The organism is uncultured Aquimarina sp., from assembly GCF_947492965.1.
Classification (GTDB): Bacteria; Bacteroidota; Bacteroidia; order Flavobacteriales; family Flavobacteriaceae; genus Aquimarina.
The window spans coordinates 288,358-749,730 of the sequence record NZ_CANLOZ010000001.1 but is presented as its reverse complement, the minus strand read 5'-3'; the positions used below and the strand labels follow the sequence as shown (position 1 = coordinate 749,730).

Sequence of the window (461,373 nt, the reverse complement as noted above, 5' to 3'; positions counted from 1 at the left end):
TCTTCAAAAGTGGCCATATCTTCACTAGCAGTAAAAAAACCATCTGAATTCACACTTACAATATGAATATCAGATGCTATTGTAGCTACCACATCTCTAAAGCTTCCTCTTCCCTCTGTTATATCGATATTGGCAAGTACATAATTGAGTTGTTTATACGCAGAAAGTGTAAACCGTTCCTTTAATTTTTCTCCATGATGTAAAAGCCAACTTTCCACATTATACATCTTCTGTTCATCATTAAAACTTCTATCAAATTTCTGTTTAAAAGATTCCGGAGATCTATAAATCAACATGGCATGTAATCTAGCATCATAAACAGGATTCTTAGAATTCTGCAAAATTTGTTGTTGTACCAAGCAATTTGCTTTTAACCAATCTGTAGATTTCCAATCCGTAGCTACTGGGATTAAATGTTTCATCAGCTTTGGCTCCAATGCTGCTAATTCCCATGCTATTCCTCCACCGACAGACCCACCAATGGCAGCGTACAATGTTTTTATATCTAATTGTTCTAACCCTTCAGCAAAAATCCTGGCGATATCTCTCGCAGTAAACAATTGATAATCGGAAATCAAATTATCTTCATCCCCATCATAACCATTACCCGGAATATTAAAAGCAATTATTGTATATTGATTGATATCGATAGATTTACCAGATCCTATAAGCCCATTCCACCAACCATTTGTTCCACAGACATTAGAATTCCCAGTCAAAGCATGATTTACTAAAACTATAGGAGCTGTATGCAATGGTTTTCCAAACACTTCATAGAACAAAGGAAATTGTGCTACTTTTTGCCCATTTACTGTTATAAAATCCGTTATTTGAACTTTTTGAAGCATAGAATTATGTAACTTCATCTGATATGCCTAACCCTTATTCATCTTCAAAAGAATAAGAATTAACCATCAATCTGATATATGATTCTTAATTAACTTTTTGAGCTACTTTTGCAAAGGCTCCTTTTAAATCTGTTTTTAAATCTTCTACATTTTCTAACCCTACAGAAAGTCTAATCAAATCCTGTGTAACTCCTGTTGATTCTTGCTGTTCTGGAGTAAGCTGTTGATGTGTAGTGCTTGCAGGGTGGATAATTAAAGATTTAGAATCTCCAATATTTGCCAATAAAGAGAAAATCTCAGTCTCATTCGCTACAGTTTTAGCAGAATCAAATCCTCCTTTTACACCAAAAGTAATAATACCACTCTGTCCTTTTGGAAGATATTTATTAGCAAGCTCATGATAGGTATCGCTCTCTAATCCTGGATATTTCACCCAGGTTACTTCATCTTGCTCTTGTAACCATTTAGCTAATGCTAATGCATTTTCGCTGTGCTTTTTAATTCTAATCTCAAGAGTTTCTAAACCTTGTAAAATTTGGAATGCGTTAAAAGGACTTAAAGCAGCACCATGATCCCTCAAGCCTTCTATTCTAATTTTAGCAATAAAAGCTGCAGCTCCCAATGCATCATGATACACTAAACCATGATATCCTGCAGAAGGTTCTGTAAATTCGGGAAATTTGCCGCTTGACCAATCAAAAGTTCCTGCATCTATGACAACGCCTCCAAGAGAAGTTCCATTACCACTGATATATTTTGTTAACGAATGGATTACAATATTAGCACCGTGTTCAATTGGATTTAATAATGCTGGTGTAGCCACTGTGTTATCCACAATTAAAGGCACTTTGTAAGCTTTTGCTTCTTTAGAAATAGCTTTAAGATCCAGAACATCTAGTTTAGGATTACCTAATGACTCTACAAAGAATACTCTTGTATTTTCCTGAACAGCATTTTTAAAGTTTTCAGCATCCGAAGGATCCACAAAAGTGGTAGTAATTCCAAATCTTGGTAATGTTACATTTAATAGATTATAGGTTCCTCCATATAGACTACTAGAAGCTACTATATGATCTCCTGATTTAAGAAGCGTAAGTAAGGTAGTATTTATGGCAGCCGTTCCTGATGCAGTAACAACTGCTGCGATACCTCCTTCTAAAGCTGCCAATCGTTGTTCTAAAATATCATTTGTAGGATTATTTAGTCTTGTATAAATAAATCCTGGCTCTGATAAGTTAAATAAATTAGCAGCATGATCTGCATCATTAAAAACGTAAGATGTTGTTTGGTAGATCGGAACTGCTCTGGTTCCGCCGTTAGTTTTAACATCGTGACCTGCGTGTAAAGCTTCTGTTGCAAATTTTTGTGCACTCATAATTTTCTATTTTTAAATTTTAAATAATTGATAAAATTCAAATACATCAGTCACTTAAAGTGGCTGCATAGAAAATTAAAAAGAAAGGAAATAACAATTACAAGAAAAGTAATTGCATTGAGTTATCTTTTTCGTCAAATGACGAATAGAATTTAGCACCTTCTTTATGACTAAAGGGTTGCTAAGGTTTCATAGGGTCTATTCCCTCCACCTTTCTTAATAACTTACTAACATGTATAAGAAACTTCGAAACAAAACTAAGAATTATTTTTCAACTAGAAACAATTTGTCTTAAAAATTATTTTGATCTAAAAAAACACCCTTTAAAAGTTTTTCTTATTGTAAATAAATTAATGATACGTTAAATACTTTCGAATATTATCATTTTTTTTACCTTTGCCGAATTAATAAAAAAAGGGATAGATTTGACTGATTGCAACCCTAAAGAGCTGACATTGTACTATGACTAGATCAATTCAGTGAATAAATGCTAAAGCAGTTCGATATAATACAATTTCAAATCGAAAGCTTCTTTACTTGCAATCCTTCTTATTTATTATAGTTTATTCTATAAAAACAACAAAAAATGGCGTATTTATTTACTTCAGAAAGTGTATCTGAAGGACATCCGGATAAAGTAGCAGATCAAATTAGTGATGCTTTGTTAGATAATTTCCTAGCTTTTGATAAGGATTCCAAGGTAGCTTGTGAAACTTTAGTAACAACTGGACAAGTAGTTCTTGCTGGAGAGGTAAAATCTAAAACATATCTTGATGTACAACAAATAGCAAGAGAAGTAATTAATGATATAGGATACACTAAAGGAGCATATCAGTTTAGCGGTGATTCTTGTGGTGTTATTTCTTTAATACATGAACAATCGCAGGATATTAACCAAGGAGTAGATAGAGAAATGAAAGAAGAGCAAGGTGCAGGTGATCAAGGAATGATGTTTGGATACGCTACTAAGGAAACGGAAAATTATATGCCGTTGGCTTTAGATATTTCACACAAAATCTTAATCGAACTAGCAAAATTAAGAAGAGAAGGCACTGAAATTCCTTATCTGCGACCAGACTCCAAAAGTCAGGTTACTATAGAGTATAGTGATGACAATGTACCTCAACGTATTGTAGCAATTGTTGTATCTACTCAACACGATGATTTTGATATTGACGATGAAGTGATGCTAGCAAAAATTAAAAATGATATTGTATCTATTTTGATTCCTAGAGTAATCGCTCAACTACCAAAATATGTTCAAGATTTATTTAATGATCAGATCACGTATCATATAAATCCAACAGGTAAGTTCGTAATTGGTGGACCACATGGAGATACTGGTCTTACTGGAAGAAAAATCATAGTAGATACCTATGGTGGAAAAGGAGCTCATGGTGGAGGTGCTTTTTCTGGAAAGGACCCTAGTAAAGTAGATCGTTCTGCAGCGTATGCTTCTAGACATATTGCAAAAAACTTAGTAGCAGCAGGCGTAGCTAGTGAAGTATTAGTACAGGTTTCTTATGCTATTGGTGTGGTGGAACCAACCTCGATTTTTGTTGACACCTACGGAACTAGTACTTTAGGTATTACTGATGGAGAAATCGCTGAAAAAGTAGCTAACATTTTTGATATGAGACCGGCTGCTATTGAAGAACGCTTAAAACTACGTAATCCAATTTATAAAGAAACTGCAGCATACGGACATATGGGTAAGCAACCTAAGCTTGTAACAAAAGTATTTGAAAGTCCTTATTCTGGGAAGGTTGAAAAAGAGGTAGAATTATTTACTTGGGAAAAGCTTGATTATGTAGATCAGGTAAAAAAAGTTTTTCAGATATAACTATATCGTAATTTTCACGTAACTTTATAGCCTCCAATACTTTATATATTTGGAATTATATCATTTTTAATTGATCATATTTTCGGATACTATAAGAAGACCTACGAATACTAAATTATTAAAATAAAGGTTATCATTTTAAAATATATTTAGTCTTGATAATCAATTTTTCAAAAAGTATTAAAATGAAAATAAAAATTGCTGTTACTTTTATAATGCTTTGTGTTTTTGGTTTTTCTTTTGGACAAGATTACAAAAACAACACAAAGTCAATTAAAGAAGTTGATCTTAAAATTGAAGAAGGTTCTTATAATGAAGACAATTCTGTTTCTGCAGATAGACTTATTATAAAAACTCCTGAAGAGCCTGAATCAGCATCAAAAGATGTATCATCGAGACCATATTCTGATGAAGAATGGGCAGATATCAAAAAGCAGATGCTAACTACTAAACAAAGAATGAAAGACCAGAAAGAAATCTTTGCTTCTAAAATAGTAGATACAGTTTTTGTATTAATTCCACCTACAACAAGTGATAAATCGCAACTATCAGGTTGGTAAAAAATAATTCATTATAGTTAAAAAAGGATGTCAAGAAGTTGACATCCTTTTTTGTTTATACACATAAATTAAAGATGTTCTATAGTGCTAGGGGATAATTCCTGATCAAAAAGGGACATTTTCCCTCTGTTTTGGAATGACAATATAAATTAATTTAGCAACTGTAAATCAAGTAATTAAAAACCCATCTATTATGAAATTGAGAATATTATTAACTATCGCTTTGATTTGGTCTGGTCAAAATCTTATTGGACAAGCTACCACTATGGAGAATACAAATACTACATCAACGTATTCTTCTAACACTGAAAATGACAAAAACAAGAAAGCTAACAACAAGAAAGCATTGAAGGATGCTGATAGAGAATGGAGAAAAATAAAAAGAGAAATTAGACGAAATAAAAGAAGAATAGCTAAGAGCAAAGACGGTATTCATAGTTATAAAACTGTAGATACAATATTCGTGGAAATAAAGGTATCAAAAGTCAATACCCAGATCACAGAGTGGTAGTAATCATCTGCTTAATTGACTTCAAAATTAACTTTACTATTAAAAACGGCATTTTACCAAAAAAAAGGGGTATTAACCTATAACTGATATCAAGGTTTTAATGTATTTTTAGAGTAAGATTTATAAAGATAACTTTATCCTATTTGGACACAATAGATTGCCATCTTAACCAAAACTATTGATAGCATTCTTTCTTTTTAAAATCTAAATACGCTTAAAAATATCAAAAACTTAAAACCATACCCATCATGCCGAAATCAAATTATTGTTTAATTGATCCAGACGGTGGCTCTTTAAAAGTTAGAGTAACCGCCAATAACGGAATTAGATCCGGATCAATTTTTGTTCTGTGGGAACTTCAAAACGGGAAATGGGAAAAGAAAGAGAAATTTAATGTTATTACTGGTGATGATGGTGTAGATGAATTTATTCTATTAGAAAAACCGAACGAAATAGAAAATGATTCTCTTGCATGGTCTATCAATGCTTGTTCTTCTATACCAAATGTGTTACGAGGAGAATTTAGTATTACTGTGATACAAGATGGAAAAAATCGATGGACAAAGCAATCATCGCGTCTTGTTCCTAAATGTTCTGATGGAAAACAATTAAAATTTGGAAATCATGTGATTTTCAAACATCTTATCAATGATAACTTTTCAACTTCTGACCTATGGAAAGACACAGAATAAGTTATCTACTACTAATAAGTTTTATTACACTTGTTGGGTATTCGCAAGATTCCGAATTACCTGGTGATAATCAAGGTGCCTACGCTTTTAAGCTGGATTACAATGTTCCTGAGAGTCCTGCTTTCGCGGTGCTAGATGCCAATCCTACAACTATCATGAGAGCTAGTACTCCTCAAGAAATTATTACGCAACTGGCTAGTAATTTTTTAAGCGGTAATGAAGTAAGCCCTGGATTGGCTTTTGATTTCAATCCATATTTCGCTTTTGGTGGCAGACTAAAAAGTGTAAAAGAATACAGAAATAATTACGGGAAAAGATTTCTTGCAAATCTCCAATTATCTATCGCTACTATAAATTCTATGGATTTCCCTGACGATTTGTTATTTTCTGGAGGACTAAGAGCTACACTATTTGACAGTAAAGATCTTATATTCGATGAAGAACTAGGAAAAGATATTGATAATGCGCTACTCCCCGATACAGATCCAGGACCTATGAATTCTGATGATGCAGGAACCGTTGTAGATAATCCTGCTCTAAAACAAGCATACATAAATGCAAAAACTCGCTACATGGAAAAAGCTGGAGGTTCTCTAGCCCTAGGATATGCTATTGCTGGTAGAGCAAGAGATAACTCTTTTAAAACCGACAGCATTGTTACCTATAGACATCAAGCTTGGCTTGTAGGTCAATATGATTTCGGTAAAAGTGGAATGAGTATTAATGGAATGATTATGTATCGTTATGAACAAACACCGCAAGCTACAGATAATGACGGATTCATTAGTGGAATTGCACTTAGAAAATATGGACAAAAACTAATTTTATCTGCAGAAGCATATCATAATAGTATAACAGAAAGTATAGATTTTGGTGGATATGCTGAGGCATATTTAATTCCGAGTATTACTCTTTTTGTATCCCTAAAGAAAGAAACTAACGCAATTACTGGTGACGAAGATGTTATTCTAAAACCAGGAATTAAATGGAATTTTAGTCAAGCAAAAAAATGAAGTATAAAAGACACAAATAATCTAAGTAAAAATTCAATACTGATCCAATACTCATGAAACCGACAATAACCATCTTATACAATGTTGTACTAGCTATTACCTCAGTGTTACTTTTGTATAGTTACTTTTATGTGCTGGTATATGATAAAGATTTTTTTGATGAGGAAGAAAATAAAAAAACAGACAAACAAGAAGTAATAAATGAAAATAACAATGCTGTGGATTCCTCTACCGTTGCTGTGCAACCTATGCCATCGAAACCCATTGAAATAGATACAATCATTAGAGATACTACCAAAGCAGCCATATCTAAAACACGGGTAAATTTAGCAGTTTCTACCGATGCAAAGAAGAATAAACTTACACCAGATGAACAAGAAGAAGAGATCGCGAAAGATGTTGAGCACGTTAATTTTCTAGACATGCTTGTTGTAATGTTTCTAGCAGGAATGCTAGGAGGTGTATTAGCGAATCTAAGAGGTATTTTTGAATTTTACCGAGAAGAACAATATTTTCCAGATAATTTATTTATCCCCTATCTTATTAGACCTTTAACGGCTGCCATATCTGGATTATTAATCTTTTTTATATCACATCTTATCATTTCTTCTACTGCTAATCCAAGTTATGACAATGAATATATTTCATTTAGAGGAATGGTATCTTTTATGAGTCTTGCTATTATTTCTGGTTTTGCCTCTCAGGAATTTACTGAAAGATTAAAAGCTGCAGCAGGCACGCTATTTGGCATTACTCCTACCGAAACCTCAGGGAAACCAGGCACTCCTGTTAGTCCCGAAGCACCAGATACAGCTCCTGATCCTAGCAATCCAAATGATAATGATGATGTAAGTACAGATATACATTCTAATGAAGACACCTCTGAAACATCCCCGGTAAATATCCCTACAACCCCACCTGCTCCGCAAATGCAACAAAAGATTAGTAAATCGAGATATATGAATCGAGATTAAGTAAGCTTTTTTTTGCTAAACATCCCCTAGAAAATTTTGTCACCGAATCGGTGATAAAATAAAATGTTTGTATAACAAATAACACAAGAAATCATGGGAAAAACACTTCGTGTATGTTTAGCGATGGGAGGAGGAGTTTCATTAGGCTCTTTTTCTGGTGCGGCGTTAACAGAAGCATTAAAATTATTAGTTCTTTATGGTAAAGACAATGACAATAATGACTATGATCAGGTAATCGTAGATGGTATGAGTGGAGCAAGTGCAGGAGCTATTGCTTTAACTATAATGCTTAAATGTCTTATAGACTATCGCTCTATGATTCCATTGGTAAATAACCAGCTTACCGAACAGGATTTATTAAATGAAATTATCAAAGAATACTTCTCCGATGATGTCGCTAAAGCAGAAAAACATAAAGGCAAGTTTGAAACCTTAAAAGCGCTTCAACTAGCACAAAAAATCCAGCATAAACTATGGGTTAAAGAAGTGGATTCTGTAAAACTATATAATAACGAAAATCGCTCTAAAAACCCTATAAAACCCAACGAGTCTTTCTCTTTATTAGACCGAAAATTATTAGAAGATCTTACGAAGAACTATTTAATGACTTCTGATGGAGTTGATGTTTCCAGAAGGCAGTTATTAGATCCTAAGAGAGTCATTTTTGCTTGTTCTCTTACCAACTTATTACCTATTGAAATTGACTTTTCTAAAGATAGTACCAATGGAAATTCTGATAAGGATCGATTACAACAGAACTTTTTAAAATCTGTAGGATCAGAAAATCACTCAGAACTGCGAGTTATAGATTTTGTTTTCGATGAAACAGCAATTGAAAAAGACGGCAAAGAAACCGATTCGCGTTGGTTAAAATTTTGCAGTAACCCAAAACCAAACCAGCCCACACACTTCAAAATGACAGACAGGAGTGCGTGGGCTACTATATCGGCTTCAGCACTTGGTTGTGGAGCCTTTCCTATTGCCTTTGAACCCGTGATCTTAAAACGATACAAAGCAGAATTTGGTGATTCCAAAAAGCATACTAGTTGGCCTTCTTCTTTTAGCAAAATACAGCAGGAAATCGTAGGTCATCAGCATAAGAACAATAACACCTTTACACAGAACAGCTACTTTGCTGAAGAGAACAACAATACTTTAGATTATGAATCTTTTAATTTCCCATATATCGACGGAGGTACTTTTAATAACGAACCCATTCGAGAAGCTTTTAAAATAGGAACTTTTCAGGATTTTGGACGAGTAACAAACAATGAAGAAAGACTAATCCTATTTGTAGATCCTATTGTACGAAAAGAACAATATCATTCTTTTAAAATATCCGCCTTTTCACCAGTAAAAAAATCTGGAAACGAAGTTTCTTTCAAGAAAGAATTGGGCAAGCTCTTTGGCAATGTATCTAGTATATTAGGAGTACTCACCAATCAGGGAAGCATTAAAGAAGAGCATAAAATAATTGATATACAAGAAAATTTTGAGCTTAGGAAAACCATCTTCAAATATTTGGACGCTAATACAGATATGAGTCATAACCTAACCGTAGAAATCATTGCAACCGCTTTTAATAAGATTACCAAAAATCTTCAAAATGGCATGATATCTCTAGGAACTCGAGATCCTATGATCTATTTTCTTGCTGAAATTGAAAAAAATTGCAAAGATTCATCTTTAAATCACGAAGCTTGTATCCACTTGGAATTGGATGATCTGGAAAAACTGAAAAAATTAATCGACAATACTATAGCAACATCTAAATCCTTAGATATTGCAACCGTATATAACACTCTAAAACTTACTAAAAAAGAGAATCAAAACGTATTTGCGCAGACCGTTTTTAAAGTGATCGCTGATTTTGCACTAAATACGGATGGTAAAAATGAGAATGCATATCGTGCTGCCATCCTTCCGATTAACAAAACTCTTAATACGATAGAACTCCCTGGAAGTGAAATTGAAGCTTTTGGTGGGTTTGCCTCAGAGAAAGCAAGAAACTATTCCTTTGCCTTTGCGCGTTTAAGTACTTTAATATCTTTAAAAGAAAGTTTAGGCGGCTTTAGGCCCAACAGACCTTTTATTGCAAGCGATAACTTCCTGAATTTTGAAAAAAAACTCACCGATCAAATCGAAGAAATTGACTTTTTTAATAATAAGGGTACTTATGCAGCGGCATTAGAACAAAACCTTTTCAATCCTTCTGTTACACGATTAAAAGGAGCACTATTAAGTAATAAATATTTGAAATTTATTTTATTAAAAATACCGTTCGTAGCAACATCATTATTAGGTACTCTAGCAATGCCTATTGTATCCGCTGGATTGTTTGTTTCTTCGATTTTTAAAAAATCACCTTGGCGAGGATCAAATATTTTAAAAAATCTTATACGTAAAGGAGTTGATCAAATAAATTATATGCCCTTGGAACCGGTTACTATTTCTATTCTTAGTGATATACAGCTCAATAAAAAACTTATGTTTCGTTGTGCAGATGATACTATAAAAAAAGGAAAGGCTGTTGAGCATATTATTAAAATTTCAGGAAACAAAAAGAGGTATCAGTACTATTTCCAAGTATCACTTTTAGAATATATAAAACAGCAAAATATCTTGAGAACCAATGCCACTTCACAAAACGCAGATTTCCTAAAAATAGACTCCATAGAAATCGATCGACTTGGTTTATCACTATCAGACAAGGTACAAATGCCCAACGACATTGATGGTAATTTATATCCAAAACGAAAACGTATTGCTATCGAAAATAACTATAAAGATATTATCATAGAAATGCGATTGGATAAATTCAATCTTCCATTGATAAAACCATCTATTAATGATGAAAATACCTCTTTACATTATTCACTAAAAAACATTAATTATCATGTAAATCCATTATTAGAAATTGATTTACAAAAACTATCAAATGGACAAGAAGGATGGTATTTTAAAGAACAAACCGAATCTTTAGACAAAAAATTACTACGAGAATAGTATATTACTAATCTAACCGTATTATAAATCATCAAAAACCACGTCTCGGTGTGGTTTTTGATGATTTTCTTACAAAATATATCAATTATGAAAACTGATACTTATACCAAAGTAGTTCTTACCATTATCGCCATTGCCTTATCTATAATTATAATCAAAGACATCAATATTATCCCGAAAGCATATGCTAGCGAATCTTCCACACCATTAAATTATGGACTAGTACCTCTTAATGATGACGGAACCATTACTGTAAAGCTAGATACATCCGATGAAATTGATGTAAACATCAAAGGAGTAAGCACTTATGATCAATTGCGAGTAGATATTAATAAAATAAGTACAAGCGAAGAGCTAAATGTCAATCTAGATGAAGTTGGAGGAAGCTACGTTTCCAGTGGAGGGCCTATTAAAGTAAAACTTCAGAATTAAATTATAATCCTGCTGCTGCAGATGTTATTTTATCCAGTGCTCCACTTATTTTAGTAAGTACCTCGTCTTTATGTTCTATTCCATGACGTTGTCGTAGGTATTGAGGGTCGTTATAGGATATCTGTACAATACCATGATCATCTTGCGATACTAATATTTTCTGCGGAAGATCTAGTCCAGTAGATTGCGCACTCTGCATCAGAGGCGTGCCTAGTTTTGGATTGCCAAACATGATAATTTTTGTTGGATTTAGAGTTAAGCCCACTGACGCAGCATTTACCTGATGATCTAATTGTGCGATAATCTTAAGGTTAGGATTATTTTCTATGATATCTACTAATTTTGAATAGGTTTTATCGAAACTTTGAGTGCTTTTCTTAATAATTAAACCTTGTTTTGAAGTGATTTCCATACGTTCTTCTTCTGTATTTTTCGTGGTATTAGACGTATCTTTTGTTGCTTGATTACACGAAAACAACATGAAAGCACAAAGCGTAAAAATGATAGATTGTTTCATCTGCTTATATTTTATTTTTTCTTCAATTATCAGATGGAATTTACTAACAATCATTTCCATAGCATTCTGATTTTAATGTAAAGGTTGATTAGGATTACCTTTATAGTCGCAATCATTTGCATTTACATACCAAGTCATTTTTACATCTTCTATAAATTCATCACTTTTATCTATATCATGATGATCTTGGTATACCTGAGTCATTTCTCCTGTGGTTCCAAGTACAGAATGCCAATAATGAGTCTTTACAAGATTTATTTTAGGACGCTCTCGAGAAGGTGCTTGACCCATAATTCGGTCCAGTTGCGCAAATACATGGCCTTCAGAAATCGTTAAAAATTGTGCTTCTGCAGTATGTTCTACTTCAAAAGTTCTACGCAAACGATCTTTTTTGTACTCATTTTTTATTCCCCAACCCACACGAACAACACATCCTTGTCGAACGGCTTTTTTTAGGTCATTAATATTTCCAGATAGAGGATTTCCTTGATCGTCATTGACATACACGACTTGCCATCCCTTTAATTCATTTGTAGGTTCTTCTTGTTGTTTTCCCCGATTACAAGAGCTACATATTACTACCAGAAATAATACTATGATATTTCTAAGCATTCCTTACTTTTTATACTAAGATACTAGAAAACCAAAACATTTTCTAATTTGTAAGGAGATTAACATATTGTTAAAACAGAATTGGTCCAATTATAATTTTATTATAACTCTTAAAGATCAAAGTTTCTAAAAAATCATTTTGACGAAAATATTGACTACATCAAACTTGTTTTTCTTAATCAAATTGATATTAACCTATTATTGTTAATTTAAAAATGTATTATACAATTTATCCGATTTAACTGCGCATCATCGAAAACCCTGAACAAAGGGGAAAAACCCTCCAATAAGAATTATATTTTTAGCGTTAGCAAAAAGATCAAATTTTACAGTAACAAATACCAACAAAATTACACTAATATAAAACCTCAAATCATTCCATATGGCTTTACAAACTATTACTCAAATTTTTATTTCAGGGGTACCTATTACTTCATACGTAAGTCTAAAAATAGATCAAGAAATAGATGCGCATCATAGTTTAGCATTGGTTTGTAGAACAGATGTGGTAGAAAAACTATCCGAAGAGTTAATTGGAGATAGTAAGGAATACCTTGGAGGAACTATCACGGTAAAAATTAGCTCTATTTCAGATTTTGGAGGATATAAAGAATTAGAATTTAAAGGCGTAGTGACCAAAGTAAAAGCTACCAAAGGTTTTCAGCAATCTTCTGGAGATTTAGTCACTTTAGAAGCCAAGAGCACTTCCATTTTATCAGATGATGGAGGACATCATGCCTCTTTTAACGATATGACTCTGTCAGAAATTTTAGAAAAAACCTTTAAGGGTTATGATAAGGGAAAATTAGAAACAGATTTCAAACCTACCCTAGCAGACAACATTCATTATTCTGTACAACATGATCAAAGTGCATTTAGTTTTGCGAGTAGATTAGCCGCTTATTATAATGAATGGTTCTATTATGATGGACAGAAACTAGTATTTGGTAGCCCTAGCACTGCCGAAACAGAGTTAAAATACGGAGTGGACTTACAGAAATTTACAGTAGAACTTAGTTCGGTTCCTAATTCATTTGACTATTTCACCAACGACTATCTCACTGATGAAATACATCAAAAAAGCAGTAAAGACGTTTCTATTCCAAGTGATGGATATCACGGTTTTACCGATAAAAAATCCAAAGAACTATTTAATAAGCAAACGCAGGTGTATAATAACCTATATACAGATACCAGTCTAAAATCTAGATTAGACAAACAAGTGGAGAACTTTACTAAATCTAGAGCGATGAGACAGGTGATTGCCAAAGGTTCCTCTGATAATCCAGGAGTAAACTTAGGTGAAATAGTTACTATTAAAGGATACGGAAGCTATCGAATTATTAAAATCACCCATACCAATATCGAAGGAGGTTCTTACACAAATACATTTGAAGCTGTAGATGCAAATTTTAAAGCATATCCAAAGATGGATATTAGTAGATTTCCAAAAAGTGAAATCCAAATTGCTACAGTAATGGAAAATCATGATCCAGAGGGTTTAAGTAGAATTAAAGTACAGTTTCCTTGGCAAAAACCGACAGGAGACATTACTCCGTGGCTACGGATGATGACTCCTCATTCTGGAGGAGAAAAAGGATTCCATTTTACTCCTGAAATTGAAGAAGAAGTTTTGGTTGGTTTTGAAGGAGGAAATGCAGAAAAGCCTTATGTACTTGGAGCTTTATACAACGGATCTAAAAATGCTTCTGATTGGAAAACTGAAAAAAACGATATCAAAGCTCTAAAAACAAGAAGTGGAAATCAATTGGTATTTGATGATAATGAGGGATCCACAACAATTACAGATAAGGGTACTTCCGGAATTAAATTAGATGGAAACGGAATTGCACTTATTAACGCCCAAGAGCGGAATGAGGTAAATGTGGCAGATAAGTCTACCTTGTTTGTAATGGATAAAGACGGTAACATTGTTTTTGAAGGAAAAACACAATTTCAAATTGTTATTGGAGATAGTTCTTTGATTCTTAATAAAGATGGTAATATTATATTAAAAGGAAAAAACATTCTGATCAATGGTGAAGAAAGTCTGGATAACCGATCTAGCGGAAGTCAGGTACTTCTTAACAAAAATGCCAAAGTAACTGGTAGCAAAGTGGATATCAACTAATTTATACTACTTATTGCAATGTCAACACCCAAAAAAAGAAGAAGTTTTTTACTAGATAATGAGGATGAACAAACAACGATTCGCCCAGTAAAAAAAGTTACGATATCAGGAGAAAATCTGCTCTATAGAACTGTTCAGACGAACGCTACTAAAATAGAAGATGAAGTTAGAAGTCACTCAGAATTAAAGAAACAATACAAAATCCAATTAGAACTCCAGAACAAACAAGCATCTGTACTTCTAAATGATCTACACTATGAGTTCATGCCGCCAGTAATGGGAAAGGTATATGAGTTTGTTTCTAAAACTGAAGAGATTAGAAATAATATACAATTCAGCTTAGATAAGGATGGTCGATTAAGCAAAATACTTAACAGAGAAGAAATATTTGAAAATTGGTTAGCTCTTAAAAAGAATGAACTAAAAGATATTGAATTTATTAAAAGTCTTAAAAAAGATAATCCTGTTCAGTATCAGAATATTTTAAAAGAGGGAGAACAACAATTTTCCCCATCCAATAGCATGATGGAGCAGGACTATCAGCGAGATTTATTATATCTAGTACTATTTGACAAACATCTTACTGCAAAGGATCTGGATAAGATACCAGGAGAAGAATATATGTATACCTCTCAATTATTTCCACAGGTAAAAGTCCCTATGGAAATAAGATATGATGTAATAGAAGAAAACGAAAAATCTATTACAATTAGAAAAGTGGCGGATAGTATTTTAGATGATAGTTTATTACAAGAAATAGAAACGCAATACGATACTTTGCATAAGCCTTTGATAAAATATAGTTTTACAACATATGCACTTACATTTAGAACCCGTTATACTATCGATAAAACTACCAGAATTATTAACGATGCAGAGTTAACTATTATAGAAGATGTAGAGCACAATATTCAAAGTACTTGTAAGTACAGTTTAAGAAAGTTGTAATTATGAAATAAGCCATAACAATTGTTGATACCCACCAATATGATTATTGGCGATTCCATATGACCTCTAAAACAATAAAATATAAACAGATGAAACAAAAAGAATTTGAATTTAAAGCATTTGTATATACTTATAATTGGCAGCCTGCACTTATTTTTATTATTTGGATATTATTCTTGATCATAATTCCAGGACAGATAATTACAAAAATAATTTGGCAAGAAGACTCTGATTCAATGCTTTTTCTTGATTTAAAAAGGCTGGCTTTAGTATCCATACCGTTAACCTTTATTGCATTGTATTTATTTGAAAAAGTTTTTTTATCCAAGATAATTATTAGTTTCGATAAAGCAGAAGCTACTATATCCTTGAAGAAAAAATTCAAAACTATTTTCGAAACTAACCTTTCCGATGTAAAACAAATAAAGTTTGTCAATAAAAAACAAAATAAAACAAATAAGGCAATAATATTAAGAATTCGATCCTTTAATAAAGGAAATATTATTATTAGAAGCATTATGATGGGGAATGATAATAATCCAGAGTATGTTGAATTTTTAAAATTATATAACCATATAACAGAAGAATTAAAAGATTCGGATTTCTCTAAGAAGGAAAAAATAATCGGTAATGAAAGACTTAAAACCGAAATTTACACTTAGTTATTATGAGCAGTTATTTACCAGAAAAAACATTTGTAGTATGTACCATGCAAATGAGCCCAACAAAAGGTCAGTTATTGGCTGATCCGGACAAACGTGATATTAGTGTCCTACATTCCAAAAAGGATGTTGCTCTTCTTACTAAGGATGACTTAATGCTAATGAATGATTTTGGTTGTCAGCAAAAATGGCAAGGACCTGTTACCTCTGCAGGGTTTTGGGGAGGGTTTGCAGCAGGTTTGGCAATAGCTGTATTTTCTGTCGCAACCTTTGGAGTTGGAGCAGCCATAATTGGAGCTTGTGCAATCGCCGCAGCTGTTTATACCTATGCTGCTGTCAAATCAAATAGCAAAAAATGTAACCCTCAATTAAATGCTTGGCAAAATCCTCATCCTACGGTAAAATTTAATCAAGTATCAGCTGTTACTCAAACTTCTTTTATGACTTGCAATGCAGGTGGTATGCTACAGCCTTTTATCAGCCCATCCGCAGCTAATGCTGCTGCTAAACGTGTAGCTTGGGCAAATCGAGGAGAGATAGCATTGACAGGTGTGATTTCATTTATGTTTGGAGCAGCAACTGGGTACGCTGGAGGAGCAGCTTATGGAGCATTAAGAGGTGCAGGTGGTTCTTTAATGTCTTCTGTTGGAAGTGGATTTTTAGCCGGAGGAAAAGAAGTTGGTATTGGAATGCTAGGAGCTTATCTCATTTATGCTCCCTTATCCTATGGAGAGAAAAAAGGTATTCGTAATTTGTATAAAAGCGATAATGGAAATACCGCCTATGATCGGATGATTGCCAATAGAGAAAATACTGAAGCAAAAGACTGGTTCGAATTTGAGCCAGGCAGTATAGAAATCCCAGAATACGATCTTGAAAATTTGAATATATCAGAACTGGAAGCTCCTAGAGTAAAGGCCCCAAAAGTAAATGATTTTGGCTACGACTCCGCAGATGACGATTATAATCCGAATGGATTTAGAGGTGCCTCCTCCAAAACTTTTGATAGGTCCGTAGAACTTTTTAGAATCAACCAAAATGATGCCTATATCGAAAGGATGATGAATGTAGAAGGAACCAAAGCAGAAAAACAAGCTGCTATAGAAGCCATTGCTAAAGAAATGGGTAAAACTAAGTCTGGTGCAGAAGCAGTACAAAACATGAGAAGAAAAGGTAGTGGGGAAATTATTATTAGAAATAAAACACAAAATAAAGGAAATCGAGTAACTACAGCACATAGAAATAATGCTCGAGCAGCTCGCGCTGAAGCTATCTGGGGAACAAAAAACAAGGGATATACTAATGGTATGGCATATAACGGAATAGCATTATTGTTGCCGTTGGTAGTGACTCCATTAGACGAATATACAATTGTTTGGGTTTCGCAATTTGCAGAACAGGATATTGCCAATGGTAATTCTGTTTCTTCTACTTCTCATTAAAGGTTGAAAAAAGCAATGATTTATTACCTTCTTCTTAATTTATCTTTTAATTAAATCATTTCAAATAAATAAAATACAACAAACTTATTAGGTATGAAAAACCAAATAAAAATTATCCTAATATGAAGAAGGTAATATTAGCAGGTAGTATAATATTATTACTTTATTTTGCTGGCAACGATTTGTTTTATGCTTTTCAACCTTATTCAAAATTCTCTGCAAGATCAATTTTGATAGATGACGAAAAGAAGGATTCTCTTAATCACACTATCACGTCTGCCGAAATTGGCATGATCAACAAAATACATGGAATAAAAGGTCAATCTAATCGAATACTTGCAAATGTAAAATACAATAATACTTATCAAGATTGTTTGACAGAAAATGTGGTACAACTGCCTTATTTACTATTAATTGGTACCACTAAAAAAGAAGGAGATTCTATAGATATCATTTATAACAAAAAAGTAAGCTGCAATAGTAGGAAGAATGCGATTTATACCTTAAGTAAACAAGATTATAAAGAATTAAAATATTTCAAATTAACTAAAGCACTCATACTATTATTATTTGCCATTATTTTAACTTGGGATACTTTTCTAAAAACCACTATTAGAAAAAGTAATGGCACAATCACACATTATGACTAATTAATTCAAGATTTCGCAGAACAGGATATTGCCAATGGTAATTCTGTTTCCTCTGCTTCTCATTAGGGATTCTTATTATTTAATTATAAGTATCAAAAGCACCTGGCTTCATTAATGAAGAATGCGTTTAGCTTTTCTGACTTCTTTTTCTATAAATCCTCAGCAAATAATTTAGTTTCCCTATACCAATATCCAATTCGTCAATTGACATTTTTTCGATCCTATTATGATAATAATATGTTAGATAGTTACCGCTTCTATCATGATGATAATTAGCTTTAGGAACTATCTCCTCATTTTTAATACCTGACCAGCTTCTAAATTTCCCTTTATTATTAGTAATCCCTTTGTCAGAAATAATAAGTTGAGGTCTTTGGTCTTTATATAATTTTAAATTTCTATGAATTCCTATGGCTGCTCCTATAAAAAGTGCTAGTGCAAGAAAGTAATTGATTTTAAAAAAAACATAGATGCCGAAACAAATAAGCAAAACACAAAAGATAATTATAAATAGACTGCGTGATCTTGAAAAATAAATAACGGTCTTTTCCGGTGCTTTTTTATTTTCTTCAATCAAACTTCCTAACATACTTTTGACAAAAAGGAATAGTAACTTGTAATAATTATTTGAACACGATATTTCCTCCTGAGCTTTTAACTTCTTTCGCTAATTTTGCTTCCATTTTAGAAAGCTTAACTACAATTAATATTACTAATAACGCTTCGGGTATTTGCATCGCATCAGATAATAGTATTGCCTGTGTTCCTTCAATCAATTGTTCTATTGTATCTTGCTTAAAAGCAGTTTTAAGAACATATCTACCAATAAAATTCGATAGGATAAATAATGTCCACCATAGACCTATAATCAATCCTCCATTTTTTTTGATATAAGACGCATCGAATTTTTTTATTTTCTCCTGAGTTTCAGTCCAAATTTCACTCATGATCTGTACAGGGCGAAAAAATGAGATAATCGGAATAAACCAAGTCCATACAGCCATAGATTCTTTATGTTTGAGGTATGTAATTCCTAATCTATGTAAATTACCATAAGCCCTTCTAAACCAGTTTAAAAACAATACTATTGAAGTGATATAAATTCCAGTCTGTATAATCCCAAGAATTCCTTGTCTTAAATCATTAGATGTAGCTTCGCTTGGATCAATATATTGACCAATTTGCGCTCTTTGCAATAAATTCAATTCCATATACCCAGAAATAATTCCAACGATTGTCAATCCTGTAAGTATCCAAAAGACAATCAATAGGTTTTTTGCTCTTTTAGAATTATCCCAAATTTCTAAAGGAGTTGTTTCCTCCTGTTTTTCAGTAGTAGTTAGTTCGGTCATATTAGTTGAATTGATTACTTAATTAACATATATAAGTGTCAATTTTCACTAATATGTTACCCTTAAATTTTTAAAATCATGATACACAACGAATAAACAAGTATAACCTTAGGTGGAAAGGATACTATGTAGTATCTTCTTTATTGGAAGCAGTATAGCCATTACTAGATCTAACAATACCATTTGTTATCACATATTTTTAAATCACCAATATTCAAAGATTCGAGAAATTTTTCCGTTCTTAAATTCAAAAAGCGTCATTTCTGGCTTTCCCCTTTTAATGACACCATCTTTATTTTCAACAAATCTCTTTTGGGTAACTACGGCATTAAGTCCAATAATTTTATTTAAGATTTCTATGTCTTCTATGGTCCCTAAATATCTTCCGCTTTTTTGATTCTTAAGGTATCCGTCATAGAGTTTTTGGCGTGTATACGTACCACCATATTTTGGGTGTACATAGGTGAAATCCTCGGTAAAAAGCTCGAATACATTATCAATATCTTTTGGAATCGAATTGGCCTGAAAAATTTTAACGTTTAATTCATAGTATTTTTTCACTACCGCATCCAAGGAATCTTTATGAGCTTTTGTAGCCTCTTGACTATGCATAGCGCTTGTAACCAATAAGAAAAGTATCAATCGAAATATGGAAGTTGCTTTTGAAATCATCTAAAAAACACATTTAATGTTATACGTCCAAATGTATACGGACGATCCAAAACAATACGTTAATACCGAGTTAATTGTAACTTACTTAACTATTTAAAGGATCTTACCCTCTGATGTATTGAGAAGCTTAGAAATAAAAAGTTACTAACTAAAGTTTTCGCCGATACGCTTTGATATAGTTTCTTTTCTTTTTTTCATTGCCAAAAAAAGAAACAAAAAAGTTTAGGCTTACAAAAAAGAACCTAAGAAAATACTACACCACCCACATCAACGGATGAAAAAAACTCACTACTGCTCAAACAGTTTTTCATCCCCAAGCCCTCGCTGCTGGTTTAATTTTCAAATTTCTTTTTGATAGGCCACTCCCATCCTATCTTATTGATTTAAAATTAGTGAAAAGATTTCAAAGCACTGCTTTGAAACGTTGCATTAATTCATATAGCAAGATGTATTACTCAATCTTAAGAACTTAGTTCTTTTTTGGAGGTAATTCGACTTGTCCGTCTGGATGGATTCTGCAAATCACCTTGCTTTTTTGATCTACTATATTCAGTACAAATACAATAGGACCTTCTTTAGGAATATTAAAAAATGTCTCGCTTGTTGCTACAGATTGTAAACTTTCCAACACTGCTTCACCTGCTTTTTGCAAACATTCACTAATAAATTCTTCATCATCATCTTCGAAATATTCTCCATCTGTATCCAATGGAAAAAATGGTTCTAAATTAAATCCTCCACAGGCATCAAAGGCTTCCCCTTCGGAACCACCACCATACCCCATAAACTCTAAGTCTGGCGGTGATGTAATTTCTCCTTGAGCCGAAAAAATAATTTTTGCCACTGGTCGTACCGGATCATAACCAGTATACTTTGAGTTCGCATAAAACTCAAAAGACTCTAAAAGGTCTGCTTTTATCTGATCTGTAATTTGGTTGTTCATTTTTAGTTGCTAAATTATATCTTTATCATAATCTCCTCTACCCCGTTTTCCGTGAAGTGCATATAAAAATATAAAAGTATACCATACATCACGCTGAATGGTTTTTGAGTAGCAATAGTGGAGCAAAAATTATACTTTGATAGATTCAGGAGGACTATCGAGACGTTATAAAAAGCGAAAAGTATATATTTATAGCATGAAACTATCTTACGTATACATACTTAAATGTAATGATGACTCATATTATACAGGAGTAACATCAAATCTGGATCAAAGATTGTTTCATCATCATTCTGGTTATTACAAAGGTTGTTTTACCCATGATAGAAGACCTTTAGAGTTAGTATATAGCTGTGAGTTTACAGACATACAATTAGCTATTGACGGCGAAAAACAAATTAAAAAATGGTCAAGAGCTAAAAAAACAGCCTTAATTAATGGCGATTATGAGCAACTTCCTAACTTGGCAAAGAAGAAGTTTTAAGACTCAAAAAGCCTCAATTTACCTCAACTCAAATCCTATTCTCGATACATCAACTTTTGGTGGATACTCGAATTGACGGATTTGAATTCTAAGAATATTCGATCTGGGGAAATAATCAATCAACATACCTCGTCACGTCGAGTGGTTTTTGAGTAACGATAGTGAAGCAAAAATTGTATCGAGACGCTATTCAAGAAAAAGTTAAATTCCGAGCTTTGAAAAGATCTCGATACATTTTCTTCCATTACATTTCAGAAAACACTCGATCTGACGTCACCATTCTTATAGAAGTTAATACCTCCAACTTTTTAGATCAGCATCTTTGGGAGCCACTTTGGCAACTTTCTCGACATATTTTTTAATAAACATGCGATGGTATCGTAATCTACTGATATGATTACCATTTTCGTGATCGCCATTCCAGCAATGTTCGGCTCTATCTCCATAATCTACAACCCCATTATAATAAGGAGCGGTTGTTTCTGATAAGATTTCCTCGGCTAGATATACCGCATTATTGAGATAATAATTATCCATATCACCGCAGTACAAATGAATTTTATTCTCCCAATCTTTACCGTGTTTTGCCCAATCTCGTTTCAAAATATACGCCAGATCAAAGTTCTCTTTCCAAAATGCAGCGACTTCAGCATCGATTTCACCAGTGAGACGATCCCAGATTCTTTTCGGATAGCCTTCCTCATCTATTGGCGAATAGGTAGCTTCCCAAATATCCCATTGCTGTCCTGATCTACCTTTGGTTCCTAATACCAGTTCGCGATAATTCATATCTCTTAAACTCGCATCAACATTACCCAAATAATCTCGATGACCAGGCACTAATGTTTTTCTGAAAGCACCTTCTTTATAATATGCATTTTTGTCTTCATAGATATTTACCAAACAATACGCTCTAAAATCGATAGGATCCGGACAAGCAGCAAAACACATTCCATATTCTTTAGGATATTTTACCTGTACCGCCAGCGATTCCCATCCTCCTGTACTTCCTCCATATACAAATCGAGACCAACCTTCTCCGATTCCTCTAAACTGTTTTTCGATATGTGGGATCAATTCGTAGGTAATCGCATCTCCATAAGGTCCTTGTGCTTCGCTATTCACCGCATACGAATCGTCATAATACGGTGTAGGATGTTGTATTTTAATAGCAATAACTCTAGGAAAATCAGGACCTGTCCAGGTTTTATAAAAATCATAGGCTTCTTGCTGCACCATCACATTATAGCCTTCGACATCAAAACGCTCGCTATATTCTGGTTTTAAATCAGCATCGGGAGGAGTCATTCGAAATCCTCCAAAATCATTCGGAAAATGCCCGTGCATAATCGCCAATGGATATTTTACATCAGGATGTGTTTCCCATCCTTCAGGTAACAATACATGTGCTCCCAAATACATATCTCTACCCCAAAATTCACTTAATAATTTGCTCTTAATTTTTATATGTTTCACATACTTCGTATCCTCTGGTGCTTTGATTGGAGGTATTTTTTGATCCAACTGTATATTGATAGCAGGAAACTGCCCATCGGTAATCGTAATTTTCTGAGGGGTGGAGTAAAGATTCCCTGGCGCTTTGTTCCATTGCTGTCCTTCTCCCCTATCCATTGGTAATTTAACTGTATGACCATCTGCCCTGTTAAAAGTTTCGTATTTATGAAATAACACTTGCACATAAAACTCTCCAGACGGTAATTCTGTAAAGCTACGAATTGGATATCCAAAGGCTTTGGTATCAAAAGACATTGGTTCACCTGCTTTCCAATTATTCACATCCATCCCGAAAGCTTGACAGGTCTTAGAATCATCTCTTAGCTGAAATCGAGGTTCTTTTTCTATCTGTTCAGAAATCAAAACAATTAACCTTCCGTCCAATGCCTCTTCATACTGTTCTGAAGTAAAGGAAACCTGAATCTCTGCGGTAGCACTATCAATATTGTTATTATTAGTAGTGCACGAGAAAAAAAATGAGATACTAAACAAAATAGCTACCCAAAATATATTTGGATACACGCGGTGAGTTTTTTTCATGTTGTTGATGGTTTATGAGATGATGATTTTAGTGATCTTAGATATGTTTATGTAAACACTTTTTAAAGAAACGTAAATTTCTTTTGATTCAAAAAATCTCAATACATTTTCTTCCTTTACATGTCAAAAAATACTCAACCCAACTGACCTTTATCTTTTAAATGTGTGAGGAGATCAATATGCTACCTAAACTGTATACTCATGATAAAATAATGAGGGATTTTAAAACGTTTCCCCAATTCGTCTGTAGCAATATCACACTGCACTACTTCGCAATAGGAACTAGAACCATCTTTATGAACTGTTGGAGTGATTATAGCCAATACAGGATGTTTCTTTTCTAAGTCTATAGTTGTGGTTTCTTTACTTCCTAAAAAATCCTTCAGCGTATAGATGTCTGCATTACCCTTGAGATCATAATACATTTTTTTACTTCTAAATCTATTCCCATGCATTTGTACTTTTAGTTTTCCTTGATCTAGCTTCGCATAAAAGCTGATTGTCTCTTTCTCTGATCTTATATTGAAAATATCAGATTCTCTTCCGTCAAAAAGAACTTCTCTGGAACTTTCTTTACCATTGATATACTCAATAATTTCGATACTATACGATTTACCTTTAATAGCTTTCCCTTCAAAAATAAGTTTATCCAAAAAGAGATTTTCAAAGCTAACCAGTCCTTGTAGATCCTTATTTTCAAATCCTGGTTCAATCGTCATAGTGGCTGTTTGTTGAGCAAAACCAACTATTGAAACTCCTAAAAACAGAAGTAATGTGCATGCTTGTAAATTCATGATTTTGTGTTTTTTGATGATGATATTAATGATGATATACATATACGAAGTACTATGGGAAATTGATAACCCATAGCACAACATATACAATGATTAAAGTAATTTGATTACAAATTATATTTTACGCTAAGCAACCAATATCTAGGTTGCACAACGTAACTAGAAGTACTGTTAAACAGTTCGTTGAAACTATCACGGTTGATACTTTCGGTATTAAGAATATTTGTTACCCAAAACTTATACTCCCATTTGCTATCGGGTTTTTGATAGAACAATTCTGCATCCCAAAAGCTATATTCATTTAAGGTAGTTTGTGTATCGCTATAATTGTAATAACTGTAGGATGATTTTAGTAAAAACCCTTTGGCAAACGTCCAATCTAATCGAGCAAATGGTCGGCTCGTATAGAAAGTACTTTCGGCTCCGTTGTTATCATAATCATTCACAGTAATACTATATCCTAAATCAAAGTTAGGCCCTTTTCTAAAGTTAGTAGACCATTCTGTTTGATAGGTTTGGGTAAGACTAATACTCTCACTAGGCAACGCATTGACAATATTATTAAAACTAGACCAACTTAGTACTGCACTCAGATTCCCTTTGATCTTACCAAAAGTTCTGGTAAAATTACCATTGGCTGTTAGAATCTGATCGGCAAGGTTAGAATTGATAGGTGTGTTTACTCTATTAATTCCAGTAATTACACTTGTATTTTTTATAGGATTTCTTCTATTGCTATAACTCAATCTGGCAAAAATATTGGTGTAATTAAACATATTGAAACTAAAGTAGTTTAGCGAATAGTTATCATACAAAGCATTCTCTAAATTTCTGTTTCCTTGTGATAAGGAATTATAATTATTAAACACATATCCTTCTGCCAGATTATTAATATCCGTATAGTTAGCTGTAATAGAATAATTAAAACGAAGGCTTTCACTTTTCTTAAACTGCACCAATGCGAAAAAGTCGGGTAACACCAGCCATTCATTTTGATCAATGGTGGTACCTAATTGCTCATCTCTAAGATTATAATTATGAAGACTCACTCCTGGATTGAAGGTAAAAATACCAGTAATAAACTTATAATGAGCACTTGCGAAAATATCTCTAAAGTTATACGTAACATCATTCGAAAACTCTTCGGTATCGAAAGTATTCTGATCACCATTATCTAAGATTTGAAAAATAGAGGAATCAAAATTCTGAGTACTTAGCGTAGATCCTAAGGTAAAATTTAGATTACTCTTTTTATTTAGTACATAATAATAATCCAGTTTAGCATCTAGCTTATTGGTTTGTACAGTTTTTTGCTGATTGATATTGTATCGGTCTGATTCTTCTAGCGGATCAAAAGTATCTGAGGTTGGATCTAAAGGATCGTTGATTGTCGTAAAAACTCCTCTAAAAGGTATTTCAGATCGTATAGCATTATAAAAAGGATCTTCTTCTTGGAATAAATGTTGCGCTTCAAAAGAAAAAATATTTTTAGCATCCAACGTATAATATGCATTTAGGTTCTGTTGTACTGAAAAAGGAGTATTTTCTAAACGCTCATTGATATCTTCAGAAATATTATCCCTTTCTGAAATAAAGGTATCATCTTCTTGCTGATCTGATAATTTTCCGAATATATCATAATCCAATCTAAAATTTTCGTTAGGCTTATAACTAGCACTAAGCTTTAATAATCCTAGTGTACTTCTTTGTTGTGCCACATCGGATGTTTCTTCGATCGTATTATCTGTAGGATCTGGTGTATCGTCGATATAGGTTCTTCGTGTGTTAGTAATCAGATCCGTTTTGGTGTTACTCACAATTCCGTATCCACTGATATCTAATTTTTTACTGGCGGACATGCTAAAATTAGCAGCTCCAAACTTAGTATTAATTTCATTTGCCCGATCATTTTGTAAAACAGCAAAAGCTAGATCGTCACTGGTAATATTAAAGGATGTTCCTCCTCTTCCTAAATTTCTAAATCCACCTGTGAAATTAAAGTAATCTCTTCGTGTAAAGGGAACTTCTCCGATATCATTAAAATCTGTGAGTATATTAATACTGTAATTCGGACTGTAATAAAACAGCTTTGGTTTAATCAGATAACGTTCTGTGTCGCCTACTCCTGCTCCAGCAGTTATATCCCCAAACCAGAAGTTCTTCTTCCCTTCTTTAAGCTTTATGTTAATTGCTACCTGATCTTGGTTATTTCTCAATCCACGTAATTGCCCTACATCTTCATAATTACGCAATACTTCTACTTTATCCAATGCATCTGCTGGTATGTTTTTAGTAGCTAGCTTAGAATCACCATCAAAAAAATCTTTGCCTTCTACCATTACTTTAGACACTGTCTTACCCTCTACTTCAATTTCTCCGTCATCATTGACTTCTATTCCAGGAAGCTTATCCAATACATCTCCTAATTTTTTTTCGTTTCCATTGGTAAATGAATCCGTATTATACACCAGCGTATCGCCCTTAACTACTACCGGAATTTCATATACAATTTCTACCTCATCCAAACTGTTTTCGTCGGAAGTCATCTGAAAATCTATCTGCTCATCTTCTGTAGTAATCGTAATTGTTCTGTCTTTTGCAGAAAGCCCTATAAAACTAACTTTTAATAGATAGGTTTGATTGATTGGCACGGACAAACTATATTTTCCTTTACTATTGGTAATACCATAAGCTGTCATGGCATTGTCTGATTTTTTGTAGGCAATTACATTAGCCATTTCTAATGGGTTTCCCACAGAATCCTTTACAAATCCTGTGATTTGTACCTTTTGAGCGGACATAGTCATCCCTACCAAAAAGATGGTAAATAGTATCTTTTGTTTCATGTTTTTTGATTAATTTTTAAAGAATTTAGTTTCTTCTTCCTCCGCCAAATCCTCCTCTTCCGCGTCGTTGTGTACTAAATTGTTCGATCATTTCTTCGACTTTCTTTTTCGTGATTTCATCAAACTCGGCTTGCGAAACTTCTTTCCCTTTTGTTGGTGCTTTTATTTCTTCTCTTTCCTCTGCATTTAGCACTATTTTATTACATAATAATGTGGTTCTACCTTCCTGAATTTCTAAAATTAAACCCGGTAATCCCCAGTACGATCCTGGACCTTGACTGATAGGGATTTCGGGAGTATACCAAGCTACTACTTCGATCTCATCAGGTATTTCTGGTCGTTCTGGAGCATCACCTGCATTTGCCTGATCACCAGATCCCTTTTCTCTTTGATCTCTAAGTTCTCTAGCCTTTCGTCTCATCGCTCTCCAATCCATAACTTCACTAACCTTCTTAGTTGTAACAGCTTTAAAACAAGTATAATTCCCAATTTTTTTGGTTTCATTTACCATGGTCCATTGGTAGGTTTGCAAGGAATCTTTGATCAAGAAGTTTTTACCATAAAATTCTCTTTGATCATAATACTCTCCTTTTTTTACATCCTTGTAATAATTATTAGAAGTAAAACCTGATAGCATAGCTCCCCATCTTCCACCTCCACCTGTGGTCTCTAATTGTGCTTCTTCTTTGTAAGTAGCAGCACTTTTATCGAAGGTGAGTATGAATGTTTTTTCGAAAGCAGATTTCATTCTTTCGGCGATTGCTTTTTTCTGATCTTCCGAAAGTTGGCGTCCGCCAAAATTCATATCCATCCCTGTTTTACTAAAATAATACGCTTTTCCCTGAAAGTCTTGTGCGATTGTTAATGAGGTTACTAAGACGGCAACCAGTGTACTTATTGTCTTCATAATAGGCAGTTTTAAAATGATAAGACTATGATATCTCTACACGGTTTAATCCATAAAAGTTAATTAAATCCTAAAAAACAACTACTCACTTTTAGATCATTCGCTTTAGTAAAATCACTACCTGATACATTTTGCCTTTTGCATCTTTTACTTGGATGGTTGTTTCTTTCTGATTTTGTTTTAAATGCTTTTTCCATTCATTTAATTCTTTACCGTCATATCCATCAATGTTGATTAATTCATCACCTTCTCTAATACCTTTTTGATATGCCTCACTTTCCTTTGCCACATAACTCACTAGGATTTTATCCGACACTTTTTCGACGCCAATTCCACTGGTAGGGAACTCAAAAGGTGTATTATATTTTGAATTGGGTTTTAGATAGAATAGTTGATTTTTATAATCTAAGATCATATCGAATCGGTTGATGATTTTGGCTCCTAAAATCCCAGTATAACTAGAGGAAGCAGAAACACCTTCCTTTCCTTCTGAAATATCAATCGGAATATCAGTGAACTCAAAGTCTTCTAAAAACAATTTTTCAATGGTTCCTTTGGTATAAGTAGTAGACTTATTTAGTCCTCTGGCTTTACCTTTTATTGTTTTACCTGTTCGATTTTTAAGATCATGCTGTAATGCATACGGTGTATTAAACAATAAGCTCATATTAGCACCACTATCGAATAAGAAGTTCCCAGTTTTCGTACTTCCATCTCTTAGCGTAAAAGTAAGCTCCATTTGTGGTATCGGAGTACCATCAAATTTCATTGGGATTTTGGTAAACGTATCCAATTCAGAAATTTGATCCTCTTGCTTATATAATATAATTGTTTTTGCCTGGAAATCGAAACGCGTTTGATACCGTTTTAGAACATCGTAACCTATAATTCCTTGAATTTTCCTGCCTGATCGCTGAGAAAGCTTTTGTAAATCTACCAGAACCAGATTTGAATTTGAAAATGCCACATCCCCTACCTTTAAGCTTTGATTAGTCGCAATATGATAGGTTTGTGAACCATTGGCTCCTTGTGCGCTCTGAGAATAGTTGGACTTTATGTTCAGGGATTTTGCTACAGTACTGTCCAAAACTCCAATGGACGCTCCTGTGTCAAACACAAAATCCAAATATTCTTCGTGCTCATTTACTTTTACCTTGATAAAAACGAGTCCGTCTTCTTCAAACGGTATGGTTGTTACCTGAGCTTGAGCACAAAACGTGTATAATAAAACTATTAGAAAAGAAATCCTGTTCATTTTTGATTGTTTTGATTGATGTTATATGATTATCCTCCTATTCTAATTTCTATACTATTACCGTCCTCTCGCCTTGGCAATCTGTCTTGCATTTCTTTCATTTTTTTACGCATGATTTCTTCAAATCTGGTTTCAGTAACTTCCTTACCTTTAGTTGGTGCTTCAATTTCTATCTTTTTATTGGGATTAAGTACTATTTTATTACATAAAATTCGCAGATCACCATCATTAACTTCCATAATCAATCCTGGTAATCCCCAATAATTAGAAGGACCGTTATTCACTGGAATCTCTGGAGTATACCAAACTACTACTTCAACCTCTTTTGTTTCTGGTTCGGACTTTTCTTCATCATTATTTACTCTTACCTCTCTTATAATTTCCTGAGTTCTGGTCATTGTAGCCTTATAGCAATTATAATTTCCTATCTTTTTAGTTTCATTTGAAAGTTTCCAGTTATAATGAGTTAAGGTATCTTTTACCAAAAACATCTTACCGAGCATATCTCTCTGCGCAACAAACTTTTCATCTTTTGTATTCTTATATAAGATATCTGAAGCTCCTGACCCTGCAACCATTATTTGCATTCCTGAAGCTGGCTGTGGTGCTCCTAAACTTTCTTCTTCTTTATAAACCGAAGCAGATTTATTAAATCGCAAAGTATACTCCTTCTGAAACTGTTTACGCATCATTTCATGAATTTGCTTCTGCATTTCAGAGTTTATTTGCGTACTGTCTAATTGTATTTCTAATTTCCTATCGGTACTGTAGGTAGCAATGCCTTGAAAATCTTGAGCAGTAACACTTCCGATTACGGATAAGGTAACAATAATGATAAGTCTTATCATGTCTATTTATTTTAAAAGGGTTTCTAATTTATTTTTTAATTCTGTTGGTTCTCCCATTTTCATCCCTCCATTTTCATCTCTGATATAGGGAATTCCATTTGCGATATGACTAATAGCTCCGTTTTTATCTAGGAGTACATTCTTAGGAAAAGCTTGTATTTCTAAAGTATCAATATATTCCTGAGCGTCAACCACCTGAATAAAATCAAAGTTGTGCTTTTGTAAAAATGCTTCAACTTTTTCTTTAGGTTCATAAGTAACCGCTATAAAATTGATGCGATCTCCGTACTCCTTTTTTAATTGGTTTAGTTCTGGCATCTCATCAATACATGGTTTGCATTTCGTAAACCAAAAATTTAATAAGGTAGGCTTCCCTTCTAATTCATTGGTATACAATCGATCTCCGGATAATCCTACTAAAGAAGCGTATGGTAGTTTTTTATTCTTTAATGAATGTAACTTACTTTTCGTTGTTGTCGAACCATTAAGATTCACATGAAAACCAAAATCATGGATAATGGAATCTTTCTTGAAACTAGTATCTTTAATTTCAATTTCTACAATTGCTTTTTCACTGATTTTATGAATTTTATCAGCTATTTTTTGTTCTGCTTCTTTTAATTCAGCTTCATTAAATACATCTCCATTGGCATTTCTATAATAATTGGATTGCGCTTGAATCATTACTGACGTCAATATTGCAATAAAGAGTACGATTGGTTTTTTCATTTACATTTTAGTTTTATATGATTTGTACATCACAAAGATGAAAACCTAATGCAAACAAAACCGTTAACCAGTGTTAACGAGTGTTAACCGATTCATTTTATATCATTTAAGAATCCTATTTTTGGGGTATGCAAAAGAATCGTTATAAAAATATCTTATACTTTATTGTCTTTGTAATTCTGGTTACATTAAGTATCCAGGTTTACTGGAATTTTAAAAACTATATTGCTGGTAAACAACAATTAATCAATGAAGTACAAATAAGTTTGGATCATGCTGTAGATCAATATTACACAGACTTAGCAGAGAAAAATACTATTGGGTTTTCTTCAGATTCCTCTAATATCAATTCTTTCCTCAAACAAAATAGTTTTAGAAGTTTGCTTAAAGAAATAGATTCGGGCACTGTTGACTTTAAGAGTTATACTTTTTCTGAAGGATTAGATCATAGCGACATTAAAATTTACAGAGGTATTTCTGTAGATAGCATGGATCGTTTGAATAGTATCAACCCTTGTAAAAACAGTCCTTGTCCAGATACTTTAGAGATTTTAGAATATACAGATACGCTAAATCTACCTAAGATATTTACATCCAGACAAAAAGCTTTCGAACAATTAACCTCAAAAATCATTATCTCGATTAGTGAAGATTCGTTAAACTTAAAAACTTTAGATACTATAATTGCAGATCAATTACAGCGCAAAAAACTAGGCATCTCTTACGGCATTACATTTCAGGATAAAAGAGGAGCTTCATATATGTTCAATCCTGACATCATAAGTAGGTCAGATCTAACTACCAAAACGAAATCTTCTTACTTACCCAGAGGAAGTTCTTTAGAAATGTCTTTTACAAATACGACACTTCCTATCCTAAAGAAAAACCTGATTGGTATCGTATTATCTTTTCTTCTGGTAGCGGCTGTTATTGGATGCTTATTATATCTACTCAGAATTATTAATCATCAAAAGCAATTGGCAGAACTAAAAAATGATTTGATTAGTAATATTACTCATGAATTTAAAACGCCAATCGCTACTATTAGCGCGGCACTAGAGGGGATTCAAAATTTTAATACAGAAAATGATCCACAAAAAACAAAAAAATATGTAGAAATGTCTTCTGATCAGTTAGGAAAACTGAACACTATGGTAGAAAAAATATTAGAAACTGCTACTCTTAATAGTGAGGAGTTGGAACTAAACCTTGAAGAAATCAACTTAGTGGATTTAACGCAAACTATTATTAGTCGATATCAAGCTAATACGAGTGAAAAGGAAATAAATTTTGAGAGTTCACATAACAATATTTGGAAAAAGGTAGATCCATTTCATTTTGAAAATGCTATTAATAATATTATTGACAATGCTATTAAATATGGTGGTGATCATATTGAAGTTTCTTTACAAAACACCAATCCTAATATTATTTTAGAGATAAAAGATAATGGTACTTCTCTAACGAAATCTCAGAAAGATAGAATCTTTGAAAAATTTTATCGAGTTCCTAAAGGGAATACCCATGATGTAAAAGGATTTGGCATTGGTTTATTTTATACGAAAACCATTATCGAAAAACACGAAGGAACCATTGCTTTACTACTAGATCAAGGTCATACTAATTTTAAAATAACACTACCCAATGGATAATATTGTTGAAATCGTACTTGCAGAAGATGAACCTTCTTTGGGTCAGATTATAAAGGAAAGTTTGGAAACAAGAAACTTTAAAGTACATCTCGCTAAAAATGGTGAAGAAGCCTACGCTTTATATTCTTCTATTTCCCCTAAATTATTGGTGTTAGATGTGATGATGCCCAAAAAAGATGGATTTACTTTGGCAAAAGAAATCAGATTGGAGGATGATACGATTCCCATCATTTTTCTTACTGCAAAATCACAAACACAAGATGTGGTAGAAGGTTTTACAATTGGTGGTAATGATTATCTTAAAAAACCTTTTAGCATGGAAGAGTTAATTGTTCGCATTAATAATCTGTTGCACAGAACCAGAACACAACAAAATTCGGAAGCGCTAACTGTAGGCAAGTACACTTTTGATTTCCCGAAACAAACACTTACTTTCGAGGATGAATCTCATCAGTTAACCCATAGAGAAGCACATTTACTTTTTCATTTGATCAAAAACAAAAATCAGGTATTGGATCGTTCTATGATTTTAAAGAAATTATGGGGAGATGATGATTTCTTTAATGGTAGAAGCATGGACGTATTTATCACTAAGCTTAGAAAGAAATTAAAACAAGATGATGCTATTCAGATTATTAATGTACGAGGTTTTGGGTATAAGTTAGTTTGTTAAAACTGGTCTTATTTTGTACTTTGCTGATTCATGAAAAAAATTCTTCTGTTTTTTATTCTAGTTGCATCTATACAAATCAGTTTCGCACAAAGAAATGTCACCCTTAATGATTCTATTTCTTTAAATGCGGATATATTTTTAGGTGTAGATTCTTTTGGTGCTATTTATTATCAAAAAGAAAATATTTTTTATAAAAAATGGAACAATCAAGAATGGCAATTTGGTGATTTTATTTTGGGTGAACTTACCCAAGTATCTATTTTAAATCCTTTAAAAATTGTATTATTCTATGAAACCTCGAATACATTAGTTACCGTAGACAAGTATCTATCAGAAATCGATCGTGTAAATTTTAATACTATAGCAGAGTTTAAAAATGTTTCTTTAATGACTCCAGCCAATGATAACAGTGTTTGGATTTTTGACAATAACACACAACAACTGGATATTTTCAATACTGTTTCTGAAAAAACATTGGTTATGACACAACCTTTAAATGAACTTCCAAAATCGTTACAAAGCACCTTTAATTACTGCTGGGTTCTTACGGATCAAACCTTAACTCAGTATAATATTTATGGAAGCTTATTACGCCAGATACAAAAAGAAGGATATCAAAATATAAAGATTATTAATAACGATTTAATTCTTCAAAAAGAAGATGGTTTATATTATTATCGAACGAAGACGGAAGAAATCGAAAAAATAAATCTTCCGGAAATTCATATAAAACAGTTTCATGTTACTAATGAAATCCTTTATATTTACCAACAAAGTACTATTTACAGTTTTGACCTAACACCCCGAAAAAATTAATCAACTATGCATGTAGCCATTGCAGGAAATATTGGTGCCGGAAAGACAACACTAACTAAATTATTGGCCAAACATTATCGATGGGAACCTCAATTCGAAGATGTTTTAGAAAATCCTTATTTAGAAGATTTTTACAACAAAATGGAGCGTTGGTCTTTTAACCTACAGATCTATTTCTTAAATAGTCGTTTTAGACAAATTCTTGAAATACGAGAAAGCGGAAAAGATATCATACAAGACAGAACGATCTATGAAGATGCATATATCTTTGCACCTAACCTTCATGCCATGGGATTAATGACTAATCGCGATTTTGAAAATTACAGATCACTATTTGACCTTATGGAAAGTGTTGTTGAAGGTCCAGACTTATTGATTTATCTAAGAAGTAGCATACCAAACCTAGTGGCTCAAATTCATAAACGAGGACGCGAATACGAAAACACTATCAGCATTGACTATTTGAGTCGTCTTAATGAGCGTTATGAGGCTTGGGCACATGGTTATGACAAAGGAAATTTACTTATTGTAGATGTTGACCATCTAAACTTTGTAGATAACCCTGAAGATCTCGGAAATATTATTAACCGTATTGATGCAGAATTAAACGGTTTATTCTAAAAATATAAAAAAGACCTTTCGATTAGAAAGGTCTTTCTTTTTTAGCTTACTTCAGTAAGTCTCTTTTATTCTAACAGGTTTTAAGATGTTTGTTCACCACCCTCATTTTCTGTATTTGAATCGTCTTCTTTAACTGCTTTTTCTAAAGACTTTTCTACTTCTTCTCCAGCTTCTTTTACTGCTTGCTCTATTTCTTTTTCAACTTCGGCAGCGTCTTTTTTAGCTTCTTCTATAGAAGTTTCTACCTCTTTTTGTACTTCGCTGGTTTCTTCAGTTGTAGTTTCTGTTTCTTTATTTGTATCTCTACAAGAAACAAACATTACATTTAAAGTAAATAAAAACGCTAAGGCTAACATTACTTTTTTCATAATAAAAAAATTTTAGTTGTTATTATATGGGTATAACGGTATTCTAATCCCACTATTTCTATTACCTTGGTAATGTTTTCACAAAAATTCTTAATTTTTTTAACATAATGAATTTCAACGATTTATTTCATTTTCTTTCAGAATTACAACAAAATAATCACAAAGAATGGATGGATGCTAATCGAAAATGGTATCAAGAAGTACGAAATTTTTTCATCAATTGGCTAGATGATGTAGAAATAGAACTTATAAAAATTGATCCTGATTATTTTCCGACTTCTGGTAAAAAAGGTATTAACCGTATTAATAATAATCTTCTTTTTCATCCTAACAAGCCTGTTTATAAAGATCATTTTGGCGCTGGATTGGATCAGCTTTCTAAACAAGGAGATTTTTATATAGAGATTGGTCTTTCACAATGTGTCCTGGCAGGAGGATTTTGGCGTCCCGATACTAAAGTTTTAAATAGTATTAGAGAAGCGATTGATTACAATGGAGAAGAATTGATTAAAATTATCAATAAAAAAAGCTTTAAAAACACGTTTGGTGATTTATATGATGACGGTAATAACCTTACCAAAGCACCCAAAGGTTATGCGATGGATCATGAATATATCAATCTATTGCAGAAGAAAACATTTGCGGTAGCCTATGAACTGGAACAAGATGAAGTACTACAACCAGGTTTTACAGAAAAAGTAATCGAAGTGTATCTAGAAATGCTTCCGTTTAGAAGATACTTACGACAAGCCGTAACTGTTTAAGCCTGTTCTAGTTTCATACTTAAGTATTCCATTATGGTATGAGTAGCACCTGTATTACTATTAATAAAATGACCTGCGATCATTCCTGTTTGCTGTCTGAATTTTTTATTCTCGATCAGCTTATTCATAATTCTGGTAAATTCCGTAGTGTTAGTAACTGAGAACAATCCAGCTAATTTCTGAAGTTGTTTTGCTTCTCTAAACTTATCAAAATTTTGTCCTATAATAATGGGGATTCCAAATGTAGCAGGTTCCAAGATGTTATGTAATCCTGAAGTACCCATGGCTCCACCTACATAAGCGATATCACCATAACTATACACACGTGATAAATACCCAATAGTATTCATTATAAATATCGAATATTCTTTCAGGCTCTTCCCCTCTTTTTCGGAAAAAAGAACAGTCTTTGATGTAAGCTTTTGTCTCAATTTCTGTACACCGCTATCCTTGATTTCGTGCGGAGCAACAATAAAACAAACATCTTTGGGAGCTTGATTTATAAAATCAACAAACACTTCCTCATCTTCCGGCCAAGAACTTCCAATAACGATACAAATTCTATTATCAATAAAATTGGAGATAAAATCTACCTTATTATCCATTTCAATCTGATGAGAAACTCTATCAAAACGTGTATCTCCGCTTATGGTAACATTAGTAAACCCAACTGTTTCAAGTAAATTTTTAGATGTTGTATCTTGCACAAAAAAGTGCTCTACTTTTTGCAAGGCATTTCTCATAAAACCTCCATACCATTTAAAAAATGACTGATCTTCTCTAAACGCTGCAGAAATAATACTAATAGGAGTATCATTAACTTTTAATGCGTTCAGATAATTTGGCCAAAACTCATACTTCACAAAAACAGCAAGTTTCGGATTTACCAATTGAACGAACCGTTTCGCATTTCTTTTAGTATCTATCGGCAGATACGTGATAATATCTGCCAACGTACTATTCTTTTTAATTTCATATCCAGAAGGAGAGAAAAAAGTAATCAAAAGTTTATAGTTTGAGTGCTTCTTTTTTAATTCTTCCATAACAGGTACTCCTTGTTCATATTCTCCTAAAGAAGCGCAATGAAACCAAATAATTTGATCTTCAGATTCTATACGTTTTTCTAAAACCTCAAAAACTGTTTTTCTGCCTTGAACAAATAATTTGAGTTTGGGGCTTAACAATCCAATAATCGGAAGCAAACTGTTAAATACAGCTATGAAAACATTGTATAAAAAATTCAAGAGTCTAGGTTTTTATCTGCTGCTAAAATACAGCTCTTTCCTATAAAAAAATAGTCAAATCCTATTTTCAAAAAAGTGTAATAGAAATTCTTCATAAATCATTACAAAATACATTTAATTTAATTTTTTAATAATTTAATTAATTTTTTGTTAATATTATTAATCTAATTTTATTAATTTAACATTAATATTCACACAAACTCAAACTCCATGAAATTAAAAATTACGCTCATTACCTTATTGACCAGTACCTTGTTATTTGCTCAAAGCTTTACCGAAGTACAATTACCAAAACCAGATCAACTAAATCCTTTTTTTATAGGACCTCTTTTTAAATCCACTATTCATTATGGTGCTACTCCACCAAATTATAATGGAAAAGTTCTCCTATTTAATCATGGCTATATTGATCTGAATCAAAATCAATTTTTATTTGATAATTCTTTTTATAAAGAAACCTATAAAGAAGGTTATCAAGCCGTTTTTGTAGCTACAACAAGAGGAGGTGGTATATGGGTTAATGGAGAATTACTTGCAGAATCCATAGATATCGTTACTACAAAGTACAATGTTTCTGATGTAACTATCATTGCTCATAGTAATGGAGGAAAAGCTGCAGAAGCAGCTATGATAGCATATGGTAAGAAAAATCAAGTATCTCAGGTTTTTGCTTTAGGGACGCCCTATTGGGGAACATATTTAGCAGATATTTCTCAAATGCCATGGCTAAACTGGGCTTGGCGATTAACAGGACTTAATGAGGGAGCAAGGACCTCTACCACCTATTATTGTAGAGATGTGGTTAGACCATATTTAGACAATAATGAAAATAATGAACCAGATAAATTTGTCATCTTAGGTGCTTCTGGATATTTCACTGGATCTAATCTATTGGCTAGAGCAGCTTTTACTTTAACTGGAGGTGTTTTATTACCTGTACAAGGAGCTAATGATGGCGTAGCACCTTATTCAAGTACCCTAAGGCCTGGTGGAGAGTATGTATTCCGTAAAAATGATTATCGTGCATTTTTTGATCATTTAGATGTTAGCTTTGGACAGTTTAGTTGGCCTTATGTAAAATCCTATTTGCAAAATAGATCCCAAAGAAGTTCCAATACACGTAGCTCAACTATCTCGAATAATTATATTACAACCAGTAATTACTATATGATCCATTCCGAAAATGAATATGACCAAATTACACTTGATAAAAATTCAACATTTGCAGTGGCAGAGATCATTCACGAAAACGCTGAGGCTCAATTTACCAGTACTTTAGAAAACCAAAAAAAGACTGAACTATTAAAACCTCAACAACAGGAAGAGCACAAGACCATCATCACTGTAACTAATAACAAACAACAATTAAAAAGTGATTCTCGCTTTGCCGCATTCATAAAACAAAATAATGGTATTACCATGAAGTTAGAACATCAACCTAAAGATGTATTTCCGATATTAAAAGTTGACATTATCGCAGAGCAAAAAGACAAACAACTACTTAGAAATACCGAAGTTCGCGGTATGATTATAAAAACTTCAGAAATAAATGGTGCCGCACAAGAAAATGATCCACAATTAATTAGCTTTAATAAAAAGAATGGAAGCTTTTACTTTAATACCAAAGGACTAGATGATGGGGTTTACAGTTTATTTTTAAATTCTGAAAGCGAAGGTAATTTTAAAAGAAGTATTATTTCTGGATTTGTGGTTGGGGATATCTATAAATCCATGAATACTGAAGAAACAAACACCCCAATAACAACAGAAAAATCTTTAACTATTACTCCAAACTCAGTTAAAGACAACGCTATTTTAACACTAACAGGATATACCAACAATAGTGATCAAATTACATTAGCAATTTATGATATAAGTGGAAAAAGAATTAAGGATTTTGTAATTCCTACCAATCAAAATTCGAAATATGATATCTCTAATAATCTTCAATCACTATCCAGAGGTATTTATCTATTACAAGTCAACAAGGAAAAAGTAGTAAAATTTGTAAAGGAGTAAAAATGTAAGCCATTCATACAAAGACTATTGCCAGTGGGATTCAATTTTGAGCTTATTCGTTAATAAAAAACGGATCAAAATGTATGATCACATTGGCAGTGGCTTCATTATTTTGTACTTTCGTCCAGTTACAAAACACATCTCATGAAGAAGATCCAAATGGTTGACCTAAAGGGTCAATACGAACAAATAAAAGAACGTGTAGATGCATCGATTCAGGAAGTAATCTCATCTGCAGCCTTTATAAATGGTCCCGAAGTCCATAGTTTTCAGAAGGAATTAGAAGAATATTTAGCTGTAAAACACGTAATTCCTTGTGCTAATGGTACGGATGCATTGCAAATAGCAATGATGGGACTAGGTTTAAAACCTGGAGATGAAGTAATCACTGCTGATTTTACTTTCGCAGCAACAGTAGAAGTAATTGCTTTATTGCAGCTTACACCTGTTTTAGTTGATGTAGAAGAAGATTCTTTTAATATAAATCCAGAAGCTATTCGTAAGGCAATAACACCGAATACAAAAGCAATTGTACCCGTTCATTTATTTGGGCAAGCTGCTAATATGGATGAAATTATGGCTATTGCCAATGAACATAATCTTTATGTGATAGAAGATAATGCCCAAGGGATAGGTTCTAGTTATAAGTTTGCTGATGGAAACGTTGCCAAAACAGGAACTATTGGACATGTTTCTTCTACTTCTTTTTTCCCTTCTAAAAATTTAGGATGTTACGGAGATGGAGGCGCTATCTTTACAAATGATGATGAATTAGCTCATACCATAAGAGGTATTGTAAATCATGGTATGTACAAGCGATATCATCATGATGTAGTTGGAGTAAACTCTCGTTTGGATTCTATACAAGCTACTGTACTAAGAGCTAAACTACCTAATCTAGACTCTTATAATAATGCAAGAAGAGCAGCTGCTAGAAAATATAGTAAAGCTTTTGAAGGTATCGAAAACATCGTAACCCCAAAAGTAAAAGGAAATAGCTGTGGAACTGGAGTTGATACTATTTGTGATACCTGTAATTGCCACGTATTTCATCAATATACCCTTCGTGTACTTCATGCAGATCGTGATGCTTTAGTAAACCATTTAAATGAAGCTGGAATTCCTTGTGGTGTATATTATCCAATACCATTACATAAACAAAAGGCTTATCTAGACGATCGCTATAATGAAGATGATTTCCCAGTAACGAATCAGTTAGTACAAGAAGTAATTTCGTTACCAATGCATACAGAATTGGATGACGAACAAATTGACTTCATTACTAAAACAGTAATTGATTTTGTCTCAAAATAAACTTAACTTGTAGGATAGAATGGAGCGTAAATTTCATTCTATGCTACCAACGATAACAACACCTTTAGTTTAAACAACTAAATACAACCATATAAACCACCCAAAATGGATTCACTTTGTATCTGTTATAATCTGGTTGATCATGCCAATCTACCAGGAATTCCCCCATTACCAGAAGCATATATCGTACCTATAAAACCAAATGGTCTTGGGTACGTAGAAAAACAAGCAACTCCTGCAATTCTAGACAGCTTTGGTATTCCTTATTTAGAAACGGCTCATGAACAGTTACTGGAAATCTGCTCCAGTTTAAAAGTTGCAGTTTTAGAACAAAAATTTAGACCCGCTAAAAAAAGAAAAACTTTTGGATTGGCGGATATCCTAAAAGAACCTAAGATTAAAGATGTGGTTATTAACCACATACATGATAAGCTTACCTCTTTCTATGCTTTAGTTATTGAAAATGAGTATCCAATCATTCATAATGCGCAAAGAAAAGATCCATTTGAAGTACATCGACTATCGATAGGAGCTAATACATTACATCCTATTCTAGAATTCACGAAAACAGAAGATGGTATCGATTACGCATTTACGCTTAAGGAAGAAGAACGTGTCATAGTTCCGCAAAATCATAGCATTCAAATATTGTTAAATGAACCTTCTTGGATTTCTATTGACAAAACGGTTTATCACATCAATAACTTAAATGCTAATAAATTAAAACCGTTTTTTAGTAAAGAAAAAATAACCATTGCAAAAAAACACATTAAAACGTATTTGGATAAAGTTATTCTTCCTGTAATTAAAAATGTAGATGTAATTGCAAATGGTTTTGAGATACTGATACACAAAAACATAGCATCCTACAAAATAGAAGTGATCCAGGATTTTATTACTGAAAATTTTGTTGCGAAAGTTGTTTTCGATTATGGAGAAGCAGCTTTTGAGTATCATAGTAATAAAAAAACCTCTTCTGATGTGCATTTTGGAGCAAATGAAGAAATTCAGATTACTCAGACCAAAAGAGATGCAGAAGCAGAAAAAGAAGTTATTGCGCGATTGACGGCAAAAGGATTAACCCTAAATTCTAATCTCTTATTAGAAACAGACAATTCTGATGATCCTTTAGCTATTTTTAATTGGATACAAAAAAATCATAAGGAGTTAGAGTTAGAAGGATTCGATATTACTCTTCCTGATTTCGACGACAAAAAAGTTACTCTAGATTCGCATCAATTAGAATTGCAACATAAAAAAAAAATGACTGGTTCGATATCAAAGGAATAGTTCAGATTGGGAATCAAGAGATTCCTTTTTCAAGATTTATTCCTTACATCAAAGCTAATAATCGCTTTTTCCCATTAGAAAGTAATTCTTCTGTATTTATCATTCCTTTAGAATGGATGACTAGATATAAAAAGATAGCGAATTTTAGTACCATAAAAGATGAAACTATTCTCGTAAACAAGGGTAATTACACCTTATTAACAGAGATTATTCCTCCTACAGAATTAGAAATCGATACAATTCCGGACGAAACGTATCAACCATCATCCAAACTAAAAGCTACCTTACGACCGTACCAAGAAGAAGGCATAAAATGGTTGATAAAACACCAACAAAACCAATTAGGTGCTTGTCTTGCTGATGATATGGGACTTGGAAAAACCTTGCAAACAATAGCAACCTTAGTATTCACTAAAGAACTTTTAACTCCAGAACCGAATGCTGTACAAACCGTTCGTTTAGATTTATTTAGTGATCCTTTGGAAATAAAAACATATCTAAAAGCTTTAATCGTTTTGCCCTCATCACTTGTTTTTAATTGGGCTCAGGAAATATTAAAGTTCGCACCTCATTTAACCATTACAAAATACACTGGCAGTGATCGAAAAAAGGTAGCCCCGTATTTAGAAACCTATGATGTTATTTTAACTACCTATACAACTTTATCTAAGGATATTAACATACTCCAAAAAACACAGTTTAATTATATCATTACAGATGAAAGTCAGCAAATAAAAAACAAAGAGTCTAAAATCTTTAAAGCTATAAATGAAATACAAGCAACACATAAAATCTCGTTAAGCGGTACACCTATAGAAAACTCTCTATCCGATCTTTGGTCACAAATGGAATTTATTAATCCTGGTATGCTCGGTAGTTTTCCGTTTTTTAAAGATCATTTTAAAACACCTATAGAAAAACATCAAAACCAAGAACGAATTGAAGAACTTAAATTACTAATAGAACCATTTATTTTAAGAAGAACCAAAGAACAGGTTGCTAAAGATTTACCAGAACTATCAGAACAAGTTATTTATACAGAAATGTTACCTGCTCAAGAGAAAGCGTATGAAGCTCAAAAATCCGCAGCCAGAAATTTATTATTAGGAATAGATACCGAGGGAACAAACAAAATACATATACTCAATACACTTACCAATTTAAGACAATTAGCTAATCACCCAAAACTTGTGGATTCTCAAACCGAAAATCCTTCTGGAAAGTTTAAAGATGTTATATCTTATCTGGATACTTTGATAAAATCACGTAAAAAAGTATTAATCTTTAGCTCTTTCGTTTCTCATTTAGATATTTATAAAGAATGGTGCAAGGCTCAAAACATTTCTTTTGTTAGCCTTACCGGTCAAACCAAAAGTTCGGATAGAGAAAAAATAGTTTGCGATTTTCAGGAAAATGATTCGATCTCTCTATTCTTTATTTCTCTAAAAGCAGGAGGTGTTGGGTTAAATCTCACCAAAGCATCTTACGTGTTACTATTAGATCCTTGGTGGAACCCTTTTATCGAAAAACAAGCAGTAGCACGAGCACATCGTATTGGACAAAAAAATAATGTAATGGTCACTCGCTTTATTACCAAAAATACTATCGAAGAAAAAATAGTACAACTACAAGAAAGAAAACAACATCTTTCTGAAGAAATCATCGATATTAATACCATCCCAGACTATATAGAAAATGATCTGGAAGAATTATTGAAATAGATTTAGACTTTGAAAAATATAATCATGGCAATTTTTATTTTTTGCAGTAGTAAGGATTTGTTGTAATATTATTTCTTTTCATCTGTCATTAAAGAAAAACATGATATACAATTTGAATATAAAATACATTTTAGCCTTACTTATAATTGCTTTCAATTTTGGCTCCTGTTCTTCTCAGGAATCAATAATAATGGAGCAACAAAAAATCAGTTGGCAGGATTATCCTCATTTATATTCTGACAACACCAAGTCTACATTCAAAGATGGGGTTCACTTTCTTAAAAATATAGATATGCATGAAATCACTTATCTCAGTGATGGATTAAAAATCCAGGCTTTCGCTGCGATTCCTAAAAAAGAAGGAAAGTATCCTGTGATTATCTACAATCGTGGTGGCAATAGAGACTTTGGAGCATTACAGTTATTTAGAGGTGATATGAAACTCCCTGCCGCTTACATATTCTCCCAATTAGCAAACGAAGGTTATATTGTGATCGGATGCAACTATAGAGGATCTGGTAAAAGCGAAGGCATGGAAGAATTTGGTGGTAACGATGTAAATGATATTTTAAATCTTACCAAAGTAGTCGAAGAATTACCAAAAGCCGACACCAATCGAATAGGTATGTATGGCTGGAGTCGCGGTGGAATGATGACATATATTGCTTTAACTAAAACAGATGTCATTAAAGCAGCAGTAGTAGGAGGTGCAAAGTCTGATTTACGAACTATTGATCGTCCTAATATGGAAAAAGGAGTGTATGAAGAATTAATTCCTAACTACCTTCAAAACAAAAAAGAGGAACTAGAAAAAAGATCTGCAGTTTTATGGGCAGATAAATTTTCTCCTAAAGTTCCAATCCTATTATTACATGGCAATGCTGATTGGAGAGTAAAATCCACAAACTCCTTACAATTAGCACTAGAATTAGAAAAATACAGAATCCCATACAGATTAAAAGTGTATGAAGGAGCAGATCATGGTATCAGCCAGTTTAGAGAAGAAAGAGACCAAGATGTAATTCACTGGTTCAACACCTATCTAAAAGAAGACACTCCATTACCCAACATGGAATTCCATGGGAGATAACTGTTTAGAGCTGCAATAATTCTAAAAGAAATCATAATCTAGATATTGGTTAAATTAATTTATTTTAAATTGATTGCCTTATAAATACACGAACAACTTTTATACATATTTAGCTTATGAAACTCATTTACACCTTGCTTTTAGCAATAATAAGTACTACCCTATTTTCACAAGACACTTATATCCAATGTGGAAAACTAATTGATACCAAAACTGGAAAAATACTTACCGAAAAAACTATTGTCGTTTCTGGAAATAAAATCAGTAAAATAGAAACAGGATATACAGAAGGAGAAGGCAATGACATTGTTATAGATCTAAAGGACAAAACAGTAATGCCTGGACTTATCGACATGCACGTACACATGGAGAGTGAATCGAATCCTAAAGCCTATCTAGAGCGTTATACGAACAATGATGCAGATGTTGCTTACAACTCGGTAGGATTTGCAGAAGCTACATTGTTAGCAGGATTTACCACCGTAAGAGATCTTGGAGGAAGCGGCGTAAATATTTCCTTAAAAAAAGCAATTGCTCAGGAAAAAATTATAGGACCACGAATTTTTACTGCTGGAAAAATTATCTCCAGTACAGGTGGTCATGGAGATCCCACGAATGGAAGCAAAAAAACTATTATGGGAGATCCAGGACCTAAAGATGGAGTTGTAAATGGTATAGAAGATGCAAAAAAAGCTGTGAGACAACGTTATAAAAACGGAGCTGATCTTATTAAAATTACTGCTACAGGAGGTGTGTTAAGTGTGGCAAAAAGTGGTTCTAATCCACAATTTAAACTAGAAGAAATAAAAGCTATTTGTCAAACCGCTAAGGATTATGGATTTCATGTCGCGGCACACGCACATGGAGATGAGGGTATGCAACGTGCCTTGAATGGCGGAGTAACTACCATAGAACACGGAACTCTAATGAGTACTAAAACTATGGATCTTATGAAAAAAAAGAAAGCTTATTTGGTCCCTACAATTACTGCCGGTAAAGAAGTAACCGAAAAAGCAGAAATAGACGGGTATTATCCTGCTATTATTGTTCCAAAAGCATTAGAGATAGGTCCTAAAATTCAGGATACCTTTAAAAAAGCTTATAAACGAGGAGTGCAAATTGCATTTGGTACCGATGCAGGAGTTTTTAAACATGGACAAAATGGAAAAGAATTTGGATATATGGTTGAAGCTGGTATGCCTGCAATCACAGCTATTCAATGTGCCACCATTGTTAATGCCAAAGTATTAAATATGAGCAAAGAATTAGGACAAATAGCTCCAGATTTTATTGCAGATATTGTAGCGGTAGACGAAGATCCTAGAGATGATATCAAAACAATGGAGAATGTAGTTTTTGTGATGAAAAACGGAAAAGTATATAAGCAATAATTTTGCTTTACACATTTTCTAATTGAAATATCGATTATTCAAACATAAAATTATCAATGACCAAAACTGAGCTTTCTAAATTAACAGATGAAGAACTTTTAATCGAAAAAAAGAAATTAAAGAATTCTAAAATATTCCATGCCCTATTGATTGGATTTATGGCAGGAATTTTTGTAGTTGGAATTGTGGGATGGAGTCTTGCTAAAAAACCATTGGGGCTGATCCCAATGTTTATTTTAGCTTTTTTGATTTATAGAATCATCAAAAATTCTAAAAACAATAAAGAACTTGAAGAAATCCTAAAAGAAAGAAAATTAAATTAAGGAATTCTAAATACTTCAGACTAACCTAAAAAACAGCATTAGTTATTATAATTTCTAATGCTGTTTTAAGAGTTAAAAAAAGATAGTATACACTATTAAATAAATTGAATAAAAGATTTATAGTACATGCTATCCGATTCCAAAAAAATGATAAGCTCATGAAAAAGACACTCAACTATATTCTTTTAGGAGGAATCCTACTTTTTGGGGTATTTTACACATACACCAAATTAACAGCTGCTTCTAATGGAAATATAGCTCCAGATTTTGAAGCTGAACTAATAGATGGAACACCTTTTAAATTATCAAATCTTCAAGGTAAATATGTACTATTGGATTTTTGGGGATCGTGGTGTGCGCCGTGCTTAAGAGAAAGTCCAGAACTAGTGGCGCTACATAACAAACATTCTAAGGATCTTACTGTAGTTACAGTAGCGCTTGAGAAAAATCTAAAGTCTTGGGAAAAGGTTACTAATAAATATGGATATACTTGGAAGCATCAGATTGTAAATCAAAATCGTTTTGTACTCTTATCAGATATTGCCAGAAAATACGGTGTTTCCGAAATACCTTCCAAGTTTTTAATTGCTCCAGATGGTACACTCTTAGGGAATTACTCTTTCAAAGAAATTGATGAAATACTTAACAATAAAAGGTAGAATTAAATATTAGCTTATCTATTAATGTACAAGTATCCCGCTCTATCTTTTGCTCCTTCGATAGTTAACACATAGTAATACGTTCCTTCTGGTAATTTTGATTCTTTCGATACCGTTGCTCTACCCTCAGAAATACCAGCAAAGTTTTGATTTTCGTGATATGCTTTCTTTTGGAAAACTAATACTCCCCATCTATTATATATAGACACTTCATTATTTGGGAATTGAGATAAACCCTGAATTCTAAAAGTATCATTGTATCCATCTCCATTAGGCGACACCGCAGTAAAAACTTCTAAATCTCCATCTAGTAATCTGTTAGACGAACCAAAAGTTAATACTTCATAATCATCTGGAATAATTACGTCCGAAGAAATTTCTCCATTATCCAAATCTCCAATCACATTAGCACTCCCTAAGTTTACCCATTTCTTAAGTGATTTACTCCACCCTACCACTCTTAAGTCTTCTACATCTTCTACAAGAGTAGGAATATTACTATTACTATCCCATGTTAAAGTAACCTTAGTACTTTGATCTCCATCTAAATCCCAAAATTCGAAAATACTAACTCCATATAACAATTCTTCATACTGCTCTGTGTCAAATCTCTCTGTAAAAAAATTAGGTGTATTTGGATTTTCAAAAAAGTACGCAGCTCTCGAAGTATTCGTTGCAGCTCCACTTTCTATTTTTATTGGTCTTAATCTAAAATCATCGCCCACTGGGAATGAAAAATCTAATAATCCACTTAAGGTAGCATATCCATCAACATATCGTTCATCGCTTTCACCTAAATACGGAGCATCTCCTATATAATCCAATGAGATATTTTTCTGCTCTCTATCTGTTATGACTCTACCATTTACAAATTCCTGAAAATTAGTAACCCCTACCGCCACATCCAAAAACAAACCTTCTTTTGTATCGATTTCTACATCGTAAAAAACAGGATTATTGTCACCAGAAACCGTTAAATTATTTTCACTATAAAAACCAACCTTTCCCTTATTATCATTAAACTCTCCATCGTTGATAACATCTATATGAAATCCCACTTTTCCAGCACCATGAATTTGTGCATTTCCAAAATTATGAAAAGCGTCTTGTGCAAATCCTAAGAAGCTAACGGCTATTAAAATAAAGGTGAATATTGATTTGAAATTTGACATCTTATTAGGGCTTTATGGTTTTTGTTGATGTAAAAGTAAATTCTTAAAACCCATGTTATCATCGACTCTGGACAGAACAACAATTATTACCTTCGAATGGGAAAATTCCACCGTTTAACCGTCATTTTACCGTTTATCGAAATAAATATAGACGAATGGTTCTCATGAATCGATGAACCTTTAATACCCATATTTCTACTTTAATTTAAAATAGCATATAACCTGATTAAACTCTAAAAACATATTAATAGATAGTATCCCAGCAATTATTTATATTGTACTAGAAATCTCTTTTAATTATGAAGTATCAAATTATTCTATTTACTATATGTAGCATTTTTCTACCCCAATTAGTTTTAGCACAAGAACCTAATCTTGATGCCTTTAAAAACCTTGTAAACAAGGAGTGGAAAGCGGAAGGAAAATGGGGAAACGGAAGCGTTTTTAAACAGGAAACAATTTTTAAGTATGATTTGCATAATACTCTAGTGATAGCCAGATCTAAAGGATTTACAAACCAAGAACAAACCGAATATGGATGGAGGAATCATGGTGTCAGAAAGTTTGATAAGACTTCCAAGACTATAAAGTTTTGGGAATTTGATGTTTTTGGGGGACTTACTGAAGGAACTGTAGTAGTCGATGGAAAAAATATTCTATATCAATATCAGTATGGAGATTCTTTGGTAACCGATATGTGGGAATATGTTGATGATAACACCTATAACTTCAAGGTTGGCTCCTACGAAAATGGAGTATGGAAACAAGTATACTTAGAAACACAATTCAAAGCGATTTCTCTATAGCATTCTATTATCAAATAAAAACCTCAAAGTCACTCTTTGAGGTTTTTATTAAGAATTTGTTCTAACTTTTCTTTTAGATCGTAGCAGAAATGGTTTCCATAGATCGATCTACTTTTTTCACTAACCCAGACAATACTTTTCCTGGTCCTACTTCTGTAAATGAGGTAGCACCATCCTTCATCATATTCTTTACACTTTGTGTCCACTTTACTGGAGCTGTTAATTGTGCAATCAGATTCTTTTTAATCTCTTCTGGATCCGTAACTGCTGTTGTAGTCACATTTTGATAAATTGGACACGTTGGTGTACTAAAATTAGTAGCTTCAATTGCTGCTGCCAATTCTTCTCTAGCCGGTTCCATTAATGGTGAGTGAAATGCGCCACCAACAGGTAACACCAACGCTCTTCTAGCACCTTTTTCTTTAAGTACTTCACAAGCCTTTTCTATTGCTTCTACTTCTCCAGAAATAACTAATTGACCTGGACAGTTATAATTTGCTGCGACTACAATTCCTTCAATTTCTTCACATACTTTTTCTACAACCTCATCTTCTAATCCCAAAACTGCTGCCATAGTAGAAGGTTTTAATTCACAAGCCTTTTGCATAGCTAACGCTCTTTTAGAAACCAATTGCAATGCATCTTCAAAATTCAAAGCTCCACTAGCTACCAATGCTGAAAACTCTCCTAAAGAATGTCCTGCAACCATATCGGGCTTGAATGCATCACCTAACACCTTACTAAGAATTACAGAATGTAAAAAGATAGCAGGTTGCGTCACTTTCGTTTCTTTTAACTCTTCTGCTGTTCCTTCGAACATGATTTTTGTGATCTCAAAACCTAAAATATCATTGGCTTTATGAAAAAGTTCTTTTGCAACTTCTGAATTTTCATATAAATCCAGCCCCATTCCTGAAAACTGAGCCCCTTGACCTGGAAAAACATATGCGTTCATGTATTGTGTATTTTAAAATTTTGACAAAAGTAAGTAAATGCAAATTGTAATCCTCTTTTGAAAAAAAATTATATCCTTCATTTGATTTTAAAGCTCTTAAAAAAGTCTATTTTTCTGGTTTTAGAAATAGACAATTTTTTGCCATCATCCATCACTACATATCCTCCATCAGATTTACTAATTCTGGTAATATGATCTTTATTAATCAAGCTAGAATTATGAATTCTTAAAAAACCAAAATTCTCCAACAAATACTCATAATACTTTAAGTTCTGAGAAGCGATAATTTGTTTATTCCCCTCAAGAGTTAATTTGGTATAACTACCATCCGCTAAACAATATAAAATAGCACCTATAGAAACGATTTCATAACCATTAAAAGTTGGTATTGATATTTTATTAAACTTATCCTTTTCTAATTTTAGCTGTTGGATTAATTCTTTTGCATTATTCGCAAAATACCTTCTCTCTAAACCTTCTAAAAGTCGATTAATTGCTTTTTTAAAATCATCGATATCAATAGGCTTTAATAGATAATCCAATGCCATAAACTTAAATGCTTCTAAGGCATGATTATGTGCAGACATAAAGATGATCTCAAAATCTATCTTCTCAAACTTCTCCAAAAGCTCAAAAATACTTCTGGTTCCAATCTGAATATCTAAAAAAGCTACATCTACTGTATGAGACTCTAACAGTGTATTAGTTTCATCAAATGTCTGAGCAGTACCTACTACTTGAATTTGAGGATAAAAAGTTACAATCAGTGAATGTAAGTTTTCAACTCCATTTAATTCATCATCAACAATGATTGCATTAATTACCTTTGTCATATGTATTTTTTAATGGTAGAATTAGGATACTTCTCGTTCCTTTCACTTGTCGATTTTCATCATAAAGATCTTCAAAATAATACTTCGCTTCTTTATAACCTGATTTTTCTAAAATTTCTATACGTTGTTTTGTATTGATGGATGTGATCCCCAAAAACCCCTTTGGTTTTGACATTTTGATTTTTTGTGCTTCTCTTCGACCAATACCATCATCCTCTATAATTATTTTAAGGTTGTTTTTAAACGGTATTATTTCCAAAGAAACTAAACCTCCATCTGGTTTATTACTAATTCCATGAATTATGGAATTTTCAATGATCGGTTGCAAAATCATTGCAGGAATATATGGGTTTTGTTCTTCAATATAGCTATCGACTTTTATTACGAAATCCAACTTATCTCTGAATCTTATTTTTTCTAAATCTACATATACTTTAATTAAATCCAATTCATTCTGTAATCTAATAAAGGAGTGATTAGAATTATCCAAAATTAACCTTATAGATTGAGAAAATTTACTTAAATGATTATACGCATAAAATTTATCTGATTTTAGTATCGAATTTTGTACTCCGTTTATCGTGTTGAATATAAAATGAGGGTTCATTTGTGATCGCAAAGCAAATAATTTCATTGTTGAAATTTGTCTTTGCTTCTCGGCTATGTACACTCTGTTTCGGTATACATATAATATAATGATCCCAGTAATTGCAACCAGAAAAATACTCACTACCCAAATAATTCTTTCTATGTTAGACTCGAATTCTTTTTTATCATCAGCTTTTTCTTTGGACAAAGAAGCGTATGCTACATCTTTTTGCTCGATCACTTTAGAAGACTCAATTTGCGATATCTGCTCTGAAAAATTCTCATTCAATAGATTAGACTCCATCGAAGTAAATTTTTCATAATAACTAAGTGCTTCTTTGTAATTTTCTATTTGTTTATGATACCTACATAAATCTTTATAAACATCTATAATCGCAGTTTTTATTTCGTATTTCTTAGCTATCGAAAGGGCTTTATATAAATACGGCTCAGCTTTTTTGTAATCTCCTTTTTCCAAATAGACATTTCCCAGAGTACGATAGGTTTGCCCTACTCTACTATCAAACAACTTATCTGGTTTTATCGCCAAAGATTTTTTTGCGTACACAAGGCTAGAGTCATATTCTTTTATTTTATAATAATTAAACGCTAGATTATTGTAGCAAGTTCTTTTTTGATTCTGATATGTTAGATTATTCTCAGGATTTTTCTCAAGTATCTTTTTATATAGTACAATAGCATTCTCAAAATTTTCTATTTGAGTTTGAATTACTGCTAAATTTATGTAACTCGTAATTTCTCTATCCTTTTCTCCTAAATCAATCGCTACATCTAGTGCTTCCGAAAAAACATCTACAGATCGCTCTTTTTGATTTAATTTCGCATATAAAATTCCAAGTCTATTTAAAGATTTGTGTTTCTCGACTGAAGACTTTTCATTCTTAAAGAAATAATAAGCTTCCATCAAATTATTTAAGGATTCTTTATATTCACTTTTTCGCTGATAAAACAAGCCCAGATCAGATTGAATATCTGCTATTAAAAAGTAATCTTTCTCATCATTTGCAATCCGTGTTGCTCTATTAAAGTAATTATAGGCTAAATCATTATCTTCAGAATACATGTATATCACACCTAATCTTTTTAAACTACGAGCATACAGGCCATAATCTTTGTATTCCAATGCTAACTTCTTGGCAGTATCAGCATACTGCAATGAAGTATCCATATCCACATCTTTATAATGTAAACTTAATTGATACGAAGCTTTTGCTTTTTCAATATCATTACACACATTATAAATAGTTAACAAACTATCTAAGATATTTAATTTCTGTTTTTCCACAACCTGTGACATCAATACTACAGGAAATAAGAAAACCAAATATTGTATGCATTTATGAAACTTCTTCACTGGATTTTATCTTCTTTTTACTGTTTTAAGTTTTAATTCTTGAAAATAGTATTATTTAACAACAATGCAGGTGTTTATAACAAACACCTGCATAAAAAACTCAATTACAACCAAATATATTACCGAGTTACTCTTTATTCCTTTACTATTTTTATAGTTTCCTGTTTTTTATTTCCTTCGAAAAAAAGCTTCGCTAAGTAAATACCATTTGGAATATCACTAATATTAATTTCTTTAACTGAAGTACCAATCTGTTGAGGATTCAATTCTTTAACCACTTTCCCTTCTAAGTTTATTATTTTCATTGAAAAAGGTTCTTTGCCCAAATACTCTACAACAAATGAATCCTTTATCGGATTAGGATATAGAGAAATAGTTTCTTCAATGGAGGAATCATTAACACGATCTTGGTTACAGAAGAATTCGCCAAAATCGAAATTACCATTACAATACAACCATTCGGAAGATCCACAACCTGTTCTTGTTGCAGTATCTTCTGTTTGGTACCAAATATCACATACTTTAATCCAGTCGATATACACATTTAGATCACAATTCCTGTTATCATCGTTGACAAAAGCAATCTTTATATTCTGTCCTGCTTTATAATTATCATATCTATAAATCTCAATGTTATTGGTAAGTGTAAATTGTGTTACTGGCTTGTCGTCTAACAAAACTTCTATCAGTTCACCAGAACAATTCCCTTTCGCTCCAATTTCTAGGGGATAAGAAGTTTCACCAGAACTATTTGGAACGCAATCAATATTATTTCGATTTAAGTTATGTAATCTATTATTCCAATTTCCTCCAACAGGTGTTATATAAACTTGAAATTGATATTGATCTTCAGCGATTGGAGTTTCTGCTGGTATAGAAACTGGCACATTAATGGTTCCTTTTCCTCTAGAAACCCTAACTCTACTAGTCTTGTATACGGTATACGGATTATCATCAAGTTGAAACACTACCGAAATATCCCTACTCGCATTTGCTTCGTAAGATATAGAAATCACTACTTCTTCAGTCGGACTAACTTCTTCAGGAACTGTTGTCCTTACAATTTTATCATCGAATTGATTTAAAGATCCATCAAATTCAATTGCTCCAATATCAATAGCAGATCCGATAACATCTCCGAAACCAACTTCAACTCCCGCATCAATTGCGACACTACTTGATTGTAAACTAAAATCATGAATAGGAAATCCATTATTTTTTGTTGGATTATACAATTTTGCTGAAGGAGCATTTGGATTAAAAGGATTCAAAGTTGTCGCTAATAATTCGGTTTGTGCGCGACTTAGTGGTTGAATGCTATTAAATTTTGGATCAACAATAATATCATTAGAACTAATAGGTTGCGGATTCCCATTCTTATTCCAATGTATGTTTTGGTCATAACTTATATTTTCATCTTCATATGTCTGTATCGTGGTAGTCGATTCATTTGAATTATAAAGAATATTATTTTTTACATTGGCGTTTTTTACTCGTCCTATTACCAATTGAGAATCACCCATAGCAATTGGATATGCTGGGTTAGAAAAACGTGTGGTTTGAGCATTATCATATAATGTATTATTATAAACATCTACATTATTACTGGAAAACACATTTATTCCTCGACCTCCATTACCATAACATACATTACCAATTAAAAGTGTTCTGCCGTTGTAAGGTGTTCCATTTTCTTTTTGATCTTGGATGTGGTCATCTACAATAATTCCATTCCCATCTGTTAATCTATTTCCGCCTCCTAGAAAACCTCTAAGATTTACATTATATCTGGATATATTGTTTTTATAAATGATTCGATGATTTGGATATTCAGGAAAGCCGTTTACATTTAAATTAGAGGGTTGATACGAAGAAATCCCACTATTTCCGTTATGACTTTGATATGCGCAGTGTTCTACTAAATTACCTTCGATCAACACCACATCAGAACCTCCAATAGCAATTCCATTTCCTGGAAAATCATGTACATAATTATTCCGAACAATAATATGATGAGAACTATTGTCAATACCAATAGCTCTTCTTGCTCTCCACAGCTCTATCCCAAATGAAGGATTATCTATCATCCCTTTAACATCATCATCAGATGGCAAGAATTCAAGATTTTCTATAATTATATAAGATGAACTAAGAAGATCTATTCCTTTTACAGAAGCAGATTTTATTTTAGGAAGTTCTCCTTGATCATCTGTCACACCAGTAAAAGTGATATAATTAGTTTCGGTTCCTGAAATAGACATAAAAATCTCACTCCAAAGACTACTATTAGCTCCAGTGTAAATACCTGATAAAATTTTTACTACATCACCAGGACCAACTTGATAAACGGCTTTTTGAATTGTTTTAAAAGCTTGACCTTCAGAAAAACCAGTATTTGTATCATCTCCATTTTGCGAACTTACATAATACGTATTTTGCGCTAGTGCAGAGAAAACAAATAGTACGTAAAACAAAACTGAAATTGGTGCTTTTTTAATTTGTATGTAATTCATATCTATAAGAATAGCTTTACTTTATTATTAACTTTTGAGAATGTTCTTTCTTGGTTTTATAATTGTAAAACTTAAGAATATATAAACCGTTTGTGAGGTGATCTGTTGAAACAACTAAAGTATCAGTGGATGTATTCTTCTCATAGACTTTTTTGCCTACCATATTATAAATTGTAACATTATACTCTCCAACAGCGTTGATTGTCACTTGGCCATTAGTAACTGGATTCGGATACACTACAATCGTATTTTCGTTAGTTAGTTCAGGAGTTTTATTATCACAATTAGGACTACCATAGTCGAAATTACCATTACAGAAAAGCCATTCAGAATTTCCACAACCAGTTCTAGTAGCAATGCTCTCGGTTTGGTATCTATTTTCACATACTTTGATCCAATCTACATATGCGTTTTTGTCACAACTATTTGAATTTCCATCATTTACAAAAGCTATTTTAATATTTTCATTATTAGAATATCCTTGAAAGGTATATACTGATATATTTGTGGTAAGCGACCATTCTGACACCTTTTTACCATCTAATAACAATTGTATTTTTTCGCCACCGCAGTTTCCTTTTGCTCCTACTTCAATAATTCCATTTTGCTGTTCATCTGTACCATTACTAAATGTTCCAAAATCAAAGTTACCATTGCACCAGAGCCATTGTTGATCTCCACATCCTGTTCTACTAGCATAATCTTCCGTTTGATAAGTGACACCTTGTAATAGCACATAATCAACAAAAATATTTTTATCACATCCATTGCTTAGACCATCATTGGTAAACTTAACTTTTACTGTTCCTCCAGAATAATCGTTATATTGATAATCTTGGGCAGTTGTTCCAATATTAGCCCATGTTTTTACATTTACCCCATTAACTTCCAAAATCATGGTTTCAGAACCACAACTTCCTTTTGCCCGAATGGTTATTTGTTCTCCTTGATTTCCTTGTGGAATACAATCAATATTTGGTTTATTCAAGTTATCAAGTCTACTAGACCAATTACCTCCTACTGTTGTTATATAAGACTGAAACTGATATTGGTCATTAGCAATTGGAGTATTGTTATCAATAGGCACAGATATCTGAATTTTAGCAGTACCTTTATTTACTTTTATTTTTTTACTTCCATAAACAGTCCATGGACTTGTATTTTGTTGAAAAAGCACTACAATATCCCTTTCTGTGCTTGAAGAATAATCAACTTCTATTACTACTTCACTTCCTCTCTGCACTTCATCTGGTGCTACTAGAGCTTTTATTTTATCTTCTTGAGTCCCTCCTGTATCATCGCATGATGTTGGTGGCGTATTTATCTGTCTAAAATGATCTCTATTCCATCTTCCTTCAGCTGTTAAATCATTATTATAATTCCAATTTCCATTTGGACTAGCAGAGGTTCTTAGAGATGAACTAACTTCGTTTTTATTACTCAAAGACCATTTGCAATAACTAATATCGTTATCATCCATCCATTGTTCCCAGCGATTCCATTCTGCGGCATCCAAATTGTTATTAGGACCATAATTTGTTCCGACTCTTCCACATTCAGTCATAAAAAGAGCTAACCCTTTACTCATTGCATAATCACCTTTATCTCGCAACGATTGCCTATGTGCTCCTGCATATGCATGAATCGTATAGGCAATATTTTTTACTGGGTTGTTGTTGATATCAGTTGTTAATGGATTGTCTGCAGCAGTATCTACTCTTTGCGAATAAAAAGGGGTTCCTACTACAATTATATTATTAGGATCATTTGCTCTAATCTCTGCTATCACTTCTCTAGCATAACTTTTTATTTCATTCCATGTCCCTACAGAATTGCCATAATCACCTATTGGTTCATTCCATATCTCATATATGATATTTGGATACGCTCCATACTCCTGAGACATTTGTCTAAAAAAAGTTTTCGCTTGATTTTTATAATTGGGATGAGCATGAAAATCTATGATAACATAAATACCATGTTCTATTGCCGCATCAACTACAGCTCTTACTTTATTTACTGAACCGATAGGATCATCTATATAATCACCTCCACTACCGCGAACACCCATGGCAGCTCGTACGATTTCTACTTTCCAATCATCTCTTAACCATTTTACTATATTACCATTCCAATACTCACTCCCTTCCCATTGATGCCAGAAATAACTCATCCCTTTTAATTGGGTATTTCTGTTACATTTATCTTTTATTTTTCCTCCTTCGACTTTTAGTTGCCCGTGTCTTTCTACAATTGTCTGAGCCATCATTTGATCAGTAACAAAAAGTATAATTACGACAAGCAGCAGGTATAATTTTTTCATAATTAAGATTGATTTGTGTTAGACTCCGAAAATAAAAGGTATTAGAAGAGAATAAAGTACCTAATTTGATGAATGACCATTATCAATCAATAATTGACCTCTTTTAATTTGTAGAGGTATTCATGAAGTTATTAGAATTTTGACTATCAGAATGTTGCTAGGAAAATTTCTTAATTATTTTTTCTACCTGAGAATAGTAGGATACTCCAAAGATATTAAGGTATACCAACAAATAGTATAATTGCCAAAGAGGCATTCTATTTTTCCAGTTTGGCTGAAGTGGAAAAATGTCTTCATAAGTTTGAAACAATTGTGAATCAAAACCACCAAACAGATGCATCATGGCAATATCCATTTCTCTAGGCGCATACGAAACTGCAGGATCAATCAAACATGGATTTCCATCAGAATCTACTATATAATTCCCATTCCACAAATCTCCATGTATCAGACTTGAACCCTCTTTTGGAATCTCTTTTTCAATTCTGTTATAGAAAGCATCTAAATTCTGAAAAGAAAATCCATTTTGGGATGCTAAGCTAAATTGTGGATGTAATCGTTGAGTAATATAAAATTCTACCGCAGAATCACAATTAGCATTGTATTGCGGAAGACTTCCGATATAATTATCACTTTCAAAACCAAAAAAAGGTCTACTCTTTTGATGCAGCAGCGCTAACTGCTCACCAAAATTCATCCAGAAATTTTTAACTGGTTTTGCACTTTGAATATACTCTAGTAACAAAAATGCAGTATCCTCATAATGTCCATGTTGTATTACATTAGGAATTCTAAAAATATCTGCTTTTTCCAATTCTTGCAGTCCATTTGTCTCCGCTTCAAACATCTTTGGAAAATCAGATAGACTGTTAAGTTTAAGTACCAGTTTTCTAGTACCTGTTTCTAAGAAAAATACTTGATTAATATCACCTCCAGCAAGTGACTTTTTCTGTTTTACCTCTTCATCTAGCAAATCTTCAATATACCGTATGAAATGATTGGAAAACAAGTTAAGTTTACTTCTTTTTATACGTTAAGTAAGTAAACCCATATTCATGACGATCATCTGCTCCATGAAGCTCCTTATTTTCTAGAACCCATATTTCAGGATCTATTTCAGGAAAGAAAGCATCAGCTTCAAATTTGCCATGAACTCGTGTAAGCTCAATACTATCCGCATAATCTAATCCTATCTTATAAATTTCTCCACCACCAATGATAAATGGCTGTGGATCATCTTTTGAAACCTTTAATGCCTCCTCCATAGAATGTACAACAATAACACCTTCTGGCTTATATTCAGGGTTTCTTGTAATTACTATATGAACACGATTTGGTAGTAATTTCGGAAACGATTCAAACGTTTTTCTTCCCATGATAATGTGGTGCCCTGTTGTCAACTGTTTAAAACGTTTAAAATCATTTGGCAAATGCCAAACCAAGTCATTATCCTTACCCAGCGCATCATTTTCTCCCGCAGCTGCAATCATAGTTATATTTTGACTAGGTTTTTCTTCACTAATAGTTTTGGTTATGGTAACTTGTTGTCCTTGTTTAATAAAATCATCTTTCTTTTTCAACAGTTCATCTTTAGGATACATCTTATCCACATCTTTTTGAATCAATTCAATTTCTGCTTTTTGTTTCGCAATCAAGCGCTCCATTTGATTACTCGTCCAATCAGCTCCCATAAACTTATGAAACAACCAAACATTACAAAAATGGAGTACAAATAAGAATGCCCAACAAATAACTGCTACGACGGACCAGTTAATTCCAAAAAAGGTATACTCTTTACCAAATCCAATTAATAGATTCAATACCACTAAAAATAATGAACCAACCAAGAACACAATAAAGTGTTGAAACAGTCTTTTCTTTTGAACAACTCTTTTACGCGCATGCTCATATAATTCTTTTTGAACAGGATCAATTTGTGGAGTATCTTTTCTTTTTGAAAACATTTTAATGGTACCTTAGTGACACTTGATTAATATCAAAGTAAATATAAAGGTTTTGGTAAAAAGCCCTAAACGAACTTATGAAGAATTTACAAAAAGAATTTCCCGTACTATCTCAAAACACTTACTTAAACACAGCTTCCTCTGGACTACTCTATGATTCTTTATTGGATTACAGACAAGAACATGATTTAGATTTTTTGATCGGAGGAAGTATGTTTCGTGACCATCAAGAGCAATTTCTAAATACAGTAAGAAAATCCATTGCAGATTTTTGTGGCGGCACTTCAGAAAATACTGTGCTAACTCCTAATTTTTCTATCGGTTTTAATACTATCTTAAACGGATTAGAGAAAAACAAAAAGATTTTGTTATTAGATGAAGATTATCCTTCGATTAATTTTTCTGTAAAAAGTAAAGAATTCGAAGTATGCTATGCGGAGGTAAATACCTCTTTAGAAGAAAATATTTCTGAAGCAATTGCTCAATATTCACCTGATATTTTTGCCTTTAGCTTAGTACAATATATAAACGGAATTACCATAGATCTAGATTTTTTAAAAAATCTAAAAATTAAACATCCAAACCTTCTTATCATAGCAGACGGCACGCAGTTTTGTGGAACAAAAGTTTTCAATTTTGAACAATCTGGAGTTGATATTTTAGGTTGTAGTGGTTACAAATGGCTTTTAGGAGGCTATGGTAATGGTTTTTTACTTTTTAAAGAAGGAGTTCTGAAACAATTAACCCCAAATAATTATTTAAAAACTTCGTTAAACTCATCATATGATCCATCATATACTAATCTTAGATCAAGATATGAATGTGGTCATTTAGACACATTTAACTTTGGGAGTCTACAACATTCAATTCAGTTTCTTTCTAAAATCGGGCTTCCTAAAATTGAAGAAAAAATCAAAGAACTATCAACGTATGCAAAAAATTGTTTTATTGATCTCGGATTACTAGATAAAAACACTACACAACGAAATGATTTCAGTCCGATTTTCAACATTAAAGGAGATCAGAAATTGCATAACACTCTTAAAGAAAAAAACATCATTACCTCACTAAGAGGAAATGGTATTAGAATAAGTCTTCATTTTTATAATAATAAAGAAGACATTGACAAGCTTGTCGGAATACTACATCGTTATCGTTAATATTTAATTGTTAATTGTTCATTAAATTATTGAAAATCTGACTCTTCACACTTTTGTTTTTTAATGTTTTGTATTAATTTAACAGATAATTTTATTAACTAAGAATTAATTATAAACAAGAATTATGGCTATAACCAAACAATACTTAAAGTCAAAACCAATTTGCAAAGTTACTTTTTCTGTACCTGCAAAAGAAGCATCAAGCGTTTCTGTAGCTGGGGAATTTAACGAGTGGAACACAGAAGCTACTGTATTGAAAAAATTGAAAAATGGTACGTTTAAAGGAACTTTAAATCTTCCTAAAGATCAAAAATTTGAATTTAAATACGTGGTTGACGGAGAGTGGACAAATGAAACAGAAGCTGATGGATATCAGTGGAACGATTTTGCTGCTGCTGAAAATAGCATATTAGTACTTTAAGCTAAAATATATAAAATTGAGGTTGTATTACTCTACAACCTCAATACCTTTCCAAAATGCTACATATCCTTTGATTTGCTTAGCTAAATCACTAGTTTCAGGATAATACCAAGCGGCATCTTTATTTTCTTTACCATTTACAGAAACGGTATAATAAGATGCTACACCCTTCCATGGACAGTTGGTATGTGTGTCACTAGGCTTAAAAAACTCTTTCTTTATTGCCTCAGGAGGAAAGTAGTGATTGTTCTCGATTACTTTAGTGTCATTGCTTTCTGCAATTATTTCATTATTCCATATGGCTTTCATAGCTTTCTTATTTTATATTTTTTTTATTCTGACTTTTTGAACACATAGTTCTTATAATATTCATTTTCGTCCGTAAAATCATTAGTAATAACAAAGCCTGATTCTTTTGCTAGCCATTTCACAGTATCATCATCATATTTCTGAGAAATCTCTGTATGAATACTTTCCCAAGCTTCAAAATGCACTTGTAGTTCTAAACAATCAATATCTACTGTTTGCTTCTTTTTACTTACCAAATAACTTTTTGCGGTACCACTTTCGGGATCATATACTTCCCAATGCATAAAAGCATCAACATCAAAATTACCTCCAAGTTCTTTATTAATTCTTGTTAAGACATTTTTATTAAAAGCAGCTGTTACACCCGTTTGGTCGTTATAAGCATCTAAAACTTTCTGCGGATGTTTTTTTTGATCAAATCCAATAAAAACTTCGTCATCAGCATTCATTACCGCGTTTAATTTTTTCAAAAACTGAATTGCTCTTGGATGCAAGAGATTACCAATATTAGAACCTAAAACCATAATCACCTTTTTACGTACACTTATGTGTTTCAACCTATCCAATACTTCAAAGTACTCTCCTATTTGACCTTTTACCTGAAGTTCCGGTATTTCTAAAGAAAGATTTTCTACCAATCCATCAACAGCATGCTTACTAATATCAATCGGATGATATGTTACATCATAATTTTCTTTCAATAATTCTTTTAATAACACTTTAGTTTTTTTTCCATCTCCAGCGCCAAGTTCAATTAAATCAAACCCTTTTTTAGAAGGATCAAAACTCTTTAAAATATTCGTTTTATGTAATTTAAAAATATCATACTCCGCATTGGTAAGATAATATTCTGGCAATTCCATAATTTTCTGAAAAAGCTTATCACCAACTTCATCATAAAAATATTTAGATGAAAGATATTTTGGAAAACTAGTTAATCCTTCGTGTACTTCTTTTCCGAAAGTACACATTAAAACGCTTTGATCTTTTGAACTCATGTAAAAGGGGAATTACTTACTTTTTACTAATCGCAATCCGTTAAATTGCCATCTTAGTTGTGGGTGAAAAAAATTACGATATGTTGGTCTTGTATGATTTTTAGGAGTTGCTATGGAACCTCCTCGGAGTACTTTTTGATTAACCATGAACTTTCCGTTATATTCTCCGAGTGCTCCTGGAGCTTTAGCATAATTAGGGTATGGTAAATAGGCGCTTTCTGTCCATTCCCATCGCAATCCCCAATCAAATAATTTATGGGCAACTTCCCATTCGAATTCTGTCGGCAAACGTTCTCCTTTCCATTGTGCATACGCAAAAGCTTCATAATAAGATAAATGTGTCACTGGAGCATTTAAATCCAATTGTTGCAGTCCTTGTAAAGTATATTGATGATATTCTCCGTGAATCTTATGCCAATACAAAGGGGTTTTTATTTTTTCGGTGTTAAGCCAATCCCAAGCTTCAGCATGCCATAAAAGGCTATCCTCATATCCTTTATCATTAATAAAATCTAAGTACTCTTTATTAGTTACTAGATCATTTGCTATTTTATATGCTTCTAGAAACACTTTATGAACTCCCAACTCATTATCGTAACAAAAATCTTCTCCTTTATAACCAATTTCATAAATACCTTCGGCAATAAGGTGATATTTATCAGAAGCACTGCTATTCGGATTTTCATCAAAAGTGCTACTGTATTTTGGAAGTAAAGGATTATTACCTAAAATAAATTTAATATCCGTTAGCAATAACTCTTGGTGCTGTTTCTCATGATGTATTCCAATTTCTACAAGAGATCTCAATTCTTCATCCTCCATACTTTCTAGAAGTACCTGCAAGTGATTGGTGACATAATCTCTATATTGATATACCTCATTGACTGTGGGACGAGATAAATTACCTCGATTGGTTCTCACTACTCGTTTTCCGATACTTTCATAATAGCTATTAAATACAAAGGCAAAGTCTTCATGAAACCTTTTATAATCAGCATAATATCTTGTAAGAATAAATTCTTCGAAAAACCAAGTAGTATGACCTAGATGCCATTTCGGTGGAGATACATCAACGATGGGTTGCACAACGTAATCTTCGATCTGAAGCGGGGAACAAATTTCTTCTGTATGAGCTCTTGTCTCTAACAAGGAAGAAAGCAAATTATCAGTAATTACCATAAAAAAAGAGTGTATTCGATTTACGAATACACTCAAATTTAATAATTTTTAAGCTGTATCTACCTAACAAAGGAGTTAATCCATTGTTAAATATGAAATATTAATTACTAGGTTTTATAAAGGTAATTGGCACTTCATAAGCAATAGCTATCGGCTTTTTTCCCCACTTTCCAGGTTTCATTTTAGGAATTGCTCTAACGATCCTAACAGCTTCTCTCTGCAAGTGTCTGTGCCCACCTTTTACATCAATCACCTCTGCTTTACCTTTATTATTAATAATAAATTCTACAGTAACTGTACCTTCCAAGCCTTCTTTAGCGGCAATTTCCGGATATCTAAAATTAGAGATGATATGCTTTCGCAGGTTATTATCAAAACACTTAATAGGTGTTTGTCTGGATTTATCGCATTTTGGCCATATTGGCGTAATCCCCTTTTCATTTGCATTTTCTTTGGAAAGAATAATATTATCCTGAGCAAACAAGAAGGTGGAACATAAAATTGTAATAATAAGTAATAGTTTCTTCATAGTAATTCAGTTTAAATTTGGGGGTTAAACTGCAACTGCACCTTTAATATGTGGGTGCGGATTATAGTCTTCCAATGTGAAGTCATCAAAAACGAAGCCAAAAATATCTTTTACCTCTGGATTAATCTTTATGGTAGGTAAATTTCTCGGTGTTCTAGACAACTGTAATTCTAATTGCTCTTTATGATTATTATAAATATGTGCGTCTCCAAATGTGTGTATAAACTCGCCAGCTTCATATCCAGTTACCTGTGCCATCATCATTGTAAATAATGCATATGACGCTATATTAAAAGGTACTCCTAAAAATATATCTGCACTTCTTTGATACAACTGACAAGATAATTTCCCATTAGCTACATAAAACTGAAAAAATGCATGACAAGGTGGTAGCGCAGCTTTGCCATTAGCCACATTCTCAGAAAATGATTTAGACGTATCTGGCAAGACACTTGGATTCCATGCAGAAACCAACATTCTCCTACTATCCGGGTTCTTTTTTAAAGCTTCTACAATTTCTTGAATCTGATCAATTTCATCTCCGTTCCAGTTTCTCCATTGATATCCATATACCGGTCCCAGATCTCCATTTTCATCTGCCCATTCATTCCAAATCCTAACACCATTATCCTGCAAATACTTAACGTTGGTATCTCCTTTCAAAAACCATAATAACTCATGTATTATAGATTTTAAATGAAGTTTTTTCGTGGTTACCATTGGAAACCCTTCGCTCAAATCAAATCGCATTTGATACCCAAAAACACTTTTTGTTCCTGTTCCGGTTCTATCTCCTTTTTCATTTCCATTCTCCAGTACGTGACGTACCAGATCCAAATATTGCTTCATATTCCCTTTCTGACTTTCTTTTGAGTTTGTTAAAGTTCTACTAATTCCGTCAAATATACGAAAAATAGGTATTGAGCAATCTTTTAATAGCTAGATTATGAAATACTTGTAAAAGTTATTCTAGCATTGAAGTTTCAGCAAAAAAAATCCCTTTCTATTAACCAATAATCATTCCTGCGATTGTAGCAGACAAAAGTGAAGCTATCGTACCTCCAATTAGTGCCTTCATTCCAAACTCCGACAATGTTTTTCGTTGTCCTGGAGCAAGAGATCCTATACCACCTATTTGTATGCCGATAGAAGCAAAATTTGCGAAACCACATAACATATAAGTAGCCATTATCACCGACTTGTTGTATGTTAAATGTGTTGCATTCGCTACATTTTTCAAATCTGCCAATTGTATATACCCCACAAATTCACTAGCCGCTAATTTTATTCCTAAAAGTTGCCCCATTAAAGCAATATCTTCTTTAGCAACACCAATTAACCACATTAATGGTGCAAAAAGATATCCTAAAATAAGTTCAAGGGATAAACTTTGGTATGCCGTATTCGAAGCTACCCAAGCATTTATAGAAGTCACATCTCCTACCCATCCCAAAATACCATTTAGCATAGCAATAAATGCCACAAAAACTAATAACATTGCTCCAACATTTACTGCTAGCCTAAGACCTTCAGTGGTACCATTTGCTATAGCATCCAGTATATTAGATCCTATTTTTTCTGAAGAAACATATACGTCTGTATTAATTTTTTCTGTTTGGGGAAATAGTATTTTAGAGATAATAATCGCTCCAGGAGCCGCCATCACAGATGCTGCTAATAAGTGTTTAGCAAATTGTAATCTTAGAACTGGATCATCACCTCCTAAGAATCCAATATATGCAGCCAGCACTGCTCCCGCTACAGTAGCCATTCCACCCACCATAACTAACAAAATTTCTGACCTATTCATCTTTTCTAAATAGGCTTTTATTAATAGAGGAGCTTCTGTTTGCCCTAAAAAGATATTACCTGCAACACTTAAACTTTCAGCTCCAGATATCTTTAATGTTTTTGTCAATAACCAAGCTAACCCCTTCACTACTCTTTGGATAACACCTAAATAAAATAATAGTGATGTTAGCGCCGAGAAGAAAATGATAGTTGGTAACACCTGAAAAGCGAATATAAAACCAAAAGTATCCATGTCTACCACTAGTCCTTCGAATAAGAACTTACTTCCTGCTCGCGTAAAGTCTAAAACACTAACAAAAAGACTTCCAACCCATTCAAATATCGTCTGTACTAATGGAACCTTTAAAACACCAATAGCTATTATTAATTGAAATCCCAGACCTAAACCAACAGTTTTCCAATTTATAGCTTTTCTATTACTGCTAAACAAAAATGCAATAACTAATAATACCAGCATTCCTAGAACTCCTCTCCACAAACTTGAAAAAGAAAAACCTTGATTAGGAATTAGCGCATCACCTTGTTCAGCTACAACTGGGGTTTCAGGATCACTAGGTTTTACAACAAATGAATAGGAAAGGTTATTTTTTGATAGAATCAACGTAGTATCCGTAATACTTTTCAATCTATATTTAATAATAGAATCTTCTGATTTTTCAGGGAACAGTAATACGACATTTTTTTGAGCAAGATAATCCCCTGTAAGCTTTTCAGAATTTCCTTCAAATGCATAAGAAAAGACACCATTTTGAAAATCCAGATAATCATTATCTCCAACTTGAAAAATAGTTTCATTATCTCCTTTTACATCTTTTAATATCCACTTTTTCTCTATGGATTGCGCTGAGATAATTGTAAATGCAAAAAAAGATAATAGGAAAGAGAGTACTCCTTTTTTCATATATCAATAAGGTAATATTATAATATTTCGGAACAATTAGAAATCAAAATTATCCTCTTTTCGAGATTTCATCTCGTATTCGAGCTGCCAATTCATAATCTTCATTAGCTACTGCTTGTTCTAGCATACGATTTAATTCTTCTAAAGATAAATCCTGATAACTAGTTTCTTTTCCTACCATTTCCACATCATCAGAAACCAATTCATCTACCAACAAACTTTCTGATTCATCTTCACCATCTTTTTTAGGATTTACTTTTAAGTAAATTCCTGCTTGATCAAGAATATTTTTATACGTAAAAATTGGAGCCTGGAATCGCAAGGCTAGTGCTATAGCATCACTGGTTCTAGCATCTATTATTTCTTCAATCTTATCTCTTTCGCAGATAATACTTGAATAAAAAACGCCATCTACCAATTTATGAATGATTACCTGTTTCACGACTACATCAAATCGATCTGCAAAATTTTTAAACAGGTCATGCGTTAAAGGACGAGGAGGTTTAATTTCTTTTTCTAGAGCAATAGCTATAGACTGTGCTTCAAATGCACCAATCACAATTGGCAATTTCCTTTCTCCATCCACCTCACTTAAAATCAATGCATAAGCACCATTTTGGGTTTGACTGTAAGATATTCCTTTTATGTTCAGACGAACTAAACTCATAGTAATTTTCAATAAAAAAAAGGCTGTTTGAACAAATGGACTTTTACCTAAGTTCAAACAGCCCTTGATTGGGCACAATTTATGAAAATTATGCGTTATTCGCCTTAAATTCCTTTAATTTTTCAATTAACTGCGGTACTACCTCAAAGGCATCACCAACAATACCATAATCTGCAGCCTTAAAGAATGGCGCTTCTGGATCGTTATTGATCACTACTTTTATCTTGCTAGAATTTATTCCTGCAAGGTGCTGGATTGCTCCAGAAATCCCTACCGCTATATATAAGTTAGTAGCTACTGGTTTTCCTGTTTGACCTACGTGCTCTCCGTGCGGTCTCCATCCCATATCACTCACAGGTTTAGAACACGCTGTTGCAGCTCCAAGTACATCTGCCAACTCTTCGATCATACCCCAGTTCTCTGGCCCTTTAAGACCTCTACCTCCTGAAACTACAACTTCTGCATCTGCGATAGACACTTTATCTGTTGCTTTATCTACAGACGTTACATTCACTGCAAAATCTTCATCAGCTAATGAAGGATCAAAACCTTCAGCAGCAGCAGCTCCAGAAGCTTCCTTCAATCCAAATGCATTACTAGATAGTCCGATAATTTTCACATCAGTCGTGATTTCGGTAATATTAAATGCCTTGTTTGTAAAAGCAGTTCTTTTTACTGTAAAAGGTGAAGCACTCTCGGGTAATGCTACTACGTTAGACGCATATCCTGCATTAAGATTAACCGCTAAAAGTGATGCTAAAAACTTACTATCTGCACTAGAACTAAGCACTACAACTTTAGCTCCTTCTTTTTCTGCAGCCTGCTTTAAAGCATCTGCATACGCTTTTGCATTAAAAGTCGCTAACTTATCGTTTTTAATTTCTAATACTTTATCAACTCCGTATGTACTTAGTTCACTACTAACATCAACGTTAACACTAACAGCAGTAACTGTAGTACCAAGCATATTAGCTACTTCTTTTGCATATGACGCAACTTCGAAAGCAGCCTTTTTAAATTTTCCTCCTTCACTTTCTGTATATACTAATACTGACATATTTATTTTTTTTATGTTGAACCTATGTTAATAGGTATTACTTTAAACTTGTATTTTATTAAATTGCTTTTGCTTCGTTATGCAATAGCTCTACTAATTGTCCTACATTATCAGGAGAAACTAGTGTTACATCACCTTTTGGTGCTGGCTTTTCGAATTTAACCGCTTTGGTTTCCTGAGTTGCTTCAACAGCCTCAACAACCGTAAGTGGTTTTTTACGTGCCATCATAATTCCTCTCATATTCGGAATACGAAGATCACTCTCTTCAACCAATCCTTTTTGTCCTCCAACAACTAATGGTAATTTTGTAGTAGAAGTTTCTTTTCCTCCATCGATTTCGCGAATAGCAGTTACAGAATCCCCATCTATTTCTAATCCAATGCAAGTATTGATAAAATTAGCTCCTGTAAGTCCAGCTAACATTCCAGGTACCATTCCACCATTATAATCTATTGACTCTCTTCCTGCAATCACAAGATCATATCCTCCATCTTGAACTACTTTAGCTAACTGTTTAGCTACATAAAATCCATCAGTAGCTTCAGTATTTACTCTTATTGCATTATCTGCTCCTATTGCTAAAGCTTTTCTTAAAGTTGGTTCAGTTTCTGGTCCTCCTACATTTACAACATCTACTGAAGCTCCTTGCTTCTCCTTAAACCACATAGCGCGCGTTAATCCAAATTCATCGTTAGGATTAATAACAAACTGTACTCCATTTGTGTCAAACTTCGTATCTCCTTCTGTAAAATTAATTTTAGAAGTTGTGTCTGGCACATGGCTAATACATACTAATATTTTCATTTTATATAGGTATTTTTTGAGAATTTAATAATAAAAGCGAAGGTACAAATAAAATGTCGAATTTACTATGCATGCATAATAAATTTTTTAATTTTCTGTATTTGGTAACGCCTATTAATTGCTACTTTTGCCTTTCGTGTAGCACAAAATTAAATATTTATAAATGAAAACGATACAATTCAGAGAAGCTATTTGTGAAGCAATGAGCGAAGAAATGCGACGAGATGAATCCATTTACCTAATGGGTGAGGAAGTTGCCGAATATAACGGAGCATATAAAGCTAGTAAAGGCATGCTTGATGAGTTCGGACCAGACAGAGTAATCGATACTCCTATCTCTGAACTTGGTTTTTCTGGTATAGGCGTAGGTAGTGCCATGAATGGTAACCGTCCTATTATAGAATTTATGACATTTAACTTCTCATTGGTTGGAATTGATCAGATAATTAACAATGCTGCAAAGATGAGACAAATGAGTGGTGGTCAATTTAATGTTCCAATCGTATTTAGAGGACCTACAGCTTCTGCAGGACAATTAGGTGCTACTCACTCACAAGCTTTTGAAAACTGGTTTGCTAATACTCCTGGATTAAAAGTGGTTATCCCTTCTAATCCTAAAGATGCAAAAGGATTATTAAAATCGGCAATTCGTGATGATGATCCAGTGATCTTTATGGAAAGCGAACAAATGTATGGTGACAAAGGAGAAGTTCCTGAAGGAGAATACACTATCCCATTAGGTGTTGCTGATATTAAAAGAGAAGGTAACGATGTTACTATCGTTTCTTTCGGGAAAATTATTAAAGAGGCGTATAAAGCTGCTGATGAGCTAGCGAAAGACAATATTTCTTGCGAAATCATTGATCTTAGAACTGTGAGACCTTTAGATTTAGAAGCTATTTTTACTTCTGTAAAGAAAACAAATAGGTTAGTTATTCTAGAAGAAGCTTGGCCTTTAGCAAATATTGCATCTGAGATTACTTATCAGGTTCAATCTAACATTTTTGATTATCTAGACGCACCTGTTATAAAGATAAATACGGCTGACACCCCTACTCCATATTCTCCTGTTTTATTAGAAGAATGGTTGCCGAATAGTACAGATGTTGTTAAAGCTGTCAAAAAAGTAATGTATAAATAAACTAAACCCTTTTAATTTGCGCTTCAAGTTTTTTAAAAAATTTTGATTCGCTTAATAAATGTTGGCTCGAAATTTGATAAAACAAAACGAGTTTACACAAACGATATAAGGGTACTTTGAAATACAAAATTGATTTTTTTACACATTAAAAATGTTTTGCATTAATCATTTTGCAAAGCATTTTTAAATTTGTGCTTAAAAATAGTAGGGTATTTTTATATTGGTGTGTTTTAGAAAAAACAACATTTACATTTATTGATGAATATGTGGTAATTGAATTCAAGTTGAAAATTTCAAGATAATAGGGAAATGAAAATACAAACCTTTATTATTTTAAATTGATTGTTATTTAAGAACTACTGTATTATCATAATTATTTAAGAATATTAGATGAGATATTGGGTTTTAGGGTTTTTATTTTTAGTATGTAGTAACTCCTTCATTCTTGCACAAACCAAAGTAAGCGGATATGTTTACGACAGCAACAAACAAGCAGTTCCATTTGCCAACATAGTTTTTGTTAACTCAACTATCGGTACTATTACTGATGAAAATGGTAAGTTCTACATGGAGTCTGACGAGAATCATAGTAGCATTAAAGTCTCTTTCTTAGGTTTTCAAACCAAAACAGTAAAACTAACGAAACGAACTACCTACAATATGGAAGTAGTTCTCGAGGAAGAAGCAGCATCATTGGATGAAGTTGTCATTTATAAAGGAAAAACCTCCAAAAAAAACAATCCTGCTATTGATATACTTCGGAAAATCTGGGAAAATCGCAGGGAAAATGGTGTCAAAAAGTTCAAACAATATAATTACGACAAGTATGAAAAGTTAGAGTTTGACCTTAATACCATAGATAGCGCTCTGGTAAACAGTCGAATTTTTAATGGTATGGAGTTTATTTTTGAAGATATCGATACTTCAAGAATCACTGGTAAAACCTATTTACCCATATTTCTTAACGAAGCTATTTCTAAAGTTTATGGTGATAATGAGATAAATGAATTTAAAGAAGTACTAAAGGGAAATAAAAATGCAGGATTTAGTGATAATCAAACACTAATTGCTTTTGTAAAAGATCTTTATTCTGATTATAACATCTATGACAACTACCTAAAGTTTTTCGACAAGAGTTTCACCAGTCCTTTGTCAAGAACAGGGATTAACGTATATAACTATGTGCTTACTGATAGTGCCTATATTGGAAATAAATGGTGCTATAATATTGTATATTATCCTAGGCGTAAAAATGAGCTTACCTTTAAAGGAGACTTTTGGGTAAATGATACTACTTGGGCGATTAAAGAGATCAACCTAGAGGTAACTAAAAGTGCCAATATCAACTGGGTAAAAGACTTGTATATAGAACAGGAATTTGATGTGCTTAATGACTCCATATTCCTAATTACTAAAGATTATTTTCAATCTGATTTTGCATTTAACAAAAAAGAAAAATCAAGAGGTGTTTATGGAAAACGGACCACATTATACGACAACTATAAATTCGATCAAAAGAAAGATAAAAAATTTTATCAGAGCCAGGTAGATCCATATAATCAAGACATTTATAATCGTGATGACTCCTTTTGGGCAAATGCCAGGATGGAAGAATTAAATAAAGATGAAAAGAAAGTCTATAAACTTCTAGATACGTTACGAACGGTTAAAGCTTTTAAAAGGCTCTACAATGTAGGAACTATTTTAGCAACAGGATATGTAGAATTTAATGGATGGGATTTTGGTCCGCTATTCTCCACAGTAGGATTCAATGCTATCGAAGGATTCCGATTACGAGCTGGAGGTCGCACTTATTTTACGGCGAATGATCGATGGAGGATTGAAGGCTATGGAGCTTATGGTTTAAGAGACAATAAATTTAAGTACGGAGTCTCAGGTAAATACCTGGTGGACAGAAAATCGCGATTAATTGTTTCTGCCGGTAATCGCCGTGATGTAGAACAGCTAGGAGCAAGTCTCACCAACACTAACGATGTAGAAGGAAGGAGTTTAGCATCTTCTTCTATTGTTGCCACAGGAGATAATAATAGACTTACTTCGATCAACTTATCTGCATTTTCTATGCAAATAGAACCTAGAAAAAACTTTACTATCGGTGTCACTGGGTCCTATAGAACCTTGAAACCGGCTGATAGAGATTTATTTAGCTTAGATTTCTTTGATCCAGATACTGGAGAGGTGAAATCAGAAATCACTCAGGCAGAGATAGCTACAACACTCGCTTATTATCCTGGAAGAAAAACTACAGGATATGGAGTTGATAAAATAACGGTTAATGACGGTGATTATGCGCAACTATTTCTTAACTATTCCGTAGGTCTGGATCACATATTAGAAAGCGATTTTGAATATCAAAAAGTTCAATTTTTCTATAGACAACCCTGGAATATTGGAGGTTTCGGAGTACTTAATAGTTCCATAGAATTAGGAAAAACGTTCGGAGAAGTCCCTCTAGGATTACTTAGTGTCGTGCCTGGTAACCAAACATATTTATCTATTCAAAACACATTTCCACTACTTAATTTTTACGAATTCGTTACCGACACATATGCGGCAGTACATATAGAGCATAATTTCAACGGTAGAATATTTTCTAGAATTCCTTTGCTTCGAAAATTAAACTTACGAGAACTTGTTGGAGTTAGAGGGGTTTGGGGTGAATTATCAGATGAAAACATTGCTTTGGATGCATCTGGTTTTCTACAAACCGTTGGAGCACCCGATGAAGAAATTTATTGGGAATATAGCGTTGGGGTTGGAAATATATTTAAAATTTTCAGAATTGATTTCCATTTCCGAGGCAATTATTTCGATAATCCGGATGCTCGTGATTTTGGTGTCACAGGTTCTTTTGGATTCTATTTTTAGGTATATTTTTGGAGTACACTTTATCTTTTATTCATCTTTAAAGTTTTATTTCTTTTCTAAAAATGAAAGAATTGATTTTTACGAAAACCTTTTAGGTTACGATAACATTAAAATTTAGTAAAAAACCGTGTTATTTTTGGGAATAAATTTTAACCAACCCCTTGTAATACTTATATTTGCCGCCCATAAAAATGAGAATTAGAATATGAGCGCAGCAACTCGCGAAAGTTTCGATGTACTTATCGAAATACCAAAAGGAAGTCGTAATAAATACGAATATGACTTCGATATAAAAAAAATCCGTTACGATCGAATGATTTTTTCATCAATGATGTATCCCGCTGATTATGGTTTCATTCCTGAAACTATGGCATTAGACGGTGACCCTTTAGATGTATTAGTTTTGGTAACGGAACCTACTTTTCCAGGATGTGTTATAGAAGTTAAACCTATCGGAGTTTTTCACATGACGGATGAAAAAGGTCCTGACGAAAAAATAATATGTGTACCAGTTGCAGATCCAATAGCAAGCAAATTAGCTGATCTGAAAGAAATGAATCCGCATTTGATTAAAGAGATAGAACACTTTTTCCAAGTATACAAGGATCTTGAAGAAAAGAAAGTAGATGTTGGTGGCTGGGGTAATATAGATGAAGCCAAAGAAATCATCAAAGCTTGTGTTAAACGTTTTGAGGATATACAAGATAAACCTGAAGGATTATTTAGCATACACTAATCAAGAGCTATAAAATACTAAAAAAGCGCAATGTTTTTGATAAAACATTGCGCTTTTTATATTTATATGATTTTATTACATTTAGCGACTAATTAACTAAAAAGACTTTTAATGGAATCAAACATGATTTATATGCCAATTGTTTTGGCAGCACTGGGGCTTATTTATATGCTAGTTAAAAAATCTTGGGTAATGAAACAAGATGCTGGAGATGGTAAAATGAAAGAAATTTCAGATCACATCTATGAAGGTGCCTTAGCATTCCTAAATGCTGAATATAAATTACTTTCGATATTTGTTATAATAGTTAGTGTATTACTTGCTATCGTTTCATTTATAGTCCCAACTACTCACTGGTTAATTGTTATCGCTTTTATTTTTGGAGCGGTTTTCTCTGCTTTTGCTGGTAATATAGGTATGAAAATAGCTACCAAAACAAATGTAAGAACTACTCAAGCAGCCCGAACTAGTTTACCTAATGCACTTAAAATATCTTTTGGAGGTGGTACTGTTATGGGACTTGGTGTTGCTGGTTTAGCGGTACTAGGATTGACAGCTTTCTTTATCATATTTTTTCACTTCTTTATGGGAGGAGAATGGACCAACACTATGGATATGACTGTTGTATTGGAGACATTGGCTGGATTTTCTCTAGGAGCTGAATCTATAGCATTGTTCGCTCGTGTTGGTGGTGGAATCTATACTAAAGCTGCTGATGTAGGAGCCGATCTTGTAGGTAAAGTAGAAGCAGGTATTCCAGAAGATGACCCTCGTAACCCTGCTACCATTGCAGATAACGTTGGAGATAATGTTGGAGATGTTGCCGGAATGGGTGCTGATTTATTTGGATCTTACGTAGCAACTGTTTTAGCTGCCATGGTATTAGGAAACTATATCATAAAAGATATGGGCGGAAACATCGTTAATGAAGGATTTAATGGGATTGGACCAGTATTATTGCCAGTTGCTATTGCTGGTGCTGGAATTATTATTTCTGTAATTGGAACAATGCTAGTAAAAATAAAAACCAATGAAGCTAAAGAAGCTCAAGTAATGGGAGCTCTTAATATAGGAAACTGGACTTCAATTGCTTTGGTAGCTATTTCTTGTTTTGCGTTATGTACTTATATGCTACCTGAAACCATGAAAATGGAATTTTTTGGAGAAGGGCTTGTTGATATTTCATCTATGCGAGTATTTTATGCAACTTTAGTCGGTCTCTTCGTAGGTGGAGTTATTTCTGCAGTTACTGAATACTACACAGGATTAGGTAAAAAACCGATTTTAGAAATTGTACAAAAATCAAGTACTGGAGCTGGAACCAATATTATTGCTGGATTAGCTACAGGTATGATTTCTACTTTCTCTTCTGTGCTATTGTTTGCTGGTGCTATTTGGGCATCCTACGCGTTCGCAGGTTTCTATGGAGTTGCAATGGCGGCCTCTGCAATGATGGCTACAACAGCAATGCAATTAGCCATAGATGCTTTTGGACCTATTGCAGATAATGCAGGAGGAATTGCAGAAATGAGCGAACAAGAACCTATCGTAAGAGAACGCACTGATATTTTAGACTCCGTCGGAAATACAACTGCTGCCACTGGTAAAGGTTTTGCTATTGCATCTGCTGCGCTAACATCTCTAGCATTATTTGCTGCTTATGTTACTTTTACCGAAATTGACGGAATCAATATTTTTAAAGCACCAGTATTAGCAATGTTATTTATTGGAGGAATGGTACCTGTTGTATTCTCCGCATTGGCTATGAACGCTGTAGGAAAGGCAGCGATGGAAATGGTATATGAAGTACGTCGTCAATTTAAAGAAATTGCTGGAATCATGGAAGGAACCGGGAAACCAGAATATGATAAATGTGTCGCTATTTCTACAAAAGCATCATTAAAAGAAATGATGTTACCTGGATTACTAACTATAGGATTCCCATTGGCAATTGCATTTATTCCCATGATTTTTGGAATGAATCATCAAGCAATTGCAGAAATGTTAGGTGGATATATGGCTGGTGTTACAGTAAGTGGTGTGCTATGGGCTATTTTTCAGAATAATGCTGGTGGTGCTTGGGATAATGCTAAAAAATCTTTCGAAGCTGGTGTAGAAATCAATGGAGAAATGACTTACAAGGGATCTGATGCTCACAAAGCAGCAGTAACAGGAGATACCGTTGGAGATCCTTTTAAAGACACTTCTGGACCATCTATGAATATATTAATCAAATTAACCTGTCTTATAGGACTTGTTATTGCTCCTATTCTAGGTGGACACACATCAGAAACTGCGGTTGCAGTCGTAAATGAAGAAATTGAAATAGTAAAATCAAAAGACACTTCTTCAAAAGAAATTCAAAAACAAATTGAAGTTACTATGGAAATGGATGGCGATATAGCTAAAGCAGAAGTATCTATAAAAACGACTATGAACGGTAAAACTTCAACCGAAATTAAAAAATTAGAAGGAACAGAAGAAGAAGTAAAAGCTAAAATTGAAGAAATTAAGGCCAGTTTACAATAATTGTAAAAGAAATAGATTAAAAAACCTCGCCCATTAGCGAGGTTTTTTATCTTTATGGATCAACGCCGAATGAATGTTTAAGAAAAAACCCTTACGAATCAACACCTATCTTGGCTATGGAACTAACTCTAGGCTTAGAGCTACCGGGAGAGCTTTAGAAGATGAAAACATTCGTTTTGATGGGAACACGAAAACATTTAGAACTCTTTATAATATTTATAAGCAATTTGAAAGTGACGAGGTTAAAAAGGTCCCTATTGAATTGAAGCTTTCTGAAACTCAAACATTCACAACGATAACAGATCTAGAAGGTTATTATCATTTTGATGAAAATTCCATTAACACGGATAATCTAATTAATGAAGAAGGATGGATACCTTATACCGTTTCTTATAAAATCCAGAACAAAAAAATTATTCAATCAAATATTTTTGAAGGCAGCATGTTAGTACCTTCAGCGAACGCATCCTATGGTGTTATCAGTGATATTGATGATACGATTTTACATACAGGTGTAGCATCATTGTTTAAATGGAGGGTTATTGCTAATACATTTTTCAAAAATTTTGATAGACGCCTCCCTCTAGAAGGAACAGTTGAGTTTTATCAAAAATTAAGAAAAGGTAAAAACTCAAAAACGACTAATCCTATTTTTTATGTGAGCAACAGTCCCTGGAATTTATATGACTATCTAAGTGCTTTTTTAAAAATACACGCTTTTCCTAAAGGTCCCATTTTACTCAGGGATTTTAGAACATTTTTGGATAAAACTCCAAAACTAAAAACACCTCACAAGTACACAGAAATAATCAACCTATTGGAATTATATCCTGATATGAAATTTATTTTAATAGGAGATAGCGGAGAGAAAGATGCAGAGATTTATACGAATATTGCAAAAAAATATCCTAATAGAATATTAGCAATTTATCTAAGAAGCGTAAATCATAAGCGCAAAGAGAGAAGAATCAAAAAAATTATTGATTCTTTCGATATTGTACCTATACTGCTTGCCCACTCTTCATTAGAAGCAGAAGAACATGCAAGAGAACAAGGATTTATAGACTAATTTTTTAAACTTCGTACTTCCGATGTAAGAGCCAACATTGCATCTTGCAATTGTTTTATACTTGCCGTATCCGAATTTGCATCGATATTAAAACTTAGTTTACTATTCACCTCCCATAATTCTACTATTTGATGTGCCTTTATAGAGTAAGGAAGATAATCTGCATTTAAAGAAATTAAGGTTAATGAAGAAGAATCATCATTTTTCCTAACCTTTTTTACCACAACACTATCGTGTAAAACTACTACATACAATGCGTTGCTTCTTATTTCAGAAAGATTATTTACAGCTTTTCCTATCACCCATTCTTTAGGCTCAAGTACCGGTAGCATACTATCACCTTCTACTTGAAAACCTCTGTAAGTAGCATTTCTATACTCCGGAAGGGGGATATCAAAAGCAGGTAATTGCTGATACCAATCCACATCCTGTACATTATGAGGATAGCCAGCTGCGGCTTTTACATTAACAAGAACAATGTTTTCGTTATTCTCTGAATCTACGGTTACCATCTTTGGTGAAACATCACCGTTATGTAACTGAATTTTTTTTTGATCACTTTCACCAAACAACCAAAGAGGGTTTACTCCAAACTCCTGAAGTAGTTTAGAAACAACTTTTCCCGAAATTTTGGTTTTCCCTCTTTCTATATCCGCAGTAGAATTTTTAATATCTAAAACTCTGGCAAAATCAGATTGTGTAAAATGATTTTCCTCGCGAATAGATTTGAAGCGTTGAATGGTTTGGTTGGTTATATTATCCATACAACTTCGATTTATTTATTAGCATACATTTCTGTCACTAGGTTTTGGAGCAATTCTTAACAAATATACTATTTTTTGGAATAATTCCAATTTTAACATAATTTCATTTTTATTTTTTTGGAATTATTCCATAAATTTGGAAAAATTACTAGTTAACTATCATCTATGATACCACAAATCTTATTACATCGACCAGAATCTGAAAAAACAATACGATATTCTTTAAACAATTCTATACCTGTAAAAGAAGAATTACATAGAAGATTGACACAAAAGGGATATTACTTTCTTCAGGATCATAGAATTAATAATTACACCTTTGATTTTTATTGTCCTACTTTTAAAATCGCAATAGAGATTGATGGGTACGCGCATGAGTTTTCTGACGTGTACAACTTAGATGCTCCAAAAAAATTACATATTCATTCTTTGGGAATTACGGTACTTCGTTTTACAGATCATCAAATTCTTGTAGATATAGAAGAAGTTTTTAGAGCATTAAAACATCTCATAAATCAGCAAAACACCTCATCTTATGTCGTTTGACAGAATTCGCGAGAAATTATCAATTCTTGCAGATGCTGCAAAATATGATGTATCCTGCGCAAGTAGTGGAGTTAAAAGAGCTAACAAAGAAAAAAGTCTTGGTAACACTACAGCAATGGGCATATGCCATAGTTATACAGAAGATGGACGATGTGTTTCTTTATTAAAAATCTTACTCACCAATCACTGTATTTTTGATTGTGCTTACTGTGTAACGAGAAAAAGTAATGATATTAAAAGAGCTGCTTTTAAAATTCAGGAAGTTGTAGATTTAACTGTAAGTTTTTACAGAAGAAACTATATAGAAGGATTATTTCTGAGTTCAGGAATTTTTAAAAGTTCTGACTATACCATGGAACGGTTAATAGCAGTTGCCAAAAAACTACGATTAGAAGAAAACTTTAACGGTTATATCCATTTAAAATCTATTCCGGGCACTAGTGATGAGTTGATGAGAGAAGCTGGTTTATACGCCGATCGTCTTAGCGTAAACATCGAAATACCTACTGTATCAGGATTAAAACTTCTCGCTCCAGATAAAAAGCATGAAGACTTTATTAAACCAATGAATAAGGTGAAGAATGAGATTATACAGTATAAAGCCGAACGAAAACTACTAAAAAATACTCCCAAATATGCTCCTGCTGGACAAAGTACACAAATGATCATTGGAGCAACTGGAGAAAGTGATAGAGATATCATGTACTCAGCTACCTACTATTACAAAAAATTCAATATGCGTAGGGTATATTATTCTGGATACATTCCTATTAGTAAAGATGATCGGTTACCGTCAATACATACAGAAGTTCCAATTCTGAGAGAAAACCGACTCTATCAAACAGACTGGTTATTGCGATTTTATGGGTTTTCCATTCAAGAGTTATTAAACGACGATCACAAAAATCTCGACCTAGACATAGATCCAAAACTAAGTTGGGCGTTAAGAAGTCCAGAAACCTTTCCGGTTGACATCAATAAGGCAGACAAAAATTTATTAGCTAGAGTACCTGGAATAGGAATGCAATCAGTGTATAAAATAATACAAGCTAGAAAATTTAGAAAATTAAATTGGAGTCATCTAAAAGCAATAGGCATTTCCCTAAATAGAGCAAAGTACTTTATCACCTGTGATTCTAAAGATAGTTACCACAAGGACATTTCTCCTACTCGACTTAAAAATGTGATACTCCGTAATTCATATAGTAAGCATCAAAAACACTTTAGTAATCAACTAAGTCTCTTTTCATAATTAATCATGGCACCTCATACTATATTACAATACGATGGAAGTTTTGATGGGTTTCTGTCGTGCGTATTTATGGTATATGAACAAAAAATACAACTACCACTAATACAGAAGCAATCTGAAGAAAACAACCAACTATTTACAATTTCCGAAATTGTACATACAGATAAAACAAAGGCAAAAAGAGTATGGGATGGTCTACGGAAAAAAGTTCCGAAACCACAAAAACGAGCAATTTTCAAGGCTTTTTTAAGTGAGATCAAAGGTGTAGAAAACACCCTTTTATCTTATATTCAAAATATTTTTGACACTTCGCAAAACATAGGTTTAGATTATAGTAACAAAGACATTTTAAAAATTAGCCAAGTTGCCAAAATGGTACAAAGAGAAAAACACCGCATGGAAGCCTTTGTACGATTTAAAAAAACAAAAGATGATTACTATGTTGCCACAGTAGAACCAGATTTCAATGTCTTACCATTGTTGATACGCCATTTCAAAGACAGATATGCAGATCAGAAATGGATTATATATGACATTAAAAGAGGATACGGTATATGCTACAATCTCATCAATATAGAATTCATTACAGTAGACTTTTTTTCTAAACTACGAACAACGATTGAAAAAGATGTATACTCCGCACAAGAAATGGATTTTCAAAAACTATGGAAATCTTATTATGATAGTGTAAATATAAAATCCCGAAAGAATTCAAAACTACATATACAACATCTTCCAAAGCGGTACTGGAAATACTTGATAGAAAAAAACGAATATTAAAATAAAATGTTAAATTTGACGTTGAATAACCCAATTAACTATATCTATCAATTATGAAAAGATTATTTTTAGGAGCAATCGCTCTAATGTTTGCAGTATCAGTTACGTCTTGTAAAGACACTAAAAAAGCTGAAGATGCTGCGGAAGAAGCTGTAGAAGAAGTAAAAAATGCTGCAGAGGAAGCTAAAGAAGAAGTGAAAAATGCTGCAGAGGAAGCTAAAGAAGCTGCTAGTGAAGCAGTAGAAGAGGCTAAAGAAGCTGCTGGAGAAGTAGTAGATTCTGTTAAAGCTGCAGCTGGTGAAGCTGTTGACGGTGCTGTTGACGCTGCAAAAGAAGCTGCTGGTGATGCAGTTGATGCTGCAAAAGACGCAGTGAAAGACGGAGCTAATAAAGCTGCTGACGCCTTGAAAAAGCAATAATATATAGTAATATATATGTAAAACCATCTGCCTATGGCAGATGGTTTTTTATTTAAAAGATTTTATTATTCAGAATTAACCCCTTTCCGAAAGGTGTATTGTTCCCTTAATTAAGTTTGAAAGATGTTACTGATCTAACCATATTACTTTATCTTCCATTGGACTTCTCTTTGAAGAAATAGAATCATCGTCTTCATAATTACCCAAATACAAAAATCCTAAACATTTTTCACCTTCTTCAAAATCAAAAAAATCATCCATATACGTTATAAGCCCAGGACTACTCCAATAGCATCCTACATGATGCGCTGCACAGGTTAACCACATATTCTGCACCGCCATTGACGTGGCAGCGATTTCCTCCCACTCTGGCACCCTTTCTTTATCATCACGTTTCATACATATCGCAATGATAGCACTTGCTAACGAACAATTATTTTTAATCTTCTTATGTTTAAAAGGAGAAAAACTATCTTCTGGTGTAATATCGGTGTAGGTATCCGATAAAAAGGTTCCTAAACGATCCTTTGCCGCTCCTCTAACAACTTTAAAACGCCACGGTTCTGTTAATCTATGTGTAGGTGCCCAGTTTGCATTTTCTAATAGTACTTTGATAAATTCCTCAGAAACAGGTTGATCATTATATTGTGCTGGAAAAATAGCTCTTCGTTCTCTTATTATCTGGTTTAAATACTCTTTATTCATTAATTTTACACTTTTCATGTAAAGTTATTATTATTATCGAGACGAATAACAACAAATCCTAAGTTATATATTTTGAATTTCCAAGTTCGTCTTCATACCTCAGAACAATTAGACAACCTATCGCTATCAGGTACTATTTTACACAATACTTTATCCAGTCTACAATTGGTAAATAGTTTATTTGGCAATCATAGGCAATTGTCCAAAACGACTCTCGATTATTGTTCTAAAATATATGATGGGAAAATCTTAAAAATTGTAGATCTAGGTTGTGGTGGTGGAGATACTGCTTATAAAATTTATAATCGCCTAAGTAAAGCAGGAATAAAAGTTTCAGTATTAGGAATTGATGGAAATCCTCAGAGTATAGCTTATGCAAATTCCAAATATGCGTATCACGATGCAATCACATATGAAACAGCAAACATACTAGATGATTCGTTTACTATACCCAAATGTGACATTGTAATTAGCAGTCACTTTATTTATCATTTTCAAGATATGGAGTTGGTTGACTTCATTAAGAAAACAAAACAAAAAGAGATTAAGCATCTTATCTTTAGTGAACTAAAAAGAAGTAAAGTTGCTTACATCTTATTTAAACTATCTAGTTTTATATTACCTCTATCATCGATGGCTAAATCTGATGGATTGACAGCTATTAAAAGAGCTTTTACTGTTGCCGAATTACAATCTATTTTAAAAAAATCAGAAGTAAAAAAGTATCAAGTAGATAAAAAATTCTGGTTTAGAACCTTAACAAAAATTGATCTTCACCAATGAAAGAAATTTTATTAAACCATTTCAACAATATAAAGAATACTCCAAAAACCCTTCTATTAACTTACATTCTAGTCTATTTTACCTGGGGACTTGGAATGAATGCGTTCGGAGCGGAAATGGAAATCGCAAGATTTACTTATTGGTGGCAAGTAATTAGCTGTTATATTTTATATATGGTTCCAATTTCTATTCTACTAAAAGAACATAGTTTTTTTAATCAATATGCATATGGATTGGTAGCCATGGGAATACTGGAGTTTTTAGGATATTGGCTGCAAACTTCATATGCCTATCCTAATAACATCTTGGATAAATTATTTAATCCTCAAAATTTTAGTTTGGGAATGGCTCTATTTTTTGCCTTATACTTTCCAGCTGGAAACTGGTTAGTAAGTAAAATACACGGTGCCATTTTTAAAAAATAGGTACTTCTCTACTTTTTAATAAGAATAAATTGCTGTTTCCCTTGTTTTTTTACTCTGTATTTTTCCTGAATATCACCGGCTCCTTTTAGATCCAGAGAATCTTTTACATAAGTAATCCAGTCCTGACGGTGCACAATAACATTATCCAATATCACATCTGTTAAATTTGCATCTTCCAATTTAGTTCCCCACAAGGTGGCTTCGGTTAAATCTGCTTCTGTAAGATCAGCTCCATACAGCTTAGCATTTGTGAGATCGGCACTTAGTAATTCAGAATATTTTAAATTTGATTCTGTAAAATTTGTCCTTTTTAATATAGCATCTGAAAGATTAATTCGTTCCAAATTTGCTTCTGCTAATTCCCCACGTTCTAAATTGGCCGCTGGAAGGTTTACTTCTGACAAATTTGAATGATTAAGATTAATATATTTTAAGTTCACTCCTCTTCCTAAAAATATATCTTTAAAATAGGTATAACTAAAATCCGAAGCATCTAAAATCTCTCTATATGACTGATCCGCAAGATTACTTCGAATTAAACTAAATAACAATTGTCCTTTCTCTGGGCTTATTTTCTCATCGATCAATTTGCCATCCTCTTCGTACTTATAGGGTTTCATTGCCCTGGTTAAACTAGCAATTCTAGCTTCTAACACTGGACTTATGTTGCGCTCACTCGATCCTTTATATTTTAATTCTTCGCTTAAATCAGAAAGTAAATTATCCATTATAAACACTAGAGAAGACCTTCTCTCCGCTTCTATTAACGCATTTTGGTTACCTACTAAAACATTTTGATTAATTACCAACCAAGTTTGAAACATTAAAATAATAGAAGGGATCAATGTAATTAAAACACCAAACAAACCAATTCTTGTAACTCTCCAAATAATATTAGAAGAAACATCAGATACGGTATCCACAGATACAGTATTTGTTTCTTTATACTCATTAATAGCATTATTAATGCTTTTTTTGAGACGAATTCCCAGTAATGGAACACTAGATTTTTTTAACAACCAAAAACCAACATTCTTTTTCTTCTCTCTTCTTTGCTTAATTTGATCTAGCTGACTTTGAAGAATTTTATTTTCCTTTTCTAACTGTTGTATTCGTTCTTGTTCGGACACTATATTGAGGGGTTTAGATTATAACGGTTTCAATATATTAAAGTTAATAGATTCACTCCAAATAAAAAAGAAAGCCTTTCAATCAAAAAAGGCTTTCCAAATCTAACATAATAAAATATAGTCCAAAAACCATACCCTTACTTTATATAGTTAGCGATATCGTCTGAAATATTTTCTATTAAAGAAGTATGTTCTTCTTGGTCTACTTGATTTATTATTTTTGCTAAAAGCATTACATAACTTTTTACGTAGTCTATTTTATCAGAATCATTCACATATTCTTTACCATCAACCACAATGAAAGTAATCAGATTACGAATTACCTTTCTTAAATCTGATATACTAAGCTCTTCTTGAATACTTAAATGATTCTGGTCCATTTTCAAAAATTGAAATGAAATTTAGTATTCTAAGCTTTCAAGAATGAATATCTACGTATAGAAAAATGAGGATTTCCGATAAAAAGCACGTTTCATCGATTTGGGCAGTAGTATCCTTATATTTTAAAATTCAAAATTAAATTTTAAAATATAACGGGATTAAATGAAGATAAAACAATTATTGTCGTTTTATCGATAAACCAAATTTTATGCCAAATTCTATTGTTTCTCAATCATGGCATTCGTCCCCCAAATCAGCATCAATACTAATCATTGATTGTTCTGAGTCCATCCAATAGAACCTTTGTCTTCTGATAAGAAAATATCAACCAAGTTCATATAGGTAATAATATTAACTCACCTAGTTCAATTATAAAAACCATAAAATCAATACATTAAAAAACACCAAGCCTTCATAATCAATACAACTAATTCCTTTACAATATTCTTTATTTATTGATAAGGCCATTTTTATTAAATGTTTATTAAAATTCTATTTAATTCTGTTTTCCAACGAGAATATGCTTCTTTATAATTGTCTCTATTTTGTAATGGATGATAAGTGATCACATGATCATTCTTGGTAATCATAGTACCAAAATCTTCAAAAGTTCCATCACTTAGCCCAGCAGCTCTGGCAGCTCCAATCGCTCCTGTAGTATTATAAATCTCAATCTCTTGATTGATCAACGTTGCTACGGTATTGGAAAATATTTCTGATCGAAATAGATTATCATTTCCCGCGCGAATAACTTTGATATCTGCATTGTCTTTTTTAAGAATTTCTAAGCCATAAATAAATGAAAATGCAATGCCTTCTAGCGCTGCTCTAAAAATATGTGAACGTGTGTGTTTGTTTAGATTTAAATTACAAATATGTGTTCCTAAAGTTTTATTATCAAACATTCTTTCTGCTCCATTACCGAAAGGTATGAGCTGTAAATCATTAGAACCTACCGAAACCTTGGATGCATGAGAATTCATGGTTTGGTATGAGTTGGTTTCTAAATTCAGGTTGTTTTTCAACCAACGATACTGAATCCCTGCTCCATTAATGCATAGCAACTTACCTATACTAGTATGTTCTTCTGTGTGGTTTACATGTGCAAAATTGTTAACTTTTACTCCTTCCTTTACCTCTAAATTATCAGTAATAGCATACAAAACTCCAGAAGTACCGCCGGTAGCAGCCACTTCTCCTGGATTAAAAACATTTAGTGATAAAGCATTATTTGGTTGGTCTCCCGCTCTATACAAAATAGGTATTCCAGCTTCTAAACCACTTTCTTTGGCACCATCTTCAGAAAGTGCACTTTGCTCCGAAAACGTAGGAACAATATCAGGAACAATGTTAGTATCTATTTCGAAATGTTCTAATAACCAATTTGCCGATTTTTTCTTTTTAAAATCCCATAATGTCCCTTCTGACAAACCAGGAATGGTAGTATTTAAAACCCCTGAAAACTTAAAAGCAACGTAATCTCCTGGTAACAAAAACTTATGAATTTTAGCGTAATTCTCCGGTTCATTATCTCGTACCCATTTTAATTTAGATGCCGTAAAATTAGCTGGTGAGTTTAGTAGATTATTTAGACATACATCTTCTCCTAATTTCTCAAAAGCATCTTCTCCAATATGTACCGAACGGCTATCACACCAAATAATAGAATTTCGAATTAAATCATGATTATGGTCTACAAGTACTAATCCATGCATCTGATATGCAATTCCGATACCCTTAATCCGATTAGGAGTAATTGCATTTTCTTTTAATAACCTCTTAGAGGCTTTACATACATATTGCCACCATAATTCTGGATCTTGTTCTGCCCAATCTTTCTCGATAGTGATGATATTCATTTCTTCTTCGGGTTCACTTAGAGATGCTACAGACTTTCCTGTTTCAGCATCAACTAGCGCTGCCTTTACTGATGAACTTCCTATGTCAAATCCTATATAATACATGTGTTATTTTATTTCAGATACAAAAGTTTCATTTCTTTAGGCGAAACAAAACTTATTTCTAAAGTATCACCGAAAATTGGGTTTAATAGTTTTCGTAATTTTTACTATACGAAGTCTACCGTTCTCCAGCAACATTTTCATTTCTCGCCGCAATAATTAAGTTATCTTTTTAAAAAAAAGCTTTATCAGTAAACTTTTATTCTTTTAGTAGTCATAAAAAAGAAGTAAATTAACACACCATTCATTTTAAAACTCTTAACTCATTAAATAGATAATACAATGAAGAAAGCTTCAATTGTTTATGTTATACCTATACTTTTGGTAACGGGTATTCTATTAGCTTCTAATTTGAAAGCACCTACAGCATACATTCCAGTTTCTTCAAATGAAGCTGTAAAAAAAGGTGCTTCGGATGAAAATTACAACAAGATGATGGACGTTCTTGTAAGTCCACGTTGTATCAACTGCCATCCTAACGACAATATTCCAAAACAAGGAGACGATGGACATCCGCACTATTTTGGAATGTCTAGAGGCGAAAACAATCTAGGATATCAAGCTACTAAATGTACTACCTGTCATCAATCAGAAAACAATGATTATTCGGGTGTTCCTGGAGCACCAGAATGGAGTCTGGCACCGGCTAGTATGATGTGGGAAGGTTTAAGTAGGAAAGAAATTGCAGAATCTATGCTTGATCCGGAACGTAATGGAGGCAGAAATCACGAAGAATTAATGCATCACTTAACAGAACATGAACTCGTACTTTGGGCATGGGAACCAGGTGTTAGAGCAGATGGCACACCAAGAAAGCTTCCTCCAGTACCTTTAGATGAATATATCTCTGCAGTAAAACAATGGTTTGAGGATGGTGCTGTAATCCCTGCCGAATAATTACTAACAACTAAAATTAATACTTATGAAAATAGCATTTACTATTAACGGTAGTTCACAAACCGTTGACATAGAAGATGGTAATACTCCTTTATTATGGGTAATAAGAGATATCCTAGATTTAAAAGGTACTAAATTTGGTTGTGGTAAAGCAGCTTGTGGAGCGTGTACGATTATGGTTGAAGGAGAAGAAGTACGTTCGTGTTCGTATGCTGTTAAATTTGCAGAAGGAAAAAAAATCACCACTATAGAAGGTCTGGGCACACCAGAAAATCCACATCCTGTTCAACAAGCATGGATTGAAGAAGTAGTACCACAATGCGGTTATTGCCAACCAGGATTTATGATGGCTACAGCAGCATTATTAGAAAAAGTACCAAATCCAACGGATGACGATATTGATCAAAATATTATAAATGTTTGTCGTTGTGCTACTTATTACAGAATGCGAAAAGCAATCCATCGTGCTGCCGAAATAAAAAACAATTCCAATAGCTAAAATTACGATTATGAGTAACAAAGAAAAAAAATCGAAAGGAATCTCTCGTCGAAAATTTTTAGTCAGAGGAGGTTTAGGAACTCTTGGCGTATTAGCCGTTGGCACCTATGTATTTAGAAATCCATTACGTCGTTCGATGTTAGAAATGGCAGAAACAATGGCTCCAACTTATATGGGAAGTGGAACAGAACCCAATCTTTGGTTTGAACTAACTAAAGAAAACAAAGTCATTTTTCATTCTCCCAAAGTCGAAATGGGGCAAGGTTCTTTTACCAGTTTTGCTCAAATGATAGCCGATGAAATGGATCTAAATATTGACCAGATCACGGTTATTGGTGCTGCTACAAAAACAGGTGTTGTAGACGCCATGAGTACTGGAGGTAGCTTATCTGTTGGTGGATTATGGCAACCTCTCCGTGAGTTATCCGCTACTATGAGAGAAATGCTAAAAATAGAAGCTGCCAAGAAATTAGGTATAGACGTTTCCTCTTTGTCTACTAAAGAAGGTATTATTTCTGGAGGCGGAAAAACAATGACCTATGCAGAAGTTGCTAACGATATTACTGAATGGGATATTCCTGACACACCAGAATTAAAACCAATGAAAGATTATAAATTCATTGGAAAACCGGTAAAGCGTATTGATTTAAATGCGAAAGTTTTTGGTGATCCTATTTTTGGTTTGGATGCTGAAATGCCAGACATGCTCCTTGCAGCTATTATTAGACCTAGTGTTGTAGGGGCAAAATTTAAAAGTGCTGATACTACCAAAGCCGAAAAAATGCCTGGTGTTGTCAAGGTTGTTCTCATGGATGATTGGGTAGGAGTTATTGCAAAATCTTATGCCCAAGCATTAGCTGCTAAATACAAAATCAACGTAGATTGGACGATAGAAAAACGCTATACAGAAGAAGATTTGCGTAACATGCTACAAGTAGGTAAAGGAAATCAAAGCATTACCCAAAAAGCTGGAACAGCACTAAATTCAAACGACAACGATGTTATCTCTATGGAATTCACCAGTCCTATCGGTGCTCATGCTCAAATAGAACCCAATGGAGCAGTTGCAGATTATAATAATGGAGATATTACAATTATACTTTCTACACAAGTGCCTGGTGCTACTCAAAAAGTGGTCGCCGAAGCTTTTGATGTGGATACCGAAAAAGTAAATATTATTCCTACCTACTTAGGTGGAGGATTTGGTAGAAGATTAAACACCAATCATGCAGTACAAGCTGTTCAGTTATCTAAGGAAGTTGGGAAACCAGTAAAATATATTTTTACACGAAAAGAAGAGTTTCAACATGATCTATTTCGCCCACCTACACATCATATAATGAAGGGAAAACTAAATAACGATGGTTATTTAGAAGCTTTAGAACATCACTATGCAAGTGGTGATGTAGCGGTCAATGCCTTAATCATGCCCCGAATTCTAACATCTGTTCTTGGTACTGATTTAGGAGCTATGAGAGGAGGACAAATTATGTATGATAAAGTACCAAATCATCGAGCAGTACAATGGCATACCACCTTGCCTTTCGCTACTAGTTGGTGGAGAAGTTTAGGTCTATTAGCAAATACTTTTGCGATTGAAAGTTTTGTAGATGAAATGGCTATTCGTGCAGAGAAAAACCCAGTTGATTTCCGCTTAGCAAGTATCTCCAATGAAGGTAACAAGAAACGATTATACGATGTTATAAAATTAGCAGCAGAAAAAGGTAAGTATAATGACAAACCCGTTAATGGTCGGGCCATGGGCTTTGCTGCATCTACTGATGCTAATTCACCAGCCGCACATGTGGTTGAAGTCTCTATAGAAGACAACAGCATAAAAGTTCATAAAGTAACTTGCGCTTTTGATTGTGGCGTAGTTGTAAACCCAGATCAAGTGAAAGCCCAGTGCGAAGGTTCTATCATTATGGGAATGAGTGGTGCTATGTTTGAAAAAATGACCTTAGAAGATGGAGAACTGACTCCTACAATTTATGGTCCTTATGATATGGCTCTAATGAAACATGCTCCTAAGCAAATTGATATACATTTTATTCAGGGTGCTGACATTCCTTTACCCGTAGGTGAGCCTCCAATGGGACCGATTGGCGCCGCAGTATCCAATGCAGTTCGTAGATTAACAGGAAAACGATTAACTGATTTACCGCTAAAATTATCTTAGATAAAACTTCCATTATTTTTGTAAATCATTATTAGACAACACCATTTCAACAACTTAAATCCTTTTAAAAAAAGTCTAAAAACAATGAAACCTCTTGAAAAAAATCAAGAGGTTTTCTTAAGCATTTAAAATTGGTTAAACATCGAATTTTTATATGACGACTGTGGTGTTTATATCTTTACAAAATTTATAATCGATAAGGATCTAAAGTTTCGATACTTCCATCTTCTCTATAAGTTATTTCAGCAACTTTCACAGAACGTAGATGTGTTACTCCGTTTGATAAACTCGAATCATGGTAAAACAAATACCATTTACCTTCAACTTCGCAAATAGAATGATGTGATGTCCATCCAACTACTGGATTAAGAATACGTCCACCATACGTAAAAGGTCCATAAGGATTATCTCCAACAGCATAACAAATAAAGTGCGTATCTCCTGTAGAATATGAAAAGTAGTACTTTTCATTATATTTATGTAACCAAGCAGCTTCAAAAAAACGTCTATCATTATCTCCTGCCAAAAGTAAATTTCCATTTTCATCTAGAATTTCAATTGGCTTTGGTTTTTCAGAAAATTCTAATAAATCATCTGTTAATTTTGCTACAAATGGTAAGAGTGCTGGTTCATTATCTTCTGGGAGAAATGCTGTTGGACTTTCAGGCTGATCTGGATTAAACTTTCCAGTACGCCAACGTTGCAATTGTCCTCCCCAAATTCCACCAAAATACATATAGTAGTTACCATCATCATCTTTAAAAACAGCGGGGTCAATTGAAAAACTTCCCTTAATTGGTTTTGGCTGCGCAATAAATGGGCCTACAGGAGATTTACTTGTAGCAACTCCGATCCTAAAAATATCATCGTAATCTTTAGCTGGAAAATATAAATAATACGTCCCATCTTTTTCATTAGCATCGGGAGCCCACATTTGGCATTTTGCCCAAGGAACATCATCTACATGCAATGCCACTCCATGATCCTTTGCTTTGCTATCTATCGTATCCATTGAAAGCACATGATAATCTTCCATTGCAAAATGACTCCCTAGATCATCAAATGCTTCTCCAGCATCTATATCATGGGATGGGTAAATATAAATTTTATTGTTAAACACATGTGCAGAGGGATCTGCAGTATACATATGCGAAACTAGAGGTTGTGAAATTGCTTTTCTATTTAGATCCTTAAAATCTATATGGTCTATGCTATCTTCTGGCATTATTAAAAAATTAGGATTTGTTTCTACGTTGTTTAAGTTCTGATTCTATTTGGAGTTCCATTTTTTTACTGATTTCATAAAAAAATAATAACCCAATACCAATTAAAAAAGGAATCGCAGGATAAATACTAACTAGCATTTTAGTCCCATGAATTGCTGTTGGGCTTTGCGTTATCAGTTCAGGGTTATAGTCATAAGCACCAAGAATTGATGCAACTAAAGCACTTCCTATGCTCAACCCTCCTTTTAATCCAACCATCATAGCAGAAAAAATGATAGCCGTGGCCCGTCTATTCGTTTTCCATTCTGAAAAATCTGCTACATCTGCAATCATGGTCCATAAGATAGGAGTACTAATCCCATAAAAGAATCCATGTAGTATTTGAGTCCCAAAGATTAAACCAACAGATTCCGGAGAAAAAAAGTAAAATGCAAGTATAAAAAGTGTTGATATAAATAAGGATATTCCAAAAACATTACGCTTACCATATTTATCCGCAAGTCTTTTAGAGAGCATAATACCAATTAAACCAAATAATATACCTCCACCATTAAAAACTCCGAGTCCAAAAGAAGTTTCATTCTCAAAGGTTGGTAAAAAACTTTTGAAAGGTGTTAAAAAGGCATCTAGTTTTTCTGCATTTACATAATTTTCAAAATAATACACATAGGATCCTCCTTTCATAGCTAAAGTTATAAAAACCAAAACTGTAAGAGCAAGCATAATAATCCATGGACGATTTTTTACTAGGTCAGATATATCTTCTTTTAATGTTGATTTTTGTTCTGGAGTAGGAACAATTCTCTCTTTGGTAGTAAAAAAAGTAATAAGCAACATAATGGTTCCTATAATTGCCAAATAAGTCATTACGGTTTCCATTCCTTCAGCTTTATTTCCATTACCGGCTTTTAGAATTAGATCGTACATAAATACTTGCACAAAAAACTGGGCTCCCATTACAGCAACGAAACGATATGCAGACATACTATTTCGTTCTTTCATATCTCCTGTAATTACGCCACTCAAAGCTGCATATGGTAAATTATTAGCGGCATAAAGCAACAACAACAAACTATAGGTAATTACGGCATAAATAACTTTTCCTTTATACTCAAAGTCCGGTGTACTAAATGCAAGAAGTGCAGAAACACCTAAAGGGATCGCTGTAAATAAAATCCATGGTCTGAATTTCCCCATTTTACTCTGCGTTCTATCTGCAATAGCTCCGATGATAGGGTTAAAAACAAATGCTGCTATCAACCCAACAGCAAGTGTTACAATTGCAGTATCCTCAGGTGTTAATCCATAAATATCAGTATAAAAATACGCAAGGTATGTAACCAGGGTTTGGAATACCAAATTAGCTGCCAAGTCACCAAGAGAATAGCCAATTTTTTCTTTGATAGATAGTTTATGAGTGTTTAAATTCATGTTATATTAATCTTTAAAAGATTATTGCTTTAATGCAATTACGCGTTCGTAAGAAGATTTTGGTTGAAACTCGCGATCAAACAATAAAGGGTAATTGGTACGTCCTTTGATAGGCCAGTTGTTAAGCCAAGATTGTCCATCATTGACTCCCCAAAAAGTTACTCGACTTATTTTTTCTTTGTGCTTTAGAAAGAGTTTGAATATATCTTCATATCGGCTATTTATTTTTTCTTTGGCTCCTGATGTTAATCCATTTGGATAGGGATTAAACTTAGGGTCTCCTTCATAACGTTCATAGCTTTGTTCTACAGCTGCTCCATTTAGTTCCCAAGGATTTGGTAGTGCTGTAACATCCAATTCAGTAAACATAACCTCAACACCCAGTGCTGCATATGCAATAATACTGTCTTCTATATCCTTAATAGATGGACCTTCCATACTCCAATGAGCCTGCATACCTACAGCATCTATTTTTACACCTTTCTTTTGTAAGTTTTGGACAATACGTATTACACCTTTTCTTTTTTTCGGTTTCCATAAATTATAATCGTTATAAATCAGTTTAGCATCTGGATCTGCTTTGGCCGCTAGCCGAAATGCTAGCTCAATATAATTTTCACCTCCCATCACATTGTAAAAAATAGATTCTCTGGGAGTTCCATCTTCATTCAAGGCTTCATTTACAACATCCCAAGAATGAATCTTTCCTTTATATCTACTTACGATGGTATTGATATGTTTTTCTATATAATTTGCCATATCAGTGCTATCTTTTACTTCCTGTACCCAAGGAGCCAATTGACTATGCCAAACCAAAGTATGACCAACAATATGCATACCTGCTTTTTGACCTAAATCTACGTAAGCATCGGCAACATCAAAGAAATAAGCATCTGGTTCTGGATGAATTTGCTCCCATTTCATATCGTTTTCTGGTGTAATAGCACTAAACTCTCTTTGTATTACCTTTAAGGCTCTCGTATTTATTTCTTTAATCTGACTTGTATTTAATGCAGCTCCTATCAAAAAGTCTTCTTTGAAAGTGTCTTTTAGAGATACTTCCTGTTTTTTTTCTATACTTATAGTTTCTGATTTTGCTATTCCAGTTTGTCTCTTTTCATTGCATGAGCAAAACCAAACCATGGTAGCTGACAATAGGAATACATTTATTTTTTTTAACATAATTACGGTTGTTTAATTATAAACTTTTATTCAGATTGGTTCAGGTCAATCCTTTATTTCATGTTTCTAAGGTGATGTATACGGAACGATCATAAACAACAATATCTAATAGGTGATAAAAGTAGAAGTAATTATACCTTTACAACTAAAACAAATAGGTCTTCTAATACTAAAAATGTTGCAAATTGCTAAGTAAAATTGCTTGATTAATGGATTTTTAAACCTTTTAAAAAATTCAATAAAAAGAGAAGATTAAATAGGGCGACATTTGTATTAGAATATCCATAAATCTCTTGTTCACAAAGTTCAGAATTGGTTTGATCTTCACTTATAAAAATGGTATTTGGAAACACCAGATTTTGTTCCTTTCCAAAGCTTCAATTGTAAAATTTCAGGGTAAAATTAGAATTAAAACCCACGCTTTAAGAAAGAACAATTTTAGTGATCATTAAACCAATATTTAAACAAAAACTAAGTACTCCTTTACATAAATCTAGAATACCTAGTTTTTGACTTACTCTTTAGCGTATATCATTCATTCTTTTACTGTAAACCTTCTAAAAACCCTTGATAAGCCGGTTTAGTATCAAAATTTGCATCATAGAGTAAAGGAAAATCTGGTACTCCCCAAAAATCAAGCAACCAGGATTCATTGTCCTTTAATCCCCAAACAGTCAATGCAAATTTATTTGCCAAAGGAATAGCATTATAAATCTCTGCAAGCTCTTTATATTTATCACTTTGAGCAATTGCTCTTTCAGAACTAAGTGTAGTGACATTATTATCACCTTCAGGGTTTGTTCTTATATCTAATTCTGCAAAATGCATCAACAAATTTCTAGATACTGTACCATTCACAACAGCCTGAATATCTGATCTCGAAGGTCCATTATATGAAATATGCAACTGCGCACCTATCCCATCGATAAGATCTAATGCATTAAGAGTATCTACAATATCGAACATTGCCGCTCTTTTACCACTATCAGAAGCCATGTTGTAATCATTATAAAATAAGAGTACGTCTGGATCTGCATTTCTGGCAAATTGATAGCATTTTTGAATATAATCATCTCCCATTCTCTGCCTGAATACACTATTACGAAGCTCATTACTGCCATCTTCGATAGCTTCATTAACAACATCCCAGGATCTTACTTTACCTTTATATCTTTCCAAAACTGTAGTAATATAATCTTCTATCATTGCTTCAAACTCCGCATCACTACCGTTAAAATTCTCAACCCAGTTGGGAGTAGAATTATGCCATATTAATGCATGGCCATGTATATCCATCCCGTTATTTACTCCATAATTTACAATGGCATCTGCAGGTCCAAAATTATAGTTGTCTTGAGCTGGATACATCACATCCATTTTCATTTGAAATTCTGAAGTCAGATTATTAAAATCTCTTTGCAACACCTCATTATATTGCCCAGATAACCTACTATCTCTTACCGCTGTACCAATTGAAAAACCGACAGCGGATCCTTTTAGACTACTAGGATCCACAGATCCACAAATACTATTAGGACATACTCCATTTTCATCTACTCGTATAATTTCTGAAGCCACCGTGAACCCAGCACTATTCGTAACGATTAGTCTTATCTCATATTGGCCTTGTTGGCTAAAAGAAACTTCTTCTAATCCTGGTTCATCCATTACATAAGCTTCTCCGTTTCCAAAATCCCATTCACTGGTGAATTCACCTTGCCCTTGAGTTGTATTATTAAGTAAAATCAAATTCGGATTCGTATCCGAAATAGTATAGGTAAAACTTGCTTGAACTAAGGTTTGTGATCCTCCATTAAATATTACCTCTCCATCATCACTACTACAAGAAGCAATAACAATTAGTACAAAAAGTGCTAGAAGTTTCGTTATTTTTAAATTTTTCATTTATTAAAAATTAAATTAATTGTTTGGGGTATTAAATGCCAAATATTCATTTTTTGAATAAAGAACTAATCCTTTACTACTTTAATATCATCTACATAGAATGTCCCTTCTGTGGTACCCATATCCAATGCAATTAATGTGGTGTCGGAATTAGCTGTAAAAGTCCAAGAGTATTTGGTCCATTCTGGAGTAGCTGTATAATCTGGACCATATTGATCTCCTCCTACTCCAGGATTTGTAGAAAATCTAACAACAGCAGCATTCGCTCCTTTAATCCAAAGCGAAACGGTATAACTATCACCATTTACGGTATCAAAAGCATCACTTACAAACTGCGTTTCCCATGGATTACCATTTACTGGGTTTACTACCTTTAACCCTCTTGATCCTCCTAAGACTTCTATGGTTTCTTCAAGTAATCTATCTTCTCCATTAAATTTACCCCAATTAGTAAAGTCATTAGCTGCTCCTTCTTCTAAACCTCCATTTAATAATTCGCTATCGTTTGATGGTAACGGCAATGGTTCGCTCCCAGATACTAATTCTATTGCATCAATAAAGAACTCTGCTTCGGTGGTTCCCATATCCAGCGCAATCAAGGTGGTATCGGAATTAGCAGTAAAGGTCCATGAATATTGTGCCCAGTCTGTCGTTACAGTATAATCTGGTCCATATTGATCTCCTCCTACTCCAGGATTCGTAGAAAATCTGATCACTCCTGGATCTCCTTTTACCCAAACTGAAACCGTATATTCTTCTCCATTAACTGTTGGAGCAGCATCGGAAACGAACTGCGTTTCCCATGGATTTCCATCTACTGGATTTGCAACTTTAGCAGATCTAAATCCTACCAATACTTCTGAAGATTCTTGTGAAATTCTATCTTCACCATTAAACTTACCCCAATTTGTAAAATCATCATCGGCTCCTTCGGCCAAATATCCGTTTGCCAATAAATTTTCAGGATTAAATAAGAACCTTGTATCATCGGGCAATGGTAATGTAACTGTTAAATCCTGAGATGTAAAAGCTGAACCATTTCTACTTACAACAGTAAGTACTACTCTTTTAAAACCATCTTCGGAAAACTTATGTTCTACTGGACCAACTGCATCGGCAAACTTTGGACCGTCTAAAGTAAATTGCCAATAATTATAGAAATTCTCTTTTCCTGGGGTTGTATTTTCGAAAAAATAGATACTACTATCATCGGTTGATTGTTGCACTGTAAAAGATGGTTCTATTTGCTGCACGATAGTATCATCATCACTACACGACCATATGAAAATACAAAAGATGGATGCAAATAAGATTGTAAGTTTTTTCATCATAATAATATTAAAATCGTTACTTATTAAATCTTAGACTTCAGTTTAGTGTCGTTTTCAGGGTTCATACAAACCAATTACTCCACAAATAAGAAAACATCTAAAACTTAACACTTTACTTATATTTATCTCAAAACTAATCTCTTGCAATTATCAATACTATAAGATATGTGATTATTTTTAGTACAAATGAAGCTTTTTTACTGTTTTTTTACGGCTTGACCATTAGTGAAAGTTGTAGATCTTATTTATATATAAAAAAGGGTGTAAATTGAGTTATTATCTCAATAATTTTCTTTCACAAAATCGCTATAACGTATATAATCTGAGGCCATTCTAGCACTAACTAATGTAGGGTAATCATAGTTTTCTATTTCTATCGTATTATACCTAAGACCTGCAACTTTAGCATAGCTAAATATATGCTCAAAATCTATTTTTCCGCTGGCACCTAATTCTTTAATATCTTTTACATGCCAACTTAAAAATCGACCAGGAAATTTTTTGAAATATGCTACCGGATTGACATCTGCTTTATACATCCAATAAAGATCAGATTGAAAATACACTAGTTCGGGATCTGTATTTTCTAATAAATAATCATAAATTCTCTGATTTTTAATTTTTTGAAATTCTTCTGTATGATTATGATATAAGAACAATATTTCGTTTTCTCTACACTTTTTTCCAATAGCATTAAAATAATTAGCATATTGCTCTAACCCACTTGCTTTCTTTACTATATCTATATTAATATTAGTAGTGGTGATATATTCGGCTCCAGCAGCTAACTGATCTTTAATACATTCATCCCACCATTTCATCGTTTGATCAATATTATTTATATCTGGATCCTTAAACACCATTGACCCTCCAAGCGTAAGATCATTTTTTGCTAAAAGTACCTTGAACTCTTCTGGTGTAAAACCATAGAATTTACGGTCCTTATATCTATGAGTCTCTACATAACTGTAGCCCATTTGTCCAATTTTTTCGAGAGTCCTTATAGGATCATTACGCATCTCTTCATCAACCGAAACCAGATGAATTCCAAATTTTTTATTTCTATTCTTTTTTTTAAAATACACTCCTTCCCAATCATCTTTAGTACCTGGCGCATCTCCTTTTAGCAATAATCTTCCATCATCTTCAAAGCTAAAACTTACTTCTTGTACAAAATTTCCTATGAAATCATGATCCTTCATGATTAATTTTTTATAGGATAAAAAGCCTCCTTTCCCTACAAAATTTTTTCCATCTGAATTACTACCTAATGCTACTATCTGATTGGTATTTTGATCATAACTTATAATCTCGGACAGCAATAGAAACCATTGATCGTTTTCCTTTTTAAAAACCTCTACATTATAGCTAAGCCCTTTTAGTTTTGGAGTCACTACAATCTTGATATTTGGATTTTCACTGGGTTTGTTGGAGGCGAATGTATCTCCATTTATCCATTCACCCGCATATTGTTGAAGAAGATACTTGTGATTAATAGTTTTCATATTATCCTGTGCTACTGCCCATTGAATTGCCAAACAAATAAGAATTGAAAAAGATCTAATATTCATTCTCTATATTTTAAAAAAATTATGAATCCGAAGCGATATCCTAAATTAATGTGGAAAAGTCAGTTCTTATACTACTCTTGTCCTATCTGAACAAATTGGAAATCATCATTGTTTTTTGCAACGATTATAAATGATTTGTCTTTGACTCTAATTTTACCCATATCCTTAACATTACCTGGTATAAACCATCCACTTTCTTTAGTATTTATTGGATTCAAATTACCTTTACCGTCTCCCATTAAAAAGAGCCCAAATCCTGCATCGTTTCTTGGTGTTTCTACCTCCGAACCATATAAATTACCTCCTATTAGTGCATCTAAGTGATTATCTTTATCAAAATCATCGATTAGAATTTTATTAATATTAGATACCTGAGCAGCATTAGGAAGCTGATGTAACTTAAAAGTATTTCCTTGATTTTCTATATAAATACTTGCAAATGATTTTACTTGATAATGCAATGCTTTTGATAACGATTTTTCGGTGTAAATATCACTGAGAGTTGCCTTGGAAAAACTTTCATAATCCTTAAATTTTTGCTTAATTCCTGGAATCTGTTGTGAAGAACACTCTCGACCTCTTACAGGATATTGCTCACCTTCGTTATAATAACTGAGTACAATATCCTGATTTGAATCATTATCAAAATCATTTAAAAATATATCAAATGTTTCCTCTTCATTTGCTTTGTACTTGTAATTCAAGCCATTATTCCCCACTACATAATCCATATCACCATCATTATCAAAATCACCTTGCGCTATATCCCACCACCATCCTACGGTATCCTTTCCTAAACCTAAAGATTCAGACACTTCTTTAAATCCAGATTTTGTATTATGGAACACCCGTATGGGCATCCATTCTCCAACTACTATGATATCTAACCAACTATCATTATTATAATCTGTTATTACCGCGCTAGTAGCCATACCTAGTTCTTTAAATTCTTCTGTTTGCATATCCAAGAAGAAATCAAATTTCACCTTTCCATTTTGAGTATTATTTTTTAATAAATAACTATTCGCAGGGCTGGGATATTTACCTGGTACTTGTCTCCCAAGAACAAAAAGATCTTTTTTTCCATCTTTATCGAAATCAGCTTGATATACCTTGGAACCACTAGTTTTAAATTGTGGTAAAGCGGATCTATCTTTAATAAAGCCTCCACGTCCATCATTGATATACAATCTATCCTGAAGGAAGTCTGAACCCGGTAAAAACTCATACCCTCCACTAACTACATATAGATCATTATCCCCATCATCATCGGCATCAAATAGTATTGCCCCAGTGTCTTCGCTTGATGTATCTTTTTCTAACGCCGGAATTTGCAATCGTTGAAATCCAGCTTCGTTTTGAATATATACTGCTCCAGAATATCCTGCAGCACCTCCCACAAAATAATCTTCTAACCCATCATTGTTTATATCCCCTACTGCTAACACTGGACCGGTAGTTGACATTTTATGAGGTAATAAGACTTGTTTTTCGAAATCATCAAAATAATTTTCTTGATGTCTATATTTTGGAAAAATACTATCGTTAGAAATGGTATTAAACAAACCTTGTTTTTGATTAGAAGGCAACTGCTCTTTAATAGCTTTTGATTGATTTAAAATGATATGTTGATTAGCTTTCACATCATGTAATATCTGAGTGGTTCCATCTGTCCATATCACTTTTATCTTATCAATACTCTTGGCATTTCCCACTCCAAAATGCATCTTTGGAGCAACTGAAGATTGAAACCCTCTAGTTAACGTCAGTTCTTGCATCTGTTGTTGTCCATTGGACTCCACAATAACTCGATTTCCAACTCCGAACATATTGTTAGAATTTCCAGCAAAACTTATAGCGATATAATTATGAATTGAAGAACTTTTATTCTCAAAAACTGAAGCCGTATCATCAATATTATTAGTAATTATTTCTAAATCTCCATCATTATCTAAATCTACATATACAACACCATTAGAAAAACCTTTGTCTTCTATTCCCCAGACATCATTTACTTGTTCGAATTTTAAATCTCCTTTGTTGTGGTATATAAAATTATCTATTTTCTCTGATGGAATTTTGAGACTCAATGTTAATAAAGAGTCTTTCTCAACCTTACTATTATTCAAGCTATTGAAATAATCGTTATTATTAATTTCACGTCTAGTACCGTTAGAAATAAACAGGTCTTTCTTACCATCATTATCAAAATCCGCAAACAACGGCCCCCAACTCCAATCCGTCGACGAAGTCCCTGTTATTCTGGAAACATTAGAAAAATAAGGAATACTATCCTTGATAATCCCGCTATTAAGCTGAAGACTGTTTTGCATATATTGATAATGAAATCCAGCTTTTACCACATCCCAAAATAGTGCTATATTCATACTTGCCATATTGGTTTTTTTCCGCCTATTGCTCTGGGCATCCATATCTACCTGAAAAATATCTAAATGACCATCATTATTAAAATCCGCTATATCTACACCCATACCATAAAAAGAAGTTTGGGAAGTTGCTTTTTTTAATACTTCTTTAAATGTACCATCTTGATTATTCAGGTACATGTAATCCGGAGAATTAAAATCATTTGAGACATAAATATCAGGCCAAGAATCATTATTAAGATCACCAATAGTCGCGCTTAACGAAAGTCCAAAACTTCTGAGTCCTGACTTATTTGTGACATCTTTAAAACTACCATTCTCATACTCATAAAGATGATCAGACTCATGATCTAAAACATTTTTCATCTTATTTACATACACAAATGTGGGAGAATTGAATTTTGTAGGAGGATAATTTGCCACATATAAATCTAGGTCACCGTCTTTGTCATAATCAAAAAAAGTTCCTTGTACACTATTACCAACATCAGCTACTCCGTACTGCGCAGCTTTCTCTGTAAATGTATTATCTCCGTTATTTATAAAAAGTTGATTTTCTTTTGGCGAAAACTTACCTCCAACAGAACAATATATATCTAAAAAACCATCCCCATTTACATCTGCCATTGTTACACCTGTATACCATCGGTTGTCTCCTTGAACTCCAGCATTTTCTGTAATATCTTCAAACTTCAGATTCCCCTTATTAAGGTATAATTTATTTGCTACTTGATTTCCTGTAAAATAAATATCAACCAAACCATCATTATTAATATCGCCTGTGGCAATACCTCCACCCATATACAAATAGGGATAGGTAAAATAATTTAGAGAGTCATTTTCGGTTAAGGTATTCTTGAAAGAAATTCCAGTGATTTCAGCATCTAATTTTGAAAATAATTTGGAATCTTCTACAGGTTTTTTCACTGTACATCCAAACAAAATGGTTATCAAAAAGAACAAGCCTACCAGATTTGTTAATTTATTTACCTTCATGAATTCTTGAAGTTTTCGAATTTATTTTTTAAAAATTGACAAAGTATCATCGTTATTCCCTACCAAAAACAGCGTATCTCCAGGAGTTTTTATTTGATGAATATTTTTTGAATTTTTTCCCATATAAAAGTTCACATCTTTATAGGAATCAAGGGTGCCATTTTTCATTTCCAATTAAAATACACCCCACATTGACATCATAGCGAATGATCTCTACCTCCGCTTCATAGATTACTCCAACCCCTATAAAATCTAGGATACCATCATCATTAAAATCATCAATTTCAAACACCAATGTGGGCCCCAACTGTGTAGTAGTCCATCATTAATATATACTTCGTATTTGTTAAAAAACAGTTTGCAATATGATTGCAAACTGTTTTTCGCTAACTCAAACTATTCCCATAATCTGTTTAAATGAAGTTTAGTTTTCATTTTTCGATGCTGATTAATATCCGGGGTTTTGATCACCAGGTCCTATATTGGCATTGGTTGATATTTCATTATCTGGAATTGGCCATAAAATATGTTTTGAAGGATCAAATCTATTCTCCGATAAACCAGGCAACACAGAACCTGCAAGATTCCATCTTAACAAATCATCAAAGCGTACTTGTTCACCAGCTAACTCTACCTTTCTTTCGTGTATAATTGCTTGAAATACCTGATCCTTAGAAAGTGAAGTCGACAGCCCTGCTAATCCCGCTCTAGCCCTAACCTGATTAATCAGACCTACTGCTGCTGACTGGGTTCCTACCTCATTTTCACATTCAGCCATCATTAATAATACATCCGAATAACGAATAATTTTGATATTAATTCCAGACTCTTCATTTTCAGATGTTTGCTTGTAATAATTTTGATATTTCCTCCATGCTGCAGGTCTAATATTTCCTCCATTTTCCGCAAAGTCTGATTCTACTAAAGTATTTGCTCCATTATTATAAGTATCTCCTACTACATAAAAACTTCCTTGAAATCTATTATCACCTGCTTCAAATTCTGCTCTTAGATCATCAGAAGGATATACATTAAACCAATTCAATACGCCATAATCTTGTCCTCTAAAATTTGCATGGTTTGCTCCCTGACCAATAACAGCAGAATCCCATTTATTACCTGTACCTAGATTAATATTATACTCGACTTCCCAAACAGATTCTATACCATGCTCGGTTTCTTCTCTAAAATTATCAAAATATTCGGTCTCTAATCCATAACCTGACATAGCTCTAAAAGACGTTAATGCATTACTATAGTCTCCTTCATACAATAGCACTTTACCTAAAAATGCTTGGGCAGCTCCTCTATTTGCTCTACCTTTTTGTTCTTCACTTTTGGGAAGAAGGTTAGCAGACGCAAACCTAAGATCATCAATAATCAAATCTATCACCTGTTCCCTAGGACTTCTTGGCAATCCTTCTGGACTAGAACCATCCACTCGAAGCGGAATATCCCCAAATCTAGTTACTAATAACCAGTAATAATGTGCTCTCAAAAACCTAGCTTCTCCTATAAATTTATTTTTTTGCGTTTCACTTAAGATTGCTTCTGATAATTCATTAATTCTATCCTGATTATTAATAACAAAGTTTGCTTTGTTGATTCCTCTGTAACAGCTATCCCAATAATCAGCAATAAACTGATTGGTAGAATTGTAAGTATACTCTGCATAGGTTCTTTTATCTGCTTCTTGTTGTCCGTTACCAGCATTTTCTTGTGACATATTATCTAGCATGTAAAAGATCAATCTTCCATATAAAGCATTCGTTTGCAGATTAGCATACGCCGCATTTACGGCGGATTGCACTTGCTCTTCTGTAGAGAAAAACGTATCTGGTGATAATGTATTTGGGTTCACCAGCCCAAGATCTTCTTCTGAACAGGAATTGATAACCATCAATCCTAACAGAAATGTTGTCATTAATTTAATTTTTTTCATAATCACCATTTTAAAATGAAACTTGAACTCCTAATAAAAAGGATTTTGGTTGTGGATAAGATCCTCTATCAATTCCGATATCTCCATCAAGTCTTAATTCTGGATCTAAACCTGAATACTTTGTAAAAGTGTAGATATTTTGTCCACTTAAATAGATCCTAAGTCTTGAGAAATATTGGTCAAACACATCCTTTGGCAAGGTATACCCCAACGTTACATTTCGTATTCTTGTAAAACTACCATCCTCCACATAACGATCTGAAATAACATAATTTTGTTCTGCGCCATTTGTTCTAGGTTGAGAGCCATTAGGATTACTAGGAGTCCATCTATTTTCGAAATAGTCTCTACTCACATTAAATGGTCTTCTTGTACCTCCATTAAGATCTACAAGGTTAGTATTAAAAATCTCATTCCCGTAAAATCCAGATATCAAAACACCAAAATCAAAATTCTTATAACTTGCATCTAATGTTAGTCCTGCAATTACATCTGGATAGGGATTTCCAATATCCACTCTATCATCTGCATTTATTTCTCCGTCTCCATTTTGATCAATGTAGCGCACATCTCCTGGCGCCACTCCAGAAAATCCATCTGCATCTACCTCTGCCTGATCACGATAAATACCATTGCTCTCTAATCCAAAGAAATAAAATAGAGGATCCCCTTCGGTCACTCTACTGATATTTCCTCCGATTCCTCCTCCTCTAATTCCTAATGAGTAAAACGGGATTTCATCTTGTCCCGCAATAGAAACCATTTTATTCTTACTAGTAGAAATATTAAAATTAGCAGACCACTTAAAATCCCCTTGATTGTCATTATACCCTAAGGTTACTTCGAATCCTTTCGCTTCCGATTCTCCCAGGTTTACTGCTTGTGTTGCATTCTGATTCCCGTTAGATAAAGGCGTAGGAATATCAATCAACAGGTCTTCACTATTATTCTGAAAATACTCAATAGCCGCTGTTATTCTTTGATTAAATATACCTAGATCTAATCCTACATTTAATATTTTTTTAGTCTCCCATTGAAGATCTGGATTCTCGTTTCCTTCTTGGGTAACTCCTTCTCCTACGGTATCATCAAAAGGATATTGAAATCCACCAACAAGAGCTGGAGCAAATCTGTAATCTCCAATTTTATCACTTCCTGTTTCTCCATAACTAGCTCTAAATTTCAAAGTGCTAAATGGTGTGTCTTGCATAAAACGCTCTTCAGCTACATTCCAACCTACAGATGCCGAGTAAAAATCTCCCCATCTTTTATTTGCTCCAAATCTAGAAGATGCATCTCGCCTGTAAGAAGCAGAAACGATGTACTTATCATCATAATTATAATTTACTCTTCCTAAGTATCCTAATTTATTGGTCTCTCCAGAACCACTTCCCGCCACTAAGAATTGATTATCCACAATTTGATCTACCTCATCGGTAACTAGGTTTCTGCTTCCTGCTCCAAAATTTTCTGATTTCTGCATAAAATTCTCTACTAATCCTAGCAACTCTATATGATGAACATCAGCTATAGTAGTTTTATATTTTAGACTGTTGGTAAGCATTATAGTCTGTCCCTGTTGTGTAAATCTTCCTATCTCTGCAAATGTTCTAGCATGTGTAGTACTACCAGGTACACTATCATCATCATATGAAGGTATAAAAGATCTATTGTTAAACTGAAAATAGTCTAAACTTACCTGTGATCTATAGGACAATCCTGGAAGGAACTCATACTCTGCATAAATATTACCGATAATACCTAGCGTCTTATTTATTGATTCTCCAAGAGTTTGAACTCGTACTGGGTTTTCTGCATCCTGACCATCAGCAGATGATGATGGACCCTGAAACCCTCCTAAGTTATTAGAGTTAAACACCTGTAAATAAGGAGCTGACTTGATTGCATGTTCCAATAAAGTTCTTCCTCCTCCTTGACGCTCTGGTCTTTGTTTAGAAAAAGCTATGGACATATTCTGCCCTACTTCTAATTTACCAAACTTCTTTGATCCATTACCTCTGAAAGAATATCTTTCAAAATCTGTTTCTATAATGATACCCTCTTGGTTTTGATATCCTCCAGAAAAGAGGTATGAACCAGTTTCATTTCCTCCAGAATAACTTACGTGATAATCTTGCATAAATGCAGATCTAAATATTTGATCTTGCCAATCCGTATTTGTCTGGAAAGTAGATAAAGGACGGTTTGGAAAAACACCATATTCTGCTACATAATTAAGGTAATCAACAGTTTCCAACAAGTCATAGCGCTTATTAATGGTCTGTATACCTGTGTAGGCATTAAAACTTAAAGAACCTCTTCCTTTTTTTCCTCGTTTTGTGGTAACTACTATAACTCCATTAGATCCTTGTGCTCCATATACAGCAGTTGTAGATGCATCTTTTAATACAGATATAGTTTCTATGTCATTTGGGTTCAATCCTGATAAGTTTCCAGCTATGACCCCATCAATAACAAATAAAGGAGTGTTATCACCTAAAGTGGCTAACCCTCTAATAGAAACAGACGGTGTGCTACCTGGCACACCAGCATTTGCAATGGTAAGTCCTGCCGCACGACCTTGTAAAGCAGATTCAGCATTAGTGACGGGTGGGATCTCATTAAGGTCATCTATTCCTATAGTGGAAATTGCTCCAGTGACTGTCCTACGACTTTGGGAACCATACCCAACCACTACGACTTGATCTAAGGATTCTGATTCTTCTATTAATACGATATCTATTTTGGTTTGATTCCCAATTATTATTTCTTGAGTAGTCATCCCTAAATAGGAAAACACAATCATATCATCAGCACTTACATTGTTAATAGTATACATCCCATCAAAATCTGTGGTTGTACCATTAGTCGTACCTTTTATTAATACAGTAACTCCAGGTAGTGGCATATTGGCTCCATCCGTTACCGTACCACTTATACTACCGTCTTGTGAATAAACATGCTGTGTCCCAATTATAATTAATGCAATAATTGCGAGTTTAAGTTTAATCATAAATCTTGTTTTTGGTTGTTAATAATTTTAATTCTAAAATTTTTGTTTTCATTTAGTTAGATGATTTTGATAATAATTCTATGCTCTCTGAAATTGAGCACTTTTTTGATTTAGTCCCTTTTAAAAGATTTATTCATTCTTCTTCGTATTTTCAAAAAACACTGTTCAAAATAAAAACTAGCAAAGAGAATATGACCCCTATAAGGAGAACCTCGAGAAGAAGTTTTAACCCGGAATATTTCTTTTTAGCCATTTATTAATCTTTCAAATTTTTAACAATTTAAAAACCACATTATTAATAAAATGTAACAAAAAGGAGATATGATATAATATTTGTAGCATATACACTACAGCCTATATGAACAACACATATGATGCATCCAAGGCTACAATAGTTCTAGACTTAAGATCAATTAATTATAAATGCAAGTAAAAATTACTGAGCTTTTAAAATCGGAATTCATTTGAATAAGAGAGATTTATACAGGTGTAGTTATACAATTTACTCTTTAGGTATCATTTAATCTGCATATGATAGTTTACTAACCGTCATTATTTACATGCTCTATTTCTGTTGGGAGAACACCGAAGTGATTTTTAAAACATTTGGTAAAATAGGAAGGTGAAGAAAATCCAACTTTGTAACAAACATCACTAATATTATTACATTCTTCTTTCTCTAACATTTCTTTTGCTCTTTGTAGTCTGATCTTTCTAAGAAATTGAGTTGCGCTTTCACCTGTTAAACCTTTTATTTTTCTATAAAATTGACTTCTACTTAACCCCAGTTGATATGCTAAAGTTTCAACGTTTAAATTGGGATCACTAATACTTTCACTAACAAATTTTAATACTTTTTCAATAAAATCTTTGTCCAAAGACGTAGGGTTTTGGGTTATTCCAGTATCGGTAATCGCACCAAAGTACTTATTGAATAAAATCTGTCTACTTGATAATAAACGAGCTAATTGCGATTTTAAAAATCTTAACTCAAAAGGTTTGCAGAGATATATATCAGCACCAGACTCAATACCCTTTAGTTGATCTTCCTTCATCGTTTTAGCCGTAAGCATTAGAATAGGTATGTGACTGGTTTGGATATTTTCTTTTATTTTAGAGCTAAAAGTAAAACCATCCATTTCCTGCATGATAACATCGGTTATTATAATATCAGGGATTACATTTTTTGCTACTTTGAGACCTTCTTTTCCATTTCTTGCAGTAAAAACCTTATAATCAACTTGCAACTCTTGTTCTAAATAATCTCTCAATTCTGTATTATCCTCAACCACAAGGAGTCTACTCTTTTTTGAATCTTCTTCGGTAGTTAAGTAATTATTATCCTCCTCTTGTGAATTTATACTTTGTGTTTTGATAATTTCTGGATTTTCGTTGCCCTGAAAAACTTCATTCTTACTAAAACGCGACTTCCCAATTGGTAGGGTTATGGTAAATACCGTACCAATGTTCAATTCACTTTCTACTGCTATCTGTCCTTTGTGTAATTCTATAAAACTTCTAACTACTTCAAGTCCTATTCCCGTTCCTCCGTAATACCATTTATTAAGATTATTTACCTGATAAAAACGTTCGAAAATTTTAGAGAGTTGTTCTTTTTTTAAACCAGGTCCAGTATCTCTAACTTTTATTTCATAAGTACTTTGAATATTCTCAACATCTGGTTTGGTGTAAATGTTTTCTTTTATAGTAACTTCAATTTCTCCATTTTCTGGAGTAACTTTAAACGCGTTAGAAAGAAGATTAAAAATTACTTTTTCTATAATACTCTTATCAACCCAAACTCTAAGATTTTCTGTATTGGATACTACAGTAAGGTTAATTTTTTTGTGTAACGCCTCTTCATCAAAGTAACTTACTATTTCTTTTACAAAATCATAAATATCTACTTCCTGCACTCGTATTTTAAACTTATTGATTTCTAGTTTTCTAAAATCCATCAGCTCATCAATAAGCCTTGACAGTCTATTTGTATTTTTATAAATGACTAAAAGTTTTTCTTTAACTTCCTGTGATAACTGATCGTTCTTTTTATTTACAATATCAATAAGTGGATTAATAATTAGGGTGAGTGGGGTTCTAAATTCATGAGAGATATTCGTGAAAAATTGCAGTTTCTTCTTATGTAGTTCTTCTTCCTTTAACCTTTGCTCTCTCTCATACTTTATTAATTGTTTTTCTTTAACTCTTTCTTTTGTTATTTTATTCAACATATAAATGGCTAAAAAGAACATAAAAAGATATATTAAAATAGCCCATTTAGTTTTCCACCAAGGCGGTAAAATCGTAATTTTCAGATTTAGTGATTCATCGTTCCATAAACCATCATTGTTTGCAGCCTTTAACTTAAACGTATAATTCCCATAATCTAAATTGGTGTAGGTTGCCGCTCTGGTATTACCTACATAATTCCAATCTTCTTCCAGTCCTTCTAAATAATATGCATATTGATTCTTTTCGGGCCTGGTGTAATTGATACCCGTAAATTCTATTGTGAAAACGGACTGTTCGTGAGTTAAAGAAATACTATCTGTTTCTGAAATCACTTTTTCAAAAGGAGAGTTTTCTTCATTCGGATCTACTTTTTTATTAAACAGTTTAAAACCAGTTAAATAAAGAGAAGGCAAGTTATTATTAATAACAATATCTTCAGGATTGAAAAAATCTACTCCTTTATAACCACCAAAATATAAGTTCCCTTCTTTATCCTTGTGAATTGAATTAAAGTTGAAATCATTGGCTAATAAACCATCATTGATATTATAATTAGTTACTTCACCACTTTGGATATCTATTTTGTGCAATCCTTCATTACCACTAATCCACAAATTACCATTATTACTTTCGATAATTCCAGCTACATTTTCTTCTTTTAACCCAAGTTCTTCATTGCACCAAAAAAAGGTGTTCTTTGTTTTGTCAAATTTGCATAGACCTGCTCCTTTTGTCCCTATCCATAACAAACCATTGGAGCTTTCATAGATTGATAAAATATGATTAGAAATTAACGGATCATAGTAGTCTCCTGTCATTTGATCACGCATCGAAGTTATAGAAAAACTTTCTTTTCCTGATATATCAATTTTGAATAGTCCTTTTACAGAACCTACCCAGACATTATTCTCAGAGTCTACAAAAATTTTGCGTATCGAAACCGTATGCAATCCATGCTCTGTAAATTCCTTTGTATCATGATGAGTTATCTTACTTGTTTCGGGATCATATGAAACAATACCACCTCCAAAAGTGCCAATCCATATTCTTCCGGTATTATCTTCGTCAAAAGTTAAGACACTATTAGAAATAAGTTCTCCATTGGTGGTCTCTGCACTAAAATTGACAAATTTATCTCCTCCTTTTTTCAGAAAATAAATACCATTATTCCAACTACCTGCCCAAATATTTTGATTGCTATCTATAAATACGGTTTGTATATCCCTTGATAACAATCCAGCATATAATTTACTTTCTTTGTTTACATGAATAAATTTATTGTCTTTAAAATCGTAAATATCAATTCCTCCTCCATCCATACTCATCCATAACCTTCCTGCTTGATCCTGCGTAATACCAGTTACAGAGCTTACTTCTAGAGAATTAGTATTATTAGGAATACTTTCTATGTTTTTAAACTTATCATATAATTGATCTGATATCCCTATACCACTGTTATAATATCCCATCCAAATCCTTTGATCTTTATCCAGACATAAGGACCAAATCGAATTTGAACGAATGCTATTACTATTCGTTTTATCAAAAGAATAATTTTTTATAATATCACCCTGCGCATTTAAATGAATCAGGCCATCATTTTCTGTACCACATAAAATGGATCCTTCAGGTGTTTCAAGCAAGGATAGTATACGTTTTGATGTTACAGGAAAGTTCGAAAATATAATATTACTTTTTTCTCTATTTAATCTGTATACTCCCGAAGATTGCGAACCAATCCAAATGTTATTCTGTTTATCAATCAATAAAGATTGAATTGGTTCTTTTATGGTTATCAATTGATCATCATTATGAAACTCATATGGTTCAAGTGCCTTTGAAATTGTGTTGTAATATTTAAGACCAATGTTGGTTCCTGCATAGATATTATTAAGATGATCCGTTTTTAAAGCATTGACATTCAAAATCCCAGATTCTGAACTAGAACCTACATTTGGCACATGATGCGCCATAAAAGTATCCATATCCAATCTAAACAGTCCTTTTTCAAAAGCCCCAACGAATAAATTCCCCTCATTATCAGCTGTTAAACTACTTACTGCTACATCCTCACTACATTGTTTTTTAATATCACCGCTTAAACAAATTTTTGTGAATTGATCTAATTCACGATCATAGAGGTTTAATCCATTCTCCGTTCCTATCCACAATCGATTTTTTTTATCAACATAAGAACAGTAGATCATACTACTACTTATTGATAATGATTTTTTTGGTTCGTGCTTATAAGACATGTAATCAATTCCATCGTAACGATAAAGACCCGCACCATTTGTTCCAATCCAAATAAAACCATAATGATCTTGAATAATTGAGGATACAGCCGTTTTTGAGATTCCATCTTTTATGTTTATAAAATCGTATTCTCTATATCTATCCTGAGACCAAAGGCTTTGTTGTAGTTGCGTGCTATAAAAAACGACTAATAATATTATAAAGGTTTTGACTTTCATTACTGATCTATCTTCCTATTGCGGAATAAAATTATTGTTTGTTGTGATTATCCATTTATCCATTTCAAAACCATCTTCTCTCATTGAAAATAGAATAATATATTCTCCTGGTTTTTTGATATCTAAAAATATTGTTTTGGGAACACCGCAATGATTCTCTGGCTCTCTTTGTGCTGATGACCATGTCCACTTATTTTTCCCTTCGCACCATTGCATTCTAGCTCCGCTCTCAGGCCATTGCCCATCTATACCTACGTGCACTCCATTATCCTCTGTTCCTGTAGAAAAAGCTCTATTCCAAACATAATATCTTCCTGGATTTGTAATGTTTACTTTATACCCCACTACACCTCCTTTTCCTGCTTCGGGAAAAAAATTTTCTCCTATCAACAAAGGATCATCATGTGTTACCCTCGTATCTGGCAATGCTTCTATGTAACTTCTCTTACTAGCTTCTAAAAAGCGATTCTTTCTATTTATATGATTAAATTCTTCTGAGTTATCTTCTGATCTGATGAACCAATTTCTTTTAGTACCGTTGGAGGTACGATAATGGAATGCCTCTGCTTCTACAGAAAGAAAACCATTGGTTTCATAGAAAGGCTGTATATCCTTTAATACATCTTTTAAAGGCATATCTATGGGTCTGAATATCATTTTACTCCAACCTCCACCTGAGGTGCTAAACCCGCCATCTCCAGTTACCGTACTTTTTAAGTTATTAATTGCAGAAGAAACCTCAATAATATCATTTTTATTTAAGCTCCAATACCCAAGATTATGCTGAACCAACATGTAATCTTTATTGGTTTTGGGACTCACCAATGTATCTTTTATTGTTCCATTGACTGATATGACATACTTCGATTCAAGACCCTTTTGTGCAATTGAACTAAAACTCACTTCATACACATTATTTTTTCCTAAAAACGTGGTTATAGCACTAGCATATTGATCTTTTTTATTCGATGTTCGAATATTGATCATAAGAGCGTTATTCTTCTCATCTCGAAAATATCTAGTTTGATTTTTCGAATATTCCGTATCAAAATTTTTCAATGCTTCTAGAACAATTACTTCATTCTTTTCTTTAGTTTTAAGTTTGACCGATTGCTGATTTGCTGTTATCAAAGCCACCCAATCCCCTTTATTATCAGGAGGCAACCCAATAAAGACATCTCTTCCGCCTTTAATAAACTTTACAGTACCAAATTGTAAACCACCACCAGTCCTAGGATTGTACCATAGTACTTTATAAGATTTATTACTGCCATAAAGATTCAATTTTGTTTTGGCAACTTTTGGAAGATAAATAGCATATAGATTATCATTTTCTGCAAACACATAATCTTCGGAATTATCAGTTAAATCATCCGCAGACTGCATATTGAAAAATGGCAAATAGTTTTGAAAAAAATCTATTGCATATTTAGTTTGTTCCCACAACAATTTTCTTGATCTCCAATCTTCACAATTGAGATCATTATGGTCATATTTATACCCGAAATACCATTCAACTCCTGCTCCTCCACCCATCAAATTACCCCACAAAACTTTGGATCGAATTTTATTATGATTGGGATCATCTTTATCAGGTTTGGCTCCTGTATCCGCAGGACCAATTTCATCCTGACAAACTACCCACTTTTTACTCGAATATTTAGCTCTATAAATCCAATCCTTTGTTACCTCATGCACTTCATTAGGCTCATGAATCTGCAGTGATGGACCGTCTATATATTCAAAACCAAGAAGCGGTTTCAAATACTGTTCTTGTTCTTTTTTAATAGAGTGTGTATGAAGTACAACAAAGTTCTTATATGGATCCGTATTTTTAATAAAAGTAGCCATAGCTCTTCTATCCTCATCATTTTGGCCTTTTGGAGACCAATGCACTGGTCCATTTTCTTCCCCTAAATTCCACGTAATAGCTAAATGATGAGCAAATCTGGCTATTAACTCTCGATAATATAGTTTGCGTTGTACCCCAAGTTCTCCTATATCTAGCAATAGTTCGTTCTCCGTTTCCTGTGTGACAATATGAAGCATCAACCCAAGTTCATCCATATGGTCAAAAACTATTTCCCACTGGTCCAACTTGCTACAATCAAAGCGATAACGTTCATTAATATCATTCCAAGGCCAAACATCATTTCCATCTCCCTGTACATTCATTGTTAAAAAATACACAGAATTCATTCCTTTACTGGCGAGATAATTTAGTGCCCCTATAATATTTTTTCCTTTTTCATTTTGCCATGTAGGGTCTCCTTGTTTCCAATCTTTTCTATGTGACAAGTATTTATGGGAAGCAGGAGTTTGATCAAATTCGTAATACCCTAAAAAGTTTTCAGGACTATCTGTTCCGCCTTTTAAATAAAATTCTTTAGTCTCTGTAAATTGAAGGTAACGTTCATTTACATATTGTAATCTTCCTTTAGCTCTAGGATCATTCCCTTCTTTATCAAAATCTGTAATAATAAATTCTCCTTCTGCTCCATCAAAATCAACCCCTTCTCCAGCATGTATGTCTTGATTAATAGCTATCTGGTCGCCTTTTCTAAAAGAAACCTTATAGGTCCAGATTCCTGTCTCATCTGGTCTAAATCTAACTTTCCACACATTTCCTTTACTGGCGCTAGTTTCAGCAGAATTGCCATCTGCTGCGTAAAAGCCAGGGACAACGAATACCTTATCCGAATCCAAATGTCTGAAAGTAACATTTAGCCTATAATTCAAAAAAGGGTTTTCACTATCATTTTCACTAATAACTTTACCAAAAAAGGAGAGTGATATTTTATGCCATTTTTTTAATTCTCCTTCTATTTTTATTTGAGAATCGTTTGCATTTACCGTATTGCAAATGACTATTACATAAAACAATATTAGTTGTATTTTTTTCATCTTTTGAACAGATTAAAACAAAAAACAAATTCAGTGAAACCAGTAATATGTGGTAGGAAAATTATTCTTTTTTGATTTAGAATATTAATCGCACAATCAATGTTTCATTAAATTAATTCTGTTAACTAAAAATATTGTTTGTACTACTATGGAAGTTATTCTAGAGAGAAAGTGAATGAATACAAAACTCTTTGCTATAAAAACAAATGGACTTTCACTGAAATTAAATAACGTTTTACATAAATACCACTTAGATGTATAAAAACGTCTTGATCAAAAACCAATACATAACTATTACAAACCCCAACCTAGTTATTTTAAACAATATAGAATTAAAGAAAAATTAAATACCAATTTTATCAAATTCTTCATTTTTTTCTTAAAATTCAATGAATCCAAAAATAGCATTAATGAATATTAGCAAATAAAATATATGAAGCGAATGCTATAACTATTGAAGCATTACAGGATTTTTATAATTTTCTAGTGGTTTTTTACCGTTTTGTACTTTAAAAATAGGACAATCTAGGATTAATAAACTGCATTAAAAATGAATCGAAAATGCATAATGAATATTAAAAGATACTGCTACAAAAATCACAAAAGATCTATTGCATCTTCAACTTTCTTCACAGGAAGTTTACATAAGCCTTCTTGACATACATATATAAAGGTTTCACCTTTTAGATACCTATTCTGAAATATTGGAATTGTGCTTTCATTTCCTGTTCCTACTATATAAACATTAGGTACGTAATGACTTTGTAATTCACCCAGAATATTCTCTGCATTATCACCAACAACTGCAATTTCATAAAAAGGATATGTATTGTGTAACAACAACCTATTCCAATTAGTGAAACCATTTGCATTCTCATTAAGTTTAGGCAACATAAGAGACAACATATTTCTTGATTTTAAAAGAAGTTCCTTATCATGATTAACAAGGCTAATTCGAAATAAGTTATGAGCAATCACAGAGTTTGGAGAAGGAAGTACTCCATCATCTACTTTAACAATATTTGAAATAAGTTGTTCATCGATATTATAAACAAACATTTCGGAAGACGTATCCTGAAAAAATGCATCAACATTAGTATATAAATCTAATGCGAAATCAATATACCTTGCCTCTAGAGTAACACTAAATAATTCTATTGAGGCTTCCATTAAAAACGCATAATCATCTAAAAAACCTCTTATTTTATTATTTCCTTTATCATAAGAATGCATTAAATACCCATCTTTCAAGCAATTTTTCTTCAAGAATTCAAAAATCTCGATAGCTTCATTCAAAAATGTTTCATCCTTGAATGATTGGTAAGCATCCGTTAATCCCTTGATCAATAAAGAATTCAAAGAGACGATAATTTTGTTATCTAATTTAGGTCGTGTTCTATCTTTTTGTAACTCAAGAATAATCTCTTCCCATTTTCCTTTTTGTTTTTTGAAATCTTCAAGAGACAAATTATGATTAGATGCAAATAGTGAATCGCTTACAGACCTAAGCAAATGATATTGTTTTGAATGTATAATATTTTCTTCTTTCAAGTTGTAATACTCAGAAAACAAACGGAAATCATTTTTTAACTTCTCTTTCAATTCCAATTCTCCCCATAAATAATACTTTCCTTCTTCACCATCACTGTCGGCGTCTATAGCTGTATAAAAACCTCCTTCTGGGCTTTTCATTTCCTTTATCAAAAAGTCAATAGTCTTTACAGTGACCTCTTTATACAAAGGCTTTTTAAAAAACTTGTAAGCCTTAGCATATAAACTTACCAACTGAGCATTGGTGTATAACATTTTTTCGAAATGTGGGACTTTCCAAAATCTATCTGTGCTGTATCTAAAAAAACCTCCTCTTACATGATCATACAAACCGCCAAGTGCCATTTTATCCAAAGTTTTTTCAACATGTTTTAGAGTTTTATGATCATTTTCGAGAATAGCGTAATCCAACAGAAAGCCAATACCACTGGGAATAACAAATTTTTTATCCTCTTTGTTCCCTCCCCATTGATTATCCCAATCGGTCATACCATTTCGGACGCTTTTTTTCAACAAATCTCTAGTTAAAGGCTTGTCTTTCTTTGTTGGTTCGATAAAGTTGTTTATTTCTTGCACTCCTGCTGTAACCTGATCTGCGTATTTGTACAATTTCTCGGGATCATCCTTATGGAGTCGAATAATTTTCTTTAGCACCTCTATCCACTCCTTTTTTGTATGATAAGTACCACTATAGATTGGCTTCCCATTAGGTAAGGTTACAACATTTAAAGGCCAACCTCCACTACCTCTCATCAACTGTAAAGCAGTCATATATACTTGATCTACATCTGGACGTTCTTCTCTATCAACTTTAATATTAATAAAGTTTTGATTCATCAATTCAGCAACAGAATCATTCGTAAAAGTTTCTTCTTCCATTACATGACACCAATGACAAGTTGAATAACCTACACTTACTAAAACAAGTTTATTCGAGGTTTTAGCTTCTTCAAATTCCTTAGGGCTCCACGGTCGCCAATCTACAGGATTATATGCATGCTGAAGTAAATAAGGACTCGTTTCTTTTATCAATCTATTAGCATACCTGCGATCTCCTTCCTTTTCATTTTTCGTACAGCCAAAAAAAATCATCATCAGACTAATAATTACAATAAGGCTGTTTTTTTTAAGCTGATGTTTTGTATCCATAAGAATTATTTGAAATCGTGATAACTTGTGACATCTGTCTAATTGCTAAAATCAATTAAAATCGATCTGGAAAAATTAACCTTTTAAATCTTTACAATTTTTTTTATCAAACCCTTAGATTTAAGAATATAAACTCCTTCTGACAAATTCGTTAAATCTATCATCGTACCTTCTCCAGCAATTATACGTTTGCCGGTAGCTGAAAATAATTCGTACTTAAATTCTTCGGAAATACCTGATATAAATATATAATCCGAACTAGGATTAGGGTATAGAGAAAATATAGTAGTATTTATAAACTCATCAGTGGATAATATATTTAATATATCGGTTGGATCTTCGGTTTGTAAAAATCCATTCATAAGATCACTAATTGAAGTATTCCACAAACTGGTTAAATTCGCATCTTCTTCTATACGCGTATCCCCCCAATATCCAGATGCATATCCATTAGCGGAACTCCACAAGAATTGATTATCCCAATCCGCATTTATATACGATAAAGCCAACACCTGATCATTAGCTTGAATAAAATTAAATAGCGGTTCAAACCACTCTTGATATATTTGGCTAGCAACTCTAACTATACAATTTTGAGCGCTCGGACCATCATATATAGAGCTAATATTACAATTGGTTTTATCAGCTATTTTATATCCCTGAGGAGAGGATTCAGCAATCATAACTGGTTTCCCTTTACTTTCTGCAAAACCCACTAATTCATTTGCCAATGCTAATTGATTAGACGGAATAAAACTACCTACAGTTGGATTTTCATTTGGTCTCAAAAACCAAGACATTCCGATCCAATCCACATAATCATCACCTGGATAATAAGTACTAATATCTTCTTGTCCTCCGTCTAAAATATCATCTATTGGAGAAGTACACGATTGCCAAACGTAATCAACATTCTCTTGATTCAGAGATTGATTTAGTAAATCAACTATACGCCTATATGCGTTTATATATTTTACAGAATTATATCCGTTCCAATTTCCATCAAATTCGTAACCAATTCTAAGATAAAAAATGGTTTCTGGAAACTTATTAAAAAAATTAGCCATCTTAATGATCTTACTATCATGCTCTCCGTTGCTAATTTTTTGTAATCCATCTAAACCAAAAAAAGCATCTTCGACAATGCTCAAACCTATTGTTACCAAGGTCGAACGCTCTGAAGCAGTCCACAAATTTAAAGGTCCTGCTCCCCAATTTGTATTATTAGAATCCCTATTTCCACTATTATCCATACCTATTCCTCCAAAGTATATCGATCGAGAATTATCTATAAAAACAAAAGATTCTTCTAAAGTATAAAAAGAAAGATAGGACACCTCTCCATGCCCTTGATGACACCCTACACAGTTATCTTTATAATTTTTTACGGATGAAAGATCTTGGCCTATAAAAAGTAATTTCTGGTTGTCATTAGGGATGTGCTGTGAGTACATTTGACTACCCAATAAAAGTATCCCCCATACCAACACGGCTTTGTAAATCGTATTAATGTTCTTAAGACAAAAATCTAAAATCATCATTATAATATGTTATAATTAATAATCGTAAAGTAATGTCACAGGACAAAAAACCAAAACAATAGTTTTATTAATTACGAAAAATCTACTTAAAATCTTGAAAAAATAAAAACTCTAAATGTGATAATTAATGAAGATGAAAAGTTTTCCATATCCTCTTTTCGAAGGAAAACGTTGTAAAAGTATTACATAAAAAGAAACGTCTAAAAACAAAGAAACCTCTTGAATTAATCAAGAGGTTTTCTTAAGTACTCGGGACGGGACTTGAACCCGTACGAACTAATGTTCATTGGATTTTAAGTCCAACGTGTCTACCAATTCCACCACCCGAGCGTGATATATGTTTTCTCAGAGCGAAAGACGGGATTTGAACCCGCGACCCTCACCTTGGCAAGGTGATGCTCTACCCCTGAGCTACTTTCGCAGTTTTTATAAGAACTTTGCAATTCGTTATTGCGGATGCAAATTTAAAACATTTCTTATAATACCAAAGCCTTTTTTAAAAAAAGAATAAAATTTTATTTTAACTAACAATATTTCAACACAATAAGATCAAATCTTTCTTCCGATAATCAGTTCCCGTTTTTCAATTGGATTTATTCCACTAGCTGTTTTGAAAAAGTTGTCCCCTCATTTTCCAAAACAAAGTCTCACTAAACCTGAGAAGCTTTCTTCCTGGTTAACATACGTTTAATCTCATTCAATTTCATCAAAGCTTCTACTGGAGTAAGGGTATCTATATCAATATTTACGATTTCCTCTTTAATTTCTTCTAATAATGGATCATCTAAATTGAAAAAACTCAATTGCAATTCATCTTCTTCCTGAATCCCTTTTATTTTATCAGTAAGTTCTTCGCTGCTGTGAGATTTTTCGAGTTTTTTAAGCATTTTATTTGCCCTGTGTAATACCTGCTGTGGCATTCCTGCCATTTTTGCTACATGGATTCCAAAACTATGTTCGCTCCCACCAGGAACCAGTTTTCTAAGAAAAAGAACATTATCTTTTAACTCCTTCACCGCAACATTATAATTTTTAATTCGATGGAACGTATCACACATTTCATTTAACTCGTGATAATGCGTTGCAAATAATGTTTTAGGTTTTGCAGGATGTTCATGAAGAAATTCGCTAATTGCCCAGGCAATAGAAATCCCATCATATGTACTAGTCCCACGTCCAATTTCGTCTAACAACACCAAACTTCTATCTGATATATTATTCAGAATATTTGCTGTCTCATTCATTTCTACCATAAACGTAGACTCTCCCATAGAAATATTATCACTAGCTCCCACTCTAGTAAATATCTTATCCACCACTCCAATTTTAGCTTCATCTGCTGGAACAAAACTTCCCATTTGAGCTAACAAAACAATCAACGCAGTCTGTCTTAAAATAGCAGATTTACCACTCATATTAGGACCTGTAATCATAATCATTTGCTGATCTTCCCTATTTAAAGAAACATCATTAGCGATATACTGTTCTCCTGGTGGTAATTGTTTTTCTATTACAGGATGACGACCATTTTTAATCTCAAGAACATGCGAATCATCTATTGTTGGACGAGTATAAGAATTTTCATTTGCTAATTGCGCATAGGAACACAAGCAATCTAATTGCCCTATCAAACTGGCATTTAATTGTACGGGCTTTATGTATTCATTCATCCATACAATTAAGTCACCAAATAATTGTTGCTCTAACAATAGAATTTTTTCTTCAGCACCTAGAATTTTAGCTTCATATTCCTTTAATTCTTCAGTGATATATCGTTCTGCACTAACCAATGTCTGTTTTCGAATCCAATTCTCTGGAACCTTATCTTTATGTGTGTTTCGTACTTCTATATAATACCCAAAAACGTTATTAGATGCAATTTTAAGAGAGGTAATACCTGTAGCCTCGGTTTCTCTTTCTAGCATTTTATCTAGATAATCCTTTCCGGAAAAAGCAATGGATCTAAGTTCATCTAATTCATCTAAATAACCATCTGCTATGGTATTCCCTTTTAATATATTTACAGGAGCCTCTTCATTCAGAGTTTCTTTGATCTTGTTTCTTAGCAATTCGCAATCATGCAGCGTATCACCAATAACTTTTAAAGCATCGTTCTTACTATTAGTCGCCTGCGCTTTTATTGGAACAATAGCCTCCAATGAATTTTTTAATTGGATTATTTCTCTTGGATTTACTTTACCCGTAGCAACTTTAGAAATTAAGCGTTCTATATCTCCAATTTGCTTAATCTGATGCTGAATTTTCTGAAGTAAATCTCCATTATCCAAAAAATACTGAACAACTTCATGACGTTTATGAATGTTTGCAATATTCTTAAGTGGCAATGCTAACCATCTTTTTAAGGTTCGTCCACCCATTGGAGAAATAGTCTTATCAATCACATCGATAAGGGTAACCGCATTAACGGCATTAGGGTTGTATAATTCTAAATTACGAATTGTAAAGCGATCCATCCAGATATATTCATCCTCTGCAATTCTCTGAATAGAAGTTATATGTTGTAGTTTATGATGTTGTGTTTCGCCTAGATAATGAAGAATCACACCTGCTGCAATAACTCCTTCTTGTAAATGATCTACACCAAACCCTTTAAGAGATGTCGTTCCAAAATGTGTTTGCAAGGTTTCATTGGCATAATCTGTCTTAAACACCCAATCTTCAAGAAAAAAAGTATGGAAATCACTTCCAAAATCACCTTGAAAAGATTGTTTTTTTGGTTTTGGAATTAAAACTTCGCTTGGATTAAAATTACGTAGTAATTTATCCATTTGTGCAATATCACCTTGCGCCGTTAAAAATTCTCCAGTGGAGACATCTAAAAAAGCAATTCCCAATTCTTTCTTTCCGTAGTGCAAAGCACACAAAAAGTTATTGGTTTTACTTTGCAACACCTCATCATTTAGAGCCACACCTGGTGTAACAAGTTCTGTAACTCCTCTTTTTACTATAGTTTTGGTTTGTTTTGGATCCTCTAATTGATCACAAATCGCTACCCTTTCTCCTGCTTTTACAAGTTTAGGCAAATATGTATTCAAAGAATGGTGAGGAAATCCTGCTAGTGCTGTTTCATGTTCACTGCCATTTCCTCTTTTTGTCAATACAATATTCAATATTGCCGCTGTTTTTATAGCATCGCCTCCAAATGTTTCATAAAAATCACCTACTCTAAATAGTAATAACGCATCAGGATATTTCGCCTTAATTGCATTATACTGCTTCATTAAAGGGGTTACCTTTTTTTCTTTCTTTGCTTTTTTTGCTGCCAAAGGGATATGATTTTGTGTAACGGCTAAAGTAGGTAATCTTCATTTTTTTTTGAAAAGAAGCCTACAGGAGTTATTCATTTTTATTCACAATCATATTTCCCTAAAAGGTACATCTAAGGAAATTCTTAATTAATCCTATTTTTGCTGCAATGGAAAAAAATCGAAAACTAAAAAATAGCGAATTAGACCGTAAAACGGTGACAGAGTTCAAAGAAGCAAAGAAAACACCTCTTATTATTATTTTAGATAATATCAGAAGTCTTAATAACATTGGATCTGTTTTCAGAACTGCGGATGCTTTTCTAATTGAAAAAATATATCTGTGTGGGATCACAGCCACTCCTCCACATAAAGACATTCAAAAAACTGCTTTGGGTGCTACTGATACCGTAGATTGGGAATACAAGGAAAACACCTTGGAACTTGTCCAAGAACTACAACAGCAACAGATACAAATATTATCTATCGAGCAAGCAGAAAATGCAGTAATGCTTAATGAATTTAATCCCGAACCAAATAAAACATATGCAATCATATTTGGTAATGAAGTAAAAGGAGTACAACAAGATATTGTAAGCCTAAGCGATACTGTTATAGAAATACCTCAGCATGGCACTAAGCATTCTTTAAATATATCTGTTAGTGCCGGAATAGTTATATGGGATTTGTTTAATAAGGTAGTCTGAGATTCTATCTTTCAATCTTTGTCAACAGCTTACGCAACCATTTTTCATAGTATTCATCTATTAATTGAAAATAAAAAAGGGGACTATGAAAAAGAAAATTATCACTACAATAAAATTATATGTAGTATTCTCATTAGTATCAGTAATCGGTTATAGTTGCTGCCCTGAACAAAAATATCAAATTCAAAATATTAGAAGTATAGAATTATTTGAGCTTAATACAACATCTACTCCAGATTCTGAAGTTGTATTAACAGGAGAGTTTACCTTAATCGCAAGGTTCGACATAAACAATATCGCGTCGAGTAATATTAATGTTAACCTCATTCCTTCTGCTTATGCTTTTCATACATATTGTGATAATACCTCCTATATAAATGAATTAAATTTAGAAAGTTTTAAAATAAGTCTCGACAAAGATTTCATATATGATGGTAACATAATCCACGCCAATTCTAATTTAATCGAAATAACTGAAATAGCGAATAACATTGATCTTTATTTAACGACTCTTTATGTAGATTTTTTAAACGAGTTTTTAGAAAAATCTCAATTCGAAAATCAGGAATATAACTTCACCTTTTCTATTGAAACCACTGATGGATTACAATTTGAGAAAGAAATATCGGCTACTTTAAACTTATAAATAACCTGTCATTAAAAAGATATTCCCGATTTTGTTTTGTAAGTTTAATGCTAACTAACGCTATATAACCATTGCAAAATGAAAAATATCACGATCGCACTTGTTCTATTTCTAGCTATACTGAGTTGCAATGAAAAGGCAACTAAATTAGAATCCAAGAATGAGGAACCTATGACTGCAGACCAAATAATTACCAAAGCAAAGGAGATTCACAAAAATGTAATTACATTGGACACCCACTGTGATATTAATATTAAAAATTTTACTGACTCTATTAATTACACACAAGATCTTAATTCTCAAATAACTTTACCCAAAATGGAAAAGGGAGGTTTAGATGTAGCTTGGTTTATCGTATATACGGGTCAAGATTCACTAAATGCTAGTGGGTTTAAAAAAGCCCACGAAATTGCTATGTCAAAATTTAACGCTATCCATCGTTTAGTAGATACGATTGCTCCGGATCAGATAGCACTAGCCAAAAATTCTAATGAGGTTCGTAACATTCATAAATCCGGTAAAAAAGTTGCTATGATCGGTATCGAAAACGGGTATCCTATCGGAAATGATATCAGTAATGTAAAAAAATTCTATGATCTTGGTGCTCGGTATATGTCATTATCTCATAATGGCCATAGCCAACTTTGTGATTCCAATACAGGAGAAACAGATGATATTTGGTTACATAATGGACTTAGCGACTTAGGAAAAGAGGTAATTAAAGAAATGAATAAATGGGGAATGATGATCGATGTATCTCACCCTTCAAAAGAGTCGATGCGCCAAATGATTGAACTTTCTAAAGCCCCAATTATTGCTTCTCACTCTTCAGCAAGAGCTTTGTGTGATCATAGCAGAAATCTAGACGATGAACAATTGCAGTGGCTAAAAGATAATGGTGGTGTGGTACAAACAGTAGCTTTTACTTCTTATTTAAACACAGAAAAGTTTGAAAAGAGAGTTATAAAAGAAGTTGAGATAGGAAAACAAATAGCAGATTCTATGGGTGTTACCTGGTTAGAGCGAGAAGAAGTGATGAAGCTAAGTACTGAAGAAAAAGAAACGTATTATGATTTTTTGGGTAAAATGGCAGCAATCCGCCGAGCAAAAGTTAAAAAAATGAAAGACTTACCTCCTGCTGTGAATGTTGAGGATTTTGTTAACCATATTGATTATATGGTAGAAAAAATAGGAATTGATCATGTGGGTATCAGTTCAGATTTTGATGGTGGCGGTGGAATTGAAGGTTGGAGCGATGCATCCGAAACCTTTAATGTAACCTTAGAATTAGTAAAAAGAGGGTATACCGAAGAGCAAATAGAAAAATTATGGAGTGGCAATCTTTTGCGCGTATTGGATGAAGTTCAAAAGGTAGCATTTGACCTTCAGAAAAGTTAATGTTGCAAAATTGATTTCAATACCCAAATATAATCTGATCGGTTTTTGATAAAATCTTTTTCAGAAATATCTATGATCCTAACATTTAAATCTGGCTGAGCTTTAATAAACCGCAAATATCCCTTATTGATCTTATTTAAGTACTCTGCTGGAATTTTTTGTTCATAATCCCTTCCTCTTTTTTTAATGTTTTCTAAAAGACGTTCAGTATTTTGATACAAATAAACATACAGTCCGGGTTTTGGCAAATCTCTGTACATGATATCAAAAACCTTTTTGTACAATGTATACTCATCTTCCTGCAATGTGACCTGAGCAAAAATCAAAGACTTAAACACATCATAGTCACTCACAACAAAATCCTTAAACAAATCTAATTGACCAATATCATCCTGAAGACGTTGATATCTATCAGCTAAAAAAGACATTTCCAAAGGAAAAGCATAACGCTCCATATCCTCATAGAATTTTGGCAAAAATGGATTATCAGCAAAACGTTCTAAAACTAATTTTGCATTAAACTCTTCGGAAATTAAATGAGCTAGGCTTGTTTTTCCAGCGCCAATATTCCCTTCAATAGTGAGATACTGAACATTAGACAGTAAATACTTTTCTTTTGGATTTACAATTTGGCCTTCTACTAATACGACAGCAGATTCATCGGGAGTGTTCTCCAACAACTCACCTACTGTTAGGTTCATAACAGGATGGATTTCTTCTTTTGCAATCTCTTCGAGCGGTTTTAAAACAAACTTACGATCTTGCATAGAAGGATGTGGAACTCGTAATCTTTGCGTATCACTTGTTCCTTCTGAAGAAAAAATAATATCCAAATCAATAATCCTTGCCTCATACCCTTCCGAATTACTTCTATTTCTACCCAATGAGGTCTCTATTTGGAGAAGCTTCTCTAAAACCTGCGTAGTACTATAAAAGGTTTTTAGAAGAACACAAGCATTATAAAAGTCATCACTGCTAAAACCCCATGCTGGTGTTTGATATACGCTGGATATTTTAACTACATCTCCTAGTTCGTGATAAATAGCATTCACTGCTTTCTGAAGGTGATCTAACTTATTACCTATATTACTTCCTAAAGAAATATGTATGCGATGCTGTGTTTTCAAGCTGGGTTTTTTATAATCTAATCGGAACTCCGTATTTTTAAGAGCAAATTAAGGAAAACAAAACCACTTCACCTTATTTTTGTGCGAAGTATTATGAACTATTTTTTATTTTGAATTCAACTTCTTTAAATCCAAAAGACAAAGCAACAGCCTACCGAATTTACCTTATTCTTGGAGCGTTATTTATATCCTCATTAGTTGTTTGTAATCTCATCTTTCAGAAATTTTTTCAATGGGATTTTTTCGGAATCTACACCTTCACTATAAGTGTTGGTCTTATACCATATCCATTAACCTTTCTTATCACGGATATTGTGAGTGAGATCTATGGGAAGAAAAAAGCCAATCTCATGGTTACAGCTGGAATTTTTGCATCCGTTTTTTCTCTTTTGATAATTTATGGCGCTGCCTCTGTAGATGCTTACATTGATCCTGGAACCGACCCAAATATTCAGGTAGATAACGATACTTTTAATTTAGTTTTTGGCAAAAGTTTGATCTCTGTTTTTGCATCTATGACCGCATATCTATTTGCTCAATACATAGACATAAGGATTTTTCATTTCTGGAAGCGAATGACCAAAGGAAAACATCTTTGGATAAGAAATAATTTTTCCACTTTTCTTTCTCAACTTATAGATAGTGTTACTATTATCTCTTTGCTGTGCCTTAATGAAATATTTTCTTGGGATAATTTTATCCCTTTTGTTATGAGTGGCTTCTTATTTAAGGTCATCGTAGCTACTATAGACACTCCATTTTTATACCTAACCGTATTTGGTCTTCGAAAAAGATTTCAGTTAAAACCAGGTGAGGAATTAAACTTGGAATATTAAAATCTAACAAATAGTTAACTCAAGAGCCGCAACATAATACACGGTTAAATCGTTACTTTACATAAAAAGCAAGAATAATGGTAAAAAAGATCCTTAAAATATTCGGCATTATTATACTGGTCCTAGTAATAGCACTCATATCAGTTCCTTTATTATTCGGAGGTACCATTAAAGATAAGATCCGCTATTTAGCCAATGAACATGTTAACGCCAAAGTTGATTTTGCGGATGTTGACATTAGCTTAATCAGAAGTTTCCCTAAAGCTTCTGTCATTATTGAAGAACTTTCTATCATCAACTTCGCCCCTTTTGAAGGAGATACGCTTGCGTATGCTAAAAAAATATCTTTGGATATGTCGATCAAAGAATTATTCAAAGGCGCATCGGATCCAATAAGTGTACAAAAATTTATTATAGACGAAGCTAATATTGCCGTTAAAACAGATTCTTTAGAAAATTCGAACTTCGATATTGTAAAATCTTCAGGAAAAGAAGAATCCGTGCAAGAAGAAGAAAGTAGTTCATTTACATTTGAACTAGATCATTATGAGATTAACAATAGTAAGCTTTTGTATCAAAATGATGTAAGTAAAATTGCCTTACGCATGACGAATGTTAATCATAGCGGTGATGGATCTCTGTCAGGAGACAAGATTATCTTAGACACTAAATCAAGTTCTAAAGTATCTTTTAGCTTAGATGACACGAATTATTTAAACAAAAACGCCTTACAATTAGAAGCAGCACTGGAACTGGATCTGGAAAACCAGCGATATGCATTTAAAGAGAATAAGGCTTTGGTAAATCAGCTACCTCTTGAGTTCAAAGGGTTTGTGCAACTTTTTGAAAAGTATACAGATGTTGATATTAGTTTCAGCACTCCTACATCAGATTTTAAAAACTTTCTTGCTGTTATTCCTGAAGCATACGCAAAGAACTTAGATGGCGTACAAACGACAGGAGAGTTTTCAATCAATGGAATGATCAAAGGAAAATCCGATGATACTTATATCCCTAAAATGGATATTAAAATTGCTTCCAACAATGCATCTTTCAAATATCCAGATCTTCCAAAAAGTGTTCAAAATATCACTATTGATACTCAAATAAAAAATGACACTGGTTTAGCCGACGACATGTATGTTAATATAAACAATCTTACTTTCAGAATTGACCAAGATACTTTTGCTGCTAATGGTAGTCTAAAAAAAATAACTTCCAATATGATTGTGGATATGGCTGTAAAAGGAACGCTAAACCTTGCTAACCTAGACAAGGCGTATCCAATGGAGCTAGAACAACAACTAAACGGAATATTGAAGGCAAATGTAAATACCAATTTTGATATGGAGTCTTTAGAAAAGGAGCAATATCAAAATGTTAAAAGTTCTGGAACTATAAGTTTAGATAAATTCACCTATGCTTCAGCTGAATTACCTAGTAAAATAAAAATAGAAAACGCTAATGTCAACTTTCAACCAGGAAAAATTACATTAGAAAAAATGAATGTTACTACTGGCAAATCTGATCTAGCTGCAGCAGGTACGATACAAAATTTAATGGGGTTTTTATTTTCAAAGCAAGACCTGAAAGGAAATTTCGATGTTAGTTCGGAGATATTCGCAGTAAATGATTTTATGGTTGCGGAATCAGAAACAACAGAACAAGAGACCACTGAAAATTCCACTAATGACGCCCTGAAAATACCATCCTTTATAGATGCAACCTTAAATTTTGACGCGAAGAAGGTACTATATGACAATCTTGAATTAAAAAACACCAAAGGAAGTGTAAAAATAAATGACGAGACAGCCTATTTACAGAATGTAACATCCAATCTGTTCGACGGAGGTCTTGCGTTTAATGGACAAGTATCTACTAAAACAGATACTCCGAATTTTGGAATGAACTTGGATTTAAGTAAAATCAATATCGCTAAATCTTTTGCTAGCCTTGAGCTATTGCAGGGATTAGCACCTATTGCCAAAGCTCTCACTGGAGCTTTAACTACGCAAATAAAACTTAATGGAAATCTTAATGACGATCTTACACCAGTATTGAATTCGTTAAAAGGAAATGCGTTAGCAGAAATTCTAAATGCGAAAGTAAATACTTCGCAAACACCTTTATTATCTAATTTAGATAACCAATTAAACTTTTTAGACCTTAATAAACTAAACCTAAAGGACATCAAGACATCGCTAAATTTTGACGACGGCAAAATAAACGTAAAACCTTTCGATTTTGATATCGAAGGCATTAAAATTACAGCTGGAGGAAGTCATAGTTTTGACATGAATATGAATTATAATGTATCTTTAGATGTACCTGCAAAATACCTCGGTAATGAAGTTGGTGGACTGATCTCACAATTAAGCGCCCAAGAAACTAATGAAATGAAGATTGCACTTCCGGTTGGAATATCAGGAAACTTTTCTAATCCAAAAATCAATCTTAATACAGGTCAAGCAGTAAAACAACTTACCCAACAGATTATAAACAAACAAAAAGACAAGGCAAAAGACAAAATTATTGGAGAAGGCTCCAAAGTACTAACAGATTTGCTTGGCGGTTCTCAGAAAAAAGATTCCACCACCTCTACATCAGATAAACCTGAAGACAAATTAAAAGATGCTGCAAAAGATATTTTAGGAGGTTTTTTAGGCAAAAAAAAGAAAAAAGACACAACAGGCACTAAAAACTAGATCTATAATAATTAATAGTTGTTAAGGTTTTTTATTGTTTTCTTAATCAAGACATTACTGTATTTCGTTTTGTTTAAAAATTAATTGCAGATGGTAGCTTATACAATAATTAATTTTTTTTACGTTTATTTCTTAGTACTTTAGTACTGGGATATACAAAAAAAAGTAAAGGTTATAGTTGGGATAACTCATTTATAAACCTTTTAAAAAAACGTCTTATTAGAACTTCACAAATAACACCCGTCACTGTTGCAATTTATTTTTTTAGTCAATTCATTGTAAACTAAACAATAATTTTTTAACACTTAGATTAACTATTTAGTAAAGTTACATTTTGACTAACTTATGCTTATAGTTATAATTTTACATTAAAAATAATCCCCACGTATAAATTATGAAACTAGCAATTTTCCCCATTGTATTTCTTTTATTTATTTCATCATTATCATATTCTCAAAACGCGATGAATGATAGTTCGATGAGCTGGATGAAAGGATGGACAAATTTTGACCCTAATCACGAAGCATATCCTGAAGCCGATCGTGATGTTCCTAATATTATTGATGAAGACACTTATCTGTCTAATGAATTCACGTATCTTCTTTCTGGAAATGTTTATGTAATCAATGGCGCCACATTAACCATAGAGGAAGGAACCATTTTACGATGTGACACAGAAACTCCAACAAGTTTGGTAATCACTAGTGGATCCAGGTTAATCGCTAGAGGTTTAAAAGGACAGCCAATCGTTTTCACTTCCGACAAATCGCCTAAAGCTAGAAAAAGTGGTGATTGGGGCGGAATTGTAATCGCTGGTTCAGCTACTATAAACTCTCCAGCGCCATCAGGAGTAATAGAAGGAAACTTTTTACCGCAATACTCATTATATGGCGGTAATGATGATGATGAAATGACTGCGATCATGACCTATATTAGAATTGAATACGCAGGAAAAAAAATCAACCAATCTAAAGAACTAAATGGTCTTTCGTTATACGCTGTAGGAAAAAAATCAATTTTAAATAACATTATGATCAGTCATTCTGCTGACGATTCATTTGAATTCTTTGGAGGAACACTAGATATAAATAATTTAGTTTCTTATAAAGCTAAAGATGACGATTATGATTTTACTTTGGGATACAGAGGTGAATTGTATAACATTGTTGCCATAAGACATCCATATATTTCGGATATAAGCGGTTCTTACGCAATTGAAATTGACGGATATGACAAAAAATCTGGGCTAACTGCTAAACAGTTATCCACAGTACGAATAAAAGAAGCAACACTCATTAACCTATCAGACAATAGTAATTACCAGCATACATCGGCCGCTATTTCTTCTAAAAATTTAGCGCAACTAAATTTTTCAGACTCGAGAATATCGGGTTTTGCTAATGTTGTAAAATTTGATAATTCTTATACATCTTATAGCAACCTGCAACAATCTTTCTCTTTAGAAAATAGCATCTTTAATGTTCATGATCAGAATGTTGTTTCACGTCTAGCAGGAACAACAGATGTTCAAAAACTATTAAAATATAATATGTTCACGACTCAGTTTAAAAGTGCAGCGGACCTTTTCGAAAATCCTTTGGACAAAAAAAATCCTAAATTTACTTTAAAACAATCCCGTGATAGTTATACAGTTATGCAGTAAATTTTTAAATTTACCATAATTAAACTAATACTCTTATAATGAAATCGATTACCATCCTATTTTTCACCTTATTTATAACTGCCGTAAGTTTTGCTCAAACCAAAAGCAATATTTTATTTGACCAAAGAACACTCATAAAAAAGTTTCATACTATTGATCAGTTAGAAGGACTGAAAAAGGGAGAACTCGTAAAGCTTTATATAGAAAGAGTTAACGAAGTTATAACTGTATTGCCTTATATCGCATTATCCAACGAAGCAAACGTAAGTTTATCTGATATTGGAATCAAAGAAAACTCTGATAATCTTAAGCTTTTAAAAAAGCATCATGAAACTACAACAGAAGCTTTTGAAAGTACCAGTAATCTTATTACAGAATTTATTCCGTACGCCGATACTGAAAAAATAATATGGTCTATACTTTATTACGAAGAAATGATTAAAAAAATTCGAATTGGAGTCAATGGGAATTTTTAAAAAAACAAGGATTATTTATAAAAGCAGCCTCAAAAGGCTGCTTTTTTTTTGATTTATACTATACATTTTCTAACAAACACTAACCTTACTTCTAAAAGCTAAAACTTAAAATATTTCATACCAGTTCTAAATTCTCACAATCATATTACCTCCCTTTAAACAAGGCATCCCAAAACCATAACCTTCTGAAAAACAACAACAAAAATTGATTTTCTTACGTTAGAAAATATCCTAAAAAGTGTTAATAAATCATTTTTCTTGTAATCTTTCTCTTATAAACCCGAACTAAACGATATCACAAATTTATAAAGCACGATTTATAAAAAACAAATCATCACTAACGGTTTAATGAAAGTAGAACTTAAAAGATAGCGTTATGAAAACAAGAGATTTACTAAGTTTATTTTTATTTATTGCAATTTCGGTTTCCGGATTTACTCAAAATAATTTCAATACAAATAATGTAAAATGGATGAAAGATTGGACTAATTTTTCTCCTAATAAAACTAATTATGCTGATTACGAAGAACAACTACCTAATATTATAGATAGAGACACTTATCTAAGAAGTGATATTATTTATTTTATTTCCGGAAATGTTTATGTAACCAATGATGCTACTTTAACAATTCAAGAAGGAACTTTAATTAAAGCAGATACAGATCAAACTACTAACCTCATTATTACTAGAGGATCTAAACTAATAGCAGATGGCACAAAATCAGCTCCTATAGTATTTACTTCTAACAAATCGAGCAACTCCAGAAAAAGTGGAGATTGGGGCGGAATTACAATCATCGGCTCTGGAAAAGCAAATACAATTGAAGGAGAAGGAATCATAAAAGGGAAATTCAATCCTTTATACACCATTTTTGGAGGAAATAATATTGATGAAGAAACAACCGTTTTACGTTACATAAGAATAGAATATGCTGGCAAATCCACCAATGGGTTATCATTATATGCCTTAGGCAACTCATCTGTAGTTGAAAATATAATGGTTAGTTATTCTGCAGATGACTCTTTCGAATGGCATGGTGGATCTTCAACTTCCAAAAACCTAATCTCTTACAAAGCGAATGATGACGATTTTGACTTTACCCAAGGATATCGAGGAGAACTTATTAATATAGTTGCTGTTAAACATCCGTACATAACTAGTAATAATGGTTCTTATGCAATAGAGGTAGATGGATACAATAAAAAAATAGGTTTTGATAATACTAAAATATTGTCTAGCATAGACATAACAGGAGCAACTCTAATTAGCCTTGTGGATGAAAGCAATTACACACACACCAGAGCAGCAATATCTATAAACAATCTTGGCGAATTATACATAAACAACTCAAGTATCTCAGGTTTTTCAGACGTTGTACAATTAGATAAAACATTTTCTACGCTTGGCATGATAGAAACTGCTTTCAAATTAGATAACAGTTTTTTTAATGTACACAAAGAGGGCGTAATCACACATAACGATATTAAAAATAGCACTTTTAACTTATTGAAATACAACAGATTTACTAAATCATTTAAGCAGCCAGAAGAGATTTTTAGTGCTCCCTTAGACAAAACAAACCCTGATTTTTCACTAAAAAACTCATTAAACAATTATATGGTAGTTCAATAACACTAAAGACATTTAAAACTAACAAAAATGAAAAAAACAATCCTAACAATAACAGTATTTCTAGTATTAATAAGCTCTCTAAACGCCCAAGTAAAAAGAAAAGGAGTTTTATTCGATAACAGTAAGCTAATTACTAGATTCCATACAATCGATGAGTTACAAGACCTAAATAAAGGAGAATTAATAGAATTATATTTAGAACGTACCAGAGAAATATTTGTAGTACTACCCTACTTATCATTATCTAACAGACCCGGAACAAGTTTAAGCGACATAGGAATAAAAGAAGATTCTGATAATTTAAAAGTCGTAGAGAAAAATAACGAAATAGCTGATAGAGCATTTGAATATACTACTAACACCATCAAAGAATTAGTTCCTTATTCAGATACAGATAAAATCATTTGGTCAATTTTATACTTTGAAGAAATGATCAAAAAAATGCGATTAGGAAAAGACGGAAATATTTAACCGTAAAAAACATCGACAAAAACCACAAAATAATCGACAAATAATATTTGTGTAAGATTTTTTATTGTCCTACAAACCATAAATCATTTCAAAATTCCCCAAAAAAATCAATTTTTATACAAATTTCATAAACACTGTTAAATTAATGATAATCAGTTGTTTATTTAAAAAAATAAAAATTAATACAAAAAATAATTTTTAAAAAAACTTATTTCTTCAAATTTTTATCCCAAAAAAAACAAACAAATCATAAGAACCTGATTATCAACTATTTTTACTCAAAAAAGTAAGAAAATTACTCCTAATATTTTCATAAAATACATAAAAATAACGATGAACGTACAAATATTACGGTAAACACGTAACCAACTTTGTGAAAAGAGTTTTAATTTAGTATCGCTAATAAAGAAGAAAGAATTTTCTTCTAAATCGATAACCCCAAAATAAAACTTTTATGAAACTAAGATGCGCTTTCATTACATCTATTTTATGTTCTTTCTTATTTTTTAATACCACAGCTCAAGATTTTAATACCAATGATGGTAAATGGATTAAAGGTTGGGCTAACTTTACACCAAATTCTACAGAATACCCAGAAGCAGACGAAATAATACCTAATATCATTACAGAAGACACACACCTAAGCAATAGTTCTGTATATCTATTGTCGGGTGATGTCTATGTTACTGCGAACGCTATTTTGAGTATACAAGAAGGAACAATCATAAGAGGAGATCACGAAAATCCTGGTAAACTTATCATTACAAAGGGATCAAAACTTATAGCAGTAGGCTCTGAGGCTTACCCAATTGTGTTTACATCCAATAAAGCTTCCAAGTCTAGAGCTAGTGGAGACTGGGGTGGTATTATTATTGCTGGATCTGGTAAAGTTAATTCTGTTTCTGGAAATTCAGTAATCCAAGGTAAAATCAACCCACAATATGCTGTGTATGGTGGAAATAAACATGAAGAGCAAACTACAGTTTTAAAATATGTTAGAATAGAATTCCCAGGAAACAAATCAATGGGATCAGAAAATAATAACGGCTTATCTCTTTATGGTATTGGGCAAGCCTCTATAGTTGATCATATCATGGTAAGCTACTCTGGCCAGGATTCTTTCAGTTTTGCGGGAGGGCAAAATAATATTACCAATGTACTTTCTTACAAAGCAGAAGATGACGACTTCCAAATTTCTGAAGGTTTTAAGGGAGATTTAGATCATCTAATGGCAATTAGACATCCGTATATTAATAGCCCTAAAGGATCTTATGCAATAGAAATTGATGGTTATAACAAAGATCAAGGCTTTCTTAAGCCAAATGCGGTATCTGATGTAGCTATCACTAATTCGACATTTGTGAATCTTTCTGATAATTCGAACTATATCCATACAGCTTCTGCAATATCAGCAACAAATTCAGCATTAGTATATTTACACAACTCTAAAATATCAGGATTTTCAAACGTAGTAAAGTTTGATGAGTCATATACTTCCTTAGCTGTATTAGAAAGAGCTTTCAAAATGGACAATAGCTTCTTTAATATCCACGGAGAAGGTGTAGAAGTAAGCTATAAACCAAACACTGGTGTATTAAATATTTTGAAATACAATAGATTTACTAAAGACTTCGTAAGCGTTGACAAGTTATTTGAAGATCCAAATAGTAAAACCGCACCAAAATTCCAATTAAAAAAAGCTATGAACAATTATATGGTAATGCAATAAATCACATACCATTTATACCTTTTTTGTACCCTAATCAGCGCCCCAAATCTGATACTTGAATAAATACGATCATTTACATTATGCTTAAATCAAATATTTTAATAGGTTTCATCTTTTTTCTATTCATCCAAAACACACATGGCCAGAAAAAAGATGAAGCCATTTTTTTTCAGAAAAAACATCAAATCACTAAATTTCATACCATAAGCGATCTTGAAAATCTCAAAAAAGGAGAGCTTATTAAGCTGTATCAAGATAGAATAAAAGAAATCGTAACCGTTCTTCCTTTTTTATCTTTAACGAACGAACCGGATGTTAGATTAGCGGATTTAGGGATCAAAGAAGATTCTGGTCATATAAAATCACTTAAAAAAAGTACAGAAACCGCAGAAGAAGCTGTCAACGTTTTCCAAACATCTATAGAAGAACTGGTTCCCTATGCAGATACCGAAAAGATCATTTTAACTATTCTTTACTTTGAAGACATTATTAAAAAAATGAGAATAGGAGTTACGAGAAGCTTTTAGATTTTCTCCATCTCTTTTACTAAGAATTGACACTCTTTTTCTCACACAAATTAACAGACAACTCTGTAAGGGAATTTTAAAAATCTCTACTAATGGGATATGATCACATTTTATCTCATTCTCGGAATTTTAATTTCTACCATTGGAGCACTACCACTTGGAGCAGTCAATATCGCTGTTATCAACACTACCATTAAGGAAGATACTCAAAAAGCTTTTCGAATAGCTTTAGCCGCAGGAATAGGTGAAGTTTTATTGGCGTTTTTTGCATTGCATTGTAGCATGGAACTTACAGGTTTTTTCGAAAACAATCAGTGGATACAGATAATAACCATCATAGCATTTTCAATTGTAGGCGTTTACTTTTTATTGTATAAGAAAAGTTCAAATCATCAAAGAAAATCAAAAAGAATACAATTTGGCACATCTAAGTTTCTTACCGGATTTTCATTAGCTTTCCTAAACCCTCCTGTTGTACTCTATTGGATTGTTGCCATTTCTTTAATCAACAAACATTTCTTTGAACTTTCCCTTCAAACATCTTTGGCAGCTTTATTTTTATTCTTTATTGGAATATACATGGGCAAAATTAGCACTCTTTATTTATATAGTAAATGGGGAAATCGAATGGCGAATAAACCGGGAGATTCAAAAACTAAATTATTCCGTATTATCGGTATTGCATTAATCTGCATTTCGCTTGTTCAAGGAATAAAACTGCTCATCATCTAATATCCTATAGTAATTACTCTTTTTCTACCGAATTTTACTAATACAAATCATTAAAAACCCTATACATTTGCATCAGATTTCTATAAAAGACACTTATGAACGAACAGGATCTGAACGCAAAGTTACAGTTATCTAAAGAAGACATGAAAAAGTATGGTTACGCTATTATAGACCATATTGTTTCACATTTTGGAACTCAAGATTCCAAAAAACCAGTTGCCATTGCTTCCAGAGAAGAAATGGATGAACTACTTACAGAAGACATTCCTAGCAGCCCAACCAATGCACACGATGTATTGAATTTTGTAATGGATCAAGTAATTCCTCAAAGCACCATTGTAACACATCCTAAATCCTTCTCATTTGTTCCAGGGCCTAGCAATTATATCAGTGCTATGGCAGATACGATAGCTACAGGTTTTAATATTTTTTCTGGAGGATGGGCCGCTTCTCCAGGTGCAGCAGAATTAGAAATATTAACAATGAACTGGTTATTAGAAATTTTTGGTTTTGGAAAGAAAAGAGGTGGAGGCATCTTTACCAGCGGAGGATCCATGGCTAATTTAACTGCATTAGTTACTGCAAGAAGAATTAAATGCGGAGATGATTTCTCCAAGGCAGTTATTTATTTATCTGACCAAGCCCACTCCTCTAACATTAAAGCAATTAAAGTAATTGGTTTTAAGAAAAGTCAAATTAGAATTATTCCCACTGACTTAGAATTTAAAATATCACTTAATAAATTAAAAAACGCCATTGCAAAAGATCGTCTTCAGGGACTAGATCCTTTTTGTATTATAGCCTCGGCAGGAACCACCAATACAGGTACTGTAGATCCATTAAACGAAATTGCAAAAATCTGTAAAGAGGAGAAACTGTGGTTTCATATTGATGGCGCTTATGGTGGCGCTGCAATTCTTGCAAATAATGGTAAAAAATTACTCAAAGGCATTGAAAAAGCAGACTCATTGACGGTTGACCCTCACAAATGGTTTTTCCAGCCGTATGAAATGGGTTGTTTACTTGTTAAAAATCATAATTGGTTAAGCGGAACTTTTAGAGAACAACCAGAATATCTAAGAGATGTAGAAGGAAATCAATCAGAAATTAACTTCTATGATCATGGAATTCAGTTAACCAGACGTTTTAGAGCCTTAAAATTTTATATGTCTCTAAAAACTTTTGGTCTAGACGCCTTTAAAAAGGCAATCCAATATAACATAGAACTTGCCGAACAAACAGAAACTATATTAAGAAAAAGTTCTACCTGGGAAGTTGTTTCTCCTGCAACATTGGCCGTTATCAATTTTAGATTCAACCCTATAGACAGAGACTTATCAGAAAAAGAAATTGATCTAATCAATCAAAAAATTTCTGAAAGAATAATGCATTCCAGAGAAGCATTATTAGTGACCACGGTTTTAGTTGGTCAAGTAGTATTAAGAATGTGTCTTATAAACCCTAGAACTACTTTAGATCATATAAAAGAAACAATTACACAATGTGAAGTATTTGGAGAAGAATTATTAGCAAAAGAATTTGCTAATTAAGCATTGTTAATTGAACCACATAACCTTCATTGTTTCTAACATTAAAAACCGTACTATCTTCAAAGATTAAATACTGACCTTTGATACCTTTAAGAACACCAGTGTATTCTGGTGTTTTTTCTAGATTTAAGCTCTTTAATTTCGTTGGATATTCTAATACAGGAAAGCTTAGTTCAGTTTCCGTATTATTTTCAATAAAATAATCTTTTACCTCATCAGGAATATATGCTTTTAATTGATCTCTATAGGTTACCAAATTCTCATCTTCAATCTCATTTTTGAGCATTTTTCTCCAATTGGTTTTATCAGCTACATGCTCTTTTAGCGCAACCTCTGTAATACCTGCTAGATACCTATTTGGCACTTCTACAATTTCTATAGCTTCATGTGCACCTTGATCAATCCATCTGGTTGGTACTTGCGATTTTCTGGTAACTCCTACTTTTACATTACTAGAATTAGCCAAATACACAATATGCGGCTGCAACTGAACTTTCTTTTCAAATTCGAGATCTCTATCCTCTACTCCCAGGTGCGCTTTGCTCAATTCTGGACGCATTACCCAATCACCTACCTGTGGCTGATTGTAAAAATCATCATAACAATATCCTTGTCTGTATATTTTTTTGTTTTTACCACATGCTAAACACTGATATCCAACAAAACTTATTTTTAATGTTTTACCTAACAACTGATTCACATGAATAAAATCAGAATCAAACACTAAATAATACTGTATTGGATCGCCAATCTCGGTTTGCATCTTTGTCAAAACTCCTTGATATTGCATGAAAAGTTTAGTTATAAAGTTAAATCAGTAAAAAAAATGTAATTATTTTTATTATTTTAGTTTCCTACGAAAATAATTACACAATCATTTTTATAATAATTAAAGCTCAAAGATACGTCAAAAAATGCCAATCCCTATAGTCAATTCTATCGCTAGCTGGTTTCTTAAAAAGCGTTTTCACCAGATGGAGCTTTTTCTGAAATACCCAAACGAGGTACAACTAGAACTACTTCATGTTTTATTAGAAACCGCTAGAAATACTGAGTTTGGTAAACAGTACGATTTTTCTTCTATACATAATTACGAAACTTTCAAAGAGCGAATTCCTATAAGATCTTATGAAGATTATGAAGAAATGATCGAGCGAAGCCGATTGGGGCAACACAATATATTCTGGCCTACTCCCATAAAGTGGTTTGCAAAATCCAGCGGAACTACAAATGCGAAAAGCAAGTTTATCCCTGTAAGCCAAGAATCTTTAGAAGATTGTCATTATGCAGCTGGAAAGGATCTACTTTGCATGTATCTTAACAATAACGAAAACTCAAAATTATTCACAGGAAAAAGTCTTCGTTTAGGCGGAAGCAAAGAATTATATAAAGAAAATGGCACTTCATTTGGTGATTTATCCGCAATTATAATTGACAATATGCCATTTTGGGCGGAATATAGTTCTACACCTAGTAATGAAGTTTCTTTAATGAGTGATTGGGAAACCAAAATGATTGCTATTGTTAACGAAACTATACAAGAAAATGTAACTAGTCTTGCTGGTGTGCCTTCATGGATGCTAGTGCTATTAAATCAGGTTTTAGAAACTACAGGAAATGATCATATCTACCAGATTTGGAATAATATAGAAGTATATTTTCATGGTGGTGTCAGCTTTGAACCCTATAGAGATCAATATCAAAAAATATTTCCTGGTGACTCCTTTAGATATTATGAGATTTACAATGCTTCTGAAGGTTTTTTCGCCATTCAAGATCGAAACGAATCTTCTGAGTTATTATTGATGCTAGACTACGGGATTTTTTATGAATTCATTCCTATGAACACTTATGGAACAAATGATGAAAAAGTTATTCCATTAAGCGAAGTAGAAATAGGAGTAAATTATGCTGTTATTATCACTACCAATGCTGGTCTGTGGAGATACAAAATTGGTGATACGGTTAGATTTACATCTACCAACCCCTACAGAATAAAGGTTTCTGGAAGAACCAAACACCATATCAATGTGTTTGGGGAAGAACTGATTATCGAAAATGCAGAAGAAGCATTAAGAAAAACTACAAAAGAAACTAATAGCGAAATAGTAGACTACACGGTTGCTCCTATATTTATGGAAGGAAGAGAAAAAGGAGCTCATGAATGGATGATAGAATTCAACAAATTACCAGATGACCTAGAACTATTTACAAACTTATTGGATCAAAATCTCCAGAATATAAATAGTGATTACGAAGCTAAGCGATATAACAACACTACATTAAATATTTTAAAAATCAATAAAGCAAGACCTCATCTATTCTATGACTGGCTAAAAAAGAATGACAAATTAGGAGGACAACACAAAATACCTCGTCTTTCTAACTCCAGAAAGTATATGGATGAGTTACTGGTCTTAAATAAAATTAACTCGTTTACCCTATAATTGTTTTAGGTATTATTTAGATTTTTTCTACCAATTTTATTAAAAAATGATTTTAAAAAATACGGTTTTAACGTAAAATACTTACGTAATAATATTTGTTTTTTCGTCGAAAATGAGTACTTCATCGATTAAAAAAAACGATTTATCTAAAACTTTAAAATTCTCTTTTCCTGAGGAAATTTTCATATTAAATTTGTTACCAGATAGTTACAACTTCTAAATGTCCCAAAATATGAAAAAGTTTATACTAAGCATTGTTTTTTTCTCTTGTTTTCTTTCAATTTCCGCACAGGAAAAGAGCAAAACTATTAACACTACCACCAACAACAATTCAACATTAGAAGTTTCTACAACTAAACTTAAAACATTAGATATTTCTGCAAATGATATCCTTACCGACAACAAGAAAGTTTGTTATGGTGAAACTTCTAAAACTGCTTTTTATGAAGTTTTAATATCTAAAAATGGATTTAATATAGATCTTAAAAATAGTTCAGATTTGGTAATCAAAAACACCGAAGAAATAATTTCTAAGAAAAGAGATGAAGTTTTATACTCTGAAAAGGAAGAGTAAAACTATTTTTACAAATCACTACTTTTTTAGCATTAGCTCTAAAAATAAAAAGCTCATTAGTATAGTACTAATGAGCTTTTTACATTATTTATATTTCGTTCCTTTTAAGAAACTGCTTTTAGTTTATTTATTGTAGACTTATTCAATTTCTTCTCGGCATAGTCCTTAGTAACTCTTAATTCTTTTTCTTCACTTTCTGGCAATTCGTACATAGCATCTGTTAAAATTGCTTCACATAAAGATCTTAATCCTCTAGCTCCTAGTTTATACTCTACCGCTCTTTCTACTATATAGTCTAATGCTCCTGGTGTTATCGTAAACTCGATATTATCCATTTCAAACAACTTTTTATATTGCTTGATAATAGCATTTTTAGGCTCTGTTAAAATAGCTCTTAAGGTATGATTATCCAGTGGATTCATATGCGATAATACAGGAAGACGACCTATTATTTCCGGAATTAAACCAAAATCCTTTAGATCCTTTGGTATAATATACTGCAACAAATTATCTTTTTCTATAGTATCCTCTGTTTTAGAAGCACTAAAGCCCATTGCCTGCATATTCAATCTTTTCTGTATTGAACTTTCGATACCATCAAAAGCCCCTCCAGCGATAAAAAGAATATTCTCAGTATTTACCTCGATGAATTTTTGATCTGGGTGCTTACGCCCACCTTTTGGTGGAACATTTACTATAGTTCCTTCCAATAACTTAAGTAAAGCTTGCTGCACTCCCTCTCCAGAAACATCACGTGTAATACTTGGATTATCACTCTTTCTGGCGATCTTATCGATTTCATCAATAAACACAATACCTCGTTGCGCCTTTTCTAAATTGTAATCTGCCGCCTGTAACAAGCGTGTTAAAATACTCTCTACATCTTCCCCTACATATCCCGCTTCAGTAAGAACTGTTGCATCCACAATAGCCAAAGGCACATTAAGCATCTTAGCAATCGTTTTAGCTATTAGTGTTTTTCCAGTTCCGGTTTGACCAACCATAATGATATTACTCTTCTGTATTTCAATATCATCATCGGTACTAGGTTGCAGTAATCTTTTGTAATGATTATATACAGCAACAGACATTACTTTTTTAGTAAACTCCTGACCTATTACATACTCATCAAGAAACTTCTTAATCGCCATAGGCTTACGAAGCATCAATTCGGAGCTTAACTCTCCTGTCTCTTCATCTCTTGCTTCTTCAACCACAATTCCATGAGCCTGAACTATACAACGATCACAAATATGAGCATCCAGACCTGCTATAAGCAAATTAGTCTCCGGCTTCTTTCTTCCACAAAACGAGCATTCTAATTCTTCTTTCGGCATAATTATCTATTTCAAAAATTTGTCCGTTACAATCTAACAACAGACAATACTAGGGGTGCAAATTTACAATTTGCTTATTATTATTAAATTATAATCTATTCTCTTGTCAAAATTTCATCAATCATTCCATACTCAAGAGCCTTATCTGCTTTCATCCAATAATCTCTATCACTATCTTCATATACCTTATCATATGATTGCCCAGAGTGTTTTGCAATAATCTTATACAACTCCTCTTTTAATATAAGAATTTCTCTAGCTGTAATTTCAATATCACTAGCTTGTCCTTGGGCTCCTCCAAGAGGCTGATGAATCATCACTCTACTATGTGGTAATCCAGAACGCTTACCTTTTTCTCCAGCACATAATAAAACCGCTCCCATAGACGCAGCCATTCCTGTACATATAGTAGCCACATCTGGCTTAATAAACTGCATAGTATCATAGATACCTAAACCAGCATATACACTCCCTCCTGGTGAATTAATATAAATCTGAATATCTTTTGAAGAATCAACACTCTCCAAAAATAAAAGCTGTGCTTGTATAATATTAGCTACTTGATCATTGATACCTGTTCCCAAAAAGATGATGCGATCCATCATTAGACGAGAGAATACATCGAAAATTGCAACATTCATCTGACGCTCTTCAATGATATTCGGTGTCATCCCTACAGGATACATACTACTAATGATTTTATCATAGTAATTACTACTGATACCATGATGCTGAGTAGCGTATTTTTCGAATTCTTTTCCGTAATTCATATGTTCTTCTTCTGAAATTTTATTTTATAAAAAAAGGCGTTAACCAAAACTTGGTTTAACGCCCTAAATATAAGTATAAATTCCTTATTAGTTTGTCTTGATTATTTGTAAACTTCTTTTACAAAATCGTCAAAACTTACTTCTTTTTCTTTCAATTTAACATTCTCCTTGTAGTATCCAAGTAATTTCTGACTCATTAACTGTTCAGAAATTCTTTTCACTTCATCTTGATTAGATAAAATTCTTGCTGCAATGTCCTCTAACTCTTTATCTTCTGGAGATGTTTGTCCAAATTGTGCCATTTGTCCTTTGATCAAATCTTTAGCAAATTCTTTTAACTCTTCAAAAGTCACCTGAAGGTTATTATCATTAATAATTTTACCTTCGATCAATTGAAAACGCAATCCTTTTTCACTTTTCTCATATTCATCTTTTGCCTCATCTTCGGTCAATGGTTGCTCTCCAGTAGCCTGAATCCATTTTTGTAAAAACTCAGCTGGTAAGTCGAACTTAGTGTTTTCTAAAACACTCTCGGTAACGTCATTAAGCAATTGCTGATCAGATTGCTGCACAAATTGACGGTCAGCATCTTGTTTTATTCTTTCCTTAAGCTCGGTAACTGTTTTTACAGCATCTTTTCCGTATAACTTATCAAACAACTCCTGATCTAAATCAGCTAATTCTTGAGTGTTTATTTCAGAAATTGTAAAAGTCACCTCTATTTCCAAACCATTAGCTTCTTCCTCGCTAATTTTTAAAGCACTTTGTAAATCACGATCTTCAGAAAACAATCCTTTAGTTTTTAAAGTAAGTACATCTCCTACTTTAGCACCTATAAATTTATCTAAATTTCTTTTACCTTTTATCTTATCTAAAGAGATTGTAGTTTGATTATCTATCTCTTTTTCCTCATTCACAAAAGTTCCATTGATCAAATCATCTTTTTCAGCAGTTTCTTTAGCAACTAACTTACCATACTGCTTCTGAATAGTCTTGATTTGGTTATCAATCATTTCATCACTTGCTACAATCTTGTAATGAGTAATCGCCTTTTTACCATTAAGTTTTACATCAAACTTTGGAGCAAGACCTAATTCAAATTCAAAAGAATAATTATCTGCATCCCAATCAAAATTATCTTGTTCCTTTGGAAGTGGATTTCCAAGAACATCTAACTTTTCTTCAGTCAAATATTTATTCAGAGCCTCTTGCAATAATTTATTTACTTCATCTACCAAAACGGCTTTACCATATTGCTTTTTTACCAATCCCATTGGCACGTGACCTTTTCTAAATCCAGGTATATTCGCGTTTTTACGATAATCTTTAAGAATACTATCTACTTTATCGCTATAATCTTCTTTTGCAATATCTACTGTTACTACAGCATTTAAATCATCTAATTGCTCTTTTGAAATATTCATTATCTCTACTTTTTTGTACTAAAAATCGGGATGCAAAAGTAATACTTTTTTACAACCCAACAAAGTTTTAACTCCTTGAAAAACAGTTAACTTTTATCTTTCTTCAAAATAGAATATAATATAGATTGAAATATAGAGAGTAAAACACTAAAAATTAACGCCCACAACCAACCATTTACTCCAAAACCAGACACAAAATGGTCTGCGATTAATATGATTGCTGCATTAATAACTAATAAAAACAACCCTAAAGTAACTATGGTAACGGGCAATGTAAGTATTACCAATATCGGTTTTAGCACAGCATTTAAAATTGCTAAAAGCACTGCAACAATGAGTGCACTTACATAACTATCTACCTTTACACCTGGCAATATCTCAGCAAGTACCAATACAGCAATGGCGCTAAGTATCATTTTAATTAAAAACTTCATTATAATTAGATTAGATTGACCTCAAGTTACCAAAAACAAAACAATAAAAAAACCTGCTATTATTTAAAATAGCAGGTTTCTAATATTTATATTGGAAAAACCTTAGTTCACATCATTACTAAGTGTAACTGTTCCGAAATCTCCAGGATTTACAGAAGGCAAGGTCGCTCCATAAGTATCTTCTATTGCTTCCATTACTGCATTTGCTACAATAGCATGCGCTCTTGGAGAAGGGTGCACTCCATCTAAAGAAAATCCTCCACCTGTTACAAATGTCGATGTTACTACACCAGAATCAAATGGTATACCACTCCCAGCTGCTTGTTGTAAAAGGGACTTCACATCCACAAACGCAAGACCATTGGCAGCTGCTAAAGCTCTTATCGTTGCATTATATGCATCCTGAGCATTCGCTACTGCTGCTTGCTCCGCAACAGTTAATACATCAGCATCTCCTAATGGCACAGAAACACCACTAATCAATGTTCCATCACCGGCAAGATCTACTCCGATATTACCTGCAGAAGTTAACGGAATTAAATCCGAAGAAGTAGCTTGTCTTAATTGCCCTAACAATCCAGCTGTCTGTGGATCTAAATTAAAAGGAGGTCCTTGTATTATTGCTGAGATATCCGTTAATGATTCATCTACAATAGTTACAAAATTCTGACCAGCCACAAAATTGATTTGTCTACTTCCAGCCTCTTCAGCAGAAATTAAACCAAGTCCTGCTAATCCAGGAAGTATTTGAGTATTGTAAGCCGCAAATTGCGAATTTAAAAATGCGGCAGTTTGTGCGTCTAAAGGCACTGCATTTGTGGGTACTGTGGTAAAAAATGGCAATGAAGTTACACTTGGTAAATTAAGAACTACCCCTTTAGCACCATTAGCTGTTAAGTCTGCTAATAAATTACTATACACCAAAGCAAAGGTATTGCTATTAGTAATATCTGTACTTCCGTAGGTAGAAGCATCTACATTACCAGTAACATTATGATCAACCCCTACTCCACCAGAAGTAGCAAAACTAAGAATATCATTATTTCCTATCCATAAACTGAAAAAAGTTGGACTCTGAGCAACAGCATCTCCGATTACGGTAGCATCAGCCGCAGAAGCGAATCTAGCAAAATAAGGATTTGCTGTTTCCGCTGCAACATTTGCAACATTTCCATATCCAGGAAAAGCTAAATGATAACTTTTTGCACCAGGAACTCCCATATTATTAAAAGAGCTTCCTAAGTTATTAGATATTTCTGTAGTAGGCATACCTCCAGTATATGGCACTGGACCAGGATTTCCTTCAGCGTCTACAGCCAAAACCAATCTATTTCCTAAAATTTGAGTACCACCTAACAATGCACCTCCAGTATTATCTGCCATAAGAGGTTGTGTAAATTCTCCCCCTCCTGCTAGTTCAAACTGTCCAGCTAAGATATTAGGATATGAATTCTCTTGCCCTGTTATGTATAATGCATTATCCGCAAATCCTGCAGTTAATGAATTACCTAATGCAACATAATTAGAAAAATCTGCTTCACCACTAGTAAACACTCCTGGTTCATCAATCGGATTATCAAACTCTGGCTCACAAGCAACTAATCCTAATGCCAGAACTGCTAAATATTTTATATTGTTTTTCATCTGTATTTATTATTTTTTTAATTGTCAGATGGAATCGCCAAAAATCAATCAGGTTGATTTCAACCTACTGAAATGACTTATTTCATCTTTGAATTATAATTTATAAGTTAAACCAAGTCCTGGCGCGAAAGCGCTTGATTTATATGTTCCACTAAATGGAACGTTCTGACCATTTTCTTGATAGAAATCATATGACGCATCTACTTCTTCGAATCTTAAGTAAAAGAAAGAAGCATCTATAGCTAACTTAGGGGTGATTGCAAAACTAACACCTCCGGAAAATCCTTGAGAATCATTACGTGGTGTTTCTGGTGCGAAAAATCCTGATTGTACTGGAGACTCATCGATATAATAACCAGCTCTAAGCGAGATCTTAGAAGTTGCATCATATTGCAGACCAAAACGATATACTGAAGAATTCTGGTAATTACGTGGATTTAAAGAAGTTGATCCGTTACCGAACTGAATATCTAAAGATTCGTATACATCCCAGAATTGTCTATTGTAATCAAATGCAAATAACCACTTCTCGTGGAACTGATACGAAAGACCAATTGTTAATTCTGCAGGCAACGGCAACTCAGCATCAAAAGTTGTTGTTTCATTAGATGGAGTTAACGGAGAGTTTGGGAAGTTCGCAAAAGTTGCTTCTCCTCCTTCTGCTTCCAAAATGATTTCGCTTCGATAACTAAATCCTAATCTAAAATTATCAGTAGGATTAAACATTGCACTTACACTCCATCCCCAGTTACTCACTCCAGAATCATCTACGGTTATATTAGACCTATTACCTTCGATATCCGATAATGTTCTGTTAGCATTTCTATTAAAATTAACAGAACCTGTTACAAAAATAGGTCCTCCACCAATACTGAATTTATCAGACAATTTAATAGACACTACAGGCTGGATGTATATTGCTGCTAACTCTATATTATTTACCAAATGTGATCCTGCCCAGTCCGTTGGCCAAGTCACCTCACTACCATAAGGTGTATATACACCAAGACCCATTGCTAACCAATCATTTACCTTATAAGAACCATATAGGTTAAGTGGTGTTCCTACAGAACTATCGGTTTCAGAAGAAATTCCAAGATCAGCGTTTTGATAAATTACATCTGTAAAAATACCACTAGCACCGGCACTTACATTCAATTTATTTTCCAAATACACCAGACCTGCTGGGTTAAAGAATACTAGCTCCGCACTATTTACTACAGCAACACCTGTGTGCCCCATAGCTATAGCTCTCTGCCCTTGCACACTAACTCTATATCCACCTGCGTAGGTGACAAATGTCACTAGGGCGAATAGAACTAATAATAGTAGTTTTTTCATAATAAATTAAAATTGTTTTTGTTTTTATTAGAATTTTGTAAAAAGAAAGCATCAAATTTAGCAGAAAATAACAATTATCCAACTAAATCATTAAAATATTATGCATACATAACATTTTTTATTCAATTTTTAATAAATTCTAATAAATTAGAATAAAATTCCATAGGGTTTTCTGCATGCAACCAATGACCAGAGTTGGAAATTTCCCGAATTTGAGCAAGAGGAAACTGCGCCTTAATCCGATGTTCATCTTCCTCTAAAATGTAATTAGATTTATCTCCTTTCATAAAAAGAGTATCTCCAAGGTATTGAAAATTATCCGTAAGTTCAATACCAATTTCAGAAGAATTTTGCACCAAACTTTCTAAATTCATTCGTAACCCTAGTTTTCCCTTTTCTTTCCAGAATAAATTTTTCATCAAAAACATTCTCACTCCAGGATCTTTTACATATTCACCTAAAGCCAAATCAACTTCTGACCTACTTTTTAAAATATCAAAATCTAAAGAACTCAACCCATCTAAAATATCTTGATGGTGTAGCGGATAATATTTAGGACCTATGTCTGCGATTACCAGTTTATGAATCACTTCTGGATGATTTACTGCAAATAACATCGCTGTCTTACCACCCATGGAGTGACCAAGAAGAATAACATCTTTAAGATGATGATCATTACAATATTCTAACAGATCAGAAGCCATCAATTCATAGCTAAAATCATCACTATGAGGGCTGCGCCCATGATTTCTTTGATCTATCAAATGCATTTGATACCCTTGCTCTGAAATTTTCTTTGCTAAGGTTTTCCAATTATCGCCCATCCCCAAAAAACCATGTAATACAATAAAAGGTGTACCTTCTCCAAAAATATTTGAATGTAATTTCATATTCGCAATCACTTTAGTTTATGTAAATACATATTTACTACATTTTCCAATCCAAGATATATAGATTCACTAATTAATGCATGTCCAATGGACACCTCTAATAATCCAGGAATATTCTCTTTAAAAAACTTAATATTATCCAGCGAAAGATCATGACCTGCATTCACCCCAATACTTAACTCGTTTGCCAATTGGGCACATTGTGCATATGGCTTCACTGCTTCTAGATTACCTTTTGCATACTCTGAGGCAAAAGCTTCTGTATATAACTCAATTCGATCCGCACCCGTTTCTTTTGCTCCTTCCATCATTTTTTCTAATGGATCTACAAAAATCGAAGTCCTAATATCATTTCTATTAAATTCCGATATCACCTCTTGCAAAAACTCTTTATTTTTTAAAGTATCCCAACCAGAATTACTGGTAATAGCATCTACTGCATCCGGAACTAAGGTAACCTGTGTAGGCTTTATATTAAGTACTAATTCTATAAATTTAGGAATTGGATTACCTTCTATATTGTATTCGGTATGCACCACAGATTTCAAATCATATGCATCTTGGTATCTAATATGGCGTTCATCGGGTCTTGGATGAATTGTAATTCCTTCGCCACCGAAATCCTGAACATCTGAAGCCACCTTCAATAAATTTGGAGTGTTTCCGCCTCGAGAATTACGCAAAGTTGCAATTTTGTTGATATTTACACTTAACTTTGTCATAGTTTTTGATATAACTTTTAATAAATAACAAAAATACAAACTTGAGAGCCCCTCGGTTACATATTTTTGATTAATTTGCACAAAAAGCCCCGGGAATTATGAAGACAAGTTTATACATAATAAATGAAATCCAGCCCCTTGCTACCTCAGCAAAGGTTGGAGATGCACAATTGTTATTTAACGAATTAACATACACCCATTTCCCTGTTTTTAATGGCAAGACTTATGTAGGTTGCATTGCAGAAGCAGATGCAAGATGTTTTGATACCGAAAAATCACTTGAGTCCTATTTATACGCTTTAGAAGGATTTTTTGTACGAGCAGATGCCAACTGGTTAGATATATTAGAATCTTTTGCCCAAAATCATTCTAATATTATGCCTGTACTTGATGATCAAAATAATTATCAGGGATATTTTGAACTAAGAGATATCATGAACCTCTTTAATGAAACTCCTTTTCTTAGTGAACCTGGGAATATATTGATAGTAGAGAAAGGAGTTTTGGATTACTCATTTAGCGAAGTGTCTCAGATAGTAGAATCTAATAATGCAAAACTACTTGGTCTTTTCATTTCCAATATGGAAAATGATGTCACTCAAATTACTTTAAAAATTAATGATAGTGATATCAATAATATCGTACAAACTTTTAGAAGATATAGTTACAACATAGTTTCTAAACATCACGAAGATTCTTTCTTAAATAACCTTAAGGAACGATCTCAATATTTAGAAAAGTACCTCAATATTTAGCTTACTATACAGAAATAATTTAAAGAAATGACATCATAATGAAGATAGGTATTTACGGCCAGTTCTATCATGAAAATTCTGGAACATACATTCAGCAGTTGTTAGAAGCACTGGACAAGAATAATATCGAAGTTGTAATTGAAAAGAATTTTCTTGAGCTAATAGAACTTCATGAAGATATTGACAAGAGTTACTCTCACTTTAGCACTTTCGAAGAATTAGATGACTCTTACGATCTTTTTTTCAGTATTGGAGGAGATGGCACAATATTAAGAACAATAACTTATGTCCGAGATTTAGGAATTCCTATTGCTGGAATCAATACGGGTAGATTAGGCTTCTTAGCGACAATCCAAAAGGAAGAAATCAAGGATACAATTGATTTGATCTTACACCAAAAATATTACATTTCACCAAGAACTATAGTGACGATAGATACAGTTCCTCCTTCCAAAGAATTTGGAGTATTAAATTTTGCCATGAACGAGATTGCGGTTAGTCGTAGAAATTCTACTTCTATGATTACTGTACATACAAGTTTAAATGATGAGTTTCTTACTTCATATTGGGCTGACGGATTAATTGTTTCATCACCGACTGGTTCTACTGGATATTCTTTAAGTTGTGGAGGTCCTGTAATGATGCCTGATGCAGAAAGCATGGTACTAACACCAATTGCTCCACATAACCTTAATGCCAGACCCTTAGTAATTCCAGACAATAAAGAAATTACTTTACAAGTATCTGGAAGAGAAGATTCTTATTTAGTGTCTCTTGACTCAAGAGTACACACCTTACCCAACGAAACTACCGTTGTTATTAAAAAAGCACCTTTCAAAATTAATATGGTAGTTTTGGAAGGAGACAGCTTCTTAAAAACATTGAGAAAAAAGATGCTTTGGGGTGAAGATAAACGTAATTAAACAATAAAAACTGCTAAAAAGTGTTTTTTAATTCATACTATTTCACTCAAATTCTTGTGTAGTAAAGTTAATTGTTATATTTGCAAACTTTTGAAAATCTATGAGATACTTAGCACCCTTTGTAGTAATTTTGTTTTTTGGGCAATTTATGAACTCCCAGACCTATGAGGTTGGACTAATGCTCGGTGGTTCTAATTATATTGGTGATGTGGGATCTACCTACTACATCGCTCCTAACGCATTAGCAGTAGGTGCCATTGGGAAATGGAATAGAAGTAAACGACATGCCTTTAGGGCTTCGTTCTTGTACGCTAATCTTAAATCTAATGATTTAAATGGCGATGACCGAAGAGTTCAGAGAGGTTTTAGCTTCAACAATTCTGTAAAGGAATTATCATTGGGATTAGAATTTAATTTCTGGGAGTGGTATTTATATGATGGGCAACCGCAATTTACACCATACCTTTATACTGGTTTAACTGGATTTAACTACAGCGCCAAGGCAGTAGATCCAAATAATGGTAATCAAATTAGCTCGTATAGTGAGCGATGGAGTGTAGCTATACCAATGGTAGTTGGTATAAAGAAGACTATAGGAAGACATTGGGTATTAGGTGCAGAAATTGGTGCTCGATACACATTTACAGATAATCTGGACGGAAGTGATCCGGACAGTGCATTTGGAACAGGATTTGGTAATTTAAACAATAATGACTGGTATGTATTTACTGGTATAACATTATCTTACACATGGGGGCGCATTCCATGTTATTGTGCATTTTAAAAAAATGATTGATAAAGAACAACTAAACTCTAACATTCCGGAACATGTAGCCATCATAATGGATGGAAATGGAAGATGGGCCAAAAAGAAAGGGCTCTTTAGAGCTGTTGGTCACGAAAACGGAACAAAAGCAGTACGAGAAGCAGTAGAAGCTTCTGCCGAAATTGGAATAAAATATCTTACATTATACGCTTTTTCTACGGAAAATTGGAACAGACCTAAGCTAGAAGTTGAAACTTTAATGAAGCTTTTGGTAAATTCTCTGAAAAAAGAAATTAGCACTCTTCAAAAAAATAACATTCGATTAAATGCTATAGGAAATCTACAAGCACTACCGAAAAAAGCAAGAAAAGAATTACTCGAAGTCATTGAAAAGACTAAGGATAACACGCATATGACACTTTCCTTAGCGCTAAGCTATGGTAGTCGAGAAGAGCTTATAAAAACTATTCAAGAAATCAGTAATAAAGTTAAAAATGATGTACTTTCGCCACATCTTATAAATGAAGCAGTCATTAATGAGCATTTGTATACTAAAAATCTGCCTGATGTAGATTTATTAATACGAACCAGTGGTGAACAACGTATTAGTAATTTTTTGTTATGGCAGATTGCGTATGCTGAATTATATTTTACTGAAATATTATGGCCAGATTTTAAAAAAGGAGATTTATTTGAGGCCATTTTAAATTATCAACAAAGAGAGAGAAGATTTGGAAAAACTAGTGAGCAGCTTAGTTAAAGAGATGACAAAAAAATTACCTATTACATATTTTGCGTTCCTTGCATTTTTGTTAAATACAGCATTACTTTCAGCACAAAATTTACCTGGTACTTCTGGAAAAGAATATATTATTGGGGATATTAAAGTTACAGGAATATCTACCTATAATGAAAACACCATTATTACTTTTACAGGATTAAAAAATGGAGAGCGAATTGCACTACCAGGAGATCGTATTAGTCAGATCATAAAAAAATTATGGGATCTTGAATTATTTAGTGATATTAATTTTTACATCACTAAGGTAGAGGGAGAAAAAGCGTTTTTAGAAATAAACATTCAGGAAGTACCAGAATTAAATCAAGCTAGAGTTGAAGGTGTACGTAAACGTAAAGCAGAAGATCTCATCAAAGATAACAGTCTTAATCCAGGAACAAAGGTTACAGAAAACCTTATAACCACTACACGAAATTTTATTACCAACAAATACCGTAAAGATGGTTTCCTAAATACTAAGGTAATTATCAATACTACTCCTGTAAAAGACACCGTTCCTACCAATAAGGTAAATATGTTAGTGCGTATTGACAAGGGAGATCGTGTAAAAGTTGATAAAATTAGAATCAATGGTAATGAGCAGTTTACCGACAGCAAGGTAAGAGCCGCAATGAAGAATACAAAACAGAAGAAATTCTGGAGATTCTGGAAACGCTCTAAGTATATTAAAAGTGATTATCAAGACGATAAAGAAAGTATCATCAGCAAATACAAAGAAAAAGGTTATAGAGACGCTAGAATTACCTCTGATTCTTTAATAGTAGAAGATGACAACAGTGTTTCGCTCAACCTCTCAATTGAAGAAGGAAACAAATACTATTTTGGGGATATCAACTTCTTAGGAAACAGTGTGTATTCTGACAGCCAATTAGCACAACAATTGGTTATAAAGAAAGGAGATGTTTACAATGGTGTTCTTTTAGAAAAACAAATTGCAGACAACACCAAACCTGATGCAAATGACCTGACTAACCTATATCAGAATAATGGATACTTATTTTCTAATATAGATGCCGTAGAAACTGATGTTAAAAACGATACTATAGATTTCGAAATAAGAATTCGAGAAGGAAAGCTAGTGCGATTTGATCACATTACAGTTACCGGTAATGATAAAACAAATGACCATGTAGTTTATAGAATACTAAGAACTAAACCTGGTCAGATCTATAGTAAAGATCTTGTGGTAAGAACGGTAAGAGAAATTGGACAATTAGGTTTCTTCGATCCAGAACAACTAGAGCCACAGTTTAAAAATGCTGATCCACAAGCTGGAACTATTGATATTAATTATCCTGTAGTAGAGAAAGGAGCGAGCCAAATAGAACTCCAAGGTGGTTTTGGAGGAGGTGGTTTTGTTGGAACCCTTGGTTTAGCGTTTAGTAACTTCTCTATTAGAAACATTTTTAAGAAAGAAGCGTATAGCCCACTTCCGATGGGAGATGGACAAACATTAAGAATTCGTGCGCAAGCAAGTCAGTTCTTTCAGACATACAGTCTTTCTTTTGTAGAACCATGGCTTGGAGGAAAAAGACCTTTCCAACTTTCAACTTCTTTTTCGCATACTATTCAATTTTTATTTAATCAAAGAACACGTGATGTAGACAGAGATAGTAAGTTCTTAATTACTGGTGGTTCTATTGGAATTGCAAAAAGATTAAACTGGCCAGATAACTACTTTACCTTATCACAAGCAGTAAGCATACAGCATTATAACCTTAAAAACTATAACACAAGACTGTTTACCTTTGGTGACGGGTCATCTAACAACTTGGCATATACAATAGGTATTAACAGAAACAACACCGCAGTAAACCCGATTTTCCCAACATCCGGTTCTGAATTCAATCTTGTTGCAAAATTATCATTGCCGTATTCTTTATGGGACGGAACCGATTATGGTGCTTTAGCAGATGAAAGAGCTAGTTTACTAGAAGAGCAAGAAGATCTAGTAAATACAGACCCGACTAATGACAGGATTGGAGAGATAAATACAGAAATTGGAGAAATTGATCAGGAACGTTTCGATTGGTTAGAATATTACAAAATAAAATTTGATGCTACTTGGTATACTACTTTAACAAAAATAGGTAAACAACCTTTGGTATTGCGTACCAGAGCCGAGTATGGTTTTCTTGGTGCTTATAACAACAACAGAGGAAATATTCCGTTTGAAAGATTTTTCGTAGGAGGAGATGGATTGGGAGCAACTGCTCTGGATGGAAGAGAGGTTGTTGCTCTTCGTGGATACCCTAATCAGTCTATAATTCCTTTAAGTAGAGCAAATGATCCAGATTTTGTTGAGGATGGGGCAACAATTTATAATAAATATTCGTTAGAACTTCGTTATCCAATTACTCTAAAACCATCTGCATCTATATATATGCTGGCGTTTTTAGAAGGAGGAGCTTCTTATGATAGCTTCAGAGGATTCAATCCTTTTCAATTAAATCGTTCTGCTGGAGCAGGTTTACGTATCTTTATGCCAGCCTTTGGATTGCTGGGTATTGATTTTGGGTATGGTTTTGACCCAATTCCAGGTACGACAGGAAATAATGGATGGGAGACTCACTTTATCATTGGACAACAATTTTAATTTTGGCACGATTATTTCTATAAACAACACAGGATCATGAAAACAAAAGTTCTTTTAGTATTAGCAGCTATTCTTTGGACATCTTTTTCCACTACAGCTGAAGCTCAAAAAGGTATTAGAATTGGATACATTGATATGGATTATATCCTAGAAAATGTACCAGAATACAATGAAGCTTCTGCTGATTTAGAAAAAAAAGTACAAAAATGGAAAGTAGAAATCGAGGCTGAATTAAAAGAAGTTGAAGAGATGAGAAAAGACCTCAACAACGAACGTGTTCTGCTAACTAAAGAATTGATTGAAGAAAGAGAAGAAGATATTTTTTTCAAAGAAAAAGAGATTCTAGAATATCAACAAAAAAGATTTGGACCTAATGGAGACCTGTTTATCCAGAAAAAGCGCTTAGTTCAGCCAGTACAAGATCAGGTTTTTGTTGCTGTTCAAGAAGTTGCTAAGAATAAAAAATATGATTTTATATTTGACAAGTCTGCAGATTTAGTAATGTTGTTTTCGGCAGACAGGCATGATATTAGTGATCAAATATTATTAAGAATCAATAGAGCTTCTAAAAGAAAACAGGTAAATAGCAAAAGAGAAAAGAAAGCACTAGAAAGAGCTGAAAAAAGAAATGTAGAACAAGAAAAAGAAGTAACTGACAGAGAAAAAGCAGCAGCTAAAAAACAATCGGAAAGAGAACGATTATTAGCCGAAAGAAAAGCAGAAAGAGATTCTATTAGAGCAGTTAAGAAAAAAGAATTTGAAGAGCGAAGAGCAAAACTTTTAGCGGCGCAAAAAAGAAAAAAAGACTCTATAAAAGCCTTAAAAGAACAATTAAAGAATGACACTCAGTCTGATGACAATAAAGAAGGAGAGACTGAAGAAAACGATAATAACTAGAGAAATTAATTTTTAAATTTATAACACATTAATATTATTAGAATGAAAAAGTTTAGAACCCTATTAGTAGCTTGTGCATTAGTTTTAGGAGCGTCAAGTTTCGTAAATGCGCAATCCAAAGTTGCTCATATCGCGTCCCAAGAGCTAGTAGAAGCAATGCCTGCTTTTAAAGCTGCAAAAAGCGAAATTGAGAAGCTAAACAAGACCTATGAAGCTGAAATTAGAAATATGGTATTAGAATTACAAAATACCATGAAAAAATATCAAGCAGAAGCGCCTTCTAAAACTGAAGAGGAAAATGCTAAAAGAGCACAAGAAGTGCAGGCTACTGAAAAAAGTATCGCTGATTATAGACAAAATGCTTTACAAGATCTTCAGAAAAAAGAAGTTGAATTGTTAAAGCCTATTTATGAAAGTGCTCGTGTATCTATTCAAAAGGTAGCAAAAGCGCAAGGATTCCAGTACGTATTAGACTCTACTACAGGATTAGGAGTAATCTTAGCTGAAGGTAAAGATTTAATGGCTGATGTTAAAAAAGATTTAGGTATCTAAAAAATTACCTTTTAAAATAAAAAAAGCAGTGAGCAACTTAAGTTTCTCACTGTTTTTTTATTTTTGAACCATTCTATTTTAGTTTTAATGAGTAACAAAGCTATAGGTATTTTTGATTCTGGTATTGGAGGAACTTCTATTTGGAAAGAAATTACCACTATGCTTCCCAATGAGAATACGATTTATTTAGCGGATAGTAAATATGCCCCTTACGGAAAACGTAGTAAGAACGAAATCTTATCCTTAAGCATAAAAAACACTAAAAAACTTCTAGAACTACAGTGTAAAATTATTGTTGTCGCATGTAATACAGCTACAACCAACGCAATAAAGGAATTGAGGCAACAATTTGATATTCCTTTTATTGGGATTGAACCTGCTATAAAACCCGCAGCTCTACAAACAAAAACCAAAAGAGTTGGAGTATTAGCAACCAAAGGAACTTTAACCAGCAAGCTTTTTGCAAAAACTTCAGACCTTTATGCTCACAATATAGAAGTTATTGAGGTTGTAGGTACTGGATTAGTCGAACTTATAGAAGAAGGTAAAATTCACACTCCAGAGATGCACACACTACTCACCTCCTATCTTCAACCTATGATTGAAAAAGATATTGATTATCTGGTTCTAGGCTGCACGCACTATCCCTATCTTATTCCAATATTAAGAAAAATACTCCCAAACCATATTGTTATTATAGATTCTGGTGAAGCAGTTGCCAGACAGACAAAATCTATTTTATTAAAGAACAGTTTACTTTCTAAAAATACCCAAAAAGGTGAACACCGTTTCTTTACTAATGGTACACTATCCGTTCTGGAAGACATCCTTTTTAACCACAAAATTTCTACAACAGCTTCTTATTTAGAATTTTAAACTTGTAGGAAAAAGATTCTATAGTATTAAAGTTTGTTAATATCAGATACGCTTCAGCGACTTTTAACATTCTTTTATCTTCACTACAATTAATTTTTACTTTAATTTGGTAACGGATTGATTTTGAAACAATTAGAATCACCCACACTAATAACCTTATGTACCCCTAAAATTATGACTATAAACAAAAGCTTTATGTTGCTTTTTGGAATATTCTCCATGGGATTTGGTTTTGCCCAGAATAACGTTAAAATCGACGGTAGATTAAAGCCTCATCTCGATACATTTTTTGAATATTGTAAGCAATACAATATCGAATATCATGACAAACTTTTTGAACTTAAAAATATTGATATTGTAGACACATTAACTATTTCTCAAAAAGGACCAACTCTGGGTATGCTTACACGAGATAATAATAACAAAGTAGAAAATATTATCATTAATTGGATTACATTACTGGATGATGAAATTTTAAAAGTAGTTGCCTTTCATGAATTTGCGCATTACTTTCTAGATTATAAAAAACATATTTGTCATGATTGCGGACAGATCATGGCTGCTGTAAATAGCAGTTATTTTACAATTATCAAAGACTGGGATGAACAAGTAAAAACCTTATTTGTTGACTCTCCAGCATACAAGCGTCGCAAAGGAATTTCTTATAGCAGTTATAATTGGAATTCACCCAATTTCACTTGGTAATCATATTATTTAAAATAGTCTAACAAGGTGCCTTTTTTGGATGAAGAAACCATCAATTCTTTTCCTGATGATAGTTGTACACTACCCCCTTTTCCTTTTTTATATCTTACTATCATATTTACATTTACCAAATAACTCTTATGTATTCTAACAAAGCCTTGATCTTTTAACGTATCTTCAAAATACTTTAAAGTCTTACTTACCAGTTTCTGGCCATTGTTCAGAAAGATCTTGGTATAGTTATCATCTGCTTGGCAATATAAAATCTCTGATATTTTTAACACTTCAAAGCCATCTTGCTGAGGTATTGTAATTTTCCCGTCTACTGTTGCCGAAATTTTAGGAGTAAGTACTTTGTCCTGGAGTTCTTTTTCGCGCTCTTTAATATGCGTAACATGATCTACTGCTTTGATTAGATTATCAATAGCAATCGGCTTTAAAAGATAATATGTTGCTTGTGCATTTAACGCATCTACAGCATAATGATCATAAGCAGTAACAAAAACGGTTTCAAAAGTTCTATCAGGAACTTGTTCCAACAAATCAAAAGCATTCCCATAAGGCATTTCTACATCCAAAAACAGCAGATCAGGATTCTCCGTCTCCAAGATCTTTAAAGTTTCCTGAACACTCGCAGCTTCCCCCAATACTTGCACCGTTGGACAATATTTTTGTAAATAATTTTTTAGAATTGCTCGGCTATTTGCCTCATCATCTACTACAATTGCAGTTAATTTCACAGTCTTTGATTTATTAAATTATATTTTGTTTACTACAGTACTTACTTATCTTTTTTAAGAATCAACTTTACCTGAGTTCCTGTCCCTTCTTCGTCATTAGTTAAATCCGAAATAAAAACATCTACTTTATCCTTATACATAGTATTAAGTATCTGTATTCTTTTCTTAATATTACTCATTCCTTGGGACTTCTGTTTTTTCTGGTTTAATGTTTTTAGGGATTTTGATTTTTCTCTTCCAATACCATTATCCGCAATTACTATCTCGATAGTGCCATCTATTGTTTTTTGAAAATTAATGGAAAGAAAACCTTTATCCGATTTATAACGTAGTCCATGCCAAACCGCATTCTCTACATACGGCTGAAGCAGCATTGGAGGAATCATATATTGCTTTATATCTATTTCAGGATCTACGTTTATTTTATACTCAAATTTATCTTGAAACCTAAAATGTTCTAACTGCACATAGAGTTCCAAAAGTTCTATTTCCTTCTCTAAAGGAATAAAATCTTCTTCGCTATTTTCTAAAACTGCTCTCATGAGCAACGAAAAATCCGTAAGATATCGATTCGCAGCCCTTTCATCGCTTGTAGCTATAAAAGTATTTACCGAATTCAGAGCATTAAAAATAAAGTGAGGATTCATCTGAGAACGAAGAGATTTTAAGGCTAATAAATTATTAGCAAACTTTTGTTGCTTTATATTTCTAAACATTAGATAAGCTGCCAAAAGTAATAAGATGGACAAACCGATTAAAGAATAAATAATAATCTTCTGTTGACCTGCTAATTCCTGAGAAGCAAAAGCTAATTTATATCTACTCTCATTCAGTTCTCGATCTTTTTCGAGTGAAGCTATCCGATTAGCTCTTTGTGCTAATTCTCTATTAAATCTCGTTGCCTGAGAAATTTCTTGCTCTTTTTGAATATAGAGTTTATCAATGATCACTTCGTATTCTTCAAAAGCTTCAGAAGCTTTTTCTAACTCTCCTTTTTCTCGATATACTTCTCCTAATTTTCGAGTAGCATCTTTCTGGACTACTAAATCATTCTCTGATGCTGCTTTTTTAATACTTTCCTCTAAATATGGAATTGCTTCATCATACTCTGATTGTGCAGCGAAAGCATTAGCGATTTTATAATTTTGTACTTGAGAAGTAATAGCTCTGTCCTCTAAACTGATACTATTTAGAGCACTTATACTATCCAATACTATTGGACTTGGACTCTCCGCTTCTGTCTCCTCCATCTCCTGAATATCTTCTAGTGCTTCTTTTCTTAATTGTATCTCTTTTGCAAAACTATTATTCTTATTGTAGAAGTCCGCAGCCTTAGCCCGTTGTCTTGCCGAAGACTTTTTACTTCTTCTACTTGCTAACTGTACTGAATTATCGAGATACTCTTCGGCATCATTAATATTCCCTTGAATTTGAAACACTTCTGCCAATTTAGAATTCAACTCGATTACGATATCCTCCGAATTGTTTTTCTCAGCAAATGACAATGCTATATTATAATTCTTACTTGCATTTTCATAATCATTCTGACCCTTATAACTATCACCTAAACCTTCATATACTTTTATTCTTTGAACAGAATTTAGCTTAGCTTTTTTAAGTTGATCAAAAGTTACCAATGAAGATTGATAATCGCTATTCTGTAATTGTGCATTTCCAAGCTTAATTTTTACGTCTATACTATACTTGTTACTTATACTAGTTTTATAATTACTTTCTGCCAGATCTGGTTGCTTCCAATACGCATAGATATCTCCGAGAGTTTCAAAAAGCTCTGCCTTTTTTTCATCTCCAAAAACGTCATCATCTTCAATAGTTTCCAGCGCTTTGGTCACATAATCAATACTTATTGCAGCATCTTTTGTCATGGTGTTTCTCGCAGCTTTAAGATTAGAACCATAAGCTGCAGAAAGTTTTTTTCGCTTTATTTCCTTTTTTGAAACAAATCCATCTGGATCTTCCTGCACCTTAACATCTATCCGTTCACTACTTGTTATTGTATGATATACAGTATTGAAGTTATCATGGCTAATAATAATTTCATCTCCTATTCTAGCTTTTATCTTAAAATCACCCTGATTATCTGTATGATACGTTTGCCCTCCAACAACTCTAATTTCTACGTTCTTTAGAGGTTCAAGAGTATTGTCTTCTTTTACAGTTCCCCTTATTTCCAGTAACTGACTACGCTTGTCTGCTTTATTATTTTCAAAAGTCTTTGCATTATGCTGCCCAAACATGGTATTAGACAACAACCACATTACTACTAAAACAAAATAATATTTACTCATTATATACTTCATAAGTCTAGGTAAACTTAATCCATTTATATGGGATTATAAAATCGGAATATTCGGTTACACCAAGTTTTAAAGCTTTTTCGTAGCACCAAATGCAATTTCACTAAACAACTAGACACGTTTACTCATTCATATGTGTCTGTTCCTCATTCTAAGTTTTTATCAAAAAAAGTTCAGCATAATTTTATACAGAATTTAAAAATTGTTAAACCTATGAAAACACTATATACATGGATGCTTGCAGGATGTTTGCTTACTATTCCTATATCATGCCAAGCAAAAAATGAAAAAAATACCGAGTTAGCCATCCAAACCGAGAAAGCTTTAGAAATTTACACTTCCAAAACAGATCCAGACACCAAAAATATTCAGGTAGCTTTATTACTGGATACGAGTAATAGTATGGATGGACTCATCGACCAGGCAAAAGCTCAGTTGTGGGAAATAGTAAATGAATTATCGTATGCCAAGTGTGGTCATTATGAAATAAAATTGCAAATCGCCTTATATGAATATGGTAATGATCGACTACCATCTCAAGAAGGATACATCAGACAGGTTCTTCCATTTTCGGATGATTTAGATGAAATTTCAAAAGAGCTATTTGCGCTTACCACTAATGGTGGAAATGAATACTGTGGAAAAGTAATTAACACCTCTATCAATCAATTGGATTGGAAAAAAAATAATGATCATCTAAAACTAATTTTCATCGCAGGTAATGAACCTTTTACACAAGGACCGTTAGACTATAAAGATGCCGCTATCGATGCTAAGGAGAAAGACATAACAGTAAATACTATTTTCTGTGGTAATTATGCTCAAGGTATCAACACCAAATGGAAAGACGGAGCAGATTTAACCAATGGAGAATATAGCGCAATTGATCATAATAGAGAAACAATTCATATAGCTACACCTTATGATGATATCATATTACAACTAAATAGAAAACTAAATAACACCTATATCTATTATGGTAACGAAGGTTCTAAAAAAATTAGTTTACAAGCTGAACAAGATCGTAATGCGAGATCCTACAGCGAAGCCAATGCTGTAAGTAGAGCAATCAGTAAAAGTTCTGGTTTTTACAAAAACAAAAGTTGGGATCTTGTGGACGCCGTAGAAGAGGAAAGTTTTGAAATAGAAGAAGTAGTCAAAGAAGAATTACCTATAGAATTAAAAGAAAAATCTAGTAAAGAGTTGAAACAATATATAGCTGAAAAGAGTAAGGAAAGAAAGGAAATTCAGGATGAAATTCAAAATTTAAATAAAAAGCGTTTAGCGTATATCAAAAAAAACAGTAAAAAGGATGAAGCTAATCTAGAAGCAGCATTAATCAAAGCCATAAAGACTCAAGGACAAAAAAAGTCTTTTAGCTGGGAAAAGTAATATCTAATTCGTGATTTAATTTATAATTATCATACAATGAAAACATATTTAATTCTAATATTATTGCCGCTAGCAATGACTGCACAATCAAACAAAGAATTACCAAAATCTAAAATCGACTATAATGCATTTGCAGAGATCACTGAAGAAGTCTTGGTATACAGACAGCCAAGACTTATTCCTTTAGAAACGTTTTTAGAATTTGCAGAGGATCCTAATACTATACTGTTAGATACCAGATCAAAATCAGCATATGACAAGAAACACCTAAAAGGCGCAGTACATCTGAATTTTTCTGATTTTACTGAAAAGAAATTAGCCAAATTAATCCCAAACAAAAAAACTAAAATTTTAATTTATTGTAATAACAATATTGATGGAGACGCTATCAACTTCCCGACCAAGAGTCTTCCTTTGGCATTAAATATTCCAACTTTTATAAATTTATATGGATACGGATACAAAAATGTATACGAACTAGCATCTCTTGTAAGGATAAAAGATAAACGTATTACATTTTCGGGAACAACAGTAAAGTAATCAAAAATGGCAAGCTTTTTAGAGCTTGCCATTACTTATATGAAAATATATTTTTAGTTATTAACGGCTGGGCAGTGACAATTCCAACGCTCTTTTCGTTTTCCAAAATCATACCCCACTGTTAACTGATGAAATCCGCCATTACTCAACACTACGGAGTTGGACTGGTAACTGTAAGTGTAGCCAACCATCCATTTTTTATAATTGATTCCTAGAAAAGGAGTTATATATTGTAGTTTCTGACTTTCTATTTCTATCCCTGTCTGAGAAAACTCAGCACCATCAAAACTTCTTCTGTATGATAAGCCTCCCCATAAAGTGGCTAATTCTCCAAAACGTCTATACACTTTTAGATTAGCATCAATAGTACTTTCTTTTGTCTGATCTGTAGCTTGATATAAAACAGAAGGTTCAAGACTCCAAGCACTATTTCCCAATCCGAATACATATCCCACTGAGAAGATATATCTTCTTTGGTTATTAGAATCTCTAATAGTAGCACCAATATCAGTATTATCAAAAATATCTCTTGCGGTCGGCAATACATTCTTAACCGTAAAATGCGCATACCAATCGAGATAATGATAAGACATTCCTATATCCACATTAAAATAAGCATCCTTTTGGAGATTACCTCTTAACACAGGATCAGGATCTGCTGGATCATCCAAACCCCGTTCATCTACATTGGATTGGATAAAAGCTCCACTCATACCAAAAGAAAGCATATTAAGATCGGTTCGATCACGTGAAAACAATAAATGATACGCAAAAGTCAAAAAAGCACCAGTTTGTGTAAAACGTCCATTCTCATCTCTATACACTATAGCGCCCAAACCAACTTTATCATTAGTTCTAAAATTGATGTTAGCAGATTGCGTACTTGGTGCATTATCCACATCAAACCATTGTTTCCGAGCTGTAAGCCTGATTTTATTAGCATTGGATGCTCCTGCCATAGACGGATGTACCAAGTAAAGATTATCAGAAAGATAATCTGCATAAACCGGAATTCCTTCCTGAGAAAAAATAAATTGTGAGGTTAAAATAGCAAGCAACAAATAATATTTCTTCAAATTCATTAGAGGCTTTATGTTAAAAAAAGGAAAAACTAGGTTAATTATTTCAATATAAACTATTTAATCAAGCTTATATTGTAGGGGCTTTCATATTTCTTTCCCAAACTAAAATATTACTTCGTGCCAGCTTCAAATATATAAATTTTTATAAAAACATAGGTTTTATCTTACGTATTAAAACATTCTTAATCTTAAAGCGTAAAGGGCAAGTTGGATTTAGTTTTTAGTAAATTTGCATAAAATTTGATTATGGAAAAGAAATTTGAGATAAAAATAGAAGCTACTTCTAATCCCAGTATACTAAAATTTGAAGCAAACTTTTTTTTGACAAAGCATACAAGTTATGAATTTGAGAATATTGACCATGCTAAAAACTCTCCTTTGGCCCAACAATTATTCTATCTTCCTTTTGTAAAAAGAGTATTTATAGCCCAAAACTTTATTGCCATTGATAAGTTCGAAATTGTGGAATGGAATGATGTGCAAGATGAAGTTGCAGAACAGATAGAAAATTACCTGAATAGTGGTCAACCTGTAATTAATGAAACAACTGCACCAAAAAAGACAGCTATAACCGTTTATGCAGAGAGTACACCGAATCCTTCTGTATTAAAATTTGTTGCCAATAAAAAGCTAGTGACAGCTGGTCATGAATTTAAAAGTATCGATGATACCAAAGAAGCACCCATAGCAGAAAAGTTGTTCAATTTCCCATTTGTAAAAGAGATCTACATCGATGAAAACTATATTTCTATCCATAAGTATGACATTGCGGACTGGCAGGATATTACATTAGAATTAAGAGAATTTCTTCGAGAATATTTAGAACAGGGTAAAGAGGTTTTATCAGCTAATGCCACTGTCTCCAAAAGTCAGGTAGAAAAACAAGCAGATACCGATTTCGAAAAATTAGATGACACCTCAAAAGATATTGTCAACATTATTGAAGAATATATCAAACCTGCTGTCGCAAGTGATGGAGGAAATATTATGTTTGATTCCTATGACCCTGAAAGCAAAGGAGTAAAAGTAATTTTGCAAGGTGCTTGTAGTGGATGCCCTTCTTCTACATTTACCCTCAAAAATGGAATCGAGAATATGCTTAAAGAAATGCTTAAAGATAAAGTTGCCTACGTAGAGGCGATAAACGGGTAGTTCATCGGATATTCGTTAATCATATCGAAAAACCATGAAAATAATAGCGGTTACTACTAAAATTTAACCTAAGTATCTCGTATCTTAGATAATATAATAAAATATTAACCAAAAAATTATTGAAATGGCAATAGTAAAAGTTATAGAAGTAATAGCAGCTTCTGAGAAGGGATGGGAAGATGCAGCTAAAAATGGAGTAAAAGAAGCAGCTAAAACATTAAAAAACATTAAGTCAGCATGGATTTCTGATCAAAAGTTGATCATTGATGATGGTGAGATCAAAGAATATAGAGTTATTCTTAAAATTTCTTTCGAGATTAGTTAGAACAATATCACTTTATAAAGAAACATCTCAATATTAATTGAGATGTTTCTTTGTTGACAATGGTTTTCACTTAACAAACTGATTTCTAGAAGAAAAAACAAAAAAACATCAAAAAATATAAGTTTTTTCTTACAAATTACAACGTTTTCGTAATCGTAATTATGGTTTTACCGTAATTAAATGATGTTAATCTTTCAATAAAATTGATTTTTTGTAATTAAAAAATTGAAAAAAAACATCAAACATTGAGGTATTGATAAAAATTTGATATTAAAAAGCTATTTTTTGCATTAAATATTACGTTTTATTAATTTTATTTCACCTAAATCTAACAATCGTGAAAAAACTATTACTATTTCCATTATTATTAATTTCACCTTTTTTATTTGCTCAGCTTCCGCAGTCTTTAATCCAACCTGCCAAAGAAGTAACTATGTTTGATGACTATGACGGCTCTATGTATAAAAGTATTAAATATAAGGATGCTAGTGTGATAGATGAAAAGTCAGGAACATTTGATGCAAAACTTCGTTATAATGCGTATACAGATGCATTAGAGTTTAAAAAAGGATCAGAATTATATGAATTAATAAAGAAACCTACCTCACATGCAAGAATAGATGGAGACTATTTTTATTATTGCAATTTTAAAACACAACGAGGTCATAAAAAATCAGGATATTATGTGTTGGTAGAGTTAAATGAGAAATATAAAATCTATAAAAAGTTTGATTTAAAAATTAAGAAACCTAATGAAGGTGGTGCTGCCAATGGCAATAATGTTGCGGGAAAATTAAAAATGCAAACCACTTATTTTCTCGAAGAACGTGGTATCATTATGGAGCTTCCTATGAACAAAAAGGAGCTACTAACTGCGCTTAGCGATAAGGAAGAAGAACTAAAAAAATACATCAAAAAGGAGCGTATTAAAGTAAGAAAAGAAGAAGATTTAATCCGTCTTGTATCCAGGTATAATGCATTAAAAAGTACAGATGGAAGTAGATCAAGGAGTTTACTCACTAGAAGAAATTAATGTATGTACTAGTTTCTTTTAAGGTCATTTATAAATAAAAAAACATCTTTGAATTTGATTCCTAGATGTTTTTTTATGCTTATCAACTAACTTTTTGACTCTATAACGTACCTATAACATAAAAGAGATTCAGGCAGGCCATAAAAACAAGTTTAAAAGTTTAAAAATTCCCTTTCAAAATAGATAATTCCTCGGTAACGTTTTACGATCGGAAAATCAAACTTTTAGCAAACAAAATGAAGTAATTTCCTACAAACTAAAACGTTTTCGAGACAAACTTTACAGTATTCCCGTAAAAAATAGATGTTATATTTTCAACAAAATATGTTATTTCTCATTAATAAATTGCCAATAATTTAAAAGTATTGAATAATCAATAAAAATAAAGTATTAAAACTGTAATTTTTGTATTTAAACCTACGTTTTATTAAATTTAATACACCTAAATCAATAGATCGTGAGAAAAACACTACACTTATTATTTTTATTAATATCGCCTTTATTGTTTGCGCAACTTCCGCAATCTTTACTAAAACCAACCAAAAGAGTAACTACTTTTGACGAGTATGATGGTTCTATACACAAAACCTTAAAATATAAGGATGCAAGTGTCATTGATGAAAAGTCAGGAACCTTTGATACCAAACTAAGATATAATGCTTACACAGATGCATTAGAATTCAAAAAAGGCGGTGATTTATTCGAACTTTTAAAGAGTCCTACATCACATGCACGAATAGACGGAGATTACTATTACTATTGTAATTTTAAAACTCAGCGTGGGTTAAAAAAACCGGGGTATTATGTCTTGGTAGAGCTAAATGAAAAGTATAGAATCTATAAAAAATATTCTGTGAAGATAACTAAACCTGATCCAAAAGGTTCGGTAAGTGGTACTGCAACACCAGGAAAGGTGCGTATCAAAACCAAATATTTCTTAGAAGAACGTGGGATTATAATGGAACTTCCAATGGATAAGAAAGAGATTTTAGCTGCTTTAAGTGATAAAGAAGAAGAGTTAAAGAAATACATGAAAAAAAATCGTATTAAGGTAAGAAAGGAAGAAGATCTTATTCGATTAGTATCAAGATATAATGCTTTAAAAAGTACGGACGGCAATAGATCTAGAAGTTTACTTAGCGATAGAAGTAGAAGAGATTAAAATATATTTAAAACAAAACAAAAGAGGTCATCTTATTCTGAGATGACCTCTTTTGTTGTATAAAATAACTTCTGTGAATTGATATTGTATTACTTCCCTAAGCCTAACCCGCTACAAAATCTTTTAAATAATAAGGTTCAAAATAACTAACATCTTCAAAATCCTTATTTACATATTTCTGATAACTCAAGATTGCCATTTCTTTAGAAGACGGTAATTTTTCTGGAAAAAACTTAGCGTTTTTATGCTCACAAATTTCCGAAAACTTGGATACACCATTACCGATAAAACATACTTCATTATTCTGCAAATAAGATTGATACGAATCTTCTACCAAAATTTCAGCTTCTATGGATCTTTCTTGCTTATAATCTTTAGAAAATATAGCTGAATATACTTCCATTCTACGAGCATCAATCATTGGCACAATATATCCCTTATCGCATTGTATTTGCATCGCTAATGAATGTAAGGTACTTATAGATATTAATGGTATTTGTAGACCATAACAAAGTCCTTTTGCAGAGGACACTCCAATTCTTAGACCTGTGTAGGAACCAGGCCCTTTACTTACTGCTATTGCATTAAGCTCTTTAAACTCTATTGATGCCTCCTCCAGTACGATCTTTATGAATTGATGCAGGCGTTCTGCATGAGAATATTTGGTATCGTAATCTTCTTTAAAGCCAATTACTTTACCATCTTCACATAGTGATACAGAACAATTAGTTGTAGAAGTCTCTAAACAAAGAATATAGGCCATCTTAAAAAATTTATGCAAAGATACCTTTAATAATCTTATTCTTCTTTGGCTTTTCTTTGCTTTTTAGAAGTTACTTTATCTCCTGTTTTTAATGTCTTTGTAACAACATTATAAGGCCCCACAATAACATTTTCTCCAACATTTAAGCCTTCTGTAATTTCTATATTGCTATCATCCTGAATTCCTGTTTTGATAACTCTTAGTTTAGCAGATCCTCCATCATTAACAAAAACACATTCAAATTTCTCGTCAGACTCTTTTATTTTTTCCCTCGTATATTTCCTTTTAGCACTACTAGAAGTATCAGTTTTTATTACTATTGCACTAATTGGAACTCCAATTACACTCTCTCTTTTATTGGTAATAACATCTACTGTTGCTGTCATTCCAGGTCTGAATGGTGAGTAACTTTCTGGTTTACCTTCTGTCAAATCTTTATAAGACTCTTCTAGAATACGAACTTTTACCTTAAAGTTAGTTACTTGATCAGCACTTAATGTGCTTTCTGCAGAATTAGCAATTTCGGTAACTAATCCTTTAAATTGTTTTTTTAAATACGCATCTACTTCAACAATAGTAGAATCACCAAGAGAAACTTTTACAATATCATTTTCATTAACATCAACTTCTACTTCCATATTACTCAAGTTAGCAACTCTAACTATTTCTGTCCCTGCCATTTGTTGTGTACCCACTACTCTTTCTCCGAGTTCTACCGATAACTTAGAAATCGTACCACTCATTGGTGCGTAGATCGTTGTTCTACTTAAATTATCCTTTGCTTCATTCACAGTTGCCTGAGCACTTTTTACATTATAAAAAGCAGATTGTTTCGCTGCTTGTGCCACTTCATAAGCCGACACTGAAGTATCCCACTCTGCCTTGGAAATTACGCCTTTGTCGAACAATTCTTTATTACGTTCGTAACTTAACTTAGCTTCTTTTAAACTAGCTTCAGCTTGTTGTAATCCTGCTCTAACATTTTCCAATGCCGCCTGAGATCGATTTAATCCTGATTGGATAATATCTGGGTTAATTCTAACTAAGAGATCTCCTTTTTGTACTTGCTGACCTTCTTTTATAGGTAAGTCAATGATCTCTCCAGAAACCTCAGAAGAAAGCTTCACTTCTACCTCTGGTTGAATTTTTCCTGTAGCAGAAACGGTTTCTACAATATCTAGCTTTTGGATTTCTGAAATCTCTACTTCTTTTAGGTTTCCATCTTTACCAAACCATCCTGCTTTTTTGCCCAAGACAAGTCCAATAACTAAAACAATAACAAAAATTAAAATGATTAGTAAAGTTTTTCTACTCATGACTTAGTTTAAATTAATTCTATAAAATGAAATTACAATCTTTAGTTAAGTAGCCCAAATTTAATGGACTATTTAAATTATAATTTTATGTCTGCTATTTTGATTCCAAAATAAAGTTCTAGTACTTTAATCTTGAATATGTAATCGAATTTTGCTTGCACCTCATTACTCTGTGCATTTTCTAATCTGAATTTTGACTGACTAAAATCAAATGCGTTTGTTCTTCCAACATCATATCTATCCTTCGCGTACTCATAAGCTCTTTCTTGCGCCTTTACAGCAACTAAAGAAGCCTCATAAGCTTCAGCAGATCCTTTAGCATCCAAATAGGCCTGATATACATTACTATCTAAATCTAGCTCCGCTTGTTCTAGCTGAAACTGTGTACGCTTAACATTAATCTTACTTCTTTTTACATTATTCCTAGTTGCGAAACCATTAAAAATTGGCACAGAAAGGGATAATCCATAAGAAAGTGCATCATTATTATACAATTGTTCTATAAATGGTGTAGGTCCCGCTTCTTGTATTAAGAAGTTTGGCTGAGTTTGAAATACTTCCTCTCCAGTATTTCCAACAAATCCAATTGGTAAATCTACTGTTGGGTTGTCTGGATCAATTGATCTGCTGAATGTATCATTTCCAACTTCACTAGTATTATATCCAAACGAACCACTTAATGTAGGATAATAAGCACCTCTTGCTATTTCTAAGTCTTTTTCTGCAATTAGCTTATTTTGTTCTGCAATTTGCACTTCATATCTAGCTTCTCTAGCACTAGACCTAATCTCATCAACAGACTTATTCAAAATCGAAGAAGACGGAACTAGGTAATCTTGCTCTGCAATATCAAACTTTTCATAGTCCTTTATTAATAGTGTTTGTGCAAGTCCTACTCTAGCGATTAACACAGCATTTTCCGCTTGTACAATTCGGGTAAGCTCATCTGCAGAGGTCGCTTCTATTTCCAAAAGATCTCCTTGCGGCAAAACACCTGCATCTACCAAATCCTTTGTTCTTTTTAACTGTTCTAAGGTAATTTCATGTTGCTTTTCTATTACCTTTAAAGATTCCTTGTTCAATAGAACTTGTAAGTAACTATTAGCTACAAACAACGCAATATCGTCTTTAGATTTTCCAAGATTATACTGACTTAAAAGTTTATTCAATTTTGCTCTTTGAAACTGTTTCACGTTTCTTAACCCATCAAATAAAGTAATCCCAACATTAATACCATATGATGAACTTCTAAAAGTTGCCGTACTGTTCGTATTTGTAATCGGATCTGTTGCTAAACCTGATCTCCAAAAGTTAGATGCCTGTGCATTTAGAGATGGTAAAAAATTACCCAAAGCATCTTTTTTATCTATTGCTGCATTTTCTACATTAAGTGCTGATTGTTTAATAGTAATATTATTTTCCAAAGCATATTCCACGCACTCTCTTAATGTCCATTTTTTATCTTGTGCTTGTACAGTAAGCATCCCAAAAAGGACACAGCAAATAATTGAAATTTTAACTTTCATCGGTTTCTCTTTATTTAAAAGGTCGCTCAGAAACATCTTCTTATACTTAAATTTACGTTTCTGATACCTATTTGTATACTATTGATTATTGTTGTTACACTTTTTTTGAAAAAAATTAATTTCCAAACTCTGGTTTCTTAATTTGATTCCAAACTTTGATTTTATCTTCTTTCGTGATTCCGCTTTTAATTTCTACATGAATTCCATCACTTACTCCTAACTCAACATCTCTATTTTCAAACTGTTGATCTCCTGTAGCCACTTCTACAAAAGGCTTTTGTGTTTTCGAATCATACTGGATAAGAGATTCTTTCAATGCCATTACACTATCTACTTTTGCTAAAATAATAGATGCATTTGCGCTTAGTCCTGCTCTAATAAATGTGGTATCCTTTTTATTCAGTGTACCTTTAATTTCAAACTGAATGGCTCCATTTTCTTCTTTTCCTTTCGGTGCAATATAATCCAAAACGGCATCAAATTTTTTATTTTCTATCGCTCCTACCGTTATTTCTAATGGTAAATCTTCTTTAATTTTTCCTACTTCACTTTCATCTACGTTTCCTTCAAAAATCATTTGTCCTACATCTGCTACAGCAGCGATAGTGGTACCATCATTAAAATTATTTGATTCAATCACCTGATTCCCCTCTTTTACCGGAACTTCTAAAACCATCCCAGAAACTGTGGAGCGGATTAATGTATTCGCAGCGCTTCCTAATCCTCGTGTAGTTCCTGTTTTAACAATTTGATAATTTTGCTGTGCTGCTTCATAGTTTTGTTTTGATTGTTTGTAAGTTACATCCGAACCATCAAATTCATTTGCAGAAATAACTCCTTTATCAAACAACTCTTTTTGTCTTTTGAAAACTTTTTCCTGATTATCCAAATCTATTTTTGCTGTTTGCACCGCATTTTTAGCACTTTGCAATGAAGACACATTGGGTATCACTCTAATTTTAGCAATTAGATCACCGGACTTAATCTGATCTCCAGCTTCGATATATATTTCTTCAATGATTCCAGAAATGTTTGGTTTTATTAACACTTCTTCTTTCGGCACAATACTTCCTGTTGCTACGGTTTTTTTAATAATCGTTTCTACAGTACTTTGTTCTGTTTTATAAGTTACAGGATCTTCCTGATTTTTTTGATACAAATAATATAATGCGCCTCCGAATACAACTACTATAAGAAGTAAGATAATAACTGTTATTGTTTTTTTCATTTTCCGTGTTTATTGATTTGTTTACTATTGCAACAGTAAAACTTTGATTGATTTATTTTTATTCTGCTCTTAAAGCATCTATTGGTTTTGTTTTGATAGCAACTTGTGCTGGTATTAAACCAGCTAAAAGTCCGCTTGTTATTAATATGAGTAAAGCCACAAAAACGACTGTGAGATCTACACTAGGATTTGCAAACATCGTTTCATTAGTAGCGGGTATCCCATCTAAGATTTTATTTACTAAAAATATAACTCCTGTAGATACTGCAATGCCTGTCATACCAGAAATAATAGTTAGAAAAATAGACTCTAATAAAATTTGCCCTCTTATAGACCAAGGGGAAGCGCCAAGGGCACGTCTAATTCCAATTTCTTTAGTTCGTTCTTTCACAACTATCAGCATAATATTACTAATACCAATAATACCCGATAATAATACCAGAACTCCCACAAAATAAGCTACTCCTCTAAGGGCAATAAAAAGTCCATTAATCTTACTAAACTCTTGATACAGATCAAAATTTCCAATTGCCCTGTTATCTTCAGGATGTATGGTATGATTAGTTTTCATTACATCTATTATATTCTTCTTCAACTTGGTAATTGAGTGATCATCTTGTGCTGTAATCGCCATCCATCCAACGTTATCTGCCCTATTAAAAGCTTGCGAAAAAGAAGTAAAAGGAACAAAAATTTCATTTTGGCCTTGTTCTCGATCTCCATTATTAGATTTCTTCATATAAGTTCCAATCACCATAAAACTAACCCCCTTAATTTTTATATACTCACCAATGGGATCTTCACCTATTTTAAACAACTCTTTTTTAACTCCTTCGCCAATCACAGCTACTTTTCTATTATTATCGATATCTCCATAATTGACAAATCTTCCAGAAGTTATAGTAATTGGATCTTGATTAATGATCTCAGGATAATCACCATAAACATTAAAAGCTCCGGTATTTAAACCTCTTACAACATTATTAGTCCCTCCAAAGCCTCCCAGTTGATTACGAGGAGAAATATATAGTAATCCAGGTACTTTTTCTCTAATTGAAGCTACATCTCCTATTTTAAAATTAAATCTTCTTCCTTTGGGTAGACCTTTATAAGGTTTGGTTGCAATCTGTGTCCACATAAACATGGTATTCGTAGCAATATCTCCAAAGCCTCGTTTTACACCATTTTCCAACCCTTTTCCTGCTGCCAGCAGTATTACTAAAATGAATATCCCCCAACAAACTCCAAATGCAGTTAACAAGGTTCTAAACCAATTAGCCGTTAGGGCTTCTATTATTTCATTCCATTTATCTCTATTAAACATATTACTCGTCTCTAAGTGCTACAATGGGTTTGATCTTTGCTGCTCTCCATGCTGGAAAAAATCCTGCGAGTGCTCCTGCAATAATTAATATGAATACGGTGGTAATGGCAATATTGAAATTTACAGAAGGATTGGATATGAAATCTGTTTTGACCATAGGCCCTACTATTTCTAATAGAATCAATCCAAAAATTAATCCAGTAAAACCTGCTATAGCAGTCACAAATATAGCTTCGTGCAAAATCATTCCAATAATGGAAGAAGGTAATGCCCCTATTGCTTTCCGAATACCTATTTCTTTTGTTCGTTCCTTAACAATGATAAGCATAATGTTACTTACCCCTACTACACCTGCTATAATCGTACACACTCCTACCCACCAGAAAAAGGCTTTGATCATAAAAATCAAGCTATAAAATCTTTTAGCCTGCTCTAAAGAATTCCCGATTCCAATAGCTCGATCGTCTGTTGGAGCGATAACGTGTTTGTTTTTTAAATATCTGGTAATTGAAGCCACAAATTCTTCAGATTTTGCTACTGCAGTTTCAAAATCTTTTTCTGGCTTAAGAGTATAAGATAGATTATTAATATTTTGACCACGATTAAAAACCTGTTGTGCTGTAGTGGAAGGAATAGAAACCTGCTCCTCTTCCCGTTCTCCACCTTTATCCGTGTATACTCCAACAACTTTGAAAGGAATATCATTAAGTTTAACATATTTTCCTATTGGATCTTCCCCATTTTTAAACAAGGCTTCCTTCACTTTTCTTCCCAGTGTTACAATCTTACCCTTTTCGTCGATATCATTCTGATTGATAAACCTACCCGATACCATGGACTGATTTTCAATAAATTGAAAACCTGGAAAAACACCTTCAATTCTATAACTTCCAGATTCCTTTTTATATGATATTGTAGCATTCCAAATTCTCACTCTAGATGATTCGTATTCTATTACATCTTCATTGGTCTTATGAATAAAATCAAAATCTTCATTGGTCATGCTAAAGAACCTTCCTGGGTTCATTCCTTTATATTCTACGGATGTTGGTCTTGTCCAAACCCATATACTATTAGAGGCATCGCCTTCAAATTCTTCTGCAATTCCATTTTGCATTCCTTGTCCCACACCAAGAAGTATTACCAAAATAAATATTCCTGAAGCAACAGACAGTCCGGTTAGAAAGGTTCTTAATTTGTTTTTACGAATTGTCTCAAATATTTCCTGCCAGCGTTCGATATTAAACATATGAATTTGCTCTTACTTGTTCTACAATACCGTCATCTATAATAAGACCATCTTTTAGGTTAACAATACGTTTGGTCATATGCGCTATATCCTCTTCGTGAGTAACAATAAGGATTGTTTTACCTTCATCGTTTATTCCCTGAATCAGATCCATTACTTCATAAGAGGTTTTAGTATCCAATGCTCCTGTTGGCTCATCTGCAAGCAGTACTTTCGGCTCAGATGCTAATGCCCTCGCAATCGCTACCCGCTGTTTTTGTCCTCCAGATAATTCGTTCGGTAAGTGTGTTGCCCAATCTGCTAATCCAACCTTTTCCAGATAATGAAGTGCTTTGTCCGTTCTTTCCTTCCTTTTAATCCCTTGATAGTATAATGGCATAGCGACATTATCCAAGGCATTTTTATAATTAATTAAATTAAAAGATTGGAATATAAACCCTAGAAATTTATTCCGATATCTAGCGGCGATTTTTTCGTTAAGGTTTTTAATAGGAATATTATCCAAAAAGTAACTTCCAGAATCAGCTTCATCGAGCATTCCTAAAATATTTAGCAACGTAGATTTTCCAGAGCCCGATGACCCCATGATAGAAACAAGTTCCCCTTCATTAACATTAAAATTGATTCCTTTTAAAACATGCAGAGAATTACTCCCCATTTGGTAAGATTTATGCAAGTCTTTAATTTCAATCATAATACTTAGATTAAGATTATGAGGCACAATATGATACCTTCATTAATATAAACTAAGACTTACACCTTGGTACTAAAAATAGTATGTTTTATATGCTGTTTCTGGTTTCCCCTCCAGAAATACAAAAGATTGGTTAGTGTAGTCTTATTAGATAAGACTAATCCTACATCAATTTCGTTACAGTAGCATGTGTTATTAAAATGTTAAACATTTATATTGAGTAAAAAGCTATTAAATCTCCTAGGAAGCTTTTTTCTTATTTCTGTAAATAAAATATCCTACAGTGCCAATCAAAATATATGGGATAATCATAAGGTATACGATCCCGTTATTAATTCCTTTAGCAGTTTGCTGACCTTCTTCACTTTCTAACACAGCACGACACATAGCGCATTGTGCATCCATTGGAAGTGTAAAAAACAGCGCCAACACTAAAATCCATATATATTTTAATCTCATCATCTGAGGATTCCAATTTAGAAGTTATAAATTAATAGTAAGGAGATATCATTAGATAAACAATAACACCCGTAATTGCAACATACAACCATATTGGAAATGTAATTCTAGCAATTTTTTTATGCCTTTCGAAACTCTTAGCTAATGCCCTCACATAAGTTATCAAAACAAACGGAATAATAACAATCGATAATATAATGTGTGTTATTAGAATAAAATAATATACATAACGAATGATTCCTTCTCCTCCAAACTTAGTAGAATCGCTGGTCATATGATATGCTACATACATTACTAAAAAAAGAACAGAACATGCAATAGCAGTCTTCATGAGGTTCTCATGTAATTGTACTTTTTTATTCTTTATTGCCCAAAATGCAATCACAAGAATTACTGCTGTTAATCCATTTATCGTAGCGTAAATTGGTGGTAAGAACGTTAAAGGCTCTACATCAAAACCTAATTTCCTAAGATTTACGCCAAACAACGCTGCCACTGCAACAGGAATAACAATAGACAATACAACAATCCATTTATTGTATTTACTTTCTGTTTCTGAAACACTCTTACTCATCCTCTTCTAATAATTTCTTTATATCTTCTAACAAGATTGTTATTTGCTCTTCTTCTCCATTTTCATCCTTTTTTTCCTCTACACCAATAGCACCTCTATAATAAATAATAGGATTACCAGAAGCATCATAACGAGATCTGATATATCCATCTTTATCTATTAATGCAAAATGACCATTGTGTTCAAAACCTCCGGGTACTTCAGGATTTTCCGCAGCATAGATATTAAATCCAGCATTTGCCAAATCAAATATATCTTCTCGTTCTCCGGTGAGTAAATGCCAATCAGGGTTTGATATACCATAGTTTTCTGCGTACTTTTTTAGGATACTTGGAGTATCGCGTCTTGGATTAATGGTAAATGAAGCTACACCAAAATCCTTATAATCTTTTAATTTATCCTGTAAATACACCAAATTCTTAGACATTTTTGGACAAATCGTAGGGCAGCTGGTAAAAAAGAAATCTACGACAAAAACCTTTCCTTTAAAATCATGATTAGTAATCAGTAAACTATCTTGATTCAGAAACGCAAACTCAGGAACTTTTCTTGGTTTTCCGTTAATTTTAATATAAGAAAGCTTTTGATTGACTATTGGATTGCTCGCACTCATCCTATCATTTTCCACAATAGAAGACTTCTTTACTCTATTTACTATTCTAGGAATAAAAATGATTCCAAAAACTAGGATAATAAAAGATATACCAACATATGAATATTTTTTCATAGCTACTTTTCTTTACGATCTGCTTTATATTTTTTTAATGCCAAACGATACTCCGCTAATATCACCTTCACATCATCTACCATAACGTTATTAAGATCAGCTACAGAGCTAGTATCATATCCATATACATCTATCTCATTCTTTTCTCTGTTCTCCTCTCGCCCTCTTAGATTCATTTTTTTGTCTATGATAAAGACAAAATCTGTTGCACTCTTCTCATCTAAAGAATACGGTGTTTTTAACCCTTTAAAAAAACTTGCTATGCTCTCAGGAGTACCAAAAACAAAATTCCAACCAGATACATCAGTTAACTTACTTAATTCTTTAATAAGCTCCTTGGATTGATTTTCGCTACCATAGGGGCAAACCATTACCAATTGAAAATCTCTGAATTCATAATTCTTTTTATATATTTTCTGATTAAGATTGAAAGCGTTACCTCGTTTACTAAGGATGTCATCTCCTAAAAAACCTAAAATTGTGATTTTATCCTGTAATGTTATGTCTTTTTTTTCAAGGCTTTCGAAGTTATTAAGATCGCCAACGGACTCTACTAAAACCGGGAGTTTGGAGAAATTATCTACAGCTGAAGCAAAAAATAAGTATGCTACTATTGGCAGAATAAATAATATACCTAGAACTAAAAATTTTTTCATTAAATCAACAACTTAACTTATCTGCAAAAATAAAAAAGACGGCTGAAACCAACCGTCTTTTACTATCTTTTATTACGTTTTTAACGTCTGTATATCTTAATTAAAAGTCCCAGCTTTTATGACCAGCTTTGAAAACTTCATAAATATAATCTCCTTCGGTTAACAAGATAAAAATCAAATAACTGATTAGAAATACTGCTGTCCAAACAACTGATCTACGAAGTCCCTTTGTCTCTCCTTCCATATGCATAAAAGCCCATGTAATGTAATATGCCTTGTAAATCGTTAAGATAATAAAGATCCAGTTTAGCAATTTCATACTAATAACTGTAGTCTCTATTAAAAATGCAGGTTTGATAATACCTAAAATCACTTCTACTATCGTCACTACTGATAATAAAACGAACACATACCATATTCTTTTGGTATTTGATTCGTGGTGTGCTGTATCGTGTCCCATATCTATTTTAAAATCTTTTTAATAATTAAACCAGGTAGAAGAATGTAAATACAAATACCCAAACTAAATCTACGAAGTGCCAATAAAGTCCTACTTTCTCCACCATTTCGTAATTCTTTCTTCTCTCGTATGTCCCTAAGATCACATTAAAAAATATGATAATATTGATCACAACTCCAGATAATACGTGAAATCCGTGGAATCCTGTGATAAAGAAAAAGAAATTAGCAAACAACGGTGTTCCATATTCATTATGAATCAGATTCGCTCCTTCTACAATACCAATAGCATCCGTATTTAATCTTTTTAAGGACTCTTCTCTAGATAAGATCGTCTTTTCACCTTTCTCCGTTAAAATCTGAGTTCTTATCAATAAGTCACTTTTTTTAGCAAAACCGTCTCTTATCTCCTGAATTGTATACGTAGGCAGCTCTTTTTCTGACTCGTACCAAATTCCATTTTTGCTTTGGTGTTGCTCTCTATCCTTATTAGCATTTACAATAGCTATATCGTGTAATGCGACTCTGTGACCTTCTTTATCTACAAACTGCAGTATCTGACCTCCTTTAGTTTCTACCGCTCCGTACTCTCCTTTGATGAAATTTTTCCATTCCCAAGCCTGAGAACCAACGAAAACCGCTCCACCAATAATCGTTAAGAACATATAAAGAATTACTTTCTTCTGTTTCATTTGGTGCCCTGCATCTACCGCAAGTACCATTGTTACTGAAGAAAATATTAATATAAACGTCATTAATGCCACATAATACATCGGAGCATCTACTCCATGAAGGAATGGAAAGTGATTAAACACTTCATCCGCGATTGGCCATGAATCTATGAATTTGAATCTTGAAAAACCGTAAGCAGCAAGAAACCCAGAGAATGTAAGTGCATCAGACAGGATAAAAAACCACATCATCATCTTACCATAACTCACTTTCAGTGGTTTGTTACCTCCACCCCAAGTTTTACCTTCTGTACCTGTATTAGTAACAGTTGTTTCCATATAAAGAATTTGGTATTGTTAAATTTTCCACAAAAGTAATCAATTTTATTATCTAACGAAATATAAAAATAAAAAGAGATAAACCCATAAAACATCTACGAAATGCCAATACATAGCACCCAGTTCTAAACCAAGGGTTTGCCCTGTTTTATACTTTTGTTTAAAATGATTATAAATTACGACTAAAAGTACGATTAGCCCAACAATTACGTGGACTATATGTAATACGACTATGATATACAAAAACGTTGGGACAATATTTGCAGATGGACCTGTAAAATAATACCCTTGATCCATAATATCCGCAAAACCTTGAAATTGCATAAAAACAAAAAACGTTCCCAATACTAAAGTTAGCAATAATAACAAAGTTGCTAAACTTCTATTCTCTTTTTCAATTGCTTTTTTTACCATGTAAAAAGAAATACTACTCCCAATAATGATAAATAAGCTAATTAAAAAAGCATTCGGAAAAACCAAATCAGTCAACCAGTCTTCTCTAGTTTTACTTACTACATAAGCACTTGTTAAACCAGCAAATGTCATGGTCATACTTATCATAGCAAACCACATCATAGTTTTTTTGGCTCTTTTCTGTTTTTCGATTGTCGTTCCTTGTGTTAAATCCATACACGAATAAATTTATCAGCCACATAAATGATTTGCAATAAAGTAATGTAAGAAACACTTGCAAGCATTAATTGTTTCGCAGTTTTAGCATCTTTAACCTTGTACAAACGTATTGCATATCTTAATAGAAAAACACCTAGTATAAGAATTAAGATTCCTGATACTGGTGTAATATACAGTCGTCCAGTAACACCAAAAACAGGTACTAATGATGTAACAACTGTCCATACTGTATAAATCACTACCTGGGTTGCAGTACCTTTATCTCTTTTTCCCGTAGGAAGCATAAAAAAGCCTCCTTTTTTATAATCATCGAATAAAAACCACCCAATAGCCCAAAAATGAGGAAATTGCCAAAAAAACTGAATCATAAACAGTGTTCCTGGTTCTATTCCGAAGTTATCTGTCGCTGCTACCCAACCTAACATAAAAGGAATTGCTCCTGGAATTGCCCCCACAAAAACTGACAGAGGTGTCTTCGTTTTAAGTGGTGTATAAAGACTTACATAAATAAAAATTGAAATCGCACCGAACATAGCTGTTTGTGGATTGATCACAAACAATACTGAAATTCCCAATATTGTAAATATACTTGCTATTATAAAAGCAGTACTTACAGACATTCTTCCTGATGGAATAGGTCTATTCTTTGTACGATCCATTAGCACATCCAGATCTCTCTCTATGATCTGATTAAAAGCATTAGATGCACCCACCATAAAATATCCACCTATAGATAGAAGACCTAATGTGGTCCAAGATATACTTTCTACTCCCAAAAGGTAACCTGCAACAGAAGAAAAGACTACACTCAATGCAAGACGCATTTTAGTAATCTCTTTAAAATCCTGAATAACAGAAACTTTGGCAGTATCTACTTGGGTTATACTCAAATTTTGCACGTTATCTAAATTGCTTTTAAAAAAAGTTGTGCAAAGATATGCCTTAAAAGCATTATAGACAACTTATAACTATTTATAATTCACCTTTTAACAACTGTTCCACAAATTAAGCGTCATTTAGCTCAATCAAAGGCACTTCTAAACACTTACAAATCATACCGAAAAAATATTAAAAAAGTCTATCCAATTATGAGGATAGACTTTTATCACTATTCTTAGCAACTATTCTTCTATTTTAAATTTAATTGGCAAATAATATTTCACATTTACAGCATCTTTACCAATCTTTCCTGGTGTCATCCTAGAAAATTTTCTTACCACTCGTTTGGTTTCTTTTTCTAAAGCTGGATGTGGTGCTCTTACCCTAATATTATTTATAGATCCATCTTTACTTACCTGAAACTGAACATGGATTCTTTGCATTCCTTTAAGACCATACTCAGCACCTAAATCAGTATTGAATTTATAAGAAACTATTTTCTTAATCTTACTGGACAAACAAGCAATTCTTTCATCATTACTGGACAACCCTTCACATCCTGGATAAATTGGAGCCACAGTAACTTTATTGATATCGTAAGTAATATTTTTGGTTTCAACAATGTCTAAAATTGAATCGACGGGAACAGCTTTAGTTTTCCCTTTATCGCTTATTATACCAAGTTGTTTTGTAAGTTTATCGACAACCGACTTTTCTTCAGCTTTATTTAGCTCCACCAACTCCTGTTTCTTTACTTTTTTCGCCTCAACCATTTGTTTTTCAATTTTTGGTTTCTCTACCCTAAAAACATCCATCGTGAAGCTAACATCCTCTATGTTATCAACTTCATCGTCTGGTGGTGCAATTACCGAAACAGAACTATATGTTTCGAACATCGTAAAAACGAATAAAAGGCTTGCTATAAGCCCAATCTGAAAGTTCACCAACATACTTTTTCGTACATTAGCATCATGCTTGTTACTCATATTATTTAGTTTTAACGTTACAATTAAAATTGAAATCAACAAGCATACCAAAAAGGAATCCCGTTTACGATATTCGTAACGGGATTCTCATATTTTAAAAAATAGTTGTTCTTAATCCTGAACTTTGAAAACGATCGGAAGCTGGTACTTTACTGTTACAGGAGTTTTGCGTTGCTTCCCAGGTGTCATAGTAGGAAACAAACGAATAACTCTTTCTGCTTCCTTTTTCAACTTTGGATGAGGAGCTCGCACCTGTATATTCTGGATAGTTCCATCAGCAGCTACATCGAATAAGGTATAAATCCTTTGCACACCGCTTAAACCATAATCGCCTCCAATACTAGTATCGAATTTTCTGGAAATAATTTTACTAATCTTTTCAGAAAAGCAAGCTGCCCTTTCTTTATTGGTTTTCAATTTTTCGCAACCTGGAAAAATAGGAACATCTTCCACTACCGAAAAAGGAACATTTTCCGGAATCTCTTCCTCTTCTTCACTAGAAATAGCATCCGGATTAAAAGGAACACTTACCTCTGTTGGTTCCTTGCTTTCGTACTCATCAGTAGGATCATCTAAAACGACATCATCTTCCACCACTTCGAAATCAGTAGGGTCAGGAATAGGCACGGGTTGTTTTTGCGCCACTACTTTTTGCTCTGGCTCTTGATAAACCTCAAAAGCACCATCCCAAACCAAGTGTTCATCGTCAATGACCACAGGTTTATCCGCAATCTTTTTAATTGGTTCTGAAGTATATACTTCGAACATCACATAGGTGAATAGTAGACTTGCAATAAGTCCAATCTGAAAGTTTACTAATGATCCTTTTCGAACATTAGCTTCATGCTTGTTACTCATATTACTTAGTTTTAACGTTACGTCTAACTACGCACAACAAGCATACCAAAAAAAATCCCGCTGAACAATACAGCGGGATTTATAATATATTTTTAAAAAAATGTAATTAATCTTGAACCTGGAACACGATAGGTAAAGAATATAGTACACCTACAGCTTTTCCTCTTTGCTTACCTGGCGTCATTTTAGGTAACATCTTTACTACTCTTTGGGCTTCTTTTTCTAGTCTTGGGTGTGGACCTCTCGCCTGCACACCAACAATATTTCCGCTTCTATCAATCTTAAATCGAACATAGATTCTATTTACACCAGAAAGACCAAGCTCACTACCTAATTCTGTATTAAATTTACGGTTAACAAACTTCTTAACCTTATCACTCATACATTTCTTTTTAGCAGCGTTTCCAGCTTCTTTCTCACATCCTGGAAAAACTGGTACATTTTCAATAACTGCGAATGGCACATCTGCTATCTCTTCTTCCTCCTCTACGTCTTCTACTTCTTCTACTTCTACGATCTCTTCTTCTTGGTTTGTTTCGGTAGACTCGATAATTGTTTCCTCAACCTCTTCTTCGTCTTCAACAACATCAATAATTTCTGGTGCTGGTGGTGGAGGTGGTGGAGGTGGTGGAGTATTTAAATTTTGAGTAATTGGAACTTCTTCCTCTTCTAACTCATCAAGATTTACCTGACCAATATCGATATTACTTCGATCATAAGTTTTATACTCAATCGCTTGCCATGTAATTAAAAGCACTAAAATTAGCCCCAATTGCAAAAACAACGAACTTTTTTTGGTTAAATCGGCTTTCGGATTTTTCTTTGGTTCCATACTACAATGTTATTATATGAATGCTAAAATAGCTAATTTCTTTTGTATTTTCCAAGTAAACATGGAAATGTAAAACAAAAAATACATTTTTTAACTTTTACAATGACCTCTTATATATGTCGCTAAAACACAAAAGCCATTCTACTTTATTCAATTTTATAAATTAGTTTTATAGGTAACTATCTTATTCTTAAGTATTATAAGCAAAAATACTGCCAAAACAATACCGCTGGCATTCGCTATTACGTCCTTCCAATCGGGACTTCGATAGCTAGTTAGTGTCGCTTGAAATATTTCCATCAGTATCCCATACGCAAATCCAAACAAAGCTGCCCAAATAAAACTTGTTGTAAATTTTCTAGACTGTCTTTTTGAAAAAAAGAAAAACAAAAACCAAACAATTGCAAAAACAAAATATGCTAACAAATGTCCAATCTTATCGCTTCCCTCAACTCGTACATGAACTGGAATAAATACTTTGGCTAATGAAAGCCAAGTAATGATACCTGTATAGAGTATTGCTAGCGAAAAAAGGAATTTATGCCCCAATAAGTGCTTTATAATCATCTGCAGATAAAAGTCCTTCTATTTGTGAATCATCTGTAATCTTGATTTTCACCATCCATCCTTCTCCATAAGGATCACTATTTACAAGTTCAGGATCTCCTTCTAATGTTTCATTAAATTCTGTAATCTCTCCAGTTAGTGGTAAGAATAAATCCGAAACCGTCTTTACAGCTTCAACTGTTCCAAAAACCTCTTCTTGTTCCAGCTCTTCACCAACTGTTTCAATTTCTACATAAACGATATCACCCAATTCGCTTTGTGCAAAATCAGTAATCCCTACTGTAGCTATATCACCATCTATTTTAATCCACTCGTGATCTTTTGTATATTTTAATTCTGAAGGAATATTCATTCGAAAGAGTATTTATAAGTTCTTATTATTTTGAAGACGAAAATAAATTTATTTTATCAAACTTTAGAAAAAGAGCGGTAAAATTTATCAAAAATTAATTCTGCTCCTGTTGATATCAAAAAACTTTGATATATCCATTAATAATTCAAATTAGTTTCCAAAATTATAACGTAACGTAAACCCTCCTCGAATAGTTGTTTGCGGAAAAGCGGTAGAAATAGAATACTGAGAAAATGTATGATCATAAAACAACAAGGCTGTTAAATTCTTACTCAAAGCATAATCCGTTGTAAATTTAATACCATATATATCCTGCCCAGCAGTAACCTGTGTATTATCAATATCTAAATATCTTATAATTGTTTCATTTTGGCGCAAAGAAAGATCTGCTCTAAAATTTAGATCACTCTTAAGAGTTGTTTTCTTACCCGCAATTCGTGTAACAAATGTTAAATCCTGTATTCTATAGCCTAATCCAATAATATATTCGTTTCCTTGAATTTCTGTGAGTAGATTATTATCGAAACTTAAAGACAACGCGCGGTCTTTTTTCCATTCTGCCAAAATTTTAATGGAATTTTTCATTTCCATATCTAATCTAATCAAAGGACTGAACTGCTCAGTAAGATTTACATTTGCATACAATTCTGGATTCTTAAAATTATCTCCCTCATCCAATTCGTCCGGATTATTAGGATTAAACTCTAAGTTTGTTTGGAATTGATTAATGGTATAATTAGCACGATAACCATGTGCCATTGAGAACCTTTTAAAACGTTTTTTAAACCATTTCAAATTCATTAAACCTGTATACTTAATATCCCAATTTGGCAAAGGAACATCTCTAAACGCACCTTTTTGCACATTTTGAGGATCAGCTCCAGTGTATGCAGCTAGAAAAGCAGGTAAAAGTACAGCTTGATTTGTAGGACCTAGACCCACTGGAAAATTATCACCTGTACCAGGATCAATCCCACGTTCTAATGCAAGACGTCTTGCTATGACAAGCCTATTTTCTCGGAATTTATCAAAAGTCTCAGATGCAAACTCATCACTTTTCTTAAAAGCAGTTTTAATCAACAAAGTAGAAATTGTATAATTACCAAACGTATTTGGTGATAAAGAATAATACGGTTGATCTATATTAATACCAAACTCGTTAAGATCTGCATCAGCACCTTCTCTATTTACTCTAAAGTTTTCTGTATACGTTTCAGAATAGTTTCGGTTAGCACTAAGATCTATTTTGAGATCTTTTAATAATCCTACAGAAGCCTGCACATTTAATTGTCTTCCTTCTACTTCTCTATACTGCTGATTAAAATCCTGATATAATGTCAACCAACCATTCCTAGCGGCAATATCTCTAATCTCTGCCTGACTACCAAAAGTAAAACCTACCGTTGGTTTTAGTGTACCAACAAATCCAGGCTCTCTAACATATCCAGGTAAAAATATACCATTATCTTGCTGATAATTAATATTCACTTTTTTTACAGCAGTCACTAAACCTATTGCGGTATTTAAAATCTTATCTCCAACAGTTAGCTTACTGGATCTCTTTTTAGTTTTCTCCTTAGCATTGGCCACTTCAGATTTATCACCTTCTTTCCCTTCTCCAGCTTTAGCATTTTTCTTTTTAGAAGCTTTTCTTCTTCCAGGTTTCTTCTTTGTTAATCCAATATATTTATATAAAGTGCTCATATCCAAAGAACCATTTACTGTATGTACATTGGCATTTTGAACGGTGTTTCCTAAGTCTGGAATACCATCTAAATTCTTTAATGCCTCACTACCTTTTGTCCATTGGAAATCTGCCGAATAAGAATAGGTCGCTCTCATAAATTTAAATAATGGAACCTTATTAAAAGGAATCTCATAATTTACCTGTAGTTGTTGACTATGAAAGTTAGGATCTCCAACATCAAAAAGCCCACTCCAAACACCTATAGATTCATCCACAACACCTTCATCATCAATAAAGTTCTTTACAATTCGATTATTAGCAGTATTAAAACTAAAATTAAGGGATTTAGTTAGATTATAGTTGATACCAAACTGCCAATCAAATAGAAAATTACGTTGCGTAAGTGCTGGCAATCTAAGATCATTTGGTCCTAATGTGATATCTCTAAAAACTTGCTCATTGAACTGTCTTGTAATGTTAGAATTCACCGATATACTAGTAGGAAGCAAGTTGAAATTAAAATCCTTCAATAAGTCAAAGTATTTACTCTTTCCTAAGAATTTAATTTTCTTAAAAGGCTCAATTTCCTTAGGCTGAAAACTAAAGTCATAGGTTCCTCCTAAACGAACATTCTGCTCTAAAGACTTTTCTATTTCAAAATCACGATGATCTGTTTGATTGTATGTTCCCGAAAAAGCGAAGTTCTCTACATCATATGGCATTGGCTTAGCATCGCCCGTTCTGTCTTTTCGCAATCCGATAACATTAAAACTTTGTCTTTTGGTGTAATCAGTGGATTGCTTTTCTATCCTTTCTTTTTCTTCCGCATTTGTCTCTCGATCCAATCGATCTTGCAACTCGATATCCTGAAACTCCGGATCATATTGCGGAGTGATCAACTCTTCTCCTCTGCTGTAATTAAACGGCACCTGAATACCCCATTTTTTAGGCAGTAGTTGTCCTAAGTTTACATTTGTTGTTAAATCATATTGTTTAACATCTTCAATACTTCTTTCATTCGGACCTTGCTCAATTCCTCCAAAACCAATAGTACTAACTCTACCAGAAGCACTAATGGTCGCAAAATCTGCAATATTAGCATCCATACTACCTACAGCAGCCCAACCACCTTGGTTTTTAAGATCACTTAATCTCATTTCATTAAACCAAACGGTACCTGATTCATTTGATCCGCTTGCATTCTTCACTCCAACCATCATAATTTTTACATCTCCAAAATTAGGATTCCCTTTAATCCCTACTCTAAGATTATTAGGACCATCAAAGAAATTAAGATCTGTACTATTCAATCCAGAATTTCCAATAACGTTTGCTTTTATCTCCTGAAGAAAAGACAATGGTAGGTTCAATCTATTTGCATCTGGCCAAACCGCATCAGCATTTGAATTATTGTTCGGTGAAACGGCTAACGGTAATTCAATCTGATAAAAATTATTCGTAAAGTCATTCCCCATTCTTACAAACGCAACAAGCTCACCGTCTGACAATGTGGACTGTCCGGGAAGATTTTCTGCATGCAAAAACATCTCCAAATTTTCATATTGACGCATGTCTACATTAAGATTCTTATACACCCCTCTACCATCATCGGGTTGAAGATCATTCACTGTTAATGCTAGTGACCTTTCATCTTCTCTAATAGCCGTATTGTTATTAATCAACTCTTCTCTTACGACTCCTGGTGGTGTTACGTAATTTGGTGTCTCTTCTTCACTTACAGATGTTACGATTACTTCATTTCCGTTTATATTTAATCCACTTGTAGGATCATTAGTGGTATTACCTTCTTGTACATATCTTCTGTAATCTCCTCTTACCAAATCCAATGTAGCAAATCGTAATACTACGGGTTGATCAAAACCAGTAACGATCATTCTCATAAAACGAATAGACCTAAAATCATTTTCTCCAATATTCTGCCTTCCTGTTGGTTCATAAATAGGTATCTTGAATCGAAGCCAACGAGTACTTCTAGTCACCCCATTTAAAATGATCGCATCCTGTGGTCCTGGAGAATCCGATATATATCCTGTACCACCATCATTTCCAAAGCCCATACCCGGAAAAATAGGTATTTCGTATTCATAATAACTATCTATTGTATTCATAGTGTTATCACGATTCACATCCTCCGCCGTAGGAAACGTAGTATTACCTCTATCATCATCTGCTACACTTGTCGGTGAATTTCCCTGAGTACCATTATAATCACGGTAGCGCTCTACAATACTACCTTCACCTTGTAAAAAGTAACGGTAATTATCATTTGCAGGATCTTCGGTACCAAAATCTGCAGAAAATGCGGCAACTTCTTGTTCATCATTTAAACCATCATATCCAGCATCCTGATTGATCCTGGCTTGCCCTTCAGAATCAAAGGCATAAATTAACGATTGATTTACCGGAACTCTTGCATCTCCATAAGTTGTAGTAACAGTACCTTCATCAGTACCATCTGCAGGAAGTCCATTTTCATACTGTTTTCTTCCATCCTTCAGGACATCCTCACTAATATTCCCTAAATGAAAAATAATGGTTCCGCTAGTCGCATTCGTTAAAGGCTCTTGCCCATCTCCTGGATCAAAAAACGGATCCATTAACCAGAATTCTATAAACTCTACATTAGCTTGTTCAAAATTAGTGGACGTTAATTGCCTTGTAATACCAGCGAAGTTATTTTCTGGTTGCGAAGGAGTTGCGCCTCCAGCATATTCTGGGTTAAAATTATAAGGACCACGTTCATTTGGTCTGTAATGTAAATCCAGCGGAAACAATGATAAAGTCTGACCTGGTGGTATATCTGTTTCTGGGAAAATTTCATCAAGAAATACTCTTCTTGATTCATTAAAATTAATATCTTCATCTGTTACACCACTTGGTCTACCATTGCTATAGAATATGGGATCTACGGTATACCATGATAAATCCGCTCTTCTATATCCTGATTCTATTCCTGCCTGTACGGATGTCTCATCATCATTTGTGGATCCAAAACCAATAGGCACACTGGATAATTCCCAAGATAATGGTGAACTTACATCAATTTGCGTTTGAGCACCTTCAAAATCATCAATATATGTAGTTACTTCTCCACCAAAATCCGCACCTCTTGGCGCTCCAGCAATTAAATAAGCACCTTCAGCTCTTACAGAAACATTTGATGGCACATCAGTATCTATATTAGGTAACTTGTTTACCATTCTAGTAAGAAATGGAACTTCTGTTGAATAGTTTAAATTAAACCCTAAAAGTGTATTATTTATAGGCTCAAAATCATAACTAGATTTTTGAGTTATTGGCCTTTCATTTAGATTTAAATAGGTTCCTCCAATAATAAAATCGTCACTAAACTTATGCTCTATATTCAACCCTGTGAAACGCTTAGTTTGCTGTCCAAAAACAGCATTATTTTCAGTAGAAACCTGAATTGGTGTATTAGACGCTAACAAAGCTTCATCTAAAATATTCACTCTACCTAATGAATAATTCACTGTATAATCAACTCCTTCTTGCAATGTACGCCCACCGGCAGTCACAGTTACTGACCCTTGTGGAACATTAAATGCCCCTAACGGAATACCATCTTGCCCAGAAGATTTATAACGACCTCTTAATTGAAAAAATTGATTTTCTGCTGCTTGTTGTTCTGCAATAACCTTTGTTTGTGTATAGAGTTCCCTAAAAACATAACGACTTTGATTACCGTTATAATTTAGAGGATTTGTATAATCGTTTGGATTTGTTATGGCATCATTATCTAATTTATTAAATAAATGTTGTCCAAAAGGCTCTACTGTTGTAAAAATAATCCTTCCATTTTCTGGATCAATAGTAAGCCCAGGAACATAATCGAAAAAACCATCTCCCGCACCATCTGCTCCTTGTACTGGATCGTTATTTGGATTTAATCGATCCATATTAAATACGGTAAGAAGTCTTGTTTGCTCTACATCATCTGGCAGAGGTGTAGTACTACCTTCTGCTTGTGTAATATAATTCACTGGGGAAGGATTCGTGTAGACAATATTTAATCTAAAATCTTCTGAGTTTAGTCTAAAAGCACCTGTATTATAGATGTTTTTCATCATCAGATCCCAAATAGGAAGCTCCACATTAATAATTGGACTTTTTAGCATTTTCACTACTAAACTATTACTAGATCCAACCTCTACACCAGCACCTGTATTATCACCAACAGTAGCATTTACACCATCATTAGCAAATTCACCAACCTGAAACACCTCTCCTCCTACAGTATACTGATATGCAACTGCAAGCACCTCATCATTATTTAATTTTTGATTTAAAGAAATGTATCCTAATTGTGTATTTAATGTATACTCATTAGGATTTAATTGTCTTGCATTCTCGAGAATCGCATAATCAAAACCTTCATTAAAACCTGATATTGCTCCAGTAAATCCTTGCTGTACAGTAGCAATTTGTCTCACTGCATCTGTAATAGGACCAGCAGGACCAATAGCACTTGGATCTAAATCATTATTCCTATTATCAGGAAAAGATCCTGCAGGTTGATTAAAAAGTGATGTTGGAATTGTAAAATTACCTGCTACTGGAGATTCCCCTAGATCTTGTAAAGCCACAATATTTCTAGCATCTGTTAAGGTTTGTGCACTTGTAGCTCTATTTGTTAACCAAACCTCGATTCTTGTGATTTGAATATTATTATTTATGAACGGATAATTGGTCAAAGCTTCATCATAAGTATCTCTAAAGTAGTGTGATAAAAAGTAGTGCCTATTGTCATCATAATTTACTGCATCAATCTCAAAATCTTCAACGGTTCCTCCTCCTTGTACATTTACTGATCTTGTTTCAGACCTTTGTTCAGAATATACAGCAGTAACACTGGTACGACCAAATTGCAATCCTAGCTTCGCTCCAAAAAGACTTTGTGAACCTTGTATCAAAGAGTTATTAATAGGCATCGTTACATTACCAATTTCAATACTTCTTATAATATCATCCTCCGTAGGTGTATATTCTAATTTGATTTGATTTTGAAAATCGAAAGTAGACTCTGTATCGTAGTTAGCTGTAATTTGTAACCTTTTCCCAACTTTTCCTAACAAACTTAGGCTGATCCTCTGGTCAAAATCAAAGGTAAAATTACTTCTGTTTCGAGGAGAAAATGCTGGATTATCCTGTTTTGTATACAAAATACCTAAATCCATTTCTACCGACCCTTGAGGAATTATTTCAATCTCGTTACCTCCGAAAATAGTTTCAAAAAAACTAGAATTCACATAGAAGATTGGCAACAAGTTTTTTCTTTTTTCTTCACTACCATCAGTTTTACCACTAAAAGCACTAATTTTTTCTTTAAAATAATCTCTTCTCTGCTCTTCCTCCACTAACGCTTCAAATTCTTCGGGAGTCAGAAATAATGGATACCTTACATTAAAAGATCCTAACATTTCTCGATAGATGTATCGATTTGTAACTGGATCATATTCATATTTAGCAACAATACTGTTTGGATCTGGTAAGGAAATTTCCCCTAAAGTAAAAGTAGTACTGGTAGAATCTCGTACGGTCTCGTTTTGCTGACCATATAGCGCACCACTACAAAGTACAATTAAACAAACTAGTCTTTTTAAAAATTTAAAATATAAGGAATGTAATGAACTCAATGTTTTTATAAATTTTTTAGTGCTTGCTTGATAATATTTTCTACAGTTTCTGTCGGATTCGCTTTTACGATTTTATCCACAACCTTTTCTGCTTGTTTTCTATTAAATCCAAGGGTTTCTAAAGCAGATAACGCTTCATCCTTATTAGTATTGTTTTGGGATACAGAAAGTTCATCAATATTATAAACTTTAAGAATTTTATCTTTTAAATCTATGATAACACGCTGAGCCGTTTTTGCTCCAATTCCTTTTATAGATTGTATCGTTGCCACATCATTAGAAGCAATTGCTTCTTTAATCTGGTCTGGATGTAAAGAAGACAGCATTGTTCTAGCAGTACTAGCACCAATTCCTGATACAGAAATTAGAAGTCTAAAAATCTCACGTTCGGATTTTTCTGCAAAACCAAATAAGGTATGTGAATCTTCTTTTACCTGAAGATGTGTGTACAACTGTAAAACCTCTTGATCTGGTATGAGAGAAAATGTATGTAAAGAAACATGTAATTGATACCCTACTCCATTACAATCTATTACTACATCCGTTGGATTTTTTTCTATGAGACGCCCTTTGATTTGTGTAATCATTCTATAGATGAGTGTTAAGCATCCAAAAGTAAGAAAATTATCCTACAAAATCTGCTAAAAAAATAAGCTTCAAAAAGATAACTTTTTGAAGCTTATTATACTAGTAAAATATTATCAATATTTCGAATTATGCCTCACTAGAAACTAATGAAAACATCTCTTTTTCTCTTTTTTCTTTTTCTTGTGCATCAATAACGGCTACTGCGGCAACGTTAATTATCTCTTCTACACTAGCTCCTAATTGTAAAATATGCACTGGTTTTTTCATCCCCATCATAATAGGACCGATAGATTCAAAATTATTTAATTCTTTAAGCATTTTATAGGTACTATTCGCAGAATCCAAACTTGGAAAAACCAATGTATTTACTTTTCGACCATTGAGTTTAGAAAACGGAAATTTATCCTTGCGCATATCGCGGTTTAGAGCAAAGTCCATCTGCAATTCTCCATCAACAACTAAGTTTGGATAATATCTATGTAAATAAGAAACAGCATCTTTCACCTTAGACGCATTTGGATGCTTTGAAGACCCAAAATTCGCATAAGAGATCATTGCAATCACTGGATCTACTCCAAACATTTCTACAGTTCTAGCTGTCATTTGAGCAATCTTTGCCAATTCTTTTGATGTTGGATCTATATTAATAGAAGTATCGCTAATAAACAAAGGCCCTTTATTAGTCATCATAACATTCATGGTAGCTACTCGCGTGGCCCCTTTAGCTAAACCGATAAGCTCTAACATTGGCTTTAGTACTGTTGGGTAACTTCTGGAATATCCGGATAAAAGTGCATCAGCATCTCCTTCATTGACCATCATAGCAGCAAAATAGTTACGTTCTCTCATCAATCTCTGAGCACCGTATAAGGTTATTCCTTTTCTACTATTTTCTTGCCAGTACTTTTGCGCATATCTATTTTTGCGATCAATTTCTTCATCTGCCTTTGGATCAATTATTGTAACTCCTGCAGCATCAAAATCAATCTCTTTCATCAATTCGATGATGATATCTTTTCTTCCTAATAAAATTGGAAAAGCAATCCCTTCTTCTTTCACAGTTTGTGCAGCTTTAAGAACATCTAAATGATCCCCTTCTGCAAAAACTACTCGTTTAGGACTTAATTTAGCACGATCCATTAACAATCTCACCAACTTATTATCATTACCCATTCGCTCTAAAAGCTCGCTTTCATATTTATCCCAATCCTCAATTGGTTCTGTTGCAATACCACTATCTATAGCTGCTTTGGCTACAGCTGGTGGAACTTTTGCGATTAGACGAGGATCAAAAGGCTTCGGAATGATATAATCTCTACCGAAATTAAGTCTTGTTTCTCCGTATGCTATATTCACTTGCTCAGGAACTGGTTCTTTAGCTAATTCGGCAAGTGCTTTTACAGCAGCCATTTTCATTTCTTCATTAATCCCTGTCGCTCTTACATCTAATGCTCCTCTAAATATAAATGGAAACCCTAAAACATTATTTACCTGATTAGGATGGTCACTTCTTCCGGTTGCCATGATGATATCTTTACGAGTATCAATTGCTAAATCATACTGTATTTCAGGATCCGGATTAGCCATAGCAAAAACAATAGGATTTTCTGCCATAGACAACAACATTTCAGGATCAACTAAATTAGCCATTGAAAGTCCTATAAAAACATCAGCATCCTCCATAGCATCTGCCAATGTATTTAGATCTCGATTGGTTGCAAATTCAGCTTTTTCTTTAGTCAGATTATCCCGATCACTTCTTATAACTCCTTTACTATCGGTCATTACGATATTCTCAGCTTTGGCTCCAAAAGCTTTGTATAGTCTGGTACAAGACACTGCGGCAGCTCCTGCTCCACTAACTACTATTTTTACTTTATCAATATCTTTCTCTGCAATTTCCAAAGCATTTAAGAGAGCAGCAGCAGAAATAATAGCAGTTCCATGCTGATCGTCATGCATTACTGGGATATCCAATTCCTCTTTAAGACGTCTTTCAATTTCAAAAGCTTCAGGAGCTTTAATATCTTCTAAATTAATTCCTCCAAAGGTAGGTGCAATATTTTTTACGGTTTCGATAAATGCGTCTACATCTTTCGTGTCCACCTCGATATCAAACACATCGATATCTGCAAAGATTTTGAATAACAGTCCCTTTCCTTCCATCACTGGTTTTGATGCTTCTGGTCCTATATCACCAAGACCTAAAACAGCGGTTCCGTTAGAGATGACGGCCACCAAGTTTCCTTTAGCAGTATATTTATATACGTTTGCTGTATCTTTTTCGATTTCTAAACAAGGTTCTGCTACTCCAGGAGAATATGCTAAAGATAAATCTCTTTGTGTAGCATATTTTTTGGTAGGTACAACCTTGATTTTACCAGGAGAAGGTTTTGCGTGATAAATTAATGCTTCTCTTCGTTTACTTTCGATACTCATACTAAATCAATAAAAATTGTGTGCTATACAAAGGTACAAGTCTGAACGAGATGCAAAAGGCAAATCCAAGTTATCTTTAAAAAAATAAATACTTAAGAGAAGTTGATATTTTTTTATGAATTAAATTACGAAATTATCAATTACAACTACCTTTTGTTAAAAATTTCATTAGGATCTACCAAATCATCTAACTGCGACTTTAATTTTTCATTTAAAATGTTTAATCCTAATTGATATGAAGCATTCATCCATCCAAATCCACTTGGAGTGATATAATCGAATTCAGTACCTACATTGCCATACTCTGCATATACCTTGTGTGTGCATTGGACAACATCATATTTTTCTGGGATGGTTCCGTTATAATTAACCGCATTTTTAGTAATCATCCATAACCAACGATATACCAATTCCTGAGCTTCTTTTTCATAACCGTAATTCATTAATCCTCTCCATATCATCATCTGATGTGGAGCCCAACCATTAGGATAGTCCCATTGACGTTGTGGAGCATTTGGATCCTCTTTGTTTGCAATATCTGTAGTTGCAGCTACTCCGCCTTTCTGCACTAACTCTTGGAATAAATTCTTAACTAAAGATTCTGCTTGCTCCTTAGAAGATAACCCAGCCCATAGTGGATAATAATTTGTAGCAGATTCAATTTTTTGTTCGGTTTTGGTAATAAAATTGTAGTCGTAATATGCTTTTTTCTCAGGATCCCAAAGCAAATCATTCATCAACTTTTTTCTTTCTTCAGCTTTAGACAACCAATATGAAGATGTATAGTCCTTATCATTTATTGTAAACTTATCATCATAGACTTCTTTGATCAAATAGGCAATATCTTGCTCATATTTATACAATAAACTATTAATACCCACAGTATTTAAATGAATACAAACATCATCCAATCGGTTAGATGTATCATGACCACTCTCTCTCATAGAGCGATCATGTGTAAAATACAGGTCTAATTCCTTGTCTACAATCTCTCCGGAATCATACTTAGCTGTAAATTCTTCTAATGTTAAACTATGCTTCTTAGCAAATTTATTTAATATGAAATCAAAATGACCTTCCTCGGTTTCTGGAGGGATTCCAATTCCTTCTCCATAAAAACGACTCAAACCCGTATCGGTTAGACGTATTCCTTTCGCCATCCATATAGTCTCATATTCTTTGATAATCATTTTTAGATTATTTGATAACCATTCTCTAGACACTGAAGGGTTTTGCTGATAAATTTCTTTTACTAAAGAACTGAAAAATGGTGGTTGTGTTCGTGTTAGATAATAGCTTCTATTTGCATTTAAAATCTTACCATAATGTTCTATCTGGTATCCAAAATTATCTGCCATCGACATTGCCAAATCAGAACGACCATCAATCAGCAGACCAATAGATTCGAAATAACTATCCCATCCATACATCTCATTAAATCTTCCACCAGGAACTACGAAAGGTTTTGCATTATAATTCCCTTCTTCATCGGTATAATGATCTAGATTAAGAATACCTGATGCATTATTTAAGGTTTTTACATACGCTGGCGTTATTTTTTCTGGTAAGGTGATTACTTTTAACTTAGGAATTTCTGTTTTTATAGACTCAAAATACGCAATAGCCTCTTTATCATTAAATGGAACATATAATCGGAACGTATCGGTTTCGGACTTTGTATCTTCTAGTACTACTGCCAGTCCTTTTTTATCTACCGATCTGGTTAGATTATCCCAATATCGTGTTTTAATTAATCTTGAAATTCGATCACTTGGGGATTCTGTAACTTTATCCAAAGATATAGTATCATTCTTTCCTGCAATTGCCAGTTCTTGAAGCAAATTAGACAAATGATAAGTTCCTTCTACGACATTAGCCTCTCCATCAGCATTTATAAATTCAAACTTTTTAGGCCCCTTATCATCTACTGTAATCTTTTTATCTCCATCCGTATCCTCCTGAGAAATAAGTTGATCCAATAATATATCATGGCCTAGATATTCGACCTTCTCTTTATCTTTGCAGTTAACCAATACTAATGAAAACACAACGATTATCAAATGTTTTAATCTAAACTTTAGCATACCAATTATTTATGTTACCAGAAAAAACCAACTACTACGGCAGTAATTACCAGAAGAATTACAGACAATATTCTATAATTTTTGTACCAAGGTAATCCAACAAGTTCTTTAGATTCCTCAATAAACATTTCACGTTTATATGTATATTCTTCTATTTGAGCCTCCAATTGTGGTTTAGTAATTAAACTTACTACTACATGTAAAAATATGCATATAATAAATAACCAAGTAGCTTTTGCTAAAAAGTGTAATTCATTTACTTCGGGAACCCAATTAAAAGTTTGAGATAAAATCATTAATACTGCTAATGAGAAACCAGTAAGTAAGCTTACTATAGAACCATTTCCATTGGCTCGCTTCCAAAAGAGACCTAATACAAAAGTTGATACTGCTGGTGGACATGTATACGCAATAACCAATTGCAAATAAGTCCATAAAGAATCACTAACACTTTCTATAAATGGCACCCAGGAAATCGCCAAAACCACAAGAATGATTGTTGTGATTTGTCCTACTCTTACCAATTGTTGACTCGTAAGACCTGGTTTTATTTGTTTTACAAAATCCATGGTAACTAACGTGGAAGCAGAATTAAATGTTGCTGATACCGAAGACATCATTGCTGCCATCAAACCTGCTACGACCAATCCCAAAACTCCCACCGGCAATAACTGAAATAACAGAACAGGATACGTAAGATTCGGACAATCAGCAAGATTATCACAAATGGAGCCATCTGTCAAAGCGTAATTCAAACTGGTAATATCCAACGTATTAAATAATAGCAACGCTAATACTCCTGGAACTACCATGATAAAAATCACAGGTAATTTTAGTAATCCTGCAAACAGAGCTCCCCAACGTCCATGATTTAGATCTTTCGCCCCTAAAACTCGTTGTACCATAAACTGGTTATTTGCCCAAAAATAGAATCCAAGTAATGGCACACCGGTGAGTAATCCCCACCAAGGCATGAACTCATCATTATCTGGTCGTACTAAACTAAAAACTTCACCAGAATTTGAAGGTATATATTTACCTTCTGCCAACCGATTTCCAAAATCTACCTCTCCTGCAGACAACATACTATCTAATTTAGCCATCATTCCGGACCAACCGCCTCCTAATTGATCAAAAGCAAAATACGTAAGCAAACAAGAGCCTATGATCAACAAGACTGCTTGTATAACCTCAGTCTGTATTACCGAGTTTAATCCTCCTGGAATTGTATAGGCAGCAGCAGCAACTGCTAATATGACAAGAATTAACGTAGAATCCATTGATGGAAACAACAAGGTTAATACTATCTTACCTACATACAATCCAGCTGCGGTATCCACTAAAATATTACCTACGACCGTAATAAATGAAAAATAATATCTAGATCTTTTATCATACCGCCGTTCCAAAAACTCTGGCATAGTATACACTCCTGATCGGAGATAAAATGGTAAAAAGAAAATTGCAAAAAAGATCAACACCACTACCGCGTACCACTCGTAATTGTACACGTTAATATTTGTTTGATATGCATCTGATGCCAAACCTACTAATGTAGAACTGGAAATATTTGCAGAGAACAATGCAATTCCAACAATAGGCCAAGTCATTGTTCTACCTCCTAAAAAATAGTCCTCGGAACTTCCTCGTTTTGATTTTGAAATTCCATAAATAATAATTCCGATAAGATATACTACAATTACTGTAATATCAATATAAGATAATTCATTCATGTGTGAAATGTTTAATGCCTTTCCTAACTTCTAGCCTAAAGAGCTTCTATTTTTTTAATACTAATAATATGGAAATCTCATGATTTTTAGACAAACCCTGATGAAGATACAAGTTTCTGTTAAAAAAATTGATTTTTTAGCACCAAAAACAGTTAATATGATATATACAACCGTTTGTATTATGAATTTTTCAGAAAAAAACGAACTAGTCCTTCAAAAATTTAATATTCCTATTAAGACCGGAAAATTTAGTTCTTTTTACAGCAGACTTCTGAAAAACTTTTGAAAACACCTCTTGCGTGATATCTTCCCAATCTTTTTTGGTCATTTCCAGTAATTCTGGTTTAGGATTAAAAAGAGGTTCATTATGAGGTTTAGAAAAACGATTCCATGGACATACATCCTGACACACATCACAACCAAACATCCAATTATCGAATTGCCCTTTGTACTCAGTTGGGATCTCTTCTTTTAGCTCAATTGTAAAATAAGAAATACACTTGCTACCATCTACCACATATGGGTTAACTATGGCTTGCGTGGGACATGCGTCGATACAAGCTGTACATGTGCCACAATGATCAGTAACAGGAGTATCATAATCTAATTCGAGATCAATGATTAGTTCTGCGATAAAGTAAAATGAACCTACTTTTTGAGTTAAAAGATTACTATTCTTACCAATCCAACCTAAACCGCTTTTTGCTGCCCAAGCCTTATCGAGAACGGGAGCTGAATCCACAAATGCTCTTCCATGAACTTCTCCAATTTCTTCGGAAATATACTCTTGAAGTTCCTTTAATTTCTTTTTAATCACATGATGGTAATCCTGCCCATATGCATACTTGGAGATTTTAGGTGCATTCTCATCTTTTTGATAATCTGACGGAAAATAATTAAGTAGTAGTGATATTACACTTTTAGAATCTGGAACTAACAGTGTAGGATCTAATCGTTTATCAAAATGATTTTCCATATAAGACATTTGTCCATGCATATTTTGATTGAGCCATTTTTCTAACCGAGGAGCTTCTTCTTCTAAAAACTCAGCTTTACTAATACCACATGATAAAAACCCAAGACGTTTGGCCTCATCCTTAATCAAACGGGTATGTTGGGCTCTATTTTTCAAGAAAATTATCTTTCTTCGAATTTTAAAATCGCATTTACTGGCTTCAATGTGATAAGTGGTCTAATTTCTATTTCGGAGATAGTGGTAGTTATTTTATATTTCTTCACTAATTCACTAACCGCATATATCATTTCATACATTGCAAAATTGCTTCCTACACACATCCTTGGTCCTGCTCCAAACGGAAAGTACCAATCCGAATATTTCTTTTTATTATCTGAATGAAATCGATCTGGATTAAAAGCGAGAGGGTTTTCCCAAAAATCTTTATGCCTATGTATTTCGAAAAATGAAATTAACACTGTAGTTCCTTTAGGAAGATTGATATTTTCATACTGATCATCTTCAATACTCACACGATCTGAAAAATATGCTGGAGGATATAATCGCATAGATTCTTCAATACACTGAGCTGTGTATTTACTCTTTTCGAATTGTTCCATTAACGATAACTCTTGTCCTTCTGAAGCACTAATTTCGTTGTGTACATTTTCCTGAATTTGTGGATGCAGCGCCAACAAACTTAGACAAAAAGATAAGGCATTGGAGGTAGTTTCATGTCCAGCTACAAATAATATTAATATCTCATCTATCAACCTTTCATTATCCATATAGCTACCATCTTCATATGTAGAGTTTAGTAGCATATTCAATAAATCATCATAGGTTTCTTTTGATTTACGCCTATCTTCGATAATCTTATGAAGTATATCTCTGGCTTCTTGTGTTAGGGTGAGCGTACTTCTAATTTGACCACTTAAATGAAACCACCATCGTTTATAAGGTTGCCTTATTTCTCTTATTAAGGATTGCTGAGCAGCTTCAGTAATATGCTGTAATCTGGCCATTGTGTTACCCGTATCTGTATAACTAAATAATGACTTTGCAACTACTTTAAATGCCAAATCATTCATTAAAGGGTATACATCCATTGCTTTATCTGGAACAATTCTGGCAAGCTCTTCATCAATGGTTTGCCTAATTGTCTTAGCGATGATATCAATCTTTTTCTTGTAAAAAGCGGGCTGTATGAGTCTTCTCTGTTTTAACCAATGCTCTCCATTAGAAGTTAAGAGACCATTACCTATATACTTTCCTAAATCTTTTGTCTGAAGCGGCGATTTATAATATTTGCGATGTTGATTTTGTAACATATGCTTAGCAAAACCAGCATCTCTAGTAAATATAACGGAGTTTCCAAATCCTAAACTTACCTGAAAAACATTTCCGAATTTTTTAAAGTTCCTACGATGAAATGGTAACGGATTACTTAAAATCTGTTTTGCATTTCTAAGTACCTTAAAAAAAGAAACTTTAGGAATTGATGTGTTTTCCAATGATACAACCTTTAATTCATTATCAAAATAAACCACCTTGAACACCTCCTTTTATCCTACCTAAATGTTTATAGGCAGCTTCGGTAACTTCTCTACCTCTTGGAGTTCTCATAATAAAACCTTGCTGAATCAAAAAAGGTTCATATACTTCTTCTATAGTTTCTGCACTTTCACTTACAGCTGTAGCCAAGGTTGTAATTCCCACAGGACCACCTTTAAACTTATCTATAAGTGTGATAAGAATCTTATTGTCCATTTCATCCAAACCATGTGCATCTACATTAAGTGCTTTTAAAGCAAATTTCGAAATTTCTATATCTATCTTACCGTTTCCTTTAATTTGTGCAAAATCACGTACCCTACGAAGCAATGCATTGGCAATTCTTGGTGTTCCCCTACTTCGTCCAGCTATTTCTATTGCAGCTTCCAAAGAAATAGGAACGTTTAGTATATGAGCACTTCTTTCTACAATAGTAGCTAATAACTCTGTGGTATAATATTGCAATCTAGATTGGATTCCAAAACGAGCACGCATTGGCGCTGTTAACAAACCAGATCTTGTGGTAGCACCGACTAAAGTAAATGGATTTAAATTAATTTGAACGGTTCGGGCATTAGGACCACTCTCAATCATAATATCTATCTTATAATCTTCCATCGCTGAGTACAGGTACTCTTCGACGATAGGACTTAAACGATGAATTTCATCTATAAATAATACATCACGATCATCCAAATTAGTTAATAATCCTGCTAAATCTCCTGGTTTATCCAATACAGGGCCCGATGTAACTTTAATACCTACACCTAGTTCGTTTGCCAAAATGTGCGCTAAGGTAGTTTTACCCAAACCTGGAGGACCATGAAATAAAGTATGATCCAAAGCTTCATTCCTAAGGTTGGCTGCCTGAACAAAAATTTTAAGATTCTCTAAAACCTGATCCTGACCAGAAAAGTCTTCAAAGGCCAACGGACGTAAAGCTCGTTCTATATCCAGATCTTCATTAGAAAAATTTTCATTTGATGGATTAAGGTTTTCATTCATTCGTACGATACATTATAGCTACATTTTAAATCATTATTTGATTTCTCTATAGCTTCCACAAATATACTAGAAAAAGAAAGAGCCTTTTCATAAAACTGAAAAGGCTCTATATATTATTGAAGTTATTTATCCATTAATGATGTAACTCCTCTTCATCATCTTGCATTGGCGTAATCTGCGATACCCAATCTTGTCCTGGTATTACATACTCTCCATCTTCTCTAGTCTTACTATAATCATAAGGCCATCTATAAACGTGAGGAATCGCTCCAGGCCAGTTACCATGTATGTGCTCTACTGGCGTAGTCCATTCCATCGTATTTGATTTCCATGGATTCTGAGTTGCTTTCTTTCCATAGAAAATAGAATGTATAAAATTATATAAGAATACTAACTGCGCTGCTGCTGTAATTAAAGCAAAAACAGTAATCAGTACATTTGTATCTGCTAAATCATCAAAATATGGGAATGCACTATTTGTATAATAACGACGTGGTAAACCTGCCATTCCAATAAAGTGCATTGGGAAGAATACTCCATATGCTCCAATTGCTGTTACCCAGAAATGTACATATCCAAGATTCTTATTCATCATTTTACCATACATCTTAGGGAACCAATGATATACTCCAGCAAATAAACCATACAATGCAGAAATACCCATTACTAAGTGGAAGTGTGCCACTACGAAATATGTATCATGTACATTGATATCTAAAGTACTATCCCCTAAAATAATTCCAGTAAGACCTCCAGTAATAAATGTAGATACCAACCCTATCGAGAACAACATAGCCGGATTAAACTGCAAATTACCTTTCCACAACGTGGTAATATAGTTAAAAGCTTTTACCGCAGATGGAATTGCAATTAATAAGGTTGTAAATGTAAATACCGATCCCAAGAATGGATTCATCCCTGAAATAAACATATGGTGCCCCCAAACAATTGTTGATAAAAATGCAATTGCCAATATAGAAGCAACCATCGCTCTGTAACCAAATATAGGTTTACGAGCATTAGTTGCGATAATCTCGGAAGTAATACCTAAAGCAGGTAATAATACGATATATACTTCAGGATGCCCTAAGAACCAAAATAAATGTTCGAAAAGAACTGGAGAACCTCCTTGATTGTGTAATACCTCTCCCGCTATATAAATATCACTTAAATAGAATGAAGTTCCAAAACCTCTATCCATTATAAGTAATAATGCAGCTGATAATAATACTGGGAATGATACAATACCAATGATCGCCGTTACGAAGAATGCCCAAATAGTTAATGGCATGCGTGTCATAGACATCCCCTTAGTACGTAAGTTGATAACTGTTACTACGTAATTCAAAGATCCTAACAATGAAGAAGCAATGAATATAGCCATCGATACTAGCCATAACGTCATACCAGTACCAGAACCACCAATTGCCTGTGGAAGTGCACTTAAAGGCGGATAGATCGTCCAACCTGCAGAAGCAGGACCTGCCTCAGCAAAAAGAGACAATACCATAATAACACTACTAAGGAAGAATAACCAATAAGACACCATATTTAAGAATCCCGATGCCATATCTCTCGCACCTATCTGCAATGGAATTAAAAGGTTACTAAACGTACCACTTAAACCCGCAGTAAGTACAAAGAATACCATGATCGTACCGTGGATTGTTACCAAAGCTAAATACATACTTGGATCCATTTGCCCACCTTCTCCAAACTTACCTAGTAATACTTCAAAAATCGTAAACTTGTGATCAGGCCACGCCAATTGCATTCTAAACAATAAAGACATTGCGATCCCAATGATCCCCATTATCAACCCAGTAATCAAATACTGTTTTGAGATCATCTTGTGATCTTGACTAAAAATATATTTAGTTATAAAGGTCTCTTTATGGTGATGTCCGTGATCGTGATCTTCTGCATGACCATCTACGTGTGCTATTGCTGACATACGATTATACTTTTAATAAAAATTTATAATTTCTCTTTTTCTTTCTTCTTAATTACTTGCCTGAGCGGATATCTGTTCTTTAAACGTCTTCTGCTCTTTTAGCCAAGTATTGTAATCCTCTTCGGATTCAACTACAATTTTCATTTGCATGTTGTAATGAGAAGCTCCACAGATCTTATTACATAACAAGTAATAATCAAACTCATAATTCTCCAAAGCCTCATCACCTGCCGCAACTAATTTCTTGCTCTTCTCTCTTCTAATTTTGTTTATAGTTGCTACTTTTTCAACCATAAACTCACTATTACGCATCTCTTCTGACGTCATTATGGGAGTATACGAAAACTCAGTTATCATTCCTGGAACCACATTCATCTGAGCTCTAAAGAAAGGCATATAAGCAGAATGTAAAACATCCTGAGAACGCATTTTAAATATTACCTTTCTATTCACCGGAAGGTGTAACTCGTTTACAATTTTATCATCCATTCCGTAAGAATCCGAAGCATCTAACCCTAACGTATTTACTCCTTCGATAAAACGAACATTAGCCTTACCAAGCACATTATCTTCACCTGAATATCTTGCTCTCCAATCAAACTGGTAAGCATATAACTCAATAATTAATGGATCACCTTCTTCTTCATCAATATTCATGATATCAGTCCAAGTAAACAATCCGTATATAATTAAACCTGCTAATACAATTACTGGAATAATTGTCCAGATAAACTCTAATTTATCATTGTCTGCAAAAAATAATGCTTTGTTATTTTTGTTTCCTCTATACTTGTATGAGAAAAAATGTAAAAGTCCTTGTGTGATAATCTGAACAAACATTATCAACACCATTGAAATCAACATCAATCTATCATACTCTATACCGTGCTCTGATGCAGACTCTGGCAAGAAAAAACTGTTATATTGTACAAAACAAAAGATTGTTAGGATGTATATAAATATAACAAAAGCAAGCATTAATTTACCCTGAAGGTTATTATCCTTATCATTTGCTACTTGAGAATTATCAGCACCTTTTACTTGCGATAACTTTAATATTTTAGACATCTGCCATAAGGAGATTCCAATTAGTGCTATAACTACTATGGTTAAGAATACAGTCATTTTTATCTATCTTCTTTTTTACAATCTAATTTTTAATAATGAAAGTGTTTACTTTCTTCAATATAAGGGTTACCCTTAGCTAATAATGGTGCTTTAGTAAGTGCTTTAAATACTACGAATAGGAACAAACCTAAAAACAATAACACAGCACTGATCTCTGAGATTCCAATAAACCAAGACTCTCCTACTGATGCTGGCATCACCATATTAAATACGTCTATATAATGCCCACATAAAATTATAATTCCAGCCATAACTACAAACCAATTAATACGTTTGTAATCACTATTCATTAAGACTAATAATGGGAATATAAAATTCATTACCAACATACCAAAGAAAGGTAATTTATAATCCTCTATACGTGTAATGAAATAAGTAACCTCTTCTGGAATATTTGAATACCATATTAACATGAACTGAGAGAACCATAGGTAAGTCCAAAATATACTAACTCCAAACATGAACTTAGCCAAATCATGAATATGACTATTATTTACAAACTCTAAATAACCTTTTGATTTCAAATAAATAGTGATCAAAGCGATTGTAGTAATTCCTGAAACGAATAGTCCAGCAAAAACATACCATCCAAATAATGTACTAAACCAGTGTGGATCAAAACTCATTATCCAATCCCATGAAGCCATTGATTCTGTATAAATAAAGAACACAAGGAAACCTGCAGATATTTTAAAACTTTTCTTGTACCATTTGTTACCAGTACTATCTTCGTCTTGCTTTCTGGAATACTTCACAGCAAAATGGCGATATAAAAACCATCCTCCTAAGAAAATTGCTGCTCTAATTAAGAAGAAAGGAACATTCAACCATCCTTTTTTACCGTCAATTAAAGCGTCATACTTTTCATTTGAAGGATCTAATAAATCAGCATCCATCCAGTGGAAAATATGATTCATATGGAATCCTGATAATGCCAAGATCACAAATAATATAATACCACCTGGAACAAGATAGGCGGTAATAGCTTCCATCACTCTAAATAGAACTGGTGACCATCCCGCTTGCGCTGCAAACTGAATAGCGTAAAAAGCTAAAACACCTAAAGCTATCATGAAAAAGAAGAACGCCGCCACATACAATGCTGCCCATGGTTTATTTTGTAATTGATGTAATGTATGCTCATAGTGATCATCTCCACCATGTGCATCTTCATTTCCATGCCCATTAGAAGAGTGAGCATCAGCTGTTGCGTGCGTATCACCATGACCACCACCGTGTGCATCGTGTCCTGCCATCATTTCTTTAACGTCTTCGATAGTTTTTGGTGTGCTTAAAAACCCAGTTGTTAATCCCACTAATCCAACAACCATCAAAATGATAGAAAATAATCTTAATTTACTTGATAGCGTATACATATTTATATAATATCGTTATTCTTAACTTTTAAAAATTGCACTTAATTAATGTGCGTTATCTTGATGTTCTTCTGTTGTCTGTCCTGCAGTTTCTACAATCTTTGGAGCTACCACATCAGTATCTATGCGAACTGGTTTACCTTCTAAATCTGCTTTTAACTTCTGTACGTACTGAACAATTTGCCAACGCTCGTGCTCACTTGTTTGAGAAGCATACGAACCCATAGAATTAATACCATAATACATTACATGATAAATACTTCCTTCGGTAATTGCTCTTCCCGCATCATCATAACTAGGCACACCTAAAATCTTTTCTCTTTTTACCAAAGTTCCTTTTCCATCACCTTTAGCTCCATGACATATTGCACAATAAATATCATACAACGCCTTTCCTTCCTCTTCATTCTCTTTAGTGTATCGTATAGGATTCTTTAATGAATCTTTAGCCATCTGATAACCTTCCGGAGCATTTTTAAAATCATAAGGCATCCAACCTCTAGGAATAGATCCTTCTACTGGTAACATAGCCTCTTGACCTCCTGGAAAAACCTCATACTGACCATAGGTTTCATAACCTATAGGAGCATACATATTAGGCATATACTGATAATTAGGTTTTGAATCTTTTTTACAAGAAACAATACTAATCATCATTATTGCGACTACTATTATATTTAAACTATTCTTCATTATAACTAATGGTTATCTTCTTGCTTATCTATTACTTTAATTTCTACAGCACCTGTGTTGCTTAAAAAGTTAGTCATCTTATCTACATCGTGATGACTAGCATCTATTTCCATTAAGAAATGATCGTCTGTAGTTCTTACATCAGGATTTTCAGCTTCCTTAAAAGGCCACAATTTACTTCTCATATAAAAAGTAATTACCATTAAGTGTGCCGCAAAAAACACAGTAAGCTCAAACATAATTGGAACGAAAGCTGGCATGTTTTCGATATAACTAAAACTTGGTTTCCCACCAATGTTTTGAGGCCAATCTTCGATCATGATATAGTTCATCATTGTGATTGCAACTGTAAGACCAACACATCCATACATAAACGATGTAATTGCTAATCTTGTCGGAGCTAATCCCATAGCTTTATCTAAGCCGTGAACTGGAAAAGGAGTATAAACCTCTTCTATATGATAATGCTCGGAACGAACCTGCTTTACAGCGTCCATTAGGACATCATCATCTGTATATAATGCATGTATAACTTTAGATGCCATACTTCTAATTGTTTTTTAATTTTTCAGCTTGTCCAGCCCAATCATCGCGTTGCGCTCTTCCTGGGAAAGAACCTGTAATACTATCTAATAAATTGTATTCTTTTTCGGTCATTTTACTTACCTGATCAAAAGTAAATATCCCTATTTCATTCAGTTTCTTTTCCATTACTGGACCGATACCATTCACCTTCTTTAGGTCATCAGCAGTTTGAGTACTAGCGTCAAAAGTTCCCAGATTACCAAGCAAACTATCTATATCTTCCTGACTAGCTTCTTTTACTTCCTCTACTTTCTCTTCAACTTCTTCCGAAGTAACTTTAGCTTCTACCTTAGGAAGTTCATCTCTATGATCAATCCCAGCCTCTCTAAGTTTTTTGTACTTCTCTCCAGAAGATTTTAATATTGTTTTCACCTCTGCTTGCGCAATTACAGGGAATGTACGAGCATACAACAAGAACAACACAAAGAAGAATCCAATCGTACCGATAAATATTCCTATATCTACAAATGTAGGAGAGAACATTGTCCAAGATGATGGTAAGTAGTCCCTATGAAGAGAAGTAACAATAATTACGAAACGCTCAAACCACATTCCTATATTTACCACTATAGAAATTATGAAAGAGAACATAATACTTCTTCTTAGTTTAGGGAACCACATAAACTGTGGTGAGAACACGTTACATGTCATCATCGCCCAATATGCCCACCAGTAAGGTCCTGTTGCTCTGTTTAAGAATGCATATTGTTCATACTCAACTCCAGAATACCATGCAACAAATAACTCTGTTATATAGGCCACCCCAACTATAGAACCAGTAATCATAATTACGATGTTCATTAATTCTATATGTTGAATGGTGATATAGTTTTCTAGATTAGACACTTTTCTCATAATGATCAAAAGTGTATTTACCATTGCAAATCCTGAGAATATAGCTCCCGCAACGAAATAAGGAGGGAAGATTGTAGTATGCCATCCAGGTATTACTGATGTTGCAAAGTCAAAAGATACAATTGTATGTACAGAAAGTACTAACGGTGTTGCTAGACCTGCAAGTACCAAAGACACTTCCTCAAAACGTTGCCAATCCTTTGCTCTACCACTCCATCCGAAAGATAGGATACCGTATATTTTCTTGTTAAAAGGAGTAATCGCTCTATCTCGGATCATCGCAAAATCAGGTAATAATCCAGTCCACCAGAAAACTAATGAAACCGAAAGATATGTTGATATCGCAAATACATCCCAAAGTAGTGGCGAGTTAAAGTTTACCCATAAGGATCCAAACTGATTTGGAATCGGCAATACCCAATATGCTAACCATGGACGTCCCATGTGAATAATTGGGAATAACCCTGCCTGAATAACCGAGAAAATAGTCATCGCCTCAGCAGATCGGTTAATCGCCATTCTCCATTTCTGACGGAATAATAATAGTACAGCTGAAATCAGTGTTCCTGCGTGACCGATACCTACCCACCAAACAAAGTTAGTGATATCCCAGGCCCATCCAACTGTTTTATTTAATCCCCAGGTTCCGATACCTGTGGAAATTGTATAAATTATACAACCTATTCCCCAAAGGAAAGCAACAAGGGCAATTGAAAACACAATCCACCAAGATTTGTTTGCTTTACCTTCAACTGGCGCAGCAACATCCACTGTTACATCGTGGTAGGTTTTATCACCAGTTACTAAAGGTTTTCTTATAGGTGCTTCGTAATGAGACATAATCCTTTATAATTGAATTGATTCTTTATTTAGTTAATTAGGCTTCTGTTGTATTTCTTACTTTCGTCTGATACATCACGTTTGGTTTTGTACCTACATGCTCAAGTAAGTGATACATTCTATTATCCTCTTTTAATTTGGCTACTTTACTATCCTTATCGTTGATATCACCAAAAGTCATTGCTCCCGAAGAACAAGCAGCCGAACAAGCCGTCTGGAATTCTCCATCTTTAATAACTCTACCATCTCTCTTTGCATCTAGAATAGTTTTTTGTGTCATTTGGATACACATAGAACATTTTTCCATAACACCTCTTGATCGAACAGTAACGTCTGGATTTATGACCATACGTCCCAGATCATTGTTCATATGATAATCAAACTCATCGTTTTCATTATATAAGAACCAGTTAAATCTTCTTACCTTGTAAGGACAGTTGTTTGCACAATATCTGGTACCTACACAACGGTTATAAGCCATATGGTTTTGTCCTTGTCTACCATGAGAAGTCGCCGCAACTGGACAAACTGTCTCACAAGGAGCATGATTACAATGCTGACACATTACTGGTTGGAATGCTACTTCAGGATTATCAGAAGGAACTTCCATTTCACCAAATTCTGATAACGAACTTCCTAATCCAGAGATTGCATCTTTTTTAGCATTATCACCTTCAAAACTTTCTTGTGAAGAATAATAACGATCTATGCGTAACCAGTGCATATCACGTGATCTACGCATTTCTGATTTTCCAACAACAGGAACATTGTTTTCTGCATGACAAGCAATCACACAAGCACCACATCCTGTACAAGCATTTAAATCTATAGAAAGATTAAAATGATGTCCTACAGAACGATCAAATTCATCCCAAAGATCTACTTCTGGAGAAGTAACCTCGTATTCGATATGATTTTTACTTACTTCAGGAACAGCATTCCAAACATGCTTATCTTTCGTATTAAAGATCTCTAAAGTAGTTTCTTTAATAATATCGCCACGTCCCATTAGCGTGTTGTGTAACTGCACACAAGCAAACTCATGAGTACCCTCAGCTTTCGCCAAAGTCACTGGCTGTACCGCATTCTGATTCTGATACAAAGCAAAAGCATTAACTCCTACTTGCATTTCTTCTTTAAGCCCAGCAGTCTTTCCATATCCTAATGCCAAACCTACAGAACCTTTGGCTTGACCTGGTTGGATTATTACTGGTGCAGTAACATTAACACCGTTAACTGTTACTGTTGCATAACTACCATTTAACGCACCGTTGGCAACATTTTCATTGATAAGCCCTAAAGACTCCGCATCTGCTCTCGATATCGTTAGGTAGTTATCCCAAGAAGCTCTGGTAATTGGATCAGGCATTTCTTGTAACCAAGGGTTATTCGCCTGCTGACCATCACCTAAAGCTGTTTTTGTATATAAAGTAAGCTCTAACCCATTAGCCTTAGCTGTTGCTAATCTTCTGGCTGCAGCTCCTACATTAGGACCTGCTGGAGTTTCTTCTACAACCTCTCCTTCTGGAGTATTTATTGCCTCTTCTAAAGATTCTTTTGGTAATATTGGTTTCACCAACACTCCATCATGCAATGCTTGACTCCATGAAGTTCCACCTAGAACTCCAGTCCATGCATCTTTAATATAATCATTATAAGATGCAGAATTTCCAGTCCACTTTAATAAAGTTTCCTGAAATTGTCTTGTATCAAACAAAGGACGAATAGTTGGCTGCATCAAACTATAACTTCCTTTCTTTAACTCCACATCACCCCAAGACTCTAAATAATGAGGCGTCGTAGCTATATAATTACACACTGAAGCAGTTTCATCATTATGCATACTGAAAGCTACAGAAAGATCTACTTTTTCAAGACCATCTTTAAATTCCTGAGCATTCGGCAATGAATATACCGGATTAACTCCTGCGATTAGTAACGCTCCTACACGTCCTGCATTCATATCTTTTACCAACTGCGCTACTGCTTTCGAATTACCTTGACGGATTTTTCGAGGTGTATTTTCATTAAACGCTTTACTATTAATATGCTTATTTATCGCTAATACTAATAATTGAGCATCCACATCTTGAATTCCAGAAACAACAACAGCATTACTACCAGCTTTCTGAATATGCTTAGCGGCTTTCACTACTTCCGCATCCAATGTAGCATCCAACGCTCCTTTAGAACCAGCTCCCGTTACATATTTATATAATGCTGCCAGAACCTGTTTTTGCTGAGTAGGCGTTGCTTGTATTCTATTATCAGCATTTGCTCCAGAAAGAGACATATTTGCCTCAAACTGAATATGCTTTGACATCTTACCATTTTTAGGAACACGTCCTTGCGCATACCCTCCATCATATCCACCACCTTGCCAATCTCCAAGAAAATCAGCAGCAATACTAACTACAGTATTCACCTTAGAGAAATCATAATCTGCAAGTGCTCTTTCTCCATACATCATTTCATAAGCATCCAATGCTTCGCTGTAAGAAACCGAATCATAAACTACCTGAGAAACATTAGCATATTTCGCTTTAAATTCTGCAATTAGTTTTGAAGTAGAAGGACTTGCAAAAGTTTGCGTTAACAAAACAATCTTCTTACCTCCAAGACCATTTAATTTAGCACCAACTTCTTTATCAAGTTCACTCCAGCTAATATCCTCTGCACCTTTCTTAGGACCTTTCAATCTAGAGCTATCATATAATGACAATACCGAAGCATGCACTCTAGCGTTTGCTTCTCCATTAGAAGTAGCCAGATTATTATTTTCAACTTTAATTGGACGACCTTCTCTAGTCTTAATCAAAACACTAGCGAAATCAAAACCATCAGCAATAGTAGTTGCATAGTAGTTGGCAACACCAGGAACAATTCTATCTGGTTGCACTACATATGGTATTGACTTAATCACTGGGCCTTCACACGCTGCTAATGATGCAGCTGCTGTACTAAAACCTACATATTTAAGAAAATCACGACGTGTAGTCGAAGAATTCTCCAGAGATGATTTATCTCCTAAAAACTCATCCGTAGGAATTTCCTGAACGAATTCATTTTGTTGTAGCGTCTCAACAATAGAGCTATTTTCATTTAGCTCTTCAACACTTTTCCAGTATTTCTTGTTTGATGACATATAATTGATATTAGCTTCTTACTTATTTTTTCGTTTAAACGAATAAATCATTTATTAATAGTGGCACTTTCCACATTCCAAACCACCCATCTGAGCAGCAGTTAATTTATCCACTCCGTACTTCTTAGACAACTCTGCATGTATCTTCTCATAGTACTCATTTCCTTCCACCTTCACATTGGTCTCTCTATGACAGTTGATACACCATCCCATTGTTAGCGGAGCATGCTGATACATAATTTCCATTTCTTCTACAGGACCATGACATGTCTGACATTCAACACCTGCCACACTTACGTGCTGAGAATGATTAAAGTATGCAAAATCAGGTAGATTATGAATACGAACCCATTTCACTGGCTCAGTCTTTCCTGTATACGCTTGTTCAGCTTCATCCCAACCAACAGCTTTATAAAGCTTTTTAATCTCACCGTCATAAAACTCTTTAGAATATTCATCGGTAGCAGTGCTTTCTGCAACTTCAGCTATAGATTTATGGCAGTTCATACAAACATTCAGAGAAGGAATTCCCGAATGTTTAGAAACTCTAGCAGAAGAGTGACAGTACTTACACTCAATCTTGTTGTCACCAGCATGAATCTTATGAGAATAGTGTATTGGCTGAATTGGCATATATCCTTGATCAACACCTACCTGCATTAGATAACCATATACAAAGTAACCACTTGCCAGCAACACAAATATCGCTGACACTAATACTAAGAATTGATTCTGCACAAAAGCTTTCCAAATTGGAGTTCTTACTTCTTCTTCAGCAAACTCAACACCATTAGCTTCTGCGAAACTTCTTAATGTTTTATTCACTAAGAACAGTACAACCACCAACATTAAGAACACTAATACCAACGCTCCTAAAATAAGAGTAGTAGAAGCTCCTGAGTTATCAACAACCGTCGGCGTAGTACCAGTTACACCTGTAGGACCTGAAGGGCCTTTAGGAACCATTACATAAGCCAAGATATTATCTATATCGGTATTGGTCAATTGTGGAAATGCATTCATCGGAGTTCTTTTGTACTCCTCATAAATAGCAACCGCTCTTGCATCTCCAGATGCGATCATCGCTGCACTATTTTTTACCCAAGAATAAATCCATTCTCTCTCATACTTATCAGCAACTCCAAAAAGTGCTGGACCTGTCATCTTCTTATATCTTTTGTGACAAGCAGCACAAAGCGATTTAAACAACGCTTCTCCTTTTGCTACATCTCCACCAGTGGCAGATTCAGCAGTAGCCGCTTCAGTTGTTGCTGCTTCTTCCTGAGCAAAAACTGGATTCATTAAAGAGAATAAAAAAACAGTTCCTAGAAGTAGGAGTTTTGAGGCTGAATTTCGGTATTTCACCTGTTTCATATTATAAAGTAGAATTATCGTCTAAATTTTGGTATGGTTTTTTCATTATTCTTAAAAAAACGATGCAAAAACCACGTCCATTTAATTCGACAGCAAAAGTACTACAATAAGTCGATTTTAGAAATGTTAGCGAACTGTTAAGTGCTAATTTATAATAATTCTAAATAATATTTTTAAAGGATTTTGAGTTATTAAACTTTACCTTTGTGTCAAATCTATTTGTAATGAGAATTTTAAACAAAAAAAACAGCATTTTCGTATTAGGATTTTGTTTTGTTGGGATGAACTTTTTGAATGCGCAGGATTCTACAAATTCTGACAATCCTACTGTTTTTACCACAGTAGAAATAGCTCCTCCTGCAGAACCTACTGTAACCATAAATCAAGACCCAAGAATACAACAACTTCTGAACATCAAAACAAAAATGGACAAAGAAGGTGTTTTAAGCGAAAATTACCGAGTGCAATTATTCACAGGCGATCTCAATGAAGCAAATGAGGTTCAAAATAAAGCAGAAACTGCTTTTCCTCAATGGAGTTCAGAGATAGTTTACGAAACCCCTAACCACAAAGTATGGATAGGTAATTACAGAAGTAAATTAGAAATGGATAGAGCCCTAAAAGAAATTAAAAAAGAATTTCCAACAGCTTTCCCTTTCAAATTAGGAAGAGATTAATCACAATAAGGATTTAACAAATAAGAAGCCCGATCATTTTGATCGGGCTTCTTACTTTTATAATTATTACGTTCTATAACTTTTTCTTTACTGCAACTTCTTGGAATGATTCTATGATATCTCCAATTTTAATATCGTTATAATTCTTGATTTGTAATCCACAATCATAACCTTTAGAAACCTCTTTAACATCATCTTTAAATCGTTTCAATGAAGCTAATTCACCAGTATACACAACAACACCTTCACGTATTAATCGTATTCCTGCATTTCGAATAATCTTTCCAGTCTGCACCATACAACCTGCAATAGTACCAACTTTAGAAATCTTAAATGTTTCTCTTATTTCTGCAGTACCTGTAATCTCTTCCTTCATTACTGGAGAAAGCATTCCCTCCATCGCATCCTTAAGATCATTGATAGCATCATAAATAATAGAATATGTTCTGATATCAATTTCTTCCTTATCTGCAACCTGACGAGCATTTCCTGCTGGTCGCACATTAAATCCAATAATAATCGCATCAGAAGCAGAAGCTAACAATACATCACTTTCCGTAATTGCACCAACCGCTTTATGAATAATATTTACATGAATTTCTTCAGTAGACAATTTCTGGAAAGAGTCTGTCAGTGCTTCTACAGAACCATCCACATCTCCTTTAAGGATAATATTCAATTCTTTGAAATCACCTAAAGCAATACGACGTCCAATCTCATCTAATGTAATATGTCGTTGTGTACGAACAGACTGCTCTCTGTGCAACTGTGCTCTTTTAGCTGCAATATCCTTAGCCTCTCTTTCATCTTCAAGAACACTAAATTTATCACCCGCCTGAGGTGCACCATCTAATCCTAATATAGAAACAGGTGTAGAAGGTCCAGCTTCTTTCACATTCTTACCTCGTTCATCCTGCATCGCTTTTACCTTACCACTATTCTTTCCTGCTAACACATAATCTCCCACACGTAGTGTTCCAGTTTGAACAAGAATTGTAGAAACATATCCTCTACCTTTATCCAAGAATGCTTCAACAACGGTTCCTGACGCCAATCTATCTGGATTAGCCTTCAGTTCTAATATTTCTGCTTCTAATAAAACTTTCTCTAGAAGCTCCTTAACTCCTTGACCAGTTTTAGCAGAAATATCATGAGACTGTATTTTTCCTCCCCAATCTTCTACTAATAAATTCATGGAAGCTAATCGCTCTTTAATCTTATCAGGATTCGCTTCTGGTCTATCCACTTTATTGATAGCAAATACAATTGGCACACCAGCAGCCTGAGCATGACTGATCGCCTCTTTTGTTTGTGGCATCACATCATCATCAGCAGCAATTACTATAATTGCCAAATCCGTAACCTGAGCACCACGAGCACGCATCGCTGTAAAGGCTTCGTGACCAGGAGTATCTAAGAAAGCAATTTTCTGCCCATTTTCTAACTGAACTCCATAAGCACCAATGTGCTGTGTAATCCCTCCACTTTCACCTGCGATTACATTTTCTTCACGGATATAATCCAGTAATGATGTTTTACCATGATCTACATGCCCCATTACTGTTACTATAGGAGCTCTTAAAACAAGATCTTCTGGAGCGTCTATGATTTCTTCGATTGCATCTTCTACATCAGAAGTAACAAAATCTACCTCATATCCAAATTCATCTGCTACTATAGAAAGGGTCTCCGCATCCAGACGCTGATTCATAGTTACCATAATACCCAGCGACATACATGCAGATATTACTTGCGTCGTAGGAACATCCATCATTGTAGCAACCTCAGAAACCGTTACAAATTCAGTAACTTTAAGAACTTTACTTTCCTGTTCTTGTTGCGCCACATCATCCTCCGCTTTCTGACGGTGTTGATCTCTCTTATCTCTACGATATTTTGCCGCTTTAGATTTTTTAGATTTCCCTTGAAGTTTTTCAAGAGTCTCTCTTACCTGCTTTTGTACTTCTTCTTCGCTTGGCTCTTCTTTTACTATAGCAGGACGCTTTCCTTTATTATTTCTATTACCTGGACCGCGATTACCTTGTCTATTACCGGGACCTCGGTTTCCTCCTTGTCTATTTCCAGGACCTCCCGATTTTGCACCACCATCTTTACTAATTCTTCTACGGCGCTTTTTCGCATCTCCGTCTGAAGATTTATCAGATTTATCTTCTTTCTTTTTTGCTGGTTTTTGAAACTTGGTTAAATCAATTTTCTGCCCTGTAAAATTAGGACCATCTAATTTTTTATACTGTGTTTCTACCTTAACTGGTTCTACTGGAACTTCAGCATCCTTTGCTGCAGGTGTCTCTTTCTTCTGATTTTGTTGCTTTACAGGTTTAGATGCTTTCTTTTGCTCTAAATCTATTGAAGCTACCTTGGCAATCTTTATACCTTTTTTCTCAGGTCGATTTGACACAACCTCAGGCTGTTTAGGTTTTTCTACTACCTTCTCTTCTTTTGGAGGCTCAACTACTGCTTTTTCTTCGGGCTGTTCAGCAGTTTTCTCCTTCTTATCCAATTCAATCTTACCTACTTGCTTAGGTCCACTTAATTGGGCTTTAGCTTTCACAACTTCGCGAGCCTCAGCACGCTTACGTCGCTCTTCTTGCTCTGTTTCGATCTGTACTCGAAGTGCCTCCTTCTCTTTCCTTTTTTCCTCACCAACCTCTTTTGAAGCTACCTTTTTACTTTTGTCTGTTTGAAACTCATCAAACAAAAGCTGATAGATCTCCGAAGAAATCTTAGTGGTAGGACGCGAGTCTATCTCATGACCTTTTGAACTCAAAAAGTCAACAGCCCGATCAAGCGAGATATTGAATTCGCGTAATACCTTATTTAATCTCATTGTTTTTGCTTCAGCCATAAATGCCCTTTATTTTATGCTCAAATATAAATTAATTGAAGTTATTAATCTTCAAATTCTGATTTTAATATTCTAATAACTTCACCAACAGTCTCTTCTTCGAGGTCTGTTCGCTTTACTAAATCTTTAATATCTTGTTCTAAAATACTCTTAGCTGTATCTAATCCTATTTTAGCAAACTCTTCTATAATCCAAGAATCAATTTCATCCGAGAATTCAGACAACTCTACATCTTCTTCCACACCTTCCCTAAACACATCTATCTCAAAACCAGTTAATTGACCAGCAAGCCTAATATTATGACCACCACGTCCAATTGCTTTAGAAACCTCTTCTGGCTTTAACATAACCTCAGCTCTAGAACCTTCTTCATCCAATTTAATGGAAGTTACTCTTGCTGGACTTAATGCTCTTGTAATAAAGAGCTGTAAATTATTTGTGTAGTTTATTACATCAATGTTTTCATTACCCAATTCCCTAACAATTCCATGGATACGAGAACCTTTCATACCTACACAAGCTCCAACCGGATCAATTCTATCATCATAAGAATCCACAGCCACTTTTGCTTTTTCACCAGGAATCCTAACAACTTTCTTCACCGTTATAAGACCATCAAACACCTCTGGTATTTCTGACTCAAACAACTTCTCAAGGAATAAAGGAGAAGTTCTAGACATTATAATTGCAGGTTTGTTACCTTTTAATTCTACAGATTCAATTACTCCTCTTACATTCTCTCCTTTTCTAAAAAAGTCAGAAGGTATTTGTCTGTCTTTAGGTAAAATTATTTCATTTCCTTCATCATCTAACAAAATAATAGCTCTGTGTCGGATATGATGAACTTCTGCTGTATATATCTCTCCTTCTAATTCTTTAAACTGCTTGTAGATATTAGTATTATCGTGTTCATGAATCTTCGAAATCAGATTTTGACGTAATGCCAAAATAGACCTTCTTCCTAAGTCAATTAACTTAACTTCCTGAGATACATCTTCACCGATTTCAAAATCTGGCTCAATCTTTTGTGCTTCCGAAAGTGAAATCTCCTGGTTTCCATCTTCTACCTCTCCATCTGCAACTACCACACGATTTCTCCAAATCTCTAAATCCCCTTTATCGGGATTTATAATGATATCGAAATTATCATCACTACCAAATTTCTTTTTTAGTGCATTTCTAAACACATCTTCCAAGATCGCCATTAGCGTAACACGATCGATTAACTTATCATCCTTAAATTCTGAAAATGATTCTATTAATGCGATATTTTCCATATCAATTTATAATTAAAATGTTATCATAACTTTAGCTTCCTTTATCTCTGAATACGCAAAAGAAACTTCTTTGGTTACCGTTATTTTTCCTTTTCCTACTGGTTTTGGCTCTCTAGTTTTCCAAACCAATGTTATATGATCTTCTGTTACCGAGGTTAACTCTCCTTCTACAGTATTATCTTCCGTTTTTACTTTCAGTTTTCTTCCAATATTCTTTTTGTATTGGCGTTGATTTACCAAACCTTCAGAAACTCCAGCAGACATTACTTGCAATGAAAAGTCCTCTTCTTCTCTATCCAAATTATGTTCTATAGCTCTGCTTATTGCGATACAATCTTCCACCTTCACTCCATCATCACCATCTATAATAATTTCGATACTATTATCTGGATGTATTTTTTGATTTATTAAAAAAAGAGAAGGTCTTTCACTAAGCGCTTCTTCTAATAAGTTTTGAACTTTATCTTTTAATGACATAAGTAGATAAAAAGAGGGGACTTTTCGTCCCCTCATCCTGGTTTTTTAATTTCAACGGTGCAAAGATAATAATAATATCTTAGATTCAAAACCCACACAACAATGAATTTATTCGTAAATTTAATTGACTGTTAAGCTTTTACCGAAATCGTTATCCAAATGATATAATTACAAAAGCATAAACCACAGTTAAATGTTTTCATTACGGAAAGAGCTAAAACATAACACATTTAACAATATCTACTTACATTAACACCTAACTAACAATGATAAAAAACATTCTCGTACCCACTGATTTTTCTTCACAAGCAGAAAGTGCACTGAAGGTAGCAGCGCAATTAGCAAAAAAAAAACAATGCAAAAATATACCTATTACATATTCTCGAAATGCCAGTACATCTTGTAGACCTAATGTCTTCTGGAAGCTCAGCTCCTGCACCAGAAGCTGTCTTTTTCATGAAGCAAACTCATAAAAAATTCGAAGAAGTCCTGGAAAGCAGTTATTTAGAAGGCTTAGATGTTATTGAAACCGTAAGCTTCGAAGATGTATTAAACGGCATCATGGATTCTTGCAACAAGAATGATGTTGACATGATCGTAATGGGGTCTCACGGCTCTTCAGGCTTCGAAGAGTTATTCATTGGATCCAATGCTGAAAAAGTAGTTAGAACATCTGAAAAACCTGTGTTAGTTATCAAAGAAGACTGTAACATTTTTGAAGTTAAAGACTTTGTATACGCTACAAATTTTGACGATGAAGACAAACCTTCTTTGGTTGCTGCGGATCAATTTGCTAAACAATTAGAAGCTAAACTTCATTTAGTTTGGATTAATACCGCAAACAGTTTTAAAACCACTAGTGAAACGGAAGAAAAAATGAACCTGATGATCTCTGATCTTCCTATAGACAACTACAGTCTAAATATTTATAACGATATCAACGTGGAAAAAGGAATCTTAAATTTTGCAAAATCAGTTAATGCCGGATTAATTGGAATTAGCACCCATGGAAGAAAAGGACTATCTCATTTTATCAATGGAAGTCTCGGAGAAGATGTTGTGAATCATGCCAAAAGACCTGTATTAACTTTTAAAATTTGAAATTCACATAAATTTAACGCTCTCACCCCTGAAAACCGTGAAATAAAACCTTCCTTAAAATAATAGTTTTGGATCTAACAAAAACAATATTTATTATGCAAAATTCAATTTTATCAATCGAAGGTGTACAAGTTCTTTCTAAGAAAGGACAAAAAGCGATTAAAGGAGCCGCTTCAGAAGATCCATCTCTTTGCGGATGTTCTTGTAGCGGATCTGTAACAGGTCCTGCATACTGCAGAAAATATGTTTATTGCCCTCAGATATACACTTGCGAAGAAACTTTTTAAATCTTCATTTATCTGAGTTCTAAATCTGAAAAAAATCCGAATTCTGAAGAATACCTGTCAGAATTCGGATTTTACTATTCTATAAGTTCTCTTTATCTTCTTATCATTAGATCTTAAAACAAAATATTCACCAAACTACATTTATTATTTCCTATAAAACAAAAAAGGAACTGATAAAAATCAATTCCTTTTTAAGTTGGTCTACTAGGGCTCGAACCTAGACTCTTCTGGACCAAAACCAGACGTGTTGCCAGTTACACCATAGACCAATGCGTCATTGCGGGTGCAAATTTAAAACATTCTTTCGGCTCTACAAACATTTTTTTAAAAAAATTGCACTTACCACAATTTTTAACGGAAAATAAATTGAATTTACCTTGAGTATCATCAAAATATAAACTTCTGTTAAGCGTTTGCTAAAAAAACTAATAGAGAAGTATTTTTATTACTAAATTCGCCACACGTTATATAACAGTTATCTTATGAATGCATTCAACTTTCAAAAGTGGAATAAAATTTTAGGATGGGTAGTTTTTGCCATATCCCTACTTGTTTATTATTTAACCGTAGAACCAACAGCTAGTTTTTGGGATGCAGGTGAATATATTGCCACTTCATCTAAATTACAAGTTGGACACCCACCAGGAGCTCCTTTATTTCAGATGATTGGCGCTTTTGCTTCTATATTCGCATCAGACCCTACACAAATAGCATTTGTAGTAAATATGACTTCTGCATTTGCAAGTGCATTTGCGATTCTATTTATGTTTTGGTCCATAACTATTTTAGTAAAAAAACTAATTATTACCGATGAGAATTTCACTGATGCAAAAGCATTTGCTACATTAGGAAGTGGACTAGTTGGATCTTTAGCATTTACCTTTACCGATAGCTTTTGGTTTAATGCAGTGGAAGCAGAAGTTTATGCTATGGCCACATGCATCTTATCCGTTATGTTTTATCTAGGATTACTATGGGAAAGAGACATGCACAAACCTAGAGGAAACCGATGGTTAATTCTCATTGCATTTATCACTGGATTATCATTCGGTGTGCACTTTATGGGATTACTTTCCATACCGGCGATTGGATTGCTTTATTATTTCAAAAACTACAAGGTTACCATAAAGAACTTTGTGATTGCAAATGTTTTTGTTGTAGCCATATTACTTTTCATTTTTAAACTACTTCTACCATCAACGTTAAAATTATTTGGATGGTTCGAGGTAACTTTTGTGAACAGTTTTGGAATGCCTTTCAATTCGGGAACTATATTTTTAGGTCTCATTATTACTACTGCATTTTACTTTATCCTAAAATATACAAACAAAAAGAAATTCCCTTTGGTGAACACATCTGTTCTATGTGTTTTGTTCATTTTCATAGGTTTCTCTTGTTGGATTATGTTACCTATTAGAGCAAATGCAGGAACTGTTATCAACGAAAACAACCCAAATAATGCGAGAGAGTTATTAGCGTATTATAATCTTGAACAATATCCAGAAACTCATTTATTCTATGGACCTCAGTTTACAGAGATCTATGCTGGACTAGACGAGGATAACCCTTACGAGGATGATAAACCTAAATATGAAAAGAATTTAAAAACGGGTAAATATGACATTGTTAATGACTGGAAGAATGCCAGACAAAATATTGATGATGATCATAAGGCGTTTTTACCTAGAATGTGGAGTACGGAACACATAGCAAACTACATGGATTTTACAGGTCCAATTAGTTTTACTATAAAACCTGAGTACCAGGATGAATCAGAATTACTCGAAGCCGTTACTCAATTCAGAAGAGAATATGCAGTAGGTAAACTTGATAATGATGATTACAACAAATTTTTACGTTCTTTTGGAGACTATCTAAATGTCGAAAAACCTTCTTTTGCTTCTAACATTATGTATATGCTAGAATACCAGGTTGGATATATGTATTGGAGATATTTTATGTGGAATTTTGTTGGAAGACAAGATGATAATCAAGGTAAATATGGTAATCTTGAAGGTAATTGGTTAAGTGGTATCAATTTTATTGACGAATTACATTTAGGTTCACAAGACAATTTACCGACCGATGCCCTTAAAAACAAAGCCAGAAACACCTACTACTTCTTACCATTATTGTTAGGATTAATTGGCTTTATCTTCCAAGCGCAAAAGGACAAGAAAAATTTCTGGATCTTACTTGTATTTTTCCTTTTTACTGGTTTAGCACTAAAGGTATATCTTAACGAAAGACCTTTTGAGCCAAGAGAACGAGACTATGCCTTAGTAGGTTCTTTTTATGTCTTTGCCATTTGGATAGGTTTTGGAGTTTACGCTTTGTTCGATATTCTGAAAAATGCGCTAAAACCAAAATTACTAGCTCCAATTGTAACAACTGTATGTTTACTAGCCGTACCTGTATTACTTGCTGCGCAGAATTGGGATGACCATGATCGATCTAATAGATATACTGCTCAAGCAATGGCCAAAATGTACTTACAATCTTGCCAAAAAGATGCCATTCTATTTACTATCGGTGATAACGATACTTTTGCGCTATGGTATGCACAAGACATAGAAGAATATCGAACAGATGTAAGAACTGTAAACACAAGTTTATTTGCTACAGATTGGTACATAGATCAGATGAAAAGAGCTGCCTATGATGGCAAACCAATTCCTTCACAGTTGACTCACGATTTTTATCGTTTCGGCAATAATGATGCTATTTATTACAAACCAGTTACGAATGACACCATGCTTATTAAAAACTGGATGCGCTGGATAGAAACCGACGACCCAAGAACCAAAGGAGATTTGCAAAATGGAAAACAAGTAAACACCTTCCCTACAAAGCACATTAGAATACCAGTGGATAAAGAAGCCGTTCTTAGAAACGGAATTGTATCACAAAAGGATGCTGATTTGATAGTTCCTTATATAGACATTCATCTTAAAGGAGATTTATTATTTAAGAATCGCCTATTGATGCTAGATATTATCGCCAATAACAATTGGGAAAGACCTATTTATTTTACTGGTGGTAGTTTTGGAGATGATGATTATTTATGGATGAAAGATTACTTACAATTAGATGGTGTAACCTATAAATTAGTTCCTATCAGAACTCCTGTAGATAAGAGAAATCCTTACGATTTAGGCAGAATAGATACCGATGTTATGTATAAAAACGTAACCAGTTGGGATTGGGGTAACAGTGAGAATCCAGATATTTATCATGATCCTGAAACCAGAAAGAATGCAATTACCTATAGAAGTAACTTAGCTCGTTTGGTTGAAGCTTTAATTAACGAAGGAAAAAATGATAAGGCAAAAGAAATTCTTGATTTAGGAATGGAAAAAATGCCTATTGAGTTTTACGAGTACTATACATTATTAGAGCCGTATGTAAGTGGCTATTATGAAGTAGGAGAAAAAGAAAAAGCACGTGAACTATGGAACAAAATTGCCAAAAAATACCAAGAGCAACTAACTTATTTTGGAAGTCTTACCTTAGAAAACCAATACCAATATGCAAGCGAAATCGTAAGTAATGTAGAACGATATCGTAGTGTGGTTGATCTTTTACTGATTAATCAGGATAGAGAAATGATTGAAGAAAAAGCTGAGGAATTCAACAGATATTTACGCCTATTTACTAAACTGTATTCAGAAGATGAGGAATATGACAATCAAGATCTGTTAGAAACGGAAGAAAGAGAAATGCAGAAGGAACTTCAGGATAGTCAAAAAGTATTAGATACTCTAGAGGAAACACCTAATTCATAACAATATAGAGCCTTTTAAAAAAGGCTCTTTTTTTTAGACAAATTTTGGATATTATACCTAGCAAAACACCTAATAGTATCAAACTACTATTTCCTAATTACGTTTGGGATTTTTATGCCAAAAATGAAAAAAAAATATACCTTACTTTTGACGACGGTCCTATTCCTGAAATAACGGAATTTGTGCTAGAGCAATTAAAGTTATTTAAAGCAAAAGCTACATTTTTTTGCATTGGTGATAATATCAGAAAACATCCTGAAATCTTTAACAAAATAATTCAGGATGATCACAGCATTGGAAATCATACTATGCATCATGTAAAAGCAAGAAAAACCAGTTTCTCTGATTATATTGATGACACATTATGTTGCGAGAGTGAGATTTCTAAACACATCTCCCTAAAAAATAAGTTATTTAGACCACCCTACGGACAATTAAATAAGTCAAAACTATCAGAATTAAAAAGATTGGGTTATGAAATTATATTATGGGATGTTTTAGCAAAAGACTGGATGCATAGCATAACTCCTGAAGAATGTACAAAAACCGTAATTAAAAACACTAGAAATGGAAGCATTATAATTTTTCACGACAGTGTAAAAGCTTCGAAAAACCTTATTGCAACTTTACCAAAAATATTGCAATATTTTACCGAACAAGGATTTGTATTTGATAAAATATAAAAAGAGAGAAAGATCCTCTTTTACACATATTCCTTGATCAATCCAATGAGTGTATTCGCATCCTGCTCTCCACTCTGCCTCCAAACCATCTCACCCGCTTTATAAATCATTAACGTAGGAAGACCTTTTATTCTAAGTGCTGTTGCTAATTCTTCGTTTTTGTCAACATCTATTTTGATTACTTTAGCTTTATCACCAAGAGCAGCAGCTACGTCTTTTAAAACAGGGTGCATGGAAACCGATGGTTCATTCCATTCTGTATAAAAGTCCAATAAAACCGGAACCTCAATACCTATTAAATCACCAAACTTTGACATGCTTTATAAATTTTATGATCTCACTTTTTACTATTAACGCATAAAGTAGATATCTAATTGTAAATATAACATTTTCTATGAATTAAGAGGATTTTGCTCCTTTTCTCAATTCTATCACCGTAATTTCTGGCCAAATTCCTACTCTACCAGGAAAAGCATGAAAACCAAAACCTCTATTTACATTAAGATATCGTCCCATTTCATTATACATACCAGCCCATTGCTTATACACATATTGTACTGGACTCCATCTTAAAAAACCAGGAATTTCGATACCAAATTGAAATCCATGAGTATGCCCACTTAACGTAAGATGATAATGATCCTCATGTTTTTTAACCTCATATTCCCAATGAGAAGGATCATGACTTAATAATATTTTGAAGTCCTCTTTCGCTACTCCATCTGATGCCTTCGTTAGATCACCAGCTTTCTTAAAATTATGACCCCAGTTTTCTACACCGACAATAGCGATACGCTCTCCATCCTTTTCTAAAAAAGCATTATCATTTAACAATAGATTAAAATCGATCTTAGAATGTATTCGTTTAATAGCCTCAAAATTTGCCTTTTTATCTTCTTCAGAATCCCAAGTAACGTATTCTCCATAATCATGATTTCCTAAAACCGAATACTTACCATACTCAGGAGTCTTCAACTTCTTGAAAGTATCAATCCAATCATCCATTTCACTTGCCATTGTATTTACAATATCCCCAGTAAAAACCAATAAATCGGTTTGTTGTTCATTTATTAAATCTACAGCATATTCTATTTTCTCAACCTCATCAAAACTTCCAGAATGTATATCAGAAATCTGTGTTAGACGAAAGCCATCAAAGGCTGTTGGCAAATCTTCAAAATGAAGTACATGACTTATAACTTTAAAGTTATATTTACCTCTAAAAATTCCATGCACTAAACCAGCAAAAGGAATAGCAGCCACACCAAGCGCAATTTGACTGACAAATTTTCTTCTACTTGGCAAGTATTGGGTAGCATTACCGTCAAAAAATGTATTGGTGAGATAGGTATAACCTGCTATACACAATCTAATAATATCCTCTCCAAACATAAACAATACAAGAATCAGCTTTGGCACTAATGTTACTAATAATAATCCACTTGCTCTAAGAGAATATTTATTAGGCCCAACGCTTCTATCATAATTGGCAAAGACATAAATAACATACCCAATAACCAATAATGACAACAACAGGTATACAATTTGAATCCATTGGCTTTTAGAAAGTGTTCGAATCACCTGATAAGCATACAACTCTATTAAACCAAAAAAAATAAGGGGTATTATCCAACGCATATACACAAAATAAATTACAAAAAACAAAACTATCTTACCTTTTAACAAACTCAGTTATATTTAAGTAAAAATTAACTGTTTAGAACTAAATCATAATAGAATAACGGGTTTACCAATGATGCCTAATTCTTAACGTTAGAAATCTTACATTTTTCTTTCATATGTATAATTTTTATTCGTACCTTCGTTTCACAGGAAGAATATGGGGATGTACAAAAAAAATCTACTTTATTTATAGAAAATTACTATCGTATTTATAGCAATTGATAACATTGTTATCAATTTTATTTTGGGGCGAAATGCCGTCATTTATTGGCGGCATTTCTTATTTAATATGATTTAAACCCATTTTCATTAATCTTATTTTTATCTTGCATTTTTAAAAATAGAATTCAAAACATGTCACAAAAACGTCTTTTTCTACTGGATGCCTATGCACTAATTTTTCGTGGATATTACGCCTTAATCAAAAACCCAAGAATTAATTCGAAAGGGCAAGATACCTCTGCGATTATGGGTTTTGTAAACTCCCTTTTTGATGTCATCAAAAGAGAAAAACCAGATCACCTGGCGGTTGCGTTTGATAAAGCAGGGAGTAAAGACCGATTGGAAATATTTCCTGAATATAAAGCCAATAGAGATGAAACTCCAGAAGCCATAAAAATTGCAGTCCCAATTATCCAAGAAATTTTAAAAGCGATGCATATTCCTATTATAGAAAAAGCAGGAGTAGAAGCAGATGATCTTATAGGAACTATAGCAAAACAGGCTGAAAAAGAAGGATATAAAACCTATATGGTTACGCCTGACAAAGATTATGCACAACTTGTTTCCGAAAATATATTTATGTATCGCCCTGCTCGCATGGGAAATGGTATCGAAATATGGGGAATTCCTGAAGTTCAGAAAAAATTTGAAGTAGAACGACCAGAACAAGTTATTGATTATCTAGGTATGATGGGTGATGCCGTAGATAACATACCTGGCTTACCAGGTGTTGGAGACAAAACTGCAAAAAAGTTTATTGCAGCCTATGGATCGATGGAAGGATTGTTTGAAAACATCGATCAGTTAAAAGGGAAAATGAAAGAAAAGGTAGAAGCTAATAAAGAATTAGGGCTTCTGTCAAAAAAATTGGCCACCATAATTTTAGATTGTGATGTTACGTTTGATGCAAAAGATTATGAGATTTCTACGCCTGATGAGAAAAAGGTAAAAGAAATATTTGGAGAGTTAGAATTTAGAAGATTAACAGATCAATTCACCAAAATCTTTTTTCCATCAGAAGAGAACACAACCGCAACAGCGACTAAGAAATCAACTAGTACTGCAGGAGCTGGTCAGTTTTCATTATTTGGAGGCAATGAAGAATCTTCTTCTACAGATTCTTTATCATCGAGAAAAAACATATCTAATACCGAGCATTTTTACCAGAGTGTTGCACCTGGCATGGCGATGAAATTATTTCTGCAAAATTTATTGAAACAAAATAACGTTTGTTTTGATACAGAAACTACCGGTTTAGACCCTCTAACTGCTGAATTAGTTGGTATTGCTTTTTCTTGGGAAGCTGGAAAAGGGTTTTATATTCCGTTTCCTGAAGACAAAAATGAAGCACAAGAATTAATCGAGCTTCTTAGACCTTTCTTCGAAGCTGAAGATATTGTAAAAATTGGTCAAAACTTAAAATACGATATCAAAGTTTTAGCTAAATACAACTTAGAAGTAAAAGGTAAACTCTTTGACACTATGTTAGCTCATTATCTAATCAATCCAGATATGAGACATAATATGGATGTTCTTTCCGAAACATACTTAAACTATACTCCAGTGTCGATCACAGAGTTAATTGGAAAAAAAGGAAAGAATCAATTATCCTTTAGACAAGTTCCACAGGAGAAACAAACAGAGTACGCTGTTGAAGATGCAGACATTACATATCAACTAAAAGAGCATTTCACTCCAGAACTTAACGCAGCAAACATATTATCACTTTTCGAAGATATCGAAGTACCTTTATTACGAGTACTTGCAGATATGGAAATTGAAGGTATTAATTTAGACAAAGAGTTTTTACAATCGTTATCTGAAGAGTTAGATAAAGATATAAAAACCTTAGAATCAGACATCTATACCGAAGCTGGTGAAGAATTTAATATTGCTTCTCCCAAACAACTGGGAATTGTTCTTTTTGAAAAAATGAAGCTAGTAGACAAACCGAAAAAAACGAAGACGGGTCAATATTCTACTGCAGAAGATGTGCTTTCTTATTTAGCAAAAGATCATAAAATTATCCAAAACATATTAGATTACAGAGGCTTATCTAAACTAAAAAGCACTTATGTAGATGCACTACCGAATCAGGTAAATGAAAATACTGGTAGAGTTCATACAGACTATATGCAGACCGTCGCTGCTACCGGGCGTTTAAGCTCTAATAACCCTAATCTTCAAAATATTCCGATCAGAACCGAACGCGGAAGACAGGTACGAAAAGCATTTGTTCCACGTAGTGAGGATTATACCTTGTTGGCTGCGGATTATTCGCAAATAGAATTAAGAATTATAGCTGCTTTGAGTGAAGAAGAGACTATGATCAGTGCGTTTAAAAATGGAGAAGATATTCATGCTTCTACTGCCGCTAAGGTTTTTAATGTTCCAATTTCTGAGGTTACTAGAGAACAACGTAGTAATGCAAAAACAGTAAACTTTGGTATTATCTATGGAGTTTCGGCTTTTGGTCTAAGCAACCAAACCAACCTTTCCAGAAGCGAAGCAAAAGAACTCATAGACACCTACTATAAGACATATCCGAAACTGCGCAATTACATGAGTGAACAAGTAGATTTTGCTAGAGAAAACGGATATGTACAAACGGTATTAGGAAGACGTCGTTATTTAAAAGATATTAATTCGGCTAATGCAGTAGTGAGAGGTGCCGCAGAACGAAATGCAGTTAATGCACCTATACAGGGAAGTGCTGCTGATATTATTAAAATAGCAATGATTAATATTCATAAAAAGCTAAAAGAAAGCAATTATAAAACCAAAATGCTACTTCAGGTACATGATGAATTGGTTTTTGATGTATTTAAATCCGAATTAGAAGAAATCAAATCTCTGATTCAATCTGAAATGGAGAATGCTTATAAACTAGCCGTTCCGTTAGATGTAGATTTAGGTTTAGGGACTAATTGGCTCGAAGCGCATTAATATTGTAACTACTTTTAATAATTTTATACCAATAGATTAAAACAACAAACCAATCAAAACATTTTCATGGAACAACTTTTTACCGTAGAAAGCCTTGTAACCCTTTTAATGCTAGTATTACTACAAGCAGTCTTAGGGTTTGATAACCTATTATACATTTCTTTAGAATCCAAAAAAGCACCACCAGAAAAACAAAGTTTTGTTAGAAAAATGGGAGTTGGCCTAGCCATTATCTTAAGAATAGTTTTACTTTTTGTTTTGATGTCGCTTATCCAATATTTTCAGGAACCTTTTTTAAGTCTCCATGATAATGGTATTCTTGAATTCAACCTTAACGTCCATAGCCTTATTGTACTTGCGGGAGGTGTATTCATTATATATACCGCCATAAAGGAGATTTGGCATATGATGTTATTAAAAGAACATGAAGAAACCGATAAGGAAGACAAAAAAGGCTCTATTAATAAAGTTATTTTATGGATTGTCATCATGAATTTGGTGTTTTCATTTGATTCTATACTTAGTGCAATGGCCTTAACCAGTAATATGGATTATGTTCCTCAACTAATTTTAATGTCAATAGCAATTATATTAGGTGGTGTCCTAATGATTGTACTAGCTGATAAAGTATCTAATTTCCTTCAAAAAAACAGAATGTATGAGGTACTTGGGTTGTTTATATTATTCATAGTAGGAATTATGCTGCTATCTGAAGGAGGTCACCTTGCGCATTTATACATTTTTAACAATGAGGTTACCCAAATGAGTAAAGCTACCTTTTATTTTGTAATTGTAGTATTGGTTATTGTAGACATTGTACAAGGACGCTATCAGAAAAAACTATTAGCAGAAAAGGAACACCAAGAAGCTCTTGCAGAAAAAGAATCTAAAGATCTACTAGCTGACCAACAAGAAAAGTAACTTGAGAATACAAATAAAATAAAAAGAGCTTCCTTATCGAGAAGCTCTTTTTATTTTATTTATACGCAACGTATTACTGTCTAGTAAAGATTAAGTCGATTTCTCCTAAATCATCCAAAGTATCTGTAAAAGAAAGTGTTGTTTGTGTTAACGTAATTGTTACCGTTGTTGGATCCATTCCTGTAGGAGTAAAAGTTAATTGATCCCCATCCAAACTCCACGAACCAGTTTCCATAAGCGTATTACCTGTACAACTTGCTGTCACCACTGGCGGTATACCTGGCTCTACATCAACAGTAATCTCTGTAACATCCTGATTATAGGTGTCATCTTCATTAACCGTAATTACATCTTCGAAACAAGAAAGTTCTTCCAAAAGGTTTGTGGATGCATTTCCATCCATATCTAAATCAACCGGTAATCCACCAGTCGCGGAAGTAAGCTCCCAAGTACCTACTAAAGAAACCATATCAGAAACTTCTCCATCATCATCATTACTACAAGAAGTAAAAATTAGTGCGCTGCAAATTGCAAAAAGAAAAAAATTGGTTTTCATTGTTTTTGAGTTTTAATTATTAATAAAGATTCATTGCTTATTCTTATAACAAAAGAAGCTCATATTTATTTTAAACACCACTCAATAAACCCTAATTACCCATTGTTGCAGTAAAAAAATCATAGTAATTTAGAAATGCGGGGTAACAAATCACCTTTTTATGTAACTATACTATGTAACACCAAATATTTAAAAATAAGGTCGTTATAAATACTGAACATTAATTTATTAAATTTGCGCATCAAAAAAAGCCCTAAAATGAAAAAACTATTACTCGTAGCCTGTTTGGCATACACTACTTTTAGCTATTCTCAAACAAACTTAATCCAAAATGGAAGTTTTGAAAACTGGACCTCAGGTCAATTAAACGATTGGACGCTTCAAGAAGGAAATATTTCCCAAAATCAAAACGAAGTAACTAATGGTTTAAGCAGTGCCCTTTTTGTGGAAGGCACCACTAGACCAAAAATTATAGCTTCTAACTATATTTTAGAAGGCGGAAAAACGTACAGACTAAGTTTCGATTATAAAGTAAAATCCGGAAGTTCAACATTTGGTCAACAAGTTATTAGTTATAAGTACGGTGCTGCAGATTTCGATCCAAATAATTCTTCAAGCTCCATCCCCCAAAATTTTGAATGGAATACCGTTAGTAAGGAAATTACACCAACAATCACAGAAGAATGGTACTTCGAAATAAGTATAGCTTCATTTATAAGTGATGGTTTTGAAGTCTACATAGATAATATTCAAATTATTGATGTTAATGAACCAATCCCTGATAAAGAAGCACTTCTGGCATTATATAATGCAACAGATGGAGCTAACTGGTCTGAGCCATGGGATCTTTCGACGGACTACAGAACATGGAAAGGATTAACCTTTGACGAGAATGGAAGGGTTTCAAAAATATCATTATTTGGTCAAGGAATGAATGGTTCCATTCCTCCTGAAATAGAAGATTTAACCGAACTTAAAAATCTATTTATTGGCGCAGAAGAAAATTTAATAGGCCCTATTCCTTCTGAAATTGGAAATTTAGGAAAATTGGAATCTCTAAGTTTTTTTGGAAATAGCTTGTCTGGCGAAATACCTTCTTCCTTAGGAAATTTATCAAATCTAAAAAATCTTTTTTTTAGTCAAAATAAATTAACTGGAGAAATACCTGCTTCTTTAGGAAATTTATCTCAATTAACAAGTCTTAATCTAAGTAGAAATGAATTTCATGGCAATATACCCTCAGAAATTGGAAATTTATCAAACATCACATTTTTAGCATTAGGAGGAAATAATTTCACTGGAGAAATACCATCTGAGATAGGAAGTTTATCTAAATTAATAAACCTTGAATTATTCGCAAATGGATTAAGCGGGAGTATCCCTTCAGAAATCGGAAATCTAATTAATCTTGAAACACTGCATATGGACTCTAACAATTTGGGTAATGATATACCCAATGAGCTAGGGAACTTAACGAAACTAAAATCTCTATCCTTATCTAGAAATAAATTAACAGGAAATATACCAAGCACCTTCGGAAATCTAGTTAATTTAACAAATCTAAACCTTTCGTTTAATGAATTAGAAGGTAATATACCAAATTCGTTATGGTCTTTAGATTTATTAATTAGCCTTTCTCTGAATCGAAATAATATTAATGGTACAATACCTAAAGATATTGGTAATTTAATTAATTTATACTGGCTAGACATTGGACAAAATGATATTTCAGGATCTCTCCCGAATGAAATTTGGTCATTAACAAATCTTGAATTTTTGCGTATTAACGGTTTAACAAACTTAGATTCCTGGGAAATACCAGATAATCTAAAAAACTTAACAAAGCTTAGAGTGTTTGACGCTTCTTACATTAATCTTATTGGAATAATTCCTGATATTTTTAATTCGTTAACTGTTCTTGAAGAACTGTATCTGCAAGGCAATAAAATATCTGGAAGTATTCCTCCTTCTCTTTTTTCATTGACAAACCTAAAAAATCTTAATCTCCAACGCAATATGATATCCGGACCGTTGATGGATGTTAGTTCAACTAATATATCAAGGTTTTATGTCTCTCACAATAGCTTAGTTTTCGAAGACATTGAAGGCATAATACAAAACTATAACACAAACATTACAAGTTTTATATATTCTCCCCAATCAAAACTTGACACTGAAGAAGTTATTATACTAAATCAAGGAGAAGAAACTACTCTATCTGTAGAAACTACACAAAGCACTAATAATCTATACCAGTGGCGTAAAAATGATATAGAGATTGAAGGTGCCACTGAACGCTCTTTTACAATTTCAAATTCAAGTTCTCTTGATGTTGGAGTCTATGACTGTATCGTTACAAATAGTAATGTTCCTGATTTAACATTAATTAGAAACAAAATAACACTTAATGTTAATGTTACTCTAGGAACTGAAGATTTCGATAATGCAGGAATAAAAGCATATCCAGTTCCTACAAAAGATAAACTTGTTTTATCTTTAGGAGCGATTCACGGAGAGCACATTACCGCTTCACTTTACGGAATGTTAGGAAGTAAAGTTTTCGAACAAAAAAATCTAACAGATAACCAAATATTAGATTTTTCTAATTTACAAAGCGGAACTTATATTTTAAAATTACAAACAAACACAAAGACCTATGTTTCCAGAATTTTAAAGCAATAACGTTTAAAATTAAATAACAAAAAAATAAGCTCTGCGGTATCCAGAGCTTATTTTTTATATCAAAATGACTTGAAATAATTTTCGATATTACATTGTGTAAATATTAGCTCATCCTCTAGAAAAATCGACAAAAAAATCGTAATAATTCAAAAATGTAGGTATCACAGGCCCATTAAACGGATTTGGACCATTAAATAGAACACAGACACCAATTCCATTTTCTGGATCAATCATTAATTGCGTTTTGTATTGGTTTACATTTCCACCATGGTATACGATTCTCCTATTTCGATAATCCAAAATTCGCCAACCTTTAGCATAATATGAATCAGTAACTCCATCCCATAAATTCACATAGGTGTCATTATCACTCGTACAAATCATAGGATTAAAAATTTCAGATAAGCTTTCTTTAGAAATAATATCCGGGCGATACCCCAACAATACTTTTAGATACGCTCCCATATCCGATATAGATGCATTAATACCACCTGCCGCAGCTACATTGTAATAGTTTTTATGAAGATTTGTTAGAGAATATTTCTTAGAATAATGATTCCATTTATGAGGCAAAGCTACATTACCATTATTTTTAATCCCCAAGTAACTACTAGAAGCATTAGTCATCCCAGCAGGTCCAAACAATCGTTCTTCCAGTAATGTATCAAATGATTTTTGAGTATTACTTTCCATTACTTTTTCGATTACAGAAAAAACTGCATTTTGATAATCGTACGTCGTTCCTTCTTTAGCCACAACACCATTATATCTAAAATTAGCTATAATACTTTGTAAAGACATTCCTTTATGAATCAATTTAGAATTAGTGTATTTGTACAATCCTGTAGTATGAGAAAGTAAATGATTAACGGTAAGCCTTTCTGCCTGAGCTTTATCTTTTAAACTAAAATTTTTAACGGTTTGCTTTACGTTTTGATTCCACTGCAGTTCGTTTCGATCTGCTAAATTACCCGCTAAAACAGATGTTACTCCTTTAGATAAACTTGCGATTCTAAAAACCGTATGAACATCCACAGAGTCAGTAGTATGAATCTCTTTAACCCCAAAACCTTTTTGATATATAACTGTTGAATCCTTTACGATTACAACCGCTGCACCAGGACATTCGGAAATATTAAAATTTGTCGCAAAAAACTTTTCGTAATGTTCTAGAAAAAAGGACAAAGAATCCGTCTTTTCTACTACCGGCTTTGACTCAATCTGAAACTCTTCTTTTTGTTCTTTTTGGGCCGTACAACCAATAGCAAAAAGAGCAATCGCAATTTTAAAAAAACATTTCATAAAGCAACAATCTTAATTATTGCAATAATACAGGTAAAAAACTTCGATATAAAAACTTTCTTGAAACCTTTTTTAAATTTTTATAAAACAAACCGGTAAGTAGCTTTGATCAAAAAAGTATTCTCTGGTTGCTGTCCAAAAATTTGATTATCTAAACTTCTAAATAAATGATCTCCCGGATTCCCTGAACCTGTAATCCCTTGTGACCAAACCAGAAAAATTTCAGATCCCGGAATATACTCCCAACGCAGTACCAAATTAGATCTGAACTGAACAAAGGCAAAATCAGGATCTCCAAATGAATAATCTACCCCTCCTCCGTCTTCATCAACCGAATACGTTCCATCTGCTAACGAAATTTGATTATTATCATACAGCGTTACTCGTTCGTTCAAATCAGAAGCAATCGGATTATTTACATAGTTAAAATCTGTATAAGTCCCTCTGGAAATAAAAGGCTGTCCGTAATACTGAATTGTGAGGTTCGGATTTATATTATAATTAAGACGTATACTAGCACTTAATGTTTGCTGATCAATTCTAGCGGTAATATATCTCGGTGTTCCATTAAAGTCAACCTCAGTTACATACTGCGTCTTATTAGGATTCCTCTCAAATTCTGGATTCAGAGAAACGCTTAAAGCATTAAAAGGTTGATATCGCATTCTTAAAACATATCGATGAAAAGTAAAGTTATTTTGTCTCGCTCCAGAGTTAACGTACCCCATGGTAAAATTAAATTTCTTTCTACTATCCGAACCAAAGAACAAAAACGCAAAATTCTCTTCAGAAAAACGCCATCTCGGACCTCCTCTTAATATAGTATTGGTAAAAATTCTTGGCTTATGAGCTGCCCCTACTTCTGTCCACCAATTATTTTTATAATTAATAAATCCATTAAATTCATACTGAATCCTATTAAAATTTCCTTCAAAATCAAAAGCTGAAGTTTGTTCAAAACTCACATTAGCTCTTCTATAAAATTTTGTAGGTTTTAGAAACAAATAGCGCACATTGGCAAATTGCCTAATATCGTCGGCCTGTCTTAAAAAACCAATATCATTTAACTCTAACTCAGGTGACCTCCAGAAAACTCCGGCGGTGTATCGCCAATTTCCACCGCCAGATTTTCCTCCAATTAATTTCCCTCCTGTTCCTGTTAAAGATGTTCTATTTGGATCTACCTCTACATGATCCGCATCTACTCGTTGAAAAAGATGTGTGAGTTCGTTTTGTGTTGCTTCAATAGCCTCTTTAGATCCTTCTACATGACTCGTTACAAAATTTCCTTCTATAAAATACTTTCTATCTTTCCAATTATGTCTAAAATCTAAACCTCCAGAGTACGCAGCCTTTCTTAAAAAGTTCAGGTTATTTTCTCGCAATCCAGTTAATTCAGAAGTTTCATCTGTATCCAGATTATCATAATCAATATTTAAAATATCACCAAGATTACGATTTGTAGCGGTAAAAATTCCGCCGATATACGTATTCCGATCATTAAAATCTTTCTGAGCTCGACCTACAAAATAATTAGTAAGTGGCTCTACAATTGTTTCCCTCCTATTACCATCAGCGTCCTCTATTTTAGCAATTTCACGTTGTGTTACACTTTCTAATATACCTATCGACCATCCGTCTTTCGTTTTTCCACTAAATTTTGCTGCTCCTAAAATTGTAGTATTATTAGGTCTATCTACGAATTCTGTGTTTACAGGACTCGACCCAATAGAACCTTGAGGGCTTCTACCTATCCTCCTAGAGTAAAAGACATTATCAAAACCATTTGCAAATTGATAATCAAAAATATTCTTATTCTCTACAAAAAATGGCCGTTGTTCTCTAAAAAATATCTGGAACCCATCTAAGGCTATCGCAGCAGGATCGGCTTCAACTTGACCAAAATCAGGATTTACTGTTAAATCCATAGTTAGGTCGTTAGTAATACCAATTTTAGCATCTAACCCACCATTTAATTTAAAATCATCTCCATCTCTAAACGGATTTCCATCTTCAGCTGGAAAGGTATCATACTGAGTCACTGCAAAAGGTTGTATCTCTAACTGCTTTTGCGGTTCTATATCAATTAGACCATGCAACTCTCCGAATTCACTTACCCAACCAGGCGCATCTTGTGGTATTCTTTGCCAAACGGATCTTTCTTCTTTTCTAAAAAACCTACGATTTACCTGAAGCCCCCATATTTGTTCTTTGCTTTTTCCGAACTTTAATTGACTTAATGGAATTTTTACTTCAGCGGTCCATCCTTCCTCGTCAATATTCGTAGCGGTATACCAAATCGGATTCCAACTACCATCCCAATTATTCCCATTATCAGAGATAAATTCATCTCCCTTTACTCCTGCTGCAGTAATAGTAAATGAAAAACCAGTTCTTTTATCGTGATAACTATCTAAATTAATCTCTACCCAATCTCCCGCAAAACCGTCTCTTCTAGACAGCCTTTTTTCTATTTTATCTGGCTCTGTATCATAACACCTATATGCTATATAAAGGTATTTTTGGTCATATAATATTTTAAACTTTGTTTGCTGACTAGGAGGTGTGTTTTCATCAGGTTCATTTTCAATAAAATCTCCTGACCATTCTACTAGATCCCAACTTGACTCATCGATTAATCCATTTATGGTTGGTGCCTCAGAACCCTGAAGAGGTTTAGTAGTATATATTCTTTTTTTTACTTTCGTAGAATCTTGAGCATTCGCTGATAAAGCAAAAAGAAGTAATACTAACACTTGGATAGTGCACTTCATGTTGATTGGTTTTGTTGATTGATGTTTATACAAGGACTTAAATAATTATTTTTTGTCACAGTTTATTTTATTATTTAATAAAATATTAACATCGATTTCTTTCTTACAGAGAAATAAAACTTTGAAAAAACAATAGAATAATTGATCTATCTGAAAACCAAGCAATCATCCTTTCAAAATAATATCAACTACCTGTTTGCTATCTAAATATATAATCGTACATTTGCACCCCTATTTTATATAGGAAAGGAATGTTTAATTAGTAAAATTAGTTAGTGTGGACACATTAAGTTACAAAACAGCATCTGCCAACAAGGCAACCGTTTCAAAGGAATGGATACATATCGATGCTGAAGGACAGACTTTAGGACGCCTATCTTCAGTAGTTGCAATACTATTAAGAGGAAAGCACAAACCTAGCTTTACCCCACATGTTGATTGCGGTGATAATGTTATCATTACAAACGCTGAAAAAATCAACTTAACAGGAAAAAAGTGGACTGATAAATCTTATATCCGTCACACAGGATATCCTGGAGGGCAAAGAAGTCTTACTGCTCAGGAATTATTTGACAAAAACCCAGAGCGTTTAATCGAAAAAGCGGTAAAAGGAATGTTACCTAAAAACAAATTAGGAGCAGCTTTATTCCGTAATTTAAAGGTATATGCTGGAGCAGAACACAATCAGGAAGCTCAGCAACCTAAAACTATTAACTTAAAAGAATTTAAGTAATGGAAGTTATTCACAAAATTGGTCGTAGAAAAACGGCTGTAGCTCGAATTTACCTAAAAGAAGGTTCAGGAAAAGTTACGATCAACAAAAAAGATCTTAACGTTTATTTTCCTACTGCTACATTACAATACAAAGTGAACCAACCTTTTACCTTAACTGGTAACGAGGACAAGTACGATGTAAATGTAAATGTATACGGTGGTGGTATTACTGGACAAGCTGAAGCTGTTAGACTTGCTATATCAAGAGCAGTATGTGAGCTAGATCAGGAAAACAGAGCTATCCTTAAACCAGAAGGTTTATTGACAAGAGATCCAAGAATGGTAGAGCGTAAGAAATTCGGTCAGAAGAAAGCTCGTAAGAAATTCCAGTTCTCTAAACGTTAATTTATTAAAATGTATTTGTTGTTATCCCACAAATGGGAGTTAGTTTAGCATCTAAATGTTCAAGGCCTTATCAGAAGAACGATAGCCACTTGAATATTGCTAATTCAACAGAACGTAAACTATTACAAAAATGGCAAACAATATCGAAGTAAAAGACTTACTTGATGCAGGTGTACATTTCGGTCACCTGACAAGAAGATGGGATCCAAACATGGCACCATATATTTATATGGAGCGTAACGGAATCCACATCATCAACCTATACAAAACTGCTGCTAAGATTGACGAAGCTAGTGAAGCTTTAAAGAAAATCGCAGCTTCTGGTAGAAAAATTCTTTTTGTAGCTACCAAAAAACAAGCAAAAGAAATCGTTGCTGAAAAAGCATCTAAAGCTAATCAACCTTACATTACTGAAAGATGGCCTGGTGGAATGCTAACTAACTTTGTTACTATTCGTAAAGCAGTTAAGAAGATGGCTGCTATCGATAGAATGAAGAAAGATGGTACTTTTAACACTTTATCTAAAAAAGAGCGTTTACAAGTAGATCGTTTAAGAGCTAAATTAGAAAAGAATTTAGGTTCTATTTCTGATATGACTCGTCTACCTGGAGCATTGTTCGTAGTAGACATCACTCGTGAGCACATCGCAGTAAAAGAAGCACAAAAATTAAACATTCCTATTTTTGCAATGGTAGATACAAACTCTGACCCGCGTCAGGTTCAGTATGTAATCCCTGCAAATGATGATGCTTCTAAATCAATTGATAAGGTTATGACTTATGTAAGTGATGCGATTATCGAAGGATTAAACGAAAGAAAAGCTTCTAAAGAAGCACCAAAAGCAGCTGCTCCAGCTGAAAAAGCGCCAGCTCCGGCAGCAGAAGCTGCACCAAAAGCTGAGGAAGCACCCGTGGTTGCTGAAGCTGCTAAGCAAGAAGAAGAATAAACATTCATTGATTGCTTTTAATCATTAAAAATTATAAATATTAAAGTTAATCTTGCAAAACTTAACTTTAATATAAAATTAATGAGTCGTTTAGTTCTTTACTTTCGTAGTAATTACAACTAAACGACTTGTTTTTTACACAAACACATTAAATACTAAAACGTTATGGCAAAAATAACAGCCGCAGAAGTAAGTAAATTACGTAAAGCTACAGGTGCCGGAATGATGGATTGCAAGAAAGCACTTGTTGAAGCTGATGGAGATTTTGACAAAGCAATAAAAATCCTTAGAGAAAAAGGACAAAAAATAGCAGATAAAAGAGCTGACAGAGAATCTTCTGAAGGAGCAGTTATCGCAAAAGTTAATGACGCTAAAAATAAAGGTGTAATCGTTTCTCTTAACTGTGAAACTGATTTCGTAGGAAAAAATGAATCTTTCGTTTCTTTAGCAAAAGAATTAGCTGAGTTAGCATTAAACAGCTCAACTAAAGATGAATTATTAGCTGCAGATTTTAACGGAATGACTGTTCAGGAGAAGCTTATTGAGCAAACTGGAGTTATCGGTGAGAAAATTGAAATTGGAGATTTCAAAGTATTAGAAGCTCCTTTCGTTGGATCATACATCCATGGTAATAAAATCGGTGCTCTTACAGGTTTATCTACAAGTATAGATGAAGCTGAAGCACTAGCAAAAGACATTTCTATGCAAGTTGCCTCTATGGGAGCAACAACTTTATCTTATAAAGATTTTGACCCAGAATATGTAGCTTCTGAGACGCAAGCTAGAATTGCAGCCATTGAAAAAGAAAACGAAGAACTTGTAAGGTTAGGAAAAACCTTAAAAAATGTTCCTCAGTTTATCTCAAGATCTCAGTTAACTGATGCCGTAATTGCTGAAGCTGAAGAAAGATTAAAAGCTGAATTAAAAGCTGAAGGTAAACCAGAACAAATCTGGGACAGAATTCTTCCAGGTAAATTAGAAAGATTCATCTCTGATAACACAACCTTAGATCAAGAGCAATGTCTTCTTGACCAGAATTTCATCAAAGATGAAAAGAAAACTGTTGGAGAATACGTTGGATCATTGGGTGATGTTTCTGTAGTAGGATTCGAGAGAATTTCTTTATAAAAATCAGCAAAGTAACGGAAATGTTACTTTAGTTTATAAAATCAAAAACCGCTTCAAAATGAAGCGGTTTTTTTCGTCATTTTTCGAAGCATTTTCTAATAACTTCTAAAACATCTCCTTTAAACATTTTGGACCCCTCCAAAATGCTACCCCATAAAAGACTAACTCCCCAATTAGTCTAGATTACAAATCACACCGAAGTGAATTTGTAAACTCTAAAAATGTTTTATCATTATTTCAAAAACGCCTCTCATCTCCCCCTATTTTGTTTTCCCTTTGGCAAACCTAAAACATTATCAAACACCAATCAATAGAGGTGTTAGGGGAAAAGAACCCTTTTTTAAATCAAACCATTATTTTTAACATTTTTTCTGGTTTTATTAGGAATTACCTTTAGCTATCAAAGTATTTTCTTAATTAAGAATATCATTATATTTGCAGCACACTATAAACAAATGATGAAATACAAAAGAATATTACTAAAACTATCCGGTGAAGCTCTTATGGGAGAACGCCAATACGGTATTGACCCAAAAAGATTAGCAGAATATGCTCATGAGATCAAACAAATAACAGAAAAAGGTGTTGAAGTTGCTATAGTAATAGGTGGTGGTAATATTTTTAGAGGTGTTGCTGGAGCCAGCAAAGGTATGGATAGAGTCCAAGCTGATCACATGGGGATGCTTGCTACAGTAATCAACGGTTTGGCCCTTCAGAGCGCATTGGAAGACGCTGATATTCCTACGAGATTACAATCTGCCATAAAAGTCAATGAAGTTGCTGAACCTTTTATAAAAAGGCGAGCTCTTAGACATCTCGAAAAAGGAAGAGTTGTAATTTTTGGTGGCGGAACTGGAAATCCATATTTCACTACAGATTCTGCAGCGGTATTAAGAGCTATTGAAATCAACGCTGATGTTATTCTAAAAGGAACAAGAGTAGATGGAATCTACACAGATGATCCAGAAAAAAATGCAGATGCCACTAAATTTGATTTTATTACATTTGATGATGTTTTAAGCAAAGGTCTTAAAGTTATGGATACAACAGCCTTTACTCTAAGCCAAGAAAACGAATTACCTATTATAGTTTTCGATATGAACAAAGCTGGAAATTTACTTAAAGTAGTTTCTGGAGAATCTATTGGAACCAAAGTAAATCTTTAGTAATCATAAAATGGCTCATTTTTTGATTCATACATTAATAAAGAAAAGAATTATACACAAATGAACGAAGAAGTAGATTTTATTCTTGATTCAACCAAAGAATCTATGCAGGGCGCTATCGCTCATTTAGAAAAACAATTAACTGTAATACGAGCAGGAAAAGCATCTCCAGCTATGCTGAGTGGTGTTATGGTAGAATATTACGGAAGTCCTACACCTTTAAACCAGGTAGGGAACGTAAATACACCCGACGCGAGAACTATTACCATACAACCATTTGAAAAATCTCTTATTCAAGAAATTGAAAAAGCGATTATGGTAGCTAACCTTGGGTTCAATCCTATGAATAATGGAGAAAGTGTAATTATAAGCGTACCTCCGTTAACAGAAGAGCGCCGTAGAGACCTTGTAAAACAAGCTAAAGCGGAAGCAGAAGATTCTAAAGTTGGTGTTAGAAATGATAGAAAGAACGCCAATAATGAAATCAAAAAACTAGAAAAAGATGGACTATCTGAAGATATGGCAAAAAATGCCGAAACAGATATCCAACAGTTAACGGATAATTTCATTAAGAAAATTGATGAAATGTTAGCTGTCAAAGAAAAAGAAATTATGACGGTATAATTTCCTTACAATTTTATGCAAAAGTGTTTTTTTTCAAAAGAACACTTTTGCACATTTATAACTCAATTATTATGATTCGCGGATAATGCAAAACAAACTTTTCTGTTTATTATTTTTTATTCATTTTGTTGTTCTATCACAAATTAGCATTACCGGAAAAGTAATTGATCAAAGCACCAACAACCCCTTACCCTTTGCCACTGTTAAAACAGATCACAATGCTTACGCATTAACATCTTCTACCGGAGAGTTTGTAATACGATGTGATAGCTATCCAGTAAATCTTACCATAAGCTATGTGGGGTATGAGACTAAAAAGTTTTCTATTAAATCTGAAGATGTTGTAAAGGTAGAAATACAACTATCTCCAAAACAAGAGGATCTCGAAACTGTAAATTTGGATATTCCAGGAAGTATTGCCTCAAATATCATTAAACAAGCTATCTCCAATAAGGATAGGAATAATCCCAATAAAGCTTTATCCAACTATAGCTACAAAACCTATAACAAGTTTAAGATTACAGAAGATAATCAAGCTAGATTTGAGACTCCAGATACTACTGGTGCTGATATGGAAAGAATTTTTAACGATGCCCACTCCTTCCTATCAGAAAAAGTTAGCCTTCATCAATTCAATAAAGGGCGAGATGAAAAAGAAACTGTTCTAGCATCAAGAATGACTGGTTTCAACAAACCCGTTTATAATGTATTAGGAATTAAAATACAATCTAATTCTTTGTATAAAGAAAACTATGTCATTTTCAATAATCGATATGCTGGGCCACTATCCAACAGAGCACTAAAAAACTATTATTATAAGGTTTTAGACACTACGCAAGGAAAAAGACCTGCATATGTGATTTTATTCCAACCCAGAAGATCAAAGAGAATAGCAAGTCTGGAAGGCGTTTTATATTTGGATATGGAAACCTTAGCAATTCAAAAAGCAGTTGCGGAATTGCGAGGAGAACTGAACGTATTAGTAAATCATAATTTCAAATATACTTCAGAAGAGAAATTATGGTTGCCCCTAGACCAAGAAGTAACAATTCGACCAGGAATTGGAAAACAGAAGGTCACTTTATTCGGAGGGCAAATATCAGTAGGAAGACTAGGAAATGATAAGAAAAGTTTTACTGGAAATAATGATTTTTTAATATCCAAAACAGACTTTTTTGATTATAACACAAAACCAGATACCAAGATAAAAACACAGCAATCGGCTATTGAAATTGATCCGGATGCAACTAATAGAAGTGAAGAATACTGGAACGAATACCGTACCAGCGCTATAACCGAAAAAGATCTAAAATCCTTTACAGTCGTAGACAGTATTGTACAAGCACAAAATATTGAACGAAGAATCGATGTTATTCAGAGTTTTAATATAGGATATTACCCTGTTGGTTTTTTCGATTTTGATCTTACCTACCCTATTAAATACAACAATTTCGAAGGGTTGCGTTTGGGATTAGGAGGTTTAACCAATGAGAAGTTTTCAAAACGTTTTCGTGCAGAAGGATACTTAGTTTATGGTTTTAGGGATGCCAAATTTAAATTTGGTATTGGAGGAGGAGTTTTATTAAACAAAGATTCAGGATCCTGGCTAAATGTAAATTATACAGACGATTTAAGAGAAGTAGGAAGCTTTTTCTATTTAACCGACAGAAGAGTATACTCCCTTTTCGAACCACGTTTAGTAAATATAGACTTCTATTATAAACACCGAACTTGGAGTTCTAGCTTACAACATAGAATTTTACCTAAATTATTATCTGAAGCACAGTTTTCGGTGAGCAATATTGATCAAACTGGAGGCTATACATTCATAAACAACGGCGAAACTTTTTCTCAATATAAAACTGCAGAATCTACAATTGCACTGAGATGGAGCCCTTTTAGCAAGTTTCTAAAAACCCCCAATGGTTTTAAAGAAATACAAGATGGATATCCTAAAATAACTGCACAGTATACTCAAGGTTATAAAGGAATATTTGATAGCAACTTCAATTACAGTAAGATTGGGATTAAAGCCGAATATATTATTAACCGCCTTAATCAATCAAGCACTAGCTTATTACTAGAAGCTGACATAGCAAGTGGTGATATTCCATTAACACATCTATATCATGCGTATCCTAACGCGCCTACCAAAGAAACTGTTTTTCAAAGGTTCTCAGTAGCGGGCAGAAGAAGTTTTGAAACCATGTTTTTTAGTGAATTTTTTAGTGATCGTTTAGCTACATTACAAATAAGACATCGATTAAGACCATTTAAGTTAGCCAGTTGGTTTAAGCCCGAAATGGTTCTTATAACAAGATATGCTATTGGAGATGTAAGTAATAGAGACAATCATCAAGGAGTTGATTTTAATTCATTGCAGAGAGGTTATCAAGAATCTGGTTTCGAAATCAACAAACTTTTTGCTGGTTTTGGGCTTAGTTTTGCGTATAGATATGGTGCATATCACCTACCTAAATTTGAAGACAATATTGCTTTTAAATTTACATTTTACCTAAAGCTATAATCCCCTTTTATTTATTCGTTTTTCTTTTCAAAATTCTTAAAGATTAAGTTCTCAAATCCTTACATTTGCACAAGGAAAATTGAGAATGGCAAAGTTACTAACTTTCGGGTTTTGGAATACATTAGCTGGGATTATACTCCGCAATAGAGCAGCAATATTTATCGTGATTATTGGTATCACCGTTTTTCTTGGTTTCCAATGGAAAAATATGCGTTTCTCCTTTACAGAAGCGAATCTACTTCCGGATGATCATGAAGTTAACTTAAAATATCAGGAATTTCTTGATAAATTTGGTGATGAGGGCAACCTTATTGTAATGGCTATAAACGATAGTACGTTATTTACACCAACCAAACTAAAAGCCTGGAATGACTTCAATGATTCGTTTAAAAAGTATAGCGAAATTGATCTTGTAATTTCTGTAAGCGATTTAAAAACACTTAAAAAAGAGAATAACCCTCCTAGATTTGAACTTATACCTTTTATAAAAGATAGCATCTATACGGAAAAACAGGTTTCTGAGTATGAGCATGAACTATTTAATAAGTTACCATTTTACGAAGGACTCATCTACAGCAACAAATCCAAGACAATTCAAAGTGCGATCTATCTAAACAAAGAAATTGTAAATACAATTGTTCGAAAAAAATTCATTGAAGATGTTCTAAATCCTAGAATAGAAGCTTTTGAAGAAAAATACGGAATGGATGTAAAAGTGTCCGGAATGCCATATATAAGAACTATGAATTCTCAAAACATTATGGATGAGATTCAGATTTTTATTTTAGCAGCTTTATTAGTTACATCCTTGATTTTCTTCTTCTTTTTTAGGTCTTTCAGAGCCACATTTATATCAATGACAGCCGTGATTATTGGAGTAATGTGGGCTTTTGGATTACTTGGATTACTAGAATACGAAATTACAGTACTAACCGCAATTATACCTCCTTTGGTGATTGTTATTGGAATACCAAATTGTATTTTCTTAATAAACAAATACCAACAGGAAATTAAAAAACACGGTAATAAAGCTAAATCACTACAAAGGGTTATTACTAAAGTAGGTAACGCCACATTAATGACCAATGTGACGACAGCGGCAGGTTTTGCTACTTTCGCTTTAACAGAGAGTAAGTTATTGAAAGAATTTGGTATTGTAGCTGCGATTAATATTGTAGCACTCTTTATCCTATGCTTACTGGTAATTACTATTATTTATAGCTATATGCCTCAGCCAAAAGAAAGACACCTAAAACACCTAGGAAAGAGATGGGTTGAGCGATTAGTAAACTGGATGGAGCATGCAGTAAAAAACAGACGAATCACCATATACACTACTTCATTAATTATTCTTATTGCCAGTATCATTGGGATTTATACCATTAAAGTTTCGGGAAGTTTGTTAGAGGATATGCCCAAATCTGCTGGTTTTTTCCAAGATATTCAGTTCTTCGAGGACGAGTTTGATGGCATCATGCCTTTAGAAATCTTAATCGACACCAAACGTAAGCAAGGAGTTCTTAAACTGCCTACACTGCGCAGAATGGAACAGTTAGAAGAATTATTGGAAGAAACTCCAGAATTATCAAAACCCATTTCTATTGTAAACTTAGTAAAGTATGCTAAACAGACCTACTACAATGGAAATCCTAAGTACTATCAACTACCTACAAGTCAGGAGCGTAATTTTATTTTGCCATATGCCAAAAGTTTTGAGTCTGAAGCGGGAGCAATGAACAGCTATGTAGACTCTACTGGACAGTACGCCAGAATCACAACATTTATGAAAGATGTTGGAACTGAAGAAATGGAAAGAATAGAAGCTAATCTTGCTCCAAAATTAGAGAAACTGTTTCCAAAAGATCGTTATGAAATTTCATTTACTGGTAAGGCTCTGATCTTTCAAAAAGGAACCACGTATCTAGTCTGGAATCTTATATTTTCTTTAGGGTTAGCTATTATATTGATAGCTCTTTTTATGGCATGGATGTTTAGATCTTTTAAAATGATCATTATTTCATTAATTCCTAATTTATTACCGCTTTTAATGACAGCAGGACTTATGGGATTTTTAGGAGTACCTATAAAACCTTCTACTATTTTAGTATTTAGTATTGCCTTTGGTATTTCTGTAGATGATACCATCCACTTTTTAGCAAAATATAGACAAGAACTTAAATCAAACCACTGGAGAATTAGAAAATCAGTATTTGCTGCTTTAAGAGAAACGGGAGTTAGTATGTTTTATACATCTACCGTCTTATTTTTTGGTTTTTCTGTATTCATGATTTCTAGTTTTGGAGGAACCAAAGCTTTAGGAGGTCTTGTATCTGCAACCTTGTTGTTTGCGATGCTAGCCAATCTATTATTATTACCATCTCTATTACTTTCTTTAGAACGTAGCATTGCTAATAAAAAGACTTTAAAAGAACCTTCTTTAAAGATCATTGCTAGCGATGAGGAACTTCCAGAAGAAGAAAAAGAATCGATAAATTAAGCATTAATTTTATCAAAATAATTCTACTAAAAAAAGAAGCCTCACTAGTAAACTAGTGAGACTCCGTGTAAGATAGATTACCCCAAAACCTATCGAACTAAACTTAACGTAAACACAATCGTCATAATTGCATATGCAAGATACGCTCCCTTTTTGTATTTTGAAACACATTTTAGGGGGGAATTTCCCCCTTTCGATAAAAAAAATATATATTTAACTTTTTTTTTGTAGTCCTTAAAAGATTTGGTAAAAATCAAAATTCACATTATCAATTATTTACAAAAAATAATCGTGTAAGAATTTTTATATACAATTATAAAAAAAACTTCAAAAAAAGCGATTTTTTCCCCAAAAACCTCTATTTTTACGGTTTTTACATCAAATTCTTCTAGAAAAAACCGCTAAATCTTGTTCTACAAGAAAAAAGCATCAATTTGCCTTTCAAAAAAGAATTAAAACATTTAAGAACATAATTCATTTATTTTTTGAGTAAGATTCTAATGCCCTAATTAGATTAAAAAATTATCTTTGCTAACTTAAAATTTATACTATTTATTTGGTATAACGTACAAACAAAAATAGGTGCCATATTGATTGAAGAATAGAAATTCAGAAATCGATCAGCCTGTTATCATACAAATGAACTAAATAGATATAAATAACCTTATGTATGACATCATTTTGAATAAACTTAAAATGTATTATGGTTATTTATAACTAACAATTAAAAAGAATAAAAACAAAGATGAAACATACGAAAGTAATAGAAGTACTAGCAAGTGACAAACTATTGCAACCTGTATCTGTAAAAGGATGGGTTCGTTCTTTTAGAAATGATCGATTTATTGCGATTAACGATGGGTCAACTATTAAGAACATTCAGTGTGTAATTGAAGATAATACGATCGATAGTGAAATTACTTCCAAAATTAATGTTGGTGCAGCACTTTCTATAGAAGGAACACTTACTGAAAGTGAAGGTAAAGGACAACGCGTAGAAATAAAAGTTTCGAATATTGTTATTGAAGGTGAAGCAGATCCAGAAGAATTGAAACTTACCATTTTGTCTCCAAAGCGTCATACTTTGGAAAAATTAAGAGAACAAGCTCACTTACGCGTTCGAACTAATACGTTTGGAGCAATTATGCGTATGAGATCTAAATTATCTTTTGCCATTCATGAATACTTTCAAAAAAATGACTTTTACTATGTACACACGCCAGTAATAACTAAAAGTGATGCTGAAGGAGCCGGAGAAGCATTCAAGGTGACTAATTTAGACTTCAACAATATTCCAAAAGACGAAAATGGAAATGTAGATTACAAACAAGATTTTTTTGGAGGAGAAACTAACTTAACCGTTTCCGGACAATTAGAAGCTGAAACCTATGCTATGGGATTAGGTCAGGTATATACCTTTGGACCTACTTTTAGAGCAGAAAACTCTAATACTTCTCGTCACCTTGCCGAGTTTTGGATGGTAGAACCAGAAGTTGCTTTTTGTGACCTAGATGGAAATATGGATTTGGCTGAAGATTTTATCAAATATGTAATTCAATATGTGTTAGATAATTGCCAGGATGATCTAGAATTTTTAGAAAACAGATTAGTGCAGGAGGACAAACAAAAACCTCAAGCCGAAAGAGCGGAGATGCTACTTAGAGATAAGCTGAAGTTTGTCTTAGAGAACAACTTTAAAAGAGTAAGTTATACGGAAGCAATTGAGATTCTTAAAAATTCTAAACCTAATAAAAAGAAAAAATTTAAATTTCCTATCGATGATTGGGGAGCGGATTTACAAAGTGAACATGAGCGTTTCTTAGTAGAAAAACATTTTAAATGTCCTGTTATCTTATTTGACTATCCAGCAGACATTAAATCTTTTTACATGAGACTTAATGAGGATGGAAAAACGGTAAGAGCAATGGATATTTTATTCCCTGGAATTGGTGAAATCGTAGGAGGTTCTCAGAGAGAAGAGCGCTTAGATGTATTAAAAGAAAAAATGGCTGCTCTAAACATCCCTGAAGAAGAATTATGGTGGTATTTAGATACTCGTCGTTTTGGAACTTGTACGCACAGTGGTTTTGGATTAGGTTTCGAACGACTAGTATTATTCGTAACAGGAATGGGTAATATTAGAGATGTAATACCTTACCCTAGAACTCCTTTAAACGCAGAATTCTAACACATAGATATTTAGTTTTTTCTATGTTTCTTAAGTAAAATCTCAGAAATTAGATCGCAAATTATTTTTTGATTTCCATCTAACTTCTGGGATTTATTTTTTGCTCTTTGAATTTTATCATAGTGTGGCACTTTACCTGTCTCAGCCAAAAACGCCATTGCATCTTCAAAAAAACTATTCAAAGCAGGCATGATGTATCTGCTTTGAGAATTATTATTTCTTAAATGAATAAATTTCTTTGCATACGCCAAGAATAGTTGTGGATATTGTGCAAAAGTAATTATAGTCTCTGTGAAATTTTTCCGAACTTCTTCAGAACTAAGAGAGTTCTTAAATCTTAATTTCGAAGCATCCACAAGCTTCATAGTATGCAATAAAGCAGTTTCTTTTATAAAATGACTATGATCATTCTTAGCGTAGTAATAGATTTCCATACCTACGTTGGTATTAATAATCAATATTTCAGTTCCAATATGATCTTGAAGATATTTCGTAAGAGTGCCTACAGCAGTAGGAGACATTAATAACCGTCTTTTAATATTTATAGAACGTATATTAACCGATTTTATATCTGTTATATGAGAATCTAAACTCACTCTGTTTCATTCAATAATTCAGCAAAATCAATTCCATGACTTTGAGCATGCATTTCAGCTGTTCGACCGGTATTATCTTTGATGGTAACATCTGCTCCTTTAGAAATCAATAATCTAATTATTTCTTTTTGACCAAAAGTAGCTGCAAAAATTAATGCCGTGGCATCATTATAACTTTTAATATCCACATCTGCACCATTAGAAATTAATAGTTCTGCAATTTCATAATGCCCTTTAAAACAAACTCCCATCAAAGCGGTATTCCCAGAAGCATCCTGTTGATTAATATCCGCTCCTCGACTTATAATCAATTTGGCTATATCCAAAAAACCATAATAAGTAGAAAGTAAGAGAGGTGTAGATCCTCTTTGATCTTTTGTATGTACTAAACTTGGATCCTTTTTTAGAAAGCTATCTACCGCTTCTAAATTCTGAGAACGGATCGCATCAAAAATTGTATTCATCAAAATGGAGTTGCAATATTTATATTGGAATTTACGCTAATGTCTTTATTAACCAATGGAAGATATCAAAAAAATATTGAGCAACACGCTAATTAGGAGAATTTTATAATTTACAATGAAAAACAGATGAATACGCATCTTTTAATGATATACTTACTACAAAAAAAGAGGAGCCGTTGCACCTCTTTTTAAAATTACGCTGCTTTTGATGATAAGTTTTATCTCAATTTTTCTTTCATTCTTAATAGCTCTTGTTCTATCATTTGTAATTTATCTTCCATTCCATCCGCAAACTCAGGAATACGTTTACAAAACACATAACGTACTCGCCACATTTCTTTAATTTCAGAAATTGGATATTCTTCGTCTTCTATATTTTTATGATCTGCTCTTAAAACAACATTGTTGTTTGTTATATACAATCTTCTAAAGATTAATTTAGTATCTGTTAACGCTACTACCAAGGTCCCATTATTCAATTTCTTAATGACATTAGAAGGGACTTCTTCTCCTATAACGATATCCTTTGGATAAAAACCTTGATCATGATTTGTCATTTCTAAATTCAATACCGTATAGCCTCTAAACTTTTTAGCAGGATTTACTGGTAATTGAATTGTAGGTAACTCTTTTATAAAGTTGTCTTTAGTATATAATGAGATATATTCTCCAGCTGTACTTTCTGTTATACAAGGTATCACAGCAAATTGTTCTCTCTTTATATCCTCTGCATAGGTAGTGAGATCTCCTTTAAACTTTAAAAGTTCATTTACCGTCAGTTCATCCGTTAGCAGCTTATCTATAGCTATGCTAAAATAATTAGCTATTTTTATTATCGTATCTATTTTAGGCTCACTCCTACCTTCCTCATACGCACCTAAAGTCCCTCTTTTTAAGTCAAATAGCTCTGCAAAAGCTTGTTGACTTAAACTCTTTACACTTCTAATTTTTTTAATATTTTTTCCAAAAAATGACATTTTTGCTAATTTTATTTGCAATTATAAAAAATTATTGTACTTTTACACTAACAATATTAGCTAATATATTTAATAAATGCTAATTTTAGTAGAAATACTTTTTAAAAGTATAATGATTTTGGGCAAAATCATAGTGTATACTAAAAATTTTAGCACCATAACTAAATTCATTAATCATAAAACAACAACATACCCATGATATCCGTAGTACAATACATTGCCAATTTAGCCGTCGATATAGTAGAAAAATTATCTTACTTTTTGTAATATTGATACTAAGTCACAAACAGCGAATAAATTACTAATTATCAATCAAAACAACCATCATATGCAAGATCACTTCCAACTGGTGAAAGAATATTTACTAACCCTTAATTTCAACATCATCCACGAAAATAACGGCGATGGAATTATAATGATTAGTAAAGAAAATGAAGGGATTAAAAACTTGATCCTAGGTGTTGCACCACCTATTTTGATCATTGAACAACACATTTTTAATATAAAAAATAAGAATGAACTAGTGTATCGTAGCTTACTTCAAAAGAATAGAGATATTGTTCATGGAGCATTTGTCCTAGATGAAACTGGTGAAAAGGTAATCTTCAGAGATACATTACAAATAGAAAACTTAGATCTTAATGAATTAGAAGGAACATTAAACTCACTAGGATTATTATTAAGTGAATACTCAGAACAAATTATAAATTTTTCAAAATATTAAATTATGAACTTTTTCAAAAGACTATTTAAAATAGGTGAAGCTGAAGCACATTCTGCGATCGATAAAATGGAAGATCCTATTAAGATGACAGAGCAGGGAATTAGAGATATGAAAGTTGATCTAGAAAAAAGCCTGGAAGCTTTAGCACAGGTAAAAGCTTTAGCAATTCGATCTAAAAATGATACAGAAGAATTTGCTGCTAAAGCAGAAGATTACCAACAAAAAGCTATGCTAATACTAAAAAAAGCACAAAGCGGAGATCTAGATACTGCAGAGGCTGATAGATTAGCTAAAGAAGCTTTAATTAAAAAGGAAGAATCACTACAGCATGTTACTCGTGGTAAAGGTGAAACAGAAAAGTTTGATAAATCCGTATCTCAGTTAGAAAAAAATGTTGACGAAATCAAACAAAACATTAGCAAGTGGGAAAACGAGCTAAAAACTTTAAAAGCAAGAGTAAAAGTTTCGGCTGCTACCAAAAATGTGAATAAGCAAATGGCAGAAATAGATAGTTCTAGTACTGTTTCTATGTTGGAAAGAATGAAGGACAAAGTAAATCAGGAAGAAGCTTTAGCAGAAGCTTATGGTGATATTGCAAACGCTTCTAAATCTATAGACGAAGAATTAGACAAAGCTGTTGATGTAACGCGAACGAATGCAGAAGACGATTTAGCTAAGCTAAAAGAACAGCTTGGAATGAAAGACTCGTAATTCAAAAAACCCCAGAAAAGGGGTAACATTTTAAAGCTTTAAGGCACTAACTTGCAACCTTAACTGGTAACTTAAAAATAAAGTATTGACTATTTTTTTTGAAGGTCAAAGACAGGTTAATGACATTTTCTATGTTTCCTACAAAAAACAAAGAAACAATAGACTATTATAAGATCTTATCGAATCCAATCAAGTAATTGATTATCAGATGCTTTTGATCTACTCAAAAAATAATAACAAAAAAACTAATAAATCATGGTAACATCTACGACAGAAAAGATACCTAATAAGGAAGTTATTGAAATTTTAGGAATTGCAAGAGGAAGTACAGTGAGAGCCAGAAATATTGGTAGAGATGTTTTTGCAGGGCTAAAAAATATTGTAGGAGGAGAAATAGAAGAATACACCAAACTGCAGGCGCAGTCCAGAGAACAAGCTTTACAAAGAATGCATCAGGATGCGCAACGATTAGGAGCAGATGCGGTTATTAATGTAAGATTGACTACCGCTATGGTTATGCAAGGAGCTTCAGAAATCCTTGCCTATGGAACCGCAGTAAAACTTAAATAATAAGAAGATGGGAGCATTATTTATAGGTATTTTTTGGACAAGTATCCTCGTTGCTCTGATTTATCTAGCAATACGAAGAATAAAAATCTATCAAACTGAAGATTTTGAAAAGAGGGATAATTAATGAGATAACAATTAACTTACTAAACAACTAAAACATTGAAAGAATTATTCGACATAGCCATATCTAACGTTAATTTACCTTTAACGATTTTATTTGGTTTGCTTATTCTATATTGGCTATTAACTACACTTTCTGGATTAGACTTAGACTTATTCGATGCAGATATAGATATCGATGTAGATGCAGATGTAGACGTGGATATGGATGTAGATGCGGAAGCAGAATTTGATGCCAGAGCAAACCTAGATGTCCAGGATATCTCCAATACGGAAGTAAAAAAAGAAGATGTTATACGACGCCGTGGCAAGTTGAATTTCTTTCAAATATTTCTGATTTATTTCAATTTTGTAGGACTTCCTTTTATGTTCACTTTCACATTTTTTGTACTATTCTGGTGGGCATTAACAATGACAGGAACATCAGTCACACACAGTTATAATAATGATTTTGGATTTGTCTTTTTCTTTGGAAGTATTTTACCTGCTTTAATTATTACAAAAATTATCACTACACCTTTTAAACGATTTTTTACAAATTTTAATAACAAAGGTGAGAGTAAACTAGAATTACTTGGTCGAGAAGGGATTTTACAAAGTCCTCTTTTTGGTGAAAAAATATCAACATTAGAAATTAAAATTCAATCAGACCCTATAAAGGTTATGGTAAAATCTAAAGATGGAATTGAGATAGCTGCAAATACAAAGGTGGAAATCATAAATCAAGTAAAGAATAAACCATTATACATTGTCCAGCCTTCAACATATTGAAAATATAAATGACTAATATTTTAACAACTGCTGCAATAGTAATAATTGGTATTTCGACCTTGGTCATATTACTTTTAATATTTTATAAAAAAGTAACTCAAGGACAAGCATTGATAAGAAGTGGATTTGGAGGAACTAAGGTTGTTTTTGATAGAGGAATATTAACAATCCCCTTTGTTCATAAATTAGACAAAATTGATTTAACTATAAAAAAAGTTGACATACACCGAATCAAATCGGAAGCGTTGATTTGCAAAAACAATAAGCAAATAGAACTAAAAGCTGCTTTTTTTGTTCGAATAAATAGAAGTGTTGAAGATATGATTCGGGTGGCTCAAACTTTTGGTTGCGAAAGAACATTTAATAACGATGAAATAAGCAATCTATTTAGAGTAAAATTTGAAGAAACTCTAAAGACAATAGCTTATCGTTTTAATAAAGAAGAGATATTAGAAAACCGAGATGTATTTAGAGATGAAATCGTCCACCATCTTGGTACAGATCATAACGGGTATAGTATAGATGACTGCGCCATTTATGACATAGTAGAAAATGAAACTTAAACAATTAATTATATAAACAAAACAATCAAATAATATTAACTAAATAACTTAACATCTATGGGCAATATAGGATCAATAGCTATTGTAGTCGTGGTATCGATAGTACTTCTCATTATACTATACTTTATAATAATTGCAATTTTTTACAAAAAGATACCTCAAGGAGAATCTCTTGTAAGAACAGGTTTTGGAGGAACGGCAGTTGCATTTGATAAAGGTCTGTATGTAATTCCCGTATTACATAAGGTCGAAATCATGGATATTTCTATCAAAAAAATAGAAATAGAAAGAACAGGAACTAATGGGTTAATCTGTAAAGATAATATCCGTGCAGATATTAAAGTTGCATTTTTCGTAAGAGTAAACAAATCTGTCGAAGACATTATTAACGTGGCTCAAACTATCGGATGTGCCAGAGCTTCAGAAATTGACACACTGAGAAGTTTATTCGATGCTAAGTTCTCTGAAGCGTTAAAAACAGTAGGAAAAAAGTTTGAATTTGTAGAGTTATATGAAGCGCGTAGAGAATTTAGAGATGAAATTGTAAATATCATTGGTACAGATCTAAATGGATACGTGTTAGATGATTGCGCAATCGATGACTTAGAACAAACTTCACTAAGCGTTATGAAACCAGATAATATTCTGGATGCTGAAGGTATTAAGAAAATCACTGAGTTAACTGCTGCACAGAATGTAAAATCTAATCTGATCAAGCGCGATGAGGAAAAAGTTATTCGTAAGCAAGACGTAGAAGCACGAGAAGCTATTTTAGAACTTGATAAGCAATTGGCAGAAAAAGAAGAACAGCAAAGAAGAGAAATTGCTAATATCAAAGCGCGTGAAGAAGCTGAAATATTAAAAGTAGGAGAAGAAGAAAGACTTAAATCTGAAACAGCACGTATTGCTACCGAAGAGAAAGTAAAAGTTGCTGAAGAAAATATGCAACGTCAAATTATTGTTGCTGAGAAAAACAAGCAACGTACTAATGCTGTAGAAACAGAAAGAGTAGAAAAAGATAGAATGCTAGAGGCAACAGAGCGTGAGCGAATTGTAACCTTAGCACAAATAGAAAAAGAGAAGGTAGTTGAAGTAGAGAAAAAGAACATTCAGGATGTGATTCGTGATCGCGTGATGCTAGAAAAAGGCGTGGTCGAAGAGCAAGAAAACATGAAAGATATCGAAGCATTCAAAACTGCAAATCGTGAGAAGCAAGTAAAAATTACCATTGCTGAAGCAAATGCAGAAGAAGCGTTGATCTCTACAATCAAAGCTGCGGAAGCGCAAAAAGAAGCTGCTAAGCAAAAAGCTGAAGAAATCAATATCGAAGCACAAGCGCAAAAAGAAGCTAGTGAAAAAGAAGCGGAAGCTCGTAAAACATTGGCAGAAGCACAAGCTAAAGAAGAAGCTACTATTGGAATGTCTGAAGCACAAGTAATGCATGCCAAAGCAGATGCTAACGAGCGTCAGGGATTAGTGGAAGCGAATATCATCGAGAAAAAAGCAAAAGCAGAAGCTGCAGGTATTCTTGCAAAAGCAGAAGCTGTTAAAGAAGAAGGAATTGCAGAAGCTGAAGTGATTAAAGAAAAAGCACTAGCAAAGGCTATAGGTGATAAAGAAATTGCGTTAGCAGAAGCTGCCGGAATCGAAGAGAAAGCAGAAGCAATGAAGAAGCTGGATGGTGTTGGTAAAGAACACGAAGAATTCAAGTTGAAATTAGATAAGGAATTACAAGTGGATCTTGCACAAATCAATATTCAGAAAGAGATTGCTTTTGCGCAAGCAGATGTTATCGGAGCTGCATTAAAAGCTGCCAATATTGATATTGTAGGTGGTGAAACTATGTTCTTCGAGCAAATTATTGGTCAAATTACCAAAGCTAAAGGATACGATAGATTGGTACAACATTCTAGTACGGTACAAGAAGTAAAAGATGCTATTCTAGGAAGTGATGATGTAAAAGGAAACCTTTTAGAAAAAGTAAGAGAGTTTGCTACCAAATACGGAATCTCCTCTGAAGACATCAAAAATCTAACGATTGCCAATATCCTAATGGATTTAAAACAGAAATCTACTAACGAAGAAGAAAACACCTTGTTTAGTAACCTGTTTAATCTAGCTAAAGGATTAGGAATTTCAGACAAGAAATTGAAATAATATAAACTTCTCTCTGTGCAGAGAAAACAAAAAGAAAAGGGTATCACCTACCCTTTTCTTTTCATAAAATATATGCATACTAACACATATACATTTTTAGACCCATAAAAGTCAATCCCTGAAAGTCTTGAACTCTCTTTGGGGTAGCGAGTGATTGACTAGATGGGATTTGTTTAACTTTTAATACTGGTTTAATTATGAGTATAGCTGCAATGATTGCTTCGATTAAGTTTAATGATCGAAGAAATAAAAGAGACGCTTTTAGTCATATAAATGGAAATACCGATACCCAAAGCAGAGGTATCAAAGTAGAACCCGTTTCGGAAGAAACTTTACAAAAGATAAGAGAAAAGCTTAAAAGACAAAGACAAGTACTTTATAGAAAACAAGTTGCTGTCTTTGGGATGATAATAGTTCTGATCACATCTATTCTGATATACATTGCGTAGTGATGGGAGGATATGGTCATAACTTAAGCAATCTTCTTAAAAATAGTAGAAGAAAAGAACGAAAAGCCTATGATGGATGGACAGAAAGTGACAGTGAAAGCAAAGGCATTGAGGCAGTGTCCGTTTCAGAAGAATTATTACAAGAAATTAGAGATAAACTAAAAAGACAACGAAAACAAACTCGTAGAAAACACATACTAACAATTGTACTAAGTGTCGCTGTTTTTATTTTGCTTTTCTGGTTTGTTCTTTATCAATAGTATTACGATCCAGGTGTAAGTATTGGATCGTTTAGATAATAAAAAAACGAAATCATGAGTAGAAAATTTTTAGGACTAATCGCAGTATTATTTATATGCATTGGCGTATTAGCTTTTAACACCTATTACAAAAAAGAAGGTTTAGAAAAAAATGGAGTCCAGACATCCGCTGTGATTACAAAAATCACTACCAATAAATTAGATAGTGATATTGGTTTGGACATTGACAACTTCCATGTAACATATGAATATGAGGTAAATAGAAAGAGTTATCAAAAGATCCAAGAAATAGTGCGGCAAGAACACGATTTATATTTCGAAAAACCAGGAAAAGTAGGAGATTCTTTAAAAATCGTCTATGATTCAGAAAAACCAACGAATTCAAGGATTGAGAGGATTAAAGAATAAATTGTTCAACTTCGCAAACTAAACATATAATTTAATAAAGCGAGAAGTACTTATTTAAATGATAAATACAAATAGGATTTACAACTAGAGCAAAAAACATTAACAAGTGTCCATATTCAAAGTCGGTATTTATTTAGTTATTTCACTAATAATTCTTTTGGTAATTGATGGTGTATTTTCAAAAAAAGAACATCATGGCGGGATTATCGTGGAAAAAAAATACCAAAATAATACTGGTCGTACAGGAGGAAGCACAACAGGAGAAACACCCTTTGCCCCAATACCTGAGCAGAAAACTGATCCAAGAGGATTTTCTTTTTCTATAAGAGCAAAATCGAATCAAACTGTTTATGTGGTTCCCGACGATAAAATGTATCATAAAGCTTCTTTAGGAGATTCTATTATTTATATTCAACACATGGGGCTTCTAACCAATATTTTATGGAATACTGTACCGTATAACCTTATAAAGCAATCTGATGATGAAAATTATTCCAAAATTCAGAAAGAGACACTACTAAATCATCCATTAAACAAAAACACTTTATTATTACATTCAAGAATTAAACAGATATCTAAAATATCAGATAAAGATGTTTTTGAAGCTGTTATATATGCTGATTCATTAATACAAAATGATGACTTTTTATCTAAACAGGATAAAATAATGGACATACAAACTATAATAGGGGAAATTCTTTATGATTATAATCAAATAGATCTAGCCTTAGAAAGATTTCTTTTGGTAAAAAAAAATCAATATGGATCACTGAGAAATGACACAAATATTGCTGGGTGTTACATCAAAAAAAAAGAGTATAAAAAAGCGCTAGAATTACTTAATAATGCTTCAAGTATAAACAAAAGTTTTAAATGGTTAATTGGCAACTATTATGAAGTAATCAAAAGTAAACCTAATGCAATCATTGCGTACAAAGAGCTTTATGATTCTGATAATAAAAATTATTACTATTGCTATCAAAGAATAAAAGAACTTAACGATCCAAACACAAAGTTATATACAGAATTAAAATATCTGAAGAGAAGAGAACGAACTATTTTATTAATAAATAATTCAGGAGGGTTTGACCTTAAAACAATTAAATATTGAATTTGTAATAAGATAAAGTGTAAATAGTACCCAAAAAGTCTACTAACATTGAAAAATCTTTGAAAGAAATTGGCCAAATTTAATCAACACCAACAAAACCTAGGGTAACAACTATGGAAGAAACCAACACAAATAACATAAAATTAGACGGTGGAACCTATGAGATCATCCAAAATCGTTTGCAAAAACAAAAAGGTGAACTCCAGAATCGTCTTACCCAACTAAATGATGCAAGAAAAGAAGTTTTTGGTAGTGTAGAAACAAAACTGATTGCCAACAATCGCATCAATACAGAGAACAATTGTATCGCCAGAGACATTGTAACCATTGGTAAATATTGTCTCTTTGGTTACAACGTACATTTTGGTTTAAGAACAGAGATCAAGTTAGAAGATGTTTTTAGCATTTATACTTACACGGATGATCACTTTGTAAATAAAAAATTAGACCTCATCGAGGACAATATTTTTATTAATGATTTCACGAATTTATATAAGTATTATAGAAACACCATTTTTTCGAAGTTTGCTATCGTTGGTAATTATCTTCATATGGTTTTTCAGTTAAGCGAAAGCGTATCCGATATTAAAACCTTTAAATGGTTAATCAATGAAGGAACACTTACCTATGTTGATAATCGAAGTGAGCACGAATTTAAATTCCCGAATCAGTATGATTTCGAGTGGACAGAAGTAACTCGAGATATGCATAGATACGGAACCCATCCGCATATCTCTATTTTAGATAAAGTATTTGTAGAAACCGTTGGTGGAGATCTCACCATTAAAATCGAAGACAACACAGATGATGGAAAAGGAATCTACAATGAAGCGGTAGCGCAAGTAGATCAAACCTTAGATGATGGTCAATATCGTTATGCAGATTTAGGCAACCTCATCGCCTTAGAAATAAAACCATTTCAGGAAACTCCTAGATACTTTGTATACAATCATAAAGTACAAGAAGTAAAAAAAATCGAGTGCATAAAAGACGCTTGTGTGCTTTTGCCTGATGATCAAGGGATCATCTATCCTAATGGTTATTATCTACAATCCGGAGAAGTAAAATTGTTTACCAATGAAGTTTCTGATGTTCAATTTCAAGAAAAAATAAGCTCTCCTAATGGAGAAGATTTTCTATATGTTTTCTATGAAAGCGAAAAAGGACTATATACTTTGATGTCATACAATGTTATCGAACAAGAGGTAAAAACTCCTATCGTTTGTAATGGATTTACCATTTTAGAAGATGGAGAGTTGTGCTATTTCAAAACTGAAGATGAGCAAACGAAACATCATGTTATTCAAATTTGGCAAACTCCTTTCTTAACTGGAAACGAAATTCCTTCTCAGCATACAGACACTTTAATTTACAAAATAGGAAATAAAGATATCGTAAAAGCAATGGCAGAATGCCATGCACTCATTACACTTCTGAACAAAGAAGATAGTTATGATGGTTTGTATGATGATCTGGCTAAATCTTCGGGAGAAATTGTAGACAGCTATTATTGGATTAGAGAAGATGATACCTTCCGTTTAGATATTCCGTTAGGAGAAATAAGTAATGCAGCAAATGCAGCTATCGATGAATTTGAAAAAGTTGTCCAACTAAGAAGAACTGCTGCCAATGTAACCAAAGAAACCAAAGCAAAAGCAGAAGAAATCTTTGGGAAGATAAAAAGTAGCTCCTTCCGATCTATAGATGATTTTGTGCAAGTTTTATCACAACTAAGAACCCTGCGCGGTGAAGTAATTGGTTTACAAGACATTCGTTATGTAGATAAAACCTTTATCACTGAGCTTGAAACAGAAATTGCAGAGCAAACGGATAAAATTTCTCAGCGCTGTGTGCAATTCTTACTAGATGACAAGGCACTACTACCCTATCACGAGAGAGTAGAAGAAAAAAAGCAATCGCTGGATAACATCAAAAAAGTAATCGATGCTAAAAAGTTAGAAGATGAAGTAAATCAGATTGCTACGGACTTAGAAATGCTAATTGATATTGTTTCCAACCTTCAGATCGAAGACACATCTCATTCTACTAAGATTATCGATAATATTTCTTTGATTTTTGCTACTATTAATCAATTAAAGGCTGGAATAAAGAATACGATAAAATCGCTTGGTAGCAAAGAAGCCAATGCAGAGTTTGCAGCTCAATTAAAACTAGTGGATCAGAGCATTATCAATTATCTGGATATCGCAAACACTCCAGAAAAAACAGATGAGTTGTTAAACAAAGTATCTGTTCAACTAGAAGATTTAGAAGGTCGATTTGCAGATTTTGAAGAATTCATCACTCAGATTATCGAAAAGCGAGAAGAAGTATACAATGCTTTTGAAGCTAGAAAAAATAGTCTGATCGAGGCAAGAAACAAAAAGGCAGTTGCCTTAGAAAATGCTGCAAACAGAATACTCAAAGGAGTTACTAAAAAGGCATTAAGTTTTGATACTGTTGCAGATATTAATGGATATTTTGCTTCGGATTTGATGATCAATAAACTGCGTGATATCATCTCTAATTTAATGGAATTAAATGATGCTGGTAAAGCGGAAACCATTGAAACGGCATTAAAAGTTGCCAAAGAAGATGCTACTCGTAAACTAAAAGACAAACAAGACCTATATGAAGATGGTGAGAATATCATCAAATTAGGAAAACATAAGTTTGGTGTTAACAAGCAACCACTAGACCTTACCATTGTTTACAAAGATAAGACCTTACAATATCATCTTACAGGGACCGATTTTTATCAGGAGATTGAAAATGAGACCTTATTAGTTTCTAAAAAATACTGGGATCAAGAACTTATTTCCGAAAATCAAGATATGTATCGTGCTGCTTATCTAGCTTACAAGATTTTCAAAAACTCAAAAGAAGACCTTTCTAGTATATCTGAAAAAGATCTACTAGAAATTATAAAATCAGAAAGTAGTAAGAACTATGCAGAAGGTTATGTAAAAGGCGTACATGATGTAGACGCTGCAAAAATTCTGAAAGTTTTAGTACAAAAAGATCATGATCTCGGCTTATTAAGATACGATTCCAAATCAAGGTCGTATGCACAATATTTTTGGAATAGCTTGGATGATAACAAAAAGGGGTATTGGAATGATACTATTAAAGCTTCAGGTGAAGTATTAACTATATTCTCAGATAGTACTGAGTACAAAACTGTACTTGCTGATTTAGCAAAAGAGGTGATTTTATTCTCAGAAGAACATCAACTTTTTGCATCAGATCATGCAGAGGTCATTAGTAATTATCTTTTTGAGGAATTACAAAGCGATAATGTTTTTTGTATTAGTCAAACGGCAAATGAGCTACACGAGTCCTTTTTAACCGAATTAAAAAAGAAAAAGGTACTTGATAGATTCAAAAAATCATTGGAAGCAACGGGAGATAAATATCAAAAAGATCTCATCCGTTTAGCATTGCAATGGGTAACCGCCTATTTAAAAACATATCATCCAAAACAAATTGATTATGCACATGAGATTGTTTGTTGTCTATTGTACAAAAAAGAATCCATAGCAGAAATTATTCATGTAAGTCCATCACAAATTATTGATGGTTTACAAGGAAGTCATTCAACGATACAAGAAGGAAATTTTGAATTTAATTATCATAAGTTTATTGCCGATGTAACCGACTTTGTACAGATTGATGTTCCTGCCTATGAAGCATATAGAGATGCAAAGCATCAGGTAACAGAAATGCTAAAAGAAGACTTGAAACTTTCTGAGTTTAAACCAAGAGTTTTATCCTCTTTTGTTAGAAACAAACTAATTGATCAAGTATATCTTCCTTTATTTGGAGACAACTTAGCCAAGCAATTAGGAAGTGTTGGAGATAACAAACGTACGGATAGAATGGGAATGTTATTACTCATTTCTCCACCAGGATACGGTAAAACTACCCTGATGGAATATATGGCAAATCGTTTAGGATTGGTATTCATGAAAATAAATGGGCCTGCAATTGGTCATGAAGTAACTTCTGTGGATCCTATGGCAGCCAATAATGCCGCCGCTCGTGAAGAATTGAAAAAACTAAACCTTGCTTTCGAAATGGGTAATAATGTGATGCTATATCTAGATGATATTCAGCATTGTAATCCGGAGTTTTTACAGAAATTTATTTCTCTAGCCGATGGTACTCGTAAGATTGAAGGAGTCTACAAAGGAAACCCTAAAACCTATGATTTACGCAGTAAGAAGTTCTGTGTGATCATGGCTGGAAATCCATATACAGAAAGTGGTGAAAAGTTTCAGATACCAGATATGTTAGCCAACAGAGCTGACATCTATAACTTGGGAGATATTATTGGTGATACAGCTGATTTATTCAAATTGAGTTTGATTGAAAACGCACTCACTTCTAATCCTATATTGCATCAATTAAGTAGTAAATATTTCGAAGATATCTATGGATTAATCGAAATGGTAGCATCAGGAACCCAAGAAGGTATTGAGCTTAAAGGAAATCATACAAAACAAGAAGTACAAGACTACTTATCTATATTAGAAAAAGTAGTTACGATTCGTGATACGGTCATGCAAGTAAATGCGACGTATATACAGTCTGCTGCAATGGAAGATTCGTACCGCACAGAACCGTCATTTAAACTACAAGGTTCGTATCGTGATATGAGTAAATTAGTGGCAAAAGTAGTTCCTATTATGAATGAAAAGGAATTGCAGACACTTTTGTTATCACATTATGAAAATGAATCTCAAACTTTAACAAGTGCTGCAGAAGCCAATCTTCTGAAGTACAAAGAGCTAACAAACAACATTTCAAAGGAGGAAAAAAACCGCTGGGAAGTTATCAAAGAAACCTTTGTAAAAAACAATAAATTAAAAGGGTTTGGCGATAAAAACGAAATGGCACAAGTGCTTGCACAGATGATGCAATTTAGCGATCACCTATCCGGAATTCAAGAAGTATTAAAAAAGGGATTAGAAAGGTAAAATCTAATATAGAAAATAGGAAAAGGATTGGATAATCATATCCAATCCTTTTTACAAATAGTTAGATAGTTAGTTACACTATTGTTTAATAAACTTTAAAGTATTTTGATTTTTTCCATCTCTGATCACCATGAAATAAACTCCTGAAGGAATACTAGAAATATCTATCGAAGAATTATTATCCGATTCCGAAATTTCTATAGCAGAAATCACTTTTCTACCAGTCATATCATATACAGATACCTTTCCTTGAGTTAATCCTGCTACATTTACTAGATTATTTGCAGGATTTGGATATACCTTAAATTGGGCCTTATCAAATTCTCCAACAGACAATTGACAATCTGACAATACTACATCAGGCCCAGTACCCGTCGGTTTTGTATATGCTTTAGAAAGAACAAACTTATCGATTTCTGTTCCATCTTCTCTCATAGACAATGAGATTGTATGTACTCCCGCACTAGGAACATCAATATAAATAAGTTGCTCTTCACCACAGTGATTTGCATTTGTTCGTTGTTTACTTTCCCAAGTCCATTGATTTTTACCAGCACACCATTGCATACGTTGTCCAGAAGCTGGCCAAGTACCATTGATCCCTACATGTAACCCATTATCTTCAGAACCTGTAGAATACAAACGTACCCACACAAAATATTTTCCTGGAGAATTGAACTTCACATTATAGTCTAAAACCCCCACTACTCCAGGTGTATTAGAAAAGCTTTCCCCATTAACCAATGGATCATCATGAGTTACTCTGGTATCAGGTAAAATTTCTAAGTATCCACCACCACTGGCAGAAGCATGATGACTAGGATCTGGATCTGGAGTTGGTGTAGAAACCGTTCCATCTTGGAAATACCATTGTCTTTTTTCTGTCTTTGTTTGGTTTACGAAGTCTTCTGCTTCTATTGCTACCACACCATTCTCTTCTGTAGGCACACATGAAGAACCATCTCCGTCTCCTCCACCATCTCCATCACCACCATCATTACAGTCAATTAAGGATACAATGATTTTTGGAGCCACAGCTCCTTCTTTAGAATGAAACGAAACATCATTAGAACCTGTATGTTTTAGTATTAATGAAATTGTTTCTCCTTGTGAAACATCAGATAAGGTCCATTCATATGATTGCCCAGCAGAAAATGCACCATTAATAGAGCCTATTTTATCACCTTCTGATGGCTTATTAGCATCGGATAAGTTTCCTTCTGTCCAATTGTTAGCGTTTCCTTTATAAACATCTATAGTACCCTGACCAGGATCATCGTTTACTGTTAATCTCAGTTTAATAGCACTCACTGCATCTTCTGTTGATGGTACATCAAACTGTAAATACGAAACCCTATTTCCTTGCTCCACTCTGAGTTCATCCGTATTAAATCTAGTAGTTCCTTGTAAATAGGCATCTTGTGTTGCTATACTTTCTAAATCATCACAGGTTGGCTCTCCGTCTGATTCACCTTTTATCAAAGCTACCCAATCATTAGTATCTGGGGCAGATAAAGAATTGGTAACCTCTTGTGGAGAAGTCAATGCTCCTCCTGACCTTGGATTAAACCATTGTACCTGCCAAGTTCCTGAAGGTAAACTAATATTAGTTGATCCACCATCTGGAAGATACACCACATATACCTCATTTGGTTTTGCTAGTACATAATCGTCAGCAGAGGTAAGACCATCAGAAGACACCATATCCACTAAATAAGAATCTAAATACGTTTCAAAAAAGTGCAATGCATAACTAGCGTGTGTATATTTTACATCTCTGGACCTATGATCCTGAGCTGTTAAATCTGTTTCTCCTGTTTGGTAACCGTAGTAATACTCTACTCCTGTACCACCAGCCATAAATGTTCCCCAAAGTACTTGATCACGAACCAATTTATCTTCAGTACCATCCTGATCTACTCCTATATTTGCGCTTCCTTGTTCATCATTAGCAACTACCCATTTCTTTCCAGCATTTCTAGATTTCTCAAGCCACCTTCTTACATCATTATGCACATTGTTTTTTCCTGTTTGAATAGACGCTCCAGTAAGTTCAGAATTAGCACCCAATAAAGGATCATATCTTTGGTCCTGCTGATTTGGATATGTATGCAACACAATATGATGGTCATAAGGATCTACATCTTTAATATAAGATGCAATACTTTTCACCACATTATCTGGAATTGTTGTTTCTTCTGTAATATTCCAGTTTAATGCTAAATGATGTCCGAATCTCGCTATCAGTTCTCTATAATACAATTTTCTTTCTCTACCATTGGTATTATTATCCATCATATTATCGTTCTCCGTCTCCATGGTTTTAAAATGCATAAACACACCTTTTTTATCCGCATATTCAAAGATCTTTTCCCATTGAGCCATTTTTGAAACATCAAAACGATCCTTATGTACACCTTGATTCCATTGCTGACTATCATTATATCCATTATATACACTTTCGGTAACCTTCAGTAAATGGGGGAATACATTTTCATCGTCTCCATGTAGGCTAAGCGTTAAAAAAGAAAACGCATTCAACCCTTTGGTAGAAAGATAATTAACCACTCCTAATAGTTCAGACCCTTTTCCTCCATCCCAAGTATATGCTGAAGCATCAGATGCGACATAATCTTGTTGGTGGGGATTCCAATTTTTTCGTCGGTTTCCTCGGTTTGGTGTATTATCAAAATCTTCGTAAGCCAAGGTATTCTCTGGAGCATCCGCACCTGCCTTAACAAACCAGTTACCGTTAGGGTTTTCTGGATCTGTACCAGAATGTCTTAAGTAGTGTTCTCCTACGTATTGCAATCTCCCTTTATCCATGGCTCTATGATCACGTCCTGTTTTATCAGATTCTGTGATATTAAAAGAACCAGTATCTCCATCCATAAATCCAGCTGAAGCTCCTCCAGTTGTAATTGCAATATCATCTCCAGTTTTAAAAGAAGCTGTCCAGTTCCATGTACCTGTTTTTCCAGGTGCAAAATGAACTTTCCAGATCGCTCCAGAATCACAACTAGATTCTGCTGGATCTTCACATCCGGCATAATAGCCAGGAACTGTGTAAGAAGAAGAACCATTCGTAAATGTAACATCCAGACGATAATCTGAGAATGGATTTGGATTTGCGGTCTCAGAGGTGTTTGGGCCTGTAAATGAAAGAGTAACTTTATGCCATCTTTTTAATTCGCCTTGAGGATTTTGGGCACTAATTGTAAAAGAAAAGAATGCAAATAGTGCAAATAGTTTTAGTCGAGTTGAAGTGATCATTGTGTGGTTAATTTTGTTGATTGTTATATTCGGGTTTATTATTGAAAATCAAGGATTAAAAAACAGACGCATCCCCGAAGACCATAATCTATTGATAACGAAACTATTGAATGAAAATTACCGAAAATCTATGACGAATAGTATTAGTAGTAATTAGAGTAGTATTCGTTATCATCTAGAAAGAATTCGAAAATGAAATTCCTATAAAAATCTACTAAAAAGGAAACCCTACCATGGATAATTCATATTTCAGCACATTCCTGATTAAGAATACAGGATATAGAATCAACATTCTTCTTGTATAGAATTTCTAAATTTTATATTTTTACATAAGTACTTATATAATTACTTATTAATTAATGAGAGATTCTTTACAAGAGTTTGGAGAATTAGGATTGGGGTCAAGATTTAAACGTCTTAGTGACTATTTGATGAAAGAAACTCAAATTGTTTATAATACGCTTCAAATACAATTCGATCCTTACCTATTTCCTATATTCAAGATTATTGCTGATCAAAACATAGTAACCACTTCAGAAATTCAGGAGCAACTACATTACACGCAACCTGCGATTACACAAGGCTTACAAAAACTATCAAAAAAAGGTTTGATACGATATAAAACAGACACCAAGGATAAACGTAAAAAACTATATCAATTATCCTCTAAAGGAAAAAAAACACATGATCAACTAGTTCCTGTTTGGCAAACTATAGACAAGCAAGTCAAATGGGTTACTGAAGGTTCATCGACTAGCTTAACACGCCACTTAACCTATATGGAGAATCAGTTTAAAGAAAAATCTCTTAGCAAACGTATATTAGAAAACATTAGACAACAACCATAAACGCCATGAAAGAAGTTACAATTATCCCATTTGACCCGAAGTATGCCAAAGATTTCGCTGATCTTAATGTCGCTTGGTTAGAAAAATACTTTGTTGTAGAACCTCACGATGTGGAACTTTTAGAAAAATGCGAAGAAACTATTATCAATAATGGAGGCCATATATTCTTTGCTAAAGTTGGCTCTGAAATTGCGGGAACCTTTTCATTAATCAAAAGTCAGGAAGGTATCTATGAGTTAGGAAAAATGGCAGTTTCTCCAGAGTTTCAAGGACAAAAAATAGGACAGCAACTCTTAACTTTTTGCATTGACTTTGCCAAAAAACAGCACTGGACCAAACTTATACTTTACTCCAATACAAAGCTTGAAAACGCCATCTACATCTATAAAAAATATGGTTTTACAGAAATTGAACTTGAGAAAGATTCACCATATTTACGAAGTAACATCAAAATGGAGCTTGTACTATAAAAACAAAGCCCACCCAGCTAACACACATGCCAGGTGGACTTTCACACTTACAATAAATATGCTTATTTAATTGTAATCATTTATGGCTACTTTATAATTATTACCATAGTTATTATCCCAGTATTCATTCCCATTTACTTTATAGACAACAGCGTACTCAACTTCATTAATTGAAGGATCTAATGCAGCATATCCTTGCCATCTTTCTATACCAAAATTATTCGGACTTTGCACTGTAAACAAAGGACCATTAGACCAAAACTGGCGATATGTTAGGGGTAAATACTCTTGTGTTTGCCAATTATCTGATGTATACACTACGCCCACTTCCTTATCTGGAGCTAAGTTCCGAACATCTACTGTAATATTGAAGGAGTTCGTATTACCATTTGGAAAATATGATAAGCTAGTATAATTAGTATCTACATTGACATTAAGTTCCGGATCTGCGAAGAACCAGCCTTCCATTCTAGACATAGCATAATTAGCACCATTATTATTGTCCCAATATACTGTTCCATTTACTTCATATCGAACTACAAACTCATCTGCGTATATTCTATCAATTGCAAATCCACCATGTGTATAGGTTGCAGTCCATAATTCTTTTTGTCCATCTTCAATACTTTGATCATAAGCTAATGGAATCTCATCCCAGCTACCATCAACTCTCTGGTGGTAAATGCTAACATTCTTTGCATACGCTAGATTTTCAACTTCCACCGTAAAGTTTCTTGTATACGACTGAAATCCTCTGTAAGAACTGTAAACCGTCCAAGCTTTTACTAATTGTACAGGATCTAAATTTTTTGCTGAAACTTCTGATGAATTTATTGAAGCTTCTGAGTTTTCCATAAAATCATCTTGACTACAAGAGAGTACTACAAGACTGATTAATAGATAAAGGTACTTTTTCATTTTAAATGATTTGTTGGTTATTATTGGTTAATACGTGATTTTACTTAGGGTATAGTTATTTCCGTAGTTATTATCCCAGTATTCTTCGCCATTGACCTTATACACTACTGCAAACTCAATGGAATCTACTTCATCTGGGACTCTGATTAGGGTATCATAAATATCAACATCGTGCTGATTCGGACTCATAATATAATGTGCATATCCTACTCTAAAATATCGTTGATAAGACATCTGTACAGTATTTTTTGTTGCCCAGTCATCTGTAGTATACACTACTTCTACTATGGCATTAGCACCATAATTTCGTCTCGCGTTTACATTGATAGCAAACGAAGTTCCAGCCCATCTAGTAAAGCTATCATTTACCTCTACATCTACATCTGTAGATAAAAAGCCTCCTACATTGACCAACATGCTATAGTTCTTGCCACTATTATTATCCCAATGCGTTTCACCATCTACAGTATATTTTACCACAAAGTCTGTACTATAGATTTCGTTATCAGGTGTTACCTCTCCTACCCAAATTTCTTCGTTATTACCAATGTTTTGATCATACGTTAATGGAATATCGACCCAACCACCATTATTGGTTTCATGGTGTATAGCTACTTCTTTCTGGTAAGCTAAATTTTTAACCTTTACCTTAAATTTACGTTGGTAGTTGATCTGAACAGGACTACTCCTATTTGCGGTCCATGCGCTTATGAGTTTCACATTTTCCGAACTGTTTTTTGAAGATAGTTCGATTGACATTTCTGAGTCTAAGGTTTCTATATCTGATGCACAGGAATACAAACCAAAGATTACACTAAGTACTAGATAAATTTTTCTCATGATTGCGGTTATTAGTTTTTGTTTAACATTGTGAGTTAGCAAAAGTTACTTTTCGAAAAGTTTAGTTCTTAGCTGTTCTAGCTACTATGAAGTAAAAAAAGAAAAGGCCGCTTGGCAATTTGAAAGTTAATTTTTAACAATTTATTTAACGAAAAACGTTTTCGCTAAAATTAAAAATTAACATTTTTTTAAATCCATTTTTTTGACATTATCAAGTCGCTCTATTTTCCCTGTTATTTACTAGAAGATTGACAATTCTATCGAAAAACTTTCGTGCTTGTTTTCGCAAAAATTTAGTAGAAAAATCCCCAAATATTATCGATTACGAAAACAAAACACCTCTTTTAGCTAGACAATCGTTAATGATTTAATAAACTCGTACTACAAGTTCGTACAGTTTTTCTTACAATAAGATGATAATGGATAGAAATCTAATACAGATGCTTGGTAGATTACCGTACTTAGAAACATTGCCCTAAATCTCTTCCTCCCTAATCAGCGGACAGGCTTTCAAAGAGGAACTTTATTAACTCCTCTCCCTTTGAAGGAGAGGTTGGGAGAGGATACAATAAATCAACCGTTATTCCACTTTTTTTAAAAGGGGTGTTTACCCCTTTTGCGTAAAACCCAATCTAACATCAAATTTTTCAAAACGCCTGTAATTCAACAATTTCAGTGATGAAAACACTTATTATGGGTATTCTGAATTTTTTAAAACTATTTAAAATGGTATTTTTAGAACTGAAAACTTAACAAAAACTTAAGTTTTTTAACTAACTAACATTTTGGCCGTTGCCAAGATCACACAAATACTTATTAAACCTATCAAAAAATGAAACTACAAACTAACCTTATCAAACAGTATCTAATGATTGCATGTGCCTGCCTTTTATTAGGATCATGCAATAAATCCAATGAAGCCACAAATTGCGCTGAATTAGAAACTTATAAAAAAAAGATCGAAACCTATGAAAAAGAAATTGCAGCATTGAAATCTCAATTGGGCAGTATCGATGACAAACGAAAACCCGAAAATATCATCCAATCCGGTTTTGCTAAAGAGATCTTCCACTTATATGATCAGCGAGAAGAATTAATCAACGAAGTAGTAGGACAAGATGGAGAAGGAAATGAATTTAAAGCTACTCGATCTTTGTTTTATGATATCGATGAATTACAGAAGTATATCCGCTATGTAAGAGTACAATCACGTAGAGCAAAAGTAAAGCCATCTGGATTTAGATTTTATTTTGCCTTATATCCAGATAACTATTTAAGAGACAAAGAAGATAAAAGATACGCAAAAAGACAGACCTTTTTTATAGCACCAACACAAGAAGTAAAAGATGCTGCCGGTAATATAGAACATCTGGGATATACTTTAGACAATAACTTTAAAGTCGAGTTATTAAGAGATAAAATAGGCCTGGATAGTAGAATCGACAAGAATGGAAATATCCAAAAAGCAGGATTTTTTAATCTTAATTTAAGTGCCTTTGAAGAAGAAAATAGTTTAATCGCAAATGAATTAGGAGCCTCACCTCCAAATCCAGCTCATTAAAAGGAGTTAAAAATAGAATGAATTATGTTGATATATACAAGACTCTAAGAGATTCCGGAATAATATTAGAAATAGTAACTGCCTTAATTGCGGTTGTTTTTTATCAAAAATACAAAACCACCAGATTGAAGTACATATTATTTCTTCTCTTGTATATTGCGATTAATGAAGTAATAGGAAGCTATATAAGAGAAAAAATAACTAATTATAACGCTCTTTTGTACAACATATATAACGTAATATATTTTATTTATTTATTCCTACTTTACAGGAAATACGTAATTAAGCTTAAATACAAAAAATATATTTCAATTTTTATAATTTGTTATTTGATATCTTTTGTTTTTAATGGTTTTAGAGAAAACTATTTTATAGAATTCCAGAGCTTTCCATACATATTGGCATCGTCTTTTATAATTTTATCAATAATATTCTATTTTATTGAAATATTAAACTCTGAAAGAGTTTTAAACATAAAGAAGAACCTACTTTTTTGGATAAGCGTAGGACTTCTCTTGTACCACGTAGGTATTATTCCTTTTCGAATTGTGAGAAATTATTATTCTAGTGCTACAGAATTATCAATATTATTTATGATTAACGTAATCCTAACTATTTTGATGAACATCTGTTTTATTATAGGATTTATATGGAGCGACAAGAAACAGCCATATTAATAGCAAGTTTAATACTTGTAGGTATAATTATACTGATGATTTTTTTGTTCTTGATATTTCAAAAACGAAAAAACAGCCTACTGCTACAACAAAAAGAAGCTGAAAAGAAATTTGAAAGAGCTATTGCCGAAACACAAATAGAAATACGTGAAGAAACCTTGCGCAATATCAGCTGGGAATTGCATGATAATATTGGTCAGTTATTAACGCTTGCCAAAATACAGGTAGATGTTGCCAAAGAAGATCCAGAAAAGTTACCAGAGGTTACGGATACCATTACTAAGAGTTTAACGGAGCTTAGAGCTTTATCAAAACTCATTAATCCTGATGCGATTAAGAGTTTAAGTCTTACAGAAGCTATCGCGCTGGAAGTAGAACGTTTTAATCGTTTACAGTTTATAGAAGCTACGCTAAGCAGTAATACAGAAGTCCGTACCTTAGATGACAAAGCAGAGGTAATTATTTTTAGGATATTGCAAGAGTTTTTTAGCAATACCATCAAACATTCTAAGGCTTCTACATTAAGTGTAAATGTAAAATATAGCAATGAGAAGCTGGTGATTCATGCTAAGGATGATGGAGTTGGGTTTGACATGAACGATATTAGAAATAAAAAGCAAGTAGGTATTGGTTTATGTAATATGCAAAACAGAGCTAAATTGATCAATGCAGAAGTAAGTTTGGATGCCGCCAAAGGAAAAGGAACAGCGATTACACTAACCTATCATTATAAAAAACTGGAACAAGAAGAGGAAGAGGATTTATATTAGTTTGTCACATTGTGCTTCCTCCAAAGGCAGAAGGATGTCGAAGTGTTTTCAACGGCATATGAACTATAAAAACATCCATCCCAAACCCTTCCTTCAAAGGAATGGCTTAAAGTCTCCCTTCGAAGGGAGATTTAGAGGGATGTAATTTATCCTTATAAGATCAAAATAAACAAGCGCATAAAAGCACTATACACAAAACATCAAAAAAATGAAATACTCAGTAGTTATTGTAGAAGATCATATCCTATTATCGCAGGCACTGGCAGGATTGGTGAATGGGTTTTCTAAGTTTAAAATATTATACCTGTGTAAAAACGGAAGAGAATTACTTACGCGATTTAAAGATCCTAAAAACATACCGGATATTGTATTAATGGATATTAATATGCCCATTATGAATGGTATCGAAACTACTATTGCTCTTAAAGAAGAATATCCGCAAGTAAATGTATTAGCTCTTTCGGTAGAAGAAGATGAAAAAACCATTCTTAAAATGCTAAGAGCAGGTGCCAAAGGGTATTTACTAAAAGACACAGAGAAAAGCATCTTAGAAAATGCATTAATAGAAGTACAGGAAACCGGGTTTTACCATACCAAAGATGTGACCAATTTATTATTAGGCTCTCTAAATCCTAAGAAAGAAAACAAAGTAGTACTTAAGGATCGCGAGATGGAATTTATTAAACATGCCTGCACCGAAAAAACGTATAAAGAAATTGCGAGCGATATGTGCTTGAGCCCTAAAACAATCGAAGGATATAGAGATTCTATATTCGAAAAACTACATCTTAAAAACCGAACAGGGTTGGTAATTTATGCGATTAAGAATAAAATTTTCATTCCTTGATCAGTATTTATTTGGCTTTTTTTTAACTAAAAAAAGCGTCTATCAATGTGTAATAAATCTATTTTGGCGCGTTTATTGATTAGTTGCATAAAATAGTTTTAAAATTTATGCTTTTAAAACTATTTGAATGAGACCCCATACTACATATGGGATTGGTTCAACTATATTTTTTTAATTCTTTGTTTTCAACAAATTTTAAAAAAAGTTTCACTAAACTAACCATCGAATACCTACAAAAATACGCTGTATTTTGTTTATTTTTGTGAGTATAAGAACATTGATATTTTTATGCTTAAGCAACAACTAAATTTTAAACTCTCTCAAAAACTTTCTCCACAGCAGATTCAATTAATGAAGTTAATACAACTTCCTACCCAAGCTTTTGAACAACGTCTAAAGCAAGAAATGGAAGAGAATCCTGCACTAGATAGTGGAAAAGAAAAATTGGATGAGTACGAAGATGCTTATAGTAATGAAGGCAGTGTAGATGATGATTATGGTACTGAAAAAATAGAAACCGAAATCAATGTAGATGAATATCTTAGTGATGATGAAATACCTAGTTATCGCTTAAGTTCTAATAATTACAGCTCTGATGATGAAGAAAAAAATGTTCCGTATGCTTCGGGAACTTCTTTTCATCAACATCTTGTAAATCAATTAAACACTTATCGATTCGAGCCAGAAGAAAGAGAGATTGCAGAATTTCTTGTGGGTAGTATTGATGAAAGTGGTTATATACGAAGATCTCTAACAGACATACTGGATGATCTTGCATTTACGCAAAATGTATATACCACAGAAGAAAAAATTGAAAGCATCCTCAAAACAGTTCACCAACTGGATCCAGCAGGTGTTGGAGCTAGAAATCTTCAAGAATGTTTATTAATCCAATTAAACAGAAAAGAAACTACGCTTCCTATAAAATTAGCCACACAGATTTTAGAAAAGTCTTTTGATCACTTTAGCAAGAAACATTATGAAAAACTACTTGCTAAGTTTGATATTACAGAAGATCTGTTGAAAGAAGCAATTGAAGAGATCGAAGGATTAAACCCAAAACCAGGCGGAGCTTATGCAGGAAACAACAAGCTAATAGAACACGTAGTTCCTGACTTTACCATAAGAATTGTTGATGGAGAACTGGAACTTACCCTAAATGGCCGAAACGCTCCAGAATTGCACGTTTCTAGAGAGTACAATAATATGCTTCAGGGCTATAAAGCCAGTAAACAAAAATCTAAATCTCAAAAAGATGCAGTATTATTTATAAAACAAAAATTAGATGCTGCCAAATGGTTTATAGAAGCTGTTAAACAAAGACAACAAACACTTTTTTTAACGATGAGTGCAATAATGCACTATCAGGAAAGTTATTTTTTAAGTGGAGACGAGCGTAGTCTAAAACCGATGATCCTAAAAGATATTGCTGATGAGATTGATATGGATGTAAGTACTGTGTCCAGAGTGGCTAACAGCAAATATGTAGACACTCCTTACGGAACTAAACTGATCAAAGAATTCTTTTCTGAATCTATGACCAATGATCAAGGTGAGGAAGTATCCACAAGAGAGATTAAAAAAATACTGGAAATAACCATAGGAGAAGAGGATAAGAAAAAACCTCTTACAGATGAAAAGTTAGCTAAAATCCTTAAAGAAAAAGGATATCCTATAGCCAGAAGAACGGTAGCTAAATATAGGGAACAATTAGATATTCCTGTAGCCAGGCTGCGAAAGAAGATTTAATGAATTTTTTACTAAAAAGCATTTCATACATTTTTCACCCGTTACTGATGCCAATTGCTGGCGCGGTAATTTATTTTGTTACTGCTCCAAGATTTATTCCTGAAAACATAGTACAAGCCAAAATTTTTGGATTAGTAGTCGTTACTATCTTGATTCCTATTGTCCTTTACTTTTTTCTAAAAACTATGGGTATTGTTTCTTCTATCCATTTAGAAGATGCAAAACAAAGAAAAATCCCTCTTCTTCTGCAATCATTAATATTACTTCTAGTAATTAAAATGATTATAGATGTATATAATTATCCAGAATTATATTTTTTCTTTCTTGGAGTCTTATTATCCTCACTAAGCGCCATATTTATTGTCTTTTTTGATATTAAAGCAAGTTTACATATGCTTGGATCGGGTGCAGTTACCATGTTTACCATTGCCTTAAGCATTCACTTTGAGATCAATCTTATATTATTAATTGCAGCAATGATATTTGCCAATGGTCTTGTAGCTACTTCCAGATTACACGAAAAAGCGCATACAAATTTAGAATTGACATTAGGATTTCTGATTGGAGTAATACCCCAACTTACTTTATTGAATTTCTGGTTATAATATGTAGAACATCAGGCCTATTTTAGCAGCATTTAAACCAACTCTTTCATTTCCTATTCTAGCATCTCCGTTGAACAAAGGATTAAGACTATAATAAAAATGAAAATTAAAGGTATTCCAACCAAATGTAAAGGTAGCTCCTACCCGCCAGCGATCTAACTCATCAATTTTGGTCTGTCTTACTTGGTTCCCAGGTTGTTCAAACTTAGCATCGAAGTAGTACAAATAACCAATTCGAAGTCCTGTATAAATTCTCCAAAACTTATGTGTATTAGGAACCGATGTGCGCCACCTAAATTCCAAAGGCGCCTCTACCAAATGTGTGATAAATTTATTCTTGTCAAAATCTACTCCATCAAGGTTACTAAAAATACTTTGTCCTGTCTCTATATCCTCTCCTATGAAAAGATTCTGTCCATAGGTATTAATTGAATATCCCAAACCTAGACCTATAGCGACATTTCGCCTTTTATTAATGGGCATATCTCTAGTATACCCGAGATGCAGTCCTCCAGAAAATCCAGATTGACTTATATCCGAAGGTGTGTTCCAAAGTAAATTAAACGTAAAACCTGCATAAAATTGATCTTCTCTGTAGAGCGAATCTAAGGCTGTTTTTTTTGCATTATCTACCTGAGTTTCACTTTGACTAAAACAAGACATTATAGCAAACATAACACCTATTAAAGTCAGTAATAATTTTATAGTTTTTGAATTTTTCAATATCCCTCCCATACAATTCACTAAAATAATTCTATTTCTTTAGAAAAGATAACGTTTTAGAAAAAGAATAAGAATTCCACGAATACTCATGGAATTCTTATAAATATTTAATAGGTTTTTATTTCAAATTATTTGTAGCTTCTCCACTTCTGGTAGTGTAATTAATCTTAAGCATACGAACATTTCTCAGTTCTTTCTTAATATCTCCAACTAGTCCCATTTTTGTATCTTTATCCACCTTTAAAGCAGTTGTTAAATAAGGCTGCAATTCCTTCGGTTTAGACTTTATCTCTTCCAATACAAAGGGTTGAATATCTTTAATGTTTGCAAACTTATCGTTTAGCTGAATTTTAGCTTCAGATCCTACATTTTTATACCGAGAACTTGGTTTTCCGGCATAGATATGTATGACCATATTCTTACGATCTAATTTCTCTATTTGATCCGCAAATGGCAATTCATTCTTAACTATTAATGTATCTTTTCTCATTACTGTTGCCACCATAAAGAAGAACAATAGCATAAACACGATATCGGGTAGTGATGCTGTAGATATAGCTGGAATACCCTCTTTTTCTTTTTTCTTAAATATAGACATATGGATGTTTTTAATTATTTATAATTCTGCTGTTACTGGTTCCGCTTCTGAAAGCTTCTCTGGATACATACTTCTAACCTCTTCAATTTGCTGTTTAAGTCTATCTTTATCCCCAGAATAGTTAGGGTCTTTTAAATGATCTTTCATTAAGGTAAAAGTCATTCCATACAATCTTGTTGCTTCTCTATTTCTTAATTCGGTATAAGCAGCAACCAATTCATTCTGTACTGCGATATAGGCTTCGTAATTAGTTTCTCTACTATTAATAAGAGAAATAATCGCTTTATTAGGATTATCAGAGGACTTAGGGTCATGAGCTCCTTTACAATAAGAACAATATTGATCTAATTCTCCACCTCCATTATCCAAAAAAGCAATTGCCGCTGCTCTTAAATCCTTTAGTTCTAATCGCTTTTTTTCAACAAACAACTCATTGAGTTGATTTAACTCTACCCTAAAAAGGTTTTTCTCCTTTACCATGACACTACCAGTTGTTGATTCTTCTGGAGGTGGTGGTAGCTTCCTGCTAATTCCATAATCCGTTTGGATAGTGGTACTCACTAAAAAAAAGATCAATAATAAAAAGGCAATATCTGCCATAGAACCTGCGTTCACTTCTGGTGCTAATCTTCTAGCCATAATAATTCATATTTAGTTAATAATTACCTACTAAATCAATTACTGCGAACTCGAAGTGATATGTATATCTGAAAACAAAATGGATAAACTAGATCTATACACAAAGTATATATAAATCTTATGGTGATACTGAAATAGTATCCACCAACAATAAAACCGATAACTCCATTATTTCAATATCACGTTGCTTGGAAGGTTAGATATTGATGTAATTAGTAGATCACAGTCTTATTTATTTGCAACAATTGTTATGCCATAGTGGCAAGTCTATGTAGAAATTTTAAATATTGACTTCTCAGTATCATTAGCATGAAAATCTAAGGATAGAGTTCGTTGGAAGAAAACAGTTTCTATATAACAAACCTATGTAAACAAAAAATCCCACTAAAAAGCGGGATTTTTTAATATAAAGTCTTTAACCTTTATTGAAAGTTTCCAGTTGCGGCACCTTCTCTTGTAGTATAATTTATTTTTAGCGCTTGAACTTCTCTAAGTTCTTTTTTAATATCACCTACAAGACCCATATTCGTATCACCGTCTACTTTTAAAGCAGTAATAAGGAATGGCACCTCTTCTTCCCTTTTAGCAGCTCTCTCAGCTAAAATAAAAGGTTTGATATCACTAACCTCAGCAAATTTGTCGTTTAACTGGATTCTAGCCTGAGTACCTGCACTTGCAGCGTATCTAGAACTAGGTTTACCAGCGTAAATATACATTACTAGGTTTTTCTTATCTAATTTTTCAGTCTGGTCTGCTTGAGGAAGTCTATTCTCGATTTTTAGATTATTCTCTCTCATTACCGTAGCAACCATAAAAAAGAATAATAACATAAATACGATATCTGGTAACGATGCTGTAGAAATAGCAGGTAGTTCACCACCTTTTTTCTTTTTAAATTTAGACATAATTTCGTTTTTACGTTTATACTATTATTTCTTTGGTTCTGCCTCAGAAAGTTTTTCTGGATACATTAACTGAATTTGCTTAATCTGATCCTTAAGTCTATCCTTACTACCAGAATAATTCACATCCTTAAGTTCTTCTTCCATTTGCTGGAAAGATTTACCATATAGACGTTCAGATTCTCTATTACGCAATTCAGTATATGCTGCTACCAACTCGTTCTGAACAGCAATATACGCTGCATAACTTGTTTCTCTGTTATTACGAAGTGAAATCACTGCTTTTTCAGGATTATCTGAAGAGCTTGGACTTCTTTCTCCTTTGCAATAGCTACAAGCTTCATCACCAGTTCCTCCTCCATTATCTAGAAAAGCAACAGCTGCAGCACGCAATTCACTCAACTGCATTGGCGCCTCCTCCACTAAAAGATCATTATTTTTATTTAATTCTACCACAAAAATATTTTTTTGCTTAAGAATTGGAGGCTCTACGGTCTCATCCAATGGCGGTGGTAACTTACGACTAATACCTCTATCTGTATCAATGGTTGTAGTAACCAGAAAGAATATAAGAAGTAAAAACGCAATATCCGCCATAGATCCCGCATTCACTTCTGGTGCTGATCTTCTTGCCATATTATTTACCTATTAATTTTTTAACTCCTGATAAAATCATTAAACCAACAGCAATTGCTGCTAGAAAGTAGAAAGCGTAAATACCTGTTCCTACCCATTTAGAACCGCTAGCAGAAAGAACTTCTCCATCTTTCATAGGCGTTTCTACACCTTTTGCCATTGCGTATCCAATACCAATTACCACTAAGAAAGCAACAATACCAATTCCTGCTTTCTTTAGACCAGCTGGATTCTTTGCTAAAGCTGAAAAAACTGCAATCAATGTAGCGATAATAATGATTACAAAAATTACTAGTGTAAGGTTGTACATAGGACTAACTAAAGAAGTAGCTTCTGCAAAAGCGGATGACGAAGTGTCTTTCACTAAATCTTTAGCTTCCGTGATACCATAGTTATCCATAAGTGTTGTAAAGTTACCATTCATTAGAAATAACAATACCGCACCTATTGCACCTACCGCTAGTACAACATATGATAATATTTTTGAAATTTTCATGTGACTTATGTTTTATAACGAGTCGTTTAAATACAACAACTCTATTTTTAAATAATAAATGTTTTAATTCTTTTGACTATGAAAGTCTTTTAAAACTCTTATTACTTCTTGTTTTTGTAAGCTACCAACATATCGATTAAAGTAATCGATGCATCTTCCATATCATTTACAATACTATCGATCTTAGCGATAATGTAGTTATAGAATACCTGTAGGATAATTGCAACAATAAGTCCAAATACCGTAGTAAGAAGTGCTACTTTAATACCTCCTGCTACTAATGATGGCTGCATATCTCCTGCTGCTTCAATCTTATCGAATGCGTCAATCATACCGATTACCGTACCCATGAACCCAAGCATTGGAGCAAGAGCGATAAATAATGATACCCAAGAAACATTCTTTTCTAATTGTCCCATTTGAACACCACCGTAAGCAACAACTGCCTTTTCTGCAGCGTCTATGCTCTCATCAGCTCTGTCAAGACCTTGATAATAGATAGATGCAACTGGTCCTTTTGTATTTCTACAAACTTCTTTAGCTGCTTCTACTCCACCACTATTTAAAGCATCTTCTACATTTTGTTGTAGTTTCTTACTATTAGTAGTAGATAAATTTAAAAAGATAATTCTCTCAATTGCGATCGCAAGACCTAAAATCAAACATAAAAGAACGATTCCCATGAAACTAGGACCTCCTTCTATAAAACGTTTTTTAAGATTTTGGTGAAAGGATTCTGGTTCTTCAGCAGCAGCTTCTTCTGCTTGAATAGTTGTTGTTATTGGAGCAATTAATAATTGCACGTTTGTCGTTAACTGGGCTGGAGCAGTAGCTGCTTGTATATTTCCGAAAGCCATTACTGTTGCGATTGCCAGAATAGAAAATAGTCTTTTCATTGCGCTGATTCTTAATTTTAATTAGTTAAAGGGTTAAAGATAAAAAAATATTATAATATCCATTATAATTTTAATAATAATGCAGAGAGGAAGGGATTCGAACCCTCGATACGCTTTTGACGTATACACACTTTCCAGGCGTGCGCCTTCGACCACTCGGCCACCTCTCTATAAATGTTTGCCCAAAATGGTTGAGCAAATAACAAAAAAAATGTTAACTACTAAAATTTGAGGCGTTAATTTTCTGACATTTCGCCGCGCAGAGAGGTTTCATAAATGGTTTTGAGCACTTTAAGCGGTAATTTTTCTCCCAATAAATACATCAGTTTTGCCAAAGCTGCTTCTGTAGTTATGTCTTTTCCTGAGATAACACCTGCTTTTTTCAAAGCTACGCTAGTATCGTATTTACCCATTTCTACACTTCCGCCAGCACACTGAGTTACATTTACAACCGGAATTCCCTTTTTAATTAGATCGGAAATAAGCTTCAAAAACCATGGTTTTGTAGTAGTATTACCAGATCCATAAGTTTCCAGAATAATTCCTTTTATAGTTTCTGAAGCAAATATACCCTTCAGAATAGCTTCATTAATACCTGGAAACATCTTTATAACCACGATATTATTATCAAAATGAGTATGATAAACCATTTTCTTTCTACGATTTACTTCTCGCAAAAAAGAAGTATGCACCTTTAAATGTACACCAGACTCCACTAAAGCGGGATAATTCAGTGATTGAAAAGCTTCAAAATGTTCAGCATTTATTTTGGTAGTTCTATTTGCTCGTAGTAACTTATATTCAAAATACAATCCTACTTCTGTAACCACTGGCTTACCTTTATTCTGTAAAGCAGCAATCTGAACTGCTGTGATTAAATTTTCCTTAGCATCTGTTCTTAAATCTCCTATTGGCAATTGGGATCCTGTAAATATGATAGGTTTCCCTAAATTTTCAAACATGAAACTAATTGCAGAAGCTGTATACGACATTGTATCACTCCCATGCAATACTACAAAACCATCATAAGAATTATAATGTTCATTGATTATATCTCCTAATTCTCTCCATCGATCAACATCCATATCTGAAGAATCGATCGGTTCTTTAAAACTAACTGTTTCTATATTACAAGACAATTGTCTTAACTCGGGAATCCGTAACAGGAGTTCATCAAAGTTAAAAGCTACCAATGCACCCGTTTCAAAATTCTTAACCATACCAATGGTTCCACCTGTATAAATCAATAATATATTAGGAGAGTTCTTCATTGCTTACCTATATTTATAAGACCCAACAAATGAACAAAATTTAAATTAAAAACATATTCTAGATTCCGAATATATCTTTTGAATTTTGTGTAGTAATTGCAGCTATCTCTTCTGCTGATATATTGTAGATTTCAGATAATTTATCTACCACCTGAATTAAGTAAGAACTTTCATTCCGTTTTCCTCTGTAAGGTGTAGGCGCCAAATAAGGAGCATCTGTTTCTAAAACTATATGATCTAATGAAAATTCATGTAAGAACTTATCAATTTTTCCATTTTTGAAAGTAACCACACCTCCAATACCGAGTTTCATATTACAATCAATAGCTTTATGTGCGTGTTCGATTGTACCCGTAAAACAATGAAAAATTCCAAACAAATCTGGACCTTTTTCTGATTCTAATACTTCAAAAACTTCATCAAAAGCCTCCCTACAATGAATCACAATAGGCAATTTATATTTCTTAGCTAACTGTATTTGATATCTAAATGCTTCCTGTTGTTGTACAAGAAAAGTTTTATCCCAATATAAATCTATCCCAATTTCTCCTACGGCGTAAAAATTTAGATCATTATCTTGATCTAATCGATTGCTTAGTTCCTCTTCTACATGTAGTAATTCTTCTTTATAGTTCTCTTTTACATGTGTAGGATGTAGACCCATCATTAGAAATACATTTTCTGGGTACTTCTCTTCTATCTCATACATAGATTTTGTATACTCAGAGTCAATCGCCGGAACAAAGAATCTTTTTACTCCAGCCGCCATGGCTCTTTGCATCATCTCATCTTGATCTTCATCAAAAGACTCACTATAAATATGCGTATGTGTATCGGTAAGTATCATGCGGCAAAAGTAATTAAATTTTGCACGCATGTTTTTAGCTTTTTAAAAGAAATAAGTGATTAGTTTACACTTATAATTCTTCTTAAGGGTATAATTGTAGATTGTTTTAGAATAACAGCCTTTTCTGTTACTCCCCATATAGTAGTTTCCACCTTTTTTGCTCCTTGATCATCAGCAAAAATTATTCTTACTTTTTCATGTTCCAAGTTTCCTAAGCGCATAGCCCTTTCTACATTTATTGATCTACAATACTTGTCTTTTTTATCACGAAGCACTTCTTGATTAGGAAAACGCAAAAATTTAATATCTTCTTTCTCAACAGCTGGTACTGATCTATATCCATTCATAACTCATAATTATTAAAACATTCTACCTTTTAGTGGCGACACAATATTAATAATTACACAAAAACAAGATTATTATTACGTTATTAATAACTAATTAACATTTTTCAGTAAACAATTCTGAATTATTTTACAATTCCTCAAGTAACTCTTGAGCTGTTTGATAATCTTGTGCTTCTTTGGGGATTAATTCTAATAGCACTTTACACCTATCTGTATTTTTTTGTTTTAATTGATTCAGAGCTTCAAACCAGATGGCTCTATACTTATATATTGATGTTCCGTTTTGCAATGTTGTAAAAACTTCTGACGCCTTCTCAAACTCATTCAATTCTACCAAAGATATTCCGTAGTAAAATAGATACTCTGAGTTCGACTTATCTTCTTCTAATAATTGATTAAGAAACACCTCAGCTTCTTTATAATTATTGGAATTAAAAGCTTCTTCTGCTTTTTTACCTATTTCATTGGTATTAGCTCTCTCACTTATTGACAACTCAGGTATCGAAACAAAATCATTATATATAGGTGTAGTACTCTTGGTAAAGGTATAAACTCCAAGAAGAACTAATACACTGGCAGCTACCGCATATCCCCAAGAAGGCATCTTTATTACCTTAGACTTTGTTTTTTGAGTTTCTTTAGTAAAGAAGGTATCAGATATATTCTTTAGATTATTCGCAAGTTGTGCTTTCTCTGTATCTAAACCAAGGTTAGATGATAAATATGAATTCCATTCTTGATAGGTTTTAAATTCTTCGGCGATAGCCTGATCATCTTCAATTATCTGAGATAACAATTGGTCCTCCTCTATAGAGATTTCATTACTAATTTTTCGTTCAAAAAGCTCGTATTTTTCTTCTGGGGTCATAACAAGTTTTTTATTTGATTATACTTTGGAGAGCTCTGAACCATTTTGGTCAACTGACCAATACACAAAGACTTCTTTTTACGAACATATCCATAAGATTTTCCCAACTTTGAAGCAACATCTTCCATTGACTTTATGGTAAATGTAGCCTTCAATAATTCTTTACAAGCCTTTCCTAGTTGTTCGAAAATCTCTGAAAAAAGTTCATTCCTAGCTTCAAAAATCATAGTTTCATTTGCGTATTGTTCACTCTCGTCACCTATAGATACGATCTCTTCATTAATTGTTACCTTTTGTTTGTTATTCTTTTTTAATTCATTCAACCATTTTCTTTTACACAACAAAAAAAAGTAGGCATCGAAAGGGCAAGTAAGCACCAATTTCTTTTCTTTGGCCTGAGCATAAATTGTCATCAATGTTTCTTGAATAATATCCTGAGTCTTAGATTCATCCCCACTATTCTTTTTAATATACCCAACTACTTTAGGAGCAAATTTTTCGTAGATCTCTTTCAATACTAGCGTATCATTCTTCAAAAGAGCTTCGATATATTTTTGATCTGCGTGAACCTTGTTATTTCCCATAAAAAAGATTGGTCTATGCAACTAATTTAAAAAAGTTTTTAAAAAAAGGGTAACAAAAAACAACAGGTATTGATATAAAGATGTAAACAACAAGTGCAATAATTAAAAAAGCACCATTAAAATTAGAAAAAAATGAAAAACAATAGTAGAACAATTGCATTGTCTAATAATAGTAAGCATGCAAACCGAAAGACGATACAAATTTTATTTTTAGGTTTCATAATACTGCTATTAGCAAGCTGCAGCAAAAATGATGATAATGACATTATCTTAGCTAGTCCTACTTTAGGAGGACTAGAATTAGAAACAGAGATTACAGAAAATCGAGAAGAAGCGCTACAAACATTTACACTAAATGGTGGTGGAACTGGAGAAATCTATGGATTAGAAGGTACGATCCTTTATTTTCCTCCAAATAGTATCGTAGATGATAGCGGAAGTCCCGTTACCGGAACCGTTACTATTGAATTGATTGAAATCTACGATAAAGCAAAAATGCTACTTACTAAAATGCCTACCAACGGAAAACGCCCTAATGGTGATATAGAAACATTGGTTTCTGGTGGAGAATTTTATGTAAACGCCACTCAAAACGGAGAACAACTGCAACTTGCTAACGATTTTATGCTTTTTGCTCCAGCTGATGAATTTAATGATGATATGCGATTATTTAATGGGCAGGATAATGATTGTGATGGAGATGAAATGCAATGTGATATTGTATGGGAAGAAGATGAACAAGGAGGTTTGGAGCCCATGCAAAGAGAAGGACCTAATGGACAAGGTGTAAGTGGTTATGGAGGTTTTATAAGCAATTTTGGATGGACAAACATCGACCGTTGGTATAATGACCCAAGACCTAAAACTATGTTACAAGTAGATGTTCCTGAAGGTTTTGACAACACCAACTGCAATGTGTACGTATCCTATGATGGAGAACCAACTGCATTAGCATTACTAGACATCTACGATCCAGAAACCGAACTGTTCTCTGAACATTATGGATTAATCCCAATAGGATTAGAAGTACATATCATCTTTGTATCCGTTCAGAACGATGAATACGTATATGCGATTCAAGGAACAACCATCGAAGAAGATCACTTAGAAACAATTGAAACAACAAGCACTACTACCGAAACGGGATTAGTAGCTCTAATAAACGATCTCCCGTAAACAAATCTCACACTGGAATATGCGAATTAGGTAATGGGGGTTACAGCAAATTTCAGAAAAAATTCCGGAGGTTTACCTTCCGGAATTTTTATTGACTAATTATAGTCATATATCGCATATAACTTTTTGTTTATCTTTATTAACACTAACAAAAGAACATGAACAGATTTTCGGCTTTATTACTTCTGATACTATTACCCTATTTCTGTCCAGGACAAATCGCATTATATGATACGATTCCTAGAATCGCTCCAATATCATATGAAATTGAAGGCAATCAGGTTAGATATGGTGCAACAATGCCACCACTTAATCAAATAGCTGGCGCACCAAAAGCCTTCTATTCCTATTATTGGGAATTTGGTGATGGTAATTATAGTTTTAAAGAAAATCCAACCAATTCCTTTAAAAAAAAGGGTTCTTACGAAGTAAAGCTATGGGCTACTAATAATTACGACAATGGAAAACCTCCAACCAGTAGACCCAAATCAGTGACTATTACTGATGATACTGATCAAACCGATGAGGCTTCTATAAATAACAACACTACATCTTTCTTAGAAGATGAAGATCTTATTTTAAGAAGAAACAGAGAACCAATTCCTAATCAGGAAATGGTATTTATCACGAGTTATAAAAACAATAATAATTATGTGTCTAGTGGAAAAATGTACCTGTTTTACAATGACAGACAGTTCAAAAATGATAATTTTATTATTGAAGATACTCGACTACATCATGGTGAACGTATCATTCCGTTAGACGCCATTTCTATGAACCTTGAATCGAATAACGACCACACTTTATTAGCATCTAATAGTAATTACTCATCCTATCAGAAAACTCTTTTTGTACAAGATACCACAAAACGAAAAAATCTTCCACTTACGTTAGAAGAATCAAAAGCACTATACAGAAATTATCAGATTATTGAGTTTGACAACATGAAGCCTGGAGAAGAACGCAATATTTTCAGAACGTTAAAAACCACTCCAGAAATGATAAAGGACACAAGTGCGATTGTAACACTAAGAAGTGTTTATGTTCCTGATAGCAATTTTGACGATCATACGGTAAAGGATACCGAAATGGAAATTGTTACTTCTCACGACCCTAATAAAATGTCATCTAATGGCTGGTTAATGAATTATCGCCTAGTACGGTTTAAAAGATTAAAATTTAAAGTACGCTTTCAGAATAATGGCGAAGGACCTGCGAATACCATAAGATTAGAAGTAGACACACCCGAAATGTTTGATAAATCCACATTACAAATTGACAATATGTATCCAGAATGTCCAATTTGCCCAAAGGAACGAGAGGTAAACTACAGTTGCTTGGATACCATTTTTCAAAAGGACAAAATTATATTTAAGTTTAACAGAATCTACCTTCCAGGAAGTGAGCAAAAGAATGTTTCTGAAATCGACTCCACCAAAGGTTTTGTGAAATATTCTATGAAATTTGGCAAAAACTTTCATAAAAAAAAGACAAAAAGCAGAACTGCCATTTATTTTGATAAGAATGAACCCATTATTACGAATTATGCGACCACTCGTTTTATGCCTGGAATTTCTATTGGAGCAAAAGCAGGATATATTACAGTGCCAGAATTAGATAATCAAAGTGAATATTTTGTTGGAGCAACTTTATCTCCTTTTAAATCTTACAGAGGATACTATCAGGCAGAATTAATGTTCTCCGCTTCCTCTTATGATGAAACAAGAAATTTTGAAACAAGAACTACCGATCCTACAGGTAATGTAAACTTAATCCGTTTTTCTGGGGTTAATCAATTTACCAATATTTCTGTGTATGCAGTACCAGCATCCTATCGTTATAATTTCTCGAATTTCTTTGCTATGGGAGCTGGTGTTCAATTAAAATTAGACTTAACAAGCACAAATGATCAGGAAACCACTGGTCAAGGTTTTACCGTCTTCGAAAACGGTAATCAAATAATTCCTAATCCCGATTTAGATTCTTTTAATACTACTGAAATTGATGATAGCTTTACCAATTTACAAACAGGTGTTTTTATAGGAATGAACCTTGGAACCGTGAGAATTGGTCCAAGCGTAGGTGTTAGATATGTGTACAACCTTAACGAACCAAATTCTCAAATTCAATTATATGGGATTTGGAAGTTTTAAAAAGACTGTTTTCATACTGCTACTCATTTTTGGGAGATCAGTCAATTATGCGCAGGATATTACAAAAACTTCAGAGTTTTTATACAACCAATTAGATAATTTCCTAGAAAAACCTTCGAACCAAAGTTTAGAACAACTTAGAAACATTACTTCCTCCAAAGAGTCGAAACTATCTTCTGAAGAAGACCTTCTTGCCTGGGTGATTGTACACAGTAATTTAGGATATTATTACAATAGATATGGTGATATCTCTTCAGGAATAACACATTATGAAAAAGCTTGGAAAACCTACAACACAAATAACTTAAAGGATTATGATATTATTGAAAACTGTTTACAACCGTTAGGAAATTTATATCTAAAAATTGGCGATCTAAAAAAAGCAGAAAGTACCATTACTAATTATTTATTCATTGCTGAACAAAATGGAAACATCTCAAAAATGATTTCGGCGATTACCAACTTATCCATTAACTACCATAATCAAAGTGAATATGACAAGGCGCTTGAGATTCTTCACAAAGCAGAAAAAACACAACCTAATAACCCAAATATTCTAACGAATTTAGCTACCAATTATCTGGATAAAGGAGCCATCAAAAAAGCTGAAAAACTTGCTAAAAGAGTACTTTCTATTGACCCAAAAGAAGTAAACGCATATAAAATTCTAGCTTTTATTTCACTAGAAAACAATAATGCAACGGCTGCAAAGCAACATTTATCAACTGCAAAAAGACTCTTATTAGACCAATCCAATGTATCTGCCAGAGATATTGCAAAGTGGCAATTAGCCTATACAGACATCCTCATTTCAAAAAAAGAATACAAAGAAGCATTAGCATCCTTAAAAGAAATCCATTCTCTTTTACTACCTACATATGACTCCGAAGTCGCTATCCCCAAAAAACAAACACTTGTTGCTGACCAAATTTTATTAAAAACATTAGATACTCAAGCATACATTTATGAACAATTAAATGATCCCATTTCAGCAATAAAATCGTTAGAAGCAGCTTTTATTGTAAACTCTAAATTAAATATTGCATATCCGCTGCAAAGCACGAAGATTATTCAACATGGTCAGAATAGAAATCGAACTGAAAACTATATTGAGCTGTTATACACCTTATATCAAAAAACCAATGAAATTGTATATATACAAAAAGCGTTCAATGCTTCAGAAAATTCTAAGGCTCCTTTTGTAAACGAAGCTTTAGTATCGAAAAGACTTTTATCTCAATATAAAAGTGATTCTTTGATCAAAAAGAACGAACAACTTCATATTCAATTAGCGGTTTACGAAACCAAAATCCTAAAGGAAAAACTTAAAAAAGATCAGGCGGATATTTCTCTAATCCAAAAATGGAGTGAGCAGCATTCAAATATCTCCATACAATTGAAAGAACTTTCAAAAACACTACAAGAAAAATATCCTAATTTAATTTCCGATCAACAAACTATTTCAGTTCCTCAACTTCATCAAAAGCTAAAAGAAGACAAGTTATTGTTAGTTTCTTATTTTTTCGGAAAAAATAACATTTATCAGTTTACAGGTAATGAAAAAACACTAAATATTCTTAAAATTGAAAACAATACACTCCTGAAAAATAGCATCCGAGATTACGTTCAATATTTTGATAATGCTTCGAATATAACTAATGATGTGAATGGCTTTTCCAAAGCTAGTTTTAATTTATATAAAAGTTTAAAAATCTCAAATTCTGAAAAGTTACTAATCATACCAGACGGACTTCTAAATTTTGTTCCTTTTGAAGCATTATTAACAGAAGAAACTGATGCTTTCAATTTTGAAAACATGCCTTTCTTAGTAAAGTCCTCTATGATTACTTATGAAAATTCTATCAATAAATATCTTACAGCTACAAATAGCAACCATCTCAAGAAAAATGTTTTAGGCATATTTCCTATTTTCCAAAACACCAACTTAGAACTACCTTTTTCTGTAGATGAAAAAAAACATATTGAAGAACATTTCGATGGTACTTTTTTGAAAAACGAAGACGCTACTTATGCTAATTTTATAGATCAATTAAAAGATCATACAATTTTACACCTATCTACTCATGCAGCATCAGGAAGTTTTGCAAGTCCAGCATCCATCCAATTTACAGATCAAAACATACTAGTAAACCAATTATACGGCTTACAACTAAATGCTGATTTGGTTGTATTAAGCGCTTGCGAAACAGGCGTAGGTGCTATAGCAAAAGGCGAAGGACCACTGAGTATCGCTAGAGGATTTAAATATGCAGGAGTACCAAACGCACTGTTCTCTTTATGGAAGGTTAATGACAAAACCACCTCGCAACTAATGCGTTATTTCTATAAAAACTTAAAAGACCAGAACTCCAACACACATAGTTTACACACTTCAAAGCTTGAGTATTTGACTTCTAAAAAAATTACCAATGCACAAAAATCCCCATACTATTGGGCTTCCTTTGTATACTACGGTTCTTATGAACATCCTGTAGTAAAAAATCATTGGACAATTATTAGCATTCTATTCTTTATAATTGTAGTACTTTTACTGCTGATCAGACGAAAATTAAAATGACCACACTTCGCCAATTTTTACTTGATAAAAAGTATCACCGCATTAAACTTGAGTATACCAAAACCAATCATTTCGAAATAAAAGCATTTTTAAATAGCGTAGAAGGAAATTTTATTGTCGATACGGGAGCCTCTAATTCTTGTGTTGGTTTTGATGCGGTAGAAAAGTTTAAACTTTTTACACAAGAAAGTGATGTTAAGGCTGCTGGTGCTGGCGCTACAGACATGCACACCCAACTCTCCAAAAAAAACACTTTACAATTAGGTAAATGGTCCAGAAAAAACGTTTCACTAATTCTTTTTGACTTAACCCATGTTAACACGGCACTAACGGCTCATGATGCGACACCCGTGGATGGAATTATTGGAGCGGATGTACTAAAAAGAGGAAAGGCTGTAATCGACTACGAAAAAAAGTGCCTCTATTTAAAATAGAAGATTGCTATCTTCTTTCAACTATTCTGCAGCAAATCCAGACATAGAATCATTCTATTGATATTATCTTTATTAAACCCGTTTTGTACAATAGAAAATCTATTCCATCTTTGAGCTACTGCAAATACTACCGCTTCACTACTTTTTTTAATCTAACCATAGCGATGCTATGCTGAAATCAAGAAAAAGCCAGTATTTATTGTATTTCAAAGCTTCATTACGAGGTTCTATTGCATAAAGCGGGTTAAAACATTTTACCAAAATTATATACTTAGATTTTAGAAATCTACAACACTATTTATACAAATCAGGTATTTCTACCTATTGACTCTCTTTGATCTCCTATTTAGATTTGATTCTTGGTGATTTTGGAATACACTTCAATGATTAAAATCCCCAGAATTCATTGGAATATGGCAGCTTATAAAAACAAAAGATCATGAAAACGGTACTAATCGGAAGCTTTCCTACATGTCTTACTGTATATAAATCCCTCACAGAAAAAGGACAACTCAATGCTGTCGGTTTTCAAAAATCACTGGTACCAAACCCTAAAAAAGATTTTTGGTTAACTTCTATTGAAAAAGAAGGTTACAGCACATTCCTTGTAGACCGAGAAAATATAAAAAATACATTTATACAATGGTTATATGATATTGAACCAGATCTAGTATTGGTTTGTGGTTTTTCTATCAAAATTCCTAAAGAAGCTTTACCTATCCCTAAATTTGGATTTCTAAATATTCATTTTGGTAAATTACCCGTGAACAGAGGTCCAGATCCAATTTTTTGGTCTATTAAAAAAGGTGAAAAACAAACAACAATAACAGTTCATGAAATAGATGAAAACTGGGATACAGGTAAAATTTTATTAGAACAATCCGTTGCCCTAATACCAGGAGAAACCTTAGGTATGGTCAATTCTAAAATGAGTAATATGCTGGAAAATATAACGAAACTAGCAATTGAACTCATTACAGATCCAAAAAACTTAAAACCTCAATCAGAAACGAACGCATATTACTATAAAAAACCAACAGATAAGGACATTACCATTGACTGGGAAAACCAGACAGCAGACGAAATCGAGCAACTCATCAATGCTTGCAATCCAAAATACGGCGGAGCTTTAAGTTATTACCAAGGGAGTATTATTAAAATCTTAGAAGTATCACCAGTAGATTATCATATTCCGCTATTAGGAAAAACTCCGGGAGAAATTATACATGCTCATCCCCAAGAAGGGCTATTTGTTTGTTGCAAATACGGAAAAGTTCTTCGTATCAATATGATCAGTTCTGACGCGGGGATCTTATCAGGTTCAAAATTTGTACATCTTGGTGTACGCAAAGGAAATTGTTTTACAACATCATTAAAAACAACACAACAGATTATTCTTTAAAATCAATCATTAATAACAACTAATAAAAACAACGTATGGAGGGAACTATAGGAGAAATCAGAATGTTTGCAGGTAATTTTGCACCAAGATCCTGGGCATTTTGTGAAGGACAATTATTACCTGTAGCTCAAAACACAGCTTTATTTTCAATTATAGGAATCACTTATGGCGGTGATGGAAGAACTACTTTTGCTTTACCAGATCTTAGAGGACGTGTTCCTATTGGACCAGGAAGCGGACCAGGATTATCTACTTATCGAGAAGGCCAAAAGACTGGCGTAGAAACTACGACACTAACCAGTCGAAATTTACCACCCCATCATCATATGGTAACCGTGGATGGAACTACTAATGTACTTAATGCTGCTGTATCTATCCCAACAATAAATGATGAAGCTACACTAGACGAATCAGATGGAAACGTATTAGCAGTTGCTTCCTCCAATAATTCCGTCACTACCAATATTTATGGCCCTAGCAATGCTATCGATAGTAACTTAGCTCCTTTCAGAGCATCAGTTACCGGAAATATAAACACACAAAATACAGGAGCAGGACAGTCTTTTAATAATTTACAACCTTCTCTTGCTACCTATTTCATAATTTGTTTACAAGGTATTTATCCAAGTAGAAGTTAAAAACTTTATTACCACATATAAATTTTAATTTACTAAATTAAGGGGATAATAACATACTAATTTTTAAAACCTTACCTATGAAATCAAAACTACGCGCACATATATTGTCGCTTTTTATTTTGAGTAGTATGAGCGTATTTTCTCAATTCTCTTTAGGCGATATTGCTTTCTCAGCTTATAACTCGGATAATTCTATTACTCCAGAAGACAGTTTTACTATAGTCTTATTAAGAGATGTCTCTTCTGGAGAATCTTTAGGTTTTACAGAAAATGGTTGGTTAGCTACAGGAGGATTTAGAACAGGAGAAAGTAGTTTTACACTGACTTTTGGCAGTAATTATGGAACAGGAACTCAGATTGTTATTTCTCGTAGTCCATTTCAGGCATTAGATCAAGATGGAAGTTCTGCAGGTAGTCTATCCGGATCTGGACTTAGTCTTGCAGTTGGTGGAGACCAAATATTTGCGTACGACCCTGCAAATGTTCCTTCAGCAGGAGATGAAACCGGTTTCGTTGCTGCCATTCAAATGAATGGCGGATGGGATGCGGATGGAGCAACAACTACTACATCTGCACAACCTTCTGTTTTTACTGATGGAACAAACTCTATTTCTATATCCCCAGAAGTAGATAATGCAAGATTGAGTTTAGCAAATTGTTCTAATTTTACAGATGTTGCTACTTTAAGAACTTTATTAAACACAAGCTCTAATTGGGAAACTGACAATGATAATCCATATACCCAATCTTCTCCTCTTTGTGATTTCACATCACTTTCAGCCTGTACAAATCCCGACGTACCCACAATAGTTGCTTCACCAACTGCGGTTTGTAATGGCAGTACAACAACATTAAATATCACCGGAAGTTTAAACGATGCTACTCAATGGGTAGTCTACACTGGTTCTTGTGGAGGAACACAAGTAGGCACAACGGCTACCTCTTCCATCGTAGTGACTCCTTCAGGACCATCCACAACTTACTTTATCAGAGGAGAAGGTGGTTGTATAACACCAGGATCTTGTGGCTCTGTTTCCGTTACAGTGAATAATCTTGACGATGCATCCTTTAATTATAGTGCAAGTGCCTATTGTGTGGATGATGCGGATCCTACTCCAACAATTACTGGACTTACGGGTGGCACATTCTCTTCCACAGCTGGTTTAAGTATCAATACTGCTACTGGACAAATCGATGTTTCGGCTTCTACACCTAATACATATACGGTAACTTATACCACCGCAGGAACTTGTCCGAATTCGTCTAATGCATCAGTAACTATCAATGCGCTGGATGATCCGTCTTTTAATTATAGCTCAAGCGCTTATTGTGTGGATGATGCGGATCCTACTCCAACAATTACCGGACTTACCGGTGGAACATTCTCTTCCACAGCGGGTTTAAGTATCAATACCTCTACTGGACAAATCGATGTGTCTGCTTCTACACCTAATACATATACGGTAACTTATACAACTGCTGGAACTTGTCCGAACTCATCGAATGCTTCTGTAACTATCAATGCGCTGGATGATCCGTCTTTTAATTATAGCTCAAGTACTTATTGCGTGGATGATGCGGATCCTACTCCAACAATTACTGGACTTACGGGTGGAACATTCTCTTCCACAGCGGGTTTAAGTATCAATACCTCTACTGGACAGATTGATGTTTCGGCTTCAACTCCAAATACATATACAGTAACTTATACCACCGCAGGAACTTGTCCGAACTCATCGAATGCTTCTGTAACTATCAATGCACTGGATGATCCGTCTTTTAATTATAGTGCAAGTGCTTATTGTGTAGATGATGCGGATCCTACTCCAACAATTACTGGACTTACGGGTGGAACATTCTCTTCTACAGCGGGTTTAAGTATCAATACCACTACTGGACAAATCGATGTATCAGCATCTACTCCTAATACATACTCGGTAACTTATACCACCGCAGGAACTTGTCCGAACTCATCGAATGCTTCTGTAACTATCAATGCGTTGGATGATCCATCTTTTAATTATAGTACAAGCACTTATTGTGTAGATGATGCGGATCCTACTCCAACAATTACTGGACTTACGGGTGGAACATTCTCTTCCACAGCTGGTTTAAGTATCAATACCTCTACTGGACAAATCGATGTTTCAGCTTCAACTCCAAATACATATACGGTAACTTATACCACCGCAGGAACTTGCCCAAACTCATCGAATGCATCGGTAACTATCAATGCTCTGGATGATCCGTCTTTTAATTATAATGTAAGTGCTTACTGTGTAGATGATGCGGATCCTACTCCAACAATTACTGGACTTACAGGTGGAACATTCTCTTCTACAGCGGGTTTAAGCATCAATACCACTACCGGACAAATCGATGTATCCGCTTCAACTCCGAATACATATACGGTAACTTATACCACTGCGGGAACTTGTCCGAACTCATCGAATACTTCCGTAACTATTAATGCGTTGGATGATCCATCTTTTAATTATAGTACAAGCACTTATTGTGTAGATGATGCGGATCCTACTCCAACAATTACTGGACTTACGGGTGGAACATTCTCTTCTACAGCTGGTTTAAGCATCAATACTACCACTGGACAAATCGATGTATCAGCATCTACTCCTAATACATACTCGGTAACTTATACCACCGCAGGAACTTGTCCGAACTCATCGAATACTTCCGTAACTATTAATGCGCTGGATGATGCATCCTTTAGCTACTCTGCTGCTTCTTATCTAACTACTGATGCTGACCCTACTCCAACAATTACCGGTGTAACTGGAGGTAGCTTTTCTTCCACAACAGGTTTAACTCTAAACAGTTCTACAGGAGAAATTGATGTATCCGCTTCCACACCAAACACATATACAGTAACTTATACCACTGTAGGAACTTGCCCGAACTCATCTGATATAAGCGTAACTATTATTGACCCAGCACCAACAGTTATCATTACATCAACTGAAAGTCCTGGACCTACAGGAGCCAACCCTATTCCGGTTACCGTTACTTTTAGTGAATCTGTTACAGGATTTGATATTAACGATGTAACTACAGGAAATGGAAATGCCACTAATTTTACTGGATCTGGAGACACCTACACTTTTGATATTACTCCTATTGCAAATGGTACAGTTACAGTTGATATCGCTGCAGATGTTGCTACGGATGGAGCAGGTAATGGAAACATAATAGCTTCTCAATTTACTATTATATTTGACAATCTATTAAACACTGATGACGAGATACTTGAAATGGAATTAAACATTTATCCTGTACCCTCTAAAAACGTTATTTATATACCAAGAGTAACTAATGTAGCCTTAAAAAATGTAGAAATTTTTGATGTTAGAGGTAAAATAATTGTTTCTCAACAACTAAATAAAAATGATATTATAAACACTATAGATATCACATCCATACCTTCTGGTTTATATTTAATAACTATATATTCCGAAACTGGTTCTACTACTAAGCGAATAATTAAAGAATAGTTTTCTAATAAAACCTCATTAAATATAAAGGTCGAGATTAATCTCGACCTTTTATTTTCATAATCAAGTATTTTCACCTATTTCCGTCGACATCAATTCATTATATCTTTGCCTCCATGACGACAAATGTAATAACCCCAAATACAAAGAAAGATAAGAAGATGATGAAAGTAATTCCAATCGCCGTACTAATACTTATATTAATTGCTTTAGGTATGAATATCTATCTATTATTTCGATTCATGTAACAATGATTCAAATACTACATTCCGGTTCTAATAGCTTCTACAGGATCTAATCTTGCAGCCATCCATGCTGGAAAAATTCCTGCTATTAACCCAATCAATGTTGACCAGAACATACCCCAAAACATATTGGAAGATGAAAGAATAAACTCAAAATCCCCTGTAAACTGAGAGGCTCCTTTTGAAATTAACCATACCAATACCAATCCTATTAATCCACCAAAAATTGCCAGAATAACAGCTTCAAATAAAAACTGAAGTAATATAAACTTTTTCTTCGCTCCTAATGCTTTCTGAATACCGATTAGATTAGTTCTTTCTTTCACACTTACAAACATGATATTTGCAATTCCGAAACCACCCACTAAAAGAGAAAACATTCCTATGAAACCTCCAATTTTAGACATAGTACCTGTAATATTATCAATAAAATCAGTAAATCCCTGCAATTGATTTACAAAAAAATCATCTATATCGTCTGGTTTTAAACCTCGATACGAACGCATTTTTTGTTTTAAAGTAGACACAAATTCCGGAATATCAATTCCAGATTCTGGTTTCATAATAATCATAGGAAATGTAAACTTATTATTATCTCCATAGATTCTTCTTACTAAATTAACGGGAAGTATTGCTGCTGTATCTTTAGAGTCTCCAAAAAGACCACTACCTTCTTTTTTAAGAACACCTATTACTGTAAACTTTCTACCATATACACGGATTTTCTTTCCAATAGGATCACCATCTCCAAATAAACTTTTTGCAATCTCATCACCAATCACTACCACTGGTGCTCCACCAACAGATTCTTGTTCATTAAAAAACCTTCCTTTTACCACTTGTAGTTCCTCTATATCGTAATAATCATTAGTAACTGGAGCCATACTTACATTACTAATACTTTTATCATTATATTTTAAGGTTTCTTGCCCAACATTTAGTAAAAAACTTACTGCTTTCAAATCAGGCATACTTCTTTTTATAAGCTGATACTCTTCAAATGTAACATCCGGAAATTGTTCTCTTTTCCAATCCGGAACATCCGTAGGACCAAAAGAAACTCTGGTAAGATAAATTGTACTATTATCCAAAGAGCTGATACTGCCTTTTATTTCTTTTTCTAAAGAATCTACTGCAGCTAATACTCCAATAATAGAGAATATCCCAATGGTAACTCCCAGTAAAGAAAGAAATGTTCTTAACTTATTGTTTTTTAATGCATTAATAGCAAAATTAAAACTTTCCTTAAGTACTCGTAGATAGATAAGCATGTGCTAATTTTTGAACAATATAAAGATAGGACGTTTTCTTAATAATTTTGTTACAAAATATCTAAAACAATTACTAACAATGGGTTGTCTAATTGGCAACTAAATTGCTACTTTTGCGTTTTATCAACTAAACATTGTTATGAGCACAACAAAAACGGCTAAATCTGCTTTAATTTCTGTATTTAGTAAAGAAGGATTAGCACCAATCGTTAAAAAATTAGATGAACTTGGAATTAGTATTTATTCCACTGGTGGAACTGAAAAATTTATAAAAGAACAAGGAGTAGATGTAATTCCTGTGGAAGATGTTACTTCTTACCCTTCAATTCTTGGTGGAAGAGTTAAAACATTACACCCCAAAGTTTTTGGAGGTATACTAAACCGTCAGAATAATGATAGTGATGTAGCTGAACTTGAGCAATATGAAATTCCACAGATCGATATCGTAATAGTTGATTTATACCCTTTTGAAAAAACAGTTGCTTCTGGAGCATCACAACAAGATATTATTGAAAAAATTGATATAGGAGGTATTTCTTTGATTAGAGCTGCTGCTAAAAACTTTGCTGATGTTACTTGCGTAGCTTCTGTGGAAGATTATGCAGAATTCTTAGAAATCATTTCTGAAAGAAATGGAAGTATCTCTTTAGAAGATCGTAAACGATTTGCAGCAAAAGCGTTTAATGTTTCTTCCCATTATGATAGCGCAATTTTTAATTATTTTAATAACGATCATGAGATTGCTTCTTTAAAAATTAGTGAAACTAAAGGTAAGACACTTCGCTATGGAGAAAACCCTCATCAAAAAGGATTTTTCTTTGGAGATTTCGATGCAATGTTTGATAAATTGCATGGAAAAGAATTATCATACAATAATTTATTAGATGTAGATGCTGCGGTTAACCTAATGAATGAATTTAAAGGAGAAGACCCAACATTTGCAATCCTTAAACACAATAACGCTTGTGGTTTAGCACAACGTTCGACAATACATCAAGCTTATGTAGATGCATTAGCTGGTGATCCGGTTTCAGCTTTTGGAGGGATATTAATAAGTAATTCAGAAATAGATGTTCCAACAGCTGAAGAAATTCACAAACTATTTTGCGAAGTGGTAATCGCTCCTTCTTACAGTGATGAAGCTATTGAAATATTAAAAGGAAAGAAAAATAGAATTATTTTAATTCAAAAAGACATAGAGCTTCCACAAACTCAGGTACGCTCTTGTTTAAACGGAGCTTTAGTGCAGGACAAAGATTTAAAAACGGATGCTCAGGAAGATTTAAATACGGTTACCAAAGTAGCTCCTACCGATGAACAAGTAGAAGATCTCTTATTTGCTTCAAAAATATGTAAGCACACAAAATCTAATACAATTGTTTTCACTAAAGGCAAACAACTTTTAGCTAGTGGAACAGGACAAACTTCTCGTGTAGATGCATTGAAACAATCTGTAGAAAAAGCAAATTCATTTAATTTTGATCTTAATGGCGCTGTAATGGCCAGTGATGCCTTTTTCCCATTTCCTGACTGTGTAGAGCTTGCAGACAAAGCAGGAATCAAGGCAGTTATACAACCAGGAGGTTCTATAAAAGACCAATTAAGTATTGATTACTGCGATGAAAACGGAATTGCTATGGTAATGACCGGAACACGTCATTTTAAACATTAATTTTAGTACATTTACTCAACTCTAACCCTTTTTACTGTTTTATATGGGATTTTTCGACTTCTTTACTGAAGAAATTGCTATAGATTTAGGTACCGCAAATACCTTAGTTATTCATAACGACAAAGTGGTGGTAGATAGTCCATCCATTGTTGCCAGAGATATCATGTCTGGAAAAATAATCGCCGCTGGAAAAGAAGCCGCGATGATGCAAGGAAAAACACATGAAAACATAAAAACGATAAGACCTCTAAAAGACGGAGTGATCGCAGATTTTGATGCTAGTGAAAAGATGATAAGCATGTTTATTAAAGATATTCCTGCTTTGAAGAAAAAAATCTTCACTCCTGCTCTTAGAATGGTTATCTGTATTCCATCTGGTATTACCGAAGTAGAAATGCGAGCAGTAAAAGAAAGTGCTGAACGTGTAAATGGTAAAGAAGTCTATCTAATCCACGAACCAATGGCAGCTGCCATTGGTATTGGTGTGGATATCATGCAACCTAAAGGAAATATGATTGTAGATATAGGTGGTGGTACTACTGAAATTGCGGTTATTGCATTAGGTGGAATTGTTTGTGACAAATCAGTAAAAATTGCAGGTGATGTATTTACTAACGATATCATCTACTATATGCGAACTCAACATAACTTATATGTCGGAGAACGCACTGCAGAAAAAATAAAAATCCAAATTGGAGCAGCTACAGAAGATTTAGAATTACCTCCAGAGGAAATGAACGTTCAAGGACGTGATCTTCTTACCGGAAAACCAAAACAAGTTCAAATTTCATTTCGTGAAATAGCAAAAGCGTTGGACAAATCAATTCTTAGAATTGAAGATGCTGTAATGGAAACATTATCGCAAACTCCTCCAGAGCTTGCTGCGGATATTTATAACACAGGAATTTATCTTGCTGGTGGAGGTTCCATGCTAAGAGGCTTAGACAAAAGATTATCTCAAAAAACCGATTTGCCTGTTTATATTGCCGAAGACCCGCTTAGAGCAGTGGTAAGAGGAACAGGTATTACCCTAAAAAATATCAATCGTTACAAAAGTGTATTGATTAAATAATATTTTTTTAGAAAAAACAAATTAGAATATACCTAAAAAGTAATTTTTACGTTATTCTGCTTTGATCATTCATACTTGTTTTCATAACGTGGTATGAGCGATTGTTTTTACTATAGATAAAATTTTAGTATCTCGATAACATATGCAGCAAATTATTAATTTTTTAATACGGAATAAGAACTTCTTATTATTCCTGCTGTTATTATTTATATCTCTTGTTCTTACCATTCAATCGCATAGTTATCACAAAAGCAAGTTCATAAGTTCCACGAATTTTCTATCTGGTGGAGTTTATGGATGGAGATACTCTATAAGTAATTATTTTGGGCTAAAAAGCGAAAACGAACGACTATTAGAAGAAAACAAACTATTACGTAATCAATTAAGTTTTTTCACTACAGATACCATTCAGACTAAGTACACCGACACTACTTCCTTTGATAAACCGTATCATTTTATAAAAGGAAATGTTTATAAAAATGACTACAGTAAAATTGATAATTACATCCTTATTAATAAAGGTGAAAAAGATGGGATTGAACCAGATATGGGAGTCATTACCGATAAAGGAATTATAGGAATCGTAGAAAACACTTCTACCAATTATAGTAGAGTTATTTCTATACTAAATAGTAATTCTAGAATTAACGCTGGTCTAAAAAAATCTAATCAATACGGATCATTAGTATGGAATGGTAAAGATCCAAATATTGTGCAATTAGAAACCGTACCAAGACAAGCAGTACTAAAAAAAGGGGACACTATTATTACGAACGGTCGTTCAACCATATTCCCACGTGGAATTGGTATCGGAACGATCCTCAATTATGAATTAGACAAAAACCAAAGTTATTTTCTAATAGATGTTCTGCTATTTAATGACATGACGGACATTGGTTTTGTTTACACTATTAAAAGTAATGATACCGCCGAAGTGAGATTGTTAGAAAACCCTAAAACTAATGAATAATAATATTCCATTATATATAGGTAGATTTATAAGCTTGGTATTTGTTCAGGTTTTCATTCTTAATCATATTAACTTTTGGGGGTACCTCAACCCTTACATATACATTATTTTCATATTACTTTCTCCAATTAATATTAATAAAAGTTTGTTTCTTGTGTTAAGTTTCATTCTGGGAATAACTATTGATTTATTTGGAGATTCTGGAGGTGTACACGCTACCGCTTGCATATCGATAGCATATTTAAGACCTGTTATTCTTAGATCTGTTTTTGGGCTAAGCTACGAATTTCAAACTGTGAAGTTAAGCAAGGTGAATTTTGGACAGCGTTTAGCATATGTTACCCTAATGGTTTTTATACATCATATTATACTTTTTACATTAGAAATATTTAACTTTTCTCATATACTATTAATTGCAAAAAAAACGTTATTTTCTAGTTTATTCTCAATCATTGTAATTATGCTTGTTTTGGTATTGTTTAGAAGAAAAGATTCATGAGAAAACTATTACTTTATTTAATAATCATTACCACCGGTGTTGTTTTTATCGGAAGGTTATTTTATTTGCAAATTTATAATACCTCGTTTGCAGCCTTATCAGAAGATAATGCCATAAAAGTACTCTATGACTACCCTCAAAGAGGTGCTATCTACGACAGAAATGGCAAACTTTTGGTTACCAATCAACCATCTTATGATGTAATGGTAATTCCAAGAGAGCTAAAACCATTTGACACCTTAGAGTTTTGTTCCATACTGAAAATCACTAAAGAAAAGCTCAACAAACAATTAAAAAAAGCTAGAATATATTCGCCTCGAGTTCCCTCTGTTGTTATTCCCCAGCTAACTAAAGACGAATATGCTTACCTACAAGAAAAAATGCGAAAGTTTGATGGTTTTTATATTCAAAAACGTTCTCTTAGAGATTATCATACAGAAAATGCAGCCAATGTTTTGGGATATATAGCCGAGGTAAATGATGGATTAATTAAAAAAGATCCTTATTATCTTTCTGGTGATCTTATTGGAATGCAAGGTGTAGAAAAACAATACGAAAATGAATTAAGAGGAATAAAAGGAATCAAGAGAATTCAAAAAGATCGTTTTAATAGAGATATTGGTCCATATAAAAATGGTAAATACGATACACTTCCAGTTAATGGAAAAGATTTAACCATTACTATAGATGAAGAACTTCAAGCGTATGGTCAAAAATTAATGGTAAATAAACGTGGTGGAATTGTAGCTCTAGATCCTTCAACTGGAGAAATCTTAACCTTAATTACGGCACCGAATTATAAACCAGAATTATTGGTAGGTCGAAAAAGATCCCCTAACTACACGAGATTACATTATGATTCTATTTCGAGACCTTTGTTTGATCGAGGTGTAAAAGGAGAATACCCTCCAGGATCTCCATTTAAAGCAATTACTGCATTAATTGCTTTGCAAGAAGGTGTTGTAGACCAAAGAGAAAGCTTCTTTTGCAGTCATGGCTTTAGATATGGAAAAAAAGCTAAACTTGGTTGCCATGCACACGCGAGTCCACTAAGTATGATACCAGGAATTGCACAATCTTGCAACGCGTATTTTGCCAATGTATACCTTAGAAGCATTAACAAATTTGATACTCCACAAGAAGGCATCGACAATTGGGTAAAACACGTAAAAAGTTTTGGCCTTGGTAATTATCTGGGTAATGACTTGTCTAGTGGTAGCAAAGGACTGGTTCCAAATTCCAATTACTATAACAGAAAATATAATTATCCAAAATATAAGTGGTACTCTACGGCAACTATATCAAACGCAATTGGACAAGGAGAAATTTCGGCAACACCAATACAGCTTGCTAATATGACCGCTGCAATTGCTAACCGAGGATACTTTTACACACCACATATCATTAAAGCTGTTGATGGTCAACCTATAGACATAGAAAACTTTACCAAACCAAAATACACTACTATCGACAAAGAACATTTTGAACCTGTTATAGAAGGAATGCATCAGGTTTATGTTCAGGGTACTGCCAATGCACTTCAAATAAAAGACATAGAAATTTGTGGTAAAACTGGTACCGCTGAAAACTTTACAATTATCAATGGAAAACGCACTCAGCTCACAGATCACTCTGTATTTGTAGCATTTGCTCCAAAAGACAACCCTAAAATCGCTCTTACGGTATTTATAGAAAATGGATACTGGGGATCAAGATATGCAGGTAAGATAGCAAGTTTAATGATAGAAAAATATATCAAAGGAACCATTTCCAGAACGGATTTAGAAGATTGGGTTTTAACTCATAGTCTTGAAGAAGAATATGCAAAGCCTTATAGTGGTGAACCTTTCAAAATTAACCAATAATGAGTAGATCAACTGTCGGTACCATAGATTGGTTAACAGTCTTATTATTTTTACTATTAGTGGGCTTTGGATGGCTTAATATATATTCAGCTTCTTATGGGGATGAACAGTTTTCTATAACCGATCTTTCGAAGCCCTACATCAAACAACTATACTGGATTGGACTTAGCGTTGTAATTATTGTTATTACACAAGCTATTGAAACAAAATTCTATGAACGTTTCGCTGGCTTAATATATGTCATCTCCTTGGTATCACTCTTAGGGTTATTTTTATTCGGTAAGAACGTAAATGGTGCTACTTCTTGGTATTCATTCGGACCTGTAGGATTGCAACCTTCAGAATTTGCAAAAGCCGCCACTGCCTTAGCGATTGCTAAGTTCCTAAGTGATATGCAAACCAATATTAACCGAATAAATCACCAATTAAGAGCATTTCTAATTATTGCTTTACCGGCTTTATTTATAATTCCTCAACCTGATCCAGGAAGTGCATTAGTATACGCTGCTTTTTTCTTTCCGTTATATCGGGAAGGTTTAGCCGCTATGTATCTAATTATTGGAGCCTCTGCAGCCGCACTATTCATATTAACTCTATTATTTTCACCGTTGTGGGTCGTTCTAGGAATTGCTTTAGCAATGACACTTTTATTGATTAAAAATAGAAAGCAAAAACCAAAGTACTCTAGATATCTATTAGCGATCATAGTGATCACTGGGTTCTGCTTTTCTGTTAATTATATTTTCAACAATGTTTTTGAACAAAGACATAGAGATCGTTTCAATATTGTTTTAGGAAAAGAAGTAGACTCCAGAGGTATTGGCTATAATACTAATCAAAGTCAAATTGCCATTGGAAGTGGTGGCTGGGTTGGAAAAGGATGGAAAGAAGGAACCCAAACCAAGGGTGGTTTTGTTCCGGAACAGCATACAGATTATATATTCAGTACAGTGGGAGAAGAATGGGGCTTTCTTGGAGCTACAACAGTGGTTATTTTATTTGTAGGCCTATTGATAAGACTCTTATACCTTGCAGAAAGACAGAAAACACAATTTAGTAGAGTTTACGGATATAGTGTTGTTGGGATTCTATTTATACATTTTGTTATTAATGTAGGTATGGTAACCGGACTACTTCCTACTGTGGGAATTCCATTGCCCTTTTTTAGCTATGGAGGTTCTGGCTTATGGGGGTTTACATTATTACTTTTTATTTTTATCAAACTTGATGCAAATAGGGTTAACGAATGGTAATATTTTCCATTGAAATACAGAAGTTTAAAAAATCTTTACAGTACTTCAGTTAAAACTTCCATCCGTCAATACTAGAAGATTTCTCTAACTTTTCTTCTATATTATCAGGTAATTTTGAAAAAAAATCAATTCCAGTCAATGCTTCAATTTCATCTGTAGTGACAACAAAACTCTGAAGCGATTTATTGGTATCTTTATGAGGAATCAAAAAAGCTATCATCTTTGTGTTTTTGGCTTCTTTATCCAAAATAATTTTATAAAAATAGTCTGGTACTGTAACAGCTTCGTATCCAATTGTTTTAAGATCTTTGGATAAAACACCACCTGTAACTACATATACACCATCATATTTTTTGGCCCAGTAGCGTACTTTTTGCTCTAGTCTATTCCATATCCCAGCATTAAAATCATGATCTTGCGGAGCAATATTAGAGGTAAGAAATGTTTCATTAAAAGCCTTATAGGTAAATCTGCGATCTCCAGCGGGACACAAATGTCCCTTATCAAATCCAGATTTTTTATAATTACGCCAATCAGCAGATGAAGACTTTACTTTAGCATCCATTTCAAAAAATGGTCTTTTGTAATCATTATTCGATAAATGCTCCTTTTTTAGTTCATATGCCACCCATTCTGGTTGCTCATGTGTTTCTGAATAAGATAAAGAATAATTTTGATGAGTTATAATAGCTCCTGTTGTAGAGGTAGGGAGATAAAAAAAACTAAAATCATCATTTCCAACTGCCTTCTCGGTAGTACCATACTCATTAGCATCAATATGTTTTTCAATATAATAAAAGCAAATGGTCACAATTATTACTAAAATTGGATACACAAATTTCCTTTTCAAATCAATCTGTTTTGTTGTTTATTCCTAAAGGACAAAAGTATCAAAACCATCAAACATGATGAAACATTATTAGAACCCTATTCACAGATTCTCTTTCAGTGTTTTGAAACTTTAACATCTTTAAAAACATGTTTTTCTTCAAACGCATCTACAATCAAAATTCTGAAAATCAAATAATTAAACATTTAAAAACATCTAAATCATAAAAAATATGGTTATTACGTTGTTATTTTATGTCATATCCTCATCAATATAATGCCTTAAAATTTCTATTTTACAAAGCTTTTTTATGAGATTAAGAGTTTTTAAATCTTAATACTTTTATAAAAAACTATATAATGGAACATGGGGCACCCAACTTATAGTATATTTAACTAGATAAAGCACACAAAACAAAACATCTTAAGTATTCATGAAAAATAGCATTGAGAAAATAGTAGAAACGGTTCTTATTCAAAATGGAATTGGCAATTACGATAAACAAGATCTTGAACTTCAGCTACAAATTCATCCGAATTACCCTAGTTTCCAATCAATAACTGATACTTTAGATTATTTCGATATTGATAATATTGCGGTAGAAGTTCCGGTACATGCTTTAGATCAACTTCCGGAAAGCTTTATTTCTTTGGTAAAAAAAGATCATGCAGAAGAAATTGTTGCTGTCATTAACAAAAATGGAGCTATTCAACTAAAGCATACTGACCTTGACAAAAAGAAGTTTTCTTATGAAGAATTTAAAGAAATTTGGGTTCCAAAGGTAATCGCTGTTGAGCATAGCACCGGAAATAGATCTCTTTTTTCTAAGGAGTCTTTGATTCAGAACGTACTTTTTGGAGCACTTTTAATAGGAGCTGGTATATCTTTGTTCTACCAACCATTAAATGTTTACCAAATATTTTTCCTACTATTATCCATAACTGGAGCTGTTTTTGGTCTTTTTGCTGTTAGAGAAAGCTTAGGTATTCAATCCAACACTATGCACCAATTTTGTACTTCGGTAGGAAACTCTAATTGTGGAGATGTTATTAACAATAACACTGGTAAGTTATTAAAGAATTTTTCTTTAGCAGATGCTAGTATTACTTTTTTTGGAATACTTACTATTTATCAACTATTCTATGGTTTTAATAGCACTCTATTAATACCAACTATAGCTGGAATTCCTTTTATCGTTTACTCACTATACTCACAAGCTTTTGTTATAAAAAAATGGTGTGCTATATGTATAGCTATTAGTGTAATTTCTATAGGACTAACTGCAATTTCGCTTTTTAGTCTTCCTTTTACTTTTTCTATAACTTCCATTGCTGGTTTTATAATGATTTCAGCACTAACCGTATTAGCTTATATGTATGTGAAAGAAAATATGGTTCAAAATAAAGACTATAAAAATGAAAATGTAAAACTAAATCACTTTAAAAGAGATCGTCAAATTTTTGATCATTTGTTAAGTATATCAGAAAAAATCGAGGACAATAGCACCATCGCTAATGAAATCATTCTTGGTAATCCAAACGCAACGTTTAAAATTATCAGTGTTACCAATCCCATGTGTGGTTATTGCAAGGGTGCTTTTGAAGCATACACTAGAGTTTTACGAACTATGAGCGATCAATTGCAGGTGGTAATTAGATTAAAAGTCGCTTTAAACGACCTTAACAATCAGGCTACCCAAGTTAGTTTACGTCTTATGGAAATATATCAAAATGATGGTTCTGATAGTTTTATAAAAGCATACACAGAGTGGTTTAACGACAGAACCTTCAGCAAATGGATAAAAGAATATGGAACGCCAAAAAATAATAAAATACATATAGAAACCTTACAAAATCAATCTAATTGGGCAGAGAAAAATAATTTGTTTTACACTCCTGCATCATTAATGAACACTTCTATCTATCCTAAAAAGTACAGCTACGATGAATTCTTTCATTTTACAAGCATGATGATAGAGAACCAACAGGAACAAGATTATGATGTAGAAAACCAACCTATAGAAGCATAATAATGTTATAATTGGGGCTAATTATAATGTTATTTTATCTTTTCTAGATACATAGAAAAGAACATTTTTTGTAAAAGACGTATGTAAATACTCTTTTTCTTCACACACTCACTCAGACATATCCCCGAATGTCTTAAAACTTTCGGGGAATATTTATAAACTCTTAAACCTTTAAAAAATTATGAAACAGATTAAAGAATTGAAAGGAGCAAAAACATTATCCAAATCCCAACAGAAAGATGTACATGGGGGAATTTTAGTTTTTACTAAACCAGGTAACACTAGAAGAAGATGTAACCCTGCTCTTAGTTGTTGTTATCATAACGGCACCACATGGGTACAAGGACCTCCTTGCTTCTAAAAAACAATTTTTATTAATTGTAGTTTACAAAAAAAGGGTTAACACAGCAGTTAACCCTTTTCGTTTTTTTAAGACTCTAATTTTATTATTAGCTATCCTTTTACATCCAACGCATCTCGCAGTGCATTACCCATAAGCATAAAAGCCATAACTAGACTCATAATACCAAGACCTGGAATAATTGCTAAATACGCTTTTCCTAATATAATATAAGAGTAATGATCTTTTATCATTGCTCCCCAACTTGCCATTGGAGGTTGTGCTCCGATTCCCAGAAAGCTCAATCCACTTTCTATTAAGATAGCTCCTGCAAAATTAGCTGCAGAAATGACGATTACTGGAGCTAAACTATTAGGAAGTATATGCTTTATAATAATTCTACCATGTGTATATCCTAACGCTTTGGCAGCTGTAACATATTGCATCTGTTTAATACTTAAAACCTGACCTCTTACTACTCTAGCTACCTCAACCCACATGGTCAATCCTACAGCTATAAAAACCTGCCAGAATCCTTTACCCAAAGCTAAGGTAATCGCGATAACCAATAACAACGTGGGAATAGACCAAGTAACATTAATCAGCCACATAATAAATACATCTACTTTACCACCAAAATAACCCGCTAGAGCCCCAAGAGTAATCCCCAGAAGCAAAGAGATAAGCACAGCTACAAAACCAATAGAAAACGATATACGAATCCCTATAAGCATCCTACTTAACATATCCCTTCCATACTTATCAGTTCCCAATATAAAAGTTCTATCTTCTATAAATTGATTTTCTATTTCTTCAATATTTAATTCCTTTGGAAAACTAGATAATGCTATATTCTTAGAAACCCCTATAAGTTCCCCCTCTGTATAGGGAATTACATCTATTACCTTATTATTAAAACTATAGGATTCTATGGGAATCTCAGTATCCATATTTTTTGTTCCAAAGAAAATCTTACTCAGGAAAGATTGGTCTGATACTACTTGCGAAGGAATAGTGATCATCTTAACCGAAAAACCTGGACCTTTCGAATGAATAGACAAATGCATCTGATTCGCATTTTTAGAACTGTCAGGAGCAAGCATGTACGCTAGAATTGCAACTAATGCACATACTACGATAAACCAAAAACTCAAAACGCCCCAAAAATTTTCACTAAATCTTTGGAGCGCTAGTTGTGTTAATGAATTTGATTTTGTCTCTTGCATTAAAGCATGTTAGTTCTTTAGCGTAAGTGGGTTTTTAGATCTTCTAATATTATTAATTTTCATATCCTCCAAAACACTTAATGCTTCTTCTACATACACATCTTTGCTAAGACTCTTATGCCATCTATTTCTTTTTTCTTCTAAAATTGAATCCTTTTTCATTAATTCCTTTTCATAAGGCAGGGATTCAAAAGTTAAATTTGTTTTATAATCATTTAAGCGATCAAAACGTTTAGCTTGTTTTTCATTAAGCTCTATATTCGCTTTGTATTTATTATAATTAAGAGAATACTCATTTACATCTCTTTTTTCTCTTACCCATTTAGCATTTTCATCTATCAATTTAAGTTGCTCATTGGTAGCCATACGAGCCTTACTTTTATTTATAGTTTGGTCAAAATCAATATAACCATCCCATAGATTATAATCGGCAGCTGGAATTTTATCCCAAGGAAGTGGATTTTCTTGATCTTTCTCACCAATATCGATATAACTATAACGATCCGGAACAACTACATCGCTCTTTACTCCTTCTAATTGTGTAGATCCTCCGTTTACTCGATAAAATTTCTGGGTTGTTAATTTAAGAGCTCCTAAATCCCCAAAGTCATTACTTCTCATCCATCTGTTAAGATCCATTACATTTTGTACCGTACCTTTACCGTATGTCTGTTTACTTCCTATAATGATTGCTCTTTTATAATCTTGCATAGCAGCTGCTAAGATTTCGGAAGCAGAAGCTGATAATTCATTTACTAAAATTACTAAAGGTCCATCCCATAAGATATTACGATCTTTATCACTTAATACTTCAGGTGTTTCTCCTTTTGTTCTTACCTGTACAATAGGTCCTTTATCAATGAAAAGACCCGCTATATCCACAACAGTTTGTAACGATCCTCCACCATTATCTCTAAGGTCTATCACCAGGCCTTCCATGTCTTGTTGTTTCAAACGTATAATTTCCTGCTTTACATCCTTCGCAGCATTACGTTGATTATAATCTTGCATATTAAAATAGAATTTTGGTAAATTTATAATTCCAAAATTCTTTCCATTTTTCTTTACTACAGAAGACTTAGCGTATGTTTCTTCTAATTCAACAACGTCTCTAACAATCTCAACGTTTTCTATTGTTCCGTCAACCTTCTTAACAGTCAGCATTACTTTAGTCCCTTTTGGTCCCTTTATTAAACTTACTGCATCATCAAGTCGCATCCCTACAATACTTACTGGCTCTACTTCATCTTCTTGCTTTACTTTCATGATAAAATCACCAACTTCTACTTTATTTCCTCTCCAAGCTGGTCCTCCAGAAATAATCTCGATAATCTTTACGTTATCATTTTTCTTTTGTAATCTAGCACCAATACCCTCTAATTTACCGGACATTGCGATATCAAATCTATCTTTATCCTGTGGAGCGAAATAAAATGTATGAGGATCAAATTCTTCAACTATAGAATTTATGTAGATAGAAAACCAATCCTTACGCTCTAAATCATCAGCAAACTCAAAATATTCTTTTAGCGAAGTCTTCGTAATCTCTCGTGATTCTTCTTCTAAAACAACAGCAGATTTTCTCTTGTAGTCTTTATTTTTGGTAATAGAATCTATTTGTTCATCTACTTTATCATAATAACTGGACAATGCATTAAATTTTAATTGCAATCTCCAACGATTTTTCATCTCCTCTCTATCTTTAGCGTATGATAACTTTTCATAATCTGTATTAATAGACTCCTCGATTTCAAAATTAAAAGGATGATCCAAGATATCCTTGTATAAGGTTCTTGCTTCTTCCATTCTAGTTTGTAGTCTTTGATAGGTCATATTAAAGAATTCAATTTCTTTATCTCTAATCTGATCATCAATTAAAGTTTCAAACTCTTTAAATTCTTCAATATCTCTTTGATAGAAATATCGCTTTAATGGATCTAAAGCGTCTATATAATCAACAAAAACATTTCTGGAGAAATCATCATTAATATCCTTTGCGTCATAATGACCTTTGCTTAATACATAACTTATAAGATCAATTAGTATTCGATCTTTGTCAGGGTCATTGTTGTCTACTTTTGTTGTAAAACTGCAAGAGGCAGCTGAAACGATTACGGTAAGCATCAATACCAAAAAACTCTTTTTCATACGCTCATTTTTAATTTAGGGGTGTTCTTGGCAAATTACATTAAAAATCGTGCCAATAAGAGGTAATATTACTAAATTTTTCTTAAAAGAACTAATTATATATACTCCTGATTTAGAATTATATATTTAGAATAAAAAAAATGTATTTTTACCAGAGAAAAAAACAACCGCATGTCACAAGGAAAACCGTTAATTCTAGTTACGAATGATGACGGGATTACAGCCCCAGGAATTAGAATGTTAATTAACATAATGAACGAAATCGGAGATGTATATGTCGTTGCTCCAGATAGCCCGCAAAGTGCCATGGGACATGCTATTACGATAAACAATACTCTATATTGCGATCCTATTACCGTGGATAAAAATGCTCCTCAAAAAGAATATAGCTGTTCAGGTACTCCTGTGGATTGTGTGAAAATGGCAACTAGACAGATTTTAAAACGAAAGCCGGATCTTTGTGTAAGTGGAATTAATCATGGTTCTAACTCGGCTATTAATGTAATTTATTCTGGTACTATGAGTGCTGCTGTGGAAGCAGGAATAGAAGGAATACCCGCCATCGGATTTTCGTTATTAGATTATAGCATGGAAGCTGATTTTGAACCTGCAAGAAAATACGTGAAAACAATTGTTGAAAATGTACTTCAAAATGGTCTTCCCAAAGGCATAGTACTTAATGTAAATATCCCGAAATTAAGCAAAGAAGAAATTAGAGGAATAAAAATTTGCAGACAAGCAAATGCACACTGGGTTGAAGAGTTTGACAAAAGAACTAATCCAATGGGCAAAGATTACTACTGGCTTTCTGGAAAATTTATCAATGAAGATAAAGGCGAAGATACAGACGAATGGGCATTACAAAACGGTTATGTATCTATCGTACCTACACAATTCGATCTTACTGCTCATCATTATATTCAAGAATTAAACAACTGGTCATTACATGATTAAAAAAGAAATTATAATCGGCTTTATTACCGGAATTATTGCAAACACTGTTGGGATCGCTTTATATATTTTATTGTTTTCGGAATTAAGTATTACTGAAACGTTAAAAGCAGCTCAACAAAATAACTTTTTGGGAAGTTTAATCGCTTTAGGAGCGATTCTTAATCTCATAGTTTTCTTTTTATTTTTAAAACAGAACAAACCTTACAGAGCCCGAGGTGTTCTATTAGCTACCTTAGTAGCCGCAGTAGGAATTGCTATCAGCAAATTTGGTTAACACACTTTGAACGTATCTTAAAAGATGAAATATTATCTTATTGCAGGAGAAGCATCTGGCGACTTACATGGAGCCAACCTAATGAAATCTATTCTTAAAGAGGATCCCAACGCCGAAATCAGGTTTTGGGGAGGAGATTTAATGCAATCAGTTGGAGGTACTATGGTACTTCATTATAAAGAAAGAGCCTTTATGGGCTTTTTAGAAGTTATTTTGAATCTATTTAAAATTTTAGGATTCATAAAACAGTGTAAAAAAGATATCGAAGCATACAATCCAGACGCACTCATTTTAATTGACAATTCTGGCTTTAATCTACGAATTGCAGAATGGGCAAAACCGAAAGGATATACTACTCATTATTACATAAGTCCTCAAGTATGGGCATCTAGAGCAGGAAGAGTAAAAACTATAAAGGCAAGCGTAGATTATATGTACGTAATATTACCTTTTGTAAAAGATTTTTACAAAAAATATGACTATGATGTAAATTTTGTAGGACATCCCCTTATCGATGCCATAGCCGATCACAAACAGGTAATGCCAGATGATTTTAAGAAAGAATATCAACTAGATGACCGACCAATAATAGCTATATTACCCGGAAGTAGAAAACAAGAAATTCGCAAAATGCTTGAGGTAATGCTCAGTGTTGTCGATGATTTTTCTGAATATCAATTCGTCATTGCAGGAGCTCCAAGTCAAGATGAAGAATTCTATGAGCCTTTTATAAAAAAAGAAGGAGTTCATCTTATTATGAATAGGACCTATGACATTCTAAGTTTAAGTACTGCAGCTTTAGTAACTTCAGGAACAGCAACCTTAGAAACTGCTTTATTTAAGGTTCCGCAAGTAGTATGCTATAAAGGAAATGCAATTTCCTATCATATAGCCAAGAGAATTATCAACCTTGATTATATTTCTTTGGTAAATCTTATCATGGATAAGCCTGTGGTTACCGAATTAATACAAGGGGATTTTAATACAAAAAAACTTAAAGAAGAACTTACGATTATATTAGATGACTACAAAAGAGCTGTGATGTTTTTAGAGTATTATGATCTAGAAAAGAAATTAGGCGGAAAAGGAGCCAGTGACAAAACGGCTAATTTAATTGTAGAAAAAACAAAATAAACAAGATATCCCAAAATGAAAAAGCTATTGTATCTGCTTGTTGTACTAGGTATTACACTCTCTTCTTGTGGTGGTGCTAAAAAGAAAAGTACAGTTTCAAGAAAATCGACGAAGACTTCTAAAAAAAGTACTCGAGCTAATGCTAATAGCAAAAAAATAAAAAGCATAATTGACTATGCAAAGACTTTTGAAGGTACAAGATATAAATATGGTGGTACTACCAAAAGGGGTATGGACTGTTCTGGTTTGGTATATACTTCGTTTAAGAAAGAAGAAGTTGTACTCCCTAGAACTTCCAGAGCCATGGCCACACAAGGCGTTAAAGTATCCTTGAAAAATGTAGCAATTGGAGATCTATTGTTTTTTAAAACCAATAAAAACAAAAGTAGCATTAATCATGTAGGGTTGGTAGTAAAAACAGGAAAACAAATACAGTTCATTCATGCTTCAACCTCTAAAGGAGTTACAATATCGAGTTTAGATGAACGTTATTGGAATAATTGTTTTGCTGGAGTTAGAAGGATCTTATAGCTTTTTCACTTTATTTTATTTATTTTTTATTTCCTTCTTTCTAAATTCCCCTAATTTATCATAAATTAGTATACTAAAACTCATTAAACCAATGGAATACTCATTAGATCCTCTAGAAGTAAAAAAAGTTATTGATGCTAAAGTAAATGGACAGGAATATGATGAAGATCAATTTATCTATTACCATCTAAATAGAAATCTTTTTAATGTAAAAAAAGAAATTACTTCTCTAACACACTACATGGGTAATAAATTTAGAGATAATAAAGGTTATATTTGGGAAGAAGCACCTAGGTTTAAAAATTGGTTTCATACACCAAAATCCAGATATTTCGGAAGTTTGGTTGGTATGAAACCGTATAGCAGAAAATTTTTACGTTTAGATAAAGAAAGTGGGATCGGAGGAGAATATGAAATGATAATTCGTCACGATGGTAAAAGAATTGACGCCTTAACTCACGAAGGTTATCAGGAAACGTATAATTTTGGCCCAACGGCTAATTCTAGCCTTCACATCTTACTGGATGTGGATCCGCACGGACCTCACCCAGACTATACCGTTAAAATAGATACAGGAAAAGTAACGATTAAAGACAAAAAGACTGAACTTTCAGGAACTACAAGACGAAGAAATCGAATTAGAAAGTAGCTTACATTATAATTTTTAGAAATTGACACCTATTTGATGAACAAAATAGGTAATAACAGGTAACAACTACTCTTTTCAACACACGATTAATTATAGGCTCATAATACCTATACATTAATCTGTTAGTAGTGAAAAAGTTACTTAATGTTCCTTTTGTAATTTTAACCATTTCTCTGGTTCTTGGAATTATCTTAGGATACTATATTTCAATATCTCTTAGACTAGTAATCATACTTCAAACTGCAAGTATAACTGGTTTAGTTATTTCTTGGTGGTACGCAAACAAGATATTCCGCAGTACTATCCACTTCAGTGGTTTAGTTATAATCACGTTCTTCTTTTTTGGTATAACATTAGTAGAATTATATCATCCAAAAAATGACCCGTTTTACTTTACAAATCGGTTAAATAACTCAGAACGACAAGTCCCATTTGAGTTTTTAGTAAAAAAAAGGCTAAAATCAACTTCATTTTATGACAAATATATCATCAGTCTTACTTCATTAGAAAACAATAAAGTTACAGGAGATGTACTACTTAGGCTACCAAACAAAAGCCTAAAAACTAAGTTAATTGCCGGCACATCATATCTTACATATGCACCACTTAAACCAATACCAAAACCCTCTAACCCAAACCAATTTAACTATGCTACTTATATGGGCTACGAATATGTGTTTTACCAAACTACTATTGACTTTAAAAATCTAATTCTTACTGATAAAACTAAATTTAGTCTATATCGTGTTGCTGATATCATTAGAACCGATATTCTTAAAAATCTATCCAAACATACTTTTACCAGAAAACAATTAGCAATTATAAATGCTCTTATTCTAGGACAAAAACAGGACATTGATATAGACACGTTTAAAGATTATCAAAACGCTGGAGCTACCCATATACTAGCCGTATCAGGGTTGCATGTTGGAATATTATTAATACTCCTAAACTTTTTACTTAAACCTTTAGATTACATCTTTAAAAAAAGTCGAGAACTTAAAATAGTTCTTATCATTATCAGCTTATGGAGTTTTGCATTAATTGCCGGTTTATCACCATCTATACTTAGAGCAGCAACCATGTTTTCCTTTGTAACCATTGGCACGTACTTTCGTTCTAAAACCAGTATTTATAATGCGTTGATAATATCAATATTTATATTACTAACTATAGACCCACTACTAACATTTTCAGTTGGGTTTCAATTAAGTTATGTAGCCGTTTTTTCTATAATATGGATGCAACCTCATCTTGTAAAAAGATACAAGCCTAGATTTTACATTGATAAGATTTTATGGGAAACTTTAACTGTTACTATCACAGCACAAATAGGTTTACTACCCTTATTATTATTCTATTTTCATCAATTCCCACTATTATTCATCATATCAAACCTTATTATCATCCCTATTTTGGGTATTATTCTTGGTTTAGGGATCTTAGTGATTTTATTAGCAGAGATCCATTTACTTACCGATTGGATAGTCATGGTCTATGGTAACCTTATAGACTTCATAAATACCATTGTTTATTGGGTAGCTTCGCAAAAAGCATTTATTATAAAAGACATCTCTTTTTCTGGGAGAATGCTCATCTCAGGATATCTTTTGATAATCTTATTTATCCAGACTATAAAGAACTATCATATAAAAAAACTATTCGCCCTATCTCTTCTGCTCGTACTATTTTTATCCGTATTAGCTTATGAAAAAAGTATATCTCTTAATACAGAAGAACTTATTGTTTTTCATAATCACAGAAATACAATTATAGGAGTGTCTGAAAATCAACAACTAAAAATATTTTCTAAGGATTCTATTACGGACACAACAATAGATTTTCTAATCAAAGGCCACGTGGTAGCGAATAACTTCAAACTCTTAACTCCTCAAACACTTCATAATATCTATACCTATAAAAACAAACGTATTTTTATTATTGATGAGAATGGAATATATGATTTACCCAACTTTAAAGCAGACATCATTTTATTAATCAATTCACCAAAAATTCATTTAGAGAAGGTAATAGAACAAATACATCCTGAGCAGATTATTGCTGATGGTAGTAATTATAGGAGTTATATAAACCTATGGGAACGCACTTGTTTGAAACAAAAAATCCCTTTTCATCGTACTGACAAAAAGGGAGCATATATACTAAAATAACTAAATTAAATTTCGTTTTTATTGACCGAGGTATTGGTTGCCGCTAACAATTCTTCTACCGGCATTTCCATTACTTCCTTTACAATTTTATGAAGATCTGGAATCACTGTTCTTGCTAATTTTGTTGGACTATTAAAAAGAATTGTTATCCCTAAGTCTTCTTGAGGAAATAAAGCGATTTCGCTTCTGTAACTATTCACATGACCTCCATGATGAATCATACGAGTAGACTCTCCAGTTTTCTTATCTTTAAAATCATGGATACGCCATCCGTGAGCATATTGTGACTCTTTATGTCCTTTCCATTTCTGATAGTACTTACTCTTTCCTGGAAGGTTTATAACAGGATTGAACACATTTTTTAAACCTTGAGCACTCATTACTCCTGGATTATGACCCAACAAGAAACGCATCCACTTTGCCATATCAGCAACACTAGCATTCACTCCTCCTGCAGGTATCGCGTTATAATATTTTTTGTTCAATTTTAAAGATCTCCAACGTCTACCATACTTTCTATGAGGCATCGCAACATTAGTAGCTGTCTGTAACGAATGGTAATCCGTAGATGCACTATTCATTTGTAAAGGGTTAAAAATCTTTTCTGCTATAGCATCTCCATAAGACTTGCCACTTACCTTTTCGATCATTGAACCACTTAGAGCGAATACTGCGTTCTGATAACTATAAATCTTTCCTGGTTTATCAATAGTAGGAATACTTTTAAATTGACCAGCAATTGTGCTCAAATCTATTCCATCTTCCACCAAATTTGTAAAACTATGATATGGCAATCCAGAAGAGTGTGATAGGATATGAGACAATGTCACACTATCCGACCATTTTTTATTTGCCAACTCAAAGTTAGACACATAATCATGTACTTTATCATCCCAATTTAATAAACCTTCTTCTACATATATTCCAGACAAAACCCCTGCAAAACCTTTGGAAACAGAACCAATTCTAAAAATTGTTTCAGGATCAACTTTGTCATTTAAAGACGCATTTTTCTTTCCGAAACCTTCTAGATATATCACAGAATCACATTTTACAATACTTACTCCTGCTCCGATAATTTTATTTTGTTGCAATGCCTTATTAAAATATTGCTCTACAGCTTTAGCTAGTAGCTCCTTTTGCTTATCCGAAATTGGGTTTTTGAAAAAGTCAACTGAAGCTAACTTCGGCTTCACTGGTGTAGGTAATTTTGGAGTTTCTATTTTGTTGGCAGAAACAAGGGGAAAAAGTAATGCTATTAATAACAACATTGAGGGGGCAATGATGAAACGTTTTTTCATAATAGGTTAAGCTCAAGTTAAGAATATCAAAATCAAGAAAACGGGGATGATTTTTAATAATTCTAATAACGATTTGGTTTATTAAATATTTTAAATTTGATCAAATATAACGATTATATGCAAATATCATCGTTGAAATACCATTTTTTGTGTTTTTTAACATTTTTTAATGGTTCGATACAAATTTTACCAACCTATTTGTAGGACAATACTTTCTTTTTTAGAAAAAGCAGCCCAAAATTCATCAAACTAGTTTAATATCTTCTTTGAAGAGCATATGAATATACTCTGCATGGACTTCTATATTATGCTTATTTTCCAAACAATGGAAGAGTAGATGAATCAGTCCATAATCCCCAAGACAATCTCGATACTCATCCTGCTCTTTATTTTTTACCCATAAAATGAAACTACATAGATGTCCAATTTCTCCTATTTTCTCCGGTTTCTTCAAACATGCTTTAAACTTATCCAAATCCATACGAGCATACTCATTATACTTTTGCTTACAAAAGTTATAATCAAACGTATGCTTATAAGATCTAAGCTTTCTATTTTGTATTTCATACTTAATACCACTCATATAGTACTATTATTGTTTAATAGGTATTGATGTTATGCATATTTGAATTTTAAGTATATTTCTGTAATACAAGCAAAATACACTCCACAAATTGTGTTTTTAAGATTCTTTTAATGAAGTTTAACGAATCTCTATAATTTGGAATAATTCCAATACAAAGATACAAAATTTGGAATAATTCCAATAATTGTTTTCCCTTAAAGTTTCTAAGGATACACCTTTTTTAATGCGCAAAAAACCCTGTTACCAATTCGTAACAGGGCTCTAATCAGGTATATATAAACAGCCTATAGTTTCTTTATAACTGAAACTGAAATTTCTATTCCAGAAGTATTTAGTTCTCTTAAATAAGAAGGTAAAATATCTGTACTATTATTACCAAAAGACTTAGCATCGAGTTCTAGCTGTCTGTATCTAATTCCTGGTTCTAAAAAAAACTTATCAGACAATTTTAATCGAAGTCTGGCATCCAAGTGAAAACCAAGACCTGGTTTATATTCAATTGGGTCTCCAGAAACATCATTCTGGGTAATCTTTAATTTACCAGGAAGGCTATAATTTCCACCAGCACCAATTACTAAACCGTGTAAAGTATTGTCTGATAATTTAAAAAGTTTATGAACTCCAAAAGTGAAAAATGTACGATTAAAAGTAACTGAACTCTTGTTAGAGCCTCCTGTTCCACTTTGTAGCTGAAGAGCTAAATTATATTGAAATCCTAGCGTCCCATAACCATACAGCCCTTTGAACATATGATACTCTGCACCAACTTCTAATCCCATTCCTCCTCCAGGACTATAGGCCAAGCTTCCTCCATTATAGTCAACAGAATCATAATTAAATCCGATACTACCGTTTAGTCTTCCAATTACATTTACTTCTTGAGCAAAGCCCAGATTAAAAAAGGCAAAAACAGCTATTAAACTGAATAAGTTTTTCTTCATTCTTTACGTATTTGAAATTATTATTAATTAGTGTCAAACTTATTCGTTTTGTTACCTTATTCATCCGTATTAATTCCAACATGCTTTATATTCCTCATTAAATCAAACGATTATAAAAAAACCCTTTTATCTTATCGACAAAAGGGTTAATCTTATATGTATATTTAATTTATTTTAGTTGCTAAAGGTACTCACAAATGATTGTTCATATTTTTGCCATGCATCTGCACTTGTTAGGTTTTTATAGTCATCATTGTGAATCATTTTTAGATAAATCTCTAATTGTTTTGGTGTTTTATAGCCAACAACTGGTGCTATTAAATTGCCTTTTTCATCAAAAAACACAATACTAGGATATCCACTAATCTTCAGCGCATTTGCAAAGAAATGCTGACTATTTCTACCTTTTCTATTTGGATTGTGATTAGGATTGGTATAGGTAAAATCGTTATATCTGATTTCTTCGGTTCCTTCGCCATTAAACTTAACTGCATAGTAGTTAGCATTTACATAATCCACCACATCTTTATTATGAAAAGTTTTTTTATCCAACAACTTACAAGGGCCACACCAATCGGTATATACATCCATAAAGATTTTCTTTGGAGTTTGCTTCTGCGCTTCTAGTGCCTCATTCATTGACATCCATTTAATTTCCTGTGCTTGGACAGAAAAAATGAACATACATCCAATTAGAAAAAGTAGGTTTTTCATATGTTTAAAATTTGGTTTTACATATTAGTCGGAACAAAAACTATTCCTTATTAAAAACTTTACCCGTTTTGGGTAACGGGTAAAGTAGTATTTTAGTGTTAACGAATACCATGCATCATTCGTAATAATGTTTTGTTTAATATTAACATAACAACTCCAGCGCCTGCAGGAATTACAGTAAACATTAGGAAAAATACACTCATTCCATATTCTTCTACAATAGGATCTATAAAACTACCAGTAACACCAGCCATTGTATTTGCAATAAAATTAGCTACAAACCAAATTCCAAACATCAATCCTACGAACTTAACTGGAGCTAACTTACTTACATAAGATAATCCAACAGGAGAAATACATAATTCTCCTAATGTATGGAACAAATATGCTAAAATCAAGAATACCATACTAACCGAAGCTGTTTTAGCTCCTAATGGTATTCCCATAGAACCAAATGCCAATATCCCAAAACCTAATCCTAAAAGTATCAATCCGATCGCAAACTTCACTGGTCCAGTAGGATTATATTTACTTTGCCAAATTTTAGAAAATAAAGGTGCAAATGCTATGATAAAGAATGAATTTAGGATACCAAACCAAGAAGCTGGCACATCTGCAGAATCCGCAACAAACTCTCTTTGTAACATCCAAATTACAATACCCCAAATAATCGCAAATCCAACTCCTAATAAAATGTTGGACAGTGAATATTTTCCAAAAGTTTGTTTAAATAATAACATTAATACCCATGTAATAATTAACATCGGAACTACTGTTAACACCGCATTAGATATTTTAAAAATCATTGCCCCATTTCCTTCCAACACCCTATCGGTATAATCCGAAGCAAATATCGTCATAGAACCTCCAGCTTGTTCAAAAGCCCACCAGAAAAATATGACAAAGAAAGAGAAGACTCCAATCACTATTAATCGATCTCTAGTTACCTTTGACTCTTTAGATTCCTCAATAACATCTTCAATTACATCTTGTGCATCTTCTATTGAATCTTCAATAACATCGTCCAACTCTTCTCTCTTCTTGGGAGAAATACCAATGCTTGCAAATATTCCTTGTGCAAAATAAAACTGCAACATTCCTACCAACATGAAGATACCTGCAAGACCAAAACCATAATGCCATCCGACTTTCTCACCAATATATCCACATAATAATATTCCTAAAAATGCTCCCGCATTGATCCCCATATAAAAGATCGTATATCCTGCATCTTTTTCTTTTCCTTGCGTTTTATACAATTGACCAACCATAGAAGAAATATTCGGTTTAAAAAGCCCATTACCAATAATCAAAAGTCCCAATCCTGCATAAAAGAAAGCGTCTGCTGTAACTTCTAGCGCCATGGACGCATGACCTAAAGTCATTAATAATGCTCCTAAAATAACAGCGTTTCTATACCCTGTAATTTTATCCGCTATCAGCCCACCTAAAATTGGAGTGATGTAAACCAATCCCGTATACCATCCATACAACAATAGAGCACTATCTCGCTCCCATCCCCAACCTCCATCTACGATAGAAGCTACCAGAAATAAAACAAGTAAAGCTCGCATTCCATAATAAGAAAAGCGCTCCCACATCTCAGTAAAGAAGAGAACAAAAAGCCCTGAAGGATGTCCTAAAACGGTTCTTTGGTTTATCTCTGAACCTCCAAATTTAAATTCCATATTGTATTATTAAGTTAGTAAAATTTATAAGTTGTTTAGTTATTATAAGTTCGTTTTAATAAAATTGGTCATCTTATTGTATAGATGTAATCTTGTGTTACCTCCATAGATACCATGATTCTTATCTGGGTATATTGCCCATTCAAAATCTTTATTTTTTTGTACTAATGCTTCGATCAAACGCATGGTATTTTGTACATGAACATTATCATCTGCACTACCATGTACTAATAAAAATTTACCTTTTAACCCATCTACAAAATTAATTGGAGAGTTATCATCATATCCTTTTGCATTCTCCTGTGGAGTCATCAAATATCGTTCCGTATAAATGGTATCATAAAATCTCCAACTAGTCACGGGAGCGACAGCAATAGCCATTTTAAATGTATCCGGAGCTTTAAACAAACAGTTACTAGACATAAAACCGCCATAGCTCCATCCCCAGATACCAATCCTAGAAGCATCTACATAAGGCAATGCTCCTAGCTGCTTAGCAACGGCTATTTGATCTTGCACTTCTAAATTTCCTAAATCATTCTGAGTAACCTTCTTAAATTTTGCACCTTTTAATCCAGTTCCTCTTCCATCTACACAAACAATCATATATCCTTGTTGCGCTAACATCATATACCAGTAATCATTACTTCTATTCCAAACATTGCTCACCGATTGTGATCCTGGTCCAGAATATTGGTACATAAGAACAGGATATTTCTTTTTGGGATCAAAATCCTTTGGCTTAATGGTCCACATATTCAATGTTTCTCCATTAATTTCTATCGTAGAGAATTCTTTTGGTCTCACATCGTACTGAGCCAGTTTATCTTTTAGTCCCTGATTATTTTTAATCTCACGAATTACATCACCGGTAGTAGCATTGTTTAATGTAAATTCGAAAGGGGTTTCCGAATTAGAAAAGTAATTAATGTACTGGCTAAAGTCTGCACTAAAATCTGCATCGTTTGTTCCTTCCTTTTTACTCAGTCTCTTCTTATTTTTACCGTCTAATCCAATAGAATAAATATCTCTGTTGATATTTTTATTCTCTACACTTTGATAAAAAATGGTCTTATTCGCTGCGTCATAACCATAGTAATCGGTAACTTCCCATGAACCAGTGGTTACTTGATTAATGAGCTCTCCAGTTTCTTTATAATGATAGATATGGTTATATCCATCTTTCTCGCTTGTCCAGATAAAACTATTATCTTCTAAAAATGTAAGATTATCGGTAATATCAATATATGCCTCATCCTTTTCATTTAAAACCACTTTTGGTGTTTTTGTTTTGGCATCTACAAAAATTAAATCCAGATTATTTTGATGTCTATTTAAAACTTGAACACTCAAAATATCTGGATTTGTAGACCATTTAATTCTTGGAATATAGAAATCTTTATAATCTCCAAGATTAATCTTATCCAAAGACATAGTTCCTAAATCTGCTATATGCAAAGAAACTTTCGCATTCTTTTCTCCAGCTTTCGGATATTTAAAAACATCTTGTTTTTGGTATAAGGCAGTACCGTATACATCCATCGAAAATTCTGGAACTTCCTTTTCGTCAAATCGTATAAAAGCAACTTTATTACTATCTGCACTCCAATCAAAAGCTCTTACGAAAGCAAATTCTTCTTCATAAACCCAATCAGTAATTCCGTTGATAATTTCATTTTTCTTTCCATCGTCTGTAAGCTGGATCTCTTCTCCTGTTACAAAATTTAAAACATAAATATTGTTATCTAACACATATGCCAGCTTGTTTCCATCAGGAGACAAAGCAGGAGATTGTATTTTTTTATCACTTATTTTGAAACTACTGTTTGAAGGAACATCAAAAATATGATAAATACCTCTCGAAGAACGGCGATAAATTTGCTCTAATTCACTTGCCAATAATATTCTTTTTTCGTCTTTGCTGAACTCATAGCTCTGAAAAAATTGAAGATCATCGATATTCGAAGATTTGATAATTGTATTCGCCTTCTCTCCTGTCGCATAATCATATACTTCTATCGAAGTACTTCCATTTTCTGTATCACTTTCTAACACCGAATACTCTTTTCCATTATTCATAGAGTGTAGCGATTGCAATCGTTCTGTTCTAAAGGCGCCTCCCCATATTTCTTCTAGCGTAAATGCTTTATTTTGGGCAACAGTTGTAAAACTGACACATAATAGGAATCCTAAAAACAACTGGGTAATCTTCATACTTTTTTGTAAAATTTGTTAACGTCAAGAATACTAAAAAATCCGTGAAAAATACAACAATTGACGTTAAATACAATAAAACGACATTCGATAATCGAATATTTATTAGCATATCATCAATAAATCCAAGGGAATTGAAAATATATTTCAGCTTAGAACAATTATAAAAAACGCATAAGAATTCTGAAAAATCGATTGAAACCAAACAGAATAGTATCTTTGAGGCCAGATCGTAAAAATTCAATATGGCTCCTGTAGTTTCTGGCTTTTCTAAGCTTTCTAAATCAGACAAAATAAACTGGTTGGTAGAACATCATTTTAATAATGATCAAAAAACTATCGAAATACTTAAAACGTACTGGAATTCTGACGAAAAGCTTCAGCAATTGCATGATGAGTTTACTGAAAACACCATATCGAACTACTATTTACCATTTTCCATAGCCCCAAACTTTTTGATCAACGGAGAGCGTTTTACCATTCCAATGGCAATTGAAGAGAGTTCTGTAGTAGCTGCAGCCAGCAAAGCCGCTAAATTTTGGCAAAATCGAGGTGGCTTTCATGCAGAAGTATTATCTACGACTAAAGTCGGACAAGTACATTTCACCTTTAAAGGAGATATTTCTTCATTAAGAACATTCTTTGAAACTATAAAATCTGATCTTATTTCGTCTGCTTCTCATATTACCAAAAACATGGAAAAAAGAGGTGGAGGAATTATTGATATTGAGCTAAGAGACAAAACTGATGAAATCGAAAATTATTATCAACTTCATTGTACATTTGGAACAGCAGATGCAATGGGTGCTAATTTTATAAACTCTTGCTTAGAGCAGTTTGCCGATTTTCTAACCAATGCTGCCGATTCTTATGATAAATTTTCAGATGATGAAAAGGATATCGAAATCATCATGAGTATATTGTCTAATTATGTCCCAGAATGTGTTGTAAAAGCTTCTGTTTCTTGTCCTGTAGAAACCTTACCTACTGTAGAAGGATTATCTCCTGATGCCTATGCCCAAAAATTTGTAAGAGCCGTAGAGATTGCCAAAATAGAACCCTACAGAGCGGTAACTCATAATAAAGGTATTATGAATGGAATAGACGCCGTAGTATTGGCTACAGGAAACGATTTTAGAGCTATTGAAGCAGGAGCACATGCTTATGCTTCTAGAAATGGTAAATACACAAGTCTTACCGATGCCAAAATTGAAAATGATACATTTTACTTTTCGATACAAATACCATTAGCTTTAGGAACTGTTGGAGGGCTAACCTCTTTACATCCTTTAGTAAAACTAGCACTAAACTTATTAGGAAAACCAGATGCCAAACAATTAATGAAAATTACGGCGGTAGCAGGACTAGCGCAAAACTTTGGAGCGATCAATTCCTTGATTACAACCGGAATTCAGCAAGGTCATATGAAAATGCATTTGATGAACATTCTAAATCAGTTTGAGGCAACAGCTTCAGAAAAGGAATCATTGATAACATATTTCAAAACCAATACAGTAAGTCATAGTAAGGTAGTAGAACAAATTGAAAAGCTCAGAAAATAATGAAAACTCGTTTCTTCCTAAAAAATTTAATCTTAATATCCGCAATTACTTTTTGCATCCATATTGCTATAGAATACTTCTATTTTAATCGTTTATCTTTTTTACAAACTGCTATTTCTTCAATTGTATCAGGAACCTTAGTATCGTTGGCTTTTTTATATGCGAATACTAATAAAGAGAAATAACTTTAAACAGAGATATTAGCTTAAAAAGAAAAACATAAAAGTTCTTTTTGTGGTCTATAATTTCAGAAAACTGTCATAACTAAATAAAACCTTCGTCCTTACTACAGGAAGTATCTTGGTAATAGCTCATTCTTAACAATAATTCAGTCTTAAGCATTACCTTCAAGGTTTTTAGTTATGCCCACCAAATTATATCTCTTACTATATTTTTACAGAAAGCAATTTGTAGTGCTTACATTTGCTACGTTATTGCTATTATTTAGAGATAATAACACTAATCTTTCTTTTATTATCCTTATTAAATTACTGTATTTTCTGGGGTTAAAAGTATGGCACAAGTTTGTATCTTATACCAACATTGAGGTTTCATATACAGATCGTTTCTTCTTTTATGAAAACCTTGGCTTACATCATATGTATCTTTTTCTGGTTGGGTTTCTTTTTGATTGTATAATTTCTGCAATCACATTTTATGCATTTCAATATTTTATTTCATGATTTTGGAAATTGACAATATAGAATTATCCTACGGTGATAAGTTTATCCTGAACGGTATTTACATAAAAGCAGAAAAAGGAAAAGTAACGGGAATATTAGGAAGAAATGGATGTGGAAAAAGTAGTTTATTAAAAATTGTTTTTGGGCATTTAAAACCGCAAAATAAGTTAATCCGAATTGATGGAAAACACCAAAGCAAACCCTTATACTTATCCAAAAAAGTAAAATATTTATCTCAAATTGATACCATACCCAAAAATATACCTCTAAAAAGGGTATTTAGACTATTCGATCTTACTTGGGAAAATTTTATGTCCGACTTCGAAACTTTTCGGAAATATAAAAACCCTCACATATATGATCTATCAGGAGGTGAAAAAAGAATAATTGAAACCTACCTTATGCTCATGAGTCCAGGTGACATTGCATTGTTGGATGAGCCTTTTTCTAACATTACTCCTTTATATGTCGAAAAATTCATCGAACTTATTGAAAAAGAAAAAGCACATAAAATCATCATTATTACCGATCACATGTATCGCCAGATTCTTAATGTATCCGATGAGCTATATTTGATAAAAGACAATACATCGATTCCCATAAAAGAACCTTCTCAATTAGTAGATTATGGATATTTAAATTATCTCCCAACTTAATTAGGTATTGCAATCAAATTCTCTGATACCAACAATTTCTAATTTATTTCTTACCTAATTTTATAAAAGCACTTAAAAAAGTACATTTGTTTTTGACTAATCTATCTTATATGTCGAAAAACAAATTTTATAGTCACGGTAAACTACTCTTAACTTCAGAATATTTAGTCCTTGATGGTATCCCAGCATTAGCATTACCTACCAAAAAAGGTCAATGGCTAGAGGTAACTGAAAATGAGACCGCACAAATCACCTGGAAAAGTATTGATTATAATAACTTGAAATGGTTTGAAACTACCATACCACTACCTTTGCAAGATTTGTATTCTATAGAAAGTTCTTCTACTTCTATTATACATGACGAAGAAGGATTAGGTATTACTGAAACACTTTTCAAAATTTTAAAAGTAGCTCAGGAATTAAATCCAAAATTTTTATCCGATCCTAAAGGATATGGTATAGAAACGAAATTAGAATTTAATAGACAATGGGGACTAGGTTCTTCTTCCACACTTATAAACAATATTGCTCAATGGGCTGATGTAGATGCTTACACATTACTCAATAAAAGTTTTGGAGGCAGTGGTTATGATATTGCCAGTGCCAAACATAATAGTCCTATACTATACACTCGTAAGGAAGGAAAACCTCTTGTACAGGAAATAGATTTCAAGCCCACTTTCAAAGATTCTTTATTTTTTATCTATTTAAACAAAAAACAAGACAGTAAACAATCCATCAAACACTATCAATCATTACCTCTTAAAGATTTTGATAAAGCTGCAACTTCCATCACAGAAATCACTCACAAAATAGTTAGCTGTGATTCTTTAGAAGAGTTTAATGTATTAGTAGATTTACATGAAGATATCATCTCAAAAATCATTAATACTCCTACTGTAAAAACTAATTTATTCTCAGATTATGCAGGAAGTGTAAAAAGTTTAGGTGGTTGGGGAGGTGATTTTGTACTAGCTATAGGAAGTAAAAATGACATGAAATATTTTGAAAACAAAGGTTATCAAACGATTATTCCATATACAGAAATGATTTTATAGGATTTTGTATAGAAAGAAAAGGCTATACCTCTTGAATTTATCTGTTTAAAAGAGATATTAATTATATAAAATATCTTTAAATCTATTCTTTTCAAACTCATACTATTTTATTCGAAAACCCTACAAAAACGCGCTTACTCAGCGTGTTTTAACCTCTTATCTCTGCAAAAAAGACAATGTACATAAAATGTTAAGATATAATTATTAAAGCAGTAAAACATTCCTTCTTTAAATTTGGTTCTTAAACATAATGTTCAAAATGAGCTTAAAATGCTCATTAAATAAATCGTCATTAATTAAAAAATAAAAAAAGAACGTAAATCAATTTTTTACTTAAAATCTTAAGTAAGTTTTCGTTGATTTTCAGATTTCATTTTTTGATCGATTTATTTATGATTTAATTTTCGCTCGCCACAAATCGTTAAAATGGGCTATAATCTATTTTTGGAAATAAAATTATAGCTCGAAATTAAAAATTGTCCCGATGAAAAAAAGAAATTTATTTGCTACCTTAATTTTATTATTGGTAGTTTTTCAAGTTAATGCCCAAGTCGTTTATAGCGATGACTTTGATGAAGGAATACTCTCTGTAGAGTCTTCTAGTTCTTATTCCTCATCTTTATCTGGAGGAAATCTGGTTATACAAGGAGATGGTACCGCTGGGGATTTTGATCCTATTGTGTATACTTTGCACAATTCCGGAACAGATATATCGATAGATGCTTCTAGTAACAATAAGCTTTTTATAAAAGTTTCAGGAACTTCTAATCCTGATTTCAGAGTAGATATACAAGATGAAGATGATTTTGTAACTAACTTAAGTCCACAATCTGTTAGAATAGATGGCACTTCTACAATTTATGAACTTGATTATTCCTCTAGCTTACAAGATGGAGGCTATGGAGGATCTTCTTGTACCCAAGCTACAGCACCTTGTTCAGTAGATTCTTCTAAAATTAGGTTTGTGCAATTTTTTGTCAATCCTGGGACCAATGGAGGCCAGTACAACGGAACAATTACTATTGACTGGATTTCTTTTGGAGAACCTTTAGAAGCTATTCCTCCTCCATCTACCCTTGATGTTCGTTATAATCAAGTTGGATATTTAACTGGAAGAAATAAGACTATTAGTATTGCAGCGCAAAGTAGTTTTAGTAATCAAGCTTATACAGTTTTAGACAGTAATGATAATATAGTATTATCAGGAACCACAGGACCATCCTCTTTATGGAGTGATTCAGGAGAACATATTTCCAATGTTGATATTTCTGGAGTAGATGCTGAGGGAACTTATCGTTTTCAAGTTGATCAGGAGGAGATTTCTTTTAAAGTCAGTGATGATGGATATGCCGAACTGAGAGAAGAAGCCTTTAAATACTATTATTACAATCGATCGTCTACTGCTTTAGAGGCTACTCATGCTGGCGTATATGCCAGACCAGCAGGAACACCGGACACACAAGTAAGAATACATTCATCAGCAGTTTCTTCTGGTAGACCTGAAAACTTCATCATATCCTCACCAAAAGGATGGTATGACGCTGGAGATTATAATAAATATATTGTAAATAGTGGAATAAGCACTTATACCTTATTAGCTGCTTTCGAACACTATAAAACAGAATGGGAAAACTTACAATATAACATACCTGAACAAGGTGGCGATCTTCCTGATATTTTGGATGAAGTATTATGGAACCTAGATTGGATGTTGACTATGCAAGATCCTTTTGATGGAGGAGTCTATCATAAGTTAACAGCAAAATCCTTTTCTGGAAGAATTATGCCTGCGGATTACAACTTACAGCGATATGTAGTTCAGAAATCGACAGCAGCCGCATTAAACTTTGCAGCAGTAACAGCGGTAGCATCCAGAATATTTGCCGATTACGAAAACGTACGTCCTGGATTTAGCACTCAATTAGAAAATGCTGCTAAAGATGCTTACACTTGGGCAAAAGCAAATCCTACTGTTTATTATAGTCAAGGAGGCGGAGGTCCAGTTTCGGATATTCAGACTGGAGAATATGGAGATACGAATGTAACGGATGAATTTCAGTGGGCAGCCGTAGAATTATTTATTACGACTGGAGAAAACACTTACAGGGATGATATTAATGTAAGCTCTATTGGAGGAGGAACACCCAGTTGGCCTTATAGTGATCCTTTAGCACTAATTTCTATTGCACATCATGCAACTAGTTTAACCGGATCTATAAATGTTACACAGGCCAACAATACTTTATTAGGAACAGCCAATGAACTAAGAGATCGTGTTAATTCGTCTGCAATGAAAATTACCATGGAAGGCAATGATTACTCATGGGGTAGTAATGGCGCTGTTGGAAACCAGCTTTTTTTACTAATTAGAGCATACGAACTTACAAATGATGAATCCTATTTAGATGCTGCTTATACAGCAATGGATTATATTTTTGGAAGAAATGGTACAGGATTCTCTTATGTTACAGGATTCGGAGACAAGCAAGTATTCGAACCTCATCACAGAATTTCTGATGCCGATGGTGTTTCAGCACCAGTACCAGGAATGATTGTTGGTGGACCACAAAACGAAAATAATCCAGATACTGGAGATTGCTCTGGTTCTGGTGTGAGTTTTCCTACTAACTTTCCAGCGTCTAAATATGTAGATCACTGGTGTTCTTATTCTACCAATGAAATCACTATCAACTGGAATGCTCCGTTAGTGTATGCAATGCACGCGTTAGATTTTTATCAAAGAGAATCAAATACACTATCCATAGATGAAAACGAACAAATCGAAAACGCATTTAAGATTTTCCCTAATCCAACAAGCAATGTTTTAAACATCCAATCTTCCTTATCTACCACTATTTCTAAAGTAGAATTATATTCGGTACAAGGAAAGAAAATACTATCTCGCGAAGTAGACAAAACAATCGCCAATATAGATATTAATAATGTTACTTCAGGTTTATATCTGGTTAAGATAATTGCAGAAGGTCAAAGCTATACTTCTAAATTAATCAAACAATAGATTAATTAGGTTATTCGAATTTTATTAAAAATAAAAAACCACTACTTGTAAAATGTAGTGGTTTTTTATTTTTATAAGATATTCTATCTATCCTAAAGCTCTAATGCTCTGCTAACATCATTATCCATTAATAACTCTACTGGATTTTCTAACGCTTCTTTCACTGCTACTAAGAACCCTACAGATTCTTTACCATCAATTATTCTGTGATCATAAGATAACGCTACGTACATAATTGGTGCAACAACAATTTGACCATCTCGTACAATTGGTCTTTCTACAATATTATGCATTCCTAAAATAGCACTCTGAGGAGGATTGATTATTGGAGTTGACAACATACTTCCGAATACTCCACCATTTGTGATTGTAAAGGTTCCTCCTGTCATTTCATCTACAGTAATTTGTCCTTCTCTAGCGCGAATAGCTAATCTTTTCACTTCTGACTCTACACCTCTGAAACTTAAATTTTCCGCATTTCTAATTACTGGAACCATTAATCCTTTTGGTCCAGACACAGCAATACTTATATCCTGAAAGTCGAAAGAAAGCATTTCTTTACCATCAATCATAGAGTTTACTGCTGGATACATCTTTAGTGCTCTTACACAAGCTAACGTAAAGAATGACATAAATCCAAGACTTACTCCATGCTTAACCTTAAAGGTTTCTTTATATTCTTTTCTTAAATCAAAAATTGGCTGCATATCTACTTCATTAAAAGTAGTAAGCATCGCAGTTTCGTTCTTTACAGAAACTAATCTCTCTGCTACTTTTCTTCGTAACATAGATAATTTCTTTCTAGACTCTCCTCTACTTCCTAAACCTGGAGTCCCCATAGAAGGTTTAGCATCAACAGCATCTGCTTTTGTAATACGACCATCTCTACCAGTACCTTTTACCTGAGAAGCATCAACACCTTTTTCCGCTAATACTTTTTTAGCTGCCGGAGAAGCAGTACCTGTAGCGTACGTAGTTGTTTTCTGAGGAGCTGGTGTTTCTGCTTTTACCGGAGCAGGTTCTTCTTTTTTCTCTTCTACTTTAGGAGCTTCAGAAGATGCAGATGCACCTCCTTCTGGTTTTGCAGCATCCGTATCTATAAGACATACAACCTCACCAACCGCTACTGCATCACCCTCTTCTGCCTTTAAAGTGATAATACCGCTAGCTTCTGCAGGTAATTCTAATGTTGCTTTATCACTATCTACTTCGGCAATAGCTTGATCCTTTTCTACATAATCACCGTTTTCTACAAGCCATTGAGCAATTTCTACTTCTGTAATGGATTCTCCCGGAGAAGGGACTTTCATTTCTAAAGCCATAATTCTAAGTTTATACTTTATATCGCGTGAGCGAAAAATTTTCGATTTTTACTTTACCTTACTATTTCTTTTTTCTTCTTTGATTGTCTTTTGTTTTATCAAATACAAAATCAATCACTTCCTGATGCCTTCTTTTAGATCTTGTTGCGCTTCCAGCTGCTGGAGCTCCATACGGTCTTCTACTTGCAAATCTAAATGAAGTTGCTCCATCAAAATGCATTAAAATATGACTTAATGCTCCCATATTACGTGGTTCTTCCTGAGCCCAAACAACATCTTTTGCTTTGTTATACTTTTTAATTAAAGCATCCATTTCGTTCACCGGAAGTGGGAATAATTGTTCTATTCGAACTAAAGCTACATCATTTCTTTCTAACTTTTCCTTTTGCTCTAAAAGATCATAATAGAATTTACCAGTACAGAATACTAGTGTTTTCGTGTCTTTTTCTTTAGCATCTGCATCATCGATAACTGTTTGAAAACTTCCATTTGCCAAATCATCGATAGAAGAAACTACCTTAGGATGACGTAACAAACTTTTAGGAGTAAAAATAATCAAAGGCTTACGATAATCAGCTTTCATTTGTCTTCTTAGCAAATGAAACAAATTAGCTGGTGTAGTAACATCTGCAACAAACATATTATCCTTAGCACATAATTGTAGATAACGTTCCATTCTAGCAGAAGAATGCTCTGCTCCTTGCCCCTCATAACCATGAGGTAATAACATCACCAAACCATTTTGAAGCTTCCATTTATCCTCAGCAGAAGAAATGTACTGATCTATCATGATTTGAGCACCATTACTAAAATCTCCAAATTGAGCTTCCCAGATAGTCAAAGACTTAGGACTTGCCATTGCATAACCATAATCAAATCCTACTACTCCATACTCTGATAAAAATGAGTTATAGATATAAAAATCTCCTTGATCACCTTTCAGGTTATTTAATAATAGTACCTCTTCTTCGCTATCTTCCACTTTTATAACAGCATGTCGATGAGAGAAGGTTCCTCTTTCTACATCTTGTCCACTCATACGCACATCATATCCTTCTTTTAATAAAGATCCATATGCTAATAGTTCTCCCATCGCCCAATCTAACTCATCTGTTTCAAAAAAGCGCTTATTTCTATCCTTTATAATTTTATCAATTTTTCGAAGGAACTTTTTATCGGATGGTAGTTTGGTAATTACTTCAGCGATTTCAGTAAGACTCTCTTTAGAACACGTAGTATCTACATTTGCCATCATCTCATCTTCCTGAACTCTCGTAAAACCTGCCCATTCATCTTGCATGAACGGCGTGATAATGGTTTTATCCTGCTTACGAGAATCTTCTAACTCTTCTTCCAGTGATGCTTTATACTCTTTTTCCAATTCCGCTACATAGTCATTGTTTATAATGCCATCCGCGATTAATTTTGCTGCATAAATATCTCTTGGGTTTTTATGCTTAGCAATTGCTTTATACAACTTAGGTTGTGTAAAACGTGGTTCATCTCCTTCATTATGACCATATTTTCGATATCCTAATAAATCGATAAATACATCACGCCCAAAATTCATTCTAAAATCCAAAGCAAAATTAGTAGCATGAACTACTGCTTCGGCATCATCTGAATTTACATGAAGTACCGGAGAAAGTGTAACCTTACCTACATCTGTACAATATGTAGAAGAACGCGCATCTAAATAATTGGTAGTAAAACCAATTTGATTATTTACTACAATATGGATTGTACCACCAGTCTTGTATCCGTCTAATTGCGCCATTTGAACAATTTCGTATACCAAACCTTGTCCTGCAATAGCGGCATCTCCATGCACTACAATTGGTAACACCTGAGATATATCTTCTTTATAATGTCTATCTTGTTTTGCTCTTGTGATTCCTTCTACCACAGCACCAACAGTTTCTAGGTGGGATGGATTTGGTGCTATATTCATATTAATAGCTTTCCCTGAATCCGTTTCTCTCTTAGAGGTCCATCCTAAGTGATATTTCACATCACCATCAAAGATCGCTTCTTCATAATCCTTACCATCAAACTCACTAAAGATATCTTTTGGGCTTTTCCCGAAAATATTGGTAAGTGTACTCAAACGACCTCTATGTGCCATTCCCATCACAAACTCTTTAACTCCCATATCAGCTGCTTTTTCAACCAAGGCATCTAATGCAGGGATTAAAGACTCTCCTCCTTCTAGTGAAAATCGTTTCTGACCAACGTACTTAGTATGCAAGAAACTTTCAAACGAAACAGCCTGATTAAGCTTCTTAAGAATATGCTTTTTCTGATCGTTAGTAAACTTCGTTCTGTTGGTATTAAAATTTACACGACTTTGTATCCAAGCACGTTCCTCAGGATTACGAATATACATATACTCGATCCCTATTGCATCACAATATATTTGTTCTAAATGAACAATGATATTGCTCAAAGTGTTCGGTCCGATACCAATTATCTCACCTGCGTTAAAGGTAGTATTGAGATCAGCTTGACTTAAACCAAAATTTTCTAATGCTAATGTAGGTGTGTATTTTCTGCGCTCTCTAACTGGGTTCGTTTTGGTAAAAAGATGACCTCTTGTTCTGTAGCCATCGATTAATCTAATTACCTGAAACTCTTTTTGAACATTTTCTGGAACTGCAACAGTATCGCCTGATTCTTTTTCGATATAAATGGTTTCTCCGACACCATCGGCACTTTCCATACCAAAATCAAATCCCTGAAAAAATGCTCTCCAGCTTGGCTCTACGCTATCTGGGCTTTGCAGATATTGATCATATAAGTCTGCAAAAAATGCGGTATTAGCCGCATTCAAAAATGAATATTTATCCATATGTAAGTATTCAACCGTCTTTTTATTATAAAACATCACAAAAATACAACAATTACAGTATAATGAGTATCGAATTATATATATTTATTGTAACATTTTTTTACAATTTTAACAATGAAACTAATTCTTATTCATAAAATCAAAATTTCCGTATTAGTATTATCAATTTTCCTTTCCTTACAAGAATGTTATGCTCAGGATAATAATTTTTGGTCCAAAGTTAGAATTGGTGGAAATATTGGTATTGGTTTTACCGATGATACGTTTAATGGTATTTTAGCACCTTCTGTAGTGTATGATTTTAATAATCAGTTCAGTGCGGGATTTGGACTCAACTTCGGTTATACAGATTCTCGAAATTTTACTGCTACAAATTATGGTGCAAGTCTTATTACATTATACAACCCTTTTCCTTCTTTACAACTATCTGCTGAGTTTGAACAAATGGGTGTAAGCAGAAATTTCGAAATTGACGGAGAAGATTTCAGTGATGATTATTGGTATCCAGCTCTTTTTATAGGTGCAGGATATAGGATTGGTTTTGTAAGTGTTGGACTCAGATATGATGTTTTATATGACGAAAACAAAAGTATCTATGCAAGTGCTTATGCTCCTTTTGTGAGAGTGTTCTTTTAAAAATTCCCGCTATTTGCTGCAAAAATCTGGTAGTTTGTCTAGAAAAACTACTTATTATCTAATATTAGGCCTTATAAGATCAAATCTGCATTTCTTTTAGTAATTTTATGATTATTAAATAATAAGACCCCAAAAACATCATGAAAAACTTAACTCTAACGCTATTAGTAGCAATAGCACTGTCGTCTTGTTCTAGTAACAAAAAAGTAGCCACTTCTAATTTCGATCCTAATAACAATCCTTATTTTGTAAAAAAAGATAAATCTGTTAGGACAGGAGAAGTTAACGATCCAAAAATTCAGAAGAAAATAAATACGATTATCGAAAGTCATCTCGGTGTTTCTATTTCTTCTATAGCCATATCTCCAATCACTAAGACGGATAATGGCTATTACTGGAAATTTCTAAATGTTAGAAATGGAAGTAGTTTCAAAGGGTTTTCGGACCTAAAATTTAGTTCCGTTAAAATAGAGAAGAATAATAAAAAGGAAAACACACAGGTTTCGGACTTTTAGCTACTCATTTTACCAAATATGAAAAATACATTTGGGCTTTCTATTCGAATAACTCTCTAGTTTTTTTTCTGCTTTTCTAAGTAAACGGTATTTATATAAGATATCTTCCTTATTTTCAATACAAACTCCTTTATCAAATGCTAAGGAGTCGAAATATCCTTGGTCCCACTCTGAAAGTATTGCTCCATGCTTTCTTTCAATACAAGCTGGAACATCATCATCTTTAAAAAGCATTCGTTGCTCGGTAATTTCTATAACTTTTTCAACACTAGTAGAAGATACTCCTTGACTACTCTCTTTATAAAGTGTATTAAAAAAAATCTCTTCTGATATTACGGTTTTAAGCTGCAATGAATCGTTTTGAATAAAATAATTCTCCAAAAACGAATTATTTCCAAAACCTTGTTTATAGATATGCATCATCAATTTTAACTCCTCCTTCTCATAATAATATTCAATTCTACCAGATATATCCTCACCACATTTATAATATTTCGTTCTATTCTTTAGCAAGGTATCCTTTACATTAATTCTTTCTAAAAAAATTTCATAACGATCATTAACCTGATCAAATTTATCTTGACCATAACCAACATGGATAATTACTATCAATAAAAGCCTCGTAAACATCTTCACTTTAATACAATTAACAATTACTTCTTTTTTTACTCTGTAGCGTTTGCATTTCATCGATGAATCCAACAAATTATCTAATTTTTCATTTTTAAAACACACTTAAACCATAAAAAAAATACGGTTTAACAATACATTTGTACAAGAAACAAACTCATTATGAAAGCAAAACTACTTATAGTTTTCTTAGGATTTGCAGCAGTAAGCTGTTCAGGTTCTAAAGAAACACTAAAAACTAAAGAAGTAAAAGTAACTACTTCTAAGAATATAGCTACCCAAGCATCATCACAAAATAATGTTAGTGGAGAAATAAACACAAAAATCAATACTATTATCCAAAACTATCTTGGTGTTCCTATATCCTCTATAGCTAGATCTGATGTGCAAGAAACAGAAAAAGGATATCAGTGGAAGTTTATGAATGTAAAAACTGGAGAAAACTTTACGGCGAACTCTGATTTTACTTTTGACTCGATCAAGATTACTAAAAATAAAAGGAGTTAATAAAACTTATACCTATTACAATTTTATTAACCTTATTACGCAGTGTTTTTTTGCCTCAAACCAAGCGTGGACCTGATTTTCTGATCAGGTCTTTCTATTTATACAGTTCTATTCATTAGCTGTTTACCAAAAGTCTCCAAGACTTTCTTTTTGTCATCCGAAATTGACAAACCTTCTAATACATCAAAAGCCATTTTGGTGTATTTCTCAATTTCCTGTCTTGTACTTTCCTTAGCACCAGTTGTTTCAAAAATCCCTTTAACTGTTTGAATCTTTTCTGAAGGATTTTCTGGATGCAATGAAAACAACCCTTCTAATTGTTTCTTTAGACTATCATCCCCTTTTTCTATCGCTTTCAAATACAAAAAGGTTTTTTTATTCTCAATAATATCGCCCCCTACTTGTTTTCCAAAAGTCTCTGGATCTCCAAAAGCATCCAAATAATCATCTTGTAATTGAAATGCAATTCCTAATAATCGTCCAAAATCATAAACAGATGATCTACAAGTGTCAGAAGCTTCAGCTATAATAGCTCCCATTTTCATAGCCGCCGCAACTAAAACTGCTGTCTTATATTCAATCATTTTTAAATACTCAGGAATAGTAACATCATCTCGTGTTTCGAAATCAATATCGTACTGCTGTCCTTCACAAACTTCAATCGCTGTTTTTGAAAACAACTGAGCTAACTGTCTAAAAATATCTCCTTCATAATTTTCGAAAAGTTGATATGCATTGATCAACATAGCATCACCAGAAAGAATCCCTGTATTTACATCCCATTTTTCATGAACCGTTTCTTTTCCCCTTCTCAGCGGAGCATCATCCATGATATCATCATGCACTAAAGAAAAATTATGAAAAACCTCTATTGCCAAAGCTGCATCTAAAGCTTTTTCGTATGAACCTCCAAAAATTTCGCAGCTCATCAATACCAAAACAGGCCTAAGTCTTTTACCTCCTAATGTTAGTATATAAGAAATAGGTTCATAGAGATTCTTAGGTTCTTTTTGTATCGTATTCTCTGATAAATAATCTAAAAAATATTTTTGGTAATCGGAAATGGTATGCACTGAATGAATTTTTGTGCTAAGGTATAATAAAAATTAAAAAAATAATTCTTGAAATTGAGATCCTATACACATTAAATATGTCCTAATATTTTGAATGTAAAAGTTTTCGGACATCCAAAAATTATACTCAAAATAGCTTTGTGGTAAACAAAATAAACCATTTACACATGAAAAAAATCACTTTTAAAACTTTAGCCCTAATGCTCACAATGATTATTGCATATTCTTGTGAGAAACCACAATCTGAATCCAGTTCGGAACAGGATCTAATTGGAGAACTTAATGATGATATACTTCCAAAATCAAGAGAAATTGCTCATATACAGAAAAATGGATTGGATGTAAAGCTCTTTGAAATTGGTGATGAAAATGATAATGAGTATGAAATATTTCAACTTATTAAACTGTATGATTATGACCTTTTAAAAAACGAGGAACTGATGATAGAAATGGAAAATCATTCTCCTTTCGAATTATTTATAGAACTCACTGACCAAGATGTAGCGATTCCTGAAGCATTAGCTAAAGCAGCTGGTTACGATGCTTTCCAAGAATCTGGTAGAACAATGGACTCTTCTTTAAAAAAGGTAGAGATCCTGGATAATAACTATGAAGAAATCTTTGAAAAAAGCAGTAGTTGTTATAATGAATCTGAGAACACCTTTAGAAGCCAACGTTGTCAGGTTCCTTTGAATTCAAACCCTGATTATATAGAATTCTGTGACTCACAAACCTGGACTAATAATACCAGACAATCGGTATTTGGAGGTAACTGGAGAAAATTAAACGAAGCTTTTACCTGGACAAATGTCATTTGCGGACAAACTATTGTAAAATTCTACAGATATATTGATACATGGCAGCTAAGAAAAGAAGTAGAGCTTGAAAATGGTATATGGAATTCCAGTTACTGGACTGTGCATATTGTAGATCCAAGCTGGCCTCCTTTTAGTCCTGAAAGAAGATACGGAAGACGACTGCGCGTAGTACGTAACCAATCTTCTACAGGAAGTTTCAGAGCTTATACTAGATTCCGAAAAAAGCTTTATAATTAATTATAAGAACTAAGATCTTGTTAAAAAGGCTGTCCAAATTGGACAGCCTTTTTCGTTGTACTTAAAAAAAACAAAAATAACAACAGTTCAGCCCTCTAAAATGACGATTCATGTTAGATCAGTGTTAAAAAATTGTGAAACTTAGGAAACTTTTAATGTTTTTAAAGTTTCCTCATGTACATTTGCACAGTAATTAAGTAAACCCCATATGAAGGAAAAAATAATAGAAAAAGCGAATGACATGTTCTTAAACCTAGGTTTTAAGAGTGTTACAATGGATGATCTTGCTTCGGAAATGGGAATTTCTAAGAAAACTATCTATGCGCATTTTCAGAATAAAACAAAGTTAGTTGAAGCCACAACCGATCATTTGTTCTGTACGGTTAGCGATGGAATCGATGCTATTTTAGAAGAAAATAAAGAACCGATTGAGGAACTATATGCTATCAAGGCTTTTGTAATGCACCATTTAAAAGGTGAAAAAACATCTCCTCAATATCAACTTCAGAAATACTATCCAAAAATTCATAGCAGCCTTAAAGTTCGACAATTTGATACGATGCAGGAATGTGTAATCGACAATTTAGAAAGAGGAATACGAACTGGAGTTTTTAGAGATAATATTGATGTTGAAACAATTTCCAGACTCTATTTTATGGGAATGACAGGCATCAAAGATCAAGAGATGTTCCCCATCCATAAATTTCCAGTTGCTAAATTAATGACTGATTACTTAGAATACCACGTACGCGGTATTGCCACAGAAAAAGGCTTAAAAATTTTAAACAATCTATTAAAACAACCATAAATTATGAGAAACAACCTTTGGTCCTTATGTTTCTTTAGCTTATTCATAACATTTTCTTTTGCACAGCAGACTCCTGCTTCTTCACAATATTCATTTAGCTTAGACGAAGCTATAGAGTTTGCTTTGGAAAATAGTTATCAATCCATCAATGCCAGACGTGATGTAGCTAAAGCACTTAAACAGAAATGGGAAACAACCGCCACCGGTTTACCGCAAATTAATGCAGCTATTGATTACCAAAATCAATTAAAGCAACCAGTTTCTTTATTACCAGCCTCTGCTTTTGACAATAGAGAAAGTACCATTAATACTGTAGAAGAATTTTTTGATTTAACCGCAAACGGCTCTCCAGATCCTCTGGAAGGTTTCATTCCAGTAGTATTTGGAACCAAACAACAACTTACTGCTAGTGCCACCTTATCGCAATTACTTTTTGATGGGTCTTACCTTGTAGGTCTAGAGGCTGCTAAAAGCTTTTTACAATACAGCAATGATTCACAAGAAAAAACCCAACTTAATGTTCGTGAAAGTGTGATCAACGCTTACGGAAGTGTCTTGGTATCGGATGAAAGTGTAAAGATTCTTCAGAATAACAAAGCTGCTTTAGAAAAGAACTATGAAGAAAGAAAAAAGGTATTTGAAAACGGCCTAGCCGAAGAAGAAGATGTAGAACAACTTCAGATTACCTTATTACAAATTACAAATCAGTTGAACAATGCAGAAAGGCTAGCAAAAATAGCTTTGCAAATGTTTAATCTTACTATCGGAGTTGATGTAGATTCTAATACAGTATTGTCAGATAATTTGGATAGTCTAACAACTAAAAACATAGACAATTCTGTTGGTTTAAAACCATTTGTTATTGAAAACAATATCGATTACCGATTGGGATATCTGTTAACTGAACAGCGAAGATTAGAACTTAAATTAGAAAAAAGTAGAGCTTTACCAACATTATCGGCTTTTGTAAATTATGGTACACAAGCAAATAGTGATTCATTTACATTTTTAGAAAATGATCAGCGCTGGTTTCAATCTTCTATTTTGGGAGTTAGTCTAAACATTCCAATTTTCAGTTCCTTAGGAAGAAGTGCTAAAACACAAAGAGCAAGAATTGCTTTTGAGCAAGCGAATACCTCTTTTATAGAAGCACAACAACAAATCCAACTTCAGTACAATTCTACAGTAAGCGATTATCAACTTTCTTTAGAAACGTATGAAACATCAAAACAGAATCTTTCTTTAGCTGAAAGAATAGAAAATAAAAATCAAATCAAATATACCGAAGGATTGGCTTCGAGTTTTGAATTAAGGCAAGCACAATTACAATTATACAGTGTACAACAAGAAGTACTACAAGCGATGCTTACCATTATAAACAACAAAGCCAAACTAGAAACAATACTTAATACACCAAATAACTAGACATACTCATGAAAAAAATACTTATCATATTCTCAGTATCCCTTCTTATTGCCTCTTGCGGACAAAAAGATGGAACGTCTATAGAAAAAGTTATCGAAGACGGAGATTTAACTGCGATTAGAGCAAAGAGAAGCGAGATCGTAACAGAGCAGCAGGAAATTGCGAACAAACTAAAGCAACTAGATGAAGCTATTGCATCCTTAGACAGCATCAAAAAATTACCTTTAGTAACAACCATTACCGCCAAAGACACTTTATTTAACCACTATTTAGAATTACAAGGAAGTGTAGAAACTAAAAAGAACATTGTGTTGTATCCTGAAGCTGCGGGAACACTAGTAAGAGTTTTAGTTAAAGAAGGACAAAGAGTTTCCAAAGGTCAGGTTCTTGCAAGAATTGATGATGGAGGTCTTAGCCAACAAGTAGCACAAATGGAAGTGCAAGCAGAATTAGCTAAAACAACCTATGAACGTCAGAAAAAGTTGTGGGAGCAAAAAATAGGTTCCGAGATTCAGTACCTTCAAGCCAAAACAAACTATGAGTCTTCGAAGAATGGTGTAGATCAAATGAAACGTCAATTAGCTAAAGCTACCGTAACCGCTCCATTTTCTGGTATTGTGGATGATGTAATTACTGAGCAAGGAAGTGTGGTTGCTCCTGGACAATCACAATTGATCCGTATTGTAAACCTAGACGATATGTATATAGAAGTAGAAGTTCCAGAAAGTTATATTTCTAGTATTGTGAAAGGAAAAGAAACGAAAGTACATTTTCCAGTTTTAGGAAAAACGATCGATACAAAAATTCGTCAGGTAGGAAACTACATCAATCCAAATAACCGTTCGTTTACAGTAGAAGTAGCAGTTCCTAATAAAGATGGGATTATCAAACCTAATCTTACTGCCAAAGTTCAGATCAACGATTACACGAGCGAAAAAGCGATTTTAATTCCACAAAGTATTATCTCAGAAAATGCAGAGGGAGATCAGTATGCTTATGTAACTTCTGGAAAAGATGCAAAAAACATCGCCGAAGCAAAACGTACTATCGTAAAAACAGGAAAAACTCAAGGAGATTATATCGAAATTCTTGAAGGAATCACGAATGGTGATGATATCATTAGTGAAGGAGCAAGAAGTGTTAAGGATGGTCAGAAAGTAGAAATTATAAACTAACATCTTATGGAAGTAAATAAGAAAAAAGTAGATAAAGAATTTAGATTATCGTCTTGGGCCATCGACAACCCAACAACCATCTATGTGATGATGGCGATTTTCTTTGTTCTTGGGTTATCGGCATATTTCTCGATGCCAAGAGAGAATTTCCCAGAAATTAATGAAACTAAAATATACATTAGCGTTCCATATCCAGGAAATACCTCGGAAGATATAGAGCGATTAATTGTCGATCCGCTAGAAGATAAGCTAAAGAACCTTGGAGGTGTAGTAGAAATCGTATCCACTTCGCAGGAGGATTATGGAATCATCACAGTAGAATTTGAAGAGAAATTTACGGTTGCGGAAGCTAAACAAAAGGTAAAAGACGAAGTAGACTCTGAAAAATCTAATGAAGATTGGCCAACCTTTAATGGTGCCAAGGTAGAACCAAATGTTTTCGACTTAAGTATCTCAGAGGAAACTCCAATCATGAATATCAACATCACTGGAGATTATCCAGTTGATAAGTTAAAACAGTTTGGAGAATATCTAGAGGATGAGATTGAAGATCTAAAAGAAATCAAAGGGGTAGATATTAGAGGTGCGCAGGAAAAAGAAGTAGAAGTAGCTGTAGATATCTATAAAATGATGGCAGCAAAGGTGAGCTTTGATGATGTCTTGAATAGCATTAGAAATGGTAATATCACTATGTCTGCAGGAAATATGATTACCAGTGGACAGCGAAGAACTATCAGAATTCTTGGTGAAATAGATCAACCTTCAGAACTAGACAATTTTGTAGTAAAATCTCAGGATGGAGCTGTCTACCTTAGAGATATTGCCAAAGTTACTTTTAAAGAAGAAGATAAAACCACTTATGCTCGAGAGTTTGGTGATAATGTAGTAATGCTAGAGGTAAAAAAACGCTCTGGGAAAAACATGGTAGAAGCTGCTGATCAAATAAGAGTGATAGTAGCTGATGCGCAGGAAAATGTATTCCCAACAGATCTAAATATCAGTATTGCTAATGACCAATCTACCAAAACCATTAATCAAGTGGATGACCTGGTAAACAATATCATTTTCGGGATTATTCTGGTTGTAGGGGTTTTAATGTTTTTCTTAGGATTTAGAAATGCATTATTCGTTGGTTTTGCAATACCGATGTCTATGTTTATATCCTTTATGGTACTATCCCTATTAGGATATACTATGAATACGATGATTCTTTTTGCTCTAATTATGGGATTAGGAATGCTAGTAGATAATGGTATTGTGGTAGTAGAAAACGTATATCGTTTGATGGAAGAAGAAGGTATGTCTCGTATTGAAGCTGCCAAAAAAGGAATTGGTGAAATCGCCTTCCCTATAATTGTTTCTACATTAACCACAGTTGCGGCATTCGTACCACTTGGTATGTGGCCTGGAGTTATGGGGCAGTTTATGATTTATTTCCCAATAACACTATCTGTCGTATTAGGATCTTCACTTTTCGTGGCAATATTCTTCAATTCCATGCTCGTTTCTAAATTTATGGATATAGGTGAAAGAGAATTGACTGTAAAACAACTAATTCGCTTAAGTTTGATTCTTGGTGGATTTGGAATATTTATCATGATTGTTGGTGGACCAGCAAGAGGACTTGGAACCTTAATGATCTTTACCGCGATCATGTTCTGGATCTACAAGTATCTATTAAAAAAAATGGCTACTTTTTTCCAAACAAGGATTTTAACTTGGTTAGAAAACACCTACCAACGTTTTCTTTCTTTTGCCTTAAAAGGATGGAGAACCTATGCTTTTGTCTTCGGAACATTCCTATTATTATTTGTGGTATTTGGAGCATTTGGTGCTTCTGTTGGAAGTCAGCGAACCAAGGTAGAATTCTTCCCAGATAATACACCCAATCAAATTATAGTATATATCGAATATCCACAAGGAACGGATATCGAAAAAACGAATAAAATTACCAAGGAAATTGAAAATCGTGTATACGCTATTATTAATGATGAAGAATATATCGAAGGCGAAGATCACAACTTCTTGGTAGAAGCTGCCGTATCACAGGTAGGTGAAGGAGCAGGAAATCCACAAACAGATGGTGGTAGTAGTGCAGAAATGCCTCATCGTGGTAAAATCATTGCCGCTATGAGAGAGTTTAAATTCAGAAAAGGAAAAGACTCTGAAGAATTACGATTCAAAGTACAAAAAGCATTGAAAGGAATCTATCCAGGTGTTGCCATTTCTGTAGAAAAAGATGCCGTAGGTCCGCCAGCTGGATATCCCATAAACATCGAAATCGAAGGAAAAGACTATGATGAGTTGATCAACGTAGCAGAACGTATGAGAAATTTCATCAATGAAAAGAACATTCCTGGTATCGAAGAACTAAAGATTGATGTTAACAAAGGGAAACCTGCTATGCAGGTAGCTGTTGATCGCCAAAAAGCAGGTGAATTAGGAGTTGCTGCCGGACAGGTTGGAAATCAATTACGTCGTTCCATTTTTGGTGAGAAAGCTGGAGTGTATAAAAAAGATGGAGAAGACTATGATATCTATGTCCGTTTTGATAAAAATGATCGCTACAATACTAGTGCTTTATTTAATCAGAATATCACATTTAGAGATCAAGCAACAGGAAGATTGAAAGAGATTCCAGTTTCTGCGGTAGCTTCTAAAAAGAATACGTCTTCATTTAGTGCGATCAAACATCGTGATACCAAAAGAGTGGTAACTGTATATTCAGGATTACAACCTGGTTACACTGATGCTGGAGCTATTGTAGCACAAATAGAAACTGAGATGGCGAGTTTTAAAGATAAACCGAACAGTGTTAAAATCAATTATACAGGACAGATCGAGGAGCAAAACAAGCAAATGGAGTTTTTAATGGGAGCCTTTTTTGCGGGATTAGGACTTATTATGTTGATCCTTATTTTCCAGTTTAGTTCTATTTCTAAACCTACTATTATCATGATTGCTATCTTCTTAAGCTTTATTGGAGTATTTGGTGGAATTCTGATCACTGGAGCAGCATTCGTAATCATGATGACCATGATGGGAATCATATCATTGGCAGGAATTGTAGTGAATAATGGTGTGGTATTACTAGATTACACACAATTATTAATAGATCGCAAAAAGGTAGAACTCAATATTCCAGAAAACGAACATCTTGATAATGATGAGGTAATGAAACTAATCGTAAAAGGAGGAAGAGCACGTCTAAGACCCGTAATTCTTACTGCTATTACAACCGTATTAGGTCTGATTCCATTAGCAGTTGGATTTAATATAGATTTCTTCTCCTTATTCGCCAATTTTGATCCTAAAATTTATATTGGTGGTGATAATGTGATTTTCTGGGGACCTCTTGCCTGGGCAGTAATCTATGGATTAATTATAGCAACCTTCCTAACACTGATCATAGTGCCATGTTTATTCTTTATAGTACACAAGGTAAAAGTTTGGTTCAGTAAAAAAAGAAGCACTACACCAATACTTAATCAGGAAGAAAAAGAAGAATTAGAAAGTGATGAAAGTGACGAAATGCCGATACCATCAGCCACTTAATTCGCATCTTAATTGTACTAAAAAACGCCGCAGAAATGTGGCGTTTTTTTTGCTTAAACAACTGTTAACTAACCTCTTCTTATTTTGACCATTTATAATTTAATGTTAATTTCGCGCTCGAAAAACCCGAATCTATTATAAACCCCAAATCATAAACATACTTGAAAAACCAATTTTCCTACTTACAAATCCTAAACAAACAATATTAATCTGGATACATTTTGTTATCTATTTACTTTTTTGCATTAATTCAAAAAGTAAATAGATACATTTCTTCAAAAAATGTGTATCTAATTACGATGAAAACAGAAAACAAATAACACTTTATGAAACAAAACTATTTTTACCTTGGAATACTTTTAACGCTCTTGTGTTGGAATACCACAAAAGCTCAAATCGAAAATTATTATACCTTTTCTGAAAGTACTGCTTCCTATGACCCATTAGTTGGAGCCGATGAAACTGTACTAAGCCGTAACACTTTTAGTTCACTTAGCATACCTTTTGATTTTGAATATGCTGGTCAAAAAATAAACCGCTTAATATTTAAAAATAACGGAGAGGTCAGTCTGGGTGGAACTAGTGAACCTCAACCTAATGAACTATCTGATCTTGGACAACAAAATGAATCTGGTACAACAGCAATTATTGCTCCTTTATGGGACAACCAAATGACTGTTGCAAATGATAATACTATTGCTAAAAGAAAAACACTGTTATCGGGAACAGCTCCTTTTAGAACATTTACGATTGAATGGGAAAAAGTACTTTGGACAAGTCAATTTCCTTCGAATACAAGTTCTGAAGTTAGCTTCAGAATAATCTTCGAAGAGACCACAAATAATATTACTTTTTTATATGGGCCAAATAATTCTACTGAAAATCAATCTACAAGTATCGGGTTGAATACAGAATTTTCAGATCAAATTAGTTTTATTAGTGTTACACCAGGATCTCCAAGCTCTGTTAGCTCTACAGTTTCTGATGACAATATATCTACGTCCGAGTACCCTGGAGAGGGTACACAGTATACTTTTACTTATCAATTTCCAAACTGTAGAATCCCATCAAATTTAGATATTGATACGAATAGCTTGACACCATCGACGGTAGACGTAAGTTGGACAAATGCAGGTTCTGAAACCTCTTGGGATATTTTGGTTATCAATCGAGATAATTCTTCAAGAGAAGTGATATCGGCAAATTCAAATCCGTTTACTCTAACAAATTTAGATCAAGACACTAATTATAGTATTGCTATTCGATCTAATTGTACTACTTCTGATAGTGACTACTCTCCTCAGGTATTTTTTACAACGCTTGAAACATGTCCTTCTCCTATAAATATTAACAGTACAGATATCACATTGGACAGTGCAGACTTCTCCTGGCAAGCTGGTGATTCAGAAACTAGCTGGGAGGCAACCGTTGTTTTATTCAATGATCCAGAACCAGTTTCTGGTGATGTGATCACTTCTACAACTTATAGTGTTAATGGACTTATTAAAGATACCGATTACACACTATATGTAAGATCTAATTGTGATACAGATGGTTTTAGTAAATGGATTACTTATGATTTTAGAACCATAGCTACATGTCAGATACCAACTTCATTGACAATTACTAATGAAACTTGTTCTTCTGGAACCATTGGATGGACCTCAAATGGTTCTGAAACTTCTTGGGAGGTTTCAGTTACTCGTATTGGTACATCAGACGAAGTTATTTATGCAGCAAATACAAACCCATTTACGTTAAATGATTTAAATCCTAACACCACTTACAGAATATTTGTAAGAGCCGTGTGTGCTTCTGATGATAAAAGTAGATACTCAAGTCGTGACTTTATTAGCACAACAGAAGATACTACCGATCCAACACCTGTGGCTCAGGATATTACCGTACAACTAGGCACTAACGGTTTTATTGTTTTAGATCCTACTGCTATTGATAATGGTTCTACAGATGATTGTGCTATTGATTCAATTACAGTGTCTCCTAGTGTATTAACCTGTTCTGACTTAGGAGCAAATACAGTAACAATGACTGTAACAGATATTGCTGGAAATAGTGATTCGACAACAGCACTTGTAACAGTAGAAGATAATACAAATCCAGTAGCGCAAGCAAAAGATATTACTGTAGCACTTGATGAGAATGGTTCAGTAAGTATTACAGGAAACGATATTAATGATGGATCTTCAGATAATTGTAATCTAAGTCTAACCGTTACTCCAAACACTTTTGATTGCTCGAATGTCGGAGAAAACACTGTTACACTGACCGCAACAGATACAAGTAATAACTTTAGCGAAACGACTGCTATAGTTACTGTACAGGATGTTATAAACCCTACAGTAGTTACTAAAAATATTTCTGTCTCTTTAGATAATAGTGGTATGGCAAGTATTGTTGCTAGCGATATCAACGATGGATCTTCTGATAATTGTAGCATCTCTTCCATTACAGTATCGCCTGATACTTTCAATTGTACTAATGTAGGAGAAAACACAGTAACCTTAACCGTAACAGATGTAAACGGTAATTCTGATTCTAACACTGCAGTAGTTACGGTTCAGGATACAAATGATCCAATAGCGCAAGCAAATGATATTACTGTACAACTTGATGATAATGGAACTATTACTATTACAGAAACGGATATAGACAATGGGTCAAATGACGATTGTAATATAGCATCCATTATCGTTTCTCCTAGTACTTTTGATTGCTCTAACATTGGAGACAATATTGTTACTCTTACCGTAACTGATACTTCTGGAAATTCTGATATGACAACAGCAACAGTTACTGTAACTGATGAAATCCTTCCTACTGCCAATTGTATTGCTCCTTTTAGTATTCAATTAGATGATTCTGGTTTAGCAAACATATCCGCACAAGATATAAATGAGAACTCCTCGGATAATTGTGGCATTCAAAATATAGCCATTGATAAAACGAATTTTACTAGTGCTGATATTGGAGAACAAATAGTTACCTTAACTGTTACAGATATTGCAGGTAATATAAACACATGTAGTACCACCGTAACTGTAGAAGGCCCTGCTTTTGTAATTGAGGATTATGTAACTGGGTTAAACTCTCCGAGAGGTCTAGCCTTTGATGGAGATCAAAATTTATTCATCGCTGAACATACTACTGGGAAAATTTTTAAAGCAACGGATATAGAAATAACCACAGAGTTTGCTTCTACAGGTTTTAATAACAACGGAATTTCTTTTGACCAGAATAACAACCTTTATGTGGCAGAGTCGTTTTTAAGTCAGGTTTTAACTTTTGATACCAATGCACAACAATCACAATTCCTTGGTTCTTCTGATGGGATTAGCTCTCCATGGGATGTAAAGTTTGACACTGCTGGAAATTTATATGTAAGTAATTTTAGTGGAAATATTCTTAAAATAACACCTGCTGGGTCAGTTTCCGAATACACTACTGGATTATTCTCTCCAGAAGGAATCGCATTTGATCGTAGTGGAAACCTTTTTGTTGCAGATCGTAACGACCGTAAATTAATCAAAATCTCGCCTGATGGATCGAGCACAACACTATTAACCGGAATTGTTGGGATTCGTTCTGTCGCTGTAGATTCTAATGATTTTGTTTATTTCGACGAACAAGTAGGTAACGGACCATCTGCTACTGTAAAAATTGTGAAATATAACCAAAATGACGGTAGCACAACAGATATTATTGGAGGACTAGATGATTCTAACTATCTTTTGTTTAATAGAAATGGAGACCTGTTTATATCACAAAGTAATAAAGTTAGTGTGGTAAGAGAAGTTGGTGAATCAGAAATACTATCAGTGGAAGAAGTCGTATTAAACACTATTGTATTCTACCCTAATCCTGTAATCAATACCGTATCGTTTACTACCGCTCCTTCAGGAATTCGTTTGTATGATGTTTCTGGAAAAGCAATTTTTAAATCTACGAATAGTCAATTAGAATATGACTTATCCGATTTACCAAGTGGTTTTTATTTAATGGAAATCACAGATTTTTTTGGTAAAAGAATTATACAGAAAGTGAATAAAATATAAGAAAAATAGAAAGCATATTGATGATTTTGAATCTATAAAAAAACGCCGCAGATCTGCGGCGTTTTTATTATATAATTATAAATAGATAATATTATTGATTCTCAGTTAACGGAATTGGAAATTCAATCCAAACGTCATCTGGATTCCCCTCATCATCTATTCTATCAATTGGTAATTGATCCAAAATATTAAATCTTCTTGCATCAATCCATCTATGACCTTCTCCATATAATGAATATCTTCTTTGATTTAGCATTTCAGTGGTAAGTTCTGAGGCCATCATTCCACCAGAATATGATGGTAAGGAAGCGGCATTTCTTATAACATCTAAAGCTATAATCGTTTCAGACGGATTTGCCATAATATTTGCTTCGGCATATAATAAAACTAATTCCTCATTTCTAATTATTGGTATAGGAGCCACTCTAGAATCATACAAGAAAAAATCGTACTCTCCTGTTAAATCATCAAATGTTATCGAACTATTTCTTAAAACTACTTTATCCAATCTGGTATCACCTATTTCGGCATCATTAACAAAAGATGGATGAGCAATTCTAGCCCCAGCAGAACTTGAATTCAAGGCAAAAAACAAGGGATTTGCAATATCCGTTTGGTCCTCTGAGAAAGAATGCCTAGGACCTATAGATAAGTCACCTGCTAAGTCTAAGAAAGAATTACTTAGAAAATTTAACACCGATGGATAATCCTCTTGATACGCCGCTACTCTTGCAGAAATTGCGTTATTAAATTGAAGAAATGTTGATGGCGTATCAAATCCTGAAAACCCCGAAGACATTACAAAAGGAAAATCATTTCCACCATTAGAAATATCATTTGCTCCATCAACCAGGAGATTTCTTATTCCAGTTAAAGCTTCTGTTCTTGATACAAAAGGTCCAAGATTATCTTCATCTGCTACATCAATACGAATACCATTATCATATGTTAGGTTCAAGTTTAATAACAATTCATATGCAATCATTGTTTTTAAAAACCCTCTAGTAACAGATAATTCTTCGTCCGAAAATTGTCCAGATAAATCCTTACTTGGATCAATAAAGCCTAGTATCAGATTTGCATTTTTTACAGTTCTATATCTCGCGGCCCATGGAGCTGTAGTATAGAATGTATTATTATCCAGTATTGAAGTTCCTTTACCTAATAAATCGGCTGTAAATCTAGGATCCGAACTAGAAAATCTCCAATATTCCCTTCCTATTACTGCAACATCGTCATAATAAGTTCCTAATCTAACTCGAGAGCTATAAAATATACCTCCAACTAGATCCTGTAAATCACCTCTAGTTATGTTTTCTTCAAAAGCATCAACTTCAGGATTATTCAAATCCGAAAATTCTTGAACCTCACACGAAACGATCCCAATCGTGGTAAGTAAAAAAATCATTAATTTATATATTGATTTCATATTCATTTTTTTAAAAATTCACAGATACATTAAACATATAACGTTTAGAAGAAGGGAATGGAGTCACTTCTACTCCGGTAAAAATACCATTAGCTCCAAAGTTAGACACCTCAGGATCATAACTATTATAATCAAAAATGTTAATCAAATTAGTTCCAGAAAAACCAAACTTTAAATTATCAACATACCCTTTAGCAAAACTTTCCAAAATATTTTTTGGCAAACTATAATAGAACCCTAACTCCCTTAACCTTAAGTAAGAAGCGTCTTCTACAAAAACCTCTGCTGAAGTCCCTAATTGACTTACCCTATAATCACCATTTCCTAACTGACCAGAGGGATCCAGATCAATATCATCGAAATCATGACTAGTACCATTTAAATCAGTTAATAATGCTGTTAGGTTAATATTATCTCCACCTTTTTTCCACTGAAATAAGAAATTTAGTTCAAACTCCTTGTATTTTACAGTATTATTAAAAGCCATTTGAAAATCTGGTTCGGCATCTCCTAATACCTGTAAACCATTTGGAGTTATTCCAACTATTTGTGTAGCACTTTTACCTTCTTCAATTCTAAAAGTACCTAAAGTAGCCCCAAATGCTCCTATATTAAATGCTGGTACATTAAGTTCTGTAACTTCAGAAGTGTTCTTAAAGAAATTTACTGCTGTATCCCATTGAAAATTATCATTTGCATACGGAGTAGCATTTAAACCAATTTCAATACCATTGTTTCTTAAGCTTCCAGCATTTACAAATTCTGTAGTAAATCCAGAAGAAGGTTCTCTTGTTGGTTGTAAAATAAGATCATCCACGGTTTTAATATAATAAGTAATAGAAGCACTTAATCTATTATCAAAAAAACCTATATCAACCCCCGTTTCAAATTCCTTTTGTCTTTCTGGTTCAATATTGGAATCTCCTCTAGTACCTATTAAACTAATCCCTAATAAACCGTCAGTAGTAAAAGCTGTATAAGAAGTAAATAAAGCACCAAATGGAGCGAAGTTACCGGCTTCACCATATGCCGCTCTCAACTTTAATTGATTCCAAAAACTATCTTCTTTCCAAAAACCAAATTCATGAAGATTTGCAGCTATAGATGCTTTAGGGTAATAATAAAGCTGGTTTGCATCCCCATTATTTGAAGATTTATCTCCTCTTACTCCAAAAGCACCTATTACTTTATCTTGATAATTTATCTCCTCTTGCACGAAAAAACCAGAATCTTCTTGTTTTAATCTAAACTGGTTGATTCCAGTATTTTGTGCTTGATCAACATTACTTTCTGAAGCAACAAGACCACTAGCCGTAGTCAAAAAAGTATTCCTATCGAAAAACTCTCTTGTTAAACCAGCTTGCGTTCTAAAGTTCAATTCGCTATCAGTTGTGAAATTATGAACTAAGAATCCAGAAACGTTATAGTTTTTATTTTGAGTTGCTCCTTGTACCGAAACACCGTTTACTCCTCCATTAGAAGGCTTTTGAAATTGTAATTGCTTAGGAAAAAAAGCCAGTGATTTCTGACCATAAAAATCGATACCTCCTCTAAGTATTAATTCCAAACTAGATTTTTCTGCTTTATACAAATCTAAATTTGCAGAACCTCCCAAAATTATTCTATCAACCTTTTCGTTATTTGTTACTAAATCCCTAGTCTGCAAAATATTTGAAGATCCCAAAGCATAATCTGGATAATTTCCATTGGCATCAGGGAATAAATTTGCCCAAGGAACAGTAGCAGTAAGACCAACTCCTATAGTTGTTCCAGAGTTATCATTATTAAAAAAACCTCTATCAGATGAAGAATGAATATAATTAGAGCTTAAAGATAACTTCACTCTATCATTCATTCTATGATCTAGATTTAACCTTACTGAAATTTTTTCATAACCTGTGTTTTTTACAATTCCTTCTTCATTATTATAGGTTATCCCCGAAAAAAACCTTGTTTTTTCACCACCTCCACTAACGCTAAAATTAGTGTTAGTAATAAATCCCTTCTCACCGAAGACTTCCTTCTCATAATCAACTAACCTACCTGCATCTCTAGCTGCAATAAAATTTGGAACCTCAGCAGCACCAAAACTATCTTCAACTCTTTGTTCGTTAAAATTTCTAGTTCCTAAAAGATTGATAATCTGTGTCCAACCCGTAGATTGCGAAACACTATATTTCGTTTCTCCAGCTTTCCCTCTTTTGGTGGTGATAATTACAACACCAGCCGCAGCTCTAGACCCGTAAATTGCTGCTGCAGACGCTCCTTTTAATATCTCTATATTTGCTATATCATCTGGATTAATATCAGCGATTCTGTTTGTAGGGTTATCTTGGTTCGAAGCACTTCCTCCCGCTGCTGCTGCAGAAACTGCATTTAATCCTGCAGCAATAGATGAATTATCTACATATACTCCATCTATTATATATAGCGGTTGAGTATTTCCTGTAATCGAAGTTGCTCCCCTTAACTTTACAGATAATCCTCCTCCAGGTGCCCCAGAGTTAGCACTTACTATTGCTCCAGGAAACTTTCCATATAGCGCTCCATCTATCGTGGGCGGGGGAGTTGTCCCTACCAACTCTTCTGCAGATATCGAAGCTACTGCGTTTGCGGCATTACTTCTTTTTACAGAAGTAGCTAAACCGGTTACGACGATTTCATCTAACGCTTCTAAAGCTTCAGCAACCTGAATAGTAATCGATCCAGTACTTTCTACTGAAACAACTTTAGTAGTAAATCCAAGTGCAAACACTTTTAGTTTTACAGGAAGATTGTTAACGGTAAGTGAAAAATTACCATCAATATCACTGGCAGTTCCATTATTGGTTCCATCTTCTACGATATTGATGAAAGGTACTCCTTCCCCAGTACTTTCGTTAGTTACTTTCCCGGTTATTGTTTCCTGTGCAAACAGAACGACCGGAAAAAAAAACAAGAATAGCAAAAGCCCCTTGCTACTTAGTGAATGTTTTTTCATAATGATTTGTTTATAAGTTCGGTTAAAACTATTAAAACATTCTTATAAAAAAATGTTAAAACTAACGCGCGTTAGTTAAAAAGATATTGACAATCAATTAGTTATACAGTAAAACCATAAAAAAAATATGTTAAATCCGCACATCAATTACTGTCAGATAATTTTTAGCTTCCATCCTCATTTTTATAAAAACTAGATATTTTTCATCTTAAACTTCTTATTTTTGCAGCCTTAACAAATAGCTATGTACAGAAGTCATTCTTGCGGTGAATTACGCAACTCAGATATTAACAAAGAAGTTACTCTTTCAGGTTGGGTACAAAAGACCAGAGATAAAGGATTTATGATATGGGTAGACCTAAGAGATCGTTATGGTATTACTCAACTTATTTTTGATGAGCAACGTACATCTTTGGATGTAATGGAAAATGCTAAAACTCTAGGTCGCGAATTTGTTATTCAGGTTAAAGGAACCGTGATTGAACGAGAATCTAAAAATCCGAATATAGCAACTGGTGATATCGAAATTTTGGTCAAAGAATTACAGATTTTGAATGAAGCTTTGGTTCCACCTTTCACTATTGAAAATGAAACTGATGGTGGAGAAGATATTCGTATGAAGTACAGATATCTGGATATAAGACGTAACCCTGTTAAAAATAGCTTACTATTTAGACACAAAGTAGCGATGAAAGTTCGCAATTATCTTTCTGACCAAGACTTTGTAGAAGTAGAAACACCATACCTTATTAAATCTACTCCGGAAGGAGCTAGAGATTTTGTAGTTCCTTCTCGTATGAATGAAGGACAGTTTTACGCTTTACCTCAATCACCGCAGACATTTAAACAATTATTGATGGTGGGTGGAATGGATAAATACTTTCAGATTGTAAAGTGTTTTAGAGATGAAGATCTTAGAGCAGATAGACAGCCGGAATTTACACAGATCGATTGTGAAATGGCATTTGTAGAACAAGAAGACATTCTTAACATATTTGAAGGACTTACACGTCATTTAATAAAAGATATAAAAGGTCAGGACATCAGTGATTTCCCTAGAATGACCTATGATGAGGCAATGCGAACCTATGGTAATGATAAACCTGATATTCGTTTCGGAATGAAATTCGGAGAGCTTAATGCAGTAGCTCAACATAAAGAATTTAAAGTATTTAATGATGCCGAATTAGTAGTGGGTATTGCAGTTCCTGGTGGAGCTTCCTACACCAGAAAAGAGATTGACAAACTAATTGATTGGGTAAAACGTCCGCAAGTAGGTGCACTAGGAATGGTATATGTAAAATGTAATGAAGATGGAAGTTTTAAATCTTCTGTAGATAAATTTTATGATCAGGACGATTTAAAAAAATGGGCAGAAACAACAGGCGCCAAAGCTGGTGATCTTATTTGTGTATTATCTGGAAATGCAAATAAAGTGAGAGGTCAACTAAGTGCTCTTAGAATGGAATTAGCAGAACGATTAGGATTGAGAAATCCTGAAGAGTTCGCTCCATTATGGGTAGTCGATTTTCCTCTCTTAGAATGGGACGAAGAAACAGAACGTTATCATGCGATGCATCATCCGTTTACTTCACCTAAACCAGAAGATATTCCTCTATTAGATTCTAAACCGGGAGATGTAAGAGCAAATGCTTATGATCTGGTATTAAATGGAAATGAAATAGGTGGAGGTTCTATACGAATACATGATAAAGAAACACAAGCTCTTATGTTTGATCATTTAGGATTCACTCCAGAAGAAGCCAAAGAACAATTTGGATTTTTAATGGATGCGTTTCAATATGGAGCTCCACCACATGGTGGAATTGCCTTTGGATTTGATCGATTAGTAGCCATACTAGGAGGACAAGAAACTATTAGGGATTTTATTGCTTTTCCTAAAAACAACAGTGGTAGGGATGTAATGATAGATGCTCCAGCCAATATTGATCAAGAGCAACTCAAAGAACTCAATATCAAATTAGATTTATAACTCAAAATGACCAAAATAGAAAAGATCCCGCGCTAAGCGGGATTTTTTGTTACCTTTAATCTAACCAACAGAAATCTTCTTATGCCAACTAAAAAAAAGACTTTATTGCATCGGTTTTTGATTTGGAGGTATCGCCATATTTCTACCAAAAACTTTGTCTTAGTCTTAAGCATACTAGTAGGATTTTGTGCTGGTTTAATATCGCTGCTTCTTAAAAACATTACACATTTGATCCAAGTAGTGTTGGAGAGTGATATTATATCCTGGCAGACATCTTTTTATTTTATCATACCTGTAATCGGATTATTGATAGTTTATGTTATCACAAAGTTTATCTTTAAAAAAGATATCAAATCAGCGATTCCACTAATATTATATTCTCTTTCTAAGAAAGATGGTAAAATAAGACCTGTAAGCGGTTATCTTCCATTGCTTTTAGCACCTATAACAGTAGGATTTGGAGGATCAGTAGGTCTTCTGGGGCCTGCAGTAGGCTCAGGATCTACATTAAGTTCTAGTATAAGCCGAGTTTTTAAATTAGATACAAAAACCAGATTTTTATTAATTGGGTGTGCAGCTGCAGGAGCCATATCTGCAGTTTTTAAATCTCCTCTGGCGGGTTTAGTGTTTGCTGTAGAAATATTTAGTCTGGATTTAACCCTCACCTCCTTGCTCCCTTTGTTGTTTGCTTCGGTATCTTCTATCATTACATCTTATTTTTTTCTTGGAGATGAAGTATTGTTCCGATTTCAAGTACTAGAAAAATTTGATATCTACGATACACCTTTTTATGTAATTCTTGGAGTTGGTACCGCTATTGCATCTATATACTTTACAAAAATGTATTTTGGGATATTATCTTTCTTTGATCGTTTTCCTAAAAAAATTCATCGATTACTTATTGGAGGATTTGCTATTGGAGTGATGCTATATTTTATACCTCCACTCTATGGTGAGGGATTGGGTTTTATAAATGATCTCCTTAATGGAAATCATTTAGCAGCGATAGGAAATACTCCTTTTGATAATATGACCAATAACATCTGGATGATTATAGCTTTACTCACGGGAATTACCATTTTTAAGGCGATTGCAATGACTGCTACTTTTGGAGCTGGAGGATCCGGTGGTATTATTATTCCAACATTAGTAATGGGCAGTGCTCTGGGGAATGTAGTTGCCAAAATCATTAATAACATTGGAATAGGATTTCAGGTTTCGGAAGCAAATTTCACTTTATTAGGCATGGCAGGATTGATTGCTGGTGTATTACATGCGCCTTTAACATCTATATTTTTAATTGCTGAAATTACTACCAGTTATGAATTATTTGTTCCATTAATGATCACAACGTCTATATCATTTATCATTTCCAAAAACAGCATTGAACATAATATCTATACCAGATCTCTTGCAGAACGAGGACTCTTACTTACACATGATAAGGATCAAACGGTGTTAACACTTATGAAATTAGATGATTGTATAGAAACTAATTTTATATCTGTACAACCACATTATACACTGAAACAATTGCTAAGTGAGGCTGTAGCCAAATCGAACCGAAACCTATTTCCTGTAATTGACGAATCTAACACCTTACTAGGCATCGTAACTTTAGACAATATTAGGGACATTATGTTCGATGTTTCTTTATATCATAAAACAACAGTTGAGATGTTAATGATACAAGTAGAAACTTCAATTATCTATGAAAGTGATGATGCTAAAAAAGCCATGCGTAAATTTCAAGATACAGGAGCATGGAATCTTCCTGTGATAAAAGATGGAAAATATTTTGGTTTTATCTCAAAATCAAAACTACTAACCGCTTATAGAAGAAAGCTTATTCATTTTACACGATAAAAAAAAACCTGCTGAAACTAAATTCAACAGGTTTTTATAAACTTAGCAATTCAAACTACTTTTTTATTAATTGAACTACTTGGGTTCTATCATTAAATTCTATCTTCATTAAATACATCCCATTCATTAGATGAGGTGCATTAATACTAAAACTACTATCCTGAATTTTTATCCTTTTATTTTCTAACACCTTCTTACCCGTAAGATCATACATTTCTATATGTATATCATCTCCAGAAAGATTGGTCGTAGATAATGTTACTTGTAATGAATTTGTAAAAGGATTAGGCCAAGCTTTCGCAAAATTTCCATTAGTAGTATCCAATTCATCTATACTTAAAGTTTGAGACGTTGGTTCTCCTATCAATACCAATCCAAAAGAAGTCCCAAAAGTTACCGTTCCATTCGACACTGTAGCTAAACTACCAGAAAAATAATCTTGTAATTCAGTGCCATCAGACCACATACCAAAAACATCTAACGCTCCTACAAAATCATTATCATTACCTGTATATACCAATGCTTTATCCTGTATACCATTTTGATCATATTCTCTTTTAAAAGTATATGGCGCATCCTGTAATTTGGTATGCTCCCCTGCTCCAACAGAAACATGTTCTCTTCTAAATTTTCCTATTTTCTGATAATGCAATAGCGTTAAGGAAGGAATAGAGTTTGGATTACTTAAATCACTAAAATTCATATTGGATCTAAGAGTAGCATCTCCTGTAGCTCCTCCGCCAGGTGTGAGTGTTCTTGCTGTTTCATCTCCATAATAAATTTGGGCAGGTCCAGGAGTCAGTAATAATTTTGTTCCTGCTTCGAATGTTTTTTGACGATTTCGGTCAAAAACTTCTTCTGTATCGTGATTAGTCAAAAAGTTCATAGCACTTTTTCCTTGCCCTAATTGGTTTTGCAACAAATTATCATAACGACTAAAAATACTTTCTAAACCTTCTTCTGCATTAAATCGAAATTCGAAATTAATTAAATTGGCAAATCCATTATTATAATAATCTACATTAAATCCATCTCCCGTAAAAGTTCTTCCCATGCTTGGTGCATTATAGTTAAACACCTCTCCAGTCATCCAGAAATCTAAATCATCTAGTTTCTTAGTTGGATTATTTGTCTTCCACTCTCTCAAAGCGATAATTCCTTCTTCTTCTAGTTCTTTCCAAACAGCTTCCTCCACATGCTTTACTGTATCCACCCTAAATCCATCTACACCATATTTTCTTACATAATCCGTTAACCATTTTATGATATAACTTCTTGGTGATCTGGACTTACCTGTTCTGTTAAAAAAATCATTCAATTCATTTTCTTCACTATCTCTTCTTCCTTCCTGACTCCACTTTTCTAACAACCAATTTGGCAGACTAACATTATCATTAGAATCAGTTCTAATATCTGGTAAATTATCTACCAATTCACAAGGAATTGTTCCTCCTGGACCTTGAAAATTACAATTAGGATCTCTACGAACCCACTCATCTGGCCAAGATTGATTTTGATCCGTGCTAGTATCTGGTCCAACATGATTAAGAACAACATCCATTAATACTCGAATACCATGTTCATGTGCTATATCTACAAATGTTCCGAAAAGCTCATTCGTTCCCAAATTAGCATCGATGTTTGTCCAATCTTTCGTCCAATATCCATGAAAACCATATCCTGCGCCTGGTACCGATCCATAGATATTTTCTACTGGTGGAGTAATCCAGATAGCATTTACTCCAAGATCATCAAAATATCCTTCCTCAATCTTATTAATAAGCCCTTGCAAATCTCCTCCTTCATAATTTCTTAATGCCGGACCATCCTGAGGTCTCCCGTAAGAAATATCATTAGATGTGTCTCCATTCTCAAAACGATCAGTAAGGACAAAATATACTGTTGCATTCTCCCAAACGAATGGTAAATTTTTATCTGATTGTGTGTAACCTATCTTTGATAAACAAAGTATAAAGGCTACTGCAATTAGTAACTTCTTTTTCATTGTGTGAATTTTTAGTTTTTGTTTGTGTTTGATTTACGTATAAGTTTTATTTGTCATGTTTTAGAACCATACTGTTCAAAAAACTTCTGATTGTATCAAAACGGATCTTTTGTAGAACTATTAGATCTCTTTTTTACGAAAACCTTTGATTGTTAATAAATTGTCCGAAATTCATTGTAAAACTCAATTCAATTATGAAATATATAATAAGAATATTATTCGTTGCAGTGGTTATTCTTGTATCCGTAGGTTATTATTATAAAAACACTGGAGATCACCTTACTGGAGACAAATGGGTTGGAATTGGTATCCTTGGAGCTTCTTTTATTCTAATGCCTTTATTCATATACCATAGATGGAAAGACAAAAAGGTAAAGGATTATATGTTGACCGAAGAAAACCTTCAGAAAATGAAGGATTTCACTAAAGAAGAAAAAACTGACAAAAATTAAAATTATGTAAATATTTACATTTTAATAACAACTGTTATTATATTAAAAGCTACCTTTAGAATTCATAATATTATCTTATTACAATGGAAGGAACAGTAAAATTTTTTAATGAATCTAAAGGTTACGGATTTATTACCAACGATGAAACCGGAAAAGACATTTTCGTGCATGCTTCAGGATTAAATGGTGAAGCTCTAAATGAAGGTGACAAAGTAGAATACCAAGAACAAGAAGGAAGAAAAGGAATTATTGCGGCGCAGGTTCGCGTAATTCATGGATAAAGATATATTCGAAAGGTTGCAAAAGACGCTATAAATAGCGTCTTTTTTTATTTTTGTATGCTATATTTATCTCTAAATACTTTGCTTTGAAACATTAGATACTCTAATATTTTTAATCCATCTCTAGTACTCAATATTGCTTGTATCTCTGTCTCCTGATCCAAAAAATCCATAAAATTATAAAACTCTGTTTCTGGAATCTTTAGTTCTTTTATAAAAAACTCTTCTTTGTAATATTGATTTAGTGGAATTTCTGAGCTATCTTCTTTACTTTTTTTCTTAAAAATACCCGAAACTACCTGAATAAACCCTATAAGATCAATGGAAACACCAGCTCCTTCATTCCCGGTTTTTAGCACCGTGTTTTCCACTGGCGATTGTGCATCATTGGGTCTGGCCACACCCATTTGTTTAAGTTGTTCTGCATTCCAAAAAGGAAGATTTTTTATGTAAGTCGGAATATCATCTAGATCTTTCTGAATGTCACCGGTTAAAGAATATTGAGATACATGAACTTCATCCAATGTATTCACCTCTGGTTCTAGAAAAACTATATAGTGTTCTGATCTTAATTGTTCCTCCGTTATTTGTAGTTTCTTTAGTTTAAACTGAACCGAAGAGAAAACAACAACATCTCCAGGATCAGCAGGAATCTCAAAGTAGCCAGACTTACCACTTATGGCTCCTATTTCTTTAGTAAGGTTTACTATATTAATCGCTTCAAGCTCTAATGCATTAACTATAATCTGACCTTTTAACCATGAATTTTGTTGACCAAAGCTTAAGAAAGAAATCAGTAACAACAGAATACTCGTATATCTTTTCATTAAAAATAATAAAACTGGTTTTCCATTATTACTTTCTCTGCTGATTTTCATCATTGAAGATCTTGCTCTGCTGTATCAAATGCTCTAAAATTCTAAGCTCATCTCCTGTTTTTAATATCTTCTTTGTTTCAGCTTGTTCGTTTATATAATCTAGGAAATTATACAATTCTGTTGCTGGGACTTTTAACTCTTCTACAATAAAAGTTGCTTGATAAAAATCAGATATCTGTGGAATCCTAACATTACCACGATTTGTTTTATCTTTTTTCTTAAACAAACTTGCGATCATTCTACCCGCTGCAATAAAATTAAAAGCAGTAGCATTTTTTCGATGATCCACTGTTGTATTTCTAACTGTTTTTGCCCCCATTTCTTTTACAAAAGGAGTTGGATCCAGAACTTTTGCATTAAACATAGGAAGGTTATCCTCAAATGTTTCTATTTTTTTAATATCCTCTTTTGCTTCTCCAGACAGATCATATTGAGAGACTGTAACCTCATCTAACTCATTTACCTTGGTTACTAATTGTATTGCTAGATTCGCTTTTTTCAGATCTTTTTTCGTAACAATATGTGCTTTTTGATAATGTTGAACGGAAGAAAAAACAATGGTATCTCCTTCTTCTGCTTTTATTTGAAAATAACCAACTTCATCATTAATTGCACCTAGCCCTTTGGTAAGATTGATAATATTGATTGCTTGATTTGGTTGTAAAGTATCTGTTACTATTTTTCCGCGCAAGACATCTTTTTCCTGAGCAAAACCTACAAGACCGAGTAAAGAAAATACAACAAAAAGTTCCTTTTTCATTTTGATTGATTATACCAAAAAGACGAAAAACAATAACTGCGGTTGCAATAAGGCTTAGATTTCTACGATACTAGAAAAGTGAAGAAGTAACATCTGTTGGTTTAATTTTCAGTTTTGAAATAATTTTCAAAAAGGCTAATGCAGTTATAAAAGCATCACCAGCAGCCGTATGTCGATCACTTTTGGAAATTTTCAAATCATCACATAATTCATCAAGTGTATAATGATTATATTTTCTTTCCCTACTGTATATTTGATGTTTGGTCTTTCTAAATAGTACTCCTGTATCCAAAAACCTATTTTTTAATGCACCTAAACCTTGTCTTTGAAGCGCACTATTGATCATCCTTCTATCAAAGTCTGCATGATGCGCAATTAAAACAGCATCTTGGATAAATCCCAAAAACATCTCAATAGCATCGCTTTCATGCACTCTTATATATTCATGATTTTTTCGAATTCCATGAATTTCTACAGTTTCAGAATTAAAAACATCCTGTTCTAGATATAATTCGAGCTGATCAGACACATCAATACTCATATTCTGAATTGCCACAGCGCCAATGGATAGAACTCTATCATTTTTATAATCAAAACCTGTAGTTTCCGTATCAAAAGCAATAAACCTAGTTTCTTCTACCTTTTTTTTACTAGTCTGGTTTTCGAAAGAATTAAGATACTCCACCCAAAACTTAGGGAAATTCTTTTTATGCTTATTTGAAAACCAAAAATTCATTTACATATATGTTTTTAATTGAAAACGAACCCTCAATACTTCTTGTATATCTCTAATCGGTCTAAAACACCTTTTAAGCTTTAATTTATCGTTCTTGCTAAGTGTATTTAATTGAATATATCTCCCTGAATCTTTGTGCATCAACCCTTGTCTTGCCCTAAACTTTAATAATACCCTAAAAGCTTTTGCACAACTTTCGAAAAGTTCTTTATTATTTGGTTCTAATGCTGCAAGTTTCTCATAACGCAGTAATGTGTTATTTATTCCTTTTAGATTATGATACAACGCTAAAATTCGTGCACCATCTATTAAGACCATCATCGCTCTTGTTTTAATATCGAAAGTATCTTTATGTTCTCCGTTTTGTTCTACTAAAAATTGTTTAAAAAAGCCTAAAGGAGATGGTTTTTGTAATGCGCTAACACCTAGTAACCCGAGAAATCTTTTGCTCTTGTTCACGCCGTCAAATATGACATCTGATAATTGATTTACTATATTAGTATCACCATATACAGCCTGAAAATCAAAAAATATAGACGACAGCAAAGTGCTTTCTTCAGTCGGAGTTGTCATCCAATCTCTAAACTGTTTCTCCCATTCGGATACCGACATGCACCATCTTGGGTTACTAGCCATCATCTCTGCTGGACAATATTCAAAGCCAATGGTATGTAAATTTTTGGTAATTCTTCTTGCTAACTCTAAAAAATAATTTTGGGTTTCTGGATACCTTATTTCCTCAACATCTTCAAATACAATAGCATTATCCTGATCCGTAATTAATAATTGCTCTCTTCTTCCCTGACTTCCTAATACCAAAAAACTAAATAATACTGGTGGTGAAGAATCCATCTCTTGTAAAGACAAATCAATCGTTCGAACTACTAAGGCGTCATTTATCTCTGAAATAAGATTTAAGATATGCATTGTAGGAATATCTTGCTCTAAATAGGTAGTTAGTAACCTTTCTACTTGTTTTCTGATATATCGTAACCGCTGGATTTTTTTTACCCTTTTGATTTCCTTTATTAAAACTGAAGGATTATTTCCAAAGGATACTAACAAATCATGATTAGAAAAAACACCAACAGTTTTAGAGTTGCGCGTGCCATCTTTAGTAATACAAAGGTGACTTATGTTGTTTTTAATTAAAGCTATTTGTGCTTCTGCAACTGTTATTCTTTTGGAGTACGTTTTTACGGGTGTTGTCATTACTTCTGTAACACGAGATTCGGCTGAAGTTAATCCAGTAGCAACTTTAGCTCTAAGATCACTATCTGTAATAATTCCTATTGGATACTTTTGTTCATCCACAACAACGATCGCATTCGATTTTTTAGTATTCATCTCTATAGCAATATCTTTTACAATAGCCTCAGAAGTGCATGTAAGAGGCTTCTTGCGATAAGAAATAGTGCGTAACGTAGAAAGGTCACTAGCTGGTTCGATAGTAATAGTATTATCTATTTTTTCCCCCTTTTCGGTTTCGGTAAAATAATTTCTAGCATGCGTAGCAAAAGTTTCTAATAAAAAATTATTTACTTCTTTATTTTCATCAATAAAAGGTTTAAAAACGGAAGAAGGAATTGCATATACGATCGACTCTTCGTTAGCCAAAGCAGCCATTCGATAATTCTTTTTGATAATCATAATACGCAATCCGAAGAGATCTCCTGAATCACAAATATCCACGAAGTTTTGAATGTTTTCTGTAGTTCTGTACAACCCTATTGCTCCCTCTCTAACAATATAGAATTCGTCATGACATTGCTCATCTTGCTTAAACACATAAGCTCCTTTTTCTAAATACAATACTCTAATTTGGCTAGAAACAAACAACAATTCTTCTGTAGAAAGCAAACTAAAAGGCGGGAACTGTTTTAAAAAATCCTGAATTCGCTCTGCAATTGTATTTTTCAAACCTTTTAAATTTTTAGTACGTATTGAATAATAGACCAACGATTAAATAAAGTAAACCTCCCTTGATTTCCTTATTACTAAAGTTACGCGATCGAGGTAATATTCAAATCAATTTAGATTTCGTTTTTCAACAAAAAAGCGCTTTAGTATTTCACTACATTCTTCTGCTAAAACACCTCCAACCATTTTGGTTTTTGGATGAAGTTTAGTTCCCATATTAATACATCCTCTTTGTTCATCTCTTGCTCCATATACGATTTTACCAATCTGACTCCAATACAAAGCACCAGCACACATCTGACACGGTTCTATCGTTACATACAAAGTACACTCTTTAAGATATTTACCTCCTAAAAAATTAGCTGCTGCCGTAATCGCCTGCATTTCCGCGTGTGCTGTAACATCTTTTAAAAGTTCTGTGAGGTTATGGGCTCTAGCAATAACCCTATCGGCTACCACTACTACCGCTCCAATAGGTATTTCTCCTTTATCATAAGCCATTTCAGCTTCCTGAAGTGCTTTTCTCATAAAATGAGAATCATCATAGGGATCAAACATAATATATAGCTTAAAGTATCTAACAAACTTAAGCAAAATGGCAAGAAACTTGATAAATCAATAAAACTAACTTCTTCGATTTATGGAAAAATATTACAAAATAACGATTCCTAAGCCTTGCCATAAGGATTGGGATGTAATGACTCCTTCAGAAAAAGGGAGATTCTGCGGCTCTTGTCATAAAACTGTGGTAGATTTTACCAAACTATCCAATACACAAATTCAGGATTACCTTCATGAACATAAACATGAAAAAGTTTGTGGTCACTTTAGAAAAACACAGTTAGACACTATCCATATTACTATTCCTATAAAAGTAATGCAAACTAGATATTCTTTTAGAAAAACCTTTCTATTAGCTCTTCTAATAGCTATGGGGACTACTTTAATGAATTGTACTAATACAGAAGGAAAAAAACAAAAAATTGAAACTGTAACGGTCATAAAAAAACAAGATTCTATTGATGATCCAATACCATCCATAACGAAACCTGAAAAAATCTGTAAAGCAACTAAAGAAACACAAACTCTAGATAGACCAAAATCCAATACCGTTAACAAACCTGTGATTGATAGTACACTCACTGTAGAAGGAGATATCGATTTTGTTGAAATGGGATTTGTTATAACAGAAAATAAAGTCGATCTCAATCAACCTGTTCCTGCTCATCTTCTAGAAACATTCCCAGCATTTCCAAATGTCAATAAACAAGATAGACACAAAGATACCTTTACACGTATGATTAAAGATCACATACAAGAAGAATTTAACACACGTATTAGTAAAGAACTTTTTCTAACCGGCATACAACGGATTTATGTACTCTTTGAAATTAGCAAACAAGGTGTCATTGAAAACATAAAAATTAGAGCTCCGCATCCAAAATTAGAAAAAGAGGCTTTCCGGGTTATCCAAACAATACCAAAACTAATTCCTGGAAAATATCAAAATAAACCAGTTAGAACTACATATAAATTACCTATTCTATTTAAAACAAAAGAATGATCATATAAAGTTGTAATTTTGCTTTTCAAACCATTTTGAATGCCAAATACACTTCTTGACAAGATTGAATACCCAAAGGATCTCAGAAAGCTTTCTATTGATCAATTACCAGTATTAGCACAAGAATTACGCGATTTTGTTATTAATATCGTAGCCACCAAAGAAGGTCATTTGGGAGCGAGTTTAGGCGTTATAGAATTAACTATTGCTTTACATTATATTTTTGATACTCCAAATGATTTACTGGTTTGGGATGTAGGACATCAGGCATATCCTCATAAGATTATTACAGGAAGAAAAGATCTTTTTCATACCAATCGACAATTACATGGTATTAGTGGATTCCCTAAACGTAGCGAAAGTGATTATGATACTTTTGGAGTAGGACATTCCTCCACTTCTATTTCTGCTGTTTTAGGGATGGCTATTGCTTCTAAATTACAAAGAAATATGTCGAAACAACATATCGCAGTAATTGGGGATGCTTCTATCGCTAGTGGAATGGCATTTGAAGGTCTTAATCATGCTGGTGTTACTGATGCAAATATGTTAGTGATTCTTAATGATAATTCTATAGGAATTGATCCAAGCGTTGGTGCTTTAAAAGAATATTTAACCAAAGCCAAAGTAGGATACAAACCCAAAACAGATAATATTATTGAGGCACTTAACTTCTCTTATTTTGGTCCTGTTGATGGTCATGATTTACCTAGTTTACTTAAAACTTTAGAAAACTTAAAAAATAAAAAAGGCCCTAAATTATTGCATATTATTACCACTAAAGGTAAAGGGTTAAAACAAGCAGAAGAAAATCAGGTAAAATACCACGCACCTGGAAAATTTGATGCGGCTACTGGAGAATTAGTTCCTAAAAAAGATACCCAAGAGCCTCCAAAATTTCAAGATGTATTTGGTCATACTATTTTAGAGCTAGCGAGAAAAAATAAAGATATTATCGGAATTACTCCTGCCATGCCTACTGGTAGCTCTCTAAAATATATGATGAAAGAAATGCCAGACAGAGCATTTGATGTGGGTATTGCAGAACAACATGCTGTTACCTTGGCTGCAGGAATGGCAACACAAGGATTGATTCCATTTTGCACCATATATTCTACTTTTCTTCAACGTGCTTATGATCAACTTATACACGATGTGGCTTTGCAAAATCTATCTGTAGTCTTTTGTATTGATCGAGCTGGATTGGTGGGAGCAGATGGAGCGACTCATCACGGTGTTTTTGATATTGCTTATGTAAGTTGTATCCCAAACATGATAGTTGCTGCTCCATTAGATGAAATTGAACTACGAAATTTACTATACACCGCTTCTTTGAGATTAGATAATCCAATCACCATAAGATACCCAAGAGGTAGAGGTAGAATTTTAGATTGGAAAAAAGATATGACAGAGCTTCCAATCGGTAAAGGAAAATGTCTTTTAGAAACAGATTCTGATATAGCAATACTATCTACCGGTACGATTGGAAATAATGTCTCAGATGCTTTGGATACACTTTCAGCAAAAATAAGTCACTATCATTTTTGTTTTATAAAACCATTAGATATCAAACTTATAAAGGAAATATTACAAAAACACAAAATACTCATTACAGTGGAAGATGGTGTTATCCAAGGTGGTTTTGGTAATTCTATAATCTCTTTTGCAAATCAACATAAATCGGGTAATAAAATATATACCTTGGGAATCCCAGATAATTTTATTGATCACGGAACCACAGAAGAATTACAGGACATCTGTGGTATTTCTGCAGAAAAAATAAAAGAAACTATTCTTAATCTTCTTTAGCGATACAACTATTACTGGATTGCAATTTTAGTAGTGAATCTATTTCCTTCTCTGGTTTCGATCTGTAGTAAATAAATCCCAGCTCTTAAATTTTCGGCATTGATATTATAAGAATTATCAAGTAGAATTTCTTTATTATATACCACTCTACCATTTAGATCAAGAATACTCACATTACTCTCTCCAAAACCTCTGGAAACATTAATTACAAAATTTCCATTAGAAGGGTTTGGTGCTATTCTGAAGATATTTTCATCAAAATCTTCAACATTTAAGAAACAAGATACTTCGGATGATGGCGGAATATCAAATGCTTCTGTCTGATCTGTTCTACTAAGAGGATCACCTTGTGAAGCACTCCAACCAAGTCCACGTCTTGCAAACACTTCCCATATTAAACAAGCGTTCGCTCCTGAATTTGCAACTTCGTCTGCCATCAGTATTGCATCACGCCCGTCAACAAAACCAGGATTACAAGATTGCAACTTTAATCCATCGATAATCAACTGCATTGCCAAATTATTTCCTCCAGTACCATTATATAAATCTGGATCAAAACCATCTCTTTCTATAAGAGCCCACGCCAAATCCCAGATCATTGATGCCCATACAGATCCTACTCCGTGAGGAGCAGAAAAATTTGCTTCATTATTAGTATCAGCATAGGTTACAGGATTAATACTCATATTAGTACTATATGGAAATGGTCTAATTCCTCCACCTGTTGTTGGTTGTCCTGCGGCATACGTTCCTATTCCTCTACTATCGTCTCCATCGTCTCCAGATTCTATAGTCATCATCAAGGCAAACCAATCTGACCATCCTTCTCCCATTTGTTCAGTAAATTGGATACAATTACCATTAACATCTCTTTCCGCACAAGAAGTTAAACATCCAGAATTATTAGCTCCTCCGGTCAATCGAGTAGAAATTCCATGTCCATATTCATGAATTACGATTCCATTATCAAAACTACTATCTTCTGCAAAAAAGTTTCTTCCGATATCTGATAAGGTAACATTAATCGTTGTTGAACTCATTTCAGCAATTAATGCCTCTCCATCATCTCTTCCAATCATTACTGCAGGGATGGTAATACTTCCGTCATCTCCTCCCATTGCTATAGGATCCCCAGCAACATTATTCACTACCAAGACAGCTAATGCACCTGCTGCCTGACATCTGGCTACTTTATCATCAAAATTACAAGAACCTCTTCTTACCACAGCAATTCTTCCATTAAGTGCAGCAGCATTTATAATATCAGAACAAGCATCACTGGCGTCTGCTGAAGAATCATCATCGATTGCAAGAGCCAAATTGGCTGTAAGTCCACTCGGAAATTCGGGAGCATCTACATGGCCTGGATTAAAAGAATTGTCAACAGTAGTATAGGATCCTCCTAACGTTCCTCCGTTCACAACAAAAGTATTAACAGATGGATCCGCCTGTGGATTCCATAAGAACATTTGCATTCTTGGGTTAAAACCATCAGGTGGCGTTCCGAAATTAGCATTATTAAAACCAGAACCATCATGAGCATCTGCGAAAACCTCATCACCGTCAGATCCTCCTCTTCCAAAATTATAAAACTGAAAATTACCCGCAGTTTCTTCAAAACCATAATGATACCATACATCATGAACTATATTATTGGCATAAAACAAATTTGTTATAGAGGCTTCTACAAAATTTTCTACCAGCGCATCGGGATCAAAAGGAAAATCAAATATTAAATTAGCTCCACCATCTGCCAAATCTCCAATTCCATTATTAGCATTTACATCTTCAGATGCTATTACATTATTACCTTTCGTTTCCGTGGTCTGCGAATTATGCCAACCCAATGGAGATGCCGTTGGATCTGCTGGATTAGTTACCAAAACTCTATCACCATGATTAGGACTCTCTACAGCTGGAATAGGATAAACCCTATAAGAGCCATTCATTAAAAAATTGTATTCCAAATTAGCAAATCCAAAAGAATTCTTTTGTATTGTAGTCGTAGATTTCTTCTGAGCATGGGAATGATCAAATGTACATTCTGTCATCCAATCAGTTTTATCAACTACTTCTCCATTTAACGCATTTACTCTAGTACTATACCAATGCTTCCCATCTAGGGTATAAATACTAACATCCCAAGTAAGTATTAATGTTTCGTCTTTCCAAACGTACATAGGCTGAACAGGTATTTCCTCTTCAGAAACTTTCTCGTCGTAAAAAACTACTGTTTTATTTTTTTTCTTCTGTACTGTTTTCAAATTAGTAGGAGTATTAATACCTACATCAGAAGCTACATATTGTACAGCATCTTCGGCTAAAATCGAAGGACGTGTTGTATTTACGATTTGTGAAAGGTTTTTGTGAAATTTCTGGGTAGCAGATAATATTCTACCGTTTTTTAAAACGAAACTTCCTATCGCGTTATAAATTGGAATCCCATTATATTCCTGAATAACATATACATTGTTAGCATTTAAGCTGTTAGAAAAAGATTCTCTTTGTATTTGTAACCCCAGAACATCATTCGGAGACATTCCTTCTGCTATTAAATAATCCTTAATCAATTGAAGATTTGAAGATTGCCCATTCGAACTAACGGAATGAAGAATCATCACAAAAAACAGAATACCTACGTAGTATTTTTTCATTTTCAAATTATTTAAATCGATGACTATCTCTAAAATTAGCTGTCTAAAATAATGAAAAAAGAATTCTTAAATGTTAACATTAGATTTCTATTCCATTGTATATATGCTAAAATCATACGTTATGGATACAATGCACCATATAGATACTGCTGTCGGAATTATTCGTCAAAACTTTCAAAGAATGACTTAAAAAACTACTTTAGTATATCACTCTAGAAAGATTTAACTTTTTTAGCTAATCTTTTATCCTTTACATAGTGTTTGATTATACCTGTAAACCTCTTATTTTCTGAAATTTCAATAAAGCATTTCCATCCGTAAGGCTTGCAACATAATTGCTTATACTAATTAATCTGGTATATAGATCTTCATGAGTATAATCAAAATTACTTCCTTCAGCTTTCAAGATTAATTTATCATAATTGGAAGCTTCTTGATTATTATAATTATTGGTTGCTGTACAATACCTATCTAATAAAGTTGCTAAAATTTCATATCCAGCGATTTCCTTTTCAACCACTTCGGTGCTCTGGTATATATTGGCAACACTGATTTTGATAATATCATCTATTTGTGCTTGGTACTTACTCTTATCTATAAGTGCTGTATCGAAGTTACCAGATAAAATATCTTCCTCATATGTAATAAAGGTATTTGCTGCTTCTTGAATTAATGTATTTATAGCAAGTGCCCTAAGATAACTTAGTCGATCTGCAGTAGTAGACAAACTGTTGTATTTAGCTGTATTTATCGAGTCTTTTACCAGCTTAATCAAATACTCCAACGCATACTCTTCTTGTATGAGTCCCAAATTAATTCCATCTTCAAAATCAATAATAGTATAACAAATATCATCTGCTGCTTCTACTAAAAAAGTTAACGGATGACGGCTATATGTTATTTCATCTCCAATTTGTTGCGGAATTAAACCAACTTCTTCGGCGACTTCCTTGAAAAATGCACTTTCATTCTGAAAATATCCAAACTTCTTATGCGCTATATGAGGAGTCGGTTTTTTAGGCAAAGATGCTTTTGGATATTTCATAAAAGCTCCTAAAGTAGCATATGATAATCGCAAACCACCTTCTATTCCCTTTCTGGACTCCGTTAGAATTTTAAAACCATTCGCATTTCCTTCAAAATCAATAAGGTCCTGATATTGTTTGGGTGTTAAATAGTCTTTATACTTCTTCCCTTTTCCGGTAGCAAAATACTCTCCTATTGCTTTTTCTCCTGAGTGTCCGAACGGGGGATTTCCAATATCATGTGATAAGGAGGCCGCAGCTACAATAGCTCCAAAATCGTTAAATTGATATCCATGAATTGTAGCCAAATGTGGATGTTTTTCTAAAACCTTTTTACCTACAGCACGTCCTAGCGAACGACCTACAACCGAAACTTCCAAACTATGGGTCAAACGTGTATGTACAAAACTGGTTTTGGATAAAGGAATTACCTGTGTTTTATCTTGTAAACTTCTAAAAGCAGAAGAAAATATAATCCTGTCATAATCTACTTCAAACCCTAATCGTGTTTCGTCTTGTTCTTTTCGTAATCTTTTATTCGTATCTCCCTGTCTTTTCAAAGAAAGAAGCTGTTCCCAGTTCATCATACTGTCAAAATTCTAGCAATGTGCTATCAAAATAATAATAGTCCAAATATAACACTACGAAGTTATGTATAAAATGAATTATCATTCCTATCCATAAAGTATTATATCTGTGTCGTAAATATCCAAGTAATAATCCGAATGGAAAGATCCATAACAATGAGATTACCGAAAAATGTACGATGGCAAAAATAAACGCTGTTAGAATAATAGTCACTCTTGTATTGGTGATTTTCTTCAATTGATTATATAAAAAACCTCTAAATCCAAGTTCTTCAAAAATTGGTGGAAAAACAGCCACAAAAAGAATAGCCCAAAACATCGGGTTTGGATAATTGATATACGTAAAATAATAATTGTAATACTCATCAAATACTTCTGTATTGATAAACTCTATTAAATAATACACTATGAATGCAGAGGCAAATGGTATTGCAAGATATCCCAAAAGATAGAGTGGTTTAATTTTAGGAAATCGATACAATTTCATGATATTCTTAAAATCAAAAAACGTAAAACCTATAATAATCAAAGCAAAAATGGTTTCCGTAGCAATCTCTTGAAGTAATGAACCTTCTTCATTAAACAAAAAATAGTTCATCATCAAAAACACCAACATAGCAATGTAAAATGCAATGACAAGATTAAGATGTTCTCTTTTTATTTTCCCAGAAATTTTCTTCTTAATAGAGGTTCCACAGTTAGGACAAAAATTAACCGCGTTTTCTAAAGAAGCACCACAATTTCTACAAATCATATCCATATTATTGTTCTTTTATACTTTGTGATGCAGAATACATTCCTTTTATCAAAAAACTAAGAATAATGACCTTTAGAAGTATACCTCTAAACAAACTAGAAGGCTCTACAATTACGTTTGCCGCTATCACCATAAGATATAATAGTAAACCAGACAAGATTGCTGCAAACGGTTTTTTCTGAGACCAATAAGCTAGTATCAAATAAATAATAGCTAAAATAGAACTTGCTATAAGCACCGAAACATCTTCCAGACTTATAAACAACACCAATCCTGAAATAAAGAAGATACCCGCCATCCAATACAATGTATTTCTTGCAGAACTAATTTTTTTACGATCTTCTTTGATTTGGCTTTTTTTCAGAACTCTTTGGGCGTGAAATTTTGCCTTTTCATTATCGTCTCCATTTTCGGGAAAACCGCAATAGGTACAAAACTTGGCATTGTCAAGCATTTCTTCATTGCACTGAGAGCAATGTGGGAGTTGGATAGTTATCTCTTCCATACTATAGGTACTATTAGATCAGGGGTTCTAAAGATAGTAAAAAAGCGCTTTCTTAAAATACAAGCAACTTTTTAAAACCCTTTATATGTCTAAGTATCGAAAACATCTTATTTGTTACCCTTTCCATTCCAATTTTTGTTGTTTTTGGGATAATAAAAAAGGGAAGCTTTCAAAACTTCCCTTTCTTGCCCTATATAAATGGTCTTAATTAAGACCCACACATTAAACAATCATCTCCTTCAGCTTCTTTAGATTGCGCTATTAACGCTCTCAATTCTTCGGGAGTTAATGAAGTTCCTTCTGCAGAAACTTGTACTTGTTCCGCTTGTGGTTCTGCTTTAGGAGTGGATTGCGCTTCCATAACCTGTGCAGCAGCCACTGCTACTTTTTCTGCTTGCGGTTGTTCTTTCTTTTCAGTTTTTAATGTAAACTTAATCGCATCAACCGCAGACTTAGTTCTTAGATAATACATTCCCGTTTTTAATCCACTTTTCCAAGCGTAGAAATGCATAGAAGTAAGCTTAGCCATTGTTGCACCTTCCATAAATAAGTTTAATGATTGAGATTGGTCTATAAAGTATCCTCTGTGGCGAGACATATCGATAATATCCTTCATACTCAACTCCCAAACTGTTTTATATAACTCTTTAAGATCTTGAGGTATGATATCTATATTCTGAATAGATCCATTAGCTCTCATGATTGCATCTTTAAGATCATCACTCCATAAATTAAGTTTTACAAGATCTTCTAAAAGATGTTTGTTTACAACGATAAACTCTCCAGACAATACACGTCTTGTATAAATGTTACTTGTATATGGCTCAAAAGCTTCATTATTTCCTAAAATCTGAGAAGTAGATGCTGTAGGCATTGGCGCGACTAATAACGAGTTACGAACTCCATACTCTAATACTTCTTTGCGAAGTGCAGCCCAGTCCCAACGACCACTTAATTCTTCATCTTTAATTCCCCATAAATTATGCTGGAATTCTCCTTTAGAGATCGGAGATCCTTCATATGTTTGATAAGGTCCATCTACAGTAGCTTCTTCCATAGAAGCAGTTACAGCCGCAAAATATAGCGTTTCAAAAATCTCTTGATTTAACTTTTTAGCTTCATCACTAGTAAACGGCATTCTTAACTGGATAAAAGTATCTGCTAATCCTTGTACTCCTAATCCAATCGGACGGTGACGCATATTAGAATTTTCAGCTTCTTTAACCGGATAGTAATTCCTGTCAATTACTTTATTTAAGTTTTTAGTAACACGTTTTGTGATTCTGAAAAGCTCCTCATGATCAAACTCACCATTTTTCACAAACATTGGTAATGCTATAGAAGCTAGATTACATACCGCTACTTCATCTGGACTTGTATACTCTAAAATCTCTGTACATAAGTTGGACGAACGAATCGTACCAAGGTTCTGCTGATTTGATTTTCTATTCGCCGCATCTTTATACAACATATAAGGAGTACCAGTTTCAATCTGTGATTCTAGAATTTTCTCCCATAGCTCACGTGCTTTAATCGTTCTACGTCCTCTTCCTTCTGCTTCATAACGCACATAGGTTTCTTCGAATTCTTCACTATGCATATCGAATAAACCAGGACATTCGTTAGGACACATTAATGTCCATTCTGCATCTTCCTGTACACGTTTCATAAATAAATCTGGAATCCACATTGCGTAGAACAAATCACGAGCACGCATTTCTTCTTTACCATGATTCTTCTTAAGGTCTAAAAAGTCAAAAATATCAGCATGCCAAGGCTCTACATAAATCGCAAAAGAACCTTTTCGTTTTCCTCCTCCTTGATCTACATAACGCGCTGTATCATTAAACACACGTAACATCGGCACAATACCATTAGACGTACCATTAGTACCTGCTATATAGGATCCTGTAGCTCTAACATTGTGTATAGACAATCCTATTCCTCCCGCAGATTGTGAAATCTTTGCTGTTTGTTTTAGCGTATCGTAAATACCATCAATACTATCTTCTTTAGTTGCTAATAAGAAACAAGAAGACATTTGAGGTTTTGGAGTACCAGAATTAAATAACGTAGGTGTCGCGTGTGTAAAATATTTTTTAGACATTAATTCGTACGTTTCTATAGCTGCATCTAGGTCATTTAGATGAATTCCTATAGAAACTCTCATTAACATATGCTGCGGACGCTCTGCTATCTTACCATTAAGCTTAAGTAAGTATGAACGCTCTAATGTTTTAAAACCAAAATAATCGTATCCAAAATCTCTGTTGTAGATAATCGTAGAGTCTAACTTTTCTTTATTAGCCATGATTACCTCATATACCTCATCAGAGATCAATGGTGCTTTTTTCTCTGTTCTTGGATTTACATACTCATATAAATCCTTCACTACTTCAGAGAAGGTCTTTTTAGTGTTTTTATGTAAATTAGAGACTGATATCCTCGCTGCAAGTTTGGCATAATCAGGGTGTGCGATCGTCATGGTAGCTGCAATTTCTGCTGCAAGATTATCCAGCTCGCTTGTAGTTACTCCATCGTATAATCCTTCGATAACCCTCATGGCAACTTTTACTGGATCAACTAGTGAATTTAACCCATAACACAGCTTTCTTACCCTTGCGGTAATTTTGTCGAACATAATTGGCTCCTTGTGACCGTCTCTTTTTACTACATACATACGTTTTTGGTTTTTATAAAATTCTTCTTTTGAAGAACTACGATATTAATTTGTGTTTATATTCCTCTTCATTACTCAAAGTCATAATTAATTGTGTGATCTCCCCCGAAATCAGATACTAAAAAGAAACCTCTGTATTATATAAATCAGAGAATTTATACAAGTAAAATACAATTATTGACTTTCGCCTTTTTTGTTTTTGGCAAGCTTTTAGAAAGCTTAATCAAACTGAGCTAATCGGTTACTTTTATAGATTTTCTATATTAATTAGCTCAGAATGAAAATATTATTATTCTGAAATGATTTTTAGAGATTAAAAATCGGCATCAAAACTTATTTTATTATCCTCGGTATCTTTATTAAGAACTCCAGCTTTCTGATATTCCGAAACTCTCTTTTCAAAGAAATTAGTTTTTCCTTGTAATGAGATCATGTCCATAAAATCAAATGGATTTGCAGTTCCGTATTCTTTTTCACAATTCAACTCTAACAACAATCTATCCGTAACAAACTCTAAATATTGTGTCATTAGATTTGCATTCATTCCTATTAAACTTACTGGAAGAGATTCTGTGATAAATTCTCTTTCAATATTAAGTGCATCAACAATTATTTCACGAATTCTTTCCTTTGGCACTTTATTAATCAGGTGATTGTTATGTAAGTGTACTGCAAAATCACAATGCACACCTTCATCTCTTGATATCAACTCGTTAGAAAATGTAAGACCTGGCATCAGACCACGTTTCTTTAACCAGAAAATAGAACAGAAAGCACCTGAGAAGAAAATACCTTCTACTGCTGCAAATGCGATTAATCTTTCTGCAAAAGAATCAGAATCGATCCATTTTAATGCCCAATCCGCTTTTTTCTTAATCGCAGGAAAGTTTTCAATTGCCTTAAATAAGATATCTTTTTCTTTTTCATCTTTTACATAGGTGTCAATTAACAAAGAATAGGTCTCAGAGTGAATATTCTCCATCATAATTTGAAATCCATAAAAGAACTTTGCCTCACTATATTGAACTTCATTTACGAAATTTTCAGCTAAATTTTCATTTACGATTCCATCTGAAGCAGCAAAGAACGCTAAGATATGTTTGATAAAATATCTTTCATCATTTGTCAGCTTTGTACTCCAATCTGTAATATCCTGATGTAAGTCAATTTCTTCTGCCGTCCAGAAACTAGCTTCTGATTTTTTATACCAATCCCAAATGTCATGATGTTTGATAGGAAAAATAACAAATCTGTCTTTGTTTTCTTGTAAAATTGGCTCTACTGCATTCATCTTTTTTTCTTTAAGCTAGTTATCTATTTTTTTGTTTCCGCTACGGACTAACAAAGATCAAAAAATGCTCCAAATGTTTCACAAAAATTTGGCAAACGTTTTCAACAAAGTTTTCAACACGAAGGGAATTAAGCAATAAAAATCAAAATTTACCAAAAACCACCTAAGCTACTGATTTACAAATAATTAAACTAACAAAAAAAGATATAAACAACACTGTTAGTAACCTCAAAAAACACTTATTTTTCAGTTGCTAACACAGTTTTTTGTCTTCAAAAACAAAACTAAAAAAAACCCCTATTTTACGGCAAAACCACACGTTAATAAGTGACAAGAAAAATTTTATTTTTAATAAAAAAATGGAATAAAAAGAAAAATCATACCTGAATTAACGAGTATGATTTTTCCAAAGGGTAATTTTATATTTACATCTTATGGCCAAGAGAATGTTTCTCCTGTAACATGATTCGTATACACTCCTGTTCCGTCACCTGACCAAACAAAACTTTCTGCCAATACTCCAGCTTCGAAAGCCTTAATTGATCCTGACCTATCCGTTTCATTATAAATCATTTCTATTTTATCATTATTATGATCTTCTATAGTGAAGGTAATCACACTACCCGTTTTTCTATATGTCATTAGGATAAAGCTTCCGTCTTCACCGTTGAATCTTACTTCATAGAAATTACCGTCTTTACTAATTCTACCTTCATAAAAAGTTCTTCGCACTCCTCCTTCTTCTATATCATATGTAAAATAATCAAAAGCAGCATCTGATGTTACTGTATAATAAAGCGTAACACCACCTGCACTCCAAACCCAAGTATCTGCCATGCTTCCGTTTTTACCAACAACACTTTGTTGCTCGGCATCAGTTGGAATGCTTAGAAAAATTGAAGAATATGTTAATGCTTGTACTTGTAGCGATGCGATGGTCCATACAGCGTTAGACGCATATACATTGTCTTGCGCATATCCTTCCATTGCTTCTGGAGCTTCTATATTACCAATAGATTCTTCATATTGCTCAAAACGTCCTTGAAGATTTTCAAGTTGATTTTCATTTTCAATTACTAAACCATCGTCGTCATTACCACAAGATTGAAACACTAATGCTAGCGCTATCATAATCATTGTACCTATACTTTTAAATTTTGTGTTCATTGTTTTCATTTTTAATTATTATCAAGTTTTTTCATTAGTGTCATAAAAGACAAAGAGGTAAACATTGTTTTTATATTTTTTTGAATTCAACTCTTCTATTCTTTGCTTTTGCTTCTGGAGTATCACCATTATCAACCGGATCACTCTCCCCTTTTCCTTCAGTTTTTAGCCTAGAAGAGTCAATACCAAACTCACTTACTAAAGTCTTCTTAACTGAAACTGCTCTTTCTTCAGATAGTTTTTGATTAAAAGCATCATCACCGTCTTTATCCGTGTGGCCAGTAATTAACACATTAACCGATGGATTTTCAGTAAGCACACCTGCTATCTTTTTGATAGTACCGTAAGATTGGGATTTCAAACTAGCTTTTCCAGTGTCGAAAGTAATTCCATATGTCACCAGTTTTCCTTCGGTTATCAGTTTGTTTCGCATATCAGGTTTTCCAACCGCATATCTTATATTCCCTAAATAATAGAATGTATTTTCTTCTGATATTTCTGAGAAGAATTTTAGATTTTTTACAATAGTGTTTTTTTCAAAAGCTCTAGGTATGTCGAATACTTTTTGCTCATTAATATAAATACGCATTCTTTGTTTTTGTTTCCAGATAGATACGTGTATTTTTTCTCCTCTTCCTCTATTATCTTTATCAAGAAGCTCAATTCCTTTTTTAGAACGAAGATCCAGGTTTCTGTCTTTGTTATATTTATAGATATCAATTCCTCCACCACCGCTGATGCCACCTCGTATAGCAAATGAGAAACCGTTATCTCCAGGCGTTCCATCCTGCAAGCTATATCCAGGATTTTTTAAATCAGAAAAAACAACCATTAAATCTCTTTGATATGCGTATTGCGCCACATCAAAATCGAATACAACATCATATTCCAATGTAAAATTATCTGGAAACTCTTCGATAAATTCAGGAACATAAGACCCTTTTCCCGTTCCTATTTGAATGAATCTACCTTCCGTATTATTTAAAGTAACTACCTCTGCAGAGTTAGAAGAGTTCCACCTTGCTGGCAAATCTCCAATTTCATCCTGACTAAAATCTTCGTAAGCCAAAATATTCTCTCCAGCGACAAAGTCAAATTTAGAATACGCGGCAAAAGCAGATTTTCCATTTTCCAATTCCTCCGTTTCATTTGCTGTATCAGAAGAAATTACGGCGTCATTACTTTTTTTAGTTTTCTTACTTTTTTTCTTCTTTTTGCTTTTAGGTTTTCCGTCGACAGTATCATCAATTGTTTTACCAGTCTTTTTAGAAACTTTTTCCTCTGTCTTTTTTAATATGGTCTTTTCTGCGGCTTTTTCAGCAGTTTTTGCTACTTTCTTCCAAAACTGAGCTTCTACATGTTGTGGTGTTATCATTAAAATAAACAATACCGCTATTCCGATTATTTGCCTTGTAGTTTTCATAATTATATTGTTTGGTTTTATCTCTTTGTATCCTTTTTATAAAAAAGGTTAACTTTATCTTTGGAAAATAAGATGAACCTATTACCCTATAGTCAGGTGACCAAGTATGAAGGAAGAACTCTTAACGCTAAAAAAAGGGCGTAATCAAGCATTAGAAAAAATCTATAACGAGTATAGAAATGCTTTTTTGCAGTTTGCGAAAAAGTATGATCTGGATCACGATGTACTTATAGATATATATCAAGAAGCTTTTATTGCCTTACGAGAACATGCAATCAATGGGAAACTTGATGCTATTAAAAGCTCTATTAAGACTTATTTATTTAGTATCGGAAAGTATATGATCTACGATCAACTCAAGAAACAGAAAAAAACCATCTCTTATGAAAGTAGCGTGGAATTTAAAGAAACATCTGAAGATCAAGACTTTTTTGAGGAACCTGAATTGAGTCCAGAACAGCGATTATTACGACAACATTTTAAAAATTTAGGAAAACGTTGTCAAGAAATGTTAACCTTATTCTATTATCGGGGACTAACGATTGACGAGATTACCGAAAGCTTAGGCTACGAAAACAAAAATGTAGTAAAAAGCCAGAAATCCCGTTGTATAAAATCCCTTAAAGAATTAATTAAAACCCCCGCTTAAATGGAACGAGAAGAGTTAATAGACAAATTTCTACATTCAGAACTGACTCCTGCGGAAAAAGAGCAGTTCGATGATCTGCTTACCAATGATATCTCATTTAAAGAGGATCTAGATCTACTATCAAATCTGAAAAATGTAGCTGGAGCAGAAGATAGAGATGATTTGAGAAAACAAATGGCTAATTTTGAAGCTAAAATTGCCGCTAACGAAACCAAGGTAGTACCACTCTTTAATTACAAAAAACTATTAGTAGCTGCATCTATATTATTAATAATTTCTCTAGGAGTTATTTCATTATTAGATCCTTTTGGTGTTAACACTAATGACCTTTATGCTTCTAATTTTGAGCCTTATAAAAATGTGGTAACCCCTATTGTAAGAGGAACAGCAGATGATAATAAAGAAATTGCTGCTTTTTCTTCATACGAGAATAAAGAATACGCAGTATCGGCAGAACAATTTGGAAAGCTATATGAGACCACCCAAAAACCTTATTTCCTATTATATCAAGCAAATGCGTTATTAGCTATTGATCAAACTAAAGAGGCCATTCCTTTATTAGAACAACACATTGCTTTAAAAGATGAATTAATAGAAAGAGGTAAGTGGTATTTATCGCTGGCTTACCTGAAAGAAAATCAAAAAGAAAAAGCTATTCAATTATTAGAAGACTTATCTACCAATGGGACCTTCAAAAAAGGTGATGTGCAAAAGCTATTAGATCAAATGAAATAATCTTAGGTATTACTGCTTTTTACTTTCTTTATAATCACTATAATAACAGGAATAAAAAGCAGTAATAACCACCATAAAAAAGAACTACTACTTTCCAAAGGAGTGGTATCACCAGATATCATAAATCCAGACCAATAGTACGGATGCATTAATAAATCATCCTCAGCATTTTTCAGATACGTTAGCTTTGCCTCTCTTAACGCTTGGTCTTTTGGTAATGATTTATTCAGGTTCTTATAGAAATCGTGCATTAGATCTGCGGTGGTTTGATCATTAATTTTCCATAACGTATTTACTAATGACTTGGCGCCAGCATAGCTAAAGCCTCTTGCTAGACTTAACATTCCTTCTCCTTTCTCCAATTTTCCCAGTCCTGTTTGGCAAGCACTTAACGCTACTAAATCCGCATTAATATTATATCCATACAAATCCTTCACATATAACAAACCATTTTCATCACTATCATCATTAGCAAATGCTAAATAGGAATAATCGGGATATTCATCGTTAGTAGCGGCATGAGTGGCGAAATGAAGCATACTATAAGTCTCCGAATTCTCTGAAAAAGAAGCCAGAGAAGCTTCTTTACCAACAATAGCTTTCCCATTAAAAAAATTAGTAATCTGTGTTACCTCATCTATATTATATAACAATGGCCCGAAATTAGGTCTGTCCTGAGAAATAGTTTTACCTACGTTTTCAAAACTAGGTGCATATGCCACTAAATTATTCTGCTCACTTTTTGATTTATTTTGTTGCTCTCTAAGTAATGTAGCAGAATTTGTATATGAAATTTGATACTCCCTAATTAGATAATCCGCAGCATTATTAGAAGTGGTTAATGCTTCAAACGGAAGGTAATTCAGAATATCATCAGGGATAATTAATAATTCTTTTGATTCAATTTTTTCCAAAGGCTTCATTAAAATTCTTTTATACACCTCATAGCCTTCGGCAAAAATATCGGGTAGCTCCTTAACATTTAGATTAGACAACAAAGAATAAAAATGTGTTATCGCCTCTCGATCCTTATTCTCTAAAGGCATCTTATAAAAGTTTTTGCGTTGATTTTCTAAAGTAATCACATACAAGTTTGTACTCGTCGCAACATAACTGATCAATGCTTTATTTTGGAGCAGACCCGCCGATATATCTTCCAAACTTACTACATCAGCATTATATTTTAAATCATAGTATTTTGGATACTCTTGCTCCATATCAGAGATAAAATTATAATACTTGTTTTTTAGTTGAAATAAGGAATCGAAAACAGCAATATCCGATCTTTGATTAAAGAATTTCTTTTCTAAATGAATAATATTTGCTCTGAATTGTTGCTCCTTATCAATGATTTCTTCAGGCACTCCGCCAAAAAAGCTTGCTTGAGTACTTCTAGTAGCTTCTAATAGAATAACACTTTTACTTTTTTCTGAGAAATAAAATGCTGCATCTATATATTTCGATTCATTTGTTGCAGTATACAAATCAAAAGCTATCTCTACCATACTATGAAAAGCAGGATACATTTCTGTAATTAGAAATTGTTTATCGATTTTGCTTTCGAATTCTGGTTTTAACAGATCTAACGTTTTGATAATATCATTAGATGTGGTAAAAGCTATTTCGAGATCTTTAGTGTTATTACTTTTTTTGAATAACAATTGAAGTGCTGTCAACTTTTCTTTTAGCACTTTAACCAACGCTAATTTGGATAGTACTTTTTTTGGATCCGGATTAACTTTAATATCTTTATTTGTAAAATCCGGTGCTAATTGCATCAAAGATTCTTGATAATATTCCAAAGCTGTAGAAGGATCTTCTTTTAACATATACAAACTACCTAAACCGGTATAAGCTTCTGCTACGTCCTGATGCTTCTGATTTTGCCTGTAAGTAAGGGTCTTATCTAAATAAGATTTATAAAAGGTTTCTGCCTTCTCATATTGTTTGTCTGAACTATAAATTTCTGCGTACAATTTCTCAGCAGATCTTTGAAAAGCATCATTTTCCACATAATACGATTCACTTTCCCTTAGCATGATAATTGCCTTAGCAATACTATCTTGTAATAAGTAATTATTTGATAGACGCTGATAAGTGGAAAGAATGTTATTTTTAAATCTTGGATTCGCAGATTGTGCTATATAATACGGAAGCACTTCATTCAATAATTTATTTGCAGCTAAATAATCATTTTCATTTTCAAATACTCTAGCTAATCGCATTTTAGTATTAAGAACTTGTCTACTCCAATCAAATTGCGGATAGATTTCCGTAATACCAAGTGTTTTTTGATGATACTCTTTAGATAGATCGTATTTACCAATCTTCTCATAAACTGCTGCTAAAAAAGAGTATCCTGAATACAATTCATTTAATTCATTAAGATCTGCCGCATCCCGACTTGAAATAGAATTGGTTAAATCTTTGACTAACTCTTGAAAATATCTTATCGATTCTTGATAGTTATTTGTTTTATAATAATAGTGACCTTTTTGCAACAAATAACGCCTTTTATAAATAATGCCGTATTCCAAAGAATCTACCGCCTGATCTTTAAGTTCATTCTCAAACCTTTCCAAGTTTAACTTTAGGTTTTCTAAATCAAAATGATATCCATTTGCTTGAACTAAATAAGTTAAAACATCCAGTTTACCGTCTAAATAATCACTCTCCTCCGCTATCTCAAAACCTCTTGACAAATAAACATAGGCACTATCTTTATTACTATATAAAAAAGTCCCTCCTTTACTAAGCAAATAATTATATTCGGCCAACTGTTCTTCTGTTTGCGAAAAACATAACAACCCACTTATCAACAATAAACTAGTTAAAATAAATTTCATAAAAAAAGCTCCCAAAATGATTGAGAGCTAATTTACTTATTATTTATGAAGGTTACTAAAGGTTAATAGTACCTGTTATTGAGTAAGTGATAACATCGTTCAACGGAGGGAAGAATTTAGTTATCTGCACAGTAACAACTCCTTGGAAATCTATATTACCATCTATTGAAATACTTTGCAATCCAGTATCTTCAAACTCTTGAATATTACCAAATTCTGCTAAAACTTCTTGATTTTCAGAAAAAACTACCACTGAGAAACCTTCTACATTTCCTGCCAATAAAACTTGCTGTAAATTACTAAATTCAAGATCTGTAAAACAGTTACAAGGTAATGGTGGTGGCGGTGGAAGCGGAAGCCTTGGTACTTTTGGTCTAATAGACACATCTTCTAATGCTTCATCAATTTGCAAGTTTAGAAAATTAATTTGTTCTGTATTAACCTCTCGTTGATTTTCTAACTCTTCTAACTGAGCTTGTAAATCTTCATTATTTGGGTCATTTTCGAGATCTGTCATTACGGAAATGATCTGTTCCTCAATTAGATCATCTTGCCTACTAAGATGTAATAAATGAAGATCCTGTTCTAAAAATATTCCTGTTTCTTCCGCATCAGGAATCTTAATATCGTCTATAGCATCATCATCACTACAGCCAAACGGAACTGCAGCAAGCATAAACATAGCGATACATACTTGAATTGTTTTCATAAAAATTATTGTTTTGGTTTTAATGTTAGTATTCCTTTTCCCTTTTAGGTAAACATTAACAACCCTAAAAATAAAGAAAAGTTTTCCATATCAAACAAAAAACCTTAAGATGAGGCTCTTAAGGAATGAAAATATTAATCTTCTATTTATTTTGGTGGACAATTAAAAGCTAAACCACAAGGCCCAGGCAATGGAGGTCTTGGTGGTATTTTTATACTTTTCTCAGATTTCAATTCAACATCATCTTCCAGTCCAATTTCTTCCTCAACATCTGATTTCGAACAGGAAACAAACAAACCAATACCAAAGATTATGGCTAATACATTCAGTTTTTTCATAATACTAAAATTTAACGTTATGTAATTAAGTGTCTTTAGTATTACGATTGTTACCAGAAAATTATCGGAATTTCTATTTTTTTAGCCCTTCGGCTACTTTTTCCAACTCCATATACCAATCCTCTCCAAACTTGCGTATCAACGCCTGTTTTACAAATTTATAGATAGGGACTTGTAGTTCTTTCCCTAAAGAACAGGCATCATCACATATATCCCACTTATGGTAATTCACTGCTGAAAACTCTGTATAATCTTGTACTCGAATTGGATATAAATGACAAGAAATTGGTTTTTTCCAATCTATTTCTCCTTGATTATAAGCTTCTTCAATAGCACATAGAGCAGTACCTTTTTTATCAAAAATTACATAGGCACAATCAGCACCATCTATTAATGGTGTTTCTAATTCTCCATTTTCTGTTTTGATAAAAGTACCTTGTTTTTCAATTGCTTCAACTCCTTCTTGCCTTAAATATGGCTTTACTACAGGATATATTTCTTTAAGCTTCTGTGTTTCTGCCTCATCTAGTGGTGCTCCCGCTTCTCCATCGATACAACAGGCTCCTTTACAGGCAGAAAGATTACACACAAAATCTTTTTCTATAATGTCTTCTGAAACTATGGTTTTTCCTAACTGAAACATATTGCGAAGATAGTTTTTATGAAATATAAAATTTACCGATTATTAATCTTTTTATGCTACTTTTATAATATGGAGTATATATAACTTTGCATCAACCAAAAAACTAATTAAAATGAACTTTGACCCAAAAGAAATACTTACAGCAAGCATGATATTATTTGCGGTAATCGATATCATTGGTAGCATCCCTATTATTATAGATTTACGAAAGAAAGTTGGTCACATCCAAAGTGAAAAAGCCTCTATAGTCGCCGCTATTTTAATGATCTTGTTTCTTTTTGTAGGAAAAGAAATCCTGAATCTTATTGGTATCGATGTAAATTCGTTTGCAGTTGCTGGTGCTTTTATTATTTTCTTTCTTGCCTTAGAAATGATACTTGGTATTCAACTATATAAAGATGATGAACCCGAAACTGCTGCAGTGGTTCCTCTTGCGTTTCCATTGATTGCAGGTGCAGGAACTATGACATCAATACTATCACTTAGAGCAGTATATCAACCCGTTAATATTGTGATTGCAATAGTGATTAATATTATTTTTGTATATCTAGTGTTAAAGTCTTCTGGAAAAATTGAAAAAGTATTAGGAAAGCAAGGAATTAATGTGATTCGAAAGATATTTGGCGTAATTTTGTTGGCTATAGCAGTAAAACTATTTGCTACTAATATAAAAGGTTTATTCTGATGAAATATTTTATTTATACGTTAATACTTATTGGTGTTTCCTTGATTATCTACAATGCTACTGTTTTAGATTTCAGCAACCTGTTACTAGGAGATAGCAAAACAGCTTTAATGAGTATTATTGCTTCTGCATGTGTCATTGTTCTATTACTTATATTATTAGTTTCTAGAACTATTCAGCAGAAATATGGAAAAAGATAAATAAGGGTTACGCAATAAAAGTAATTAGAAAGCAGGCAATAATTACTGGTGGTACCGAAACCACAGCAAGAATCATAAAGAAATTATGTAATTTTCTAAAAATCAAAGAGGTTTTTAATGCCTTTTTTAGTTTCGTATCTTCTGTACTTTCTATGTGTTCCCTAATTAAATCTCCTGAAACGTAAGAGGAATCAACTAAAATCTCATTATCAAGAAATAAAGACGCACTATTATCTAGCAATCTAAATCCAACCGCAATAATAAAAAAGAAAACGGGAGAACAGAGCGCAATAGCAAGAAGGTATTCTGATAATTCTGACATATTTTGGGGGTCGCTTTTTGTATTAAAAATACTACTAAAATGTTAATATAACCAAAGTTATAGCTCTTATTAACAAAAACATTAAGAAAAGAACAAGCATAACCTTTTGAAACATCAGTTTTCTTAACGACTTAGTAATTTTTGGGGACATAGGATTGATCCCAATACGAGAACGTCTAAATAATTACTCCGGTGAAAGGGATAAAACCTTTTGAATCATTTTATCATCCTGATTAATAATTTTTTCGAACTCATTCGTACCAAATAACTGTTGTGCCATAATTGCCTTTAGATACTTTTTTAATTGTTCTCTATAATTATTAAGTTTTAAATCAACCCCATTTCTTCTTGTGTAGGCCAAAAATCCTTCCGCGAACTCATTGTCTATTTGGATTTCTTCTTTGAACTGGTCTTTTGTTAATTGGTTATAGTATTCTCTTTTCTTATCTAATTCTTCAAATATATATCCTCCCATTCTACCAGAGCGCAACATATAATCTAATGTTTCACCAACTCTGGTTGTGTCCTTACTCACAAATATATCTGGTATTATTCCACCACCTCCGTAAACCGTTTTACCTCCAGGAGTTTTAAATTTTAAGGAATCTGCCACCTGAATGCTGTCCGCATTTTGTAATTCCCCATTTTTATACCTCTCTAAATATTCATTAAAATACTCTTTATTCCCATTACTATAAGGTTTCTGAATGGATCTTCCTGTAGGCGTGTAATATCTTGAAATAGTTAATCTAATAGCACTACCATCGCCCAATGCCATTTCTCTTTGTACAAGTCCTTTTCCGTAAGACCTTCTTCCTACGATCGTACCTCTATCATTATCTTGTATAGCTCCAGCAAAAATTTCGCTGGCAGAAGCAGAGTTTTCATTTATCAGAACATAGATATCTCCTTTTTCGAAACTTCCGTTCTTAGTTGCATAATTATTTTCGATGGCTCCTTTTTTGTTTTTAGTAAACATAATAAGCTCATCATCTTTTAAGAACTCATCTGCCATTTTTAGTGCTGGCGCAATAAATCCACCACCATTATCTCTAAGATCAACTACCAAAGTCTCTGCTCCCATATCCTGTAAAGAATCTAATGCTCTTTTAAACTCAGTATAGGTCGTTTCTGCAAATCGGTTCACTTTGATATACCCCATCTTTTCTTGAAGCATATAACTAGCATCAACACTTTGCAAGGGAACTCTTCCTCTCTTTACCACAACATCAAAAACACCTTTTCCCCTTCGATATACTTTTAGTTGTACCTGACTATTTAATTCTCCTTTAAGTTTATCTGCTAATCGATCTCTTCTTAATCGTTCACCATACAAAGTATCTTGATCCGCCATAAGAATGCGATCACCAGCTAAAATTCCAGATTTTTCGCTGGGCCCACCTTTAATAGTATTAATAACTGAAATAGTATCTCTATATGGATAATAACTTACACCTATTCCGATAAAATCTCCCTGCATACTCTCTGTAATACCTTCAAGCTCTTCTGGTGGGATGTATACAGAATGTGGATCAAGATTTTCTAAAATTCGATTAACAGTAACGTCTACAATGCTATCTGTATTAATTTCATCCACATACTCATAGTCTATATAATCTATAAGTCTATTTAATTTTTCCTTCTTGGCATTGTAAGAAAACAGCTTAGCAGATGGGTTACTAAAGTTGAGTTTACTACCTAAAAAAACTCCAACTCCCATCGCTAAACCAATAAATAATGGCAAATATTTTTTTGAATAACCCATTAATCTTCCAAGTCAGTTATCTGTTCTATTTCCACACCAGCTTTCTCTAAAAACAAAAGCCCTGAATTATCTTTATATCCATTCTGATATACAATTCTTTTAATTCCTGCCTGATGAATTAACTTACTACACTCTTTGCAAGGAGATAAAGTAATATATAAAGTTGCTCCTTTACAAGATTGTGTTGACGACGCAACTTTTAAAATAGCATTCGCCTCTGCATGAAGCACATACCACTTAGTATATCCTTCTTCATCTTCGCACGGATTCTCAAAACCTGTGGGTGTTCCGTTGAACCCATCAGAAATGATCATTCTATCTTTTACAATAACCGCACCAACTTTTTTTCTTTCACAATGTGACAGTTTACCCCATTCTCTGGCAATTCTTAGGTAAGCTTTATCATACTTTAATTGTTTCGATTTGGGCATATAGAAAAATTGGATTGTATTACTATCTAATAAACTACGAATATATTATGACTATGTGTCAAATACAACCCTAATTAATAAATAATTACCATATTCTATTGGATATAATCATGGGAATTACCATTCCGATTACTATGGATGAAATCACTAAGATCCAATCTCTTTTAGAAAATCTAAAAACAGTTTGAACAACAAAACCAAGTACTAAAACAATTAGCACAACTATTATTTGTGATATTTCTATACCCAGCGCAAATTCTAATATAGAAAGTACTTTATATTCTCCCATGGTACTGATTAAATCAAAATACCTCGAAAAACCTAAACCATGTATTAATCCAAAAAAGACTGTAACTGCATAAAGAACACCTATTCTATCTTGCTTAGTCGAATTTTTCGCAGTAATTACATTAAATAATGCTGTAATTAAAATGGTAATTGGTATTAGAAACTCTACTAGTTTTGAGTTTACCGAAACTATATCATAGGCGGCTAAAAATAATGAGGCGGTATGACCAAGAGTAAACAAGGTAACCAGCGTGAATACTCGTTTCCAATCATTGAAATTATATGCTACTATAAGTACTATAAAAAATAGAATATGATCATAAGCTTCCCAATCCAATACATGGAAAAAACCAGCTTTAAAAAAATACATAAACTCAGACATAAATTTCGCTTTTTTTTGAGGTTGCGTAATGTACGATTAAAAAGAATAATCTAGAAGTATTGTAGGAACTCTTATAAAAAAATTAGGATTATTTACCTTTTAAAGCAGCGATTTGTTCTTTATCGAATATTTAGGATTCTTAGAAAAAAATAAACCCAACAAAAACTTTAAATCCTTAATTTTAATACATAACAGATAATTAATTTAAAAATTGGCTCATGGATATTCAAGAATGGATAGATAAAGGATTAGATTTTATTGTAGATTTTGGACCAAAAGTTGTTGGTGCAATTCTTATTTGGATCATTGGTTCCTGGATTATTAAAAAATTAATAAAGGGAATTACTAAACTAATGTCCGTCCGCAATTATGACGAAAGTTTGCAAAAATTCCTTGCCAATCTACTTGGTTGGATATTAAAAATTGTATTAATCCTTGCTGTTCTTGGAACAGTTGGTGTAGAAACTACCTCTTTTGCTGCTATTATTGCTGCTGCAGGTTTAGCAGTTGGATTAGCTTTGCAAGGTTCTTTAGCAAATTTTGCAGGCGGTGTACTTATTATGATTTTCAAACCTTTTAAGATTGGGGATTTAATTGAGGCACAAGGAGTATTAGGTGTAGTTAAGGAAATAGAAATTTTCACTACAAAATTATCCACCCCAGAAAATAAAGAAGCTATTGTTCCAAATGGAACTTTATCTAATGGAAACATTATTAATTACACCTCTCAAGGTAAATTAAGAGTTGATCTGAATATTGGAATCGGATACGGAGATGATATGAAAAAAGCGAAAGATGTAGTAATGAAAGTGCTAACTGATAATCCTAAAGTATTAAAAGATCCTGCACCAACAGTAGCGGTAAGCGAGTTAGGAGACAATGCAGTTAATTTAGTTGTGAGACCTTTTGCAAATGTTGATGATTATTGGGATGTATATTTTAGCGCTCTAGAAGATTCTAAAAATGCATTAGATGCTGCTGGTATCTCTATACCTTATCCACAGCGAGACGTTCATATCCATAACGTAAACTAACGTATATTAGAACTTTGTATAACTTAAAAAAAGGCTTCATTACTGAAGTCTTTTTTATTTACAGTTTTAATATTAGTGAATTGAACAATCCACTACCCTAAAGTAGATCATTAGACTCCTGCAACTATTTATATTGCGTTCACAAATAAAGAACAGATAACATGAGTGCTAAGCCTCCTTTTATAAATGATGATTTCTTATTACAAAATGATTTTTCTAAAATTCTATATCATACCTACGCAAAAAACCTACCGATTATAGATTATCATAATCATTTATCCCCAAAAGATATTTGTGAGAATACAAATTTTAATACCATCACCGAAGCATGGCTTCATGGTGATCATTATAAATGGCGTGCCATGAGAACGCTTGGAATTTCTGAAGACTTTATTACAGGAAAAGCCACTGATAAGGACAAGTTCTTAAAATGGTCCGAAACAGTACCTTATACCATTCGAAATCCATTATTTCATTGGTCACAAATGGAGTTAATGAAATACTTTTCTATCTCTGAAATACTATCTCCAACTACAGTAGATAAAATTTATGAATTAACCAATGAACAGCTGCAAATGCCGAATCATTCGACACAAGGGTTATTGGAAATGAATAATGTAATCACTGTATGTACTACTGATGATCCAATAGATGACTTAAAGTATCATAACAGTTATGCTACTCAGAAAAAATCTATGGAGCTGTTACCTACTTTTAGACCAGATAAAGCCTATACTATTCAGGATTCAAATACTTATTTACAATATCTAGATCAGCTTAGTGATGCATCAAACATACAGATAAATTCATTTGATGATCTTTTAACAGCCTTGGAAAGCAGAATTGATTATTTCCATCAATTAGGTTGTAGGTTGGCTGATCACGGTTTAGAAACACTGTCTTTTGAGCTAGAAGAAAACTATTCTATCGACAGTATTTTTAAAAAGATACAATCTAAAAAACCTCTTGAAAATGGCGAGATACACCATTTTACATATCAAGTCCTTTATTTTTTATGTACTTCTTATCATAAAAGAGGATGGGTACAACAATTCCATTTAGGAGCAATACGAAATAACAACTCCAGACTTCTTCATAAGCTTGGTCCTGATACAGGTTTTGACTCTATTGGCGATTTTTTGCAAGCCAAAAACTTAAGCAAGTTCTTAAACTCTTTAGACAAATCTGATCAACTATCTAAAACAATATTATATAATTTAAATCCTTCGCAAAATGAGGTTTTTGCGACAATGGCTGGTAATTTTAACGATGGATCCATAAAAGGAAAGGTTCAATATGGTGCTGCCTGGTGGTTTTTAGACCAAAAGGATGGAATAGAAAAGCATCTAAATACTGTATCCAACTTAGGGATGCTTAGTTGTTTTGTTGGTATGCTTACAGATTCTAGAAGTTTCCTGTCTTTTCCAAGACATGATTATTTTCGTCGTATTCTCTGCAATCTATTGGGAGATGATGTAGAGAATGGTATGCTTCCCAAAGATGAAAAATGGTTAGGTAAAATTGTTGCTGATATCTGTTTTTATAATGCAAAAGCATACTTTCCTTTTTAAAAGTATTAGGGAAGAAATCCCGAAAGATAACTCCCCTAAAAACAATTCAAAAACTAACAAAATGTGAGAACTCTATTTAATCATAATGGTATGGTTAAATAAGTCCCTTTAAAACTCTGGTTCAACACCATCATTTTAATCTTTTCTTTTCCATTATGAGGTATTACTTCTATTACTGCTTTTCCATTTGACATTTTTATAGATTCACTTCCCATCGGTGTCCCCATAAACTTTTTAGTTTCTCCACCCGATAGACATTGAAAATATACTCTTTCTTCGTAGTCCAAACATCTTAACCCTTCTTTATCTAATGCTGTTGCGATTACCAAATAATTTCCGTTATTCATTTTCTCATAGGAAAGATTCAGAGCATTAGCTACTCCATTTTTCTTATTTCTATAATTAATATCCACACTATCTGTCACCTTCTCTCCATTTTTATAACCCACAGCTTTCAGTTTGTTTTCTCCTTCTTTAAAAAGAACCTCCCAAGTAAGTCCAGAAGCAGGAAACACTGAGATATCCTTTTGTTTCTTCCCACAAGATTTCCCATTAAAAAACAACTCTACGGCATCACAGTTACTATAAACATTCATGATTCTTGATTTGTCTTTTGGTCCTTGTCTTTCTGTCCAGGAATGAGATTCTATATAAACAAATGGATCTTTGGCCCAATAGCTTTTAAAAACATAATAAGCGTCTTTTGGATTTCCTTCTCGATCCATAATTCCTTTTTGATTTACATAGGGAATATCATTTTCTGGTCGTAATGGTGTTCCAAAATCCTTGAATGCCCATTGTACGTTTCCAACAAAAGATGGAGTAGTTTCAGAAGTTTTTAAATGCCAATCAAATAGGTCTACTATGTAATTCTCACTCCAATCACCAATCTTAGCAATGTTGGTGACAGCGGTTTGGGTAATAGCTTCGGTCCAACCATCATTATCCATTTCTCCTAAACCATCTATCGGAGTTTCTGTATGCCTACCATAATGACTCGAACCACCATATTCCGCATGAAGAAAATGCGGATACTCTTTTATATATTTCTTCAAAGCTCTTTCATAAGTAATATAACTACCTGAATACCATCCAGACCATATAGATGGTGAAAAAACATCCACAATATCCGAACCAGCATAATACTTTCTAATGGCTGTTTTTCGGTAAGGATCTAAAGTGTGTGATAGCGTATTTAATTCTTTAAGAAAAGTATTCATCTTTTCTTGATTATCTCCATCTTCAAAATCCGGCAACCAATAAATTTCATTACCCAAAGACCATATTATAATACTTGGATGATTATAGTTTTGATTGATAATTTCTTCTAACATTGTTTTGGTATTCCTTTTCCAATTTTCATTACCAATTCCACCTCTACACCATGGCAGTTCATCCCATACTAAAAGTCCTAACTCATCACACATTTTATAGACTTCTGGATCCTGTGGATAGTGAGCTAACCTAATAAAGTTAGCTCCCATCTCTTTAATAGCTTTAATGTCCTTCTGATGTAATTCATTAGGCATTGCGGCTCCATATCCAGCGTGTTCCTCGTGTCTGTGTGTTCCTCTTAATAATACTCTCCTACCATTTAGGTAAAAAGGTCCTTTATGCTTAAACTCGAACCAACGAAAACCAAACCGATCTGATAGCTTATCGATTTGTTTTCCTGACTCTAATAATACCAATTGTATTTGGTATAAATTTGGAGCATCGATATCCCATAAGATAGGATTCGCAGTCTTTTCAAAATCCAAATTAAATTGCTTATTCTTTATGGTTTTAGAAACAGTTTGCATCTTTTTTCCGTTCGGATCAAACAGCTGAGCTTCTACTTTATATTTTGTTTCTTTTTGTATTCCTTCAATAGTTATAGCTACTTGTAATGAAGCACTTTCTTTAGAAACCTTTGGAGTAGTAATTTTTAAGTTCGAAATATGGGTTTTATACTTTTTAATCAACCATACATCTCTAGTAATTCCTCCATAAATAAAAAAGTCACTTTTTTGAGAAGGTATAATTTCAGGATCATAACTATTATCTACCTTCACCAAAATCTCATTCTTACCGTTTTTGAGATAATCCGTAATATCAAAAGAAAACCCTATATAACCTCCAATATGATTTCCTACCAAGTTATTATTTACATATAACTGAGTGGTTATATTCGCTCCTTCAAAATATAACTCATAAGCTATATCTTCATTAAAATTTTTGATTTGAATTTCCTTCTTATACCAGCTAGCACTTCGTCTATATCCTGGTTCCAAATCCATCGTATCATGGTTATTCCAGGTATGTGGCAAATTAATGGATATCCAATCCTTTTGCTCAGCTAGTTGGTCAATAGTTTCTATATTTTTTTCTAAATACTGCCAATCAGAATTCAGGTTTTCTTTTGATCGATATATCTGAGCCGAACTGTAAGAATAGATAAATAGAAACAGTAAAACACCGATGTGTTTACAAGAAGAAAAATCAGTTATATATTTACAATTTTTCTTCATTATTTAAGTGCTTTTCTTCTTAATATTGCTTCTAAAAAATAATAATCAGCGTAACTAATTGGGCCATTAATCTCATCATTCTTAGGCCAATTTCCTGTACTATGATTTAAAATAAATGGCACTTCAGTTTTATGCTGTATGACATAGTTTTCAGAAGAAAGACTACTCATGATCTTATCGGAAAATTCTAAATACTTTTTGTCTGTTGTGTATTCATATAATTCTATCATTGCAGAAGCAATTATTGCTGCCGCCGATGCATCTCTTGGTTCCTTAGGAATTTTAGGTGCATCAAAATCCCAATATGGAATTCCATCTTCCGGAAGTCTATTATGATGTATTAAAAATGTTGCGATTTTTTTCGCTTGCTCTAAAAACTCTGTACCCTCAGTATACCGATATGCCATGGTATATCCATAAAGCCCCCAAGCTTGACCTCTAGCCCACGAAGATTCTTTTCCAAAACCTTGGTGTGTTACTTTAGATCTTATATTACCAGTAATTGTATCATAATCTACAACATGATAACTACTATTATCGGTTCTAAAATGATTCTTTAGAGTAGTCTTGGCATGTTGCTCTGCGATATCATAATATCTCTCATCTTGGGAATACTTAGAAGCTTCGAAAAGTAGTTCCAAATTCATCATATTATCTATGATTACTGGAAATTGCCATTCTTCTTTATTAAAATCCCAAGATCGAATGGCCCCTATCTTATCGTTATAGCGTGTAGATAATGTTTTGGCACTTGCAATAATAATATCCTTATAAGTAGGATCATTTAGTATTTTATATCCGTTTCCAAAACTGCAAAACACCTTAAATCCCATATCATGGGTTTTATCATTATACTTTTCTTTTTCAATAAATGCCGTCCACTCTTTTGCTCTATCTCTATATCGTGTATCGTCTGTTAACCTATAAATATTCCAAAGACTTCCTGGAAAAAAACCACTTGTCCAATCTTTTGATGGTACCCTTTTTATGACTCCATTTGCATCAGCACTTCTAGGAAAGGCAATAGAATCTATTGGATATTCTAACAAATATGAAAATCTATCAGAATATTTGACAATGGTATTTCCTCCATCTATCTCTTCTTCAGTTTTATCTGTAGAAGTGTCTTTACAACCAGTAAAAATCAACAATAAAACGATAATTATTGGAACAAAGATGTGTCCTTTTTCTTTTCTCATAAGTGTTATTAATATCCCGGATTTTGAGGCAATAAATTTGGGTTTCTTCCTAGTTCGTCATCTGGTAGAGGGAACAAATAGTCTCTAGTACTATCAAAATTTGTTTGAGGTTCCATAGATGTAGGTCCGAAAACTTCCATCCCTAAATTTAGTCTTTTAATATCATACCATCTTTTAAATTCGAATGCCAATTCTATTCTCCTTTCCTCTAAAATAGCATCTCTTAATTGGTCTTTAGAAAGTCCAGATGTAAGATCTTCTGGGAAAGTATTCATCGTTCCGGCAGCATTCCTAGCTCTTGCTCTAATTTGATTGATATAATCAACAGCTTCTCCTGTAGGACCAGAAAGTTCATTAGAAGCTTCTGCGGCAATTAAAAGCACTTCTGCATATCGCATAGCTCCATAATTATGGTCTGAGTCTCTATTATTATTTCCTGCTGTACCTGGAAAACGGTAATATTTTGCAATATGAGGTCTAGAAACTCCTCTATTCGCCGTTCCAAAATCTTGCCAAGGAACAGTTACTCCATCGAAAACCGCTTCGGTATCAAAACTTACTACTTTTCTATAATCATTATCATCAAAGGAATCAAATACCGCAACAGTTGGTACTGCCACACTCCAACCTTCAATATCTGGTCCTCTCATACCTGTTACTGGTGGTAGAAAATCAATTCCTGGAGCACCACTAATAACATCTAAACCTTTAAAATCAATTGAAAATATATGCTCTACAAGTCCGTCTGCTTTGGTTGCATCAAATAAATCCTGAAAATCTGCTTCCAAAGCATATCCAAATCTACCACTATTGTTTATCACAAAAGTAGCTTCATCATAGGCACCTTGCCAGTTTCCAATAGTTAAATATACCGATGCTAGATAAGAAGCTGCAGTACCTTTAGACGGCATTGAACGAAATGGTTGTTGATCGGGCAACCAAGTTTTTGCAAATTCTAAATCTTCAATAATTCCTTCATAAATTTCTTCAACAGAAGTTTTTTCTATGCTTGATAAGGCTTCGGCTTCTCGTACGGCAAAATCAATATAAGGTACTTCTCCAAAAATACGTACCAAGTGATAATACGTAAATGCTCTTACAAAACGAGCTTGAGCTACTATAGCATTAACCTCTTCTTCGGTTCCTTCTACTGATGCAGCTCCTTCAATCGCGTAATTTGTAGAGCCAATAATTGCATAACTTCTAGGCCAAAAACTGGTAACCATTCCATTATCTCCATTCATACGAAACTCGTCTACTTCGATTCTTCTGGATGAAGTAGTTGGATCTCCAATGGTTACCATATCACCCCTTAGTAGGAGACTTAGTGTAAATTTTCTTCCCCAAAATTGTTCTGAGGCTATATGTCCGTAGGCACCATCCACAGCTGCTTGTAAATTATCTGTAGTGGTAAAAAAAGTTTCTGGAGCCAAAATTCCAATGGGTTCTTCTTCCAAATCCGTGCAACCACTCCAAGTTGCTGCCATGATTAATATAAAAATTATCCTTTTCATTTGTCAGATTTTAAGTTTGTTATATTGTTGTTTATCTTTTTAAAAAGAAACATTAAGTCCTAACGTATAGGATCTAACATTTGGGTAACTTCCGTAGTCTAAACCAAGGTTTATATTGCTTCTGCTATTACTATCTGATCGATATAAAACTTCAGGATCTAATCCTGGATAATCTGTAAATGTTACCAAGTTTTGACCACTTACATACACTCGTAGCTTGGTCATTTTTAGTTTTTCTAAAAGCCTTTCATCAAAGGAATATCCTAATGTGATATTTTTTAAACGGGCGTAAGAACCATCGTATACCCATCTAGAGGATATGATTCTAGTTCGCTGAGCAGCACTTGGAATATTTGTATTTGGATTAGTCAAACTCCACCGATTTAATGCTTCGGTAGTGGCATTACTAGAACCGGTTAGTGTATTTAATTCTAAAAGGGTAAAGTTAAACATGTCTCCTCCTACTGCTCCCTGAAAAAATACATTTAGATCAAAACCTTTATATGCAAAGGTGTTATTAATCCCAAAGGTAAAATCTGGATGAGGGTTACCGATTATGGTTTGATCATCACTATTTAATTCTCCATCTCCATTAAGATCCCGGTATCTTTCACCTCCTGCTTGTTGTTCAAAAATCGCTCCTGGCAAAAATGTATCTCCATTTTGGTATACTCCATCATACACATATCCAAAATAAACCCCTACTGGCTGACCTTCTCGTAATATTGGAACATCAGGAAGTAGTAAGTGTCCTGGACTCGAATTCCCTATATCACGGATATCCTCACCATCAGGTAGTTCCAAAACTTTATTTCTATTTCTAGAAAAATTGATATTGGTATTCCAGGTAAAAGCTCCGACTAGGTTTCTGGTAGACAATTCAATTTCAAATCCTTTATTTTCTAAACTTCCCACATTCTGAAGTTGCACTGGATTACTTAGTCCTGAAGTCTCAGGTAGAGGTCTATCTAATAGTAAATCTTCGGTGATCATATCGTAATAGTCCGCTGTTAAACTAATTCTATTATTAAATAATCCTATGTTTACACCTACATTAAACTGCTTTGTCGTTTCCCACTTTAGATTATCATTTGCTAATCGTTGCAAAGCAACTGCATTCACCAATTCTCCTCCTTGGATCGATATAATATCTTCATAAGTTGCCAAGGTTCCAAAGGGTTGGATAGCTCTATTACCAGTAAGACCATAACTCACTCTCCATTTCCATTGAGAAATTAGCTTAGAGTTTTGCAAAAAGCTCTCATCTCCCATATTCCATGCTATAGCACCAGAAGGAAAGAACCCCCATTTATTATTAGCGCTAAACGTTGAAGAACCGTCTTGTCTCGCATTAAATGTAATTAAGTATTTATCTAGGATATCAAAATTGATTCTCCCATAATAAGATGCCAATTCCGATTCCAATAATCTCGACTCTATAAACAGTAAATTAGCTGCACCATCTAAATTCCAAAAACTAAAACCATCATCTAAAAACCCAGCTCCCGATGTAGTAACTCTTTCTGATCTTTCTTTCTGATAAGAATATCCAACAGTAGCCGAAAACTTAGCAAAGCTTAGATCATTTTTATACGTAAAATAATTTTCAGAAAGAATATTGGTTTGCTTAATTGTTTGAATACTTCCTTCTCCACCAACACCAGCTCCTCTAACCGTGGTGGTAGGAAAAAAAGTTCCTTCTCTATTATTTCTTACGTTATATCCTAGTGTAGATTTAAAAGACAGTCCTTCAAAAAGCTTTAAATCAGCATATACATTGGTTTGAAAAAGATCATTTACACTTTCATTAAAGATTTGTGTGGTTGTTGCAAAAGGGTTATCGATATCATCTCCTACACTTGGAAGTGTAAAATCTCCATTAGCATCTCTAATTCCTTGATCAGGACTAAATCTAAATGCTGCAGAAATAGCACCAGCACTTCCAGTTCCACCAGTAGATTCCTGTGTTCTCGCTCCTTCTCTGGTCGATCTTCTTCCTAGAGCATTCATCCCTACTTTTAAACGATCAGAAAAATTAATATTGATGTTGTTAGTAAATGAAAAACGTTCTAATCCAGATCCTAATACAGCCCCATTTTGATCAAAAAAAGTTCCAGACAGGTAGTAATCTACATTTTCGGCACCTCCAGATAATGCTATCTGATGATTTGCAATCTGACCAGTTTTGAATATAACATCTTGCCAATCTGTATCTGCGGAGCCTCTTACATATCCAGGATTAATTTCCTGAATGTAATCTCCAAATTGTTCCGCATTTAAAAGATCTAAAGTATTCGTGACTGTTTGAGTAGAATAAGAGGTGTTAAAATCTATTCTCATTCTTCCTTTCTTTCCTTTTTTAGTTGTTACAATCACTACTCCATTTGCTCCTCTAGAACCATAGATGGCAGTTGCAGAAGCATCTTTCAAAACTTGAATGGAAGCAATATCTTCTGGAGCGGGTAATGCAGCTCCAACGAAACCATCGACTACAAATATAGCGTCGCTACTAGCATTTATAGAAGTAGCTCCACGAACTCGTATTCTTATATCTGCTCCTGGTTCTCCTCCGTTGGCAGATTGTACCGCTACTCCCGCTGCTCTTCCTTGCAAAGTCTGTTGCGCAGTTGCCGATGGATACGCTGTGATATCCTCTGCTTCTACAGATACAACTGCTCCCGTTAGATCTTTTTTCCTTCTAGATCCATATCCTACGACTACAATTTGATCTAACGATTCTACAGAAGCAGATAAGACAACATCAATTTTTCGTTGAGAACCGACAGTTATTTTTTGATCCTTATATCCTACATAGGAAAATAGTAATACTGAACTTTCATCAGGAACTTCTATCTTATAAAGACCATCAAAATCTGTGGTAGTTCCAATTGCTTTGTTTTGTACGCTAATATTAGCTCCTGGAATTGGAACTCCATCATCAGATGTAACCGTTCCTGTTATTTCGATTTGTGCAAACAAACCAGTTCCAAACATTAAAATAAAAATTGGGATAGATTTTTTCAGTATTTTTAAATACGTCTGCTTTGCATTCATGAGTATTGATTTATGTTAGTGTGTGTGTTTAGTAGAGGTATATAATGAGAAGACAAAAAAAGATGATGCACAACGAAAAGAAGAGCTGCAATATGATGTATCTGTTTTGTTTTCTATTCATACTCAAACCTAGTCAAAACCCTATATCTAAAAGTCCTAAAAAGGGTATATTTCTGTACTAAACACTGAAAATGAACCTGTAATAAAGGGAGTTATGCTAAAACCGACGCTTTTTTAAGAATAAAATTTGGAAGCGTATTCTGATGGGGTTTGATTGAAGTGTTTTTTAAAACATTTTGTAAAATATTTTGGGTTTCTAAAACCAACTTTATAACAAACTTCCGAAACATTTATCTGCCCAAGTTCTAGTAATTGAGAAGCTCGTTTCATACGAATAGAATGTATAAACTCATTAGGTGTTAAATTGGTCCAACCCTTAACTTTAGAAAATAACATAGTTCTGCTAACCCCTAGTTCTGAACTGAAATAAGGAATATCAAAAGAAGTATTGCTAATATTATCTTCCACAATTTTTACTGCTTTTTTCAATAACTCTTCATCTATCGAAGTGACGGTAACATCTGCGGATGTATATTCATTAGAAGAAAATTTTTCTTTTTGCTTTTCTATAGAAGAAAGTAGATTACGAATGATTAATAAAAACTCCTTTACATTAAAAGGTTTGTTTATGTAAGCATCCGCACCAGATTCTAATCCATCGAATTTATATATTAAAGAAGATCTTGAGGTAAGTAAAATAAATGGAATATGACTTGTTCGAATATCATTTTTTATTTTAGCACATAACTCTGTACCTTCCATTTTAGGCATAATTACATCACTAATTATTAGATCAGGCATTTTTTGCAATGCTTTTTTAAATGCCACTTGCCCATTCTCAGCTTTAATGACTTGGTAATAATCTTTAAGCATATCACCAATAAAATTTCTTAATTCATCATTATCTTCTGCAATTAAGACCAATGGTTTTTCATCATCTTTAAAAACCATTTCCATATCTAATTCATTAGTTTCTTTCGCCCTGGAAATCTGATTTTCGTATTGAGTAATATCATCACTCACCTTAAAATTCTTGATAATATCAGCTTCTTCTAAATGTGCTTTTCCAGTTAATAAACTAACTCTAAAAATAGTGCCTTTTTCTAAATTCGTATCTATAACTTCTATAGCACCTTTATGTAAGTCAATAGCTTTTTTAGCAATTGATAATCCAATACCACTAGCTTGATTAAACTGCTTTTGATAATCTTTATCACCTGCAACTTCATAAAAACGATCAAAAACTTTATCTACGAATTCCTTTTCAATGCCTTTTCCGGTATCTTTAATCTCTACAATTACCTGTGCATTTTCTTCATAAATACGGACATTAATTTCTCCTCCTTCGGGTGTATATTTAAAAGCATTAGAAATCAAATTATAAAAAACTCGTTCTAACTTATAACGATCAAAATATACTTTAATATCTTCGGAAGAGGTTTCAAAGGTATAGGTATACGATCCTGCTTTGGCAAATTCATTAAAGGATAGATAAATCTCCTTAAGGTATTTTACCAAATTACCCTCTGCTACCTGCAATTTGGAATGTTTATTTTCAAACTTTCTGAAATCTAACAGTTGATTTATTAATTTTAATAATTGATCGGCATTTCGTTCTATTACCAAAAGTTTTTTATACATTTTATTACTTCCTTGATAGTTTTCTATCAATTGCTGTAATGGTGCTATAATCAAAGCTAAAGGTGTTCTAAATTCGTGTGAGATATTGGTAAAAAACTCTAATTTGGAGCGGTTCATTTCCTCTTTTCTCAAATTTTCTAAATGCTCTAAATCAAGTTCGTGTTTTAATTTTGTACGTGCCTTATTGATATGGTTTAATCCAAATAATGCTAACGCAATCATTAAGGCATACCCTGCTAATGCCATCGGGCTTTTCCATGGTGCTGGTCTTACTGATATTTGAAGTTGCGTAGGATTTTCGTTCCAAATATTATCATTATTAGCCCCTTTAACTTCAAAAATATACTTTCCAGGTTTCTGAATTGTATAGTTAATTTCTGTATTCTTAGTGTACTGCCATTGATTATCTAATCCTACTAGCCTATAAGCATATTGGTTATTAGAAGGGTTGATAAAGTTTGGAATGGCAAATCCGATACCAAAAGAAGCTTGATCATGTGATAATGTAACTTTATCTACATAGGAAATATCTTTCTTTAACACAGTTTCCTCTCCATAGGTATCAATTTTTTTTCCTTGAATACTAAAATCAGTTAGAATGACTTGAGGAATAAATGTATTTTTCTTGATCCGTTTAGGATTTAAAAACGATACCCCAGAAGGTCCTCCAAAGTACAAATCTCCATTCTTAGCTTTAAGACAAGAGTTATTATTAAATTCATTACTGGTAAGACCATCGGTTTGATTATATAGAACCGAACTGTTTTTCTGAGGGTTGTATGCGATAATACCTTTGTTAGAACTTATCCATATAGAATTCTTATCATATTCCACAATACTAAATACTGTACTAATCTTAGTTCCTACGACATTAAGCTCAACTTTTTTGAACACTTCATTTTCATATCTATAGACTCCATTAGCTTTGGTTCCTATATAAATAATTCCTTCAGAATCTTCATAAATACATAAAATATCATCTCCTGAAAGTTGTTCTTCGTTAAAGAAAAAACGTTTTATAACAACTTTATCTTCTTTAAGTTTAGTGTGATCGATATAATTGAGTCCATTTTGTGTTCCCACCCACAAATTCGAATTATTATCTACAAGCATAACTCTAATGATATTATTAGAAAGAGACTTCTTATCAATATTGTTATGCGTTAAAAATCTAAAACCTTTGGTCTCTAAATTATATTGAATTAGTCCTTTCCCAAAAGTTCCGAAATACATAGATTCATCTGACTTTTTAATAGAATAAACTCCTACATCTTTTAGAATTAGTTGCAACTCCTTACTTAAAACATCTGTTACAAATTCGTTGGTAGTAATGTCATATAATGCAATTCCGGCATTATATGTTCCGATCCAAAGTATGTTTTGGTTTAAGAATAAAGATTTTATATTTAGACTAGGAAGTTTTTTTTCGGCAATTGTTTTTATATCAAAAGATATATCCCTTTTAGGATTTAAAATACTAATCCCTTTACCTTCTGTTCCAAAATATATATTCCCATTTTTATCCTCTATAATACTACTTACAACACCATATTCTATATCACGATTATTCTTTTGAAGCGATATAAAATTTGAATTAGATTCATCCCATACATTGATCCCTCCATAGTATGTCCCAAGCCAAGTAGATCCTTTTTTATCTATAAAAATAGTTTTAATGGAATTTCGGCTGAGACTTTTTGTGTTATTTTGTTGATGTTTGATTTCAATAATAACATTGTTTGTATCTTTTATACAGAGTCCATCATAGGTTGCAATCCATAAAACTCCACGATGATCAATAGATAAGCTTCTTACGTCTTTATTGATTAATGTATTTCTTTTAGTTCGCTTAATATGACGAAAAGAATTAGTTTTTGAATTATAATAATTAAGTCCTCCATATTTAGTTCCAATCCATAATCTATTTTGCTCATCTTCTACAATGGCTTGAATGTAAGAATCACTGAGAGTATTTACTTTATTACTGCTATAAAACCTTTTAAAAACAAATGTGTCTTTATCTCTTTTATCAAGCTTATTAAGTCCATTTGCTGTTCCTATCCAAATATTCTTTTTACTATCCTGATAAATACTCAAAATATAATTATTAGATAGGCTTGAAGCATCGGCAGCATCGTTCTTTATTGTGGTAAAGGAATCAGATTCGCGGTTATACAGCATTAAACCGTTGGACGAACCAAACCATAACTCGCCATTATCCAACTGATTTATTGTCCAAATGGTATTGTCTGATAAACTTCCTTGTTTACTAGAATGAAAGTAAGATTTAAAGACATTTAGTTTTGGATCATATCTATTTAGTCCGTTATAGGTCCCTATCCAGATATAGCCTTCCAGATCTTCCTGAATGGATAGTATATCATTATTGCTTATAGATGTAGAATCTCCAGGAATATTTCTGTAAACCGTAAATGTATTACCATCATATTTATTAAGACCATCACGTGTACCAATCCACATTTGTTCCAAACGATCCTGATGAATTGCAATTACCGAACTCTGCGATAAACCATCCGAAGTGAAAAGGTGTAAAAACTTGTTGTAAAAATCATCTTGCGCAATAGCCCCAGTTATAGTAAAAAATGATAATAAAGCGCAGTATATGTATTTCATCTATTCCCCTAATTTTTTCAACTAATAACGTCTACAATCCTAAAATATTAAAAAAATGTTAATAAGTTAACAACAAAACAAACTCTCCATAACTCGAAAATCATACTACATATTCATTCTTTTATCCAGTTGATACTCATATAACGAAGGAATCAACTCCATTTTCTTATTTCCAAAACCCACATAAGCAACTGGCTTATAGTTTATTGTCATTTTTACATTCCCCCAAACCCCAATCAATCTCGCATTAGGCCCATCATTCATCCCATTAAGTTTAATCGTTTTTTTTTGTTTAGTATTATTCAAAAAATTTACTTCTATATTCCAAAATGTACTGTAAGATCCATGTGATGGCTTCCAATATCCAGCTCCTCCTCCGGCAAAAAGCGGATACGTATCATCACCAATAGCATGAATATCCACTTTTATATTATCAAAGAGATTCTGATGGTTTACTCCAGAATGTTGATCCAAAATCGGATTCTTAAAAATCTTACAATTGCTGTATACACTTTTTGTAGAAAAAGTATTAAAACTTAATGGATGTACACTGTCATTATATACAGATAAGTTCTTAACCAAAACATTATGAACACCCCCCATTTGAACTGTATAATGTGTTTTCTTTTTTCCTTTTGTTACGATATCCTGAATAGTAACATTAGAAATTGCCTCTGTTAAAACTCCACTATCAGCATTATCAATAACAACATTTTTCACCCAACTATTAAATACGCGAGTTAAATAAATACCATTATAACCTTGCTCTACATGATGCGCGATATAATTAGAAAATGGAAATGTGATTTTAAAGTTCTGAATACCAACTTCTTCTAAATGCTTCCATTCTATAATTCTCACCTCATATTCTGGTAAAATGTTCAACAATAATGGAGACTTAATAGTAATAATATTCTTTTTAATTTCTTCTATTTTCACTTGTTGTCTTACTAATGGAAGCTCGGGATAACTCCAATGATGAGAACCTATTTTTAAATCTTCATTTCCGTATAGTTCATTTAGCAACTTACCATTTTCTCCTTGCTTATTAAACCACTGTATTTCGACAATATTTCCAACTTTTAATTCATGATTTTTGTTTGTTTTAAAAATCAAATCTGCTCTTTTAGCACTCCTAATAGTTCCAAGAATAGAAGGTTGAAGATTATACTTTTGCAAATATGATTTCACTCTTACACCAGGGACTCTAGTCCAAAACATACCACCCGACCACGCATACTGCGAAAAGGGTATAGAAATATTATTTTCTTTTTCTTTTTGAATTTTACCAAGTGAAACTAAATATTCTCTTAGTTCTTTTAAATCTTCCGGATCTTCTAAATACATTAACGGTCTTGGACAATAAATTTCTGTTCCCAGATCTCCAGTTCCATAACCGTTAAGTATGATATTACTTCTTTCAAAATAAAATATTTCACTTATAATAATTCTTCCTTTTGGTAACTGAATAAGTACAGGACCTTCCACACTATGTGCTTTTTTAAACACTTTCTTTAATGCTCTAGAATCATCTTTTTTATCATTTGAGATGACTCCAAAATCGATTGCATCTAATACAGTAATATTCTTTGGGATTTCAATTTCCTTTTCTCCAAAATGATATCCAGCGTAACTATAATCGGGGATAAAGGGACCTTTGTTATTTGCCAAGTCTTGAATACTATAGGTATCCTGACTCCAAGTATTACTTATCATAGAAGTAAATAATAAGCATATGATAATATATAGATTACTTAAAGATATAATACGCATTGCACTACTGCTTTATAATTCTATAAACGGAAGAATTTTTGGAATCAGATGTTTTGAGAAAATATACTCCAGTCTTCAAATGGCTAACATCAATTTGATCTTTTTGTTCTGAAATAACCAATTTACCTTGGAGATTATATATTTCGACATCTACATTTGATCGTATATTTTGAAGAAATATTCTTTCTGAAACTGGATTTGGATAAAAACTGAAGTCATTTCGATTAAACTCTTCATTACTTAACAATGACTGATCTTTTTCGGTTATGGAAAAATCTGCGAAATAAACGGTTTCATCTCTTAGAGGCATCGAGGATTCTAAGCTTCTATATATGCCCCATTTAGGTCTTAAAAAGACAGAACTCCCTTCTCTAAGCATATCGATATCACTATCTTCATAATTTAATAGTTCCGTTCCAGATACAATATCTTTGATAATCAACTTTATAGACCCCGGTTCTTCTTCGGAAGAAATTGTAGTACTATCTTCATTTACATTTACTTCACAACTTACATCAACCCAGTTTCCTAAAAAAGGTTCTAAATCTATCTCTCTAACCGTTACATATTCTGGTCCAGAAGGAGGATTATCTCCTTGACTATAACGAACTCTCAACTTACGTACCGCAGAAGAAGAACTAGATTTAAAAGGAGAAATGGTTAGAACTGGATTAGAGTCATCGTTTCCACCTTTTGCCTTTATTTGAAAAATATGAGTAAATCTATTTGTTGGAAGAAAATCGTCATCTAATTTGAATTTCCAATTATAGACAACAAACTCTCCTTTTACTGCTTTTAATTTATCTGGAGAAGGATCATATGTTTTAATCTCATTTCTTTGTCGGTCGATATTTATCCGACATCTATCTGTATCTGTATCCGTATGGATATCGAACTTAAATACATTTTTATCTAAATCGTCATCAAATACTTCGGAGACATGATCTATTCTTGGAGTATGATCGCAATCAGGTACTTCATACGGTGTGCCTCCAAAAGTATTTTCGATCAACTCATAAGTGTCACCAGGACCATCTGCTTCTAATAATGTTATTACATCTTGAGCGTTCAATAAATTATTAAAGCAACACAATATCAAACTTAAAAGAAATCCGTGTAGGGGTAATTTAACAATCATGACTAAAAAGATTTAAAACCTATTTAATCTCAAAACTATCAAATCTAAATATTGCAAGAGTTCGCTTTAAGGGGGTTAATTGTTCAATTAATCGCAAAAAGACTCTTAAAATTTGTCATTTTTATCAATAAATAAAACGGTTAAAGGCAGAAGGAATAGCTTTTTAACATCAACGATATTTGCTTCTAAAAACAATTAAATAACTGAAAATCAAATTATTGTACTTTTTTATCCTACTTTATGAATGATCCTTTTTTCAAATTCAAAGAGTAATTGTCATAAAAAGTTCAACTTTGGAGGAGTTGACTTTTTTCTCTTTACACAATGAATAATAAAGTAATCGTATTAACTGGAGGCGGTGGGGTTTTAGGCCGAACATTAGCCATAGCTTTAGCTAAAAAAGGCGCAAAACTTGCCATTTTAGATTTAAGAAAAGAAGCTGCCGAAAAAGTAGTAAAAGAAATCAAACAACAAGGAGGAACTGCTATAGGGATTTCGGCTGATGTTCTTAGCAAAGAGTCATTATTAAAAGCTCAAAAGGAAATACAACGGAACCTAGGAAGTTGTGATATACTAATTAATGGTGCAGGTGGAAATCATCAAAAAGGAACTACTTCTAATACACATTTAACTTTAGAAGATCTTGAGAATAACGAAAGTGATTTTAAAACTTTCTTTGACCTGGATTCAGAAGGAATTCAGTTTGTTTTTAATCTCAACTTTATCGGCACACTACTACCAACACAGATTTTTGCAAAAGACATGGTTGGTAAGAAGGACTGTTGTATTCTTAATATATCTTCTATGAATGCCTTTACACCTCTAACCAAAATACCAGCGTATAGTGGAGCCAAAGCTGCCATTTCCAATTTCACTCAATGGTTGGCAGTACATTTTGCTAAAGTAGGCATTAGAGTAAATGCCTTAGCTCCAGGTTTTTTCCTTACGGATCAAAACCGAGCCTTGTTGACAGATGCAGAAGGAAATCCAACAAAAAGAGGAAAAACAATCATAGAACAGACCCCAATGGGAAGATATGGCGAACCTGAAGATCTAATAGGCACAACCGAATGGTTATGTGGTTCAGGTTCCAAATTTGTTACTGGGGTAGTAATTCCAATTGATGGAGGTTTTAGCGCATTTAGCGGAGTATAAAAAGTAAATTATGAGTTTAGAACAGACCTGGAGATGGTATGGACCTAATGATCCAGTTACTTTATCAGATATAAAACAAGCAGGAGCAACAGGAATTGTTTCTGCATTACATCATATTCCTAATGGAGAAGTATGGACCAAAGAAGAAATACTATTAAGAAAAAACACCATCGAGGCATCTGGATTACATTGGTCAGTGGTAGAAAGTGTACCTATCCATGAAAACATTAAAACCAACTTAGGAAACTACCAACAATATATAGAAAATTATAAAACAACCATCAGAAATTTAAGTTCCTGTGGTATCCATATCATCTGCTATAATTTTATGCCAGTTTTGGATTGGACTAGAACAAACTTAGCGTATCCCGTTGCAGATGGATCCACAGCTCTTCGGTTTGACGCAACAGAATTTGCTGTGTTTGATTTATTATTATTAAATCGACCAGCAGCTGAAAATGATTACACTGATAAGCAGATAGAAAATGCAAAAGCTTTTGAAAAGCAAATGTCGGAAGATCAGAAAAAGCTTTTAATAAATAATATCATTGCTGGATTACCTGGAGCGGAAGAAGGATACTCACTAGAAGATTTTAATGATATTTTAAGCACCTACAACGGTATTGGACCAAAAGAATTAAAGACACATTTATTCAACTTCCTCAGAGAAATTATACCTGTTGCAGAAGAGTCTGAAGTACTAATGTGTATTCATCCAGACGATCCTCCGTATCCCATTTTAGGTTTGCCAAGAGTAGTGAGTACTGAGCAAGACATTCTGGATTTATATAAGGCTGTAGATTCTCCAAACAATGGATTAACCTTTTGTACAGGTTCTTTTGGAGTGCGCAAAGACAATGATTTACCAAGTATGATTGAACGGCTGGGAGATAGAATTCATTTCATTCACTTGAGAAGTACCAAAAGAGATGAAGAAGGTAATTTCTACGAGGCAAATCATTTGGAGGGTGATGTAGATATGTTTGAGGTAATGAAAGCGCTCATTAAAGAGCAAAATAAGAGATCAAAAAATGGCCGATCAGATATAAACATTCCGATGAGACCAGATCATGGTCACAAAATGTTAGACGATCAACATAAGAAAACAAACCCTGGATATTCGGGAATAGGCAGACTAAGAGGCCTTGCAGAACTGAGAGGTTTAGAATTAGGAATTAGAAAATCTTTATGACATCAATAAAATAATAGAATTATGGCTACTGCTTACGAATCAAGATATGCGTCTCATCCTAAGGCTGTAAAAGCAATGGATACTACCGAGTTAAGAGATGAATTTTTGATAGAAAACATCATGCAACTTGGAAAAATCAATCTCACCTATTCTCACTATGATAGATATATTGCTGGTTCTGCTGTACCGAAAGACACATTAAAACTTGAGCCTATCGATCCTTTAAAAGCGTCTTATTTTTTAGAGAGAAGAGAATTAGGTGTTATCAATGTTGGAGGAAAAGGAACAGTTGTAGTGGATGGCACTTCTTATGATTTAGAATATAAAGAAGCCTTATACGTAGGAAAAGGAAATAAAGAGATACTATTTAAAAGTCAGAGTGCTTCTAATCCTGCTAAATTTTATATCAACTCTGCTCCTGCTCATCATACCTACCCTACTGTAAAGGTGACTAAAGAAAAAGCAAACAAAATAGAATTAGGTTCTCTGGAAACATCTAATCACAGAACGGTACTGCAACTTATTGTTGGAGGAATTGTAGAGACCTGTCAATTACAAATGGGGATGACTGAGTTAAAAAAAGGTAGCGTTTGGAATACAATGCCCGCTCATTCTCATGATCGAAGAATGGAAGTGTATTTTTATTTTGAAGTTCCTGAAGGTCAATCTATTTGTCACTTTATGGGTCAAACCAATGAAACTCGACATATCTGGATGCAAAATGAACAAGCTGTTATTTCTCCTCCTTGGTCTATCCATTCCGGTTCTGGTACTTCCAACTACACATTTATTTGGGGAATGGCAGGAGAAAATTTGGATTATGGAGATATGGATACTTGTAAAATAACCGATCTTAAATAAATAACCTATGTCATTATCACTATTCGACATCAAAGGTAAAAATGCCTTAATAACCGGAGCTACTCACGGTTTGGGGATGGCCATGGCAAAAGGTCTTGGACTTGCTGGTGCAACTATCATTGTAAATGGAAACTCATCACAAGAAAAAATTGATAATGCGGTAAAAACTTATACCAATTTAGGCATCAAAGCTAAAGGCTATAAGTTCGATGTAACTAATGAGAACGAAGTACAAGACTCGATTACAAAAATTGAAAGTGAAATAGGACCTATTCATATTCTTATTAATAACGCTGGAATTATCAAACGGATCCCTTTGGAAAATATGGAAGTTGATGACTTTAAAGAAGTACTGAATGTAGATCTAGTGAGCCCTTTTATTGTCTCCAAACATGTAGTCAGAGGAATGATACAACGAAAATCTGGAAAGATTATTAATATCTGTTCGATGATGAGCGAATTAGGTCGTAATACTGTTGGTGCATATGCAGCTGCTAAAGGCGGCCTAAAGATGTTAACTCAAAATATGGCAACGGAGTGGGCAAAACACAATATACAAGTTAATGGAATTGGTCCTGGATATTTCGCAACAGAACAAACTGCACCAATCCGAATCGATGGCCATCCTTTTAATGATTTTATTGTAAACAGAACTCCAGCTGCAAAATGGGGAGACCCAAATGATCTTGCTGGTTCAGCAATTTTTCTTGCTTCAAAAGCAAGTGATTTTATCAATGGACATATACTCTATGTAGATGGAGGAATTCTTGCCACAATTGGTAAGCCTTCAAACGAGCAATAATGGAATGAAACCTATTATTAGGTTATCAATAACGGTTATACTTCAAGGTACATTCCATCTAAAAATTAAAACCATAAAAATAGACAGATGAAACATCTCTTTATTATTTCTTTGCTCTTTATCGTTATAAGTTGCAAAGATAATTCCACACCTGAATTACCTGCAAAGTATCTTAATTTTACGAACACTACTGATATTGATCGAATAGATGAAAATATTGTTATTTCTAAAGATCGAATAGTTGCAGTTTTAGATAGTATTCCGACAAACAATGTTACAGTACTGAAGGATTCTACAGGAAAAGTGGTCCCATTTCAACTCGATGATTTAGAAAACGATGGTATTTGGGATGAGATGAGTTTAGTTTTAGATTTTAAACCGAATCAAACTATAAAATTAGCATTGACAACTATCGCTTCAGAAAGCATTCCTTCCTTTAAACCAAAAACAAATATTCGTTTCGGTATAGGAACCAACAAATCAAATGTAAAACAAGTTCTAGCTCAAGAAAGAAAAGGAGATCCCAGAACTAATGATAGTATTTTTTATCAAATGGAAGGACCAGCTTGGGAGAATGATAAAGTAGGTTTTAGGTTCTACTTTGACCCTAGAAATGGCATCGACATTTTTGGTAAAACAACTTCAGAACCTGTTTTAGACAAGGTTGGATTAGGAGAAGGAAACTACCATGAATTAGCTGATTGGGGTATGGATATACTTAAAGTTGGGCAATCATTGGGTGCAGGAGCACTAGCAATCAAATACAAGGATTCTTTATATCGAATTACTGGAGTAGATCACGCCAAATTCCAAGTGATTACGGAAGGTCCCATCCGGTCTATTTTCGAAATGAAATATCAAAACTCAAAGATCGGAGATCAACATATAGATGTGATTCACAGAATTACTATTTGGAAAGGACAGTGGGGATACCAAAGTGATGTCTTTTTTAAAGGTCTAACAGATCAAATGAAACTAGTAAGTGGAATTGTAAATCTAAAACCTAATGAAATGAACACCAAAGTGTACAACAAATACAATGTTATAGAAACCTTTGGTAAGCAATCGGAAAATAAGGACCTATTAGGCATGGCGCTATTAGTTTCTAAAGATGATTTTATTGCTCAGGAGAGAGTCGATGATGGAGGAATGGATATTGTAAACACCTATTATACTGTCCTGCAGGTTTCCAGTCAAAAACCAACCACTTTCTATTTTCTTTCTGGATGGGAAGCATCTGACAAACAATTTAAAACTTCTGAAGGGTTCGAAAAAATGGTTGAGGAAACCAGTTATAAATTATCCAATCCTATAGTAATAAATTAATATGAGCAAACAGGTAGTAACATTTGGAGAAGTACTGATGCGTCTTACTACAGCATCTCATGAACGATTCGAACAATCGAACTCGTACAATATTCATTTTGGTGGTACAGAAGCTAATGTTGCCGTATCTTTAGCCAGATGGGATATATCTACTTACCATATTACTGGATTTCCTAATAATGCTATCGGAAAAACTGCTTGTGCTTATTTAAAAAAATCTGGAATTCATACAGATCATATCAAATTCACTGAAGGTCGAATGGGTTTATACTTCCTTGAACATGGCGTCATGCAGCGATCTTCAAAAATTATTTATGATCGATTTCATTCTTCATTTTCTCAATTAGATCCTTCACTGTTTAACTGGAACGAAATTCTTAAAGATGCAGATTGGTTTCATTGGACAGGAATTACTCCTGCAATTTCTGCTTCTGCTGCACAAATATGTTTAAATGCTATTACCACAGCGAAAGAACTAGGAATTACCATCAGTAGTGATATCAATTATCGTAGAAATCTTTGGCAATATGGAAAATCCCCTTTAGACATTATGCCAGATCTAATAAGTAAAAGTAATGTGATTGTTGGAGGTTTAACAGATTTCAAAAACTGTTTGAACATTTCTGCGGATAACTATGAAGAAGCTTGTAAAAAAATTCAAAAACAATATCCTAACATTCATACTATATCCAATACACACAGAGAAATTATTTCTGCTACTCATAATAAATTATCAGCTGTGCTATGGAACAACAACACACTATACACTTCTCAAACCTATGATATCCAAAGTATTGTAGATAGAATTGGTGGTGGGGATGCGTTTATGGCTGGACTAATTTATGGGTTAATATACAAAGAAAATAGAGAAGCTTTAGAGTTTGCTTTAGCATCATCAGTATTAAAACATGGGATTACTGGTGATGCTAATTTGGTTTCCATAGAGGAAGTTGAACAATTAGTAAATGGTAACAACATTGGGCAATTATTACGATAAATGAAGTATACTAAAGAACATATGGTTTCTATAATGGAAAAAGTGGGCGTCATTCCTGTTTTTAATCATTCTGATATTGAAATTTCTAAAAAAGTATTGGACGCTTCGTATGATGCTGGCATTAGGGTATTCGAATTTACGAATAGAGATACCAAAGCTCTTGATGTATTTTCTGAATTAAAGAAATACGCAACTAAATATGAAGATTTACTTTTAGGTATTGGAACCATATTTAGTAAAGCTCAAGCACAACAATTTATAGATGCTAAAACAGATTTCATTGTCTCACCCGCTTTGATTCCAGAAGTTATGGATTTTTGCAATGAAATAGACTTATTATCCATTCCCGGATGCGCTACCATTACTGAAGTTTATACAGCTCATCAATATGGAGCAAAACTCATCAAAGCTTTTCCCGGTAACGTTTTAGGTTCGGATTTCATAAAAGCAGTAAAATCTGTTTTGCCGCAAATAAAAATAATGCCTACAGGAGGCGTGCAGCCTACATTAGAAAATTTGAAACTATGGTTTGATTCTGGAGTGAGCTGTGTAGGAATGGGATCTCAACTTTTTGATAAAAATGATATCAAAAAACAAAACTTCTCAAAACTTACTGGTGATATCAAACAAGTGATACAGCATATACAATCAATAAAAAATCAAAGTCTATGGAAATGAAGAAATTAATTTTATTTTTTACTGGTTTGGTTTTGTTAATATCATGTTCTACGGAAAAAGAGACCAAAGTTCTCAGGCTAGCTCATACTTTGGACACAAAACATCCAGTACATAGAGCAATGGTTATTTTGGGAGAAAAACTCGAAAAAAAATCCAATGGAAACCTACAAGTTAAGTTATATCCAAGTGGTCAACTTGGTGCTGAAAGAGAATGTCTAGAACTATTACAAATAGGTAGTTTAGACATCACCAAGGTTTCTGCTGCTGTTTTAGAAAATTTTATAACAGAATATAAAGTGTTCAGCATTCCTTATCTATTTAGAGATAGAAAACATGCTTTTGATGTTTTTGATGGTGCTATTGGTGATGAGATGCTCACCAAAGGTGATAAATTTAGACTAAGAGGACTCACATTCTACGATGCTGGTAGCCGAAGTTTTTATACCAAAGAAAAACCCATTAACACTCCTACAGATCTTGAAGGGCTTAAAATAAGAGTCCAGAAAAGTAATATGGCAATTGCTATGGTGAATTCCTTAGGCGGGTCTCCAACTCCAATTTCGTGGGGAGAATTATATACCGCATTACAACAAGGCGTTGTAGATGGAGCAGAAAATAACCTTCCTAGTTTTTACACTTCTAAGCATTATGAAATATGCAAATACTTTAGCTTAGATCAACATACTTCTGTTCCGGATGTGCTATTGATTGGTTTAGATACTTGGGAACGATTATCGGAACAGGAACAAAAATGGCTAAAAGAAGCTGCCAGAGAATCCACTATAGAACAACGAAAATTATGGGCCGCTTCAGAGAAAGAATCTTTAGATGTTATTACTAAATCTGGTGTAGAAATTATTACACCTGATAAAGTCCCGTTTCAAGAAAACACTAAAAGTATTCAAGCTATGTTTAGTGATCACCCAGAAATAGTATCTCTTATACACAATATCAAAAACACAAATCAATGAAAAAGATAATAGATACTCTTTTAGAAAAAGCATTGGTTTTATTATTCTTAATAATGCTATTTAGTGTCATCTGGCAGGTTTTTTCACGGTTTTTATTACAATCACCAAGTACGATCACTGATGAAATTTCTAGTTTTTCACTGATCTGGTTAGGATTGTTAGGAGCTGCATATGCAACAGGGAAACGGCTGCACTTAGCTATAGATTTAATTCCATCTCGCATCATTGCTAAAAAGCAACTATTCTACGACGGGATTATACAAATAGCAGTATTTGTCTTCGGTTTTCTGGTAATGGTAATTGGTGGTGCAAGACTGTGTTGGTTAACTTTTGTATTTGAGCAAAAATCAGCTACCCTAGAGATTCCTTTAGGGATTATATATCTGGTTATTCCACTTAGTGGTTTATTGGTTTGTTATTATTCTTTGGAAATTTTGCTACAAAAAAGAGCTCTTAAAAAATAGTTTATGAATTATACTGAAGTTTTAATCTTAACACTAAGTTTTCTGGTACTACTATCGATTCGAGTTCCTGTAGCCTACGCCATTGGGCTTTCAGGATTATTTACGTTAATAGTGGCAATGCCCTTTATGCCATCGGTTACTACATTAGCACAGCGCATGGCGACATCGCTAGATAGTTTTACACTCTCTGCCATTCCGTTCTTTATATTAGCTGGACAAATTATGAACAGAGGAGGTATTGCGGTAAGGCTTATTAATTTTGCAAAAGCGATTGTAGGACCTTTACCTGGTGGATTAGCCTTTGTAAATATATTTGCATGTATGCTTTTTGGTGCCATTTCTGGTTCTGCGGTAGCAGCAGCTTCTGCTATTGGAGGGTTTATGAATCCAATGATGGAAAAAGAAGGATATGACAAATCTTTTAGTGCTGCGGTGAACATTACAAGTTCTACTACAGGTTTATTAATTCCACCAAGTAATGTATTAATCATATATTCACTTGCCAGTGGTGGAGTTTCTATAGCAGCTTTATTTGTAGCTGGATATGTCCCTGGATTACTCATTGGTTTTTCCCTAATGTTAGTCGCAGGAATTTATTCGGCAATCAAAAAATATCCTACCGAAAAATTAGTCAGTATTTCTACTTTTTTCAAGAGATTTTTAGATGCTTTACCTAGCCTTTTATTATTGGTAGTAGTTATTGGAGGTATCGTAGCTGGTATTTTTACAGCTACCGAAGCATCTGCAATTGCAGTGATCTATACGTTTATTTTAGCATTGGTTTACAAGGAAATTACATTTAAAAGTATTCCTTTGATATTACTAGAAACGATTAAAACCTCATCAATTGTATTATTATTAATTGCTACTTCCATTGCTATGTCTTGGGTAATGTCTTATGAAAATATTCCACAGGAAATTAGTAATGCATTACTTTCTGTTAGTGATAATCCGATTGTTATATTAATCCTTATCAATCTTATTTTATTGTTTGTGGGAGTATTTATGGATATGACTCCAGCAGTACTAATTTTTACACCAATATTTTTACCTATTGTAACCGATTTAGGAATGAATCCTATTCATTTTGGCATTGTCATGATACTAAATCTATGTATTGGGCTATGTACGCCTCCCGTTGGCTCTGTTCTTTTTGTAGGATGTAGTGTTGCAGAATTAAGTATTCAGAAAGTAATTAGGCCTTTAATGCCCTTATTTTTGATTATGATACTTGTTCTGGTAATGATCACCTATATACCAGAATTAAGTCTATGGTTCCCACAAGCATTTGATCTTTAAACCTAATTGTACACTTTTTATAAAGTAACGGACCTCTTAGAGAATTACTAAAAGGTCCGTTATCGTTCTATTCATCTGTTTTACCACTTTATTGTAGCATTTGAGTTTTTTAGATCAATAATTCTAATCATCCATTATTTATCTAAGAAAAACAACCTATTTTTTAGCAACTTTAAAAGTTTTAGTATTTGAACTATTATCAAAATCTATTATTTTAACTAAATATAGCCCAGCAGAAAAAGGTTCCATAGAAATAATATTTTCTCCTTCTGTTAACTCCTTTTTAATTTTAACACCTCCTAATACGTCATATACTGTAACTACTTTCCCAGCTGTATTTCCAGAGATAAATAAGGTGTTCTGAACTGGATTAGGGTAAAGTCTCAACTCCTCATCTTCTATTGGAGTTTTATCTTCTTCTAACACCTCAAAAATCCAATGTTGATTTTGATTACTATTACCGTTAGTCCATAGATAAGTAGCCCTTCCATTAGCTCCTCCAAAATCTCCATCTATTGAGAATCCACTAGAGTTTCGTTTTTCCAAACGATACATATTCCCAGAGATTTTAACCTTTCTCCAGTGCTGATTCTGATTATTATTTTCGCAATTCCATAGGATTATGTTTTGACGTAATGCTCCGTTATTTCCTCCATCCATACATAGATCAGTATTTACTTTTTGGTATGAATAATAGCCATTCCCACGATCAATTTCTATCCATTGCTGGTTTACATTATTTGGATTGGCAGCATATAAAATCACATTATTATTAGGAGCTCCACTATTACCACCATCCAGGGCGAAATTGATAGCATTACGCTTACGTATGTGAACGATAGTATTTCCTTCAATAGGGTTGCCACCGTCATCACATGGTTCATTTGATGTTCCATGGATATAATCAATAAACGTATGTCTAGGAGCAGTTACATCAGTCGGGAAATCCAAACGTATCGCTGTAATTGTTTTTCCCATCCATGTGTTGAAACCACTCATGTCAAAAACCAGATCCTCATACACATTGGTGTCTTTTGGAGTTACTATCACTGAACGTGCTTGTGCAAAATTAGGTTGATCTGTTGTAGTCCAAAATAATTGAAACATACCACTTGCTTCTGATTTAGCTCTAACACGGAATTTAGGTGCTTGATTTCCTTGAAAACTTAACCCATTTTTAATAATGTATGGATCGTTAGAATAATCCGCTCGTAATAACCAATACGTATCATTTGAGGTATTGTGCGCGGCAATATTTTGTCTTGTAAAACCTTCGTCGGTTCCGTTAAAATCGAATTTAAGATTTGATACCACACAACCTGTATCAGGATCGGGATTTGAATCCACGACAGTAATGCTCTTTATAGCAGTTGCTGTAGTTCCACTGTTATCAGTAGCTACCGCTCTTAAAGTATAGCTACCAACCGACAAGTTGAGTAATAAGGGATCTTCAATACCTGCATTTGCTATACCCCATTCGTAAGGAACTACATTTTCCTGACGCACAAATTCATCATTGATATATAATCTAACATTAGCAATAGAACCATCACTATCAGATGCATCAATCACTACACCAAGATTTTCTCCCACGTCAAATGATGTATTCACAGGACTTGTAAAAGTTACTATTGGGGATTGATTTTCTCCTGAAACGTAAATAGTTTTCGTAATGGTAGTGCTTGCACCACTATTATCAGTTGCTACTGCTCTTAAGGTATAATCACCAGTAGACAAGTTCAGTAATAAAGGATCTTCGTTACCTGCATTTGCAGTTCCCCACTCATAAGGAGTTGCATTTTCTTGTCGTACCAAAACGTCATTGATATATAATCTGACATTAGCGATTGTACCATCACTATCTGAAGCATTTACAACCACACCTAAATCCGCTCCTTCATCAAACTGATCACTACTTGGACTTTGAAAACTAACAGATGGTGGATTGTTTTCTACCGGAATATTGCTGTCACAATCAGCATTTTTATTATTATTCCTTACCATACCAACAGGTATACCACAGGATTGTCCAGCCCATCTTGCATAAATCAAAGTACCGACTGGAACGTTATTAAAACTTCTATTACCTACATTATCATTAATCGTTTGGGAATAAGTTTTTCCTCCGTCTAAACTTATTTCTAGGTTCGTACGATTTGGATTGTTAGCAATATGAAAAGTAGCTCTTGCATTACAACCTGATTGATTAGATGTGGTAACGTAGGCATTCATCAAATCAGGTTCCGAATTATAGATATTAAAATTAGGTAAATTACCTGAATTCCATCTAACCATGTACTGAGTATATCTCAGTTCGTTACTTAGTACAAACTTTATATATAAATCACCGTTATTTCTTGTATAAGCTGTAGTGTTAGAATTTCTCACAGCAGCAAGGTTACCACTCTGAGTTATTCCATCCATTCTTATTCCATTCAGGTTTCCAAAACCTTTAAAACGAACGGTTACTTCTCTACCGGCTAACTGATCATTATACATTTTTATTTCCATATTATTGCCAACAAGACTATTGTAGTATATAGATTGCTCGTATTTGTTTTGAGCATCATCAACTGTCAAGTGAAAATTCGAATTAGGACCTACTGCACAAGGGTTCATTTGAATAGATTTAGAGATACCACATCCCTCCTTCTTTCTAGTAATGGTGCTGTTTACATCGTTACCTACCCTCATCGTCACAAAAGATTCTGGAGTACTATGAAGTCCATTCCAGTTATAAGGCTGGTAGGAACCATCAAGTAACATAAAACCGTTTTGACTAAGTAATGTACTTGGTACACCTGTACGTGTTACAGAGCCGTCCAAATCTCTAATAACATTACTCCAAGTTTGCATACAATTAGCAGAATTTGTTGTAGGAGGCCTATGTTGATGAGCAATGTTCACGTTTGCAGTTCCTTGGTGATTATAGGTGATACCGCGCAATAAGTGATTAGAGAATTTAGATCCTGCTCCGTTATTATCAAATATAGAGCTGTCAGATCTATTCCAATTTACCAAATGGGAATCATACATTCTGATCGCACCATCATACAAAAGGTTTAGGGATTTTTGCTGGTTTGAGGAGAAGATGCCATTACCTGTATCAGATATAAGTAATGAATTTTGAACCGTTAATCTGGTAGCTACCATCGTATGAAATCGTGCATCAGATAAGGTCGCATTTTCAAAAATGATATCTTCTAAAACACTACCAATACCAGCATATATATTTAAGTTATTACTAAAGGCCGTAAAATCTCTTACAATAAATGGATTATTGATGCTGAACCCAACATTAGTTCTTAGGCTATGATTATTTGTAAGTGCATCATTAATATCAAATCCTGAAAACGTACTATGGACAGTATTTCCAGAAAATTCACCAAATTCGGTTTGACGTGGTCTTAGATTTGCAAGAGAAGGTAAACTTTCAGATAAGCCTGTGGGTTTATCAGGAAAAGCGAACCAATAGGCCGTACCCTCAGTACCTGCAACGATATTATTAAGAAAGGTGTTGTCGGGATTGGTAATCCAAAAAGCAGAAGGAGAAGCATTTTGGTTCTGAGAAAAATCAAAATCAGAATCTAATAAAGCATCTTGCGACAAAGGTTTTCTAGATAACAACACCAAATTATTTGAAAAAACATTGTTAATCTCTGAACCATCTTCCAAAAAGATTCCATGACCTCTATGGTCATACGCAACATTATTATCCACTAAAGTACCCCAAGTACCATGAACTGTAATTGCTCTGTTGTAACTTTTTCGAATACTACAGTTGCTGATATACTGTCCTGTACCAGACTCCCCTAATAAGTGCCAGTGCCAAGGATATCTAGCTAAAGTTCCTCCTTGTCCCATTCTGAAGAATTCAACATTATCAGCGTTTCCAACAGATCCATTCATAATCATCACATGCGCACCATATCGATTGGCGTCTGTAGTATCATTACCACCTTGTATGGTAATATTTCTACTTAACAATCCTACTTCAACTCTTGTATCCATTGTCCAACTTCTGGATCCATTAGAATACATTTGTAACTCTCCCATTCTAGGGTATTGTAACCCTTGTGCAAATGAAATTGTTCTTCCATTAGCAGAGACCCCAGTTATAGTTCTTTCTTCTGCTTCCTCAGGATTTAATCTGTTAGACGTGATAACTACTGTATCACCTACTTCCCAATCAACCACTTCTGCCAGCGTAATTGACGTAGAACCAACAGGTGTTTGGGTACCTATTTTTACCCAAGACTTTTTTGGATTACCATGTAAATTCATAGTAGCACCACCCATTACCATAATAGCCTTAGAATTCACAGAGGTTCCTGGAATTAATTCATTTCTATTGGTTCCAGTTAAGGTAATAACACCACCTTCTGTACTGATATAGGGTTGATCCTTTGTGCCAATTTCCATTAATGCATTTTGCCCCATTACCATGATATACTTAGTCGTTAAGTTAAACCAGGTTCCCTGAGTTTGATGGTTATAAGCTCTTAAAGTTCCGTTTACTCTAATACTTCTGGCATTACAATTTCCAATTAATGTTAGTGTCATTCCTTCAGGTACTACCACATCATCACCTGAAGTTGGTCGTATACCATTTTGCCAGGTACTATCTTGATTCCATGCTCCAGATTGTATTGGTTGTATCGTGGCTAAATTTAAAGGAGGTAGACAACCATAAGAAGATGTCACCTTTTTGATGGTATTCTTTCTAGGAGTATGAGCAAAAAGATTGCCAATTCCCACGAACAAAAACATCATTATAACAAACGTACAAAAACGTTGTTTTTTTGGTATGTATTTAAGCTTTTTCATTAGTTAGTTTAATTTTAATGGTTAAAAGAATTATATTGTTTTATTTGATAATCTTCATATATGTATATGAGACCATATTTGCATTTTATATTTTGTTTACATTAATAAGTCATAGACAATTAAATCCTATGCAATCATATTGCAGACAACTAATTGAAGCCTGAAAAAATGAAAACATCTAATGTTTAAAATAAAGTGTTAAAGATCCTAGAGGAGAAGGAACATTAAAACAAATACAATTGAACTGTTTTCTTCACGATAAAGAAAATTAATCAGGATCTTAATAAAATGGAAAGACTTGCAAATAAGATCTGTATTAAATAAATTCTATAAAGTGATACAATGTAAATTCATGTTTAAAGAAGAAACGTCTGGAATTTCTTCTATGCTTGAAACTATTTTTTCTTGTTTTAGTAGGTATTATTCGACAAAAGATAATAGAGATACAATTATCATATAATATTACCTCTAATAAATTAGTAAATAATTGGTTGGTTTAAGTCCAAGAGATATTCAATGGATCTTACATTATAAACTTTCACATTTTATTGGTCTATATAAACGTAGTGATATAACATTCCTTGTATAGAAAACCAAACCGCTTTATATGCGATTTGGTTTTTTAATAGAATTATAATCTAAAGGCTACATTCACTTTTACTAATCCGATTTTACAACTTTATATAACATTGGTTCTGCTCTACGATTATTTAGATCAATAATTCGTACCATATATATTCCTTTGGATAATCGACCTAAATCAAGTTCATTCTCGTTTTCCCCCAAAGAAACATTCATTTTTTCTGCTCCAAGCATATCATATACTTTTACAGTTTTAGTAAAATTTGCTTGAGACATACTTAGAATGTTTCTCACTGGATTCGGATATAACACAGGTGTGTCTTGTGTTCCTTCAGGGTTTTTATTATCTAAATATGTAATTACCAATTTTGGAGCTCCAGTTGTTCCATTTTCTTTAGATCCAAAAGCAAAATCATTTCCTCCATTCATTTCTAGTATTAGACTTACTCTATTACTATTAGTCTTAGAAAGTTCTAGTGGCACCGTGATCGTAGAGCCAATGGTATAAGTACCTGTTCTCGATCCTATTGTCTGTGATTTCTTAGTTGGTTTATTCTGATTGGAAAGATTTGCCTCTGTCCAATTACTATATGTACCTTCCTGAATAATAACTCCTCCATTACCAGCATCTCCAAATACTTCAAATTCTAATTCGGCACTTACTATCTCTCCATTAATTCCAGATGTATCAAACATTAAATATCCGGTACGTCTTCCATTTTCTAGTCTCACCATGTTATTATTAAAACGGATACCGTTATCCAAATAGGCATCATGTATTGCAGACAATGTAGTAGTCGTTTCTATTTGGATTGGTTTTGTAACTTCTACTCTATCTACATTAAATAAATAATTACCTCCTCCTGTATATGATAATCGTAATGTTTGAATACCGCTAGATATCGCTATAGAACTGGTGTAGGCTTGATATGAATGCCAATTTGCATTACTTGGAATTTGAATTGTTCCTTTTAATTTATTATTAGTATAAATTTGGATACTACCTCCTTCTGTAGCACTAGAAGCAAAAGCGGTAATCTCATACGTTCCAGAATCGGCTACATCAATCTCATATTCAGTATAGTTCCCATTAAGAATGAACCCAAGATTCTCTCCTCCGCCTGGTGTATTTTCTATTCGTACACTTCCAGATATATCAGTATAATCTTCAGCTTCAAAATTCCCAGGAATAGCGATAGCATTTGGATTTGGATCTGCATTAATATCTAAAGTAAAACTTTTAGAAGCAGTACAACCATTAGCATCAGTATTTGTTACTATATATGTACCTGCTTGGCTTAATTGGACATTAGATAACAATAATCCTCTATCATTATGACTAAAATTATTAGGACCTGTCCAAGACCAACCATTTGATGTAGGTCCAAATTCTTCAGATTGCGGACCAAACCAAACCGTATCACCCACATTTACACTAGCCATATCTACAGATTCCCAGCCCGTATTATTGATATTTACATATGGTATAATATCACATGTTAGATCAATTACAGTAATCGTCTTAATTTCCGTAGTACTTGTACCGTTTGTAGCTATCGCTACTGCTTTTAACTCATAGGTTCCTGCTGCTAAATTTAATAAGGCGGTATCATTAGCACCTGGATTCGCACTTCCCCATTCGTACGGTGCTGCATTTTCTTGTCGTACCAAAACATCATTTAGATAAAGTCTGATGTTAGCAATATTTCCATTGGTAACCCCAACTACAACACCAATATCTTCTCCTGCTAAAAACTGGTCATTTGATGGACTCGTGAAAGTTATCTCTGGAGTATTATTACATGGAGCATTGGAGGCATCGGGTCCATGTATATAATCTATCCAAGTATGTCTAGGCGCAGAAGCATCTGGTGGAAAATCCAAACGAATTTTGGTAATTGTTTTTCCCATCCATGTATTCAGATTACTCATATCAAATACAAGTTCTTCGAATACGTTAGTTGTTTGCGGAGCAACTGTTACTGATCTAGCAGCAACGAAATTAGGTTGATCGGTAGTTGCCCAAAACAGCTGAAAAGTACCAGCAGCTTCAGATTTTGTTCTAATTTTTAACTGCGGCACCTGATTTCCACTGAATTTCAAACCATTCCTAACAATATAAGGATCATTGGAGTTATCTGCTCTAATTAACCAAAATTGATCACTACTTGTATTTGCCGCAGCTGTATTAAATCGTTGAAAACTCTCATCTGTATTACTAAACTCAAAGTTTAAATCAGATGCATTATTTGGGTTTCCACAAGTATCTGTTTCTACAATATCTGGTCTACCATCACCATCATTATCCATTGCAGTTACTCCATCTAGATCATTCGTAGTACATGGTAGGGCTGCCGGTTGGAAACTTCCATTATTATCCCAGTTAAAGAAAATATTAGATCTATCATCACCTCCTAAATTTCTTAGTTTAAGATATACATCACCATTCCCTGCAATAAAATAGGCATTATCTGTAGCATTTTCTACAGCTGCAATAGAATTTAAACGTGGTAGATTAAAATTATGCCCCCTTGCTCTAAAATTACCTAGTTTTCCAAGTCCCTTAAAAACTACAAATCCTAAATCACCAGCATCTCCTCTATTCCAAATGAGATGAATACTTTTATTTGATGGTGCTCTATCCAGATAATATGTATATCTAAAGCCTTCATTGACAATAGTAGGAAACTTATACGTTCCTGAAGATGCATTTCCAGATTCATAGAAACAAACATTTTCTGTTCCAGGTTTCGAACGGACTACCGATATTCGGGTTCCACTGGAATTAATCCCTGCAAGCCATAATCCAGCGAAGAAATAATCAGATCTCGCAGCATTTCTCCAAGAAGGATGTCTGTATTCGTGTCCATCTCTAAGAAATGCTATATCTCTAATTAGTGTTGTATTTGCTTTTCCGGTTAATCCTCCATCATAGTCTTTGAAGAACTGTCCCACTTTTCTGGCGCGAGTATTATCTGTATTTGGTAAAGGAAAAAATCTAAATGGGAACGGTTCTGAAAACCCTTTTGTAGTTCCACGGAACGTAGGGTTAAAATTCTCTGTGGCTCCTCCCCCTGTAATTTGCTTAATCATTTCTGCATTAGATCGATTCCATCCTTCGAAATGACAATCGATATGCCTTCCTGGCCCATCGTAAAACCTAAAGAATTCTCGTACTCCATTGAATACTCCAAGATCTGTATCTACATTAAACAAACTATTTTCTATAGTTAGATCTCCAGCAAGCATAGAAACTGTTTTATTATCACTAAAAGCACAATTATAAAAAACTGTATTCTCATTAGTACCTCCTACTCCCAATCCACTGTATAATGCCTGATCATTTCCGTACATCAGACCATCTTTAATCAATTGTCTAGTGTTTACATCCCATCCAAAATTCTTTTTTAAAGAATGATTAGGGTTTAATCTGTCAAAAACGTCCCAACCAGTCATACAAGTATGCGCTACGAAACCATCAAAACTTCCTAAAGGTTCTTTTGAAGGATTTAAACCCTGATAATAGGCTAAGTTTCCAGAATCAAACATCGGTCTTTCTGGAAAAGCAAACCAAAATCCTGTCCCTTCTGTACCTGCAGCTACATTATTCTCGAAGTAATTATTCGGATTCGTAATCCAATAAGAAGCTGGTGTTCTATTTTGGGGTTCGTTTGCTTCGTTATCTGATGGCGTTAGTTGCTCTCCTGGTTTTGGTCTTCTAGTTACAAAAACAACATTATTCTTTATGGTATTGAATCGTTCAGCGCCATCTTCCAAAAAGATTCCATGCCCTATTTGATCATAGGCAAATATTCCGTCTACAGTTACATAATCGGTACCATGAATGGTTACAGCTCTGTTGAAAGATTTATGTACACTACTATTTCTAAAATAACTGCCTTGAGCCTTATCTTCATTTAAATGCCAATGAAACGGGTATCTTCCTAAAACTCCTTTTTGACCCATTTTATACAATTCTACATTTTCTGCGTGAGCGATAGAATTCTTCATTAGCATAATATGTCCTCCAAATCCAGTTTGCTCATTGTTAGCATCCATTTTACCTTGAATCTTGATATAATGTGTAAGCAAACCAACTTCAGCCTGAATATTTACATTCCAAGTTTTCCCGTCTCGAGCTCTTGTATAGGTTTTAGATCCACCGATATGGGTAAATTGCAGTGGGGATGCTAATGTAAGTGTTCTTCTATTTCCGCTAATGGCAGTAATCCGTGCTTCGTCAACATTGTTCCAAGCTTTCGACTGAGAGCTTGCTAATCCAGTAGCAGTTAATGCAATTTGATCTCCTACTTCCCAGTCTACAGCTTCTTTAAGTGTAATTTGCTGGGCTCCTTGATTAGCTGTAGTTGCAATATTTGTCCAACTCATTCTTTTCTTTCCATGTAATTCTAGACGACCACCACCCATAACCATAATGGCTTTATAAGATGCAGCTGCATTGACTACTTTGGTACCTGTAAGTGTGATCTGACAACTAATTCCATTAGCATTTCTACTAGCATGATAAGGTTGTGCTTCAGTTCCAACTTCCATATAACCGCCATTGGCAACCATAATACTTCGCGCTTCTAGATCGATCCACGCTCCTCCAGCTTGCCAATTAACAGCACTTAATTTCCCTTGTACATTAATGTTTCTTGCTCTACAGGTTCCTACCATAACTAAATCTATACCTGGAGGCACTACAACATCATCATTTGAAGTTGGAGCAACACCATTAGGCCACGTAGATCCTTGATTCCAGAAACCTGATTGTACAGGACTAATAGTCGCTAAGCTAGTTGTTGGTGGAACACACTCATAAGAAGAAGATACTTTCTTGGGTTTAGTATTCGTTGGTGTATTAGCAAAACCATTACTTATTCCCATACATAATAACATCATTATAAGCAAGGTGTATAGGTGCTTATACCTTGTTGTGCGTTTACGATTTTTCATTGTGAGTTTGTGTTAGGTTAATTTTAAAAGGTTCTTTAATAAGAGTATTTCGGTTAATTGAGAGCTTCATTATTAGACTTATATCCTATAGATATACCTCATCACTCGAAAAAACTGAGTAATGATGAACATTTACTTTTGATCATAGAAATACTTTCATACTATTCTTCTTTACATTCTTTTAATGTCTTCAATTACAAATAAATCGATGACATATCTTTTTTTAATCCTTGTTATACACAGGATTTTCAGTACAAATACTGATGCGCTAAAACGAATAAATATTTAAAGATCTAAGGGAAGAAAATATTTAAATATTAAACGAACTAGATTCGTTTATCTATTTAGAGTTATATCAAAAAAAGAAAACTTAAGCCTTCTATGAAAGTTCTTTTTTCTATGAACTTTTTCTTAATAATTACTCTCTTTTTTATTCTAGAAAAGGTCTGGAACTTCTCTAATAAGTATAAAGCTAAACTAATAAATATATTGTCTATTATCTTTATTGAATCTTTCTTTAAAATACCAAAAAACACTGATAATCAATTATTTAATATTAAAATTTCAATATACTTTAAAGATTTTTTTATCATTATTAAACATAATAATTTAGTTGTTTGTGTTTATCGATCATAATCGAAACTATCAGACATTTTTTGGCATTATTTTTTTACAAATACTTTATTGATTTGCTCTACATTACTTGAAATATGAAGGACATACAAACCAGCACTCAATTCAGAAAGATCTAATATTGTACTTTCTTCAGAGGTGGATCGAGTGAATACTTTTTTTCCAAATACATCATACACTTCTAAGATTATATTCTTTTGCGAAAGACCGATAATATTTAATTTATTTTCTTTAACAGGGTTTGGATAAATCTTGACATTCTGTTCTACTTCTTCAAACTCATCAATAGAAAGTATCTGCTGTTCTACAATGAATATGAATGAAATTTCTGAGATTCCTCCATCATTATCAGTAGCAATTGCTTTTATAGTATGCTCTCCTACTGACAACCCTAATAATTCATCAGTGAGATTTCCTTGTCCCCAAGTATATGGTGGATTTACTTCCTGTCTTATAAAATCATCGTCAATATATAATTGAACATTACTTATACTTCCATCTATATCAGATGCATCAACCGTTACTTCAAAACTAGCATACCCTTCTTGTAACACGATATCTTCCGTAGGTGTTACAAAAGAAAGCATAGGTAATTCGTTGGGAATATCTACTGATTCCAGTTTCAATTTTAAATAATGCAGTGGTAACTGATCACTATTTCTTTCTTCAGATGCAATAATATGTAAATACCCATTTGCATACTCATATACCATTTGATCAAATTCTTCATTTCCGGACCATGTATAATCAGTTCGCCAATTACTTTCACCTTCTTTGGTACTTCTTAGTTGAATTTTTCCATTAGTCTTTACCTCTATGCTATATACTCTTCCATCATCCCCAGGAAAATTAACAGGTGGAGAACCTCCTGAAGCTTTGATCACTTCATCAGAATTCGGTTTTGTATAGTAGTGAACCGTTCCTTGTCCAGGTATTCTATTTGTAAAATGAATTGCTTTATTCTTAGAAACCACAAAATTGGGAGCACTAGTCATGCCATTGCTTCCATTTGGTAAAGGGTCTGCAATTTTAAATTTATTCATCTCTGTAAGTCCTTCAATTGGTGTAGAAATGTTTTGCCCATTGAGATTTTCCCAAGTATCTCCCAATCCATTATTTCCAATCGCCGCATAGTAAAATCCTTTATTAAACTCGACATCGTCTCCTTTTATACGAACAGAACATCCTAAATACAATTGATCAAAAAAATATCTAAATCCTCCATATTGATTAAATTCAGGATTTTCATTGTTTCCTCTCATTACTAATTGGGTATCCGACCAAGAATTTCCATCGTACAGGATAATATACTTATCTCCTTGTCTAGATGTTCCTAAACGGTACTCTACAATTAATTCACCATTCTGATTTACTTCCGTATTGGGATACGTAAATCTGGATATTACATTTCCTGGTTTAAAATAATTTCTTCTGGATGAAAACTTATCTAATGTAAAGTCCGAATCTGGCGCAAAAGCGATATTCTTTTCCGAGAATCTATATCTTAATTCACTAGCATGCATATCATACATTAGATGAATCGTTCCATCAATTGGAGAAACTCCTAATGACGCAACTCGGTGAGAATTTCCTTCACCAGAACTATACAGACTAACCTTATCAGGAAATTGTATGGTAGCCCATGTATTAGATTCTAAATGAAGTCTGGATAACATTAAATTTCTGTTTTGCATTCCTCCTTTATACCAGGTCAAAAACAGATACCCATTTACGAATTGCAAACAATCCCCTTTAGGTGAAATATTTCTGTTGAAACGTGCTGCTGGTTGATCAGGATCCGCATACCAAAACTTCAAAGCGTTTTGATTCAGTTCTTCATGTTTTTCTAAACTTACTTGTGCTATTAGGAAATTATTAGTACAAATAAATAAAACAGAAAACACTATAATAATTGGTTTTAAGTGATTCATAGTGAATGATATTTTATTAAAAATCTATAAACCTTTTACAAAGAAACCCTCTGATTATTTTACACTTCTTAATCCCCCATCAGTGCGAAGTGAACAATCTACTTTTTAAGTACTTTAATAGTCTGTATATTTTTACCTTCATGTTGCGCACTTAGAAAATAAACCCCTTTAGAAAACTTAGAAAAATCTAAAGAAAATATTTCTTTAGATTCTTTATCTAAAACTGATTGAAATAACTCTTTTCCCTGTAAATCATATATGGTAACACTAGAAATTTCTGCTTTTGGGATTTCTATAGTTAAAAGATCAACAACTGGAATAGGATACACAGTCATTGGTTTTTCTATTGAAAAATCAGGAGTAGATAATACATTTTCTTCTACCACCAACTCAAAAGTAGTTTCACTTGTACCTCCACGATTATCGATAGCTACTGCTTTTATTTGGTATGTGCCAGCAGCTAAGTTTTTCAGTTGCTCGTCCAGATCATCTCGATGTCCCCATTCGTAAGGAGGATTTACTTCTTCTCGTATTTCCACATTATCCATATATAACTTTACATTCTGGATAGTTCCATCGGGATCACTAGCATCTACATTTACTATTAGATTATGACCTTCATCTACGGTTATTGTTGGGGAAGTTGGTGTACTAAATGATACTACTGGTAATTGATTCTCTCCAGAATCCGATCCAGATGGCATTGCTGATTCTAAAGTAGTAGCGATTCTCATTTCATCATAATAAGTAGTCGTGTTAAAATTACAGGCATTTGAATTATACGATCCCCATTTTGGATATACCACTTTACCATCAAATGTCTTATGAAATGCTCGCTTACCATCGGAGGAAATATCCACTTGATAATCTTGAAAATCAGAATTTGAAAGTGTTTGTTTTTGTCCATTATACCATAGCTCTACATAACCTATGTCATCATTTCTAGACATTTTTATACCAACTACAAAACTTACCCACGTATTTTCTGGAATAGATTTGCTCCATAGTGTAGTTTTACGTTTGCTGATCGATCCACTACAGGAATTCCAACTAGGAAAACATGGACCCCAAGCACTAAAAGTCAACGTACCATTTCCATACCCCATGTTTAAAGGGTAATTCTGTGTATTGTTCTGGTCTCCTGCATCTGTTTTCCATTGCCAAACGGCTATACCACTTGTAATATTAGGTGTAGACTCTATTTTCCATCGCCACCCGTAATAAACAAAATCCCCTTCTTCCGGTTCATAATTATTTACAGTACCAGTAGTTCTGGCAAATTCACCTCTTTTTTGACCAGTGGGTTTCTGTATCCTCCAGACCTTTCCATATTCAGAATCATTTACTGTAGATGCCGAAGAATTATTATTAGATTGATTACTGCAATCATCACCAGCATTTCCTGAATCAAACCTTCTAAAGCTAGAATTAACACTCTTGTCAGGATCTCCATACCATAAAACCTGTGCTTTTAAACTATTGATTGAAAGTAAAAATACAACGTTTATGACCATGATCTTTAGACATAAAAATTCAGAAGCGCTCCTTGATTTTATCTGTACCATAAGTTTCTTATCTCAAATTATTTTTTTACCAAAAGTTTGGATGTACTCAATTTTCCACTTTTTACCGTCATCAAAAACATTCCAGAACTTAATGCACTTGTATTTATTTCTATTACAGAACTATTAGAAGTAATCGTTTTAACCGTTCTTCCACTTATATCATTTATTTTAATCTGAATAGCTTGTGTAGTATTTCCTTCATTCTCTATAAAGATTATATTATCAGCAGGATTTGGATATATTTTAATCTTTAAATCAGATGCATCAAACTCGTCTACTGACAACGCATTTTCTTCTACCACTAGCTCAAAAGAAATCTCACTTGTACCTCCTCGATTATCGGTAGCTACAGCTTTCATTTGGTATGTGCCAGCAGCTAAGTTTTTTAATTGCTCATCTAGATCATCTCGATGTCCCCATTCGTAAGGAGGATTTACCTCTTCTCGTATTTCTACATTATCCATATATAACTTTACGTTCTCAATAGTTCCATCGGGATCACTCGCTGCTACATTTACCATAAGATTATTCCCTTCTTCTAAAGTAACTGTCTGAGAAGTTGGTTCATTAAAAGATATCGCTGGTAACTGGTTCTCTCCATTATCTGTAGCATCAGAACAGTTAGTCCATACTTTAAAATCATCAAAGTATACATAATCATCCTGAGGGGATTGCCACCAATCATCTGAACGATTTCCACCTCTATAGGTATGCATTACAACTGAATTAATTTTAACACTTCCTTTTCCTGATAATCGAAACATAACATCATCTAAATCCACTAATAATTCTCCATCGATATACATTTTCAAAACACCATTTTCCTGACCAGGTGTATTCAATTTTAGATATTGCTTTACCGTGTACCAGGTATTTCGTTCTAGTTTTAAATCTCCAAGACGTGTATTTCCTCCACATCGTGTTTCTCTATTAGGCAAATAATCGTACACAATAAGATAAGGTGGTTGTGTATGCGCCGTATTGGAACGCCACATTAGTCGACAAGAAAATGCGTTCTCAATGGTGTTTTGATTTTGTGTACAACCGGCAGGTTGAGACCCATTCGGAGTAGAAGCTCCTCCTAAACCAGGAAGTTTTCCTCCAGTAGCCCAAACAAAGTCATCTGCAAATTTTACACGATATTGTAGTACCGCCTCTTCGACACCATCAAAACTACTATCGAATACAAAACCTCCAGTTCTACCACTAGCATCATCCTTCGTAAACTCCGCACGTAACTCACCATTAATTACTCGATTTCTTTGCGGAAAATCATTACTAAGACCTCTAACGTTTCCTCCTGAGGTTCTTCCTCCTAAGCTTGGAAAATCATTGTCAGCCATACTTCTGGTATATAATTGGTTTTCTCCATTGTATTGGCTAAAATCCTGATCTAGGACTAATTGTGAATTATTACAGTCTTGAGCTCTAATTCCAGTGCATATTAGAAGGAAAATAATGATGATCTTATACTTCCAAATTTTATGTAGGTTCAGTGTTTTCATAATAAGTTTTTAGTTGGTTTTAAGATCTTTTGTAATTACTATGTAATGAAATTACGTTTCTGCGGTTTTAGATTGGTTACTTCTAAAATGAGCTACTATTTCTTTACAAAAAATAAAGATTCTTTATTGTTGTCTGATTTGATTAAAAGAATATAGGTCCCTTGATGTAAGTTAGAAACATCTACTTTGGGATCATTAGCATCGAGCTTTTGAGATATAATTCTTTTCCCAAGAAGATCTATTACCTCAACAGTTTTTTCCTCCTTCGAAACGGCTGCTATATGCAAGTATTTTTGATTAACTGGATTAGGGTAGATCGTGACTTGTAATTCTCTTTCTGAAAAATCAGGATTCGATAAAGTTGATTCGCACTCCGGACTTTCTGCAGCATTATTAAAATAAATGGAAAATCCTTTACTTTTAGAAACCATAACAAAATTGTCTCCGTCTTTAGTAACCCAATATGAGCCATCCCATCCAGGCAGATTCGAGTTACTTATGGTAAGTTCTGGTTGCGATGTATTAAACTCATAACTAACAACATCTTTAAGATTCATATAAAATTCTGGTACTCCATCTGAAGTATTCATATCAAATCTGTCTAATTTATTTTCTTCCAAATTCCAGGAAATTCTTAGTCGACTAATATTACTTACATCAGGTCCTTGCCCTAAAACGTGAGCATGATCAAAAGAGGCATTATCGAAGGTTGGTAAGCCAGTAGCTATTGGTGTTCCAAAGGAACAATCTCCATCGCCGCCAGTATTCTCATCTCGAACTGTTACTGTAAATTCTACATCACTTATTTTCCCTTCATTATCTGTAGCCTCAGCTTTTATGGTATAAATTCCTAAAGAAAGTCCTATTAATTCGTTTGCATTCTCACCCGTTCCCCATTGGTACGGAGGTTGGTTTATTTGTCGTACTAATGCATTATCTATATAAAGTTTTACATCAGAAATACTACCATCTGGATCCGTTGCGTTGACCTCTACAGTTAGCGCATCATAGCCTAGTAAAACGGTTAAATTTGTGGTTGGATTCACAAATGAAACTACCGGAGCTTGGTTCTGTGTTCCATCACATGATTCTATATTCCAGTTAGGACAAGATTGTGTGATATGGTTTAAACTACCATCGCTAATTGGAAAATCTGGAGTATTTGGATTTCTAACATTATCCCATACATGAATTTCTGAAGGGTCCCCTTGCTTTTTCCTAGCTGTTGGGATTTCATCTCCTCTACTTTCTAGGTTAAATGTATTATTAAATATTGCATTTCTAAATCCAGTATTATAATTGGTACCGCGATCTAAAAAATCAATTCCTGCATTAATAATAGTAGATCCGTCTAGATTGAACGTATTATTATACACAAAACCATAAGCTCCCTTAAGGTCTATAAATGCATCTGCACTATTCTCACCAGAGATTCCTTCTGCAGAAAAAACACAATCTCGTATGATCGTGTTTTTTGTTCCTTCTTTTACATCTACACCTTCTGCAGTTACATTCGGCCCTACGATACATCCTTCGATCGTATTATTATTACAATCCGGATCGTACTTACTATTGTCATTTTCATCACCAGGTCCTGCATGTTGATTTTTGTCGGATCCTACATACAATCCCTCTCCAATACCTGGTTTTTTAATACCGACATTGTAGACTTTACAATTTTTAACTAGGTTAAAACTAGATCCATCTCTTAAATGAATTCCTTCTTCTCCTAGTTCTCTCACTGTTACGTTTTCAATAACACCATAATTGGCATTATCAAAGACAATTCCCTTAGAACCTTCTTCAAAAATAATGTCTTTAACCTGCCAATAATCGCCCAATATATGAAGTGCATATCCATCATAAATTCCATCAGGACCTTTTAGGATTGGTGGATTAGCAGGATTTTCTCCTCTTAATATTATTGGGTTTGATGAAGTACCATCATTAGAAGAAGCAAATCTAGAAGCCTTTCCTTGATTATTAAATTTATCAGGAGCAACATAGGTTCCAGAAGCTATGATAATCTCATCTCCAGGAACAGCATTTGTCATTGCTTCCAAAATACAATCGAGAGTATTACAATTAATACTATTCAGCTTGGCTTGATGCACCTGTGCTTGAGCAAACTCTATGAGCGATAGAAACGTAAATAATAATGTAATTATTCGTGATGTTAACGAATTTGTGTAGGTTTTCATTTTTTGGGACTTAGTAGTTATTTTAATATCAATTATCTCTATTTTTCTTGAACAGTAAATTCTAAAAAGAATTTATTTTGTCCAATGCAAAACGCAACATCTTCTTTTACATATTAAAAGACTAAGGGAGGTAAATTAAAAAGTATTCAAACGAATATAACCGTTTAAATCTGATATCGAATGATTGATTGAAGGTCTGGAACTTCAATCATTTTGCAACCAATGTAAAATTAGTAAAAATAGCTGTTTACATGAGTACAGAATAGGGGTAAAAAATATACAGTCAACTGATTACCAGTTTTTTATTCTAATTTTTTCAATACCTTTTATAGATAATTTGCGCATAAACAACATACTTTATCTATTAAGATTAAGAATAATTCCTATTCAATGATTCATTGTTTTGGATCAATTAACCTTAGACCTTTGTATTTTTATAAATAAAGATTTCATAAAATACTTTTTAAAATTTAAAAAACTAGAATGCTTCCGTTGGTTCGAAGCATCCTAGAACAATTCTTTAATTTCATTTTTTCACAACCAATATTGATTCTTTAAATCTGACTGATTTAACAACTAAGAAATAAGATCCTGTTGGTAGTTCTGAAACATCAATAGTTTCTGTTTCTTTTCCTGTGGTAAATTCCTTAACTATTCTACCTTCTACACTCACTATTTGAAGTGTTTTTAATTCTTCTGACATGCCTGAAACGGTTAAAAAAGAATCCAATAAGGGATTAGGAAAAGCTTTAATCTCTGAGATATCAACTGCTGGATTCGATCTATTACAATTTGGAGTAGATGCTGAGTTACTGAAATAAATCGTATAATCTCCAGACTTGGAAACTAATGCGAAGTTAGCACCATCTCTAGCTACCCAATAAGCACCGTCTAACCCATCAAAACCTGTATTCCTTAAGGTAACTTCAGGATTTGAATTCTGCAATTGAAAGCCCATAGAGTCTTTAAAATCTACGTACCAATCAGGTGATCCATTATTGGTATTGATTGCAAACTGATATAAACCATTACTATCTGGCACCCAGTTAATCGTAAACTTTCTGAAGTTCCCTAATTTAGGTCCATTGTCTCCTAACACATGAACATTGGAATATGACACCTTATCCATAGCACTTAAAGCACTACTCATAGGTGCTCCAAATGAACATGTATCTCCGCCACCTGAATCTATCCCTCTTACAGTTAGTGTAAATGTTGCTTGATTGGTTGCTCCATCATTATCCGTAGCAACCGCTTTAAATGTATAAGAACCTGTACCCAACCCATTTAATTCTTGAGGGTTTGGAGAAGTATCATGACCCCATTCGTATGGAGCATTAACCTCTTGTCGTACAAAATCATTATTTATATACAACTTTACATTAGCTACAGTTCCATCTGGATCAGATGCATTCACAATTGCAGTAAGATCGTAGCCTTCCTCGACCGTTATGTTTCCTGTTGGCAATGCAAAGGATACATTTGGTTTTTGATTATTTGAAGTACCAGTCACTGTTACTGTTATCGACTTACTTGATTTAGCTCCATCATTATCTATGGCTTCTGCTTTGATTGTATGTTGTCCTACTGGTAATCCTAAAAGTTCATCTGTAAAATTTCCTTGTCCCCAAGTATAAGGTGCATTAACTTCCTGACGAATAAAGTTGCCATCCACATATAACTTTACATTACTAATAGTACCATCATTATCAGATGCGTTTACAGTAACTTCGAGTTCATTATAGCCTTCAGGCAAACTAATATCTCCTGATGGCGAAGCAAAAGAAATGTTTGGTTTTTGATTGGATCCCCCATTACCAATTGAAGAAGGACATTGACTCTCAGAAGACTCCGAAACACACCAATCTGCAAATCGTACCTGCTCATCATTTAATCCACTCGTTTTTCCTCTATAAATACCCCATTTAGGTCTATTATAATCTGCTCCACTTCTCCATAAATCTATATTCGAATTAGAATATGAAAAAACAGTTTGTCCATTTGAAACTTTTTTCAGTACCACATTGAGCATACCGTTATCTCCATGTTTTATTTTTACATAGCCTTCGATCCATTCTCCTTTAAATCTAGATAGTGGTTCCTGTTTTAAATCAACATAAACAGAATTCGGATTTTTTCTATTATGCACCAACTCAAATTTATCTTTTTGAGCTGATAACGTTAATATGGGAGGCTTATCATTACTTCCGCCTTTAGCCTTTAATTGAAAGAAATGACAGAATCTATTACTAGCTTTATAATTACTCGCTAAGCGAAACTTCCATCTGTAGTAGCTCGTAGAATTTCTGGGGTGACGCAAAGTATTGGAACTAGCACCTGGTCCTCCTTTTATTTCTATACGTACACGATCATCATTTTTACATCGATCATCATCGTCATCGATATGACTATGAAAAACAAACACATTCTTGTCTAATTCATTATCAAACCTTTGGGTAATATGAGGTCCAAAACTCTTGTGCTTACAATCTGGATCTTCTATGCCAAACCCATCATTTTTTATAACAGAATACCCACTGCCTGCACTCGAAGTGGCAGAAGAAGTAGTTTGAGATTGAAGCAAGGGTATATTGGCAAATAAGATACCCCAAAGGAATACACCAGACCTATTGATAAGTAGATCAGAAAACAATTTTTGTCTTCTAATATTTATATTTAATTGCTTCTTATTCGTAGCGAGATATTCTCGCAACCAAAATAAATCTTGATTAAATCTTGTTTTAAAATTTTTCATTGTGATTAGTTGTTGTTGTTTTTATATATCGATTAGAACTAGGACATTCTGTTAAACAAAACATCCTAGTACTAATAGTAGATCCTTATTTTTTTACAAATAAGAGTGATTCTTTAAATCGTACAGCTTTGATTGACAAGAAATAAGAACCTGATGGTAATTCAGAAACATCTATTGTTTCTGTCTCATTTTTAGTAGTAATTTCTTTTACAACTCTTCCATCTACACTTATTATTTGAATTGTTTTCAATTCTTCAGACATCATCCCAGTAACTGATAAATAGGAATCCAAAACTGGATTAGGAAATGCTTTAATCTTTATAAGATCTGTTTCTGGGTTTGATCTATTACAATTCGGAGCAGTTGCCGAATTGCTGAAATAAATCGTATAGTTCCCAGACTTAGAAACCAATGCAAGATTTTCACCATCTCTAGCCACCCAATAAGCACCGTCTAACCCATCAAAACCAGTATTATTAAGCGTTACCTCAGGTTGAGCATTTTGTAATTGAAAAGTCATTGTATTCTTAAAGTCTACATACCAATCTGGTGATCCATTATTTGTATTGATTGCAAACTGGTATAATCCATTGTTTTGAGGTGCCCAATTGATGGTAAACTTCCTGAAATTGCTAAACTTGGGACCGTTATTTCCTACTACATGAACATTGGAATATGTAACTTTATCCATAGCAGCAAGACCGCTATTGGCAGGAGTATCGAATGAACAACTACTATTGTTATCGCCACCTCCATTGTCATCAGATTCTACTGTTAATATAAACGTAGTTTCTGACATGTTTCCATCATTATCAGTAGCAACAGCTTTGAAGGAATGGGTTCCTATTCCAAGTCCATTTACCTCTTGTGGATTAGGGGATCCATCGTGTCCCCACTCATATGGAGCTATATTTTCCTGGCGAACCAAATTATCGTTAATATATAATTTTATATTAGAAACACTTCCATCTGGATCAGATGCGTTCACAATTACAACAAGGTCATATCCTTCTTGTACCGTAATATCATTAGAAGGAGAAGCAAAGGAAACATTTGGCCCTTGATTACCACCAGTTCCAGTAACTGTTAGTGTGAATGTTTTACTGGTTGTAGCACCATCATCATCTGTAGCTTCTGCCTTGATTATATGTTGACCAACAGAAAGTCCTAAAAGTTCATCTGTATTGTTACCTTGACCCCAAGTGTAAGGTGCTAACAATTCTTGACGAATTAAGTTTCCGTCCACATACAACTTTACATTATCAATAGTTCCATCACTGTCTGAAGCATTCACGGTAACTTCAAAACTACTATATCCTTCTTGTACAGAAGTATTTCCGGAAGGAGTATCAAAAGATACTGAAGGCGGTTCATTTTCGCCAGGATCTGATCCATTTTTAATAATCAATATTACCCAATCACTACTAGTACTATTAGGAGCAGTTCCAAGTGATCTATTACCACCGCCACTTATCGAAGTAACCGAACCGTTAATAAGATTACCACCATTTCGAGGGTTGTACCATTTTACTGTAAACTGACCGTTTTGTCCGTTCAAATTTAGATTTGTAGAACCTCCATTTTTTAAGTAAACCACATAAGCTTCTCCTTGTTTTGCGTAGCAATAATCATTATTGTTAGATGATAAACCGTTATTATTTCGCATTTCCGTTAATGGAAGATCTGTAATATTGAAAAATCGGATCGCATGACGACCATAATCCCACCATTTATCTCGACTTCTAAAATCTTGAAGGGTAAGATCAGAATGTGCATTTTGATATCCAAAATACCACTCATTACCCCATCCACCTGCTAGTAATGTTGCCCATAAGGCATTTTTACGTCCATCGGTATGTGAATTCGCAGCATTATTATCTGGTCGTATGGCATGTTGTGCATCACCTGGTTCATCACAAGCAATTGCCCATTTTTTACCTGAATTTCTGGATTTGTCAATTCCTTCTTTTACTCTACTGAAAACATTAGCAAAATCAGATTTATTCGTTTGTAATGAAAAACCTGTTAATTTAGATTGATTTCCAGTTAAGTAATCAGGAAAGTCATTTGGATGTTTATGTATCACCACATGATGACGATAGGGATCATGTTTATAAAAGTACTCTGCCATCGCTCTTTCTTGTGCTGGTGACTGGTCTACAGATTGCGGTCCGCCTCCATTTTCTTCTCCTAAATTCCAGTTAAGTGCTAAATTATATCCAAATCTCGCAATAAGTTCACGGTAATATAATTTACGTTGATTACCAGTATTACCATTATCTAGAAGGGTTTCGTTTTCTGTTTCTTGAGTTTTAAAATGTGCAAAAATTCCATTTTCTTGCATATATTCAATCACAATTGCCCATTGTGCCAATTTAGACACATCCATACGAGTTCTTTGATTACTTGCTATATATGGGTACACATTTTTATCATCCCCATTGATATTCATTGTTAAAAACGACATAGAATTTAAACCCTCGCTAGCGATATAGTTTACCGCTCCGATCAATCCTTTTCCTTTTCCATTTTTCCAGGTAGGATCTCCGTTATCCCAATCGTTTATATGTGGCTGATAGTCTTTTCGACGGTTTCCTTCATTTGGAGTATTATCAAAATCGTCATAAGCAAACAAGTTTTCTGGAGAATCAGGGCCTTGCTTTATCATATACTCTCCTGTTTCAGCAAATTTCAGGTAATGTTCTCCTACATATTGCAAACGACCTTTTCCTCTAAAATCTCTTCCTGTTTTATCGGATGCTGCAATTGAAAAAGATCCTGTTTTTCCATTCATGAAACCTGCTACTGTTCCTGCAGTTGCTCCATCATTTACAGCCACATTATTTCCTTTTCTAAAAGAGACGCTATAATTCCACTGACCTGTTTTATCTGGTGAAAAATGTACTCTCCATTTGTTACCACTATTCGCTGAAGTTTGTGCTGCATTTCCATCGGCTGCATAATAACCAGGAACTACATAGGATGGAGAACCACTTTGGTGTGTAAACGTTACATTTAATCTGTAATTTAAAAATGGATTCTCACTAGCAGTCTCCGACGTATTAGGTCCATCAAAAGTTAAGGTTACCTTATGCCATTTTTTGCGTTCTCCACTAATAACAACACTACCATCACCATCACTTCCCCCTCCATCATTACCATCACAGGTGGTTTCTTGTAATGACGTATCAGTAGCATTGACGCTTGATTTATTTAATGTCACTCTATCGATAATATGGTGCTTAGAACGACCAGAAATTAACATGGTATAAATGCCCGGAGAATCAAATTCTACAAACACATCATGGGGATCATTATCACTTACTTTGGTTGTCCAAGTCCAATTGGTTGTTCCTGTAGAATATACTTTAAAGTACCCTTCTCCTCCAGAACCTTCTGGATTTGGAGTCTTTCCTGACCCTTTCGGATATACTATTTCATTTCCTTTTTGTGCATAAAAATCACTAGCATCTGGGAACTTCAACCAAGTGTCATTAGCTTCTGTAGGACTATTCCCTTCACCAACTTTAGATCTCCATTGAAACTTATATCTTCCTGGAGAATTAATTTTAATTTTTGTAGTAATTACTCCATTACCAGGATCGTTAAAGTGATCAGGACCTCTCCATTCTAAATATCCTCCTCCAGTAAATCCTGAAATAACACTTCTCTCACTCCAGTTTCCAGAAGCAGATAGATTTTCCGTTTCGATTACTACTAATCCGTTTTCTTCTTCATAAGTATCACAAGTATCTCCTCCACCTGAAGATCCTGATACTGTAAAACTATCCGTATCTTCATCTGTTGCTCCATCATTATCAGTTACTACCACTTTTACAGTATAACTTCCCGCTTGTACATTCGTAATTTGATGCGGAGTGTAATTGGCTCCATCCGTATCTACTAGGTTTCCGTTAACAAAAACTTCATGTTTGGCTATATTACCGTCAGAATCACTTGCATTAATAGTTATGCTTACATCTTCTCCTACATCATATGAATTATTTAAGCCTGTAATTTGAACATTAGGAGCAGTATTAGCGACTGCGTCCAAACCTAAGTCTATTACTTGAAGATATATTGGCTGTCCACTTCCGGATCCTCTTTCCATTAGATAGTAATACAATATTCCATCTTTGATATGTACTACACCATGTCTAAAACTTTTTCCTGATGAAGCATTATAAATTTTGTCCCATGAGTTTGTTCCTCCTTTAGCTTTGTAAATAACTGGTCTACCTGATTCCAATCCTATGAGGTATACATCATTTCCGATAGAATGAAAGTCCCCACCAGGAAAATTCGTAGATGTTCTAAAATTATCATCCCCTGCTTTTTTATAAGTATGCACGTTTTTAGTTTCAGATGCACCTATTACTCTAGTTCTAAAGTGAATACTGCCATTTTCTGTAATGGTCCAATCCGCGCCACTGGATATCTTAACAGAATTTCTTGCTGACCCAGACACTGTATTACCAGGTTCTGATATGAATATTTTTTCAGGATCTATAAGAGGAGTGCTTACACTTCTACCCTTATGATCTTTCCAATTAGTAAGGTTATTGGAATTTTCTGCATAAGCATAATAGAATCCATTATTAAGAGAAAACTTATCATTGCTAATATTTTTTCTTGTATGAAAACCGATATGCATTTTACCATTGATAAACTTAAAATCACCATATAAACCCCAATTATAGTTGATTCCTCTATTTTTAGCATTTAGCACATTAAAATCTTTAAAACTACTCCAAGAATTACCATTGTACTTGGCTGTCATGTATTTCCCATTATTATTACCTCCTTCTCTCATAGAAACAAAGAGTTCTCCCGCTTCATTATTGAAAAAAGTAGGATAAGTTAGGCCTTCATAGTTGTCTCCATTTTTAAGAAATAAGCGTTTTGGAAAAAATTTATCTAATGTAAATTCTTCGTCTGGCAATGTTGCAACATTATCCCTAGAATAGCTATACCTGAAGTAATCATTACTAAGACTACCATTTGATGGTCGATTTTTGGAATATGCGTGCATATCATATAACAAATGTACTGTTCCATCAACCGGAGCGATACCAACTGCTATGGTATTATGAGATTCACCAATATGAGGTCTGTTTTGAAATCCAGTATGCTTGTGTGGAAATTGAATAGTTACTTGGGTTTTGGTATTCATATTATACCGGGTTAGCATTACATGTCTATTAGATTCTCCACCTTTATACCAAGTCATAAAAACGTATTCCTTGTAGGTATAAATGCAATCTCCATGTGGAGTAATCCTGCTACCAAAAGCATAGTCATATTTTGATCTATTAGGGTAGGTTAAACGCTCTTCCTCTGGTACTTTTGATCCATCAAAAAATAAAGCTTGATTAGAGATTTTGATCTCATCAACTAAACTTACTTGTCCTATCACAGGATCTGCGGCAAAAAAGAGTAACAAGCCGTACAAAAAAAACGATGAAATTTTTTTTGAAATTTTACTACGTTCAATCATGATTGTGTAATATATTTTGAGGTTAATAAATTAGATTGTGATTCCAAAGAATCAGATATTTGGTTTTAAGATATTTGACTGAATAACAAGAACATGAACAAAAATTTCCTCTAGTATTGACTCTTCACATAAGGGAACAGCATACTAGTATACATAGGTTGGTCATCTTATGGAACCAACCTATGTATTTGTGATTTGTTTGGCGGGTATGTCTTGAATTATTTTACTTAATAAATAAAGTAGATTGTTTAGAGTTCTTACCTCTGCTTATCAGCAAATAAGGCCCTTTTGGCAACGCTGAAACATCCAGTACCAGTGTTTCTGATATGTTTTTAGAGTCTAATTCTCGGATTACTCTTCCTTGAAGATCTACGATCTGTAGTACTTTAGTTTTTGCTGATAATCCCACAACATTTATGATATTTCCATCTACTGGATTAGGATATACCATCATTTTTTCTTCAATATTTTCTAAATCTGAAGATCTATTACAATTAGGTTCTGAAGATGAATTACTAAAGTATATAGTAAAGTCTTTATTTTTAGATACCAATACAAAGTTTGCTCCATCCATGGTTACCCAGTAAGATCCATCTAATCCGGCAAATCCTGTATTATTAAGCGTTACTTCTGGATTTGCATTTGCAAGCTGGAAAGTCATTGTACTCTTAAAATCCACATACCAGTCTGGTGATCCATTATTGGTATTAATAGCAAATTGATATAATCCATTATTCTGAGGTACCCAGTTGATAGTAAACTTTCTAAAATTACCAAGTTTAGGTCCATCATTACCAATAACATGAACATCAGAATACGTTACTTTATCCATTGCAGATAAACCACTGTTTGCAGGTGTATTAAATGAACAGTTGTTATTACCATTTCCATCTCCGCCTCCATTATCATTATCTCCTTGCACAGTTAAGGTAAATGTAGCCTGACCAGTTTCTCCATCGTTATCTGTAGCAACTGCTTTTATGGTGTACGTTCCTGCCGAAAGTCCATTTACTTCATTTGGATTTGGAGAATTATTATGACCCCATTCGTAAGGAGGTACATTTTCCTGACGTACTAAACTATTATTGATATATAATTTTACATTAGATATGCTTCCATCAGGATCGTTAGCATTCGCTACCACTGTAAGATCATATCCTTCCTGTACTGTTATGTTGCCCGATGGAGAGCCAAAAGAAACATTTGGTGCTTGATTGTTACTAGTGCCATTAACAGTGAGCACAAAAGTTTTACTAGTTTTTGCTCCGTCATTATCAGTAGCCTCTGCTCTAAATGTATGTTGTCCTACTGACAATCCAAGAAGTTCATTAGTATTACTTCCTTGTCCCCAAGTATATGGAGCTACGCTTTCTTGACGAATTAAATCTCCATCTACATACAATTTTACATTACTAATGGAACCATCGTTATCTGAAGCATTTACAGTAACCTGGAAATCATTATACCCTTCTTGAACACTTATATTTCCAGAAGGAGTTGCAAAAGAAACATTTGGTGGTGTGTTCTCTCCTCCATCAGGTGGGTTACCGCAACCTGTCCACACTTTGAAATCGTCGAAAAATGTATATTCGGTTCTAGGTGAATGCCAAACTTCATCGTTTCTACTTCCTCCTCGATACGTATTCATAATCAAAGCATTGATTTTTAAATTGCTTTTCCCAGAGTTACGAATTTTAGCATTGTTATCACGATATGTTTCTACACCATCGATCCACATGATCACTTTACCATTTCTCTGTCCTGGCGTGTTCATTTTAATATACTGGCGAATGGTATACCATTTATTATCCTTCAGGTTAGAATAAATTCTTTTTGCATCTCCACAATCTCCATCTTGTCGTGGTTGTCCATTTGTTTTATCAGCGAAATAACTATACAAAATAAAATAAGGTTGGTCTGTTTGTGCTCTATTTCTTCGCCACATCAAACGTGCAGACCATCCATCCGTATTATACTTACATCCTGATGGGATAGCACCACGACCACTACTTTCACTATTGACACCTCTTGTGGAACCTCCAAGACCTGGTAATTTACCACCAGTAGCCCAGAAGAAATTATCATCAAATTTTACTTTGTATTCGAGATAGGCTTCATCCACTGCATCGAAATAAGGATCAAATAAAAACCCACCTGATCTACCAGATGCATCGTTCTTTAGATATTGAGCTCGTAGTGTTCCATTGACAATTCGAGTTTCCTGAGGAGTGTTTTCTATCAAATTACTAGCTGCTCCTGGCCCTTCTACACCTCTATATGTAGATGCTGTCCAAGGTTTTACTTTATTATTAAAATCACTTTTTATATCTGAAATAGAATACCTCCTGTTATTCCAATTATTAAAATCAACATCAATAATCGTATTACATTGTGCAAAAGCTTGTTCGTTATTAAAAAGAAATGCAATGCATATCATTAGAAATGACATCACAAAAACATTTCTATTTTTATTCGGTTTATAGATTATACTTTCTTTCATAATCATAAAATTTTTGTTAGTTAATAAGTTCAGTTTGTGTTTAGATTTTTACTAGTTTGTATCTTTTAGATTTGCCTTTAAAAGATTTGAGTTCCATAAAATAAATTCCGTTGTTTAGTGAGGTAACATCAATAGACATAGAGCTTTCTTTAGTTCTGGTTTTAAGAGCTTTAATTCTTTGTCCATTAATATTATATATGACGATTTCCTGAATATCAGTATCAAGACCTTTTAAAAGAAGTGAATTCTTTACCGGATTGGGATAATAAGAGAATTCCGATATATTTTCTAAGTCTGGATTTTGTTTATTATCACAAATAGGACTTTGGTTAGTATTACTAAAATATAAAGTGAATCCTCTGTTTTTAGATACCATTACAAAATCTTCCTCATTTGTTGTAATCCAGTAAGAACCATCTAATCCTGATATTCCAGAATTATCTATAGTTATAGAAGGGTTTGATTGTCCTAATGTATGGGTAAGTTTATTTTTTAGATCCACATAATAATCAGGCACACCATTATTCGTATTAAGAGCAAATTGATATAACCCATTATTAGCCGCATTCCAATTGATTGTCATCTTTCTAAAATTACTTAGCGCGGGTCCATTATCACCTAAAATGTATACATTAGAAAAAGATGTTTTATCGATACTAGAAATACTATTATTTATAGGTGTCCCGAAATAGCAATTTCCATCACCTCCAATATCACCATCACCATCACCGTCTCCATCTTCATTGGTAACAGTAAGCGTAAAAGTGGTTTCGGCGGTTGCACCTTCATTATCAGTAGCAATTGCTTTTATTATATGTGTCCCTACAGGTAAATTATTTATTTCATTGGGATTTGGAGAATTCGCATGCCCCCATTCGTAAGGAGCTACATTTTCTTGTCTTATAAAATTATCATCTACATATAATTTCACATTATTGATGCTACCGTCATTATCCGAAGCATTTACATCTACATATAGACTATATCCTTCCTCAACCTCAAGATTATTGCTTGATGGAGTATTAAAAGAAATTGAAGGGTCCTGATTTGTATCACCGCCATTGTCTCCATCACCACCATTATCGCCAGAATCGTGAATTCTCTTTTTTGATACTTTAAACTCATCAAAATATGCATATATATCTTTGGTTGGTTGGAAAGTCTCATCACTACCTCCAAAAAAGGTAGATAAATAGATGGAATTTAAATGAATATCTCCTTCATCAGCCTGGCGATAGTCACCATTATCGGTAATATCTATGGCTAATTGACCATTAAGCCAAGCTCTCATAATACCGTTATTTTGACCAGGAGTATTTAATTTATTATACAATTCTATCTTATTCCATTGTCCTTTTTTAAATTTTACCTGATCTGGTTGTGGATTTCCATTAGGTTCCTCGTAGGGATCTATCAAACTCCAGTTAATAGAGGCGTGCCATCCTTCCCAACTAGGTTCTGTATTGTAATGCACATAAAACTCTGCAAGACCATCATATCTCCACATGAGTCGAAGTGACATATTTCTTTCTGAGGTTTGATAGGATAATCCAGGTAATTTTCCACCTGCTCTAAATTCAAAATCATTAGGAAAATATACCATATAACTGATGTATAATTCATCTAGGTTTTCTCCTGTATCCTCCCAATACACCTTAGTGTGCATTCCACTATCATTGGTTTTTACTTTTCCTTTGGGATATTTAACTTTTAGAACTTTTCCTTGATTTGGGAAATCTTCTATAAAAACTCTTCCTTCATCAGCTCCTTTACAAAAAGAGACATCCAGAGCATCTCGTATCATGTCTCTATCATATTGACCTGAAGGCAAATGATCAAAATCGTATTGATATACTAAATCTTGTTGAGCTATGGCAACACTAGATAATAGTATCAATAAACCTGTTAATAAATAGTATATTGATTTCATGGGACGTTTATTTTAAAATCATGAGAATAATCATCAGGTAGTACTCACAACTACCTGATGATTAACTTGGCTAAGACAATTTATTGCTTAGTAAATAGTATAGATTTTCTGAATTTTAGCCCTTTGATAATAAGGACATACATTCCTGATTTTAGATTCGAGACATCTAATCCTGTATCGGTTCCTTCTATATGTTTTTGTAGTACAATTTTACCTTGCATATCTGCTATTTCTAAAGTAGATTTTTCTTGAGAAATACCTCTTACATTCAAGATATTATCACTTACAGGATTTGGGAACAATTTGATATCAGATATTTTGTCTTCTTCAATAGGTGATTTATTGTCACAATTTGGTGCTGAGCTTGAATTACTAAAGTAAATTGTATAACCTCCATTCTTGGAAACCATTACAAAATTAGCTCCATCTTTTGTTACCCAATAAGATCCATCAAAACCGCTTATTCCAGAATTGCTAATAGTAACCTCTGGATTATTTCCATTAAAATTAGCATTGCTAAAAGGTCTAAGATCCACGTACCAATTTGGATTACCATTATTCGTATTCATTGCAAATTGATACAATCCATTGTACTGTGGATTCCAATTAATACTAAATTTTCTGAAGTTACTTAAGGATGGTCCTCCATTTCCAAGTACATGTGCTTCGGTATAGGAAATATTATCAAATGCTGGCAATGCACTATTTAAAGGAGCTCCAAAAGCACAACTATCTCCACTTCCATCACCGTCTCCATCGCCATCACCGTCTCCACCATTCACCGTTAATACAAACGATGTTTCTGCTGTGTTTCCTTCATTGTCTGTAGCAACTGCTTTGAACGTATGATTCCCCGTAGGTAAATTAGTGGTTTCTGCTGGGTTTGGAGAAGTGTTATGTCCCCATTCATACGGATCAAATCTTTCTTGTCTCACAAAATTATTATTAATATATAATTTTACATTGTCTATTGATCCATCACTATCACTTGCATTCACTTTTACATAAAGACTAGTATATCCTTCATCAACAGTTAGATTAGAGGATGGAGAAGCAAATGAAATGGAAGGACCTTGATCACCTCCAGTATCACCACTAGTTACCGTTAATGTAATTGTAGTAGAACTTTTGGCTCCATCATTATCAGTAGCTTCGGCTTTAAATGTATGTGTTCCCACAGATAATCCCACTAGTTCAGCTGCATTACTTCCTTGTCCCCATTCATAAGGTGCTGAATTTTCCTGACGAATTAGGTTATTATCCACATATAATTTCACATTGCTTACGGAACCATCAGCATCAGAAGCGTTTACAACCACTTCCAAGCTAGTATATCCCTCTTCTAATGAAAAATTACTTGAAGGAGAAGCAAATGATACGTTAGGTGCTTGATTAGGACCGCCTCCATTACAAGGCACGATATTCCAACTAGGACATGATTCTGTTACAAAATTTATGGTTCCATCGCTCACTGGGAAATCAGGAGAATTTGGATTACGCGTATTATTCCATACATGAATTTCGGAAGGATCTCCTTGTTTTTTTCGAGCTGTTTGTATTTCGTTTGCTCTACTTCCTAAATTAAATGTATTATTAAAAATGGCATTTCTATAACCTGTATTAAATCCAGTTCCTCTATCTAAGAAATCCACTCCTGCATTAAGAATATTAGATCCATCGATGTTGAAGGTATTATTATATACAAAACCATATGCTCCTTTAAGATCTATGAATGCATCCGCACTATTTTCTCCAGAAAGACCTTGTGCAGAGAAAGTACAATTACGGATAATCGTATTTTTAGTACCTTCTTTTACATCTACACCTTCTGCAGTTACATTAGGTCCTACGATACAACCATCAATGGTATTATTGTTACATTCTCTTTCATATTGGTCATGCTGTCCTTTGTCTGATCCCACATACAATCCTTCACCGATTCCTGGCTTTTTAATTCCTACATTGTATACTCTACAGTCTTTTACTAGGTTAAAACTAGATCCATCTCTAAGGTGAATCCCTTCTTCTCCCAATTCTCTTACTGTTACATTTTCTAAAAGACCGTGATTGGCATTGTCAAATACAATCCCTTTAGAACCTTCTTCAAAAATGATATTCTTTATTTCCCAATAATCTCCAAGCATATGTAAAACATAACCATCAAATTTACCATTTTCACCTTTTAGTATTGGTGGGTTTGATGGATTTTGGGCTCTCATGATAATTGGATTGGACTGCGTTCCATTTTTGTCTGAAGCATATCTTGTTGCTCTTCCTCCAATATTAATCTTGTCTGGAGCTTCATACGTACCAGAAGCTATAATAATTTCGTCTCCTGGTTGTGCATTTTGCATTGCATTTCTAATACAATCTACTGTATTACAATTGATTACTCCTGGCTCTCCATTATCTCCGTCTCCACCACCATCAGAATTTTCAGTCCAATTCTCTATAAGACTTTTAATATATACTCCTGTATCAGTAAGTTGATTGCTTTTTAAGCCATTTATTCCTTGGCCTGGCTTCACTATAGATGATCCTTCAGATTTATCACTAACCGCCCAATTTACATGGCTAATATTGTTATCTCTAAAGAATTCCATCCATCTTTCTGTCTCCTGAACATCTGCATTTCCATCTCCATTAGCATTTACAGCTCCCCACTCTGTTACAAATAATGCTACTCCATTATTCATTGCAGTCTGTGCTTTATTTCTTAAAAACTGTGTGTGTGTTCCTGAATAAAAATGCAGTGTATATGCTGTATTTGAGTCGTTAATAGGATTATTTGATGCGATATCTACATCTTGTGACCAAGTAGGAGACCCAACAATAATCAAATTATCTGGATCCTCAGATCGGATAGCAGCAATAACGGTTTCTGCATAGCTTTTTACTTGTGACCAAGATTGATTTATAGGCTCATTATAAACTTCATAAATTACATTGGGCTGGTTACCGTATAAAGATGCCATTTCTCTAAAGAAATCTGCAGCCTCAGATGTATACTGTTCTGCTTCATGAGTATGCCAATCAATAATTACATACACTCCCTGAGCTATTGCAGCATCAATTATTTTTCGAACCTTATTTTTCTGAAAATTAGGGCTATCTATGTAACCAGTTCCTCCATCCCAAGATTCTTTTACTCCCATAGCTGCTCTAACTATTGAGCTGTTCCAATTGCTCACCAAATGTTCAACAGTTTCTGCATCATAAAAATCTGATGTGTCGGTAGCGTTACTCCAAAACAGACTATTTCCTGCTAAACTCACTGGATTATTATTCTTATCAACTATTTGATTTCCTTGCACCTTTAACCTTCCATGTTTCTGGACAATAGTTTGAGCAAATGCTCCTGCTGTGACAAATAAGAATATTGCCAGCCATAGCAATCTTTTTACTAAAAAGTGTTTCTTGTGTGTGTAATGCATTCTCATAATTACATTGTTTGTGTTATTTATAGTTATAAGTGATCAGATACACTTAGTTACACAAAACAGTATCAAATGTTTTGTAGCGTATCGTAATTACCTTGAAAAGAAATCGACAGGTATAGATGTTACTCTCGAAAATATCAGTAAGCATGATTTTGTTTTAGAAATTGAAAGAACTAAAACAACGCATACCTTAACTGTATTATACAACAGTATTCATTATACCATGCCAAATACTCTTCTGGTATGATCCAATAATTAAAAAATGATATGTCTAAACTCCGGAAGGGTGGTAGATAGAATTTAGATATCGAACTTACTTGCAATCATATTTAATTCAGAAATATTCGTAAGATCTGGAATAATTATAACCTAAGCTTACTAATCTAATAAACCCATAGTCTCAATTATATACTTATTTCTGATTTTAAATACTTCTATTTAAGTTTGTCTAATTTTAAAGAACACTTAAATAATGTTTTTTGTTTCCCGTCTAAGACATTGTTCTCGACGGTTTTATAACTCATTTTACTTGTTTTTAGTATGCTTTTAGCGTCTTTTTCATTGAAAAAAACAGCACATTTATTCGTTTATTATTACCTATCTTACATGTAAAGGACCTCCTTTAGTAATGTAGATATTATCAATACTCAGTGAGTATTCGCCATCATGCTCTCTTCTTGAAGCAATTGCAAATCTTGTTAAGGTTTCCACTGCATATACCGACCAAGTTCCAGTTCCTCCTGATGGTCCAGAATTAACAAACTGATCAAAACTTATCGATAAAGTATACCAGCCATCATCATTAGGTATATAACCTAAATCTTCCAGGTTTTGTAAACTTGGTCTAAATTCCACATATTCATCTGTCGTAGATCCATCACCATCCGCATCGTAACCTTCATCGAATCGTAACCTAAAACCAGCTAATGGACCACTATAATCATTTGGAATACCTTGAAAATTAATTTGAATATTAAAATATAGTTGTGTTAATTCTCTACTATCTTCATTAAAAAAATCTGCGAAGAATCCAGAGGATTCTCTAGAATGACCTATTTGTCCTGTGTAGGATCCTGAATCTCCTGTATCGCTAGTTCCTCCGATGTAATAAAAATTATTATCTATAGGGTTAGGAACCAACGTAGCATCTGATGGCAATATATCACTAACACCAAGATTTGAAATCTCTGCATCGCCACCAGAACTAAAAAGAACGGTTGCTTCATCAAAAGTTTCAAAATATGGAGTCATAACTTCGACAACATAGAATTCATTTGAATTAACATCTGTAGAAGAAACACCTCCTTCGCTAGTTAATTCGATTGCACTAAGACCAATCGGAGATGCACCTAAGGTAAAAACTACCTCTGTTTCTGATGTATTTATAATCGTTCCGTCTATTCCTCCAACAGCAACCTTATTTACGGTAGCCATCGCTGTTCCTGTTAAGGTAATCTCTTGTCCAACCTGAGCAGACTTTGGTGTAATATCTGTTACCTGAGCACCACCTAGAACAACAACCTCAAAGCTTTCTACGCTAATCGCTATACCACCTTCGGTAGTAATAGACAACTTCCCAGTTGTTCCTCCTTCTGGGACTATTGTTGTAAGTAATCTTAATTTATTATCACTAATAGTTGATGTAATCCCATTAAAAGAAACTTCGGTTGCATTTAACAAATCTGTACCTACTATAGTTATTTCATCACCAGGTTCACCAGATTCTGGTGAAAAACCAAGAATAGCTGGAATTCTAATTCCGTCATTAGCAGAATCATCATTACTACAACTCACGCAAAGTGTAATAACACTTAGAATACATAAGACGATAGATAAAGATCTACTTACTATATCGTTTGCGCGAATCATTTTTTAAAGAGTTAAAATTAAGCCATGGTAATATTACTACTTCATATGACTTTAATAATTCACATTTAGGGATACATAAATACAAATAGCTGAAAATCAATTTTTTAAAATACCTTTAAAAAACTAAAAAACCAGAAAACAACTTATTTTTATCATTGGAATTCCACCATGAATTATTAATAAGTATTTCTGAATTCAAAAATATCTTTCTTAAAAAGTTCTATAATTTTTGAATTCTTATATGATTTCTTCGTGCTACTAAAATCCTTCTCCAGATCGGTATGTTAAAATAAATCCGTTTGTATTATTAAATGGAGTATCTCTGTTAAATGCAGTATAACTATACGCGAAACGCCAATTTTTTAAGAAGTAAAGCCCTGCAAGTGCATTTAAGGATGAACTACTGCGATAACCAGCTCCAATTTCAATTTTATTTTTATAATTAACCGAAACATTCAAATCAAATTGAGCTGGTGCATCCGCTTCAAACTTTATTAATGCACTTGGTTGTATTCTTATTTCTTCAAATCGACTTAAGTATAATCTATATCCACCATATAAATAATATGGTGTTTGAATATTCACATTTTGATCGGAAGCAATACTATTAGAAAATAGATTCTGCGCAGAAAATCCAATGTACAGTTTATTATGATTATATAATATTCCAAATCCAAAAGTTGGTACTGTCACATTTACATCATTTTGGAAGTTCGGATCACCTTGAATATTTAATCTTGATAAATCTTCATTAAAAAAAAGCACACCAGTGGTTAACCCAAAGGAAAGCACATTTGGATTATAATTCCACCAACGAGCTCTGTTATAATTATGATCAAAGAATATTTTATAGGCATATGAAGCGAAAATCGTTGTGGCTGTGGTTACTCCTATCTGATCACTTATAAAACCTCCACTAATTCCAACGCTATTTTCAAAAGCATTGGTACTTACAATTCCGGAAAAAGTTCTGGGATTCCCCTCAAACCCACTCAGGTACCCAAAATTACTCAAACTTACCTCTGTATCTGAATAATAACCTGAATGAGCGGGGTTTATTAAAACTTGA

353 protein-coding genes, 4 tRNA genes and 1 riboswitch (2 of these 358 cut by a window edge) are annotated in these 461,373 nt (G+C 33.5%); of the genes, 166 read left to right on the top strand and 191 right to left on the bottom strand.

What is annotated here, in order from left to right:
• On the bottom strand, window positions 1–866 hold the 5' portion of the coding sequence (locus Q1B37_RS03130) for an alpha/beta fold hydrolase (RefSeq protein WP_299895298.1). The gene continues 115 nt to the left of window position 1, outside the view; only the first 866 of its 981 coding nucleotides appear in the window; the start codon lies at window positions 864–866; its stop codon lies off the left edge, out of view.
• A gap of 67 nt (window positions 867–933) precedes the next feature.
• Window positions 934–2,223: an O-acetylhomoserine aminocarboxypropyltransferase/cysteine synthase family protein gene (locus Q1B37_RS03125; RefSeq protein ID WP_299895296.1), complete on the bottom strand. Its 1,290-nt coding sequence runs from the start codon at window positions 2,221–2,223 to the stop codon at window positions 934–936.
• 119 nt (window positions 2,224–2,342) lie between these two features.
• Window positions 2,343–2,449: riboswitch (SAM riboswitch) on the bottom strand.
• Window positions 2,450–2,809: 360 nt separating this feature from the next.
• Between Q1B37_RS03125 and metK the strand changes: the two genes are divergently transcribed.
• The 8 genes from metK (at window position 2,810) to Q1B37_RS03085 (ending at window position 11,254) form a co-directional block, all read left to right on the top strand.
• Window positions 2,810–4,066, top strand: a complete 1,257-nt coding sequence (gene metK / locus Q1B37_RS03120; RefSeq protein ID WP_299895294.1) for a methionine adenosyltransferase — start codon at window positions 2,810–2,812, stop codon at window positions 4,064–4,066.
• A 185-nt stretch (window positions 4,067–4,251) separates the two neighbouring features.
• Complete coding sequence (locus Q1B37_RS03115) at window positions 4,252–4,626, top strand: hypothetical protein (RefSeq protein WP_299895291.1); 375 nt, start codon at window positions 4,252–4,254, stop codon at window positions 4,624–4,626.
• Between the two features lie 193 nt (window positions 4,627–4,819).
• Window positions 4,820–5,137 carry a hypothetical protein gene (locus Q1B37_RS03110; RefSeq protein WP_299603173.1) on the top strand — a complete coding sequence of 106 codons (318 nt, stop codon included), beginning with the start codon at window positions 4,820–4,822 and terminating at the stop codon, window positions 5,135–5,137.
• Between the two features lie 248 nt (window positions 5,138–5,385).
• Complete coding sequence (locus tag Q1B37_RS03105) at window positions 5,386–5,829, top strand: hypothetical protein (protein WP_299603176.1); 444 nt, start codon at window positions 5,386–5,388, stop codon at window positions 5,827–5,829.
• Entirely contained in the window at window positions 5,811–6,842 is a 1,032-nt protein-coding gene (locus tag Q1B37_RS03100; RefSeq protein WP_299895288.1) for a hypothetical protein, read from the top strand. The genes Q1B37_RS03105 and Q1B37_RS03100 overlap by 19 nt, the downstream gene beginning before the upstream one ends.
• Window positions 6,843–6,895: 53 nt before the next feature.
• Window positions 6,896–7,816 (top strand): hypothetical protein, encoded by a 921-nt coding sequence (locus Q1B37_RS03095; RefSeq protein ID WP_299895285.1) that lies wholly within the window; start codon window positions 6,896–6,898, stop codon window positions 7,814–7,816.
• Between the two features lie 93 nt (window positions 7,817–7,909).
• On the top strand, window positions 7,910–10,822 hold the full coding sequence (locus Q1B37_RS03090; RefSeq protein WP_299895282.1) for a patatin-like phospholipase family protein: 2,913 nt from the start codon (window positions 7,910–7,912) through the stop codon (window positions 10,820–10,822).
• Between the two features lie 87 nt (window positions 10,823–10,909).
• The gene (locus Q1B37_RS03085; protein ID WP_299895279.1) at window positions 10,910–11,254 is read left to right on the top strand and encodes a hypothetical protein; all 345 of its coding nucleotides are present in this window, start codon (window positions 10,910–10,912) and stop codon (window positions 11,252–11,254) included.
• A 1-nt stretch (window position 11,255) separates the two neighbouring features.
• Here the strand turns inward: Q1B37_RS03085 and Q1B37_RS03080 are convergent, their stop codons facing one another.
• Complete coding sequence (locus tag Q1B37_RS03080) at window positions 11,256–11,771, bottom strand: DUF302 domain-containing protein (RefSeq protein ID WP_299895276.1); 516 nt, start codon at window positions 11,769–11,771, stop codon at window positions 11,256–11,258.
• 72 nt (window positions 11,772–11,843) lie between these two features.
• Window positions 11,844–12,383: a hypothetical protein gene (locus tag Q1B37_RS03075; RefSeq protein WP_299895273.1), complete on the bottom strand. Its 540-nt coding sequence runs from the start codon at window positions 12,381–12,383 to the stop codon at window positions 11,844–11,846.
• 382 nt (window positions 12,384–12,765) lie between these two features.
• Here Q1B37_RS03075 and Q1B37_RS03070 point away from each other — a divergent pair, with 382 nt between their 5' ends.
• From Q1B37_RS03070 to Q1B37_RS03050, 5 genes are all read left to right on the top strand, one after another.
• Window positions 12,766–14,514, top strand: coding sequence for a phage baseplate assembly protein V (locus Q1B37_RS03070; protein ID WP_299895270.1), 1,749 nt, complete (start codon window positions 12,766–12,768; stop codon window positions 14,512–14,514).
• Between the two features lie 18 nt (window positions 14,515–14,532).
• On the top strand, window positions 14,533–15,462 hold the full coding sequence (locus Q1B37_RS03065) for a hypothetical protein (RefSeq protein ID WP_299895267.1): 930 nt from the start codon (window positions 14,533–14,535) through the stop codon (window positions 15,460–15,462).
• 89 nt (window positions 15,463–15,551) lie between these two features.
• The gene (locus Q1B37_RS03060; protein WP_299895264.1) at window positions 15,552–16,124 is read left to right on the top strand and encodes a hypothetical protein; all 573 of its coding nucleotides are present in this window, start codon (window positions 15,552–15,554) and stop codon (window positions 16,122–16,124) included.
• Window positions 16,125–16,129: 5 nt separating this feature from the next.
• Window positions 16,130–17,566, top strand: coding sequence for a hypothetical protein (locus Q1B37_RS03055; protein WP_299895261.1), 1,437 nt, complete (start codon window positions 16,130–16,132; stop codon window positions 17,564–17,566).
• Window positions 17,567–17,688: 122 nt separating this feature from the next.
• Window positions 17,689–18,216: a hypothetical protein gene (locus tag Q1B37_RS03050; RefSeq protein WP_299895258.1), complete on the top strand. Its 528-nt coding sequence runs from the start codon at window positions 17,689–17,691 to the stop codon at window positions 18,214–18,216.
• 127 nt (window positions 18,217–18,343) lie between these two features.
• Here Q1B37_RS03050 and Q1B37_RS03045 read toward each other — a convergent pair whose 3' ends face one another.
• From Q1B37_RS03045 to Q1B37_RS03030, 4 genes are all read right to left on the bottom strand, one after another.
• On the bottom strand, window positions 18,344–18,805 hold the full coding sequence (locus Q1B37_RS03045) for a hypothetical protein (RefSeq protein ID WP_299895255.1): 462 nt from the start codon (window positions 18,803–18,805) through the stop codon (window positions 18,344–18,346).
• 34 nt (window positions 18,806–18,839) lie between these two features.
• Window positions 18,840–19,568 (bottom strand): DUF4328 domain-containing protein, encoded by a 729-nt coding sequence (locus Q1B37_RS03040; RefSeq protein ID WP_299895252.1) that lies wholly within the window; start codon window positions 19,566–19,568, stop codon window positions 18,840–18,842.
• Between the two features lie 204 nt (window positions 19,569–19,772).
• Window positions 19,773–20,240, bottom strand: a complete 468-nt coding sequence (locus Q1B37_RS03035) for a nuclear transport factor 2 family protein (protein WP_299895250.1) — start codon at window positions 20,238–20,240, stop codon at window positions 19,773–19,775.
• Window positions 20,241–20,709: 469 nt separating this feature from the next.
• On the bottom strand, window positions 20,710–21,183 hold the full coding sequence (locus tag Q1B37_RS03030) for a hypothetical protein (protein ID WP_299895247.1): 474 nt from the start codon (window positions 21,181–21,183) through the stop codon (window positions 20,710–20,712).
• A gap of 196 nt (window positions 21,184–21,379) precedes the next feature.
• On the opposite strand from Q1B37_RS03030, the gene Q1B37_RS03025 reads away from it, so the two are divergent.
• Window positions 21,380–21,667 (top strand): GIY-YIG nuclease family protein, encoded by a 288-nt coding sequence (locus Q1B37_RS03025; RefSeq protein ID WP_299895244.1) that lies wholly within the window; start codon window positions 21,380–21,382, stop codon window positions 21,665–21,667.
• A gap of 291 nt (window positions 21,668–21,958) precedes the next feature.
• On the opposite strand, the gene Q1B37_RS03020 is transcribed toward Q1B37_RS03025, so the two are convergent.
• The 7 genes from Q1B37_RS03020 to Q1B37_RS02990 form a co-directional block, all read right to left on the bottom strand.
• Complete coding sequence (locus tag Q1B37_RS03020; RefSeq protein WP_299895242.1) at window positions 21,959–23,722, bottom strand: alpha/beta hydrolase-fold protein; 1,764 nt, start codon at window positions 23,720–23,722, stop codon at window positions 21,959–21,961.
• 182 nt (window positions 23,723–23,904) lie between these two features.
• Window positions 23,905–24,516 (bottom strand): hypothetical protein, encoded by a 612-nt coding sequence (locus Q1B37_RS03015; protein WP_299895239.1) that lies wholly within the window; start codon window positions 24,514–24,516, stop codon window positions 23,905–23,907.
• Between the two features lie 107 nt (window positions 24,517–24,623).
• A complete protein-coding gene (locus tag Q1B37_RS03010; RefSeq protein WP_299895236.1) occupies window positions 24,624–27,362 on the bottom strand; it encodes a carboxypeptidase-like regulatory domain-containing protein in 2,739 nt (912 codons plus the stop codon).
• 25 nt (window positions 27,363–27,387) lie between these two features.
• Window positions 27,388–28,269: a GLPGLI family protein gene (locus Q1B37_RS03005; RefSeq protein WP_299603222.1), complete on the bottom strand. Its 882-nt coding sequence runs from the start codon at window positions 28,267–28,269 to the stop codon at window positions 27,388–27,390.
• Window positions 28,270–28,360: 91 nt separating this feature from the next.
• Window positions 28,361–29,524, bottom strand: a complete 1,164-nt coding sequence (locus tag Q1B37_RS03000) for an aspartyl protease family protein (RefSeq protein ID WP_299895231.1) — start codon at window positions 29,522–29,524, stop codon at window positions 28,361–28,363.
• Window positions 29,525–29,553: 29 nt separating this feature from the next.
• Window positions 29,554–30,372, bottom strand: a complete 819-nt coding sequence (locus tag Q1B37_RS02995) for a GLPGLI family protein (RefSeq protein ID WP_299895228.1) — start codon at window positions 30,370–30,372, stop codon at window positions 29,554–29,556.
• Window positions 30,373–30,378: 6 nt separating this feature from the next.
• Window positions 30,379–31,101, bottom strand: a complete 723-nt coding sequence (locus Q1B37_RS02990; protein WP_299895225.1) for a TlpA disulfide reductase family protein — start codon at window positions 31,099–31,101, stop codon at window positions 30,379–30,381.
• Window positions 31,102–31,229: 128 nt separating this feature from the next.
• Here Q1B37_RS02990 and Q1B37_RS02985 point away from each other — a divergent pair, with 128 nt between their 5' ends.
• The 4 genes from Q1B37_RS02985 to Q1B37_RS02970 are packed head-to-tail and all read left to right on the top strand — an operon-like array spanning window position 31,230 to window position 34,863.
• Window positions 31,230–32,753 (top strand): HAMP domain-containing sensor histidine kinase, encoded by a 1,524-nt coding sequence (locus Q1B37_RS02985; RefSeq protein WP_299895222.1) that lies wholly within the window; start codon window positions 31,230–31,232, stop codon window positions 32,751–32,753.
• Window positions 32,746–33,426 (top strand): response regulator transcription factor, encoded by a 681-nt coding sequence (locus Q1B37_RS02980; RefSeq protein ID WP_299603231.1) that lies wholly within the window; start codon window positions 32,746–32,748, stop codon window positions 33,424–33,426. The genes Q1B37_RS02985 and Q1B37_RS02980 overlap by 8 nt, the downstream gene beginning before the upstream one ends.
• A gap of 30 nt (window positions 33,427–33,456) precedes the next feature.
• Window positions 33,457–34,242, top strand: coding sequence for a hypothetical protein (locus tag Q1B37_RS02975; RefSeq protein WP_299895219.1), 786 nt, complete (start codon window positions 33,457–33,459; stop codon window positions 34,240–34,242).
• 6 nt (window positions 34,243–34,248) lie between these two features.
• Complete coding sequence (locus Q1B37_RS02970; RefSeq protein ID WP_219006751.1) at window positions 34,249–34,863, top strand: deoxynucleoside kinase; 615 nt, start codon at window positions 34,249–34,251, stop codon at window positions 34,861–34,863.
• An 80-nt stretch (window positions 34,864–34,943) separates the two neighbouring features.
• Here the strand turns inward: Q1B37_RS02970 and Q1B37_RS02965 are convergent, their stop codons facing one another.
• On the bottom strand, window positions 34,944–35,231 hold the full coding sequence (locus Q1B37_RS02965; protein ID WP_299895217.1) for a hypothetical protein: 288 nt from the start codon (window positions 35,229–35,231) through the stop codon (window positions 34,944–34,946).
• Between the two features lie 107 nt (window positions 35,232–35,338).
• Between Q1B37_RS02965 and Q1B37_RS02960 the strand changes: the two genes are divergently transcribed.
• Window positions 35,339–35,995, top strand: a complete 657-nt coding sequence (locus tag Q1B37_RS02960) for a DUF2461 domain-containing protein (protein ID WP_299895214.1) — start codon at window positions 35,339–35,341, stop codon at window positions 35,993–35,995.
• On the opposite strand, the gene Q1B37_RS02955 is transcribed toward Q1B37_RS02960, so the two are convergent.
• Entirely contained in the window at window positions 35,992–37,239 is a 1,248-nt protein-coding gene (locus Q1B37_RS02955) for a glycosyltransferase N-terminal domain-containing protein (protein WP_299895212.1), read from the bottom strand. The two genes, Q1B37_RS02960 and Q1B37_RS02955, sit on opposite strands and share 4 nt — an antisense overlap.
• Before the next feature lie 210 nt (window positions 37,240–37,449).
• Here Q1B37_RS02955 and Q1B37_RS02950 point away from each other — a divergent pair, with 210 nt between their 5' ends.
• The 8 genes from Q1B37_RS02950 to Q1B37_RS02915 all read left to right on the top strand — a co-directional run bounded on the left by Q1B37_RS02950 (window position 37,450) and on the right by Q1B37_RS02915 (window position 47,046).
• A complete protein-coding gene (locus tag Q1B37_RS02950) occupies window positions 37,450–39,258 on the top strand; it encodes a T9SS type A sorting domain-containing protein (RefSeq protein ID WP_299895209.1) in 1,809 nt (602 codons plus the stop codon).
• Window positions 39,259–39,402: 144 nt separating this feature from the next.
• Window positions 39,403–40,572: a DegT/DnrJ/EryC1/StrS aminotransferase family protein gene (locus tag Q1B37_RS02945; RefSeq protein WP_299895206.1), complete on the top strand. Its 1,170-nt coding sequence runs from the start codon at window positions 39,403–39,405 to the stop codon at window positions 40,570–40,572.
• A gap of 105 nt (window positions 40,573–40,677) precedes the next feature.
• On the top strand, window positions 40,678–41,862 hold the full coding sequence (locus tag Q1B37_RS02940; protein ID WP_299895203.1) for an SNF2 helicase associated domain-containing protein: 1,185 nt from the start codon (window positions 40,678–40,680) through the stop codon (window positions 41,860–41,862).
• Between the two features lie 116 nt (window positions 41,863–41,978).
• Window positions 41,979–43,583, top strand: coding sequence for a DEAD/DEAH box helicase (locus Q1B37_RS02935; RefSeq protein WP_299895200.1), 1,605 nt, complete (start codon window positions 41,979–41,981; stop codon window positions 43,581–43,583).
• Window positions 43,584–43,773: 190 nt separating this feature from the next.
• Complete coding sequence (locus tag Q1B37_RS02930) at window positions 43,774–44,673, top strand: prolyl oligopeptidase family serine peptidase (RefSeq protein ID WP_299895197.1); 900 nt, start codon at window positions 43,774–43,776, stop codon at window positions 44,671–44,673.
• A 116-nt stretch (window positions 44,674–44,789) separates the two neighbouring features.
• Window positions 44,790–46,064, top strand: coding sequence for an amidohydrolase family protein (locus tag Q1B37_RS02925; protein WP_299895194.1), 1,275 nt, complete (start codon window positions 44,790–44,792; stop codon window positions 46,062–46,064).
• Between the two features lie 56 nt (window positions 46,065–46,120).
• Window positions 46,121–46,387, top strand: a complete 267-nt coding sequence (locus tag Q1B37_RS02920) for a hypothetical protein (protein WP_299603261.1) — start codon at window positions 46,121–46,123, stop codon at window positions 46,385–46,387.
• Between the two features lie 158 nt (window positions 46,388–46,545).
• Window positions 46,546–47,046 carry a peroxiredoxin gene (locus Q1B37_RS02915; protein ID WP_299603263.1) on the top strand — a complete coding sequence of 167 codons (501 nt, stop codon included), beginning with the start codon at window positions 46,546–46,548 and terminating at the stop codon, window positions 47,044–47,046.
• Between the two features lie 14 nt (window positions 47,047–47,060).
• Here Q1B37_RS02915 and Q1B37_RS02910 read toward each other — a convergent pair whose 3' ends face one another.
• Window positions 47,061–48,218 (bottom strand): gliding motility-associated C-terminal domain-containing protein, encoded by a 1,158-nt coding sequence (locus Q1B37_RS02910; protein WP_299895191.1) that lies wholly within the window; start codon window positions 48,216–48,218, stop codon window positions 47,061–47,063.
• Between the two features lie 299 nt (window positions 48,219–48,517).
• Between Q1B37_RS02910 and Q1B37_RS02905 the strand changes: the two genes are divergently transcribed.
• Complete coding sequence (locus Q1B37_RS02905; protein ID WP_299895188.1) at window positions 48,518–49,024, top strand: hypothetical protein; 507 nt, start codon at window positions 48,518–48,520, stop codon at window positions 49,022–49,024.
• 73 nt (window positions 49,025–49,097) lie between these two features.
• Here the strand turns inward: Q1B37_RS02905 and fabD are convergent, their stop codons facing one another.
• The 7 genes from fabD to Q1B37_RS02870 all read right to left on the bottom strand — a co-directional run bounded on the left by fabD (window position 49,098) and on the right by Q1B37_RS02870 (window position 59,575).
• Entirely contained in the window at window positions 49,098–49,979 is an 882-nt protein-coding gene (gene fabD / locus Q1B37_RS02900; RefSeq protein ID WP_299603272.1) for an ACP S-malonyltransferase, read from the bottom strand.
• A gap of 77 nt (window positions 49,980–50,056) precedes the next feature.
• A complete protein-coding gene (locus Q1B37_RS02895) occupies window positions 50,057–50,812 on the bottom strand; it encodes a LytTR family DNA-binding domain-containing protein (RefSeq protein ID WP_299895185.1) in 756 nt (251 codons plus the stop codon).
• Complete coding sequence (locus Q1B37_RS02890; protein WP_299895182.1) at window positions 50,796–52,775, bottom strand: tetratricopeptide repeat protein; 1,980 nt, start codon at window positions 52,773–52,775, stop codon at window positions 50,796–50,798. Before Q1B37_RS02890 ends, Q1B37_RS02895 begins: the two co-directional genes overlap by 17 nt.
• 134 nt (window positions 52,776–52,909) lie before the next feature.
• Window positions 52,910–55,288, bottom strand: a complete 2,379-nt coding sequence (locus Q1B37_RS02885; RefSeq protein ID WP_299895179.1) for a T9SS type A sorting domain-containing protein — start codon at window positions 55,286–55,288, stop codon at window positions 52,910–52,912.
• Window positions 55,289–55,304: 16 nt separating this feature from the next.
• Complete coding sequence (locus Q1B37_RS02880; protein WP_299895177.1) at window positions 55,305–57,611, bottom strand: cellulase family glycosylhydrolase; 2,307 nt, start codon at window positions 57,609–57,611, stop codon at window positions 55,305–55,307.
• A 157-nt stretch (window positions 57,612–57,768) separates the two neighbouring features.
• Entirely contained in the window at window positions 57,769–58,584 is an 816-nt protein-coding gene (locus tag Q1B37_RS02875; RefSeq protein ID WP_299895175.1) for a fructosamine kinase family protein, read from the bottom strand.
• Between the two features lie 43 nt (window positions 58,585–58,627).
• Window positions 58,628–59,575, bottom strand: a complete 948-nt coding sequence (locus tag Q1B37_RS02870) for a dihydrofolate reductase (protein ID WP_299895173.1) — start codon at window positions 59,573–59,575, stop codon at window positions 58,628–58,630.
• Between the two features lie 77 nt (window positions 59,576–59,652).
• Here Q1B37_RS02870 and Q1B37_RS02865 point away from each other — a divergent pair, with 77 nt between their 5' ends.
• Window positions 59,653–60,735, top strand: coding sequence for an aminotransferase class V-fold PLP-dependent enzyme (locus Q1B37_RS02865; protein ID WP_299895171.1), 1,083 nt, complete (start codon window positions 59,653–59,655; stop codon window positions 60,733–60,735).
• Window positions 60,736–60,859: 124 nt separating this feature from the next.
• The gene (locus tag Q1B37_RS02860) at window positions 60,860–61,156 is read left to right on the top strand and encodes an isoamylase early set domain-containing protein (protein ID WP_299603284.1); all 297 of its coding nucleotides are present in this window, start codon (window positions 60,860–60,862) and stop codon (window positions 61,154–61,156) included.
• A 27-nt stretch (window positions 61,157–61,183) separates the two neighbouring features.
• On the opposite strand, the gene Q1B37_RS02855 is transcribed toward Q1B37_RS02860, so the two are convergent.
• The 9 genes from Q1B37_RS02855 to Q1B37_RS02815 form a co-directional block, all read right to left on the bottom strand.
• On the bottom strand, window positions 61,184–61,465 hold the full coding sequence (locus tag Q1B37_RS02855; RefSeq protein WP_299895169.1) for a DUF427 domain-containing protein: 282 nt from the start codon (window positions 61,463–61,465) through the stop codon (window positions 61,184–61,186).
• A 23-nt stretch (window positions 61,466–61,488) separates the two neighbouring features.
• Complete coding sequence (locus Q1B37_RS02850) at window positions 61,489–62,463, bottom strand: L-histidine N(alpha)-methyltransferase (RefSeq protein WP_299895167.1); 975 nt, start codon at window positions 62,461–62,463, stop codon at window positions 61,489–61,491.
• Window positions 62,464–62,475: 12 nt separating this feature from the next.
• Window positions 62,476–63,642, bottom strand: coding sequence for an ergothioneine biosynthesis protein EgtB (gene egtB, locus Q1B37_RS02845; RefSeq protein ID WP_299895841.1), 1,167 nt, complete (start codon window positions 63,640–63,642; stop codon window positions 62,476–62,478).
• A gap of 100 nt (window positions 63,643–63,742) precedes the next feature.
• Complete coding sequence (locus Q1B37_RS02840) at window positions 63,743–64,171, bottom strand: energy transducer TonB (protein WP_299603292.1); 429 nt, start codon at window positions 64,169–64,171, stop codon at window positions 63,743–63,745.
• Between the two features lie 24 nt (window positions 64,172–64,195).
• Entirely contained in the window at window positions 64,196–65,020 is an 825-nt protein-coding gene (locus tag Q1B37_RS02835; RefSeq protein WP_299603295.1) for a thymidylate synthase, read from the bottom strand.
• Window positions 65,021–65,177: 157 nt separating this feature from the next.
• Window positions 65,178–66,884, bottom strand: a complete 1,707-nt coding sequence (locus tag Q1B37_RS02830) for a nucleoside transporter C-terminal domain-containing protein (protein ID WP_299895165.1) — start codon at window positions 66,882–66,884, stop codon at window positions 65,178–65,180.
• 49 nt (window positions 66,885–66,933) lie between these two features.
• Entirely contained in the window at window positions 66,934–67,551 is a 618-nt protein-coding gene (locus Q1B37_RS02825) for a bifunctional nuclease family protein (RefSeq protein ID WP_299603300.1), read from the bottom strand.
• A gap of 88 nt (window positions 67,552–67,639) precedes the next feature.
• Window positions 67,640–68,608 (bottom strand): electron transfer flavoprotein subunit alpha/FixB family protein, encoded by a 969-nt coding sequence (locus tag Q1B37_RS02820; RefSeq protein ID WP_299895163.1) that lies wholly within the window; start codon window positions 68,606–68,608, stop codon window positions 67,640–67,642.
• A gap of 58 nt (window positions 68,609–68,666) precedes the next feature.
• Window positions 68,667–69,413, bottom strand: coding sequence for an electron transfer flavoprotein subunit beta/FixA family protein (locus Q1B37_RS02815; RefSeq protein WP_299603307.1), 747 nt, complete (start codon window positions 69,411–69,413; stop codon window positions 68,667–68,669).
• A gap of 163 nt (window positions 69,414–69,576) precedes the next feature.
• On the opposite strand from Q1B37_RS02815, the gene Q1B37_RS02810 reads away from it, so the two are divergent.
• The 5 genes from Q1B37_RS02810 to Q1B37_RS02790 all read left to right on the top strand — a co-directional run bounded on the left by Q1B37_RS02810 (window position 69,577) and on the right by Q1B37_RS02790 (window position 77,777).
• Window positions 69,577–70,554 carry a pyruvate dehydrogenase complex E1 component subunit beta gene (locus Q1B37_RS02810; RefSeq protein ID WP_299603309.1) on the top strand — a complete coding sequence of 326 codons (978 nt, stop codon included), beginning with the start codon at window positions 69,577–69,579 and terminating at the stop codon, window positions 70,552–70,554.
• A 390-nt stretch (window positions 70,555–70,944) separates the two neighbouring features.
• A complete protein-coding gene (locus tag Q1B37_RS02805) occupies window positions 70,945–73,443 on the top strand; it encodes a DUF5686 and carboxypeptidase-like regulatory domain-containing protein (RefSeq protein ID WP_299895161.1) in 2,499 nt (832 codons plus the stop codon).
• A 205-nt stretch (window positions 73,444–73,648) separates the two neighbouring features.
• Window positions 73,649–74,179 carry an inorganic diphosphatase gene (locus Q1B37_RS02800; protein WP_299603314.1) on the top strand — a complete coding sequence of 177 codons (531 nt, stop codon included), beginning with the start codon at window positions 73,649–73,651 and terminating at the stop codon, window positions 74,177–74,179.
• Between the two features lie 111 nt (window positions 74,180–74,290).
• On the top strand, window positions 74,291–76,708 hold the full coding sequence (locus Q1B37_RS02795) for a sodium-translocating pyrophosphatase (RefSeq protein ID WP_299895160.1): 2,418 nt from the start codon (window positions 74,291–74,293) through the stop codon (window positions 76,706–76,708).
• Between the two features lie 73 nt (window positions 76,709–76,781).
• Window positions 76,782–77,777 (top strand): App1 family protein, encoded by a 996-nt coding sequence (locus Q1B37_RS02790; RefSeq protein WP_299895158.1) that lies wholly within the window; start codon window positions 76,782–76,784, stop codon window positions 77,775–77,777.
• Here Q1B37_RS02790 and Q1B37_RS02785 read toward each other — a convergent pair.
• A complete protein-coding gene (locus tag Q1B37_RS02785) occupies window positions 77,774–78,541 on the bottom strand; it encodes an XRE family transcriptional regulator (protein WP_299895156.1) in 768 nt (255 codons plus the stop codon). The two genes, Q1B37_RS02790 and Q1B37_RS02785, sit on opposite strands and share 4 nt — an antisense overlap.
• Before the next feature lie 165 nt (window positions 78,542–78,706).
• Between Q1B37_RS02785 and Q1B37_RS02780 the strand changes: the two genes are divergently transcribed.
• Genes Q1B37_RS02780 through Q1B37_RS02765 form a run of 4 tightly spaced genes read left to right on the top strand, consistent with a single transcriptional unit; the run spans window position 78,707 to window position 81,538 of the window.
• Window positions 78,707–79,087 (top strand): DUF559 domain-containing protein, encoded by a 381-nt coding sequence (locus tag Q1B37_RS02780; RefSeq protein WP_299895154.1) that lies wholly within the window; start codon window positions 78,707–78,709, stop codon window positions 79,085–79,087.
• Complete coding sequence (locus Q1B37_RS02775; RefSeq protein ID WP_299895151.1) at window positions 79,077–80,339, top strand: putative DNA modification/repair radical SAM protein; 1,263 nt, start codon at window positions 79,077–79,079, stop codon at window positions 80,337–80,339. Before Q1B37_RS02780 ends, Q1B37_RS02775 begins: the two co-directional genes overlap by 11 nt.
• 6 nt (window positions 80,340–80,345) lie before the next feature.
• A complete protein-coding gene (locus Q1B37_RS02770) occupies window positions 80,346–81,119 on the top strand; it encodes a TIGR03915 family putative DNA repair protein (protein ID WP_299603329.1) in 774 nt (257 codons plus the stop codon).
• Between the two features lie 53 nt (window positions 81,120–81,172).
• On the top strand, window positions 81,173–81,538 hold the full coding sequence (locus Q1B37_RS02765) for a hypothetical protein (protein ID WP_299603331.1): 366 nt from the start codon (window positions 81,173–81,175) through the stop codon (window positions 81,536–81,538).
• 126 nt (window positions 81,539–81,664) lie between these two features.
• Here Q1B37_RS02765 and Q1B37_RS02760 read toward each other — a convergent pair whose 3' ends face one another.
• Window positions 81,665–82,261 carry a nitroreductase gene (locus tag Q1B37_RS02760; RefSeq protein ID WP_299895149.1) on the bottom strand — a complete coding sequence of 199 codons (597 nt, stop codon included), beginning with the start codon at window positions 82,259–82,261 and terminating at the stop codon, window positions 81,665–81,667.
• Between the two features lie 54 nt (window positions 82,262–82,315).
• Between Q1B37_RS02760 and Q1B37_RS02755 the strand changes: the two genes are divergently transcribed.
• Both Q1B37_RS02755 and Q1B37_RS02750 read left to right on the top strand, forming a co-directional pair.
• The gene (locus Q1B37_RS02755; protein WP_299895147.1) at window positions 82,316–83,026 is read left to right on the top strand and encodes a methyltransferase domain-containing protein; all 711 of its coding nucleotides are present in this window, start codon (window positions 82,316–82,318) and stop codon (window positions 83,024–83,026) included.
• The gene (locus Q1B37_RS02750; protein ID WP_299895145.1) at window positions 83,023–83,451 is read left to right on the top strand and encodes a hypothetical protein; all 429 of its coding nucleotides are present in this window, start codon (window positions 83,023–83,025) and stop codon (window positions 83,449–83,451) included. Before Q1B37_RS02755 ends, Q1B37_RS02750 begins: the two co-directional genes overlap by 4 nt.
• An 8-nt stretch (window positions 83,452–83,459) precedes the next feature.
• On the opposite strand, the gene Q1B37_RS02745 is transcribed toward Q1B37_RS02750, so the two are convergent.
• The 3 genes from Q1B37_RS02745 to Q1B37_RS02735 form a co-directional block, all read right to left on the bottom strand.
• On the bottom strand, window positions 83,460–84,581 hold the full coding sequence (locus Q1B37_RS02745) for a pentapeptide repeat-containing protein (RefSeq protein ID WP_299895142.1): 1,122 nt from the start codon (window positions 84,579–84,581) through the stop codon (window positions 83,460–83,462).
• 137 nt (window positions 84,582–84,718) lie between these two features.
• Window positions 84,719–84,961: a hypothetical protein gene (locus Q1B37_RS02740; RefSeq protein ID WP_299603342.1), complete on the bottom strand. Its 243-nt coding sequence runs from the start codon at window positions 84,959–84,961 to the stop codon at window positions 84,719–84,721.
• Between the two features lie 474 nt (window positions 84,962–85,435).
• A complete protein-coding gene (locus tag Q1B37_RS02735) occupies window positions 85,436–86,926 on the bottom strand; it encodes an FGGY family carbohydrate kinase (RefSeq protein ID WP_299895139.1) in 1,491 nt (496 codons plus the stop codon).
• Between the two features lie 279 nt (window positions 86,927–87,205).
• On the opposite strand from Q1B37_RS02735, the gene Q1B37_RS02730 reads away from it, so the two are divergent.
• From Q1B37_RS02730 to Q1B37_RS02720, 3 genes are read left to right on the top strand one after another with little or no spacing between them, the layout of a single operon-like run.
• Window positions 87,206–87,820, top strand: coding sequence for a hypothetical protein (locus Q1B37_RS02730; RefSeq protein WP_299895136.1), 615 nt, complete (start codon window positions 87,206–87,208; stop codon window positions 87,818–87,820).
• Window positions 87,821–87,845: 25 nt separating this feature from the next.
• A complete protein-coding gene (locus Q1B37_RS02725; RefSeq protein ID WP_299603350.1) occupies window positions 87,846–88,319 on the top strand; it encodes a (2Fe-2S)-binding protein in 474 nt (157 codons plus the stop codon).
• A 10-nt stretch (window positions 88,320–88,329) separates the two neighbouring features.
• Window positions 88,330–90,498: a molybdopterin cofactor-binding domain-containing protein gene (locus Q1B37_RS02720; protein ID WP_299895132.1), complete on the top strand. Its 2,169-nt coding sequence runs from the start codon at window positions 88,330–88,332 to the stop codon at window positions 90,496–90,498.
• 187 nt (window positions 90,499–90,685) lie between these two features.
• Here Q1B37_RS02720 and Q1B37_RS02715 read toward each other — a convergent pair whose 3' ends face one another.
• From Q1B37_RS02715 to mutS, 17 genes are all read right to left on the bottom strand, one after another.
• Window positions 90,686–91,723 (bottom strand): glycoside hydrolase family 43 protein, encoded by a 1,038-nt coding sequence (locus Q1B37_RS02715; RefSeq protein ID WP_299895130.1) that lies wholly within the window; start codon window positions 91,721–91,723, stop codon window positions 90,686–90,688.
• A gap of 10 nt (window positions 91,724–91,733) precedes the next feature.
• The gene (locus Q1B37_RS02710; RefSeq protein ID WP_299895127.1) at window positions 91,734–93,155 is read right to left on the bottom strand and encodes an MFS transporter; all 1,422 of its coding nucleotides are present in this window, start codon (window positions 93,153–93,155) and stop codon (window positions 91,734–91,736) included.
• Between the two features lie 21 nt (window positions 93,156–93,176).
• Window positions 93,177–94,337, bottom strand: a complete 1,161-nt coding sequence (locus Q1B37_RS02705; protein ID WP_299895124.1) for an endo-1,4-beta-xylanase — start codon at window positions 94,335–94,337, stop codon at window positions 93,177–93,179.
• Between the two features lie 543 nt (window positions 94,338–94,880).
• Window positions 94,881–96,242, bottom strand: a complete 1,362-nt coding sequence (locus Q1B37_RS02700) for an endo-1,4-beta-xylanase (protein WP_299895121.1) — start codon at window positions 96,240–96,242, stop codon at window positions 94,881–94,883.
• 65 nt (window positions 96,243–96,307) lie between these two features.
• Complete coding sequence (locus Q1B37_RS02695) at window positions 96,308–97,570, bottom strand: carbohydrate binding domain-containing protein (protein ID WP_299895118.1); 1,263 nt, start codon at window positions 97,568–97,570, stop codon at window positions 96,308–96,310.
• A 284-nt stretch (window positions 97,571–97,854) separates the two neighbouring features.
• Entirely contained in the window at window positions 97,855–99,144 is a 1,290-nt protein-coding gene (locus tag Q1B37_RS02690; RefSeq protein WP_299895115.1) for a sugar phosphate isomerase/epimerase, read from the bottom strand.
• A 71-nt stretch (window positions 99,145–99,215) separates the two neighbouring features.
• Window positions 99,216–102,527, bottom strand: a complete 3,312-nt coding sequence (locus Q1B37_RS02685; RefSeq protein ID WP_299895112.1) for an FG-GAP-like repeat-containing protein — start codon at window positions 102,525–102,527, stop codon at window positions 99,216–99,218.
• 148 nt (window positions 102,528–102,675) lie between these two features.
• Window positions 102,676–102,834, bottom strand: coding sequence for a hypothetical protein (locus Q1B37_RS02680; protein ID WP_299895106.1), 159 nt, complete (start codon window positions 102,832–102,834; stop codon window positions 102,676–102,678).
• 141 nt (window positions 102,835–102,975) lie between these two features.
• On the bottom strand, window positions 102,976–104,469 hold the full coding sequence (locus Q1B37_RS02675) for a RagB/SusD family nutrient uptake outer membrane protein (protein WP_299895103.1): 1,494 nt from the start codon (window positions 104,467–104,469) through the stop codon (window positions 102,976–102,978).
• A 10-nt stretch (window positions 104,470–104,479) separates the two neighbouring features.
• Complete coding sequence (locus Q1B37_RS02670) at window positions 104,480–107,482, bottom strand: TonB-dependent receptor (RefSeq protein ID WP_299895100.1); 3,003 nt, start codon at window positions 107,480–107,482, stop codon at window positions 104,480–104,482.
• 542 nt (window positions 107,483–108,024) lie between these two features.
• Window positions 108,025–112,188, bottom strand: a complete 4,164-nt coding sequence (locus Q1B37_RS02665) for a hybrid sensor histidine kinase/response regulator transcription factor (protein ID WP_299895097.1) — start codon at window positions 112,186–112,188, stop codon at window positions 108,025–108,027.
• Window positions 112,189–112,203: 15 nt separating this feature from the next.
• Entirely contained in the window at window positions 112,204–115,092 is a 2,889-nt protein-coding gene (locus Q1B37_RS02660; RefSeq protein WP_299895094.1) for a DUF5060 domain-containing protein, read from the bottom strand.
• Window positions 115,093–115,689: 597 nt separating this feature from the next.
• Entirely contained in the window at window positions 115,690–117,792 is a 2,103-nt protein-coding gene (locus Q1B37_RS02655) for a thioredoxin domain-containing protein (protein ID WP_299895091.1), read from the bottom strand.
• A gap of 83 nt (window positions 117,793–117,875) precedes the next feature.
• A complete protein-coding gene (locus Q1B37_RS02650; protein ID WP_299895088.1) occupies window positions 117,876–119,333 on the bottom strand; it encodes a glycoside hydrolase family 26 protein in 1,458 nt (485 codons plus the stop codon).
• Between the two features lie 246 nt (window positions 119,334–119,579).
• Window positions 119,580–119,663, bottom strand: a tRNA-Leu gene (locus Q1B37_RS02645).
• A gap of 19 nt (window positions 119,664–119,682) precedes the next feature.
• Window positions 119,683–119,754 (bottom strand) — tRNA-Gly (locus Q1B37_RS02640).
• 229 nt (window positions 119,755–119,983) lie between these two features.
• Window positions 119,984–122,575 (bottom strand): DNA mismatch repair protein MutS, encoded by a 2,592-nt coding sequence (gene mutS, locus Q1B37_RS02635; protein WP_299895838.1) that lies wholly within the window; start codon window positions 122,573–122,575, stop codon window positions 119,984–119,986.
• A 194-nt stretch (window positions 122,576–122,769) separates the two neighbouring features.
• On the opposite strand from mutS, the gene Q1B37_RS02630 reads away from it, so the two are divergent.
• The 3 genes from Q1B37_RS02630 (at window position 122,770) to Q1B37_RS02620 (ending at window position 125,350) form a co-directional block, all read left to right on the top strand.
• Window positions 122,770–123,306 carry a TrmH family RNA methyltransferase gene (locus Q1B37_RS02630; RefSeq protein ID WP_299895085.1) on the top strand — a complete coding sequence of 179 codons (537 nt, stop codon included), beginning with the start codon at window positions 122,770–122,772 and terminating at the stop codon, window positions 123,304–123,306.
• 85 nt (window positions 123,307–123,391) lie between these two features.
• On the top strand, window positions 123,392–123,952 hold the full coding sequence (locus tag Q1B37_RS02625) for a hypothetical protein (protein ID WP_299895083.1): 561 nt from the start codon (window positions 123,392–123,394) through the stop codon (window positions 123,950–123,952).
• A gap of 78 nt (window positions 123,953–124,030) precedes the next feature.
• Entirely contained in the window at window positions 124,031–125,350 is a 1,320-nt protein-coding gene (locus Q1B37_RS02620; RefSeq protein ID WP_299895080.1) for a dipeptidase, read from the top strand.
• Here Q1B37_RS02620 and folK read toward each other — a convergent pair.
• On the bottom strand, window positions 125,347–126,477 hold the full coding sequence (gene folK / locus Q1B37_RS02615) for a 2-amino-4-hydroxy-6-hydroxymethyldihydropteridine diphosphokinase (protein WP_299895077.1): 1,131 nt from the start codon (window positions 126,475–126,477) through the stop codon (window positions 125,347–125,349). The two genes, Q1B37_RS02620 and folK, sit on opposite strands and share 4 nt — an antisense overlap.
• Before the next feature lie 110 nt (window positions 126,478–126,587).
• Between folK and Q1B37_RS02610 the strand changes: the two genes are divergently transcribed.
• From Q1B37_RS02610 to Q1B37_RS02565, 10 genes are all read left to right on the top strand, one after another.
• Complete coding sequence (locus Q1B37_RS02610) at window positions 126,588–127,313, top strand: queuosine precursor transporter (protein WP_299603376.1); 726 nt, start codon at window positions 126,588–126,590, stop codon at window positions 127,311–127,313.
• A gap of 77 nt (window positions 127,314–127,390) precedes the next feature.
• Window positions 127,391–130,018 (top strand): AsmA family protein, encoded by a 2,628-nt coding sequence (locus tag Q1B37_RS02605; RefSeq protein WP_299895074.1) that lies wholly within the window; start codon window positions 127,391–127,393, stop codon window positions 130,016–130,018.
• Between the two features lie 394 nt (window positions 130,019–130,412).
• Window positions 130,413–131,681, top strand: a complete 1,269-nt coding sequence (locus tag Q1B37_RS02600) for a hypothetical protein (RefSeq protein ID WP_299603381.1) — start codon at window positions 130,413–130,415, stop codon at window positions 131,679–131,681.
• A gap of 38 nt (window positions 131,682–131,719) precedes the next feature.
• Window positions 131,720–132,157 (top strand): hypothetical protein, encoded by a 438-nt coding sequence (locus Q1B37_RS02595; protein ID WP_299603383.1) that lies wholly within the window; start codon window positions 131,720–131,722, stop codon window positions 132,155–132,157.
• Window positions 132,158–132,533: 376 nt separating this feature from the next.
• Window positions 132,534–133,790: a hypothetical protein gene (locus tag Q1B37_RS02590; RefSeq protein WP_299603385.1), complete on the top strand. Its 1,257-nt coding sequence runs from the start codon at window positions 132,534–132,536 to the stop codon at window positions 133,788–133,790.
• 27 nt (window positions 133,791–133,817) lie between these two features.
• Window positions 133,818–134,261, top strand: coding sequence for a hypothetical protein (locus tag Q1B37_RS02585; protein ID WP_299895071.1), 444 nt, complete (start codon window positions 133,818–133,820; stop codon window positions 134,259–134,261).
• Window positions 134,262–134,715: 454 nt separating this feature from the next.
• A complete protein-coding gene (locus Q1B37_RS02580; protein ID WP_299895068.1) occupies window positions 134,716–135,990 on the top strand; it encodes a hypothetical protein in 1,275 nt (424 codons plus the stop codon).
• An 80-nt stretch (window positions 135,991–136,070) separates the two neighbouring features.
• Window positions 136,071–136,517 carry a hypothetical protein gene (locus tag Q1B37_RS02575; protein WP_299603391.1) on the top strand — a complete coding sequence of 149 codons (447 nt, stop codon included), beginning with the start codon at window positions 136,071–136,073 and terminating at the stop codon, window positions 136,515–136,517.
• Window positions 136,518–136,616: 99 nt separating this feature from the next.
• A complete protein-coding gene (locus tag Q1B37_RS02570; RefSeq protein ID WP_299895065.1) occupies window positions 136,617–137,249 on the top strand; it encodes a LysE family transporter in 633 nt (210 codons plus the stop codon).
• A 95-nt stretch (window positions 137,250–137,344) separates the two neighbouring features.
• Window positions 137,345–138,799, top strand: a complete 1,455-nt coding sequence (locus Q1B37_RS02565) for an aminotransferase class V-fold PLP-dependent enzyme (RefSeq protein WP_299895063.1) — start codon at window positions 137,345–137,347, stop codon at window positions 138,797–138,799.
• Here the strand turns inward: Q1B37_RS02565 and Q1B37_RS02560 are convergent.
• A complete protein-coding gene (locus tag Q1B37_RS02560; RefSeq protein ID WP_299895061.1) occupies window positions 138,792–139,589 on the bottom strand; it encodes a DUF2797 domain-containing protein in 798 nt (265 codons plus the stop codon). The genes Q1B37_RS02565 and Q1B37_RS02560 overlap by 8 nt on opposite strands.
• A 124-nt stretch (window positions 139,590–139,713) precedes the next feature.
• Here Q1B37_RS02560 and Q1B37_RS02555 point away from each other — a divergent pair, with 124 nt between their 5' ends.
• A complete protein-coding gene (locus Q1B37_RS02555; RefSeq protein WP_299895059.1) occupies window positions 139,714–141,246 on the top strand; it encodes a GH3 auxin-responsive promoter family protein in 1,533 nt (510 codons plus the stop codon).
• A 232-nt stretch (window positions 141,247–141,478) separates the two neighbouring features.
• Complete coding sequence (locus Q1B37_RS02550) at window positions 141,479–141,820, top strand: hypothetical protein (protein WP_299895056.1); 342 nt, start codon at window positions 141,479–141,481, stop codon at window positions 141,818–141,820.
• 104 nt (window positions 141,821–141,924) lie between these two features.
• Here the strand turns inward: Q1B37_RS02550 and clpX are convergent, their stop codons facing one another.
• The 8 genes from clpX to Q1B37_RS02510 all read right to left on the bottom strand — a co-directional run bounded on the left by clpX (window position 141,925) and on the right by Q1B37_RS02510 (window position 150,382).
• The gene (clpX, locus tag Q1B37_RS02545; protein WP_299603405.1) at window positions 141,925–143,157 is read right to left on the bottom strand and encodes an ATP-dependent Clp protease ATP-binding subunit ClpX; all 1,233 of its coding nucleotides are present in this window, start codon (window positions 143,155–143,157) and stop codon (window positions 141,925–141,927) included.
• 95 nt (window positions 143,158–143,252) lie between these two features.
• The gene (gene clpP / locus Q1B37_RS02540) at window positions 143,253–143,927 is read right to left on the bottom strand and encodes an ATP-dependent Clp endopeptidase proteolytic subunit ClpP (protein ID WP_299603407.1); all 675 of its coding nucleotides are present in this window, start codon (window positions 143,925–143,927) and stop codon (window positions 143,253–143,255) included.
• 101 nt (window positions 143,928–144,028) lie between these two features.
• Complete coding sequence (gene tig, locus Q1B37_RS02535; protein WP_299603410.1) at window positions 144,029–145,351, bottom strand: trigger factor; 1,323 nt, start codon at window positions 145,349–145,351, stop codon at window positions 144,029–144,031.
• A gap of 86 nt (window positions 145,352–145,437) precedes the next feature.
• Window positions 145,438–145,785, bottom strand: coding sequence for a phage holin family protein (locus tag Q1B37_RS02530; protein ID WP_299603413.1), 348 nt, complete (start codon window positions 145,783–145,785; stop codon window positions 145,438–145,440).
• 102 nt (window positions 145,786–145,887) lie between these two features.
• Window positions 145,888–147,429: a G-D-S-L family lipolytic protein gene (locus tag Q1B37_RS02525; protein WP_299895053.1), complete on the bottom strand. Its 1,542-nt coding sequence runs from the start codon at window positions 147,427–147,429 to the stop codon at window positions 145,888–145,890.
• Between the two features lie 93 nt (window positions 147,430–147,522).
• Window positions 147,523–148,770, bottom strand: coding sequence for an outer membrane protein transport protein (locus tag Q1B37_RS02520; RefSeq protein WP_299603417.1), 1,248 nt, complete (start codon window positions 148,768–148,770; stop codon window positions 147,523–147,525).
• Window positions 148,771–148,892: 122 nt separating this feature from the next.
• The gene (locus Q1B37_RS02515) at window positions 148,893–149,660 is read right to left on the bottom strand and encodes an alpha/beta fold hydrolase (RefSeq protein ID WP_299895051.1); all 768 of its coding nucleotides are present in this window, start codon (window positions 149,658–149,660) and stop codon (window positions 148,893–148,895) included.
• 8 nt (window positions 149,661–149,668) lie between these two features.
• On the bottom strand, window positions 149,669–150,382 hold the full coding sequence (locus tag Q1B37_RS02510) for a pyridoxine 5'-phosphate synthase (RefSeq protein WP_299895048.1): 714 nt from the start codon (window positions 150,380–150,382) through the stop codon (window positions 149,669–149,671).
• Window positions 150,383–150,480: 98 nt separating this feature from the next.
• Between Q1B37_RS02510 and Q1B37_RS02505 the strand changes: the two genes are divergently transcribed.
• The 9 genes from Q1B37_RS02505 to Q1B37_RS02465 all read left to right on the top strand — a co-directional run bounded on the left by Q1B37_RS02505 (window position 150,481) and on the right by Q1B37_RS02465 (window position 159,251).
• On the top strand, window positions 150,481–151,137 hold the full coding sequence (locus tag Q1B37_RS02505) for a CBS domain-containing protein (RefSeq protein WP_299603424.1): 657 nt from the start codon (window positions 150,481–150,483) through the stop codon (window positions 151,135–151,137).
• Window positions 151,138–151,175: 38 nt separating this feature from the next.
• Window positions 151,176–152,060 (top strand): NAD kinase, encoded by an 885-nt coding sequence (locus Q1B37_RS02500; protein ID WP_299895045.1) that lies wholly within the window; start codon window positions 151,176–151,178, stop codon window positions 152,058–152,060.
• A gap of 100 nt (window positions 152,061–152,160) precedes the next feature.
• A complete protein-coding gene (locus Q1B37_RS02495; protein WP_299895042.1) occupies window positions 152,161–152,844 on the top strand; it encodes a DUF6089 family protein in 684 nt (227 codons plus the stop codon).
• A 4-nt stretch (window positions 152,845–152,848) separates the two neighbouring features.
• Window positions 152,849–153,586: an isoprenyl transferase gene (locus Q1B37_RS02490; RefSeq protein WP_299603431.1), complete on the top strand. Its 738-nt coding sequence runs from the start codon at window positions 152,849–152,851 to the stop codon at window positions 153,584–153,586.
• Between the two features lie 4 nt (window positions 153,587–153,590).
• Window positions 153,591–156,221, top strand: a complete 2,631-nt coding sequence (locus Q1B37_RS02485; protein WP_299895039.1) for a POTRA domain-containing protein — start codon at window positions 153,591–153,593, stop codon at window positions 156,219–156,221.
• Between the two features lie 36 nt (window positions 156,222–156,257).
• Window positions 156,258–157,118: an OmpH family outer membrane protein gene (locus tag Q1B37_RS02480; RefSeq protein WP_299895036.1), complete on the top strand. Its 861-nt coding sequence runs from the start codon at window positions 156,258–156,260 to the stop codon at window positions 157,116–157,118.
• A gap of 42 nt (window positions 157,119–157,160) precedes the next feature.
• The gene (locus tag Q1B37_RS02475) at window positions 157,161–157,670 is read left to right on the top strand and encodes an OmpH family outer membrane protein (protein WP_299603439.1); all 510 of its coding nucleotides are present in this window, start codon (window positions 157,161–157,163) and stop codon (window positions 157,668–157,670) included.
• Window positions 157,671–157,757: 87 nt separating this feature from the next.
• Entirely contained in the window at window positions 157,758–158,546 is a 789-nt protein-coding gene (gene murI / locus Q1B37_RS02470) for a glutamate racemase (protein WP_299895033.1), read from the top strand.
• Window positions 158,547–158,720: 174 nt separating this feature from the next.
• Window positions 158,721–159,251 (top strand): hypothetical protein, encoded by a 531-nt coding sequence (locus Q1B37_RS02465; RefSeq protein ID WP_299895030.1) that lies wholly within the window; start codon window positions 158,721–158,723, stop codon window positions 159,249–159,251.
• Between the two features lie 5 nt (window positions 159,252–159,256).
• Here Q1B37_RS02465 and Q1B37_RS02460 read toward each other — a convergent pair whose 3' ends face one another.
• Both Q1B37_RS02460 and Q1B37_RS02455 read right to left on the bottom strand, forming a co-directional pair.
• Window positions 159,257–159,991, bottom strand: a complete 735-nt coding sequence (locus tag Q1B37_RS02460) for a LytTR family DNA-binding domain-containing protein (RefSeq protein WP_299895027.1) — start codon at window positions 159,989–159,991, stop codon at window positions 159,257–159,259.
• A 41-nt stretch (window positions 159,992–160,032) separates the two neighbouring features.
• Complete coding sequence (locus Q1B37_RS02455) at window positions 160,033–162,312, bottom strand: histidine kinase (protein ID WP_299895024.1); 2,280 nt, start codon at window positions 162,310–162,312, stop codon at window positions 160,033–160,035.
• A 210-nt stretch (window positions 162,313–162,522) separates the two neighbouring features.
• On the opposite strand from Q1B37_RS02455, the gene Q1B37_RS02450 reads away from it, so the two are divergent.
• Both Q1B37_RS02450 and Q1B37_RS02445 read left to right on the top strand, forming a co-directional pair.
• Window positions 162,523–163,701 carry a vWA domain-containing protein gene (locus Q1B37_RS02450; RefSeq protein WP_299895021.1) on the top strand — a complete coding sequence of 393 codons (1,179 nt, stop codon included), beginning with the start codon at window positions 162,523–162,525 and terminating at the stop codon, window positions 163,699–163,701.
• 36 nt (window positions 163,702–163,737) lie between these two features.
• Window positions 163,738–164,241, top strand: a complete 504-nt coding sequence (locus Q1B37_RS02445; protein ID WP_299895018.1) for a rhodanese-like domain-containing protein — start codon at window positions 163,738–163,740, stop codon at window positions 164,239–164,241.
• 53 nt (window positions 164,242–164,294) lie between these two features.
• Here the strand turns inward: Q1B37_RS02445 and Q1B37_RS02440 are convergent, their stop codons facing one another.
• Window positions 164,295–165,323, bottom strand: a complete 1,029-nt coding sequence (locus tag Q1B37_RS02440; RefSeq protein WP_299603460.1) for a type IX secretion system membrane protein PorP/SprF — start codon at window positions 165,321–165,323, stop codon at window positions 164,295–164,297.
• A 246-nt stretch (window positions 165,324–165,569) separates the two neighbouring features.
• Here Q1B37_RS02440 and Q1B37_RS02435 point away from each other — a divergent pair, with 246 nt between their 5' ends.
• From Q1B37_RS02435 to Q1B37_RS02420, 4 genes are all read left to right on the top strand, one after another.
• The gene (locus tag Q1B37_RS02435; protein WP_299895015.1) at window positions 165,570–166,475 is read left to right on the top strand and encodes a NifU family protein; all 906 of its coding nucleotides are present in this window, start codon (window positions 165,570–165,572) and stop codon (window positions 166,473–166,475) included.
• A gap of 124 nt (window positions 166,476–166,599) precedes the next feature.
• Window positions 166,600–166,800 (top strand): dodecin family protein, encoded by a 201-nt coding sequence (locus Q1B37_RS02430; RefSeq protein WP_299603466.1) that lies wholly within the window; start codon window positions 166,600–166,602, stop codon window positions 166,798–166,800.
• Between the two features lie 337 nt (window positions 166,801–167,137).
• A complete protein-coding gene (locus tag Q1B37_RS02425; protein WP_299603469.1) occupies window positions 167,138–167,833 on the top strand; it encodes a hypothetical protein in 696 nt (231 codons plus the stop codon).
• A gap of 457 nt (window positions 167,834–168,290) precedes the next feature.
• Window positions 168,291–168,995: a hypothetical protein gene (locus Q1B37_RS02420; RefSeq protein ID WP_299895012.1), complete on the top strand. Its 705-nt coding sequence runs from the start codon at window positions 168,291–168,293 to the stop codon at window positions 168,993–168,995.
• A 103-nt stretch (window positions 168,996–169,098) separates the two neighbouring features.
• Here Q1B37_RS02420 and tsaB read toward each other — a convergent pair whose 3' ends face one another.
• From tsaB to Q1B37_RS02240, 36 genes are all read right to left on the bottom strand, one after another.
• Entirely contained in the window at window positions 169,099–169,758 is a 660-nt protein-coding gene (tsaB, locus tag Q1B37_RS02415) for a tRNA (adenosine(37)-N6)-threonylcarbamoyltransferase complex dimerization subunit type 1 TsaB (protein WP_299895010.1), read from the bottom strand.
• A gap of 35 nt (window positions 169,759–169,793) precedes the next feature.
• Window positions 169,794–171,074, bottom strand: coding sequence for an efflux RND transporter periplasmic adaptor subunit (locus Q1B37_RS02410; RefSeq protein ID WP_299895007.1), 1,281 nt, complete (start codon window positions 171,072–171,074; stop codon window positions 169,794–169,796).
• Window positions 171,075–171,151: 77 nt separating this feature from the next.
• Window positions 171,152–172,600, bottom strand: coding sequence for a TolC family protein (locus tag Q1B37_RS02405; RefSeq protein WP_299603479.1), 1,449 nt, complete (start codon window positions 172,598–172,600; stop codon window positions 171,152–171,154).
• Window positions 172,601–172,715: 115 nt separating this feature from the next.
• Window positions 172,716–173,828: an efflux RND transporter periplasmic adaptor subunit gene (locus tag Q1B37_RS02400; RefSeq protein WP_299603481.1), complete on the bottom strand. Its 1,113-nt coding sequence runs from the start codon at window positions 173,826–173,828 to the stop codon at window positions 172,716–172,718.
• Between the two features lie 58 nt (window positions 173,829–173,886).
• The gene (locus Q1B37_RS02395) at window positions 173,887–175,152 is read right to left on the bottom strand and encodes an ABC transporter permease (RefSeq protein ID WP_299603483.1); all 1,266 of its coding nucleotides are present in this window, start codon (window positions 175,150–175,152) and stop codon (window positions 173,887–173,889) included.
• 1 nt (window position 175,153) lies between these two features.
• On the bottom strand, window positions 175,154–176,401 hold the full coding sequence (locus Q1B37_RS02390) for an ABC transporter permease (protein WP_299603486.1): 1,248 nt from the start codon (window positions 176,399–176,401) through the stop codon (window positions 175,154–175,156).
• Window positions 176,394–177,095, bottom strand: a complete 702-nt coding sequence (locus Q1B37_RS02385; RefSeq protein ID WP_299603488.1) for an ABC transporter ATP-binding protein — start codon at window positions 177,093–177,095, stop codon at window positions 176,394–176,396. Before Q1B37_RS02385 ends, Q1B37_RS02390 begins: the two co-directional genes overlap by 8 nt.
• A 240-nt stretch (window positions 177,096–177,335) precedes the next feature.
• Window positions 177,336–177,554 (bottom strand): hypothetical protein, encoded by a 219-nt coding sequence (locus Q1B37_RS02380; RefSeq protein WP_299895835.1) that lies wholly within the window; start codon window positions 177,552–177,554, stop codon window positions 177,336–177,338.
• A gap of 31 nt (window positions 177,555–177,585) precedes the next feature.
• Window positions 177,586–178,128, bottom strand: coding sequence for a DUF420 domain-containing protein (locus tag Q1B37_RS02375; protein ID WP_299895004.1), 543 nt, complete (start codon window positions 178,126–178,128; stop codon window positions 177,586–177,588).
• Entirely contained in the window at window positions 178,121–178,855 is a 735-nt protein-coding gene (locus Q1B37_RS02370) for an SCO family protein (RefSeq protein WP_299895001.1), read from the bottom strand. Before Q1B37_RS02370 ends, Q1B37_RS02375 begins: the two co-directional genes overlap by 8 nt.
• A 2-nt stretch (window positions 178,856–178,857) precedes the next feature.
• A complete protein-coding gene (locus Q1B37_RS02365) occupies window positions 178,858–179,511 on the bottom strand; it encodes a hypothetical protein (RefSeq protein ID WP_299894999.1) in 654 nt (217 codons plus the stop codon).
• 100 nt (window positions 179,512–179,611) lie between these two features.
• A complete protein-coding gene (locus Q1B37_RS02360) occupies window positions 179,612–179,971 on the bottom strand; it encodes a cytochrome C oxidase subunit IV family protein (RefSeq protein WP_299603500.1) in 360 nt (119 codons plus the stop codon).
• Between the two features lie 25 nt (window positions 179,972–179,996).
• Window positions 179,997–180,980, bottom strand: a complete 984-nt coding sequence (locus tag Q1B37_RS02355; RefSeq protein WP_299894997.1) for a cytochrome c oxidase subunit 3 — start codon at window positions 180,978–180,980, stop codon at window positions 179,997–179,999.
• A 48-nt stretch (window positions 180,981–181,028) separates the two neighbouring features.
• Entirely contained in the window at window positions 181,029–181,610 is a 582-nt protein-coding gene (locus tag Q1B37_RS02350; protein WP_299603506.1) for a cytochrome c oxidase subunit 3, read from the bottom strand.
• The gene (cyoE, locus tag Q1B37_RS02345) at window positions 181,601–182,503 is read right to left on the bottom strand and encodes a heme o synthase (protein ID WP_299603509.1); all 903 of its coding nucleotides are present in this window, start codon (window positions 182,501–182,503) and stop codon (window positions 181,601–181,603) included. Before cyoE ends, Q1B37_RS02350 begins: the two co-directional genes overlap by 10 nt.
• A gap of 231 nt (window positions 182,504–182,734) precedes the next feature.
• Window positions 182,735–183,478 carry an energy transducer TonB gene (locus Q1B37_RS02340; RefSeq protein WP_299894995.1) on the bottom strand — a complete coding sequence of 248 codons (744 nt, stop codon included), beginning with the start codon at window positions 183,476–183,478 and terminating at the stop codon, window positions 182,735–182,737.
• Window positions 183,479–183,589: 111 nt separating this feature from the next.
• On the bottom strand, window positions 183,590–184,336 hold the full coding sequence (locus tag Q1B37_RS02335; protein ID WP_299894993.1) for an energy transducer TonB: 747 nt from the start codon (window positions 184,334–184,336) through the stop codon (window positions 183,590–183,592).
• Window positions 184,337–184,442: 106 nt separating this feature from the next.
• Window positions 184,443–185,168 carry an energy transducer TonB gene (locus tag Q1B37_RS02330; protein WP_299894990.1) on the bottom strand — a complete coding sequence of 242 codons (726 nt, stop codon included), beginning with the start codon at window positions 185,166–185,168 and terminating at the stop codon, window positions 184,443–184,445.
• A 156-nt stretch (window positions 185,169–185,324) separates the two neighbouring features.
• Window positions 185,325–185,735 carry a VanZ family protein gene (locus tag Q1B37_RS02325; RefSeq protein WP_299894988.1) on the bottom strand — a complete coding sequence of 137 codons (411 nt, stop codon included), beginning with the start codon at window positions 185,733–185,735 and terminating at the stop codon, window positions 185,325–185,327.
• Window positions 185,707–186,087 (bottom strand): glycine cleavage system protein GcvH, encoded by a 381-nt coding sequence (gene gcvH, locus Q1B37_RS02320; protein ID WP_299894985.1) that lies wholly within the window; start codon window positions 186,085–186,087, stop codon window positions 185,707–185,709. The genes Q1B37_RS02325 and gcvH overlap by 29 nt, the downstream gene beginning before the upstream one ends.
• A gap of 150 nt (window positions 186,088–186,237) precedes the next feature.
• Window positions 186,238–193,449: a cell surface protein SprA gene (gene sprA / locus Q1B37_RS02315; RefSeq protein ID WP_299894982.1), complete on the bottom strand. Its 7,212-nt coding sequence runs from the start codon at window positions 193,447–193,449 to the stop codon at window positions 186,238–186,240.
• Window positions 193,450–193,454: 5 nt separating this feature from the next.
• Window positions 193,455–194,036, bottom strand: coding sequence for a Holliday junction branch migration protein RuvA (gene ruvA / locus Q1B37_RS02310; RefSeq protein WP_299603525.1), 582 nt, complete (start codon window positions 194,034–194,036; stop codon window positions 193,455–193,457).
• Window positions 194,037–194,163: 127 nt separating this feature from the next.
• On the bottom strand, window positions 194,164–196,476 hold the full coding sequence (locus tag Q1B37_RS02305) for an NADP-dependent malic enzyme (protein WP_299894979.1): 2,313 nt from the start codon (window positions 196,474–196,476) through the stop codon (window positions 194,164–194,166).
• A 146-nt stretch (window positions 196,477–196,622) separates the two neighbouring features.
• Window positions 196,623–198,560 carry a trehalase family glycosidase gene (locus Q1B37_RS02300; RefSeq protein ID WP_299894977.1) on the bottom strand — a complete coding sequence of 646 codons (1,938 nt, stop codon included), beginning with the start codon at window positions 198,558–198,560 and terminating at the stop codon, window positions 196,623–196,625.
• A 14-nt stretch (window positions 198,561–198,574) separates the two neighbouring features.
• On the bottom strand, window positions 198,575–200,293 hold the full coding sequence (locus tag Q1B37_RS02295; RefSeq protein ID WP_299894974.1) for a sodium:solute symporter: 1,719 nt from the start codon (window positions 200,291–200,293) through the stop codon (window positions 198,575–198,577).
• Between the two features lie 205 nt (window positions 200,294–200,498).
• Window positions 200,499–201,425 carry a tRNA epoxyqueuosine(34) reductase QueG gene (gene queG, locus Q1B37_RS02290; RefSeq protein ID WP_299894972.1) on the bottom strand — a complete coding sequence of 309 codons (927 nt, stop codon included), beginning with the start codon at window positions 201,423–201,425 and terminating at the stop codon, window positions 200,499–200,501.
• Window positions 201,426–201,430: 5 nt separating this feature from the next.
• Window positions 201,431–202,762, bottom strand: coding sequence for a cytochrome P450 (locus Q1B37_RS02285; protein ID WP_299894970.1), 1,332 nt, complete (start codon window positions 202,760–202,762; stop codon window positions 201,431–201,433).
• Between the two features lie 22 nt (window positions 202,763–202,784).
• Entirely contained in the window at window positions 202,785–203,807 is a 1,023-nt protein-coding gene (ruvB, locus tag Q1B37_RS02280; RefSeq protein WP_299894967.1) for a Holliday junction branch migration DNA helicase RuvB, read from the bottom strand.
• Window positions 203,808–203,940: 133 nt separating this feature from the next.
• Entirely contained in the window at window positions 203,941–205,761 is a 1,821-nt protein-coding gene (locus Q1B37_RS02275) for a cbb3-type cytochrome c oxidase subunit I (RefSeq protein WP_299894965.1), read from the bottom strand.
• Between the two features lie 48 nt (window positions 205,762–205,809).
• Window positions 205,810–206,886, bottom strand: coding sequence for a cytochrome c oxidase subunit II (locus tag Q1B37_RS02270; RefSeq protein ID WP_299894964.1), 1,077 nt, complete (start codon window positions 206,884–206,886; stop codon window positions 205,810–205,812).
• A 32-nt stretch (window positions 206,887–206,918) separates the two neighbouring features.
• Window positions 206,919–208,265 carry a quinol:cytochrome C oxidoreductase gene (locus tag Q1B37_RS02265; protein WP_299894962.1) on the bottom strand — a complete coding sequence of 449 codons (1,347 nt, stop codon included), beginning with the start codon at window positions 208,263–208,265 and terminating at the stop codon, window positions 206,919–206,921.
• A gap of 45 nt (window positions 208,266–208,310) precedes the next feature.
• On the bottom strand, window positions 208,311–208,958 hold the full coding sequence (locus tag Q1B37_RS02260; protein ID WP_299894959.1) for a cytochrome c: 648 nt from the start codon (window positions 208,956–208,958) through the stop codon (window positions 208,311–208,313).
• 5 nt (window positions 208,959–208,963) lie between these two features.
• Window positions 208,964–209,503 carry a DUF3341 domain-containing protein gene (locus Q1B37_RS02255; RefSeq protein ID WP_299603561.1) on the bottom strand — a complete coding sequence of 180 codons (540 nt, stop codon included), beginning with the start codon at window positions 209,501–209,503 and terminating at the stop codon, window positions 208,964–208,966.
• A 4-nt stretch (window positions 209,504–209,507) separates the two neighbouring features.
• Window positions 209,508–211,241 carry an NrfD/PsrC family molybdoenzyme membrane anchor subunit gene (gene nrfD / locus Q1B37_RS02250; protein WP_299895832.1) on the bottom strand — a complete coding sequence of 578 codons (1,734 nt, stop codon included), beginning with the start codon at window positions 211,239–211,241 and terminating at the stop codon, window positions 209,508–209,510.
• Window positions 211,242–211,275: 34 nt separating this feature from the next.
• Window positions 211,276–214,383 carry a TAT-variant-translocated molybdopterin oxidoreductase gene (locus tag Q1B37_RS02245; protein ID WP_299894958.1) on the bottom strand — a complete coding sequence of 1,036 codons (3,108 nt, stop codon included), beginning with the start codon at window positions 214,381–214,383 and terminating at the stop codon, window positions 211,276–211,278.
• Between the two features lie 54 nt (window positions 214,384–214,437).
• Complete coding sequence (locus tag Q1B37_RS02240) at window positions 214,438–215,757, bottom strand: c-type cytochrome (RefSeq protein WP_299894955.1); 1,320 nt, start codon at window positions 215,755–215,757, stop codon at window positions 214,438–214,440.
• A gap of 224 nt (window positions 215,758–215,981) precedes the next feature.
• Between Q1B37_RS02240 and Q1B37_RS02235 the strand changes: the two genes are divergently transcribed.
• The gene (locus tag Q1B37_RS02235) at window positions 215,982–216,434 is read left to right on the top strand and encodes an SPOR domain-containing protein (protein WP_299894953.1); all 453 of its coding nucleotides are present in this window, start codon (window positions 215,982–215,984) and stop codon (window positions 216,432–216,434) included.
• A 73-nt stretch (window positions 216,435–216,507) separates the two neighbouring features.
• On the opposite strand, the gene infB is transcribed toward Q1B37_RS02235, so the two are convergent.
• Genes infB through rimP form a run of 3 tightly spaced genes read right to left on the bottom strand, consistent with a single transcriptional unit; the run spans window position 216,508 to window position 221,090 of the window.
• Window positions 216,508–219,300, bottom strand: coding sequence for a translation initiation factor IF-2 (gene infB, locus Q1B37_RS02230; RefSeq protein WP_299894951.1), 2,793 nt, complete (start codon window positions 219,298–219,300; stop codon window positions 216,508–216,510).
• Window positions 219,301–219,344: 44 nt separating this feature from the next.
• On the bottom strand, window positions 219,345–220,577 hold the full coding sequence (gene nusA / locus Q1B37_RS02225; protein ID WP_219007061.1) for a transcription termination factor NusA: 1,233 nt from the start codon (window positions 220,575–220,577) through the stop codon (window positions 219,345–219,347).
• Between the two features lie 12 nt (window positions 220,578–220,589).
• Window positions 220,590–221,090, bottom strand: coding sequence for a ribosome assembly cofactor RimP (gene rimP / locus Q1B37_RS02220; RefSeq protein WP_299603575.1), 501 nt, complete (start codon window positions 221,088–221,090; stop codon window positions 220,590–220,592).
• A gap of 230 nt (window positions 221,091–221,320) precedes the next feature.
• Between rimP and Q1B37_RS24220 the strand changes: the two genes are divergently transcribed.
• The 3 genes from Q1B37_RS24220 to Q1B37_RS02210 all read left to right on the top strand — a co-directional run bounded on the left by Q1B37_RS24220 (window position 221,321) and on the right by Q1B37_RS02210 (window position 222,442).
• Entirely contained in the window at window positions 221,321–221,527 is a 207-nt protein-coding gene (locus Q1B37_RS24220) for a universal stress protein (protein ID WP_366944278.1), read from the top strand.
• On the top strand, window positions 221,442–222,155 hold the full coding sequence (locus Q1B37_RS02215; RefSeq protein ID WP_366944277.1) for a universal stress protein: 714 nt from the start codon (window positions 221,442–221,444) through the stop codon (window positions 222,153–222,155). The genes Q1B37_RS24220 and Q1B37_RS02215 overlap by 86 nt, the downstream gene beginning before the upstream one ends.
• Before the next feature lie 95 nt (window positions 222,156–222,250).
• Complete coding sequence (locus Q1B37_RS02210; protein WP_299603578.1) at window positions 222,251–222,442, top strand: hypothetical protein; 192 nt, start codon at window positions 222,251–222,253, stop codon at window positions 222,440–222,442.
• 196 nt (window positions 222,443–222,638) lie between these two features.
• Here Q1B37_RS02210 and Q1B37_RS02205 read toward each other — a convergent pair.
• A tRNA-Gln gene (locus Q1B37_RS02205) sits at window positions 222,639–222,711 on the bottom strand.
• Window positions 222,712–222,924: 213 nt separating this feature from the next.
• Between Q1B37_RS02205 and Q1B37_RS02200 the strand changes: the two genes are divergently transcribed.
• Window positions 222,925–226,227: a DUF2723 domain-containing protein gene (locus Q1B37_RS02200; RefSeq protein WP_299894948.1), complete on the top strand. Its 3,303-nt coding sequence runs from the start codon at window positions 222,925–222,927 to the stop codon at window positions 226,225–226,227.
• Window positions 226,228–226,271: 44 nt separating this feature from the next.
• Window positions 226,272–226,910 (top strand): polysaccharide deacetylase family protein, encoded by a 639-nt coding sequence (locus Q1B37_RS02195; RefSeq protein ID WP_299894945.1) that lies wholly within the window; start codon window positions 226,272–226,274, stop codon window positions 226,908–226,910.
• A gap of 20 nt (window positions 226,911–226,930) precedes the next feature.
• Here Q1B37_RS02195 and Q1B37_RS02190 read toward each other — a convergent pair whose 3' ends face one another.
• Complete coding sequence (locus tag Q1B37_RS02190; protein ID WP_299603584.1) at window positions 226,931–227,227, bottom strand: thioredoxin family protein; 297 nt, start codon at window positions 227,225–227,227, stop codon at window positions 226,931–226,933.
• 82 nt (window positions 227,228–227,309) lie between these two features.
• Entirely contained in the window at window positions 227,310–228,548 is a 1,239-nt protein-coding gene (locus tag Q1B37_RS02185) for a metallophosphoesterase (protein ID WP_299894942.1), read from the bottom strand.
• 399 nt (window positions 228,549–228,947) lie between these two features.
• Between Q1B37_RS02185 and polA the strand changes: the two genes are divergently transcribed.
• Both polA and Q1B37_RS02175 read left to right on the top strand, forming a co-directional pair.
• Window positions 228,948–231,761 (top strand): DNA polymerase I, encoded by a 2,814-nt coding sequence (gene polA / locus Q1B37_RS02180; RefSeq protein ID WP_299894939.1) that lies wholly within the window; start codon window positions 228,948–228,950, stop codon window positions 231,759–231,761.
• Between the two features lie 66 nt (window positions 231,762–231,827).
• Window positions 231,828–232,682, top strand: coding sequence for a TerC family protein (locus Q1B37_RS02175; protein ID WP_299894936.1), 855 nt, complete (start codon window positions 231,828–231,830; stop codon window positions 232,680–232,682).
• A gap of 73 nt (window positions 232,683–232,755) precedes the next feature.
• Here Q1B37_RS02175 and Q1B37_RS02170 read toward each other — a convergent pair whose 3' ends face one another.
• Window positions 232,756–233,238 (bottom strand): lipocalin family protein, encoded by a 483-nt coding sequence (locus tag Q1B37_RS02170; RefSeq protein WP_299894933.1) that lies wholly within the window; start codon window positions 233,236–233,238, stop codon window positions 232,756–232,758.
• A gap of 258 nt (window positions 233,239–233,496) precedes the next feature.
• Between Q1B37_RS02170 and Q1B37_RS02165 the strand changes: the two genes are divergently transcribed.
• Entirely contained in the window at window positions 233,497–235,920 is a 2,424-nt protein-coding gene (locus Q1B37_RS02165; protein WP_299894931.1) for a T9SS type A sorting domain-containing protein, read from the top strand.
• A 108-nt stretch (window positions 235,921–236,028) separates the two neighbouring features.
• On the opposite strand, the gene Q1B37_RS02160 is transcribed toward Q1B37_RS02165, so the two are convergent.
• Together Q1B37_RS02160 and Q1B37_RS02155 are read right to left on the bottom strand one after the other, a co-directional pair.
• Window positions 236,029–237,222 (bottom strand): serine hydrolase, encoded by a 1,194-nt coding sequence (locus Q1B37_RS02160; RefSeq protein ID WP_299894928.1) that lies wholly within the window; start codon window positions 237,220–237,222, stop codon window positions 236,029–236,031.
• A gap of 80 nt (window positions 237,223–237,302) precedes the next feature.
• Window positions 237,303–239,996, bottom strand: a complete 2,694-nt coding sequence (locus Q1B37_RS02155) for a DUF5916 domain-containing protein (protein WP_299894924.1) — start codon at window positions 239,994–239,996, stop codon at window positions 237,303–237,305.
• 277 nt (window positions 239,997–240,273) lie between these two features.
• Between Q1B37_RS02155 and rplM the strand changes: the two genes are divergently transcribed.
• The 9 genes from rplM to asnS all read left to right on the top strand — a co-directional run bounded on the left by rplM (window position 240,274) and on the right by asnS (window position 252,191).
• Window positions 240,274–240,729, top strand: a complete 456-nt coding sequence (gene rplM / locus Q1B37_RS02150; protein WP_299603604.1) for a 50S ribosomal protein L13 — start codon at window positions 240,274–240,276, stop codon at window positions 240,727–240,729.
• Window positions 240,729–241,115 carry a 30S ribosomal protein S9 gene (gene rpsI / locus Q1B37_RS02145; RefSeq protein ID WP_299894921.1) on the top strand — a complete coding sequence of 129 codons (387 nt, stop codon included), beginning with the start codon at window positions 240,729–240,731 and terminating at the stop codon, window positions 241,113–241,115. Before rplM ends, rpsI begins: the two co-directional genes overlap by 1 nt.
• Window positions 241,116–241,245: 130 nt before the next feature.
• Window positions 241,246–242,061: a 30S ribosomal protein S2 gene (gene rpsB / locus Q1B37_RS02140; RefSeq protein ID WP_299603610.1), complete on the top strand. Its 816-nt coding sequence runs from the start codon at window positions 241,246–241,248 to the stop codon at window positions 242,059–242,061.
• 165 nt (window positions 242,062–242,226) lie between these two features.
• Entirely contained in the window at window positions 242,227–243,189 is a 963-nt protein-coding gene (gene tsf, locus Q1B37_RS02135; protein ID WP_299894918.1) for a translation elongation factor Ts, read from the top strand.
• A gap of 458 nt (window positions 243,190–243,647) precedes the next feature.
• Window positions 243,648–244,355 (top strand): UMP kinase, encoded by a 708-nt coding sequence (gene pyrH, locus Q1B37_RS02130; RefSeq protein WP_299604669.1) that lies wholly within the window; start codon window positions 243,648–243,650, stop codon window positions 244,353–244,355.
• A 60-nt stretch (window positions 244,356–244,415) separates the two neighbouring features.
• Window positions 244,416–244,979, top strand: coding sequence for a ribosome recycling factor (gene frr / locus Q1B37_RS02125; protein WP_219007079.1), 564 nt, complete (start codon window positions 244,416–244,418; stop codon window positions 244,977–244,979).
• 85 nt (window positions 244,980–245,064) lie between these two features.
• Entirely contained in the window at window positions 245,065–247,506 is a 2,442-nt protein-coding gene (locus Q1B37_RS02120; protein WP_299894915.1) for a DUF5686 and carboxypeptidase-like regulatory domain-containing protein, read from the top strand.
• A gap of 85 nt (window positions 247,507–247,591) precedes the next feature.
• Complete coding sequence (locus Q1B37_RS02115; protein ID WP_299603621.1) at window positions 247,592–250,003, top strand: efflux RND transporter permease subunit; 2,412 nt, start codon at window positions 247,592–247,594, stop codon at window positions 250,001–250,003.
• A gap of 745 nt (window positions 250,004–250,748) precedes the next feature.
• Window positions 250,749–252,191 carry an asparagine--tRNA ligase gene (gene asnS, locus Q1B37_RS02110; protein WP_299894912.1) on the top strand — a complete coding sequence of 481 codons (1,443 nt, stop codon included), beginning with the start codon at window positions 250,749–250,751 and terminating at the stop codon, window positions 252,189–252,191.
• An 11-nt stretch (window positions 252,192–252,202) separates the two neighbouring features.
• Here the strand turns inward: asnS and Q1B37_RS02105 are convergent, their stop codons facing one another.
• The 3 genes from Q1B37_RS02105 to Q1B37_RS02095 form a co-directional block, all read right to left on the bottom strand.
• Window positions 252,203–252,712, bottom strand: a complete 510-nt coding sequence (locus tag Q1B37_RS02105) for a hypothetical protein (RefSeq protein ID WP_299894909.1) — start codon at window positions 252,710–252,712, stop codon at window positions 252,203–252,205.
• Between the two features lie 71 nt (window positions 252,713–252,783).
• Window positions 252,784–253,251, bottom strand: a complete 468-nt coding sequence (locus Q1B37_RS02100) for an ankyrin repeat domain-containing protein (RefSeq protein WP_299894906.1) — start codon at window positions 253,249–253,251, stop codon at window positions 252,784–252,786.
• 218 nt (window positions 253,252–253,469) lie between these two features.
• Complete coding sequence (locus Q1B37_RS02095; protein ID WP_299894903.1) at window positions 253,470–254,228, bottom strand: helix-turn-helix domain-containing protein; 759 nt, start codon at window positions 254,226–254,228, stop codon at window positions 253,470–253,472.
• Between the two features lie 328 nt (window positions 254,229–254,556).
• On the opposite strand from Q1B37_RS02095, the gene Q1B37_RS02090 reads away from it, so the two are divergent.
• The 11 genes from Q1B37_RS02090 to Q1B37_RS02040 all read left to right on the top strand — a co-directional run bounded on the left by Q1B37_RS02090 (window position 254,557) and on the right by Q1B37_RS02040 (window position 267,051).
• The gene (locus tag Q1B37_RS02090) at window positions 254,557–254,952 is read left to right on the top strand and encodes a molecular chaperone Tir (RefSeq protein WP_299894900.1); all 396 of its coding nucleotides are present in this window, start codon (window positions 254,557–254,559) and stop codon (window positions 254,950–254,952) included.
• 3 nt (window positions 254,953–254,955) lie between these two features.
• Complete coding sequence (locus tag Q1B37_RS02085; protein ID WP_299603630.1) at window positions 254,956–255,663, top strand: PspA/IM30 family protein; 708 nt, start codon at window positions 254,956–254,958, stop codon at window positions 255,661–255,663.
• 255 nt (window positions 255,664–255,918) lie between these two features.
• Complete coding sequence (locus Q1B37_RS02080) at window positions 255,919–256,233, top strand: YbjQ family protein (protein ID WP_299894897.1); 315 nt, start codon at window positions 255,919–255,921, stop codon at window positions 256,231–256,233.
• Between the two features lie 159 nt (window positions 256,234–256,392).
• Complete coding sequence (locus tag Q1B37_RS02075; RefSeq protein ID WP_299894894.1) at window positions 256,393–257,124, top strand: hypothetical protein; 732 nt, start codon at window positions 256,393–256,395, stop codon at window positions 257,122–257,124.
• An 8-nt stretch (window positions 257,125–257,132) separates the two neighbouring features.
• Window positions 257,133–257,687, top strand: coding sequence for an SPFH domain-containing protein (locus tag Q1B37_RS02070; protein WP_299894891.1), 555 nt, complete (start codon window positions 257,133–257,135; stop codon window positions 257,685–257,687).
• Between the two features lie 57 nt (window positions 257,688–257,744).
• Window positions 257,745–259,844 (top strand): flotillin family protein, encoded by a 2,100-nt coding sequence (locus Q1B37_RS02065; RefSeq protein ID WP_299894886.1) that lies wholly within the window; start codon window positions 257,745–257,747, stop codon window positions 259,842–259,844.
• Window positions 259,845–260,041: 197 nt separating this feature from the next.
• Window positions 260,042–260,293, top strand: coding sequence for a hypothetical protein (locus Q1B37_RS02060; protein ID WP_299894883.1), 252 nt, complete (start codon window positions 260,042–260,044; stop codon window positions 260,291–260,293).
• Complete coding sequence (locus Q1B37_RS02055) at window positions 260,293–260,553, top strand: hypothetical protein (RefSeq protein WP_299894881.1); 261 nt, start codon at window positions 260,293–260,295, stop codon at window positions 260,551–260,553. Before Q1B37_RS02060 ends, Q1B37_RS02055 begins: the two co-directional genes overlap by 1 nt.
• Window positions 260,554–260,607: 54 nt before the next feature.
• Window positions 260,608–260,961, top strand: a complete 354-nt coding sequence (locus tag Q1B37_RS02050) for a DUF3592 domain-containing protein (RefSeq protein ID WP_299894877.1) — start codon at window positions 260,608–260,610, stop codon at window positions 260,959–260,961.
• 106 nt (window positions 260,962–261,067) lie between these two features.
• Window positions 261,068–262,072, top strand: a complete 1,005-nt coding sequence (locus tag Q1B37_RS02045) for a hypothetical protein (RefSeq protein ID WP_299894875.1) — start codon at window positions 261,068–261,070, stop codon at window positions 262,070–262,072.
• 113 nt (window positions 262,073–262,185) lie between these two features.
• Complete coding sequence (locus tag Q1B37_RS02040) at window positions 262,186–267,051, top strand: DNA repair ATPase (RefSeq protein ID WP_299894872.1); 4,866 nt, start codon at window positions 262,186–262,188, stop codon at window positions 267,049–267,051.
• Between the two features lie 78 nt (window positions 267,052–267,129).
• Here the strand turns inward: Q1B37_RS02040 and Q1B37_RS02035 are convergent, their stop codons facing one another.
• A complete protein-coding gene (locus tag Q1B37_RS02035; protein ID WP_299894870.1) occupies window positions 267,130–270,324 on the bottom strand; it encodes a DUF5060 domain-containing protein in 3,195 nt (1,064 codons plus the stop codon).
• Window positions 270,325–270,683: 359 nt separating this feature from the next.
• On the opposite strand from Q1B37_RS02035, the gene Q1B37_RS02030 reads away from it, so the two are divergent.
• A complete protein-coding gene (locus Q1B37_RS02030) occupies window positions 270,684–271,172 on the top strand; it encodes a MarR family transcriptional regulator (protein WP_299603660.1) in 489 nt (162 codons plus the stop codon).
• A gap of 5 nt (window positions 271,173–271,177) precedes the next feature.
• Entirely contained in the window at window positions 271,178–271,642 is a 465-nt protein-coding gene (locus Q1B37_RS02025; RefSeq protein WP_299894867.1) for a GNAT family N-acetyltransferase, read from the top strand.
• A gap of 66 nt (window positions 271,643–271,708) precedes the next feature.
• On the opposite strand, the gene Q1B37_RS02020 is transcribed toward Q1B37_RS02025, so the two are convergent.
• Window positions 271,709–272,560: a carbohydrate-binding protein gene (locus Q1B37_RS02020; RefSeq protein WP_299894864.1), complete on the bottom strand. Its 852-nt coding sequence runs from the start codon at window positions 272,558–272,560 to the stop codon at window positions 271,709–271,711.
• Between the two features lie 27 nt (window positions 272,561–272,587).
• Window positions 272,588–273,400: a carbohydrate-binding protein gene (locus Q1B37_RS02015; protein WP_299894862.1), complete on the bottom strand. Its 813-nt coding sequence runs from the start codon at window positions 273,398–273,400 to the stop codon at window positions 272,588–272,590.
• An 832-nt stretch (window positions 273,401–274,232) separates the two neighbouring features.
• On the opposite strand from Q1B37_RS02015, the gene Q1B37_RS02010 reads away from it, so the two are divergent.
• The 5 genes from Q1B37_RS02010 (at window position 274,233) to Q1B37_RS01990 (ending at window position 279,609) form a co-directional block, all read left to right on the top strand.
• Window positions 274,233–274,961 carry a hypothetical protein gene (locus Q1B37_RS02010; protein WP_299894859.1) on the top strand — a complete coding sequence of 243 codons (729 nt, stop codon included), beginning with the start codon at window positions 274,233–274,235 and terminating at the stop codon, window positions 274,959–274,961.
• 649 nt (window positions 274,962–275,610) lie between these two features.
• Entirely contained in the window at window positions 275,611–276,408 is a 798-nt protein-coding gene (locus Q1B37_RS02005) for an ATP-binding protein (protein ID WP_299894856.1), read from the top strand.
• A gap of 208 nt (window positions 276,409–276,616) precedes the next feature.
• The gene (locus tag Q1B37_RS02000) at window positions 276,617–277,255 is read left to right on the top strand and encodes a response regulator transcription factor (protein ID WP_299603672.1); all 639 of its coding nucleotides are present in this window, start codon (window positions 276,617–276,619) and stop codon (window positions 277,253–277,255) included.
• A gap of 288 nt (window positions 277,256–277,543) precedes the next feature.
• Window positions 277,544–279,004 (top strand): RNA polymerase factor sigma-54, encoded by a 1,461-nt coding sequence (gene rpoN, locus Q1B37_RS01995; RefSeq protein ID WP_299894853.1) that lies wholly within the window; start codon window positions 277,544–277,546, stop codon window positions 279,002–279,004.
• A complete protein-coding gene (locus Q1B37_RS01990; protein ID WP_299603675.1) occupies window positions 279,004–279,609 on the top strand; it encodes a hypothetical protein in 606 nt (201 codons plus the stop codon). The genes rpoN and Q1B37_RS01990 overlap by 1 nt, the downstream gene beginning before the upstream one ends.
• Here Q1B37_RS01990 and Q1B37_RS01985 read toward each other — a convergent pair.
• The 13 genes from Q1B37_RS01985 to Q1B37_RS01925 all read right to left on the bottom strand — a co-directional run bounded on the left by Q1B37_RS01985 (window position 279,604) and on the right by Q1B37_RS01925 (window position 288,416).
• Window positions 279,604–280,332, bottom strand: a complete 729-nt coding sequence (locus Q1B37_RS01985; protein WP_299894850.1) for a porin family protein — start codon at window positions 280,330–280,332, stop codon at window positions 279,604–279,606. The two genes, Q1B37_RS01990 and Q1B37_RS01985, sit on opposite strands and share 6 nt — an antisense overlap.
• 118 nt (window positions 280,333–280,450) lie before the next feature.
• Window positions 280,451–280,930, bottom strand: coding sequence for a biopolymer transporter ExbD (locus tag Q1B37_RS01980; RefSeq protein ID WP_299894847.1), 480 nt, complete (start codon window positions 280,928–280,930; stop codon window positions 280,451–280,453).
• Window positions 280,931–280,948: 18 nt separating this feature from the next.
• Window positions 280,949–281,569 carry a biopolymer transporter ExbD gene (locus Q1B37_RS01975; protein ID WP_299894844.1) on the bottom strand — a complete coding sequence of 207 codons (621 nt, stop codon included), beginning with the start codon at window positions 281,567–281,569 and terminating at the stop codon, window positions 280,949–280,951.
• Between the two features lie 422 nt (window positions 281,570–281,991).
• A complete protein-coding gene (locus tag Q1B37_RS01970; RefSeq protein WP_299603687.1) occupies window positions 281,992–282,474 on the bottom strand; it encodes a biopolymer transporter ExbD in 483 nt (160 codons plus the stop codon).
• 24 nt (window positions 282,475–282,498) lie between these two features.
• A complete protein-coding gene (locus tag Q1B37_RS01965; protein WP_299603690.1) occupies window positions 282,499–283,107 on the bottom strand; it encodes a biopolymer transporter ExbD in 609 nt (202 codons plus the stop codon).
• Window position 283,108: 1 nt separating this feature from the next.
• The gene (locus Q1B37_RS01960) at window positions 283,109–283,603 is read right to left on the bottom strand and encodes a phosphoethanolamine transferase domain-containing protein (RefSeq protein WP_299603692.1); all 495 of its coding nucleotides are present in this window, start codon (window positions 283,601–283,603) and stop codon (window positions 283,109–283,111) included.
• A gap of 101 nt (window positions 283,604–283,704) precedes the next feature.
• On the bottom strand, window positions 283,705–284,499 hold the full coding sequence (locus Q1B37_RS01955) for a MotA/TolQ/ExbB proton channel family protein (protein WP_299603695.1): 795 nt from the start codon (window positions 284,497–284,499) through the stop codon (window positions 283,705–283,707).
• A gap of 82 nt (window positions 284,500–284,581) precedes the next feature.
• Window positions 284,582–284,669, bottom strand: a tRNA-Ser gene (locus Q1B37_RS01950).
• Window positions 284,670–284,735: 66 nt separating this feature from the next.
• Entirely contained in the window at window positions 284,736–285,770 is a 1,035-nt protein-coding gene (locus tag Q1B37_RS01945) for an asparaginase (RefSeq protein WP_299603698.1), read from the bottom strand.
• 58 nt (window positions 285,771–285,828) lie between these two features.
• Entirely contained in the window at window positions 285,829–286,617 is a 789-nt protein-coding gene (locus tag Q1B37_RS01940; protein WP_299895830.1) for a TatD family hydrolase, read from the bottom strand.
• Window positions 286,618–286,676: 59 nt separating this feature from the next.
• Complete coding sequence (locus tag Q1B37_RS01935) at window positions 286,677–286,964, bottom strand: hypothetical protein (RefSeq protein ID WP_299894841.1); 288 nt, start codon at window positions 286,962–286,964, stop codon at window positions 286,677–286,679.
• Window positions 286,965–287,091: 127 nt separating this feature from the next.
• A complete protein-coding gene (locus Q1B37_RS01930) occupies window positions 287,092–287,832 on the bottom strand; it encodes a hypothetical protein (RefSeq protein WP_299894838.1) in 741 nt (246 codons plus the stop codon).
• A complete protein-coding gene (locus Q1B37_RS01925) occupies window positions 287,829–288,416 on the bottom strand; it encodes a sigma-70 family RNA polymerase sigma factor (protein ID WP_299894835.1) in 588 nt (195 codons plus the stop codon). Before Q1B37_RS01925 ends, Q1B37_RS01930 begins: the two co-directional genes overlap by 4 nt.
• Window positions 288,417–288,548: 132 nt before the next feature.
• On the opposite strand from Q1B37_RS01925, the gene Q1B37_RS01920 reads away from it, so the two are divergent.
• The 7 genes from Q1B37_RS01920 (at window position 288,549) to Q1B37_RS01890 (ending at window position 300,306) form a co-directional block, all read left to right on the top strand.
• Window positions 288,549–289,592 (top strand): hypothetical protein, encoded by a 1,044-nt coding sequence (locus Q1B37_RS01920; RefSeq protein ID WP_299894832.1) that lies wholly within the window; start codon window positions 288,549–288,551, stop codon window positions 289,590–289,592.
• A 158-nt stretch (window positions 289,593–289,750) separates the two neighbouring features.
• Window positions 289,751–291,745, top strand: a complete 1,995-nt coding sequence (locus tag Q1B37_RS01915) for a PKD domain-containing protein (protein WP_299894829.1) — start codon at window positions 289,751–289,753, stop codon at window positions 291,743–291,745.
• A complete protein-coding gene (locus Q1B37_RS01910) occupies window positions 291,726–294,323 on the top strand; it encodes a CHAT domain-containing protein (protein ID WP_299894826.1) in 2,598 nt (865 codons plus the stop codon). The genes Q1B37_RS01915 and Q1B37_RS01910 overlap by 20 nt, the downstream gene beginning before the upstream one ends.
• A complete protein-coding gene (locus Q1B37_RS01905; RefSeq protein WP_299894823.1) occupies window positions 294,320–294,757 on the top strand; it encodes a retropepsin-like aspartic protease in 438 nt (145 codons plus the stop codon). Before Q1B37_RS01910 ends, Q1B37_RS01905 begins: the two co-directional genes overlap by 4 nt.
• 439 nt (window positions 294,758–295,196) lie before the next feature.
• Window positions 295,197–296,159 carry a formyltransferase family protein gene (locus tag Q1B37_RS01900; protein ID WP_299894820.1) on the top strand — a complete coding sequence of 321 codons (963 nt, stop codon included), beginning with the start codon at window positions 295,197–295,199 and terminating at the stop codon, window positions 296,157–296,159.
• Between the two features lie 35 nt (window positions 296,160–296,194).
• Window positions 296,195–296,797, top strand: a complete 603-nt coding sequence (locus tag Q1B37_RS01895; protein WP_299894818.1) for a tail fiber protein — start codon at window positions 296,195–296,197, stop codon at window positions 296,795–296,797.
• Between the two features lie 77 nt (window positions 296,798–296,874).
• Window positions 296,875–300,306, top strand: a complete 3,432-nt coding sequence (locus tag Q1B37_RS01890; protein ID WP_299894816.1) for an S-layer family protein — start codon at window positions 296,875–296,877, stop codon at window positions 300,304–300,306.
• Between the two features lie 262 nt (window positions 300,307–300,568).
• On the opposite strand, the gene Q1B37_RS01885 is transcribed toward Q1B37_RS01890, so the two are convergent.
• Complete coding sequence (locus Q1B37_RS01885; RefSeq protein ID WP_299603727.1) at window positions 300,569–301,822, bottom strand: ABC transporter permease; 1,254 nt, start codon at window positions 301,820–301,822, stop codon at window positions 300,569–300,571.
• Window positions 301,823–301,961: 139 nt separating this feature from the next.
• On the opposite strand from Q1B37_RS01885, the gene purH reads away from it, so the two are divergent.
• From purH to rodA, 6 genes are all read left to right on the top strand, one after another.
• Window positions 301,962–303,494 carry a bifunctional phosphoribosylaminoimidazolecarboxamide formyltransferase/IMP cyclohydrolase gene (purH, locus tag Q1B37_RS01880; protein WP_299894813.1) on the top strand — a complete coding sequence of 511 codons (1,533 nt, stop codon included), beginning with the start codon at window positions 301,962–301,964 and terminating at the stop codon, window positions 303,492–303,494.
• Between the two features lie 43 nt (window positions 303,495–303,537).
• Window positions 303,538–304,566: a rod shape-determining protein gene (locus Q1B37_RS01875; RefSeq protein ID WP_027393894.1), complete on the top strand. Its 1,029-nt coding sequence runs from the start codon at window positions 303,538–303,540 to the stop codon at window positions 304,564–304,566.
• Window positions 304,567–304,708: 142 nt separating this feature from the next.
• Window positions 304,709–305,536, top strand: coding sequence for a rod shape-determining protein MreC (gene mreC / locus Q1B37_RS01870; protein ID WP_299894809.1), 828 nt, complete (start codon window positions 304,709–304,711; stop codon window positions 305,534–305,536).
• Entirely contained in the window at window positions 305,529–306,035 is a 507-nt protein-coding gene (locus tag Q1B37_RS01865) for a rod shape-determining protein MreD (protein ID WP_299894806.1), read from the top strand. The genes mreC and Q1B37_RS01865 overlap by 8 nt, the downstream gene beginning before the upstream one ends.
• Complete coding sequence (mrdA, locus tag Q1B37_RS01860; RefSeq protein WP_299894803.1) at window positions 306,032–307,900, top strand: penicillin-binding protein 2; 1,869 nt, start codon at window positions 306,032–306,034, stop codon at window positions 307,898–307,900. The genes Q1B37_RS01865 and mrdA overlap by 4 nt, the downstream gene beginning before the upstream one ends.
• On the top strand, window positions 307,900–309,153 hold the full coding sequence (gene rodA / locus Q1B37_RS01855; protein WP_299894800.1) for a rod shape-determining protein RodA: 1,254 nt from the start codon (window positions 307,900–307,902) through the stop codon (window positions 309,151–309,153). Before mrdA ends, rodA begins: the two co-directional genes overlap by 1 nt.
• A gap of 49 nt (window positions 309,154–309,202) precedes the next feature.
• Here rodA and Q1B37_RS01850 read toward each other — a convergent pair whose 3' ends face one another.
• Window positions 309,203–310,003, bottom strand: coding sequence for a DNA/RNA non-specific endonuclease (locus Q1B37_RS01850; RefSeq protein ID WP_299894797.1), 801 nt, complete (start codon window positions 310,001–310,003; stop codon window positions 309,203–309,205).
• Between the two features lie 412 nt (window positions 310,004–310,415).
• Between Q1B37_RS01850 and Q1B37_RS01845 the strand changes: the two genes are divergently transcribed.
• Together Q1B37_RS01845 and Q1B37_RS01840 are read left to right on the top strand one after the other, a co-directional pair.
• Window positions 310,416–312,011: a vitamin K epoxide reductase family protein gene (locus Q1B37_RS01845; protein ID WP_299894794.1), complete on the top strand. Its 1,596-nt coding sequence runs from the start codon at window positions 310,416–310,418 to the stop codon at window positions 312,009–312,011.
• 181 nt (window positions 312,012–312,192) lie between these two features.
• Window positions 312,193–312,372, top strand: a complete 180-nt coding sequence (locus Q1B37_RS01840; RefSeq protein ID WP_299894791.1) for a hypothetical protein — start codon at window positions 312,193–312,195, stop codon at window positions 312,370–312,372.
• A gap of 92 nt (window positions 312,373–312,464) precedes the next feature.
• On the opposite strand, the gene Q1B37_RS01835 is transcribed toward Q1B37_RS01840, so the two are convergent.
• Both Q1B37_RS01835 and Q1B37_RS01830 read right to left on the bottom strand, forming a co-directional pair.
• Entirely contained in the window at window positions 312,465–313,577 is a 1,113-nt protein-coding gene (locus Q1B37_RS01835) for an ABC transporter permease (RefSeq protein WP_299894788.1), read from the bottom strand.
• A gap of 9 nt (window positions 313,578–313,586) precedes the next feature.
• On the bottom strand, window positions 313,587–315,725 hold the full coding sequence (locus Q1B37_RS01830) for a carboxy terminal-processing peptidase (protein ID WP_299603755.1): 2,139 nt from the start codon (window positions 315,723–315,725) through the stop codon (window positions 313,587–313,589).
• A 171-nt stretch (window positions 315,726–315,896) separates the two neighbouring features.
• Here Q1B37_RS01830 and surE point away from each other — a divergent pair, with 171 nt between their 5' ends.
• The 6 genes from surE to Q1B37_RS01800 all read left to right on the top strand — a co-directional run bounded on the left by surE (window position 315,897) and on the right by Q1B37_RS01800 (window position 321,438).
• Entirely contained in the window at window positions 315,897–316,679 is a 783-nt protein-coding gene (gene surE / locus Q1B37_RS01825; protein ID WP_299894785.1) for a 5'/3'-nucleotidase SurE, read from the top strand.
• A complete protein-coding gene (locus Q1B37_RS01820) occupies window positions 316,672–316,953 on the top strand; it encodes a hypothetical protein (RefSeq protein ID WP_299603761.1) in 282 nt (93 codons plus the stop codon). Before surE ends, Q1B37_RS01820 begins: the two co-directional genes overlap by 8 nt.
• Window positions 316,954–316,977: 24 nt before the next feature.
• Entirely contained in the window at window positions 316,978–318,087 is a 1,110-nt protein-coding gene (gene lpxB / locus Q1B37_RS01815; RefSeq protein ID WP_299603764.1) for a lipid-A-disaccharide synthase, read from the top strand.
• Between the two features lie 15 nt (window positions 318,088–318,102).
• A complete protein-coding gene (locus Q1B37_RS01810; protein WP_299894782.1) occupies window positions 318,103–318,618 on the top strand; it encodes a C40 family peptidase in 516 nt (171 codons plus the stop codon).
• A gap of 91 nt (window positions 318,619–318,709) precedes the next feature.
• Window positions 318,710–319,267: a hypothetical protein gene (locus Q1B37_RS01805; RefSeq protein WP_299603770.1), complete on the top strand. Its 558-nt coding sequence runs from the start codon at window positions 318,710–318,712 to the stop codon at window positions 319,265–319,267.
• Between the two features lie 128 nt (window positions 319,268–319,395).
• Complete coding sequence (locus Q1B37_RS01800) at window positions 319,396–321,438, top strand: ComEC/Rec2 family competence protein (protein ID WP_299894780.1); 2,043 nt, start codon at window positions 319,396–319,398, stop codon at window positions 321,436–321,438.
• Window positions 321,439–321,443: 5 nt separating this feature from the next.
• Here Q1B37_RS01800 and Q1B37_RS01795 read toward each other — a convergent pair whose 3' ends face one another.
• The 6 genes from Q1B37_RS01795 to Q1B37_RS01770 form a co-directional block, all read right to left on the bottom strand.
• Window positions 321,444–322,739 carry a serine hydrolase gene (locus Q1B37_RS01795; protein ID WP_299894777.1) on the bottom strand — a complete coding sequence of 432 codons (1,296 nt, stop codon included), beginning with the start codon at window positions 322,737–322,739 and terminating at the stop codon, window positions 321,444–321,446.
• A 244-nt stretch (window positions 322,740–322,983) separates the two neighbouring features.
• Entirely contained in the window at window positions 322,984–323,322 is a 339-nt protein-coding gene (locus Q1B37_RS01790; RefSeq protein WP_299603778.1) for a hypothetical protein, read from the bottom strand.
• Between the two features lie 287 nt (window positions 323,323–323,609).
• Window positions 323,610–324,266 carry a hypothetical protein gene (locus tag Q1B37_RS01785; protein ID WP_299894774.1) on the bottom strand — a complete coding sequence of 219 codons (657 nt, stop codon included), beginning with the start codon at window positions 324,264–324,266 and terminating at the stop codon, window positions 323,610–323,612.
• Window positions 324,267–324,440: 174 nt separating this feature from the next.
• Window positions 324,441–324,980, bottom strand: a complete 540-nt coding sequence (locus Q1B37_RS01780; RefSeq protein WP_299894771.1) for a thioredoxin family protein — start codon at window positions 324,978–324,980, stop codon at window positions 324,441–324,443.
• 98 nt (window positions 324,981–325,078) lie between these two features.
• The gene (locus Q1B37_RS01775; protein ID WP_299894768.1) at window positions 325,079–326,668 is read right to left on the bottom strand and encodes a peptide MFS transporter; all 1,590 of its coding nucleotides are present in this window, start codon (window positions 326,666–326,668) and stop codon (window positions 325,079–325,081) included.
• A 42-nt stretch (window positions 326,669–326,710) separates the two neighbouring features.
• The gene (locus Q1B37_RS01770; protein ID WP_299894765.1) at window positions 326,711–328,882 is read right to left on the bottom strand and encodes a S9 family peptidase; all 2,172 of its coding nucleotides are present in this window, start codon (window positions 328,880–328,882) and stop codon (window positions 326,711–326,713) included.
• Window positions 328,883–329,127: 245 nt separating this feature from the next.
• On the opposite strand from Q1B37_RS01770, the gene Q1B37_RS01765 reads away from it, so the two are divergent.
• The 4 genes from Q1B37_RS01765 to Q1B37_RS01750 all read left to right on the top strand — a co-directional run bounded on the left by Q1B37_RS01765 (window position 329,128) and on the right by Q1B37_RS01750 (window position 335,860).
• Window positions 329,128–330,444 (top strand): hydroxymethylglutaryl-CoA reductase, degradative, encoded by a 1,317-nt coding sequence (locus tag Q1B37_RS01765; protein ID WP_299894762.1) that lies wholly within the window; start codon window positions 329,128–329,130, stop codon window positions 330,442–330,444.
• Window positions 330,445–331,123: 679 nt separating this feature from the next.
• Window positions 331,124–331,783, top strand: coding sequence for an ABC transporter ATP-binding protein (locus Q1B37_RS01760; RefSeq protein WP_299894759.1), 660 nt, complete (start codon window positions 331,124–331,126; stop codon window positions 331,781–331,783).
• A gap of 110 nt (window positions 331,784–331,893) precedes the next feature.
• On the top strand, window positions 331,894–332,841 hold the full coding sequence (locus Q1B37_RS01755) for a GYDIA family GHMP kinase (protein ID WP_299894757.1): 948 nt from the start codon (window positions 331,894–331,896) through the stop codon (window positions 332,839–332,841).
• Window positions 332,842–333,325: 484 nt separating this feature from the next.
• The gene (locus tag Q1B37_RS01750) at window positions 333,326–335,860 is read left to right on the top strand and encodes a glycoside hydrolase family 9 protein (protein ID WP_299894754.1); all 2,535 of its coding nucleotides are present in this window, start codon (window positions 333,326–333,328) and stop codon (window positions 335,858–335,860) included.
• A 92-nt stretch (window positions 335,861–335,952) separates the two neighbouring features.
• Here the strand turns inward: Q1B37_RS01750 and odhB are convergent, their stop codons facing one another.
• Together odhB and Q1B37_RS01740 are read right to left on the bottom strand one after the other, a co-directional pair.
• A complete protein-coding gene (gene odhB / locus Q1B37_RS01745; RefSeq protein ID WP_299894752.1) occupies window positions 335,953–337,182 on the bottom strand; it encodes a 2-oxoglutarate dehydrogenase complex dihydrolipoyllysine-residue succinyltransferase in 1,230 nt (409 codons plus the stop codon).
• A gap of 61 nt (window positions 337,183–337,243) precedes the next feature.
• Window positions 337,244–340,030: a 2-oxoglutarate dehydrogenase E1 component gene (locus tag Q1B37_RS01740; RefSeq protein ID WP_299894750.1), complete on the bottom strand. Its 2,787-nt coding sequence runs from the start codon at window positions 340,028–340,030 to the stop codon at window positions 337,244–337,246.
• Window positions 340,031–340,144: 114 nt separating this feature from the next.
• On the opposite strand from Q1B37_RS01740, the gene Q1B37_RS01735 reads away from it, so the two are divergent.
• Together Q1B37_RS01735 and Q1B37_RS01730 are read left to right on the top strand one after the other, a co-directional pair.
• Window positions 340,145–340,666, top strand: coding sequence for a hypothetical protein (locus tag Q1B37_RS01735; RefSeq protein WP_299894747.1), 522 nt, complete (start codon window positions 340,145–340,147; stop codon window positions 340,664–340,666).
• A 140-nt stretch (window positions 340,667–340,806) separates the two neighbouring features.
• Window positions 340,807–341,181 (top strand): hypothetical protein, encoded by a 375-nt coding sequence (locus Q1B37_RS01730; protein WP_299894744.1) that lies wholly within the window; start codon window positions 340,807–340,809, stop codon window positions 341,179–341,181.
• Between the two features lie 9 nt (window positions 341,182–341,190).
• Here the strand turns inward: Q1B37_RS01730 and Q1B37_RS01725 are convergent, their stop codons facing one another.
• Window positions 341,191–341,793, bottom strand: coding sequence for a hypothetical protein (locus Q1B37_RS01725; protein ID WP_299894741.1), 603 nt, complete (start codon window positions 341,791–341,793; stop codon window positions 341,191–341,193).
• A 180-nt stretch (window positions 341,794–341,973) separates the two neighbouring features.
• On the opposite strand from Q1B37_RS01725, the gene Q1B37_RS01720 reads away from it, so the two are divergent.
• Window positions 341,974–342,318 carry a hypothetical protein gene (locus Q1B37_RS01720; RefSeq protein ID WP_299603813.1) on the top strand — a complete coding sequence of 115 codons (345 nt, stop codon included), beginning with the start codon at window positions 341,974–341,976 and terminating at the stop codon, window positions 342,316–342,318.
• Between the two features lie 98 nt (window positions 342,319–342,416).
• On the opposite strand, the gene Q1B37_RS01715 is transcribed toward Q1B37_RS01720, so the two are convergent.
• Window positions 342,417–343,391, bottom strand: a complete 975-nt coding sequence (locus Q1B37_RS01715) for a polyprenyl synthetase family protein (protein ID WP_299894738.1) — start codon at window positions 343,389–343,391, stop codon at window positions 342,417–342,419.
• A 167-nt stretch (window positions 343,392–343,558) separates the two neighbouring features.
• Here Q1B37_RS01715 and Q1B37_RS01710 point away from each other — a divergent pair, with 167 nt between their 5' ends.
• From Q1B37_RS01710 to Q1B37_RS01685, 6 genes are all read left to right on the top strand, one after another.
• Window positions 343,559–344,446, top strand: a complete 888-nt coding sequence (locus Q1B37_RS01710) for a hypothetical protein (protein ID WP_299894735.1) — start codon at window positions 343,559–343,561, stop codon at window positions 344,444–344,446.
• 208 nt (window positions 344,447–344,654) lie between these two features.
• Window positions 344,655–345,254, top strand: coding sequence for a TetR/AcrR family transcriptional regulator (locus Q1B37_RS01705; RefSeq protein WP_299894732.1), 600 nt, complete (start codon window positions 344,655–344,657; stop codon window positions 345,252–345,254).
• Between the two features lie 3 nt (window positions 345,255–345,257).
• Entirely contained in the window at window positions 345,258–346,679 is a 1,422-nt protein-coding gene (locus tag Q1B37_RS01700) for a TolC family protein (protein WP_299894730.1), read from the top strand.
• An 8-nt stretch (window positions 346,680–346,687) separates the two neighbouring features.
• Window positions 346,688–347,854 carry an efflux RND transporter periplasmic adaptor subunit gene (locus tag Q1B37_RS01695; RefSeq protein WP_299894727.1) on the top strand — a complete coding sequence of 389 codons (1,167 nt, stop codon included), beginning with the start codon at window positions 346,688–346,690 and terminating at the stop codon, window positions 347,852–347,854.
• 6 nt (window positions 347,855–347,860) lie between these two features.
• Window positions 347,861–351,409, top strand: coding sequence for an efflux RND transporter permease subunit (locus tag Q1B37_RS01690; protein ID WP_299894724.1), 3,549 nt, complete (start codon window positions 347,861–347,863; stop codon window positions 351,407–351,409).
• Between the two features lie 326 nt (window positions 351,410–351,735).
• Entirely contained in the window at window positions 351,736–355,482 is a 3,747-nt protein-coding gene (locus Q1B37_RS01685) for a fibronectin type III domain-containing protein (RefSeq protein WP_299894721.1), read from the top strand.
• Window positions 355,483–355,573: 91 nt separating this feature from the next.
• Here Q1B37_RS01685 and Q1B37_RS01680 read toward each other — a convergent pair whose 3' ends face one another.
• Window positions 355,574–356,911 (bottom strand): RagB/SusD family nutrient uptake outer membrane protein, encoded by a 1,338-nt coding sequence (locus Q1B37_RS01680; protein ID WP_299894718.1) that lies wholly within the window; start codon window positions 356,909–356,911, stop codon window positions 355,574–355,576.
• Between the two features lie 10 nt (window positions 356,912–356,921).
• Window positions 356,922–359,891 (bottom strand): SusC/RagA family TonB-linked outer membrane protein, encoded by a 2,970-nt coding sequence (locus Q1B37_RS01675; RefSeq protein ID WP_299894716.1) that lies wholly within the window; start codon window positions 359,889–359,891, stop codon window positions 356,922–356,924.
• Window positions 359,892–360,135: 244 nt separating this feature from the next.
• On the opposite strand from Q1B37_RS01675, the gene aspS reads away from it, so the two are divergent.
• Complete coding sequence (gene aspS / locus Q1B37_RS01670; RefSeq protein ID WP_299894713.1) at window positions 360,136–361,884, top strand: aspartate--tRNA ligase; 1,749 nt, start codon at window positions 360,136–360,138, stop codon at window positions 361,882–361,884.
• An 81-nt stretch (window positions 361,885–361,965) separates the two neighbouring features.
• On the top strand, window positions 361,966–363,750 hold the full coding sequence (locus Q1B37_RS01665) for a chloride channel protein (protein ID WP_299603846.1): 1,785 nt from the start codon (window positions 361,966–361,968) through the stop codon (window positions 363,748–363,750).
• Between the two features lie 55 nt (window positions 363,751–363,805).
• Here the strand turns inward: Q1B37_RS01665 and Q1B37_RS01660 are convergent, their stop codons facing one another.
• The gene (locus tag Q1B37_RS01660) at window positions 363,806–365,755 is read right to left on the bottom strand and encodes an alpha-amylase family glycosyl hydrolase (RefSeq protein ID WP_299894711.1); all 1,950 of its coding nucleotides are present in this window, start codon (window positions 365,753–365,755) and stop codon (window positions 363,806–363,808) included.
• Window positions 365,756–365,949: 194 nt separating this feature from the next.
• Between Q1B37_RS01660 and Q1B37_RS01655 the strand changes: the two genes are divergently transcribed.
• Together Q1B37_RS01655 and Q1B37_RS01650 are read left to right on the top strand one after the other, a co-directional pair.
• Complete coding sequence (locus Q1B37_RS01655) at window positions 365,950–366,207, top strand: hypothetical protein (protein ID WP_299603852.1); 258 nt, start codon at window positions 365,950–365,952, stop codon at window positions 366,205–366,207.
• An 83-nt stretch (window positions 366,208–366,290) separates the two neighbouring features.
• Entirely contained in the window at window positions 366,291–366,488 is a 198-nt protein-coding gene (locus tag Q1B37_RS01650) for a cold-shock protein (protein WP_299603854.1), read from the top strand.
• 47 nt (window positions 366,489–366,535) lie between these two features.
• Here Q1B37_RS01650 and Q1B37_RS01645 read toward each other — a convergent pair whose 3' ends face one another.
• The 5 genes from Q1B37_RS01645 to Q1B37_RS01625 all read right to left on the bottom strand — a co-directional run bounded on the left by Q1B37_RS01645 (window position 366,536) and on the right by Q1B37_RS01625 (window position 371,340).
• On the bottom strand, window positions 366,536–367,369 hold the full coding sequence (locus Q1B37_RS01645; protein WP_299894709.1) for a hypothetical protein: 834 nt from the start codon (window positions 367,367–367,369) through the stop codon (window positions 366,536–366,538).
• Entirely contained in the window at window positions 367,344–368,126 is a 783-nt protein-coding gene (locus tag Q1B37_RS01640) for a hypothetical protein (RefSeq protein ID WP_299894706.1), read from the bottom strand. The genes Q1B37_RS01645 and Q1B37_RS01640 overlap by 26 nt, the downstream gene beginning before the upstream one ends.
• A 70-nt stretch (window positions 368,127–368,196) precedes the next feature.
• On the bottom strand, window positions 368,197–368,862 hold the full coding sequence (locus Q1B37_RS01635) for a 3'-5' exonuclease (protein ID WP_299894703.1): 666 nt from the start codon (window positions 368,860–368,862) through the stop codon (window positions 368,197–368,199).
• Window positions 368,863–370,782 carry a DUF294 nucleotidyltransferase-like domain-containing protein gene (locus tag Q1B37_RS01630; RefSeq protein ID WP_299894701.1) on the bottom strand — a complete coding sequence of 640 codons (1,920 nt, stop codon included), beginning with the start codon at window positions 370,780–370,782 and terminating at the stop codon, window positions 368,863–368,865. It abuts the gene before it with no gap.
• Between the two features lie 108 nt (window positions 370,783–370,890).
• Window positions 370,891–371,340, bottom strand: a complete 450-nt coding sequence (locus Q1B37_RS01625) for a nucleoside deaminase (RefSeq protein WP_299894699.1) — start codon at window positions 371,338–371,340, stop codon at window positions 370,891–370,893.
• An 82-nt stretch (window positions 371,341–371,422) separates the two neighbouring features.
• Between Q1B37_RS01625 and Q1B37_RS01620 the strand changes: the two genes are divergently transcribed.
• Both Q1B37_RS01620 and Q1B37_RS01615 read left to right on the top strand, forming a co-directional pair.
• The gene (locus Q1B37_RS01620; RefSeq protein WP_299894696.1) at window positions 371,423–372,346 is read left to right on the top strand and encodes an energy transducer TonB; all 924 of its coding nucleotides are present in this window, start codon (window positions 371,423–371,425) and stop codon (window positions 372,344–372,346) included.
• A 39-nt stretch (window positions 372,347–372,385) separates the two neighbouring features.
• Entirely contained in the window at window positions 372,386–374,155 is a 1,770-nt protein-coding gene (locus tag Q1B37_RS01615; RefSeq protein WP_299894694.1) for a 1-deoxy-D-xylulose-5-phosphate synthase, read from the top strand.
• Between the two features lie 11 nt (window positions 374,156–374,166).
• Here Q1B37_RS01615 and Q1B37_RS01610 read toward each other — a convergent pair whose 3' ends face one another.
• The 8 genes from Q1B37_RS01610 to Q1B37_RS01575 all read right to left on the bottom strand — a co-directional run bounded on the left by Q1B37_RS01610 (window position 374,167) and on the right by Q1B37_RS01575 (window position 386,244).
• Window positions 374,167–376,809 carry a T9SS-dependent M36 family metallopeptidase gene (locus Q1B37_RS01610; RefSeq protein ID WP_299894691.1) on the bottom strand — a complete coding sequence of 881 codons (2,643 nt, stop codon included), beginning with the start codon at window positions 376,807–376,809 and terminating at the stop codon, window positions 374,167–374,169.
• 265 nt (window positions 376,810–377,074) lie between these two features.
• Window positions 377,075–378,418, bottom strand: coding sequence for a dGTP triphosphohydrolase (dgt, locus tag Q1B37_RS01605; protein WP_299895827.1), 1,344 nt, complete (start codon window positions 378,416–378,418; stop codon window positions 377,075–377,077).
• 7 nt (window positions 378,419–378,425) lie between these two features.
• Window positions 378,426–379,181, bottom strand: a complete 756-nt coding sequence (locus Q1B37_RS01600; RefSeq protein ID WP_299894688.1) for a CPBP family intramembrane glutamic endopeptidase — start codon at window positions 379,179–379,181, stop codon at window positions 378,426–378,428.
• Window position 379,182: 1 nt separating this feature from the next.
• A complete protein-coding gene (locus Q1B37_RS01595; RefSeq protein WP_299894685.1) occupies window positions 379,183–379,683 on the bottom strand; it encodes a zinc ribbon domain-containing protein in 501 nt (166 codons plus the stop codon).
• 208 nt (window positions 379,684–379,891) lie between these two features.
• Window positions 379,892–382,363: a ribonucleoside-diphosphate reductase subunit alpha gene (locus Q1B37_RS01590; protein ID WP_299894682.1), complete on the bottom strand. Its 2,472-nt coding sequence runs from the start codon at window positions 382,361–382,363 to the stop codon at window positions 379,892–379,894.
• Window positions 382,364–382,676: 313 nt separating this feature from the next.
• Window positions 382,677–383,654 carry a ribonucleotide-diphosphate reductase subunit beta gene (locus tag Q1B37_RS01585; RefSeq protein WP_299894680.1) on the bottom strand — a complete coding sequence of 326 codons (978 nt, stop codon included), beginning with the start codon at window positions 383,652–383,654 and terminating at the stop codon, window positions 382,677–382,679.
• Window positions 383,655–384,086: 432 nt separating this feature from the next.
• Complete coding sequence (locus Q1B37_RS01580) at window positions 384,087–384,821, bottom strand: hypothetical protein (protein WP_299603890.1); 735 nt, start codon at window positions 384,819–384,821, stop codon at window positions 384,087–384,089.
• A 70-nt stretch (window positions 384,822–384,891) separates the two neighbouring features.
• Window positions 384,892–386,244, bottom strand: coding sequence for an OmpA family protein (locus Q1B37_RS01575; protein ID WP_299894677.1), 1,353 nt, complete (start codon window positions 386,242–386,244; stop codon window positions 384,892–384,894).
• Window positions 386,245–386,350: 106 nt separating this feature from the next.
• On the opposite strand from Q1B37_RS01575, the gene Q1B37_RS01570 reads away from it, so the two are divergent.
• On the top strand, window positions 386,351–386,893 hold the full coding sequence (locus tag Q1B37_RS01570) for a sigma-70 family RNA polymerase sigma factor (protein ID WP_299894675.1): 543 nt from the start codon (window positions 386,351–386,353) through the stop codon (window positions 386,891–386,893).
• Window positions 386,894–387,628 (top strand): hypothetical protein, encoded by a 735-nt coding sequence (locus Q1B37_RS01565; protein WP_299894673.1) that lies wholly within the window; start codon window positions 386,894–386,896, stop codon window positions 387,626–387,628.
• Between the two features lie 2 nt (window positions 387,629–387,630).
• Here Q1B37_RS01565 and Q1B37_RS01560 read toward each other — a convergent pair whose 3' ends face one another.
• The 4 genes from Q1B37_RS01560 to Q1B37_RS01545 form a co-directional block, all read right to left on the bottom strand.
• The gene (locus Q1B37_RS01560) at window positions 387,631–390,474 is read right to left on the bottom strand and encodes a CHAT domain-containing tetratricopeptide repeat protein (RefSeq protein ID WP_299894671.1); all 2,844 of its coding nucleotides are present in this window, start codon (window positions 390,472–390,474) and stop codon (window positions 387,631–387,633) included.
• Window positions 390,475–390,529: 55 nt separating this feature from the next.
• Window positions 390,530–391,183 carry a hypothetical protein gene (locus Q1B37_RS01555; RefSeq protein ID WP_299894668.1) on the bottom strand — a complete coding sequence of 218 codons (654 nt, stop codon included), beginning with the start codon at window positions 391,181–391,183 and terminating at the stop codon, window positions 390,530–390,532.
• A gap of 146 nt (window positions 391,184–391,329) precedes the next feature.
• Entirely contained in the window at window positions 391,330–391,521 is a 192-nt protein-coding gene (locus tag Q1B37_RS01550; protein ID WP_299894665.1) for a hypothetical protein, read from the bottom strand.
• A gap of 73 nt (window positions 391,522–391,594) precedes the next feature.
• Window positions 391,595–392,164 carry a DUF3109 family protein gene (locus Q1B37_RS01545; protein WP_299894662.1) on the bottom strand — a complete coding sequence of 190 codons (570 nt, stop codon included), beginning with the start codon at window positions 392,162–392,164 and terminating at the stop codon, window positions 391,595–391,597.
• Window positions 392,165–392,276: 112 nt separating this feature from the next.
• Here Q1B37_RS01545 and Q1B37_RS01540 point away from each other — a divergent pair, with 112 nt between their 5' ends.
• The gene (locus Q1B37_RS01540) at window positions 392,277–392,849 is read left to right on the top strand and encodes a MarC family protein (protein WP_299603910.1); all 573 of its coding nucleotides are present in this window, start codon (window positions 392,277–392,279) and stop codon (window positions 392,847–392,849) included.
• Complete coding sequence (locus Q1B37_RS01535; RefSeq protein WP_299603913.1) at window positions 392,849–393,049, top strand: hypothetical protein; 201 nt, start codon at window positions 392,849–392,851, stop codon at window positions 393,047–393,049. The genes Q1B37_RS01540 and Q1B37_RS01535 overlap by 1 nt, the downstream gene beginning before the upstream one ends.
• A 7-nt stretch (window positions 393,050–393,056) precedes the next feature.
• Here Q1B37_RS01535 and Q1B37_RS01530 read toward each other — a convergent pair whose 3' ends face one another.
• The 4 genes from Q1B37_RS01530 to Q1B37_RS01515 all read right to left on the bottom strand — a co-directional run bounded on the left by Q1B37_RS01530 (window position 393,057) and on the right by Q1B37_RS01515 (window position 396,237).
• A complete protein-coding gene (locus tag Q1B37_RS01530; protein ID WP_299603916.1) occupies window positions 393,057–393,371 on the bottom strand; it encodes a hypothetical protein in 315 nt (104 codons plus the stop codon).
• Window positions 393,372–393,555: 184 nt separating this feature from the next.
• Window positions 393,556–395,136: a S41 family peptidase gene (locus Q1B37_RS01525; RefSeq protein ID WP_299894659.1), complete on the bottom strand. Its 1,581-nt coding sequence runs from the start codon at window positions 395,134–395,136 to the stop codon at window positions 393,556–393,558.
• On the bottom strand, window positions 395,136–395,567 hold the full coding sequence (locus tag Q1B37_RS01520) for a dCMP deaminase family protein (protein ID WP_299603922.1): 432 nt from the start codon (window positions 395,565–395,567) through the stop codon (window positions 395,136–395,138). Before Q1B37_RS01520 ends, Q1B37_RS01525 begins: the two co-directional genes overlap by 1 nt.
• An 85-nt stretch (window positions 395,568–395,652) precedes the next feature.
• Window positions 395,653–396,237, bottom strand: coding sequence for a HupE/UreJ family protein (locus Q1B37_RS01515; protein WP_299603925.1), 585 nt, complete (start codon window positions 396,235–396,237; stop codon window positions 395,653–395,655).
• 218 nt (window positions 396,238–396,455) lie between these two features.
• Here Q1B37_RS01515 and Q1B37_RS01510 point away from each other — a divergent pair, with 218 nt between their 5' ends.
• Entirely contained in the window at window positions 396,456–397,271 is an 816-nt protein-coding gene (locus Q1B37_RS01510; protein WP_299894656.1) for a mechanosensitive ion channel domain-containing protein, read from the top strand.
• Window positions 397,272–397,432: 161 nt separating this feature from the next.
• Window positions 397,433–398,842, top strand: coding sequence for a glucuronate isomerase (gene uxaC, locus Q1B37_RS01505; protein ID WP_299894653.1), 1,410 nt, complete (start codon window positions 397,433–397,435; stop codon window positions 398,840–398,842).
• Between the two features lie 80 nt (window positions 398,843–398,922).
• On the opposite strand, the gene Q1B37_RS01500 is transcribed toward uxaC, so the two are convergent.
• The 7 genes from Q1B37_RS01500 to Q1B37_RS01470 all read right to left on the bottom strand — a co-directional run bounded on the left by Q1B37_RS01500 (window position 398,923) and on the right by Q1B37_RS01470 (window position 414,365).
• Window positions 398,923–401,352 carry a glycoside hydrolase family 2 TIM barrel-domain containing protein gene (locus Q1B37_RS01500; protein ID WP_299894651.1) on the bottom strand — a complete coding sequence of 810 codons (2,430 nt, stop codon included), beginning with the start codon at window positions 401,350–401,352 and terminating at the stop codon, window positions 398,923–398,925.
• Window positions 401,352–402,551 (bottom strand): glycoside hydrolase family 88 protein, encoded by a 1,200-nt coding sequence (locus tag Q1B37_RS01495; RefSeq protein WP_299894649.1) that lies wholly within the window; start codon window positions 402,549–402,551, stop codon window positions 401,352–401,354. Before Q1B37_RS01495 ends, Q1B37_RS01500 begins: the two co-directional genes overlap by 1 nt.
• Window positions 402,552–402,559: 8 nt before the next feature.
• Window positions 402,560–404,065, bottom strand: a complete 1,506-nt coding sequence (locus Q1B37_RS01490; RefSeq protein WP_299894646.1) for a RagB/SusD family nutrient uptake outer membrane protein — start codon at window positions 404,063–404,065, stop codon at window positions 402,560–402,562.
• A 39-nt stretch (window positions 404,066–404,104) separates the two neighbouring features.
• Window positions 404,105–407,119 carry a TonB-dependent receptor gene (locus Q1B37_RS01485; protein WP_299894643.1) on the bottom strand — a complete coding sequence of 1,005 codons (3,015 nt, stop codon included), beginning with the start codon at window positions 407,117–407,119 and terminating at the stop codon, window positions 404,105–404,107.
• A 234-nt stretch (window positions 407,120–407,353) separates the two neighbouring features.
• Window positions 407,354–411,454, bottom strand: coding sequence for a two-component regulator propeller domain-containing protein (locus Q1B37_RS01480; protein WP_299894640.1), 4,101 nt, complete (start codon window positions 411,452–411,454; stop codon window positions 407,354–407,356).
• 105 nt (window positions 411,455–411,559) lie between these two features.
• Window positions 411,560–413,227, bottom strand: a complete 1,668-nt coding sequence (locus Q1B37_RS01475; RefSeq protein ID WP_299894638.1) for a hypothetical protein — start codon at window positions 413,225–413,227, stop codon at window positions 411,560–411,562.
• A gap of 4 nt (window positions 413,228–413,231) precedes the next feature.
• A complete protein-coding gene (locus tag Q1B37_RS01470) occupies window positions 413,232–414,365 on the bottom strand; it encodes a T9SS type A sorting domain-containing protein (protein ID WP_299894633.1) in 1,134 nt (377 codons plus the stop codon).
• 324 nt (window positions 414,366–414,689) lie between these two features.
• On the opposite strand from Q1B37_RS01470, the gene Q1B37_RS01465 reads away from it, so the two are divergent.
• From Q1B37_RS01465 to Q1B37_RS01420, 10 genes are all read left to right on the top strand, one after another.
• Window positions 414,690–415,520: an SDR family oxidoreductase gene (locus Q1B37_RS01465; protein ID WP_299894630.1), complete on the top strand. Its 831-nt coding sequence runs from the start codon at window positions 414,690–414,692 to the stop codon at window positions 415,518–415,520.
• Between the two features lie 10 nt (window positions 415,521–415,530).
• Window positions 415,531–416,712 (top strand): mannonate dehydratase, encoded by a 1,182-nt coding sequence (gene uxuA / locus Q1B37_RS01460; protein WP_299894627.1) that lies wholly within the window; start codon window positions 415,531–415,533, stop codon window positions 416,710–416,712.
• Window positions 416,713–416,733: 21 nt separating this feature from the next.
• A complete protein-coding gene (kduI, locus tag Q1B37_RS01455) occupies window positions 416,734–417,573 on the top strand; it encodes a 5-dehydro-4-deoxy-D-glucuronate isomerase (protein WP_299894624.1) in 840 nt (279 codons plus the stop codon).
• Window positions 417,574–417,580: 7 nt separating this feature from the next.
• Complete coding sequence (locus Q1B37_RS01450) at window positions 417,581–418,375, top strand: gluconate 5-dehydrogenase (protein WP_299894621.1); 795 nt, start codon at window positions 417,581–417,583, stop codon at window positions 418,373–418,375.
• Between the two features lie 87 nt (window positions 418,376–418,462).
• The gene (locus tag Q1B37_RS01445) at window positions 418,463–419,701 is read left to right on the top strand and encodes a DUF4861 domain-containing protein (protein ID WP_299894618.1); all 1,239 of its coding nucleotides are present in this window, start codon (window positions 418,463–418,465) and stop codon (window positions 419,699–419,701) included.
• A gap of 1 nt (window position 419,702) precedes the next feature.
• Complete coding sequence (locus tag Q1B37_RS01440; protein ID WP_299894615.1) at window positions 419,703–420,698, top strand: sugar kinase; 996 nt, start codon at window positions 419,703–419,705, stop codon at window positions 420,696–420,698.
• Complete coding sequence (locus Q1B37_RS01435) at window positions 420,699–421,376, top strand: bifunctional 4-hydroxy-2-oxoglutarate aldolase/2-dehydro-3-deoxy-phosphogluconate aldolase (protein WP_299604060.1); 678 nt, start codon at window positions 420,699–420,701, stop codon at window positions 421,374–421,376.
• On the top strand, window positions 421,373–422,347 hold the full coding sequence (locus tag Q1B37_RS01430; protein WP_366141437.1) for a TRAP transporter substrate-binding protein: 975 nt from the start codon (window positions 421,373–421,375) through the stop codon (window positions 422,345–422,347). The genes Q1B37_RS01435 and Q1B37_RS01430 overlap by 4 nt, the downstream gene beginning before the upstream one ends.
• A complete protein-coding gene (locus tag Q1B37_RS01425) occupies window positions 422,344–422,811 on the top strand; it encodes a TRAP transporter small permease (RefSeq protein WP_299604064.1) in 468 nt (155 codons plus the stop codon). The genes Q1B37_RS01430 and Q1B37_RS01425 overlap by 4 nt, the downstream gene beginning before the upstream one ends.
• A gap of 3 nt (window positions 422,812–422,814) precedes the next feature.
• On the top strand, window positions 422,815–424,110 hold the full coding sequence (locus Q1B37_RS01420) for a TRAP transporter large permease (protein WP_299894613.1): 1,296 nt from the start codon (window positions 422,815–422,817) through the stop codon (window positions 424,108–424,110).
• A gap of 156 nt (window positions 424,111–424,266) precedes the next feature.
• Here Q1B37_RS01420 and Q1B37_RS01415 read toward each other — a convergent pair whose 3' ends face one another.
• The 13 genes from Q1B37_RS01415 to Q1B37_RS01355 all read right to left on the bottom strand — a co-directional run.
• Complete coding sequence (locus Q1B37_RS01415; RefSeq protein WP_299894611.1) at window positions 424,267–428,937, bottom strand: G8 domain-containing protein; 4,671 nt, start codon at window positions 428,935–428,937, stop codon at window positions 424,267–424,269.
• Between the two features lie 660 nt (window positions 428,938–429,597).
• On the bottom strand, window positions 429,598–434,478 hold the full coding sequence (locus Q1B37_RS01410; protein WP_299894609.1) for a carbohydrate-binding protein: 4,881 nt from the start codon (window positions 434,476–434,478) through the stop codon (window positions 429,598–429,600).
• A 662-nt stretch (window positions 434,479–435,140) separates the two neighbouring features.
• A complete protein-coding gene (locus tag Q1B37_RS01405) occupies window positions 435,141–437,042 on the bottom strand; it encodes a BNR-4 repeat-containing protein (RefSeq protein ID WP_299894606.1) in 1,902 nt (633 codons plus the stop codon).
• A gap of 98 nt (window positions 437,043–437,140) precedes the next feature.
• The gene (locus Q1B37_RS01400) at window positions 437,141–438,556 is read right to left on the bottom strand and encodes a T9SS type A sorting domain-containing protein (RefSeq protein WP_299894603.1); all 1,416 of its coding nucleotides are present in this window, start codon (window positions 438,554–438,556) and stop codon (window positions 437,141–437,143) included.
• A 68-nt stretch (window positions 438,557–438,624) separates the two neighbouring features.
• Window positions 438,625–440,112 carry a polysaccharide lyase gene (locus Q1B37_RS01395; RefSeq protein WP_299894600.1) on the bottom strand — a complete coding sequence of 496 codons (1,488 nt, stop codon included), beginning with the start codon at window positions 440,110–440,112 and terminating at the stop codon, window positions 438,625–438,627.
• Window positions 440,113–440,207: 95 nt separating this feature from the next.
• On the bottom strand, window positions 440,208–442,313 hold the full coding sequence (locus Q1B37_RS01390) for a T9SS type A sorting domain-containing protein (protein ID WP_299894597.1): 2,106 nt from the start codon (window positions 442,311–442,313) through the stop codon (window positions 440,208–440,210).
• A 526-nt stretch (window positions 442,314–442,839) separates the two neighbouring features.
• Entirely contained in the window at window positions 442,840–445,068 is a 2,229-nt protein-coding gene (locus Q1B37_RS01385; protein ID WP_299894593.1) for an Ig-like domain-containing protein, read from the bottom strand.
• 85 nt (window positions 445,069–445,153) lie between these two features.
• On the bottom strand, window positions 445,154–450,565 hold the full coding sequence (locus tag Q1B37_RS01380) for an Ig-like domain-containing protein (RefSeq protein WP_299894590.1): 5,412 nt from the start codon (window positions 450,563–450,565) through the stop codon (window positions 445,154–445,156).
• A 223-nt stretch (window positions 450,566–450,788) separates the two neighbouring features.
• The gene (locus tag Q1B37_RS01375; protein ID WP_299894588.1) at window positions 450,789–453,065 is read right to left on the bottom strand and encodes a polysaccharide lyase; all 2,277 of its coding nucleotides are present in this window, start codon (window positions 453,063–453,065) and stop codon (window positions 450,789–450,791) included.
• 40 nt (window positions 453,066–453,105) lie between these two features.
• Window positions 453,106–454,995, bottom strand: a complete 1,890-nt coding sequence (locus tag Q1B37_RS01370) for a polysaccharide lyase (protein WP_299894585.1) — start codon at window positions 454,993–454,995, stop codon at window positions 453,106–453,108.
• 80 nt (window positions 454,996–455,075) lie between these two features.
• Window positions 455,076–458,435, bottom strand: coding sequence for a cellulase family glycosylhydrolase (locus Q1B37_RS01365; protein ID WP_299894584.1), 3,360 nt, complete (start codon window positions 458,433–458,435; stop codon window positions 455,076–455,078).
• Window positions 458,436–459,032: 597 nt separating this feature from the next.
• Complete coding sequence (locus Q1B37_RS01360) at window positions 459,033–460,304, bottom strand: IPT/TIG domain-containing protein (RefSeq protein ID WP_299894582.1); 1,272 nt, start codon at window positions 460,302–460,304, stop codon at window positions 459,033–459,035.
• 258 nt (window positions 460,305–460,562) lie between these two features.
• Window positions 460,563–461,373 carry the 3' portion of a PorP/SprF family type IX secretion system membrane protein gene (locus Q1B37_RS01355; protein WP_299894581.1) on the bottom strand. The gene runs 101 nt beyond the window's last position, so only the last 811 of its 912 coding nucleotides appear in the window; its start codon lies beyond the right edge, outside the window; it ends in the stop codon at window positions 460,563–460,565.

What these genes read in the sequence shown, in the direction of transcription:
- Q1B37_RS03125 (WP_299895296.1), bottom strand. Translation starts at nt 2,223, where the DNA reads ATGAGTGCACAAAAATTTGCAACAGAAGCTTTACACGCAGGTCACGAT.
- metK (WP_299895294.1), top strand. Translation starts at nt 2,810, where the DNA reads ATGGCGTATTTATTTACTTCAGAAAGTGTATCTGAAGGACATCCGGAT.
- Q1B37_RS03115 (WP_299895291.1), top strand. Translation starts at nt 4,252, where the DNA reads ATGAAAATAAAAATTGCTGTTACTTTTATAATGCTTTGTGTTTTTGGT.
- Q1B37_RS03110 (WP_299603173.1), top strand. Translation starts at nt 4,820, where the DNA reads ATGAAATTGAGAATATTATTAACTATCGCTTTGATTTGGTCTGGTCAA.
- Q1B37_RS03105 (WP_299603176.1), top strand. Translation starts at nt 5,386, where the DNA reads ATGCCGAAATCAAATTATTGTTTAATTGATCCAGACGGTGGCTCTTTA.
- Q1B37_RS03100 (WP_299895288.1), top strand. Translation starts at nt 5,811, where the DNA reads ATGGAAAGACACAGAATAAGTTATCTACTACTAATAAGTTTTATTACA.
- Q1B37_RS03095 (WP_299895285.1), top strand. Translation starts at nt 6,896, where the DNA reads ATGAAACCGACAATAACCATCTTATACAATGTTGTACTAGCTATTACC.
- Q1B37_RS03090 (WP_299895282.1), top strand. Translation starts at nt 7,910, where the DNA reads ATGGGAAAAACACTTCGTGTATGTTTAGCGATGGGAGGAGGAGTTTCA.
- Q1B37_RS03085 (WP_299895279.1), top strand. Translation starts at nt 10,910, where the DNA reads ATGAAAACTGATACTTATACCAAAGTAGTTCTTACCATTATCGCCATT.
- Q1B37_RS03080 (WP_299895276.1), bottom strand. Translation starts at nt 11,771, where the DNA reads ATGAAACAATCTATCATTTTTACGCTTTGTGCTTTCATGTTGTTTTCG.
- Q1B37_RS03075 (WP_299895273.1), bottom strand. Translation starts at nt 12,383, where the DNA reads ATGCTTAGAAATATCATAGTATTATTTCTGGTAGTAATATGTAGCTCT.
- Q1B37_RS03070 (WP_299895270.1), top strand. Translation starts at nt 12,766, where the DNA reads ATGGCTTTACAAACTATTACTCAAATTTTTATTTCAGGGGTACCTATT.
- Q1B37_RS03065 (WP_299895267.1), top strand. Translation starts at nt 14,533, where the DNA reads ATGTCAACACCCAAAAAAAGAAGAAGTTTTTTACTAGATAATGAGGAT.
- Q1B37_RS03060 (WP_299895264.1), top strand. Translation starts at nt 15,552, where the DNA reads ATGAAACAAAAAGAATTTGAATTTAAAGCATTTGTATATACTTATAAT.
- Q1B37_RS03055 (WP_299895261.1), top strand. Translation starts at nt 16,130, where the DNA reads ATGAGCAGTTATTTACCAGAAAAAACATTTGTAGTATGTACCATGCAA.
- Q1B37_RS03050 (WP_299895258.1), top strand. Translation starts at nt 17,689, where the DNA reads ATGAAGAAGGTAATATTAGCAGGTAGTATAATATTATTACTTTATTTT.
- Q1B37_RS03045 (WP_299895255.1), bottom strand. Translation starts at nt 18,805, where the DNA reads ATGTTAGGAAGTTTGATTGAAGAAAATAAAAAAGCACCGGAAAAGACC.
- Q1B37_RS03040 (WP_299895252.1), bottom strand. Translation starts at nt 19,568, where the DNA reads ATGACCGAACTAACTACTACTGAAAAACAGGAGGAAACAACTCCTTTA.
- Q1B37_RS03035 (WP_299895250.1), bottom strand. Translation starts at nt 20,240, where the DNA reads ATGATTTCAAAAGCAACTTCCATATTTCGATTGATACTTTTCTTATTG.
- Q1B37_RS03030 (WP_299895247.1), bottom strand. Translation starts at nt 21,183, where the DNA reads ATGAACAACCAAATTACAGATCAGATAAAAGCAGACCTTTTAGAGTCT.
- Q1B37_RS03025 (WP_299895244.1), top strand. Translation starts at nt 21,380, where the DNA reads ATGAAACTATCTTACGTATACATACTTAAATGTAATGATGACTCATAT.
- Q1B37_RS03020 (WP_299895242.1), bottom strand. Translation starts at nt 23,722, where the DNA reads ATGAAAAAAACTCACCGCGTGTATCCAAATATATTTTGGGTAGCTATT.
- Q1B37_RS03015 (WP_299895239.1), bottom strand. Translation starts at nt 24,516, where the DNA reads ATGAATTTACAAGCATGCACATTACTTCTGTTTTTAGGAGTTTCAATA.
- Q1B37_RS03010 (WP_299895236.1), bottom strand. Translation starts at nt 27,362, where the DNA reads ATGAAACAAAAGATACTATTTACCATCTTTTTGGTAGGGATGACTATG.
- Q1B37_RS03005 (WP_299603222.1), bottom strand. Translation starts at nt 28,269, where the DNA reads ATGAAGACAATAAGTACACTGGTTGCCGTCTTAGTAACCTCATTAACA.
- Q1B37_RS03000 (WP_299895231.1), bottom strand. Translation starts at nt 29,524, where the DNA reads ATGAACAGGATTTCTTTTCTAATAGTTTTATTATACACGTTTTGTGCT.
- Q1B37_RS02995 (WP_299895228.1), bottom strand. Translation starts at nt 30,372, where the DNA reads ATGATAAGACTTATCATTATTGTTACCTTATCCGTAATCGGAAGTGTT.
- Q1B37_RS02990 (WP_299895225.1), bottom strand. Translation starts at nt 31,101, where the DNA reads ATGAAAAAACCAATCGTACTCTTTATTGCAATATTGACGTCAGTAATG.
- Q1B37_RS02985 (WP_299895222.1), top strand. Translation starts at nt 31,230, where the DNA reads ATGCAAAAGAATCGTTATAAAAATATCTTATACTTTATTGTCTTTGTA.
- Q1B37_RS02980 (WP_299603231.1), top strand. Translation starts at nt 32,746, where the DNA reads ATGGATAATATTGTTGAAATCGTACTTGCAGAAGATGAACCTTCTTTG.
- Q1B37_RS02975 (WP_299895219.1), top strand. Translation starts at nt 33,457, where the DNA reads ATGAAAAAAATTCTTCTGTTTTTTATTCTAGTTGCATCTATACAAATC.
- Q1B37_RS02970 (WP_219006751.1), top strand. Translation starts at nt 34,249, where the DNA reads ATGCATGTAGCCATTGCAGGAAATATTGGTGCCGGAAAGACAACACTA.
- Q1B37_RS02965 (WP_299895217.1), bottom strand. Translation starts at nt 35,231, where the DNA reads ATGAAAAAAGTAATGTTAGCCTTAGCGTTTTTATTTACTTTAAATGTA.
- Q1B37_RS02960 (WP_299895214.1), top strand. Translation starts at nt 35,339, where the DNA reads ATGAATTTCAACGATTTATTTCATTTTCTTTCAGAATTACAACAAAAT.
- Q1B37_RS02950 (WP_299895209.1), top strand. Translation starts at nt 37,450, where the DNA reads ATGAAATTAAAAATTACGCTCATTACCTTATTGACCAGTACCTTGTTA.
- Q1B37_RS02945 (WP_299895206.1), top strand. Translation starts at nt 39,403, where the DNA reads ATGAAGAAGATCCAAATGGTTGACCTAAAGGGTCAATACGAACAAATA.
- Q1B37_RS02940 (WP_299895203.1), top strand. Translation starts at nt 40,678, where the DNA reads ATGGATTCACTTTGTATCTGTTATAATCTGGTTGATCATGCCAATCTA.
- Q1B37_RS02935 (WP_299895200.1), top strand. Translation starts at nt 41,979, where the DNA reads ATGACTAGATATAAAAAGATAGCGAATTTTAGTACCATAAAAGATGAA.
- Q1B37_RS02930 (WP_299895197.1), top strand. Translation starts at nt 43,774, where the DNA reads ATGGAGCAACAAAAAATCAGTTGGCAGGATTATCCTCATTTATATTCT.
- Q1B37_RS02925 (WP_299895194.1), top strand. Translation starts at nt 44,790, where the DNA reads ATGAAACTCATTTACACCTTGCTTTTAGCAATAATAAGTACTACCCTA.
- Q1B37_RS02920 (WP_299603261.1), top strand. Translation starts at nt 46,121, where the DNA reads ATGACCAAAACTGAGCTTTCTAAATTAACAGATGAAGAACTTTTAATC.
- Q1B37_RS02915 (WP_299603263.1), top strand. Translation starts at nt 46,546, where the DNA reads ATGAAAAAGACACTCAACTATATTCTTTTAGGAGGAATCCTACTTTTT.
- Q1B37_RS02910 (WP_299895191.1), bottom strand. Translation starts at nt 48,218, where the DNA reads ATGTCAAATTTCAAATCAATATTCACCTTTATTTTAATAGCCGTTAGC.
- Q1B37_RS02905 (WP_299895188.1), top strand. Translation starts at nt 48,518, where the DNA reads ATGAAGTATCAAATTATTCTATTTACTATATGTAGCATTTTTCTACCC.
- fabD (WP_299603272.1), bottom strand. Translation starts at nt 49,979, where the DNA reads ATGAACGCATATGTTTTTCCAGGTCAAGGGGCTCAGTTTTCAGGAATG.
- Q1B37_RS02895 (WP_299895185.1), bottom strand. Translation starts at nt 50,812, where the DNA reads ATGACAAAGGTAATTAATGCAATCATTGTTGATGATGAATTAAATGGA.
- Q1B37_RS02885 (WP_299895179.1), bottom strand. Translation starts at nt 55,288, where the DNA reads ATGAATTACATACAAATTAAAAAAGCACCAATTTCAGTTTTGTTTTAC.
- Q1B37_RS02880 (WP_299895177.1), bottom strand. Translation starts at nt 57,611, where the DNA reads ATGAAAAAATTATACCTGCTGCTTGTCGTAATTATACTTTTTGTTACT.
- Q1B37_RS02870 (WP_299895173.1), bottom strand. Translation starts at nt 59,575, where the DNA reads ATGTTTTCAAAAAGAAAAGATACTCCACAAATTGATCCTGTTCAAAAA.
- Q1B37_RS02865 (WP_299895171.1), top strand. Translation starts at nt 59,653, where the DNA reads ATGAAGAATTTACAAAAAGAATTTCCCGTACTATCTCAAAACACTTAC.
- Q1B37_RS02860 (WP_299603284.1), top strand. Translation starts at nt 60,860, where the DNA reads ATGGCTATAACCAAACAATACTTAAAGTCAAAACCAATTTGCAAAGTT.
- Q1B37_RS02855 (WP_299895169.1), bottom strand. Translation starts at nt 61,465, where the DNA reads ATGAAAGCCATATGGAATAATGAAATAATTGCAGAAAGCAATGACACT.
- Q1B37_RS02850 (WP_299895167.1), bottom strand. Translation starts at nt 62,463, where the DNA reads ATGAGTTCAAAAGATCAAAGCGTTTTAATGTGTACTTTCGGAAAAGAA.
- egtB (WP_299895841.1), bottom strand. Translation starts at nt 63,642, where the DNA reads ATGGTAATTACTGATAATTTGCTTTCTTCCTTGTTAGAGACAAGAGCT.
- Q1B37_RS02840 (WP_299603292.1), bottom strand. Translation starts at nt 64,171, where the DNA reads ATGAAGAAACTATTACTTATTATTACAATTTTATGTTCCACCTTCTTG.
- Q1B37_RS02835 (WP_299603295.1), bottom strand. Translation starts at nt 65,020, where the DNA reads ATGAAGCAATATTTGGATCTGGTACGTCACGTACTGGAGAATGGAAAT.
- Q1B37_RS02830 (WP_299895165.1), bottom strand. Translation starts at nt 66,884, where the DNA reads ATGAAAAAAGGAGTACTCTCTTTCCTATTATCTTTTTTTGCATTTACA.
- Q1B37_RS02825 (WP_299603300.1), bottom strand. Translation starts at nt 67,551, where the DNA reads ATGAGTTTAGTTCGTCTGAACATAAAAGGAATATCTTACAGTCAAACC.
- Q1B37_RS02820 (WP_299895163.1), bottom strand. Translation starts at nt 68,608, where the DNA reads ATGTCAGTATTAGTATATACAGAAAGTGAAGGAGGAAAATTTAAAAAG.
- Q1B37_RS02815 (WP_299603307.1), bottom strand. Translation starts at nt 69,413, where the DNA reads ATGAAAATATTAGTATGTATTAGCCATGTGCCAGACACAACTTCTAAA.
- Q1B37_RS02810 (WP_299603309.1), top strand. Translation starts at nt 69,577, where the DNA reads ATGAAAACGATACAATTCAGAGAAGCTATTTGTGAAGCAATGAGCGAA.
- Q1B37_RS02805 (WP_299895161.1), top strand. Translation starts at nt 70,945, where the DNA reads ATGAGATATTGGGTTTTAGGGTTTTTATTTTTAGTATGTAGTAACTCC.
- Q1B37_RS02800 (WP_299603314.1), top strand. Translation starts at nt 73,649, where the DNA reads ATGAGCGCAGCAACTCGCGAAAGTTTCGATGTACTTATCGAAATACCA.
- Q1B37_RS02795 (WP_299895160.1), top strand. Translation starts at nt 74,291, where the DNA reads ATGGAATCAAACATGATTTATATGCCAATTGTTTTGGCAGCACTGGGG.
- Q1B37_RS02790 (WP_299895158.1), top strand. Translation starts at nt 76,782, where the DNA reads ATGTTTAAGAAAAAACCCTTACGAATCAACACCTATCTTGGCTATGGA.
- Q1B37_RS02785 (WP_299895156.1), bottom strand. Translation starts at nt 78,541, where the DNA reads ATGGATAATATAACCAACCAAACCATTCAACGCTTCAAATCTATTCGC.
- Q1B37_RS02780 (WP_299895154.1), top strand. Translation starts at nt 78,707, where the DNA reads ATGATACCACAAATCTTATTACATCGACCAGAATCTGAAAAAACAATA.
- Q1B37_RS02775 (WP_299895151.1), top strand. Translation starts at nt 79,077, where the DNA reads ATGTCGTTTGACAGAATTCGCGAGAAATTATCAATTCTTGCAGATGCT.
- Q1B37_RS02770 (WP_299603329.1), top strand. Translation starts at nt 80,346, where the DNA reads ATGGCACCTCATACTATATTACAATACGATGGAAGTTTTGATGGGTTT.
- Q1B37_RS02765 (WP_299603331.1), top strand. Translation starts at nt 81,173, where the DNA reads ATGAAAAGATTATTTTTAGGAGCAATCGCTCTAATGTTTGCAGTATCA.
- Q1B37_RS02760 (WP_299895149.1), bottom strand. Translation starts at nt 82,261, where the DNA reads ATGAAAAGTGTAAAATTAATGAATAAAGAGTATTTAAACCAGATAATA.
- Q1B37_RS02750 (WP_299895145.1), top strand. Translation starts at nt 83,023, where the DNA reads ATGAAAGAAATTTTATTAAACCATTTCAACAATATAAAGAATACTCCA.
- Q1B37_RS02740 (WP_299603342.1), bottom strand. Translation starts at nt 84,961, where the DNA reads ATGGACCAGAATCATTTAAGTATTCAAGAAGAGCTTAGTATATCAGAT.
- Q1B37_RS02735 (WP_299895139.1), bottom strand. Translation starts at nt 86,926, where the DNA reads ATGTATTATATAGGATTTGACATAGGAAGTTCATCAGTAAAGGCAGCG.
- Q1B37_RS02730 (WP_299895136.1), top strand. Translation starts at nt 87,206, where the DNA reads ATGAAGAAAGCTTCAATTGTTTATGTTATACCTATACTTTTGGTAACG.
- Q1B37_RS02725 (WP_299603350.1), top strand. Translation starts at nt 87,846, where the DNA reads ATGAAAATAGCATTTACTATTAACGGTAGTTCACAAACCGTTGACATA.
- Q1B37_RS02720 (WP_299895132.1), top strand. Translation starts at nt 88,330, where the DNA reads ATGAGTAACAAAGAAAAAAAATCGAAAGGAATCTCTCGTCGAAAATTT.
- Q1B37_RS02715 (WP_299895130.1), bottom strand. Translation starts at nt 91,723, where the DNA reads ATGCCAGAAGATAGCATAGACCATATAGATTTTAAGGATCTAAATAGA.
- Q1B37_RS02710 (WP_299895127.1), bottom strand. Translation starts at nt 93,155, where the DNA reads ATGAATTTAAACACTCATAAACTATCTATCAAAGAAAAAATTGGCTAT.
- Q1B37_RS02705 (WP_299895124.1), bottom strand. Translation starts at nt 94,337, where the DNA reads ATGTTAAAAAAAATAAATGTATTCCTATTGTCAGCTACCATGGTTTGG.
- Q1B37_RS02700 (WP_299895121.1), bottom strand. Translation starts at nt 96,242, where the DNA reads ATGAAAAATTTAAAAATAACGAAACTTCTAGCACTTTTTGTACTAATT.
- Q1B37_RS02695 (WP_299895118.1), bottom strand. Translation starts at nt 97,570, where the DNA reads ATGAAAAAACTTACAATCTTATTTGCATCCATCTTTTGTATTTTCATA.
- Q1B37_RS02690 (WP_299895115.1), bottom strand. Translation starts at nt 99,144, where the DNA reads ATGAATATTAGATCTTTTTCAATTCTTATTTGTTTGGCAATTCAATGG.
- Q1B37_RS02685 (WP_299895112.1), bottom strand. Translation starts at nt 102,527, where the DNA reads ATGAAGGTAAATAAATTAACAAATCTGGTAGGCTTGTTCTTTTTGATA.
- Q1B37_RS02675 (WP_299895103.1), bottom strand. Translation starts at nt 104,469, where the DNA reads ATGAAAAAAATTAAATTAATGACAACATTTCTGTTAGGATTGATGGTT.
- Q1B37_RS02670 (WP_299895100.1), bottom strand. Translation starts at nt 107,482, where the DNA reads ATGATTAAACTTAAACTCGCAATTATTGCATTAATTATAATTGGGACA.
- Q1B37_RS02665 (WP_299895097.1), bottom strand. Translation starts at nt 112,188, where the DNA reads ATGAAAGTCAAAACCTTTATAATATTATTAGTCGTTTTTTATAGCACG.
- Q1B37_RS02660 (WP_299895094.1), bottom strand. Translation starts at nt 115,092, where the DNA reads ATGAAAAAAATACAACTAATATTGTTTTATGTAATAGTCATTTGCAAT.
- Q1B37_RS02655 (WP_299895091.1), bottom strand. Translation starts at nt 117,792, where the DNA reads ATGGATACAAAACATCAGCTTAAAAAAAACAGCCTTATTGTAATTATT.
- Q1B37_RS02650 (WP_299895088.1), bottom strand. Translation starts at nt 119,333, where the DNA reads ATGATGATTTTAGATTTTTGTCTTAAGAACATTAATACGATTTACAAA.
- mutS (WP_299895838.1), bottom strand. Translation starts at nt 122,575, where the DNA reads ATGAAGCAGTATAATGCAATTAAGGCGAAATATCCTGATGCGTTATTA.
- Q1B37_RS02630 (WP_299895085.1), top strand. Translation starts at nt 122,770, where the DNA reads ATGGAAAAAAATCGAAAACTAAAAAATAGCGAATTAGACCGTAAAACG.
- Q1B37_RS02625 (WP_299895083.1), top strand. Translation starts at nt 123,392, where the DNA reads ATGAAAAAGAAAATTATCACTACAATAAAATTATATGTAGTATTCTCA.
- Q1B37_RS02620 (WP_299895080.1), top strand. Translation starts at nt 124,031, where the DNA reads ATGAAAAATATCACGATCGCACTTGTTCTATTTCTAGCTATACTGAGT.
- Q1B37_RS02605 (WP_299895074.1), top strand. Translation starts at nt 127,391, where the DNA reads ATGGTAAAAAAGATCCTTAAAATATTCGGCATTATTATACTGGTCCTA.
- Q1B37_RS02600 (WP_299603381.1), top strand. Translation starts at nt 130,413, where the DNA reads ATGAAACTAGCAATTTTCCCCATTGTATTTCTTTTATTTATTTCATCA.
- Q1B37_RS02595 (WP_299603383.1), top strand. Translation starts at nt 131,720, where the DNA reads ATGAAATCGATTACCATCCTATTTTTCACCTTATTTATAACTGCCGTA.
- Q1B37_RS02590 (WP_299603385.1), top strand. Translation starts at nt 132,534, where the DNA reads ATGAAAACAAGAGATTTACTAAGTTTATTTTTATTTATTGCAATTTCG.
- Q1B37_RS02585 (WP_299895071.1), top strand. Translation starts at nt 133,818, where the DNA reads ATGAAAAAAACAATCCTAACAATAACAGTATTTCTAGTATTAATAAGC.
- Q1B37_RS02580 (WP_299895068.1), top strand. Translation starts at nt 134,716, where the DNA reads ATGAAACTAAGATGCGCTTTCATTACATCTATTTTATGTTCTTTCTTA.
- Q1B37_RS02575 (WP_299603391.1), top strand. Translation starts at nt 136,071, where the DNA reads ATGCTTAAATCAAATATTTTAATAGGTTTCATCTTTTTTCTATTCATC.
- Q1B37_RS02570 (WP_299895065.1), top strand. Translation starts at nt 136,617, where the DNA reads ATGATCACATTTTATCTCATTCTCGGAATTTTAATTTCTACCATTGGA.
- Q1B37_RS02565 (WP_299895063.1), top strand. Translation starts at nt 137,345, where the DNA reads ATGAACGAACAGGATCTGAACGCAAAGTTACAGTTATCTAAAGAAGAC.
- Q1B37_RS02560 (WP_299895061.1), bottom strand. Translation starts at nt 139,589, where the DNA reads ATGCAATATCAAGGAGTTTTGACAAAGATGCAAACCGAGATTGGCGAT.
- Q1B37_RS02555 (WP_299895059.1), top strand. Translation starts at nt 139,714, where the DNA reads ATGCCAATCCCTATAGTCAATTCTATCGCTAGCTGGTTTCTTAAAAAG.
- Q1B37_RS02550 (WP_299895056.1), top strand. Translation starts at nt 141,479, where the DNA reads ATGAAAAAGTTTATACTAAGCATTGTTTTTTTCTCTTGTTTTCTTTCA.
- clpX (WP_299603405.1), bottom strand. Translation starts at nt 143,157, where the DNA reads ATGCCGAAAGAAGAATTAGAATGCTCGTTTTGTGGAAGAAAGAAGCCG.
- clpP (WP_299603407.1), bottom strand. Translation starts at nt 143,927, where the DNA reads ATGAATTACGGAAAAGAATTCGAAAAATACGCTACTCAGCATCATGGT.
- tig (WP_299603410.1), bottom strand. Translation starts at nt 145,351, where the DNA reads ATGAATATTTCAAAAGAGCAATTAGATGATTTAAATGCTGTAGTAACA.
- Q1B37_RS02530 (WP_299603413.1), bottom strand. Translation starts at nt 145,785, where the DNA reads ATGAAGTTTTTAATTAAAATGATACTTAGCGCCATTGCTGTATTGGTA.
- Q1B37_RS02525 (WP_299895053.1), bottom strand. Translation starts at nt 147,429, where the DNA reads ATGAAAAACAATATAAAATATTTAGCAGTTCTGGCATTAGGATTAGTT.
- Q1B37_RS02520 (WP_299603417.1), bottom strand. Translation starts at nt 148,770, where the DNA reads ATGAAAAAACTACTATTATTAGTTCTATTCGCCCTAGTGACATTTGTC.
- Q1B37_RS02515 (WP_299895051.1), bottom strand. Translation starts at nt 149,660, where the DNA reads ATGAAATTACATTCAAATATTTTTGGAGAAGGTACACCTTTTATTGTA.
- Q1B37_RS02510 (WP_299895048.1), bottom strand. Translation starts at nt 150,382, where the DNA reads ATGACAAAGTTAAGTGTAAATATCAACAAAATTGCAACTTTGCGTAAT.
- Q1B37_RS02505 (WP_299603424.1), top strand. Translation starts at nt 150,481, where the DNA reads ATGAAGACAAGTTTATACATAATAAATGAAATCCAGCCCCTTGCTACC.
- Q1B37_RS02500 (WP_299895045.1), top strand. Translation starts at nt 151,176, where the DNA reads ATGAAGATAGGTATTTACGGCCAGTTCTATCATGAAAATTCTGGAACA.
- Q1B37_RS02495 (WP_299895042.1), top strand. Translation starts at nt 152,161, where the DNA reads ATGAGATACTTAGCACCCTTTGTAGTAATTTTGTTTTTTGGGCAATTT.
- Q1B37_RS02490 (WP_299603431.1), top strand. Translation starts at nt 152,849, where the DNA reads ATGATTGATAAAGAACAACTAAACTCTAACATTCCGGAACATGTAGCC.
- Q1B37_RS02485 (WP_299895039.1), top strand. Translation starts at nt 153,591, where the DNA reads ATGACAAAAAAATTACCTATTACATATTTTGCGTTCCTTGCATTTTTG.
- Q1B37_RS02480 (WP_299895036.1), top strand. Translation starts at nt 156,258, where the DNA reads ATGAAAACAAAAGTTCTTTTAGTATTAGCAGCTATTCTTTGGACATCT.
- Q1B37_RS02475 (WP_299603439.1), top strand. Translation starts at nt 157,161, where the DNA reads ATGAAAAAGTTTAGAACCCTATTAGTAGCTTGTGCATTAGTTTTAGGA.
- murI (WP_299895033.1), top strand. Translation starts at nt 157,758, where the DNA reads ATGAGTAACAAAGCTATAGGTATTTTTGATTCTGGTATTGGAGGAACT.
- Q1B37_RS02465 (WP_299895030.1), top strand. Translation starts at nt 158,721, where the DNA reads ATGACTATAAACAAAAGCTTTATGTTGCTTTTTGGAATATTCTCCATG.
- Q1B37_RS02455 (WP_299895024.1), bottom strand. Translation starts at nt 162,312, where the DNA reads ATGAAGTATATAATGAGTAAATATTATTTTGTTTTAGTAGTAATGTGG.
- Q1B37_RS02450 (WP_299895021.1), top strand. Translation starts at nt 162,523, where the DNA reads ATGAAAACACTATATACATGGATGCTTGCAGGATGTTTGCTTACTATT.
- Q1B37_RS02445 (WP_299895018.1), top strand. Translation starts at nt 163,738, where the DNA reads ATGAAAACATATTTAATTCTAATATTATTGCCGCTAGCAATGACTGCA.
- Q1B37_RS02440 (WP_299603460.1), bottom strand. Translation starts at nt 165,323, where the DNA reads ATGAATTTGAAGAAATATTATTTGTTGCTTGCTATTTTAACCTCACAA.
- Q1B37_RS02435 (WP_299895015.1), top strand. Translation starts at nt 165,570, where the DNA reads ATGGAAAAGAAATTTGAGATAAAAATAGAAGCTACTTCTAATCCCAGT.
- Q1B37_RS02430 (WP_299603466.1), top strand. Translation starts at nt 166,600, where the DNA reads ATGGCAATAGTAAAAGTTATAGAAGTAATAGCAGCTTCTGAGAAGGGA.
- tsaB (WP_299895010.1), bottom strand. Translation starts at nt 169,758, where the DNA reads ATGGCCTATATTCTTTGTTTAGAGACTTCTACAACTAATTGTTCTGTA.
- Q1B37_RS02410 (WP_299895007.1), bottom strand. Translation starts at nt 171,074, where the DNA reads ATGAGTAGAAAAACTTTACTAATCATTTTAATTTTTGTTATTGTTTTA.
- Q1B37_RS02405 (WP_299603479.1), bottom strand. Translation starts at nt 172,600, where the DNA reads ATGAAAGTTAAAATTTCAATTATTTGCTGTGTCCTTTTTGGGATGCTT.
- Q1B37_RS02400 (WP_299603481.1), bottom strand. Translation starts at nt 173,828, where the DNA reads ATGAAAAAAACAATAACAGTTATTATCTTACTTCTTATAGTAGTTGTA.
- Q1B37_RS02395 (WP_299603483.1), bottom strand. Translation starts at nt 175,152, where the DNA reads ATGTTTAATAGAGATAAATGGAATGAAATAATAGAAGCCCTAACGGCT.
- Q1B37_RS02390 (WP_299603486.1), bottom strand. Translation starts at nt 176,401, where the DNA reads ATGTTTAATATCGAACGCTGGCAGGAAATATTTGAGACAATTCGTAAA.
- Q1B37_RS02385 (WP_299603488.1), bottom strand. Translation starts at nt 177,095, where the DNA reads ATGATTGAAATTAAAGACTTGCATAAATCTTACCAAATGGGGAGTAAT.
- Q1B37_RS02380 (WP_299895835.1), bottom strand. Translation starts at nt 177,554, where the DNA reads ATGAGATTAAAATATATATGGATTTTAGTGTTGGCGCTGTTTTTTACA.
- Q1B37_RS02375 (WP_299895004.1), bottom strand. Translation starts at nt 178,128, where the DNA reads ATGAGTAAGAGTGTTTCAGAAACAGAAAGTAAATACAATAAATGGATT.
- Q1B37_RS02370 (WP_299895001.1), bottom strand. Translation starts at nt 178,855, where the DNA reads ATGAAAAAATATTCATATGTTGGTATATCTTTTATTATCCTAGTTTTT.
- Q1B37_RS02365 (WP_299894999.1), bottom strand. Translation starts at nt 179,511, where the DNA reads ATGAAAAAATTTTTAGTTCTAGGTATATTATTTATTCTGCCAATAGTA.
- Q1B37_RS02360 (WP_299603500.1), bottom strand. Translation starts at nt 179,971, where the DNA reads ATGGGACACGATACAGCACACCACGAATCAAATACCAAAAGAATATGG.
- Q1B37_RS02355 (WP_299894997.1), bottom strand. Translation starts at nt 180,980, where the DNA reads ATGGAAACAACTGTTACTAATACAGGTACAGAAGGTAAAACTTGGGGT.
- Q1B37_RS02350 (WP_299603506.1), bottom strand. Translation starts at nt 181,610, where the DNA reads ATGGATTTAACACAAGGAACGACAATCGAAAAACAGAAAAGAGCCAAA.
- Q1B37_RS02340 (WP_299894995.1), bottom strand. Translation starts at nt 183,478, where the DNA reads ATGAGTAACAAGCATGATGCTAATGTACGAAAAAGTATGTTGGTGAAC.
- Q1B37_RS02335 (WP_299894993.1), bottom strand. Translation starts at nt 184,336, where the DNA reads ATGAGTAACAAGCATGAAGCTAATGTTCGAAAAGGATCATTAGTAAAC.
- Q1B37_RS02330 (WP_299894990.1), bottom strand. Translation starts at nt 185,168, where the DNA reads ATGGAACCAAAGAAAAATCCGAAAGCCGATTTAACCAAAAAAAGTTCG.
- Q1B37_RS02325 (WP_299894988.1), bottom strand. Translation starts at nt 185,735, where the DNA reads ATGATTATAAAGCACTTATTGGGGCATAAATTCCTTTTTTCGCTAGCA.
- gcvH (WP_299894985.1), bottom strand. Translation starts at nt 186,087, where the DNA reads ATGAATATTCCTTCAGAATTAAAATATACAAAAGATCACGAGTGGATT.
- ruvA (WP_299603525.1), bottom strand. Translation starts at nt 194,036, where the DNA reads ATGATTACACAAATCAAAGGGCGTCTCATAGAAAAAAATCCAACGGAT.
- Q1B37_RS02305 (WP_299894979.1), bottom strand. Translation starts at nt 196,476, where the DNA reads ATGAGTATCGAAAGTAAACGAAGAGAAGCATTAATTTATCACGCAAAA.
- Q1B37_RS02300 (WP_299894977.1), bottom strand. Translation starts at nt 198,560, where the DNA reads ATGCTAAAGTTTAGATTAAAACATTTGATAATCGTTGTGTTTTCATTA.
- Q1B37_RS02295 (WP_299894974.1), bottom strand. Translation starts at nt 200,293, where the DNA reads ATGAATGAATTATCTTATATTGATATTACAGTAATTGTAGTATATCTT.
- ruvB (WP_299894967.1), bottom strand. Translation starts at nt 203,807, where the DNA reads ATGAATGAAAACCTTAATCCATCAAATGAAAATTTTTCTAATGAAGAT.
- Q1B37_RS02275 (WP_299894965.1), bottom strand. Translation starts at nt 205,761, where the DNA reads ATGTCAGCAATAGCACACGTAGATGGTCATGCAGAAGATCACGATCAC.
- Q1B37_RS02270 (WP_299894964.1), bottom strand. Translation starts at nt 206,886, where the DNA reads ATGACTGTATTCTTAACCATAGTAGTTATAGCACTAATTGGAATCTCC.
- Q1B37_RS02265 (WP_299894962.1), bottom strand. Translation starts at nt 208,265, where the DNA reads ATGTATACGCTATCAAGTAAATTAAGATTATTTTCTATCATTTTGATG.
- Q1B37_RS02260 (WP_299894959.1), bottom strand. Translation starts at nt 208,958, where the DNA reads ATGAAGAATAGTTTAAATATAATAGTAGTCGCAATAATGATGATTAGT.
- Q1B37_RS02255 (WP_299603561.1), bottom strand. Translation starts at nt 209,503, where the DNA reads ATGGCATCTAAAGTTATACATGCATTATATACAGATGATGATGTCCTA.
- Q1B37_RS02245 (WP_299894958.1), bottom strand. Translation starts at nt 214,383, where the DNA reads ATGTCATCAAACAAGAAATACTGGAAAAGTGTTGAAGAGCTAAATGAA.
- Q1B37_RS02240 (WP_299894955.1), bottom strand. Translation starts at nt 215,757, where the DNA reads ATGAAACAGGTGAAATACCGAAATTCAGCCTCAAAACTCCTACTTCTA.
- Q1B37_RS02235 (WP_299894953.1), top strand. Translation starts at nt 215,982, where the DNA reads ATGAGAATTTTAAACAAAAAAAACAGCATTTTCGTATTAGGATTTTGT.
- infB (WP_299894951.1), bottom strand. Translation starts at nt 219,300, where the DNA reads ATGGCTGAAGCAAAAACAATGAGATTAAATAAGGTATTACGCGAATTC.
- nusA (WP_219007061.1), bottom strand. Translation starts at nt 220,577, where the DNA reads ATGGAAAATATCGCATTAATAGAATCATTTTCAGAATTTAAGGATGAT.
- rimP (WP_299603575.1), bottom strand. Translation starts at nt 221,090, where the DNA reads ATGAGGGGACGAAAAGTCCCCTCTTTTTATCTACTTATGTCATTAAAA.
- Q1B37_RS24220 (WP_366944278.1), top strand. Translation starts at nt 221,321, where the DNA reads ATGATAAAAAACATTCTCGTACCCACTGATTTTTCTTCACAAGCAGAA.
- Q1B37_RS02215 (WP_366944277.1), top strand. Translation starts at nt 221,442, where the DNA reads ATGCCAGTACATCTTGTAGACCTAATGTCTTCTGGAAGCTCAGCTCCT.
- Q1B37_RS02210 (WP_299603578.1), top strand. Translation starts at nt 222,251, where the DNA reads ATGCAAAATTCAATTTTATCAATCGAAGGTGTACAAGTTCTTTCTAAG.
- Q1B37_RS02200 (WP_299894948.1), top strand. Translation starts at nt 222,925, where the DNA reads ATGAATGCATTCAACTTTCAAAAGTGGAATAAAATTTTAGGATGGGTA.
- Q1B37_RS02190 (WP_299603584.1), bottom strand. Translation starts at nt 227,227, where the DNA reads ATGTCAAAGTTTGGTGATTTAATAGGTATTGAGGTTCCGGTTTTATTG.
- Q1B37_RS02185 (WP_299894942.1), bottom strand. Translation starts at nt 228,548, where the DNA reads ATGCGTTGGATAATACCCCTTATTTTTTTTGGTTTAATAGAGTTGTAT.
- polA (WP_299894939.1), top strand. Translation starts at nt 228,948, where the DNA reads ATGTCACAAAAACGTCTTTTTCTACTGGATGCCTATGCACTAATTTTT.
- Q1B37_RS02175 (WP_299894936.1), top strand. Translation starts at nt 231,828, where the DNA reads ATGGAACAACTTTTTACCGTAGAAAGCCTTGTAACCCTTTTAATGCTA.
- Q1B37_RS02170 (WP_299894933.1), bottom strand. Translation starts at nt 233,238, where the DNA reads ATGAAAACCAATTTTTTTCTTTTTGCAATTTGCAGCGCACTAATTTTT.
- Q1B37_RS02165 (WP_299894931.1), top strand. Translation starts at nt 233,497, where the DNA reads ATGAAAAAACTATTACTCGTAGCCTGTTTGGCATACACTACTTTTAGC.
- Q1B37_RS02160 (WP_299894928.1), bottom strand. Translation starts at nt 237,222, where the DNA reads ATGAAATGTTTTTTTAAAATTGCGATTGCTCTTTTTGCTATTGGTTGT.
- Q1B37_RS02155 (WP_299894924.1), bottom strand. Translation starts at nt 239,996, where the DNA reads ATGAAGTGCACTATCCAAGTGTTAGTATTACTTCTTTTTGCTTTATCA.
- rpsI (WP_299894921.1), top strand. Translation starts at nt 240,729, where the DNA reads ATGGAAGTTATTCACAAAATTGGTCGTAGAAAAACGGCTGTAGCTCGA.
- rpsB (WP_299603610.1), top strand. Translation starts at nt 241,246, where the DNA reads ATGGCAAACAATATCGAAGTAAAAGACTTACTTGATGCAGGTGTACAT.
- tsf (WP_299894918.1), top strand. Translation starts at nt 242,227, where the DNA reads ATGGCAAAAATAACAGCCGCAGAAGTAAGTAAATTACGTAAAGCTACA.
- pyrH (WP_299604669.1), top strand. Translation starts at nt 243,648, where the DNA reads ATGAAATACAAAAGAATATTACTAAAACTATCCGGTGAAGCTCTTATG.
- frr (WP_219007079.1), top strand. Translation starts at nt 244,416, where the DNA reads ATGAACGAAGAAGTAGATTTTATTCTTGATTCAACCAAAGAATCTATG.
- Q1B37_RS02120 (WP_299894915.1), top strand. Translation starts at nt 245,065, where the DNA reads ATGCAAAACAAACTTTTCTGTTTATTATTTTTTATTCATTTTGTTGTT.
- Q1B37_RS02115 (WP_299603621.1), top strand. Translation starts at nt 247,592, where the DNA reads ATGGCAAAGTTACTAACTTTCGGGTTTTGGAATACATTAGCTGGGATT.
- asnS (WP_299894912.1), top strand. Translation starts at nt 250,749, where the DNA reads ATGAAACATACGAAAGTAATAGAAGTACTAGCAAGTGACAAACTATTG.
- Q1B37_RS02105 (WP_299894909.1), bottom strand. Translation starts at nt 252,712, where the DNA reads ATGTCTCCTACTGCTGTAGGCACTCTTACGAAATATCTTCAAGATCAT.
- Q1B37_RS02100 (WP_299894906.1), bottom strand. Translation starts at nt 253,251, where the DNA reads ATGAATACAATTTTTGATGCGATCCGTTCTCAGAATTTAGAAGCGGTA.
- Q1B37_RS02095 (WP_299894903.1), bottom strand. Translation starts at nt 254,228, where the DNA reads ATGTCATTTTTTGGAAAAAATATTAAAAAAATTAGAAGTGTAAAGAGT.
- Q1B37_RS02090 (WP_299894900.1), top strand. Translation starts at nt 254,557, where the DNA reads ATGCAAGATCACTTCCAACTGGTGAAAGAATATTTACTAACCCTTAAT.
- Q1B37_RS02085 (WP_299603630.1), top strand. Translation starts at nt 254,956, where the DNA reads ATGAACTTTTTCAAAAGACTATTTAAAATAGGTGAAGCTGAAGCACAT.
- Q1B37_RS02080 (WP_299894897.1), top strand. Translation starts at nt 255,919, where the DNA reads ATGGTAACATCTACGACAGAAAAGATACCTAATAAGGAAGTTATTGAA.
- Q1B37_RS02070 (WP_299894891.1), top strand. Translation starts at nt 257,133, where the DNA reads ATGACTAATATTTTAACAACTGCTGCAATAGTAATAATTGGTATTTCG.
- Q1B37_RS02065 (WP_299894886.1), top strand. Translation starts at nt 257,745, where the DNA reads ATGGGCAATATAGGATCAATAGCTATTGTAGTCGTGGTATCGATAGTA.
- Q1B37_RS02060 (WP_299894883.1), top strand. Translation starts at nt 260,042, where the DNA reads ATGAGTATAGCTGCAATGATTGCTTCGATTAAGTTTAATGATCGAAGA.
- Q1B37_RS02050 (WP_299894877.1), top strand. Translation starts at nt 260,608, where the DNA reads ATGAGTAGAAAATTTTTAGGACTAATCGCAGTATTATTTATATGCATT.
- Q1B37_RS02040 (WP_299894872.1), top strand. Translation starts at nt 262,186, where the DNA reads ATGGAAGAAACCAACACAAATAACATAAAATTAGACGGTGGAACCTAT.
- Q1B37_RS02035 (WP_299894870.1), bottom strand. Translation starts at nt 270,324, where the DNA reads ATGATCACTTCAACTCGACTAAAACTATTTGCACTATTTGCATTCTTT.
- Q1B37_RS02030 (WP_299603660.1), top strand. Translation starts at nt 270,684, where the DNA reads ATGAGAGATTCTTTACAAGAGTTTGGAGAATTAGGATTGGGGTCAAGA.
- Q1B37_RS02025 (WP_299894867.1), top strand. Translation starts at nt 271,178, where the DNA reads ATGAAAGAAGTTACAATTATCCCATTTGACCCGAAGTATGCCAAAGAT.
- Q1B37_RS02020 (WP_299894864.1), bottom strand. Translation starts at nt 272,560, where the DNA reads ATGAAAAAGTACCTTTATCTATTAATCAGTCTTGTAGTACTCTCTTGT.
- Q1B37_RS02015 (WP_299894862.1), bottom strand. Translation starts at nt 273,400, where the DNA reads ATGAGAAAAATTTATCTAGTACTTAGTGTAATCTTTGGTTTGTATTCC.
- Q1B37_RS02010 (WP_299894859.1), top strand. Translation starts at nt 274,233, where the DNA reads ATGAAACTACAAACTAACCTTATCAAACAGTATCTAATGATTGCATGT.
- Q1B37_RS02005 (WP_299894856.1), top strand. Translation starts at nt 275,611, where the DNA reads ATGGAGCGACAAGAAACAGCCATATTAATAGCAAGTTTAATACTTGTA.
- Q1B37_RS02000 (WP_299603672.1), top strand. Translation starts at nt 276,617, where the DNA reads ATGAAATACTCAGTAGTTATTGTAGAAGATCATATCCTATTATCGCAG.
- rpoN (WP_299894853.1), top strand. Translation starts at nt 277,544, where the DNA reads ATGCTTAAGCAACAACTAAATTTTAAACTCTCTCAAAAACTTTCTCCA.
- Q1B37_RS01990 (WP_299603675.1), top strand. Translation starts at nt 279,004, where the DNA reads ATGAATTTTTTACTAAAAAGCATTTCATACATTTTTCACCCGTTACTG.
- Q1B37_RS01980 (WP_299894847.1), bottom strand. Translation starts at nt 280,930, where the DNA reads ATGTCTATATTTAAGAAAAAAGAAAAAGAGGGTATTCCAGCTATATCT.
- Q1B37_RS01975 (WP_299894844.1), bottom strand. Translation starts at nt 281,569, where the DNA reads ATGGCTAGAAGATTAGCACCAGAAGTGAACGCAGGTTCTATGGCAGAT.
- Q1B37_RS01970 (WP_299603687.1), bottom strand. Translation starts at nt 282,474, where the DNA reads ATGTCTAAATTTAAAAAGAAAAAAGGTGGTGAACTACCTGCTATTTCT.
- Q1B37_RS01965 (WP_299603690.1), bottom strand. Translation starts at nt 283,107, where the DNA reads ATGGCAAGAAGATCAGCACCAGAAGTGAATGCGGGATCTATGGCGGAT.
- Q1B37_RS01960 (WP_299603692.1), bottom strand. Translation starts at nt 283,603, where the DNA reads ATGAAAATTTCAAAAATATTATCATATGTTGTACTAGCGGTAGGTGCA.
- Q1B37_RS01955 (WP_299603695.1), bottom strand. Translation starts at nt 284,499, where the DNA reads ATGAAAAGACTATTTTCTATTCTGGCAATCGCAACAGTAATGGCTTTC.
- Q1B37_RS01945 (WP_299603698.1), bottom strand. Translation starts at nt 285,770, where the DNA reads ATGAAGAACTCTCCTAATATATTATTGATTTATACAGGTGGAACCATT.
- Q1B37_RS01940 (WP_299895830.1), bottom strand. Translation starts at nt 286,617, where the DNA reads ATGATACTTACCGATACACATACGCATATTTATAGTGAGTCTTTTGAT.
- Q1B37_RS01935 (WP_299894841.1), bottom strand. Translation starts at nt 286,964, where the DNA reads ATGAATGGATATAGATCAGTACCAGCTGTTGAGAAAGAAGATATTAAA.
- Q1B37_RS01930 (WP_299894838.1), bottom strand. Translation starts at nt 287,832, where the DNA reads ATGACCCCAGAAGAAAAATACGAGCTTTTTGAACGAAAAATTAGTAAT.
- Q1B37_RS01925 (WP_299894835.1), bottom strand. Translation starts at nt 288,416, where the DNA reads ATGGGAAATAACAAGGTTCACGCAGATCAAAAATATATCGAAGCTCTT.
- Q1B37_RS01920 (WP_299894832.1), top strand. Translation starts at nt 288,549, where the DNA reads ATGAAAAACAATAGTAGAACAATTGCATTGTCTAATAATAGTAAGCAT.
- Q1B37_RS01915 (WP_299894829.1), top strand. Translation starts at nt 289,751, where the DNA reads ATGAACAGATTTTCGGCTTTATTACTTCTGATACTATTACCCTATTTC.
- Q1B37_RS01910 (WP_299894826.1), top strand. Translation starts at nt 291,726, where the DNA reads ATGGGATTTGGAAGTTTTAAAAAGACTGTTTTCATACTGCTACTCATT.
- Q1B37_RS01905 (WP_299894823.1), top strand. Translation starts at nt 294,320, where the DNA reads ATGACCACACTTCGCCAATTTTTACTTGATAAAAAGTATCACCGCATT.
- Q1B37_RS01900 (WP_299894820.1), top strand. Translation starts at nt 295,197, where the DNA reads ATGAAAACGGTACTAATCGGAAGCTTTCCTACATGTCTTACTGTATAT.
- Q1B37_RS01895 (WP_299894818.1), top strand. Translation starts at nt 296,195, where the DNA reads ATGGAGGGAACTATAGGAGAAATCAGAATGTTTGCAGGTAATTTTGCA.
- Q1B37_RS01890 (WP_299894816.1), top strand. Translation starts at nt 296,875, where the DNA reads ATGAAATCAAAACTACGCGCACATATATTGTCGCTTTTTATTTTGAGT.
- Q1B37_RS01885 (WP_299603727.1), bottom strand. Translation starts at nt 301,822, where the DNA reads ATGCTTATCTATCTACGAGTACTTAAGGAAAGTTTTAATTTTGCTATT.
- purH (WP_299894813.1), top strand. Translation starts at nt 301,962, where the DNA reads ATGAGCACAACAAAAACGGCTAAATCTGCTTTAATTTCTGTATTTAGT.
- Q1B37_RS01875 (WP_027393894.1), top strand. Translation starts at nt 303,538, where the DNA reads ATGGGATTTTTCGACTTCTTTACTGAAGAAATTGCTATAGATTTAGGT.
- mreC (WP_299894809.1), top strand. Translation starts at nt 304,709, where the DNA reads ATGCAGCAAATTATTAATTTTTTAATACGGAATAAGAACTTCTTATTA.
- Q1B37_RS01865 (WP_299894806.1), top strand. Translation starts at nt 305,529, where the DNA reads ATGAATAATAATATTCCATTATATATAGGTAGATTTATAAGCTTGGTA.
- mrdA (WP_299894803.1), top strand. Translation starts at nt 306,032, where the DNA reads ATGAGAAAACTATTACTTTATTTAATAATCATTACCACCGGTGTTGTT.
- rodA (WP_299894800.1), top strand. Translation starts at nt 307,900, where the DNA reads ATGAGTAGATCAACTGTCGGTACCATAGATTGGTTAACAGTCTTATTA.
- Q1B37_RS01845 (WP_299894794.1), top strand. Translation starts at nt 310,416, where the DNA reads ATGAAAAATAGCATTGAGAAAATAGTAGAAACGGTTCTTATTCAAAAT.
- Q1B37_RS01840 (WP_299894791.1), top strand. Translation starts at nt 312,193, where the DNA reads ATGAAACAGATTAAAGAATTGAAAGGAGCAAAAACATTATCCAAATCC.
- Q1B37_RS01835 (WP_299894788.1), bottom strand. Translation starts at nt 313,577, where the DNA reads ATGCAAGAGACAAAATCAAATTCATTAACACAACTAGCGCTCCAAAGA.
- Q1B37_RS01830 (WP_299603755.1), bottom strand. Translation starts at nt 315,725, where the DNA reads ATGAAAAAGAGTTTTTTGGTATTGATGCTTACCGTAATCGTTTCAGCT.
- surE (WP_299894785.1), top strand. Translation starts at nt 315,897, where the DNA reads ATGTCACAAGGAAAACCGTTAATTCTAGTTACGAATGATGACGGGATT.
- Q1B37_RS01820 (WP_299603761.1), top strand. Translation starts at nt 316,672, where the DNA reads ATGATTAAAAAAGAAATTATAATCGGCTTTATTACCGGAATTATTGCA.
- lpxB (WP_299603764.1), top strand. Translation starts at nt 316,978, where the DNA reads ATGAAATATTATCTTATTGCAGGAGAAGCATCTGGCGACTTACATGGA.
- Q1B37_RS01810 (WP_299894782.1), top strand. Translation starts at nt 318,103, where the DNA reads ATGAAAAAGCTATTGTATCTGCTTGTTGTACTAGGTATTACACTCTCT.
- Q1B37_RS01805 (WP_299603770.1), top strand. Translation starts at nt 318,710, where the DNA reads ATGGAATACTCATTAGATCCTCTAGAAGTAAAAAAAGTTATTGATGCT.
- Q1B37_RS01795 (WP_299894777.1), bottom strand. Translation starts at nt 322,739, where the DNA reads ATGAAAAAACGTTTCATCATTGCCCCCTCAATGTTGTTATTAATAGCA.
- Q1B37_RS01790 (WP_299603778.1), bottom strand. Translation starts at nt 323,322, where the DNA reads ATGAGTGGTATTAAGTATGAAATACAAAATAGAAAGCTTAGATCTTAT.
- Q1B37_RS01785 (WP_299894774.1), bottom strand. Translation starts at nt 324,266, where the DNA reads ATGAAGAAAAACTTATTCAGTTTAATAGCTGTTTTTGCCTTTTTTAAT.
- Q1B37_RS01780 (WP_299894771.1), bottom strand. Translation starts at nt 324,980, where the DNA reads ATGAAAAACCTACTTTTTCTAATTGGATGTATGTTCATTTTTTCTGTC.
- Q1B37_RS01775 (WP_299894768.1), bottom strand. Translation starts at nt 326,668, where the DNA reads ATGGAATTTAAATTTGGAGGTTCAGAGATAAACCAAAGAACCGTTTTA.
- Q1B37_RS01770 (WP_299894765.1), bottom strand. Translation starts at nt 328,882, where the DNA reads ATGAAGATTACCCAGTTGTTTTTAGGATTCCTATTATGTGTCAGTTTT.
- Q1B37_RS01765 (WP_299894762.1), top strand. Translation starts at nt 329,128, where the DNA reads ATGGCTCCTGTAGTTTCTGGCTTTTCTAAGCTTTCTAAATCAGACAAA.
- Q1B37_RS01760 (WP_299894759.1), top strand. Translation starts at nt 331,124, where the DNA reads ATGATTTTGGAAATTGACAATATAGAATTATCCTACGGTGATAAGTTT.
- Q1B37_RS01755 (WP_299894757.1), top strand. Translation starts at nt 331,894, where the DNA reads ATGTCGAAAAACAAATTTTATAGTCACGGTAAACTACTCTTAACTTCA.
- Q1B37_RS01750 (WP_299894754.1), top strand. Translation starts at nt 333,326, where the DNA reads ATGAAAAAAAGAAATTTATTTGCTACCTTAATTTTATTATTGGTAGTT.
- odhB (WP_299894752.1), bottom strand. Translation starts at nt 337,182, where the DNA reads ATGGCTTTAGAAATGAAAGTCCCTTCTCCGGGAGAATCCATTACAGAA.
- Q1B37_RS01740 (WP_299894750.1), bottom strand. Translation starts at nt 340,030, where the DNA reads ATGGATAAATATTCATTTTTGAATGCGGCTAATACCGCATTTTTTGCA.
- Q1B37_RS01735 (WP_299894747.1), top strand. Translation starts at nt 340,145, where the DNA reads ATGAAACTAATTCTTATTCATAAAATCAAAATTTCCGTATTAGTATTA.
- Q1B37_RS01730 (WP_299894744.1), top strand. Translation starts at nt 340,807, where the DNA reads ATGAAAAACTTAACTCTAACGCTATTAGTAGCAATAGCACTGTCGTCT.
- Q1B37_RS01720 (WP_299603813.1), top strand. Translation starts at nt 341,974, where the DNA reads ATGAAAGCAAAACTACTTATAGTTTTCTTAGGATTTGCAGCAGTAAGC.
- Q1B37_RS01710 (WP_299894735.1), top strand. Translation starts at nt 343,559, where the DNA reads ATGAAAAAAATCACTTTTAAAACTTTAGCCCTAATGCTCACAATGATT.
- Q1B37_RS01705 (WP_299894732.1), top strand. Translation starts at nt 344,655, where the DNA reads ATGAAGGAAAAAATAATAGAAAAAGCGAATGACATGTTCTTAAACCTA.
- Q1B37_RS01700 (WP_299894730.1), top strand. Translation starts at nt 345,258, where the DNA reads ATGAGAAACAACCTTTGGTCCTTATGTTTCTTTAGCTTATTCATAACA.
- Q1B37_RS01695 (WP_299894727.1), top strand. Translation starts at nt 346,688, where the DNA reads ATGAAAAAAATACTTATCATATTCTCAGTATCCCTTCTTATTGCCTCT.
- Q1B37_RS01690 (WP_299894724.1), top strand. Translation starts at nt 347,861, where the DNA reads ATGGAAGTAAATAAGAAAAAAGTAGATAAAGAATTTAGATTATCGTCT.
- Q1B37_RS01685 (WP_299894721.1), top strand. Translation starts at nt 351,736, where the DNA reads ATGAAACAAAACTATTTTTACCTTGGAATACTTTTAACGCTCTTGTGT.
- Q1B37_RS01680 (WP_299894718.1), bottom strand. Translation starts at nt 356,911, where the DNA reads ATGAAATCAATATATAAATTAATGATTTTTTTACTTACCACGATTGGG.
- Q1B37_RS01675 (WP_299894716.1), bottom strand. Translation starts at nt 359,891, where the DNA reads ATGAAAAAACATTCACTAAGTAGCAAGGGGCTTTTGCTATTCTTGTTT.
- aspS (WP_299894713.1), top strand. Translation starts at nt 360,136, where the DNA reads ATGTACAGAAGTCATTCTTGCGGTGAATTACGCAACTCAGATATTAAC.
- Q1B37_RS01665 (WP_299603846.1), top strand. Translation starts at nt 361,966, where the DNA reads ATGCCAACTAAAAAAAAGACTTTATTGCATCGGTTTTTGATTTGGAGG.
- Q1B37_RS01660 (WP_299894711.1), bottom strand. Translation starts at nt 365,755, where the DNA reads ATGAAAAAGAAGTTACTAATTGCAGTAGCCTTTATACTTTGTTTATCA.
- Q1B37_RS01655 (WP_299603852.1), top strand. Translation starts at nt 365,950, where the DNA reads ATGAAATATATAATAAGAATATTATTCGTTGCAGTGGTTATTCTTGTA.
- Q1B37_RS01650 (WP_299603854.1), top strand. Translation starts at nt 366,291, where the DNA reads ATGGAAGGAACAGTAAAATTTTTTAATGAATCTAAAGGTTACGGATTT.
- Q1B37_RS01645 (WP_299894709.1), bottom strand. Translation starts at nt 367,369, where the DNA reads ATGATGAAAATCAGCAGAGAAAGTAATAATGGAAAACCAGTTTTATTA.
- Q1B37_RS01640 (WP_299894706.1), bottom strand. Translation starts at nt 368,126, where the DNA reads ATGAAAAAGGAACTTTTTGTTGTATTTTCTTTACTCGGTCTTGTAGGT.
- Q1B37_RS01635 (WP_299894703.1), bottom strand. Translation starts at nt 368,862, where the DNA reads ATGAATTTTTGGTTTTCAAATAAGCATAAAAAGAATTTCCCTAAGTTT.
- Q1B37_RS01625 (WP_299894699.1), bottom strand. Translation starts at nt 371,340, where the DNA reads ATGTTTGATCCCTATGATGATTCTCATTTTATGAGAAAAGCACTTCAG.
- Q1B37_RS01620 (WP_299894696.1), top strand. Translation starts at nt 371,423, where the DNA reads ATGGAAAAATATTACAAAATAACGATTCCTAAGCCTTGCCATAAGGAT.
- Q1B37_RS01615 (WP_299894694.1), top strand. Translation starts at nt 372,386, where the DNA reads ATGCCAAATACACTTCTTGACAAGATTGAATACCCAAAGGATCTCAGA.
- Q1B37_RS01610 (WP_299894691.1), bottom strand. Translation starts at nt 376,809, where the DNA reads ATGAAAAAATACTACGTAGGTATTCTGTTTTTTGTGATGATTCTTCAT.
- dgt (WP_299895827.1), bottom strand. Translation starts at nt 378,418, where the DNA reads ATGAACTGGGAACAGCTTCTTTCTTTGAAAAGACAGGGAGATACGAAT.
- Q1B37_RS01600 (WP_299894688.1), bottom strand. Translation starts at nt 379,181, where the DNA reads ATGGATATGATTTGTAGAAATTGTGGTGCTTCTTTAGAAAACGCGGTT.
- Q1B37_RS01595 (WP_299894685.1), bottom strand. Translation starts at nt 379,683, where the DNA reads ATGGAAGAGATAACTATCCAACTCCCACATTGCTCTCAGTGCAATGAA.
- Q1B37_RS01590 (WP_299894682.1), bottom strand. Translation starts at nt 382,363, where the DNA reads ATGTATGTAGTAAAAAGAGACGGTCACAAGGAGCCAATTATGTTCGAC.
- Q1B37_RS01585 (WP_299894680.1), bottom strand. Translation starts at nt 383,654, where the DNA reads ATGAATGCAGTAGAGCCAATTTTACAAGAAAACAAAGACAGATTTGTT.
- Q1B37_RS01580 (WP_299603890.1), bottom strand. Translation starts at nt 384,821, where the DNA reads ATGAACACAAAATTTAAAAGTATAGGTACAATGATTATGATAGCGCTA.
- Q1B37_RS01575 (WP_299894677.1), bottom strand. Translation starts at nt 386,244, where the DNA reads ATGAAAACTACAAGGCAAATAATCGGAATAGCGGTATTGTTTATTTTA.
- Q1B37_RS01570 (WP_299894675.1), top strand. Translation starts at nt 386,351, where the DNA reads ATGAAGGAAGAACTCTTAACGCTAAAAAAAGGGCGTAATCAAGCATTA.
- Q1B37_RS01565 (WP_299894673.1), top strand. Translation starts at nt 386,894, where the DNA reads ATGGAACGAGAAGAGTTAATAGACAAATTTCTACATTCAGAACTGACT.
- Q1B37_RS01560 (WP_299894671.1), bottom strand. Translation starts at nt 390,474, where the DNA reads ATGAAATTTATTTTAACTAGTTTATTGTTGATAAGTGGGTTGTTATGT.
- Q1B37_RS01555 (WP_299894668.1), bottom strand. Translation starts at nt 391,183, where the DNA reads ATGAAAACAATTCAAGTATGTATCGCTATGTTTATGCTTGCTGCAGTT.
- Q1B37_RS01550 (WP_299894665.1), bottom strand. Translation starts at nt 391,521, where the DNA reads ATGAAAAAACTGAATGTATTAGCCATAATCTTTGGTATTGGTTTGTTT.
- Q1B37_RS01545 (WP_299894662.1), bottom strand. Translation starts at nt 392,164, where the DNA reads ATGTTTCAGTTAGGAAAAACCATAGTTTCAGAAGACATTATAGAAAAA.
- Q1B37_RS01540 (WP_299603910.1), top strand. Translation starts at nt 392,277, where the DNA reads ATGAACTTTGACCCAAAAGAAATACTTACAGCAAGCATGATATTATTT.
- Q1B37_RS01535 (WP_299603913.1), top strand. Translation starts at nt 392,849, where the DNA reads ATGAAATATTTTATTTATACGTTAATACTTATTGGTGTTTCCTTGATT.
- Q1B37_RS01530 (WP_299603916.1), bottom strand. Translation starts at nt 393,371, where the DNA reads ATGTCAGAATTATCAGAATACCTTCTTGCTATTGCGCTCTGTTCTCCC.
- Q1B37_RS01525 (WP_299894659.1), bottom strand. Translation starts at nt 395,136, where the DNA reads ATGGGTTATTCAAAAAAATATTTGCCATTATTTATTGGTTTAGCGATG.
- Q1B37_RS01520 (WP_299603922.1), bottom strand. Translation starts at nt 395,567, where the DNA reads ATGCCCAAATCGAAACAATTAAAGTATGATAAAGCTTACCTAAGAATT.
- Q1B37_RS01515 (WP_299603925.1), bottom strand. Translation starts at nt 396,237, where the DNA reads ATGTCTGAGTTTATGTATTTTTTTAAAGCTGGTTTTTTCCATGTATTG.
- Q1B37_RS01510 (WP_299894656.1), top strand. Translation starts at nt 396,456, where the DNA reads ATGGATATTCAAGAATGGATAGATAAAGGATTAGATTTTATTGTAGAT.
- uxaC (WP_299894653.1), top strand. Translation starts at nt 397,433, where the DNA reads ATGAGTGCTAAGCCTCCTTTTATAAATGATGATTTCTTATTACAAAAT.
- Q1B37_RS01500 (WP_299894651.1), bottom strand. Translation starts at nt 401,352, where the DNA reads ATGAAGAAAAATTGTAAATATATAACTGATTTTTCTTCTTGTAAACAC.
- Q1B37_RS01495 (WP_299894649.1), bottom strand. Translation starts at nt 402,551, where the DNA reads ATGAGAAAAGAAAAAGGACACATCTTTGTTCCAATAATTATCGTTTTA.
- Q1B37_RS01490 (WP_299894646.1), bottom strand. Translation starts at nt 404,065, where the DNA reads ATGAAAAGGATAATTTTTATATTAATCATGGCAGCAACTTGGAGTGGT.
- Q1B37_RS01485 (WP_299894643.1), bottom strand. Translation starts at nt 407,119, where the DNA reads ATGAATGCAAAGCAGACGTATTTAAAAATACTGAAAAAATCTATCCCA.
- Q1B37_RS01480 (WP_299894640.1), bottom strand. Translation starts at nt 411,454, where the DNA reads ATGAAATACATATACTGCGCTTTATTATCATTTTTTACTATAACTGGG.
- Q1B37_RS01475 (WP_299894638.1), bottom strand. Translation starts at nt 413,227, where the DNA reads ATGCGTATTATATCTTTAAGTAATCTATATATTATCATATGCTTATTA.
- Q1B37_RS01470 (WP_299894633.1), bottom strand. Translation starts at nt 414,365, where the DNA reads ATGATTGTTAAATTACCCCTACACGGATTTCTTTTAAGTTTGATATTG.
- Q1B37_RS01465 (WP_299894630.1), top strand. Translation starts at nt 414,690, where the DNA reads ATGAATAATAAAGTAATCGTATTAACTGGAGGCGGTGGGGTTTTAGGC.
- uxuA (WP_299894627.1), top strand. Translation starts at nt 415,531, where the DNA reads ATGAGTTTAGAACAGACCTGGAGATGGTATGGACCTAATGATCCAGTT.
- kduI (WP_299894624.1), top strand. Translation starts at nt 416,734, where the DNA reads ATGGCTACTGCTTACGAATCAAGATATGCGTCTCATCCTAAGGCTGTA.
- Q1B37_RS01450 (WP_299894621.1), top strand. Translation starts at nt 417,581, where the DNA reads ATGTCATTATCACTATTCGACATCAAAGGTAAAAATGCCTTAATAACC.
- Q1B37_RS01445 (WP_299894618.1), top strand. Translation starts at nt 418,463, where the DNA reads ATGAAACATCTCTTTATTATTTCTTTGCTCTTTATCGTTATAAGTTGC.
- Q1B37_RS01440 (WP_299894615.1), top strand. Translation starts at nt 419,703, where the DNA reads ATGAGCAAACAGGTAGTAACATTTGGAGAAGTACTGATGCGTCTTACT.
- Q1B37_RS01435 (WP_299604060.1), top strand. Translation starts at nt 420,699, where the DNA reads ATGAAGTATACTAAAGAACATATGGTTTCTATAATGGAAAAAGTGGGC.
- Q1B37_RS01430 (WP_366141437.1), top strand. Translation starts at nt 421,373, where the DNA reads ATGAAGAAATTAATTTTATTTTTTACTGGTTTGGTTTTGTTAATATCA.
- Q1B37_RS01425 (WP_299604064.1), top strand. Translation starts at nt 422,344, where the DNA reads ATGAAAAAGATAATAGATACTCTTTTAGAAAAAGCATTGGTTTTATTA.
- Q1B37_RS01420 (WP_299894613.1), top strand. Translation starts at nt 422,815, where the DNA reads ATGAATTATACTGAAGTTTTAATCTTAACACTAAGTTTTCTGGTACTA.
- Q1B37_RS01415 (WP_299894611.1), bottom strand. Translation starts at nt 428,937, where the DNA reads ATGAAAAAGCTTAAATACATACCAAAAAAACAACGTTTTTGTACGTTT.
- Q1B37_RS01410 (WP_299894609.1), bottom strand. Translation starts at nt 434,478, where the DNA reads ATGAAAAATCGTAAACGCACAACAAGGTATAAGCACCTATACACCTTG.
- Q1B37_RS01405 (WP_299894606.1), bottom strand. Translation starts at nt 437,042, where the DNA reads ATGAATCACTTAAAACCAATTATTATAGTGTTTTCTGTTTTATTTATT.
- Q1B37_RS01400 (WP_299894603.1), bottom strand. Translation starts at nt 438,556, where the DNA reads ATGGTCATAAACGTTGTATTTTTACTTTCAATCAATAGTTTAAAAGCA.
- Q1B37_RS01395 (WP_299894600.1), bottom strand. Translation starts at nt 440,112, where the DNA reads ATGAAAACACTGAACCTACATAAAATTTGGAAGTATAAGATCATCATT.
- Q1B37_RS01390 (WP_299894597.1), bottom strand. Translation starts at nt 442,313, where the DNA reads ATGAAAACCTACACAAATTCGTTAACATCACGAATAATTACATTATTA.
- Q1B37_RS01385 (WP_299894593.1), bottom strand. Translation starts at nt 445,068, where the DNA reads ATGAAAAATTTTAAAACAAGATTTAATCAAGATTTATTTTGGTTGCGA.
- Q1B37_RS01380 (WP_299894590.1), bottom strand. Translation starts at nt 450,565, where the DNA reads ATGATTGAACGTAGTAAAATTTCAAAAAAAATTTCATCGTTTTTTTTG.
- Q1B37_RS01375 (WP_299894588.1), bottom strand. Translation starts at nt 453,065, where the DNA reads ATGAAAGAAAGTATAATCTATAAACCGAATAAAAATAGAAATGTTTTT.
- Q1B37_RS01370 (WP_299894585.1), bottom strand. Translation starts at nt 454,995, where the DNA reads ATGAAATCAATATACTATTTATTAACAGGTTTATTGATACTATTATCT.
- Q1B37_RS01365 (WP_299894584.1), bottom strand. Translation starts at nt 458,435, where the DNA reads ATGAGAATGCATTACACACACAAGAAACACTTTTTAGTAAAAAGATTG.
- Q1B37_RS01360 (WP_299894582.1), bottom strand. Translation starts at nt 460,304, where the DNA reads ATGATTCGCGCAAACGATATAGTAAGTAGATCTTTATCTATCGTCTTA.